This is a genomic window from Agreia sp. VKM Ac-1783, assembly GCF_900177765.1.
In the GTDB taxonomy this organism is placed as follows: domain Bacteria; phylum Actinomycetota; class Actinomycetes; order Actinomycetales; family Microbacteriaceae; genus Agreia.
In genome coordinates this window covers 283,939-743,548 of the sequence record NZ_FXWI01000001.1, presented here as the reverse complement: position 1 = coordinate 743,548, position 459,610 = coordinate 283,939, and the positions used below count along the sequence as shown (strand labels likewise).

Genomic DNA, 459,610 nt, shown 5'->3' with positions numbered 1-459,610 from the left:
GCCGACTACGAGCACATCGGGTTCAAGAAGCCCGTGTCGTTCGGCTGGCTGTCGAACGACTTCGGAACCGACGGCGTTCTCGGTGACCCGACCGCGGCCAACGCGGCGTACGGGGCAGAACTCTTCGAGCACTCCGTGGAGCAGGCCGCTGCCGCGTTCGCCGAGATCGCACGCTTCGACCCGGCGGGGCCGTCGGCGTGAGTGTTCCCCGCTCTGGGGCGCTCATCCCCGACGAGGCGTTCGCGGTCTTGACGGGCTGGCTTCCGGCCAATGACGACCACGCGCGACCACTCATCTCGCTGGCCACCGTCGACACCGACGGGCGACCGGATGCGCGCAGCGTGTTGCTCAGCGATTTCGATCGAAGCGGGTTCTTCGTGCACACGGATTCACGTTCGCGCAAGGTTGCCGATGTGGAGGCTCACCCCGAGGTGGCGTTCTCGATCGCATGGCCGGCTGACCTGCGGCAGTTGACCGTGCAGGGTGTCGCTCGACGCGCCTCGCCCGACGAGGAAGCCTCCGCCTACGCTCGACGGTCTCGGTATCTGCAGCTGCTCGCATGGCTCAATACCCCCGAGTTCGCGCTGCTGCCCACGCGCGAGCAGGAAGAGAAGTGGGCGGCCTTCGAGGCCGCTCACCCGGACGGCACCCTGACTGCCCCGGATACGTGGCTCGGGTTCGTGATCGAGCCCACGCGGCTCACCTTCTGGGAGGGAAACCCGCGAGCAGCCAGCCGTCGGACCGAGTACATGCTGACCGACGACGAAAGCTGGGCCAGGCAAATTTTGCCCGGGTAGCGTCGGCGTCGTGAAGAGCCTCTCTCAGGGTGCAGGAACCGGAACCGGCGCCTCGGGTCCCACGTAGCGGGCAGATGGGCGGATGATCTTCGAGTCGGCAGACTGCTCCAGCACGTTCGCGGTCCAGCCGAGCACTCGCGCGGCCGCGAAGGTCGAGGTGAAGAGTTCCCGAGGCAGCTCACACAGCTCCATCACTATCGCGGCGAACCATTCGAGATTCGTGTGCAGCTGTCTGCCCGGCTTCAGCTGTTCGAGCAGCACCGGGATGCGCTCCTCGACACGGATGGCCAGTTCTACCCGGGCACCGCCGAAGCGGCATGCCACCTCTTTCAGCATCGCGGAGCGCGGATCCTCGGTTCGGTAGACAGGATGCCCGAATCCCATGATTCGTTCGTTCGCCGCGATCCTTTCGGCCACCCACGCATCGACGTTCTCCACCGTTCCGATGGCGTCGAGCGCGTCGAGAGCACGGCTCGGCGCACCACCGTGCAGCGGTCCGGACAATGCGCCGAGGGCTCCGACGAGGCAGGCAGCGGCATCTGCCCCCGTGGATGCGATGACGCGGGCCGTGAACGTCGATGCGTTGAATCCGTGATCGATGGCGGCGACGAGATAGGAGGAGAGTGCGGACACCTGCAGAGGCGATGCCTCGCTGCCGCGGATCATGTAGAGGTAATTGGCCACATACCCCAGCTCCGGCCTCGGGTCGAGCGGCAGCTCTCCCGCAGCCATCCGGCTGATCGCGGCGATGATGACCGGCGTCTTCGCCGCCAGCGCGATGAGGTCACGACGGCGGTCCGCCGGAGAGAGATCGAAGAGTGGCCGCACGCCGCGGTCGAGACCCTCGGCGGTCAGCGCCATTCGCAGTGTCGCAAGCGGATCGGTGAGAGACCCTCGACCGGCGACACGAATCACGTCGTGCAGATGGGACGAGATCTGCGCCGCGTCATGCACTTCCTGCGCGAATTGCAGGCTCTCGTCGCGAGTGGGCAACTGTCCGTCGAGCAGCAGCCGCCACACATCTTCTACCGACCGTGTCGTGGCGAGCTCCGTCGCCGAATACTGCCGGTAGTGATAGAAGCCCTCCGTGCCGCGCACATCGCTGAGAGTCGTCTCGGCGACGACGACGTTTGTCAGTCCCCGGGGCACATCGATGAGGGAGCTGTCCATTCGAGAGGCCGATTGCATGGCTGTTCCCTTCGTCTCGTGTCGTTGATACGTTCACATCACCAGCAACATTGATTTTCGACAAGTCAATGTTGATCCGATCAACCCGTCACGAAAGCGAACCATGGAGACCCTTCCCGGGCTGACGGCAGCGCAGGCTTCCGCACGGTTAGGGGTCAAGAGAGCGACTGTCTACGCCTACGTCTCTCGCGGCTTGCTCTCGAGCGTGCGCAGCGAGACGGGCGGATCGGTCTTCGATGCACTCGAGGTCGAGGCGCTCGCAGCCGCGAGATCGCGTCGACCATCGAGCGACCGAGCCGATAGCTCGACCATGGCAGGCCGGCCGCTGATGGTGCTCGACTCCGACCTCACCTTGATCGAGAACGACGAGTTGTTCTTTCGAGGGCGCCGAGCAACCGACCTTGCCCGACGCTTTTCCCTGGAGGAGGCGGCGGAGCTCTTCTGGGGCGGCAACCTGACGCAGACCACCAACGACTACGCCGTAGGAGACGAGCTTCACCGACGGCTCGTGCAGACGGCAGAGGTTCTGGGGTCGCACGCACGACTCATCGATCGAATGGCGCTCGCAGTGACGGTCGCCGGATCTGAGGATCCCCTGCGCGACGATCTCGCTCCCCACACCGTGCTCTCTGCCGGCCGGCGGATTCTCGCCGCGATGGTCGACTGTCTGCCCAGCCTCGGCACCGAGCCGCAACGGAATTCGCCCCTCGCGACACGGCTGTGGTCGAAGCTCTCGGCGGAGCCGGCGACACCAGCAGACCTGCGCATCGTGAACGCGGCCCTCGTCTTGTCGCTCGACCACGACCTGGCGGCGTCGACGTTCGCGGCACGGGTCGCAGCCTCGGCGAGGGCGGATCCCTACTCCGCAATCGGTGCTGCCCTGGGCGCGTTCAACAGTGTCCTGCACGGAGGCGCGAGCATCCTCGCCGTCGATCTGCTCTCTGACGTTCTCCTCCATCACTCCCCCGAGGCAGCCCTGCGCCGGCAGATGTCGAGCACGACCGGCATCCCGGGCTTCGGCCACGTGCTCTACTCGCAGCGCGATCCGCGCGCCCAGCACTTGTTCGCGCTGATGGATGCTGAACCGTCGTACAGCGCAGGAGTCGACGCTGCACGTCAGGTGATCAGCGTGGTGCGCGCCCGCACGACCCGGATCGCGAACATCGACCTCGCCCTGGCTGCGCTCGCCGTCTCGCGCGGTCTCCGCCCGGATTCCGGGCAGGCGATCTTCGCCCTCGGACGGACCGTGGGGTGGATTGCGCACATCGTTGCCGAGTACGCCGAACCGCCACTCCGGCTGCGGCCCGAGTCGCGTTACGTGGGCCGAACAGCGGCGCACATGGACAACTGAAACGATCGGCACGAGGCACGGGCACAAACGCCACCGCACGTCAGAGAGCCAGGCGCTGGGCCGTCTCCGCGAGCGCGATCGCGAACTCCGCCTCGCGGCCGACGCCCGCCCCGCCCGACAGATTCACCCCGGCGACTCCCTCGATCTCGAGCAGCTGCAGGCTCAACTCGACTGACGCGCTGATGCCCTCCTCGCGCGGATCCGCAGCCGACAGGATGCGCTCCAGATATCCCTCGGGCAGCACGAGCGACGGGAACGACTGCAGCAGCCGCGCGCTCGAATGATCCGTCACCATCGGCACACACGGGATGAACCCGGCCGTGACTCCGACGTCGTGCGATTCGCGCACGAACCGGCCCACGGCATCCACGCCACCACAGTGATTCACGAAACAGACATCGGCACCCGCGCGGGTCTTCTCGAGCAGCCGGGCGGCGCGCAACTCGACGGGCGGCGTCGTCGGCGACTCCCCCACCGATACCAAGTGGCCCGCGGCACGCGCCAACGCTGCGACCTGAGTCGAGTCGAGATCGAAGACAGGTGCCGCATCGGGGCGCCCGCCGAGCAGCGTGTGGTCGCCGGTCACGCAGTGCACCCCGGCGACTCCGATGTGCGCGAGCCCCGCGAGCTCGCCCTCGATCGCGACGCGATTGCGGTCGCGGCAGTTGATACCCGTCCAGACCTGCAGGCCCGCAGCGCGGATGAGCGACGCCCGGTAGCTCGGCGAGAACTGCACCCGCGCATGACCGACGTCGCCGGCCAGCGCAGCATCGACGGGGCCGGCGAGCAGGGCCGCGCACTCTGCCAACGACTCGGCATCCATAGCCTTGGCCGGAAAGTCGGCCACGACGATCGGCCTGGCCTTCATCAACGCCATCATCTCGACGGCGCCGGATGAGCGCGGCACGACCTCGGGCTCGGCCGAAGCGCCGCCGTGCCATGTCACGAGAGGGTCGTCGAGGAAGACGCAGCGGAAATCTCCGACTTCGCAGCTCCCGTCGAATCCGACTCCGCCGCACGGCCCGTACTCCATGCTTTTCGGGCATCCGGCGTGCGCGGCCGCAGGGCTGAGAAGCGATTCCACGAAGGTCCTTCCGACCGGTCGCACACTGCAGATGTTTCATCAGCGGTGATGCGAATATTTCATGTTAGCTCCGGCGTGTAACACGGGTGTTTCCGAACCTGCCTCGGCGGTGGACACCCCATCACTAGGCTTGATTCGTCGATACGACCGCCGAAGAACCAAGGAGACGACGACGCCATGCCAGACAGCTACGACCTGGTCGTGAAGGCCGAGAGGGTACTGATCGATGGCGAGTTCCGCTCCGCGTCGGTCGCCACGGCTGGCGGCGTGATCGTCGCAATCGCAGACCTGGATGCGTCGTTCGACGCCGCAGAGACCGTCACGCTGCCCGGCGACCAGGTTCTCATTCCGGGCATCGTCGACACCCACGTGCACGTGAACGAACCCGGCCGCACAGACTGGGAGGGCTTCGCCAGCGCAACCCGCGCGGCTGCCGCGGGCGGAGTGACCACCATCATCGACATGCCTCTGAACAGCATCCCGCCGACCACCACGGTCGAGGCGCTGGAGCTCAAGCGCCAGGCGGCTGGCCCGCAGGCCACGGTCGACGTAGGGTTCTGGGGCGGCGCGATCCCGTCGAGTCTCGGATCGCTGAAGCAGGTGCACGACGCCGGAGCGTTCGGCTTCAAAGCGTTCCTGTCGCCCTCCGGCGTCGACGAGTTCCCCCACCTCGAGACCGAGCAGCTCTTCGCCGCCGCCCTCGAGATCTCGGAGTTCGGCGGTCTGCTCATCGTTCACGCCGAAGATCCCGCCGTGCTCGACAAGAGCGATAGCCACGGCGGCACCGGATACCTCGACTTCGTGGCCAGTCGCCCCGACCTCGCCGAGGAAGACGCGATCGCGCATGTGATCGAGGCGGTGCGCGTCACCGGAGTGCGAGCCCACATTCTGCATCTCTCGAGCGCCCGCGCGCTTCCGCAGATCGAGGCGGCCAAGGCCGAGGGGCTTCCGATCACGGTCGAGACCTGCCCGCACTACCTGAGCTTCTCGGCCGAGGGCATTCCCGACGGAGGCACGCAATTCAAGTGCTGCCCTCCGATCCGCGACGCGGGCAACCGCGAGCTGCTCTGGCAGGCGCTCGAGTCGGGGCTCATCGACATCGTCGCCTCCGACCACTCCCCCTCGACCAAGGAGCTCAAGTTCGCCCACGGCGGCGACTTCGAACTCGCCTGGGGCGGCATCTCGGGCCTCCAGCTCAGCTTCAGCGCCGTGTGGACGGGCGCCCGCGCGCGCGGCATCCCGCTCGAGACGGTCGTCGATTGGATGTCTACCAAGACGGCCCGCTTCGCCGGGCTCCCGCAGAAGGGCCGCATCGAGGTGGGCGCCGCCGCCGACCTCGTGGCCTTCGCGCCCGACGCCACGTTCACCGCGAGCGCCGACACACTGCTGCACAAGAACAAGGTCTCGGCCTTCGACGGATCCGAGCTGACCGGCCTGGTCGCCGTCACGTGGCTGGCCGGCGTGCCGGTCTACACGAGCGGCGCGGTCGCCGAGGCGTCCGCATCCACACCCACCGGCCGGCTGCTCGCGCGCGTCTGACGCGACAACCGACCTCTACTCACCCTTTTCGACCGCAGGAGCACACCATGGCCATCGTTCTCGGACCCAATCAGTACGGCAAGGCAGAGAACCGCGTGGTGCGCATCACGCGCGACTCCGCACGCCATGAGATCCGCGACCTGAACGTGTCGACGGCCCTGCGCGGAGATTTCTCTGCGGCCCACCTCGTGGGCGACCAGTCACAGGTGCTGCCCACCGACACGCAGAAGCAGACCGCGTACTCCTATGCCAAAGAGAAGGGTGTCTCCTCGATCGAGGCATACGGCCTCGAGCTGGCTCGGCACTTCGTCGACGATGTCGTTCCGGTCGAGGGCGCGCGCGTCGAGATCGAGGAGTATGCCTGGGAGCACGCCGTCGTCGACGGCGAGGAGCACGAGCACACCTTCGTGCGCCTGGGGCAGGAGGTGCGCACCGCCTCCATCACGGTCGAGGGAAAGGGAGCCGAGCAGAAGACCTGGGTCATCGGCGGCCTCAAAGACCTGGTCATCCTCAAGTCGACGGGCAGCGAGTTCCACGGCTTCCTCAAAGACGAGTACACCTTGCTCGAGCCCACCACCGATCGTGTGATGGCCACCGCCCTCGTCGCGCAGTGGCGCTTCGCCGGGACCGGAGTCGCGTGGGAGGACATCGACTGGAACGACGTCTACGCCGGAGTGAAGCGCATCCTCATCAAGAAGTTCGCGACCATCCAGTCGCTGGCCCTGCAGCAGACGCTCTATGAGATGGGCAAGGCTGTGCTCGAGGAGTATGCGTTCATCGCCGAGATCAAGTTCTCGGCGCCCAACAAACATCACTTCCTCTACAACCTCGAGACCTTCGGGGTCGAGAACAACAACGAGGTCTTCCACGCCGACGACCGCCCCTACGGGCTCATCCAGGCCACCGTCATGCGCGACGACGCACCGGATGCCGGCCCCGCGTGGACGCCCGCGGCGAACCTCGCGTAGACACCCCGTGAGCACCACCTACCTCGGCCACATCTTTCACGTCGCAGGCTCCCCCACCGTTGCCGATGCGCGCGAGCACCTCGCGTCGCTTCCCGACGGCGCGCTGGTCGTATCCGACGCCGGCACGATCGAATGGATCGGCGCGGCCCGAGACCTGCCGCCGACGTTCGATGGCGCATCCGTCGTCGACAACCGGGGCGGATACATCGTGCCGGGCTTCGTCGACGCGCACCTGCACTTTCCGCAGACGTACTCCACCGACTCCTACGGCGGCGGCCAGCTACTGGAGTGGCTCGACAACTGCATCTTTCCGGCCGAATCGCGGCTCGCCGACCCCGACTTCGCCGAGCGCATCGCGCGCGACTTCACCCGTCGCCGCGTCGCCGTCGGAACGACAGCCGCCATGGTCTTCGGCTCCGCGTTTCCGCACGCTCAGGATGCCCTCTTCCGCACCACGCGGGATGCCGGGCTGCGCGTCGTGTCGGGCCGCGGCATCCAGACCGTGGGACCGGAGTCGGCGAGTGCCTTGATCACCGGCGAGGCCGAGGCGCTCGCTCTGGTGCGTGACGAGATCGAGCGGTGGCACGCCGTCGACACCGGCGACGCAGCGACAGCGCGCATCCAGGTCGCGATCGTGCCCCGGTTCAGCCTGTCGGTGACGCGGGAGACCCTGCGCGCGCTCGGCGAGCTGTACGACGAGGTGCGTTCCTCTGGCGTGTACTTCCACAGCCACCTCAGCGAGAACGACAGCGTCGTGGGCGGAGAGATCGCCGCGGTGAAGGCGGTCTATGAGACGACGAGCTACCTCGACACGTACGACGGGCGGTTTCTGCGAGGGTCCGAGGTGGGCGGTTCGTCACTGCTCGGTCGGCGCAGCATCTTCGCGCACGCGGTGCACTGCACGTCCGCCGAGCTGTCTCGGCTCGCGGAGACCGGATCGTCGATCGCACACTGCCCGACGTCGCAGCAGTTTCTCGGATCGGGCACGATGCCGTGGAAGCGCACGACGGACTCTGGCGTAACAGTCGCGCTCGGAAGCGACGTGGGCGCGGGTGATGAGTGGCTCATCTCGCGGGTGCTGAACGACGCGTTCAAGGTGCACATCAGCGAGCCCGACGACGCGAGCGTGTCGCTCCATTCGGCAGAGCTGCTGTTCACCGGCACCCTCGCCGGGGCTCGGGCGCTCGACATGGAGGAGCGCTTCGGCAACCTCGACGTGGGCAAGGACGCGGACTTCTTGCTGATCGACCCCGAGCGCTGGGAGCCGCTGTCGATGCTGCTCGAGGGGCGCGTGCGCTCAGAGGATGAGCGGGCAGACACCGAGCGCGAACTGTTCGCGCTGCTCATGGGACTGCGCGAGCCGGCGATCGCGGGCGTCTACGTGCAGGGCAAGCGAGTGGTGGCGCCCGAGTAGTTCGCCCGCTGTCAGCGCAGCCTCTCGCCGAGCGCGCCTTTACCGGGCGAGAGCGCCGTCAGGGAGCGCGCGTTCACCCGATAACGGCGCGCTCGGCCCAGACGTCAGCTGCCCCGGTACGTCGAATAGGCGAACGGGCTCAGCAGAAGGGGCACGTGATAGTGCGCCTCGCCATCTGCCAGTTCGAACACCACCTGCACCTCGGGGTAGAACGCCGACTGCCCGATCGAGGCGAAGTACGCCTGTGTATCGAAGGTGACCCTGTAGCGGCCGACCGGTACGCTCTCGGGGCCGAACTGCGAGACGCGGCCATCGGCATCCGTCACCGCTTCGGCGAGCACTCGCCACACGTCACCGTCGAGCTGCGACAGGATGACCGGCACTCCGGCCGCGGGCGTTCCCGTCGCCGCGTCGAGAACGTGGCTGGTGATGTGGCTGCGGCCGCTCATTCGGCAGGCTCGATGCCACGCTCGGTGAACGTCTTCTCGAGGCGGAGAAGGGCGATCTCCCTCAGCTGCTGCTCGACGATGGCGAACTCCTCGTCGTCGTCGAGGCGGATGCGTCGGTTCAGCTCGGCGAGGATCTCGGCTCGGCTACGCCCCGCGGCGCGGATGAGGAAGACCCGGTCGAATCTCTTCTCGTAGATCGCGTTGCCCTCGGCGATGGCCGCCGCTGTCTCGGCGTCGTCGTCGCCCAGCGACTCCTGCTCCGAGCGAGAGAAGGTCTGCGCTGCACCCTCGCCGACGGGCTTGTCGCCGATGCGCGGGTGATCGGCGAGCGCCTGCTCGACTTCATCGCGGGTCAGCGGATTCGCGGCGGCACGACCGGCCTCGAGCAGGTCGTCGACTGACGCGAAGGGCGCCTGATTGGCGACCTCGTCGATCCAGCGCGGAACCGCGAGGCAGGCGCGCAGGTCGACGCGCAGGTGGTCGGCAGAGTGATCGTTCATGACCGGCCTTTCGGGCACTGTTCGCCCCCGCCGTGGTGCGCGGGCGACACCCCGATTCTATTCGGAGGCACCGTCAGCCGGGCCTACGATGAGGCCATGTCTACAGCCCACGCATCGGTTGCCGGGGTCGTCCTCGCGGCGGGTGCCGGTAGCCGATTCGGCACACCGAAGGCTCTCGTCGAATCGGCCGACGACACGTCGTGGCTCGCCAATGCCGTGCGCGCCTTGCTCGGCGGTGGCTGCTCGCCCGTGCTCGTCGTTCTCGGTGCACGCGCCGACGAAGCCGAAGCCCTGCTCCGGCGCTCCTTCCCAGACGCAGACACCGTGCAGGTCGTGCGTGCCGACGGTTGGCGCTCGGGTATGGCGGCATCACTCCGCAGTGGGTTGGCCGCCGCCGAGGCCCTCGCGCACGAGGCCGACGCCGTCGCTATCGTGACGGTCGACGTGCCGTCGCTCGGCTCGGCCGAGGTACGGCGTCTGATCGCGCCCGAGCCGGATGCCGTGGGTCGCGACACCCTGCGCCAAGCCACATTCTCGGGTCGCCCTGGGCATCCGGTGGTCATCGGCCGCGCACACTGGAACGCGCTGTCCGAGAGCGTGACCGGCGACATCGGTGCCCGCCCGTACCTCGTGCAGCACAGGGCTCGGCTGATCGACTGCTCAGACTTCGGCGACGGCAGGGACGTCGACTCGCGCGACGACACTCACGAGCGGTAGGACGTGGAGAACAGCCTGCCGTCGAAAGTGCCGTGACTGCGGTTCTTGGCCGCTCGCTGGTTCAGGATCTCCGCCTCGGTGATGCCCTCGTGTTGGGCCAGCGCGAGAGCCACCTCGGCGAGATCTGCCAGCTCCTCGAGCAGCGCGGCTCGACCGGCGGCATCGTGCGCCTCGCGCGCTTCCTCGAGGAGCTTCGCGCGCAGTGCGGCCGCATACTCGTCCGCCGCCAACTCCCGCACCGCGATGTGATGGCCCCCCTCGCGCACGATGTCAGGAACACGGTCACGAATGAGTTTTCCCATCCCGTCATTCTGCAACCGTGAGGGTCAGTTCGCTGTCTGAGACTCGTACCGGGCGCGCCATAATCGAGTGAACCCCTGCTCGACTCCACGGAGGACCGCCATGCCCGCACGCCCCTACCTGCTCGACTGCGACACCGGGGTCGATGATGCACTCGCGCTGTTCCACCTGCTGAGCGATGACGAGGTGAACCTCGTGGGCGTCTCGACCGTGTCGGGCAATACCTCGGCCGCGCAGGCAGCCGACAACACACTGCGGTTGCTCGCCGCTGCCGGACGCACCGACGTGCCCGTCGCCATCGGCGCGCATCACTTCCGCATGGCGGAGTACGACGGCGGAGTGCCGCACATCCACGGCGACAACGGCATCGGCGGCGTCGAGTTGCCCGCGTCGCACGTCGACCCGCTCGCCGAATCCGGTGCCGAGTTCATCGTGCGCATGGCGCATAAGTATCCGGGCGAGCTGCGGCTGATCGCCATCGGCCCGTTGACCAATCTGGCACTCGCGCTCGAACTCGAGCCGCGGCTCCCCGAGCTCATCGGGGATCTCACGATCATGGGTGGCGCCGCGCTAGTGCCCGGAAACGCCTCCCCCGTCGCCGAGGCGAACATCATCAACGACCCGCACGCCGCCGAGCTCGTATTCGACGCGCCCTGGACCATCACAATGGTCGGACTCGACGCCACCATGGAGCAGCTCATCGAGGCTGGCGATCTCGAGCGGCTGCGCTCGGCGCCCAGCACAGTCGCGCCGATGCTCGCCGAGATGCTCGGCATCTACTTCGACTTCTACGTCTCGGTCTTCGGGCGTCCCTGCTCCGCGCTCCACGATCCACTGGCCGTGGCGATCAGCACGGGCGAGGTCGTTCCGACCCTCGCCCCGCTCGTGCGGGTGACGGTGGATGCGACAGACGGGCCAGGGCGCGGACAGACGATCTGCGACATGCGCGGCCTCTACAACGGCTACCCGCCGCAGAGTGGAGCGCACGTGCGCGTCGTGCTCGCGGTCGACCGCCCGTACGCTCCCCTGCTGATGGACCGGCTGCTGAGCTTCGCCTGACAACGGGAATCGACGGCCGGGTCTGCACGTTGGAGCCAGCATGACTATTCCAGGAATCACGACCATCGGCCTCATCGGAGCCGGACACATCGGCAGCCAGCTCGCGCGACTCAGCGTCGCCAGCGGTTACGACGTGGTCATCAGCAACTCCCGCGGGCCGGAGACGCTGAGCGATCTCGTCGACGAACTCGGACCGAAGGCTCGCGCCGCCACGGCCGAAGAGGCTGCTACCGCCGGAGACCTCGTCATCGTGACGATCCCGCTGAAGGCATACGAGTCCGTTCCCGTCGAGCCCCTGGCCGGCAAGATCGTCATCGATACGAACAACTACTACCCGGAGCGCGACGGCAACATCGCCGAACTCGACTCCACGTCGACCACCTCGGCTGCACTGTTGCAGAAGCACTTGCCCACCTCGAAGGTCGTCAAGGCGTTCAACCACATCGAGGCAGCGAAGCTCACCTCGGAGGCACAGGCACGCGGAACCGAGAATCGCCGCGCGCTCGTGATCTCGGGTGACAACGGCGACGCAAAGACCATCGTGACCAGCCTCATCGACGGCTTCGGCTTCGATGTCGTCGACGACGGGTCCCTCGCAAACAGCTGGCGCGTCGAGCCCGGCACCCCCGCCTACGGACCGCGTGGAACCGTTGCGGAGATCACCGACATGCTGGCCGCCGCGACCCGCTGATCACAGCCTCTGGCCTCCGAACGGGAGGAGATTCGAGCATCCGCCGCTCTATGCGGCTCGGATGCGCGAATCTCCTCCCGTTTCGCTGTCCCGCTGGCACAAGAGCATCGACGAGCCAGCAGGAGTACTCGGGTGGGACGCGGCGACCGCCGCGTTCACGGCGGCGTGCGCAGCAGAAGGAGCCGAGGTCGCAGTCTCAGCGTGGACCGGAGGGTAGTCCGTCTCGCGCTATTCGGCGTGCGCTGTGCGGTGACCCGATGACTGACGTCGGCGGGCAAGGATGTCCTTCGCGATGAGGGTCAAGGCGTAGCCGAGCAGCAACACGCCTCCGCCGCGAACGATCCACTCGCGATCCGTTCCCGTCGCCAGCGTGTTCGCGTAGCCCAGATAGGGAACGGAATACCACAGCCTGCCCTGCACCTGCGCGCTGATGACCGGCTCGGCATCGGCCGCACTGTTGTTGTCACCTTTCAGCACGAAGGTGCGGGTGCCATCGGGGCCGAGGGTGATGCCGGTGACCCGGTGGCTGATCACCCCGGGCACGCCGGAGTGGATCTGGTAGGTGATGACGTCACCGATCTTGATGTCCTCGGTCGCAACCGGCCTCACGACCAGCAGAGTGCCCGGCGGAAGACCCGGCTTCATCGAGCTGGTCAGCACGGTCAGAGGCATGGCGCCCGCGATCTTGGGGACCGCGATGACCACCACGCCGAGGGCGAGAATGACCGCGAGAAGTGACCAGCTCAGTACTCTTCCGAGAAAGCGCCAGACGCTGTCGTCAGTGTGTGCGTGTGCCGCCATGATCAACCCACGTTCCGAAGGGCGAACTGCTGATTGGCGGAGCCGTCGCAGCTCGCGACACGAAGCTGTGTGCCGCCCGCCTGCACGTTTCCGGCAATGTCGAGGCACGCCATGTTCTTGTTCCGTAACGTGAAGGTTCCCGTGCCGGAGCCGATGGGAAGAAGTTGCCACTTCTGACCGCTGATGTCGTTGGCGCCTCGCAGAACCATGTTGTCGTCGCTGGGGTCTTCCCAGAACAACGACGTGGAACTCTTCGGGGCCACGTTGACGTAGCTGCCGTCACCCGAGGGCACGAACTTCAAGGCCTGGCTAGCCTGAGTTCCGCACGCGCTGCTCAGGAGCGCCGACTTGTCAACGGTGCCACCGTCGGCGCCGCCAACGCAGAGCTGAGTGCTCGCGTTGCGCACGGAATACCAGCTGCTGTTATTCCACCAGGCGGTGGCGTGCCCCACTGTGGCGGACGGAGGAGATACATCGACCGGGTTCGCCGCATGGATGGCGCGCACGAAGTAGTAGTAGTACCTCAAGGCGTCGAGACCCGAATCGGTGAACGTCAGCTGAGAGGCCGGCACTGTCGCGACCAGTGCGCCGTCACGATAGATCTGATAGCCCGTGACAGCGGCGGTGTCCGCCGGCGCAGTCCACGACAGCGAGATGCGGCTATCTGTTTCACTGACCTTCGTCGGGTCGCCGGGTGTCACGCTGTTACCGACGGACTGGGCTGCCGTTACCGTGCTCGTGCTGGCCCACTTGCCCTGTGACGCCGTGGCCGTGGCCGTGGCCACCATCGTCGCTCCGGCCAGCGCGAAACGCTGCGCCTGAGTGACAGAGCTTCGAACGCAGTAGACAACAGTTGCCTTCGGCGCGAGAGTTCCAGACAGCGGGGCGACTGTCGCCCATGTCGCACCCGTGGCTCCTGAGGCTGTGCTTGCCGCTGTGCAGGCGCTCGCAGAAGAGACCGGCCACGCCCGCACCGATGCCGAGCTGCTCAACGCCGTCGCCGTCTGCGCACTGAGGATGAGGGCGTAGGGGGCAGGAATCGTGCCGGTGTTCGTCAACGTCACGGGGCCAGTCGCGGAGAGTGCGTTCGACGAGTACGAGGTGGCCAGCGACGAAAAGCCCGATTGTGTGATCGCCAGGGTCCCCGACGATACCGCCGTCGTCACCGATCGCTCCGGGGCATCCCACGACGCCTGGGCGGGACCGCCGCCGGAGAGCGTGAGGAGCACGGCGGCGATCATCGCGGCGACGATCTTCATCGGCGCACGTGCGACGCGGCGCCGTTCGTGCGCGGACAGTCGCGCTGACAGTGATGGTGTCATGGCGTCAGGCTTGCGTTCCGCTGATGCGCAACCGGATGCCCGAGGCCGATTGACCCTGGCTGGCCGCGGGTGCGTTGATGGGCAAGGTGACCGAGACGCACAATACCTGCGAGGTAGACGTCGGCAGCGTCGAACCGATTGATCCTGCGGCCGCGGATGCGGCTGACCCCGACCATACGGGCGAGGCGTTGGCCGCAGTGCACGACGCCAACGACGGCACCGTCCGGACTCCGACGACGAGTGCGTCAGAGAGGGCATTCGCGGCGGCGCCAGACGGCATGGTCAGGCCGGCGACACCAAGACGCAGGGGAACATTTCCCGTGTTCGTCACCGTTACAGGGCCGACGAGTGTGAGTCCCGGATACAGAGACGTCGTATCGAGAGAGAGCGTCGAGAGGCTCAGGCCGGCCGACCCGGCAGAGATGACAAGGCTGCGGTCGGAGGTGGAGGCGGTGGCTCGCAGGGTCGCCTGAGTGCCCGCGGTTCCAGCGACGCAGAGGAGAAGAACGAGTGCACTCGCAATCGTGATGGGAAGACTCGGACGCAATGCGGCTGTTCGCGACACTGTGGCGCGACCATGACGTGCAGAACCCCGCCGGGGAGTACCTCCGCGCATGGTTGTCGCCTTTCTGTGGTGGGAGTGGAAATCGCACGAAAGAGTGTCGGCGCGGCGGTCGCCGCGCCGACACGTCTTCCGGACTAGATCTGGGTGAGCGTGACGGCGAGCGCCTCGAGGTTCACGGATCCGAGCTGGGTGTTGTTCTCGAAGCCCGGTGTCGTGCTCTTCGGGAACGTGATGGTCACCGAGACGGTGACATCCTGCGCAACGCCGGCCGCACCCGCGGTGATCGTGTACGGCGCCGATCCTGAGGAGATGCCGGTACCGGTGGCCGTGAGAACGGCATTCGACGTGAGATAGGTCGCGAGTGCCACATCGGCCGGAGCCTTCGACGAGACCGGCTTGATCGAGGCCGGGTCGACCGTCAGGTTGGCACGGAGATCGTCGCCCTTGGCCGTGATGCTCATGACCTTCGTGTAGGTGATGACATCGCCCGGAACCGCGACGAATCCGGTCAGGTCGGCACGAGGGCTGCCACCGTTGATGCTCCACGTCGCCGCGGTCGAGCCTGCATTGACCGCGAGGTCACCCGCCACGATGGTTCCACCGCTCGCACTGGCACTGGAGTTCCACAGCGCAAAGGTGCTGGCCCCGCCCAGAAGGAGCGTGATTCCGGCTGCGCCTGCGATGGTGCCTTTGAGGATCTTGTTCATGGGAGTAACCTTTCGCGTCACCCTTGTGGGGTCGACAGTATGAGTCCGTGGAACACCTATCTCCGCGCTGTTGTACAGGCGGGCTCGACGCAATCGATCCTCGGTGTGAGGAGTCAGAGTGCCGTCGAAGGTGGCGCTTGAGATGCCGAGGATGCCGGCAAATGCAGGAGGACGATGGCCTGCATGTAAATCACGGCCTTATATTAACCGAGGAAAACTTACTTATTCAAGTGTCGCATTAAATTCGGTGATTGACCGGAATTGCCAGGTGGCGGTCAGTAAGGAGAAGTAGGCGCTTCGAGCTCGTCGAGGGCGTCATAAACGCTCGTGATCGTAGCGATTCTCGTCCGACCCTCGCGCACATTCACGCCGAGCACGCCGCTCGCCAACAGATTCATCAGGCTCATGGCGGCCGCGTAGCTGTCGAACGCCGAGACGCTGTCGACCGGGCATTCCAGCCAGTAGGCAGAGCCGTCAGCATGCCGCCGTGCAGACGAGTCAGAGATGAGGACCACGGGCACCCCCCGCTCACGCAGCGTGCGCACGATCAGCGCGAAACCCGCCGGCCGACGTCGAAAGCCCACGAGCACGACGACGTCGCGCGAGCCCAGGGCCGCGATGTCCTCCCCCAGCGACTGCCCGGGAACGGGCGCGAGCCGCACCCGGTCGCGGGCCTGCGCCAGCTGCTGTCGCAGATGCAGCGCCAACGGATAGCTGTTGCGCAGGCCGATCAGCACGACCTCGCCGGCACCCGCGATGAGCCGAGCGGCGGCATCCAGTCGCCCATCGTCGAGCCCGGCGAGCATCTTCTGCAGATTCTCACTCTCTTGGCGCGCGTGCGCGGCGAGCGCCGAGGGAGTGCCGGCCGCAGCCCCGACTCCGCCGAGGGGAGAGCCCTGACTGCGCAGGCTGCGGGCGTGCTCACGCACCTCGGCCGAGTCGGAGAATCCGAGACGGCGAAACAGCCGCGACACCGTGGCCTTCGATACCCCGCTCAGCTTTGCGAGCTCGGTGGCGTTGTATACGGCGAGGTCGCCCAGATGATCGAGAATGAAGTCGGCCGCGCGCTGCTCCTGGGGAGATAGGGCGCCGTATTGGCTGTCGATCCGCTGCCCGATGGTGGGCGGCGCGGTGATCACCTGCTACTCCTCGTATCCGTCGGCGAGCCGCAGAACGGTGGCCTCGAACGCGTCGAGCGCCTTCGCCACGTCGGCTTCGGTGACATGTTCCTCGGGGTTGTGGCTCACGCCGCCCTTGCAGCGCACGAAGATCATGCCGATGTCGGCGATCTCGGCTATGGCCATCGCATCGTGCCCCGCGCGCGAGAACAGAGACATCGGTCGGGTGTCACCCGTAGACCGGATGCCGTCGGCGATCGCGTCGCGCAGCCGTCGCGCGCAGACGGCCGCCTTGGCCGAGTGCGTCTGGATGCTCGTGAGTCGCAGCCGTCGTCGCTGGCAGATCTCGAGAATGGCTTCTTCGATCTGCAGCCACACCTTGTCACGCTCGGTGTCGTATTCGCCTCGCAGGTCGAGGCTGAACTCGACCTTGCCGGGAATCACGTTGACCGCGTCGGGAAACACCTCGAGGTGGCCGACCGTGGCGATGAGCTGCGCAGATCGGGCGATGCGCTCGATCGTCGTGATCGCTTCGGCCGCGCCGGCGAGGGCATCGCGTCGGCGTTCGTACGGAGTTCCCGAGTGGCCTGCCTGCCCGGTGATCGTGAGCAGAAAGCGGCACGCGCCGGCGATCGACGACACGACGCCGAGCGCCTTGTTCTCGTCTTCGAGGTACGGGCCCTGTTCGATGTGGGTTTCGAGGTACCCCACGAAGTCGCCGCGCGACCGCGCGGCCTCGCCCACGGCATCCGGATCGAGGCCGAAGTGCACATACGCGTCGCGCAACGAGACGCCGTCTTCGTCTTCGAGCTGCCACCACTCCTCGAGCCAGGTGCCCGCGAGCGCGCGGCTGCCGAGAAGAGCGCGGCCGAAGCGGGTGCCCTCCTCGTCGCCGAACGCGACGACCTCGAGAGCGAAGGGCAGTTGGCGTCCGGACGACCGGATGCGATCGACGACCGCGATGGCGGAGAGCACTCCGAGGATTCCGTCGTACCGTCCCGCCGAGGGGACCGTGTCGAGGTGCGAGCCGAGCAGCAGCGCCGGCAGACCGGGAGTCGCGCCTTCGAGCCTGCCGCACTGGTTGCCGGCGGCATCCTGCCACGTGGTCATGCCCGCCTCGGTCATCCACCGGCCGGCGAGGGCGTTGACGGCCGCGTGCTGGGGCGAGAGGTAGACGCGCTCGATGAGCCCGTCGTCCATCGACGAGTAGGTGGCGAGTTCGTCGCAGCGCTCGAGAATGGCGTGTGCCGTGGTCGAGGCCGGCTGCGTCACGCTCGGGCTCCGGCCCGGTCGGCATCGGCGTAGATCTCGTATGCCGCGCCGACGCCTCCGCCGGGCGTCACGGATGCGCCGGCCCGGCGTAACACGGCCTCGAGAGCGGCGAGCGTCGTGAGCACGGTATCGCGGCGGGCGTTGTAGCCCATCGTTCCGATGCGCCACACTTTGCCGTGCAGCGGGCCGAACGACGTGCCGATCTCGATTCCGAAATCGTTCAAGAGTTCTCCGCGAACGGCATCGCCGTTTACTCCCTCGGGGATCATGACGGCGACGACATTGTTCATCTTGTGCGCGAGATCACCGAACACCGCGAGCCCCAGCCCCTGAACGCCGGCGAGCATGGCGGAGCCGTGAAGCCGGTGCCGCTCGACAGCGTTCTCGATGCCCTCGTCGATGAGCAGGCGCGCGCACTCGCGTGCGCCATAGAGCATCGTGGTGGCTTCGGTGTGGTGGTTGAGCCGCTTGGGGCCCCAGTAGTCGAAGATCATCGCGAGGTCGAAGTAGTTCGAGCGAATCGGATGCGCGGCCACCGCGTCGCCGGCCTCGCGAATGCCCGCTTCGATGCTCTTGCGCGCGACGATGCGTTCCACCGCGGCCGCCGAGAACGTGGAGGGAGCGGAGCCCGACGGGCCGGCCAGGCATTTCTGGAGGCCGGCTGTCACGACGTCAATGCCCCAGGCATCCGTCTCGATGGTGTTGCCGCCGAGCGATGCGGTGACGTCGGTGTAGAAGAGCACGCCGTGCTGCGCGCAGATGGCGCCGAGCTCGTCGAGCGGCTGGGCCACGGTGGTGGACGTGTCGCCATGCACCACGGCGAGCAGCACGGGCTGCACCTCGACGATGGCCGCCTCGATCGCCTCCGGCGTGAACACCTGACCCCAGGGAACCTCGATGACGTGCACCTCGGCGCCGCAGCGTTCGGCGATCTCGCGCAGGAGGTGACCAAAGCGGCCGAAGATAGGAACAAGCACGCGGTCGCCCGGCTCGATCAACGAGACGAGGGCCGCCTCGATGCCTGCTCGCGATGTGCCGTCGATGAGCAGCGTCTGCTCATTCGAGGTCTTGAAGACGCCGCGATAGAGCTCCATCGTCTCGTTCATGTACTCGGTCATCGCGGGGTCGTACTGGCCCACGAGCTGCGCAGACATGGCTCGCAGCACCCGAGGATCGGCATTGATCGGGCCCGGCCCCATGAGGAGTCGCTGCGGCGGGTTGATGGGCTGGGGCAGAGACGAGAGTGAGATGAGCTGACCGCTTTCGCTGAGAATGAATCACCTGTTTCAGGATTCGATTCTACGGAACGCGTGTTTCACGCGGGTTACAGCTCAGGGAGCGAGGGCTCAGGGGAGGAACGTGGCCGCGATGTCGACGAGTGCGAGGTCGGTGCCGCGGGGGCCGACGAGACAGAGGCCGGCCGGAGCCCCGTTCACCTGAAGCAGCGGCACAGACAGCGCGGGGTATCCGCCGATGCCCGCGAAGCAGGTGAGCGCGAGCGTGGCCGCCCTGGCAGCGTCGATCTCGGCGGGGTCGGCGGTCAACGACGGCGCGGTCGACGCCGTCGACGGCAGCAACAGGATGCGCCCGGCCAGGGCCTCGTCGAGCTGAGTTCGAGCGGCCGCGAGCACCGCGCGCGCCGAGGACTCCTGATTTTCGGTAATGGCCGACGCCACCTCGAATCTCGAGGCGACGTCGCTCGCGAGCACTCCCGGATGCGCGGTGATCCACTCGCCGTGCTGGCGCCATGCCTCGGCACCCTGAACGGTGCGGAACGCCTCGAAGAAGCCGGACGTGTCGCCGAGGTCGACCACGGCCACCTCGGCGATCAGGCCGACGGTCTCGAGCCGTCCCACGGCATCCACCAGCGCGCCCTGCATCGCGGGGTCGGCGGCGAAGAGCAGCTCTGTCGAGATCACGAACTGCGGCTCGACAGGCTGCTGCGACTCTGCAGCGAGCGTGCTGGCGGCTGCGGCGCGCAGCACCGAGCCCGACCGCGTGAGCCATCCGATCGTGTCGAACGACGCAGCCAGCGGCAGCAGCCCGCCCGAGTCGACGGCACCGTGGGTGGTGCGCAGTCCCCAGAGCCCTTGATACGACGCCGGCACTCGGATCGACCCGGCGGTGTCTGTGGCGAGCCCGATGCTCGCGTGTCCCATGGCCACCGCGGATGCGGGCCCGCTCGAAGAGCCGCCGGGGATCGCGCCGGGAACCGCTGGGTTCGGCGGAGTGCCGTAGTGCACGTTCTTGCCCGCGATCGAGTAGGCGAACTCGTCGGTCTGGGCGATGCCTCGAACGGATGCGCCGGCCGCGAGTAAGGCGGCGAGGGCGGGCGCGTGGGCCTCGGCAGCATCCGCCTCCGCGAGATATTCGGGAATGCCTGCACCGACAGCGAAGCCGCGCACGTCGAAGAGATCTTTCACCGCAACGGTCTCGCCCTCGAGCGCGCCGCCCCTCGAGGCCGTCGAGGTCACAAGCGGGTTGCCGAGCACGCGCCAGACCGCCGTGTTCATGGCCGCGGGGGCACCGGCGACCTGGGCCGACTCGATGACCCAGCCGTCGGCATCCGGATGCGTCACCCACAGCTGGGTGATGAGACCGCGCCCGCCCGAGCTGGGCCGGTTCTCGCTGACGATGAGGGCATGAGTGTCAGAGAGCACACGCACGTGCAGCGACGTGACGGTGCGGGCGGGCACGCCGCCTCGGGCACCGCGGAACGAGCTGATGCGATCGTGGCCGACCAGGAGGCCGCCCGCGTCGCCGCGCAATGTCGCATCGCCCGGGGCGAAGGCCGCATCGAGCGCATCGAGGTCGTTGTCGAGGAGGGCGTTCTCATACGCCCAGAAGGCGTCGAGGAGCCCCTCTGGCAGGTCGCCCGTGACCGACGTAGGAGAGATTCGCTCAGGCATGGGGTCCTTCGAAGTCCGAGACGCGAACGCGGGCGTGCACGCCGGTGACCAGGTCGACGACCTGGGAGATATTGAAGTCGGTGGCCGCGCTGAGGTAGGCGTAGGCGAGGTCTTCATCCATGCCGTATCGGGCATGCAGCAGCGAGATCGCAGCACGCACGCACTTTCGCGCCGCCTCATCGAGGTCTTCGTCCATTCCTGTCGGAACGAGGAACTCCTGGGTCTCGGCAAGAGGTCCGACGAGGGCGCCGAATGCCGCGAGAGCATCGCTCTGCGGAACGACCTCGAAGCGCACGGTCACCCTCAGCGACGCCTCCATAGCGGTCAGCGCCACCTCACCGTCACCCTGCGCGAAGTGCGGGTCTCCGACGTAGGCCAGCGCGCCGTCGACCTGAACGGGGAGGTAGAGCGAGCTGCCTTCGGTGAGCAGGTTGATGTCGATATTCCCCCCGTGCGGGCCGGGCGGAACCGAGTGCGGACGCGTCGATCCGGCAACGGCCACGCCCATGATTCCGAGGAACGGGCGCAGCGGGAATCGCACCGAGTGCTCTCCCCCGGCGACGAGTGGAAGGGTGCCGACCTGGCTGCCGTCGGGGTCGTCGTCGACCGCGGCGAAGATGCTCACGGCACCCGCTACAAGCGGAAACTCGCCGGGAAGCGCTCCCCTGCCGTGCCTGTTCGAGATCACGCCGTAGGGAACGCGCGGGGTCGCCTCGAGCACCGTCATCTTCAGCAGATCGCCCGGCTTCGCGCCCCGGATGCGAATGGGCCCGGTCACGACGTGCGGGCCGTCGACCCTGGGGTCGCGCTGGTAGCCGGATGCCGCGAGCGCTACCGCGTCGTCGAGCACGTTCTCGCGACTCACGCCGTGGCCCGCGAAGTACGCGGCCGGATCGCGGCCCTGGTCTTCGAGCACGCCCTCGTGACTGAGCGTGTCGATCGTGGCTTCGTCGCCGGAGTCGATGGTGAGGACAGCTGCGTCGGCGGCGCAGGGAAGTCGCCCCCAGAGCACGTTCTCGACAGTCGCAGGCAGGTAGTGAGCGGACTGGATGAATCCCTGTCCGGGCTGGAGCGGTGCGGTGAACGGCATCCGAATGCGCGCCTTCCGAAGTCTGGAAAGATGGGAGGGTCGCTTCGAGAGTATCGTGCGCCAGTCGACAGCCCCGCCACGCCCAGAGACATCGAAAGATCAGGTGCCCCGTGCTCCGAAGACTCCGCAGCAAGCCCGCCAATCTTCATCTGGGCCTGATGCTCGCTCTCACGTTCTCGACCGGCATCGCCGACGCGGTGGGCTACCTCGGACTCGACAGGGTGTTCACCGCGAACATGACCGGCAACGTCGTGATCCTCGGCATGGCGATCGCCGGCGCCGACGGCCTGCCCGTCATCGGCCCACTCGTCGCATTGTTCGCCTTCATGCTGGGAGCCGCGATCGGCGGTCGGGTCCTGCGACCCGTCAAGGTCGGCTGGACCACGCACAGCACCGTGCTGTTCAGCATCGTGGGAACGGTCATGGTCGGCCTGACCATCGCCCTCTTCGTCTTCGACGGGCCTCCCCCACCCCCCTACGAATACATCTTCACCGGATGCTTCGCCCTGGTCATGGGCGTTCAGGCTGCGACAGCGCGGCACATCGCGGTCAAAGACGTCACCACGGTTGTGGTGACGTCGACCATCACGGGTCTCGCTGCCGACTCGCGACTGGCCGGCGGCTCGGGTCAGCCGTGGTTCCGTCGCGCCGGCGCCATCCTGCTCATCGGCGGAGGCGCCGCCGTCGGAGCTCTCCTGCTCACCATCCACATCGGCTGGGGCGTGGCCCTGGCCGCCTTCATCACTCTTCTGGTCGCCCTGACGGGCCACCTCACCGGTCGCCCCCACCACGCTCCTGTCGAGCCGGCTGAGGTAGATGTCACCGCCTGATCAGCGGCGGCGCTGAGCGGTCTGCTCGCGATCCCATTCGTCGAAGAAGTCCTGGCTCTTGCTGCGAACCCGGTCGTCGAGTCCGACGTTGCGCTCCTTGCCCGTGGCGAGAGCGAGTTCTTCCTCGTGCTCGGCCAGCTGCCTCAGCGTGGCCAGCCTGCCCGAGGTGATCTGAGCATCCAGAAGCGCTTGGTCGCGCTCGAGCGCGAACTGCTGGCGCACCCGCGCGATCTCGGTGCGGTCGTGCTCGCGCGCGGTCTCGTCGTGCACTGACTCTTTGTTGCCGAGGTTGCGCAGCAGCTTGATGATCACCGGAAGCAGCTCGATCGCGAAGAACAGCAGGAACACCATGACGTGGGCGAGTCCCGCGGACGGGCTCTCTTTGCTCAGCCGGTCGAGCGCGGTGAGGCGGTTGCTGATGCCGTCGCTCGATGACACGGCAGCATCGTTCTGCGCCTGGAAGTCGGACTTGCGCTGCTCGATCGTGGCCAGGTCTGCCTGCGCCTTGGTGAGCGCGGCCTCGGCCGTGGTCTTCGAATCCTTCAACTGCGATGTCAGGGCGGGCTGCGCGGTCGCGAGTGCCGCAGCGGTTGCTTTCTGCGCCTGGTCGTAGACGGTCTGGGCCGCATCGACGGCCTCCTTCGCCACCGCCGTGACGGCGCCCGCACCGAACTGGCCCGTGCCCCCGGTGCCGTTGGCCTCGGACTGCCACGCGGCGGTCTTGGCGTTGAGATCGGCGAGCGCCGCATCCTCGGCCTTCTTCGCGGCGGCGTAGGTGGGGTCGGTCATCGGGTCGACCGCATCGCTCTTGTCGATGATCGCCTGGTTGCTCGCGATCGCGGCGCGCACTGAGTCTTCGGTCGAGAGAATCGGATCGCTGGCGAGCTGGTTCGCGAACGAGGTGCGCGCCTCGGCTTCCATCACCAGAATCTGGGCGCTGATCTCGGGCGCGAAGATCTGCAGGGTGACCGGCGTCGAGATGACCGTGCCGAGAATGGCGGCGAGCAGCACACGCGGAACGACGGCGAAGGTGGTCTTCCACGCACCTTTCGTATTCGACAGCTGGATGGTGAGAGCCCTGTCGATGGCGAAGATCCCCGCACCCCAGAAGATACCCACGGGAATGAACCAGAACCAGTCGGCGTGGAACACCATGCCGAGAGCGAAGGCCATCGACAACGCCGCGACCGTGGCGGTGAACATCAGGATGAGTGCCATCGATGAGTACGCCTGGCGGTCGCCGGGCGCACCCTCGATGGCGTCGGGACGGGCTCCTCCGAGCACGGCGAGGCTGGTGCGGCGCAGACGGCGACGGCGGGCGTTCGGTCTTTCCGCAGGCTCGGCTGATGCGGCCACGGCGGCTTCACCCTCCGTGCCGGATGCCTCCGACTGGGCGTCAATGTCGCGCTCGAACCACGGCTGCTCCTGCTGCTCCACCGAGAGCTGCTCGGTGGGCGCTGTAATCATCGGCGAAGTGTCATTCGAGAAGTCGACGCCGGACAGCGCCTCGATCGGCACCGTCTCCGCCTCAGGGCGTCGGCGCGGTTTCGGGGTCTCGCTGAACCAGGGCTCCAACTGGGGCCCACTCGATGCGTCGTTTTCGCTCACGCCGAGTCCTTCCTGTTCGAATGATCAGCGGCAAGTATGCACGCACCGACCCTGAGCATCCGGTGAGCATCCTCTCAATCAGCCCTGCGGAACACTCCGTAGCCGCTGGCAGTGGGCGCAGAAATGCGACCCGCGATTCATGAAGTTCTCGCGCACGATCGGGCGTCCACAGCGCGGACACGGCTGGCCCTGCCGCCCGTAGGCGTTGAGGCTGTGCGAGAAATATCCGGATGCGCCGTTCACATTCACGTACTGCGCGTCGAAGCTCGTTCCTCCCTCGGCGAGGGCCTTCTCGAGCACGAATCGCACCTCGGCCAGCAGCAGCTTCGCCTTGGCGCGCGACAGCGACGACGCGGGCTGGGCGTAGTGGATGCGCGCCGCCCACAGCGACTCGTCGGCGTAGATATTGCCGATGCCGCTGATGAGGTTCTGGTCGAGCATCGCCCTCTTGATGCCGGTGTTCTTGCGAGCAAGCGACGCGAAGAAGGCCGCGTCGCTGAATGCGGGATCAAGCGGGTCACGAGCGATGTGCGACACCTGGCTAGGAATCGATGCGAGCTCGCTCCCCCGCCCCGCGGCACGTCCGTCGACCGTCGACTGAAGGGAGTCGACGGCCATCGAGCCGAAGATGCGCTGGTCGACGAAGTTCACCCAGAACTCGCCGTGCTCGGGATGCTCGATGTGCAGCCGGATGCGCAGCAGGCCGTCCTCCTCGACGCCCGGCGTTCGCAGCAGAACCTGTCCACTCATGCCGAGGTGGGTCACCAGAGCCCGACCGCCGACATCCGTCGCGTCGTCGAGTGGGAACCACAGGAACTTGCCTCGGCGCACAGCCGACAGCATCCGGCGCCCCTCGAGCAGGTCGACGAAGGCGCCCGCCGCAGGGCTGTGTCGTTTGAGCGAGCGCTGGTCGAAGACCTCGACGGCGGTGACGTGCGCGCCCGAGACGGCCCGCTCGAGGCCCGCCCGCACGACCTCGACTTCGGGGAGTTCGGGCACTCTAGGCCGATGCCGATTCTGTCGGCTGCGCCGCCAGCATGGCCACGGCATCACGGGCAGCGGATGCCTCGGCCTGCTTCTTCGACGGCCCCTCGCCCGTGGCCTGCACCACGACGGCTCCGGCCGTGGTCGACACGCGCACGGTGGCGACGAACACCTTCTGGTGGTCGGGGCCGGATTCGCTCAGTTCATACACGGGAGCGGCCAGACCCTTCTGGCCGGCGGCCTCCTGCAGCGACGTCTTGGGGTCCATCGAGATGCGGAAGTGACCGGGAGCAGTGGCGAGGGGGGCTACGAGACGAAGCACGAGCGCGGTCGCCGCATCTGGGCCCGCGCCCAGATAGCTGGCGCCGATGACGGCCTCCATCGTGTCGGCGAGAATCGACGGCTTGTCGCGCCCTCCCGTGAGCTCTTCGCCGCGGCCCAGTCGAACGAAACGGCCCAGTTCGATGCCTCGGGCGATCTCCGCCAGAGCGACCGTCGACACGAGGCTGGCGCGGCGCTTGGCCAGTTCGCCCTCTTCGAGATCGGGAAAGCGGCGGTAGAGCATGACCGTGACGGCCTGGCCCAGAATCGAGTCGCCGAGGAACTCGAGGCGCTCGTTAGTGGGAATGCCGCCGTGCTCGTAGGAGTACGAGCGGTGAGTCAGTGCGAGCTCGAGCAGGTCGTCGGGAAGATCGATCTGCAGAGTCGCCAAAAGGAGCGACCCGTCGGTTTCGTGTTCAGAAACCATCGAGGCGCTCCTTGGTGACGCATCTGTTGTCGTTGCCGACAGCAGGAGTCTTAGATGTCTGCGACCTTGCGGCCCTTGTACTCCATGAACAGGGGGGTGCCTGCGGAGTCTTCGACGATCTTGGCGCGGTGCGGCAGGCTGTAGACAGTCTTGCCGTTCTCGATCGTCTTGACGAGGGTGGGGGCCGTAGCCTTCCACTGAGCGCGACGCATGCGGGTGGAAGCCCGCGACATCTTTCTCTTCGGAACAGCCATGATCTTCTCTTTTCTCTATCGTTCAGGTCACTCGGGTCGCGCGGAGGCGTCGGTGTCTGCTTGGTCAGTCTGGGTGGAAGCTTCAAAGCCTGCGAGCGCAGCCCAGCGCGGATCGGTGATCTGCTGGGGTTCGTCACGCGGCTGATCGGCCAGCTTCTCACCCGTCTCCGGGTCTAGTCCTGGGCAATCCGGCCGACAGACCGGTTGGAACGGCAGTGAAAGTACCACCGCATCCCTGATCATCGGTTCGAGGTCGACGTGATCGTCGAGAACCGAGTAATCAAAAGCTTCGTCAAGAGAATACGCGAAAACGTCTTGGAATTCGACTTCTACCGGCAGATGGATGTCGGTGAGGCAGCGCCCGCAGACGCCGTCGGCCGTTCCGGAGACGTGAACCGAGGCCAGAATGCCGTCGTGCAGACCCTCGAGACGCACGTCGACGTCGAGGATCGAGTCGGCCTGAACGGCCACGAGGCCCTCGCCGAGCTTCTCGGGAACAACGATCTCGAGTTCGTGCTCGCGCATCTCGCCGGGCCGGTGGATGAGGTCGTGCACCCCCACGGTGTAGGGAGTCTTCTTGAATTTGTTCACAACATTCGAGTCTACCGCCCGTAGCCGCTCGGCGTCCCGGCTGCGCGCTGATCGAGTAGCCGCGCGAGGAACGAGTCGGCGTATCGAGATCGCCTCGGCGTGGTCTCGATACGGCCGCAGGCGGCCTACTCGACCGGCGAGGCTGATGTCGACCCAGTCGGGCATGGAAAAGAAAGTGTTGACAGAATCCGTGCCGCCTGGTTGGTTAGTTACATGAGTAATGAACCAACGAAGGGGACGCGTCGTGGATGACTCTCGACCGATCTTCGTGCAGATCGCCGAACTGATCGAGAACGACATCATCGCCGGCGCCCTTCCCGAAGAGTCGCAGGTTCCATCGACGAACGAGTTCGCCGCATTCCATCGCATCAACCCCGCAACCGCAGGCAAGGGAGTCAATGTGCTCGTCGACGACGGCATCCTCTACAAGAAGCGCGGCATCGGCATGTTCGTCGCATCCGGCGCCCGAGACCGACTGGTGGCCAAGCGCCGAGACCAGTTCCAGAACGAATTCATCGCACCGCTGATGGTCGAGGCAGAGAAACTCGGCATCGGCGAAACGCAGTTGATCGACATGATCAGAAAGGAAGGCACAGCATGAGTGCAGTAGTAGAGGTATCGCACCTCACCCGCCGCTTCGGCGACACGACCGCCGTCGACGACGTGAGCTTCAGCGTGCAGAAGAACACGATCCACGGCCTGCTCGGCCGCAACGGCGCGGGCAAGACCACGCTCATGCAGCTGCTGACCGGTCAGGACTTCGCCACCCGCGGCGAGATCCGCATTTTCGGCGAGCACCCGGTCGAGAACTCGGGTGTGCTGAAGAACGTGTGCTTCATCAAAGAGAGTCAGCGCTACCCCGACGACTTCAAGCCCCGGCACGTGTTCACCAGCGCGCCCTGGTTCTTCCCCAACTGGGACGCCGACCTCGCCGACCGCCTCATCGCCGACTTCCGGCTGCCACTGAACCGCCGCATCAAGAAGCTGTCGCGCGGCCAACTGTCAGCCATCGGCGTCATCGTGGGGCTGGCATCCCGCGCCCCGCTGACGTTCTTCGACGAGCCGTATCTGGGTCTGGATGCCGTGGCTCGGCAGACCTTCTACGATCGCCTCCTCGAGGACTTCGGCGAGCATCCACGCACCGTCATCCTCTCGACGCACCTCATCGACGAGGTGAGCAACCTTCTCGAGCATGTTCTCGTGATCGACGAGGGCAAGCTGCTCATCGACCAAGACGCGGAGACCCTGCGCGGGTCAGCAACGACCGTGGTCGGCACGAGGCAGGGCGTCGACTCGTTCGTCGTCGGCCGCGAGGTGCTGCATCGAGAGGGCATCGGCGGCCTCGCCTCGGTGACCGTCGGACGCCTCACACCGCAAGATCGCGCACGCGCCACCGAGATGGGCCTCGAGCTGTCGCCCGTGTCGCTGCAGCAACTCGTCGTGCGCCTGACCGGAAGCAGCCGGACAAGCAGCAGCCAGACAGTATTGGAGCAGAGCGCATGAGCAACCTCACTCAACCGGCCCTCGACGAGGCGCGAATCGACCGGCCCGGCAGAGCCTCGAACATCCTCGCCGTCGTTCGGCTGCACCTCGTGAATCGCTACAGCGTCTTCGCTGTGCCGTGGATGATCATGGCGGGCATCTTCGTGGTGAACGTCGCGATCTGGTGGATCATCTTCGCGTCGGTCTCCAACGAGGCCGACAGGATGGACGCGAGAGATGGCCTCGAGTACTCCGGCGCCCTCTTCTACATCTTCGTCTACATGCTCGTGCTGGGCATCCAGTCCGTGGCCTACACGTTCCCCTTCGCTCTCGGATTCAGCGTGACAAGGCGCGACTTCTGGCTGGGCAGCGCGCTCACCTTTATCGCGCTCTCGGCATTCTTCAGCGCGTGCCTGACCGTTCTGGCCTCGATCGAAGTCGCCACCCACGGATGGGGGCTGGGCGGCACCATGTTCGCCAGCTTCTACTTCGGCGGCGCGGACGCGTCATGGATCGAGCGATTCGGGCTCTACTTCGCCTCGTATCTGTTCTTCTATTTCGTCGGAGCCACGATCGCGACCATCTACCAGCGGTGGCGTAACAACGGAATGCTCGTGGTCTTCGGAACACTCGGTCTCGTGATGATCGCCGGCATCGCGCTGGTGTCGTTCACGAACAGCTGGCCCTCCGTGGGTGCCTGGTTCGACTCGAACGGTCCGTCGGGTGTGATCGCCTGGAGCCTCGTGCCCACGGTCATCGCCGCCATCACGGGCTACTTCATTCTGCGCAGGGCCACGCCGAAGAACTGACGGGAGGCCACACAGCCGCAGCTAAGCGGCCGGCGGGTTGCGGTGCTTGTTCGCCTCGACCACGGCGGCCGCTTCGGCGCGCAGCGCATCGACCACGGTGCGCACGGCCAGGCGTTCGGCTCGGTCGGGCCGCATCAGGATAGCGATGTGCCGCTCGGCGACGACGCCCTGCAGGTTCTTGAGCACGATGCGGTCGCGGTAGGCGCCTGCCGCCGTGTAGCAGGGAAGAACCGCGACGCCGAGGCCCGCGGCGACCAGCGCCTCGGTCACCCGGGTGTCGCCGAAGCGCTGAAAGAAGCTCACCGGCACTCCGGCCGCCTCGAAGATGTCGTTGAGTGTGCGCTCGAAGGGGTAGCCCCAGGGCACCCCGATCCACTGCTCGCCGATGAGATCGGAAGGCACCAGGAAGTCCTTGTCGGCGAGCCGATGCCCCGGCGGAAGCGCGATATCGAGCGGCTCCGTCATCAACGGCACGGCGAGCAGGTTCTTGTCGTTCCAGAAGGCCGCCGGCTTCGGCGAGTGCGCGAGCACGATGTCGAAATCGCTCGTGAGCGAAGGAAAACCCTCAGACTCCGGGTCTCGGTCGGAGCAGTGGACAGTGAGCCCGCCGGTCTCTGCCACGCGCTTGAGCATTCCCGGCAGCAGCATCTGCCCCGCCGTCGGGAACGTCGCGAGCGACACCGTGCCCGTGGGGTCGTTGCGGAACTCGTCCCACACGGCTTCGGCCTTCTCGAGCGCGATGGCCACGTCGGTCGCACTGCGCGCCAGGGCCCTGCCCGCGTCGGTCAGAGCAATGCCACGGCCCACCTTCTCGGTCAGAGGAAGCCCCGCCTCCGACTCGAGCTTGCGCAGCTGCTGCGAGATGCCCGACGCGGTGCGGTGGGTGGCCTTCGCCACCTCGGTGATGCTGCCGCGCTCTGCGAGTTCGCGCAGCAGATTGAGTCGTCCGACGTCCATAGTTCGACAGTCTAGAAGCCGAACTAAGGAGTAAGGCCCGAACTCTTCACGTACGGTACACGGTTCGTCGTCAGAGGCTCGAGAACGCCTGGTCGTAGAGATCGAGCGCCCGAGCCACCTCCTCGTCGGTCACCACGCAGGGCGGCACCACGTGCAGCCTGTTGTCGGCGAAGAACGGCAGCAGCCCGAGCGACAACAGAGCCTTCTTGAGCGCGCCGATCACCGACGGCGCCACCGGCTCGCGCGTCTCGGGATCGGCGACGAGGTCGAGCGCCCAGAAGACGCCGAGGCCGCGCACCTCGCCGATGATCGACGGATGCTTGGCCTGCAGCGCGCGCAGCCCCGGTCCGATGACATCGGCCCCCACACGCTTGGCGTTCGCGACGATGCCCTCGGTCTCCATGGCGTCGAGCGCCCCCACGATCGAGGCCATGGCGAGCGGATGCCCTGAATAGGTGAGCCCGCCGGGGAAAACCGTCTCGTCGAACGCGGCCGCGATCGCCGGCGAGATGATCACGCCGCCGACCGGCACGTACCCCGAGTTGACTCCCTTGGCGAAGGTGATGAGGTCGGGCACGACAGTGGCGCCGTCCTCCGCCAGCGACTGGAACGCGAACCAGTCACCGGTGCGACCGAAGCCCGCCATGACCTCGTCGAAGATCAGCACGATGCCGAACTCGTCGGCGAGCGCCCTCACCCCCGCGAGATATCCGGGCGGCGGCACGAGCACACCCGCCGTTCCCGGGATCGTCTCGATCAGAATGGCGGCGATCGACGCAGCACCCTCGCTCTGGATGACACGGCGCAGGTGGTGCAGGGCCCGCTCGCTCTCCTCGGCCGGGCTGCTGCTCCAGAACTCCGAGCGATACGAGAACGGCCCGAAGAAGTGCACATGCCCCCGGGCGTATTCGTTCGGCACGCGGCGCCAGTCCCCCGTCGCCACCACAGCAGCACCGGTGTTGCCGTGATACGAGCGGTACATCGACAGCACCTTGTCGCGCCCGGTGTAGAGCCGGGCCATGCGGATCGCGTTCTCATTCGCGTCCGCGCCGCCGTTCGTGAAGAAGACCTTGCTGAAGCCCGCCCCCGCACGATCCAGGATGCGACGGGCCGCCTCGCCGCGTGCCAGGTTGGCGTGGGCGGGCGCGACGGTGGTCAGCACGTCGGCCTGCGCCTTGATCGCGTCGCGCACCGCGGGATGCTGGTGGCCGATGTTCACGTTGACGAGTTGACTCGAGAAGTCTAGGAATTCGTTGCCGTCGTGATCCCAGACTCGGGTGCCGGATCCGCCGGCGATGACCATGGGGTCGAGGGCGGCCTGCGCCGACCATGAGTGGAAGACGTAGGCCCGGTCGAGGTCGTACGCGCGCTTGCCGTCGTCAGAGGTGGGAATCACGGTGGTGCCTGTTCTTTCTATGGAAGGTGCGCTGATCGAGTAGCGAGGAACGAGCGTATCGAGATCGTGTTGATCTCGATACGCCCGGCTCCTTCGTCGCGCGGGCTACTCGATCAGCGAAGCAGTCCGTGATGTTGAATGCGCGTTACTCGCCGCCGGCTTTCAAGGTGACGTCGATGGGTGTGAAGTCGGCACCTTCGGTGTCGACGCCCTCGTCTTTCAACTCGGCCAGCGCCTTTTCGACGTACTCGTTGGTGTGAGCGGATGCCGGCGGCTCGGCCGAGATAACGGTTGCGCCGGTCTCATTCTTGGTTCCCATGGCGATGTCGACGGTCTGCTTCCAGGCATCCTCGTCGATCATGCCGATGCCGCCCGAGGTCGACGGCCAGATCAGCTTGTTGACCTCGTTGGTCATCCACAGCTGGTGGCTCTCACCGAGCGTGGAGCCCGCGGCGGTCACGATGGCCGCAGCCTTCTCCGGGTTGTCCTTCGCGTAGATCCATCCCTTGATCGACGCCTTGATGAACTTGACGGTCTGGTCGGCGTAGGCGTCGTCATCGGCGAGCTTGGCCGAGTCGGCCCAGATCGCGTCCTGGAGCATCGCCGTGCCCTCCTTGTTCCAGTCGATCACGTTGAGGTCGTCGGGGGTGAAGAGCTTTCCCGTCGCCGGGTTCTCAGACTCGAGAACCTGCGCGTACTCGTTGTAGGTCATGGCCTGAGCGGCGTCGATATCACCGGCGAGGAAGCCGTTCATATCGAATGCCTGCTGCACGAGCGAGATGTCATCGGGCGCGACGTCGGCTTTCTGCATGCCGGCGAAGAGCTCCCACTCGTTGCCGTAGCCCCAGCTGCCGACCTTCTTTCCCTTCAGATCGGCGGCCGTCGTGATGTTCTTGTCTTTCATCGAGATCTGCGTGGTGGCGCTGCGCTCGAAGATCTGCGCCACGTCGGTGATCTCCGCGCCCTGCTCGATCGAGCCCAGCACCTTGGGCACCCACGAGATCGCGTAGTCGGCGTCTCCGCCCGACAGCACGTCCTGCGGCACGATGTCTGCGCCGCCCTCGAGGATCGTCACGTCGAGACCCTCGTCTTTGTAGTACCCCTGGTCGAGCGCCGCGTAGTAGCCCGCGAACTGCGCTTGGGCGAACCACTGCAGCTGCAGAGTCACCGGCGTGAGGTCTCCGCTCGCGGAATCTGTGGAGTCGTCGGAGCCGCTCGAACTGCAGCCCGCGAGTGCGAGCGCCGAGACTGCCGCGATGGCGCCGGTGACAATGAGGCGTTTGCTGTGTTTCATTGTTCCTCCTGTGATGGTGCGCTGGGTGGTGCAGGGCCGCCGGAAAGAGGCGGACGTTCTAGGGGGCCGAGGCAGAGGCGCGGTGCGGAGAGACGAGCTTTTCGACGCCGAGCGTCACGACGTAGAAGACGAGCCCGAGAAGGATCGCGCCGAGCACGTAGGCGTAGGCGAGCGAGTAGTTGCTCGAGGCCGCGGCAGAGGTGATCGACTTGCCGAGTCCGCCGATCGGGCCTCCGAAGTACTCTCCGATGAGGGCGGAGATCACGGCCAGGCTCGACGCGATGCGCAGCCCGATGAACAGGAACGGAACGGCACCGGGCAGGGTCACCGCACGCGTCGCTTGCCAGGCCGAGGCACCGTACGCCCTCATCAGATCGCGGTGCACGGGTCTGGCCTGACGCAACCCGCGCAGGGTGTTGAGGTACACCGGGATGAAGACGGCGAGCGCGGCGACGAGCTGCCTCGCCGTCTCTTTGTCTGCTCCGAACATCGTGTAGAAGACGGGGGCCAGAGCCACGATGGGAATCACCGACGCGGCTGCCACGAGTGGCGCACTCAGCTCGTCTGTGATGGGCAGCACGGTGGCGATGATCGCCGCGATGATGCCCACGATCGCACCGATCAACAGACCGATCAGGGCGTTCGCCCCCGTCACGAGGCTCGCCGTCCAGACGCTCGAGACGCTCGATGAGAACTCCGTAGCGATCGAGACCGGGGAGGGCAGAACGAACGGCTTGATCTCGAGGACAACCACGGCCAGCTGCCAGAGCGCGACCGCGAGCACACCGAGAAGGACCGGCGCGAGGATCGTGCGTGGCAGCGACGCGGTCTGCTTCATCGTTGATCGACCCCTCGTGCGGCGGGCGCACCGGCGGGTTCTCCGTGCAGGCTCTCACGCACGGCCACCACGGCCTCGAAGAAGCTGTCGGCCTCGCGCAGGCCTTCGCCTCGGCCCTCGGCTCGGCCGAGGTCGACAGCGATCACGTCTCGGATGCGTCCGGGCCGGGGCGACATCACGACCACCCTGTTCGAGAGGAAGACGGCTTCGGGAATCGAGTGGGTGACGAAGACCACGGCGGCGCCGGTCTCTGCGCAGATACGCACGAGCTCGGTCTGCATGCGCTCACGTGTCATCTCATCGAGCGCACCGAACGGCTCGTCCATGAGCAGCAGGCCGGGGCTCTCGGCGAGGGAACGGGCGATCGCGACCCGCTGCTGCATGCCGCCGGAGAGCTGGTCGGGGTACTTGTCGGCGAAGTCGGAGAGTCCGACGAGCGCGAGCAACTCCGACGAGCGTGCCGCGCGGGCTGGTTTGCCGACCCTGTGCAGTTCGAGCGGCAGCTCGATGTTCGAGCGCACCGTCCTCCAGGGCAGCAGACCCGCCTGCTGAAAGGCGATGCCGTAGGCCTGGTCGATGCGCGCCTGCCTCGCCGTCTTGCCGAACACCTCTATCGAGCCGCTCGTCGGCGAGTCGAGGTCGGCGATGAGTCGCAGCAGCGTCGACTTTCCGCATCCGGACGGGCCGATGAGTGAGACGAACTCGCCCGGCGCGATCGTGAGGTCGACGGCTTCGAGCGCCGTCACATCCGCGCCCTTGCGTGAGGCGAACACCTTGCTGACCCCGGCCACCGAGACGGCCGCAGTGCCGGTGGATGCGACGGGCTGGCCCTGTTCAGACGGTGCGGTGCTCATGCGGGGGTCTCTCCTCGACGGTAGCGGGTGAGGGCGAGGCCGATCAGGGCGACGACGCCCGCGGCCAGGAGGCCGACGACGACGGCTCCGAAGATGGGCGCCCACGGTTTGGCCGGATCTCCTCCGGCTGCCGCGGCGTACTCGACGATCATGCGTCCGATGCCGCCGCGCAGTCCGATCGAGACCTCTGCCACGACGGTGCCGATCACGGCGTTGGCGGCCGCGAGGCGCAACGCGGGGAGCAGATAGGGCACGCTCGCCGGCAGGCGGAGCCTGATGAGAGTCGCCCTCCACCCGACGGAGTAGGTGCGCATCAGCTCGACGTGATTCACATCGGGAGATTCGAGGCCGCGCAGGGCGCCGATCGAGACGGGGAAGAAGGCGAGATACGAGGCGATCAGGGCTACCGACATCCAGTTCTCCCAGCTGAACGATCCGATCTCGATCTGCGATCCCCATCGCTTGACCAGCGGTGCGATGGCGATGAGCGGAACCGTCTGGCTGAGGACGATCCACGGGAGAAGCGCCGATTCGGCTGTGCGGAACCGTTGCATGAGGATGGCGAGCAGCATGCCCACTACGACGCCGACGAGCCAGCCGACGGCGGCGACGCCGAGGCTGAAGAACGACGCCTGCAGCACGGCCTGCCACATCATCTCGTCGTCGCCAGACGAGCGAACGGGCCGGAACAGCCGGGCGACCATGTCCCAGACATGGGGCATCGCCAAGTCGCTCGTACGCGGAAGCACGGTGAGGTCACCCAGCACCACTCCGGTCGCCGGGCCGAGCGCCTTGTATAGCTCCCAGACAGCCGCCAGCACGACGACCCCGAGTACTCCGAAGAGCACTCGGCGGCCGAGCGGGGAGCCGGTTCGGGTCATGCCTTGGCCGTGATGTGCTCTTTGAGCGCGGGGATCACGGTCTCGCCGTACACGCGGAGGGTCTCCTCTTTGTTGTCGTGCTGCAGGTAGCCCGCGAACTGGGTGACGCCGATGTCCTTCAACTTCTTGAGCTTCTCGATGTGGTCGTCGGCGGTGCCCAGCAGGCAGAACCGGTCGACGATCTCGTCGGGCACGAAGGCCGTGTGGCTGTTGCCCGCACGGCCGTGCTCGTTGTAGTCGTAGCCCTCCCGGTCTTTGATGTAGTCGGTGAGGGCCGCGGGCACAGACGAGTCGGAGCCGTATTTCGACACGATGTCGGCCACGTGATTGCCCACCATGCCGCCGAACCATCGGCACTGGTCGCGCATGTGCTGCCAGTCGTCGCCGATGTACATCGGAGCCGCGACGCAGAACGCGATCTCGTCGGGATCGCGGCCGACGTTCTCCGCCGCCGCACGGACGGTCTTGATCATCCACTCGGCGATGTCGAGATCGGCCAGCTGCAGGATGAAGCCGTCGCCGACCTCGCCCGTGAGTTTCAAGGCGAGCGGACCGTATGCGGCGACCCAGACATCCAGCTCGCTGCCGACGCTCCACGGAAACCGCAGCTCCGCGCCGTTGTATTCCACGGGCCGGGAATTGGCCAGCTCACGGATGACATGGATGGACTCGCGCAGCGCCTTGAGGGTGGTCGGAGCACCGTTGGTGACGCGCACCGCCGAGTCGCCCCGGCCGATGCCCATGATGGTGCGGTTGCCGTACATCTCGTTGAGCGTGGCGTAGAGCGATGCCGTGACTGTCCAGTCGCGCGTAGCCGGATTTGTGACCATCGGACCGACCTTGACCCGGTGGGTCTCGTTCAAGATCTGGCTGTAGATCACGTAGGGCTCCTGCCAGAGCAGGTGCGAGTCGAATGTCCACACGTATTCGAAGCCGTGCTGCTCGGCCAGCTTCGCGAGATGCACCGTGCGAGAGGCGGGCGGGTTGGTCTGAAGTACTGCGCCGAATTCCATTGGGTCCCTTAGATGAGGTACTGCGAGAGGCCGCGCTTGATGAACCTGCCGTCGCCCTTGGCGCCGAGGTACTGATTGTCGTCGACCACGACTTTTCCTCGCGAGAGGACGGTGTCGACGTGACCGTCGATCTCGTAGCCCTCGTAGGCGGAGTAGTCGAGGTTCATGTGGTGCGTCTTCTCGTAGCCGATCGACGTGTGGCCGTTCGGGTCGTAGACGAGGATGTCGGCGTCCGCTCCGGGCTGGATGACGCCCTTCTTGCCGTACATGCCGAACATGCGGGCGGGTGTGGTCGAGGTGATCTCGACCCAGCGCTCCAGCGAGATGTGGCCGTTGACGACACCTTGATAGAGCAGATCCATGCGGTGCTCGACCGAGCCGATTCCGTTGGGGATCTTGGTGAAGTTGCCCACGCCCAGCTCCTTCTGGCCCTTCATGCAGAAGGGGCAGTGGTCGGTCGAGACCATCTGGATGTCATTGGTGCGGAGCGCCTGCCAGAGCTGATCCTGGTGGTGCTCGTGCTTGGAGCGCAGCGGCGTCGAGCACACCCACTTGGCGCCCTCGAACCCCTCCGCGCCCAGATTGTCTTCGAGCGAGAGATAGAGGTACTGCGGGCAGGTCTCGCCGTAGACGTTCTGGCCGTTGTCGCGGGCCGTGGCGATCTGGCCGACCGCCTGCTTCGCGGAGACGTGCACCACGTAGAGCGGCGCACCCGTGAGGTTCGCCAGCATGATCGCGCGGTGCGTGGCCTCCTCCTCCATCTGCCACGGTCGCGAGACGCCGTGGTAGTAGGGCTCGGTGTAGCCGTCTTTCACCAGCTGCTGCGCGAAAACATCGATGGCCGATCCGTTCTCGGCGTGCATCATCGTCATGAGCCCGGTGGCCGCCGACTTCTGCATGGCCTGAAGGATCTGACCGTCGTTGCTGAGAAAGACGCCGGGGTAGGCCATGAAGAGCTTGAAGCTCGAGACGCCCTCGTCGAGGAGGCCGTCCATCGCCCGCAAGGACTCCTCGTTGACATCGCCGATGATCTGGTGGAAGCCGTAGTCGATGGCGCAGTTGCCGGCCGCCTTCTCGTGCCACGCCACCAGGCCATCCTGGACCTTCTCGCCGTACGACTGGATCGCGAAGTCGACGATCGTGGTCGTTCCGCCCCAAGCCGCTGCCCGGGTTCCGGTCTCGAACGTGTCGGATGCCTCGGTTCCGCCGAACGGCATCTGCATATGGGTGTGGGCGTCGATGCCGCCCGGAATCACGTACTTGCCCGTGGCGTCGATGACCGTGTCGACGGCCGACGTGAGGTCGGTGCCGAGAAGCACGGAGCCGGGCTCGAGGACCGCGGCGATCGTCTCGCCGTCGATGAGCACATCTGCGCGGGCGCGGCCGGTCGAGGAGACGACCGTTCCGCCGGTGATCAGCGTCGTTGCCATGTCTGTCGCCCTTCCCGTTACGGCGCGACCGTCGCCACGTAGGAGTCGGGGCGGCGATCACGATAGAACTGCCACGAGTTGCGCACCTCGCGCAAGACCTCGAGGTCGAGGTCGCGCACGACGATCTCCTCGGTGTCGGTGGAGGCGACGTCGCCGACGTAGTTGCCACGCGGGTCGACGAAGTACGAGCTGCCGTAGAAGGTGACGGCGTCGTCGCCGAACTCCTCGGTCTCGGTGCCGATGCGATTGTTCGCGCCGATGTAGTACTGGTTCGCCGCCGCGGCCGCGGGCTGCTCGAGCTCCCAGAGGCGGTTCGAGAGGCCGGGCTTCGTGGCCGACGGGTTGAAGACGATCTGTGCGCCGTTCAGGCCGAGTTCGCGCCAGCCCTCGGGGAAGTGGCGGTCGTAGCAGATGTAGACGCCGACCTTGCCGACGGCGGTGTCGAACACCGGGTAGCCCAGGTTGCCGGGGCGGAAGTAGAACTTCTCCCAGAACTGCTGCAGGTTGGGGATGTGGTGCTTGCGGTACTTGCCGCGCACGGTGCCGTCGGCGTCGACGACGACCGCGGTGTTGTAGAGAACGCCGGGCTGCTCCTCTTCGTAGATGGGCAGCACCATGACCATCGAGAGCTCCTTGGCCAGCGCCTGGAACCTCTGCACGATCGGGCCGTCGGCCGCTTCGGCGTAGTCGTAGTACTTCGCATCCTGGATGATCCCGAAGTAGGGACCGTAGAACAGCTCCTGAAAGCAGATGATCTGTGCGCCTTGAGCCGCCGCGTCTCGCGCGAACTGCTCGTGCTTGGCGATCATCGACTCCTTGTCGCCGGTCCAAGTCGCCTGAGTGAGTGCTGCGCGTACTACCGTCATTGCATCGTCCTCTCGCTGAGCATTTCCGCTCGAACCCCGTTTTGTTATTGTCGGGGTTGAACATTTCTCTTAGATTTCAGATTGTGACGTCGGCGTAAATAAGTCAAGAGCCGACCGCACCACGAAAGGACGGCCGGAGTGCTCGACACCATCACCGACGCCGTCGAGACGAAGACGCCCGAGGGAATAGCCTCAGCCATCTCTCGTCTGATTCGAGGCGGCGCACTGCGATCGGGAGAACGCCTACCGACGGTGCGTGACGTGGCGGCGGCGCTCGGCGTGAGCCCGGCAACGGTGAGCAACGCGTGGCAGGCTCTCTCTAAGGTGGGCCTCATCACCTCGCGCGGACGGGCCGGCAGTTACGTGCTCGAGGCCTCGACAGCCTGGATGCCACCGCATTTCGGCGAGCTGGCCGGCTCGCACGTCGTGGCGAGGCTCGACCTGTCGACGGGAACGCCCGACCCGCTGCTGCTTCCCGATCTCGCGCTCGCGCTCGGTCATGTCCCCACCCGAGCAGACACGGCGAGCTACCTCGACATGCGTGTGCTGCCCGACCTCGAGAAGCAGCTGCGCGCATCCTGGCCCTTCGTGCCCGCGAGCCTCACGATTCTCGACGGGGCCCTGGATGCGATCAGCCGGTCGCTCGAGGCGATCGTGCGTTACGGAGACAGGGTCGTCGTCGAGAGCCCTGGATTCCCCGCCTTCTTCGATCTGCTCGAACAGCTCGGGGTCGAGGCGATCCCCGTGGCCATCGACTCCGAGGGCATGAGGCCCGAGCTGCTCTCCGCGGCACTCGATCTCAATCCGGCTGCCATCATCATCCAGCCGCGAGCGCAGAACCCCACCGGCGTTTCGCTGACCGAAGAACGGACGCGAGAACTCGCGCGCGTCATTCGGGCCAAGTCGCACGTCTCTGACCCCGTAATCATCGAAGACGATCACTCGGGCGAGATCACGACGGGGCCTGCCTTCAGCCTCGGTCAGTGGTTTCCGCACCGCACGCTGCATGTGCGCAGCTTCGCGAAGTCGCACGGCCCCGATCTGCGCATCGGAGCGCTGGGCGGACCGACCGCCATCATCGATCGGGTGGTCGCGAGGCGCATGGTCGGCCCCGGGTGGACCTCTCGCATGCTGCAGACGATCCTCTACCAATTGCTCACCGCATCGCCGAGCGTCACCCAGATCTCCGAGGCCAGGCGGGTGTATCACGCCCGGCAGCGCGCCCTCTCGGAGGCGCTCGTTCGCGCGGGCGCCGCGCATTCGCCCTCGGATGGCATCAACACGTGGCTCCGGGTGCGTGACGAGAAGGCGGCGATCCTGTCGCTCGCCGCATCGGGAATCAAGGTGGCCGCCGGAAGCTCGTTCTACGCGGTTCCCCTCGAGAGTGAGCAGTTCATCCGCATCACGGCGGGTCGCATCCGCGACGACTTCGACCAGATCGGCGCCCTCCTTGCCGCTGCCGCCCTCGCCATGTGATGGGCTTCGAACGCGGCTGCGGCGGCGATAAACTCGACGGGTGAAGATCGCCGTACTCGCGGGAGGTGTCGGCGGGGCCAAGTTCCTGCGGGGACTCCGCCATCATCTGTCCATCATTCATCCCGACGGCGAGGGTGGCCACACCGACGAGGTGAGCGCGATCGTCAACACCGGCGACGACGTCTGGCTCGCCGGTTTGAAGGTGTGCCCCGACCTCGACTCCATCATGTACTCGCTCGCCGGCGCGAACGACGAGGCGCGTGGCTGGGGCAGGGCTGGCGAATCCGAGCGTGTGAGCGCCGAGCTCACCGCTTTCGGCGTGGGGTGGCCCTGGTTCACCCTGGGTGACCTCGACCTCGGCACGCACATCGCCCGCTCGCACTTTCTGCGCGAGGGGCTTCGACTGACCGAGGCGACCGAGCGCATCCAGTCTCGGTGGCCGTCGATCGGCGTGCGGCTGCTGCCGGTGACCGACGCCGACGTGCCCACTTTCGTGTCGGTCACCGACGACGGCGTCGATACCGAGATCCACTTCGAGGAGTGGTGGGTGAAGCATCGCGCCAATCTGCCGACGCGGGGCTTCGTGCAGCGCGGCGTCGAGGAGGCGAACATCACGCCCGAGGCGCGTGCCGCCATCCTCGACGCAGACGTGGTGCTGATCGCACCGTCGAACCCGGTCGTCTCGATCGGCACGACCCTCGATATCCCCGGCGTTCGAGAGGCCATCGCCGCGACACGAGCACCCGTCGTCGGCGTCTCCCCCATCATCGATGGCTCCGCCGTCCGAGGCATGGCCGCCGCCTGCCTTACAGCGATCGGCGTCGGAGTCACCGCCGAGGCCGTCGGGCTGCACTACGGCGCGCGCACCAACGGCGGCATCCTCGACGCGTGGCTCGTCGACTCGACCGATGCCGGGGCCGTTCCTGCCCTGCACGGAGCGGGAATCCGCTCGCGACCCGTGCCGCTCTGGATGCACGACGACGAGGTCAGCGGAGTGCTCGCCGCTGCGGCCCTGAAGACGGCACGCGAGCTCGGAGTCTAGGAGAGCCCGAGGCGCCGATATCGAGTGAGCCTGGCCTCGAGACGTGGGCCAGAACTCTGCTCGTGGAGCTCCGCCAAAAAGTACTCGAGAGTCGACGAGACTCGCGCGCAGAATTTCGCGGGCTCGTCCGCGGCATCCGGCAGCTCGGGAACGACCCAGTCGACGATGCCGTCCGCGAGCAACGCGGCTGCGCCGATGCCCTGGGCCGCAGCCATCTGTGGCGCGTGGGTGATGTCGCGATGAACGATCGCGCTGGCTCCCTCGGGCGGAAGTGGCGAGAGCCACGCGTGCCGACCGGCGAGCGTGCGGTCGGCCGGCAGAAGAGCGAGGGCACCGCCGCCCGTTCCCTCGCCGAGGATCACAGAGATGGTCTGCCCGGGATGCATCACGAGTTCGGCCAGGCAACGCGCGATCTCGCCCGCCAGACCGCCCTCCTCGGCCTCGGTCGAGAGGGCGGCGCCCGGGGTGTCGATGACCGTGACCAGTGGAAGCCGCAGATCCGTCGCCAGCCGCATGCCTCGCCGCGCCTCGCGCAGCGCCGCCGGGCCGAGCGGCGTTCGAGCCCGCTGCGCCTGCCTGTCCTGCCCCATGACCACGCACGACCTCGACCCGAACTTCGCCAGAGCGAGCACCAGCCCGAGGTCGCGCTCGCCCTGACCGGTGCCGTTCAGGGGCACCACATGCCGAGCGCCGTGGTGCAGCAGCGCTCGGATGCCGGGACGCTCGATACGCCGCGACAGCAGGACCGAGTCCCACGTGTCGCCGTCCACGCCGTCCCAGCGCTCCGGCTCCGGCACTGAGGCAGACGCGGAGCGGTCGAGCACGGTGAGCACCCGCGCGACGAGTTCGGGCAGCTGCGCGGGGCTCGCGATCCCGTCGATGAGCCCGTTGCGGTAGAGGTTCTCCGAGGTCTGCACGCCCTCGGGAAAGGCCTCGCCGTAGATGGCCTCGTACACGCGAGGGCCGAGAAACCCGATCAGCGCGTTCGGCTCGGCGATCGTGACATTGCCGAGCGAACCCCACGAGGCGAACACCCCGCCCGTGGTGGGATGCCGCAGGTAGACGAGGTAGGGCAGACCCGCGGCCTTGTGTCGGGAGACGGCAGCCGAGATCTTCACCATCGACAGGAACGCGAGGGTTCCCTCCTGCATGCGGGTTCCGCCCGAGGCGGGGCCCGCGAGTATGGGCAGCCCTTCGAGTGTGGCGCGCTCGATGGCGAGAACGAGCCGCTCGGCGGCGGCCAACCCGATCGAGCCGCCGAGAAAGCCGAACTCGCACGCGACGATCGCGACCCGGCGTCCGCGGATCCGCCCTTCGCCGGTGAGGACCGACTCGTCGACGCCGGAGCGTTCCCGCGCCCGGGCCAGCTCGGCTCGATACGTCTCGTCGGGTGTCACATCGATCGGCGCCACGTCCCACGAGCGAAAACTGCCCGCATCCGTCAGAAGAGAGATCAGCGCGGTCGCGCTCGTGCGTGGTGCGGTCATCTCTGTGTGCCCTCCCCCAGCCATTCTCGAATAGACGCACCGTGCTCGTCGAGCAAAGGCGGCGGTCGGTGCCGGCGCTTGGTCGTCTCGCGCTCGCTCTGACCGTCGGTCGCGAAGAAGCGGATGGGTGGCCCGGGAAGCTCGATAGGTCCGAGCGTCGGATGATCGACCTCGAGCAGCAGCCCCTGCGAGATCGCCTGATCCCACCGATAGACCTCGTCGAGGCTGCGCACAGTGCCCGCGGGGATGCCTGCTTCTGCGAGCGCCGTCAGCAGCTCGGCCGCATCGAAACCCGCGAACGCCCGTTCGACCACCTCGATCGTGTGTCGACGGTGACGCACGCGTTGGGCGTTGTCCGCCAAGAGCGGGTCGGCGCTGTCGATACCGAACCGCTCGCAGAGACGGCGCCAGAGCGACTCGTTGCCGACGCTGATCTGCACGGCGCCGTCTGCGCATCCGAACAGCCCGTAGGGCGCGATCGACGGGTGGTGATTGCCCTGGGCCTCGGGAACCTCGTCGGCGACCGTCACCCGCGTGCCTTGAAAGGCGTGCACGCCGACGACGGCGGAGAGCAGGGAGGTGCGCACGACGGTGCCGACGCCGGTGACGGTGCGCTCCAGCAGCGCAGCGACGACCCCGTAGGCGCCGTACATTCCCGACAGCAGATCTGCGATCGGAACACCCACTCGCTGGGGATCGTCGGGGCCGGATCCGGTGATCGACATGAGGCCGGCTTCGCCCTGGACGATCTGGTCGTAGCCCGCGCGGCCCGCCTCGGGACCGTCGTGGCCGAACCCGGTGATCGAGAGGATGACCAGCCGGGGATTGATCTCGTGCAGCCGGGTCATCGAGAGGCCGAGCCTGTCCATCACCCCGGTGCGGAAGTTCTCGATCACCACGTCGGCGCGCTCGAGAAGCGCCGTGAGAATCTGGATGTCGGCCGCCGACTTCAGGTCGAGCGCGAGCGACTCCTTGTTGCGATTGCACGACAGAAAGTAGCTCGACTGCAGATCGGTCTCCGGTCCCACGAAGGGCGGACCCCAACGCCGGGTCTCGTCTCCCGAGCCCACAGCCTCGATCTTGACCACCCGCGCACCGAGATCGCCGAGCATCATGCCCGCGTGCGGACCGGCCAGCGCTCTGCTGAGGTCGACGACGAGGGTGCCCGCGAGAGCACCGGTCGATTCATCCTCCTCGTCCGCCACGTTCTCGAGAGTCATGAGGCACTCACCTCCGCCATCTCCAGCCAGAATCGGCGTAGGCCGGCAAGAGGGTCGCTCAGCAGCCTCGGCCGAGTGTTCAGCTCCATGGTCGACCGCGCATCCGGCTCGTACGGCGCCCACTCGGGCAGAGCTGCCGAAGTCGGCACACCCGTATCCGCGAAGCGCACCCAGATCGCGCTCATCCAGTCTGAGAGCTGCTGCGGCGGATGCTCACCGACGAGCGATACCGCCTCGATTCTGTGGAGCTGGCGAAAGACGAAAGGAACGTCGAGAACGTGACAGGCGCCGAGCCGACCGTCGAACAGAGGGGTCTCCCACGTGAACAGATACGCATACGTCTCGGCGGTGCTCGACGCGCGCGCGGCGAGAAGGCGGTTCGTCGGCTGACGGTAGAGCCTGTCGGTCAGGAGCGACTCGAGCACCTGCCGGTCGCGCGGTTCACGGCCGAGCTCGTCGGTGAGAACCGCCTCATAGTCGGCACGGTCCCCGGTCTCCGCCGAGAGCTCCTCGGCGAAGACCGCCGCGAGCTTCGATTCCGTCGCTTCAGCAGAGTCCCCATCGCCCGACATCGGTTCGGTGAAGAACGAGGTCTCGTTGCGGTTCGTGCCCACCAGCAGGGGCACGCCGCCGTTGACGCCGCGGGCCACGGCATCCAGGGGCAGTTCAGTCAGCACTCTGCCGTCGATCGTCGGTTGGAACGGCAGGGCGAGGCCGACGACGCCGCGGGCGAAGGAGTCGGCGAATCGCTGTTGGGCGACGAGCACCTCTTCCAGTGGCATGTCGAGGAGTCGCGACGCGGTCTGCTCGGTCATGCCCGCCGCATCGAGGAAGGCCGCCGTTATCGCCTCCGACTCCGGCAGACTGCGAGCGCGCTCGGCCGTTCCGCTCTGCACGATCGCGCGGTGGAAGAGGCCTTCCGCCCGGGGCGTGCCGAGCAGTGTCGCGACGGCTGCGCCGCCGGCCGATTCGCCGAAGACGGTCACGCACTGCGGATCGCCACCGAAGGCGGCGATGTTGTCGCGCACCCATTCGAGGGCCGCGATCTGATCGAGAACCCCGAGGTTGCCGGCATCGGCGTACTCCTCGCCGAGCAGGTGTCCCAGCTGCAAGTAGCCCAGCGCACCCAGCCTGTAGTTGATCGAGACCACGACGACGTCGAAGGTGGCAGCGAGCTCTGCTCCGTTGTTGAGGCCGCTCGAGTTGGAGCCGCCGATGTAGCCACCGCCGTGGATCCAGACCATGACAGGGCGCGCCCGGGCATCAGCCCGCGGAGTCCATACATTGAGATTGAGGCAGTCCTCCTCTGAGCTCAGCGGCTGAAAGTAGTCGTTCGCCGTCATGAACGGGTCAGGATTCTGCGGTGCAGCCGGCCCGAATTTCTTCGCTTCGAGCTCGCCGTCCCACGGCGCCACGGGCTGCGGAGGCCGGAAGCGCAACTCTCCGACGGGCGACGCGGCGAACGGGATACCGAGGTAGCACTGGACATCGGCGCGCTTGGTGAGCGACGTCGAACCCTGAACCACGCCCGACGCGAGAACCAGCCTCATCGAACGGTCTCTCGGGCCGCATCCGATACCTGCTGGGATGCGAGAAGAGCATGACGCTCGGAGCGGCGCGCCGCCTGCCGGGTCGGGTGGGGAACCGGAGCGGCCATCAGAAGTCGCTGGGTGTAGGGATGTTCGGGCGCACCCGTCACGGTGGCGGCGTCACCCGTCTCGACGATCTCGCCGCGATACATCACCGCGACGCGGTGGCTGATGTGCCGAACGACGCTCAGGTCGTGCGAGACGAAGAGGTACGCCACGCCGGTCTTCTCCTGGATGTCGATGAACAGGTCGAGCACCCGAGCCTGCGTCGACAGGTCGAGCGCCGAGACAGGCTCGTCGCAGACGACGAGACGAGGGCGCAGCGCGAGAGCCCTGGCGATCGCGACGCGCTGCCGTTGGCCGCCAGAGAACTCGCGCGGCAGACGATCCGCGGCATCCGACGGCAGGTTGACCAAGTCGAGGAGCTCGCGAATACGGTCTCGGGCTGCGACTCGAGCGATTCCCGACGTGAGAAGAGGTTCGGCGAGAATGTCGCCGATGGTCATCGCCGGGTTGAGCGATGTATACGGGTCTTGGAATACGACCTGGATGTCTGCGCTCAGTGCCCTCCGAGCCGCACGAGACAGGCGAGTGGTGTCTCGCCCGTCGAAGGTGATCGAGCCGCCCGTGATCGGTGCGAGCCCGAGCACCGCGCGGCCGATGGTCGTCTTGCCCGAGCCCGACTCGCCCACGAGGCCCATGGTCTCTCCGGGAAGGATGTCGAGCGAGACACCCTTGAGAGCCTTGAACGGCGCACGGCGCCACCCTTTGACAGGGAACTCGACCTCGAGCCCGCTGATGGTCAGAAGCGGCTGCTCCGCGACACTCGCGACGTCGGTCATCGTGCTGTTCCTCTCGATGAAACGGGTTGGGCGCTGCGCGCGGATCGCGGCTCGGTGTTCTCGAGAGTCGAGGAGAGCAGCATCCGGGTATAGGGGTTGTGCGGATCGTCGAACAGCTCGAGCGCGTCGGCCTGCTCGACCAGCCGCCCGGCCTGCATCACAGCCACTCGGTCGCAGATATCGGCCAAGACACCGAAGTTGTGCGTCACCATGATCATTCCCATGCTGCGCTCGCGCTGCAGTCCGCGCAGAAGGTCGAGAACCTCGGCCTGCACGGTCACATCGAGAGCGGTCGTGGGCTCGTCGGCGATCAGCAGTTCGGGATCGCAGGCGACGGCGCCGGCGATGAGCACCCGCTGCGCCATTCCGCCCGAGACCTCGTGCGGGTAGGCGTCGAATGTTCGACGAGGATCGGCGATGCCGACGCGATCGAGCAGTTCGAGGGCCTTGGCCTTCGCCGCGGGGCGGCTCAGTCCGAGGATCTGCCTCATCGGCTCCACGAGCTGGAATCCGAGGGTGAAGCTCGGATCGAGGTTCGACATGGGTTCTTGAGGGATGTACCCGAACTGACGACCTCTGAGCGCGGCGGCTCCGTGCGCCGCCCCGTCGGCCGATGCGATGGTGCGCCCGGCGAACGAGATGGATCCGCCGATAATCGCCCCCGTATCGGGCAGGAGGCCGAGGATCGAGAAGGCGGTCTGCGACTTACCCGAGCCTGACTCGCCGACCAGTCCGAGCACCTCGCCGCGATCGACGTGCAGAGAGACTCCGTCGACGACGATGGTCGTGCTTCCATCGGGCTGCGGATACCCGACCTGGAGATCGCGCACCACGAGTAGCGCGTCGTTCGGCTCGAGGTCCTCCTGACCTCCGTTTCGGGGCGAGACGACGGCCGCGGTCGCAGCCGTACTCAGGTCGAGGCGGCGCGTCGCGGTGTCCTCCACGCTCGACGGCTTGCGGCGTCGAACTCTCCTGACGGGTTCCGCGCCCTGCACGGTGTCGCGCAGCGCCGCGCCGAAGATCGCGAGCGATCCGACGGTGAGGCCGATGATCAGGCCTGGCCAGAGAATCATGGTGGGAGCGACGTAGATGTTCGAGAACGCCTCGCTCAGCATCTGACCCCAACTCGCGGTCGACGAGTCGCCCACACCGAGAAACTCGAGACCGGCCTGAAGCACGATGGCGATTCCCGCGATCATGGATGCCTGGATCACCAGGGGCGCGCGGATCACGCCGAGGACGTGGCGCGAGATGATCCGGTAGTCGCTGAGCCCCGAGACCTTGGCCGCATCGATGTAGAGCTCGCGGCGCACCGAGACGACGCCGGAGCGGGTCAGCCGGAAGACACCGGGCGAGAGAAGCGCTCCGAAGGTCACCATGACCCCGACCATGCCCGGGCCGATCACCGAGATCAGCGCGAGAACGACGATGAGTCCGGGCATCGCCATCAGGAGGCTCGCGAACCAGCTCGAGAGCGAATCGAACCAGCCCTGGAAGTATCCGGCGATCAGCCCCGTGGGGATTCCGATAGCCAGTGCGGTCGCGAGAGCGATGAGCGCGCCGATGAGACTCACCCGGGCGCCGAAGAAGAGACGGGCGAGAACGTCGCGCCCCGACGCATCCGCACCGAGCAGATGCTCGCCGAACGGCGGCGCCAAGGCGTCGTTGAGGTCGGCCCGGCCCGGATCCCAGCCGGTGATCTGGCCGGCGAATACGGCGCTCAGCACGACCAAGGCGAGGATGACGAGAGAGACGACCGCCATGGGATTCTTCAAGACGCGTCGGTACAGCTTTTGACGGCCCGTGGCGGCAACGGCGACGACCGCGCCTGCCGGAATCAATGCTTCACTCATGAGACACGCGCCTTTGGATTGAGCCACCCGGTCAGCAAGTCGATGACCAGGTTGACGATGACGACGAGAACGACCATGACGACGACCAACCCGAGAATCTGAGGCAGATCTCCCTGCAGCGTCGCGTTGACGGCCAGGCTGCCGATGCCCGGCAGCGCGAAGATCTTCTCGATGATGATGGCGCCGCCCAGCAGTCCGACGAACTGCAGAGACAGAACAGTGAGCGCAGGAGGTGCGGCGTTGCGCAGGACGTGCCTGAAGAGCAGGGAACGGTGGCTGATTCCCCGACTGCGGAGCGTGCGTACATAGTCCTGCCGCAGCACGTCGATGGTGGCGCCTCGCACCTGTTGCGCCGTTGAGGCGATGGTACCGACGACGAGAGCTCCCACCGGGAGGATCAGCCCGAGGAGCCAGCGAACGGGGTCGGTGGCGAAGGGAACGAACCCTGTGGCCGGGAGGATCTTCAGATTGACCGCGAACACGGTCACGAGGATCAGCGCCACCCAGAAGTTGGGCAGTGCGAAGCCGAGCACGGCGAACATCTGAACGAAGCGGTCGATCCAGCCTCGCTTCACAGCCGCCGTCACACCCAGAACGGCGCTCAGGAGCGCGGTCACCAGAATCGCCGTGACCACGACCGAGAGCGAGACGGGGAACTTGTTGGCGAGAGACGTCATCACGGGCTCATTGGTGAACCAGGATCTGCCGAAGTCGCCTGTGATCGCGGCGCCGAGCCAGTCGACGTAGCGCACCGCGAGAGGCTGATCGAGCCCGAGCTCGGCAGACTTCGCTGCGACCTGCTCGACGGTCGCCCCGTCGCCCAGGATGTTTCGGGCGGGGTCGCCGCCGGTCATGCTCATGAGCAGAAACGTCATGGTCGCGATCACGAACACGAGTACAACGGCCGCGCCGAGCCGGCGAAGCAGGAAAATCGCCATGGTCTCTCTTCTTCCTCGAAGGTGATGGGGGCGGGTGGCGTCGGATTCTCCGACGCCACCCGATGTGCTCAGCTGGCGGGCGCGTAGTTCCAGATGTACGGAACGACGTTCTGCGGCTGCATGGTGACCGAGGTCTTCGCGGAGCTCAGGTAGATGTTGTTCTGCACGTACCACGGGGCGAACCACGCCTTGTCGACGACGAACGCGCTCAGCTTCTGGAAGGCCGTGTCGGCGTCAGCACCGGAGGAGCTCTGCGCCGCAGCGATCAGGGAGTCGAGTTCCGGGTCCTGGTTCTTCATCATGTTCCAGGGAGCCGTCGGCGTGAGGAGCTTGATCGTGTCTTGCCACGAGTTGGACGAACCCCACGAGAAGACGAACACGGGGAACTCTCCGCTGATCAGGCGGGAGATCGTCTGGTCGGCGGATACGGGCTCAGTGGTGACTCGGATGCCGACGTCTTTCAGGGACTGCACCGTGATCGTGGTCACATCCGAGAATCCGGCGAGATCAGGGAGCACGAGGTCGAAGCCGTCGGCGTAGCCCGCCTCGGCGAGGAGCTTCTTGGCCTTCGCCGGATCGTACGGGTAGGCGTCGTCGAGAGATTTGTCGTACGCCTGGCTGCTCGGGTTGAAGATCTGCGTCGTCGACTCCCCCTCGCCCAGACGGATCGACTTGAGGATCGCGTCGCCGTCGATCGCGTAGTTCAGCGCCTGGCGCACTCGCTCGTCGGCCAGCGCGGGAACCTTGGCTCCCGCACGGTCGACGATGAAGAGCCCCTGCCAGTCGCCGAGCATCTTGCCGACGGTCAGGCCACTCGCCTGAGCCTCGGCCATGCTCTTCGCGTCGGCGCTCGCGGCGTCGATCTCGCCCGCCTTCAAGGCGTTGAGTCGAGCGGTGAGGTCTGAGAGCGGCTTGATGACGATGCTGTCGTAGGGGAACGCATCGACATTCCAGTAGTCGGCGTTGCGCTTGTAGGTGTACTGGCTTCCCGTCACCGTCGCCGCCGCGTCGAGTACGTAGGGGCCGCTACCCACCGGCGTGGTCTTGAGCGAACCGGTGGTCAGTTGTGCCGGCGACGCCATCATTCCTGAGACGAGCGCCAGGTTGCGCAGAAGCGCCGGGTCCGGAGCCTTGAGCACCAGCACCACCTCGGTCGGGCTGGTCACCTCGACGGAGGAGACCGACGCGAGCGTGATCGAATTCTGTCCGGTTCCGGTGGCGAAGTGGTCGAGGTTGGCCTTCACGGCGTCGGCGTTGAACGCCTCGCCGTCGGTGAATGTGACGTCGTCGCGCAGGGTCAGGGTGAGGCGCGTGTTGTCGTCGTTGTAGCTGAAAGCCGATGCGAGCCACGGTGTGATCTCGAGCTTCGAATCGATGTGCAGGAGGGAGTCGTAGACGGGCTGCATGTACTGCAGACGGTTTCCGAACTCGGCATCTGCCGTGTCCCACGACGTGGCATCCACGGTTGCGCCAAGAGTGAGCGTTCCCCCCGTGGCGGCGGCGGAATCGGTGGAGGCCGGGGATCCCGCGGAGCATCCGGCGAGCATAAGACTCGCTGCGACGACAAGCGCCCCGAGCCCGAGAATCGATCTCTTCATGTCTGTCTCTCTTCGTTGAGTGAAATGGCGCAAGGCGAAGACTGATCACCGCGTCCGGTGATTAACATACCGTGTACTCGGTCGGTAAATCAATCGAAAAAATGACCGCCCCTCAGGACGGCCTTTTCGCTCGAGATCAGGCGGCCGTGGCGCCGCCCGTCATCGACTGCACGAGGGCGCTCGCCACCAGGTCGAAGGCCGCCCCCATGTCGACCTGCGAGTTGTAGATCCACTGCAGCTGGATGCCGTCCATCAAGGCGATCAGCGCCGAGGCCAGCACCTCGAGATCGGCGTCGGCACGGATCTCTCCCCGCTGGATGCCGATAGACAACGCGCCGACCAACCTGTTGCGCAGCCGGTCATAGCGCGCCTTCATGTAGTCGTGACCCGGGTGGTCGACCGACGTACTCTCTGCGACGAGGACGGCGAAAAGCCTGACAGACACTCGGTTCTCGGAGTTCTGCACGATCAACTCGCGCAGGCCGGTGATGACGTCGACGCCACCCATGCTGAGCGGCCCGATCAGCAGAGCATCGTCGTCACGGTTGTGCTGCTCGAGCACCGCGACCAGGAGTTCGTCTTTCGAATTGAAGTGATGAAGCAGCCCCGATTGGGTCACTCCGGCGCGCTCGGCGATGTTCGCCAGCGACGCGCCTCGGTATCCGGATTCCGCGAACAACTGCTCGGCCGCAGCGAGGATGGCGTTCTTGGTCTGCTCACCCTTGACGTTGTTCTGGCCCAGTTTTGCGCCCATGAGTCGACTCCGCTCTGATTCTTCGACGGGCTCAGCCTATATGCCGACCGACCACAAGGTCGGGTACTTGACAGGCGGCTATTCCGTTCCGGGCCTCTTGAACGCGGAGTGATCGAGCGCGCGCTGACGCTGTCTGAATCTCGGCTGCTCGGAGGTCACAGAGGCTTCCTCCGGCGCAACACCCGTAGGGGATGCAGCCCGGGGGATCTCTCCTGTCGCGGTCGTCGCGGTCGTCGCCGAGGTCGAGGACGCCTCCGCGAGGCGAGCCTCACGGGCTGACGCAGCCGCTCGCCGGGCGACGACGAGAAGTGCCGCGCGAAAAGCCAGCGCCGCCACCAGAGAGAACAGGCCCGCGGTGACAGCGACAGGCGCGAGCGAGAAGATCATCTGAGTCGCCACGAATCCATCTGAATAGGGCCCTCCACCCGTACCGAGGCGACTGACTGACCAGGCGAGTGCCGCCCCGCCGCCAACAGTGAGGACGACGGCCAGGGCCCAGAGCGCGATCTCGAATGGGTTCACACGGGTTGGGTGATTCATATGCCCACTCTTCCATGCGCCGAGCGCACAGCAGGCCACGCCCTGAGGGCGAGCACGACCACGATGGCGATGAGGCCGGCCGTCATCACCGACGGCGCCAGCGTTAGAACGGTGTGCACCTGAACGTAGTCGTAGCGCTCCGTGCAGTTACCGGCCGCGTCGCAGTAGTAGCCGCCGTTCGCGAGCGACTGGGTGCCGTTGGCCCACTCGGCACCCCAGATCGCAGACGTGACGGCAACAACACCGAACACCCACAACGCGATCTCGAACGGGTTGATTCGACGTCCTGGTCCATCTTCGGGAGGCTCCATTCCTCGACCCTGCCAGGTGCACCCGGGCGACGGAAGCCATTGCGCTAGTGCCCGAGTACCGCTCGTGCTCGAGGCCCCAGGCCCAGTGCGCGGGCAGCCGCGAGGTCGTCGGCCGTGTCGATGTCGAGGCGCATCCGGTCGCCCCTGGCGATGTCGAGCTCGAGGTGCCCCGCTTCGCGATGCCGACGCGCAGACCCCAGCCCGAACCGCGGCACGAGCTCTCGCGGAGACAGGGCGGTGAGCATCGTCGTCCCCGTTCCGTCTTTGTCGGTGAGCATGCCGAGTGGCACCGCCGACGCCAGCTCGAGCGCAGCGGTCACATCTCGGGGCCTGATCGATGCCAGATCACTCATCAGGGCAGCGACAGGGCGGCCCGGGTTGAGTTCCATGGCAGCCCGGATGCCGCGGGTGAAGGCCGCATTGAGGCCCGTCCCCGGGTCGCGGCGAACGAGCGCACCCAACGCTTCGAAGCGCTCGGAGACCTCGGTGCTCGTCACCACGATGACCCGCACGACAGGCATGGCCGTGCGCACAGCATCCACCGCGTCGAGCGCGAGGGCCAATGCGAACTCGGCGCGACGCGCTTCCGGGATCTCTGACTCGGCGAGCCCGCCGAGCAGCCGACTCTTCGCCCCCGCCGTGCCCTTGACGGGCATCACGACGACCCACTCCCCCGTGGCGCTCATCGCGCACTCCGACTCGAGCGCGCACGGAGCCGAACGCGCGAAGGCCGGGCGGCCGCGCGATGGCCGCGTCGCGCATCCGCCAACCCTCGGCCGTAGCCCTCGGCGAAGCCCTGGGCAAGCGCCTCGTCAGTGCCGAGCCGGAACATGTCGCCCTCCGGCCGTCGCACCAGTGCGCGAGCGGGAGTATCGAGCGTCTCGACCACGAGGCGGGGCAGCCCGCGCACGAGAGCCACCGGCATGCCCGTCGCCTTGCCTTTGACCAGATCGGTGGCCGACGCGAGCTCGTCGCCGGTTGCCGCCTGGGTCACCGACAGCGTCTGTCCGAACGTGTCGGTGCTGCCTCTCAGATCGTCGATGACGATCACGCCCGCAGCCCCGATCGCCGCATCGACCTGGCCCTCGCGCCACGCGCGGCCGAGGGTGTCAGAGATCACGATGCCCACGAGCGCACCGGATGCCTGACGCAGGGCCGAGCACAGGGCTCGCGCCGAGGCATCCGGGTCTTCGGGAAGCAGAAGGACGGTGCCGTCGGGCGTGTTGCTCGCGTCGACCCCCGCCGCAGCCTGCACAAGCCCCTGTCGGTTCTCGACGATGCGGGTGACCCCTCCCGGGTGCGCACGCGACGCGACGAGGCGAACCGTCTCGCGGGTGATCGCGTCTTCACGGTCGGTCGCTGCGATGACCCGTCCCTCTGCCTTGGAGACGATCTTCGACGTGACCACGAGAATGTCACCGTCTTCGAGGGTCAGCTCCTGCGCGGCGAGAGCGGCCTCGATGAGCGTCGCCAGGTCGTCTCCGGGAGAGACCTCGGGAATGCCCTCGATGCCGATCAGCCGGATCTCCGCGGCGTGGGATCGGGACACTAGCGGTGCAGCTTCGGCAGCACGTCGCGACCGAAGACCTCGATCCACTCCTTCTGGTTGCGGCCGACGTTGTGCAGGTAGACGCGGTCGAAGCCCAGGTCGATGAAGCTCTGGATGTAGGCGCGGTGCACGTCGGGATCGCTCGAGATCACCAGGCGGCCCTCGAAGTCTTCGGGGCGCACGAGTTTGGCCATCTGCTCCAACTCGAACGGTGAACGGATGTCGCCCTTGGGGAATTTCATGCCACCGTTCGGCCACTCGGTCATGGCGTTGACGAGAGCGATCTCGTCGGTCTCTGCCCACGACATGTGCAGCTGGAGCACGCGCGGCATCGTCGACGGATCTTTGCCCGCCTCGCGCGCGCCCTCTTCGAACTTGGCGAAGAGACCCTCGATCTTGGCCAGAGGGGCTCCGACCGTGATGAGCCCGTCGACGTGGCGACCCGCCCGCTTCGCGGTGACAGGGCCTGCCGTGGCGACGAGGATCTCGGGAGCCACGGGAGGCATCGTCCACAGGCGGGTCGACTCGAGCTTGTAGAACTGCCCCGAGTGCTTCACATCTTTTCCGGCGATCGATGCCGTGAAGAGCTTGTTGATGATCTCGATGGCCTCGAACATGCGGTTGATGCGCTCGGGCGCCTCAGGCCAGTAGCCGCCCACGATGTGCTCGTTCAGGGCCTCACCCGAGCCGAGTCCGAGCCAGTGCCGGCCCGGGTACATGGCACCGAGGGTTGCGGATGCTTGGGCCACCATCGCGGGATGCCAGCGGAACGTCGGGGCCGTGACGCCCGGCCCGAAGTCGCCGGTGGTGCGCTCGCCCAGGGCCGCGAGAACCTCCCAGACGAATGCGCTCTGGCCCTGCTGAGGAACCCAGGGTTGGAAATGATCCGCAGCCATCACGCCCGTGAAGCCGTGCTGTTCGGCGAGTGCCGACAGAGCGACGGCCTCGGTGGGGTGGAACTGCTCGAGCATGGCGGCATAGCCGATGGAGAGATCAGACATGCTTCCATCCTCCCACTCGCGTGTGAAGATCAGGTTTCGAAGATGAGCCCTATTGACTGTTGAGCGCTATTGACTGTTCAGGAAGGCAGCCACGGCGGCCGGCACATACGGCGCCACGTCTCCGCCCAGCGACGACACCTGCCGCACGAGAGAACTCGAGACGTGCGCGTGCGCGGGGTCGGGAAGCAGGAACACCGTCTCGACGCCGGCCAGGTTGCGATTCACGATGGCCATCGGCGTCTCGTAGGCCACGTCGACCTGGGATCGGATTCCCTTGACGAGCGCTCGCGCTCCGACATCGGTGCAGTAGTCGACGAGCAGGCCAACGCTCCACGAGTTGACGACGATGTTCGACGGCAGACCCTCATCGAGAATGGCCTGCTCGATCAGGCGCACCCGCTGCGAGATGGGCAGGAGCGCGGTCTTCGCGGGATTGTGCACCACCAGAACGTGCACCTCGTCGAAGAGGCCCGCGGCTCGCGAGATGACATCGAGATGCCCGAGGGTGACGGGGTCGAAAGACCCGGGGACGACGGCGACACTGCTCATTGTTCGACCCTATCGTTCGATCACTGTGCCGTCAGTGACCTGCCACTGGCGGTTGAGACGCACTGTCTCGAGCATGCGGCGGTCGTGCGTGACCAGCAGGAGCGTGCCGTCGTACGACTCGATGGCCTGTTCGAGTTGTTCGATCGCCACGAGATCGAGGTGGTTCGTGGGCTCGTCGAGAACAAGCAGGTTGACGCCCGTGGCCTGCAGCAGCGCGAGCCCGGCCCGCGTGCGTTCGCCCGGTGAGAGCTCGTCGACCGGGCGCGAGACGTGGTCGGCCTTCAATCCGAACTTCGCCAGCAGGGTGCGGATCTCGGCGACCGGCCACTCGGGCACCTGCGCTTCGAAACTCGACGCCAGAGTGGCCGAGCCCGCAAGCACGGCCCTGGCCTGGTCGATCTCGCCGATCGCCACGCTCGCGCCGAGGCTCGCCATGCCCTCGTCGGGAACCGTGCGCCCCAGCAGGAGCCGAAGCAGAGTGGACTTACCGGCGCCATTCGGCCCTGTGATGCCGATGCGATCACCCGCGTCGACCTGCAGAGAGACGGGCCCGAGCGTGAAGTCACCCTGGCGCACGACAGCCGCCGAGAGCGTGGACACGACCGAACTCGACCGGGGCGCCGACCCGATGGTGAACTGAAGCTGCCACTCCTTGCGCGGCTCCTCGACCTCGTCGAGGCGGGCGATGCGGCTCTCCATCTGGCGGACCTTCTGGGCCTGCTTCTCGCTCGACTCCACCGAGGCCTTGCGCCGGATCTTGTCGTTGTCGGGCGACTTCTTCATGGCGTTGCGCACGCCCTGACTCGACCACTCGCGCTGGGTGCGGGCTCTGCCCACAAGGTCGGCCTTCTTCTCGGCGAACTCGTCGTACTCTTCGCGGGCGTGCCGCTTCGCCGTTTCGCGCTCCTCGAGGAACGAGTCGTAGCCTCCGCCGTACACACGATTCGTGCCCTGAGCGAGGTCGAGCTCGACCACGCGGGTGACGCTCGACGCCAGAAAAGCCCGGTCGTGGCTCACGAGCACGACTCCCCCTCGCAGACCCCGGATGAAATTCTCGAGCCGCTCCAGCCCGTCCAGGTCGAGGTCGTTGGTCGGCTCGTCGAGCAGCACGACGTCGAAGCGCGAGAGCAACAGGGCGGCGAGGCCGACCCGCGCGGCCTGACCTCCCGAGAGGGACGTCATCAGCGCGTCGGACGACAGAGCAAGCCCGAGCTCGGCCAGAACGACGGGCAGGCGGTCGTCGAGATCGGCGGCTCCGCTGACCAGCCAGCGTTCCAGCGCGGCTGAATAGACGTCGGCCGGATCGGGTTCGCCCGGTGCGACGCCCGCGGTATCTCCGAGAGCCGCGGCCGCGGCATCCATCTCGCTCGTCGCAACCGTCGTGCCGGTGCGCCGCCCGACGTATTCGGCGACCGTCTCGCCAGCGACCCGCTCGTGCTCTTGCGGTAGCCAGCCCACGAAGGCGTCGCCGGGCGCGAGCGTGACCGTGCCCTCGAGCGGCGCGTCGAGCCCTGCGAGGATGCGCAGCAGCGTGGACTTGCCGGCGCCGTTGGCGCCCACAACGCCCACGATGTCGCCGGGCGCGACGGTGAGGTCGAGAGAAGAGAAGAGTGTGCGGTGGCCGTGGCCGCCGGCCAGGCCCTTGGCCACGAGTGTTGCGGTCATGACTCCATGGTGTCAGGAGCGCGGGCCGCAGGCGAGTTGGGCGGTCAGCGAGAGCCTTCGCTAAGGGAGGTGGTTTCAGCCGGCGATACGCGTCTTACGAACTCAATGCGCACGTGTTGCATCTCGTCACGAGGGATCACGGCCGTGAGCACAGAGCCTGGGGCGAGTTCTACCCCGATTGCGTACACGAACGGATCGGTATCGATCTCGATCGCTGGCATCGGAATGCCGTCGACGATCGCAGTGGCCCGCGGGTTGACTGCGCGTTCTGTGAGTCGCGCCGCGAAGCGGTCGGTATGGATGTCTCCGAGGCCCAGCTCTGCGCGGAATCGATTTATCAGGATGTAGTTGGCATGCTCGACGAGAAGATATGACGGTGTTGAGAAGTCGGTAGGGTCGCGATGCCACGAGGTTCGCACCGCTTCCCACAGCATCGGGTAACGCATCCGAGCTACCTGCTCGATGAGCCACGCGGGCCGAGGGTGCGGTGCCGGTTCGTCGAGGGCCCGGCGTGTCGATTCGTCGAGTTCGGCGAGGTTCACGGGGTCGGAATGATCGAGCGGATTGCGCCAGAGCGTGTAGTTGATGCTCACCGACATCTGCGACATTCCGCTGTCGCCGCTGGAGGTCGCGGTGCTCTCCATGTGGATGTCGTCGAGAGACGGTTGCGGCACGAGTCCCAGCACCGGAACCGGCATGAGCTTGACTTTCTCGGCTTGCGCAAGACGAGGGTCGGGTGCATCCTCCGGGAGGAATCCGGTAAAGCGCATCGGTGCGGATCCCCTTTTCGTCACTCATTCGGCTCTGGACTATCAGCCGGCTCTCTCGACGCTAAGTGACGACTGGAGATTAAGCGACCTGTAGCTCACGCGATGCCGCGGACTCAGATGTCACCTACCTCCGCCGAAGAGCCCACCACGGATTCGGCCAGAGCGAGTGCCGGCGCGCTTATCCTGAACGGGTGGCCCCGCACAGCGTTCCCAGTCGATGGTTGCTCGCGCTCTCGATCATCGGCGTGATTGGATTCGCTCCCAGCGCGCTTTACCTCCTGCTTCTGCCTCTGAACGGTGGGGACTCAGCCGAGACGGCAGTCTTCTTGACGATCGTGCAGATCGGATTCGGTCTCGCCCTCGCGGTGGGTTCCGTCATCATCATTCGCCGCAACAGGAGTGCCAGTCTGGCGTCGTCAATGCCTGTGGTCTCGCTCGTGCTCAGTTCGCTGCTGGCCATGGCGACGCTTGTGATAGTGCTGCCGGAAGCGCTGAAGCGGGTGTAGTCGCGGGCCTCTGCCCTACGCCACACCGATATCTAGGCCCAGCTACCGTCAAAGTGTTGCCCTGACCAGTCGAGTTCGCCACGGGGATACGACACATCTCATGTGCGACTTTCCGGCGACTCGAGCAAGCACGGTCTCGTATCCCCTGGGTTATGAGCCAGATAGATTACGAGACACACGGACTTCCGGGGGGTGCCCAGCAGGTGCCCGTTAGCCGATCGGTTATCGAGCTCCGATGGGATGATCGAGTGTGGTTACCGCGAGTCATGAGCCGTCAGGCTATCGGTGTCCGTTCTGTGCGCTTCTCCGTGGCGAGTTCGATGAGTGGAACCTGGCTTCGGACGTGGTAGCGGTCACTGACCGAGCGATCGTCCGCATCGCCCCCAATTGGTGGCCGCACAATCCCGGCGCCGCGCTGATCATCCCTCGCGTGCACGTAGAAAATCTTTACGACCGCGGCCGAAGACAGCCGAGCCGTCTGGGAGCTCACTCAGCAGACCGCCATTGGGCTCCGGGCCGCCTACGGGTGCGAAGGAACCTCAGTCCGGCAGCACAACGAACCGGCTGACGGCCAGGATGTGTGGCACCTGCACGTGCACGTGTTTCCTCGCTGGAGCGGGGATGAGCTGTATCGCCGGGACGCCGAAGCGTCATGGGTCTGCGCAGAAAAGCGAGCGCGCTACGCCTCGAAACTGCGAGCACAGCTAGGCCTCCCCTTCACAATCGACTCGCAGCCTCCCGCCCTGTAGCCGAGTGCTCGGCGGGCGGAGAGCTCTAAGTGTGGACTTGATCGGTAAGTGGCGGTGTGCTGCGGTCCCTAGGTGGCGGGGTGAAAGTCAGAACTGTCTTGGATCCCATGGGTTTCGAGACACTTTGGTTACGAAACACTCGAAGGGGGTCGCGCTGGCGAAGTGACTACCAATTGTCACCGATCCTTGCAGCAGCCCACGGCGTCAAAGACTCTGTGTCCTAGACACCGTCGGACTTAGATCGGGTAGTCCTTCAGTCCTGACATCGGATCGACCCAGCCGCGGTTTCGTGGATGGCTCGCCAGCCAGTCACGGATGTTGATCAACACTTCGTCGATGTCGTGCATAAGCTGCTTTTGCTTGTGCACGAATGTCCGGTCGGTGACGTTTGTCCTTAAGGCGTGCGCGGGCTTCTGGCGAGCCTTCCGAACCTCTTTCAGCGGCGCCAGCGCCCACTTGGCCATGTCCGGTTCGACGCCATTTATCGTCATGAACAGCTCGAGTCGTGCCAGTGTACCCAGCTGTTGCCCGGCGGCATTCTTTTTCACCACGCTGGCCTTGTCGAGAGCGGACGCGTCGATATTGTCGGACAAAAGCTTGTCGAGTGAGTGGATGAAGTGGTCCCACTCGCGCTGGTCGGCGCGGAGAATCCAGCCGAAGTCATCTGGCGCCGTATGAGTCTTGAACAGCCTCACACCCCATACGTTCTCGAACAGGTCCCCGATGTTTTCCAGTTCCTGCGTGAATCGCTGGAACGGGCCGATGCCGTCGGGCCAGTTGCCCATCTGCGATGCGAACCAGACCGGATGTGGGTCGACTCCGCTGGAGGCGACCTGATAGCTTGACCATCGTTGCTGGTGCTCGGGGGTGAGATCGTCTAAGTCGCCGTAAAACGCTGCGACGCGGCGCAAGATCACCGACTCGGGGTCATTCGGGGAGTGCATGCTCATGTCGTAGGCGAACCCGAGGTGGATGAGCGAGACGCTGTCCTTTCCCAAATGGTCGTCTTGGTCGTGTGCGTCGTCGGTCAACCAGAAGTTGATGCCGAAGTCGCTCATGCGAAACTCGAATCGGGCGTCGTTGCGGTAGCCCTCGAGCACATCGGGGCTGAAGAAAGCGACTTCCAGTGTCGAGCGGCCGCGCGCCATCGCCCTCGAGAAGGGGGCGTCGTCATACCGCGCAGGCAGCTTCACGCTCTCCATTGCCTTCGCCATGGGGTACAGTGCCACGCCATAGTCGTCGGTCGACAGATCGCACAGTTCCTTGATCTGCAGCTCCGGGGTCCTACGGGAGGGCCAAGGGCGGATATGGATGTTCATATAGTCGGCCGGACCCACAACCTGGACGAGGCCAGCTTCGACCAGTTCGACTGCGGCCTGTATCACCTCCGCCGACGTGCTGCTGGCGCGGATATGCAGGCCGTTGAAGTCGCGCGACTTCAGATAACGCTGCTTTATAGACTTCAGCAGGTCGCGCGCGGCCGGGCTGAGATTGGGCTTGTTCGCCATGTCGAACCTCTAGCCGAAGGCCCCGGACATGACCATGGTCGTAAGTCCCTCCACAGCCCCGGAAACAGCGGCAGTCAAACCTGCACCTCCGATTCGCGAGGCGACCTCCTTGAGTCTGCTGAGTTTCCCGACGACTTCCGTCGTCGACGGTGCGGTCGCGCGCAGTTCATCTTGGAGGTCGTTCAGCACGCCCAGGATCTCGGCTCTGGCGCCTTCGTCTGTGACCTCTCGAGTCGAATCGCGAACGGCGTCGAGCAGCCGAATCGCGTCATTGACGCTGAGTCCCTCCGCCTTCGCCGTCGCGTTGTTACCGACGGCAGTAGGACCGCTGGTGCTTTGAATGGTGGTGTTGTACTGCACGCCGATGTGCGTACTGACAGCCGCGTCTACAGCCTCCTTTCGAGGTAGTTCTTCGAGAGGAGTGTTGGTCGTCAGGTCCGCGATGAGATCAACGAGCTGTGTACGAATCTGTCCGAGCACGCCAGCGAACATCGAGCCGGAGGCGGTGAATCGAAGGTTCATGACTTGCTGGAACGGTCCCAGACCCTCGTTCCATAGGTGCTGTGCATAAGTCAGGCCGTTGTTGGTGAACGACAACGACTTCTGGGTCGAGAACTGCTCCAGTTCCTCAACAGGCTGATATAACGGGAATTCGTCGCCGAGAACCTCGCGTGCCTTTGTCGGCAGCTGTAAGACGCTGTAGGTCATGTTCTTGGCCCACATGTTCCCGCTCATCGTGTCCGCGGAGAGAGGCGGTGAGGGGAGCTTCCTGTAGCTCGGTAACTTGTCATCACTGCTGTAGCCGTTGAGCTCCTTCCGGGCCCACTGCCTTAGCGAGTTGGACCCGGTCTCCGCACCAAGCATTAAGCACTTGCGTAGAAGCCCCGCAAGAGGCTCGTTCTCATCCAACATGTGGTTGCGCAGTGATGCCAGCAAGCTGTCTGTCATGGCGGTTACCCCCGGTCCCCAATCACCCTTTCCCAGCGTACTGAAAACTACGGACATTCCGCTTCTCAGGGCGTACCAGAGTTGTCGCAGGTCGCCGCTGACTGCCACGTTCGACCCCTCCCCATCCATCGTTCGTACACTTTGGATCGGCCTGACTTTCGTTCCGTTCTTCAAATAAGGGTGGAACACGATGAACAGGAAGTATTCGCCCGAGATGCGTGAACGGGCATCGCGGATGCTCGCGGAGTCCAGGCCTGACCACCCGACGATGATGCGCGCGATTCGTCATGCCGCCGGACTGCTCGGGATGAGCCCTGAGACGTTGCGGCTGTGGGGCGGAACGGCTGGTAACTGGTTCACGATCCTCAGTGCTGCGTACTCGGCCGTAGTATCCATCATCATGATCCACAGCATCTCTAAGATGTAGTACAACGCACGATCTGGCTTGGACGATCCCTATCTGAGACTCGGCGTCGCCCTAAGCGATCAAGACTTGTCGGCCTGGTCGCCGCCGCCGTCTTTGGTGCTTCGCAAGAGATCCGCCAGAGGGTGTGGCGGGGAGTCAGGTGCGCCTTGACCGTTTCGATGTCGGAACGTCAGCAAAGTGTCTTGCAACCCTAGGGATAAGAGACGTCGCATCCGCCTCACCACAGCAATGGCGCGAAAATTGCAGCTTTCGGGGCAGTTCCTGCTCCCTGCCGCTACGCCGCGATTCTCATAACTATGTCTCGAAAATCGATCGCTGATGTCTGGTACTAGACATTAGTTATGAGACAGCCCTCAAGTCAGCTCCGAAGTCGAGTCAGCTCTTGACGAGGAACTCTGCCTCGACCTCGTACAGCCGCCTGTCGAGCGCCTCGCGTATGGCCGGGTGCTGCTCGAAACCGGGGTCGTCGTCGATGATGAGCGAGGCCGCCATACGCGCGTCGACGATGAGGTCGCCGTCGGTGGTGACCCGAAGCAAGCGCAGGCTCGACTTGCCGCCGGACTGGTTGCGACCCAACACGTTTCTCTCGCCGCGCAGCTTGAGGCCAACTCGACCGAGACATTCGTCCCCTCGCACTCGCGATGGCAATGCCAATAACGCCCTTCTGCGTTCAGCACCGTCTACAGCGCCGACGCATCCGATGCACCGAGTTCGACCGCCAGCTCCATGGAGCGTAGGCGGGCCGGGGAGAAGTCGTAGGGCATGCTCCGAATGATCTCCGCCGCGTTCTTCGCACGAGAATTTCTCGTCGTGTCGGGCGCCGGGTCGGCGTTCTCAATCGGGTGCAGTTCGTCCCAGGCGTCGAAGAGAGCATCGTCCTCCGCCGCCTGACCGGACTCCTCTATGACGCGCATCAGCTTGGTTTCGAACGCGTGTCGTTCGTTTGCGACCTCGGCCACCCGGGGGCTGTCGACGGCGACCGTGTCGTCCAAGGTTTCCTCCGTGGCGTCGACGCTGTCGGACTCCGCTCGCAGTGCAGGATCGAGCGCGAGGGCGAGAAAACGGCCGGCCTGCACGGCGGCGCCGAGCGGACCGAAGATGCGTTCGGTGACCAGCAGGGTGTCGAGGTCGTCCTGACGCAGCGAGCCTTCGGGGGCGCTCTCGAGGCGGTTCGAAACGAGATCGTCGAGCAGCCCCAGCCGACTACCGCGTTCCCGCATCCGCTGCACCGAGGCGCGCTTTCGCTGCAGCTCGGCTTCCTGTGCAGCGAGAGCGTCGTCCAAGCGCTTGAGTACGCCTGCGACCTCGTCTTCGTCGTCCGCAACGTTCGGGGCGGCGCCGTCGAAGGCGTCGCGGATGTCGTCGAGCGCGATCCCGGCGTCGGCCATGCGGCGAATCCAGAGCAGGCGGATGATCTCCTCGTAGCCATACCGGCGTCGGCCGTCACCGCCCCGCTCCCGCTCGGGCAACAGCCCGACCTGGTGGTAGTGGCGGATCGTGCGCGGAGTGACGCCGACGAATGCCGCGGCATCGCCGATGAGCACCTGTCGGGGTGGGGCCGGGAACGCGTGCATGGAGGACCTCTCGGAGTAGGACGGGGACATGCTTCCAGCAGATCACATGACGCTGCGGCAGGTGCAAACTGACCGGCCGACTCGGACGAGAACCCCGTGTGCTCAGGACCGTGTCATCCGTAGAGCGCGCGGGCGCGGTCCCGATAGGGCCCGGCATGTCGACAGACTGGTACCCATGAAACGCACGATCCACATCAATGGCCTCGCGAACGTGCGCGATCTCGGCGGTCTAGATCGCGAGGATGGAACCATGTCACCCGAGGGCGTCTTCGTGCGCTCGGAACGACTGGACCTGGTCGACACCGAGGGGTGGACGGCACTTACCGCATACGGAGTGCGCACCGTCATCGATCTACGTAGGCCAGACGAGCGCACGGGCCAGATCCCTGCCTCGATCAAGCACGTTCACGTAGATCTCGACGGCGACGACGAGACCGAGTTCTGGGCGGAGTATGAGCGAGACGGACGGTGGGGCACTCCGCTCTACTATCTCGCCCATCTCCACTCCCTTCCACACCGGCTTGCCCTTGTACTGGATGCGATCGCCGCCGCTGATGATGGGGCGATTCTCTTTCACTGCTCGGCGGGATGGGACCGTACCGGGCTCGTCGCCACCGTCCTGTTGCGCGCCCTTGATGTGACCGAAGACGCTGCAGTAGCGGACTATCTAGGCTCTTTCGCGAACGCGAACGCCATGATAGCTCTGCACGAACGATCCTTCGAAGTCGAAGGACGGCAAGAGGTCCTCGGGCGCTTCGGGCATACGGCGGAGTCGGCGTTCCGCGATATGTACGCAAACCTGGACCTCGATTCGTGGTTCAGTACATCGAACGTCGAAGCTTCGACGCGAGTGGCCATAACGACCTGGCGTGGAACTGCCCCTGAACTGGGATCATCGAAGCGTGAGCGAATACTCGATTGAGCGAAAGACTCTGGCCTCCTACGAGCTCCCTGGGGCTCCGAGCTTCGCCGCCGTCGAAGTGCAACGCATCACGATTGCGGCCAGCGTCCATCCCGGGGCGCATTAGCACAACGGACCCGTCTTCGGGGTCATCGAGGCCGGATCTGTGTTCTTCACGGTGGGATCCGAGCCCGAACGCGTGCTTCGAGCGGGCGATACCTTCTACGAGCCAGGCGACGAGACGATCACCCGCTTCGATGCGACCGATGAGGGCGTGACATTCCTCACCTGGCTCCCCTTATCGGCCGGGATCAGACCTGAGGTGACGATGGGTGAGGTGCCGAGGCAGGACGAACGCTGATGCCTGTGTCAGACGGAAGTTGAGAAGGCGAATCCCGCCGATGGGCCGTGCGACGCATACGTAATGCTCGGATGCCCTCGTCGATCTTCACCGTCCCGTCGGGAACGAATCCGTTCTTCCGGTAGAAGGCTTGAGCTCGCGGCACGGGATCTCCCACCCAAAGCGCAGCATGCTGCGCATCGTCGAGGATCGAACCCAAGAGCGCCGCACCCACCCCGGCTCCGTGATGCTGCGCGAGGACGTACAGCACATGCACGTGCTGCGTCCATTCCTGATCGACGACCGGCCCCGACATGGCGATTCCGACCAGTCGACCATCGACCTCGGCAACGCTTATGCGGTTCTCGGCCCATCACAGATCGGTCAACGCGCCGGCCCAGAAACGCTCTCGACTCGACAAGAAGTCGGGCGCATCGAGCACCGCGTCCGGCACGAGAGTACCCCGATAGGTCTCGCGCCAGGACGTCACGTGCACGAGGGCCATGCTTGCGGCATCCGACTGCGAGGCCGACCGGATGACGAAGGCACTGGACATGGCAGAAGGCTACAGAGAACTCGACAGTCGCGAGTGCGAGTCCGTCAACCGCGTGCCGCCACACTGAGATCGCCGGTCGCCGTGCGCTCAGCTCTTGACGAGGAACTCCGCCTCGACCTCGCGCAGTCTCCTGTCGAGCGCCTGGCGCAGCGCCGGATGCGCCCCGAAGCCGGGGTCTTCGTCGATGATGAGCGACGCCGCCATACGCGCATCGGTGATCAGGTCGCCGTCGCTCGTGACCCGAAGCAGGCGCAGGCTCGACTTGCCGCCCGACTGGTTGCGGCCCAGCACGTTGCCCTCGCGGCGCAGCTCGAGGTCGACCTGGGCGAGCTCGAAGCCGTCGAGCGTCGAGGCGACTGCGTCGACCCTCTGCCGGGCCACGCTCTCGAGCTCGGCGTTCGTGACCAGCAGGCACAGGCCCGGCACCCCGCCGCGCCCGACGCGGCCCCGCAGCTGATGCAGTTGCGAGACGCCGAACCGCTCGGCATCCATCACGACCATCGTCGAGGCATTCGGCACGTCGACGCCGACCTCGATCACGGTGGTCGCCACGATGATGTCGAGCGAGCCGTCGGCGAAGGCGCGCATCACCGCCTCTTTCTCGTCGCTCGGCATACGGCCGTGCAGCGGCGCCACCCGGGCGCCGGCGAGCGCCGGGTTCGCCTTGACGAGCGCCGTGATGGCCTCGACGGATGCGACGGGACGGGCTGGGCCGGCGGCCTCGGCTGGTTCGTCGACCGGCTCGTCGCCCGCCGGGTCTTCACTGGCTGCCGCGTCGATGGCCGGACACACGACGAACGCCTGACGCCCGAGGGCGAGCTCTTCGGCCATGCGGGTCCAGATGCGGGCGCTCCATGTGGGCTTCTCGGCGAGAGGAACGACGAACGTCTCGATGCCCTGTCGCCCGGCGGGGAGTTCGGCGATGGTCGACACATCGAGGTCGCCGAAGACTGTCATGGCCACGGTGCGGGGAATCGGCGTGGCCGTGAGCACCAGCACATGCGGCGGGGTCGCGCCCTTGCGGCGCAGATCGTCGCGCTGATCGACGCCGAAGCGGTGCTGCTCGTCGACGACGACCAGGCCGAGGTCGTAGAAGGTGACCTTGTCGCCGAGAAGGGCGTGCGTGCCCACGACGATGCGGGCCTGACCCGAGACCATGCGCAGCAAGGCTTTGCGTCGGTCGGCCGTGGGCATCTGCCCCGTGTGCAGGGTGGGCACGAGCTCTGCCGCGAGATCGGGGCCGAGCGCGCGCACGATCGAGCGCAGGTGCTGAGACGCCAGAACCTCGGTCGGCGCGAGCAGTGCCGACTGGCCGCCCGAATCGGCGGTGGCGAGCATGGCCCTGAGAGCCACGATGGTCTTACCCGAACCGACCTCGCCCTGCACGAGCCTGTTCATGGGCTCGTTGCGCGCCATGTCGTCGGCGATCTCTCGCCCCACCAACTGCTGGTCGCCTGTGAGGGTGAAGGCCAGCTGTTTGTCGAAGCGTTCGAGGAAGCCACCCGGCTTGGGAACGCGCGGAACGGCCTCGTGCTCGTGGGCGAGGCGGCGTTGCTCGAGCAAAGCGGCCTGCAGAACGAAGGCCTCGTGAAAGCGCAGGGCATCGCGCGCCCGCTGCCAGTCAGAGGTCTTGGTGGGCCGGTGAACGAGCTCGAGCGCCTGCCGATAGGAGAGCAGGCCTCGTTCGTCGGCGACGTCTGCGGGCACGGGATCGGGGACGTCGCCGAGCCCGTCGAGGATGAGCTCGACCGTCTTCGCGATCTGCCAACTCGAAATGCTCGAACTCGCCGGGTAGATGGGAATCGGCTGCTCGAGCCACTTCGACGTGGCGGCCGCGCCGTCTTTGAGTTGGATGTCGTCGAACATCTCGTAGTCGGGATGCGCGAGCTGCAGGGCGCCGCGATAGTCGGACACCTTGCCCGTGAAGATTCCGCGAGCGCCGACGGGCAGTTGGGCTTCGCGCCACGCCTGGTTGAAAAAGGTAAGGGTGAGAAAGCCCTGGCCGTCGGAGATGCTCACCTCGAGGATCGAGCCGTTGCGCGACTTCATCGTTCGCTTCTTGACGGTGCGCACCTCGGCGACGATCGTGACGTTCTCGCCGAGAGGCAACTGATCGAGCGCCGTGAGCTCGCCGCGCTTCACGTAGCGGCGGGGGTAGTGGCTCAGCAGATCGCCGACGGTGACGATGCCGAGCGTCTTCGCGAGCGGAGTGGCCGTCTTGCCGCCCAGGCTGCCGGAGGTGAGCTTGGCGTCGAGGATGCTGCCGCCGTGCGGCGAGACAGTATCCGGCGCGGTCATACCGCGATTCTAAGTGCGACCGCCGACACGGATAACATGCAGGCATGATCCGTTCGTGCGTCTCCGCTCGCTGTCAGGGTGTGTTCGCATGACCCGCATCATCGCCGGATACGCCGGGTCGAGGCGCATCGCCGTTCCCCGCTCGGGAACTCGACCGACCAGCGACCGCGTGCGCGAGGCCGTGTTCTCCGCTCTCGAGGCGCGCGATGTACTTCCCGGCTCGACCGTGCTCGACCTCTATGCCGGATCGGGCGCGCTGGGGCTCGAGGCCGCCAGCCGCGGGGCCGCCACGGTCATCCTCGTGGAAAAGAATCCGGCGGCGGCCAAGGTCTGCCGCGAGAACGCTCGCCTGCTGCAGCAGGGGGCGCCCAAGCCGGCGCCCCGCATCGATGTGCAGGCGAGCTCGGTATCGAGCTACCTGGCGGCGTCGCCCGACCGCGGCATCGTCGACATCGTCTTCATCGACCCGCCCTACGAGCTGGGCGACGACGAACTGACGCAGAATCTCGATGCCCTCGTCGGCCAGCTCTCCCCCGACGCGGTCGTGGTCGTCGAGCGCAGCTCACGCTCTCCACAGCCCACGCTGCCCGAAGGCCTCGAGCTCGACCGCCGCAAGGACTACGGCGAGACGACCCTGTGGTGGATCTCCCTCGCCTGACCGGTCGGGGCTAACTGAGGACACACCTCGACTCACACAGGTGGCAGACGTATAACGGCGCGCTACGCACTCGACGCACCCGAGAAATGTCCTCAGTTGGCGTAGTCCCACCCCTCAAGAGACCGCAGGCGTTGGAGCGACAACGCTTTCCCACTCAATCCACCGGGGAACCGCGACAGCGTCGATCACACGAACCATGATGTCGGAGTCAAAACGCGGGTAGTAGCCGCCCAGCGACGTTCAAGGTCGCTCGCCCGCGGGCCGGGGCTCGAAGCCGTGACGCTCGAAGAACGCGGCCCGACCTCGGGCCGCAAAGAGCTGAACGTCGTCGACATCGCGGCGACGTGCCGCGGCTACCAGTCAGCGTCATCGCGGACGGTGCAGACCACCCAGCTCCCCGACAGAGCGCGCTCGAAATGGTCGAGGATCCAGTCCGCCCAACCAGTCGCGTCATACAGCGCCTTGAAGTCCATCGCAGTCGGAACGGAGAAGGAGTAGATCATCCCGAAATGGTGCTGCGAGACCGTCTCGATAGCCGATCGGCTTCCGGCACGCGATCGCGACACGGACCGGTGCGAAAAGGATGACACCGAACGAACCTGCTCACAATCGACATCGACGAAGGTCGCCGGCCCCGACTCAGAAACGATCGACGACGGCAGCTCGTCGACCCTTAGAGACATTCGACAAACTCGTGCCAACTTCGGTGGGAAAGGCACCGGTCACCCAGACGCTCTTGATCTCCAAGACTTTGCATGTGTAATGTTTTTATTACAGGTTCATACGAGAGGCATGAGTGAATATCGAGCAGTTAGCCGCGACGCTGGCAGCGATCGCGAGTCCGCAGCGGCTACGGATCCTCGCGACGCTTGCCGATAACAGACTGCACGTCAGCGCGTTGGCTCGACGCGTGGACATGAGCCGCGCACTGCTTTACATGCACCTCACCAAGCTCGAGGCCGCCGGTTTCGTCGTCGGCCGGCTGGAGCTGAGCGCGGACGGCAAGGCACTGAAGTACTTCGAGGCGACGCCGTTCGTGCTCACGATCGACCTGCCGACCATCAGCGCAGCGGTGGCCCTGTCGCCGATTTCATCCACCGACGAAACAGACTGAGAAGAGAACTGACATGGAATACATCCCCTGGTTCGCCTGGATCGCGATCGCCGGAATCATCTGTTGGGGAGCGATCTCTATCGCCCGAGAAATAGGCGGGCGCAGGCGACTCGTGCAGGCGCTCGACGATCAAGCCTCGTCGAATCGCGCGCTGCTCGACACGCTCGGGAGCATCAACTCTCGCCTCGATGCGATTGAGAAGACCCTCACCGACATCCCGTAGTGGCACCGTCCATAAACGATGGTTCACGGACGCCGGCGGGCGCTGATTTGATAAATCGGTCGACGAGACCCGACAGAGTCGCCGCAACAAACATCGCCTCTTTCATACCGCTCGATCCTCGCCCGACCAATCAGCCCGCCGCGCCGTCCCAGTCGGCGTACGGGTCCCATCCGCCGGGACGCTCGTAGGCCGCGCCTCCGACGGTGACCGGATGCGGCCCCCGCTGCCGAACGGTTCCGATGACCCGGAATCCCTCCGGAGTGCGACCGGCGGGGAACGTCGCCAAGAGAGAGTGGTCCTCTCCCCCGGCCAAGACGAAATCCCGCGCCCGGCGCCCGACCACGGGGTCGATCGCTGTCAGAACCGCCGCAGCCTCGTCGATCGCGTCGGCGTGCAGCTCGATCGTCACGTCGCTCGCATCCGCGATGCGTGACGCGTCAAGCACGAGCCCGTCGGAGACATCCAGCATCGCCGTCGCCCCGGCGTCGGATGCGGCGACTCCCAACGCGATCGGCGATCGAGGCGCGACCTGTTCGCGCACAAGTTCCGGATGCTCGTGGCGCACGAGGCGCGCCCGTCGCGCATCGGGTTCCCGCCCGCCCTCGGCATCCGCGTCTGTGGAGCCGTCTCGGTACAGGAGCCAGACCCCGGCGCCCGCGAGTCCGAGCGACCCGGCGACGGCCAGCTCGTCGCCGACCCCGGCACCCGAGCGCACGACAGGATCGCGCCCCTCGAGATCGCCGATCGCCGTCACGGCGATGGTCAACGCGCCGGCCGTCGACAGGTCTCCTCCGACGACACCACAGCCCGGGGCGAGTTCGGCGCACGCATCGCGCATGCCGTCGGCGAAGTGCTCGAGCACGGCCACGGAAGTCTCGGGCGGCACGGCGAGGGCGACGAGCAGTGCGGTCGGAACGGCGCCCATAGCTGCCACGTCGGCGAGGTTCGAGACGGCTGCCTTCCAGCCGAGCTCGTAGGGCGTCGACCAGGCGAGCCTGAAGTCGGGGCCCTGCACCATCATGTCGGTGGTCAGAACCGTTCGCCCGTCGGGGGCGGCGACCACGGCCGCGTCGTCACCAGGCCCGAGAAGTTCGGCGTTGGTCCGGGGTAGACGGCGCACAATACGGCGCAGCGTCTCCCGCTCGCCGAGCGCCGTCACCGTCTCGCCCGGGGCGGAGACGGGCAGGGCAGAGGAGGGCCGACCATCGGGCTGCGCGGAGGTTTCTGTCACCTGCAAACGGTAGCCTGTGAGGGATGTCACGACCACCTTTCGCGCGACGAGCCGCCGCCCGCACAGCCGCAGTCCTCGCGATGGGATTCGTCGTCGTCGCGCTCAGCGCCTGCGCCCAGACCGTGTCGCTCGAACCGGCCGAGTCCGCGGCCGATCCTGCCTGCGCCGACATCATCGTGAGCCTGCCGGTGGTGCTGCCGAGCGACGCCGAGAACCAAGACATCCGGCAGACAGACGCTCAGGCGACGGCGGCCTGGGGCTCGCCCGCGAGCATCCTGCTGCGCTGCGGCATTCCGCCGCAGGGGCCCACGACTCTCCCGTGCATCACCATCAACGGCATCGACTGGGTCGAAGACGACTCGAACAAGCCCAGCTACCGGTACGTGACCTACGGCAGGGTTCCCACGACCGAGGTGATCATCGACTCGCAGGCAGTCTCGGGCACCTCGACGCTCGTCGACCTCGGCCCGTCGATCTCCAAGATCCCTCAGACCAACAAGTGCCTCGGGGCCGAGGACACGCTGAACATCCCCACCGACGCTCCGTCGGCCGGCTGACCCTCCACAGACGAGAGCACCGCATGACCGTGATCGACAACGCCATCTACGTCGACGGGGTGCGCACCGACAACCCGGAGACTCTCGACGAGACGTTCGAGCTGCTCACCGAGCGCCGCGGCTTCGCCTGGATCGATCTCGACCGGCCGAGCCCGGAAGAGCTGCAGGCGGTCGCCGACGAATTCGAGCTGCACCCCCTCGCGATCGAGGATGCGTTGGCCGGGCATCAGCGCGCGAAGCTCGAGCGCTACGGAGACAGCCAATTCGTCGTTCTGCGTCCCGCCTTCTACCGCGACGACATCGAGAAGGTGGAGTTCGGCGAGGTGCACCTGTTCGTCGGCAGCACCTTCGTGGTCACAGTTCGCCGGGCGGCGCGACCCGATCTCGCCGTCGTACGAGAGCGTCTCGAGGCGGCACCAGATCTGCTCGCGAGAGGGCCGCAAGCGGTGCTGTACGCCGTTCTCGACCGCGTCGTCGACGACTACGCGCCCGTGGCTGCAGGGCTCGAGAACGACATCGACGAGATCGAAGACGAGCTCTTCGAAGGAGGCGCCACGGAGCTCTCCCGGCGCATCTACGAGCTCTCCCGCGAGGTCATGATGTTCCAGCGGGCGACGCATCCGCTGCTCGACGTCGTCGGCGAACTCAAACAACATGTCGGTGACCACGCCGTCGACCTCGAGGTGTCGCGCGGATTCCGCGACGTGCTCGACCACACTCACCGCATCGTCGATCGGGTCAACGCCTACCGGGCGCTGCTCGACAACGCCCTCACCACTCACCTCACCCTCGTCGGTCAAGACCAGAACGACCAGGTCAAGAAGATCTCGTCGTGGGCCGCGATCCTGTTCGCCCCGACGCTCGTCGGAACCATCTATGGCATGAACTTCGACAACATGCCCGAGCTGCATTGGACCTTCGGCTACCCCCTCGCCGTCGCGGCCATGGTCGCCATGGGCGGTGTGCTCTATAGCGTGTTCCGCCGCAAGGGGTGGCTCTGACAAGCACCCTGAGGCGCGGCGGGCTAGACGATATAGTGAAGCGATTCCGTTGAACTCTGAAGGCTCCGCCCCCGTTGTGAGGACATGATGACCGACGCCGCTCCCCTGCAGGCCCCTTCCGACAGCGTTCTCACGCTGACCGCACCCGAGCCCGTAAAGCCGGTCGCGGCCACGTCGGCTCCCGCGATGGCGCCGAAAGTAGACCCCGCGGCGTTGCCCGGGCTCGATGCCAAGGTCGACACATACCTCGACACGCTCGTCACCACCGACACCCGCTCCCCCGCCTTCGCGGCCAAGGCCAACGACGTGCGCACCATGGGCGACGTCGACATCCGTCGCGCCGCGGATTCGTCGAACAGGCTCCTCGCCACCCCCGTCAAGGCGCTCCAATCCGGAGGCCTCTCCGAGAGCTCGAAGATCGGCTCCACCCTTCTCGAACTGCGACGCACGGTCGAAGACCTCGACCCCAGCGAGCAGAGCATCGAGCGCAAGATCCTCGGCTTCATCCCCTTCGGCCGCAAGATCGCCGACTACTTCCGCAAGTACGAGAGCGCTCAGTCGCACCTCAACGCCATCATCAAGGCGCTCTACGACGGTCAAGACGAACTGCGCAAAGACAACGCCGCTCTGAACCTCGAGAAGCAGCATCTGTGGGAGACCATGCAGCGGCTGAACGAGTACATCTACGTGGCCGAGCGCCTCGATGTGAAGCTCTCGGCCAAGATCGCCGAGTTCGACACGACCGACCCCGACAAGGCGAAGGCCCTGCGCGAAGACGTGCTCTTCTACGTGCGTCAAAAGCACCAAGACCTGCTGACCCAGCTGGCCGTCTCGATCCAGGGCTACCTGGCGATCGACGTGATCATCAAGAACAACCTCGAGCTCATCAAGGGCGTCGACCGGGCGACCACGACCACGGTGTCGGCTCTCCGCACGGCCGTGATCGTGGCGCAGGCTCTGGCCAATCAGAAGCTCGTGCTCGATCAGATCACCGCGTTGAACACCACCACGTCGAACATGATCGAGGCCACCTCGAAGATGTTGGCCGACCAGTCCGCGTCGATCCAGTCTCAGGCTGCCTCGGCCACGGTCGGTCTTCCCCAGCTCCAGGCCGCCTTCGCCAACATCTACGCGACCATGGATTCGATCTCCGAGTTCAAGGTGCAGGCCCTCGACAGCATGGCTCAGACCATCGGTGTTCTCGAGACCGAGACCGAGAAGGCCAAGCCCTACATCGAGCGTGCCCGTCGCAGCGAGACGACCGAGGTCGCAAGCACGCTCGACCTCGACAAGCGCTGAGTCGACGGGTCGAGCACGACACGCAATGGGATTCTGGCAGAACCTCCGCGACTCGGTGACGGGGCGGTCTGCTGAGCGCGAATACGAATTCGAGCTGCCGCCGGCTCCGACCAGCGCCGACATCCTGTCGTCGATCGCCGATGTGCAGGCCGACACGACCGGCAAGGTTCCGCCGATCGTGACCGCCCGCATCAACCGCATCGCGAACACGGTGGCGGTGATGGTCCCGCGGCTCGATCAGCTCGGAGGAGGCAGCGCCCAGGCGCACACCGTCGTCTCGACCGCCACGAGTTACCTGCCCGAGGCTGTGGGCGGATACCTCCGACTGCCCCGCGAGTTCGCCGATCGACGAGCCGTCTACAAAGGCAAGACCTCGCTTATGCTGCTCTGCGACCAGCTCGACCTGCTGGGTGCGACGCTCGACAAGATCTCGGATGCCGTGTCTCGCGCCGACGCAGCGGCTCTCGTCGCGCACGGCCAATTCCTCGCAGAGAAGTTCCAGCCCTCATCGAGCCTGACTCTCCCGTCCGAACCCCTGAGCTGAGCGAAGACACCATGACATCCTCTGATTCGCATGAACTGACCCGGGCTCTCGATGCCCTGGTTGCGGCGGCAGAAACCGCCGGCCTCGACTCTGCCGCCGCCCGAGACGAGGGCGTGCGCATCGCCGCCGCCGTCGCCGAATCCGCGATCGGCGCATCCGTCGAATGGCTCGCCCAGACCGGCGCGGCGAGCGCCGACGAGTTCTTCGAAGCGGCGTCGAGCGCGAGGCGCTGGCGTGCATCGCCCACCGATCTACTGAGCACTCTGGCCGCCGACGCTCCGCAGCACGCCGGCGTCTACGCGAAGGCGCTCACCGGCGTCGTCGCCGCGGCAAGCGAACTGGGCGAGCCCTCGATCGGCGTGCTCGGGGCGGCATCGGCCACGGCGGCCGCTCAACTGGCCGGGGCCCGCCAAGCTCCGTCGATCCCTCCTCTCTCGCGCACCGCATCCACGCTGTTTCCCTCGACCACGCTGTCGTCAGGGCCTGGTGTGGGCCAGCCGTTCAGCGCCGATCAGTTCGACGCTCAGCAGCCCGAGTTCGCCCGACCCGGCGACGCGACCATGGCCGAACTCGCCCGCCGAGCCGGCCTCACCCCGTCTGCTCCAGAAACAGTGGCGCCGACCGCAGTTCAGTCGGCCCCCGCCGATGCGCCCGTGGCGGCAGAAGACGAGAAGCCGAAGAAGTCCGTCGAAGAACTGCTCGCCGAGCTCGACAGCCTGATCGGGCTCGACCGGGTGAAGAGAGAGATCCACCGGCAGACCCAGTTGCTGCGCATAGACCAGCTGCGAACGGCGGCGGGCCTCACGACGCCGACACTCACGAGGCACCTCGTCTTTCTCGGCAACCCGGGCACGGGCAAGACCACGGTCGCCCGTCTCGTCGCCGGCATCTACGCGGCCCTCGGCATCCTCTCGAAGGGCCACCTCGTCGAGGTCGATCGCTCAGAGCTGGTGGGTGGCTACCTCGGCCAGACCGCGACCAAGACGAGCGAGGTCGTCGCCGGAGCCATCGGCGGCGTTCTCTTCATCGACGAGGCCTACGGTCTGGCGCTCGACCAGTACGGCGCCGAGGCCATCACCACCATCGTCAAAGACATGGAGGATCACCGTGACGACCTCGTGGTGATCGTGGCGGGCTATCCCGAGCCGATGCGCGGCTTCATGGAGACGAACCCCGGGCTCGCCAGCCGGTTCTCGACCTCCATCACGTTCCAGGACTACACCGACACCGAGCTGCGCGATATCTTCGTGCGCCTGGCCCAATCATCCGACTTCGAGCCGACCCCCGATGCGCTGGAGCGGTTCGAGCAGATCGTTTCGATCGAGCCCCGAGGCGAGGGGTTCGGCAACGGCCGCTACGCCCGAAACCTGCTCGACAAGGCGATTGCCCGGCACGCGTGGCGCCTGCGCGACGTCGCCGAGCCGACGCTCGACGACCTGCGCCTGCTGCTCGCCGAAGACCTCAACGACTCGAATGACGGCGAGGTCCGTGACGGTGACGACGAGACGACTGGCGCGCCCATTCTCGTCGATGTGCCGCAGACTGGTGAGACGGACGCGCTCGAAGCCGACTCGGCCGATGCCGCGCCCTCCGCCGATCCACCCTCAGACGATCCCGCAGAACCGACCACGTCGAAGGACACCGAATGAGCACGACCGCAGCCGCGCCCCCGCCGCCGGTACCCCAGGCATCCCCTCAGCAGAACGCTCCGTCGGTCACCGCTGTGCAGCCCCAGAATGCTCCGGTCGCCACTCCCGCGAAGAAGACGCGCTCCACTCCCGCCACTCTCCGCCTGCTGCTCGCCGTCTCCGTGCTCGCCAGCCTCGCGTTCGGCGCTGCGGGCTTTCAAACGGGATCGTCGCAGGCCGGGTCCACGGCCGACGCGAGCGCCGAGGCCGCCCAGCTGATCGGCATCCAGTCTGTGCGCAACGACCTGGTGCGCGCCGACGCGATCGCCGCCAACGCGTTCCTCGTCGGCGGTCTGGAACCCGCCGATCAGCGTGCCGAGTACGACACCGCGATCGACGACGCCACCCGCGAGATCACCCGTCTCGCCGCCGACGACAAGGCCGGAGACACCGACTTCGCCAAGGTCAACGCCGAGGTCGCGATCTATACCGGTCTCATCGAGCAGGCGCGTGCGAACAACCGCCAGGGCTTTCCCGTCGGCGCCGCCTATCTCTCGCAGGCCTCGGCCCTGCTGAACGACAGCACTCTTCCCCAGCTCGAGGCGCTGGTGCTCGCGAGCGCCGACAGAGCTGCCGGTAGCTTCACGGCCTCGACCGTGTCGCTGGTGTGGCTCATCATCGCCCTGGCAGCCCTGATCGCCCTGGTCTGGGTGCATCTCTGGATCACCCGGCGCTCGCACCGCTACCTCAACTGGCCTCTGCTCATCGCCGCCGGCGCGATGCTCATCGTGGGCGTGATCGGCGTGATCACCTTCTCGAACACCACGGGGGCGGCAATCGAGGCTCGACAGAACTCGTATGCTAAGACCCTCGCCCTCTCGCAGGCCTACACCTCCGCCACCGAGGCCAAGTCTCTCGAGAGCTTCACGCTCATCAAGCGCGGCTCGGGGCAGACTCTCGAGGCCGACGTGCAGACGGCCATCTCCGACGCTCAGACGCGTCTCGACTCGAGCGGCAAGAAGTACCTCATCAGCGATGACCTCAAGAACAGCTTCAACTCCTGGGTCGAGAAGCACAAGGAGATCCGCGAGGCCGATGACACCGGCAACTGGGACGGCGCCGTAGCGCAGGCGATCAGCCAGGAGCCCGGCAGCGCCAACGCGGCCTTCACCTCGTTCAGCACCGCGGCGCAAGACGACATCGCATCGAGTTCCGCCACCACGAAAGACGCGCTCGACACGGGCGGCACGCAGTCCGCGCTCCTCGGCTGGCTCTTCCTCGTGGCCGGTCTCGCCGCCGCCGTGCTCTCCTGGCGCGGCGTCTCCCTTCGACTCAAGGAGTACCGATGAGCGCCATCCGTTCACGCACGGCCCGCGTCGCACTCATCGCGACGCTGATCGGCACGCTCGCGCTCACGGCATGCGCACCGCGCTCGGGCAGCGACGACCTCGGTCTCACTCCGACCCCGACGCCGACCGAGAGCGCCCCGAGCAACCCGGCGCCCGCGTCGACCTGCAAGAACGTCGAAGGCGAAGTGCAGCCGTCGTACTCCCCCATCTCGCCCGACTCGATTCCGTCGGATGGTGCGATAGAAACGATCAGACAGCAGGGTGTGCTCCGAGTCGGCGTCTCGGCTGACACTCTCCTGATGGGCGCCCGCAACCCGCTCACGGGTCAGATCGAGGGCTTCGACATCGACGTTCTGCACGAGATCTCCCGTGCGATCTTCGGCGACCCGAACAAGTTGCAGTTCAAGGTCATCACGTCGGCCCAGCGTCTCGATGTACTCACTCCCGATGCCGACGGCAAGACGCAGGTCGACATCGTGGCCCGCACCATGACCATCAACTGCGCCCGTTGGGAAACCATCGCGTTCTCGACGGAGTACTACGACGCCGGCCAGAAGGTTCTCGTCGGTGCCGACTCCGACGCCACGTCGATAGCCGACCTCGATGGCAAGAAGGTGTGCGCCCCGGCCAGCACAACCACGCTCACACGGCTTCAAGACGAGTTCCCCAACGTCGAGGCCGTGTCGGCCGCAACGCACACCGAGTGCCTCGTGCTGTTTCAGCAGGGCAAGGTGGATGCCATCACCGGCGACGACACGATCCTGGCCGGATTCGCCGCGCAAGACCCATACGCAAAGGTTGTGGGCGAGCCGATCAGCGCAGAGCCCTACGGTCTGGGAATGCCGGCAGACAAGGTCGAGCTCGTGCAGGTCGTGAACGGGGTGCTCGATCGCATGCGCAGCGACGGCACCTGGACGAGTCTCTACACGAAGTGGCTCGGTGTTCTCGGCCCGGCACCCGCTCCGCCCGTGCCCGTCTACGGACGCTGATCCGCAGAGCAGAGCACCCGACACCCGACACCCCGATCCGCCGAGAGGAGCAGCGATGACCATGACGGCCAGCGGAAGCACGCCCGTCGCTCCCGGGCGCCTCGGAGAGGCGATCGACCCGGGCGAGCTGCTCACCTATCTCACCGGCCTCGGCGAGTGGGTCGATCGGCAACGAAAAGAACTCGATCGCCTGGGCGCTGCTGCCCTCGCGTCACAGGAGCCCGATTCCTACACCTCCGACATCGTTCTCGCCGAGACGCTGTGGGAGGCCACCCGCAAACGACGCGAGAGCCTCGAGAGCGTCTGGGATTCGGGTCGGGTCGACACCGTCGCACGACAGAAGATGTCACAGCTGATCTGGGGCCGACTCGACTCCGGCGGCGGGGCCGAGCTCGTCTCCCTGGTCGAGGCCGTCCGGCTTGCCGACGCTCTCGTCTCGCAACTGACGACTCGGCTCAGCCTCGACCCTCGCGCAGCCGGAACCACCGCGCGCATCGTCGGGCTGCGCGCCGAACTCGAGCGCTCACGAGACCTGGCAGCATCCGACGCCGACAGCGCGCAGCGGGTGTCGACCCTGCGCAACCGGCTCGAGGCACTCGCCGAGAAGGCGGGCCGAGGCGCCGACGTGACCGGCCCTCTCGGCCAGCTGGTGCAAGACTCAGCGCGCCTCGAACGAGACCTCATCGTCGCGAGCTCCCAGAAGCGCGACCTGGCCCGGGATGCGCGCAAGGCGGCAGACGACGCCGCGGCCGCCGAGCGACGTGAGCCGGTGCTGCGGGCGCTGGCCGAGCGCTGCAGGCGCGAGATCGTCGACCCTCCGAAGCTGGCTATCCCCGATGTGTCGAAGCTCGGACCCGTTCCCCAGTCACGCGCGGCACTCGACTCCTGGATCGCTCGCCTCGCCCTCGTGAACCGCGCCTTCGAGGCCGTCGAAGACGCCTACGCCGGCCAGCTTCGAGAACGCGCCGAGCTGCGCTACCGCCTGTCGGGCTACCACGCGAAGGCCGAGAGCTCTGGCCGTTCGGCCTCGCCCACTGTCGCGGCCGGGTACCTCGAGGCCAAGGAGGCCGTCGACGCCACTCCGTGCGATCTGCGCCTCGCCCGCTTCTACGTCGAGCAATACCAATTTCTCACCCGTGACCTGCCGCCGGCATCCTCGCCGCGTCAAGGTCAGGAAGGACGCTACACGTCATGACCGATGTCCAGCACTGCCAGCAGCCCGGCTGCACGGGTGTGATCGAAGACGGCTACTGCAACGTCTGCGGATCGCCGGCGTCACCCAGCCCCCTTCCCCCCGCCTCGGGCACCGGCACCGCCGCGGCGGCGTCGCCCTCGGCCAAGCTGGGCACAGGCTTCTCGGCCGGCCCGCAGACCGGCAGCGGTGTGGATCCCGACTTCGCGCAGGCGGGTTCGACGCGCACAGGCCGCACCTCGTCGGCGCGACTCGCCACGGCGGCTCTGGGATCGGCGCGCACTGCGGCGACCGGTTCGAAGGCCACCCGACGGTTCGGAACCACCTCCACGCGTCTTCGCGGCCCGCGCCTCGGCGCCGGCCTCACGACCGTTCCCACCGAGCCGCCGGCCGATCCGCTGAAAGCGGTCATGGCGGTAGCCGAGCTCCCCGAGGCGAAGCGTTTCTGCTCCAACTGCGGCAAGCCGGTGGGTCGCGGTCGCGACGACAAGCCCGGTCGCACCGAGGGATTCTGCCCGAACTGCCGCACGCCCTTCTCCTTCACCCCGCAGCTGAAGCCCGGCGACGTCGTGGGTAGCCAGTACGAGGTCGTCGGATGCCTCGCGTTTGGTGGTCTCGGATGGATCTACCTCGCCCGTGACCAGAACGTCTCGGGCCGCTGGGTGGTTCTCAAGGGCCTGCTCAACTCGGGCGACCCGGATGCCTATGCCGCGGCGATCACGGAGCGCCAGTTCCTCGCCGAGGTCGAGCACCCCCTGATCGTCGAGATCTACAACTTCGTGATGTTCAACGGTGCCGGCTACATCGTCATGGAGTACGTGGGCGGACCCTCGCTCAAGGTGATCCTCAAAGAGCGCATGAAGGCGAACAACGGTGTCGTCGACCCGTTGCCCGTCGATCAGGCGCTCGCCTATGTGCTCGAGATCCTGCCGGCGTTCCAGTACCTGCACGACATCAACCTGCTGTTCTGCGACTTCAAGCCCGACAACATGATCCAGGTCGGCGACACGGTGAAGCTGATCGACCTGGGCGGCGTGCGGCGCATCGACGACCAGACCTCGGCCATCTTCGGCACCGTCGGGTTCCAGGCTCCCGAGGTTCCGGATGTCGGTCCATCCGTCGCCGCCGACATCTACACGATCGGCCGCACCCTGGCCACTCTTGTGCTCGACTTCCGCGGCAACCAGACGACCTTCGTGTCGTCGCTGCCCGATGTGGCCGACACTCCCGTGTTCCAGACGTACGACTCGTTCTACCGGCTGCTCGCCAAGGCGTGCGCCTTCGACCCGTCAGACCGCTTCGCGTCGGTCGACGAGCTGCGCGCCCAGCTGCTGGGAGTGCTGCGGGAGGTCGTGGCCACCGACCGCGGGCCGGGTCACCCCGCGCTGCACTCCGCGGCATCCGTTCTGTTCGAGGCGCCCGTCGCCGATGTCGTCGATCGGCCGCTGCCCTGGGATGCGCTGCCCGGCCTCAAGGTCGACGAGTCCGACCCGGCACGGAGCTGGCTCGCCGGTGTGAACATGGAAGACCCGGCGGCACGCCTGATCGCCCTCGAATCCGCTCCGAACGTCACCGTCGAGATCCGCCTTGCGCGTGCACGAGCGGCCATCGAGTCGGGCAATTTCCAGGCCGTCGACGCCGTGATGAGCGAGATCCTCACCGACGACCCGTGGGAATGGCGGGCCGTCTGGCTCGCCGGCCTCGCCGAGCTCGCCAAGGGAGACGCGCGCAGCGCCCGCGCGTCGTTCAACACCGTCTACGGTCAAGTGCCCGGAGAGCTCGCCCCGAAGCTGGCCCTCGCAGCGGCCTGCGAGGCGAGCGGCGAACCCGAGATCGCCGAGAGCCTCTACATCATCTGCGCCCGTTCTGACGCGAACTACACGGCCGCAGCCGCCTTCGGCCTTGCACGGATCCGCGAGCAGAGAGGCGACCTCGACGGCGCTCTGTCGGCCCTCGACCTCGTCACGCCCACCCGCAGCTCTTATGTCGACGCCCGCCGTCGGCGCGCCGAGCTGCTTGCCACCTCCCAGCGCGGACTCGCCTCGCTCGCCGCCGCCCTCGACAGCGTCTCGACGGTGTCGATCGATTCGAAGTCGCGAGTAGAGCTCACCGCCAGCGTCTTGGCATCCGCCCTGGCGGTGGTGCGCGATTCCGGACCGTCCACCGACGCGGTGGTCGGCGGCATACCAGCGCAGGAGGGGCCGCTTCGTGACGGCCTCGAGCGCGCGTATCGCGAGCTGGCAGGTCTCACGGAGAACCCCGCCGAACGCATCCATTTGGTCGACGAGGCCAACCGCGTTCGACGATGGACACTCTCGTGAGCGACCCGCGGATCGAGGGCCCCGGCGGGGCTCAGGTCGAACCTGTCATCGAACCCGCCGTCGAGGCCGTGCCCGAGCCTGCTGTCGAGACAGAGGCGGCACCCGCCGCCGAGACAGTGTCGGAGCCCGCGGTCGAGGCCGTGGCCGAGGCTGTTGTCGAGGCTGTGCCGGTGCTGTGTCCCGCCTGCGGAACGGTCAACGACCCCGACGCGAAGTACTGCGAGGAGTGCGGAACCCAGCTGGGCGAGCTCGTCGCGGTGAGCTCCGATCGCAACGCCGGCGAGGCTCAAGCCGAGGCCGAACCGAATGAGGCCACCTCGTCGACCTCTGCCCCGCGACGCGCCTGCGTCTACTGCGGCGGCACCATCGCCGACGACGGATACTGCGAACTCTGCGGCAAGCCCGCTCAGAGCGAGCGCGACCACTGGCAGGAGGCGCCCGCCGCGTGGGTCGGCGGCGTGTGCGACCGGGGCATCCGGCACGACATCAACGAAGACGCCATGGCCCTCGCCGCAGACCCTCAGGCGGGCGAGTTCGCCGTGCTGGTCGTCTGCGACGGGGTCTCGTCGACGCCGGGATCCGACAAGGCCAGCCTCGCGGCCGCTCGTGCTGCAACAGCTCACCTCGCCGCCGGGCGTCAGCTCGACGTGACCGAAGGCAACGACGACGAACTCGCGCAGGCGCGATGGTCAGACCGGATGCTCGAAGCCGGCGAACGCGCGAGCGCCGCGATCTACGAGGCGATCGGCGACCTGGCGGCACGAACCAATCCGCCCTCGTGCACCTTCGCCGCAGCGGTCATCGACGGCCCCCTCGTGGTCGTCGGCGGTGTGGGAGACAGCCGCGTCTATTGGATCGCCGACAGCGGCAAATCCCGTCAGCTCACCACCGATGACTCGTGGTCGCAGGAGATGATGTCCCACGGCATGTCGCGCCAGCAGGCCGAGAACGCCCCGCAGGCACACTCCATCACGCGATGGCTCGGCGCAGACTCGCCCGACGAGGCTCCGCACGTCGTGCCGACCTATCCCACCGGCGCCGGATGGATTCTGGTGTGCTCGGACGGGCTCTGGAACTACTGCTCCGACGCCGACGATCTGGCCGAGCTCGTGCACCGGGTCGTGGGGATGGTGGGAAGCAACCCCGTTCAGGTCTCTTCGTCTCTCGTCGACTGGGCCAATGAGCAGGGCGGTCAAGACAACATCACCGCCGCGCTCGCTCGATTCGATAGCGTTGTACCTACACCGGCCCAGCCGGCCTGATCTATGACAGATAGAGGAGTCTCCCATGGCAGAGTTCACCGCCAGCGTTTTCCAGAATGAATTCCTCTCAGACGGGGCCACAGATGTTCACGCCATCGTGACCGTCACGGTCGCGGGTGCGGGTCAGGCGGGCCAAGGCCAGGGCATGGCTGCCGGCGAGATCATCATCGTCGACACGTCGGGATCGATGACCGGCGAGAACCTCGGCGCCGCCAAGCACGCGGCATCCGTTGCCGTCGACCAGATTCTCGACGGCACGTGGTTCGCCGTGATCTCCGGCACCGACACGGCAGCTCGTGCGTTCCCGTACCCGAACGCGCGGCTTCCCATGGTGCAGATGGAACCGGGTGCCCGTGCCGCCGCAAAGCAGGCAATCGCCTCGTTCCAGCCGTCCGGTGGAACGGCGATGGGCACGTGGCTCACCCTTGCCCGTGAACTCTTCCAGGCCACTCCGCAGGCCACGCAGCGGCACGCGATCCTGCTCACCGACGGCAAGAACGAGCACGAATCGGCCCAGGCGCTGAGCCAGGCCATCTACAACGCCACAGGCGTGTTCCAGTGCGACGCCCGCGGCGTCGGTTCGCGCTGGCAGGTCGACGAGTTGCGCCAGATCGCCACCGCTCTGCTGGGCACGGTCGACCTCATCGCCAAGCCCGCCGACATGGCAGCCGACTTCGAGAGCATCATCAAGCAGTCGATGGGTCGAGGCGTGGCGTCGGCCGAGCTGCGCGTCTGGGCGCCCCAGGGCTCCGAGGTGCTGTTCGTGCGACAGGTCGCTCCCACGGTCGAAGACCTCACCACCCGCAAGACCATGGTCAACCCGCTCACCGGGTCCTACCCCACTGGATCGTGGGGCGACGAGTCGCGCGATTACCACGTTGCCGTGCGCGTCGCATCCAAGCCCGTGGGCTCGGAGCAGCTCGCCGCCCGTGTACAGCTGACCGTGCGTGACGAGGTTGTCGCATCCGGTCTGGTGAAGGCGCGCTGGTCGAACGACGACGCCCTCACCGCGCGCATCGACCCGGCCGTGGCGCACTACACGGGCCAGACCGAGCTCGCCTCCGCCATCCAGGACGGCCTGGCCGCCAAGGCCGCCGGTGACGCCGCGACGGCCACGGTCAAACTGGGCCGTGCCGTTCAGCTCGCCGCCGCGACCGGCAACGACGAGGCCACCGCTAAGCTCCGCAAGGTCGTCGAGATCGACGACGCCAACGAGGGCACCGTGCGGCTCCGTCGCGACGTGGCGAAGCTCGACGAGATGGCGCTCGACACGGCATCGACCAAGACCACGCGGGTGCGCAAATGACCCTCTGCCCCAACGGACACTCGTCGGCATCGACCGACTACTGCGATGTCTGCGGAACCCCGATGGTCGCGGCTGCGCCTGTTGCGCCGGCCCCGACCGTGGCGATCCCGACGACGTCGGGTTCGAGCGAGCCGATCACGTGCCCGAACTGCTCGTTCCCTAACCTGCCGGATGCGCTGTTCTGCGAGAACTGCGGATACGACTTCACTACCGGGTCACTTCCCGAACCCGACCCCGATGCTCACGGATTCGCCTCTCCGCTCACGGCGCCGGCTCCCGTGCCCAACGCTCCCGCCGTCGTTCCCGTCGTCGCGCCCGTGTCGAGTCTCGACATCGAGGAAGGCGACCTCGGAAAGCACGAGGCTGCCGGCGACCCCGGTTACGTCGAGGCTCCGGCCATCGAGGGCCAGCCGACAGTCGAGCCTGCCGGGCCGGCTGAGCCCGCAGAGCCGGAGGCCCCGACGGGCCCGGTGGTCTCCTCCCCCGCTGCACCGGCGATCGAGGGCGACAGCACGTGGGTCGCCGAGGTCTGGGTCGACCCGGAGTGGTACGAAGCACAGAAGTCCGACGATCCGCTGCCCTCCGGGGGGCTGCCTGAGATCGTCGTACTCAAGCAGAGCAGCCTGCTCGTCGGCCGCACTTCTTTGTCTCGCGACATTCACCCGCAGATCGAGTGCGGAACCGACAGCGGCGTCTCGAGACGGCACTGCCAGCTCAACACCGACGGGCAGCGCTGGTGGGTCGAAGACCTCCAATCGTCGAACGGCACCTTCGTGGGCGCCGCCGGCGAGGAGTTGCCGACCGTACCCATTCAGCCGGGGCAACGCCGGGAGGTGCACGATGGCGATCGCATCTTCGTGGGCGCCTGGACCCGTCTCGTCATTCGCAAGGCGCTGCCCGGCGAAGCGTAGACGGAAGCGTCTCGACACGGTCGCGGGCGGCCTACTCGACCAGCGCACCCTCTAGCGCTGATCGAGTAGCCGCGCGAGGAACGAGGCGTCGTATCGAGATCACTCGCGATGGTGGTCTCGATACGCTCGTTCCTCGCTACTCGACCAGCGCGGCGTTCTGCAGCGCCAGGTCGATCAGTTCGTCGATGAGTTGCGGGTAGCTGAGCCCCGACGCGATCCAGCAGGCCGGGAACATCGAGATCGGCGTGAAGCCCGGCATCGTGTTGAGTTCGTTCACCACGAAGCCGTTCTCGGTGAGAAAGAAATCGACGCGGGCGAGCCCGGCGCCGCCGATGGCATCGAACGCGGTGGCCGCGATGCTCTGCATGGTCGCGAGTTGCTCGTCACTCATCGGTGCGGGGCACACGAGCTCGATTCCGGGCGCATCGAGGTACTTCGCGTCGAAGTCGTAGAACGCCCTGTCGGTCATAACGACCTCGCCCGCTACCGATACCCGGGTGGGCGCGCCGTCGCGGCCCTCGAGCACTCCGCACTCGACCTCGCGGCCCACGATGCCCTCTTCGATGAGAACCTTGTCGTCCTCGGCGAGAGCGACGTCCATCGCCTCGACGAGCTGAGACCACTCGGTGATGCGGCTCACGCCCACTGACGAGCCGGCGCGAGCGGGCTTCACGAACGCCGGCAGTCCGAGCGAGGAGGCGCGTTCGGCGACGAGCGTGGGCGACTGTCGCCACTGTCTGGCCGTGACCGTGGTCCAGGGAGCAACCTCGATGCCCGCCTGCAGCAGCACGGTCTTCGTGAAGTGCTTGTCCATGCCGAGAGCGGATGCGAGAACGCCCGATCCCACAAACGGAAGGCCGAGCAGTTCGAGCATGCCCTGAACCGTGCCGTCTTCGCCGAAACGTCCGTGCAGAATCGGGAACACGACATCCACCTCGCCCAGGATGCGCGAGGTGCCGTCGGCAAGATCGACGGTCAGCGTGCGGTCGCCCGCCTTGTCAGGCCAGCGAATGCGGGTGCCGTTGTCGACTACACGGGGCATCGCGTCGGCGTCGATGGCGAATTTGGCGGGGTCGTCGTCTTCGAGAACGAACGATCCCTCGCCGGTGATGCCGATCGGAATGACGTCGAAGCGTTCCCGATCAATCGCGTGAAGAACTCCGCCCGCCGTCGCGCAGCTGATTGAGTGCTCGCTTGAACGGCCTCCAAAAAGCAGAGCCACCAGTGTTTTTCCGGCCATCGATTGTCCTTTCGCCCTGCGGCTCGTCGGAGTCCGTCGTCAGGTGGGGAGCTATGTCCCGAGGGTTCAGCGTACCGGCCAGCACCTCGCTGACCTGCTTGACGATGGGCATGTCCACGCCTTTGGCCGCGGCCAGCTCGAGGATCGGGGCCACCGAGGCGAGGCCCTCCGCGGTCTGCTGCATGCTCTTGACGACGTCGGCGAAGCTGTAGCCCTGGCCCAGCAGACGGCCGGCCGTGTTGTTGCGAGACAGCGACGAGCTGCTCGTGGCGATGAGGTCGCCGAGGCCCGCCAGGCCCGCGAGCGTATCGGCCTGTGCGCCGTAGGCCACGGCGAAATCGGTCATCTCGGCCAGGCCCCGTGTGATGATCGATGCCTTCGTGTTCTCGCCGTAGCCAACGCCGTCGACGATGCCGATGGCGACCGCGATGAGATTCTTGAGCACGCCGCCGAACTCCGTGCCGATGACGTCGACGTTCACGAACGAACGGAAGTAGCGGTTGCTCGCCACCATGGCCACGCGCTGCGCGGTCTCGAGGCTCTGCGACGAGATCACGGCTGCCGTCGGCTGCTCCTTGGCGATCTCGAGCGCGAGGTTCGGGCCGGATGCGACGGCGATGCGATCGCGATCGATCTCGAGCCCCAGCTCGATCACCTCGCTCATGCGCAGGCCGGACTTCTTCTCGACGCCCTTCATCAGGCTAATCACGAGTGCCTCCGCCGGCAGGAGAGGCTTGATGGCCGCGAGGTTCTCTCGCAGGCTCTGACTCGGAATAGAGACGAAGACCATCTCGGCCCCGGCCAACGCCTCAGCGAGACTCGAGGTGGCCGTCACGGTCAGCGGAAGGTTGATTCCGGGAAGGTAGTCGCTGTTGCGCTTGGCCTCGCTGATCTCGCGAGCCAGTTCGGGGCGTCGTGCCCACAGGGTCACGTCACTTCCGCCGTCGGCGAGGATCTTGGCGAACGTCGTTCCCCAACTTCCCGCTCCGAGCACGGTGACACGACGGCGAGGTGGAACGACGGCCACGGGCCTGGTCCTACTCAAAACGACCGGTCTCCTTCTGGTTGTGCGCAGCCGGGTTCCATCGTTCGACCGGTGCGGTTTCGCCCCGCAGCCCTTCGAGGAGTGCGGTGATGTCGGCCATGACCAGTTCGGTGGCGGCGGTCAGCAGTGCAGCATTGATCGGCTTGCCGCGGAATTCGGTGAGATCGACCGGGTCACCGAAAGCGACCTTGATGGTCTTGCGAGGGAAGAAGCTGATCTTGTTGGAGTAGCGGGCCATCACGGCCTGAGTTCCCCAGTGAGCGGCAGGAATGATCGGAAGATTCTGCTCGAGGGCCATCCGCACCGCTCCGGTCTTGCCCTTCATCGGCCAGATCTGCGGGTCTCGAGTGAGCGTGCCCTCGGGGTAGATGATGACGGCATTGCCCTTGTCGACCAGTTCGTTCGCGGCCTTCAGCGGCTCGCTGCCGCGAACGGAACCGGCACGCTCAACCGGGATCTGCCCCGTGCCACGAAGGACAGCGCCCACGACCGGCACCCGGAACAACGAGGCCTTGGCCAGAAATCTCGGTGCTCGACCGAGCTTCCAGATCGACCAGCCCATGATCACCGGATCGATGTTGCTGTAGTGGTTCGGCGACAGAACGAAAGCACCCGTCTTGGGAAGCTTCTGCGCATCGGTGAACTCGATTCTGGCGATGACCGACAGAATGGGCACCAGCACGGCCGCGAGAATTCGGAATCCGACGGTCTTCTCGGCCGCCTGGTTCGCCACCTTCTAAACCTCGAAGGAGAAGTCAGCTCCGAGCTTCTCGAGCTTGGCTACGAAGTCTCCGTAGCCGCGACCGATGAGTCCGACGTTGCTGACGGTCGAGCGGCCCTCGGCCGTCAATGCGGCGATGAGGTGGCTGAAGCCGCCGCGCAGATCGGGAACGACGATCTCGCTTCCGTGCAGTTTGGTGGGCCCGGTGATGACGGCAGCCTGCTCGAGCGGGCGACGCGGAACGCGTCGTTCTCCGCCCTCGAGTCCGTTCTTGTGCACCTGGATGTTCGCGCCCATCTCGACCAGCGCATCCGTGAAGCCGAAGCGGTCTTCGTAGACGGTCTCGTGAACGACCGAGGTTCCGATCGCCTGAGTCAGCGCGATGATGAGCGGCTGCTGCCAGTCGGTCATGAAGCCGGGGTGCACATCGGTCTCGATGGTCACGGGCTTGAGGTCGCCGCCCGGGTGGTAGAAGCGGATGCCGTCTTCCTCGATGTCGAACGCTCCGCCGATCTTGCGGAAGACGTTGAGGAACGTCATCATGTCTTGCTGCTTGGCACCCTTGCAGGTGATGTCGCCGCCCGTGGCGAGCGCGGCCGATGCCCAGCTTGCGGCCTCGTTGCGATCGAACAGCGCCCGGTGGTCGTAGCCCTTGAGGCTGTCGACGCCCTCGATGAGGATCACGCGGTTGGGCTCGACCGAGATGATCGCGCCCATCTTCTGCAGCACGGCGATGAGGTCCATGATCTCGGGCTCGATCGCGGCGTTCTTGAGCTCCGTGGTGCCCTTGACCCGAACGGCGGTCAGTAGCACCTGCTCGGTAGCTCCGACGCTCGGGTATGCGAACTCGATGTTCGCCCCGTGCAGACCGTTGGGTGCAGAGATGTCGATGCCGCTGGGCAGCTTGTCGACGATCGCGCCGAACTGCCTGAGTGCGTCGAGGTGGAAGTCGATCGGACGGTCACCGATACGGCAGCCACCGAGGTCGGGGATGAAGGCGTGACCCAGGCGGTGCAGAAGCGGCCCGCAGAACAGGATCGGAATGCGGCTCGACCCCGAGAGTGCGTCGATCTCGGCGCTGTTCGCGCTGGCGACATTGGTCGGGTCGAAGATCAGGATGCCCGTCTCGGCGCTTCCCGAGATCGTGACGCCGTGAGCTTCGAGCAGGCTGGCGACGACGCTGACGTCGGAGATGTCGGGCACGTCACGCAGGATGCTCTTGGTGTCGCCGAGAAGGGAGGCGACCATGGCCTTGGTGACGAGGTTCTTGGCCCCGCGCACGTCGATGGTGCCGCGAAGCGGACGACCGCCGTTGATGATGATCGTGTCGCTGGGTAGACCCACTCTGCGTGCCGCTTTCTGAGCATCCTGAACGAGGGAATTCACTAGATATAACCGCCTGTACTGCTTCTTATTTAACGGGAAGAGTCTTGGGGCGCCAGCTCTCGCGGCGGCCCTCGAACTCCGTGATTCGCGCTTCGTCGCGCAGGGTGAGCCCGATGTCGTCGAGGCCTTCGAGAAGCCTCCACCGAGTGTAGTCATCGATCTCGAAAGGCACGGTGAGGGCCCCTGCCGTCACCGTCTTGGCCGGAAGATCGACCGTGACTTCGAGCCCGGGCTGCGCGTCGATGAGCGCCCAGATCTTCTCGATGTCTGCTTCTGCAACCTGGGCCGCGAGGAGACCCTGCTTGCCCGAGTTGCCTCGGAAGATGTCGCCGAACCGAGCGCTGAGCACGGCCTTGAATCCGTAGTCGCGGAGAGCCCAGACGGCGTGCTCGCGCGACGAGCCGGTTCCGAAGTCGGGACCTGCCACGAGCACGGACCCGGCCTTGAACGGCTCCTTGTTCAGCACGAACTCGGGGTCTTGACGCCATCCGTAGAAGAGCGCGTCGTCGAAGCCGGTCTTGGTGACCCGCTTGAGGAAGACGGCGGGGATGATCTGGTCGGTGTCGATGTTCGACCGCTCGAGCGGTACGGCGACGCCGGTGATGACAGAAACCTTTTCCATTACAGGACACTCCCATTCACTGAGGCCGCGTTCCCTGAGCCCGTCGATGGGCCTGCGTCGACGAGGCGAGCATCGTCGATGGCGAGATCCCACGGACTCGACAGGGTTCCACGCACCGCAGTCGCCGCGGCGACCAGGGGCGAGACGAGGTGCGTACGACCGCCCTTGCCCTGGCGGCCCTCGAAGTTGCGGTTCGAGGTCGATGCACACCGCTCGCCGGGTTCGAGTTGGTCGGGGTTCATGCCGAGGCACATCGAGCATCCCGCGAAGCGCCAGTCGGCGCCGAAGTCTTTGAACACCTTGTCGAGACCCTCGGCCTCGGCCTCGATGCGAACCCGGGCCGAGCCGGGAACGACCATCACGCGCACGTTCTCGGCCTTGGTGCGGCCGCGAACGATGTCGGCGGCGGCCCGCAGGTCTTCGATGCGCGAGTTCGTGCACGACCCGATGAAGACGGTGTCGACCGCGATGTCCTTCATCGGGGTTCCCGCTTCGAGAGCCATGTACTCGAGCGCCCGCTCAGCAGCTGCCCGCTCGTTGGGATCGATGATCACCGAGGGGTCGGGCACCGGCTGCGACAGAGACACACCCTGGCCGGGGTTGGTTCCCCAGGTGACGAAGGGCTCGAGCTCATTCGCGTCGAGGAACACCTCAGCGTCGAAGACGGCGTCGTCGTCGGTGCGCAGCGTCTTCCAGTACTCGACGGCCGCGTCCCAGTCTTCGCCTTCGGGGGCATGCGGCCGGCCCTTGAGGTACTCGAAGGTGATCTCGTCTGGAGCGACCATGCCCGCGCGGGCACCCGCCTCGATCGACATGTTGCAGATCGTCATGCGGCCCTCCATCGAGAGCGAGCGGATCGCCGAGCCGCGGTACTCGAGCACATAGCCCTGGCCGCCTCCCGTCGAGATCTTGGCGATCACGGCCAGGATGATGTCTTTGGCGGTGACGCCGGGGCGCAGCTCGCCCTCGACGGTGATGGCCATGGTCTTGAACGCCTTGAGCGGCAGGGTCTGCGTGGCCATGACGTGCTCGACCTCGCTGGTGCCGATGCCGAATGCCATGGCGCCGAACGCTCCGTGCGTGCTGGTGTGCGAATCTCCGCAGACGACGGTGATGCCGGGCATGGTGAGGCCGAGCTGCGGGCCCACCACGTGCACGATTCCCTGCTCGACGTCGCCGAGCGAGTGCAGCCGGATGCCGAATTCCTTGGCATTGCGACGAAGGGTGTCGATCTGCGTGCGGCTCGTCAGGTCGGCGATGGGCTTGTCGATCGCGGCCGTCGGGGTGTTGTGGTCTTCGGTCGCGATGGTGAGGTCGGGACGACGCACGGGCCGGCCGGCCACGCGGAGGCCGTCGAAGGCCTGCGGACTCGTGACCTCGTGCACCAGGTGCAGGTCGATGTAGATGAGGTCGGGCGTGCCGTCTTCACCCTTGACCACGAGATGGTCTTCCCAGACCTTCTCGGCCAGGGTCTTGCCGCGATGCACCGGGGAATCTGAAATCGTCATTAGTGATGCCTTCTCTTATGAATCTGCTTGCGAGAGCCCATGACACACTCCGCGACGAGGTGAGGCCTTAGAACGAGGACTCGTCGCGGCAACCAAGAAGGAGTCGACCAGACAGCATCCGTCTAGGGTAACACCCGCGATCATCCCGAGCATTCCCGAACCCGCTCCCCCTCACGGATGAGGAAGAATCGGCCACACGCCGGTATCAGCCGCGCGACTCGCCGGACTCGTCGACGGTTTCCTCATCCGCGAGCGGAGCATCTGCGGGCCTGTCTACCGCGGAACCCGCCAAGGGGGCGCCGGTCGGAGCGGCATCCTGTCGACCACTCTCGCGGCGCATGGCGATGAGACTCGCGATCGTCGCGACGGCCATGGAGCCGACGATCACAGCCAGAGAGGTCCACGTGGAGATATCGGGCGCCCACTCGATGTGCTTGCCGCCGTTGATGAACGGCAGCTCGTTCTCGTGCAGCGCGTGCGACACGAGCTTGAACCCGATGAACGCCAGGATGAACGCGATGCCGTAGTGCAGGTAGACCAGCTTCTCGAGCAGACCGCCCAGCAGGAAGAACAACTGCCGCAGTCCCATGAGCGCGAAGACGTTGGCGGTGAAGACGATGAACGGGCTGGTCGTGATGCCGAAGATCGCGGGGATCGAGTCGAGGGCGAACAGCAGATCGGTAGAACCGAGAGCGATGAAGACGATCAGCATCGGCGTGAAGATCTTCTTGCCGTCGATGCGCGTGCGCACCTTCGCGCCGTCGAAGTCGTTCGAGATGCTGATGTGGCGACGCAGGTAGCGAATAAGTCTGCTCTCGCCCGCGTCGGCATCGTCGTGCTTCGAGAACGCCTGCTGCCACGCCGTGTACAGCAGGAAGGCGCCGAAGATGTAGAAGATCCAGCTGAAGTTCTCGATGAGCTGGGCACCGAGAAGAATGAAGATGCCGCGCAGCACTAGCGCGATGAGGATGCCCACCATCAGCGCCTCCTGCTGCAGCTGCTTCGGCACCTTGAAGCGGGCCATGATGATGATGAAGACGAAGAGGTTGTCGATCGAGAGGCTGTACTCCGTGAGCCAACCGGCCAAGAACTGCCCCGCGTGCTCCCCGTCGGCGAAGATCAGCATCAGCAGCGCGAATACCAATGCGAGGCCGATGTAGAACACGACCCACAGAGTCGATTCCTTTGCCGACGGAATGTGCGGGCGCTTCAGCACCAGCAGCAGATCGACGACAAGGATCAGCGTCAGAATGACGAGAGACGAGACTTCGAACCAGATGGGCAGGTTGAGAGCTTCGGGCATGTGAGGGGTGAGACCTTTCGGGATGGCGGGTACGCCGAGCGACCGAAAGTCTCTCCCGCGCGAACTCGAACCTGTCGGTCACGCCACCGCAACGGACCCGCGGCGATGGGGATCGTATTGACGACTGCGATGAAGGTGGGATACTCCCCTTCTGCAAGCGATGTTACAGGATGCGGGCGCTAGGATTCGGCCCAGACCGACTTTCAGGAGACCCCCTTGGCCAGCAGCCCGCAGACCACCGTGAACCCGTCCCACACTCGCCAGTACCGGCCACAGACCGCATGGGTCAAGTCGGTCGGCTACCTCATCTTCTTCAGCCGCTGGCTTCAGGCGCCGCTGTACTTGGGCCTCATCATTGCGCAGCTCGTGTACGTCGTGGTCTTCGTCATCGAACTCGTGCATCTCATCGAGAAGGTCATGGAGGACCCCCTGCACATCGAGGAATCGGTGATCATGCTCTCGGTGCTCGGCCTCATCGATGTGGTCATGATCGCCAATCTTCTGATCATGGTCATCATCGGCGGCTACGAGACCTTCGTCTCGAAGATCGACATCGAGGGGCACCCCGACCAGCCCGAGTGGCTCTCGCACGTCAACGCGAATGTGCTCAAGGTCAAACTGGCCATGGCCATCATCGGCATCTCGTCGATCCACCTGCTCAAGACCTTCATCGAGGTCAACGATCTCGGCGCCCCCAACGCCAAGTCCGAAACGGGCGATGAGGATCGCTATACAGCCGAAGGCGTCTTCTGGCAGGTCATGATCCACGTGGTGTTCATTCTGTCTGCCATCGCGCTCGCACTCATCGACCGCATGTCGCAGAAACACGGCGTCTCGAGAGGCATCTCGGACAGCCCCTCGTCGCAGTCCTCCCTGTCTGCAGCCCCGTCGCCGGTTCCAGACGGCGCCGTCGCGGTGTCGGGCTACATCATCGACGGCAAGTTCGTCGAGCAGCGCTAGCTGCTCGACGAACCCGACGTCGACGATCGATCAATCGGGCTACTACTTGCCGAGATCGGCGAGAAGGGATGCGCGCACCTCGTCGAGACGGCGCGCGAAGGTAGCGGCGGTTCCCGCAGGCACAGCGCCGCGCGCTCCACTCGCTCGAAGCGCCGTGCGCACCGACTGTCGGAACTCGGCCAGCGCGATGTCGACGTCGCGGATCTCGTCCCGACTCGCATCCCATGACGCACGGCCGGATGCGGGCGTCTCGTCAGCCGCGGGAGTCTCGTCGGCCGAGCGCGCCTGGTCCCTCGCATCCTGAGTGGTCGCGTCTTGCGTGGGGTCGAACGCGAACCACGAGGAGTACGACTGGCTGGTGGCGTCGGTCGCCTCGCGAGCCTGTCGGGCGGCGGAGGCAAGATCGGCGCGCAGACTCTTCATGGCCTCGCCCACTCCGGAGCGCACCTCGTCGGCGAGCCGACGCACACTGTCGGTGAGATCGTTCTCGATCGAGGTCAGTTCACTCTCGCGGGAGTCGAGCTCGGCCCGCCCCGCCTCGGTGATCTCGTAGACGGTCTTGCGTCCGTCTGCCGTCTTCGTGACGAGCCCCTCGTCTTCGAGCTTCGCGAGGCGCGGGTAGATCGTGCCCGCACTGGGGGCATACGTTCCGCCGAAACGCTCGCTGAGCGCCTGGATCAATTCGTAGCCGTGCTTCGGCGACTCGTCGAGAAGCTTGAGCAGGTAGAGCCGCAGATGGCCGTGGCCGAAGACGGGGGTCACAGGGACTCTCCCTCCGGAGCGTCGTACGGGGCAGCGTCAGAGACGGGAGCGTCGTAGACACCCGTGCTCGATGCGGTCGATGCTCCGACAGTGGCGCGCCGCACCGAGGTGATGTCACCCGACACGGAGTTGGCCCGAACCTCGACCCACTTGCCGTCGAGCGTGCCCGCCGTGTGATTGAAGCCCCGGCCACGCGTGCCTCGCGTGGTGGTCGAGTCGACCTGCAGGGTGCCACTGACGCTGTTGAGCGTGAAGCGTGCCGCCACATCGTGATCGAGTCGAATGGTGAGGTCGCCGCTCACCGTGTTGTTGCTGATCTCTTCAGGAACGCCCGTGAGATCGAGGAACACGGCCCCGGAGACTCCATCGGCCGAGAACTTGCGCAGCGCACCCGTGACCGTGATGTCGCCGGTGACGGTGTGAGCGTTCAGCACTCCCTGCTGATCGCTGACCGAGATCTCACCGCTGACCGTGTTGATGTCGAGGTCGCCGATGATGTCGTCGATCACGATGTCGCCTGATACGGAGTTGATCCGCGCATCGGTGCGCAGCCCCGAGATGAGGGCGCTGGAGTTGACCACGCCGAACTTGAGCTTCGCATCGCGCGGGATCATGATGCTGATGTCGGCCTTCGCTGTTCCCTTGAACGACTTGAAGACGTCGATGAAGTTGTCCCACCGCAGTTGCGGGTGATCGATCTCGAGTACGTCGCCATCGATCGAGACTTTCAGGTCTTTGCCCGAGACCGAGTGGACCTCGACGCGTGCGCCGGGCTCGTCGTGGGCGATGACGTCGATCTTTCCGCCGATGAGGCCGATCTTGACCGAGCGAACGAGTTCGAGGTCGATGACCTTCGGCCCCGTGACGAGCCACTTCTCGATGGCCATGAATATCTCCTTGATGTCGTTGACGCGATATATCGCGTTGCTTGAATTCACGATATATCGTGTATTCGCGCAGAGTCAAGCTATATCGCGAATCGGATGCCGTTGGCTGGCTTAACGACGAAGCGCCCCGACCCACAGGGGGTCGGGGCGCTTCGAACGTTGTGTGGCGCGTTATGCGCGGCTGCGGCTTCCGCGACCCACGATGAGGCCGTAGACCAGAAGCACGACGATCGAGCCGACGATGGCGATGAGCCACGACTCGATGCTGAAGAACCCGTCGTAGCCGACGCCGAAGACCGCTCCACCGATCCAGCCGCCGACAAGGGCACCCACAACACCGAGGATAAGGGTTACAACCCATCCACCGCCCTGCTTGCCCGGGAGGATCGCCTTGGCGATAGCTCCGGCGATGAGTCCGAGAAGAAGAAAACCGAGAAAGCTCATGACTGTCTCTCCAATGCGCTGTGTAGTGCAATAGACGGATTTCGACTACTGCAGCCAAGACACTAGCGGTCGTGCCCTATTTGGGGCACAGGGGTTGACATTGGGCACATTCGTCAGGCTACTTCTCAGCCTTCCACCCCAGCAGAGGTGCGAGAATGCCCGCGATATCGGTGAGGATCTGCACGTAGTCGTCGTGCTCGAGCGTGAACGGCAGAGCGAACACCACCTCGTCGACCGCCTGATAGCCTGCGTGCGCGCGCAGCTTGTCCGCGATCTCTGCCGATGACCCCACGAGGTCGGGCGCAAAGAGCATGCGTTGCGGACCCTGCGGCGCCGTCGTGCGCGCGAACCTCCGCTCCGCGAAGGCACGGTACTTGGCCGCCTGCTCGGGCGTAGCCGTATCGGTCGGAATGACGACGAGTCCCTGTGACGCGCGAGCGGCCTGCCCCAGCGGATGACGGTCGCGGAACAGGTCGATCTGAGCACGCTGGATTCGAGCGAAGTCGTCGTCTTCTTCGGCGCGGACAACGCTGCTGCTCAGCAGGTTGAGTCCCCGCTCCCCCGCCCATGCGGCCGACGAGAGACCGGCGGCGCCGTACCAGACCCTGTCCGCCAGCCCGGGAGAGTAGGGCTGAACCCGTGTTGAATACGCCTCGATACCCTCGGTGCCTTCGAACGTGCTCACGTCGCCGCCGCGCAGATTATGAAGAAGACGGTCGACCCGCTCGGTCGTGAAGTTCTCGGTCCGCCAGGAGTCCGGATAGAGGTGCGCCTTGATGTCGTCGAAGTGCGTCGGAACCCCCACGCTGACGCCGGGATTCAGCCGTCCACGGCTGAGCACGTCGACCGTCGCGAGGTCTTCGGCCAGCCGGAACGGGTTCTCGAGCCCGATCGGAATCACGGCGGTCCCGAGCTCGATGCGACTCGTACGCTGACTGGCAGCCGCGAGCACCGCGACGGGCGACGAGATTCCGTGCTGCAGGTGCCGGTCGCGCAGCCAGGCACTGTCGAAGCCCAGCCGCTCCCCCAGCTCGATGATCTGCAGCGTGCTCTCGTGACCTCCGAATGGGTCGGACTCGTCAAAGAAGCCGATGGTCAGAAATCCGAGACTCTTGAGGTCGCGCGGGCTGTCTGTGCTCATGCCTTCACAGTACCGACGCACGCCCACCCGGCCGCACCGCGGCATGCAATGCCGTCATTCTGCGCAACGAAAAAGCCCGGCGCCCCTCTGCAAGAAGGGAACCGGGCTATCTGTGACCCCAACCGGATTCGAACCGGTGCTGCCGCCGTGAGAGGGCGGTGTCCTAGGCCGCTAAACGATGGGGCCGTCTGCAACTCAACGAGTATGCCATACGATCAGCCTTCAATGCGAATCGGCTCAGGCGAGGATGCGGAGCGCCCCCGGCACGACCTCGACCTCGACCGGCAGCGGCCCCACCCGCTCGCCGTCTGCGTACGCGATCACGTCGTCGGCGTCAATGCGAACGCGAGACACCCTCGAGATGTCGACGATGTCGAGCCCTGTGTGGCTGCCGGAGAAGACTTTGGGAAAGAGCCGCAGAAAACGCACCCGCGACAGGGCGCCCACCCGGAACAGATCGAGCAGCCCGTCATCGAGCACGGCATTGGGCGTGACCGTCATGCCGCCGCCCAACGAGCGATTGTTTGCGACCGCGATCAAGGAGGCGCTGACGGTGAGCTGCTTGCCGTCCACGGTGAGCTCGTAGCTGCGAGCGCGCAGGGTGACGAGTTCGGCCAGCAGCGCGATCACGTAGCGGCTCGCTCCGCGAGGCCGCTTCATGCGGTTCGCCCGCTCATTCACGAGGGCGTCGAAGCCCGCCGACAGCACACCACCGAACCAGGTCGAGCCGCCCGCGTGATGCACGCGCCCGGCGTCGATTGTGCGTGCGCCCGCAGACAGCGCCGTGCGCAGAACCGCCAGGGCGTCGTCGAGCGAGTCCAGCGGAATGCCGAGGCCGCGCGCCATGTCATTCCCCGTGCCCGACGGGATGATGCCGAACGGAATGCCCGTGCCGGCGGTCGCATTGACGGCTAGGCTCACCATTCCGTCTCCGCCGACGACGACGAGCGCATCGGCGGCGGCCGGGCCACCGGCATCCAGAGCCTGACGAACGGCTGAGGTGAGAGACGCGAAATCGGGCTGCGTGACGGCTGTGACGTCGTGGCCGTCTGCGGCCAGCGCGTTGACGACTCTCGGGCCCGTCGCGCTGCGCGAACCGAACGATGCAGAGGGGTTGATCGCGACGACGATCCGCTGAGGCGAGCTGGGCATGATGTGTTGATTATGGCCTACAGGCAATGCCCAACGAGGATCGTTCGATGCGTTCTACGCTGATGCCATGAGACTCACCAAACTCGAGCATGCCGCGTTGATCATCGAGCAGTCGGGAAAGAAGCTGTTCGTCGATCCGGGCTCGTTCACCACCGCGATCACCGAGGCGGCCGGCGCCGTTGCCGTCGTCATCACCCACGAGCACGCCGACCACTGGACGCCAGAACAGCTGACTCGCCTCGTCGACAGGGCCCCCGACATCCAGATCTTCGGCCCGCAGGGCGTCGCGGACGCCGCCGGCGGGTTCCCGGTGACCGTCGTGAAGGCGGGCGACGAGGTCTCGGTCGCGCCGTTCACGCTGCAATTCTTCGGAGAGAAGCACGCGGTGATCCACGAGTCGATCCCGGTCGTCGACAACGTCGGTGTGCTCATCAACGGCTCGGTCTACTACGGCGGCGACTCGTACACGGTGCCCGAGGGCGTCGCAGTCGACGTTCTCGCCGCCCCCATCGGAGCACCGTGGCTGAAGATCAGCGAGGCGATGGACTACGTGCTCGCCGTCACACCTCGACGCAGCTTTCCCATCCACGAGATGACTCTCTCGAAGGCGGGAAAAGCCATGACCGGTGACCGCATCAAGTGGGCCACCGAGCAGAACGGCGGAGAGTACTTCGCACTCGAGCCGGGCGACTCACTCGACGTTTAGCGGCAGACGCCTCAGTCGACGCGGCAGACGCCTCAGTCGAAGCGGGGCTTGCGCCTCTCGTCGTCTCCGAAGACCTCTTCTGCAATCAGCTCGGTGTTGACCAGCGGGCGGCGGTCGTCGGGAGACTCTCGGCCCGGCTCCTCGTCTTCGGGCGTCGAGTCGAGGTCGGGGTCGACATCGGGGTCGGCATCGAGCTGCTCGTCGTTGTGATGCGTCTCGCCGTGACGACGGTCGACGTCTTCGACGATGCCGTTGGTCTGGTCGAACGGGTGCGCGACCTCGTCGAGAGCACTGCGGTTCGGCTCCTGGCGTGCGGCATCGTCGTTCTGCGGGCTGGTGGAGGGATCTGATGCATTCATGGCGGCGACGTTACGCCCGCTCGAGCGGTGCCGATAGGGCTTGAAAAAGCCGAGATATGAGAGCGCACAGTTGGGAATCCTCATGGACCCTTGTGTGTTATCTCTAGCGAGTCGTGAGAACGGCTGTAGATGGAGGCACAGTGACCAGACCAATAGAAGAGATTGAAGACGAGACCGGCGTCGTCACGAAGTACCGGCGACACCTGAACGGACGCGGGCGCGTGGCGTCGAAAGCCAAGGTTCACCCGAGCGCATTCATCGAGTCGTCGGCCTACGTCGAGTCGGATGCCCAGGTCGGGCAGAACACCTGGATCGGCGCGGGTAGCTGGGTCGACCGCGGCGCGGTGATTTCAGACGGCGTCTTCGTCGGCGCCAACGTGCACATCGGTCGCGGAGTACTCGTGGGTCGAGGAGCTCGACTCGGAAGCAACTCCCGCATCGAGGCCGACGTACGCATCGGTGACCAGACCCGGGTCGAACGCGACACCCGCGTAGTCGAAGACCTCGGGTGGAGCGAGCGCCGTCGGCAATCGCCGGCGGATGGGTTCGCCAAAGCCGCCTAATCGGCGTCGACCATCGACCGGTCGCTCTCACCTCGCGGTGGGCGCGGCCGGTTTTGTCTGTCTTGGTGGCGCTCGACGGGACTTATAGGCTTGCGGGCGTGACCACTGCCACCGTCGGCATCATGCTGCCCCGCGACCTCCCCGCCCACCAGATCGTTCCCTTCGTTCAGAAGGCCGAGCATCTCGGCTTCGACGAACTCTGGGTCGTCGAAGACTGCTTCTTTCGCGGCGGGTTCGCGCAAGCCGCCGTCGCGCTGGCCTCGACCCAGCGCATCCGGGTGGGGATCGGCATCCTGCCCGCGCCCGTAAGGAACGCCGCCTTCACCGCGCTCGAGGCCAACACGCTCGCAGAGATCTATCCCGGCCGCCTCATTGTCGGCATCGGTCACGGCATGCCCGCCTGGATGCGCCAGGTCGGCGACAAGCCGGCGAGCATCCTGACCATGCTCGACGAGCAGCTCACGGCGGTCCGCACGCTGCTGGCCGGTGACGCTCTCGAGGTCGACGGGCGCTATGTGCAGATCCATGGCGCCCAGCTCGAGACTCCCGCTTCGACCGCTCCCCCGGTTCTCGCCGGGGTGCGCGGTCCCAAGTCGCTCGCGATCGCCGGGCGCTCCGCCGACGGCACGATCCTGGCCGAGCCGGTCACCCCGGAATACGTGGTCGCGGCGCTCGCGAACATCGATGCGTCGGGGCCCCATGAGGTCGTGGCCTACAACGTTGCCGCGGTCGACGACGATGCCTCGGTGGCGCGTGAGATCGTCCGGCCGGCCCTCGAGTGGATCGGCGAGCCGGATTGGGCACCGCACATCGAGCCGCTGCCCTTCGCCGAGGAGTTCGCGGCGCTGCGGGCACGATCCGCGACGCGCGCGGAGTTCGTCGACGCGCTTCCGGATGAGTGGGTCGACGCCCTCGCATTGGCCGGAACCCCCGATCGAGTGCGCGCGCGCATCGCCGAGCTCCACGCCAGCGGCGCAACCAGCGTGGTGTTCATTCCCGCCGGAGACGATCCGCTCGGCCGACTCGAGCCACTCGCCCGCGCGCTCTGACACCGCCGCGATGACCGCCTCGACCACGATCGAGCTTCCTTTCTCTCCGCCCTACGAGCGCGAGAAAGCGATAGCACTGATCGCGGCGCACGCTGTTCCCGGTTCCGAGCGGGTCGACCTGCAGGGCTTGTCCGTCACGCGCATCATGGGCGCTCCGAGTGGGCCCGTGGCCGTTCGCGTCGAGCTAGGCACCCGGTCGGTGACGACGACCATCTCGAGCGGCGAGCCGAGCGACGTCGAGGCCGTCGCATCCCTCGTTCGCGCGTGGCTCGACCTCGATCTCGACCCCTCGACGATCACGGATGCCTTCGGCCGCGATCCGATACTCGGCCCGATGGTCACGGCCCGGCCCGGGCTGCGGGTGATCGGTCATCCCGACGGATACGAGGCGGCGATCACCACGGTTCTGGGTCAGCAAGTCTCCCTGCTTTCCGCCCGCACCTTCTCGGGGCGGCTCGTCGCCGCCTTCGGAGAGCCGGGCCCGGATTCTCTGCTGCTCTTCCCCCGACCCAACGTGCTTGCATCGGTTTCGACCGATGAACTGCAGCGGGCCATCGGTCTGACGGGCGCCCGCACTCGAACACTGCAGGCGGTGGCCCGGGCATGCGCTGAGGGCCTCACACTCACGCCGACTGTCGACCTCGTCGAGACGAGAGCCTCGCTCCTCTCCATCGTCGGAGTCGGTCCGTGGACGGCCGATTACCTCGCCGTTCGTGCGCTCGGCGACCGGGATGCGTATCCCGCGGGCGATCTCGTTCTGCGCCGAGCGCTCGGAGTGAGCACGGCCGGCGAGGCCGAACGGATTGCCGAGCCGTGGCGGCCCCTGCGCTCGTATGCACTGATCCACATCTGGACGAGCGCGGCATTCTCGTGATTCGCCTGCAGCGAGAGTGAACAGCTCGCTCGCACAGGCTGCGCGCCGTCGCGAGAGGCATGATGGAGTCATGACGACGCCCACGGCGACCTCCGGGTTTCCGCTCCCCCCTCTTTCGAGCCCCGTGCGCACCATCGGCGCACGCACCATCGACTTCTCCGCTCGCATCGCCGTCATGGCGATCGTCAACAGAACGCCCGACAGCTTCTTCGATTGCGGCAGAACCTTCGCCCTCGACCGCGCCGTCGACGCGGCTCTCGCCGCAGCGACAGCCGGCGCCGACTGGGTCGACATCGGCGGGGTCAAGTTCGCCCCTGGCCCCGAGGTCTCTGCCTCTGAAGAACTCGACCGCGTGCTCCCCGTCGTCCAGGCCGTGGCGGCACAGTCAGACGTCGTCATCTCGGTCGATACGTTCCGGATCGAGGTCGCCGAGGCGTGTATCGCCGCGGGCGCCTCGGTCGTCAACGATACGACCGGGTTGCAGAACCCGGCGCTCGCGGAGCTGGCCGCATCCACCGGCGCCACCCTCGTCATCACGCACAGCCTCGCCCAACCTCGCACCGCCTATGCGGCACCGCGCTATGACGATGTCGTGCAGAACGTCGCGGACTTTCTTCGCGAGCGCGTCGAGCTGGCCACGGATCTGGGCCTCGACGAGTCACAGATCATCATCGACCCGGGCCACGATCTCAACAAGAACACGCTGCACTCTCTCGAGATCACGCGCCGCTTCGATGAGATCGCCCGCATCGGCCTTCCGGCGATCGCAGCCGTGTCGAACAAGGACTTCGTCGGCGAATCGCTGGGCGCCGAACGAGACGACAGAGTCGACGGATCCCTGGCGGCAGCCACCGCCTGCGCCCTGCTCGGCGCTCGGATCGTGAGAATGCACGACGTTGCGCGGTCGGTGCAGGCGATGCGCATGACGGAGACGATCCTCGGCCTGCGTGAGCCCGAGTACCTGCGGCACAACATGACCGATCAGAACGAATGACCGACGAGAAGGCTGCTGACGTGACAGACACCCGAATCGCTCTGCTCTCCGCCGGCGCCGCCCCGCTCGACGCAGCCGCCCTCGCCACGGCGTACTCCGTCGCCGATCGGGGCGTTCCGACCCTGCGCGTGAACTTCATCACGAGCCTTGACGGCTCAGCGACAGTCAAAGGGCTCTCTGGCGACCTCGGCGGCCCTGCCGACAAGCTGGTGTTCGACACTCTCCGTCGCCTGAGCGACGTCGTTCTCGTCGGCGCGGGCACCGTGCGCAGCGAGGGGTACGGCGCCATGCGGCTCTCGGATGCCGATGCAACGTGGCGAGAGGCTCACGGCCTGGCCGCGCAGCCGGCTTTCGCGCTGGTCTCCGGTCGGCTCGACCTCGACCCGACGAGCGATATCTTCGCGAAGGCACCGGTTAGGCCGCTGGTTCTGACCTCCGACTCGGCGCCCACAGGCGCACGCGAGGCGCTCGAGCGCGTTGCCGACGTGATCTCGTGCGGCGAAGCTCAGGTCGAACCGCAGCGCATCGTCGACGTGCTCGTCGAGCGTGGGCTCACACAGATTCTGTGCGAGGGCGGCCCGAGCCTGTTCGGCACGTTCATCGCGGCCGACCTCGTCGACGAGCTGTGCCTGACCGTCAGCCCGCTTCTGGAAGGCGGAGCCGGTATCCGGATCTCACACGGCGAGAGCGACGCCGCCCGCCGGATGCGCCTCGTGCACGTGCTCGAATCGGACGGGCTGCTCCTGACGCGCTATGCGCGCCGACGCTGACTCACACGCGACTCACGACTGAGTCGTTGGTTCCTCAGGCGAACCGCCGATGTTGACCATCCAGCTCACGCCGAAGCGATCGCGGAGCTGACCGAAGCTGTCGCCCCACGGCGCCATCTCGAGCGGCACGAAGATGGTCGCGCCCTCGCTGAGCTTGTTCCAGAAGTCCGTGAGTTCGTCGACGTCTCGACCGCTGAGCGAGACCGAGTAGTTGTCGCCCGGGGTGAACGGCATGCTGTTCGGGGTATCGGCCGCCATGAAAATGAGTCCACCCGGCGCGACCAGCTGCGCGTGCATGATCTTGTCGGCCTCTGACGGATCTTCGTTCATACCGAAGTCGGCGTAACGACTCATGGTGAGCTCGCCGCCGAACACCGAGTGGTAGAACTCCATCGCCTCTTTGGCGTTGTCGCGAAAACCGAGGTAGGGGGTGAGGATCGATGGCATCTGGGTCTCCTTCGGTGGAACGCGGGCATTCCTAGTAGGAATATTCTGCAGGAGCGACGTTTTGGCCGCAATGCCCAAAAGAGGCCCCCGCCCGTGGGCGAGAGCCTCTCTCGTATGACGCTGAAGCGGTGAAGCTTAGGCCTCGCTCATGACGAGCTTCTCGGCCTGGCCGCGAGCGGCGAGTGCGGCAGCGCGAGCTGCGAGGCGACGGGTCTGCTCGGCCTGTCCGGCGTCGAGCACCTCCTGGTCGACCTCGAAGTTCGGAACGTGCTTCACTCCGTTGTACTTCTCGATATAGGCGTCGAGCTCGGGGCCCGACTCCCACGACGTGATGAGGCAGTAGCGCGGGTCGCTGCCGAGGTGCGTGGCCGCGTGCCACAGACGCTGGGTGTCGATGATCAGCTGTGCGCCGGCCGGAAGAGCGATGCGGTACTCGACGCTCGGGTCGGTGCGGTTCTCGCGCAGAACGAAGAAGCTCTCCGTGTCGTCGGTGAGGTTGAAGAAACCGCGAACGACCCAGCCGGTGCCGTCGGGGTTGAGGCGGTTGTTGTCGTCCTGGTGAAGGTTGTAGAGGCAGTCGGCGTAGGAGTTCGGCTGCAGCTCGATGACGCGGCAGCGACCGACGTTCGCGCCGGGCTCCTGGGCGCGGGCGGTGAGAGTCGGGGCCTTCTCGGTCTGCGACGGGATAAACACGCCATCCTTGTCGGTGCGCGGCGGCTTGTGGTTCCAGAAGCCGTTGCACTCGATGTCACCGAAGGCGCTTGCGAGAGGAGCGAAGCGGGTGTCGCCCGACGACTTCCAGTCGACGTACTCGATGTCGAGCCATTCTTTGGGGTCGATCTCTTTGTTGTAGCGATCGAGTACGACATAGCCGGTCTCTTCCAGAGCGGCAGATTTGATGTAACCCATGATTAGAAATCATGTCCTTTCGTTGGGGGCCAGCACGTTTTAACAGGCCCAACTTAGGCAAGGCTAACATCGAGCCTCTATCCGTTGTAGAAGAAGTGCCTTAAACCCGATCTACTAGACTCGACGGCTGCACGGCACCGCAACACGCCGCCCACCGAGACGTGCGAAACGAGACGGGTTCAACAAAGACATGGTCACTGCCACGAACATCGATGCGACCGCCGTCAACACGGTCGCGTGGCTCTCCGCAGACGACACCACGATCGTCGTTCCGGTCTACCAACGGCAGTACCGCTGGGACATCGGCGCGTGCGAGAAGCTGCTCACCGACATCCGAGCCGTCTCGCAGACAGAAGATCGGCACACTCACTTCATCGGGTCGATCCTGTCATCGAAGAGCACAGACGACGCCGACGATTCCGAGCTCGTGCTCATCGATGGACAGCAGCGCATCACCACGCTGATGCTGCTGATCGCCGCCCTGCACCACACGGTCGAGCACAGCGATCCGGCTCTCGCCGCAGAGCTGCAGAGAGTGCTCGTGCGCGCCGCCGATCCCAGCCGAACGAAACTGCGCCCTCATCGCGCCTGGGCCCAGGTCTTCGAAAGCGTCGTGCTCGATCGGCTCGGAGCCGGCGACGAGCTGCGCGACTCGCGCTTCGACGACAACTACGCCTTCTTCCGTAGCCAGGTCCGCCTCGAGGAGGTGCCGCGCATCTGGCGCGGCCTGCAAAAGCTCGAGCACGTGGCCATCACTCTCGGCGCCGATGCCAACGCGCAGCAGATCTTCGAGAGCCTCAACTCCACGGGCGAGCCGCTGCGCGACCACGAGCTCATCCACAACTACGTACTCATGGGTCTCACGCACCTCGAGCAGAGCGAGATCGAAGACTCCTTCTGGCTGCCGATCGAGCAGAACACCGGTGAGCAGATCGCCTCGTTCTGGCGGCACTACCTGGTCATGACGACCGGCCGCGAGGTCACCGTGGTCGGCCAGCGGGGCGTGTACGACGCGTTCCAGCAGCAGTTCCCGCGGCTCGATGTCGAGACGCTTCGCGCGCACGCCGCCGAGTGGCGCTCGTACTCCGCCGCGTATCGCGTTCTTCTCGAGCCGGGCCTCGAATCCGACCCCGAGGTGTCGCGCCAGCTCGGCTATCTCAACACGTTCGGCCGCGGCATGTACCCGCTCGTCATGCGTGCCTACCTCGACTATTCGCGGCAGACGCTCGACCGGGCGTCTCTCGTCGAGCTGCTCGAGAACATCCAATCGCTGTTGTTGCGCCGCACGCTTGTCGGCGTGAGCAACGACCGCCTGGTCGCGCGCCTGAGCAGGGCACGTGCCGACGGCCCGGATGCGCTGGTTCGCGCGATCTCCCGCATCACCCCCAGCGACGAACGTGTGCGTGTGGCCCTGAAATACGCCGAATTGGCCCACCCGGCGTATGTGCTGGGTCGGCTCAGCGAGGTCGACTCGACGGTCGACCTCGATGTCGAGCACATCGTTCCGCTCGCCCCCGGAGATTCGTGGAGCGGAGACGGCGAGCGCGAATGGGTCGACTACTCCGACGACGAGCAGAACAGCCACCGTGCTCTCGCCAAGACGATCGGCAACCTCGCTCTGCTCGAGGAGCACCTGGCCGAGCGCGCTGCTGACAAGTCCTTTGTCGAGAAGCGCGACCGCTCCTACGCGAAGAGCTCGATCGCGTTGACGAGCGAACTGGCCGGCACGGAAGCCTGGGGCACGCGAGCGATCGCAGCCCGCACCGTGCGTCTCACCGAGAAGTTCTTGCAGGTCTGGAAGCGACCGGCCGTCGTGATGATCGACGACGACGGGCTCACGCCCATCCTCGACGCCCAGAAGCGACGCGGCTGGCCGCAGGGGTGGCAACGCGAGTTCGAGTACGTGGAGTACCGCGGCGAGCACTGGGAGGTCTATGACATCAAGTACCTCTTCAACCGCATCTTCAAGAGGCTCTGGGCGGACTCACGCTCCGACGTCGTGGCGTTCAGTGCCCGCCGAGGAGGACCCATCTACGACGCGCAGTCGTGGAACGGGCACTGGGACACGCTCGACGACGAGCACTTCCTCTATATGGGCTGGGACTCGCGCTACATGCTCACGGCCGTGCAGGGCGTTCTCGAGGAGGCCGGCATCGCGTCCGAGGTCTTCGTGAAGTACTCCTATATCGGCGCGGTGATGTAGTTTCCACCGCATGCTGCGGCTCTGCGGCCGCGGTCGGTCTCAGCGGCCATGCCTATGCTTGACCCGATGATCTCCTCGCCGCCTCTGCCCGTCGCTCAGGCACGCGCGACGAGTCGGCATCGGCGCGGCGTCATCGGGGTCGGTGTCGGCCTCGCGCTGACCGCAGCCGTCTTCGCCACGCGTGTGCTCGCACCGTCGTCGACGGCGGATCAACTGCCGAACGTCGCCCGCGATTTTCTGACGCTCTCGATCAGCGTGATCGTCGAGTCGATCCCGTTCGTCTTTCTGGGCATCATCCTGTCGATCGTGGTGCAGATCTGGCTCCCCGAATCGCTGATGCAACGCGTTCTCCCCACGAGGCCGGTGCTCAGGCGTGCCGTGATGTCGCTGCTCGGGGTGCTGCTTCCCGTCTGCGAGTGCGGCAATGTTCCGCTGACGCGGGGAATGATGGTGAAGGGCCTCACCGTCGCGGAGTCGATGACGTTCCTGCTGGCAGCACCGATCCTCAACCCCGTGACGATCATCACGACGTATCAGGCGTTCGGCTGGGACAACGGGATACTCGCGGCCCGAATCATCGGTGGCTTTCTCATCGCCAACCTCATCGGCTGGCTGTTCAGCAAGCATCCGAGGCCCGAGGAGCTGCTGACCCGCGGATTCGAAGCCACCTGTCGTGTCGGCCACGACCACGCCTCGCACGCACCTCGGCTGCAACGCAGCGTCGTCGCCTTCTCGAGTGAGGCGAGCGCCATGCTGCCCGCCCTGTTCATCGGCTCGGCGATCGCCGGACTGATTCAGGTCGGAGTCAGCAGGGATGTTCTCATCGCGCTCGGCAGCAATCCGGTCTGGTCGGTGCTCGCCCTGATGGCCCTGGCGTTCGTGATCGCCATCTGCTCGAACGTCGACGCCTTCTTCATTCTGTCGTTCGGTTCGACCTTCATGCCGGGAGCCATCGTGGCCTTCCTGGTCTTCGGCGCCATGGTCGACGTGAAGATGCTGGCGCTTCTTCGAACGACGTTCACCACGTCGACGTTGACTCGACTCACCCTCGTCGTCGCCCTGGCCGCACTGGTACTCGGATTGGGAGTGAATCTCATTGCTTGAACGAATTCTCGCGCGCTGGCAGGGGCTCGCCTTGAGCCTGATCGGCATCGTCTCGATCTCGTGGCTCGCGCTGAGCGGCCAGCTCGGGCTGTACATCCACCCTCGCTACTTCGTCTTCACCGTCGTCATGGCCATCCTCGGCGGACTGCTGACGCTCGCGGCCTTCGCCGTCACTCCGGAGAAGGATGATCACGAACATGAGTCCGAGCAACTCGAACCCGCGGCGCCGCGCGGTCGGTGGCGCGTGGTGTTGCCCCTCGCCGGGATTGGGGCCATCGCTCTGGCCTTCGTCGCGCTCGTGATCGTTCCGCCCTCGACGCTCACCACAGCGACCGTCGAGAACCGCGAGTTGAACAGCTCGGCAACCGGAGTGGAGTCGGACACCAGCTCCCACGTCGAACTCGCCGGTTCCGACGTGTCGTCTCTGAGCCTGAGGGACTGGGTCTCTCTGCTGCGGGACGGCTCCGGCAGCGATTTTGTGGTCGGCAAGACCACGACCCTCTCGGGCTTCGTCACCGCAGACTCGAGCGACCCGGAGAACGTCTTCTACCTCACGCGGTTCGTCATCACCTGCTGTGCGGTCGACGCGCAGCCGATCGGCGTTCCCGTCTACTCCCCCGGCTGGTCGTCGACGTATGCCGTCGACAGCTGGGTCGAGACGAAAGGAACCTTCGCGCTCAATCCGAGCGGGAAGAGCAGCGAGAGCGTCGTGATGGCGAACCCCACCGTGTCGGCCATCGACCAGCCGGCCCAGCCGTATGCCTACTGACGAGCGCACGCCCGCCGAAGGTCGCGGCTCGGCCGAGGGACGCTCCGGACGGCGTGCGGCCCAGAGGTATCGGAGACTCACGATCGTCGTCGTCGCGAGCCTCGCCCTGCTCGGCGGTGTACTCGGAGCAGCGAACACCATGCAGGGGCCGCGACTCACCTCGGGCGAGATCAATGGACAGGGCGCCGTGGGACGGCCTGGACAGCGGCTCGTTCTGCACGCCAATCAGCCGATCGCGCACGTCGATGCATCGCAGGTGACCGTCACCCCCTCTATTCCCTTCACGGCCACGACCTCGGGCAGCGACCTCACTCTCACACTCGACGGCATGCTCGACTACGAGACCGACTACACCGTCACGGTCGCGGCCAAGAGCCTCTACTCCGGAGCGGCCGCCTCGCTCGACTATTCATTCACCACCCCGGACATCCCGATCTACACGCTCATCCGCGACACGGGCAGCGTGGCTGGCGACGAGCCCGACAGGGTGGTTCGCGCGTCTCTCTCCGACGACGCCCCGGCCGAAGACGTATTCACCGCCCCACGCATCCAGGAGTACGCGGTCAGCGGTTCGAGGCTTGCTGCGATCGTGCTCGACGATCAGAACAAGACCTCGCTCGTCGTGCGCGATCTCTCGACGGGCGTCGATACGAAGGTCGCAACCGACGCCGCGACCGGGGCGATGCGCTATCTCAAGTCGTCCGGCGCATCCGGGCTCTTCGGCTTCACGGTCACCGGCGAGTCGGCCCCCGACGGCTCCACCTCCCCGACCACGCTCTACGTATACGACCCGGCCAGTGACGGCGTCACCGCCCGGCAGGTCAAGGGATTCGACGGCGCGCAGCTGCCGGCGGTCGCCTGGACGTTCGTTCAGGGAACGACGTCGGCTGTGATCCAGGACTACGACCAGCAGCTCTTCCTGATCGACGTCACGACAGACTCGGTGCCGAGTCCGCTCGGCCGTCACGCCGAGGTGCATGGTTTCATCCCCGGCACGGCGCAACTCGTGGTCTCCGATCTTCAGGACGTCACCCGCATCGATCTTCAGGCGGCTAAGACGGAAACATTCGATTCCCTCACTGCGCAGGCTGACCCGAGCTACTACCCGGGTAAGCGCTTGTATCTCGATGGGCAGGGCAGCTTCGTGCAGGAATTCGACGTACCAGACGCGCAGCACCAGTACTCCACGTCGGTGCTCATGCTCATCGACGAGAGCGGAACCCGGCAGATCTTTCGACCGGACGAGGGCACCCGCATCCGGAACATCTGTCTGTCACCGAACGGCAGGGTCGCCGCGGTCGAGACGTTCGCCGAAGACAAGCAGAACGACAAATACCCCAACGTGCCGTCATATGTGCCGATGACGACGTCGTTCGTCGACCTCTCGTCGCTCGAGACGACGAAGTCGGTCGACGGGTGGATGCCGGACTGGTGCCAGTAGCCTCAATTTCGGCAGTTATCCATAGCTTTATCTCCTGATCAAGTGTCGAATGTACCGCGAGAGTCAATGTCGGTGGCTCCTGCTTGAATTCACGTATGGAACTCAAGGACGCGACCCTCGGCGACATCGCCGAACGCCTCCACGAGCTTCTCGCGTCAGACCGAAAACTCGCGGTCGGCGACGAACTTCTGACGTCGGCGCACGACTGGGAGGTGGCCGGCCGAGCAACCGATGCCGCACGCATCTGGGTTGCGGCCGAAATCGAGAACGAGTCCCGCCGCGAGCTCGACACCGCGGGGCTCGCCTACCGGCACGGCTTTTCGACCGCCAAGAAACTGATCGCTGCAACCGCGACGGTGTCTGAGCGCACGGCCGGCTCGCGCATGGCCCTCGGCAGACAGCTCCGATCGTCGCTGTCGATAACCGGCCTTCCGATGCCGAGCAACTTTCCGGTTGTCGAGAATGCTCTCTACTCCGGCAGCATCGGTATCGACGCCGCGTCCGTCATCTGCCGAACCCTCATCGAGGTCGTTCCGCGCACACTCCGCTCTGAGGCCGTCGACGAGGCCGAGCTGCATCTCGTCAACGCCGCGACGGCAACAGTCGACGATGCCGGTCACACGCGGCGATACACCGTCGACGAGATCGGCCGACTCGCGAACCGCATCCGCGAACATCTCGACCCCGACGGCGCCGAGCCGCGCGACGCCGTCAAACAGGCGTTACGCGGATTCAGTTATCCAAGAGTCGGCGCAGACGGCATGGCTCGAGGCACATACGCGCTGCCGCCGCTTCAGCTCGGCATCTTTCTCACCGCGGTCGACTCCATCCTCAGCCCCCGCACGGCAAACCCGGGGACGCCACAGCCAGGCGGCGACGAGGGCATCTCCGACTCCGAGGCAGCAGAGTGCGTTCCGTCAGATCTGCGCAGCTCACAGCAGAAGCTCCTCGACGCGGTCATGACCCTCATCGACATGGCCGCGGCATCCCCCGCCGCATCGCGGCTCAACGGCGCCGCACCCACCGTGAACGTGCATGTCACGCTGAAAGACCTCGAGGAGCGCCATGGGGTCGGCTGGATCGACGGCAGTAGCGAACCCGTGCCCATGAGCACCGTGAACATGCTCCAGTGCGACGCCGACACGATCGTCACCGTGTTCGGCGATGACGGGCAGGTATTGCACCAGGGCAAGACGCAACGGCTGGCCACTCGCGCACAACGGCGGGCCCTCGCAGCGCGCGATGGCGGCTGCGTCATCCCCGGCTGCGCCGTTCCACCAGCGCGGTGTCAGGCGCACCACGTCATCCCGTGGGTCAGCGCCTCCTTCACAGCCGGTCGAACAGATCTCGGCAATCTGGCTCTGCTGTGTCCGTTTCATCACGCCACTATCCACACCTCGGCGTGGACTCTCGAGATGATCCGAGGAAAACCGCACATCAGGCTGCCCGACTGGCAGAACCCGCGGGGCACACCGATCCCGGCCGGGCAGCAACGCGCCGGTCGGCCCTACTTCCGCTGACCGACTGCCGACGGCCTACTCAGCCGAAGCAAAGCGACGACGCACAACCACGAATCCAGCGCCCAGCATAAGCAAGAGCGTACCGATCGCGATTGCCGACATCGGCTGAGCGCCGGTGGATGCGAGGCTGGCCGGTTTGGCTGCTCCGCCCGCTGGCGTCGGCGCGGTTCCCGCCGAACCTCCGACTGCGGCCGTCACCGTGAACGGAATACTGGCCACCACCGTGGAGGGGTCGGATGCCGCAGCAACCGTAATCGTGTGAGCCCCGGCTGTCGTGTCGGCCGGGATGCGCACGTCGCGCAGCGTCAGCGCGCCCGTCGAGTCGGCGACCACGCTGCCCAGTGTCACCGGGTCGGAGTGCAGCACGATCGTGTACTCCGCATCCGGCACGAGACCACCGGCGACGATCGTCGTGACGCCACCGGCCTGCACGGTCGACGGGGTCGCTGCGACCGTCGGCGACGAGGCTGGCGGGTTCGGGCCCTGCGGACCGAGGGCGAGATCGCACGAGATGGTGCCCGACCACAGGGAGTGGCCGCCGTTGTTGCCGTCGTCGGCACGGATGACCTCCTTGACTCCGTTGACACAAGTGGAGCTCGGGGCGATGGCAAAACCCTCGTTGTTGTTGTTCGGCAGCCCCGTGGGTCGGTCATAGATGCGGTCGACGACGAACGCACCAGTGGCGTCGATCTTGAGCAGCGTCGACGAGCCGGCCGACGAGTTGTCGGCCACCGCCCAGATGCGCTGCGCATCGGCATCCCACTGAGTCTCTTGAATCATCGGAAGTCCGGTCGCGATCGAGGCGACACGGTGGAAGGTGCCGTCGGCGTTCAACGCGTAGGCGTAGAGGTGCCCGTTCTTCTCCAATGCGCCGAAGTAGAGGCCTGTGCCGTGACCCTCGTAGATCGACGGGTCGTAGGTCTTGCCCGTGCTCTGGTCGATGAACGCGTTCGTCGTGAGGTAGGAGTCGGGCACCCACGTGATGCCCTCGAAGCCGAGGTTGGAGTCGGCCTTGACCGGGTCGATCACGCCGGCGAGATCGGCGGTCAGATCCCACTGCACGGTCGGATGCAGCGTCGTGCCGGACTCGTTCGGGTCGAAGCGCAGCACGCTGTCGAGGGGAACGCCGCTCGCCGCATTGTCGCGTTCGGTCGTGATGTACAGAAAGCCGTCGGGGCCGACCGTGATGCCCTCGGAGTCGGGCTGTCCCCCGCCGCTCGGGAAGACGATGTCCTTGCCGGCGGACCAACCATTCGCCGTGTCGGGAACCCAGAGGTTGCCACTCTTGACGAGGCGGTAGACGTGGCTCTTGTTCTTCACTGCCCACATGACGGTCGGAGCGCTCGGATCGATGTCGAGGCCGGAGACATCCTGGCCCGACAGCGAGGTGACGAACTGGCACTCGTTGTCGGAGACGACGGCGCTCTGGCTTCCCGGCCAGGCGATTCCGCCGGCGATGGCGGGTCCGCTACCCGAGGCCGCCTCCGTCTGGCACGAGACACCGCCGCCGGGCGGCGCGCTCGGCGCGATGATGGTGCCGGCACACGCCGTGACGTTCGATGCTCCAAAACTGGATGCCGCTGTGTGCGCCCACGCGCCCGTCGCGTCGGCGCAACGCGACCACGAACCGGGCTGCGCGTCATTCGCTCCCCAGCCGACTGAGTCGACGATGGTGGAGCCGTCGGCGCGATAGACCTTCACGGAGTCGCCGTCGGAGCTCAGGCCCTGGTTCGAGAGCAGCACGAGGTAGCCGCGGGCGGGCACGACGGTGCCGTTCGGTGCGCTGACCGCGGCGGGCAGGCTGGTGCTGTCGGACTGCAGCCAGGCGGAGACGTCGACATCGACGTCGCCCGTGTTCACTAGTTCGTAGGCGTCGTGCGTGGGATCGTCGTTCGCCGAGGTGACCTCGTTGATTTTCACGGACTGCCATCCGGAGTCGTCGCCGCCGTCTCCCCCGCCCTCGCCCGGGTCGGTAGGAGCAGGATTGAGCGCGCCCTTCGATGAAGCCGCCTGCTGGACGAAGTCGCCGGTGCCGTTGGGAACGCGTCCATACGTGTCGAGGTGAAAGTCGCCCCACTCATAGGAGTCGAGTGACGTCGTGCTGTCGGCAGCGAACAGGCTGACCTTGTCACCCTTCTTGAGCTTGAAGGTCGAGCTCTCGGCGACATAGACCGCTCCGGCCGCGATCACCGTGTTGCTCGGCAGAGTCAGCGTCACTCCGTTCTCGCGGCCGTTCAGCACGAATCCGGATGCGTCGAGCGGCTCGGTCGCCGTGTTCATGAGTTCGACCCAGTCGGGGCTGCCGTTGGTCTCGATCTCGTTGATGCGGAGAGCACTTGCCGCACTCGGCTCCGTTCCTGACGACACGACCTCTGCTGTGGCGGCGGCGGGCGCTGCGAAGAGACCTGCGAGAAGCACGGCGGATCCGACAACGGCGGTGAGGGGACGCGACAGAAGTTTCGGCACCCGACAACACTGGCGGCGTCACATGAACGCGAGGTGACCTGCGAGGAACCGGACCCTGAATGGCGCGCAATCCGCCCGTCGGACGACGTTCTCCTGTCGTTCGCTCGGCAGGTACCGACGGTCAATCCCCGGCAACTACGGTGCCACCGTGACCCTAATTCCCCTGAGACGCATCCGGTTATGGATGATCGTGTCCCTGACCGCGGCGGCGCTGATGCTCGTATTCGTTCCTTCACAGAGCGCATCCGCGCACCCGGCTGGCACAACGGGCGTCATGGTCACGGTGCAGTCGGATGCGGTCGAGATCACGATGCAGATCCAGCAGGCCGGACTGACGGCGGCCACGGGGTACGAGGTCACGGATCAGGCTGCGCTCGACGCGGTGGCAGGCAACCTCATGACATTCATCCTTCACCGCGTGCACGTGTCTGATAGCGTCTCCACCCTCACTCCGACCGTGACCGCGAGCCCCAAACTCCTGCCCGTCAATGGGGAGAACGCAATCGCCACGACGGTGCGATTTGCCGACGCGGGCCGCAGCATCGAGGGTGCGATCACTCTCGACTACTCCTTCATCCTCGACGTCGTCCCGGCACATCAGGTTTACGTCACCCTGGTGAGCGACTGGAACGACGGGCAGATCGCCGAGGGCGACCCGAAGGTGGTCGCCGTGCTCGGTGGCGGGGTCACCGAAGTCACGCTCGACCGCAGCTCCCCCGCACCGGCGAACGGCTTCTTCTCCGTCATCTGGCTCGGCATGTTGCACATCGCGGAGGGCACCGACCATCTGCTCTTCCTGTCGACGCTCCTCGTCGTCGCGCCCTCACTCGCGATTCGTGCGAAACGGGGATACCGGTGGAACCAGCCGATAGCGCTGAAGAAGTCCATCGGCCGCGCAGCCCTCATCATCAGCTGCTTCACGGTGGGTCACCTCGTGACGCTGGCGCTCGTCTCACTGGGCCTGATCTCGTTTCCGACGAAGCTCGTGGAGATCCTGGTGGCCGTGTCGATCATCGTCGCCGCAATCCACGCCATCCGTCCGATCGCGCCGCGAGGGGAGCTTCTCATCGCAGGGCTGTTCGGTCTAGTGCACGGCACCGCGTTCGCAACGACGATCCTCGACCTGAACCTCGGCTTCGGCGAGAAGATCCTGGCGATCCTCGGGTTCAACATCGGCGTGGAGCTGGCGCAGCTCATCGCCGCGGTTCTCGTGCTTCCGCTGCTCATTCTCCTTTCTCACGCACGCGTCTTCGGCGGATTCCGCACGGTCGTCGCGGGGATCGCGATCATCGCCGCCGCCGCGTGGATCGTCGGCATCAGCACGGATCAGAACTCGGCGTTGCAGCCCCTGTTCGACCAGATAGCCCGCTTCCCGATCGCCTTCTACCTCGCGCTCGTCGTGATCGTGGTGGGGTTGTGGTATTTCGCGCGCACTCGGCGCCCCGAAAACGCGCGCACGGAGGATACGCGCACGGGGGTGCTTCAGCCGTGAACTCCCCGTCAGCAAATCCGATGATGAGACGGCTCCGTCAGCGCATCGCAGCCCCGCTGCGCGGAATCGGAGCCCTCGTGCTGGCGGTCGCACTCCTCGCGCCCGCCGCGACGGTATTCGCGTTCACCGACGACGACCCGGCATCCTCCCAGTCCGAAGAAATCGGAGTGAGCATCCCTGATCACTCGGAAAGTCCTCCGACGAGCTCCCCCACTGCTACTCCGACCGAGGCGCCGACTCCGGCACCCGCTCCAGCCCTCCACCACGGCGGTGCCACCGGCGAACTCCCCGACACCGGTGTCGACTGGTCGTCACTGTGGCCCGGTACCCTGCTGGCACTGGGCATGTCCGTCGCGGGCACCGTGTTGATCGCGGCACGCCACCGTCGAACCCGTCAGCGCGCGAGCTGATCCCCGATCGATGGAGTTCGTCCTCTGACGCAGAAGGGCCCCGCCGATCACGACCGGCGGGGCCCTTCTTCGCTTACGGCTACTCGGCTGCGGCGCCGGCCTTCGCTCGCTCCTGCTCGAGCGCCTTCGCGACGGCCGCGTCGACCTCGGCCTCCCGGCGCTTCTCGGCCGACTTCTTGCGCACGCCGCGTGTACGGAACACGAAGAACACGACGGCGGCCACCAGCAGCACGATCACGAGCAGTGTCCACGGGATCGCTGGGCCGCCCGCGGCGCCAGAGACATCGGCGATCGGCGACGTGGAACCGGAGGCATCCAGAACCAACGGCGTGACCGTGGTCGACGCGAGAAGCGCGAACAGCGGAGCCACCCCGGGCAGCGTCACCGTCTGCGTCCACGACTCGCCGGGCAGCAATTCGGGTACCTCGTCGACGGCGGGCGCATCCGTGCCGAACATGCCGAAGGGCCCGCTGAGATGCGTTGCCGGCTGGGCCGAAATGGCCGCGTTGCCCGAGTTGTGCAGGGTGTACGTCACCGTGGCGTCGCCACCGGCGAATGGATTGAGACCGCCACCCCAGGAGACGGCCATGTCCTCCACTGCCAGCGCCGGCGCGATCTCGCCGCCCACCCGCAGATTCACCCGGATGCCGAGCCGACGGTCGACATTGACGCCCGCGTCGGCGTCAGGCACGGTCAGTGAGGTGACCACGCCGCCCGCGTAGTCACCGGGAGTCGCGTCGGCCGGAACGGCGACCGTAAACGGCACCGTCGCGGTCTCGCCGGCCGCGACCGTGACCGACGGGTTCTCCGTGGTGATCCAGGCGCCCACGCCGTGCGACTCCTCTCCGGCGACCAGCAGCGAAAGCTGCCCGTCTTCCGACGTCGAACCGTCGGACGCGTAAACCCCCAGCTCCACGGGGTCGACTCCGTGGTTGGCGATCACGATCGAGTCGTAGATGGTGCCTCCGGGATCGATCGTGTAGCTGTAGTTGGTTCTCTCCGAGCCGTACTCATTGGACGCGGTTCGCACCGTCCAGGTCACGGGGTCGGTATCAGCCGCCATCGCGGGTGCGGCTAGGGGCGACAAGACGAGGAGCGCAGCAAGCGCCGCGGTGGACACCGCGCGGATGCGGGGCCGTGGGCGGGCGGAGACGGAGCGTGGGTTCACAGGAGGCCTTCGGTGTGAGGGTGATGATAGGGCGAAAAGCGGTATGTCCGCGGGGAGAAAGAACAGGTCCTTCCCCCCACGGACGTGGTGTACTCAGCTCAGCGTCAGCCAGCCAGAGCGGTGAGGGTCAGGGTGGCGCGGTAGTTACCCTTGGCGGTGTCGGCAGGGAGCTTCAGGTCGAGATCCGCCCCGAGAATTCCCTCGCCCTTGGGGTGGTTCTGGGCGCCGGAGCCGAGCACTCGGTCGACCGACAAACCTTTGCCACCGTCGAAGCCCGATGCCACAGAGGTGCCTGCGACTGCGCCCGCCCCGTCGGTGACGACTTTCGGAGCCCAGCCCATGTAGCTGCCGGAGAAGGTCTTGTCGCCGTCGGTGAAGTCGCCGAGCACAGCGGTCAGCGACCATGGAGACAGCGACGAGCGGGTGTCGGCCACCTTGATCGGGTTGATCTCGCCGGCCGCCTCGAACGCGCCGTTCTTCTCCTGCGCGGTGCCAAGATCGACGAGGCCGTTCTGGCCGTTGATCGTCCAGCCGAACTCGCCGGGAGCAGCGGCCGGAACAGCGACCTGGATGTCTTCACCGTCACCGTGGTACGGGTGGATGGTCACCGAGTCGATGAGCGAGCCGACGCCGTCGATGGGTGTGTTGCTGCCCGCCGTGCCACACCAGCCCACCTTGCCGAGCTCGACCGCCGCGTTGGGCGCGTCACACGTTCCCGCGCGGATACCCTCGACCACGAGCGCGTCGGCCTTGACCTGCACCTTGACGTAGCTGCGCACGTGCTCCTGGTTCTCGACGGAGTTGTACCAGTAGTTGCTCGGGTTCAGAGGGTCTGCGCCGTTGCCGGCCCCACTGGTGCCGCTGTTGTCGGGTGCAGTGATGTCATAGTACTTCGAACCGGAGGCCGAGTTCGCAGTCATGTAGATGACGCCGCCCTCACCCACGAACACGTCGTTCTGACCAGGCTGCTCGTCGGGGTTGGCCTTCTCGCCGTTCGCGATCTCGTAGCTGCGGGTGTAGACATGGTCGTGTCCCTGCAGAACGAGGTCGACGCCCAGCTTCGAGAAGGTGCTGGGGAAGTCGACGCGGCGCACCTTGTTGTCGGCATCCTTCGCGTGGTCGGCGGCAGAGTAGATCGAGTGGTGGTAGGTGAGCACGGTGTACTTCGCGTCGGCGCCGTGGGCGTTGACGACGTCGGTGACGTACTGCACGTGCGCCGCGTCTCCGCCACCGGTGGCCGAGTTGTAGCTGTTGCTGTTCAGGTCGATGAAGAGCACATCCTTGTAGATGTACCAGTAGTCGCCGCCCGAATCAGTCGCCGTGTTGCCGTTGCGGTAGTACGCCGCGGAGCGGTCGGTGTTGGGCGTGTAGAAGTGCTGCTCGTAGGCCTTGCCGCCCACGTCGTGGTTGCCGATCGTTGCAGCCCAGGGGTACTGGCGCAGCTGATCGGGAGCCATGAAGGCGTCCCACTGCGGCTCGGTGTTCGCGGTCTCGACCTGGTCGCCGCCCGATACGAGCAGTTCGGCGTTCGGGTTCGCGGAGAGAGCGACGTTCATGGTGTCGACCCAGCCCGCCTGATCCTTCGCCACGTTGCCCGACGATCCGATCTGCGGGTCGCCGAAGAACAGGAAGTCGAAGTCGCCCTCGAAGGACTGCGTCTTGAACGAGTAGGTGGTCGACCAGTTGCCGTCGGAGCCGACGCGGTAGGAGTACTGCGTGTTCTCCGCGAGCCCGGACAGAGTGGCGTGGCGGTTGAAGCCGGTGGTGGTCGTGTTCGCGGCTCCGGATGCGGCGAACGTGGTGACCGAGGTGACGAAGTCGCCGTTGACCAGAGCTGAGCTCGGAGCGAGCTGCACGAGCTGGGCGGTGTCGGCCGTGGAGTACCAGCTGATATTGCGCTGCGCCTCGTCCGAGCCGACGCCGAGCACGATCCCGGTGTAGGAGGCGGTGTCGGCCGCATACGCGACGGTCGGGCCGGCGAGGGAACCGCCGAGGACCAGAGCCGCGCTGACCGCTGCGGCGGAGAGCCACAGGGCTGCTCGGCCGCTCGGCCGGGTGGGGACTGCCAGAAGCATGAGTCTTCCGTTCTGTAGGAATGTAGAAAGAGGGGGCGGTGCGAGGCCATGACAGATGGGCCCAACGAGAACTGTCGAGGCTGAAGATTTCCTCTGGCTTAACAGCCGGTGTTCTGAGTCCTGTCACTCAGGCAAACACCCTGTGCTATCGAGGCGACGGCGCCGGACCCGAGCCCCGGGACTGCGCAACGTTTGCCAAAAAGGGGCTCGTTCGCAACCACCTCGACACCACGCTGAGGCATGCTTCAGTCGACCTTTCCCTCGTTCACAAGGAACCCCGTGCCGCCTCGAGCCCACCTTCTCGCCGTTGCCGCAGCGGCATCGCTCGTCTTGGGCCTCGCAGGATGCGCGAGCGCGGACTGGAAATCCCCGCTGCCGGCGACCACGCCGATCGGCACCCCGGGGGCCGGGTTCATGCCCGACATCACACCCTCGCCCGAGGCGACGGTGAACCCGGAAGTCGGGTCGTGGGCTGATGTGCGGCCCTCACCCGGATACCGCGTGGTGCTCCTCACCTCCGGCGACGACCTCACGACACAGAGGCTCTCCACAGCAGTCACCGAGTGGGCTCAGGCATCGGATGTCGACCTGCGCCGGGTCGAGGCAGGCTCCGACCCGATCGACGGAATCGTCGAGGCCATGGAGATGAACCCCGAATTGATCGTCACCGCCGGTGAGGATCTCATCGATCCCCTCTCGACCGTGACCCCGAACCACCTCGATGTGCCGTTCCTGGTGCTCGGCGCCGAACTCGCGGAGCCCACTTACAACGTCACCGCGGTCGAATGGTCGGGAGCCGGCTTTCGGGGAGAGGGCCTCGGCTCTGCCACGGTCTTCGACGAGAGTTCGTTCAGCCCGGAGCGCTGCGCCGACGCCATCCGGGCCGGCACCGCCGCCGTACTCTCGGGCACAACCGGCATCGTGCTCTGGATCGACTGAGCAGGCGACGCCGACGGCGACTACTGCACGCCCCGCTGGGCCAGCCACCTCAGCGTCATGTCGCCTTGGAGTCGCTGCATGGGTCGCAGCTGGGGCAATCCTGGTACTGCATCGAGATACCCGTCTCTCCAACAGCGCCCGGCCAGACCGGCGAGCATGACGTTCACCTCGTGCTCGTTCGCGTCACTCCCCGCGATTGCCTCGAAAGCGAGCTGCGGGTCGAGACCATCGGCGGCGAGATCGGGCACGAGTCTCACCCAGTCGGCCCATCCCGGCGCCGTCCAGCGGTGGGTCCAGTCGACGAGTCGCAACCGACCGGATGGCTCACGCATAACGTTGTCGCGTCGGATGTCGCCGTGCTGCAGAGCGGAGCCCGCACGCAGAGACCGGAACCAATCGGACTCGAGCTCTGCAAGCGTCTCGGCTCGCAGTCCATACGGCACCTTTCGCGTACGCACATGCTCGACCGTCTCACGCCTGGAATCGCCCGGCTCGACCAACGCTCTCCACGCACCCAGGAGCGGCGCGAACGCATCGGCGAAGGGTTCGGTGTCGACGATCGGACTCGGGTTCAGCCGCTCGCGCATGGTGGCGGCAAGCGAAGCCAGCTCCGCGAGGTCGCCGCTCTCCCAGTGCTCCACGGCAGCTCCGGCGAGCCGCTCGTAGACCGCGACGTACCATCCCCCGCGCTCGGCCCAGCCGATGAGTGCCGGAGCGAGGTCCGTGATGACTTCGGAGAGTTCGGCGCCGGTGCGAACGGCCTGCCCGCCATCATCGGACGCAGGCCCGGCTTTCACGAAGACCTGCCGGTCACCGTCGGCGACGACGACCGACGCCACGCTCGGTGTGAAGCCGTCAGACGCGGGCTCTTCGCGAAGGATGCGACCGCCCACGGTCTCGCAAACGTAGTCGACGACGTCAGAAGGAGCTGATGTCAGGAGCTTCGGCCTCGCGTACCCGTCCACGTCGTGTATCCGTCTCTCGCACGTCGAGGCAACGAGTCCAACAAAAAAGGCCCGACCAGTTCGTGTGAACTGCGGGCCTCTACTGCTGGGGTACCTGGACTCGAACCAAGAACAAAAGAATCAGAATCTTCCGTGTTGCCAATTACACCATACCCCACCGCATCAGAACCGAAGCCCTGACCGAGAGTCAACACTAGCCTACGCAGGGGCAGCACTCAAACCGAGCCGATTCGTTCGTCGAGCTTGTCGACACGGATACCCTTCGACGAGCTCAGGGAACGAGCCGCCCTACAGCGATCCGATCAGGTAGCGGTTGATCACGGCCGCGGCGCGCGCGCCCTCGCCGGCCGCCACGATCAGCTGGTGCGGCCCCGGAGGAACCACGTCGCCCGCCGCGTAGATCCCGGCCACAGCAGTGCGTCCGTCGGCGTCGGCCTCGATCCACCCGTCGGCCGTCTCAGGAATCTGCAGCGTCGACGCGTACTCCAGCTTCGTCTCCCACAGAGGCCGGATGAAGCCGCCCGTGCGCGGAATCACCTCGCCGTCGGCCAGCTGCACCCCCGTGAGCCCGTTACGGTCGCCCACGACGTCGGCGATGACGCGCCGCTCCACCCGGATGCCGCGCGCGGCCAGGGCCGCCTCGTCGGCTTCAGAGACGGTTCCGACTCCGTTGGTGAACACGATGAGATCGCTCGACCACTGCGAGATCAGCAGCGCACGCTCGGCCAGATCGTCGCTCTCGCCGATCAGAGCGAGCGGCTCGTCGCTCTTCTCGAAGCCGTCGCACTCCACGCAGCTGTGCAGGCTCGATCCGTAATAGGCGCGAACGCTGGGCAGCGCAGGAAGCGTCTCGCTGAGACCGGAGGCGATCAGCACGGCCGACGCGGTGACGTCGACCGATCCGCCCCCTCGGATCGCAGACGCCTGCACCCGGTACTCGGGTCGGCCTCTCAACTCTTCCGCGGGCGTGCCCGCCGCATCCGACACCGCGACGCTCGTGACCAGCGCCTGCTGGAACGACGCCATGGGGTAGGACTCGAACTCGGCCCGGCCCGTCTTGCGCAGCTCGAGCGGCGAGACGCCGTCGCGCGTGAGAAAACCGTGGCTCTTGAGGGTCGCCGAGTGACGGGGTCGATTGCTGTCGATGAGCAGAACCGTGCGGCGTGCGCGCACGAGGTTGAGCCCGGCTGACATACCCGCCGGTCCCGCTCCGATGATCACGCAGTCGATGTGCCCTTCGACAGGCGCTACAGCTTTAGGCCGCGAGATCTCGATCATGGGCTAGGCCAGCCGACTCGAGAGGCGGTCTATGCGCGCGATCGACTCGGCCTTGCCGAGCAGCTCGAACGATTCGAAAAGGGGCGGCGAGATCTTGCGTCCCGAGGCGGCGACACGAAGGGGCCCGTAGGCCACGCGCGGCTTGAGCGAGAGGCCGTCGATCAGCGCCGCCTGCAGTGCAGCCTGGATCTCGGCGGCGTTCCAGTTGCTCTCCTCGACCAGTTCGAGAGCGTTCAGCGCCGCACTCAGCACGAGCCCGGTGTTCTCGGGAAGGCTGGCCAGGGCATCCGGCTGGTATTCGAGCTCGGTGCCCGGACGGAACAGGAAGCCGAGCATGGCCGGCGCTTCACCGAGCAGCGCCATGCGCTCCTGAACCAGCGGCGCGGCCTTCAGCAGCAGCTGCTCCTGGTCATCGTCGAGAGGCTCGGTCAGGATGCCGTCGCGCACGAGATAAGGAATCGTGCGGGCCGCGAAATCGACGCTGGCGAGCATGCGGATGTGGTCGCCGTTGATCGACTCCGCCTTCTTCAGGTCGAAGCGCGCGGGGTTCGGATTGACGTCTTTCACGTCGAACGCCGCGACCATCTCGTCGATCGAGAAGACATCGCGGTCGTGGGTGAGCGACCAGCCGAGCAGCGCGAGGTAGTTGACCAGGCCCTCGGGAATGAAGCCGCGATCACGGTGGTGGAACAGATTGGACTCGGGGTCGCGCTTAGACAGCTTCTTGTTTCCGTCGCCCATGACGTAGGGCAGATGGCCGAACTGCGGCACCCACTCGGCCACGCCGATGTCGATGAGCGCGTGATAGAGCGCGATCTGCCGGGGTGTCGACGAGAGCAGGTCTTCTCCGCGAAGAACGTGCGTGATGTGCATCAGCGCGTCGTCGACCGGGTTCACCAGCGTGTAGAGGGGTGCGCCGTTGGGCCGCACGACCACGAAGTCGGTGAACGAGCCCTCGGGGAACGTGATGTCTCCACGAACCAGGTCGGTGAAGCTCAGCTCGGTGTCGGGAACGCGCAGGCGCAGTGCGGGCTGGCGCCCCTCGGCCTTGAACGCGGCGCGCTGCTCGTCGGTGAGCGTGCGGTCGAAGTTGTCGTATCCGAGCTGCTTGGCGCGGCCTGCGGCCTCGTTGCGCGCGTCGATCTCTTCGGCGGTCGAGAAGCTCTCGTAGAGGTGGCCAGAGGCCTTGAGCTTCTCGATGACCTCGAGGTAGATGTCCGTGCGCTCCGACTGACGGTAGGGCGCGTCGGGGCCGCCGACGTCGATGCCCTCGTCCCAGTCGAGGCGAAGCCAGCGCAGCGCGTCGAGCAGCTGGCCGTAGCTCTCCTCCGAGTCGCGCGCCGCGTCGGTGTCTTCGATGCGGAAGACGAGCTTGCCGCCGGTGTGCCTGGCGTACGCCCAGTTGAACAGGGCGGTGCGGATCAGGCCGACGTGCGGCGTACCGGTGGGCGACGGGCAGAACCGAACGCGAACGTCGGCGCCAGAGGCGGTGGACACAGGGTGCAAGGAGGGATTCGACATACCTCCTCAATCCTACCGATCATGCCCGCTCCTTCGCGGATGAGGAAAAACCTGCGACACCCCGTATGGCTCGGTCACGTAACCGGCGTGTTGCGAGAGTTTCCTCATCCGCGAAGAGGGATGCGACGATCAGGCTCGGTTCTTCGCCGGGTTGCTCAAGAGACCCAGACCCGCGATCGAGACCTCGACCTTCTGACCGTCGACGAACGGACCGACTCCCGCTGGCGTTCCCGTGAGAATTACGTCGCCCGGCAGCAGGGTCCAGACGCTCGACGCGAAGGCGATGATCTCGGGAATCGAGTGGATCATCTGGTTCGTGTTGCCGCTCTGACGCAGCTCGCCGTCGACGCGCACCTCGATCGCGGCATCCGAGAAGTCGAACTCGGTCTCAATGACCGGGCCGAGCGGGCAGAACGTGTCGTAGCCCTTGGCGCGGGCCCACTGGCCATCGGCCTTCTGGATGTCGCGCGCCGTCACGTCGTTCGCGATCGTGTACCCGAAGACCACGTCGGCGTAGTCCTCTTTCTTCACATCGCGGGCGATGCTGCCGATCACGATGGCGAGCTCGCCCTCGTGTTCGACCTGCGAACTCTCGCGCGGCAACTGGATGGCGTCGCCCGGGCCGATCACGGAGGTGTTCGGTTTCAGGAAGATGAGGGGTGTGGTCGGCGCCTCGCCGCCCATCTCGGCCGCGTGCTCGGCGTAGTTCTTGCCCACGGCGACGACCTTCGAGCGCGGGATGACCGGCGCGAGCAGCTTGACGTTCGCATCGAGCGGTACACGCTCCTCGGTGGTCTCGTAGCCCACGAACATGGGATCGCCGACGAGAACGACGATCTCCGTCTCATCGACGATTCCGAACCGGGGCTCTCCCCCGCTGACCGTAAAGCGCGCAATTTTCACGCTTCCGAGCCTAGTCCGAACGCTACGCTATCGAGGGGCGAGCAACTCCTCGCCCATCACGGAGCAAGCCTCGAGGAGCACAACCATGTCCGACTATTCCTTCGGCGGAGCGGCCGACATCGACCGCGCGATCGGATTCCTCGTGAGCCTCGACAACGAGCAGCGCAACGCCCTCGCCGTGCTCGAGATCGACCAGGCCATCGACGAGTTGCAGGCCGAATACGTCAAGGTCCAGGCAGACCCGAGCCACGTTCCGAGCCACGAATTCATCGCGGCGCTCAGCGGCTACCTCGAGATGGCCGACGACCGCGAGCGCGAGTAGCCCCTTGCGCTGATCGAGTAGGCCGCCCGCGGCCGTAAGACTGTGCGCTGATCGAGTAGGCCGCCCGCGGCCGTAAGACTGTGCGCTGATCGAGTAGGCCGCTTGCGGCCGTATCGAGATCACCCGACGGTGGTCTCGATACGCTCGTTCCTCGCTACTCGACCAGCGCGGTGGCCCTACGCGTCGAGGCGGGTCAGCCAGCCGTTGACATCGGGGATGCGACCGTACTGGATGTCGGTGAGCTCCTGACGCAGCGACATCGTGAGTTCGCCGGCCGGGGCATCCGGGTCGCCGACCACGAAGCCGTCGCCCTTCAGCGCGGCGATCGGAGTGACGACGGCGGCGGTACCGCAGGCGAAGACCTCGACCACATCGCCGGATGCGACTCCGTCGCGCCACTCGTCGAGGGTCACCTTGCGGTGCTCCACCTTGTGGCCGCGGGCCTTCGCCAGTTCGATGATGCTGTCACGCGTGACGCCGTCGAGGATGCTCGACGACTCGGGAGTCACCAGCGTGCCGTCCTTCTTCACGAGGAAGACGTTCATGCCGCCGAGCTCCTCGAGGTACTTTCCTTCTGACGAGTCGAGGAACAGCACCTGCGCACAGCCGTTGGCGTAGGCCTCCTCTTGAGGAAGCAGTGACGAGGCATAGTTGCCGCCCGTCTTCGCAGCGCCCGTGCCGCCGCGACCGGCACGCGCGTAGTCGGTCGACAGCCAGATCGATACCGGCGTGACTCCGCCGGGGAAGTACGCGCCAGCGGGACTCGCGATCACGTAGTACCCGACCTTCTGGGCGCTGCGCACACCGAGGAAGCTCTCGTTGGCGAACATGAACGGCCGGATGTAGAGGCTCGTCTCGCCGCCCTCGGGCACCCACGCGCCGTCGGCCGCGATCAGCTGCTTGAGCGACTCGACGAAGTCGTCGGTCGAGAGTTCGGGCAGGGCCAGTCGGCGCGCGGAGCGCTGCAGGCGCTCGGCGTTCTTCTCCGGACGGAATGTCCAGATCGACCCGTCAGCGTGACGGTAGGCCTTGAGCCCCTCGAAGATCTCCTGGGCGTAGTGCAGAACGCTTGCCGCGGGGTCGAGCAGCAGCGGACCGTACGGAACGACGGCCGCGTCGTGCCAGCCGTCGGCCAGGGTCCAGTCGATCTTCACCATGTGGTCGGTGAAGTGCTTGCCGAAGCCGGGATCCGCGAGGATCGCTTCGCGCTCACCCTCGGCGCGCACCGCCTCGGAGGGCGTGAGGGTGAACGTGAGCGGGAAGGTGCTGTCGAGATCGGTCATTGCGGGTTCCTTAGTCGAAAAGGTTCGGTGTCAGCGGGCGAGCGATACGGCGACCGCGTCGCGGATGGCGTCGCCCACGGCACTCGTCGTGCGCGGGCGGTCTGCCTGCCTGGTCGCGATGTCGGCCGTCACGGCGTCGCGGACCGTGCCCGCGGCATCCGGAACCCCGAGGTGATCGAGGAGCAGTGCCACCGACAGGATCGCGGCCGTGGGGTCGGCGATCTGCTTGCCGGCGATGTCGGGCGCGGATCCGTGGACCGGCTCGAACATGCTGGGGAAGGCTCCGTCGGGGTTGATGTTGCCCGAGGCTGCCAGGCCGATTCCGCCGCTGATTGCGCCGGCCAGATCGGTGAGGATATCGCCGAAGAGGTTGTCTGTGACGATGACGTCAAATCTAGCAGGATCGGTGACGAGGAAGATCGTTGCGGCGTCGACGTGCAGGTAGTCGACCGCGACCTCGGGGTACTCGGCGCCGACCGTGTCGACGAGTCGACGCCAGATGCCCCCGGCGAAGGTCAGCACGTTGGTCTTGTGCACCAGGGTCAGCTTCTTGGCGAGGCGCGACTGAGCCAGCTCGAAGGCAAAGCGCACCACTCGCTCGACCCCGTACGCCGTGTTGATCGACACCTCGTTCGCGATCTCGTGGGGTGTGCCGACGCGGATCGCTCCGCCGTTGCCCACATAGGGCCCCTCGGTGCCCTCGCGCACGACGACGAAGTCGACCTCGCCCGGGTTCGACAGCGGACTGTCGACGCCGGGGTAGATCGTGGTGGGTCGCAGATTCACGTAGTGATCGAGTGTGAAGCGCAGCTTCAGCAGCAGGCCCCGCTCGATGTTGGCATTCGCGAGGCGCGGGTCTCCCGGCACTCCCCCGACGGCGCCGAGCAGAATGGCGTCGTGCGACGAGATGGATGCGAGATCGTCGTCGGTCAGCACGTCGCCGGTGTCGAGAAAACGGGCGGCCCCCAGCGAGAACTCGGTCTTCTCGACGGTGAGGCCGGCGGACGGCGCCACGGCGTCGAGCACCTTCACTGCCTCGGCGACGACCTCGGGGCCGATACCGTCTCCGGGAATAACGGCGAGTCTGATGGTGCGCGACATAGTGCTCCTGCGTTGGATCGGTGCGGAATCGATACGTGCAAGGTTACTTGTCCACACCTACCGGGTGGTTGCGACGTGGTGAAGCGGCGCCAGAGCGTTGTCGAGCGCGGCTTCTAGCGGCCACGCGGACCGCTCGGGTTGACTGAGCACTAGACCGCCCTGGATCGCCGCGAGAATGACGGTGGCGATCCTTTGCGAATCGGCCGAGCTGTCGACCGATCCCGCCGCCTTCATACGCCGAACCCCGTCGGCAAGCTGCTCACGCCAGTCGCGCATCGTCGTCGCGATGGCACTCGCCAGCTCGGAATCGGTCGTCGCGGCCTGCGTCGCGAGCGAGCCGATCGGACATGCCCACCGGCCCCGGGCGATGTAGTACTCGACGAGCATTCGCCGCCAGCGCTCCCAGGACTCCCACGACCCGAGATCATGAATCTCGGGCTCCTGCGCTTCGAGAAGCTGTCGTCCTTCCCACGCGGCGACCTCACGAACCAGCTCCGCTTTACCGCCAGGAAAGTAGTGGAACAGCTGGCTCTTACTGGTGAGGGTGGCCGCTCGCACTGTGTCGAGTGTGGTGCCGCCGATTCCCGACGCGAGGATCTGCTCCCCCGTGGCCTCGATGATCCGCTGGCGCGTCAGGCGCCCTCGCTCGGTGATCTTCGACGAATCCATCTGTTCAGCTTAACGCATTGGACCGCAAGGTCCAGTTAATGCTAAGAATGGACCATGAAGTCCAATCACGAAATTCTCCAGTCATTTCCCACAGATACCCGCCTGGCAGGGCGCACCGCCGTCGTCACCGGCTCCAGCAGCGGAATCGGCGAGGCCATCGCCCGAGTGCTCGCCGCATCCGGTGCCACCGTCGTCGTCAACGGCCGCGACGAAGCCCGCTCCCAGGAGGTTGCGAACTCGATCATCGATGCGGGGGGTTCGGCCCACGTCGTGACAGCGGACCTGGCCGGCAGCTACGACGATCTACGCACCTTCGCCAGACTGGCCACGGAAGCGCTCGGCGGACGCGTTGACATCCTCGTCAACAACGCCGGAATCTATCCGGCGCCGCCGACAGCGGACCTCTCCGACGCGGACCTCGACGCGGTGCTGGCCATCAACGTGCGTGCACCCCACGTGCTCGTTGCCGAATTCGCCCCCGCGATGGCCGAGCGCGGCACAGGGTCGATCATCAATATCGGCTCGTGGATGTCCCGTGTGGGTGTTCCGTTCGGCGCAATCTACACGGCCTCGAAGGCCGCCCTCGAACAGATGACGCGCACCTGGGCCGCCGAGTTCGGGCCGCAGGGAGTCAACGTGAACACTGTCGCGCCGGGAGCGACGAGCACCCCGGGCAACGCCGACAGCGCGGAGATCCTCGCAATCATGACCGCAGCGACCGCCGCCGGTGGCCCGGTTCGGCCGGTCGACATCGCCTTCGCCGTTCGCTACCTCGCGTCGGACGAGGCGTTGTTCATGCACGGCACCGTCATGGACATCGATGGTGGAATCGTCAACACTCGACTCGGCTGAGATGGCCCGGGTTCGACAGAGCGCTTTCGTTTCGATCGTGTAAATGGCCTGTAACGCGTTGTCGCAACGCAGACCCCTGCGAGTTCAGCGGTTCTAGGCTCCGATCATGACAGTGACCGCACCCCCGAAAACGCAACTCGTCGAACCCGGAGGCATCGAGCCGATCTCGTCGAACAGGCGCCACGGGTCACCGTGGCAGTTGTTCGCGACCTGGACCTCACCCAACCTCGAGTTCGCCACGATCTTCGTGGGAGTCATCGCCGTTCTCTACTTCGGCCTGAGCTTCTGGCAGGCGGTGGCCGCGGTATTGCTGGGCAACTTCCTGGGAAGCCTGAGCCAGGGGTTCCTGTCGACCTGGGGGCCGCGCGAAGGTCTCGCCCAGATGCTGCTCGGTCGCACGGCATTCGGGTTCTGGGGCAACATCATTCCCGCCGGCCTCAACACGGCCATGGCCGGGCTCGGCTGGTTCGCCGTCAATTCCATCAGCGGTGCCTTCGCGTTGGCCACCCTTACGGGCTGGAGTCCGGTGCTCACGCTCGCCATCGTGGTTGTCGTCGAGGTGACGGTCGCGTTCGTCGGCCACGACATCGTGCAGCTCTTCGAGCGGTACGCCATGTTCGTGCTGGGCGCGATCTTCCTGGTCGCCGGCATCTTCATCCTGGCGAACGCCGACACATCGGCCCCCGCGGGCGGAGACGGCTCCGGCGGATTCGGCGGCTTCGCGGGCTTCATGCTCGCGGCCGGCGCCGCGTTCGGATACACGGCCGGCTGGAACCCGTACGCCTCGGACTACACCCGCTACCTACCCGCCGGCACGAACCGCAGAACCATCGCCGTCGCATCCGGTCTGGGCAATTTCGTGTCGACCAGCTTTCTCATGATCGTGGGTGCGGCATCCGCCACGATCGTGCACACCGGTCTGGCCGAGGACGCCAGCCCCACCGACTCGTTCACCGCGGGCATGCCCGGCTGGATCTCGGCGATCACGCTGCTGGCCATCGCCGTAGGCGCCATCTCGGCGAACGCGCTGAACATCTACTCCGGGTCGATGTCGTTCCTCGCGATCGGCATCAAGATTCCCTTCGAACGGCGCCGGGCCATCGTGGCGCTCGGTTTCGGCGTGCTGGGCTTCGTCATCGCCCTGCTCGCCCTGCCTGACGCCGGCGCGAGCTACGAGAACTTCCTGCTCGTGATCGCCTACTGGATCGCACCCTGGCTCGGTATCGTTCTCGCCGATCGCTGGTTGCGGCGCGGGACAGCCGTGCTGGCACTCGTCGTCGACGAGAAGAACAAGTACCGCAACCCCGCAGGCATCGTCGCGTTCGTCGTCGCCGCGGTGGTCTCGATCGGGCTGTTCTCCAACCAGGCCGTCTACGTAGGCCTGCTCGTGCGGGTCTCGCCTGAGATCGGCGATCTCACAGCGCTGGTCGGCTTCGTCGTCGCCGGGCTGCTGTACGTCGTCGTCTTCCGCATGATCCGGCCGGTGCTCGGACCTCCCCTGTCGGCCGAGACGACCACGATGCCAGCCGAGCGAGTGGAGGCCTCCGCGTGATCTACGAGACCGACGCAGACAAGTTGTCCGTCGCTCGCGACGAGGCGAGAAAGGGAGCCGCGGAAGGCGGCATCCCGATCGGCGCCGCCCTATTCACCAGCGCGGGGGTGTTGCTCGGCAGCGGCCACAACCGCCGTGTACAAGACGGCGACGCGGCGATGCACGCCGAGACGAACGCATTCCACAACGCCGGGCGGCAGCGCAGCTATCGCGAGACCGTGATGGTCACCACGCTCTCGCCCTGCTGGTACTGCTCGGGCCTCGTGCGCCAGTTCGGAATCGGCCGCGTCGTGGTCGGAGACGACCAGAACTTCTTGGGCGGCCAGGACTGGGCCGCGGAACACGGCTGCGAGGTCACCGTGGTCAACGATCCTGAGCTCATCACGATGATGGCTGCGTTCATCGAGGCGAATCCGGCACTGTGGAACGAGGACATCGGCGAGGAGGCATGACGAAACAACTCGTCCTCGGGGCGTTCGAGGAGTTCACCCCGAACTTCATCGCCAACGCGTGGCACCACGAGCGAGGAGACACCAGTGCATTCGCCACGCTGGAGTTCTGGCAGGACCTGGCGGCCCGCTTGGACACGGCCGGATTCGACTTCTTCTTTCTGGCAGAGGCCATCGGCTATCCGATGAACGACGCGGGGCAGGTGCCCGAGGCCGTCATCCGCGATGCCGTCCAGTTTCCCGTTCACGATCCGCTCGCGCTGATCTCCGGACTCGCGACCGCCGCCCCGCGCATCGGCTTCGTCGCAACAGCATCGACGACGGCCCAGCACCCGCTGCTCAACGCCCGCACCTTCACCACCCTCGACCACCTCACCGGTGGACGGATGGGCTGGAACATCGTCACGAGCGACAACCAGCAGGCGCTGGTGCGCCTCCTGGGCCAGACGGATGTGACGCCGCACGATGAGCGCTACGCTCGCGCGACCGAATTCGTCGACCTCTCGCTGAGGCTCTGGGAGGAGGCCTGGGACGAGGGGGCGGTCCTCGCAGACAAGGCGACACGCACGTTCTCCGATCCCGCCAAGGTCCACCGCATCGAGCACGAGGGCACGTACTTCCGGTTCGACGGCTACTTCCCTGCCACTCCGTCGCCGCAGCGCACCCCCACCCTCTTCCAGGCCGGCACCTCAGCGGCCGGCACCGCCTTCGCCGCGCGCTACGCCGAATGCGTGTTCACTCAGGACAGGGAAGCCGCGCGACTCGCGGCGACCGTCGCCCGCCTGCGAGCCCAGGCCGTCGCGGCAGGCCGTCCGGCCGACTCCGTCAAGATCATCAATGGGGCGAGCTTCGTCATCGCCGAGACAGTAGAGGAGGCGCAGCGTCTGCGGGCGGAACTCAACGCCACCCCCACCAGGGAGGCGACCGCGGCGCTGTTCCTCGGCTGGTCAGGAGTCGACCTCGGCGCCCTCGACCCCGAGGCCACACTCGACTCCGTCTCGACCGAGGTGGGCCACACGATGATCGAGATGTGGCGCAATCCGAACGGCACGAGTCCGACCGTCGGCGAGATCCTCGACTCGCTCGCATCGACTTTCGGCGGGATGCGCTTCACCGGAACTCCCGAGTCGATCGCGATCGAAATAGCGGCTCTCGTGGAGGAGACCGACATCGACGGTTTCCTCGTCGAGAACTGGTACGGCGGATACGAGGGCTACCGCGACTTCGTCGAACAGCTGATGCCCGTTCTGCGAGAGCGGGGGCTTCTGCCCGACGTCGCCCGCTCAGGCACCCTCCGCAGCATGCTGACCGGAGAGCCCGACGTGCCCGAGTGGCACCCTGCCCGCGCCGTCCGCGGCGCCCAGAGCGGCGTCTGAGGCGATGGACGATCCTCTCGACGGCGCCGCAGAGGCGCTTCTCCTCGCGCTGCCCAAGGTCTCTCTGCACAACCACCTCATCGGCGCCGTATCGGCCCGGACCGTGCTCGATCTCGCCCGCAAGCACGACGTCGTCCTCGACGGCGGTCGCGATGCGGAGTCACTGTACGACCACGATTCCTACGAGGACCTCGACGAATTCCTGCGCGTCCTCGACGTCGCAGGCTCCGTCATGCGCGACGCCGACGACTTCCGTCGAGTCGCCTTCGAGACACTGACTGACGGCGGGGCGGCGCTCGGTGTTGTGCACCGAGAGATCTTCCTCAGCCCACCGGGGCATCCGGGCGTGGCGTACCGCACGATCATCGACGGCGTGCTGGAAGGCATGCGCGAAGCCGAGGCGGAGACCGGCATCACCAGCCGAATGGTGATCGGCCTCAACCGCAACGACTCCGCGGCGGCGGCCGTCGAGCTGGTCGAACAGGTGGTCGAGTACCGCATCGACGAGGTCGTGGGCATCGGACTCGACTATTCGGAGCTGATCGGACCTCCGGCGCGCTTCGTCGAGGCATTCCGGCTGGCCCGCCGCTCGGGGCTTCACCGCACGGCCCACTCGGAGAGCGGCCCGCCCGCGAATATCGAGGTCATCCTCGACGAGCTCGGTGGGGAGCGCATCGACCACGGTTACCACGTCGTCGACGACGACCGGATCACCGCGCGGTGCGTCGATGAGGGCATCACCTTCACGTGCACTCCCGTGAGCTCGGACATCGGTCGGTACTCCGGAAGCGGCGACGGCTCGCACCGACGAATCGCGCAGATGGTCGACGCTGGCCTGAACATCACCATCGACTCCGACGACCCACCGATGTTCGGCACCGACGCCGTCAACGACTTCCGAGCGCTGGCCCGCGCCCTCGGCTACGGCCTGCCCGAGTTCGCCCGTTTCACCCGGAACGCGGTGAATGCGGCCTGGCTGGACGACAGCGATCGAGCGGCCCTGAATCAGGCCGTCGAGTCGCGGCTCTCAGCCCTCGGAGCGCACCCGGCGCAGTGACACGAGCGCCAGCACGATGGCCAGTGCCATGAGCCCGACGCCGATCCCCGAGGTGAGCACCACGCCGCTGTCGAACGACTCGCGGGCCGACTCGAGCAGCCGGTAGCCTGCGGGCCCACCGATCGACTCCGCCACCGAGACCGCGCCGCCGAGTGTCTCGCGCGCGGTCGCCGCATTCTCGTCGGTCAGTCCGGCGGGCAGGGTGACGCCGGCCCGGTAGGCGGCGGTCAGGATGCTGCCGAGCACGGCCGTACCGAGCACGGCTCCCAGCTCGTACGAGGTCTCAGACACTCCCGACGCCGCGCCGGCCTTGTCGGCGGGCACCGACGAGATGATCAGATCGTTCGAGATCGTCTCTGCCGCGCCGATTCCGAGGCCGAGCACCGCGAAGGCGATCGCCAGCGTGGTCTCGGTCGCCTCTTGACCGGTGACCATGATGATGGCGTATGCCGCACCGGCCAGTGCGAGCCCCGTGGCGACCACGAAGCTCGGCCTGACCAGGCGCACGATCGGCACGACCACGAGGCCGGCGACGATCATAACGATGAGTCCGGGCACCAGGGCGAAGGCGGCGTCGAGCGGGCTCAGCCGGAGGACAAGCTGCAGGTGCTGCGAGACGAAGAAGAGAAAGCCCACCAGCGAGAAGACACTCACGAGGTTGATCAGCACGGCGCCGGTGAAGGCTCCACGACGGAACAGTCTCATGTCGAGCATCGGATTCTCTCTGGAGAGCTGCCTCCGCACGAACAGGATTCCCGCCGTCAGGCCGACGAGCACGAGCAGCATCTGCGACCACTCGAAGCCGTGCGTCGCGAACTCCTTGATCGCGAAGACGATCGGCACGAGCGTGACCATCGTGAGACCGATGCTGACGAGGTCGATCCGACCCGGGTTCGGATCGCGCGACTCGGGCACCAGCAGCGGCGCGAACACGAGAAGCGGGATGAGCACGGGCACCGCGATGAGGAAGACAGAGCCCCACCAGAAGTGCTCGAGCAGGATTCCGCCCACGATCGGGCCCAGGGCCGATCCTGCGGCGAAGCCGGCGGCCCAGATGGCGATCGCCAAGCGACGCTGCTCGCGGTCGAGGAAGATGCTGCGCAGCAGAGAGAGCGTCGACGGCATGAGCATGGCGCCGAAGAAGCCCAGGCCTACCCGGGCAAGGATCAGGAGTTCGGCCGTGGGCGCAAAGGCGGCCACGATCGACACGAGAGCGAAGCCCGTGGCACCGATCAGCAGCAGCCGACGGCGACCCCAGCGGTCGCCGAGATTTCCCATCGCGACGAGAAGACCGGCGAGCACCAGCGGGTAAGCATCGATGATCCAGAGTTGGGCCGCGGCAGACGGGCGGAGCGACTCGGAGATGACGGGCAGGGCGAAGCTCAGCACGGTGTTGTCGACGCTCGAGATGAGCACGGGCAGCATAAGAACGGCCAACGCGAACCAATTGCGAACGGATGCGCGGGGCGGCCGCGCGTCATCGGTGCGCAGGGCGGCTGTGGGTGTGGTGAGAAGGGCCATGATCTGAGTTCTTCGTTTCGATTCGAGAAGTGGTGCATATTCACTATACCGTCCAGTCGGTACAGTAGCTATGTTCTCAACGGATGGACCCCTACCGTCATTCCCGAAAGCGTAAGGAAATCGTGCGGGGTGATACCCCGGGCTGCCGGGGCGGCTACCATCGAAGCGATGCCCGACACCCCAGAGAACCCGCCGATCGACGCCGCCGCGCCCGCCTCGGCATCCACGCGCGACCGAATAATCGACGCTTTCGCCGAATTGCTCGGCGAGAACGGCGAACGAGCCGCGACGCTCGATGCTGTGGCCGCTGCTGCGGGCGTGTCCAAGGGTGGCCTGCTCTACCACTTCGGCTCGAAAGAGGCCCTGGTCGAGGGCGTCCTGGAGCGCCTGGCCACGCTCGTGGAGCGCGATGTCGCGGCCATCCGGTCGTCGCCGTCGGGGCCGGTGGCCCACCTGATCCGCACATCCATGGCCACGGGCAGCGCGCTCGACAAAGCGCTCGTCGCCACGTCGCGCCTGGCTCAGGCATCGAACTCGACGGCCCGCGACGCCCTCCGGGCCGCGAACGACGCCTGGTACGGCATCGTGCTCGAGAGCACGGGTGACCCGGTGCTCTCGCGCGCGATCATGCTCATCAGCGACGGGCTCGCCTACGGCTCGGCTTTTCTGCCCGGGTCGTCGACTCCGGAGACGGCCGAGCTCTCGGCGTCAGACATCGACGACCTCGTCGACCTGATCACCGAGGTGACGGCGCAGCGCGCGGGCCACTGAGCAGTGCGCTGATCGAGTAGCGAGAAACGACCCCTGCGCTGATCGAGTAGCGAGGAACGAGCCCTGCGCTGATCGAGTAGCGAGGAACGAGCCCTGCGCTGATCGAGTAGCGAGGAACGAGCGTATCGAGATCACCTTCGGCGGTGGCCTCGATACGGCAGCTTCGCGGCCTACTCGACCAGCGCAGTCCTACTCCGTGAGGTCGATCTCCTGCAGCGAGTCGGCATCAATGGCGGTGCGCAGCTTCTCGAGTAGCTCCTCGGGGGCGGGCGAGTCGACGGTCAGCACGCTGAGCGCCTTGCCGCCGGCCACGTGGCGCGCGATCTGCATGCCGGCGATGTTGATGTTTGCGTCGCCGAACTCCTTGCCGTAGATCGCGACGATGCCGGGGCGGTCGTCGTAGGTCATCACGATGAGGTGCTCTGCGAAGGGAACCTCGACGTCGTAGCCGTTGATCTCGACGATCTTCTCGATCTGCTTCGTGCCGGTCAGCGTGCCCGACACCGAGATCTGCGAGCCGTCGCTGAGCGCGCCCTCGAGCGTGATCAGGTTGCGGTACTCCTCCGACACGGCCTCGGTAATGAGGCGTGTCGTCACACCGCGCTGCTCGGCGAGCAGAGGTGCGTTGACGTACGAGACCGTCTCGCTGACGACGTTCGTGAAGATGCCCTTGAGGGCGGCGAGCTTGAGCACGCTCACGTCGAAGTCGACGATCTCGCCGCGCACGATGACGTCGACGCTGGTGAGCGGGCTGTGGGCAAGGCCGGAGAAGACCTGTCCGAGCTTCTCGACAAGGGGAATACCGGGACGCACCGTGGGATCGATGACTCCGCCGGCGACGTTCACGGCATCCGGAACCAACTCGCCCGACAGGGCCAGGCGAACCGACTTGGCCACCGAGACACCGGCCTTCTCCTGCGCTTCGTCGGTGGATGCGCCCAGGTGGGGTGTGACCACGACGTTGGGCAGGGCGAGCAACGGCGAATCCGTGGGCGGCTCGCTGACGAACACGTCGAGTCCGGCTCCCGCGATGGTGCCGGCGGTGAGTGCCCGGTAGAGCGCGTCTTCGTCGATGAGTCCGCCGCGGGCCACGTTGACGATGAACGACGTGGGCTTCATCAGCGCCAACTGCTCGTCGCTGATCATCCCCGTGGTCTCAGGCGTCTTCGGCATGTGAATGGTGATGAAGTCGCTCTGTGCGAGCAGCTCGTCGAGGCTCAGCAGGGTGACGCCCAGCTGCTGCGCGCGGGCCGACGTTACGTAGGGGTCGTAGGCGACGACGTTCGTGCCGAAGGACTGCATGCGAGCCGTGATCAGGGCCCCGATGCGACCGAGTCCGATGATTCCGATCGTCTTCTCGTAGAGCTCGACGCCGGTGTACGCACTGCGCTTCCACTTGCCTTCGGCTAGAGCCGAGTGGGCGGCCGGGATGTGGCGGGCGAGGCTCAGGATGTGGCCGACGGTGAGCTCTGCGGCGGAGATGATGTTCGAGGTGGGCGCGTTGACCACCATGACGCCGGCTGCCGTGGCCGCCTTGATGTCGACGTTGTCGAGACCGACGCCGGCTCGGGCGACGACCTTGAGCCTGGGCGCGGCAGCGATCGCCTCAGCGTCGACCTTGGTAGCGGAACGCACGAGAATCGCGTCTGCGTCGGCGAGTGCCGAGAGCAGCGCGGGCCGATCCGTTCCATCGACGTTCACCACCTCGAAGTCGGGGCCAAGCGCCTCGACGGTAGCGGGCGAGAGTTCTTCGGCGATCAAGACGACCGGTTTCGACACGGATCGGATCCTTCGGTTTGGCTCTGTAAAGAGGATTTCCGCGGGATTGCGCGGCCAGAACCATATTAGGGGCAGGCACAATGAGCACATGACCGATGCGACGCTGACCGTAATAGTGACGATCGTTCGCATCGCGATCGCGGTGGTCTTCATCGCCATGGGCATCAACCACTTCGTGCCGAAGGCGGCGCGGATGATGGCGAAGATGATCCCACCGGCGCTCCGCCGAGAGGGCGTCTTCGCGCCGATGAACCTCGTCTACCTCACAGGAGCCTGTGAGATCGCGGGCGGAATCGGCCTGCTCGTGCCGCAGACACGGCTAACGGCGGCCATCGCGCTCGTCGTCTTCCTTGCCGCCGTCTTTCCCGCGAACGCGTACGCGGCTGCGAATCGCGAGCGTTTCGGTGCCGTCGCCATCCCGTTCTGGCCTCGACTGGCGGCCCAGATCGTCTTGGCCGCGCTGATCGTGTGGGTGGGCGTCGCGGCCTAGAGCCCGCCGAGGAGCAGCGACTCGAGATCGGCCTTGATGACCATCGCCACCGCGAGGGCGACGAGAAAGACGACCGCCTTCGCCCAGGCCGGCATGCGCCAGCCGACGAGGAAGCCGAACCCGTAGGTGACGATCGGAGCGGCGATCGAGCCTATGAACACGAGCCACGAAAGACCCGTGAGGTCGAGGCCGAAGGTGGCGATCGCCTCGAACAGGTTGGCGACCCCGACCCAGACCCAGACGGCTGAGATCAGTGCGAAGAGCAGCGCGATGGCCCAGCCGACTTTCTTCGAGAAACTGAGTTCACGAAAGGTCGATCGCTGGGAGACGGTGTTCGATGCTGCGGCAGTGTTCTTAGTCATGGCGTGGTCCTACGCTCCCTGAATAAACGGCCAGGGCACGAGCACGAAGACTCCGAGCAGCAGCCAACCGAGGCGCGAACGCCACGTTCTCTTCTGTGTCAGCAGCAGGGTCGATACGAACCACAGGGGCGCTGCGGCGATCGACAGGAACTGGCCGATACGGAAGCAGATCTCGAGAAAGAGGCTGTCGAGCGGAAAGAAGGTGACGGTGGTTCGGGCGACGACGATGCCCCAGCCGATCGTGTAGAGCAGGTAGACGCCACCGAGGATGCCGAGCGTGATCAGGGCCGCAGAACTCATCTGCGCGGATGCCTTCTCGGCGGCTGCGAGTTCGGCCTCGACCTTGGCGTCTTCGACCAGCTCGGCCTGCTCGAGAACGGTCGGCACCTCTGCCCGCTCGGGCGTCTCGACGCCGGTCGGGTCGGCAACACCGGACGAGCCCGCCTGCATCGGCGGAGTCAGCGTGGGGTCGTCGTCGCCGGCCCAGCTCAGGGCGTCGTCGTTGCGGCTCGTCATGTAGGCAAGGTTAGCCGCTCGTACGAGAGGCTAAACCGACAGAACGCGCTTCTCCCCCGCATCGACAGGGAACACGAAGCGATTCTGCTGCGGCGGCATCGGGCAGTTGAACCAGTCGGAGAAGCCGCACGGCGGAATGTATGCGCGGTTGAAGTCGAGTTCGACGGTGCCGTCGCGGCGAGGACGCACGGCGAGGAAGCGTCCGACGTCGTAGGTCTCGTCACCGGTGGTCAGGTCTTGGAAGACGAGCAGCAGTTTTCCCTCGTCTTCGAAGGCCGCGAGTGTGCGCGATTGCCCGCCGATCACCACGTCGATGTCGCCGGGAAGCACCTCGTCGCGCAGCCTCCCCTCGTCTTTGATGTGCTCGATACCGATGGCGCGCTTCTCGGTCGGCGTGAACGTTCCCTCGAGAACCCACTCGGCCTTGAACTCGTAGGCGGAGATGCGGTCGAACTTCTCGGCCTTGGGGTTGGCCGGATCCCAGACGCGCACGATGTAATGCCCCTCGACGCCGGGGTAGACGGTGCCGGTCACTCCCCCGCCGAAGGCGAGGGTCGATGGAACGACCGTGTCAGATCCGGCGATGTCGACTGTGCCGTCGACCAGTTCGCCATCCACACGGATGCCGTCGGTCGCGGCCGCCGTGACGCGCACGCCGCCGCCGGCCGGGTTAGGAGCCCAGAGACCGGGCACGCCCTCGATGCTGCGCTCGGAGTCGATCTCCGTCGTGCTCACCAGAGCCAAAGGCCCCTGCGGCGAGGTGACGTAGCGGTGGCGAGTCTGGCGAAAGCGCAGGAAGTCGGCTTCGGCGGCTGAGGTAGAGGTGTTGTTCACAGCGTCCATGATCCTCTCAACTCGTAGCTCGTGCGTGCGATTCCCTGACAGCGGCGCGGCACCGCAGGAAAAGCGGAGGTGCTACGTGCGAAAAGGGCGTCTTCTCGTCGTTTCTCCTGAGTTAGAGCGGTGCTTCAGGCCGCTCGCGGCCGCCGAAGCACACGACGAACGCCCAACCGAGGATTCCGAGAAGACAGAGCCGCTCTGTGAGGCCGAGCACCGACGGAACCCACGCGATCGACACCGCGAGTGAGACGAGTCCAGCCACGGCGACGCCGAGCATGACCGCGGCCGCGCGCCGGACCCGAGCCAATGATGGGGCGCCGCGCATCCAGATCGTCAGAAGAGTCATGGCGGCCAATGCGAGGAGGAAGCCGGTCGTGGCGAAGGCCACGTGCACGGCGCCGACCATCGTGGTCGGCGCGATGCCGAACTCACCGGGCGCGTTCACATCGGTCGGAAAGAAGACCAGCGCGGCAGAGCACAGACCGGCCAGCGCAAGAAGCGGGGAACCCAGCCGCCGCGTTTTGGTGCTTCGCCCGATGTGAGCGACGACGACCAGCACGCAGAACGTCATGGCCGCTCTGGCGAGAAAGTTCAGGTTCATCACCCAGCCGAACGGTCCGACCGCGAGATTGCTCTCGGCGTCGGCTACCGGGCTGTAGTGGGGTGGCAGCAGCTGCAGCACCACGTCGATTGCGACGTAAGCGCCGACGAGCGCCATGCCTGCCGTGGCCGCGATGCCGAGAAATGGCGACGGCCGCCCCGACAGAGTCGGAGCGGCCGTCGTGTCGTGAGTCAGGAGACTACCGGGCGGCGGAGCCGTCGGTGTAGTCGGCGTCCTGCTGCTTCCAGGCGAACAGAGCGCGCAGCTCCTTGCCCGTGGCCTCGATGGGGTGCTGGGCACCCTTCTCGCGGAGTGCGAGGAACTCGGGAGCTCCGGCATCCTGGTCATCGATGAAGCGCTTCGCGAACGCGCCGTTCTGGATGTCGGCGAGAACGGCCTGCATGTTGGCCTTGACGTCGGGCGTGATGACGCGGGGTCCCGAGACGTAGTCTCCGTACTCGGCCGTGTCAGAGACGCTCCAGCGCTGCTTGGCGATGCCGCCCTCCCACATGAGGTCGACGATGAGCTTCAGCTCGTGCAGCACCTCGAAGTACGCGATCTGCGGCTGGTAGCCGGCCTCGGTGAGCGTCTCGAAGCCGTACTGGACGAGCTGCGAGACACCACCGCAGAGAACGGCCTGCTCACCGAACAGGTCGGTCTCGGTCTCTTCGGTGAACGTGGTCTTGATGCCGCCGGCGCGCAGGCCGCCGATCGCACGCGAGTACGACCAGGCGAGGTCCCAAGCCGAGCCCGAGGCATCCTTCTCGACGGCGACGATGACGGGAACGCCACGGCCTGCCTCGTACTCACGGCGAACCGTGTGTCCGGGACCCTTGGGGGCGACGAGGATCACATCGACGCCATCGGGAGCCTGGATGTAGTCGTAGCGGATGTTGAAGCCGTGACCGAAGACGAGGGTCGCGCCCTGCTTGAGGCTGGGAGCGATGTCGTCGCGGTAGATGTGACGCTGGAACTGGTCGGGAGCGAGCAGCACGATCACGTCGGACTGGGCGGTCGCCTCGGCGACGCTCAGCACGGTGAAGCCGGCCTCCTGAGCCTTGGCGATCGACTTCGATCCCTCTTTCAGTCCGATGACGACATCGACGCCCGAGTCGCGCAGGTTGAGCGCGTGGGCGTGGCCCTGCGAGCCATAGCCGACGACGGCCACCTTCTTGCCCTGGATGAGCGACAGGTCTGCATCTTTGTCGTAGAAGATTTCGGTCACGTTATTACTGCTCCTTGTTATGTGGGTATTCAGTGGTGTCGCGGGTGGTGTCGATACGGCCGCAAGCGGCCTACTCGACCAGCGCAGTGGTACTTAGTTCTTGAAGACACGTTCCGTGATGCTCTTGGACCCGCGGCCGATGGCGAGCAGACCCGACTGGGCCAGCTCCTTGATTCCGTATGGCTCGACGACGCGCAGGAACGCATTCGTTTTACCGGAGTCGCCTGTGATCTCGATGACCAGAGCATCTGTTGAGACGTCGACGACGCGAGCTCTGAACAGATTCACAGCCTCGAGCACGTGCGACCGAGTCGAGTTGTCGACGCGTACCTTCACGAGCATGTGCTCGCGCTGAACCGACTGGTCGGGCTCGAGTTCGACGATCTTGATCACGTTGATGAGCTTGTTCAGCTGCTTGGTGACCTGCTCGAGGGGCAACTCCTCGACATCGACGGCGACCGTGATGCGCGAGAGTCCTTCGATCTCGGATGCGCCCACGGCGAGGCTCTCGATGTTGAATCCGCGGCGGGCGAAGAGACCGGCGACCCGCGTGAGCAGACCGGGCTTGTCTTCGACGAGCAGGGAGAGAACGTGGTGGCTCATGGTCTACTCCTCATCCCACTCTGGGGCGATCTGCTGTGCGTGTTCGATCAGCGAGTTGCTGACCCCCTGCGGAACCATCGGCCACACCATGGCGTCGCGGCTCACGATGAAATCGATCACGACCGGGCGGTCGTTGGTCTCGATCGCGAGCTTGATCGCCGCGTCGATCTCCTCGACCTTGGTGACCCTGATGCCGAGAGCCCCGTACGCGTCGGCGAGCTTCACGAAGTCGGGAACCATCGCCGTGCCGTGACCGGTGTTGAGGTCGGTGAACGAGTGCCGTCCGTCGTAGAACAGGCTCTGCCACTGACGCACCATGCCGAGCGATGAGTTGTTGATGATCGCGACCTTGATCGGGATCTTGTTGATGGTGCAGGTGGCGAGTTCCTGATTGGTCATCTGGAAGCATCCGTCGCCGTCGATCGCCCACACGAGTCGATCGGGCTCGGCGACCTTCGCGCCCATGGCGGCGGGAACCGAATAGCCCATCGTGCCGGCTCCGCCGGAGTTGAGCCACGAGTTGGGCCGCTCGTACTTGATGAACTGGGCCGCCCACATCTGGTGCTGGCCGACGCCGGATGCGTAGATCGCCTCGGGTCCGGACAGCTCGCCGATGCGCTTGATCACGTACTGAGGCGAGAGCAGGCCGTCGGTGGGCTCCGCATAGCCGAGCGGGAACTCGTCTTGCAGGCCGCGGAGGTACTCCCACCATTCGGCGATGTCGGGCCGTGTCTCGGTGGCGGCAGCCGTGGCCACGAATGCCTTCGTCAGATCGGCGATCACGTCTTTCGCGTCGCCCACGATCGGAACGTCGGCCGCGCGGATCTTGCCGATCTCGGCGGGGTCGACGTCGACATGCACGATCTTCGCGTTGGGGGCGAACTCGCTGACCTTGCCTGTGACGCGGTCGTCGAATCGAGCTCCGAGGGCGACGATGAGGTCGCTCTCCTGCAGCGCGAGAACGGCGGGCACCGTTCCGTGCATACCCGGCATACCCAGGTTCTGCTCGTGCGAGTCGGGGAACGCGCCGCGCGCCATCAGCGTGGTGACGACGGGTGTGCCGGTCGTCTCGGCCAGCACGGCGAGCTCGGCCGACGCCTCGGCCCGGATCACTCCGCCTCCGACGTAGAACACCGGCTTCTTCGCCTCGAGGATGAGCTGAGCGGCGGCCTGGATCTGCTTGCCGTGCGCCTTGGTCACCGGGCGGTATCCCGCGAGGTCGACCTTCGGGTTCCACACGAACGGGGCCGAATTCTGCTGCGCATCCTTGGTGATGTCGACGAGCACGGGGCCCGGCCGGCCGGTGGATGCGATGTGGTACGCGGCAGCGAGGGTAGCGGGCACGTCCTCCGGCTTGGTGACCAGGAAGGAGTGCTTCGTGATCGGCATCGTGATACCCACGATGTCGACCTCCTGGAACGCGTCGGTGCCCATCAGGGTCGAGAAGACCTGTCCGGTGATGATGAGCACGGGAACCGAGTCCATGTAGGCATCGGCAATGGCCGTCACCAGGTTGGTCGCGCCGGGGCCAGACGTCGCGATGGCGACGCCCACCTTGTTCGTCGACGAGGCGTAGCCTTCGGCCGCGTGGCCGGCGCCCTGCTCGTGTCGAACGAGGATGTGCCTGATGGCGGTCGACGCCATGAGCTCGTCGTAGAACGGAATGATGGCCCCGCCGGGAAGCCCGAAGACGTCTTTCACACCGAGGTGCTCGAGTGAGCGCAGGATCGCGCCAGAGCCCGTCAGGATTTCAGGGGTGTTCGCTCCAGCGGGAGAGGAGGCCGGCTTGGGGAACGCCGGAGAGCTTGGCACGGGAGATGGATCCACGGGCATGTTGTTTTCCTAGCTTGGTGCCTGCACAGCTTGTCGCCTTTGCACTGCAGCAGACGAACGGTGATGAGGGTGGAGCGCGGTACTACCCCGTGATGGCGCCGGTCGCGGCGGACTTCACGAGCTTCGAGTACTTTGCCAGAACGCCACGGGTATAGCGCGGGGGAAGAGGGGCCCAGCCGTCTCGGCGGGCTGCAAGCTCATCGGCCTCGACGAGTAACTCGAGGGAGCGAGCGGCGATATCGACCCGTATTAGATCACCATCGCGCACGAAGGCGATTGGACCTGCGTCCACCGCTTCGGGTGCTATGTGGCCGATACACAGTCCGGTTGTGCCGCCTGAGAATCTGCCGTCCGTCAATAGTAGTACATCTTTTCCGAGGCCTGCTCCCTTGATGGCGGCCGTGATGGCGAGCATCTCGCGCATTCCGGGGCCGCCCTTCGGGCCTTCGTAGCGGATCACCACGACGTCGCCGTGTTCGATCAGACCTTCGGTCAGCGCGTCCATTGCAGCGCGTTCACGCTCGAAGACCTTGGCAGGGCCCTCGAAGACCGCGGCGTCGAATCCGGCCGTCTTGACGACGGCGCCCTCGGGGGCCAACGAACCCTTGAGAACCGTCAGGCCGCCCGTCGGGTGGATGGGGTTGTCGAGCGTGCGAAGGACCTTGCCGTCGAGCCCAGGGAGGTCGAGCTCGGCCAGGTTCTCGGCCAGAGTCTTGCCCGTGACGGTGAGCACGTCGCCGTGCAGCAGACCCGCGTCGAGGAGAGCCTTCATGAGCACCGGCAGACCGCCGTGGCGATCCATGTCGTTCATGACGTACCGGCCGAACGGCTTCATGTCGGCGAGGTGCGGAATGGTGTCGCCGATGCGGTTGAAGTCGTCGATCGTGAGGTCGACCTCGGCCTCGTAGGCGATCGCGAGAAGGTGCAGGATGACGTTGGTCGACCCTCCGAGGGCCATCGCCACGGCGATGGCGTTCTCGAACGCGGGCTTGGTCAGGATGTCGCGGGTCGTGATACCGAGGCGCAGCATGTTCACGACGGCCTCGCCACTGCGGTGCGCGTAGTAGTCGCGGCGACGGTCGGCTGACGCGGGAGAGGCGGAGCCCGGCAGGCTCATGCCCAGGGCCTCGGCGACGCTGGCCATGGTGTTGGCGGTGTACATGCCGCCACAGGCACCCTCGCCGGGGGCGAACGCACACTCGATGCGCTTGGCGTCGGCCTCGCTCATGGTGCCGGCCTTCACTCCACCGACCGCCTCGAACGAGTCGATGATCGTGATGTCTTTCTCGGTGCCGTCGGAGAGCTTCACCCAGCCGGGCGCGATCGATCCGGCGTAGAGGAAGACGCTCGCGAGGTCGAGCCGAGCAGCCGCCATGAGCATGCCGGGCAGCGACTTGTCGCATCCGGCCAGCAGAACCGAGCCGTCGAGGCGCTCGGCCTGCATAACGACCTCGACGCTGTCGGCGATGACCTCGCGCGACACCAGCGAGAAGTGCATACCCTCGTGGCCCATCGAGATACCGTCGGAGACGGAAATGGTGCCGAACTGAAGCGGGTAGCCGCCGCCCGAGTGCACGCCTTCTTTGGCTCCCTGGGCGAGGCGGTCGAGCGACAGGTTGCAGGGCGTGATCTCGTTCCACGAGCTCGCGATGCCGATCTGCGGCTTCTCCCAGTCGGCGTCTCCCATGCCGACGGCTCGAAGCATTCCGCGCGAGGTGGTTGCTTCGATTCCATCGGTGACGACGCGACTGCGCGGCTTCATGTCTATTTCGGGCATGTTACGAGTTTAGAACCACTCAGCCAGCAGACATGCGCGCCTCTGCTCGGAATTGGCCGAGCAGAGCCAGCACCTGGGCGACTTCGGCTTCGTCACTCACGCGGAACTCCGCGATCGTCTTTCCCGAACCGCTCTTCAGTCCGAAGTCGCCGCTGCGCAACACGGCGAACGCGTCTTCGTCTGTGACGTCGTCGCCCGCGTAGAACACGGCCGTGGCCTTCGTGTACTCCTTGAGGTGCAACAGCGCCTCGCCCTTGGTCGTCGACCTGATCGAGAACTCGAGCACGTTCTTTCCCTCGCGCACGGTGAGACCCTCGATCTCCGACTTCGTCTCGGCCAGCGCCATGAGGTGGGCCTGCCTGCTGCCCTCTTCTGACGCGAGACGGGTATGAAGGGCGAAGCCCGCGGGCTTCGACTCGATCCAGACATCGTCGACGCGGTCTGCGACCTCTTCGAGCACCTCGCTCAGCACGTCGACCTGGGCGAGCTCCTGCGTGTCGAGAGTGAGCCGGGTGGGGCTGTCGAGCCGAATCTCCACGCCGTGCGAGCCGACGAGGAGCACATCGTCGGGAAGGTCGCTCACGTGTTCCAGGCTCTCCATCGCCCGGCCCGAGATGAGCGCGACGCGCGTCGAATCGAGCTTGAGCAGGTCGAGCAGAGCGCGCCTCGCCTCGGGAAGGGCGCGTGCGTGACTCGGAACATCGACCTCGGGCGCGAGCGTGCCATCGAAGTCGAGCGCGACGAGCAGTCGCTCGGTGCGAGCGAGTTCGCGCAGGCGGACGATCAGTTCATCGGTCTCGTCGGGCTGGATGCCGGCCTCGGCGATGTGACCAGCCGCGGTTGACGAAGTGCTCATCGGTCGGATGCTCCCCATTTGGTCGCGACATACGATGGCGTGCCGCTCGGATCGGTCAAGGTCGACAGGAACGCGGTGGACCAGCGCGACACGTCGTAGTCGCGCACCCGCTTGCGCAGCGCGCGCATCCGCTTGCTCCGCTCGCTCTTCGTCATCTGAATCGCCTCGAGGATCGACTCCTTGAGGCCGTCGATGTCGTGCGGGTTCACAAGGAGCGCACTCTTGAGTTCGTCTGCAGCGCCGGCGAACTCACTGAGAACCAGAACACCGTCGTCGTCGAAGCGGCTGGCCACGTATTCCTTGGCCACGAGATTCATGCCGTCGCGGAGAGCAGTGACCAGCATCACGTCGCTGGCGAGATACAGCGCCACCATCTCTTCTCGCGGATACCCCTGGTGCAGGTAGCTGATCGCGGTGTGGCTGATGCTCGAATAGTCGCCGTTGATGCGGCCCACGGTGAGCTCGACCTCGTCGCGCAACTGCTGGTACGCGGCGACGCGTTCGCGGCTCGGACTGGCGACCTGCACGAGCGTGACATCTTCGACCGTGACCGCGCCGTCGGCGAGGAGCTCGCCGAACGCCTTCAGCCGGTGGCCGATTCCCTTGGTGTAGTCGAGCCGGTCGACGCCGAGCATAACGACCTTGGGGTTTCCGAGTCCTGCGCGGATCTCCTTCGCCCTGGCCTGAATGTCGGGGCGGCGGGCCAGGTCTTCGAAACTCTGTGTGTCGATCGAGATTGGGAAATGGCGCGCGTGCACGGTGCGCACCAGGCTTCCCCTTCTCGAGGTCGAGACCCGGGCCGGCTCGATCGCCTCCGAGATCTCCTCGTCGATCGGCACATCGATCGCCGTGCCCTTCGTCGTGAAGCTGAGCAGCCGACGCACGGCGCGCGTGAAGTTGCCCGCGTCGGCCGCGCGCTGGAAGCCGATGAGGTCGGCTCCGAGGAGCCCCTCGATGATCTGGGCCCGCCATGGCAACTGCGAGAAGATGCCGTATGCGGGAAATGGGATGTGGTTGAAGAAGCCGATCGTGAGGTCGGGGCGCAGTTCTCGCAACATCTTGGGCACGAGCTGAAGCTGGTAGTCCTGAACCCATACCGTGCCGTCGGTCGCGGTGACCGAGGCTGCCTTCTCGGCGAAGCGCTGGTTGACCCGAACGTACGACTCCCACCACTCCCGGTGGTAGGTGGGCGGGGCGATCACGTCGTGATACAGCGGCCACAGCGTGTCGTTCGAGAAGCCCTCGTAGTACTCCTCGATGTCGGCGGCGCTGAGGGTGACGGGAACGATCGAGATGTCGTCGTGCTCGAAGGGTTCCGACTCGTCGTCGGCCACTCCGGCCCACCCGACCCAGGCGCCGTCTGCCCGCTTCATGACGGGTTCGAGCGCGGTGACGAGACCGCCGGGAGACGTGCGCCACTCGACACTGCAGTCGGGGTGGGTCACCTTGTCTACAGGGAGCCGGTTAGACACGACCACGAGATCGTAGGTACCGACAGGGGTGTTCGGCCGCGGTGCGGCCTCGTCCGTGGAAATGGTGAACTCCTCGTTTGCGGCCGACGAAGGCGTCGACCGTGTAGACCAGTGATCAGGCTACCAGCCGCCCGCGTTAGCCCGCCGAGTAGCCGAGCATGCGCCATACAAGACGACCCCGAGCATCCGAAACCCCGTGCTGTCAGACGAGCGGAACGGATAGCCTGAAGACCTGACCCCGGAGGCTCGCATGCGCAAATTCATTTTCAACTCGAGTGTGATCGGTGCCGTCGTGGGCGCCTGGTCTGTACTGCAGACCACGAGGCAGGGTCCGCGCGATTGGCGCCTAGCGCTGATGTGGGTGAGCTGGGGCATCACCGTCGCCCTCGCCATCGGCAGCGTGATGCAGGCAGACGACGACGCGCGCGAACTCGACGCGAAGTAGTCAGGCGAGGAAGCCGCGCAGCAGCGCCTCCGAGCCCTCGAGGTGCTCGCGCATCGCAACGGCCGCCTTCTCTGAATCGCCCGTGAGGATCGCGAGCACGATCTGTTCGTGCTGCTCATTCGAGTGCGCGATGTTGCGCTCGAGCAGCGGGATGTGGTCGAGGAATTCGTTGACACGCATGCGGTTGTCGGCCAGCAGAGCCATCAACGACGGAACGCCGACCAGCTCGCCGATCGCGAGGTGCAGGCGGGAGTCCAGTCTGCGGTAATCGTCGACCTCGGCCTCTGCGGTCTCTCGCATGCTCGCCCACAGGAGCTCGCGCTGCGCCTTGGTCAGCGAGCGGTCGGCCGCTGCTCGCGCGGCACCGACCTCGAGGATGTCACGCAGGCCGAGCACGTCGTCGAGATCCTCCTGCGAGACCTGTTCCGGCTGCGGCGCGGTGTCGTCGAGCACGCTGCTCAGCCCGACGAGGGGAACCCGATCACTCACGAAGGTTCCGCCGTAGCGCCCGCGTCGTGAGACGAGAAAGCCCGCATCCGCGAGCGCCTTGATGGCGTCTCGCACCGTGTCTCGGCTCACCCCGAAACGCAGCGCGAGATCGCGCTCACTGGGAAGGGCGTCCCCCGGCGAGACCACTCCGAGGCGGATCGTCTGCAGGAGCCTGGAGACGGTGTCTTCGAACGCGTTGCCGGTGCGCACCCGGCGCAACAGAGCGTCGCCGGCCAGACCCGCCGCATCCGGATGCGGCCCGCCCGCGGAATCGGTCATCGCTGAGCCGCCCACTACTCGGGAGTCACGTAGGCAGAGCTGATGCCTCCGTCGACGAGGAAGGTCGAGCCGGTGATGAACGAGGAGTCGTCGCTCGCGAGGAAGGCGACGGAGGCGGCCAGTTCCTCGGGCTCGGCGAAACGGCCGAGGGGAATGTGCACCAGACGGCGCTGAGCCCGCGCCGGGTCTTTGGCGAAGAGCTCCTGCAGCAGAGGGGTGTTCACCGGCCCCGGGCAGAGGGCGTTGACCCGGATGCCCTGGCGGGCGAATTGCACTCCCAGCTCGCGCGACATGGCGAGAACGCCGCCCTTCGACGCCGTGTACGAGATCTGCGAGGTGGCCGATCCCATCACGGCCACGAAGGACGCCGTGTTGATGATCGATCCGCGCTTCTGCGGAACCATGTAGCGCAACGCCGCACGCGAGCACAGGTACACCGACTTGAGGTTCACGTCCTGCACCTTCTCCCACGCCGGAAGCTCGGTGGTCTCGATGGAGTCGTCGTCGGGGGGCGAGATGCCCGCGTTGTTGAAGGCCACGTCGACGGACCCGTAGGTGTCGAATGCAACCTTGAACAGGTTGTCGACCTGGGCCTCGTCGGTGACGTTCACCTGCACGAAGAGGCCACCGACGGCCTCGGCCGCGCGCTCGCCCGATGCGGCATCCATGTCGCCGATGACGACGGTGGCGCCCTCGGCGGCGAAGCGCCGCGCGGTGGCGAAGCCGATTCCACTGGCTCCCCCGGTGATCACCGCCACTTTGCCTGCGAGCCGCTTCGTGAGGTCGATGGTGGGCAGGTCGGTCATGAGAGCTCCTCTACGGCGATGAAGACGTTCTTGGTGTCGGTGAAACTGAGGGGTGCGTCGGGGCCGAGCTCGCGGCCGAGGCCCGACTGCTTGAAGCCGCCGAAGGGCGTCGTGTAGCGAACGGAGGAGTGCGAGTTCACCGAGAGGTTGCCCGCTTCGACGGCGCGGGAGACGCGCAGCGCGCGACCGACATCTCGGGTCCAGATCGAACCCGAGAGGCCGTACTCGGTGGCGTTCGCCAGCGAGACCGCGTCGGCTTCGTCGTCGAACGGGAGCACGGTGACGACGGGTCCGAAGATCTCCTCCGTCGCGGTGCGGTCGTTGCGCCCGGGGGTAAGCACGGTCGGCGGGAACCAGTAGCCCGGGCCCTGCGGCGCGGATCCCCGGAAGGCGACCTGGCTGTCGTCGGGAACATACGAGCTCACCGACGCGTGGTGCTTCGCCGAGACGAGCGGGCCCATCTCGGTGGCCTCGTCGTTCGGGTCGCCGACGACGACCTGGTTCACCGCGGGCTCGAGCAGTTCCATGAAGCGGTCGTAGACACTTCGCTCGACGAGAATCCGACTGCGGGCGCAGCAGTCCTGGCCGGCGTTGTCGAAGACTCCCGCCGGCGCAGACGCGGCCGCCTTCTCGAGGTCGGAGTCGGCGAACACGATGTTGGCGCTCTTGCCGCCGAGCTCGAGAGTCACGCGCTTCACCTGATCGGCGCTGCCCGCCATGATCTTCTTGCCGACCGCGGTCGATCCGGTGAAGACCACCTTTCGCACGGTCTGGTTCGTGACGAAGCGTTCGCCGACCACAGAGCCGTGGCCGGGCAGCACCTGGAAGAGCCCGTCGGGCAGCCCTGCCTCGCGCCCGATCTCCGCGAGGCGCATCGAGGTCAGCGGCGTCCACTCGGCGGGCTTCAGCACAACGGCGTTGCCAGCCGCGAGCGCCGGGGCGAACCCCCACGCGGCGATGGTCATCGGAAAGTTCCAGGGGGTGATGACGCCGACGACTCCGAGTGGCTCGTGGAAGGTCACGTCGAGCCCGCCGGCCACCGGGATCTGTTTGCCGAACAGGCGCTCGGGCGCGGCCGAGTAGTAGGTGAGCACGTCGCGCACGTGGCCCGCCTCCCAGCGGGCCTGGCCGATCGGATGGCCCGAATTCAGGGTCTCCAGCTGGGCGAGGGCCTCGACGTTCGCGTCGACGGCCGCCGCGAAGTCGCGCAGGGTCTGTGCCCGCTCGGCCGGAGCCCGGCGCGCCCACGCTCTCTGCGCATCCGATGCTCTCGCGATGGCGTCGTCGGTGCCCTCGACGTCGAAGAGTTCGACGGCGGTGACGACCTCCTCGGTCGCGGGGTTGATCACGGTGTAACTGCTCATGCGCTCGGGCTGTCCTGTTCCTGTGCTCGGTACTCTCTCGCGGCCTCGACGAGGCCCGCGAACAGTCGGATGTCGTCGCGCGACTCTTCGGGATGCCACTGCACGGCCACCCCGAACGGCACCGAGTCGAGCTCGACCGCCTCGATAACCCCGTCGGATGTTCGGGCAGTGACGACGAGCCCGTCGCCCAGCTGGTCGATGGCCTGGTGGTGGTAGACGGGAACGTCGATCGTGTCCGAGAGGAGGCCCGCCAGACGCGAATCCTCGGCGACGCTCACCTCGACGTGGTTGAAGATGCCCTGGCCTGCTTGATATCGACGATCGCCGACGACGTCGGGCAGGTGCTGGTGCAGCGTTCCCCCTCGAGCGACGTTCAGCATCTGCGCCCCGCGACAGATGCCCAGGAACGGGATCTCACGCTCGATCGCCCGGCGCAGGAGCGTGTCCTCCCAGGCGTCGCGATCGGGACGCGGCTCGTCGGTCTCGGGATGCGCATCCTGCCCGTAGCGCGACGGCTCGATGTCTTTGCCACCGGTGAGGATCAGTCCGTCGAGCGAGTCGAGCAGGCGGTCGGCGATCGCTTCGCTGATGGCCTGCGGAGGAAGCAGCACGGCGATGCCGCCAGCCTTCTCGACCGCGTCGAAGTAGACCTTCGGCAGAAACGAGGCGGGAACATCCCAGACTCCTGTCTTCGCGCGCTCGAGATACGTGGTGAGGCCGATGACGGGCAGTCGATCAGAGGCGCTCAAAACCGCGGACCCTCTCCCAGTCGGTGACGGCCGAGTCGAAGGCCTTGAGCTCGATGCGGGCGTTGTTGACGTAGTGGTCGACGACCTCGTCTCCGAAGGCCGCGCGCGCGATCTCGCTCGATCCGAAGAGCTCCGCCGCGTCGCGCAGGTTCGTGGGAACCCGCGGTGCGCCGGAGGTGTAGGCGTTGCCCACCGTGGCGTCCTCGAGCTCGAGCTCGTTCTCGATGCCGTAGAGGCCGCCCGCGATGAGTGCCGCGGTCGCCAGGTACTGGTTCACGTCTCCGCCGGGAACCCGGTTCTCGACGCGCATTCCGAGGCCTTTGCCCACCACGCGGAGGGCGCAGGTGCGGTTGTCGAGGCCCCACGCGACGGCGGTGGGAGCGAACGACCCGTCGACGTAGCGCTTGTAGGAGTTGATGTTCGGCGCGAAGAAGAGCGTCAACTCGCGCAGGGTCTTGAGCTGCCCGGCCATGAAGTGACGGAACATCGTCGACATGCCGTTCTCGGCATCCGGGTCGCTGAAGACGGCCGTGCCGTCGGTGCCCCTGAGGCTGATGTGCACGTGGCACGAGTTGCCCTCGCGCTCATTGAACTTGGCCATGAAGGTGAGCGATTTGCCGTGCCGGTCGGCGATCTCTTTCGCCCCGTTCTTGTAGATCGAATGGTTGTCGCACGTGACCATCGCGTCGTCGTACCGGAAGCCGATCTCCTGCTGGCCCAGGTTGCACTCGCCCTTGACGCCCTCGCAGTACATGCCCGCGCCGTCCATGGACACGCGAATGTCGCGGAGCAGCGGCTCCATGCGCGTCGATGCCAGCAGCGCGTAGTCGATGTTGTAGTCGCTGGCCGGGGTCAGATCGCGGTAGCCCTTGGACCAGGCCGAGCGGTAGTTGTCTTCGAAGACGATGAACTCGAGTTCGGTGGCGACGAATGCCTCGAGGCCGCGGTCTTTCAGGCGCTTCATCTGGGCGGCCAGAATCTGTCGCGGAGAGGGCTCGACGGGCGTCTCGTCGAGCCAGTGCAGGTCGGCGGTGACCATAGCGGTGCCCGGAAGCCACGGGATCGTGCGGAGCGTCGACATGTCGGGCATCATCGCCATGTCGCCGTAACCGTGCTCCCAGCTCGACATGTCGTAGCCGTCGACGGTGTTCATCTCGACGTCGACGGCGAGCAGGTAGTTGCAGCACTCGGCTCCGTGCGACGCCGCGTCTTCGACGAAGAGCCGGGCCGAGAGGCGCTTGCCGACGAGCCGACCCTGCATGTCGGTGAAGGCGACGATCACGGTGTCGATCTCGCCGGCCGAGACCTGAGCGGTCAGCGCGTCGAGCGTGAGATTTCCTGCGGTGGATGCCACGGTGTGCTCCTTCATCGATGGTCGCCACGGGCGATTCCTGCGCTGCAGAACCCCGCCGACCCGACCATTACACCACACGGCCCGGCCGGGTCTTGCTACTTTCTTTGCAGCATTCGTAACACGCAATTTACACACAAAGGTGGTGCCAACCAACCAATAGAACGCTAGTGTGTGGTCAATTCGTGCGAGGGAGCCGATGGCGTTCCGCTGTGCACTGCCGAGACAACGAGCTACCGGAGGATCCACGTGACTGACAGCAAGACCCGCCGATCGGGCGTCACCTACAGCAAGGCCGCAGACGGCTACTTCGAGAAACGCACCCTCAAGAGGTCGGCCGGAATCTGGGGCCTCTGGGGGCTGGCCGTCGCGGCCGTGATCTCGGGCGACTTCTCGGGCTGGAACTTCGGCATCGACTTCGCCGGCTTCGGCGGCATGCTCATCGCCTTCGCTCTGCTCATCGTCATGTACTACGGCATGATCTTCTCGATCGGCGAGATGGCGGCCGCCATGCCGCACACCGGAGGCGCGTACTCGTTCGCACGCTCGGCGATGGGGCCCTGGGGCGGACTCGTGACGGGCCTGGCAGAGACCATCGAATACGTCGCGACCACCGGCGTGATCGTGTTCTTCTCGGCGCAGTATGCGAACAGCATCACCACGGAGCTGCTGAACTTCGATCTCTCGGACAACATGTGGATCTGGTGGCTCGTGCTCTACGTGGTCTTCATCGCCCTGAACTCGGCCGGAGCCGCCATCTCGTTCAAGTTCGCCATCGTCGTCTCGATCATCTCCATCGCGATCCTGCTCGTCTTCTCTGCCATGGCCGCCTTCTCCGGCCTGTTCAGCTGGGACAGCCTCTTCAACATCGAGCCGGATGCCGGCCAGTCGTCCTTCCTGCCGCACGGCGTGGTGCCGATCCTCTTCGCTCTGCCGTTCGCCATGTGGTTCTTCCTCGGCATCGAAGAGCTGCCCCTCGCGGCCGAAGAGGCGCACGACCCCGTACGCGACATCCCCAAGGCCGGATTCTGGGCTCGGGGAACACTCATCGTCACGGGACTGCTCATCCTCTTCCTCAACACCGGCGTGATCGGCGCAGAGAAGATGGGCGTCTCGGCGGAGCCTCTGCTCGACGGCTTCCGCGCCATCGTCGGCGACCAGGCCGCGGCCGCTCTGGCGCTCTTCGCCCTGATCGGTCTGCTCGCCTCGCTGCAGGGCATCATGTTCGCCTACGGACGCAACATGTACTCCCTTTCACGGGCCGGCTACTACCCGAAGTTCTTCTCGCTCACGGGCAAGCGGCAGACGCCATGGGTCGCCCTCACCGTGGGCGCGGTCATCGGATTCATCGCCCTCATCGTGCTCGACGTGCTGTCGAAGGTCGACGAAGACGGCGCGGGAGCGGTGGCCGGCGCCATCATCTTGAACATCGCCGTCTGGGGCGCGGTCGTCGCCTACCTCCTGCAGATGATCTCGTTCGTCATCCTGCGCAAGAAGTTCCCGAATGCGAAGCGCCCCTACGTAAGCCCGTGGGGCATCCCGGGCGCGGTGATCGCGGGGGTCATCTCGGCCCTCATCTTCCTCGGGTTCCTCCTCAACGTCACGTTCCAGCCTGCGATCATCGCGATCGTGATCGTCTATGCGTTGATCCTCGTCGGATTCGCGGTCTGGGGACGCAAGCAGCTCGTGCTGTCGCCGGAAGAGGAATACGCGCTCTCGGGCGGCCTGCACGGCGACCCGGAGAAGGACGGCTACGGGGGCGCCGTCGCCGAGGAGATCCGAACGGACGACCTCGACCCGACAGGTCGACCGAAGGCGTAGCCGAGCGACTTCGACACGCCCGAGAATCACCCGCGATCCCGCCTATTGGGCGGGATCGCGGCGTGTCTGCAGACCATCTGAAGCGGCACGGCGCACACTGCTCTTACGACCGTGGTGGAAGGTGTGACAAATGCTCGGATGGCGACGACGCGCAAAGGCAGAACGGCAAGACGAGGCGAACCAGCAGCGCCTCTCCGAGCTGGTGAACCAGACCCTCATGGAGAACTTCGGACCGTACGGTTCGTTCGCCATCACGCGGCGCAGTTCGACCGACACCGACGACATCTTCCACACCGTGCTCGCCGCGTCGGTAGCCCGCGACATCGTCTCGACTCTGACGAGCCATGGAGTCTTCCGCGTCGCAGAGACCCCGGCGTCGCGCACGCCTCTCGCCCCCATCAACACCGTCGACGTTCCCGCCGAGCTCGCCAAGGCCGTCACGGATGCCGCGCCGCGCACCACGACGCTGGTCGGACCGGTGCGCGCGGCGTAGCTCGACCGTTCACGCGAGGCGCTACGAGGCAACCTCGTTTCGAAACGCGAACACGACCGCCTGCACACGATCACGGAGTTCCAGCTTCTGCAGCACCCGGCCGACGTGGGTCTTCACGGTCGACTCGGACAGCCAGAGCTCCTGGGCGATCTCCGCGTTAGAAAGGCCGCGCACGACGGCGTCGAAAATGTCACGTTCTCGATCGGTGAGTGCACTCAGTCGATCGAGCGCAGCCTGCCGTGTGTTCTCTGCGAGAAGCGTCGTGGCGTCTCCGGCACGAGAGCTCAGGGCCTCGTAACGCCGCACGAGTTCCGCCGTTATTCGCGGCGAGAGCACGGCGTCACCGATCGCGACCGCCCGCACGGCGGCGAGGATGTCTTCGCTCGACGAGTCCTTCAGGAGGAATCCGCTTGCGCCCGCATCCAGCCCGCCGAAGGCGTACGCGTCCACATCGAATGTCGTGAGCACGATGACGCGGGTCGCAGGCCCGGCCGACGTGATGCGGCGCGTCGCCTCGATGCCGTCCATGCGGGGCATCTGAACATCCATCAGCACGATATCGGGAACCGTCGTCGCCGCCAGCGACACCGCCTCGCCACCGTGGCTCGCCTCTCCGACCACCTCGATGTCGTCGGTCGCTCCCAGCACCATTGCGAGCCCCTTGCGGATCAGAGGCTGGTCGTCGGCGATGAGCACCCGGATGCGGCTCATGCGCCGGCACCGGGCAGAACGAGCCTCACCAGCCACGAGCCGTCACCATCGGGGCCCGCCGTCAGGGTGCCTCCGTACAGTGCGGCTCGCTCGCGCATCCCGACCAGACCTCGGCCCACCGAGTCGCTGCGTTGCTCGTGGTGGATTCGCCCGTCGTTTCTCACCGTCACGACGACATCGCGGCCTGTCTCCACGACGACGCTGGCCAGCGACGGGCTCTCCGTGTGCCGCAAGACGTTTGTCAACGCCTCCTGCACGACGCGGAACACGGTCATCTGCACTCCCGACTGTGCGGGAGTCTCTCCACGAACCGTGAGGCTCACGGGAACGCCGACCCCGCGGTACACCTCGACGAGGCGTTCCAGGTCTTCACGGCTCGCACCCACCGACAACGAGGCGCTCTGCGGCGACGATTCGAGAACGCTGATCACCCTCCGCATCTCTCCGAGCGCCGATCGAGCCACCCCTCCCACCTGATCGATCGCCTCTCGGGCGCGCCGCGGTTCCTGTTCGACTACAGCGCTGGCTCCGTCGCCCAGACGTACGATCACCGAGAGCGAATGAGCAACGATGTCGTGAACGTCTCTGGCGATGCGCGAGCGTTCGGCGAGCGCCGCGAGCTGCACCTGCTGATCGTGCTCGCGCTCGAGATGATGCGCGCGCTCGAGGAGGCCATCGACGTAACGCTTTCTGGAGCCCGAGTTCTGACCCCAGAGCAGCGCGACGAGGAGGATGAGGAAGCCCGTCACCACATACGCGACAACGCCCGCGAGGCCTGTGCCGAGCGCTGGATCGGTTCCGGGCAGGATGTCGAACGGCGAGAGAACCGCCACGGCCAGAATCACCCCGGCCGACAGCGACGCGCAGGCCCAAGCCCGACGCGGTGCGTCGTACACAGAGATGGCGTATACGGAGTACCCGACGGCGAGGGTTCCCAGCGTCGGGTCGAAGAGGGCGAGCGGGAGGGTCGCGAGAAAGCTGATGGCGAACGACAGAACGGGGCGGCTTCGGCGGAAGAAGACGAGCCCCGCAGCGACCAGAAGCACCAGGACCGCGGGGGCGACGACCTGCATGGTCGAGCTCACCGCCACACTGAAACAAGCCAGCAGCACCCAGCTCAGGGCGATGAGCACGTCGACCGGGCGCGTACGCACCCGGCGCCGACGGGCCGCCGAACCGTCGCGATCGGCCTCGCTCATGGGCAGGGTCACGTCGTCATTCTCCCACGATCACCTTCGCCGGCCGGCTCCTTCTCGACCGTCGCCTCCCCGGCGAGAACGGCGGCCTGATCGGTCGCGACCCGCTCCGACGTGTGGTCGCGTCTGGCCTTCCGGCGCTCCGCCCCACGGTGCTGCAGAACGTAGATCGCCGGAACGACGAGCAGAGTCAGCACGGTCGACGAGAGGAGTCCGCCGATCACCACGATGGCGAGAGATTTCGAGATGAAAGCGCCGCCGCCTGTGAGCCCGAGAGCCATCGGCAGCAACGCGAACACCGTGGCGCATGCCGTCATGATGATCGGGCGCAGCCGGAGCCGCGATCCGTGCGTTACCGAATCGTCGATACTCGCGCCCTCACGCCGGTATTCGTTGATCAGGTCGATGAGCACGATGGCGTTGGTGACCACGATTCCGATGAGCATCAGCATGCCTATCAGAGCCGGAATACCGAGGGGTGTTCCCGTGACGAGCAGGCCGACGATGGCGCCCGTCGCCGCGAGGGGAACCGATACGAGCAGCAGCAGGGGCTGCAGCAGCGAACGGAATGTTGCGACCAGCACGATGTAGACCAGAGCGAGGGCGACCACCATGGCCAGCCCGAGCTGCATGAACGACGCGGATTGATCCTCTGCTGCGCCGCCCTGGTCGAGGCTCACACCATCGGGCAGGTCGATCGTCGCGACGGCAGCGTTGATCGCTTCTGTAGCACCCCCGAGGTCTCCCGCCTTCGGCGTGACGGAGACGGTCACGACGCGCTCGCCATTGCTTCGCGTGATGGTCGAGGGAGCGTTGACGACCTCGACCGCCGCGAGGTCGCTCACCAGGAGCGGTGTCGCGCGCACATTCTCGATGTCGCGCTGCAGCTGCGCCAGGCGTTCCGTCTCGGCCTGCTGCACCTGGCCGTCGGCGATGGCCTTTCGCGCGGTCTTGATCTGCTCGTCGAGACCGTCGATGCCGGAGGCGGCACCGTCGATGGCCGCACTGAGTTGCACCACGAGCTGCTCATAGGGAACAGCCGCCAGCTCGCCCGCTGTCACCGGCGCCGGGTCTGCCGGCGGCGGGTTGGCGATGAGGCTCGCCAGTTGCCCGCGCAAGGCCGCCACGTCCGCGACCGCCTTCGCCCTGGATGCGACGAGCTCGGACACCTGATTGGCTGCCTGTCGATTTGCTTCCGCCCGCGCGGCGGCCGCGGCGTTCTCCTGCTCCTGAGTGGCAGCGTCTGTGGCGGTCTTCTGCGCACGCTGCTGCTGGACCGCCGAAACCGGCAGAGGGAGAGCACCTATGGCAGCGGGGGTCGTGTCGGTCTGTTGGGAGCGAAGCACGAGGTCGTGTGTCACACCATCGACGCTGACCGTGCCCAATCGTTCGCCTTCGACCGCGGCTGCGATCGCCGCCCCGACCTCGGCCGTGGTGAAGCCCTGTGCCGCTGCGGCACTCTGGTCGACGGCCACCTTGAGCAGCGGCTGATCGCCCGCCAGATCGGTGGTCACCGCACTCACTTTGTCGAGCGTGCCCAGACGCTCGGAGATAGACGTGGCCGCGGCCGCCAGGTCGACCTCGTTGTTTCCCTTCACGAGCACGTCGATCGTGGAACTCGTGGTCTGGGTCGCCTGTGCCTGAACCGTGATGTCCTCGGCACGGGGAAGGTCGTCGACGGCCTTGCGGATCGCGCGCATCGCCGCCTCGGGGTCCGCGTCCGCCGTGAGTACGAGATCGAGCCGCACCGGGGCGCCCTGCATGCCCACGGTCGTCTGGTACGACTCCACCTCAGACACAGACGAGATCGACTTCTCGAGGCCGGCCGCAACGACGTCGCCCGAGGCGAGAGTCGCTGTCACAGGCATCTTCTGCTGCACCTGCACCGCCCGAGCATCCGAGAATCCCCCGAGCAGGTCGGTCTTGAGCGAGCCGGCGCCCACGAGACTGCCCCCGAAGACCAGCACGGCGACGACCACCATCAAGATGGGGCGGCGCAGCGCGAAGGCGAGCGCCGGCAGATAGGCGCGCTGCATCCGGGTCGTCGCTTCGACGTGTTCGGCCACCGGCGCGGGCGCCGCATGCTCGTCACGCTGCGCCGACGCCTTCGGTTTACGCAAGAACCAGTACGCGAGCACCGGAACGATGGTGAGCGACACGATGAGCGAGGCGAGGAGCGCTACCGCGACGGTCACAGCGAACGGTCGGAACAGTTCGCCGGCTATGCCGCCGACGAACGCGACTGGCAGGAACACCGCCACCGTCGTGAGCGTCGACGCCGTGACCGCGCCCGCGACCTGGGCCACAGAGGCGCGCACGCCATCCGGAGTGAGGCCGGTGTCGCCTCGTCGCCGAACGATGTTCTCGATCACGACGATCGAGTCGTCGACCACGCGACCCACCGCAACCGTGAGAGCGGCAAGGGTGAAGATGTTGAGAGACAAGCCTCCGAGGCGCAGACCGATGATCGCGATGAGCAGAGACAGGGGAATGGAGATCGCCGTGATGATCGTGGCCCGCGGCGACAGCAGGAAGACGAGAATGATGAGGATGGCGAAGAGCAGTCCGAGACCGCCCTCGACAGAGAGATCGTGGATCGACTTCTCGACCATGGTCGACTGATCGAAGATCGTGTGGCTGGCGCTGGCGGTTCCGAGGTCGGCGACCTGAGCCGCAACGACGGCGGCCACCGCGTGGGAGACCTGCACGGCATTCGCGTCGGGCGTCTTCGTTATGGTCAGTCCGATAGAGGGCCGGCCATCCACGCGCGAGAGCGAGCTCTGATCTACCGGAACCAGCGCGACCGCGGCCACTTGCGACAGCAGCACGGGGCCCGCGAGCGCAGGGATGGGCATCGACGCGATATCGGCGAGCGTCGCGTTCTCCTGACCCACCTCGATCGCGAGCGATTGCTCGCCCTCCACGCTGGTGCCGGCCGGCACGACGGTGCCCGCCGTTCGAAGAAGAGCGCCGACGGTGGCCTGATCGATCTTGAAGGCGACGAGTGCCGCGGGATCGAGGGTGACCAGAACGCGCTCCTGGGTGCGGCCAGCCACCTCGACGCCGCGCACGCCGGGCACCTTCTTGATCGCGGGAACGAGAATCGAATCGACGCGCTCCGCGAAGGTCTCGATGCTGTCGTCACTCGTGAGACCGAGCGCGAGCACGGGGATGTCACCGGTGCTGCCGTCGATGACGGTGGAGGTCACGCCGCTCGGAGCGGAGGCGAGCGCCGTCTTGGTGACCGCGTCCACGTCGGCGATGATCTTGCTGCCGTCGCCTCCGAACGCCCAGGTCACCGTGACCTGTGCCGATCCATTCGACGTCGTCGATGTGACGTCGTCGACTCCGCTCACGGCCTCCAGCGCCTGTGCGAGGGGAACGACGACCTGCTTGTCGAGCGTCGCCGGCGAGGCCCCGGCCTTGGTGACGACGACGACCGCTGTGGGCTGCTCGATCGCCGGCAGCAGCTCCTGCTTCATCGTCGATGTCGCCCACAATCCGACTCCGACGATCAACAGGCTGAGGAGAGCGACGATCGCGCGATTGGCGAGGCTCAGGCGGGTAAGCAGCATCATGTGGGGGTGGTCTTTCTCGCGTCAGAGGTACGAACCTCCACACCATGGCAGCCCGCCGCCTGCCGGAGCGTCCTCAGAAAGAGCCATCTCCGCCACGCAGACATGGGCCCCAGGTACCACTCCTGCTGCGGACGCGTTCCTAGACTGAGATCATGCCCAATCGCTGGAACAAGATCTCGGCCTCTCCCACGCGAACCGGCGCAGGGGTTTCTCTCCCGGGGCTCACCGCAGAAGACCTGTTCAGGCAGCAGGCGCCGCAATCGAGCGTCGCGCTCGACGAGAAGCTGCGCCAGGTCTACTACTGGCTGGTCAACACGGCCGTCATCTCGCCGTTCTACGACATCGAGTTCTCCTTCGACGCTCCGTTGAGCTTTCCGCTGGGCGACGCAGGCGCCGAACTGCATCTGCCGACCGACCAGTCGTATTCGTCGAACGTTCTGCTGCCTCTGCTCACGTTCGCCCTGGGCGGCAAGTGCCTGCTGGTAGGCGGCCCGGGGCGCGGCAAGACGACACTCGCGGTGCTGATGGGAGTGATCGCGGGCAGCACGCCGCAAGACGTTCGCCGCAGCGTGCAGCAGGGCCAGCCGCAGCTCACCGTCAGCGATCTCGTGGGGATGCCGCTCCCCCGCGACCTCGTGAACGCCGCCAGCCTTCCCGAGATCGAGATCGCCTGGCGCGGCTGGCTCACCAGACCCGTCAAGATCATCGACGAATACAACCGGATTCCGACCAAGACCCAGTCGGCCCTCCTCACCATGGTGGCGGAAGGCTACGTCGAGAGCTACGACCAGATGCTCTCGACGGCACCGGAATCCGGCGTCGAGAGCTGGTTCTTCACGGCCAACGACGATGCCGGCGGCGGAACGTTCCCCGTCATCCAAGCTCTCAAAGACCGGGTCGACGTGACCGTGGCGGCTCTCGGCTTCAACAGCCGCTTCTTCGATGAGCTCGTCACCCGGGTCGAGGCGGGCGAGAAGCCCGAAGAGAACGTCCCTTCTGAACTCGTCTTCGCGCCCGCCGAGCAGCAGGCGCTGGCTGCGGCCATTCGGGCCGTCCCCGTTCCGCAGACGGTTCGTCGACAGCTCGAGTTCTTCGCGAGCCAATTCGAGTTCGTCCAGCACGGCGGTCGACGCTTCGAGTACCGCACCAAAGACACCGTGATGACCGGAGGTGGCCAGGTCGGTGAGGTGATCGACAGCAACACGGGCGCCGATCTGCAGGTCGACATAGGAGCGCAGACGACGAACAGTCTGTCGGCCCGCGCCCTGCAGTCCCTCATCACCTATGCCAAGGCGATGGCCTACTTCCGAGGCGTTCCGGCCGTCGGCCTCGATGACGTCGCGGCCGTGCTGCCTTTCTCGCTTCGCGGCAAACTGTTGCCGAACGAGCTCCATCCCCGTTTCGAGACCGGAGCCGACCGCGAGCTCGCCACCGACCAGGTCAGCTGGCTCGCCGACCTCTTCGAGCAGTCCTGTCGTCAATTCGCGTCACTCGGGCTCGCCAAGACCGACCCCGTCGGCGATCTCCTCGCCACCTTCGCGCAGGGCCTCGACGGGGTGAGCCAGGTGGAGGGATCGCGCAGGCTGACTGCGATCGAGTCGCAGATTCAGGTGATCTCGCGCCAGAAGAAGCTCTACGGTCGGCACTTCGACGACCTCGTCGCGTTGAAATATCTGCACCAGCGCTACACCAACTACCTGCGCTGGCTCGAGAGCCGACCACGATGATCCGACGCGCGGGTCTCGCGGTCAACGACACCCTCGGCCCGGCGGTGGTGCCCCCGCTCGCCGCCCTCGACGGATTCGACACTCGACTCGCGACAGACAACGTCGTGTCGTGGGGCGGCGACCCCGACTTGTACAGCCGTTTCTTCGCGACCTCGATCGCCCTCGACCGCAGCCGATCGACGACCGAACAGCCCCTGCCGCACACGGTACTCACGCTCGCCGCGTTGGCCGCGTGGCGCTCGGGCGTGCTCGATCTGAGACAGGATGCGCTGGGCCGGCTCACCGAGTCGCTAGAGAGCGGGTCCGTCGCCGACGCCGTGCTCGCGAGCGCCCTCGGCCTGCAAGCGGGCGAGCTGGCGGACTTCGTGCGCTGCCAGGCCGAGAGCCCGTTCGGGTGGCCCGCGCGTGGCTCTGGAGAGGTCGTCGTCGCTCGCGTGGGCGGCTTTCGAGGACTCGGCGGACCCTGGACCGCTCCCCCTGCGAGCGCCGAGCCGATGTCGTCGGACGGCGACTATCTGATCACCCTCGCCGACGGAGGAGTCTGGCGCCTCGAGGCCGACATCTTCGGCACCAGGCTGAGCCGGGCCGAGACCAGCACCGACCGCGAGACCGCGCGGCCCGTGGTGCCCCCGGCATCCGGAGCATGGCCGACCAGACTCGCCGTCTTCGACACGTCCTACCTCGCCTGGCTCGTTCTGGGGCAGGCCGCATGACACCCCTCTTCGGCAGCCGCGAGCACCCTCTCGACGACCGGCAGCGTATGGCCTGGGAGAGTGCGCAGGCACTCTGGGGCGTTCATCTGCACGATCCCGAGTTGAAACCCGGGGCGCACATGCCGTCTTTCGCCTGGTTCTCCTTTCCCCCTCAGGTGGTCGTCGATCCGAGCGAGGCGGAGCGCAACGGGGTGGGCGCCTTCTACGAGTCGATCTTCGCGCACGAGATCGGCCATCACGTGCTGTCGCCCAGCACGCGCGTCACCTCGTTCGCCCTCGCCCAGCAGATGGCCCGGGCAATCGCTGCGACCGGACGCGACCTCATTCCCGAGCCGGACGCGAAGGCTCAGATGCTGTCGAACCTCTGGTCCGACATGCTGATCAATGTCCGCGTCGCGGCCATGCAGCGCCAGCGCGACGGGATGCCGGGGGTCGACCCCGAGATGATCCGCATGTGGGGCGTGCTCTCGTCGGTGCCGCCGACCGGGCAGCTGTGGTGGGTCGTACTCCGCTCCTACGAGATTCTGTGGAGCAAGCCGGCGGGATTCCTCTGCCCCGTCTCACCGCCGCCCAGGCCGGTGAAACGGGTCGAGCGCGCCGCACCCACCACCCCTCAGGCGGCGGACACCGACGCGCAGCGAGCCAAGGCTGTGGCAGCCGCAGCCGCGGTCGATGCACGCATAGCCGCCGAGGCGCAGTGGGCGGAATTCGTGGTGACGAACCCCGATGTCGATGCGGGCCTGCTCGCCGAGACCGTGAGAACCTTCGGCGACGACCCGGTGAGCGGCGCCCTGCGTTTCGGCATGCTGCTGGCTCCCTATCTCACAGCAGCGGCCGGCTCGACCGGTCAGTCAGGCGGCGCCGGGCGCGCGATCGACGGTGGATGCGCCGGTCAGGAGGATGGAGCGCCGCCGTCGGCGGGCGAGCTCGAGGAGGTGCTCGGTGATCCGCGGTTGCGCGAGGTGCCTGAGCACCCGGCGGTCATCAAGGCCCGCGGGGCGGGCGGCATGGCGGCCCCGCCGGCGGAGAACGGCATGCAGCCGTCCGCTCCTCGCGCGGGCGCTGACGCCATGGGCCAGGGCTACGGCGTGGCCGAGACGCTCGAGCTCTACTCGGCAGCCGACCCGAACGAGGTGATTGCGGCCTGGTACATCACCGCCGCCAAGCGCTGGGTGAAACCGTTGACCCAGCCGGCGTCACGCCCGAACTCTGTCGATGAGACGATTCCCGGAGCCCTCGAGCAGTGGAGCATCGATGACGAGATCGCGTCGCTCGACTGGTCGGCGACGCTGTCGACGAATCCCACCGTCATTCCCGGCGTCACGACCCGGCTGCGCGCCGTACTGCCGGATGCGCCGCCAGAACAACGCGAGAGCGTGCGGCTCGACATCTACATCGACTCCTCCGGATCCATGCGGGCGCCACGAGCCGGCTCCCCCGCCGTGCTCGCCGGAACGATCCTGATCCTGAGTGTGCTGCGCGGCGGCGGACGCGTGCGGGTGACCTCTTTCTCCGGACCGGGGCAGGTGGCCGGCGGGGCTCGCTTCACCCGCGATCGCGCCGAGGCGCTGCGGGATCTCACCTTCTACTTCGGCGGAGGAACGACCTTCCCGCTCGATGTCTTCGGCGTCCGCTATCGCGACACGAGGGGCGACAAGGGCAGCCACGGCGCCGTCACCCGGAGGCACGTCGTCGTGCTCTCCGACGACGGGCTGCGCTCGATGTTCGGCACGGGCCAGGAGGAGTACGCCCGAACAGCCCTCGAGGTGCGCCGGGTACTCGACAGCGGCACGCTGATCGTCGAGGACCGCAGACACCAGATGGCCGAACCCGCTGCCGCGGCCGGTTACGACGTGGAATACATCGACACCATGGACGACGCGCCGGCCGCCTGCGCGCGTCTTGCCCGGCGCCTGGCCGAACCCCGCGCATCCAGGCGTCTCACCCCGGGAGGACGTCGTGGCTGATCGATCGAAGGCACAACACGGAACGTCTGGGCCGGCCTCCGCACCGGCGCCTTCCGCTGCCGAGGCGCTCTTGCAGCGCTGGTTGGCAAGGAACGAGAGCATCGATGCCGTCTGGGCGGGGATGGTTCCCGGGCCGTCAGCCGATGCCGTCGCGAGTCGGATCGGCGCCGTGCCGAAGACGTTCCTCGACGATCGCGTTCGGGTCGTCGCTCTGGCCGGAGATGTTCTCGAATCCGACCGTGGGCGCGGCCAGGAGTCGACAGACGTCGTGACGGTGCTCGACGAGGTGGCCGCGACCGGGTCGTCGGCCGCTCGGCGCGGTGCCGCGATCGCACTGTGGCTGTGGGCCGGCGACGAGGAACTCGGTCCGCTGGCTCCCCCTCTGGCGCGCGAGCATGCGGCTCGAGCGCTGGCCGCGATGGCTTTCCGACTCGCGTCGGTGGTCGACCCGGCAGAGTGGGTCAGCGACGCAGAGCGACGCGACGAGGCCGCGCGCACGTTCTTGTTCTGGTCGGGCCAGCTACCGGCGGGCGAGGATCGCGAGACCGCTTCGTCGCTGTTGACGATGAGAGACTCCCTTCAGCGCAACGGCGCCCTCGCCGCGGCCGCCGAGGAACATGCCCACCGACTCGAGGTCACGCGCAAACTACAGGAGGCGCGCGCTCGGGAGGCCGCCGCGCGGTACACGCACGAATGAGCGACGTAGCGCAGGCCAGTCAAGGCCCAGACGATCCGCTCGCTATCGCCGAATACACCCCTGGTGGCCAGACAGCGCTCGACGACAGCGAGCGCTGGCCGAGCCTGACACCGCCGGGCGCCAGGCGCCTCGAGGCGTTGCGCACGCATCCGTTCGCCCCGCCCTGGGTGCACGCGACCGGCGACAGGCTGAGCGCCGACGCCGCCCGTCGGGTGCGCACTCCGCTGCCCCTCGACGGCTGGCTCGATCGGCATCTCGATGTAGCCCGGCGCCTTCCCGCCTACCGACGACGCGCCGGCGAGCTCGTCGCTCTCGAAGACTTTCCGCTCATCGGCCGCGACGATCTCGTCGACGACGTCTCGGCCTTCGTTCCGCTCGACGCCGATCTCGAGCAGGCCGTGCACGGGTCGAGCTCCGGAAGCACCGGGCGGGCACTTCTCATTCCCGACGACATCGAGGACACAGCGCGAACCTTCCATCTGCTCGTTACTCTCGCCGCAGAGCAGGGAGTCGAGTGGACGCCGGACCCCGAGCGCATGGCGCTCGCTCACGTGGTGCACCAGAGGCAGGCGTTCACCTACGCGTCGGTGATCAGTTCGTTCGAGCAGGCAACCATGGCGCGCCTCAACCTGATCGACGCGCAGTGGCCCGATCGTTTGACGAGAGCGCGGTTCCTCGAGGCGCAGAATCCCCAGGCCATCAGCGGCAGCCCCACCAGCCTCGCTGAACTGCTCGACCCCTCGCTCGTTGCGGTGCTGCATCCGCTCGTCATCTTCTCCGGCGCGATGGGCCTCAGCGGGGCCCTGAGGGCCGACCTCGTTGCGTCTTACGGATGCCCCGTGATCGACGTCTACGGTCTGCACGAGACCCGGCCCATCGCATCCAGCGCCGACGGCGGACCCTTCGTGATTCTCGACCGCCGGGTACACGTTGAGATCGTCGACGATCGGGGCCGACCCGTTTCCCAAGGCGAACGAGGCGAGATCGTGGTGACGGCGGGTGAGAACCCCCTGCTGCCGCTCGTACGGTACCGAACACGCGACTTCGGCATGCTCGTCGAGGTCGACGGGCGGCTCGCGATCGCCGAGCTCGAGGGTCGAGAGGCCACGACGTTTCTGGCGAACGACGGCTCCCGTGTCGCCTGCGTCGATCTCACGCAGCAGCTGCAGGCCGCCGGCGCTCATGGCTGGTCGGTGAAACAGGATGCGACGGGTGGGGTCGAGGCCGTCATCGCGCGCGGCGACGCGGGCCGAGTCTCCGCAGCGCTCGAGGCGCTGCTCGGTCGGCCTGTCACTGTCGAACGCCGCGAGAGGGTGGCGGATCTCGGCGAGGGCAAGCCTCGCCGCTACGTGTCGCTCGCGTAGAGAGCCGTCGCTAGCCGATGCGCGTCCACTTCGACGGGCCCTCGGAGCCCGCCTTGTAGCTGTCGAGCGGCACCTCGTCGGCACGCCACGCATCGAGCACGGGAGCCACGATGCGCCAGCCTTCGACGGCCGAGTCGCCGCGGACCGAGAGCGACGGGTCGCCGTCGAGGATGCCGGCGAGTACCTCGCGGTAGGCCAGCAGCTGGCCGTCGCCGAACATCGCCTCGAGCTGCGTCTTCTCCAGCTCGTACGGGTCTCCCGGCCCGTTGACGTTGAGTTCGAGCGACATCTTGTCGGGCGCGAGAAAGATGCGCAGAACGTTCGGATGCTCGGTGCCGGTGAGCCCGGTCGGCACGCGGTTGGCCTTCTTGAAGGTGACGGCGATCTCGCGGCGGCGCTCCGCGAGCGCCTTGCCGCTGCGGAGAGTGAACGGCACGCCCACCCAGCGCCAGGTGTCGATCTGCACCGTGATCTCGGCGAGCGTCTCGGTCTTGCGTGACGCGACGACCCCGGGTTCCTTCGAGTAGGCGGGCATCTCGCGGCCGTCGACGTCGCCGGCGGTATAGCGGGCTCGCCTCGACGAGGCCGACGCGTCATCGCCGTTCAGACTCGTCGCTCGAAGAACGATCTCTTTCGCGTCGCGTAAATCGTCGGCGCCCAGGGTCGACGGCGGCTCCATCGCGACAACGGCCATCACCTGCAGCAGGTGGCTCTGGATCATGTCGATGAGCGCACCGGCGGTGTCGTAGTAGCCGGCCCTGCCCTCGAGCCCGAGCTGCTCGTCGTAGACGATGTCGATCTTCTCGATGTGCTCCGCGTTCCAGATCGGTTCGAACATGCGGTTCGCGAACCGCAGGCCGAGGAGGTTGAACACGGTCGAGCGTCCGAGGAAGTGGTCGACGCGGTGGATCTGGTTCTCGGGCACCAGGCGGGCGAGTTGGGCATTCAACGCCTCGGCACTCGCGACGTCGGTGCCGAACGGCTTCTCGAGGGCCAGGGTCAGACCCGCCGGACGCTTCACCTTCTCGAGAGCCTCACACGCCGCGACGGCGACGGCGGGCGGAAGGGCGAAGTAGATCGCCGGAGCGACCTCGCACAAATCGATGAGCTGTTGCAGGACGGCGGGGTCGGTGACGTCGGCCTTGAGGTAGGTGGCCGTCGTTCGAGTGTGCTCACCCGACGGCCCGGTGCAGTCGACGGCAGAGAAAGCCGTGTCGACGACCTTCCTGAAATCGTCGTCGCTCCAGTCGGCGCCTCCCACTCCGATCAGCTGCAGATGACGCTCGTTCTGCTCGCCGAGCAGCTGGCCCAGACCGGGCAGAAGCAGTCGAGACGTGAGGTCTCCCGACGCCCCGAGAATGATCAACGATGACAGTTTCTTCGACATGGTAGACAGGCTAGTCGTCGGCGCTGCTCACAGCTTGATGGTGCCAGGATGGGGTCATGAGCCTGGCCATCGAAGATTATGCCCTGATCAGCGATTGCCACACGGCAGCCCTCGTCGGTCGCGACGGAAGCATCGATTGGCTGTGCCTCCCCCGCTACGACTCCCCCTCGACATTCGGCGCTCTCCTCGGCGATGAGGATCACGGCCGCTGGCTGCTCGCTCCCACCTCGCCCGACGCAACGGCCACCCGCGTCTACGACGGCGACTCCTTCGTTCTGATCACGACCTGGACGACCCCGACCGGTGTCGTCGAGGTCACCGATCTCATGCCGCACGGCGACCGACGGGCCGATGTTCTCCGTCGGGTCCGCTGCGTCTCGGGGCACGTCGAGATGCTCGAGGAGCTGGTGATCCGTTTCGGTTACGCGACGGCCGTGCCGTGGGTGCGGCAGTCGAGCGAGAACGGCCATCCGATGCTCGTGGCGATCGCAGGCCCGGATGCCCTGGTGCGCCGAGGCCCTCGGCTCACCGCCGTCGACACTCGGCATCAGGGCCGGTTCGCCGTTCGGGAGGGAAGCCACGTCGACATCTCACTCACCTGGTACCCGTCACATAGGCAGCCGCCGCAGCGGCTCGACGTCGATGAGCGTCTGGTCGCCACGAAGGCATGGTGGGCGGACTGGTCGAAGTCGCTCGTCCACGGCGGACCGTACGGGCCGGAGGTCATCCGGTCGCTTCTCGTTCTGCGAGCCCTCAGCCACGAGGACACCGGCGGCATCGTCGCCGCCGCCACCACCTCGCTGCCCGAGGCGCAGGGCGGCGTACGCAACTGGGACTACCGCTACGTCTGGCTGCGCGACGCCTCACTCACACTGCAGGTGCTCATCTCGCACGGCTTCGCAGAAGAGGCCGTGAACTGGCGTGACTGGCTGCTGCGGGCCATCGCGGGCGACCCCGCAGACATCCAGATCATGTACGGCCTCGCCGGCGAACGGGACCTACCCGAGCGAGAGATCACGAGCCTGCCCGGCTACCAGGGTGCATCGCCCGTGCGCATCGGAAACGGGGCGGCACTGCAGTACCAGGCCGACGTGATCGGCGAGGTGATGATGGCGCTGCACGAGGCACGCCTCGCGGGCGCGGAGGAGACCGAGTTCAGCTGGCCGCTGCAGAGGGCCCTCATGAGCTTCGTCGAAGAGAACTGGACTCGGCCCGACAACGGCATCTGGGAGATCAGGGGCGAACTGCAGCACTTCACACACTCGCGCGTGATGATCTGGGTGGCTCTCGATCGAGCGGTGCGCGGTGTGCGCGAGTTCGGGCTCGACGGCCCCGCAGACCGGTGGGAGAAGCTGCGCGACGACGTGCGTGCCGAGATCGAAGAGAACGGGTGGGATGCGGAACGCGGCACCTACACGCAGTACTACGGCAGCACCGAGGTCGACGCATCGCTGCTGCTGCTGCCCCAGACCGGCTTCTGCACGCCGACGGATGCGCGCATGCTCGGAACGGTGAAGGCGATCGAGAGCGACCTCCTGAACGACGGGCTGGTGATGCGCTACCGCACCGAGAGCGACGTCGACGGGCTGCCGGCCGGCGAGCATCCGTTCCTCGCCTGCTCGTTCTGGCTGGCAGAGCAATGGGCCGGAACGGGTCGACTGGCCGATGCGGTGACCCTCATGGACAGGCTGGTCTCGTTCACGAACGACGTCGGGCTGTTGTCGGAGGAATACGATCCTGCCGCTGGCCGACAGATGGGCAACACGCCCCAGGCCCTCTCGCACCTCGCTCTGGTGCGCGCGGCAGATGCCATCGCCCGCTTCTCACCGCCGACCACCGAGGAGAACTGAGCGCCAGACCCGAGTGGCTCGCCTACTCTGCTGAGGGCCGCTGACGCTGCTGCTTGGTCTCAGAACGACGCTTCTTGCCCGCGAGGTGGCGTCTCGCCGAGCCTCTCGTGGGCTTGGTCGCTCTGCGAAGCGGCGCCAGAGGAGCCAGCGCGTCGCGCAGGAGTTCGCCGAGATGCTCGAGGGCGGTCTCGCGATTGCGTAGCTGCGAACGCTGCGCAGAGACGGTGATCGTGATCCGTCCGGCGACGAGGCGCCGACCCAGCCTGCTCGTGAGTCGTTCCCGCTGGGAGTCGTCGAGCACAGCGGAATCTCCGACGTTCCAGGTCAGCTGCACTCTGCTGTCGGAGGTGTTGACGTGCTGGCCACCCGGCCCTGATGAGCGCGAGAATCGCCACTCGAGCTCGGCGGCTGGAATGGTGAGGCCGGGCGCTACCTCGAGATCCATGGTGCAAGCGTGTCACGATCGGCCACAATTGACCTCATGACTTCTCGACGACGCGCGGTGCTGCGCACCGTCGCCGCGCTCGTCGTCACCACCCTCGTGGTGGGCGCGAGCGGCTTTCTCGTGTACGCCAACGTCACCTCCGCCGCCGAGCGCGAACCTCTGTCCGAGGTCGCCGACGACCCGGCGATCTCTCTCGACTACTCGCGGGACTCGGTCGTCATGACCCCCGTCTCCGAAGCGAACGGCGAGGGCCTGGTGTTCATCGCGGGCGCAAAGATCGAGCCCGTCGCCTACGCCTACAAACTGTCGGGCCTCGTCGAGGCCGGATACACCGTCGTGATCGTGCGCCCGTTCCTCAATTTCGGGCTGTTCGAGACGCGACCGCTATCGGCCTTCACCTCACTCGCGCCCGACGTCTCCGACTGGTTCGTGGGAGGGCACTCCCTCGGCGGCGTGAAGGCGTGCATGTACGCAGACTCGCCCGAGGTGAAGGGGCTCGTTCTCTTCGGGTCGTACTGCGCGAACGACCTGTCCGGCTCCGCTCTGACGGTCGTCTCTCTATCCGGAAGCGACGACGGGCTCAGCACACCCGAGAAGATCGACGCGAACAAGGCGTCCCTTCCCGCCGACACGACCTTCGCCGAGATCGAGGGCGCGAATCACGCCGCGTTCGGCGACTACGGGCCGCAGGCGGGCGACGGTGAGTCCTCGATCGACGACTCCGACATGCGCGACATCATCACCGACACGATCACGAAGGCCCTGCGATGACTCGTCGACCCACAGGGGCCCGCCTCGGCACGGCGGCGGTCGTGATCGGCGCTGTCGCGGCAGCCGCGATCGCCGCGTGGAGGTGGAGCCCCTGGCCATCGGCGCTGATCGTGCGATACGTGTTCGAGAAAGACGGAGCGCGCGTTCTGAAGGCTCTCCAGGCCCACGCGCCCAGCGGCGTCGACCGGGCCACCGGCATCCGGTATCGCCCCCATGACCCGCACGCGATGCTGGATGCCTACTGGCAGGCCGGCACGACGGCGCCCCGTCCGACCGTGATCTGGACCCACGGCGGCGCGTGGATCTCCGGCGGTCGGGCGAACGCGGCGCCGTATTTCGAGTTGCTGGCCGCAGCGGGGTTCACTGTCGTGAGCCTCGACTACACGCGCGGGCCTGCCAGCCGGTACCCGGGGGCGCTTCACCAGTTGAACGATGCGCACGCCTATATCGTCGCTCACGCCGCTGAGCTGCACATCGACGCGGATCGCATCGTGCTCGCCGGTGATTCCGCGGGCGCCCAGCTCTCCAGCCAGCTGGCGGCGGCGATCACCGACCCGGCGTACGCGGCAGAGCTCGGCATCCGGCCCGGCCTGGAGGCCAGCAGACTGCGCGGTGTGATTCTTCATTGCGGCATCTACGAGATGGCTGGCCTTCTGCACTCGACGGGCATCATCGGATGGGGCAACCGCACGGCACTGCGCGCATACGTGGGTGGTCCGGGCTTCGCCACGTCGCCCGTTCTGGCGGAGATGTCGACGATGCACCGGGCGACGTCGGCCTATCCTCCTACCCTCATCAGCGGAGGCAACGGCGATCCGCTCACCGATGCCCAAGCGAAACCGTTCGCTGATCGCCTCGAGTCTCTCGGCGTCGATGTGACGCGGCTGTTCTGGCCCCGCGATCTCACACCCGCGCTGCCGCACGAATACCAATTCGACCTCGACCGACCCGAAGGACTTGCCGCGCTGAGCGTCGCAATCGACTTCGTGACACGCCACACTGGGTAGAGCCGATACCCCCCGAACGAGAAGGACCCCATGAGCGACAACGACGACAAGGCACCAGACCAGCACGGCTCGAAGCCGTTGCCCGCCTTCCCCGGTGCCGCAGCCGAGCCAGACGCACCGGTGACCCCGCAGACTCCGCCCGCGTCGGAGCAGCCTCCCGCACCGCAGATGCCTCCCGCACCGCGGATGCCCTCTGAGCCACAGGCGCCGTCTGTGCCACAGGCGCCGTCTGTTCCCCAGGCGCCCTCCGCACCGCCGGCACCGCCTGCGCCCCCGGCACCGCCCGCATCCCAGGCGCCGTATGCTCCCCAAGCACCGGCCGCGCCGTACGCGCCTCAGCCCTCGGCCTCGCCGCAGCCGCCTCAGTATGCCGCGGCTCCTCAGCCTGGAGGTGCGCCCTATGGGTCGCCGCAGTACGGCTCACAGCCCCAGCCCGCCGGGGGGTACACGCCTCCGAACAAGCCGAAGGGCAAGCTCGGAACCGGCGCAATCATCGGCATCGTCGGCGGTGCGATCGTGCTTGTCGTACTCCTCGTCATCGCTGTCGGCTTCGGTGTCTCCCGCATCGGAGGTACGCCCGGAGGCGGGGGCGGCGACAAGGGGCCTGCGGCCGAAGCCTCCTCGGCGTCGGACGCGGTGAAGGGGTACCTCACCGCCATCTCCGAGAGCGATGCCAAGACCGCGCTCAGCTACCTCAGCTCGCCGCCCAGCGACTCCACCCTGCTCACCGACGAAGCCCTCGAAGCGTCGAACAAGCTCGGCCCGATCACCAAGATCAAGGTTCCCAAGTCAGACGGCAAGAGCAGCTCGGACGACGTGACGGCGTCGTATCTCTTGAATGGCGAGCCAGTCACAACGACGTTCAGCGCGTCCGACTACGACCGCGACGGAAAGTGGGAGATCAGCGGCGGCACGGGCTCGATCTACACACGCTCGTTCGACGGGCTCGGTCTGACGATCAACGGCGTGGCCGTCGATGCCGAACAGGTCGACGTCTTTCCCGGAACTTACGAGCTGGCCACGACGCTAAAGAACTTCACGCTCACGGGGCCGACCACGGTGACCATCACGGAGTCGTACTCGTCGGCCGACACGACCGAGATCAAGCCCGCTCTGACCGACGAGGCGCTGCAGCAGTTCCACAGCCTCGTGCGGGCAGCGGTCGACGCCTGCATCGCGTCGACGACCTTGACGGCAGGCTGTGGCATCGACATCCCCTCCACAATCAGCGATGGCACGCAGCTGACCGATGGCACGATCACTCGAAGCCTCAGCGCTGACGCGAACGCCACGATCGACTCGATGAAGGCCACGCCTAGCTACGACAATCCCACGCTGGTCGAGGGCGAGTACATCGGTTCGCCGTCTGTCACGGCCGACTGCACGAAAGATGGAGCGACCGGGCGCTGCTCGATCTACTTCGCCCCGTCACTCGGAAAGCCCTCCGTCGACATGGCGTCTGACAACCCGGTCGTGAAGTGGGACTGACCTAGACGGCGCACGCGCCGGCATCACGACGAGAAAGCCCGAGGCCTCCGCGGCCTCGGGCTTTTTCGTGGCCGGAGATCTGAGCGCACGAGCGCACGAGCGCCTGAGCGTCTGGAAAAAGAAGAATGGCCCGGTAATCATCACGATTCCGGGCCCTCGGTGCACCCCCCGGGACTTGAACCCGGAACCCACTGATTAAGAGTCAGTTGCTCTGCCAATTGAGCTAGAGGTGCCTTGGCGCGAAACTGCGGCGCCGAGGGAAAACACTACCATGAGATATGAGCGTCGTGCGACGCTTCGATACTGAGGAGAACCATGACCGACACCGTTTCGCGCCTGACCGCGGGTACACCTGCCCCCGAGTTCACCCTCCTCGACCAGGATGGCGCCGAAGTGTCACTCAGCGACTACCGCGGCAAGAAGACGATCGTCTACTTCTACCCCGAGGCCGACACCCCCGGATGCACCACGCAGGCGTGCGACTTCCGCGACAACCTCAACTCGCTCGCGAGCGCCGGCTACCAGGTACTCGGTGTCTCACGAGACAAGCCCGCCAAGCTCGCGGCGTTCAAAGAGAGCCAGAATCTCACCTTCCCTCTGCTCTCCGACCCCGACAAGACAGTGCACGAGGCGTACGCCACCTGGGGCGAGAAGTCCCTCTACGGCAAGACCGTCACCGGCGTCATCCGCTCGACCTTCGTGCTCGACGAGAACGGCGTCATCACCCTCGCCCTCTACAACGTCAAGGCGACCGGTCACGTCGCCTCGCTTCGCAAGAAGCTGGGCATCGACAGCTGAGCAGAAGGGAGCCGAGCCATGGAGCGGCATCGCATCTTCACCACGAGTTTCGCGAGCATCTACCCGCACTACGTGGCCAAAGCCGAGCGCAAGGGCCAGAACCCGGCTGATGTCGACCTGGTGATCCGCTGGCTGACGGGCTACAGCCAGGTCGAACTCGAGAAGATCATTGCCGACGAGGTGACCCTCGAGCAGTTTTTCGACGACGCCCCGGCATTCAACCCCAACGCCTCGCTCATCACCGGCGTCATCTGCGGAATCCGCGTCGAAGAGATCGACGATCCCCTCATGCAGAAGATCCGCTACATGGACAAGTTGGTCGACGAAGTCGGACGAGGAAAGAAGATGACCTCCATCCTGCGCTCCTGACGAGTGCTGCGGGAGATGGCTAGGAGAGCCTGCGCGTCGCCGCCACCACGGGAGGACTCAGGAGCAGGAGGATGGCCACGACCGCCGGAGCCAGCAGCGCCCACCCGAGCGACGGAACGGCGAAAACGCCCTGAAAGCATCCGATCGCGACGGCGATCTGCAGGAGTTGCCACGTCAGGGCCGCACCGCGCACCCAGCTCTGCGTGCGCAGCAGGCCGACGACCATCGCCCACAGGGCGCACGCGAGCCCCGCGGCGAGAAGCAGGATGACCACGGCCGATGCGAACGAATCGGGGGTCGCGGTGAGCAGTTCGACGACGAGCCAGACGGTGACGCCCGTCGCGAGAGCGGCCTCGGCTGCGATGACCACGGAGAGCGCGATCAACAGAATCGGTCGTCGCGACGACTGATCCGATACTTGTTCACCCGGATTTGGCTTCGAATTCAGCGGTTCACTCACAGCCGTTACCCCTAGAAAAGTCTTGATTTGCAATTACCAGTATGCGACCATATTTGAGGTCAATGTTGCTCACAGTGACGTGGGTGGATGCAGATTTTTCTCTGCAGCAGTCCCTGTGCCATTGACCTTCACCCGAATCTTAGGCCGAGCCTTTTTCTACAACCGTAGGGCAGCCCAAGCTTCCGCACTATAAGGAGCACCCCCATGGATTGGCGCGACAAAGCAGCCTGCCTCACCGCAGACCCCGAGCTGTTCTTCCCCGTCGGCAACACCGGCCCCGCTGTCGACCAGATCGACAAGGCCAAGACCGTGTGCGCACGTTGCACGGTCACCGAGATCTGCCTGCAGTACGCCCTCGAGACCGGTCAGGACTCGGGCGTGTGGGGTGGACTCAGCGAAGACGAGCGCCGCGCTCTCAAGCGTCGCGCCGCACGAGCGCGCCGCGCTTCCTAGCCGCTACAGCACACACGAGCCGCGAGATCGCGGGCTGTCGTACTTACCCGCGACAGTTCACGAAATCGCGGCTCGTTCGTGTTTGCCTTCGGCTTGCCCGTTCGCCTACGGCTTCGTCAGCCAGCGGAACGGGATCTCGATCGTGACGACCGTGCCCGAGCCCACCATCGTGTGCCAGTCGATCGTGCCGCCGAGCTCGCCCTGAATGAGGGTGCGCACGATCTGCGTGCCGAGCCCTGAGCCGACCTTGCCCTCCGGCAGGCCGGTTCCGTTGTCGCGCACCTCGACGGTCAGGTTCTCTTCCGAACGCGTCGCGACGATCTCGACCTGACCCTCCTGACCGGCGAGTCCGTGCTCGACGGCGTTCGTGACGAGCTCGGTGAGGGCCAGCGCGAGCGGGGTGGCGTACTCACTGGGAAGAACGCCGAAGCTGCCGCTCGACTTCGGATGCACGGTGGTGTTGTGGGCCGAGGCGACCTCGGCCACCAGCAGCAGCACTCGGTCGAATACCTCGTCGAAGTCGACGCGCTGGTTGAGCCCCTCGCTCAGGGTGTCGTGCACGACCGCGATCGCCGCGACCCGGCGCATGGCCTGGGTCAGGGCGTCTTTCGCGTCTTCAGAGTGGGTTCGACGGGCCTGGATGCGCAGGAGCGACGCGACCGTCTGCAGGTTGTTCTTGACCCGATGGTGGATCTCGCGGATCGTCGCGTCTTTTGTGATGAGCTCGCGCTCGGTGTGCCTCAGTTCTGTCACGTCGCGGCACAGCACGATCGCGCCGAAGCGAGTGCCCTGCAGACGCAACGGGATCGCGCGAAGCGACACGGTGACACCCTTGGCTTCGATGTCGGTTCGCCACGGCGCCCGTCCCGTCACCACGAGAGGCAGGGATTCGTCGACCTCGAGCCGGCCACCGAGAAGTGTCGTCGTGACCTCGGCCAGCGACTGCCCCTCGAGCTCCTCGGGAAAGCCCATGCGGTTGAACGCCGACAGGCCATTGGGGCTGGCGAAGGTGACGATTCCGTCGGCGTCGAGCCTGATCAAACCGTCGGATGCGCGGGGCGCGCCTCGGCGCGGCCCGGTCGGTGCGCCCAGGTCGGGAAAGTCGCCCGTGCCGATCATGGCGAAGAGGTCGTTGGCGCACTCGTTGAACGTCAGTTCCTGCCGGCTGGGAGTGCGCGTCTCGCTGAGATTCGTGTGGCGGGTGATGACCGCGATGGGGTTCTCGGTGGTCTGCCGATCATTCGGCACGAGACGTCGCAGCACGGGAACGGCGCGCACTCGCGTGGGAGTCTCCTCGTACCAGTCGGGCGCGGCCGTGTCGACGATGACCGAGTTGCGGAATGCCTCGGTGACCTGGGTGTTCCACTCGGGCTTGATCTTCTGACCGACGAAGTCGCGATAGAAGAGAGTCGCCGAGCTCGACGGGCGCGCGTGGGCGACGGCGAGGAACGAATCATCTGCGGTCGGAACCCAGAGCACGATGTCTGCGAAGGCGAGGTCGGCCAGTAGCTGCCAGTCGCTGACCAGCAGATGCAGCCATTCGACATCGGCTTCGGAGGAGCGGCCCTGGGCAAGTACGAGATCACTGAGCGTCGACACCTGCCTAGCCTAGGCGACGTGCGCGCAGCGTCTGCAGCGGCCCGGTCTTCGACTCCTGTCGAGCAGCTCGTCTGGCCTGTTTTCTCGACGTGCCCTGTGCCGCCGGAGGGAGGATGTTGACATCGACCAGGTGGGCGATGGCCGACCGAACCGGAGAACGGGGCGCGGCGTCGTGGATGGTCTTGCCCGCGAGAACTGCCGAGTCGACACCCGGCACATCGAGGGGTACGAAGACGGCATTGTCGAGACCGCCGAATCGCCTCAGAGTCTGCTGCACCTGGTGCTGGGCATTGCTGCCGACCGAGCTCGCGCGCAGACGGTTGATGACCACCGAGATCTGAGCCGTCTCGACCTGTTCGAGCAGGTCGACGTGAGCGCGCAGAAAGCGTGAGAGGCCGATCGGATCGGCAGCTCCGACAGCAACGACGTGATCGGCCTGCCGCAGCGCCGCCAGCGTCGCCGCATTTCGGCGCGGCGCGAACATGTCGCTCGCGATCTCCTCGTCTGTTTCGAGATTGAACCCGGTATCGACGACGACGTAGTCGACCCACTGCCGACACGTGCTGAGCACGCTGGTCACCCGATCTGCCCCGAGTTCGGGCCAGCGCGACGCACGGCCTATGCCGCTCAGGATCCAGAACTCCGACCGTGGAGAGGTGTAGCGCGAAGCGACCCGCTCCAACTCTGCGAGTGTGAGGCTGTCGCGTGACGCAAGACGGCACGCTGCGGCGAACGACGGAGACTCGTCGAGCATGCCGAGGCTCGGCGCCACCGCTCCCCCATAGGTGTCGGCGTCGACCAATGCGACGGTTCTGCCGCGAAACGCGAGCTCGGAGGCGAGCTGGATAGCGACCGTCGTGCGCCCCGGCGCACCGGCCGGCCCCCAGACGGCGATCACGGTGCCGCGGCGGGAGTGCGGAGCCGCGCCGAGGGGGACGGCGACTCCTCCTCTCAGCAGCACCTCGATGTCATTCCAGGGGCTGTGCACGTCGACGACCTCGAACAGTCCGAGCGAGAGCGCATACCGCCGTGCTGCATCGTCGTCGGCGACGGCAACGATGCGCACGCCCGCCTCATCGGCCTCTGCAAGAACGTCGAGCGTCAGGTGCCGCCGAGTCGCCGAGACGATGACGCCGTCGACCGAATGGCCCCGGATCGCGTCGATCACTTCATGGGCCGAGTCGACGCGGGCGACGATGTCGTGGTCGGCAGAACGAATCTCTCGCACGAGCCGGTCGCCTGCGGTGTCGGCGAGGCAGGTCACGACCGACAGCATCCCGGTCACCGTGCTGCCAACGGTTCGTCGTCGGGAACGATCGCGAGGGCCGCCCCGTTCGCCATGGCCTCGAGCACGGATGCCACGGACCCTCGCGGAACCCTGAGTTCGACTCGCATCTCGCTGCCGGATGCGACGATGCCGGTCGGCTCGATGACCGAGATCACCTCGGCATCGGCAACCAAGACGACCGGAGCCTCGAACGTCGTGCCCGAGTCGGAGGCCGCCGAGGACCAGAGCGTGACCCGGGAGGATCGATCGACGACCGAGGGTATAGGACCGGACACTGTGACGACAACCTGAGCCTCGTCGCCCGCACGAACCTCGCCCACAGAACTCCTCGGCACGAGTTCACCCTTTTCGATCGGTCTCACGGCGACGACGCCGTCGGCGGGAATATCGGCCGGCTCGAGATAGCGATCGACCGCCGTCCCGAGTCGTACATGCGCGACGGCGAGATCGTCCGTGGTGAAACGCTCTCCGGTATTGAGGGTGGATGACGCCACGTAGACGTCGGCGGTCTGATCGACCGTCGCCACCAGCCAGGTGACGCCGAGCGCAGAGACGACGACGAGAACCAACCCGATGATGAACCGGGGATCGAAAACGAACGAGCGGTGAGCCCTGACACGGGGAGCTGATCGGTCCATACGCACATCGTGCCAATGTTCGACGGATGGCGGGAAAGTTATCCACAGCCCCGTCGGGGGCCTCGAGGCGGTTTCATAATTGTGGAATGAACGAACCCGATTCTCCTGATCGACTCGGTCGCTTCCTCACTCTCGCCGATACGGCCGACGTGTTGAACGTGTCGGCGCGGCAGGTGTACTCCCTCGTTCGGTCGGGCGAACTGCCGGCGATCAAGGTGGGGGCAAGCGGGCATTGGCGCATCGAGCGAGACGTTCTCGAGTCCTATATCGAGGCGATGTACGAAGAAAGCCGACGCCTCTCGCTCTGGAATCAATCCGACGCGGCTCCCCTGCCCGAGCTGTCCGACGGGCGCATCATCAGGCGGTGAGGCCCATGGCCGATGCGAGAGGTGTGCGAATCACACTCTGAGCATCACGAGGCAGTCGAAAGAGATCACGCGGTAGCCCACGACCTCGGCATCCCTCCGCGGCGATGCCGCCTCGTGTATCGCGAGGTCGAAGTGGTCGCGCCCCACCCGGTCGATCGTTCCGAAAAGAGACTCTGTCGGCAACATCACGTCGACCGTCGCACGCCGGCGGCAGAGATCGCGCAAAAGGAACGCGAGCCCCAGCCTGTCGGTGAGGGCACGGCGCTCCTCCTCGGCCGCTGGCTCGAGCGAGTGACGGATCTGTCGTCTTGTCAGGGAGAGCCCGTGGACAGCTGCGAGAGGCACGATGCACTGCGTCTGCCTCCGTGCGCGCTCTGCCCCTGCCACGACGGCGATGTCGGCCGCGAACCAGTCTTTGCCGATGGTCTTCACCCGCGCCGAGAGAGTCACCCCGCCCACCAGAACGAATGCGATCGAGTAGTTCGCTCCCCGATCGGAGACGGCCGCGAGCTGACAGAGCCTGTCACGCAGCGACAGTCGGCCCAGCCGAAGCCGCTCTTCCTCTTCGTGAAGATCGTTCTCCTCGGCGTTCAGGCCGTACTCGAGTTGGCTCTCGAGATCAGAGAACAGGTTGTCCCAGCGCATAGAAGGCACGGTAACCGGTCTTGGCGGCCCCCCGCGAGATCTATCCACAGGGCAGAAACGCTTGTAGACACCATGAGTTGAAAGCTGGTTTAGTATCCAAATATCCCCCAAGTGGGGGTACGAACACCACTGTTGTCACTGACAGTGCATCGCGAGTCCAACTGGGGGATGAACGGGACGACCGATTCACCGAGGTCACTGCGGCGCGCCCTGCGCTTGCCGCAGCACCCTGCTCACGCAGCTCTTTTTCTCTCGTCCGCCTGTATCGCCAGAGAAGACATTATGCACAGTCACCTCACCGCACACGCGACCACCGAACGCAGCGCATCCCCGACCCGAGCCACGCTGCACGCCGTGCCGCAGATGCCGTCCGAGGCAGCAAAGCCGACAGAGTCGGAGCATCTCGAGTACTTCGAAGCCCAGCCCACGTCGACGTCTTCTCTCCCGAACCCCATCCCACTGATGGAGAACCTCGCTCGATGCGTCCTCGAGGTCCTCGCCGGAGCGCGCGATCTCGATCAACTCTCGAGGTGGGTGGCCGACGACGTCTACCGCCATCTGCTCAAGCGAGTTGTCCTCTCGGCTCGAGCGCGTCAGGCGCGAAGGGCGCCCGTCGGTCGGCCGTCGTTTCGCATCGGCAACACGATCACGTGCGAACCCGCCGACGGCGTCGTCGAAGGCGTGGTCATCGTGCATGGCAAAGCGCGCACGAGGGCCGTGGCAATACGTCTCGAGGGCCTCGACAAGCGCTGGCGCGCAAGCGCCATCAACGTGCTCTGAGCCTGGTCTCGATACGTCGGCTCCGCAGTCGGAGCAACTACTCGACCAGCGCCGACGTGGCACTGGTCGAGCAAACACCCTTCGTCATGCCCCTTCGACACGCTCAGGGAACGATGGGTGCTACTTCTTCTTGCCCTGCTTGCGACGGTCGGCGCGGTTGTTGGCCGCGGGCGCGTTGCTCGGTCGCTTGGCCTGCGGACCCGAGGCGGGCCGCTTCGCGCCCTGCTGGCCGGATGCCGGAGTGGCAGCCGGAGTCGAGGCTCCCCGCGAGAACGCCGAAGCGACAGGAGCGGACTCCTCTTCGGCCTTCTTCGCCGCGCGAGCCGTAGCGGCCTGCTCGATCTGGCCCTTCTCGTTGCGCACCTCGACTCCACCGGAATCGCTCGGGGCGGAGTAGCTGAGCTTCTCGGTGACCGTCGAGTCCTCGAGGCCCTTGGCCTGAACCACGGGAGCGTCGACTTCGCCGGCGGGAGTGTTGACCTGCACGTCGAGGTTGAAGAGGAAGCCCACGGTCTCTTCGCGGATCTGGCCCATCATCGACTGGAACAGTGCGAATCCCTCGCGCTGGTACTCGACGAGCGGGTCGCGCTGAGCCATTGCACGCAGGCCGATGCCGTCTTTCAGGTAGTCCATCTCATAGAGGTGGTCGCGCCAGCGTCGGTCGATGACCGACAGAACGACGCGGCGTTCGAGCTCGCGCATCGCGGTCTCGCCCAGCGTCTCTTCACGCTTCTTATAGGCGAGCTGCGCGTCGGAGAGGATCTCGCGGCGCACGAAGGTGCGGTCGATACGACCCTTGCTTCCGCCGGCCTCTGCCACGACCTCGTCGATGGTGATCGACACGGGGTACAGCGTCTTGAGCTCGGTCCAGAGCGCGTCGAAATCCCAGTCGTCGCCGGTGCCGGAGCCCGCGTGAGTGTCGATGACGTCATCGACGACGTCGACCAGGAACTTCTGCGCCCGCTCCTCGAGGTCTTCGCCCTCGAGAATGTGGCGACGGTCGGAGTAGATGGCCTCGCGCTGGCGGTTCAACACGTCGTCGTACTTCAGCACGTTCTTACGGATCTCGGCGTTGCGGCCCTCGACCTGAGACTGAGCACTGCGGATGGCTCGGGAGACCACCTTCGACTCGATGGCGAGATCGTCGGGAACGTTGCTGCGACCCATGAGGCTCTCTGCCGCACCCGCGTTGAACAGGCGCATGAGATCGTCGGTGAGCGACAGGTAGAAACGGCTCTCGCCCGGGTCTCCCTGGCGACCGGAGCGACCACGGAGCTGGTTGTCGATTCGGCGTGATTCGTGGCGCTCGGTTCCGAGAACGTAGAGGCCACCGGCCTCGACGACCTTGTCGGCCTCCTCCTGCACGTCTGCCTTGACCTTGGCGAACACCGCGTCCCACTCGGCCTCGTACTCGTCAGGAGTGTCGACCGGGCTGAGACCGCGCGAGTTCATCTCTGCGACCGCGAGGAACTCGGCGTTTCCACCGAGCATGACGTCTGTTCCACGACCGGCCATGTTCGTCGCGACGGTCACCGCACCCAGCCGACCCGCCTGAGCCACGATGGCGGCCTCACGCGCGTGGTTCTTGGCGTTCAGCACTTCGTGCCGGATGCCCTTCTTGGCGAGCAGACGCGAGAGGTACTCGCTCTTCTCGACGCTTGTGGTTCCGACCAGAACAGGCTGGCCCTTCTCGTGGCGAACGGCGATGTCTTCGACGACCTGGTCGAACTTCGCCTGCTCGTTCTTGTAGACGAGGTCGGACTGGTCGATGCGCTGCATCTTGCGGTTCGTGGGGATGGCGACGACGCCGAGCTTGTAGGTCGACATGAACTCGGCCGCCTCGGTCTCGGCTGTACCGGTCATGCCCGACAGCTTGTCGTAGAGCCGGAAGTAGTTCTGCAGAGTGACCGTTGCCAGCGTCTGGTTCTCGGCCTTGACCGCGACGCCCTCTTTGGCCTCGATCGCCTGGTGGATTCCCTCGTTGTAGCGTCGCCCGGCGAGAATACGGCCGGTGTGCTCGTCGACGATGAGAACCTCGCCGTTCAGCACCACATAGTCTTTGTCTTTCTTGAACAGCGCGCGGGCCTTGATCGCGTTGTTGAGGAACGAGATCAGCGGCGTGTTGGCCGACTCGTAGAGGTTGTCGATGCCGAGGTAGTCCTCGACCTTCTCGATGCCCGGCTCGAGAATTCCGACCGTGCGCTTCTTCTCGTCGACCTCGTAGTCCTCATCGATGACGAGGCGCGTCGAGATGCCCGCGAACTCGGTGAACCAGCGGTTCGCCTCTCCGGAGGCGGGGCCGGAGATGATGAGCGGGGTACGAGCCTCGTCGATGAGGATCGAGTCGACCTCGTCGACCACGGCGAAGTTGTGGCCGCGCTGAACCATGTCGCTTGCCTGCCACGCCATGTTGTCGCGCAGGTAGTCGAAGCCGAACTCGTTGTTCGTTCCGTAGGTGACGTCGGCTTCGTACTGCACGCGGCGTTCGGCCGGGGTCTGCCCCGACAGGATGACGCCGGTGGTCATGCCCAGGGCGCGGAAGACGCGGCCCATGAGTTCTGACTGGTAGCTCGCGAGGTAGTCGTTGACCGTGACGACGTGCACACCCTTGCTGGTGAGCGCGTTGAGATACGCCGGCAGGGTCGCCACGAGGGTCTTTCCTTCACCGGTCTTCATCTCGGCGATATTGCCCAGGTGAAGGGCAGCACCACCCATGAGCTGAACATCGAAGTGGCGCAGTCCGAGTGTGCGGCGGGCGGCTTCTCGAACGGCCGCGAACGCCTCAGGCAGCAGGTGGTCGAGACTTTCGCCGTCTTCATAGCGCTTGCGCAGCGCGGGCGTCTCTTCTTTCAATTCCTCGTCAGTGAGGTCTTTGAACCCGTCTTCGAGTGCGTTGATCGCCTTCGCGTAGCCCTCGAGCCTGCGAAGAATGCGACCTTCACCGACACGAAGAACCTTTTCAAGAACTGAAGCCACCGAGAGTCTCCTACTGCTGATATTGCGGCGCATTTGGCCGACAATCCCAGCAATTCTAGCCTGCCTTGCCTGAGCGCCACCGGAATCGCGCCTGAATCTGCACTCAACACGACGAAGGCCCGACCCTGTGCAGGGTCGGGCCTCGTCGGCGTACGTTACTCCGGGCGACTCATCGTGCGGATGCGCCCGCGGCCGTCGCCGCAACGGCACTCGCGACCTCGGCCGGGTTGTCGTCGAGCCCGATCACTCCGTACTCCCAGCCCTTGCGACGGTAGACGACGCTGGGTCGGTGACTCTCGGCATCGATGAACAGATAGAAATCATGACCCACGAGCTCCATGAAGTAGAGAGCGTCGTCGACCGTCATGGGCGAGGCGGGGAACACCTTCTCGCGGATGACGACCGGCGAGTACTCGGTGTAGTCGTCGTCTTCGGAGTAGCTCGGTGTGTCCGGCTCCTCGGCCCTCTGCGTGACGGCACCTGTGCTGTCGACGCTGTTCAGGACTTCGGCATCGGCGGGCGTGATGTCGATGACGGAGAAGCCACCCGTCGAGGCCTCGCGCAGCGAGACCGGGCGGTGCTTTCCCCGATGCACCTTCTTGCGATCCTTGGCGCGGCGCACCCGCTCCATCAGTTTGGCCAGGGCGAGGTCGAACGCCGCATACTTGTCACTCGCGGCGCTCTCGGCACGAACAATTGGTCCAGGACCGATCAAGGTCAGTTCGACCCGGTCGTCTCCGGGAGACCCGGTGGCCGAGTTGTGCCTGCAGAGTTTGACCTCGAGCGCGAGTGCCTTGTCGGCGAGATGCTCGACCTTCTCGGCCTTCTCTGTCGCGTAATCCCGAAATCGATCGGTGATTCCTAGGTTTCGTCCGGTGATGTTGATTTCCAAGGCGATCTCTCCTAGTCCAAGACGCGGCGCCCGAGTCGAGGGCGATTGGATTCCGCGCCTTTTCCCCCACCGTAGACCTGCGGGCTGACTAAGTCACCGTGCAATTCACTGTTTGTTCGCTTGACTTTTGCTGTATGGGCCAGAGCCGCCGCACCCCACACGGAAGCGCCCCCTGCCTCCGCTGCTCGTCGGCACTCGAGCAGGGTCGCGCCCGTCGTCACCACGTCGTCGATGAGCAGCAGATGCCGCCCCTCGAGTCGACCCGAGACGGCCTCGATCGAACCGGAAAGATTGGCCCACCGCTCGTCGGCACCGAGGGTCGCCTGGTCGCGCGGCGTTCGACGGTAACGCAGCCCGGTAGCTCGGCGAGGCTGCAGACCTGCCCAGCGCAGGAGAGACTCGACGGGGTTGTAGCCGCGGAGCCTGAACGCCGAGCGTGACGACGGCACGACGAGTGTTTCGAGCCGCGCCCCGGTGGGGAGGCGAGGCTCGATCGCCTCTACGGCATCCGCCACCGCCACCCCGAGGAGCCGACCGAGAGGCCGGGCGCCATCGAGCCGACCAGCCTCTTTGAGCGCGTGCAGAATCTGTTTGGGCACACCGTCGTAGGCGACGGCGAACCAGAGTGGCAGACCGTCACCTCCACTCTTCGCGCCGGGCGCCCTGAGCAGATGCCGGCCGGCGCGGTCTGGAAGCGTGAGCGCCCCGCGGCAGGCGGCGCAGATGCCACGGTCTGCGGCGCCGCACCCAGCGCATTCCACAGGGAACAGGACCGCGAGAGCATCGAGGATCGCCTCGGAGACGAGACCACGGGCATCCATCGCTCGATCATGCTCTGCCCGAACGCGGACGTACCCGCCGTCAACCGATCCTGTGCAGAACCCAACGGGCTGGCGCCGAGACGAGGACTAGTACTGGGTCGCCAGGACTGCGACGCCAGCGGCCCGGACCTGCCACGTATTGGCGCTCTGCTGCAGGATGTTGCCGTCGGAGGTCAGCACCCGAAGGGCGACCACGTCGTTCGAGCCCACTATCGAGACCACCTTCGTGGAATCGGCGAGCTGCGTGGTCGTGCCACCGATCTGCTGCTGCACGATCGAATTACTCCCAGACGGGGTGAGCGTGACCGACGCGACAGACAACGAGTCGACCCACGTCGCGTCCACCGCCGTGCCCGTGCCCTCGGCCAGGTCGACAGGCTCACCGAGCCCCGTGGGTGTGCCGTCTTTGTCGCGGAGGACCGACGCGACCACGAGCCTAGGCTCGCCATCCATCGTGAGGAACGCGAGCACTCTCTGGCCGTCACGCGACACATCGAGCGAGACGATCTGGCTTGCGCCATCCCACGTGGCGGTGAAGCTCGACGGCGTGCGGCCGGCCGCCGACACACGGATGTCGCCGGGCGCATCCCGGGGAACGGTCCACACGAATCCGTCGGGATCGACGCTCGGCTCGATGAGCCCGGCCCGGTCGTCGACGATGCCGGGGGTGGATGCGGGTGCCACCGCATACACCCCAGCGGACGTGCCGACGGCGGCCAGCTGCAACCCCGGCACGGAATCGGAGAAGGCGACCGACGTCGCAGCCAACGACGCCACATCGTCGCTGATGCCCTCGATCGGCGTCAGCGAGCTGCCGGTGAAGAATCCGAACTGCCCGGAACGCAGCACGAGGGCTCGGCTGTCGACCCTCGGCGTCGTGATCGGCCCCGTGTCACCCGTCGTGGCGAGGGGAACCTCGGTCGAGTCGACTGTCATCCTCACCGTCGACACTCCGCTGAGTGCGAGCAGGCTCGAGCGCAGCTGCACCTGCATTCGACTGAGAGTGGCCTCGGTCGAATCCAGTACCGGCCCCGACAGGTCGACGGATGCGACGCCCGCGTCGACGGGGACGCTCGTGACGCCCGTTCCCTCGGGGAACGCTGTGACGACGGCGCCGCCCAGCCACGCGGACGGCCCTGTGACGAGCGCCCGAGCGATGCGCGTGCCCGTATTGGATGAGACGCGCGGAAACCAGCGAACGTCGGGAACCAGGCGTTGGTAACTCGGATCGAAGAAGTAGAGAGGGTAGGAGTTGTAGACCTCGGCGAATTCGCTCGAGAGCATCACCACACCGTCGGGCGCCGTGTTGATGCGCCACTGACCGTCCTCCTGAACGAACGTGTAACCGCGAGTCACCGGGTCGGCCGACGGAACGGCGCTGTACTCGCCGTTGGCGTCGACCGTGGCGATCGGGCTGATCTCCAGGTCGATCGAGGTCTCTGAGACGACTTGCGTGCTGCGCCCGCTCTGATCGATCGTGACGCCCGCGTCGGGCTTCCACTGGTCGGCGAAGTTCTTGCTGAGGAACGACCTCGCCACATCGAAGTTGTTGAGCGGGTTCAACGCGGCTCGGATGAATCCGTTGAGGATGTCCTCCTGGCTCTCGTCGATTCCCGGGCCGGAGGGCTGGAAGATGATGTCGATCTCGTCCGATGTCGCGAGGGCATCCCCTTTCTCCACGGGCCCGGAGTTGGGGATGCCGACGCAGCCGGCGAGCAGTAACACGGCCAGCGACGCCACTGCACCGATGGCGGCTCGTGATCGAAAGCGCATCATGTCTTGTCTCCGTTGAGGGCCTGCTGACCGAAGGCGTTGTGCGTCTGTGCTTCTCCGTCTGCGTCGAGGGGAGGAAGCGGGAGCGGCGATACGCCGATGGGTCGTCCTTTTATACGAGGCAGGGTGAGACGGAAGCAGGAACCGGCGCCGGGCTCGCTCCACAGCTCCAACTCCCCTCCATGCAGGGCCGCATCCTCGAGAGAGATGGCCAGACCGAGGCCGGTGCCGCCGATGGTTCGTTTGCGAGAGGGATCAGCGCGCCAGAAGCGGTCGAACACCCGCGAGGCCGCCTCGGGGGTCATACCGATTCCGTAGTCGCGTACCGCGAGCGCGACGGCCGTGGCCGTGCTGTCGATGGACACGACGATCGGGCGTCCCTCCCCGTGCTCGATCGCGTTGCCCAGGAGGTTGCGCACGATGCGTCGGATGCGCCGGGCGTCGATGTCGGCCTCGAAGTAGCCGCCCAGCGCCACGAGACGCAGCTCGCTTCCCGCCTGCAAGGCCAGCTGACTCATCTCGTCGATGGAGTCCTCGACGAGGTGCACGAGACTCGCGGGTTCGGTCTCGAGCTCGGCCGACCCGGCATCGAACCGGCTGATCTCGAGCAGGTCGCTGAGCAGCAACTCGAAGCGTTCCGTCTGCGTGTGCAGCAGCTCGGCGGTGCGAGACGTCGCCGGCGGGAACGACTCTCTCTGATCGAACAGCACGTCGCCGGCCAGCCGGATCGTGGTGAGCGGCGTCCGCAACTCGTGCGAGACATCCGACACGAACCGCTGCTGCACCCGCGAGAGGTCGGCGAGCTGGGTGATCTGCGATTGGATGCTGTCGGCCATGCCGTTGAAGGATCTCGCCAAGGTGGTGATCACGTCATCGCCCTTCTCCGGGATGCGCACCTCGAGCTCGCCCGCAGCCAGCTTCGCGCTGGTCTCCGCGGCCACGCGGATGGGCTCGACGACGAGTCTGACCACGACCCAGGCGATCACTCCGATCAGGAGGCTCAGAGCGAGAGCCGCGAGCAGGAGGGTCTGCTGGACGAAGACGAGCGTGCGATCGGCCTCGGCGAGGTCGTAGCCGAGGTAGAGCTCGTACTCGCCGGCCCCGGGAACGAAGAGCGGCGTTCCCACCACGATTCCCGGCACTGCACTCTGCCCATCGCGCAGAGAGACCGATTGCCAGTACTGGCTCTGGTCGTCGCTGCCCGATGACACCTGCTTTCGCAGTTCGGGAGTGATGACGTCGACCAGCTTGAGGGCGCTGAACGAGATGGCCGAGTTGGGGCCCGTCTCCCTGCCCGGTGTCACGTACAGCGCGACGAGCCGAGACGATGTCGATGCAGTGATGGCGTTGTTCACCGAGTTCTGCAGCGACAGACTCGCCGCCTGCCCCGTGACGTCAGACGAGTCGAAGATGGCCTGAGCGGCCGTCGCGGCACGCTTCGACTCGATGAGCACCTGGTCGAGCCGCGAGTTGAAGAGGTCATTGCTGATGCTCGTCGACACGAAGGCGCCCGTCGCCGACAGCGCCACCGCCGATAGGGCCACCGTGATGACGATCGTGCGGAACTGCAGTGAGCGGCGCCAGCCGCGCGCGATCTGCCGCGGCCAGGTGCGCCATTCACGCATGATCGTGGGGCCGATTCGGCTCGTGCGGCGCCCCTCGACGGTGGCGATGCTGTCGGTCGACACAGCCTGCTACGAGACCTGACCCGCCCGGTAGCCGACGCCACGAACGGTCATCACGATGCGCGGGTTGTCGGGATCTTCCTCGACCTTGGCGCGGAGCCTCTGCACGTGCACGTTCACCAGTCGGGTATCTGCCTTGTAGTGATAGCCCCACACCTGCTCGAGCAACATCTCGCGTGTGAAGACCTGCTGAGGCTTGGCTGCGAGAGCGTGCAGAAGATCGAATTCGAGCGGAGTCAGACCGATGCGGGCATCGCCCCGTCGCACCTCGTGCCCGGCGACGTCGAGTTCGAGGTCGCCCACCTGGAGCAGCTCCGGCGAGCCGGCGGCGCTGGGTCGCAGGCGGGTTCGGATGCGCGCCACGAGTTCTTTGGGATTGAACGGCTTGACGACGTAGTCGTCGGCGCCCGCCTCGAGGCCCTTCACGACATCGGTGGTGTCGGCCTTCGCAGTGAGCATGATCACGGGAGTGCCCGACTCTGCACGGATCAAGCGACAGACCTCGATGCCGTCGAGGCCCGGCAGCATCAGATCGAGGAGCACCAGATCTGGCTTGGACTCGCGGAAGACGCCGAGTGCCTCTGCACCGTCTGCGCAGAACACCGGCTCGAAGCCTTCGGCACGCAGCACGATGCCGATCATCTCTGCGAGGGCGGTGTCATCGTCGACGACCAGTATGCGAGCATCCATGCGCTAAAGATTAGTCGAGGCCGAGCACATTGCCTCACAGCCGCCTGCAGGCCGACTCGGTGTATGGAAGCATGGGAGCACGTGACATGCCGGGGAAACACCGATACGACGATGAAGGATTACCGGTGAGCGACAGCCAGACACCATACGGGGGTATCCCGCAGGCCGCGTTCGGCCCGCCCTCGGCCGACTACCGCCAGCTACCTCCTCCTGCCCCCGCCGCCTGGGCGCCTCCTCCCCGACCGGGCTTGCTACCGTTGCGCCCGCTCAGCTTCGGCACGCTCCTCGGTGCGCCGTTCCAGGTGCTCCGACGCAATCCGGCGGCCACGTTCGGCAGTGCGTTGATCACACAGCTCGTCACGTCGATCGTCTCCGTCGTCGTCATCGGAGGGGTCGGTTTTCTGGCATTCGGCCGAATCGACAGCGCCCTGCCCGAAGATCGCGACGCGGTCACCGCGGGGGCCTGGGCGACGGTGATCCTCGCCAGCCTTATACCGCTGGCCCTGTCGATCCTCGGCTCGGCGCTACTGCAGGGCGTGCTCGTCGTCGAGGTCGCGCGCGGCACCCTGGGCGAGAAGAATCGCATGGGCGTGCTGTGGAAAGCGGCCGGACGTCGCCTCTGGCCGCTCGTAGCCTGGTTCGCCGTTCTGCTGGGTCTGATCGTCATCGCCGTCGGAGCGGTCATCGGCCTCGCCGTGCTCATCGGCGTCGTCGGAAGCACGGCCATCGGCGACGCTGCGATCGGCGTCGCGATCGGCGTGGGAGTGCTGGGCGCGCTCGCGCTGACCGCATCCGGCATCTGGTTGGGAACGAAGACGGCGCTCGTGCCCTCGATCATCGTGCTCGAGCGGCGGGGAATGCTCTCGTCGATCCGTCGCTCGTGGGGTCTCACGAAGAACTCGTTCTGGAAGACCTTCGGGGTTCTCGCCCTCATCGGCGTGATCCTCTATGCGGCGACGCAGATCATCACCACGCCGGTGTCGTTCATCGGCGGGCTCGTGACAAGCTTTCTGTTCCCGACCGGCGCGTCAGCGGACTCGGCCTCTTTCGTCGCGGTGTTCGTCGTGACCTACGCGCTCACCCTCGTGATCAGCCTCGTGCTCGGGTCCATCGCTGCCGTCGTGCAATCGTCAGCCGTCGCCGTCGTCTACATCGATCTCAGGATGCGCCGCGAAGGTCTCGATCTCGACCTCATGCGCTACGTCGAGGCACGGCACGCAGGAGGCGCACACGCCGTACCGGATCCCTATCTCGTGTCGTCTCAGAGAAACGGCTGATCCTCCTATTCCTATGCTGTCGATCCTCGCTCTGCCCGTGCTGCTCGTCACCGACGTTCCCGTCGACCCCGACGCTCCCGACGCACGGAAGCTCCTGTTGGACGAGCTCGCGAAACCCGACTACGCGGCCGCCAGGCCTACGCTGATCGACCGCATCGCGCAGGCCATCCAGGACTGGCTGCAGTCATTCCGCGCGCCGGAGGACGGTTCCGTCCCCAACTTCTTTCCGCTGCTCGTCACCCTGCTCATCGTGGGACTCATCGTCGCCGCGTTCGTCATCTTCGGTCGCCCCCGTCTGCAGCGTAAGAGCCGTGCATCAGGCGCTCTCTTCTCCGACTCCGACGACACGCGAAGCGCGGCTGAGCTGCGAGCGTCTGCCCAGAGGGCAGCGGACGCGGGCGATTTCGTGGTGGCTATCGAGGAGATGTTCCGCGCGGTCGCACGACAGCTTGCGGAACGCACGGTGGTCTCCGTCACGCCGGGAACGACCGCCCAGGAGTTTGCTGTTCGGGCCGGCCGTGCGTTCCCCGAGCACATCGATCGCCTGCTGCGGGGGGCACGCACGTTCGACGGTGTGCGCTACCTCGACGAACCGGGCACCAGAGAGGCCTTCACCGAGATCGCCGCACTCGAGCGTGACATCGGCACGGCGAAGCCCGCCCGACTCGACCCGGTCTCAGCGCACGGAGCGTCGCTGTGAGCACGTCGACGACAGAGGTCGGAGCATCCGCTCGCGCCGAGGCCACGACGCCTACGCTCCGCGCCATGGCCAAACGCTGGCGGTTCTGGCTTATCCTCGCCGCGATTGCGGTGATCGGACTGCTCATCGTGGCCCTCGCATCCGGAACAGGCGGGGGCACTGGTGCGCCGTACTCGATCACGAACGCCGCGCCCGAGGGCAGTAAAGCCCTGGCCGAAGTGCTTCGTCAGCAGGGCGTCGACGTGGTGCAGGCAGACACTCTCCGCGAGGCGCGAGCGGCGATGGACGCGGCTCCCGGAGCAACGCTGGCCTTCGCCGACCCATACGGGCTTCTGAGCGACAAACGACTCGCCGAGGCTGCGGAGCTCTCCGATCGGGTCGTGCTCTTCCTCCCGGCCTTCGACGAGTTGCGCGCCTTCGCGCCAGACGTCTCCTCGGCTGGAGCGCCCCGCGACACAGACGGCGTCGAGGCCGAGTGCTCCGTGCCCGCTGCTCAGCGCGCCGGAAGCATCATCGGCGGCGGACGCTCGTACCGCGCCCCCGCGGGCGGCGACACCGAACTCTGCTTCCGCGCCTCCGATGATGCGTTCTATCTCGTGCAGGACGACACACCGAACGGCACGGTCACCGTTCTCGGCGCGGCGGATGTGCTGAGCAACGACGGCATCACCGGAGCAGGAAACGCGGCGCTCGCGCTCGGGCTGCTGGGCGAAGCCGACACGCTCGTCTGGTACGTGCCGACGGCGGACGACGTCGAGGCCGACGGCCCGGCCGACATCACCTCGCTCACGCCCGACTGGGTCACCCCCGTGCTCGTGCTCGTCGTCTTCACTTTCATCGCCGCAGCAGTCTGGCGAGGACGCCGGCTCGGGGCACTCGTCGTGGAGAATCTGCCCGTCACTGTGCGCTCCCGAGAGACCATGGAGGGGCGGGCCCGCCTCTACGCTCGGGCCGGCGCACGCACGCACGCACTCGACTCGTTGCGCATCGGCACCATCACCCGACTGTCGAAGGTGCTCGGGCTCGCTCGCAATGCCACGGTCGACGAGGTGATCTCCTCGATCGCCGCCGTTCTTCCTGCCAGGCCGCTGGGCGACATCCAAGCGGTTCTGGTCGCGGCCACGCCCGCGAATGAGGCCGACCTCGTCTCGTACTCCGACCGTCTGCTCGAACTCGAAGACGCCGTGACCCGGGCGGTACGCCCGTGACTCTGTCCCTTTCCCTCCTGCCCGTGTCCCCACCGAAAGGCCGACCATGACAGACCAGCCAGAACAGACTCCCGACCAGCTCCGAGAGGCGCTGGGACGGGTGCGCACCGAGGTGGCAAAGGCGGTCGTCGGCCAAGACGGAGCGGTGACGGGTCTCATGGTCGCGCTGCTCGCGAAGGGGCACGTGCTTCTGGAGGGCGTGCCCGGCGTCGCAAAGACACTGCTCGTTCGTTCGCTGAGCCACGCGCTGTCGCTCGACACGACGAGGGTGCAGTTCACTCCCGACCTCATGCCCGGAGATGTGACGGGTTCGCTCGTCTACGACGCGAAGTCGGGCGATTTCGAGTTCCGCGAAGGCCCGGTGTTCACGAACATCCTGCTCGCAGACGAGATCAACCGCACCCCTCCCAAGACGCAGTCCGCCCTGCTCGAGGCGATGGAGGAGCGACAGGTCAGCGTCGACGGTCTCAGTCGTGCCCTGCCCGACCCGTTCCTCGTGGCCGCGACCATGAATCCCATCGAGTACGAGGGAACGTACACGCTTCCCGAAGCGCAGCTCGACCGTTTTATGCTCAAACTCGTGCTCGATCTCCCCCCGCGCGACACCGAGATCGCCGTGCTGCAGAGGCACGCCGCCGGGTTCAATCCGCGAGACCTGACCGGGGCCGGCATGACCGCGGTGCTCGGGGCATCCGAACTCCGCCAGGCCCAGGCATCGGCCGCGGCCGTCGGCGCCAGTCCGGACGTGCTCGCCTACGTCGTCGACCTGGCGCGCGCGACGCGGCAGAGCCCGTCGGTCAAGCTCGGCGTCAGTCCGCGCGGGAGCACAGCGCTTCTTGCCTCTGCGAAGGCCTGGGCCTGGTTGAACGGCTCCCCCGCCATCACGCCCGACCACGTGCAGGCGATGGTGCTGCCCGTGCTGCGCCACCGCATCCAGCTTCGTCCCGAGGCCGAACTCGAGGGCGTCTCGGTCGACTCGATCCTGCGCTCGATCCTCAGTCAGGTGCAGGTTCCCATCTGATGCACCGACGAAAGCACCTCCGCTGATGGCAGTCTCGGGTCGCTTCGTACTGCTCGTCGCCCTCGGCGTCATCCCCGTGGTTCTCATCGGCGAGGCCTACCGACAGGCGGAGCTCACTCTCGCCCTCTGGCTGCTGCTGACGGTGGTGATCGGCATCGTCGACCTCACACTCGCCGCGTCGCCGCGACGCCTCGTCGTCGAGAGAGTGCTGCCGAATCGCGTACGTCTCGGCGAAACGACCTCGAGCGAGCTCTTCATCACGAACGAGAACCGCCGAGCACTGCGCGGCCTCGTCCGCGATGCCTGGCAGCCGTCGGCCGGAGCCGCCGTCACGCGTCAGTCGGTCGTCGTGCCCGCTTCAGAACGACGGATGCTTCGCACGACACTCACCCCGTTCCGTCGCGGTGACCGCCGCACGGCCGGCATCACCGTCAGGAGCTTCGGCCCGCTCGGCCTCTGGGCGCGGCAGGCGACGCTGGCGAGCCCCGGCCGGATCCGCGTTCTTCCGCCCTTCAACTCCCGCAAACACCTGCCCTCGCGCCTGGCTCGGCTGCGAGAGCTCGACGGCGCGACGAGCGTGCAGATCAGGGGCCAGGGCACCGAGTTCGACAGTCTGCGCGAATACGTGCGCGGCGACGACGTGCGCTCGATCGACTGGCGGGCGACAGCTCGGCAGGGGGATGCGCGGGCCGGGCACGAACAGAAACTCATGGTTCGCACGTGGCGGCCGGAGCGCGATCGACGCATCGTGATCGTGATCGATACAGGTCGGACCCAGGCCGCACGAATCGACGACGAGCCGCGCATCGACACATCGATCGAGGCATCCCTGCTGCTGGCGGCCCTCGCGACGCGGGCCGGTGACCGTGTCGACCTGATCGCGTGGGACCGCCGCATCCGGGGACGTGTCACGGGAGCGAGCGGAGGCGAGCTGCTGAATCGCATGGTCGACACGATGGCCACCGTCGACCCGGAGCTTCTCGAGACCGACTGGTCGTCAGTGGCCGCGCAGGTGCGGGCGGTCACCAACCAGCGCGCGCTCGTCGTGCTTCTGACGACCATCGACACTCCTGCGTCGTCGAGCGGCCTGTTGAGCGTGCTCCCCCAACTGGCGCAACGCCACACCGTTCTCGTGGCCGCCGTGTCTGACCCCGAGGTTCTTCGGGCTGTGTCAGAACGCGGCGATCGTGACGAGACGTACCGGGCGGCCTCTGCGGAGCGCTCCCTGCTCGATATGGCGCGGGTCACGGCCGCGATCACCCGGCTCGGCGGCGACGTCGTCACAGGCTCACCCTCCGCCCTTCCCCCGATGCTCGCCGACCGCTACTTGGCGCTGAAGGCGGCGGGCCGCCTGTAGCAGGAGCCGCGCGCCCATCGATTCGTGACTAACTGCTCTCTAAAGCCCCAAGAAGAGCATTGCGAGCGGAATCGATTCGGACTCGCTCCGGACTGTGGATAGATTCGGCAGCCATAGGAGGATGCAGGGCACAATTTCACGATGTCGCCGCACCAGCCGCTGCCACCTCACCTTCGTCATAGGGCGTTCAGTGTGCACGACAGCGACGCTGCCGGGGTCGGACGCGGGCGAATACGGGCCGCTGACCTTCTTCCTGTGTTCCGCGGAGTGAGACTGCCGATCGATGTCGAGGTGAACGAGAGCTCTGTGCGTGCCGCGTACCTGACCAAGCGCTCGCGAGGGCAGGCCTTCTCGCACGTGACGGCTGCTCGGATTTGGGGAATACCGCTCCCGCAAGACTTCACCCAGGCCGAGGGGGTCCATGTCAGCGTGCGAGCGCCCCACACACCTCCCAGCGGATTCAACGTCACCGGCCATCGGATTTCCGACCCTCATGCGCGCGCGGTCCTGCGAGATGGCGTACCTGTCGTGGACGCCGCAACAACGTGGTGCCATCTCGCGTCACTATTGAACGAAGATGACCTCGTCGCGGCGGCCGACTACCTCGTGCTGACACCTGCCGTGCCCGATCGGAGTAATCGCAGGCCGTTCGTGACGATCGGAGAACTGCAGCAGAGAGCCGATCAGTACCATGGGCCCGGTGCACGCGCGGCACGAGCGGCGCTGCGCCATGTAAGAGACGGAGCAGAATCTCGGCGAGAGACCCTGCTGCGCCTTGTCCTGCTCCGGGCCGGACTCCCTGAACCCGAACTCAACGCCGACATTTTCAGGGATGACGGTTCTTGGATCGGACGAGCCGACCAGGTCTTTCGCCAGTGGAAGACAATTGCCGAGTACGACGGGCAACAGCACCGCACAAGCGACAGTCCGTACGAGCGTGACGAACTGAAGATCGAAGAACTGAGCCATGCCGGATGGCAGGTGGTTCGGATACGCAAGAAGGCACTCTCCTTCGAAGGCACAGAAGCGGTCGAGAGAGTGTCACGAGCGCTCCGTAAGCGCGGATGGACGCCCTAAGCCCGTGCAATTCCGGTCATCGTCCATCGATTCCGCAGAAGATGCTCACATGTCCGCCTCAGACAGCATCAATCGCGATATGGATGCCGGCGCACGCGCCGGTCAGCCCGCTACGAGCTGCTTCGCACCGGACTCGAACTCGTCGAGGTCACCCGTGTGACCCGACCGCACTGCAGCTCGCCCCATGATGAGCATGTACGCGAGGAAGGCCGCCAATGCGAGGGCTCCGATGCCGATCTTCACCGCCCAAGGCCAGGGCTGCGGGGTCACGAATCCTTCGATGATGCCGGAGACGAAGAGCACGATCACGAGTCCGAGCGCCACCGTGAAGAGCGCGCGGCCGTCTTCGGCCAGCGCCTGCGCCCGCGTGCGCGCTCCGGGCGCGATCCACGCCCAGAAGATGCGGAGTCCACCCGCACCGGCGACGAAGATCGCGGTGAGCTCGAGGAGGCCGTGCGGCAGGATGTAGAGAAAGAAGGCGTCGCCCTGGCCGTAGTGGAACAGCACCGCCGCATTGATTCCCAGGTTCTGGGCGTTCGTCATGATGACCGTGGGCACGAAGAAGCCCGTGATGCCGAAGGCGATGCACTGCGCTGCAATCCAGGCGTTGTTGGTCCACACCTGCCCCGCGAATGACGCTGCAGGGTTCTCGGAGTAGTAGTTGATGAAATCCTCGTCGGCGAGCTTCTTGAGTTCTGCGTCAGAGCCCAGATTGGCGAGCACCTGCGGATCGTTCGACACCCAGAGCGCGTACAGCCCGGCGACCACGACCGTGACGACCGCGAGCGCGAGGGTGAGCCACCGGATGCGATAGAGCGCGGCCGGCAGCTGAAACACGAAGAAAGCGGGAGTCTGCCGCAGGATGTTCGTTCCGGCGCCGGTGAACCGGAGTCGAGCTCGCGACAGGAAAAGGGATAGCTGAGCGCCCTGAGCGGTCGAGCCCACGGTGGTCTTGATAGCCGACAGGTCGGACGCACCGGCCTGGTAGCGCTCGATCAGCTCATCCGCGTCGGTGCCCGAAAGCTCTCGGCGCCTGCTCAGAGCGTCGAGTGTGGCCCACTCGTCGCGGTGGGCAGCAGTGTAGGCATCGAGATCCATCTGCTTGAATTGTATTCATGACGGACCCCCGTGTCGCCTCACCGGCCGTAGGATTCGCCGACCCGCTTGCCGACGCTTACGTCGACGACGAGCTGCTGATCGGTGAGGCGGTGGCGATCGACGTGCGCCCTGCCGGTTTCATCCTCCGCGCTGGAGGTGGCGCGATCGACGTCGTCATCTCGATCGCCATCCTGATCGCGCTCATGCTGGGTATCGGCGCACTCGGCCAGAGCGGCGTCATCGACGAGGCGCTGCTCGCTGCCATGAGCGTGTCGGCGCTCGTTCTCTGTTTCGTCGTCGTGCCGACGACTCTCGAGGTTCTTCTGAAGGGCCGCTCGGTCGGCAAGCTCGCTGTCGGCGCACGTATCGTGCGCGACGACGGCGGCGCCATTGGAATCAGACACTCCGTGATTCGCGGGCTCGTCGGCGCTCTCGAGATCTACATCACGCTGGGAGCGATCGCGATCGTCACAGCTCTTCTCAACGGCAAGTCGAAGAGGCTCGGCGACCTTCTCGCCGGCACCTACAGCCAACACGAGCGAGTACCTCTCCCTGTCAGCCATGCGCGCGGTGTTCCCGTCATGCTCCAAGCGTGGGCCGATGTCGCCGATGTCGCACGCATGCCCGACAGGCTCGGCAACCGTGTCGCCCAGTTTCTCGTGCAGGCGTCGAGCATGGCACCGGCGACCAGAGAGCGCATCGCCGCAGAACTCGCCGCAGAGGTCACGCCGTTCGTGTCGCCGATTCCTCAGGTGCACCCCGCGCTGTTCCTCTCGGGCGTCGCCGCTGTGCGCCGCGATCGGGAATACGCGGCGCTCGAGCTTCAGAAAGCAGCACTCAACCGACTCGATCCGATCTTGCAGAGCCTGCCGCACGGTTTTCCTCGGCGCTAGGCGAGCGTCAGGCCCGAGACGATCGGGTACCAGTGCTTTTCGCGGAGGGGTGATTCGTCACCGCCGACCGGCAGCCAGACCCCGTCGATCGACGGGTCGGCCGCCGCGGTCCAGAGACCGAAATGTGCCAGAGGCGTGGGCCAGGCGTAGCCGTCAGTCGCGGCCTCGACGACGTTGCGAACCGCGCCGACGAACGTGAGCGCGCACCGAGCACCGATCACCTCGTATGCCAGTCGGGCCATCGTCTCGGCGCCGTGCGGGTCGTCGTTGAGAGTGACGCGCATGGGCAGATCGAGGAGGCCCGTCTCCGCTCGTGCGATGCAGAACACGTGGTCGCCTCGCGTGAGCAGAAGTCGCACAACGCTCATGGGGCGGGGCACGACCGCGCCGCGGAATGCTTCAGCGCGTCCAACGGGTGGAAGCCATGGTGCATTCTCGGTCACCCGAACGACGGTCTCGTCGGGCGTCACCGACCCGTCTCCCTGCCTCAGTAGCGGTAGTGATCGACCTTGTACGGTCCCTCGACCGGCACGCCGATGTATGCCGCCTGGCGAGGAGTCAACTCCGTGAGTTCGACACCCAGAGCATCGAGGTGCAGGCGAGCAACCTTCTCGTCGAGATACTTCGGCAGCACGTACACGCCGATCGGGTAGCGCTCGGTGAACGCGTAGAGCTCGATCTGGGCGAGCACCTGATTGGTGAAGGAGTTGCTCATGACGAAGCTGGGGTGGCCGGTGGCGTTGCCCAAGTTCATGAGACGCCCTTCCGACAGCACGAGAACGCTGCGGCCCGTGGGCAAGCGCCACTCGTGCACCTGCGGCTTGATCTCGACCTTGACGGCACCCTCGAGCTTCTCGAGCCCCGCCATGTCGATCTCGTTGTCGAAGTGGCCGACGTTGGCGATGATCGCCAGGTGCTTGAGGCCCATGATGTGCTCGACCGTGACCACGTTCTCGTTGCCGGTTCCGGTCACGATGATGTCGACCTCGCCGATCACACTCTCGAGTCGGGCTACCTGGTACCCGTCCATCGCGGCCTGCAACGCACAGATCGGATCGACCTCGCTGACGATGACACGCGCGCCCTGGCCTCGCATGGCCTCTGCGGCACCCTTGCCCACATCGCCGTAGCCGACCACGAACACGACCTTGCCGCCGATGAGCACGTCTGTCGCGCGGTTCAGGCCATCCGGTAGCGAGTGTCGGATGCCATACTTGTTATCGAACTTGCTCTTCGTGACCGAGTCGTTGACGTTGATCGCGGGGAACAACAGTTCGCTGGCGGAAGCAAGTTCGTAGAGGCGGTGCACGCCCGTGGTCGTCTCTTCAGACACGCCCTGGATGTCGGCGGCGATGCGGGTCCAGCGGTCGGTCGACGACGCCAGCGAGCGACGCAGAAGGTCGAGAACGACGCCGTACTCGTCGCTGTCGGACGACTGCGTGTCGGGCACGGCTCCGTCGAGCTCGAACTGACGCCCCTTGTGCACGAGCATCGTGGCGTCTCCGCCGTCGTCGAGAATCATGTTGGGGCCGGTGAAGTCGGCGCCGTCGGCTGCGGCCTCAGCGGACCAGTCGAAGGCCTGCTCGGTGCACCACCAGTATTCCTCGAGGGTCTCTCCCTTCCAGGCGAACACCGGAACACCGGCGGGGGCGTCTGCGGTTCCCGTGGCGCCGACCACGATGGCGGCCGCCGCCTCGTCTTGAGTGGAGAAGATGTTGCAACTGACCCAGCGCACGCGGGCGCCGAGGGCGGTCAGCGTCTCGATCAGTACTGCCGTCTGCACCGTCATGTGCAGCGATCCCATGATGCGCGCCCCGGCGAGCGGCTGAGATGCGGCGAACTCTTCGCGCAGCGACATGAGCCCCGGCATCTCGTTCTCGGCGAGGCGAATCTGGTGACGGCCCGCCTCGGCGAGTGTCAGGTCGGCGACCTTGAAGGGCAGGGTGGTCACCGGAGCAGCAACAGAAGTCATGCTCCCATTGTAAAGACGTGCCGCCGCGAGAACGCCTACTGCGTGAATTGCACGTGACGCATGACCTGCCACCCCTGCGGGGCCTTGAGGCGATCAGAGTGGCGCGTGCAGAGATCGTAGCTGTGCGGCTCGTGGCTGAGGCTCAGCGGGCCGAGAACCGCGAGCGAATCGGCGTACACGTAGGTCAGAGTAGCCACTGCCTCGTCGGGGCACGCTACTCGGGAACACGGTCGATTCGTCATCACCCTTCACCGTACGCCCGCCTCCCCCAGCCTGACGTGAGGCTCCGTCGTGTGTCGTGCGCTGAACGCCGCCCCGGCGGGTTCCGCCGCTCGATGCCCCAGAGAATAGACTCTGGCCATGGCTCGCTCACGTCGCATCGCACCGGCCTCTTCTCGAGGAACGGGTCGCAACCGCCACGGCAGGGGCCTCCGCTCGGCAGTGACCGGCCCTCACCTGCCGATGATGAACACTCGTATCGACTTCTTCGACACAACAGTCGCCTCGACTGCCGAATACCTTCGCAGCATCTGGCCGAACGAACTCGCCGATGCCGTCTTCGAGATCGGCGCCCTGCCGTACGGCGCGAACGGCAAGCCGTGTACCGCAGACACGGGCGTGGAGCGCTGGCGAGTTCTCGGCGACCGCATCATTCTGTACCGCGTGCCGATCGAGCGCCTCGCCCATCTGCATCGCGACGACGAGGCGCACCGGCGCATGCTCATCGAGAGCTGCGTCTTCCGAGCCGTGGCCGAGTACCTCGGCAAAGATCCGTGGGATCTCGCGCCCGAGGGCTTCCGTCACTTCTGACAGAGCCGTCGGCTACGGGTAGACGACGATCGGGGCTGCCAGCTCGCTGGGCGGAGCAATCGTGTAGCCCGAGAGCTGACCGTCACTGCTGTACCCCACGCTGATGCTCACCGCCGACGACATCGTCGCCGTGTAGACAGCGTTCGGCTCGGCATCGAGGCCTTTCGTTCCGCCGGCGGGAACGGCGATCGTGACCGCGTTGCCGGTCGCCGTTCGCAGAGTGACGTTCGCCTCGGTATCGCCCGAATTCGCGAGATGGATGCGCGGCGACGGGCCGGGCGCGATCGGCACAAGCGTGTCGGCATCGAGTGGCGTGGCCGCCTGATTCCAGGCGAAATCGACGGCGCCGGATGCCAGCACCGAGGTGCGGGCCGAGGCGACGATGGGCTGGGTCGAGTCGAGAGTCACCGAGTAGCTTCCGTCGGGAAGATCTTTCAGAGGGAGCTCACTGACGACGCCGCCGGGAGCACTCAGCGTGTACGAGCCATCGGCCGATCCGGAACTCTCGCTGGCGACGGAAACGGTGATCGTGGCATCCGCATCGCCCGGCACGTAGACGCGCACGGCAGCTTGAAGATCGGCATAGCCGTCGGCCGACAGGCGTTCGGCGATCGCAGACGTTCCGGTGATCTTCACGCCGGCGAAGACCGCCTCGGTCGACGGGGCTGTCGTGGGGCCGCTCAGTTCCACGCCGCCGGGTTCGAGACCACGGATGACCGTCTGCTGCAGACTCGCCGCGACGTAGCCGCCCGTACTGACAACGTGGACCACGGGGTACTTCGCGTTCGGAGCGAAACCTGCGAGCGAGAACACGCGCTGCGACTTGGCAGGAACCGTGATGCCGGTCGAACCGGGCGCATCGAGTCGTCCGTTTTCGGCGAACAAGGTCAGGTCAACGTCGGCAGTGACCTCGGTCGGGTTGCTCAGTAGCACGAAGCTGGTGCGGCCTACCGTGGTGGCGCCACCGACGAGCCAGCTGTCGGCCTGCGCCTCAGCGCAGTTCGTCGACGCCAGGCCGGAGATGTCCTCCTGCGAAACCGCGACGGACTGTGCCGCGGCGATCAGGACACCGGGATCGGCATCCGGAGCGGTCACTGCCGTGGGCGCTGTCGCGTCGACGACCGTGGAGTTGTCTGGAGCGGCCAGCGGCGATCGTTCGATGTCTACATCGGAGTCGTCGGAACCGCTCGTCAGCTGCGGTGTGCCGACGCCAGATGCCGTCGTCGCGTCCACGCCGGCACCATTCGACAGCTGAAAAAGCGATCCGGCACAGACGAGGCTCTGGGGCAACGGCGTCGGCGCAACCTCGACAGACGGAACCGAGACGGTGTGAGACGGCAGAGGGATGAGTACGGCTCCCGCCACGAGCGTCGCGCCGGCCCCGAGGGTCAAGACGGCGCCCAACGCGCGGGCGCTGGTGGCGATCACAGTGCGCTTAGCGGCCATCGTGCTCGTCCTCCTCATGGCTCAGATCGATCGGTTTCACTCGCATCACGGTCTCCGCGTCGGGGTCGTACCCCTCGTCGATGTCATCGGGCATCGCACGCGGATGCGAGAACGCCGGCTCGGGGTCGGCCTCGGCTTCGGGCTGCGACGAGGATGCCGTCGGAGGCGGCGTGTAGACGAAGGAATCGTCGGAGACCGGCTGGGCTGATGGCTCCGGCTCGGGTTCGGGCGCGGGCGCGGGCGCGGGAGAAAGTTCGGGTTCGGGCGAAGGTTCAGGCGCCACATCCTCGCCCACCGGCTGGGACTCTTGAACAGCCTCCGGCGACTCCACGAACTCCCCTGTCGGCTCGGCCTCGACCGGCGGCAGTTCCGTCGACGCTGGAGCTTCGACGAGGTCGGCGAGCGAGGGCGTCTCGTCAACGTGAGCAGCTTCCGGCTCCGGCGCTCCGATGAGATCGAAGTCCTCGCCCGGGTGGATGAGGGTGGCAGCTCCATCGTCACGAGGCGTCGACTCCGCCAGCTGAGCATCGGCAGCAGGAGCTGCCGGCTCTGCAGTTGCCGCCTGTGCCGTCGTCGACTCGTCGGGCCTGGGCGAGGCTACGCCGTCGCCGGACTCCGACGATACGAGTTCTTCTGCGCCAGACGACCGCTCGGTCTCTTCCGCCGACGTCGTCGAGACGGCCCCTGGGTCGGTGACCGGCTGCTCGGTGGCGACGTCACGAGACAGGTCAGCCTCGGGAGACGAGACACCGTCGGGAGCGGACGCAACGGCCACCGAACTCGCGGCTGCCGCCGCGGCAGCAGCCTCGGCCGCGGCATCCGGGCGCGGCTTGCGCTTGGAGATCAGGCGACGCAGCGAGGCGGCGGGGCCTCGTGTGCCCGCTTCCCCGGCGGCCGGCCCATCCGGTGCCTTCGCATTCTCGTCGTCGTCTTCATCGTCATCGTCGTCGTCGCCCTCGACCTCGTCGGGCATGGATGCGCCGGCCGGCTCGAGCCCGCTCACTGCGCGCGTGCCGTGGGGCTGCAGGCGCCCGGCGGGAAGAGCGAGGAGAAGCATGAGGAGGAAGACGATTCCCTGCGCGACGAGCACGAGCACTCCGGTCGCCGACCCGAGGTTGCTGGGCGTGGGCTCGGGCAGAGTCGAGATGCCGTCGGTGCCCGTGATCTGCCACAGCTTTCCGGCGAAGGTCTTGCCCACGGTCGTCAGAGACGCGTTGGCATCGAACGCCGCCGTCGACCGGGTCGTCGTCGTCGTCAGCGCCGGATCGGCCTCTGCAGGCGGGTTGGCGAGCAGCACGAACTCCACGCCGAGTTCGGCAAGTCGAGGCGTGCTGTCGCTTCCGCTCTGAGAAGCCAGGTTGCCGATCAGGTCTGCAAGTTCGGCGTCGCGTGTCGCGTCCCGGTTCGTCGCCGCGAGAGTCGACTGGTCATCGAGCGTCACACCGGTTCCGGTGACGATGGCCGACTTGATACCGCCATCACGTTGCGGCGTGAGCACGAGCGTGCCCACTCGAGGTGTGGATGCCGCCTCGGCCGTGACGAAGGCGGGCAGCAGGCGGGCGTCGGTCGTCTGAATGGCCGAAGAGCCGAGGAGTGTCGACGCGACGAGCGGCACGGCGACGACGACGACCGTGGTCGCGGCCAGGAACCCGGGAGCGAGGGAGAACCGCTTGAGCGCGTGCAGACCCACGACAGCTGCGCAGATGAGTCCGAGCCAATAGAGGCTCAGACCCGGACCGGCCCAGAGCATGACCGGATCTGCTCCGACGGCGTCGAGCGAGATGCGCGTCGATGCGATCGCCGTGGCGAGTCCGAGGATGGAACCGACGACGGCGACGATCGCCCGCGTCACGCTCGGACCGGGCAGGACCAGCGCGAGTAGGGCCGCGAGTGCCAAGGGAACGACGGCGATCGCCAGCACGATCTGCAGCACCGACGAATCGATGCCGACCATAGATGCCAGGCCGGTCCATCCGCTCTGTGCCGAATCGGGGATGCCACTCAGCAGGGCCAGGATCGACCCTGGTTCGCGCACCGCGGGAACGCCCGGGTCAGCAAGGAGTCCGAGAGGGTTGCCCGCACGGAACTGATCCCAGGCCAAGGGCAGGAAGAGGGCGAGGGCGGGAATCGGGATGCCGATGTAGCGCGCGACGTTGCGACCCGCCGTGGCGACGGAGACGGCCCAGACGATGAGCAGAGCCGGCCACAGCGACGGGGCGCCGGCCAGCGTGACAGCGAACAGAATGGCCGCCATGGCAGAGGCCGACCACGATTTGCGCGCCGCGAGGCCCGCGAGCACGACCCAGGGAAGGAGCAGATGCGCGATGACCGCTCCGATGGCGCCCTGATCGAGCGAGGACAGGAAGGTGGGCGCCAGCGTCCAGAGCACGGCGGCGACAGCGCGCAGCCAAGGCTTGTCCGTCAGACGAGCCGCGAGGAACCACGCGGCCAGAGCCGCGAGCGGCAGTGCAGCGAGATAGAGGCCCACGATCGCTAGAGACGGAGACCAGAACGTGATCGACCCGAGAACGGCGAGCACACTCGTGAACGGGTCGGCTGCTCCGACGAAGCCCAGGCCGATGTCGCGCCAGCCATACCCGACGTGGCTCCACAGCTCACCCAAAGTGGCGCTCACCGGTAGCAGAGAACCGCCCGTGAGGGCGATCGCTCCGATGAGGGGAACGAACATGATGAGGCCGAGAACGGCGAAGATCAGAACCGTCGTGACGCCGCCGGTGGCGATGAACTGGATGCGATCCTTCTCGCCACGGAGATGCGTGAGGGCGATTTCGCGTTGCAGAGAACGCCGACGTCGCACCTCGTCGCCCGGTATACGGAGCGGCGCAATCGTGTTCCAGCCCACCCGCTTTGCGGCGCGCAGGTTTCGACGCGCCTCGGTGACGCGCGATCCGAAGGCCGTACGGAAGGCAGCCGATAGCTCTCCGCCGATGGCGCCGGGCTGCTTGCGCACCAACTGGGCGAGGCTGCGCACGACCGCGAGCGGAACGAGCGAGAGCCAGTGGAAGACCACGGCGAAGGCGGGCGCATAGACGAGACGCCGGTGCAGCTGCGCAGCTCGGCGATCGGCCTGACGCTTGCGCCTCGCGCGTCCTTTCTCACTGCGACCCGGGCCTGCGAGTCCGACGCCGGCTGAGGCGATTCGCGCCGCCGGAACCCCCATGACGCGGTGCCCGGCCAGACGCACGCGCACGCTGAAGTCGAGGCCGTTGTCAGCGGTCGGGAGGGCATCGTCGAAACCGGAGAGGTCGTTCCACACGGTGTGACGAACGAGCATGCCGGCCGCTCCGACGCCGAGCACGTCGCTCATGCGATCGTGCTGAGCCTGGTCGAGCTCGGTCTCGGCCATCGAGTATGTGGCGCCGAATCGCGTGATCGTCTCGCCGAACTCGCTGATGTAGTCGGAGTGCTCCCAGTCCATCTGCTTAGGACCTGCGGCCGCCACAGACGGATTGACCTCGACTGCGGCGAGCAGGGCTGCGAGCGCGTCGGGTTCCGGTGCTGTGTCGTGAGCGAGGAGCCACAGCCACTCGTTCTCGTCGACGGGCGGCGGAACGACGCCGAGGGCGTGCGCGACGGCCGTGCCGAAGCTGAGGCGACCGGATGCCTGGATGAAGTGGGTCGGCAGGGCGCCGGACAGCAGCGCGGGTGTCGAGTCGGTGGAGCCGACGTCGACGACGATGAGACTGTCGGGCTGCCTCGTCTGCGCCTTCACGGCGTCGAGGGTGCGCGGAAGGAAGTCCGCTCCGTTGGAGGCGACTAGGACTACTGTGACTCGGGCGCGCATATCACTTAGACCCTAAGCGCCGCGCGAGCTAGCGGCCGGTCAGCCCCCGGCGTGCCGAGATATCGGCACAGCTGTCAGATCGAGGCCTGCGTTCGTGGAACGGCTAGGCCTGTTTGCGCAGCTTGCGACGCTCGCGCTCGGAGAGGCCGCCCCAGATGCCGAAACGCTCGTCGTTCTTGAGCGCGTACTCGAGGCACTGCGCCTTGACCTCGCACGATGTGCAGATGCGCTTGGCGTCGCGAGTCGATCCGCCCTTTTCAGGGAAGAACGCTTCGGGATCGGTCTGCGCGCAGAGCGAATCGGTCTGCCAGGCGAGAGGATTCTCGTCGTCTACCGGTGCCTGTTGACGTACGCCAGGAACACCGAGATTGACGGGATCGACGAACCAGTCCTCTGGGACGCCTGAGCGGTATTCCATAGCCATACCACGCTCTACCTTCTGATCTGCATTCGACCTGCCGAACCCCTCCCGCTAATTACACCCGTGTAGTTCGCGAGAGTCAAGTCGCGGATCGTAAACCCTCAAGTGCTTCTAGAGGGTTTGCCGCAACACCGTGTCGCACTAAACGACGCCGCCGCGACACGCCAAATCAGCTAGGCGCCCCGGCGCGCCGCCCATGCGCTGCGCACCATCTCGTCGAGCGTGTGGCGCATCCGCCAATCGAGGTCGCGTGCGGCCAATTCGCCTGACGCGACGATGCGAGCCGGATCGCCGGGCCGGCGCGGTGCGATCTCGGGTTCGAACGGGATTCCCGTTCCCTCGGCCATGGCGGTCATGATCTGGCCGACGGATGCGCCGTCGCCGCTTCCGAGGTTGTAGGCCGGCTCGACCGGCTCGCCGGCATCCAGACGCCGCGCCGCGGCCACATGCGACAGGGCGAGGTCGGAGACATGGATGTAGTCGCGGACGCACGTGCCGTCGGGGGTGTCGTAGTCGTCGCCGTTGATGCGGGGAACACGACCGTCGAGGAGCGCCTCGAAGACGAGAGGGAAGAGATTGTGCGGGCTCGTGTCGTACAGATCGGGGTAGCCGGAGCCGACGACGTTGAAGTAACGGAGGGAGGTGTGCGCGAGACCCGCGGCGACTCCCTGGTCGCGCAGCAACCACTCGCCGATCAGCTTCGACTCGCCGTAGGGCGACTCAGGGCTCTTGGGCGTCGACTCCGTCACCAGCTCGGTGTCGGGGGTTCCATAGACGGCAGCGCTCGACGAGAAGACGATGCGGTCGACCCCGGCATCGCTCATGGCGCCGAGCAGCACCTGCGTTCCCGTCACGTTCTGTTCATAGGTGTGCAGCGGGCGCGTCACCGAGACGCCGGCGTACTTGTAGCCCGCGACGTGGACGACTCCCGAGATGGCATGGTCTTCGAAGATCTCGCGCAGCAGGTCGGCGTCGAGGATGCTGCCGTCGATGAACGGGATTCCCTCATCGACGAAGGCGCGGTGCCCGCTCGAGAGATCGTCGATCACGACCACGTCGATGCCCTGCTCGATGAACGCTCTCACCACGTGCGACCCGATGTATCCCGCGCCTCCCGTTACCAACCACGCCATTCGTCGACTCCTTTACCCAGCGGAACGCGACGGTACCCATCGCGGATCAAGTCTCGCACCGTCCAGCCGATGGAAATTGCCGCGAGAACACCCATGACCACAAGAAAAATCATCATGGCAGTAACGCTATGAATTGCGATAAGCAGCCACCAGATGGAAGAATGTCAACGCTCCATGTTTTACTGCCACGCTTCACCTATCGAGAGAATCCCATGCTGAAGAAGGTCGTCCTGATCGCACTCCCCCATGTCGCCCCGTTCGAGTTCGGCGTCATCTGCGAGGTCTTCGGCATCGATCGCGCCGACATGGGCGGTCCGACCTTCGACTTCACCATCGCCGCAGCCGAGCCAGGTCCCATTCCGACGAGCATGGGCTACGTCATGATGATCATGAACGATCTCAGCACCGCGGTAGACGCAGATCTCATCGCGATCCCGGCGCACATGATCGACGGAGACGTTCACCCCGAGGTACTGCGCGTGCTTCACGAGGCGAACGATCGCGGCGCATGGATTCTCACCGTCTGCAGCGGCGCGTTCACCTTGGCGAAATCCGGTCTGCTGAACGGCAAGCGCGCCGCGACACACTGGATGCACGCCGACCGACTCGCTCGGGACTTTCCCGAGATCGAGGTCGACCCCGACGTTCTCTTCGTTCAAGACGGCAACATCATCACGGGCGCCGGCACCGCAGCAGGAATCGACGCCGCACTCCACCTCGTGCGCACCGAGCTGGGTGCTGCCGCCGCGAACGTCATCGCTCGCCGCATGGTAGTGCCCCCGCAACGCGCGGGCGGCCAGGCGCAGTTCATCGCCGCCCCCATGCCCGCAGAGCCGAGCGACTCGTTCGCGGGCGTCACAGAATGGATGCTCGAGAATCTCGACCGCGATCTCAGTGTCGACGAGCTTGCACGCAAGGCCCTGATGTCCTCCCGCACCTTCGCTCGGCGATTTCGCGCAGACCTCGGAACGACGCCCGCCGCCTGGCTCAACAAGCAGCGACTCATGCGCGCACAGCACCTGTTGGAAGAGACCAGTCTCGGCCTCGAGGCGATCGCCTCGGAGACGGGGTTCGGCTCGGCCGCCGTCATGCGGCACCACTTCGTGAAGACGCTGCAGACGACACCGGCGAACTACCGCCGCACCTTCTCCGTGAGAGAACTCGCGAGCTGAGCCCCGTTTCGTGCGCCTGACCACCCTAAGTGAGGACATTTCCATCGCGACGACGGGACCAGCTCGTTGGATCCTCGTCTGGAAGCGCGGCGCGCGAAGAATGTCCTCAGTTAGCTGGGCCAGTTCGCGCGTGGGCCACTCCCCCACAGCCGTCCTATGGTCTGCATATTTCACCGACGTTCCCGTCACGTGATCTGGCTCCCCGACGGTCTCCACAATCGATGCATGGCAGACGACGTCTCTCGAATCCACCAACTGATGATGGTCTCAGGCGGAGTCGCGTCCCGAAGTACCCTGCTGTCGCTCGGTGCGACGGCGCGCATGATCGATCGTGCGCGATCCGCTCAGATTCTTCAGTCGGTTCGACGGGGAATCTACGCGAGCGCCGAGGCTGACCTTGATCAGAGGCGCGCGGTTCGGCTCGGCGGCAAGGTGGCCTGTTTATCGGCGCTACGCAGGCATCGAATCTGGGCCGGGACCGACACTCGGCTCCACGTCTGTGTAAGACGGAGTGCTCACGACCTACATATCGACGAAGCTGCACGAGTGGGCGCTCCGGCAACGATTCAACGCTCCGACACCAATTTCATCGCCGACCGGGGCGCTCCCCGCGTACATTGGCAGCGATCGGAACTTCGCGAATTGGAAAGCCCGTCGTATCAGGGCGATTGGCTCATGCCCCCTCTGATATCACTGCGGCAGGCCGTCGTCTGCCAGAACGAAGAGCACGCGATCGCCAGCATCGACTCCGCGTTGCGTACGCGGTTCGTGACGGAAGCACAGATCGACCGGCTCTTCACCCAGTTACCCGCACGACTTCGACATCTTCGCGCCGAGATCGACGCGACCGCGGATTCAGGCAACGAGACGGTCGTGCGCGTCCGACTTCGAAGGGCGGGCTTCGTAGTCGAGACACAGTTTCCGATCCCCGGTACCAGCAAGTTCGACCTTCTCATAGACGGCGTCGTGACCCTCGACGTCGACAGTAAACGGTGGCACGGCGACGATGGACAGATTTCGTGGGATTTCGACAAGACCCTTTGCTCATTCGCTGCGGGGCTGCCAAGCCTGCGCATCCTGCCCCGACATATCTACGAATCCTGGCCAAGAACTCTGGCGATCATCAGCCGCACTGTCTTTGAAGCCAAAGAACTCCGTGATTTCCGTCGAATGCGGCCACGCTAACTGAGGACAAATCGACCGGCGACCGCACCTACGTCTCGTCAGATCAAGGAGGCCGGTGCGCCTAGCGAAGAATGTCCTGACTTAGCGCGACGCGTTCTCCGCCGGGGCGCCCGGCGCGGCCACGAAGACCGTTCCCACGCCCGTGAACGTGATCGCGCCTTCCTCGGGAGTGATGAACACCGACTGGCCGCGCTCCAGCGTGATGTCGCTGCGCTCGCCGTGGATCTCGAACGATCCCTCGATGCAGATCGCGATCGCGGGGCCGTCCGGCCTGTAGGCCGCGCGCTCGTTCAGCTCGGTGTGGATGCGGACCAGCACGAAGTCCGGAACGCCCGGCCTGAACTCCTCGACACCATCGGAGGGGAACGTCGGGCGAATGTAGGGAACGGGCAGCGGGTCGAAGTCGAGCACCGACAGCAGCTCGGGAACGTCGATGTACTTCGCAGTGAGTCCCCCACGCAGCACGTTGTCGGAGGCCGCCATCAGTTCGACGCCCAAGCCCTTCAGATACGCATGGATGTTGCCGGCTGGCAGATACAGCGCCTCACCGGCCGAGAGGGTCACCCGGTTGAGGAGCAGCGACATCACGATGCCCGCGTCGCCGGGGTACGCGGTGGCGAGCTCCCGAACGGTCTGGAGGGATGCGGAGTACCGCCCGGCCGTCGATGGCTCATGCGTCGAAGCGAGCTCGGAGACCTTGCGCACGAGCGCAGTCGTCTCCTCCGAACCCCCGAGGAGCCACTCCACGAGCCCGCGAAGCACCGCGGCGTCATCGCCGCCGGCGAGCGCCCGTGAGACGAACGGGGCGAGAACGGCCGAGCCAGCGGCATCCGAGTCTGTCTGCCAGTCTTCGAGCAGCGCCGCGATCTCTCGCACCTCGGCGAGCGGGCGGAACCCGCAGAGCGCGTCGAAGGTGTCGCTCAACGCGACGATGACCTCGGGCTTGTGCAGCGCGTCTTTGTAGTTGCGGTTCGGAGCGTCGAGCGCGATGCCGGCAGCGTTCTCCGCCTCGAAGCCCTGCCGCGCCCGCTCGAGCGTGGGGTGCGCCTGCAGAGACAGGGGTGCGTCGGCCGCGAGGATCTTCAGCAGGAAAGGAAGCTGCGTGTACCCTCCGAGCGAGCCGTGCGGGTCGTTCGAGATCCACTCGGCGAGGTTCTGGGCGCCGTGAGGGGTCAAGCCGTCGACGATCCTCGAGGGCGAGCCCGGGTGCGCGCCGAGCCAGAGCTCGGCCTGCGGCGCTCCGGATGCCGGGGTCCCGAGGAGTTCGGAGATCGCGGTGGCCGAACCCCACGAATAGTCGCGTGGAGTATTGGTGATGCCAACGAACACGTCGGGGCCCTTCTGAGCAGTCGTCGATGAGTCGACCAGCACGGGGCGCGTTTATGAGCGACCTACAACGTCGCCCGGCGCGCTCTGCCGAGTCTTAGCCCAAACTACCAATCGGTTGGAGGCCAGACCTGCGCGCTGGTTGAGTTGCACGCGAACACCCCCTGAGCAACGGAGCACACATGTCTTTGGAACCCCTCGCCAGCGACTTCTACGGTTACGAGTCGATGCTGACCGACCAGGAGAAGACCGCCCTCGCGGCGATCCGCACGTACCTCGAGAACGAGGTCAAGCCGGTCGTGAACGGCCATTGGGAGAAGGCGACGTTCCCCCACGAGATCGTGAAGGGGCTCGCCGACCTCGACGTCTACCGCTTCGGCTGGGACGAGACGAAACCCTTCGACAACTCCGCTGTCTTCCGCGGATTCGTGGCCCTCGAGCTCGGCCGAATCGATGCGTCCGTCGCCACTCACGTCGGCGTGCAGAACGGCCTCGCGATGGGTGCGATCAGCGTCACCGGTTCGGACGAGCAGCGCGCAGAATGGCTGCCCCGGATGGCCGCCGGCGAGATCGTCGGCGCATTCGGCTTGACCGAGCCCACGTCGGGCTCCGACTCCGCGCAGGGGCTCAAGACCACGGCCACCCGCGACGGCGACGAGTGGGTGCTGAACGGAGAGAAGCGCTGGATCGGGCACGCCACCTTCAGTGACATCACCGTGATCTGGGCAAAAGACACGGCCGACAATCAGGTCAAGGGCTTCATCGTTCCCACCGAGACGGCCGGGTATCGGGCCACGAAGATCGAGAACAAGCAGAGCCTGCGTATCGTGCAGAACGCCGACATCACGCTTACCGACGTGCGCATCCCCGAGTCGCTGCGACTGCAGAACGCGAACTCGTTCCGCGACACCGCCAAGGTGCTGCGCCTCACCCGCGCCGAGGTCGCGTGGGCCGCGGTCGGCAACTCCATCGGCGCGTACGAGGCAGCCCTGCGCTATACGAAGGAGCGGGTGCAGTTCGGCAAGCCGATCGCCTCGCACCAGCTGATCCAGGATCTTCTCGTGAAGTCGATCGGCAACATCACCGCCAGCCTCGGCATGGTCGTGCGGGTCTCGCAGATGCTCGATCAGGGCGTCCAGCGCGACGAGCACTCGGCCCTCGCGAAGGCCTACACGACGGCCCGGATGCGCGAGACGGTCGCGTGGTGCCGCGAGGCGCTCGGCGGCAACGGTATCGTGCTCGACTACGACGTGGCCCGGCACTTCGCCGACGCCGAAGCGCTGTACTCCTACGAGGGCACCCGCGAGATGAACACGCTCATCGTCGGGCGCGCCCTCACGGGCTTCGCCGCGTTCGTCTAACGGCGCGCGGCCGTTCCGATCGAGCGACGACGGAACGGCCAGCGCCGCTGGATGCCCCACTGGGTCACGCGGAGCATCGCCTCGATCACGATGGCCCGGCTCATCTTCGATTCACCGCGCTCACGTTCGCGGAACTCGATCGGCAGTTCGACCACCGAACCGCCACCGTCGAGAACCCGCAGGGTCATATCCACCTGAAAGCAGTACCCCTTCGAGTCGACCGAGCGCAGGTCCATACTCGCAATGCTCTCCGCCCGGTACACCCGGAATCCTGCCGTGACATCGTGCACCGCGATTCCGAGCATGATTCGCGCATAGACGTTGCCCGCTCGACTCAGCAGCTGTCTGCTGAGGGGCCAGTTCACGACGGATCCTCCGTCGACCCAGCGGGATCCGATGGCGAGCTGCCTGCGGGAGTCGCCGGTCGACGACAGACTCTCCACGAGGGCCGGCAGCCTCTCGGGGGGATGCGAGCCATCGGCATCCATCTCGATCAGGTAGTCGTAGCCGCGCTCGAGCCCCCAACCGAAGCCCTCGACGTAGGCCGATCCGAGGCCGAGCTTGCCCGCGCGATGACGCACGTGAATTCGGCTATCGGCAGCGCTCGCCTCGTCGGCGATCGTCGCCGTGCCGTCGACGCTGTTGTCGTCGACGACGAGCACATTCGCTGCGGGCATCGAGTCGAAGACCCGACCGACGATCCACATCAGGTTCTCTGCCTCGTTGTAGGTGGGAACGATAACGAGGCACCCGGCGCCTACGTGCGAGTCGGCGTTGAGCGGATCTGACATGTTTTTTCTCGATCTGTTGCTGATGTGCGCTGCCGCACGCAGTGGCGCGGGTGAGGATCTGACGACCTCAGCAAGGTTATTGGGTCGATCGGCATCGATTGAGCCGGCGGAGCATCATCACAGGCATTGCAAGGCAACCGGTGCGGAAAGCCAATACCGGGCGCTCTCGGTAGTCTTGCCTCTATGAACTCCGTGACCAGCACCGGCCGCGCCGCACTGGCCGTGCTCACGTTCTTCACCCTCTTCGCCGGAGACTTCTGGCGCAACCTGATCGGCTGGTATGGCTTCGCCGCCCTCGCACTCGCCGTCGTCATCACGCTGGCCGTCCTGATCACTCGCGATAAGGGATGGCGCCAGCTCACTCCCCGGCGCATACCCCTCGCACTGGCGGCGTTCCTCGGCCTCGCCGTCGTGTCCATCGCGTGGTCGTTCTACCCCGGTGCGACGCTGCTCGGGCTGATCGCGCAGTCGGGGCCAGTCGTCGCCGCGATCTTCCTCGCCACCTCGATGACCTGGCCCCGCATCATCACAGCTCTGGGGCGTGCCACCCGATGGATTCTCGGACTCTCGCTGCTCTTCGAGTTCATCGTCGGCGTCTTCGTGCGCCGTCCGATCATTCCGTTCTGGGTCGACTACGGCGATGGCAGGTTGCCGGACGCGTTCTTCTGGAGCCAGGCCGATCTCTTCACCGGCGCTCCCATTCAAGGCATCGTCGGCAATCGCAACCTGCTGGCGTTCATCGCCGTGATCGCGCTGGTCTGCCTCGTGCTCGAACTCACGTCGAGATCGCTCGGTCGTCGGCGTGCGTACGCGTGGATCGCAGTGGCTGTGCTGACCCTCGCGCTCACTCGGTCGACCACGGCCATCGCCGTACTCGTCGTCGTGGCCGCAGCCGCGGGCATCCTGGTCTTGATGCGGCGTTCGAACGCGAGGCAGCGCCGAGTGGTTCTTGCGTCGAGTACCGTCGGCGTCGTCGCTGTAGCGATTCTGGTCGGGGTGTTCTCGTCACAGATCCTCAAGCTCTTCGGCAAGAGCTCCGACCTCACGGGCCGCTTCGACATTTGGGATGCCGTGACAGCCCTCGCACAGCAACGCCCCGTTTTCGGGTGGGGATGGGTCAGCTATTGGGTGCCGTGGGTCGAGCCGTTCACCCACCTGGCCGAGCGCAAGGGTGTGACCTATCTCCAGGCGCACAACGCGTGGCTCGACGTGTGGCTGCAGCTCGGCATCGTGGGCCTGGTGCTGTTCATCGGCGCCGTCGTCGGTGCGTGCTGGCGCTCCTGGTGGTTCGCTGTCGATCCGCAATTGGATGCCCGGGGCACGCCGGTCCCCTTCGTTCCGGTCACCCTGTTCCCGGCTCTCATTCTCACCCTGCTCGTCGCCCAGTCGTTCGTCGAATCGCGCATGCTCGTCGAGGGCGGGTTCGCTCTGCTTGCGCTCATGGCGCTGAAGACGAGGCGCGATGTCGGAGCAACCGCCATCGATCTCACGGTGCCCGACGGTGGTCCGGTCGGGTCGAGGGCCGTCAGTAGCGTTTGATCGCGGGCGGTTGGTTGTAGCCGAGCACCGTGCCGGCCGACCGATCCCACGCCGCTTCATACGAACCGTCGGCGAAGGACTCTTCGAGCACGACGTTGATGAAATCGCGGAACTCGCCGTCTCTACGAGGGAGTCCGATGCCGTAATCGTCTCTACCGAAGACATCGCCGGCCGTCGTGAACTCGTCTGGGTTCTGGCTCTGCACTCCCGCGATAATCACGTTGTCTGCGGCGACCGCGACGACGTCGCCGAGTCTGAGGAGATCTACGCACTCAGCCATCGTGTCCTTGGCCACGAGCTTCGCTCCATACGACGCGATCCTGTCGGTCGATGTCGTCGCGGTGACGGAACAGACGGGACGGCCCGACAAGTCGTACCGGCTCTTGATGGCGGTTTCGTCATTGCGGATCATGATCGACTGGGCTGCGGTGTAATAGGGGCCCGAAAATCCGACCTCGAGCTTTCGCGCGTCGGTGATCGAGTAGGTCGACACGACGAGGTCGACCTTCTGGAGCTTGATCGCCGACTCACGGTTCTCGGGCTCGACGGCTTTCCACACGATCTTGTCCTCGGGAATTCCGAGGGACGACGCGATGATCTTGCCGATCTCTACGTCGAAGCCCTCCGGAGTGCCGGATCCGTCGTCGAATCCGAAGAGCGGCTTGTCGAACGACGTGCCGATGGTGATCGAGCCACGCTCCTCGAGCTTCGCCATGGTCGACTTCTCGGGGAACGTCGGTGCCGGAGCATTCTGCAGATCTGGCCCCGTCGGGGTCACCGAGCAGCCCGCGAGCATCGCGACAACGGCGATCGCGGCACATGCGACAGAGATTTTCTTGAGGGGTGTCATCGGATCCGTCCGTCATCATCGCCGTGTCCTCTGAACGTGGCACGACGATCCAGCATAACCATTGCCCCCTCGTCGTCTCGCGACTAGTCCGAGGCGGTCGTGAGCGACTCTCGGCGCCACTCCGCGATCGCCGGTACGAGAAGTACCGCCCAGATCAATCCTTCGGTCGCGGCGACCGCCAGAGCGACGCCATCCGCGATTCCCGCCGAACCGAACCAGAGCATCATGCCCACGCCGACCACCGCCGAGACGAGAGTGCAGGCGAACACCAGGGACTGGCGGCCTGCCGGAATCAGAAGATTGCGGATGAAGGGCGTGCTGGCAGAGAGAAAGAAGAACGCGACCCCGTACCAGAAGCACATGGCTGTCGTCGCACGCGCTTCACCGGCGAACAGGATCGTGCTCACCCAGGGGCCCCAGATCGTGAGTATCGCCGCACCCGCGACGCCCAGCACGATGTGGCCGACCATCGCGGCCGCGTGCCGCTGCCGACGGTTCGATACACCGGGCTCGATCACCCAGCTCTGGAACGCGTTTCCCAACGCGATGACCGTGAAGATGCCGAAACGATAGAGGGTATCGGCGCTCGACAGGCTGCCGGATGCACCGGGTGAGAGCGTCACGGTGGCGATCGGCGCTGGCGTGAAAGCGTAGGCACTGCCTGCCGCGTTGATACCGGCGGTGTGACGTTGCGCCCGCAACTGCCGCAGCGTGCCTCGCACAGGCCGGGGAAGCCAGGGTTCTCCAGCGGAGAACCTTCTCTGGAAGCTCCAGATCGCGACAGTCGTGGCAACAGCGAGGATGAGCGTGTATGTCCATACCTGCTGGCTGAGGAGAAGAATCGGTGCAGCGACGACAGTGGCGACGAAGCGGGGCAGCGTGTCGTACAGGGCGAGAAGTTTCGGTCGACCGAGCCCGATGCAGAACCAGGCGGGCGACATCCCTGCGGTGGCCGACGCCAAGGCCATCCATATCGACTCGAGCCGATACTCTGGAACGGCGACGAGCGCTGCGACGATCACCACGATGGGCACGACGGGTACGACGAGGAGCAACCGGGTCCGAATGCTCGCTGCGTAGATGGCTCCTCTCTCCGAAGCGCTGGTGGAACGCGCCACCGCCACGGGCCCCTCGACATTCCATCCCCACATCAGCACCGTCGCGGCGAACGTGCCGATCGACTGGCCGGAGACGATGCTCGACACGCCGGCCCCGCCGACCACGCTCGAGACCAGCGGAAGCAGAACCAGAGGAATGACAAGCGACAGGAGAGGAAGGGCCGCAAAGCCTGTCAGGCGCAGCAGAACGGTCTTCATGGTCGCCTCAGGTCGTGACTTCTCGGAAAGCGCTCCCGAGTCTACGGGAGACTGGCGCTCGGTAGGCTTGAGCCATGACCCCTGCCGCTGTCGCCCCGTTGGCCGGGTGACGTGAGCATTCCTGCGAAGTCCGTGCTGACACCGCTCCGCACTCTCGTGGCGTCCCCTGGCTTCACCGCGGCGCTCACGCTCGCCATCGTCGGGTCCGCGCTCTCGGTGAATCTCATCAGGTCGACGATGGGCTGGGGCGGACTCCTCGGCATCCTCTGCACCGCGGTCGTACTCTCCGCCGGCTCGTTGATCGCGCTGCGTCACGACCTCGACTGGCACGGCGTGCTTCCGATCTCGCTGCTCGCCTACATCGGCTGGTGTGCTGTCACGATCGTCTGGAGCAACTACCAGGCCTCGTCGATCACCGGGGTGCTGTATCAGCTGATCTTCGCGTTCCTCGCCGTCTACGTGGCGCTGGTGCGAGATCTGATCCAGATCGTCCGAGCGGTCGGAGATGTGCTCCGCGTTCTGTTGACCGCGTCGCTGGCCCTCGAGATCCTGTCGGGGCTCCTGCTCGACCTTCCCATCGCATTCCTGCGAATCGAGGGAAATCTGGCGTCGGCCGGTCCGCTCCAGGGCCTGTTCGGATCGCGCAACATGCTCGGCTTCATCGCGCTGATCGCCCTGGTGACGTTCTTCATCGAACGAAGCATGAGGTCGCTCCCGACCGGGCTGAGTCTGTATTCGATCGTGCTCTCCCTCGTCCTCCTGATCGGCTCCCGATCTCCGATCTCGATGGGCATCGCTGTCGTGGTGCTGGTCGCGGCGTTGGCGATGCTCGCGCTGAGGCGAGCGAGGCCGGAGCTCCGACGAGCGCTGCAGGTGGGAATGCTGACGATCCTCGTCGTGGGAACGATCACGGCCTACTTCCTGCGCACTCGCATCCTGGCCGTCATCGGGGCTCGCAGCGAGTTCAACTATCGGCTCGAGATCTGGAGCCAGCTCAACGACCTCATCGACTACAACCAGCTCGAGGGGTGGGGGTGGGTCGGCCTGTGGAGGCCCAGCGTGTCACCGTTCTTCGCTCTCGACTTCGTCGGCAATCGTTCGCACACGTCGGCGCTCAATTCGTTCATCGACGTCTATTTCCAACTCGGACTCATCGGCCTGGCGATCTTCATCGGCATGGTGGGTCTCGCTTTCGTGCGCTCGTGGATCCTCGCCACCTCACGCAAGAGCGTGACCTACCTCTGGCCCGCGCTGATCCTGGTGGTTCTCATCGTCACGAGCACGACCGAAAGCGTGTTGCTCGCGGAGTACGGCTGGTTCCTGTTCGTGATGTGCCTGGTGAAGGCAGCCCATTCCCTCAGCTGGCGTCAGGGCCTGGCCATGGCTCCGCCGCGAGGTAATATCCCACCTATGCCTCAAACAAGCACCGATCGTCCACGCCCTGCCTCGTGAGTGACTCCCCAGCACGCACCAAGCCGAGTCCGCGTCGATGGGCTGTCTTTGCTGCGTTGTGGCTTGCGCTCTCACTCATGGCCGCCGCGTGGGCCGTCGCGATGCCCCTGGCGAGCGGGCCGGACGAACCCGAACACTTCGTCAAGGCTGCCTCCGTCGCGCGGGGAGAGCTGGCGGGCCCCCGGAGTGATGCCGGTTATGTCGTGCAGGTCCCGGAGTACGTAGCGCTCAGCCACGGTCAGCTCTGCAGCGCATTCGAACCGAAGACGACGGCGGACTGCGCGCCCTCCATTCCTGCCGATTCGTCGCGCCTGGTCGACGGAACGACGACAGCCGGAACGTACAACCCGCTCTACTACGCCGCTGTCGGCTGGCCCACTCTGCTGCTTCACGATGCTTCGGGCCTCTACGCGATGCGCATCGTGAGTGGCATTCTGGTCTCGGGGTTCCTGGCTCTCGCGTTCATGATGTTGAGCACCTGGACACGTCGTTCCCTGCCCGTGCTGGGACTCATGATCGCGATCACTCCGATGGTCGGTTACCTCGGCGGGGTCCTGAATCCCAACTCTCTCGAGATCACGGCGACCGCGGCTGTTCTTGTGGCGATCCTGTCGGTCATCCTCCGCCCCGACTCCCGCCTGCTCACGGAGCGCGCTGTCATCCTCGCTGGGGCGGCCGCGGTGGCATCGAATATGCGCGGCATCTCGCCCCTGTGGGTGGCCATCGCGGTGCTCGCGCCACTCGTCCTCATGCCCCGCGTCACTCGACGCGAGCTTCTTCGTCGACGTCCCGTGCTGATCTCGGGAGCCGTCGTCGCGGTGTCGGCGCTGGTATCGGTCCTGTGGACAGTTCTCGCTCCGTCGCTTTCGCAGGGCGCGGTCGCGGCGCCGACAGGGGCGACCTCCACAGACACCGACTACGACAACATCGGATCGAGTCCGGTCTTCGGTTTCGTGAAGATGGTGGGGCTCACGTTCGACTTCATCCAAGACATCATCGGGCGGATGGGGTGGTACGACACCGTCTTGCCGATCGGAACCTACCTCGTCTGGGCGTCGCTGTTGGGGGCGCTGGCCATTGTCGCGGTCTGCGTGCTTCGCGGGCGACGAGCGGTTTTCGCCGCGCTTCTGCTTGTGGCCTTCATCGTGGGACCTGCCGTCGTTCAGGCGGCCTACATCACCCAGGGTGGGTTCATCTGGCAGGCGAGATACACCCTTCCGGTGTTCATCTGCTTCTGCGTGGGCGTGGCCATCGTCGTGAATGAGACCGTCACATTCCCCTTGCGCTACATGCTTCGACGCCTCGCGGTGGTCGTTTTCGTCCTGTGGTCGGTGAACCAGGTCGCTGCCTTTCTTCAGGCCCTGCGCAGGTATGCCGTCGGTGAGTCCGGCTCGTACACGGCGATCTTCCTCCACCCGGCGTGGAGCCCCCCGTTCGGATCGATCGCCGTGATGACCGTGGCTGTCCTATCCATCGCCCTCGTCGGCCTTCTGATTCTGCGACTCGCACTCCGCGACGACGACCTCGTGGAGCAGCCGCATCCCGTGGCGAGAGCGGCACGTAAGTCGAGCGCCTCCACAGAGCCGCTAAAATGATCGACGTCCGCGCGTCGAGCGTCGAAGATCCCCGTATGCGCGCTCATTCTCCGCGAAAGGCTCCCGTGTCGTCTGCTCTCCTGCCCACGTTCCTGCAGAGACGAGCGCCCCGTCTTCCGCCATTCCTGAGTCGTCGGCGCGCGTGGATCGCGCCCGTGCTCCTGGTGCTGGCGAGCCTGATCGTGGGAATCGTGCATGTTCCCCAGCACGATCGCATCTCACCGATCGACGAGTTCGTCTACATCGACTATCTGGCAAAGGTGCCTCAGCAGGGCCTCGTGAGACACGGCGAGGAGACGGGCTGGTTCGCGCGCAACTACTACTCCTGCCACGGAGTCGTGCAGCAGGGTGACCCTCTCCGGTACTTCTGCGATCGTTCTGAGCACGCGTTCGACAAGCACTATCCGATCGAGGGCTTCACCTCGGCCGACATCTACACGCCCTTCTACTTCATAGCCACCTGGACCCTCGCGCAGCCCCTGACCTGGGTCGGTGTCGACCTCGTCAGCGCCGGGCGATTCGTAGGAGCCCTGTGGCTGGCTTGTGCAGCCGTCTTGCTGTTCCTGACCATGCGACGCATGAGAATCCCGGATCCGGTCGGCTTCGCAGTAACCCTTCTCATGGTGGGCAGCGTCCAGGCGTATTGGGCCAACACCTATATCGGCACCGACAGCACCTCCCTGGCCGCTGGAGCGTTACTTCTCTATCTGGCGGTGAATTACGGGAGCAGATCGAATATCGGCTGGGGCCTCGTCATAGCCTCCGCCACCGTCGCTCTCATCAAGTTCCAGAACATCGCCGCCGTCGGCGTGGCAGCGCTGTTCATGCTCTGCATCGTCGGCGAGAACTTCTGGGAACGCCGGCGAGAGAAGGGTCTCATCCGAAGCATCCTGATGGATCGGCGCTTGTGGACCGCGGCAATGATGCTCGCCTTGCCGGTCTTCCTCCAGGCCGCCTGGCTGGTCGTACGCAACGCACTCGACCTCGGCGTAGGCGGGTCGAACGGGGAGCCGATGCCGCTGACCCTCGGGGCGATCTTCCGAGAGACGTTCAAATTCTTCGGCGAGGCATCGTACGATCCGAGCATCACGCCGATGGGCGCGGGAACAATCGCCGTCTCGCACATCGTCGCGTGGCTGACCGTGACGGGTGTGCTCGGCGTCATTCTCGTGGCAAAGAACCGTTCGCGTATTCGTGCCATCGCCTTGGCGGCACTCGCTTCGGTGTTGCTCCTGGGCCCGGCCCTCGCTTTTGTCGCCACGTTCACTGGGTCGTACTTCGCGCTGCCGCCTCGCTACGCGATTCCCCTGCTGCCGATCATGCTGCTCTGTACCGCCTGGCTCGCGTCCACGAAGCGACATGTCTCCATGCTCATCATCGTGATCGGTGTCTTCAGCTTTCTGTTGTCACTCACGATCTGACGGGCGTCCGAGAGGAGGCCGATCACGCCGATCTCGAGGACATCGCAGTAGTCATACACAAAAGACCTCCGGCCGAGGAATGGGAGCGCCGCTCCCTCCTCGACCGGAGGTCTTTGTCACTCCCGGTTCTAGATATCCGCTCCGGTCGGGAGCGTGGCGCTGAACCCGTCTGACACGTGTTGGAATCCGACCGCGCCTCCGAGCGAGAGGTAAGTGTCGTAGTTCAGGATGTGCCGCTTCTGTCCATTCGACACGAGGTAGATCGCTCCCTCGTTCGTGTGGATGAACTGCGTCGCCGGCGAGCCGACAGTAAGCCTCTGGCAGAGCAGCGGATCCAGCGCCAGAGAACTACCGCCGTATGCCGCCGGAAGCGCCCCCGTCAACTCGTGGATGGAACCGCCGGCCGAGATGTAGGACTTACTCCCACAGGTCAGTCGGTAACCCAGAACTCCCGCGGTCTCTTTATAGGCGGCGAGCTGACCATCACCGACGACCGCGGAGCCCCTGATGCCGGCTTCCGCCGCCGTGTCGAAGCTGTCGAGAACGATCTTCTCGTTCAGCCCGTTGACGAGATAGACGTTGGGGGTGGAAGGAGAGTTGACCAACGCGCCCGACTGCAGAATCGGAGGCGCACTCGGTGATCCTTCGACGAATCCGGATGTCACGGTCAGAATAGTCGGGCTGCCAGACGGTGCCACCGTGAGGAGAGTCGCCCAGTCGGGAACCGCGCGAACCGCCGTCGGCGTCACGGCGTAGACCACTCCACCCGTCGCCGTCGTGACGAACGAGCCGGGCGAGATGGAGCCACGGTACGGGTAGGCCGACAGCATGTCCGTGGTCACCGGCGTGGTGGGAGTGGTCGATCCCACCGCACCGTTCACGAGGTCGTACCGGCCCGATGGCGACAAGACCGAACTCACGGAGATTCCGACGCCCCGGACGATGCCTGTGAAGGGTGTCGAAGACGTGGGAAGCCGCTGGATGCTCTCGTATGACAGCGAAGAGGCCGTGATCGCGGCCGGCCCGACCAGAGCATCGCTCCTTCCGAGGATGTTCATCTTCTGTCCTGCCGAGATGAAGAAGTAGTTTCCGCCCCCGCGCTGGTTCACGAAGATGGAGTCCCGGGTGATAGGGGCGCCCAGGCTCATGTCCGACACGGCGTCGTCCGTCAACACGTTCATTCCGGCCGGGATGGAGGCCTCAACCTGGGCGCGTTCATCCGAGATCTCACGCTTCGTATTGAGGGTGATGTAGTACCGACCGCCACTCCGGGTACCGAGAACCGGTCCGATCGTCGGTCCTGTGGCAAACGCCGCTGCCTGCGCACTCGTCAGCTGCACGAAGCCCGACGGATCGCATTTGCCTCCGTAGTCGATGACATCGCCACAGGTGGAGAACGGCAGCTTCATGCCAGCGTCGGTGAAGAAGAGCCTGCCGCCCTCGTCACGGAAGATACGGTTGGCCGGCTGAGCGGTCGAGTACCGATCGAGCACTGACTGCTGCACGTAGTCCACGGCACCCAAGGGAGCGTAGATACGGAGGAACGAGGCGGAGTTCACCGGGTACTTACGGTTTCCGCTGATCAGATACACCTGCGGGTTCGCGAGGGTGCGCAGAAGCGCAGAGCCAGCGGTCGGTGAACCGAACCAATCCGTGAAGATCCGCCAGAAGTTGCGGTTTCCGTATGCGCTGCATCCGTCGCCTGTGCCATACATATTCGCCAACGCAGCGGCGTTCGGCTGGTAGGGGGTGTAGTTGTAGAGGCCAGCGGTCGCCTGATTCGCGATGTACACCGCGCTCGATCCGCAGTCCGCGTTCGGGTGGAACCGCACATTGTTGACCCGGCCGGCCACGTGGTTGAACGAGTTCGGCGACGTCGAATAGATCTTGAACTGCCGGGCTGCGAAATAGACCTGGTAGAAGAACCCGGCGACGGAAGGATCGCACGCGGCCGTGTCGGGGCATCCCATGCCGGTGGCCGAGGTGAAGCGCCCCTGGCTCGAGGTGGCAGACGTGACGAGGCTCTGCTCCTTCTCGAGGAGAACCAGCATGACCTTCTGGCTGATGCCGCACGCCGCGCCGACTCGAGCGATGATGTCGGCCGCGGTCTCGTTGGATCGTCCCTGATAGGTATCGCATCGACCCGAGGAGGCAGGCATCGTCGGCGTGTTCTGCCGATAGGTGGTGAGACAGGCGTAGTTGCTCCGGCACACCGGCACCTGACTCATCAGAAAGTTCTGCACCTCGTTCGGCCCCATTGCCGCGCCGTCGAAGAACTGTGCGTCGCTGATGATGTTTCCGGGATCGAACTGAGACGCCTCTGCCGCAACGACGGGAGCCGTGACGGGGGCAGCGAAGACGAGCCCGCTCGCGGACAGCGCGACGATAGCGAGTGCCCCGACGAGGCTTCTGAGTTTCATGGGATGTCCAGTTCGATCGGTTCAGAGACGTAGTCGCCCGCGGCGAGAGACGTATAGGTGAGTACGACGGTCCACGACCCTCGCGAGAAGTCGGAGATCGGGAGTTGCACGAGTCCGCACGAGGTCGTGTCGACATTGACGATCCCCGTGCTGCTCACCGACGCCGTCTGCCCCGCATCCGAGGTGAAGCCGAACGAGCAGGTGCCGCCGTCTTCGGAGACGCCGGCGACGAAGCCCGACGCAGACACGGTCAGGCCGTCGACATCGACGCCGGCCACCGTCACAGCCGGCACGATTCCGGATGCTGTCGGCTTGGGCGGGATCGTCGACGGGTCGTCGGGCAGAGGAGAGCCCGTGGATGGAGCCACCGCCGTGGGCGTCACCGGGGCGTCGGAGGGCGCCACACAGCCCGCCAGCGCTACAGCCAGCGAGACCGCTACGGCCCCGAGCGCGAACCGACGATATCCTCGCACGCGAACCCCACCCCAATCGTGTTCGATTCACCCGAATCGATACTCACGTTGTTAAGATAGCGGGCAATCGTCTGGTTGCACTCAGCAACCGCGCCGAGAATCTCGCCTAGACTCGAGGTTTGATCCCGACGAATCATCGAAAGTAGCTTATGTCAGCGGCTGAAGTACAGGCGAGAGCCGAGCGGATCGCGTCACTCCCCTTCGAATCGATCGGTCAGACCACGACCTTCTTTCGCGGAACGCGCTCATCGATCCTCGACATCTGGAGCCACCGGGAGTTGCTCGGTCTCCTGACCCGACGCGAGCTCAAGTCCCGATACAAAGACAGCTCGCTCGGTGTCGTCTGGAGCCTTGTCAAGCCGCTCGCCCAGCTGCTCATCTACTATTTCGCGATCGGCCAGATCCTCGGTGCGGCACGCAGCGTTCCGAGCTTCGCCATCTTCGTCTTCATCGGCCTGACCGCGTGGGGTCTGTTCACCGAAGTGGTCGGCAACGGCACGTCGTCGATCGTGGGCAATGCGGGGCTGGTCAAGAAGGTCTATCTACCGCGCGAGATCTTCCCCCTGAGCACCGTCGGCGGCGCTCTCTTCAACTTCGCGGTGCAGTTCATTATCTTGTTCGCGGCCATGGTCATTCTGGGCGAGGTCCCCCTGAGCTGGACCGTTCTCTATGCCCTGATGGGCATGGTGGTGCTCATCGTCTTCAGCACCGCGCTGGCGCTGTTGTTGTCGGCTATCAACGTGTACCTCCGCGACATCCAGCACCTCGTCGACGTGATCATCCTGGTGCTGTTCTGGGCCTCCCCCATCGTGTATTCGTTCAGCTTCGTACACAAAGCTCTGCAGGGAAATCTCCTCGAGCAGATCTACCTCGCGAACCCGATCACCCTCTCTGTCCTCTCCATGCAGCGCGGCCTGTGGGTCGCCGGACAGAACGACGTCGGCACCGTGCACTGGCCGGCCGACCTCGACATCCGGCTTGTCGTGGCGTTGGCGGTCAGCGTGGTCCTCGTGTTCCTGGCTCAGAGGGTCTTCTCGCGGCTCCAGGGCAACTTCGCCCAGGAGCTGTAGTCGGGCGGCACCGGGTGACGTCACGACTCCTCTTCGACTCGATCAGCACGAACACGGGCGACCTCGCCATTGGAATCGCCAATGCGCAGCTCCTGCAGCAGCGAGGTATCGATTCGACCGTCGTCGACCCCTTCGCCGAGCACGGTGAACCGTCTCTGCTCGTGGGCGGAGGGGAACTGATCCGCCCTCGCGGCGACGCGTTCTACGACGCCTTCCGCCCCGAGGGCAGGCATATTCTGCATGCTGCGGGTGTCTGGACTGACGCGGACCACCTGGACTACCTCGACAGCTACCAATACGTGTCCGCGAGATCCACGATAGAAGCAGACGTTCTGAGGCAGGCTCGCCCCGATGCACGGGTGCTCCCCTGCTCCACTACTCTCCTCGAGAGTCCTCGCTTCGAGATCCCCGGCGCTCGCCCGAACGAGCCGCTGGTGGGCATCCATCTCGTGCCCCATGCTCTCGGGCTCATCCCCGATCTCGTATCGATCATCAATGCCATACCGGGCCGCAAAGTCTTTCTGCCCTTCACCCACTACAACGCGGACTACTCGTTCATGTCCGCGTTGCCCTTCGATCGCGACGACGCCATCGTCTTGGGGCGTCTGTCTCCGCTGGAGCTGCACTCGGTCATCGGACAATTGGACTACGCCGTCGTGTCGTCACTGCACGCCTCGATCTTCGCGTTTTCGCAGAACGTCCCCTTCGCCTCCATCCATCAGAAGAAGGTCGAGTACTACTTCGCGGACCGCGACCTGGCCGCACACGTCGTCTCCACGGGCGACGAGCTCGAGGAGCTAGCGCGGCGCCTCGCGCACGAGAAGTTCGACTTCAGCGAGTCGATCGCACGGGATCGGGCGGCTGTCGTCGAGGCCTTCGATGACTACGCCGAATTCCTGCACTCTCGAAACGCTCCTCCACCGATCCAGACGTCCGACGAGCGAGCGGTTTCGCTCGAGCGACGCAGCAGCATTCTGCTCGATCAGGCCGAGAAGGTGATCGGCGACCGTGACCACGCGCTCGCGCTCTCGGAAGCCCGTCGGCACCTCGCGCTCGGCGAACTCGCCGAGCGGACTCGGCACGTCGCTCAGCTCGATGCCGTCGTCGACGAGCTGCGCACGGAGGTCGCCGACACCACTGCCCGCTACGACGAACTCCTACGGCAGCACGAGCGCCTCACCGCGACCTGGTGGGTACGCGCGGCGACCAGGGCGGCCCGCGCCTGGCGACGCGTCTTCGGGCGCCCGGCATCCCCTCAGCACACCCCCCAGTAGAATCGAGAGCAGTATGAATACTCACTCGCACCCGTGCACGCTCCCGAGCAAGGCACAGCAGGCATGACGGCTCTCCCCTCGGTCCTCGAGGTTCGTGACGTCTCCAAAAGATTCGTCATGCACACCGATAAGTCGATCAAAGAACGACTGGTCAACCTGCCCCAGGGCCGCAAGAATCGCAAAGACTTCTGGGCGCTTCGAGATGTCGACTTCGACGTGACCATGGGCTCGACGCTGGGTCTCGTCGGTCACAACGGCTCCGGGAAGAGCACGCTTCTGAAGATCGTCGGTGGAATCATCGAGCCCACCCGTGGGTCGGTCTCCCGACGCGGCCGGGTCGCCGCGCTTCTCGAGCTCGGCGCAGGCTTCCACCCCGATCTGACGGGCAAAGAGAACGTCTACCTGAACGCCGCCATTCTCGGGCTCAGCCGAAGCGAGACCGATCGCCACTTCGACTCCATCGTCGACTTCGCCGGCATCGAGGCCTTCATCAACACCCAGGTGAAGTTCTACAGCTCGGGTATGTACGTGCGACTCGCGTTCTCCGTCGCCGTGCACGTAGATCCCGACATCCTGCTCGTCGACGAAGTCTTGGCCGTCGGAGACGAACCGTTCCAGCGCAAGTGCATGAGCAAGATCGTTCAGTTCCAGCGGGAGGGCCGCACCATCGTTCTGGTGAGTCACTCGTCGGATCAGGTGGGCAGCCTCTGCGACCGCGTTCTGGTGCTCAAAAAGGGCGTCGTCGTCCACGACGGCGATCCGGCCAAGGGCATCCAGGTGCTTCGCGACGGCTACGATGCCGACCGTCAGAAGCAGCTCGACGAGGAGCGCCTGTTGGCGCTCCGGTCAGACACCTATTCGATCGTGAGCATGGACGCGCGCGCCGTGTCCGTCGACGGAGGCACCGACATCGAGGCCGAGATCGTGGTCGACGTCGTGAACCCTCAGCCCGATTGGGGAATCGGATTCTCGATCTCGAATCCGCTCGGCATGCAGCTCTTCGACATGACGACGTTCGATCTGCCGCCGCTGCCCAACACGGTCGGCCGTCACACGATCAATTTCCGCATCCCTAACGCAGGCTTGGGCGGCGGTCAGTACCTCGTGAACGCGGGGCTCGGCGGTTCGAACGGCGTGAACTACGACCTCATGCTGGCGGGCGCGTCATTCGAGATGCCGGCTGATGCACATGGGTACCGCGGCATCATCCGACTCGACCCGATCGTACGCGCGAGCTGACAGCTCGGGCGGGCGTCAGGCCTTGCGGCTGTGCTCGAGCGAGCCCGCCCGGATCGCCGCCTCGTCAGTCAAATCGACCATCGCAGAGCGTCGGAAGCTACGCCACTTCGCGATGTGATACCGCGGATTGACGAACAGCCAGTAGATGCGTCGAGCGACCGTGTAGCCGCCCTCGTGAGGACTACGCCTATCACGGATGAGGCGCACGGAGTCTGCGAGGATACCGCGCACGATCAGTCGCGTCGTGCCGAGGACCGTCGGCGGCTCGATCACCTTGCCGATCTGTCGCAGCCCGACCGTCTCATCGAAGATGCGGCGTCTGTACTCCGCCAGTGTCAGGTCGTTCGAGTGGATGACAGAGGCGCGAGGCGCATATGCCTTGCGATAGCCCGCCTCGATCAGGTCGTGCCCGAAGATCATGTCCTCCGAGTACCGCACGTCCCGGTACGGGATGACCTCGAGCAGGAACTCGACGAGCGTCGCCGAGTTGACGTCGGAGTAGAAGCCCAAGGCGTCGATCATTCCCTGGTCGCCGTCGACGCCGTAATCGTAGAAGACGGTCGTTCCGAAGTCGGGGCCGAAGTTGCGGAAGACCATCTCGATCTCGTACTTCAGCAGAGGGAAGCAGGCAGGCCTCGGAACCTGCTTTCCCATGACCGCTTTGATACCGGTGTTCGGCGCGAGCAGAGGGGCGCTGATCTCGCGCAGCCAGTGCACGGTCTTCGGAATCGCGTCATGGGTCAGGTAGGCAATCACCGTGCCCTTGGCGAGTCGGGCTGCGAGGTTGCGCGTCTTTCCATGGCCGAACTCGGAGTTCGGAATCTGATGCAGTCGGACACGGGGGTGACGCGCCACGATCTCGAGCGTGCTGTCCGTCGATCCGGAGTCGATGACCAGGATCTCGTAGCTGCCATCGAATCGCTGGCGCTCCAGAGCAGACAGGATGTCCTCGAGATAGTCCTCACCGTTGTAGGTGAGAACGGCTACGGTCACATCGACGCGATCGAGATCGTTCGTCATCGGTTCTCCTCGGAAATCTGTCGCCACGTCTGCGCGATACCGTCTTCGAGGCTCACGAAGTCGTCGTGGCCGAATTCGGCTCGGTAGAGGCTGGTATCGAGCACAGCACGCTCGAGGTATGTCGCCGGTGAGCGCCGGTACTCGAGTTCGGGCACCCGTCCCGTGACCCGCGACATGACCTCGACGAGTTCGTTGATCGTCGCGCCGCGGCCACTGCCGATGTTGTAGACGGAACTGGCTGTGGGGCGGTCGACGGTCTCTGCGACCATCTCGACGACGTCCTTGACGAAGACGTAGTCGCGTGTCATCGAGCCGTCTCCCAGAACGGTCAGGGGAAGCCCTTGAGCGATCCGGTGCAGGAAGATCGGAATGACGCCCTGTCTCTTGTTGGGCCGCTGTCGAGTGCCATACGGGTTCGAGATGCGGAAGGAGACGGTCTCGATGCCGAACTTCGTCGTGAAATAACGCAGGTAGCCCTCGATGGCGAGCTTGCCGATCGCGTAGGGAGAGACTGGCAAGGGCTGCAGTGATTCCGACAGGTCGAGATCGGCCTGGTGACCGTAGATCGCGCCGCCCGTCGAGGCGAAGAACACTTTGCGAACGCCCGCATCGACCGACTGCTGCAAGAGTTCGACAGTCGAAGCGAGGTTCGTGCGGATGTCGACCGTCGGGTCGTTCTCGGCCGTCGCCGGGGTCGTCGTCGACAGGAAGTGGAAGACGTACTCCTGATCGCGCACCGCATCGGCGATGTCGGCCTGATTCATGAAATCGCCGGCGACCTTCTCGACCGATGGGGCGGTGAAGGCGACGTAGTCGCTCGAGAACCGGTCGAACGCCCTGACCTCATGACCTCGGTCGGCCAGCTCGTCGACGAGGTGGGAGCCGATGAACCCGTTCGCGCCGATGACGACGACTCTAGCCACGGAGCGAGCTCTCGAAGATCTCCACGAACGCACGGCCCGAGGTCTCCCAGTCGCTGCCGCGCACACTCTCGGAGGCAGCGACCGCATACTCGGGCAGGTCTTGCCTGTCGACGATCTCGATCATCTTGTTCGCGAGCGCGTGCGGCGAGGCGGCCGAGTAGGCCAGGAACGGATTGTCACTGACAAGGCGGTTGTTCGGCCCCTCGTTGACCACGGGGATGACGCCCGCGCTCAGCAATTCCAACGGAAGCAGCGACATGTTGGTGAGAGAGATGACAAGGCCCGTTGCGCACCGGTTGTAGACCTCGTTGAGCTCGTCGATCTTGAGGTCCTTGAGGTTCACGTAGTCGAACGGGATGTCGTAGGCACTGACATCCCATCCGGCCAGGTTGATGATGTAGTCCGGCCTGGCCCGAGCGAAATGCTCGAGAGCGAGTATCCCGAGCTCGAAGCCCCGCCGTGCCGTGACGGGCCGCGCGTAGAAGAAGACCTCTTTGCGGCGCTCGGTATTGGTGACCGAGTACAGCTCTCGGTTGGCGCCGAAGTCGAACGACGACGCCTTCATGCCGTATTCGGTCGAGAGCTTGTGAGCCAGGAAGCCACCGGCCGTGATGGCCTCGAAGCCGAAGTGATAGGTGTTCTCGGCCAGCACGGTGTCTGACCCGACCGCGTAGAAATACGGTTCGAAGTCCTGCACGAAGTAGAAGCGGCGTGCGGGCGAGCGGTCGCGGAAAGAGGGATAAGCAGTCTCCCACCCCGTGGCGAAGATCGCGGTGACGTCGGCGGCTACGCCCTCGTCGGTGTAGTCCTCGAACGACGCTTTGACATCGGGATACGACGGCGAATTCTTGACCATCTCCTTCACGAGGGCAACGCTGTATGGCGTGTGCGCGCTGTAGAGGTAGACACGAACCGTATGTCCGGCCTCTTCGAGGAAGTTGATGAAACGGAAGATGTTCTGGTGCCCTCCGCTCGACTCCCCGGGGGGCGACATGATCCACGCGACGACGGTCTTGCCGTCGACACGGATCGGGTTCACCACGGCAGGATGCGGCACGCTCCAGTCGACCTCGCTCGCGTCGGTGGTCTTCACGAGGAATCCGAGCTTGATCGTTCCGGCCTCGGGCGGGATGGACCGGCTCCACCGATGGATTGCCTTCGATACGACCGACTTGGGGCCATCCGAGCGCAACACGAGCCATGCCTTCTTGATTAAACTCACCTGCTCAGGGTACCCGTCAATGCGCGGACGCCCCGTCTGCAGCCCCGGCCATGGCGGCGGTGAAGTCTCGGATGAAGGTCTCGCCCGGGTCGATCCAGTCGGTCGACGCGACCGACGCGGCCATGGACGTGGCGTGCGACACCTGATTCTCATCGTCGACGATCGCGATGAGGCGCGCGGCCATCGCTCCCGGAGACAGCGGCTGGTAGTCGATGTACGGACTGTCGAAGATCTCGCGCGTGTTCGGCGCATCGTTCACAACGGGAACCACGCCGCTGGCCATGACTTCCATGGGCAGCAGCGACATGTTCGTCAACGACAGGATCAAGGCGCCTGCGCACCTGTTGTAGACCTCGTTGAGTTGAGAGATGTCGAGAGCCGTGTGGTTTACGTAGGGGAAGGGAACCGGGTACGGCGAGATGTCCCATCCGACCATGTTGATGACGATGTCGGGCCGAAGCCTGTGCAGCTCCGTCAATACGAGGCGCCCGAACTCGAACGCACGTCGTGCTGTCGGCGGACGAGCGTAGAAGAGGACCTCCGTGCGACGATTCGAGTTGATCAGCGAGTAGTGGTCTTTGTCTACGGCGTAGTCGTAGTGGTCGCCGGGCATGCCGTACTCGGCGGTGAGTTTCGACGCGAGCCAGCGCCCGGCCGATATGCCGTGGAATCCGAAGCGGTACGTGTTCTCGGCGAGGACGTAGTCGCTGCCAGAGGGATAGAACGCCGGCTCGAAGTCCTGAGTGAAGTAGAAACGTCGGGCGTTCGTGGGATGCAGGTAGGCCGGATAGGCCGTCTCCCACCCCGTGGCGAAGACGGCGTCGGTGTCGAGATCGAGCCCCTTCTCCAGGTCGTAGATGCGGAGCTGCCCCCGCAGATCGGGATACGCGCTGGTGGACCGGAGCATCTCACGTATGGCGACGAGGTCGATCGGCTTCGACTCCGTCGTATAGAAGTACACCGTGACCGAATGCCCCGCCTTCTCGAGGAAGTCCATGAAGCGGAAAGCATTCTGGTGGCCGCCGCTCGTCCGTCCGGGAGGCGAGATGATCCAGGCCGTCTTGACGTTCTCGGTCTTCGGCTTCGGCGGGTCGGTCGCGAAAAGCGGAGGGACCGTCCAATCGACGGCGACGGCATCCTCCGGACGCACGAGCGAGTCGCCGAGGCGATTGGTCTGCAGTTGAATCGAGAGACGATTGAAGACCCGCGACGCTGCTTGGCGCGGACCCTCGGTGGTCAGGGATGCGACAGCTCGCGACATCAAGCTCACGACGACACTCCTTGGGGTGGTGGCGACCTCGAATACGAGGATGGTCGGTCGACCACCCGAATGATAGCGTCCCTCCCCGGATCGAGCTCAGCTCCGTTTTCGTCGTCTCGCCTCGATGAGCCCGCGAGCGATCATGATGCGAGCGCGCAGGATCTGACCGATTCCGCGCCAGCGCAGCGGAGTGGCGTTCGCATCGTGCAGCCGCCTCTCGACGACGACGCGGGGCAGGTGCCGGATGCTCCGGGTCGCGTTTCCGACGATCGCAAGCCACAGGTCGTGCGATTCGGTGAAATAGGCGGGAACGGGCAGGAAATCGTCGACGGCGTCTCGACGCATGCCCATCGCGCAGCCGAAGTACGGACGATAACCGACGAGGATCCCGAACTCGTTCGCCAACTCGCGGTGCGATTGCTCGGCTGTCAGCGGCCACCGCGCCGGGATTCGGCCGTTCTCGCCCAATACCGAGTAGTTTCCCGCAACGACTTTGGCGTCCGCGAGCGCGGTCACCATGGCATCGACTCGACCGGATGTCCACACGTCATCCTGGTCGGCGAGCAACACGAACTCCCCGCGGGCGAGGCCGACGGCACGCTCGAACCCTCGCACGTACCCCTGGTTCACGGCATTGCGTTCGATCCTGATCCGGGGGTCCCCGATCGCCTGTACCACGTCGACCGTCGCGTCGGGCGATGCGTCGTCGACGATCACGAGTTCATCGTCGGCGTCGAGTTGCCGCAGGATCGACGTGACCTGTTCGGCAATGTACTTCTCGCCGCGGTAGCTGGCCATGCAGACGCTGACCATCCCCGACGTTGTTCGGCTTCTCGTCACGCTGCTCCACTCGGCTTGCGCCCGATCGAACGGCTGCTGATCGAGCACATGCAAGCATAGTAATCACGGCACCGTCTCCCCGGCGCCCGCCCCTCAGGGCTCCCATCGAAACCGGAGTTGTCGTGACAGACCCGAATCCCGACGCCGTCTCGTCGAATCGACCCGTGCTGGCAGTCGTCACCGCCTTCAACCCGTCGGTAGCGCTCGTGACTCTGTGCGAGGGCCTGCTCGAACAGACCGATGGGGTCGTCGTCGTCGATGACGGAAGCACGGGTGGAACCGCTGTCGACACGATCCTGTCGGAGTGCGAGGCGCTGGGCTGTGTGGTCGTGCGCACCGGGCACAATCGCGGCATCGCCGCGGCGCTCAACCGCGGCGTGACCGCAGCGCGGTCGATGACACCCGAACCGGGCTCGATCGTGACCTTCGACCAGGACTCGATCGTCGCATCCGGCTATATCGACGCACTCGTCGACGCCGCCGACGACGCGGTCGCCGCCGGCCTACCCGTGGGGATGGTCGCACCCGAACGTGTCGAGGGCGTGCCGCAGACCAGGCGCGGCGAGCTCAGAGGTGTGGCGCTCGGCGCCGAACCGATTCAGTCCGGGCTCCTACTGCCCGAGAGTGCACTGAGCCGCCTCGGCCCCTTTCTCGAGAGTTTGTTCATCGACTGCGTCGACACCGAGTACTACATGCGCGCTCGATCGAACGGACTGGAGACGGTCGTCGCTCGAGAGACCTCGCTGGGACACGCGCTCGGCACCAAGACCGCCGTGTCTGTTCTCGGGCGAGCCGTCGTCGTCAAGGGCAGACCCGCCAGCATCACTCTGAGCGCCCCCTTCCGTTATTACTATCTGGCACGCAACCGCTGCGCGATGAACAGGCTGTTCGGTCGGGCTCATCCGGCGTGGGCGGCGAAGGAGACCCTGCTCGACCTGCGGCACTTTCTCATCGCGCTCGCGCTCGGTCCGTCACGCGTGCTCCGCGCACGCGTGATCCTGGCGGGTCTCGGCGACGGTGTTCGAGGCCGCGGCGGCCGGATCCCGGCGGGCGTCGAGGCACTCGCCCGACGCATCCGTCGATGAAGGTTTGCTAGCGTACCGTGGTGACACTCGATATCATGATGCCTTTCTACGGCCGCTTCGACCACTTTCGCGAGGCGGTTCAGAGCGTCTTGGCGCAGTCCGACCCCGACTGGCGCCTCACCATCGTTGACGACGTGTACCCCGACCTCGCACCGGGCGAATGGGCGCAGTCCCTGGGTGACGAGCGCATCACCTACATCCGCAACGAGGTCAACCTCAGGCCGAGTCGCAACTACATCAAATGCGTCGGCCTCATGCAGAGCGAGTTCAGCGTGCTCATGGGATGCGACGATGTGATGCTGCCCGGATACGTGGCGCGGGTGAAGCAGCTGATCGCGCAGTTCCCCGATGCCTCGATCATCCAGCCCGGCGTCAGCGTCATCGACACCGACGGCGCCGACTCCAAGCCCCTGGCCGACCGGGTCAAGGCTCTCTATCGGTTCCGTGGAACCGGTGCCCGCCAGTACTCGGGCGAGACGCTCGCAACGAGCCTGCTGCGCGGCAACTGGACCTACTTCCCCTCTCTCGTCTGGCGCGTGTCGGAGCTGAAGCGGCACGGATTCCGAGTGGATCTCGACGTGGTCCAGGACCTGGCGATGCTGCTCGAGATCACCAAGGCCGGCGGATCGCTGGTGCTCGACGACACGATCGTCTTCCACTACCGTCGCCACTCGGCGAGCGTCTCGGCGGTGACCGGCCCCGACGGCTCGAAGTTCCGGCAGGAGCGAACCCTGTTCTACGAGTCGGCAGACGCAGCGGATGCGCTCGGGTGGCCCCGCGCTGCGAGGGCGGCGAGGCACCACATCACGTCACGGCTCAACGCACTGAGCGAGCTGCCCGGCGCGATCCGGGCACGCAACGTCGTGGGCCGACGCACTCTTCTTCAGCACGTCCTCGGACGTCCCTACTCGAAGTCCTCATGACAGGCACAGGCAACGCCGACGACGACCTGTCCCGACTGGGTAGGATTGAGCCCATGCATGCCGCCCTCGATCGAACACTGATCGTGATGCCCGCGCTGAACGAAGAGGCATCTGTGGCCGATGTCGTTCGCGAGGTCTACGAAAAGCTGCCCGGCGTCAAGTGCCTGGTGGTAGACGACGGCTCCACCGACAACACGATCGCCGAGGCGAGATCGGCCGGTGCAGACGTCGCCAGGCTGCCGTTCAATCTCGGCGTGGGCGGCGCCATGAGGGTCGGATTCAAGTACGCCGTCAACAATGGCTACGACAACGTCATACAGATCGACTCCGATGGTCAGCACGACCCCAGCGGCGTCATCAAGCTCCTCGAGGCGCTCGAAGTCACTGACCTGGCAATCGGAGCTCGCTTCGCAGGAGAAGGCGACTACACGGTGCGCGGCCCCCGCAAATGGGCCATGCGGGTGCTTTCGGTGACGATCTCGTGGGTGGCAGGCGTGAAGCTCACAGATACGACGTCGGGTTTCCGCGCGAGCGGCCCTCGCGCCGTGCGACTCTTCGCGGAGCACTATCCGGCGGAGTATCTCGGTGACACCATCGAGTCGCTGGTGATCGCCGCCCGATCGGGTCTGCGCATCCAGCAGGTCGCGGTGTCGATGCGCCCGCGCGCCGGCGGCACCCCGTCGCACAACCCGTGGAAGGCCGCTACCTATCTGGGCCGGGCCACCATGGCGCTGACGATCGCCCTGCTTCGACCGAGACTGCCCGATCCAGAGCCTGGAGTGGCCGTCGTATGAATCTCGCCAGTTATCTCTTCGGCATCGTCACCGCCCTGATCACCCTCTTCATCGTTATCGAGCTGCTGCGTCGTCGACGACTCAGGGAACGCCACGCGATCTATTGGCTGGTGGCGGGCACGATCTCGCTGATCTTCGGCATCTTCCCTCAGCTGCTCGTCTTCGCTGCAGGACTCGTAGGCATCGCTGTGCCCACGAACCTGGTGTTCTTCGTGAGCATCTTCGTGCTGTTCTTCGTCTGCATCCAGCACTCGAGTGAGCTCACCGCCCTCGAGACCCAGACCCGGGTGTTGGCCGAAGAAAACGCTCTGCAGGAGATGCGCCTGCGCGAACTGGAAGAGGTCGTACGCCGGATGCCGCCCGCCATCGGCGTGGACACCTCATCCGGTGCGGATTCGTGACCGCACGGCTCCGTGTACTCCTCGACGCCACGAGCGTGCCTCCGACCCAGGGTGGGGTCGCCCGATTCATCGGCGGCCTGCTGCAAGGGCTCGATGAGCTCGGAGAGACCATCGATGTGGTCGCCAAACGCGCCGACATCCCGGCGTTCGCGGCCGTCGCGCCGTCGCACAACTACATCGTCGCTCCGCCACTGACGAACCGGCGCCCTCTGCGCCTCGTCTGGGAGCAGCTCGGCCTGCCCGCGCTCGCACGCCGCCGGGGCGCCCTCGTCATCCACTCGCCGCACTACACGTTTCCGATCCTCGGCGCGGCGGCTCATGTCGTCACCGTGCACGACGCCACCTTCTTCAGCTCGCCCGATGTCCACGGCAGAGTCAAGGGCATCTTCTTCCGCACGTGGATCCGGCTGGCCGCCCGGATGGCGACGAGCCTGGTGGCGGTGAGCCAGGCCACGGCCTCCGATCTCGCACGTTTCGTGCGAATACCGGCCGCCGGCATCCAGGTCGCGCACCTCGGCGTCGACGAGCGCGTCTTCTCACCGCCGACAGCCGACGCGGTGGCCGCCGTGCGCGCCCGGATCGGCCTGCAGCCCGATGCGCCGTATCTCGCGTTCCTCGGCACACTCGAGCCGCGCAAGAACGTCCCCGCGCTCCTCGCGGCACACGCCACCCTCAGGCAATCCGACCCGACGACCCCCGTGCTGGTGCTCTCGGGTGCCCGCGGCTGGGACGAGCGTGCAGCCGAGATCCTCGACGAGCTCTCCACGATTCCACTCCCCCAGCGTCCGGTGATCGAGGCCGGGTATCTGCCCCTCGAGCTGCTGTCGGCCTTTCTCGGTGACTCGGCCGCGGTCGTGTATCCGAGCCTCGGCGAGGGATTCGGTTTGCCCGTGCTCGAAGCGATGGCCAGCGGCGCTGCGGTGCTCACCACGCGTCGACTGTCCATCCCCGAGGTGGGCGGCGACGCGGTCGCCTACTCCGAACCCGATGCGGGCGCGCTCGCCACGGCCCTGCGCGCGCTCCTCGACGACCCCGACCGTCGCGCCGAACTGGCCGCAGCGGGCATCGAGCGCAGCGCCCTGTTCACGTGGAGCGAGTGCGCCAGACGCTATTGCGAAGCCTGGCGCTCGGCCGAAAGCACACGCTCGTGACGAGTCGGGTCGCGGTCGTCACCGTCAGCTACGGTTCGGAGGAGGTGCTCGAGGGATTCTTCGACTCGCTGCATGCCGCCAGCGTCAACCCCCTGCTCGTCGTGGTGGCCGACAACAAGCCCGAGGCCGGGGCCATAGTGCAGCGGCAGGCCGAGTCGCATGGTGCACGCTACCTGCCGATGAATCGAAACGCGGGCTATGGCGGTGCAGTGAATGCCGCGATCGAGAGCCTGCCACCTGACGTCACGTGGATTCTCGTGAGCAATCCGGACATCGAATTGACCCCGGGATGCGTCGATGAACTCGTCCGCGTTGGCGAATCGGATCCCCAGATCGGTGCGGTCGGTCCCTTGGTCGAGACGGATGGTGCGGTGTACCCGTCTGCTCGGTCGATCCCGTCGCTGCGAACGGGAGCCGGTCATGCTCTGTTCGCGAATCTCTGGCCCGAGAACCCGTGGAGCAGGCGTTACCACAACGACTCGGAGAATCCTCCTCGTGAGCGCGATGCAGGATGGCTCTCCGGTTCGTGCCTACTGGTTCGCAGAGCGGCGTTCGATGCTGTCGGCGGCTTCGACGACAAGTACTTCATGTACTTCGAAGACGTCGACCTCGGATACCGGTTGAGTCGTTCCGGATGGCGCAACCGCTACGCTCCCTCCGCCCTCGTGCGGCACTCGGGAGCGCACTCGACCGACGGCGACAGCAGGCGGATGGTCCTGGTGCATCACCAGAGCGCGTACCGCTTCATGTCGAGCAAATACTCCGGATGGTATCTGGCGCCCGTGAGACTGGCCGTGAAGATAGGCCTGTCAGCCCGCGCGTACCTCGTCACGAGGGTTTTCCACCGCAGTTAGAAGACTCTGCGGTTCGACGACGAACGACTGCACAGCGGCCAGCACGCGTTCGACCTGCCCGTCGGTCATTCCTGCCCACAGCGGAAGGCGCACTATCTCTTCGGAGAAGGCCTTGCTCTGCGTAAGCGGACGAAGGGTGCGCCCGAAACGGAGACCGGCCGGCGCCGTGTCGAGCGGCACGTAGTGGAACGTTCCGACGACCCCCAGACTGCGCAGATGAGACAGCATGCGAACCTGCTCACCGTGCGTGGGCATCCGCAGGTAGAAGAGGTGCGCGGTGTGCGTGCGGTCATCCGGCACCCGCATCAGCGTGACGCCCTGAGCATCCGCCCAGTCCGCCAGATGCTCTGCATAGGCGTTCCACACCGCGAAACGTCGGGTCTGAATCTCGGCGAACGATTGCAACTGCGAGTCCAGCACGGCGGCACCATACTCGCTCATCAAGTAGCTCGAGCCTTCGTCGACCCACGTGTACTTGTCGACTTCTCCGCGCAGGAAACGAGAGCGGTTTGTGCCCTTTTCTCTGATGATCTCGGCACGCTGGAACAGCTCGGCGTCATTGACCAGGAGCGCGCCGCCTTCGCCGGAATGCACATTCTTCGTGTCGTGGAAACTCTGCATGGCGAGGCGACCGAAGCTGCCGAGTGGACGGTCCCGGAGATAGCCACCCAGTCCGTGCGCGTTGTCCTCGATCAGGCTCAGGCCGGTTCGACGGGTGATCTCGTGCAGTGCGTCGAAATCGACCGCCACTCCCCCATAGCTCATCACCGAGATCGCCCGGGTACGCGGGCCGATGGCCTCGTCGACCTGCGCCACGTCGATGTTGCCGGATGCCGGATCGATGTCGACGAATACGCAGGTCGCGCCCGTCGTCGCCACGGCAGTGGCCGCGGACGGAAAGGTGAAGCTGGGCAGAATGACCTCGTCGCCGGGACCGAGATCCAACAGCCGACTGGCCATCTCGAGCGCGTGCGTTCCCGACGACGTGAGAAGCACGTTCGGTGCCCCGGTGAGCGCCGTCAGACGTGCCGTCGCAGACGCGGTGAACGGACCGTCACCGTGCGCATGGGAGGACATCGACACGGCTGTCAGATTGGGGATCTCCGCAGGGGAGAGGAACGGCCGTGAGAACACGACGTCGTCGGAGTGGCGCATTAGGCCATTATGCGCCCCACGGCCACGACCGAAGCTCTGGGTCAGCGGTCGTGTCGCTGGCTCTCGATCCATTCCTGCAAGGCAGCGATGCCCTGGTCGACCGACCAGTGGGGCTGCCAGCCCAGACCCTCGAGCGTCGCTTCGACACGACATGCGGCGTGCCGTACATCGCCGTCGCGGTAGGCGCCCGAGATCCGCGGCTCTGGCGCGCCATGGTAGCGAGCGATGCGTCCGGCGAGGTCGAGGATGGTCGTGTCGACGCCGGATCCGATGTCGTAACGGGCGAAGCCGCTCTCGGGGACTCGACCGATCGCAGCCACGAATCCTTCAGCCACATCGTCGATATAGACGAAGTCGCGCGTGATGAGGCCGTCCTCGTAGACAGGGATCACCTTTCCATCGCGGGCCAGCTGCGAGAACAGGGAGACGATGCCCGTGTAGGAGTTGATGAGGGACTGCCCCGGGCCGTAGACGTTCTGCAGCCGAAGCACCGTCAGCGCCGAGCCGCGGGCGCTCGTCCATGCCCCGAGAATGTTCTCTTGTGCGAGCTTGGTCGCACCGTAGACGCTTGTCGGCGCGGGAACTGTGCGTGCCTGGGTGCTCGGCAGGGCGACCGCGTCGGGGAAGTCCCACTGCCCGGCTTCGAACTGGGCATGGGAGCGCTGTCCCGGCTGGAAGACGACTCCGTCGCGCTCCCAGTCACCCTCTCCGTAGACCGCCCGGCTAGACGACAGGATGAAGTGGCCCGGCACGATTCCGTGGCGCCCGAGCGCGTCGAGCATCTCGGTGGTGCCGACCACGTTGACCCTCGCGTGCCTCGACGCCTCATCGAGAGACTGAGCGGTTCCCGTCTCGGCGGCGAGGTGGATGACGACGTCGGGCGAGAAGTCGGCCAACACCGCATCCCATACCTCGGGAACCGTCACGTCTCCGACGACCAGCTCCGCGGCCTCGTGCAGATCCGCCGGACGCTCCTGCGTGGGGTGCACCTGCGGGTGAAGGGAGTCGACCACGACCCATCGATCCGCGAGAGCGGCCAACTTCTGCGAGAGCGCAGAACCGATGAAACCGGCGCCTCCCGAGACGAGAACGGAGCCGAATGGTGAATTAGTCACGGAAGGAGCCTTTGATATGGAAGAGCGGATGGTCGGATAGATCGTACAAGACGAAAGACTTCAGGCCTCGTGAGGACGGTTGCGGGGCGGCCGGACGCGCTCGTACCAGTACCGCATCCCGCGCCCCGGACCCCAATCCTTCAAGCGCATGGCTCGCTTCTCGATGAGGTGCCAACTGAGCCAGGCCAAAGCCATGGAGATGACGACAGCGATGAGAGCGAACGGCAGATAGCCGAGTCGGTACACGCCGACATAGGCCAATAGCTGTTGAACGAGAAAGCCATACACGTAGACGCCATACGAGTAGTCGTTAGGGCTGCCGATCTTCTGGAACGACTTAGGCAGCCAGGCGGCCAGCCACAGGAAGAAGTACGTCATCGTCGGGGGGCCGAAGATGTCGAACCCTCCGAACTTCAGGGTCACGAGGCCCAGCACGAGGGCGAAGACCGCGATCCTCGTGTCGAACGGAACCTGTTTGCTGTAGACCGCGATGGTCGAACCGCACAGGAACGTGTAGGCCAGTTTGATGAGCAGCGGGTCGCCGAGGAAGGGCACGACGTTGGTGGCCGCTCCCGGCGAAGCCAGGTTGACGACCTCGAGCGCGATGAAGAGGAGTGTCGCCATGGGAAGCAGGAACCGCGCCCGCATGAGCACGCCGAACAACACCAGAAGGGCGATGATCATGTAGCAGAGCCACTCGTAATACAGCGTCCAAATAGACCCGTTGAAGACGCTGTAGCCCACCAGTTGCCCGTACGGAGTCGTTCCCTCGAAGATGTCGTAGATGCCGTAGTTGCGCACCTCGAGCAACCAATTTCCCCAGAGGTACCCGAGCGGGCCATTCATACTCGTGGTGAAGAAGCTCGACAATGCGCGACCGGATGTCACCCAGACAATAGGTGCGGCCACCAGCGCCGTAACGAGAAGCGCCGTCCAATACGCGGGAAAAATACGAAGAAATCGCCGCCAGATGAACTGCACGACGTCGGCACTCATGCCGCTCTTCGCAATCAGATATCCGCTGATCCCGAAGAATCCGCCAACGGCGAGGGACCCCAGGGTGGCCTGATTGCGAGTCAGGGATGCGATCGGGTTGCCATCGAAATAGCCGCCGATGACGAAGGTGTGGTCGAAGATCACCGCGATCGCGAGAACCAGACGGATGATGCCGAGCGAGTTCCGATGCCCGGCGAGCGCTTCACCGATGGACAGCGTCGACGGAGAAGGCGCGACAGCAGGCGCGGGAATCGCACTGCCCTCGTCGCCGACCAGCGCCGATGTCGTTTTCACTCGGAGCGGCTCGAGGCCAGAAGTCCGTTGAGATACGCGCCGTACCCACTCTTGACGAGCGGGGCGGCGAGCTCGGCCAGCTGCGCATCGTCGATCCAGCCCGCACGCCAGGCGATCTCCTCGATGCACCCGATCTTGAATCCCTGACGGTCTTCTACGACCCGCACGAACTCGGTAGCCTGCACCATCGACTCGAATGTTCCCGTATCGAGCCAGGCCGTTCCGCGATCGAGAACCTGCACGCGAAGGTTTCCCTGCTGAAGGTAACGCTCGTTCACCGTCGAGATCTCGAGCTCACCACGGGCGCTCGGCTCGATCGTCTTCGCGATCTCGACGACGGAGTTGTCGTAGAAATAGAGGCCCGGAACCGCGTAGTTACTCTTGGGCTTCTCCGGCTTCTCTTCGATCGACACGGCCACGTTGTCATCGTCGAACTCGACCACGCCGTAGGACCGAGGGTTGGCCACGTGGTAGGCGAAGATAAGCGCGCCGTCGAAGTCCGTCTTCGACCGCAGGTTAGATCCCAGACCTGTTCCGTGGAAGATGTTGTCGCCGAGGACCAGGGCGACGCTTTCATCGCCGATGAACTCCTCGCCGATGATGAACGCCTGGGCAAGACCGTCGGGCGACGGCTGCACCGCATACTCCAAGCGAATGCCGAGATCGGAGCCATCCCCGAGCAGCGAGCGGAACTGCTCGTTGTACTCGGGGGTCGTGATGATCAGAATCTCATTGATTCCCGCCATCATCAGCGTCGAAAGGGGGTAGTAGATCATCGGCTTGTCGTAGATGGGCATGAGCTGCTTGCTGATGCCTTTGGTGATGGGCCACAGCCGTGTTCCTGAGCCACCGGCGAGAATGATTCCGCGCATGATCTGAATAAACCTTCGAGTCGAGTGATGTGCGAATATCCGGGAGCACCCGTCGATCCGACCTGAACAGTCTACTGTCGAGGCCTAAAATGTGCGGGATCACGCGGCGGCGAACAGAAAACGAGGGGTCGGAGCCACCGGCAGATGATCATGGAACTCGGAAAACACCCTGGTAGGGTCGTGGCCACAAGCAGTTCATCGTTTGTTCGACCCGCCCATAGGCGTCCGTACCCGGTACGTGTGCGCATCATGGTCCCGAGCGTTGTTCGAGCCCGGCGGGACTGATTTGCCGTGCTGCACGATGCAGCGCAATCGGGAGTATTTGGAGACTGATGACAACCCTCAGGGTGATCATTGATCAAATGGTCGGAACCGTTCCGGGGGGAATTGGACGCTACGCCGAGGAGCTCACGCGCGAGCTCATCGCGACGGCACCACGAGGATGCGACGTCGAAGGAATCGTTTCGAAGGTCCCTCGCGAGATGGCCGACTCCGTCACGTCTCGCCTGCCGGGCCTGGCACGACTCACAACCTTGGGCTTGCCGCGTCGCGAGTTGTCCCGTGCGTGGCAGGTGGGGCTGGCCACCGGTGCGCGTGGGCGCGGCATGATCCACGCGACCAGTCTCCTCGCCCCACTCCGGCGGATCGATCGAACGAACTCGCTGGGTGAACAGGTTGCGGTGACGATCCACGACGTCGTTCCGTGGACGCATCCCGAGACTCTGACCCCTCACGGTGTCGCCTGGCACAAGGCACTCGCTCGACGGGCGCGACGATACGCTGACGCCATCGTCGTGCCTACGCACACGGTTGCGTCGGAGTTGTCCGAGATCATGAACTTCGGCGACCGCATCAGGGTCATCGGAGGCGCAGCCGGATCGCGGCTTGTGCTCCCGACCGACGCCGAGGTACGCGCGGCCGCGCTCGAGCTCCCCGACGACTTCATTGTGACAGTGGGTACGCTGGAGCCGAGAAAGGGCCTCGGCCCCCTCATCAAGGCGATGGCGCACCCCGACGCACCGTCGTTTCCGCTCCTCATCGTCGGCCCCCCTGGGTGGGGCGACCTCGACGTCGCCAAACTGGTCTCCGAAGCCGGCCTCGAACCCGACCGGGTACGAGTGATGGGATTTCTGAGCGATTCTGACCTCGCACTCGTGCTCGATCGTGCGTCGCTCTTCGTCTTCCCCAGCCTGGCAGAGGGATTCGGGCTTCCCGTGGTCGAGGCGATGCACTTCGGCACCCCCGTCGTGCACTCCGACGCGCCGGCCCTGCTCGAAGTCACTGCAGGCGCCGGACTGGCCGTGGCCAGGGACGACGCTGCAGGCTATCCGGAGCGGCTCGCCCAGGCCATGACCACGGCGCTGGGAGACACCGAGCTGTACGAGCGGCTCTCCGTAGCCGGATACGACAGGTCACACGCATTCAGCTGGAGAGATTCAGCCGAGAAGGTGTGGCAGTTGCACGCCGACCTCTAGTCGGCAATCGTCCACAGGGCGATGAAGTCGCGTGGCACCGCGGCGGATCGGTCTATACGTCGTCGATCGCTCAGATAGCGCGGCAATCGTGCCGCCACTTGCCCCAGAGCAGTCACCGTAGCCCGCGCTCTCCGACGCGCCGCCGCGTCGCGAGTCGGACCGTATGCACGCACGATCAGACGGATGAGTCCGAGAACCGTCCGGAGACCCGCGAGGGCGACCATACGCATCGGTGCGTTTCGTGCCGAGACCAGCACGCGATTGCGGATGTTGTTCACGAGAAAGAGCTGCGACGACGTTCCGCTCGATGCCGCGTGATGATGCACTGTTCGAGCAGCGTCGGCGTATCGGATGTCCCAGCCCGCGCGGCGCATCCGCCAGGAGAGGTCCGTGTCCTCGTAGTACATGAACAGTCTTTCGTCGAAGAGGCCGACGTCGTCGAGCGTGCTCCGTCGGATCGCGGCTCCTCCTCCACAGAATCCGAAGACCGTGGCGTCGGGTGAGACCTCCTCCACGGGCTGAAGCCATGAACGGTCGCTTCCATTGCCCGAGCTGGAGATCTGCCCGCCGGTGCTGTTCATGAGTTCGACGCCGTCGATGTCCGTCTCCAGAACCCGTTCCCAGCCGCGTCCGTCTGCACTCACGAACTCGGCACCCGCGAGCGGCGTCTCGCGAAAGCGCCCGGTGAGTTGGATGCGTGCCGTCACGGCGCCGAGGCGTGGCTCGTCCGCGTTGAAGGGCTCGGCGATCGCTCGGAGGAAATTAGTCTGGACACGCGCATCGCTATTGACCAGAACCACGAGATCGCCTCGCGACTGCCGGATGCCCAGATTCACTCCGCCCCCGAAACCGAGGTTCACGGCCGAGCGCACGAGCCGAACCGACGGATACCGCTGCTGGATCATCCGATCCGAACCGTCGGCCGACGCGTTGTCGACCACGACGATCTCGACGTCCAGTCCTGTCCGATCGGCGGCGATCAGCGAATCGAGGCATTCCGCGACGAGCTCGCCGCCGTTGTAGTTGACCACGATGACCGTGCAACTCAGTGAGGGTAGTTGAGTGATGGTGGATCATCCGCCTTTTCGTCGCCCAGTACAGGGTAGCCGACCGGCGGAAACGCGCACCCGAATGCCGGTTGGCTCGCGCCTACTGGTTCGTCGTCTTCGACGAGCTCAGCACGAGCGCGTCATTGACGGACTGCCTCACGGCATCCCAATCGGGATCTTCGGGATCGACATTCGGCGGCACGAGCTCGACGCTGTCGACCGGGAGATTCTTGGTCTTGAGCGCGAGGTCGAGGAAGTAGGCGAGCGTGGATTGCGGAACGTCGGTCTTCACCACGTCGGCACCCGCCTGGGCGATGCCCTGGAACTTGCTCAGCACGTTGGCCGGCTGGAACTGCGTCAGGATCGCCGTCTGCAGCTCACGTTGGCGGCCCATGCGGTCGTAGTCGCTCGTCGTATGGCGGGACCGGGCGTACCAAAGGGCTGTCGTCCCATCCATATGCTGTTGGCCCGGCTCGATCCAGCCCTCGACCTCGTTGAGGTTCTCGTCGCCTCCGATCGGAAGCCGCTCGGTGACGTTGATGTCGACGCCGCCTAGAGCGTCGATGAGTTGAGCGAAGCCCTGCATGTCGATCAGCACGTAGTACTGGATAGAGATGTCGAGCGCACCCTCGATCGCATCCTTGGTCGCCTCGATACCCGCATTCGATCCTTCAGCCTCGGCGTTCGGGTAGAGGTCTTGGTCGTACGCCTCGACGCGCGGGTAGAGGAAGCTGATCTGGCAATCGGAGCCGCAGTCGTAGACGCCCGTGCCGTTCTCGTCGTAGTCGGAGCCGATGAGCGGCGAGCCCTTGGGGAACGGCACCTGCTGCAGGTCGCGCGGCACACCGATCATGGTGGCCCGGCCCGTGTCGGCCTCGATACTGACGACAGTCATGCTGTCGGGGCGGAGTCCGTCACGATCCGCCCCCGCGTCTCCACCGAGGAGCAGGATGTTGTAGCGGCCGTTGACGGGCGGCGCGGCATTCGCCTGCACCGCGAAGATCGATGCGACCGTGTCACGCGTCACGTTCACGAGGTAGGCGCCGTAACCGGCGCCGCCCGCGAACAACACCAGAAGCACGGTGGTGAAGCCCGCGATCCAGCCGCGAGCCTTGGGGCGCGTGCGAACGAGCCGCACCAGGCGAAGCGTGTCGAGCGCGAGGACCACCCACAGAACGGCGTAGGCCATGAGGATGATCTGAACGGCCCAGAGACTCCACTCGTTGGTGAAGACCGAGAAGATCATCTGGGGCCAGATGAGATAGACCACGCCTGCCACGATGGCGAGTCCGACGAGCGCGAGCGTGCAGCCGAGGCCGAAGCGCCCCAGACGCCGACTGCCCGCGAGTACCTGTGCAGATCCGGGAAGCACGAAGTTGAGCACGACCAGAACCCAGGCGCGGGCGGTCATCACTTTCGGGGAGGCCACATCCGGATAGCGGATGGGAGCGTTGACTGTAGTCATAGGCGTGCTTGCAGGTCCTGGTTCTTCTGCTCGACAAGGGCGGTGAGCTCTTCGCGGTAGTCGCCGAGCTTTCCCGCGAGCGTGTCATCGAAGGTGGAGAGAATACTCACGGCGATGAGGCCGGCGTTCTTCGCGCCGCCGATCGAGACGGTGGCGACCGGGATGCCGGCGGGCATCTGCACGATCGACAGGAGCGAGTCGAGACCGTCGAGACGGGCGAGCGGAACCGGAACACCGACGACCGGAAGGGTCGTGACCGCGGCGATCATGCCGGGCAGGTGAGCGGCGCCCCCGGCGCCGGCGATGATGACCTTGAGCCCGCGATCTCGAGCGGAGCGCCCGTAATCGATCATCTTCTCGGGGGTGCGGTGAGCCGAGACGACCTGCACCTCGTGGGAGATACCGAAGTCGTTGAGGACTGCGACGGCGTCGGCCATCACCGAGAAGTCAGAGTCTGACCCCATGATGACACCGACGAGAGGCGTGTTTGCGGGCATTGGCCCATGGTAAGCGTCAGTTCTGGAAGAAAGCCGCTGCGGCACGCAGCACCGGTGGAACCTTTTCCGGCCGACCGGACACTATGAGGTATGGGCACAGAACTAGTGAACGAGCCGGCCCTATGGGAGCTGGCTCGTGGAGGCGATTCCGGGGCGTTCGCGATGCTCTATGACAGGCACCGCGACCGCGTCTTCGGTCAGGCACTGCGCCTGATGAGGACGACGCATGACGCCGAGGATGTGACAGCGGTCGTCTTCCTCGAGCTCTGGCGGCGGCGCAAGACGGTCACGTTGGTCAACGAGACCATGATCGGGTGGCTCCTCGTCACGACCAACTACGTAGCCCATAACTTCGTGCGCAGCATGCGACGCTACAGAGCCGTCATCGATCGCATCCCTCCGGCGGAGCTCGAGGGGGATGAGGAATTCGACCGGATCGACGAGCAGATGGACTCGTCGGCTCGAGGTCGCGGCGTCAACAGCGCCTTCGCGCAGCTGTCGTCGAACGACCAGAACATCATCACCCTGTGCGTGCTCGAGGAGTTCAGCCTCGCCGAGGCAGCGTCGGCACTTCGTATTCCCGTCGGCACGGTGAAATCGCGTCTCTCACGCGCCAAACAAAGACTTTCCACCCTCACCACCGAGGCCATGGACCGAACAGCAATCACCTCGGGAGGTGCGAAATGACTGACAACCCGAAATTCAGTCCGAAGCGCAGTGCCGCCATTCGGCAACTTCTCATCGAGAACGTCGAAGCCGAGCCGCGACGTCGGACCAGTCATCTTCGAGCATTTCTGGCCGGACTCATCATCACCGGCATCGTCGCATCGGGTTCCACGGCACTCGCTCTGAACCGTGACTCCCTGTTCGGTTCACCCGCCCCGAGTGCCGTCCCGACCACCACTACCGCTACTCCCCCGACGACGACTCCCACGCCTTCCCCGACGACCGTCACGCTGCCGCCACCTGCCGTCACCGTCAGCGAGGCTCCGATCCTCCCTCACGACGTCCCCTCCGCCCCGAGCGGCACGGGCTGGTCGCTCGACTTGCCTCATTCGGATGAACCATGTCAGATCAGGCAGGCATACACGGTCTCGGACGGGTTCGCACTCGTGCAAGTCGGGCCTATCCGCACCGATGACAATGTCAATTGTCTTCGCACGAACGACGGAATGACTTTGAGCCTCGTCGACACGTCATCGGGAAAACTGCTGTGGAGTCGAGACTGGCACTGGGACACGGAATCCGAAGGTCAGGGCTCTGCCGAGGTGGACACAACCGTGCTCGGCACTTCGGGCCGAGTCCTCGTCGACTCCGTCCGAGACCGCGCGGGGCCCAGCGAGGTCCTCGACCTCGCTACGGGTCAGACCGTGGCCGCTTTCGAGCCCAGCAGCGGCGGGCAACACGTGTCGGAGGTCAGTCCGGTACCCGGCGATTCCGGCGACGTGTACGCGAGCTTCCGAGAGCTCGACGCGAACGGTCAAGAGGCTGCCTACGGCACAGTGAAACGCCTCGACCCCCGCAACGCGCAGAATCCCGTCTGGAGCACCCGCGTCGAGGGAACCGCCGTCGGTATCAAGGAGGTGACGAACGGCCTCGGATTCACCGCGCTGACGTACACCCGACCGGGGCAGCCACGAGTCTCATCGGCGGTTCTCGACCTCACCACCGGCGCGGTGTCATACAGAGATGGCTTCCTCGACTACAGGTTCTTCACGGGATACACGATCCGCCCGTCGAACCTCACCGATCCTCAGATCCCCGTCATCCTCACCGGCCTCGATGACAACGGCGAGCAGTTGTGGACCAGGACGGAAGATGCGGGATCGACAGTGAACGAGGTTCTGACCCCCGCGGTGAAGCTGGGCGACCTTGCCGACGTCGGCCCCCAAGTCGGCAACGGACAATTCGTCGTCGGTTCTCCCACGAACATCTCCCTGGTCGATGGGAAGACGGGCGACACGATCTGGACGGCCGATGCTACGGGATGCGGCATCAGGGCCTCAGCGGATGCGTCCTATGTCGTCCGCATCTCCGCCGATAACGACGCTCTCCTTCTCGACACTCTGGCCGACCAGCCGTGCCGCTTCGACCAGGCCACGGGCGCGCGTCTGACGGATTTCACCCAGCCGAGGATGCAGAGGGTCGCCTACGGCACTCTCTACAACTACTCGATTGCTGATGGAACCGGAACAGCGTATGACGCCAAGACCGGAGAGGTTCTCTGGAGCATCCCCACCGACGCATTCTGGTGGATGTACGCCGGCGGCCACCTGGTCTACTTCGACGGCTTCACCCTGCGATCGGTCGGCTGACCCGAACCTCAGTTCTGAAAGAAAGCCGCGGCGGCGCGGGCCTCGAACACGACCTGGTCGAGGTCCTCGCCGCCGGCGGTCACGTGCCCGACCTTGCGGCCGGGGCGCGGGGCCTTGCCGTAGTTGTGGAACTTGACCGTGGGCTGATCGGCGAAAGCTGCGGGATAGCGGTCGGCCAGCGTTCCCTCGGTGGGCCCGCCGAGCACGTTGACCATCACCGACCAGGTGTCGCGGCATCCGGTCGCACCCAACGGAAGGTCGAGGACGGCTCGCAAGTGCTGCTCGAACTGGCTCGTGGTGGAGCCGTCGATCGACCAGTGGCCGGTGTTGTGCGGGCGCATCGCCAGCTCGTTCACGAGCAGACGCTCGTCGGTGGTCTCGAAGAGTTCGACGGCGAAGACTCCGGTCACGCCGAGGCCCTCCGCAATGGTCGTGGCGATGTCGGCGGCCACGTCGGCCACGCGGCCGGCACTCCGCGGCGCGGGGGCGATGACCTCGGCGCAGACCCCGTCTCGCTGAATCGACTCGACCACGGGCCACAGCTGCATGTCGCCTGACGGTCGGCGCGCGACCATCTGAGCGAGCTCCCGGGAGAAATCGACCCGCTCTTCGGCGAGCAGGGCTCCCCCGTTGCCGTCTTCGGCGAGCGCGAGAAACCAGTCGGCGGCCTCGTCGGCGTGCGACACGACGCGCACGCCCTTGCCGTCGTATCCACCGCGCGGGGTCTTCACAACGGCATGACCACCGTTATCGGCGATGAACGCCGCGAGCTCGTCGGCATTCGACACCGCGGCCCAGATGGGAACCGGCACACCGAGCTGCTCGAGCTTCTCGCGCATCAGGATCTTGTCTTGCGCGTACAGCAGCGCATCCGGCCCTGGCCGCACATCGTGACCCGCCTCGACGAGCGCGTGCAGGATGGCCTGCGGCACGTGCTCGTGGTCGAAGGTGATCACGTCGACGGTCTGGGCGAAAGCCATCACCGTGTCGAGATCGAGATAGTCGCCCACCTCGGTCGCGGCCAGCGCGGCCGACGAGTCGGCGTTCTCAGCGAGCACCTTGAGATCGATGCCGAGATTCACCGCCGCCGGGATCATCATTCGAGCCAGTTGACCGCCACCGATGACACCTACGCGATATTCCACGCGTACAGCTTAGTTCGGGCGGCCCAGGATGCTGTCGGAGTGCTGCGCGACCCAGAGCTCCGCGAGGTGCAGGTCGGCCGCCTGGTGGATCTCGACGCCGTCGACCGTCTCGATGATGAACGGCCCCTCGCCGTGACCGGAGGCCTCTCGAATGTTCGCAACGTGCTCGTTGCCGACCCAGACCTGCTCGAGTTTCTCGCCTTTGAATTCCAACATGGTGAGAGGCTACTCCGCTCGATGGGGCTGCTGTTCGTCCCACCACGAATTCTCCGACTCGGGTCTCCGAAACCTCACGGCATGAGCCGGAACGTGTTGCGCTTCGATGAGGTCCCCGATCACCTCGGACACCAGGTCTGCCCGATGCACATCGCGCAGAACGGCGTACTCGCCTGGTGCAGTGCCGATGCGAACGTCTCCCGTGCGGAACATCGCCTGCAGCACCGACTTGCGCACGGTCAGATCGCCCGCTCGCGCGAGCATCACCTCGCTGCGCGTGTTCACCAGCAGCCCTCGGCGCAGGATGACGCGCCGGGTGGTGAGCACGTAGCGGATGCTCAACCACTTCACGGCAGGAACGACGAAGAACAGAACGGCGAGCAGCGCGCCCGCGGCGAGCACGGACCAGTTCTGCCACTCCTCGGCGAACCATCCCGAGAAGTACCCGGTCGCACCGGCAATGACGATCAGAAAAATCGTGGGAAAGAACAGCCGACGCCCGTGCGAACGGAACTTGGCGACCACGCGCTCGGGTTCGGCTGCCTCGGGGGCCGGGCCCGTCGCATCCGGGGCGCCGTAGGCAGACTGGCGGGGCGGCTGGCCGAGGGGCCGGATGCGTTCGGTCACCACGGTCTCGTCGTATGCGCTCGGCGCGGGGGCCGGGCGGGGCGCCGCCGGCCGCCCGTCCGCGAAGACCTCTGTCTGCGCATCCGGGCCGTGGATGAGCGCGCCGAAGCTCGGACGCGGGTGCTTCGGAGCGGACATGGGGCTATTAAACCTTCAGGTGGGTGATATCCCCTGCGGCCACGACGACTCTCCAGCCATCCGAGTCGCGATCGATGCCGATGCGGCCCAACTCATCGATCTCGCGGGCGATGCCCGAGACGACCTCGCCCCCGGGCAGCTCGGCCAGAACGGGGCTGCCGAGCGTGCCGCACAGCGCCGTGACGAGGGCGTGGAGTCCGCTCTGCACGGCGTCGCCCTCGAATCGCACGAAGTCGCGATAGAGCCGCGACAGATTGATGACGTAGCCCGCGAGCGCCGCATCGAGAGACGCGTGCTGCACGCCGGCGAGCAGCAGCGAGGTGGCCGTGGAGACGGGCAGCTCGCTCTGAGTGAGAGAGACGTTCAGACCCGCCCCGACGATGACGCCGGTCGAGGGCACGAGTTCGCTGAGGATTCCGCTGACCTTGGCCCCATCGATCAGCACATCGTTCGGCCATTTGAGCGAGGCGACCGGGCGGTGATGCACGCTCGACGCATGACCCACCTCTCCCTCGATGAGGGAACGCACGACCTGGGTCATGGCGGCGCCCGCCATCAGCGGCAGCCATCCGAGGCTGTCGGGCGGCAGAACCGACGAGCCGATCGGCTGCCGCAGCAGAACCGACACGGCAAGACATTTGCCGGCGGGCGCGGTCCAGGTTCGGCCGAGTCTGCCCCTGCCCTCGGTCTGGGTGTCGGTTGCGACCACCGAGAGATCGGGCCAGGCCGAGGCATCCGGCCCTGTGGCACGCTCGCGCAGCGCGTCGTTCGTCGATCCGACGCTCGGAAGCCAGTCGAGACGCTCGGCGACGGCGGAACTGAGGGGCAGTTTCATAGGCATCACCCTAGGCGCAGCGCCTGCCCCTCGGCGGTGCGGCGCACGGACTCGAACCAACGGATGCGCGGCAAATTTGTAGCAATCAACCAACGGTTGGCGGCGATGGCTGGCCGGTAGAGTGAACCGGTGAGCGAAGACGTAACTGCACAGGCGCCGGACATGTACACCACAGCGGGCAAGCTGGTCGACCTGAAGAACAGGTACCACGAGGCCGTGACCGCGAGCGGTGAGGCGGCAATCGCCAAGCAGCACGCCCGGGGCAAGAAGACCGCCCGCGAACGCATCGAAGAACTGCTCGACGCGGGATCGTTCGTCGAGATCGACGAATTCGTGCGTCACCGCACGGTGGCCTTCGGCATGGAGAAGTCGCGCCCCTATGGCGACGCGGTCGTCACCGGCACCGGCACGATCCACGGGCGCCAGGTCGCCGTGTACTCACAGGACTTCACGATCTTCGGCGGCTCGCTCGGCGAGGTAGCCGGCGAGAAGATCATCAAGGTCATGGACCTCGCCCTGAAGACCGGCGTGCCGATCATCGGCATGCTCGACTCCGGCGGAGCCCGCATCCAGGAGGGCGTCGTCGCTCTCGGCAAGTACGGCGAGATCTTCCGCCGCAACACGCAGGCCTCGGGAGTCATCCCGCAGATCTCGATCATCATGGGCCCGGCGGCGGGTGGCGCGGTCTACTCCCCCGCCCTCACCGACTTCGTGATCATGGTCGACAAGACCAGCCAGATGTTCGTGACCGGCCCCGATGTCATCAAGACGGTCACCGGCGAAGACGTGGGCATGGAGGAGCTCGGCGGAGCTCTCACCCACAACACCGTGTCAGGCGTCTCGCACTACCTTGCGAGCGACGAGGAAGACGCGCTCGACTTCGCGCGAGGACTGATCAGCTACCTGCCCGACAACAACCTGTCGGATGCTCCGGTGTACGACAGCGAGGTCGAGCTCGAGATCACGGATGCCGACCGCAAGCTCAACACGCTCATCCCGGATTCGCCCAACCAGCCCTACGACGTGCACACGGTGATCGAGCACATCGTCGACAACGGCGAGTTCCTCGAGACCCAGCCGCTCTACGCACCCAACATCGTGGTGGGCTTCGCCCGCGTCGAGGGTCGCTCAGTGGGAATCGTGGCCAACCAGCCCAACGCCATGGCCGGAACGCTCAACATCGAGGCCGGTGAGAAGGCGGCGCGGTTCGTGCGCTTCTGCGACGCGTTCTCCATCCCGATCCTGACTCTCGTCGACGTGCCCGGCTACCTTCCGGGAACCGACCAGGAGTGGACCGGCGTCATCCGCCGCGGCGCGAAGCTGCTCTACGCCTACGCGGAGGCCACCGTTCCCCTCATCACCGTGATCACCCGCAAGGCTTACGGCGGCGCGTACATCGTGATGGGCTCCAAGCAGCTCGGTGCCGACATCAACCTCGCGTGGCCCACCGCCGAGATCGCGGTCATGGGCGGCCAGGGTGCGGTCAACATCCTCTACCGCGGCGAGATCAAGCGGGCAGAAGAGGCCGGCGAAGACGTGGCCGCCGTGCGCACGAGGCTGGCCAACGAGTACACGTACAACGTGGCGTCGCCGTTCCTCGCGGCAGAACGCGGCGAACTCGACGGTGTGATCGAGCCCGCAGCCACCCGCGTCGCGGTCGTCAAGGCGCTCCGAGCGCTTCGCACCAAGCGCGCGAGCCTCCCCACGAAGAAGCACGGCAACATCCCGCTGTAAGCGCCTGCGCCGGTCGAGTAGCCGAGGCCGCCCGCGGCTCTCCTCGCCGGTCGAGTAGCCGAGGCCGCCCGCGGCTCTCCTCGCCGGTCGAGTAGCCGAGGCCGCCCGCGGCTCTCCGCGCCGGTCGAGTAGCCGAGGCCGCCCGCGGCCGAAGCGTATCGAGACCACCGAAGGCGATCTCGATACACCGGCTCCTCCGTCGCGCGCCTACTCGATCAGCGCACGGCGCTACTCGCTCGCTGCGCCGCGCCAGTCGTCGGTCGTGAGGTGCGACCCGCCCTGCGGCCCCATCTGCAGCATGCCGCCGTCGACGGCCCAGGATGCGCCGGTGACGTAACTCGACGCGGGTGACGCCAGAAACGCGATCACCGACGCGATCTCGCCCGCGATGCCGGAGCGTCCGAGCGGGATGCCGGGCCGGTGCGTCGTGAACGCATCCTCGTCGGTCATGTCGTTCATGGGTGTGGCGATCTCGCCGGGAGCCACCGCGTTGACGGTGATGTCGTGCTGCCCCAGCTCGAGCGCCGCTGTCTTCAGAAGTCCGCCTAATCCGTGCTTCGCTGCGTCGTAGGCACTCGACCCCACTCTCGGCTGGTGTTCGTGCACGCTCGTCACCCCGATGATGCGTCCGCCCGCGCCCTGCTCGACCATGGTCTTCGCCGCCGTCTGGATGGCGAGGAAAGCACCGTCGAGATCGGCGGCGATCGTGTGACGCCAGGTCTCCAGATCCACCTCGAGAAATGGTGCGACATCCATGACCCCGGCATTGTTGACGAACACGTCGAGGCCGCCGAGCTTCTCGATGAGAGAAGTGATCGTTCCGGGAACGGAGTCGAGCTCGCCGGTGTCGAGCTGGGCGATGTGGGCGTCACGGCCGAGCGAGCGCACCATCTCGGCCGTTTCCTCGGCACCGTCGGAATCGGAGTGGAACGTGATGCCGACATCCAGGCCCGCCTCGGCGAGAGCGAGGGCCGTGGCCCGTCCGATCCCTGAGTTCGATCCGGTGACGATGGCGCGACGGGGAGAGAAGTTCGATGTACTCATGGCTACGACGCTACGGCGACCACCGGCGCTGGCGGCAGGGCTTGACGCAAGCGAAGACCGGCGCCGAGCACGCCCGACGACGCCACCGGGACGCGAGCGCGCCCTTGACGGGTGAACGCGCCGACCACGACGGCGCGTTCGCCCGCTGATGGCGCGCTTGGGAGCCGTATCGGTTCGTCGTCCGCTCCTCCACCGACGACGACCGAGGTGAACCGTTCACGGAAACGAGAGCGCGGCAGGTCGGAGCCCGAATCCGAGGGCAAGCTGTCGCCATGCCCCAGAAGAACCCCGAAGACAGGCTCTTGTACGTGCGTGAGCGCTCGTTACTTGTCGGTGACGACTCCTCACTTCGGGGTCGAGCGGCGCGGGGTGAACTCCTGCGTATCAGCCACGGTGTCTACGCTCCTGAACAGGAATGGAACGCCTGGAACGCGGCCGAGCGGTACCGTGCTCGTGTCTTCGGCGTGGCCAACAGCCGGCGAGCGGATGTCGTGCTGTGGGGTTACTCCGCTGCGGCGTTGTGGCGCCTGCCGGTGATCGGGGCTTGGCTCGACGAGGTGCATCTACTCGCCGAGAAAGCACGTGGCGGTCGATCGCACGATCGCATTCGACGGCATGCGCTCGGCTTCGAGCATGCAGAACTCACGCTTCTCGATGGAGTACGCGTGACCGGTGCGGCGCGCACCGTCATCGATCTGGCCTCGTCTGCGCCCTTCATGTCAGCTGTGGCCGCCGCCGATTACGCACTGCACAACGAGATGACGAGCCGCGACGAACTTCGGGCGGTTCTCTCGGCGCTAGGACGATTCCGGGGTTCGTCGCGAGCCGCCCGTGTCGTCGAGTTCGCAAGCCCCCTTGCGGAGTCGGTAGCCGAATCGGCGGGTCGAGTCACGATGGCGCGCTGCCGGTTTCCGCAGCCCGAGCTCCAGAAGGAGTTCTGGGGCCCGAACGGAGAACATGCCTTCGTGGACTATTGGTTTCGCGGCGCGAAGACCATCGGTGAAGTGGATGGCCGCGCCAAGTATGAAGATCCCGTGTTTCTGAGGGGTAGAACGCCGGAACAGGCGCTCTGGGACGAGAAGCTCCGAGAGGACTGGCTCCGTCTGCAGAGCGATGGATTCGGCCGGTGGGACTGGTCGATCGCCGTATCCCCACGAAGACTCACTCAACGCCTTCTGGAGATGGGGGTGATCCAGGTGCCTCCGAACCACCCGGACGCATTCCGCGTTCGGCCGCTAGACGGCGAGAAGCGGCAGTGAGCGCGCCTTCAGCGGGCGAACGCTCGCTCCCGAACGGCGCGTTCGCCCGCTAACGGCGCGCTCGGGGGTCTGCGAGGGTGGCGCCGAGCGCGCTACTTCTTCGCGGCGAGGGTGCGCACCAGCGAGACCGCCTCTTTCGCCGACACCGTCGGCAGGTAGGCCTTGCCCACGGCAGCTCCGATGGCGGGCAGCTCCAGCGGATCGGCGTACGCCATGTAGATCGTCTCGTACGTGGGATTGAACTTCGCCTTGAAGCGGAAGAGCGTCGAGAATCCGTAGGCGGGTTCCAGCGTCTTGGCGAGGAACTCGAGAAGACCCGTCATCACCGTCGGAGCGGGCGGTTCCTCGCCCGCGGTCAGCGGCTTGGAGGCGAGAGGCGCACCCGACAGGCTCAGCACCTCGATACCGTCTTTCTGCATGGAGAGTGCGGCGGATGCAATGAGGAACTCCATCGTTCCGTTCATGCTCCCATCTGCACGACGCATGAAGTCGATCGTGTAGCCCACCGGCACCCCGTCACGGTACATGGGCAACCAGCTCGTCACGGCCTGGATGGCGCCCTCCGGGTCGAGTGCGAGCATCAGCTTCACATCGGGGTCTTTGATCTCCTCGAGGGCCCCGAGAGTGAAGCCCATCTCGGGCAGCTCCTTCTCAGAGACCCAGGCCTCGGAGATCGCGTTGATCTGATTCGACTGCGAGAGAGTGAGCTCGTCATAGCTCAGCCACTGGGTGGTGAGTCCCTCCTTGATTCCGCGGTTCAGTGCCTGCCGCACCTTCTGCCACGGTTTGCCCGCCATATCGAGGGTGACCGGATGCATGAGCGTCTCCTCGCCGACGGACATGTACTGCCACCCCAGGGTGTCGAACGAGGGCAGAAAGTGCGGGTGCACGCTGTAGAAGACCGGAGTCCAGCTGTTGGCGTCGCAGAACTCCGAGAACTCACGGATCGTCTCGGTCGCCCGCTCATCTCTGCAGACCGGGTCGCTCATCGTGATCGCGATGTCGTTGATCACGCGGTATGCCACGGCCGCCTCGCCGTCGGCGCTGAACCAGTAGACATTGCCGGGCCAGGTTCCCATCCATCCCATGGTGCCGCCGCCACCGCGCTTGAGCAGCGCTCTGAACCTCTGCGGATCGCCCACCCGCACGATCTGATCCGTTGCCGAGAACACCCTCAGGATTCCCGCCACCACGATCGCCCAGAACACCGGTCCCACCCAGTGGAAGATCACGCGGGTCAACTCGTCACGCGGCACCATCACGTGGCCCGTGGTGCCGAGGAAGTTCACCGGTATGAAGCGCCGGAACACGTCTGCGGTGAGTTGCGGCAGCGTGGCATCCGGCACGTAGCTGCCGAGCGTCAGCCATCCGACGACCAAATACAGAACAGAGAGCGCGACGAGCGACACCAGCGACACCAACGTGAACCGGATGAGCGCTTCGCGCGGCGCTCTGATGTCGAAGTGGACCCGACGGGCAACGAGCACGGCCGAGATCACGATCGGCACGACGACGGCACTGCCGAGCCAGACCACGTAGTCGACGACATCGAGCGATGGCCCTCCTGCACCCTCTGTCTGCAGGGTCTGCATGACATCGAGCGAGAACCACGCGAGCAGTGCGAATGCGATATTCACCAGCACGGCGAGCCACAGGGCGAATCGACGACCCTTGCGAAGACCCCACGCGGCGACGAGCAGCAACACCAGCGGAATGAAGGTGAGCAGCACCGGCCCGGGGCCGGCAAGACTCAGCAGAGCCAGCTGGTGCACGCAGCTGGAACTCGTCGCTCCGGCGCACTCAGACGTCGTCGACGCAGCATCGGGAAAAGTGCGGAACAGCTCGCTGGCCGCCGCGAAGGGACCGAACCCGTCGGGGTTGATGAGCGCGATCACGGGGCCGACAGCGGTGACCGCCACGATCGTTGCGAGCAGCACGCGTACCTCGCCGTGCGAGCTCCGCTGCGGCGCCACGGGCTCGCCGCGGCGTGCCAGCAGCCGCCCGAGAAGAAGCCCGATCACTGCCGCCGACAGCCGGTACGAGTTCGACGAGTCGCCGTCGTAGAGCACGAACATCAGCAGAATCGAGAAGCTCACGACGCGTATGCGCCGCCGCCACAGCGCCGACAGAAACGCGGATGCCGTGAGCAGGCTCCCGACGATCGGCGTCAGCGGGTCGAGGGTCAGGTCGAGAGATGTGCCGACAGCCCACCATTCGCCGGCGAGACTGCCGATCCACTGAAAGAAGACGCCGACGACGAGCCCGAGAACGCCCGTGACGAGGAACGATACGACCAGACGCCGCGCACCCATCGCGCGCTCGGCCGTTCCGAGAAGCACGAGCGAGAGAAGCACCCCGGCGACCAGCTGAGCAGGGTCACCTGGAATGGCGAGAGCCGTCACGAACGTCCACCACTGGCCGTTCGACGCCGTCGTCACACCTGCGCCCCAGGTCTCTTCGGGCGCATCGAGGTACACGAAGTCGGCGATCGTGCCGCTCACGACCGACGTCACGACGAGGAGCACGGCGAACCCGACGCTCAGCGGAATGGTTCGCAGGTACCGCGCGATGAATCCGAGCGTCGCAGACATCCGCCCCTCCCCCAGGTCGTGCTCCTAATGTAGCCTCGACTGCGTGACTGAATCGACACCGCGCCACGCAGCAGCCCCCGAGCCGATCGAGTTCACGATCACCACGCCGAACCTCGAGCCCGAGCAGATCGCAGCCGTCACGGCCGTACTCCAGGCGGCCATCGCGAACTCGTCCGAGGCGTCGAAAGAGGCGGTCGCGCCCGCGGCGAGCGGCTGGGAGAAGTCGCGCCGCGACCTGCGCACGCCCATCCACCCCGGCGCAGGCGAATGGCGCCGCGCGAGGTAGCGGTTGTGAGGGTGAATCCGCGCCGTTACTGGGATTCAGCGCTTTTCGAAAGCGTGTCCTCATTTATGCCGACTGGTGTCGTCTAGCCGAGTCGAGTCATGATGACTTTGCTAGGTGTTCTCCTTACAGGATGAACATCGCCAGTCCACTGCCATCTAGGGTAAGCGGGCAGTGAACTGGGGGCGAGTCAGAGCACTATTCGGGTTAGTGCTCTGACTCGGATTCGTAACTGTGGGGCCGATGGATTACCGTCGGCCCCACTTTTACGTTCAGCCGCGTACGAGGCGTAGCTCCTATGACGAACTCACGGCCTCCGGATCTCGTGCCACAGAGTGACCTCGTCGTCGCCGTCGTCGTCGCCGAGAGCGGCCGCCGTTCCGTCGTCGCCGGTCTCGCGAAGTCCCACGACCGACACGGCCGTGTCCGAGTTCTCCGTGCCGGTTCTGATGATCAGCCGATCGGCATCGATTCCGCCGACCACATCGACGAGTTCGGCGAGCGCTGCGAGCCTGTCCATCTCGGGCAGTGCGTCGAGCCCTCCGTCGTCGAGCATCGTGACGTGAACTCCCCGTCGACGAGCGGCCATCACCTCGGCGCGAACATCGTCGGTGAGCAGCAGCCGGCCTCGGATCTCGTCGCGGATAGCGGCCTCGAGGTGGAGGCACTCGCGGCGCTCGTCGACTCCCAGATCTCCCCCGGATGCGACGATGCGGCGCAGCATCGGAGCTGCCAGCTTGTCCATCTGCTCGAGGCGGTGCCTGCGCTCGTACAGAAGCGCCTCCTGATTGGCCTGCCATTCGGCCGCCTTGATGCCGGCGCGCGCGTACTGGGCGGCATCCTGCTCTGCACGCACCAGCGCGATCGACAGGGCGTGCGCGATCGCGACCCACATGGCGCCTCCGAAGACACCGGTCAGGATCAACGCCAGGGGATCCGCCCACACCACGATCGCGACCACGGTGACGCCGACGCCGAGCCACGCGAACACCGGCTGTCCGCGCACCATCGTGATCACGAGCAGGGTGAAGACGCCGGCCACGAACCAGGTCGCGTACCCGTTCGCGGCGTGCGGGTCGAGCTGCGACAGAACGAGGATCGAGAGGACAGGGCCGACCGCCACGTTGAGTGCCGCATTCCAGCCCGGCATCGGTTTCGCCGTGGGCGCCCAGAGGCTCACTGCGGTGGCAGCCGCGTACAGGACCATGGCGACGACGACAGGCGCCGGATCGCGCGGAACCGAGATCGATGAGAGCGCGAGAACGAGGTGGTACGCGGAGAACAGGGCCGCGAGACCGATGACGAGGAATCTGGGCGACGAGATCATGATGCCTGCTCGCCGAGATCGAAGGCGCGTCGTATGTGCTCGGCCGTGCTCTCGCCGTTGGGGTCGGGCCACACGATCACGATCGAGGCGCCGCCTCCGGGAACTGATTTGATCTGCACGGCTCCACCCACGGTCGCAACGCGTTCACGGATGCTGACGCGTAGCCCGAGCCTCTCTTGCGGAACCTGAGCGGGATCGAAGCCCACCCCGGTGTCCGACACCTGCACGGTGAAGCCCTCCCCCTTGTCTGCATGCACCGAGAGCGTGCGCTCGATCGCGACCTTGTCGGCCGTGGGATCGTCGGCGTGTTGGAGGCTGTTGACCATCGCCTGCACAGAAGCCGAGAAGACCGCCTCGGCGACGTCGCCGGGCACGGTGCGCTGCGGGATCGATCCGTGGGCGTAGTCGAACCCGGGCGAGAGTACGTGGGCCGCGTTGGCGAGGCGCTCGGCCAGTTCACCGAGGGTGGTCTCGAATCCGGGATTGCCGGGTTCGCCCGACGAGTGGAGGGCTCGGAGCGCGTCCCGCGCCATCTCCACGACGAGGTCGCGCTCCATGGCGCTGTTGCTCTTGGATGCGGACAGCAGAGTCGTGAGCACGCGATCGTGCACCAGCGCATCGACGTGCAGACGCTCCGCCTCCATCGCATCCTGCTTCACGGCCACCGAGTACCGCAGCATGGCCGCCTGCTGAGCCTGGTCGACCCGATCCGCGGCATTGCGCAGCGTCGTGAGCAGGATGAGGATGAAGGCGCCCAAAATGAAGACATACAGCGCGTCGAGGGCAGCGAGGCCGGCGTCCGCCCCTCCGCCGGAGGGCAGGGCGCGCAGGATCGCGTACATGATCGGCACGACCACGACGTAGAGCCCGGCGAGCCAGACGTTGAAGGAGATCGCGGCATAGGCGGTCGCCACCGTCACGAGGTACCACAGCCACGGCTCGTGGGCGCGGTCTCGTTCGGCTGCACCACCGCTGCCGGCCAGAGCACGAGCGACAAGACGAACACGGTCGCCATCACCCCCGCGGCGGCGGCGACTCCCCGCGCGATGATGCTGGTGATGAGCACCGCGAACATGCCGGCGAACAAGACCACCGGCATCGCGATCGCCCACCCGGGCGAGAGGTACTCGCCCGACGCCAGGAGGTTGGGCAGCGCCTGCAGCGCGAAGACGATTCCGAAGATTCCCGCGGTTCGGCTCATCACCGTTTCGATTCGCGCTCGCGAGATCGAGCCACGGGTGCGATTCAGGATGCTGGGGGGCGCCGATGCCACTCGGGTCTCGTTGCTCGCTGGTCGAGCTGGTACAGACACGCGCTCACCTGCCGCTGGTGTTCTCGCCGAGAGCCAGGATGCCGTCTTCGACGGCCCGCTTCAGGAGATCGACCTTGGTCGGAGCGGGGCGCCCCACCTGCACGTACTTGGCTCGCACCCGGTCGAGGTATTCCCGCGCGGTCGGAGTGGCGATGCCCAGCTCGGCGGCGACGAGTTTGAGAGGCAGTCCGGCCGCATACAGATGCAGCACGTCGCGCTCGCGTGCCGTGAGTTTGGCCCGGGAGAACTCGGCGTCCGCGTCGATGGCACTCGCCCACTCGAGATTATTGAGCACCCCGCCGGCGGCGACGGTGGCTATGGCCGCGATCACGGTGCTGGTGGCTGCGGACTTCGGGATGACGCCCGCGGCTCCCGCAGCGAGCGCCTCACGAACGCTGGCGGTGCGGTCGGCGATGCTGTGCACCAGAACCGATGCGCCGCTGTGCAGCGCGGCCTCGACGTTGTGCGTGACGCTGAGCCCGTCCCCGATGCTGAGGTCGAGCACGACGACGTCAGACGGCCGTGTGCCGAGGGCGCGAAGGAGATCAGGAACGGTCAATCCGACGGCGACGACCTCGTAGCCGGCCTCGAGGCACGCGGCCTTGAGGCCGAGAAGAACCGACTCGTGATCGTCGACGATCGCAACTCGCACCGTCGCCTCGGAGAGACGATCTGCCGTAGCGGTCTCGTCTGCGGGAATCATGGCGGCCTCCCCCTGGTGGTCACTCCGATGGTAACGGACGGCTTGCATCGCGCGGTGGGACGTCAGTCTTTGGTGAGGACTGCCACGGATTCGACGTGGTGCGTGTGGGGAAAGAGATCGAAGGCGCGCATCGAGCGCACGTGGTAGCCGCCGCGCTCGAACTGCCCCGCGTCGCGGGCGAATGCGACGGGATCGCAGGCGACGTAGACGACCTGGGCGACATCGAGCGAGATCAGGGAGTTGACGACCTGCTTGCCCGCCCCCGCGCGGGGCGGATCCAGAATCACCGTGGCGCGAGACAGCCGCTCGCGCTCCGAGGCCTGCGCACTCTTCTCGAGTTGGCGCAGATAACGGTCGACCCGGTTGGTCTCGGCGTTCGCGCCGATCCACTCGCTGAGGTTCTCGGCCGCGTAGTCCGTCGCCAGTTCGTTTCCTTCCACGCTGGTGATGCGGAGACCCGAGCCGACCTTCTCCCCCAGCGCGGCGGCGAGAAGCCCGACGCCGCCGTAAAGGTCGAGGTTGAACGCGGCGGGATCGAGAAGATCGTCGAGTACCTCGCTGCGGATGGCCCGAGACAGCGTCGACGCGGCTCCGCGGTGAACCTGCCAGAACCCCTGCTCGTCGAGCAGGAACTCGCGCCCGTCGACCACCTCGGTGATACTGCGCCCACGCCGCGCAGCGGTGCGTTTGCCTCGACCAGGCTCCGGGGTTTCCGTCGACGTGACGAAGCGAGGCGCGCCCTGCGACGGCGCAACCAGATCGATGTACCCATCGGCCGGAAAGTCCGAGCCGTCGACTCGATCGCCCAGAGGAGCCTCGTGCTCGAGCGCGGGCGTCGCCAGCGGAAGATCGTCGACAGCGATGACCCGATGCGAACGGGCCGCGAACGGACCAACGCGCCCATCGGCATCCACGTGCAGCCTCACCCGCGTTCGCCAGCCGAGCCCGCCACGCTCGTCGTCGCCGTCGACCGCCTCTACCTCGACCTCGCGCTCGAGCCCGGCGAACCGCTTGAGCGAGTCGACGATGACCTGACGCTTCAGCTCGCGCTGCCACGGCAGGTCGATGTGGCCGAACTCGGCTCCGCCTGCCCTGTTATCGGGATCACGATCGATAGACGCGGCCTGCCAGACATGCGGCACGCGGTGAGGAGACGCCTCGAGCACACGAACGGTCTCTGCCCGCCAGAACGAGGCGTGCTCGTCGTCGGCGATGCGTGCGATCACTCGTTCGCCGGGCAGAGTATCCGTGACGAACACCACACGGCCATCGAGTCGTGCGACCGATATTCCGCCGTGGGCTACGTTGGTAATCTCCAGCTCGACCTGTGTTCCCTGCGCGTCAGCCATGGTTCGAGCATCCCATACGAAAGGGCGGTGCTCTCCGTGCGCCTCTATCTCGCATCCACCTCGCCGGCTCGCCTCGCCCTGCTCAGGCAGGTCGGCATCGAACCCGTCGTCGTACCGTCGAACGTCGACGAGGAGGCCGCGGTGCGGCTCGCGACCGACTCGAACGGCGAACTGGATGCCTCGGCGATGGTCACTCTGCTGGCCCGGTTGAAGGCCGAAGCGATTCTCGGGCAACAGCCGGATGGCGAGCCGATCGACGGGGTGATTCTCGGCGGCGACTCGGCCTTCGAGCTCGACGGCATCATCTACGGCAAGCCTCACGAGCCCCAGGTCGCCCGCGACCGATGGCTCGAACAGCGGGGCAAGACCGGCACGTTGCACTCGGGGCACTGGATCATCGAGGTGAAGAACGGCGAGCCAGCCAGGGCGCTCGGCGCCACGGCCCACGCTTCGGTGGAGTTCGCCGCCGACATCACCGAGCAGGAGATCGACGCGTACGTCGCGAGCGGCGAACCTCTCCAGGTCGCCGGAGCGTTCACGGTCGACGGGCTCGCGGCACCGTTCATCCGCTCGGTTACGGGGGCCCCGTCTACCGTGATCGGCATGTCTCTGCCCACGCTGCGCACCATGCTCGCCGAGATCGACATCGACATGATGTCGCTTCGGGCCTAGTTCTTCGCGGGTCGAGTAGGCCGCGAAGCTGCCGTATCGAGGCCACAACGTCCCGGTCTCGATACGCCGGCTCGTTCCTCGCGCAGCTACTCGACCAGCGCAGAATGGAGGTTCCCACAGGGTCTGCACGGCATTTTTGTCCGTGTCTGCCAAAGGTCGGCTAGCGCGGCCCAATAGGCTGGGTGGATTATGCCGCGCATCACCAAGGTACTCATAGCCAACAGAGGCGAAATCGCAGTCCGGGTCATCCGGGCCGCCAAAGACTCCGGAATCGGATCGGTCGCGGTCTACGCCGATCAAGACCGAGACGCTCTGCACGCCCAGCTCGCCGACGAGGCGTACGCCCTCGAGGGCACCACGAGCGCCGAGACGTATCTCGTCATTCCGAAGATCCTCTCGATCGCACGGCGAAGCGGCGCGGATGCCGTGCACCCCGGCTACGGGTTCCTCGCCGAGAACGCAGAGTTCGCGCAGGCGGTCATCGATGCGGGCCTCGTCTGGATCGGCCCCTCGCCCGCCGCCATCGAGAAGCTCGGCGACAAGGTCTCCGCACGCCACGTCGCCGAGAAGGTCGGGGCGCCTCTCGCGCCCGGAACGCTCGACCCCGTCAGCGGCGCCGACGAGGTGCTCGCGTTCGTCGCTGAGCACGGTCTCCCGGTCGCCATCAAGGCGGCCTTCGGCGGCGGCGGTCGCGGTCTCAAGATCGCCTACGCCGAAGACGAGATCGTCGAGCAGTTCGAGTCGGCCACCCGCGAGGCCATCACCGCCTTCGGTCGCGGCGAGTGCTTCGTCGAGAAGTACCTCGACAAACCCCGGCACGTCGAGACCCAGTGCCTCGCCGACGCGCACGGCAACGTCGTGGTCGTCTCGACCCGCGACTGCTCCCTGCAGCGTCGCCACCAGAAGCTCGTCGAGGAGGCCCCGGCCCCGTTCCTCACCGACGCCCAGAACGCCGAGCTGTATCGCGCATCCAAAGCCATTCTCAAAGAGGTCGGCTATGTCGGCGCCGGCACCTGCGAGTTCCTCGTGGCGGCCGACGGAACGGTGTCGTTCCTCGAGGTGAACACTCGCCTGCAGGTCGAGCACCCGGTCTCAGAAGAGGTCACGGGCATCGACCTCGTGCGCGAGCAGTTCCGCCTCGCCGAGGGTGGAGTTCTCGACTACGACGACCCCACGCCCCGCGGCCACTCCTTCGAGTTCCGCATCAACGGTGAAGACGCCGGCCGCGGATTCCTACCGAGCCCCGGCCCTATCCACACGTTCAATGCCCCGGGCGGCCCCGGCGTGCGCATCGACACGGGCATCAGGGCTGGCGACGTCATCTCGGGATCGTTCGACTCGCTGCTGGCCAAGCTCATCGTCACCGGCAGCTCGCGTGAAGACGCGCTCGAGCGTTCGCGTCGCGCACTCGACGAGTTCGAGGTGCACGGCCTCCCGACCGTGCTGCCCTTCCACCGGTCGATCGTGCGCGACCCCGCTTTCGCCCCGGCCAATGGCCAGCCGTTCACCATCTTCACCCGGTGGATCGAGACGGAGTACGTGAACGACATCGAGCCCTGGTCGGGTGAGATCGAGGAGTCCGCTCCGGCTGCAGAGCGCACGACGGTGGTTCTCGAGGTCGACGGCAAGCGCGTCACCGTCGCGATGCCCGCGTCCTTCGGCGGCGGTTCTTCCACCGCGCGTGCGGCGACCTCCGGGTCGGCGCCGAAACGTCGCGGTTCGGCGGCAGGGTTCTCGTCAGCGACCGGCAACTCGGTCAAGGCACCCATGCAGGCCACCATCGTGAAGATCGCGGTCGCCGAAGGCGATGCGGTCGTCAAGGGTGACCTCGTGCTGGTGCTCGAGGCCATGAAGATGGAGCAGCCCATCGCCGCTCACAAAGACGGCACGATCGCGAACATCGCGGCCGACGTCGGCTCCACGGTGTCGTCGGGCACCGTGCTGCTCGACATCGCCGACTAGCAGGTAGTTCGCCGGTCGAGTAGCCCGCCCGCGGCCGTATCGAGACCACTGTGCGGTGATCTCGATACGCCAGCTCCGCAGTAGGAGCGGCTACTCGACCAGCGCAGAGCTGCTAGAGGACGATGTGCATCGCGCGGGCCGCGTCTGAGATGCTGCCCGAGAGCGACGGGTACACGCTGAACGCGCGCGAGACGGCGTCGACCGTGAGTCGGTGCTCCACGGCGAGCGCGATGGGGAAGATGAGCTCCGAGGCGTTCGGAGCCACGATGACACCGCCGATGACGGTGCCCGATCCGGTGCGGGCGAAGAGCTTCACGAAGCCCTCCTTGATGCCCATCATCTTGGCGCGAGGATTCTCCGACAGGGGAAGCTTGTAGATGTCGCCCTGGGCGATGCCCTCTTCGATCTGCTGCTGGGTCCAGCCGACCGTGGCGATCTGCGGCTGGGTGAAGATGTTCGACGACACATTGCGCAGCTCGGTCGGGTTGACCGCGTCTCCCATCGCGTGAAACACGGCGGTGCGACCCTGCATCGAGGCGACGGATGCCAGCGGCAGGAAGGTCGTGCAATCGCCGGCCGCGTAGATCGACGGCATCGACGTGCGCGCGACCCTGTTGACGCGGATGTGTCCGGACTCCGTGAGCTGCACGCCGGCCTCGGCCAGCCCGATGCCCTCGGTGTTCGGGATCGAGCCGACGGCCATCAGGCAGTGACTGCCCTCGACGGTGCGGCCATCCGAGAGGGTCGCGATGACGCCCTTGTCGGTGCGCACCACGGAGTCGGCGCGCGACTTCGAGAGCACGGTCATGCCGTTGCGCTTGAACACGTTCTCGATCACGGCGGCTGCGTCGGCGTCTTCGCCGGGCAGAACCTGGTCGCGGCTCGAGATGAGCGTGACCTTCGAACCGAGGGCCGTGTAGGCCGACGCGAACTCCGCTCCGGTGACACCGGATCCGACCACGATGAGGTGCTCCGGAACAGTCTTGAGCGTGTAGAGCTGGGTCCAGGTGAAGATGCGTTCGCCGTCGGGCACCGCCGACGAGAGAATGCGGGGGCTGGCACCGACCGAGACGACGATGGTGTCGGCTTCGATCTCGTCGAAGTCGGTGCCCTCTTCGCCCTTCGAGGTCGAGACGATCACCGAGTTGGGGCCATCGAGACGGCCCTCTCCGGTGACGACTCGCACGCCCGACCGGATCAGGCTGGACTTCATGTCTTCGGACTGCTGCCGCGCGAGGCCCAGCAGACGCTTGTTCACTGCGGCGAGATTGACGGCGATCTCGGGGCGCACCGGCTTGCCCGTGCCGCCGCGGGTGAAGAACTGCACGCCGAGATCGGCGGCCTCGCCGATGGCGTTCGTGGCCTCGGCCGTGGCGATCAGGGTCTTCGATGGCACGACGTCGGTCAGCACGGCGGAGCCGCCCACGCCGACTCGCTCGATCAGGGTGACGTCTGCACCGAGCTGAGCCCCCGCAATAGCGGCGTCATAACCGCCCGGACCGCCGCCGAGGACGGCGATTCTCTGCTTGCGCTCGAACTCATAGACCATGACGGCCATTCTCCCGTGTCGCGCGGGCCACCGCCAAACCCACGCCCCGCGCATCCGCCATCTGCCGGTGAACACCGCGTTAATCTAAGGTGGTTCAATGCTCACCACGACAGCCAATCCCCTCGATTCCTCCGACGCCGATCCCTTCGAGATCGCCCGCGAGGCGGCAGCTCAGATCGCAGAGAAGACAGGGGTCGCGCATCACGACATCGCCTTGACCCTCGGCAGCGGCTGGGGCAAGGCCGCAGACCTCATCGGCGAGACGGTCGCCACCGTGGATGCGACGGAGATCGTCGGCTTCTCGGCCTCGGCCGTTCCCGGGCACGGCGGCACGCTCCGCTCGATCGCGCTGCCCAACGGAAAGCACGCGCTCGTCATCGGCGCGCGCACCCACTACTACGAGAACCACGGCGTGCGCCGCGTCGTGCACAGCGTGCGCACCGCCGCGGCCACGGGCGCGACGACGATGATCCTCACGAACGGCGCCGGCGGCATCCGCGAGACCTGGACCCCAGGAACGCCCGTTCTCATCAGCGACCACATCAACCTCACGGCGGATTCGCCCCTCGAGGGCGCCACGTTCATCGACCTCACCGATCTGTACTCGACACGTCTGCGCGACATCGCCCGCACGGTCGACGCCGACCTCGACGAGGGTGTGTACGTGCAGTTCCGTGGCCCGCACTACGAGACTCCGGCCGAGGTGCAGATGGCGAAGGCGATCGGCGGCCACATCGTGGGCATGTCGACCGCGCTCGAGGCCATCGCCGCCCGACAGGCCGGCATGGAGATCCTCGGCATGTCGCTCATCACGAACCTGGCCGCGGGAATCCAGAAGACCCCGCTGAGCCACGAAGAGGTCATCGAGGCCGGTCGCAACGCAGAAGGCAGGATCGGATCGCTGCTCGCACGAATCGTGGGCGAGCTGTGAGCGATTCCGAGCTCTTCGAGGCTGCCCGCGCGTGGATCGCGCAGGACCCCGACGACGAGACGCGCGCCGAGCTGTCGGCACTGATCGACGCCGCCACCGCGGGTGACGCGTCGGCCCTCGACGATCTGCGCGATCGCTTCGAGTCGCGGCTCGCCTTCGGCACAGCCGGGCTCCGAGGCGAAATAGCCGCCGGACCCAACCGCATGAATCGCGTGCTGGTCTCACAGGCCGCCGCGGGTCTCGCCGCCTACTTGCTCGAGCGTGCGGCCGACGGTGCCAGCACGAGCATCGTGATCGGCTACGACGGGCGTAAGAACTCGGCCGTCTTCGCGACCGACACCGCCGAGATCATGGCGGGCGCCGGCATCCGGGCCATTCTGTTGCCCCGCCTGCTGCCGACACCGCTCGTGGCGTTCGCCGTGCGGCACCTCGATGTGAGCGCCGGCGTGATGGTGACGGCATCGCACAACCCGCCGAACGACAACGGCTACAAGGTCTACTTGGGCGGCGTCGACCAGGGCTCGCAGATCGTCTCCCCCGCCGACGCGGAGATTGCCGCGCACATTCTGCGGATCGCGGCAGAGCAGAACGTTCTCGAGCTGCCTCGCTCAGATGCTTACGAGATCGCGCCGGAGTCCGTGGTGGATGCGTACGTCGCACAGACGGCCGAGCTCGCCTCCCGACCGACTGTTCAGCCGAAGGTGGTCTACACGGCGATGCACGGCGTCGGCTGGCAGACCTTCCGAGCGGTGCTCGAGGCTGCTGGATTCGATGAGCCCACGGTGGTTCGCCAGCAGATCGATCCCGACTCCGCCTTCCCCACCGTGTCCTTCCCCAATCCCGAGGAGCCGGGCGCGCTCGACCTCGCCTTCCAGACCGCGCGCGAGGTCGACGCCGATCTCGTGATCGCGAACGACCCCGACGCCGACCGGCTGGCCATCGCCATCCGGGATTCGTCGTCACCGGCGACGTTTCGTGCGCTGACCGGCAACGAGGTCGGCGCTCTGCTCGGCTGGCGTGCCGCCGAGCTTCTGGATGCTGCTGCTCACGACGAGCAGACCGCCTCGGGCACCCTGGCCTGCTCGATCGTGTCGTCGCCGGCCTTGCGAGCGGTCGCTGCGGAATACGGAATCGAGTTCACCGAAACCCTCACCGGCTTCAAATGGGTCTCGCGCACGCCCGAGCTCGCCTTCGGGTTCGAAGAGGCGCTCGGTTATCTGGTCAATCCGTCGACGGTGCGCGACAAAGACGGCATCTCGGCTGCTCTCGCCCTGCTCGATCTGGCCAGCGGACTCGCCGCTCGCGGTCTCACCCTCGACGACCAGCTCGACGCCTTCAGCATGCGCTTCGGACACTTCGCATCGGGCCAGGTATCGGTGCGCGTCACCGACCTGTCGCAGATCACGCGGGCGATGGCGAGGCTCAGAGCCGAACCGCCCGCCGAGATCGGTGGCATTCGCGTGTCGAGCATCGACGATCTGCTCGACACCGGCGGCGTATTGCCCTCGTCGGATGTTCTGCGCATCCACCTCGACGACGGCTCACGCGTGATGGTGCGCCCCAGCGGAACGGAGCCGAAGCTCAAGGTGTATCTCGATACCTCGTCGAGCGACGGAACGCTCGAAGAACGCCGAGCGTCGGCCACCGACGCGCTTGTGCGCCTCGAAGAGGGCGTGCGCGCGCTGATCGCGGAGTAGCGGCTCAGCCGAGGGCGATCTCGAGCTTTCGCGTGAGTTCGTCGAGGTCGAAGTAGTTCTCGATCACGACGACATCGGCGTAGGTCTTGCCGATGAACTTCACGAGTTCGGGAGACGCCAGAATCACCTGCGCGTCTTCCGCTGCGACGGCGAGACCGGCGATGTCGGTCGCCTCGATATCGGCCTCGATGCCCAGTCGGGCGAGGGCACGTTCGGCATTCACTTTGAGAATGGCCGACGTGCCGATGCCTGCTCCGCAGAAGGCGATGATCTTCATAGGGTCAACGATAGTGGGCGACGGTCATACGTCAGGCTGAACCCGGTCCAGCACAGCCCTCACCGCTCCGACCGTCGTCGCATGAGCAATAGCGGTGGTGGCCGTCGGGTCGTTGAAAACGTTCGCCAGTTCGGCCAGCACGGTCACGTGCCCCTCGTTGCTGGTCACCGCGAGCGCGAGGACGACCTCGACGGGGTCGTTGTGCGGATGCCCGAACACGACCGGTTCGTCGAGCGTCACGACCGCGAGCCCATCGTGCAGCACATCGGGTCCGGGGCGGGCGTGGGCGAGCGCGAGACCGGGAGCGATCACGATGTACGCACCGAACTCGTCGACGACCTGCACCATGCGCTCCGCATAGGCATCCGTCGTGACCCCGCCGGCGACGAGCGCCTCACCGGCGATGCGAACGGCACTCCGCCAGTCGGCGGCGTGCGCCCCCAGAACGAAGACGTCGTCTGGTAGTTCGTGCAACCGCATGGGCTAGGCGCTCTGGAAGCCCGCGATGATCGTGTCTGCCAGGTCCTGGCGCTCATCGAGCGGCAGGAAGGAGGCGTTCGCCGCATTGAGCTGGAAGACCTCGAAGTCCTCGAGGTCGTAGCCGAACGCGTCCGACAGCAGCGAGAGCTCGCGGCTGAGCGAGGTGTTGCTCATCAGCCGGTTGTCGGTGTTGACCGTCACCGTGAAACCGAGCTGATAGAGCAGATCGAACGGGTGATCCTGCAGGTCGTCGCCCCAGGCCGCGATCGCTCCGGTCTGCATGTTCGACGACGGCGAGAGCTCGAGCGCGATCTCGCGATCCTTGACCCACTGCGCGAGGCTACCGATTGAGACGAACGTGTTCTCGTCGTCGCTCGACTCGATGCGGATGTCTTCGGCGAGGCGCACGCCGTGGCCGAGTCGCAGAGCACGCCCGTCGAAGAGCGCACCCCTGATGCTGTCGAGTCCGTCGGCCTCACCCGCGTGCACCGTGACGGGAAAGAAGTTCTGAGCGAGGTAGTCGAATGCCGCGCGCTGGTTGCCCGCAGGAAAACCGAGTTCGGCGCCGGCGATGTCGAATCCGACCACGCCGCGTTCGCGGTGGCGCACGGCGAGCTCGGCGATCTCGAGGCCGCGATCGGCGTGGCGCATAGCCGTGACCAGCTGGCCGACGCGAAGTGTCTTGCCGTCGTTCCTGGCGTCGTCGATGCCCTGCTCGATGCCGTGCTGCACGGCCTCGACGGTCTGGTCGAGGGTGAGCCCCTTGGCCACGTGCTGTTCGGGCGCCCAGCGCACCTCGCCGTAGACGACACCGTCGGCGGCGAGATCCTGCACGAACTCACGTGCGACCCGAGTGAGACCCTCTGTCGTCTGCATCACGCCTACGGTGATGTCGAAGGTGGCCAGGTAGTCGACGAGCGAACCGGAGTCGGCCGAATCCTCGAACCATTCGCCCAGCGAGGCTGCGTCGGAGGCGGGCACCTCGAAGCCGATCGCGTCGGCCAGCTCGAGGATGGTCGAGGGGCGGAGGCCGCCGTCGAGGTGGTCGTGAAGGGAGACTTTGGGGAGAGCGTTGATGCTCGTTCGGCCATTGGCGAGCGTGTACTGCTCTCGTGAATCGTTCATGGCATCAGCCTACGGCGTCGATGCAGGGAACAGGCTGCCCGAGATCTGCGAGGCCGTGTGCCGGGCGAGCCGGAGAACCTCGTCGGCGCTGAGCACGCTCCTCCGCGTCTTGACATAGGGAACGGTCAACGCGGCGACTGCCGTGCCGTCGGCACGCAACACAGGAAAGACGATGTCGATCACGCCGGCGTGAATCGCGTCGCCGCGCTCGACGTACCCCGCGTCGCGAACCGTCCGCAGGGCGGGCTCGTGCGCATCCGGGTCACTCGAGCGGAACGCGCGCAGCACCTCGCCCGTCGCGCTGTCGTCGAGAGGAAACAGCGCACCCACCCGCACCCGGAACCCGAAGTCGCCGGGGCTCTCGACCTGCGCGACGACGCGAGAGAGGCCGGCGTCTTCGACGCTGAGGCTGCACGACTGCTCGGCCGCGTCGGCCAGCGCGCGCATCGGCCCGGCGGATGCCTGGAGCAGGCCTCGCAGAGGATCGTGACGGTGGGCAAGATCGAACAGCCGCAACGACAGGACATAGAGCCCCGTCTGAGAGTCTCGGTGCACGTAGCCGCGCCGCTCGAGCGTGCTCAGCACACGGAAGATCTGACTGACGCTTCGCCCCACACCGGATGCGATCTGGGCCTGACTCAGTCCCCCGCTCGTCGCCGAGAGGAGCTCGAGAATGTCGAGCCCCTTGTCGAGCGCGGGGGCGGCGTACTCGGTATCGGCCGAGGCAGCCCGCGTCGAGGCGGTCGACACTCGTGGTTCTGTCACGACTAGAGACTCGCTCCCATGGCGGCGACCATACGTCGAGCGATCTCGCGCTCGAGGTCGTCGGGAACGGGCTGGGCTCCGGCGACCAGCGTGCTCGCCCCCGTCGCCACTCTCTCGAGCGAGAGCACCTGCAACAGGAAGCCGAGATCCATGGAGTCGAGGGAGTTGCCCTTCGGTGCCGTGCCCGCGAGGTTGAACATGCGGCCGCCGGCGAGGAGGATCACATGGCGCCCGTTCGGCAGATCGATGCGCTCGATCGTGTCGTCGATGGCCCGGGTCGAGGTCGCAGCCGTACGCAGTGACGCCGTGTCGATCTCCCACGGGAAGTGTCCGCAGTTGGCGAGAATCGCGCCGGCGCCCATGCGCTCGATCGCCGACATGGTGAGCACGTTCGCGCGGCCCGTGGCGGTGATGAATACCTCGCCCCATTCGGCCAGTCCGTCGGCGGTATCGACGCGGAATCCGTCGAGGGCCGCCTCAAACGCTTTCAGTTCGTCGACCTCGGCCACGGCCACCTTGCCGCCGAGCGCGCGCAGGTACTGTGCGACGCCGCGGCCGCACCACCCGTATCCGACAACCACGAAGCGGCGACCGGGAATCATGAGGTTCGTGATGCGCATGAAGCTCTCGACGACCGACTGACCCACGGCGTGCTTGTTCTCGCCGAGCTGCTTCAGCAGGCTGTCGTTGATCACAATCACCGGGAACGGCACCTGACCCAGAAGCTCGGACCGCAATCTGTCGCCGCCCGACGTCGTCTCCTCGGTTCCACCGATCAGCGTCTGCCCCGCGCCCCGACTCACGATGCCGGCCGCGAGGTCGGCGCCGTTGTCGAGCAGGATGTCCGGGGTCGCGTCGAGCACGGCGGCCACGTTCGTGTGATGCTCGTCGAGGGAGTCGTCGCGACGTCCGAACAGCGTCATGCCCTGGTTGCGCAGGTAGGCGACGACGTCGTCTTGCGTCGATCCGTGGTTTCCGGTTCCGACGATCTCGGCGCCACCGGCGGCAAGGGTCTCGAGCAGCACAGCGGTCTTGGGCTCGATGTGCAGCGACATACCGATGCGGTGGCCCTCGAAGGGTCTGGTCGCGGCGAACGTCTCCCGAACCGCAGCGAGGAGTCGCATGCGAGACCTGATCCACTCGACGCGGGCGGCGGCTGAATCGATGAGTGCTGTCATGACTTCAGTGTTGCATATATGAATGTCACTTTCATATATGCTTTTCTCACGACGTCAGGAGCACCCATGCCGCGCAAGATCATTCTCGACTGCGACCCCGGTCACGACGATGCCATCGCCATTCTGCTGGCACACGGCAACCCAGAGATCGACCTGCTGGCCGTGACCACCGTGGTGGGCAACCAGACGCTTGAGAAGGTCACGAGGAACGCCCTGGCAGTGGCCGAGATCGCCGGCATCGTCGGTGTTCCGTTCGCCGCCGGATGCCCGAGACCGCTCGTACGCAACATCGAGGTGGCGCCCGACATCCACGGCGAATCCGGTATGGACGGCCCCGCGCTTCCCGATTCGACCCGAGAACTCGACGGTCGCCACGCGGTCGATCTGATCATCGACACCATCATGGCGAGCGAGCCCGGCGAGATCACGCTGGTGCCCACGGGAGGGCTCACGAACATCGCTCTGGCCGCGCGCAAGGAACCACGCATCGTCTCGCGCGTAAGAGAGGTCGTTCTGATGGGCGGCGGCTTTCACGTCGGAAACTGGTCGGCGACCGCAGAATTCAACATCATCATCGACCCCGAGGCCGCCCACATCGTCTTCAACGAGTCGTGGCCGCTCACCATGGTGGGCCTCGATCTGACCCATCAGGCGCTCGCCACCCCCGACGTGCGCGCACGAATCGCAGCAATCGACACCACACCGTCGCGCTTCGTCGGCGAGCTGCTCGACTTCTTCGCCAGCACCTATCTCGAAGCGCAGGGCTTCACGCATCCACCGGTACACGACCCGTGTGCGGTGGCCTACGTCATCGACCCCAGCGTCATGACCGTGAGAAAGACGCCGCTCGACGTCGAGCTCACGGGCACTCTGACTCTCGGCATGACCGTGGCCGACTTCCGCTTTCCAGCGCCGGATGACTGCACGACGCAGGTGGCGGTCGACCTCGACACCGAGAAGTTCTGGGCCCTCATCGAAGACGCCCTCCGCCGCATCGGAGAGCCCACGCCCGTCCACACTGCGCCGGTCGAGTAGGTTGCTCGCGACCGTATCGAGACCACCTGCGTCGGGTGGTGACCTCGATACGCCAACTCCTTCGTCGTGCGGCTACTCGATCAGCGCGGGGTTGCTACGGAAGGCGCGCGATGAGGGCCAGCAGACGGTCGTAGAACGCGTCTGCGTCGACGTCGCGCAGGTAGGTGATGTTGCGCGGCAGCTCGGTGATCTGCCACCAGTCGGCCGCGAGCATGCCCATGGTGAGCTCGCTCGAGATCTCCACCCGCGCATTGATGAGGCGTCCCGAGAAGAGTTCCGGGTACAGGCAGTACAGCGGAACGACCGGCCCGTGCAGTGGCGCCCCCTCCCAGCCGTACTTGTCGAGATCGAAGGTCTCCGAGAACGTGAGCAGGCGCTCGATGACCTGGCCGCAGCGGTTCCCGAGAGCCGCGAAGCGGTCGAGCCTCTCGCGGGTGTTGCGCAGCTGATGCGTGACGTCGAGCGGCAGCATGGCGATGGGGATGCCCGAGGAGAGCACGACATCGGCCGCGTGCGGGTCGACGTAGATGTTGAACTCCGCAGTGGGCGTGATGTTGCCGACCTCGAAGTAGGCGCCCGCCATCATAACGATCTGCTTGATCGACGCGGCGATGTCGGGCGCCTCGATCAGGGCCACCGCGAGCGTCGTCATGTTGCACATCTGCAGGACCGTCACCGATTCGGGCGGAGCGGCCCGCAGCATCCGGATGATCGCCGCGACACCCGCTTCATCTTCGGCCTCGAGACGTGGCCGGGGCAGTTCGTAGCCGTCCATGCCTGTGGCCCCGTGCACGTGCGCCGCCGTGACGAGCTCGCGCACGAGGGGGCGCGGCGCCCCGCGGTAGACCCGGATGCCCGTGCGCCCGGTGAGCTCGACCACCTGCAGGATGTTGCGCACCGTGTGGTCGAGCGTCGTATTGCCCGCGCCAGCGACGATTCCGAGCACGTCGAACTCCTCGGGCGCCGCGAGGATCGCCATGAGGGCCGCGGCCTGCTCCTGGCCGGGATCGGTGATGATGATGGTCGGCCTCATGGGACTGGTCCTTTCGGCGGGACAGGCGGGATGGGTGGCGTTCCCTGAGCCTGCCCTCTTCGACAGGCTCAGGGAACGGAGACGGCGCGTTACGGAACCGACGGGCTGTCGACGGTGATGCCGCCATCGACGATCTGCACCCGCAGGGCCTCGATCTCGTCGGCGAGCGCCGGGTCGACCTTCGCCTCGTAATCGTGGAACGGCGAGATCGCCACTCCCCCGTTGGCCAGCGTTCCGATGTACGTCTCCTTCGAGAAGTCACCGGCCTCGGTGTCCTCGATCACGGTCGCGATCGACAGCGGCATGTCACGGGCGATCGAGGTGAGGAACAGGTCGGAGTACTCCGGCGCGCTGGTGTACATGTCGGTGTCGACGCCCAGCAAGGCGACCGGCGCCGAAGAGTCGCGGATGGCCTCGGCCGTTCCCTGGTAGATCGGGCCGCCCACGGGCAGGATCACATCGGCACCCTGCTGGATGAGGCCTTCGGAGAGGACCTTGGCGGCATTGATGTCGGAGAAGTTGCCCGTGAACGACCCCTCCTGCGTGTCGAAGTCCCAGCCCAGCACCTTCACGTCGGTGCCCTTGTCCTCGTTGTAGCGGGCCACGCCCAGCGCGAATCCGTCCATGTACAGCGTCACCGGCGGGATCTGGGCTCCGCCGAACGTGCCGACCATGCCCGACTTCGAGTAGCTCGCGGCCGCGTAGCCCACGAGGTAGCCCGACTGGGAGGTGTCGAAGAGGACCCCCTTCACGTTCGGCAGGTCGATCGAGTTGTCGTCGATGATGATGAAGTCGACATCGGGGTTGGCCTTCGCCGACTCCTCCGTGGCCGCGGCCAGCAGGTACCCCGCCGCGACGACCACGGTGCAGCCCTGGTCGACCAGGTTCTGGATGTTCGGAGCGTAGTCGCCCTCGGAGGCGGACTCGACCTTGATGTGGTCGGTGCCGAGCGCGTCGGCGGCGTCGGTCACGCCCCGCAGGCCGAGCGCGTTGAACGACTTGTCGTCGAAGCCGCCCTCGTCGGAGACGATGCAGGGCAGGAAGTCGCCGGCCGCCGCATCCGTCGAATCGGATTCGGCGGGGGCCGACGAGCAGCTGACGAGAAGCAGCGAGCCGAGCGCGAGGGCGGCTGCACCGGCGGCGGCGCGGCCGCGACGGGTGGTGAATGAAGCCATGGGTGATCCTCCAGGAATGCGGTGTGTCGGATGGTGCGAAACGGGAGCCGGATGCGGCGGGTGAGGCTTGTGGATGCGACGGGTCGCGTCGCGGGGGTCGGGGCGTGGCGGCGGCCCGCGACCGCGATCCCCGCCGGGCTGCCCGATCATCGCGGAGTCTCCACCCAGGCGTAGATCTCCCAGATGTAGCCGTCGGCATCGAGGAAGTACGTCGATCGCGCGCCCCACTGGAACACCGCCGGCGGACCGCTCGCCTCGAGGCCCCGCTCGAGCAGCGCGCGGTAGAGCTCGTCGACCTGCTCTCCTGTGGAGAGTTCGATCGCGAGCATCAGGTGCCCGGTCGACGGCGCGAGGTCGAGCTCCGACGCCTGGGCGAGCGGCGACTGCAGGTGCGTGCCGCCCTCGTAGAGCGTGAGGGTGACCTCGCCCGCGGAGAAGACGCGGGCACCCTCGGCCCGGTCGGTCACCTCGAAGCCGAGCAGCAGCAGGAACTCCGTGGTCGCGTCGAGGTCCGTCACGGTGAGGTCGATCTCGCTCAGGCGCCGGATGCCGTCGGCCGAGTCGCGCAGGCGCAGAACGAAGCCGTCGGGGTCGACGAGCACGCGTCGCGCGTCGGCACGATCCAGGGCCTCGGACTCGAGGTCGAGGGTGAGGGAGAAGGGCTGACCGGGTGCCGCCGGATAGCTCGGGCCGACCGTCTCGGCGATGCTCGGCCTCGTCCACATGGCGAGGCGTGGGCCGGTGCCGAGCACGAAGTCGGCGAAGCGCACGTTGCGCATACGCCGCTCGAGGCCGAGCCCCGAGTAGTAGGCGTCGCTCGCGTCGACATCGCTGATCACGAGGCATGCGTCGTCGATTCTCATGGCGTGCTCCAGTCGCTGTGCTGAGTGGGAATGGTGGAGGCAGTGGGGCCTGGAGCAGGAACCTCGGAGTGCTCCAGTGGCCACGGCGTCTGTGATGCCCGACGATGCACCTCGGAGACGAGCGGAACCAGCCAGGCGTTGGCCTCGCGCATCCGCTCGCCCTCTCTGCGGTAGTCCGCGGCCAGCGTGCGGAACTCGGTGAGGATCGCGGCCTCGTCGACCCGGGTCATCCGGCCGCCCTGCACCACGAGCTCGCCGTCGACCCAGACCTCGGCGATCGACGATCCGTTCTCCGAGAAGACAAGCTGCCGTGCGGTGTCGCCCGCTGGGGTGAAACTCGTGGTCGCCTCGAGGTCGAACACCACGAGGTCTGCGACGCGACCGGGCTCGAGCGCGCCGACCGTGTCGGGAAGTCCCGTGGCCCGGGCACCTCCGCGCGTCGCAGCCCAGAGGACCTCGTCGCTCGACGGCCAGGTGGTGGGGTCGGGATCCGTGAGGGTGTGCAGCAGCGCCGCCTGTTTCACGACCTCGAGCATGCGCAGCGAATCGTTGCTCGCGGTGCCGTCGGTGCCGAGGGCGACGGTCGCGTCCTCCGTGTGCAGGTGACGCCAGGGCAGCACCCCCGAACCGAGTTTGAGGTTCGAGAGGGGGTTGTGCACGATCGAGGCCGACGACGCTCCGAGCAGCTCGATGTCGTTCTCCGTGAGCCAGATGCCGTGCGCGAGCGTGAGGTTCGGGGTGTCGAGGATGCCCAGCTCGGCCAGGTGCTCGACGATGGTGGCGTCGTAGCGCTGCTGTCCCACGATCGCCTGCAGCTTCGTCTCGAGCAGGTGCATATGCAGAACCGCGCCGAACTCCTGCGCGAGCTCGGCCGACCCGGTCATGAGTTCGTCGGAGGAGCGCTGCGGCGCACTGGGGGCGACCGCGAAGCGCAGGCGTCCGTATTCCCGCCCGTGGTGCCGGTCGAAGGCGGTGCGGCAGAATCGCAGGAATCTCTCCACCACGTACGGCCCCGTCGACGCGGCCTCGCGGGCCTCGGTCAGCTGCTCGGGCGCCAGCAGTCGATCCACGAAGGGAAGCCGGTCGACCGGCGCGACGTCGGCGATGCCGCCCGTGCAGGTCGCCCTGATCCCGAGCTCGGCGTACGCGTCGAAGACGGCGGCCAGGGACTCCGCCGACTGCACGGGCAGTTCGCCGACGTCGTCGAGCAGGCTCGTGGTGCCGCCGCGCAGCGCATCCATGCCCGCCACCAGCGTGCGCAGGTGGACGAGCCTGTCGGGAACAGGCACCGCGTCGACGACCGGATAGGTCTCGAGACTCCACAGCTCGAGCGGCAGGCGCTCGCTCGTTCCCCTGAAGAGCGACTCCCACGAGTGCATGTGGGCGTTCACGAATCCGGGCGTGATGAGAAGGGTCTGCGCGTCGACGACCCGGGCATCCGGCGGCACCTCGAGATCGGGGCCGACGGCAGCGATGAGGGCGCCGTCGATCAGCAGGTCTCCGCGGAACGGTCGGGAGCGGTTCGCATCGTCCATCGCGATGAGCGTCGCATTGCGCCAGAGGGTCTTCATGGGCAGGGGTTTCATGGGTCTCCAGTGATTCCGGGCACGCCGAAGACCTCTACGACGGAGGTGCTTTCAGACGGCCCGGAGCGATCGGGTCGATGGTGTCGCCGGTGCGATCGTCGCGCGGGCGACCGGATGCGAGGGGTGCGGCTGCGCAGGCCTCAACCGGCGGCAGACGGCCGGTGCGAGACGGAGCTCTCCCTCGAAACGGAGGCGGCTATGAGCCCAGGCAGTAGACGGAGACGTTGTGCGCGCCGCTTCGGCGACGCAGGCAGAACCACGGCATGAAGCTGCGGCTCGCGGCGATCTCGGTCATGTGGTCGAGATTAGCCCGCCCGTGTAACAGCGACGTTTCGCCGAGGCAACAAGTGCGTTGCCTCGTAGGTCCCCTGCCTGCGCTGATCGCGTAGCCGCGCGAGGGACGAGCCGGCGTATCGAGACCACCCTGAGGTGGTCTCGATAGTCGGTTCGTTCCTGGCTACTCGATGCGCTCCGCGACCAGCGGGCCGCGCGGCGTCCACTCGGCGGCGTCGCCAATGCTCCACGCGCCCTCGACGGCCTCGAGCGCGCGCTCGAAGCGCTCCGGCTCGTCGGCCGAGAGAGTGAACAGCGGCTGGCCGGCCTTGACCGTGTCGCCGGGCTTGGCGTGCAGATCGATGCCGGCGGCGTGCTGCACCGGGTCCTGAGCTCGGGCCCGTCCGGCCCCGAGTCGCCACGCGGCGATGCCGAAAGGCAGGGCCTCCTGCGTGAGCAGAACACCGTCACGCTCGGCCTTCACGACGTGAGTCTCACGCGCGACCGGCAGCGCGGCATCCGGGTCGCCGCCCTGAGCCTCGATGACGCGGCGCCATGTGTCCATGGCGCGACCGTCGGCCAGAGCCTTCTCGACGTCGGCGTCGGGCTGCCCGGCGAGGCGCAGCATCTCCTTCGCCAGCGCGATCGTGAGCTCGACCACGTCGGCAGGGCCTCCGCCCGCGAGAACCTCGACCGACTCGCGCACCTCGTTGGCGTTGCCGATGGCAAGCCCGAGCGGCACATTCATATCGGTCAGGAGGGCCGTCGTCGAGACACCGGCGTCGTTGCCGAGGTCGACCATCGTGCGGGCGAGCTCGCGCGATTTCTCGATGTCGACCATGAACGCGCCAGAGCCGAACTTGACGTCGAGAACGAGCGAATCGGTTCCTTCGGCGATCTTCTTCGACATGATGCTGGACGCGATCAGCGGGATGGCCTCGACCGTTCCGGTGATGTCGCGCAGCGCGTAGAGCTTCTTGTCGGCCGGCGCGAGTCCGGAGCCCGCGGCGCAGATCACGCCCCCGACGTCGCGCAGTTGGGCGAACATCTCGTCGTTCGTGAGGTCTGCGCGCCATCCCGGGATGCTCTCGAGCTTGTCGAGGGTTCCACCGGTGTGGCCGAGTCCCCGACCCGACAGTTGAGGAACCGCGACGCCGAACGACGCGACGAGCGGCATGAGCGGCAGCGTGATCTTGTCGCCGACGCCGCCCGTGGAGTGTTTGTCGACGGTCACCTTGCCGAGCCCGTCGAAGCTCATGCGTTCGCCCGACGCGATCATGGCGAGCGTCAGATCGCGGATCTCCTGCCGCTCCATACCGTTCAGCAGGATGGCCATCGCCATCGCCGCCATCTGCTCGTTGCCCACATAGCCGCGCGTGTAGGCATCGACCAGCCAGTCGATCTCGGCGGTGCTGAGGTTTCCGTGATCACGCTTGGTACGGATGAGGTCGACGACGTCGAAGGATTCTGACACGGGTGGAGCCTTTCTGGGGTGTTCCCCTCGACAAGCTCAGGGAACGAGGGGGGGGTTAGTGCGTCTCGACGTAGGCCTGCAGGGTGCGCGGGCCGAAGGCATCCGGCAACACCTCGTCGATGGTTCGGATGCCGGAGACGGTCTGCAGCAGCATGCCGGGCGCGGAGTGCTCGTAGAGCAGTTGACGGCATCGACCGCAGGGCATCAGTGCGTTGCCGTCGCCATCGACGCAGACGAAGCCGACCAGATGCCCGCCACCCGTCATATGCAGCGACGAGACGAGGGCGCACTCGGCGCACAGGGTTAGGCCGTAGCTCGCGTTCTCGACGTTGCAGCCGGAGATCACGCGTCCGTCGTCGACGAGCGCGGCCACCCCGACCGGGAACCTCGAGTACGGCACATAGGCCTTCGTCATGGCCACGAGAGCCTCAGCACGAAGCGCGTCCCAGTCGATGCCGGATGCCTGGTCGATCTCGGTCATATCGGCTCTCCTAGGACTTTATGTACGGTTTACCGGCTGCGGCAGGCCCTCGGACACGGCCGACCACCCCCGCGACCGCGAAGATCGTGACGAGGTAGGGCAGCATCAGCATGAACTCGCTGGGCACGGGCGAACCGATGATGCTCAGCACGCTCTGCAGGTTCGATGCGAAGCCGAACAGAAGCGCGGCGAGCGTTGCCCTGATCGGGTCCCACCGACCGAAGATGACGGCGGCCAGGGCGATGAATCCGGCACCCGCTGTCATCTCCTTGTTGAACGAACCGACCGAGCCCATGGTGAAGTACGCACCACCGAGACCGGCGATCGCTCCCGCGAGAGAGACGTTCCAGAACCGCGTGCGGGCCACGTTGATGCCCACGGTGTCGGCGGCCTGCGGGTGCTCGCCCACGGCGCGCAGGCGCAGACCCCACCGCGTCTTGAAGAGCGCGAAGAAGACCACCGCGACGGCGATGTAGAGGATGTAGACGATGATCGTCTGCCTGAACAGCACCGGGCCGAGAATCGGGATCTCGCTGAGCCCGGGAATGGGGAGCCGGGGCAGGCGGATGGTGGCGCTGTTGTTGAGCAGATCGGTGTTCTTCGTCAGAACCTGCGAATAGAGGAAGCTCGTGAGCCCGGTGACGAGCACGTTGAGAACGACACCCACGATGACCTGGTCGACGAAGTACTTGATCGAGAACGCTGCGAGCACGAACGACACGAGCACACCGGCGGCCATGGCCGAGATGAGCCCGAGCACGGCCTGCCCGGTGACCGAGGCGACGACGGCCGACACGAATGCGCCGGCGAGCAGCTGCCCCTCGATGGCCACGTTCACCACGCCGACGCGCTCCGAGATCACGCCACCGAGGGCACCGAACACGAGCGGAACGCTCAGCCCGACGGCCCCGACCAGCAGTCCGGGAACGGGAATCGTGGCTCCGGCCGCGGCCCAGGTGAGGAACGCGACGAGGAACAGGATCGCGAAGACGACGGTGATCCAGAGCCGCACGGGACGATTGCGGGACACGAGGAACGCGCTGTAGGCGGCCAGGGCCAGCAGAAGAACGGTGAGCACGATGCCCGTAGCTCTCGTCGGCGCCTCGATCGTGGGGATCTGCACGAAGTCGGAATCGGTCGACAGACGGAATCCGCTGACCCCCTCGCGACCGAAGGCCACGAAGAGCAGGATGGCGATGATCGAGAAGATGCCGTAGGCGATCGGCGCCTTCCAGCTCTTGACGATGGTCTTCTCGAGTGCGGGAGGCAGCGAATCCGGGTGGTTGTGCTGCAGAGGCGCGTCTTGAATGCTCACTTGGTCACCGCCGCAGTCTGGGTGCGCGGCCGTCTGAGACGGACGCCGCTGGGCTTCGGCAGGTGGAACACCGCGCGCACAAGCGGCGGCGCGGCGATGAAGAGCACGATCAGCGACTGGATCACGACCACGATGTCGATGGGGATTCCCTCCGATGCCTGCATGGCGAATCCGCCGGCCTTGAACGCGCCGAACAGGATGCCGGCGAAGAAGATGCCCCAGGGCTTGGAGCGGCCGAGCAGTGCGACCGTGATGGCGTCGAAGCCGATGCCCGCGTCGATGCCCGAGCTGAAGCCCGTGGTCACCGTGCCCAGCACCTGTGCGACGCCGGCGAGACCGACGAGGCCGCCCGAGAGGAGCATCGCGTAGATGTACATCTTGTTGACGCTGATGCCGGCCACGCGTGCTGCGTTGGGGTTCTCGCCCACGGCGCGGAACTGGAAGCCGAGGTTCGACCGATTCAGCAGGTACCAGACATACACGGTGGCCGCGATCACGAAGATGAATCCCCAGTGCAGATTGAACTGCGGGCCGAGGAGATCGGGGAAGACCGCCGTCGGGAGGGCTGCGGGCGTCTTGGGGTTGTTCGAGCCGGGAGCCTGGAGCAGGCCCGGGGTCTTCAGCATGAACGAGATCAGGTAGAGCGCCACGAAGTTGAGCATGATCGTGACGATCACCTCGTGGGCTCCGGTTCTCGCCTTGAGCAATCCGACGATTCCGCCCCAGACGGCACCGCCGATGATGCCCGCTGCGACGGCGAGGATCAGGTGGAGTCCGTAGGGCAGCTCGAACGACCAGCTGACCCAGCCGGCGCACGCGGCGGCGATGAGCATCTGGCCGCGTCCACCGATGTTGAAGAGGCCGACGCGGAAGGCGAGGCCCACGCCGAGGCCGGCAGCGATCAGCGGCGTGGCGAAGGTGAGTGTCTCGGTGAGCGGCTTGATGCCGGCGATGAAGCCGGGACGACGGAAGTTGTACACCGCACCCTGGAACAGCGAGGTGTAGGCGCCCGAGACGGAGTCCCACACCGCCTTGATCAGGTCGCCGGGGCGGGCGAAGAAGTATCCCGCCGCCGCCGTGACCTTGTCGTCGGTGAGGGCGATCAGGATGCCTCCGGCGAGCATCGCCAAGACGACAGCGAGGACCGAGATCATCGCGCTGCCGCCGACGATCTCTCGCATGACGCCGTGCCAGCGCGGCTCGGCGACGGATGCGTCGTTGGACCCGGGCGTGGACGCGGCGGGTGGGCCGGATTCGACGGGTGGGACTGTGGGCTGGCTCACGCGGCCGCTCCTTCGGGTGGGGAGGTGACGGAATCAGGTACTTCGCCGGCCATCATGAGGCCGAGCACATCGCGGGGCGTGTCGCCCGGCACGATACCGACGATCGTTCCGCGGTACATCACGGCGATACGGTCGGCGAGCGCGACGACCTCGTCGAGCTCGGTCGAGACGACGATCACCGGAATGCCGGAGTCGCGCGTCGCGACGATGCGCTTGTGCACGAACTCGATCGACCCCACGTCGATGCCGCGGGTGGGCTGGGCCGCCATGAAGAGGCGCAGCTCGCGACTGAGCTCACGGGCGAGCACGACCTTCTGCTGGTTTCCGCCGGAGAGCCGGCCGACCGGCGTGGTGATGCCCTGGCTGCGAACGTCGAACTCCTTCGACTTCTGCTCGGCGAATTCCTTGAGGTAGTTCAGCTGAAGGGTTCCCGCCTTGACGAACGGCGGCCCGTCGCTGCGGTCGAGCATCAGGTTCTCGGCGATGGTGAACTCGCCGACGAGACCGTCTTCTTTTCGGTCTTCCGGCACGAAGCCGATTCCGGCCGCGAGCACCTGCTTCACGGACAGCCCTCTGATCGACTTGCCATCGAGGGTGATCTCACCCCGCACGCGCTGCTGCAGACCCATGATGGCCTCGGTGAGCTCGGTCTGACCGTTGCCCTGAACGCCCGCGATCGCGAGGATCTCGCCCGCACGCACATCGAAGCTCACGTCGTTGACGACCAGCTGCCCGTGGGGGTCGACGACAGAGAGGTTCGAGACGACGAACGCGTCTGCCCCGGGGGTGGCCGGGTCTTTGTGCACGGTCAACTCGACGGCACGACCGACCATGAGCGAGGCTAGTTCTGCGTTGGTCGCCGTGGGCGAGGCCTCGCCGACGACCTTGCCGAGGCGGATGACCGTGATGCGGTCGGCCACCTCGCGCACCTCGCGGAGCTTGTGGGTGATGAAGACGATGGATGTGCCGGCGGCCTTCAGCTGTCTCATGATGACCATGAGTTCGTCGGTCTCCTGCGGCGTGAGCACAGCGGTGGGCTCATCGAACACGAGCACCTTCGCGTCGCGAGACAGCGCCTTGATGATCTCGACCCGCTGCTGCACGCCGACGGGCAGGTCGTCGACCAGCGCATCCGGATCGACGTGGAAGCCGAACCGCTCGCTGATCTCACGCACCTTCTCGCGCGCCGCGCCGAGGTCGAGCACACCGGCCGCATTCGTCTGCTCGTGGCCGAGCATCACGTTCTCGGCGACGGTGAACACGGGGATGAGCATGAAGTGCTGGTGCACCATGCCGATTCCCGCTGCCATGGCGTCGCCCGGGCCAGCGAAGTGCTGCACCACGTCGTCGAGAAGGATGTCTCCCTCTTCGGCCTTGTAGAGGCCGTAGAGCACATTCATCAATGTCGACTTGCCTGCGCCGTTCTCGCCGAGGAGACAGTGGATCTCTCCCGGCTCGATCGTGAGGTCGATGTGATCGTTGGCCGTGAGAGCGCCGAAACGCTTCGTAATGCCACGGAGTTCGAGCTTCATAGAGACAATCTACCCATCAGTTCGATGCGTGAAGAGCGCGCTTAACGCGATCGGGGGACCAGCCGTGGCTGGTCCCCCGATTTCACGCGGGTGGAACGGTGTGTGCGACTACTTGTTCAGGTACGAAGAGACCTTGACGTCGCCCGAGACGATCTTCGCCTTGAGGTCGTCGATCTCGCCCTGCAGCGAGGAGTTCACCTTCGACTCGAAGTCGTGGAACGGCGCCATGCCGACTCCATCGTTCTCGAGAGTTCCGACGTAGGGCTCGCTCGAGAAGTCGCCGGCAGCGGCGTCGGTGACGACCGTGTCGGTGGCCGTCTTGATGCCCTTGAGGATGGACGTCAGGTAGAGGTCCTTGTAGGTGGGGTCGCTCTCATAGAGGTCGGAGTCGACACCGACCATGGCGATGTCCTTGCCGGACTCCTGGATTGCAACGCCCGCGCTCTGGTAAATCGGTCCGCCGACGGGGAGCAGAACGTCTGCGCCCTGGTCGATGAAGTTCTGAGCGGTGGTCTTGGCGACGTCGTTGGCCTCGAAGCCACCGGTGAAGGTAGCGGAGTCGGGGTTGTCGAGGTCGTAACCCAGAACCTTGACGTCTTTCGACTTCTGCTCGTTGTAGTACTTGACGCCCTGCGCGAAGCCGTCCATGAAGATGGTGACGGTGGGGAAGTTCATGCCGCCCCAGGTGGCGACGATGCCCGACTTCGAGTAGTCGGCAGCCGCGTAGCCCGCGAGGAATGCGGCACCGGCGGTGTCGAACGTGATCGGCTTGACGTTGTCGGCCGTGATGGACGCGTCGTCGATGATCGCGAACTCGATGTCTGAGTTCGCCTCGGCGGCTGCCTTGGTGGCGTCGGCGAGCGCGAAGCCCACGGTGACGATCAGCGTGCAGTTCTGGTCGACGAGGCTCGAGATGTTCGGAGCGAACGCGGTCTCGGAATCGGACTGAACGGTGACGGGCTCGACGCCCAGCTTCTTGGCGGCGTCGTTGAGCCCCTCGAAGCCGGCCTGGTTGAAGGACTTGTCGTCGAATCCACCGGCGTCGGAAACCATGCAGGGAAGCGCGTTCGAGGCGGCGGCGTCGGACGAACCGGTTTCGGCCGGCGCGGACGCGCAACCGGCGAGGAGTGCGGCGAAGCCGAGGGTGGCGATGCCGCCCATGGCAGCACGGCGAATGGTCTTGCTCAAGATGTCCTCCAAGGATTGCCCCGCGATGAAAGCGGAGCGCAGGGCTGTGTGGTCTCTCACGTTACCTAATGTGACGCGGATCGAGCGGCCACCAGACGGCATCGCCGCCCAGTCGTTACAAAGACGCGTTCGCGCCGAAACAACCCCGAAATGTTCAGTGTCGAAAAGCCTGAAAAGACACCGGATGCGTCGCGCCGTTCGGCGCCGATCCGAACGATTATGGCGTGCTCGGACTCGAGACCGTGAGTGCACCCGACACGATGTCGGCCTTCAGCCCGTCGAGTTCGGCCTGCAGCGCGGGCGTGACCGCGGCAGCCTTGTCGTGGTAGGGAGCCAGAGCCACTCCCCCGTTCTCGAGAGTGCCGACGAAGGGCGTGTTGTCGAACGAGCCGTCGACGTCGTCGCCGACGATCTGCACCACGGCATCGCCGGTGTTCTTCAGCACACTCGTGAGGACGATGGGCTTGTAGGTGGCCGGCAGCGTGTCGTATCCGTCGTTGTCGACCCAGATGATCGACACGTTCGCATTCTCGAGGGCCGCCGCGGCCGCGCCCTCTCCGACCTGACCCGCGACGGGAAGGATGACGTCGGCACCCTGGTCGATGAACGCCTGGGTCGTGACCTTGCCCTTGTTGATGTCTTCGAAGTCGCCCGTGAAGACGCCGTCCTGGGCGTCTTTGTTCCAGCCGAGGGCCTGCACCGCGGTTCCGTGCACCTCGTTGTACTTGGCGACGCCGTCGACGAACCCGTCCATGAACAAGGTCACGGGAGGCTGATTTCCGCCGCCGAACGTCGCGACCTTGCCGGTCGCGCTCGTTCCCGCGGCGAGGTAGCCGGCCAGGTATGCGGCCTGAGCGGTGTCGAAGACGATCGGCTTGATGTTCTCTCCGTCGACCTGCTCGTCGACGATCGCGAAGTGCACGTCGGGGTTCGCCTTCGCCGCCGCCGTGGTCGCGTCGGCCAGCTCGTATCCGACCGTCAGCACGAACTGGCATCCGCTGTCGACAGCCTGCGTGACGTTGGGCGCCAGGTCGGTCTCGTTGGTCGACACGATCACCTCGGCATCGATCGACAGATCGGACTTGGCCTTCTCGAGGCCCTCCCAGCTCGACTGGTTGAACGAACGGTCCTCGAGGCCGCCCGAATTGGTGACCATTCGCGCGCAGTAGTCGCTGGCCTTCTCGGTGGTCTCGGGCGCCGGCGCGCATCCGGCCAGCACGAGCGCCGAAGCGGCTACAACGACAACGGAGCGCAGGAGGGAAGATGTCGACATGGCGAAAAGACTAGCGGCTCGGTCGCGCGGCCGAGAGGTCAGAGAACGTCGCCCGAACCGCCGAGGCGCAGGGCGTCGACGACCGACTTGACTCGCTGGGCATGCTCGCTCGTGGTGACGAGCAGCGCATCCGGAGTATCGACGACCACGATGTCTTTGACGCCGATGAGGCTGATCACGCGGCCGCTCTGCGACACCACGACCCCGCTCGACGAGTCGGAGAGCACGCGGGCGTTCTTGCCCAGGATGGCGAGCTCGGAGCCTCGACCCGTGGAGTGCAGCTTCGCGATCGAGGCGAAGTCGCCGACGTCGTCCCAGCTGAAGTCACCGGGGACGACCGCGAGCGTGCCGTCGAGGGCGGCGGGCTCGGCCACCGTGTAGTCGATGGCGATCTTCTTGAGCTTGGGCCAGACCTGATCGACGACAGCGCCGCGTCGCGGGGTGTCCCACGCTTCTGCCAGTTCGAGCAGACCGGCGAGCAGTTCGGGTTCGGCCTTGCCGAGCTGCTCGAGCAGCTTGTCGGCACGCGCGATGAACATGCCGCCGTTCCACAGGTACTTCTTGCTCTTGAGGTACTTCTTGGCGGTCTCGAGGTCTGGCTTCTCGACGAAACGCTTGGCGACCATCGCGGTCGATGCGCCGGGAATGCCGAGAGCGTCGCCGGTCAGGATGTAGCCGAAGCCCACCGATGGTTCCGTCGGCGTGATGCCGATGGTCACGATGTAGCCGGCGTCGGCAGCGTTCACGGCCTGCACCACCGTGTCGCGGAACGCCTCGGTCTGCGTGATGACGTGGTCGGCGGCGAACGAGCCGATGATGACACCGGGCTCGCGGTGCTGCAGGATGGCGGCGGCCAGTCCGATGGCGGCCGACGATTCGCGCGGCTCGCTCTCGAGCACCACGTTCATGTCGGCCAGTTCGGGGATCTGCTGCTCGACGGCGGCGCGGTGAGCGCGCCCGGTGACGACCATCACGCGCTGCTCCCCGGAGATGGGAGCGAGACGCTCCCACGTGTCGCGAAGCAGACTGCGGCCCGAGCCGCTCAGGTCGTGCAGGAACTTGGGCGCGTCTGCGCGGGAGAGGGGCCAGAGTCTCGAGCCGATCCCTCCGGCGGGAATGACGCTGTAGAAACGGTCCATCGCAGAGTTCTCAGCCATGGCCCCACCATACCCACCCCAGCGTTGTGTCGATTGAACCAATGCTCACCTCACCGCCACCGTCTATTAACCCCTGCGCCACCCGTCGCTCGTAGCGTTCGAAACGTGCCCGGTGCATCCCCGGGCCGACGGGAGCAGCCCATGAGAGTCGCCGTCGTCACGGAGAGCTTTCTGCCCACAGTCAATGGAGTCACGAACAGCGTCTGCAAGGTGCTCGACTTTCTTGCCGACTCGGGACACGAGGCGATTCTCATCGCACCCGCTGCCCGGAACACGCCCACGAGCTACCGCGGGTTCGCCGTGCACGCGGTGCCCGCCGTCGCGTATCGACAGTTCCCCGTCGGGCTCCCCCACCCCCAGGTCCAGCGCGTACTCGCCGCCTTCGCACCCGACGTCCTGCACGCCGCGTCACCTTTTCTTCTCGGAGCGCAGGCGATCGCGGCGGCGAACCGCATCGGCGTGCCGAGCGTCGCCATCTTCCAGACGGATGTGGCGGGGTACGCCAAGCGCAATCACCTCGGCAAGGCGGCGGCCCTTGCGTGGCGCTTCGTCCGCTGGATCCACGAGGCCGCCGACCTCACCCTCGTTCCGTCGTCGAGCTCGGAGCGCGACCTCGTCGCCGCGGGCGTCACCCGCCTGGCGCGGTGGGGCCGGGGCGTCGACACCGAGCGATACCACCCGCGGTTGCGTGCGCATCCGGATGCCGTCGATCTGCGCGCACGGCTCGCACCGAACGGCGAGGTCGTGCTCGGCTACGTCGGCCGCGTCGCGCCGGAGAAGCAGCTCGAGCGCTTCGACCAGTTGCGCGGAATCGACGGTATCTCGTTGGCCCTCGTCGGCGACGGGCCGTCGACCGCCTCCGTCGGCCGACTGCTGCGCGGGATGCCCGTGACCTGGCTCGGCCGGATGGGCGGGCAGGCCCTCGCCATCGCGTACGCGAGCTTCGACGTGTTCGTCCACACCGGAACCGAGGAGACGTTCGGCCAGACCATCCAGGAGGCGCACGCTGCAGGCCTGCCAGTCGTGGCGCCCCGCGCCGGAGGCCCCGTCGACCTCGTGCACGACGGTGGCGACGGGTATCTCTTCGATCCGGATGCGTTGACCGGAGATTCCAGCATGCGCACGCTGGTCGAAGACCTTGTCGTGTCGAGAGATCTACGGCTGCGCATGGGCGAGTCCGGGCGACGCGCCGTGCGTGCAACCACGTGGAACTCCGTCTGCACCGAGCTGCTCGGCCACTACACGCATGTGATCGCCGCCCGACGGCCCGTTCCCGTCGTCGAGGCAGTCTAAGCGTCTTCCCGAATAAGGGGTACCTAACAAGCATGGGCTGCCAGAACTTATAAACTGGATACCATCTTCGCCTTCGCCCGATCCTGATGAACCTGCACGAGAAGACCGGCACGACCGCGACGAGCCATCTCCACCGATGATCTGAACTTTCGAGATCAGGGCTTTCTCAACCAAGGAGGGTTGTTCGTGTCCAGAACCGAGACAGGAACCCATGCGCCGGGTTCCCTTGCGCCCACGGGTAAGAGGCCGCAGGGCACTCTGTACCGCGGCCGCGAAGGAATGTGGTCGTGGGTACTTCACCGCATCACCGGCATCGCCATCTTCTTCTTCCTTCTCGTGCACATCCTCGACACCGCACTGGTGCGTGTCGCGCCCGAGGCGTACAACGCCGTGATGAGCACGTACAAGAACCCGATCATGGGGCTCGGCGAGACCGCTCTCGTCGGCGCCATCGCGTTCCACGCCTACAACGGCATCCGCATCATCCTCATCGACTTCTGGACCAAGGGTCCGAAGTACCAGAAGGTGATGTTCTACGTGGTCATCGGCCTCTGGGTCGTCACGATGGCCGGCTTCGTTCCCCGCCACCTCATGCACGTCTTCAGCGAGGTGGGTTGATCATGGCTACCACGATCGAAGCCCCCCGCAGCCCCTACTCCCGTGCCCCGCGGTCGCGCGGCATCAACTGGGAGAAGTGGGGCTGGATGTACATGCGCGCCTCCGGCCTCGTGCTGGTCGTGCTCATCTTCGGCCACCTCATCGTGAACCTCGTTCTCGGCGACGGCATCAAGGCCATCGACTTCGCCTTCGTCGGCGGCAAGTGGTCGAACCCGTTCTGGCAGGTGTGGGACTGCCTGATGCTGTGGCTCGCCATGATCCACGGCGCGAACGGCATGCGCACCCTCGTCAACGACTACGCATCGCACCGCACCACCCGGGGCATCCTCAAGGGCGCCCTGCTCTTCTCAGTCATCGTCCTCATAACGCTCGGAACTCTTGTGATCTTCACGTTCGACCCCTGCCCCGCCGGCGCTCCCGCCGATCTCCTCGCCTCGTTCTGCTCGGCGAGCTGACGGCGACCGATATGACCGAGTACGCAGACGGATCCGTCGTAGACGGCGTTCACTACCACCAGTTCGACATCGTCATCGTGGGCGCCGGTGGCGCCGGAATGAGGGCGGCCATCGAGGCCGGGCCGAAGGCGAAGACGGCAGTCATCTCCAAGCTCTACCCGACCCGCAGCCACACCGGTGCCGCGCAGGGCGGCATGGCCGCCGCGCTCGCGAACGTCGAGGAAGACAGCTGGGAGTGGCACACCTTCGACACCGTCAAGGGCGGCGACTACCTCGTCGACCAGGATGCCGCGGAGATCCTCGCGAAGGAGGCCATCGACGCGGTCATCGACCTCGAGAACATGGGCCTCCCGTTCAACCGCACACCCGAGGGCAAGATCGATCAGCGGCGCTTCGGCGGCCACACGCGCGATCACGGCAAGGCACCGGTTCGCCGTGCCTGCTATGCCGCCGACCGCACGGGCCACATGATCCTGCAGACGCTCTATCAGAACTGCGTCAAGTTCGGCATCAACTTCTTCAACGAGTACTACGTGCTCGACCTGGTGATGGTCAGCGACGGATTCGGCGGCCAGAAGCCCGCCGGTGTCGTGGCCTTCGAGCTCGCCACGGGTGAGATCCACGTCTTCCAGTCGAAGGCAGTGATCTTCGCGACCGGTGGATTCGGCAAGATCTACAAGACGACCTCAAACGCTCACACCCTCACGGGCGACGGCGTCGGAATCATCTGGCGCAAGGGCTTGCCGCTCGAAGACATGGAGTTCTTCCAGTTCCACCCGACCGGTCTCGCAGGCTTGGGCATCCTGCTCTCCGAGGCCGCGCGCGGCGAGGGAGCGATCCTGCGCAACAGCGAGGGTGAGCGGTTCATGGAGCGCTACGCGCCCACGATCAAAGACCTCGCGCCCCGCGACATCGTGGCCCGCTGCATGGCCCTCGAGATCCGTGAGGGTCGCGGTGCCGGACCGCACAAGGACTACGTCTACCTCGACATCACGCACCTCGACCCCGCCGTCATCGACGCCAAGTTGCCCGACATCACGGAGTTCGCGCGCACCTACCTCGGTGTCGAGCCGTACACCGAGCCGGTTCCCGTTCTTCCCACCGCGCACTACGCGATGGGCGGCATCCCGACGAACATCCAGGCCGAGGTGCTCTCCGACAACACCACCGTGGTTCCCGGCCTGTACGCGGCCGGCGAGTGCGCCTGCGTCTCTGTGCACGGCTCCAATCGTCTGGGCACGAACTCGCTGCTCGACATCAACGTCTTCGGCAAGCGCGCCGGCAACGCGGCGGCCGAGTATGTGCAGACCGCTCCGTGGGTCGAGCTGCCCGACGATCCGGCTGCAGGCGTGCGCGAACTCATCGAGAACGCCCGCAACTCCAACGGCACCGAGCGCATCGCGGTCATCCGTCGAGAGCTTCAGGAGTCGATGGACCGCAACGCCCAGGTCTTCAGAACCGAGGAGAGCCTCACCGAGGTGACCGAAGTCATCCACAACCTGCGCGAGCGCTACAAGAACATCCTCGTTCAAGACAAGGGCAAGCGATTCAACACCGACCTGCTCGAGGCCGTCGAGCTGGGCTTCCTGCTCGACCTCGCGGAGGTCGTGGTGTACTCGGCACGCAACCGCAAGGAGAGCCGCGGCGCACACATGCGCGAGGACTTCCCGACGCGCGACGACGTGAACCACATGCAGCACACGATGGCCTACCTCTCGGGCGACCCCATGTCGGCCGACGCGGGAGACCACATCAGACTCGACTGGAAGCCGGTCGTCGTGACCCGTTACCAGCCCATGGAGAGGAAGTACTAATGAGTACAGCAACCCTGGATTCTCCGCCGGCCCCCGCTGACGACGTCATCCCCACCTTCACTGTCACGCTCATCATTCGTCGGTTCAACCCCGACACCGATGAGGAGCCCACGTGGCAGGACTTCGATGTCGAGATGTATCCCACCGACCGCGTGCTCGACGCACTGCACAAGATCAAGTGGGAGCAGGACGGCTCGTTGACGTTCCGTCGCTCGTGCGCGCACGGCATCTGCGGATCCGACGCCATGCGCATCAACGGCCGCAACCGCCTGGCCTGCAAGACGCTCATCAAAGACCTCGACATCACGAAGCCCATCTACGTGGAGGCCATCAAGGGCCTGCCGCTCGAGAAGGACCTCGTCGTCGATATGGAGCCGTTCTTCGCGTCGTTCCGCGAGGTGCAGCCGTTCCTCATCTCCTCGTCGAAGCCCGAGAAGGAGCGCCTGCAGTCGGCGACGGAGCGCGCGCGCTTCGACGACACCACGAAGTGCATCCTCTGCGCAGCGTGCACGTCGAGCTGCCCGGTCTTCTGGACCGACGGCCAGTACTTCGGACCGGCCGCGATCGTCAACGCTCACCGCTTCATCTTCGACAGCCGCGACGAGGGAGCCAACGTGCGCCTCGACATCCTCAACGACAAAGAGGGCGTCTGGCGCTGCCGCACGACGTTCAACTGCTCCGAGGCGTGCCCTCGCGGAATCCAGGTGACCCAGGCCATCGCCGAGGTCAAGCAGGCCATCATGCGAGGCAAGCCCTAGCGGCTCTCCCGAGTGTGCAGAAACGGCCCGTCGCGTGAAAACGCACGGGCCGTTTCTGCACACTCGGCGCTTCGCTCGGGCGACGAAGGGCGCGCGTCAAGCGGGCGGGGAGAATCACGACTGCTGCGTAGGGTTGGGGGGTGACCAACAGCAGCGACGACTCCGACAAACCGGCCACCGGCATCCCTGCCCTCGTACAGAAGGTGATGAAGCTCAAGCCCGTCCGGGTGTTCCAGCACTACGCGGCGAACGGCGGACCGCTGATGGCGGCCGGCATGTCGTATCAGGCCCTGTTCGCGGTCTTCGCCGCCCTCTGGGCAGGGTTCTCGATAGCAGGGCTCGTACTCGCCTCGAACAGACAACTGCTCGAGGAGCTGATCACGATCATCGGCAGCGCGGTTCCAGGCCTCATCGGCGAGGGAGGCGCAGTCGACGCGGATGCGCTACTCAACACGCCGGCCCTCAGCTGGTCGGGGGCCATCGCCCTGGTCGGACTCGTCTTCACGGCGCTCGGGTGGCTCGCATCCGCCCGGGATGCCATCCGGCGCATCTTCTCGGTCGGCCCCGACACGACGTTCTTTCTGCTCCTCAAACTCAAGGATGCCGGGCTCGCCATCGGCTTCGGCATCGTGCTCGTCGTCTCGGCCGGCATCAGCATCGGCAGCACGACGCTCATCGGCCTTGCCTTCGACCTGATCGGCGTCGACAACACCTCGGTGTTCGCGCTGGTGGTGGCGCGCATCGTCGGGCTCCTGATCGCGTTCGCGCTCGACACCCTCGTGCTGTTGGTCTTCTACCGAGTACTGACCGGCATCAAGATTCCGTTCCGGCGCGTGATCAGCGGCGCTCTCATCGGTGCGGCGGCGCTGGGCATACTGAAGGCGCTCGGTGGCCTGCTGCTCGGTGGTGCCAGCAACAACCCGCTCATCGCCTCGTTCGCGGTGATCGCCGGTCTGCTGATCTTCTTCAACCTCATCTGTCAGGTCATTCTGATCGTGGCCGCGTGGATCTCCGTCGGAGTCGCCGATGTGGGGCTCGATGTGCGCGGCCTCTCGCCCGAGCAACTCGACGCAGAGGCGCAGCTGAAGCAGGCTGAGGCTCGAGTGGTCATCGCCGCGGCCGAGCGAGCGCGTCTCGAAGACGAGCTCCGCGAGGCCCGCGGCCTGCGCCGCCGGGGTCTCTCTCGCAAGCTCAGGGCGGCCGTCCGCGAGGAGTCGCGTTTGAAGGATGAGACCCCCGCGCCTCACTAAACTAGGGGGATGTCTTCGTCGAACTCTGGCACATCCCTCCGCGTCGCTTCCGTCAACGTCAACGGCGTGCGCGCCGCTTTCCGCAACGGCATGGGCGCCTGGCTCGACAAGCGCGAGGTCGACATCCTCGCTCTACAAGAGGTGCGGGCAGCCACGAGCGACCTCGAGAATCTGCTCGGAGACGAGTGGGACATTTTGCACGACGCGGCCACGGCGAAGGGCAGGGCCGGTGTGGCTCTCGCGAGCCGCAACAAAGCGTCGATCCACCGTGTCACGCTCGGCGCCGACGACTTCGACAGCGCCGGTCGATGGCTCGAAGCCGACTACGAGGTGGGTGGCAAAGTCGTGACCGTCGTCTCGACCTACGTGCACTCCGGTGAGGCCGGAACACCGAAGCAGGTCGAGAAGTACAAGTTCCTCGACGCCATGGTCGAGCGGCTCCCCCGGCTGATGGAGCACAATCCCCTCTCGGTGGTCGTCGGTGACCTCAACGTCGGGCACCGCACCCTCGACATCAAGAACTGGAAGGGCAACGTGAAGCGCGCCGGCTTCCTGCCCGAGGAGCGTGCCTACTTCGACCGTTTCCTCGGAGCCGAGGGCGACCCCGACTACAACGCGGGTGCGGGCTTCGGCTTCGTCGACATCGGGCGCCGCGCGGCAGGTGAGGTCGAGGGGCCGTACACCTGGTGGTCTGCTCGCGGACAGGCTTTCGACAACAACACCGGTTGGCGCATCGACTACCAGCTGGCCACGCCCGAACTGGCAGCGAAGGTCACCGACTACACGGTCGATCGCGCTGCAAGCTACGCCGAGCGCTGGAGCGATCATGCTCCGGTGGTCGTCGACTACTCGATCTAGATCCCGGCCTCCAGACAGGCCCGGGGAACGAACACCAAGCTCAGGAACGCATCCACCATGACCAGCAAGCCCCGTCTCCTCTCCGGCATGCAGCCCTCGGCCGCATCGCTTCATCTCGGCAACTACATCGGCGCGCTGATGAGCTGGAAGACTCTGCAGGAAACGCACGACGCGTTCTTCTTCATCGCAGACCTGCACGCCATCACCGTGCCTCAAGACCCGACGACGTTGCGCGATAACACCCGTCTCACCGCGGCGCAGTACATCGCCGCCGGCATCGATCCGTCGAAATCGACGTTGTTCGTGCAGTCGCAGGTTCCCGCCCACGCCCAACTCGCGTGGGTGCTGAACTCTCTCACCGGGTTCGGCGAGGCGAGCCGCATGACGCAGTTCAAAGACAAGGCCGCCAAGCAGGGGTCCGACGCCGCGTCGGTCGGCCTCTTCACGTACCCGATCCTGCAGGCCGGCGACATCCTGCTCTACCAGGCCGCCGAGGTACCGGTGGGCGAAGATCAGCGTCAGCACATCGAGCTCACCCGCGACCTCGCGACCCGGTTCAATTCGCGCTTCGGCGAGACCTTCCGCATCCCCGAGCCTTACATTCTCAAAGAGACGGCCAAGATCTTCGATCTGCAGAATCCGCAGTCGAAGATGTCGAAGTCGTCGGAGTCGCCGGCTGGCATCGTGTGGTTGCTCGACGACGCCAAGACCACGGCGAAGAAGATCATGCGAGCGGTGACGGATGCCGACGGCGAGATCATCTTCGACCGTGACGCGAAGCCCGGGGTCGCCAATCTGCTGACGATCTTCTCGGTGCTGGGCGATGTACCGGTCGCCGCCCTCGAGGCGGAGTTCGCCGGTCGCGGCTACGGAGATCTCAAGAAGGCACTGGTCGAGGTCGTCGAGTCGACCCTCGGGCCCGTTCGCGAGCGCACCCTCGAGCTGCTGGCCGACCCGGCTGAGCTCGATCGCATTCTCGCCGCCAATGCCGATCGCGCGAACGAGGTGGCCTCGGCCACCCTCGCCGAGGTGTACGACAAGGTCGGGTTCCTGCCGCGCTCGAGCTGACTCAGAGCACGTGGCGCGCTCAGCGCCGCACGCTCTGACCCGCCTCGACGACGACCTCGTGTACTCGTCGCAGATCCTCGATGAGCGAGCCGATGAGAATCCAGTGGGTGGGGCTCGGGGTGACGACCTGAAAGGGCGCCGTCAGTGCCGGCAGCTCAGCGGTGCGTGGTAGCGGCTCCACCGTCTGGAGATCGGACTCCTGCATCACGAGGCGCAGGTCGTGGGCCGCCTTTTTCATCTCATCGGCGAGGCCCGCGACCGTGCTCTCGGTGTGCAGGGATTCGTCGTAGTTGTCGGCAAGGCCGCGCACCATGCCGGGCACGCGACTCACGATGACGCTCAGCATGGCGAGCAGGTCGTCGTCGAGCTCCAGCGCCTCGGAATTGGCTCGCCTGCGCGGGTTGAATCGCAAGCTCTCCTCGGCCCCCGTGACGGCCGCACGCGCCTTTGTCAGCATCGGAGCCAGCAGGCGCACCTCGACGAGCGCGCGGTTGCGGTCGGCCGCGGCCGACGGCTCCGTGAGCAGCCGAGCGAGGCCGTCGAGGCACGCGGCCGTCTCCCGTCCGAGAGCCGCCACGGCGTCGTGGGCCGGCTGAAGCCTCACCGGCGGCACGATCACGAGATTGATCACGACGGCGACCACGGCCCCCAGCGCTGTCTCGACGATGCGGCCCGCCGCGTATCCCGGCGTCTGAGCGCCGATCGTGAGAACGAGCATGGCGCTGATCGGCAGTTGCACGGTCGTCGACTGGCTCAGGCGAAGCGCCCAACCAGTGAGAAGCGCGAGAATGATCGCGAGCAGAACGATCCACGTCGACGAGCCGAACACCAGCCCGACAAGATAGGCGATGATCACGCCGACAATCACGCCGACGGTTCGCTCGAGCGCTTTGGCGAACGACTGGTTCACACTCGGCTGAACCACGATGATCGCGGCGATGGCACCGAAAACGGGCACTTGCTCCGGCAGAATGGCCAGGCAGACGATCCACGCGAGGGATGCGGCGACCCCTGTCTTCACGATCTGCAGCAGGGGCGCCCTGTCATCCGACTGCAGCACCCGCGCGTAACGCGCTGGAGCGAGCCCGGCTTCGACCATCCGGCGAGCGAACGCGCCACGCTCGGAAGCCTCGGCCGAACGTGGTCTCGTCACGATCTCCAGCCTATTGCGCTGGAGCGAGACCGGTCAGGCGTGAGGTCAGTTGGAGCGACGCGCAGCCTCGGAGACGACGGCTACAGGAGACGTGACCGAGACGGCGTCGAGCGAGCGTGAGGCATTGAAGACCCAGAAGCGATACAGCACGAAGCGGAACGCAGCGCCGAGCACCAGGCCGATGACGTTGCCGGAGATGTTGTCTGCCAGCACACTGCGGTACCCGAGCACGTAGTGCGAGAACCACAGGCAGCCGAGGCCGATCATCATGCCGACGACGCTGACCGCGAAGAACTCGACGCTCTCACGCACGATCTTCGTCTGTCGTTTCGAGCGGAAGGTCCAGTAGCGGTTACCGAGCCAGTTGACGACGATGGCCAGGAGCGTCGAGATCAGCATCGCGAGAATAGGTCCGGCGTGGATGACCGTGGGCGAGAAGACCGTGGAGCGCAGAGCATTGAACACCGACACCTGAACGACGAAGCCGATGCCACCGACCATGCCGAACTGCACGAGTTCGAGCACGATTTTGCGGTAGCGCGAAGGCACGAAGCCGAGCAGGTCGATCGAAGCCATGAGTGTTCCAAACGCAAAAGGAATATGGGGTGGATCAACAGCGCTGTCGAGTCTCTTTCGAGGCTAGCAACGACGGCCCGACCAATACTGAGAACCGGCCCAGGCTTGACTCTGCGTTCACGCAGAATCCACCTCTACGACACCTCGTGGACGGTTCGCCCCAGGACACTCAACAGAACATCAGGGAACGTCCAGCGATCTCGCCGGTGCCGCCCTTTAGAGTGACCACTGCTCCGGCCGCGATCGGCTGCCGTACGGTTTTGTCAGAGAGGCACCCCATGTCATCCACCCTTGTCGTCATTCCGACGTACAACGAGCTGAACGCGCTGCCTGCCGCGATCGAGCGCACACTGCAGGCCGTGCCGACCACGCGCATCCTCGTCGTCGACGACAACAGCCCCGACGGCACAGGTCGCCTCGCCGATGAGATCGCCGCCCGCGACGACCGTGTGACCGTGATGCACCGCTCCGAGAAGAACGGTCTCGGAGCCGCCTACATCGCCGGATTCCGCTGGGCAGAAGACCACGATGTCGACTTCATCATCGAGATGGACGCTGACGGATCTCACCAGCCCGAAGAGCTGCCCCTGATGATCGCGCAGCTCGAGCAGGGCGCAGACCTGTCGATCGGAGCCCGCTGGATTCCGGGAGGCAAGACCCGAAACTGGCCCCTGTATCGACGCCTCATCTCGCAGGGCGGCACACTGTACGCGCGCATCCTCCTTCGGTCGCGGTTGCACGACATCACCTCTGGATTCCGCGGATTCCGCGTCGACACCCTGAGGAAGATCGACTTCGACAGCGTCGCCAGCCAGGGCTACTGCTTCCAGATCGAGATGGCCTGGCTCGTCGAGAAGACCGGCGGAGACGTGCGCGAGTTTCCGATCACGTTCGTCGAGCGGGTAGAGGGGGCTTCCAAGATGAGCTCCGGAATCGTCGCCGAGGCCCTCCTCAAAGTGACCTCCTGGGGCCTCGCCGACCGCTTCGGATCGTCACGCGGCGCCTTGGAATATTCGCGACGCCCCGGCGTTGGGGGTATAAGTAGTAAGTGACCTCGCCGCAAGGCGGGTCGAGATTGTTGCAGTACGTGCTCCGGGGTCGGTGGAATTCCGAACCGGCGGTTATAGTCCGCGAGCCGCAGACGACGCGTTCTCCTCGAGAACGAACACTCTTCGGTTGACCTGGTGAAACTCCAGGACCGACGGTAACGAGGCGAGATCCTTCGCTTCCAAAGTCCGGATGAGAGGATGCACGCGCACCGCAGTTCTGCGCCCTCGCGCGGCTGCGTCCTGCGAACTCGTCGAACGACGGGGCCCCGGAATGCGTCGACCAGACGGAGACCGGATGACCAGCCAGAGACACGAGACCGACGCCATGCGTCGTGCCATCGAGTTGTCCCGACGCGGTCCGGCCAACGGCGCTAATCCGCGGGTCGGCTGCGTGATTCTGGATGCCGAGGGTCGCGTCATCGCCGAAGGTTGGCACCGCGGCCGGGGCACGGCTCACGCCGAGGTCGCCGCGTTGGGCGCTCTCGCGGATCGCGCGCTCGCCCAGGGTGCCACCGCCGTCGTCACACTCGAGCCCTGCAACCACACGGGCGCCACAGGGCCGTGCAGCGAGGCACTCATCGACGCCGGCGTCGGTCGCGTCGTGTACGCCGTGGCCGATCCAGGGGCCTCGTCCTCCGGAGGCGGAGAGCGGCTTCGAATGGCCGGCGTCGACGTCGAGGAAGGAGTCCTCGGCGACGAGGCGGAGGAGAACATCCGTCCGTGGCTCACGTCGATACGACGCGGCGTTCCCTTCGTGACCGTCAAGTGGGCATCCAGCCTCGACGGGCGAGCCGCGGCGGCCGATGGCAGCAGCCGCTGGATCACCGGGCCCAGCTCTCGAGCCGACGTGCATCGCCGCCGCGCCGAGGCCGGAGCCATCGTCGCGGGCACGGGCACGGTACTCGCCGACGATCCCAGTCTCACGGCGCGCGACTCCGACGGCCGCGAGCTCTCGGAGCAGCCGATTGCCGTGATCGTGGGCCGCCGCTCCGTGCCACGCGATTCGCGCGTGTTCGCGCATCCGGCCGGGGCGATCGAGTACCCGAGCCGCGATCTATCAGGACTCCTGACGATGCTCGCCGAGCGCGACGTGCGCCACGTGTTCGTCGAGGGAGGACCTACCGTGGCGAGCGCCTTTCTCGCCGCGGGCCTGGCCGACGAGGTACTCGTCTACCTCGCCCCCACCGTGCTGGGCGGGCCGGTGACCGCGATCACCGATGTCGGCGTCCGCACCATCTCGGAGCAGGCCCGCATGCGCTTCGACCACATCGAACTCCTGGGCGACGACGTTCTGCTGGTCGCCCGACCCCTCACCACCAACGACCTGCCCACGAAAGAAGACGACTGACATGTTCACCGGAATCATCGAAGAGCGCGGAACTGTCGTCGAGGTCGTTCCCTCACACGACGCGCTTCGGCTGACCGTTCGCGGCCCGCTGTCGGTGTCGGATGCCCGGCACGGGGACTCCATCTCGGTGAGCGGGGTGTGCCTCACGGTCGTCGACCGCTCCGAGGACACGTTCACCGCCGATGTGATGGCACAGACACTCTCGATGTCGACCATCGGCACACTCGTCTCCGGGTCGGAGGTCAATCTCGAGCGCGCGGCGCTGGTGGGTGACAGACTCGGCGGCCACATCGTGCAGGGTCACATCGACGGCACGGCCACTGTCATCTCGGTCTCGCCCGGCGAAGCGTGGAGCGTGCTGCGCTTCAGACTGGCCGACGACCTCGCGCGCCTCGTCGTCGACAAGGGGTCGATCGCCGTCTCGGGCGTCTCGTTGACGGTGTCTGCCGTCGGTCGTGACGACGAGGGCGAGTGGTTCGAGGTCTCGCTCATTCCCGAGACGCTCGCGGCCACCACCCTCGGATCGCTCGCGCCCGGCGACCGGGTGAATATCGAGACCGACATCCTCGCCCGACATGTGGAGCGGCTCCTCGCGTTCGGATCACGCTCATGAGCGCCGCAACGTCAGCCGTCGCAACCGGCCTCTCGCCGATGGCAGATGTACTCGACGCTCTTAGGTCGGGGCGCCCCGTCATCGTCGCCGACGCCGAGAACCGAGAGAACGAGGGCGACGCGATTCTCGCGGCGGAGCTCGCGAGCCCCGAGTGGATCGCCTGGATGGTGCGGCACACCTCCGGCTTTCTGTGCGCGCCCATGACCCGCGAGACGAGCGACAGGCTCGGGCTTCCCGGCATGGTCGAGCGCAACGAGGATTCGCTGCGCACCGACTACACGGTCACGGTCGATGCGTCCTCCGGCATCACCACGGGAATCAGCGCATCCGACAGGGCGAAGACGTTCCGACGCCTCGCCGACCCGGAGTCGACACCGCAGAGCTTCATCCGACCCGGCCACGTTCTGCCGGTGCGAGCTGTCTCCGGCGGCGTCCGAGTGCGTCCGGGCCACACAGAGGCCACCGTCGATCTGCTCACGCTCGCGGGCCTCACTCCAGTGGGCGTCATCGGAGAGATCGTCGCCGACGACGGAGAGATGATGAGGCTCCCCGAGCTCCTCGCGCTGGGTGCCGAGTCCGGACTTCCTGTCACGACGATCGCCGCGCTGATCGATTACCTCGACGGTGTGGATGCCGCGGCCCGGCTGGTCGGCACGCCATCCGAGGCCATCGTGGCCGCGCCCGAAGCCGCCGCCGAGCCCCTGCGCGTCACCTTCGAGGTCGAGACGACCGTTCCCACCGTTCACGGCGATTTCCGCATCAGGGCCTACCACGACACGACCACGGGCTACGAGCATCTGGCCCTGATCTCCGGCGACACGAAGGCGGAGTCGGCGGTCGTACGCATCCACTCCGAATGCCTCACGGGAGAGGCCTTCGGTTCGTTGAAGTGCGAGTGCGGCCCGCAGCTGCAGGAGGCTCTCGACCAGGTACACGCCACGGGCGGAGCAGTCATCTACCTGCGCGGCCACGAGGGGCGAGGCATCGGTCTCCTCAACAAGCTACGGGCGTACCGGCTCCAGGAGGACGGTCTCGACACCCTCGACGCGAACCTCGCCCTGGGCCTTCCGGCCGACGCGCGCGACTACGGAGCCGCGGTCGCGATCCTCGAAGACCTCGACGTGAGGTCGGTTCGGCTCCTCACGAACAATCCCGACAAGGTCAGCCAACTCGAGCAGCACGGTGTGACTGTCTCTGAACGCGTGCCCCTCATCGTCGGCGTCGACGCCGCGAACGCCGGTTACCTGTCGGCGAAAGCCGCGCGGATGGGCCACGTCATCCCCACCTGGGTCACCGATAGCCCGATCACCCCCACCACCCCCGACGAAAGGCCCTCATCATGAGCGGTGCAGGATCCCCCACACTCAACACCGACGGCACCGGCCTCAAGATCACGATCGTGGCCGGCATGTGGCACGAGACGATCACCAACGGACTGCTCGCCGGGGCGCACCGCGTACTCGAGGCCGCAGGCGCGGAGGTCACCGAGATCCGCGTTCCGGGCAGCTTCGAGTTGCCCGTCGTCGCCAACACCGCACTCGAGGCGGGAGCCGACGCGGTGGTCGCGCTCGGCGTGATCATCCGCGGCGGCACGCCCCACTTCGAATACGTGTCGGATGCCGCGACCTCCGGCCTCACGCAGGTGAGCATTCGTACCGGCAAGCCCATCGGATTCGGCGTTCTCACGCTCGACGACGAGCAGCAGGGGCTCGACCGCGCTGGCCTGCCGGGTTCGAAGGAGGACAAGGGAGCGGAGGCCGCCGAGGCCGCGATCGCCACCGTGCGTGCAATTCAGACGATCATGAAGTTGCGCCGCTGAGGCCTCTGCGGCAGTCTCATGCCGGCGAGTCCGGTCAGTCCTGTTGCGCGCCGACCCAGGCGACGGCGCGACCCGCTGCATCGCTGGCCGCCTGCATAGCGGCCCGCGCATCCAGCCCCGCGGCCAGACCGGCGGCGAGCGTGCCGCAATAGCTGTCGCCCGCGCCGGTGGTGTCGACGACCCGCTCGACCCGCGCGGCCGATACCTCGATCGATCCCCAGCGGGAACCCGCAGACCCGAGGGTCACGAGCAGCGACTGCGGCGAGACCCCCGAGCGCTCGAGCTGCTCGACCTCGTGCTCATTGACGACCACGGGGTCGGCCAAAGCGAGGACCGCGGCGGGCAACTCGGCGAACGGCGCGAGGTTCAGCACGACCCGGGCATTGCGCGCTCGCGCCATTCGAGCAGCCTCGGCGATCACGTTGAGGTCGGATTCCAGGGGCGCGAGCAGCACATCGCCCGGCTGCATGCCCTCGAGCGGTGTGAGATCGGCCAGCCCGAGACGTGCGTTCGCCCCGGGAGACACGATGATGGTGTTCTCAGCTCGCGCGTCCACCGCGATCATCGCGTGCCCGGTAGTCGAATCGGGTGTCACGGTGACCCCGCTGGCGTCGATGCCGCGGGCGCGGAGCCGCGCGACGTAGTCGTGCCCGCCCGAATCGTCGCCCACACGTCCGATGAACGACACGTCGGCGCCGGCTGCCGCGGCCGCGACCGCCTGGTTCGCGCCCTTGCCTCCGAAGTAGGTGGCCACGTCACCCCCCATCAGCGTCTCTCCAGGCTGTGGATGCCGCTCAACTTCGACGACCGAGTCGATGTTCAGCGAGCCGACGACGTAGACGCGGGGCATTGTCGATCCATCCTGGGTCGCCTTCGGCGGCGCACCCGGCACAATCCTAGGCGAGCCGCCGTTCGCCACTCGGATGACTGAATTGCAGCTTTCCGGCACGATGGCGGGCCCGGTTCTCTGAAGAGAAGCCCTAAAATGATGGGGGCGCGGAACCCGCGCCCCCATTTTTTCGCATCGATGGCGTCTCGCGAGACGCGGCGAACAACGCCGGTCTTTCGAACAGCGCCCCGATGCCCCCCTCTCGTCGAGCCTCGACGCATTCACCGAAAGCCCGCCATGTCATCCGCAGCCCCGGCCGCAACCGCGCCCGCGCCCAAGACCAATCCCCGCTCACGCGTCGTTCTCGCCAGCCTCATCGGCACGTCGATCGAGTTCTACGACTTCTACGTCTATGCGACGGCCGCGGTTCTGGTCTTCCCCAAGCTCTTCTTTCCGAACGCCGACGACACCACCGCGCTGCTGAGCTCGTTCGCCGCATTCGGTGCGGCGTTCGTCGCCCGCCCGATCGGATCGATCATCTTCGGCCACTTCGGCGACAGGATCGGGCGCAAGGGCACCCTCGTGGCCTCGCTGCTCACCATGGGTATCGCCACGGTGCTGATCGGATGTCTGCCGACAGCGAGCGTCGACGGCTGGATCGTGCTCGCACCGACCTTCCTGGTCGTTCTTCGCTTCTGCCAGGGCCTCGGCCTCGGCGGCGAGTGGAGCGGCGCAGCCCTGCTGGCGACCGAGAACGCCCCCAAGGGCAAGCGCGCCATCTACGGAACATTTCCGCAGCTGGGAGCCCCCATCGGATTCATCGTCGCCAACGGCGTGTTCCTGTGGCTCTCGCTGGGCCTGAGCCCGGAGGACTTCGCGGCGTGGGGCTGGCGGATCCCGTTCCTCGGCAGTGCGCTGCTCGTCGCGGTCGGTCTCTACGTGCGATTCAAACTCATCGAGACGCCCGCCTTCCAGAAGGTCGTGGAGAAGGGCGAGGTCGCGAAGCTTCCCCTCGCGCGCGTGTTCAAGACCAGCTGGCGACCGCTCATTCTCGGCACGTTCATCATGCTGGCCACCTACGTGCTGTTCTACCTGATGACGACATTCACGCTCACCTTCGGAACGACGCCCTCGACCGTGGAGGCGGGCAAGGCCGCCGCAGAGAAGGCCGGCAAGTCCTTCTCCCCCGACGCGTTCGTCGCCGGTCTCGGCTATCCGCGCAACGACTTCCTCGTGATGCTCATCATCGGCGTCGTGTTCTTCGGAATCTTCACGTTGGTCGCGGGCCCCCTCGCCGAGAAGTTCGGGCGCCGCACCACGCTGATCTGGGTGACCGTCGGCATCATCGTGTTCGGTCTGCTCTTCGTTCCCCTCTTCGGCGGCGGATTCGCCGGCGTGATGGCGCTGCTCATCATCGGCTTCACCCTCATGGGCCTCACCTTCGGGCCCATGGGTTCGGTGCTTCCCGAGCTGTTCCCGACCAATGTGCGCTACACGGGATCGGCGATCAGCTATAACGTCGCCAGCATCCTCGGTGCCGCGGTCGCGCCGTTCATCGCCGTCTACCTCTGGACGCTCGCGGGCGGCAGCACGTGGCTCGTCGGCATCTACCTCAGCGCCGCCGCGGTGATCACGCTCGTCGCTCTGCTCTTGAGCAAGGAGACGAAAGACGTCGACTACGAGGCGAACGTCTCCTAACCCCGCAATACCGCGCATCCTCGAGCCTGCGAACAGCCGATTTTTCCGGCAGTTCGCAGGCTCGAGGCGTATGGTTCGGGCATGTCGTTTCATCCGGGTACGCCGTGGCACCACGCCGGCTCGTGGCGTGGCAACCGGCCGCATCGGGCCGTTCTGGCCTGGCTCGTCGCATCCGGTCTCGGCGGCCTGATGCTCGCAGCCCTTCTCCTCGCTCCCCCGGTCTCGACTCCGTCGCACGACGCTCCGACGCTCGTCGTCACCACCCGGTGAGCCGCGGCTCTCAGACGCCGTGCACAATTGCTAGAGGCCCGCGCACTCCGCTCGTCCGGCCGCGCGGCCCCTTGCACTTCCCTCTCCCCGCACCAGAAAGTTTCGAATGAGCACGAGCACGCAACCACGACGCCGGATGGGCCGATCCCCGAAGCCGGAAGACGGCCCTCGCGCCCGCTTCGGTCAGCTGCTGCCCTACCTTGCCGAGCACCGACCGATTCTGGCCGTGGTCATCGTTCTGAGCATCCTCGGAGCGGCCGCGAGCCTGGCCCAGCCGCTGCTCGTGAGTCAGGTCATCACAGTGGTTCAGGCCGACGATCCCCTCGGCACCCTCGTCGGCGCGCTCGTGGTGCTCGTGGTCGTCTCCGGCCTGATCAGCGGGTTCCAGCACTACCTACTTCAACGCACCGGTACGGCGGTCGTGCTCTCGGCACGACGCCAGCTCGTGCGCCGCATGCTGCGGCTGCCCATCCGAGAGTTCGACGTGCGCCGAACCGGTGATCTGGTGAGCCGGGTCGGCAGTGACACCACCCTTCTCTACGCCGTCATCACCCAGGGGCTCGTCGACGCGATCGGCGGTTCACTCGTGTTCTTCGGCGCACTGATCGCCATGCTCATCATCGATCCGGTCCTTCTCGGACTCACGGTCGCCGTCATCGCGGTCTCGGTCGTCACGGTCGTTCTCATCTCGGGCCGCGTGCGCACGGCGAGCCGCAAGCAGCAGGAGAAGGTCGGCGACCTCGCGGCATCCGTCGAGCGCTCGCTCGGGGCGATCCGCACCGTGCGAGCCTCGAACGCGACCGACCGTGAAATCGAGGCGATCGAGCTGGATGCGCGGGGCGCGTTCGACATGGGCGTGCGGGTCGCGAAGATCTCGGCCCTCGTCGTGCCCATCGCCGGAATCGCGCTGCAGGTCTCGCTGCTCGTCGTTCTGGGAGTCGGCGGGTTCCGGGTCGCCGACGGCTCGATCACCATCGCCAACCTGATCTCGTTCATCCTCTTTCTCTTCATGATGATCATGCCGCTGGGCCAGGCGTTCGGCGCCCTGAACTCGGTCAATCAGGCGCTCGGCGCCCTCGGTCGCATCCAGGAGATCATCGATCTTCCGGTCGAGACGCAGTTCGATGCCGACATCGCGCGCACGGCGGCACCCGCGGTCGCCGCCGACGGCATCGCCCTCGAGTTCGACGACGTGCACTTCGCGTATGCCGGCACGCCCGTCGACGATGCCGACGTTCCCGCAGGCGGCCCGATGGCATCGGGAGTCCTGCACGGCGTGAGCTTCGCTGCTCGACAGGGCCAGCGCACCGCGCTGGTCGGCCCCTCGGGCGCCGGCAAGAGCACCATGCTCGCTCTCATCGAGCGGTTCTACGACCCCACGTCGGGAACCGTGCGTCTCGGCGGCACCGACCTCAAAGCCATCGACCGCGAGACGCTGCGGTCACAGATCGGCTACGTGGAGCAGGACGCGCCCGTGCTCGCCGGAACCATTAGGCAGAATCTGCTGCTCGCCTCGCCCGAGGCGACCGACGCGCAGTGCATCGAGGTACTGCACGCGGTCAACCTCGGCGAGGTGCTCGACCGCAACGACGCCGGGCTCGACGCCGCCGTCGGCGAAGACGGCGTGATGCTGTCGGGCGGCGAACGCCAGCGGCTGGCCATCGCCCGCGCACTGCTCGCAGCCCCGCCCATCCTGCTGCTCGACGAGTCGACCTCGAGTCTCGACGGCCTGAACGAGCAGATGCTGCGCGAGGCCATCGACGCAGTGGCGGAGAACCGCACCCTCATCGTGATCGCGCACCGCCTCTCGACCGTGGTCGACTCCGACCAGATCGTGGTGCTCGAACACGGCCGCGTGGTCGGCGTCGGCACTCACTCGGAACTCGTGGTGTCGACACCGCTCTACAAAGACCTCGCGAAGCACCAGCTTCTGGTGTGACCTCGCAAGCGCTGATCGAGTAGCGGTCGTGAGGAACGAGCACCGCGTATCGAGATGATATCCGGAGTGGTCTCGACACGCTTCGGCCGCGAGCGGCCTCTGGCTACGAGACCAACGCATCCGCTCGAGCGCTACGAGTTCGGGATGAGCGTGTATTTCGTCGAGAGGTACTCGTGAATGCCCTCGAGGCCGCCCTCTCGGCCGAGCCCCGACTGCTTGACGCCGCCGAACGGTGCTGCCGCATTGGAGACGACACCGACGTTGAGGCCCATCATTCCCGTCTCGAGACGCTCGATCATGCGCTGGCCGCGAGCCAGGTCTGCTGTGAACACGTAGCTCACCAGACCGTATTGTGTGTCGTTGGCAAGGCGCACGCCCTCGTCTTCGTCGGCGAACGTCACGATCGATACGACAGGGCCGAAGATCTCCTCGCGCAGGATCTCGCTGCCCGCGGCGACTCCCGACACCACGGTGGGCTCGTAGAAGCTGCCGGGGCCATCGACCCGCTTGCCGCCGGTGACCAGCTGGGCACCGCGCGACACGGCATCCTGAACCAGATCATCGGCCTTGTCGACGGCCTTGGCGTTGATCAGGGGGCCGATGTCGACGCCCTGCTCGGTGCCGCGGCCGATCGTCAGGCCCTTGACCCGCTCGGCGATGCGACGCGCGAACTCCCCGGCCACCGACTCGTGCACGATGAAGCGGTTCGCGGCCGTGCACGCCTGACCGATGTTGCGGAACTTGGCGAGCATGGCTCCATCGACGGCCTTGTCGAGGTCGGCGTCGTCGAACACGACGAACGGCGCGTTGCCGCCCAACTCCATCGAGGTGCGCAGCACGTTGGCGGCCGATTGGGCGATGAGCTTCTGACCGACCGCGGTCGAGCCGGTGAAGCTGAGCTTGCGCAAGCGGGGGTCTGAGATGATCGGCTCCGACACCGCTCCAGACTCGGATGTGGTGATGACGTTGAGCACGCCGCCGGGCAGTCCGGCGTCTTCGAGCAGCTTCGCGAAGAACAGCGTCGTCAGCGGGGTGAGCTCGGCAGGCTTGACGACCACGGTGCAGCCGGCCGCGAGCGCGGGCGCGATCTTTCGTGTGGCCATGGCGAGGGGAAAGTTCCACGGGGTGATCAGGAAGCACGGACCGACGGGCCGCTGCGAGACGACCATCGTTCCCGTGCCTTCGGGGTTCTGGCCGTAACGACCGGAGATGCGAACCGCCTCTTCGCTGAACCAGCGAAGGAACTCGCCTCCGTAGGCGACCTCGCCGGCCGCCTCGGCCAACGGCTTGCCCATCTCGAGCGTCATCAGCAGAGCGAACTCCTGCTTGCGCTCCTGAAGCATGTCGAACGCCCGGCGCAGAATTTCGCCCCGCACGCGCGGAGCGGTCGCTGCCCACTCGGCCTGAGCCGCGACAGCGGCATCCAGAGCTCGGATGCCGTCGGCCGGGCTGGCATCGGCGATCGTACGGATGGAAAGACCCGTGGCCGGGTCGTCGACCTCGATGGTGCGGCCACCCTCGGCGTCGATCCATCGCCCGCCGATGTAGAGCTGGTTCGGCACCGATTCGAGAAGCGTGGATTCGGACGTCGTTGTCATGATTCTCCGTACTGCTGAGCGCTAACGAGATTGCTTGCCGGCACCCTCGGGCGCCTTCGCCAGTTTACTCGGCCACCACACGACCCGGCCCAGGTCGTAGGCCAACGCGGGCACCAGGAGCGATCTCACAAGGAGCGTGTCGAGCAGCACGCCGAATGCCACGATGAAGGCGATCTGTGCCAGGAAGAGCACGGGAATCACCCCGAGCGCTGAGAAAGTCGCCGCCAACACGATTCCCGCAGACGTGATCACGCCTCCGGTCACGGTGAGGCCGCGCAGGACGCCCGCGCGCGTCCCGTGCGCGATCGATTCCTCGCGCACACGCGTCATCAAGAAGATGTTGTAGTCGATGCCGAGCGCCACGAGGAAGACGAAGCCGTAGAGCGGCACCGACGGATCGGCCCCGGGGAACTGGAAGAGGTGGTTGAAGACCAACGCTGAGACGCCCAGAGCAGCTGCGAACGACACGACGACGCTGAGGATCAGCAGCACCGGCGCGAGAATCGACCGCAGGAGCAGCATCAGAATGAGCAGGATGACGACCAGCACGATCGGGATGATCGTGTTGCGGTCGTGCACACCTGCCGTGTCGGAGTCGATGGCCGTGGCGGTCACTCCGCCGACCAGCGCTCCGCTCGATCCGTCAGCCAGAGCCGAGCGCAACGCGCGCACCGAGTCTTTGGCGGCATCCGAATCTGCTGCGGCCGAGAGAGTGGCCTGCAATAGGACGTCGCCGTCGACGACGGTGGGCTCGACCGCGATGAGCGTCTGCGCTCCGCCAGGCGCGGAAAGCGCACCATCGCTGTCGACGTCGGCCGAGCCCGAGGGCGAGTTCGCGCTCGTCACCGTGAGCGAGGTCACCCCGTCGGTCGACAGCACGGTGGATGCGACATCGCCGAGATCGGCCTCGGGCGCGACGATCAGGGCCGGGCTTCCCGACCCGCCGGGAAAGTGCTCGCCCAGCGCGACCTGGCCGTCTCGCGCCTCGGACTCGCCGAGGATCAAATCGCTCTGCGGAACGCCGTTGGCCTGCAGCTGCAGCACTCCCGTTCCGGCGGCGAGAAGCACCACGGTGGTCACGATCCAGATCGTGCGGGGACGCCAGGCGATGAAGGACTCCAGCCGCGCCCAGAAGCCCTTCGGCGCGCCGTGTGCGGCCTTATGCTCTGCGAAACCGTGACGGGCGGGCTCGGCGTCGACGCGCGCGGCCACCCCATCCGGCGCAGCGTACTTCGGTCGCAGCGGCCAGAACGACGCGCGGCCGCAGGCGAGCAGGAGCGCTGGCAGCAGAGTGAGCGACGCGAGCACGCTGAAGGCTACTCCCACCGCGGACACCGGGCCGAGAGCCTTGTTCGAATTGAGATCGGAGAGGAGCAGGCAGAGGAGTCCGGCGATGACCGTGCCGCCCGAGGCTACGATCGGCTCGAGCGACACCCGCAGCGCCGCCCACGTCGCGTCCCACCGCTTCTCATGTGTGCGCAGCGCCTCTTTGTAGCGAGAGACGTAGAGCAGCGAGTAGTCGGTGGCCGCGCCGATCACGAGGATGAACAGGATGCCCTGCACCTGCCCGTTCAGGGTGAAGACCCCGGCCTTGGCGAGCCACCAGACGACGAGCAGGCTGGTCGTCAGTGCGAAGAGCGACGTTCCGAGCACGAGGAATGGAAGAAGCGGCGAGCGGTAGACGATGAACAGAATCAGGAACACGGCGCCCAGGGCGGTCAGCAGCAGGATGCCGTCGATGCCCGCGAATGCGTCTCCGATGTCGGCGGTGAAGCCGGCCGGGCCTGTGACAAAGCCGGTCACTCCGTCGACCGAGCCTTCCCGAAGCAGGTAGGAGCGCATCGACTCCACCGTGTCGCGCACTTCCCCTGAGGCGTCGATCGGCACGAACACCTCGACCGCCTGCTCGTCTTGCGAGGGAATCGCCGGCGAGATGTCGTCGGCGACGCCCGTGATCGTCGAGAGCCCGTCGACCTGGGTCTGGATGCCGGCACGCTGCTCGTCGGTGAGCGCGGCTCCGTCGTCGGTGCGGAAGACGACGATTGCGGGGATCGCGTCGGAGTCGGTGAACTTCTTCTGCAGGGCGCTGACCCGGGTGGCATCGGCGCTGGAGGGCAGGTAGGTGGTCTGGTCGTTGCTCGACACCTCGTCGATCCGGCCGAAGTACGGGCCACCTATCGAGGCCGCGGTCAACCACACGAGGATCAAGGCGGCGGGAAGGAGGATCCTCAACCACCGCGGAACGCGCATCTCTAGCCTTCGACCTGGTCGGCGAGCACCAGATCAGCGCCGGCGCGCGCCATCTCGGCGAGAGCCTCGCGGCTCGACTCCGGGGCCACTCCGGCGACGAGGTCAGTGATGACACGCACGTCGCGGCCGCGCTGCAGAGCATCCAGGGCCGACGCGCGCACGCAGTAGTCAGTCGCGAGTCCGGCGATGTCGATGTCGGTGATTCCGTGCGAATCGAGGAGTTCGACGACAGTGCCGCCCTCCTCGGCCGTTCCCTCGAAGATCGAGTAGGCGGGCTTACCCTGGCCCTTGCGGATGTGGAAATCGATCGACCGCGTCGTCAGATCGTCGTGGTACTCGGCGCCGAACGTGCCCGCTACGCAGTGCACCGGCCAGGTGTCGACGAAGTCCGGGGCTGTGTCGAGGGCGAAGTGGCCGCCGTTGTCGTTGTCTGCGTCGTGCCAGTCGCGCGAGGCGAAGACCAGATCGTAGGCGCCGCGATGCTCGGCGAGGAGAGCAGAGACGCCCGCGGCCACGGCTTCGCCGCCGTCGACACCCAGGGCGCCGCCTTCGGTGAAGTCGTTCTGTACGTCGATGATGAACAGCGCCCGGCCCATGCCGTCTCACTCTCTCTTGCCCGTCGACGGTGCGCCGTCGATCCGATGTCAGCGACCGAATTAGTCAGCCAGCTTACTAATCGATCCTAGAGCAAGACGGTCACTGATTCGACAGATTGTTTCCGCAACGATAGGCGGCGGCGGTGATGGTGTCGAGCGCCTGCTTCGAACTGTCCGAGACGTCGTCGAGGGCGAAGAACGCGAAGGTGAGAACGGATCCGTCGGCGGCGTCGATGATGCCCGACAGGGTGTAGCCCGTATCTATCCATCCGGTCTTGGCGATCACGTGGCCGGCGGCATCCGAATTCGAGCCGGTGAACCGACCGCCCAGCGTGCCGCTCTCGCCTGCCACCGGCAGACCGTCGGCGATGACGCCGAGATTGCCCTCGCGCGCTTCGATCTTCGCGAAGAGGGCCGTGAGGAAATTCGGCGAGACGCCATTGTCGTCAGACAGTCCGGAGCCGTCGACGATCACGAGTCCTGTCGTGTCGAGGCCGTACGTAGCGAGGGCTGCCGGGGTGGATGCGCCGAGCGCCGAGAACGTGTTGCCCGAGCCCTGCGCGATCGCCGTGAGGCGCGCCAGCATCTCCGCCTCGGTGTTGTCGGAGCGCAGGAGCGCGTCTTGCACCATCGTCGACACGGGCGCCGACTGCACCTGACCGAGGGTCGCCGCGCCCGCCGGAGCAGTACCCTGGGTGATCGATGCCCCGGTCGCGCCGAGCGCACTCGCGAATGCCTCGCCGGCGCGACCGATCGGGTCTTCGCTGCGGGCCGATTGGCTGCTCGACGGGTCGGCACGGTCGCCGTCTACCTGCAGCGCCGTCACTTCCGACGACCATCCGTCGAACAGCTCCTTGCGGTTCCACGAGGGCTGCCACGCGTCGCCGGCGAACGCCGAGGAGTCGAGCACGATCGACGTCACGGGGGCGCCTCCGAGAGAGGAATTCACCTGTGCAGCCAGATCGAGCATGCTGGCCGAACCGGGATAGATGTTGGAGGAACCACTGGCCAGGGTGATGTCTCCCCCACCCACCAACACGACCTGCCCGGGCTGCGTTCCGGCGACGACCGTGGTGCTCGCTCGATAGTCGGGGCCGAGAACGGCCAACGCCGCCGCGCTGGTGAGAACCTTCATCACGCTCGCCGTGCGGGAGTACGTTCCGCCGCCGTGGTCGTAGAGGATCTCCCCGGTCGTCGCGTTGCGCACGCTGCCGGAGAAGGTGCCGAGTCGCGAATCGGATGCCGCCTCGGCGATCGAGCAGGTCCGCACGGCCTGGGCTGGCGCCACGGCGGCCGGTACCGGACGCGCCTCAGGGGTCGGTGTGGGAGTAGGCGTCGCCGATGCTGACGCGCTCGGCGACGCAGAGACGCGGGCGACGTTCCCGGGGTCAGGCGTCCCCACGGCGGCTCCCGCGAGCAGTCCTCCGCCGCCGAGAACGACGAGGGCGGCGGCCGCGGCAGTCGCCGCGAAGGCTCGTGGATGCGCTCGGGCGCGTCGCGCGATTCCGCTCAGCAGCGCGGGCCGCGGCGTCGATTCGGGTGTCTCGGACATCGCTCCATGCTAACCCGCCCCGAGAATCCGCCCCGGTGACCCCTATTCGCCGGGGTAGACGACGCCGACCTGGCGACGAGCCTCGTCGAGCACGGCCATGATCGCGATGCTCTCGTCGAGGGGAAGCAGCGGGCTCTCGCGACCGCCGTCTCGCACGACCCGCTCGAGCTCCCACGCTTGAAATTGCATGCCCCGTGAGACGACCTTCTCGTCGTACCGCTCGAGCACCTCGCCGCTCTCGCCCGAATAGACGGTGAAGCTCGTCTGGTTGTACCAGACCGAGTCGATCTCGATTCGCCCCTCGGTGCCGACGATGGTGGCCGTGTTTGCACCCCGGGTATCGAGCGCGGTGTGCAGAACAGAGAGCGCCCCGCCGTCGTGTTCGAGGATCAGCGCCACCTGCCGGTCGACGCCTGTCACCGTCTTGTCGCCTCTGGCCGTGACCGAGCTTGGTGCGCCGAACAGATCGACGGCGAACGACACCGGATAGACGCCGAGGTCGAGCAGCGCACCGCCGCCCAACTCGGGGTTGTTTATGCGGTGCTGCGGGTCGGACGGCAGCAGCTGGTCATGGTCGGCCAGGAGGGTGCGTACCTCGCCGAGCGTTCCTGCAGCGATGATCTCGCGAATGCGCACCATCGACGGCAGGAATCTGGTCCACATGGCCTCGAGCACGACGACACCCGCGCGGCGCGCAGCCTCAGCGACCTCTGTCGCCTCAGCCGCATTCAGGGTGAAGGGCTTCTCGACCAGTACATGCTTGCCTGCGTCGATGGCGAGAAGAGCGTTCTCGGCGTGCATCGGATGCGGCGTGGCCACGTAGACCGCATCGACCTCCGGGTCGGCGACGAGAGCCTCGTACGTCGGATGCCGAGCAGCGATGTCGAAGCGGGAGCCGAACGCATCGGCCGACTCCTGGCTGCGAGATCCGACTGCCACGACCTCGATGCCCGTGGCGCGTAGATCCGTGACGAATGTCTCGGCGATTCCGCCGGTGCCGAGGATTCCCCAGCGCAATGGAGTGGACACGATTCTCCTTCGAAGTCGGACACCCAACGAAAGAAAGCCCGGATAAACCGGGCTTTCTCGTGGTGGGGCCGCCTATCAGAATCGAACTGATGACCTATTCATTACGAGTGAATCGCTCTACCGACTGAGCTAAGGCGGCCTGGCCATCGCATTTCACAGCGAATGGCACAGCAACAAATCCTAGCCGATGTTGGCGGGGTTCGCTGACACTGGATCAGAGCACATGCCTGAGCAGGGCAAACGACTCCACGAGCTTCTCCGCGAGGGACTCCTCGTCTTCGCCGTCTGCCCACAGTGTGAAGGCGTGACGCATGGCTGCCATGGCGACCAGAGCGGTGAGCCGCGCCCGCGCTTCGAGCGGCCCGCCGGCATCCGCTGGTGCGGTTGTCGCGCCCCGGGCTATCAGGCGACGCTCGATCGCCTCGGCCAGTGCGGACTCGAACCCTCGCATGCCAGAGATCTTGAGCACGAACAGCTCGGGGTAGTCACGCAGGACCTGCCGACGCAGCTGATGCAGTTCTCGATCTGCCGTGCCGAGCATGGCCATGTGCTGCATGAGTTCGAGGAGGCCATCGAAGATATCGCGGTCGGAGTCGTCGTCGACGAAGCTCTCGATGAGCTCGGACTGCACCGCGAGGGGATTCTCACCCACCATCGCGGATTCTTTCGAGGGGAAATAGTTGAAGAAGGTGCGCGGCGAGATGTTGGCGACCCGACTGATCTCATCGACCGTCACCTGCTCGAGTCCACGCTCCGCCGCGAGTTCGAGCACGGTGAACTGGATGGTGCGGCTCGTGGCGCGCCGCTTTCGCTCACGGAGCCCGACGCTCTCGTCGAGAACTACAGAGGTCATCGTCAGCTCGTGCACCGCGGATCGGATGCCGGCACCGTGCCGTTGAGGAAGTAGTCGTCCACGGTCTGCTTGACGCAGCTCGACGAGCCGTAGGCCGTGTGGCCTTCTCCGACGAAGGTGATCAGATGACCGCTGGAGAGCTGGCCGGCGAGTCCCTCTGCCCAGGAATAGGGCGTGGCCGGGTCGCCGGTGGTGCCGACCACGAGAATCGGCGCCGCTCCCTGCGCGGTCACGGCGTGGGGCGTGCGCGTGGTCTTGTCGGGCCACGCGTCGCACGAGATGTCGCCATAGCTCCACCACGGTCCGACTGTAGGCGCGGCGGCAACGAGGTCGGCGTTCTGCTTCTGCACCGTGGCCGGGTCGTTCGTGTACGCGTAGTCGAGGCAGTTGATCGCCATGAAGGCCTCTGTCGAGTTGTCTTTGTAGCTGCCGTCGGCGTCGCGACCGTTGTAGCCGTCTGCGAACTGCATGGCGTAGTCGGCGTTGCCGGCGAAGACATCAGAGAACATGTCGCTCAGATAGCTCCAGTTGTCTGCGTTGTAGAGCGGGTAGATGATCGCCGTGAGCATCGTCGACGAACCGAGCTCACGCCCATCCGATGCCCGGATCGGGCTGGCGTCGACCTGCGCGATCAGATCGCCGATCTTGGCCATGCCGTCGTCGACGCTGCCCTCGAAGGGGCACGACGACTTCGTGAGGCAGTCCTTGAGGTAGGCCTTCAACGCGTTCTCGAAGCCGACGGCCTGACCGACGCTGACGTCGAAGTTGCTCGAGGTCGGGTCGAGGGCGCCGTCGAGCACGAGCCTGCCGACCTTCTCTGGATACAGATCGGCATAGGTCGACCCCAGGAACGTTCCGTAGGAGTATCCGAGGTAGTTGAGCTTGCTGTCGCCCAGCGTGGCGCGCAGCAGGTCGAGATCGCGCGCCGCGCTGACGGTGTCGACGTGCCCCAGGAGATCGGCACTGTTCTTCTCGCACGAGGTCGCGAACTGAGCCGCCGACGCCGTGTACGCGTCGAGCCACTGCTGCGACCCGCGCGCCCCGGGAAGGATGTCGTAGAGGTACGAGTCCATCTCTTTGTCGCTGAGGCAGCTGACGGCAGACGAACGGCCGACGCCTCGCGGGTCGAAACCGACCACGTCGTACTGCGCCTGCAGAGCATCGCTCACCGCGAAGTCGAGGCTGTCTTTGACGAAGTCGTAGCCGGAGCCTCCGGGCCCTCCCGGGTTGACGAGCAGCGACCCCAGACGGGCGCCTGGCCCACTGGCGGGATGCTTGACCAGCGCCAGGGAGACGTCGGACGCGGAGGGATCCTGCCAGTCGAGCGGGGCCTTCGCCTCGGCGCACTGAAGCCCACCACCACAGTCGGTCCAGGTGAGCACCTGATCGTAAAACGGGCGAAGATCTGCGTCGACGTCTTCGGCGTCCGGGGTCGACTCGGCTACCGGCCTGTCGCTGCCGCCCGAGGAGGAGCGATCGACGAACCACGTCGAGCAGCCCGAGACGAGAACGGTGACCGCAACAGCGGCGACGGCGAGAGAGACGAACCGTCGCTTGCGGCGCGGAGAGGTGACTGTCACGGGATGGTCCTTCGTTGGCGAGTGGCGGTGATGAGTGCTGCCTCGAGCGCGAGGGCGGGCGCGACGTTGGCGGCGATTCGACGACGGGCGACGGCGAGTGCATCGAGCACCGCGAGCGTGTCTGCGGGATCGCTGCCCGACGCGACCTCGTCGAGCCGCGGTTGAATGGCGGAATTGATCGTCGGCAGCCCCGAGCCCAACTGCACGAGAAGGATGTCACGGTACAGCGACATGAGGTCGACGAGAATGCGGTCGAGTCCATCGCGAAGGCTGCGCGTTGCCCGACGCTTCTGATCGTCTTCGAGGGTCTTGATCTGCGAACGGAGAGCGGGTGGCACGGCCTGCCCCGCCTCGACGCCCATCGAGCGCAACGCGCTCTCGCGCTCTTCGGCGTCGCGCTCGAGCGTGATCGCTTTGGCATCGTCGCCCGCGATCTCCATGAGGCGCGAGGCCGCGACGACGGCCTGCGGCACGTTCTGGATGCCCAGGGCGAGGCTCAAGGTCTCGTCACGTCGGGCGCGCGCTTCGTCGTTCGTGGCCAGGCGGTGCGCCATGCCGATGTGGCTCTGCGCCTCGCGGGCGGCTCGCTCTGCGACCTGCGGATCGACTCTGTCGCGTTTCTCGATGAGCGCGGCGACCTCGTCGACCCGGGGCACCCGCAGGCGAACCGAACGGACGCGCGAGCGGATCGTCGGAATGAGATCCGCCTCGCTGGGCGCACAGAGGATCCAGACGGTGCGCTCCGGTGGTTCTTCGAGCGCCTTCAGCAGCACATTGCTGGTGCGCTCGACCATGCGGTCGGCGTCTTCGATGACCATCACGCGGTAGCGGCCGACCGACGGCGAGAACTGCGAACTCGACACGAGTTTGCGCACCTCCTCGATCGAGATGATGACTCTCTCGGTGGTGAGCACGGCGAGATCGGGGTGAGTGCGGGCTTCGACCTGACGCGTGGTGGCCGGGTCGCCGTCGGCGCCGTGCCTGCTGAGCAGGGCCGCGGCGAACGCGTACGCGAGGTTCGAGCGCCCCGAACCGGGAGGACCGGTGATGAGCCAGGAGTGCGTCATCGAATCGCCCGAGTTCGCAGGGTCTGCTGCGGCGCGGAAGATGGCGATCGCATCGTCTTGGCCGGTCAAGTCGCTCCACACGGTCATAGAGACAACCTACCTGGAGCCGACGACAGGAGGCTCAGGATACGTCCGTTCCCGACGACTCGTCTCCGAGGAGCGGCTCTACCGCGGCGCGGATCTGTGCCGCGAGCGACTCGGGCGGCTGCGCCGCGTCGAGCACGAGGAAACGCTCAGGCTCCGCCCGGGCAAGGGCGAGAAACGCGGCCCGCACTCGGCCGTGGAACTCACTCTTCTCGTTCTCGAGTCGATCGAAGCGGGTACGCGATCCATCGAGTCGTGCGCGCGCCTGGTGTTCATCGAGATCGAGGAGGATCGTGAGGTCGGGCAGAAGCCCCTCGGCCGCCCACAGAGACAGGCTCCTGATCTCGGCTGAGTCGAGCACGCGGCCCGCACCCTGGTACGCCACCGACGAGTCGAGGTACCGGTCTTGGATGACCACGTCGCCTCGCTCGAGCGCCGGCCGCACCTTCGTGCTGATGTGATGCGCCCTGTCGGCCGCGTAGAGGAGCGCTTCGGCTCGCGGGCTGATGTGCCCGCGACTGTGCAGCACGATCTCGCGTACCTCTGTTCCGAAGTCGGTTCCGCCGGGCTCGCGGGTGCGTACGACGGTGCGGTGCTTGACATCGAGCCACTGCTCGAGGAGCGCTGCCTGGGTGGATTTACCCGAGCCGTCGCCGCCCTCGAGAGTGATGAAGAGTCCGGGTGCGGTCACGTCGTGGGCGCAGCCTTCGTCGCAGCAGCTTTCGTCGCGGTGGTCTTGGCCGCTGTGGTCTTGCGCGCCGCCGGTTTGCTGGCGGTGGTCGCACCATCGGTCGTCGCGGCAGTCTTCGACGCAGCGGCCTTCTTGACGGGAGCCTTCTTAGCCGCCGGCTTCTTAGCCGCCGGCTTCTTTGCAGCCGGCTTCTTGGCTGGGGCCTTCTTGGCCGCCGTCTTGCGGGGAGCCGCCGGCCCCTTCGCGCGCTTGTCGGCCAGCAGCTGCACTGCCCTCTCGAAGTCGACCTCTTCGACGGTCTCGCCCTTGGGGATGGTGGCGTTCGTCACTCCGTCGGTGACATAGGCGCCGAACCGGCCATCTTTGATGCGGATGGGCTTGCCGCTCTCGGGATCGGCCTCGAACTCCTTCAGCGCAGACGATGCACGCCGCGCCCCGTATTTCGGCTGGGCGAACAGTTCGAGGGCGCCGGGCAGGTCGATCTCGAAGATCATGTCTTCGCTGGTGATCGACCGGGTGTCGGTGCCCTTCTTGAGGTACGGTCCGAACTTGCCGTTCTGGGCCGTGATCGGCTCTCCCGATTCCGGGTCGTCGCCGACGACGCGGGGGAGGTCGAGCAGACGGAGGGCAGTCTCGATGTCGATCGTCGCCAGATCCATCGACTTGAACAGAGAGGCCGTGCGTGGCTTCGGGGCCGTGCTCTTCTTGGCTGCGGGCTTGCGAGCAGGGGCCTTCTTCGCCGTTCCCTCGGCGACGACAGCAGGCGCCGCCTCCACGACGGCAGCGGCTACCTCGGCGGGCGTCTCCGGCTCCGGGTCGACCTCGGTGACGTAGGGGCCGAATCGGCCGTCCTTGGCGACGACGTTCTTGCCCGTCTCCGGGTTCACTCCGATGACGCGGTCGACGACCACGGGAGCGTCGATCAACTCGCGAGCCTTCGCCTCGGTGAGCTCGTCGGGAGCGAGATCGGCAGGAATGTTCACCCTGCGCGGCACGGCGTCGTCTGCCGCGCCGTCTTCGCGCACCTCGAGGTACGGGCCGTATTTGCCGATGCGCAGAGTGATGTCCGGCGCGATGACGACGGAGTTGACGGTGCGAGCGTCGATGTCGCCGAGGTTGTCGATGACGTTGCGAAGGCCTCGGTGGCCCTCATTGCCGAAGTAGAACCCGTTGAGCCAGTCGACACGGTCCTGGTCTCCCCCGGCGATGCGGTCGAGATCGTTCTCGAGCGTCGCGGTGAAGTCGTAGTTGACCAGGTCGCCGAAGTAGTCCTCGAGAAGCCGCACGACCGAGAACGCGATCCAGCTCGGCACGAGCGCCTGACCTCGAGGCGAGACATACCCGCGGTCGATGATGGTCGAGATGATCGACGCGTAGGTCGACGGGCGGCCGATGCCGAGCTCGTCGAGCGTCTTCACCAGGCTCGCCTCTGTGTAGCGGGGCGGCGGCGAGGTCTCGTGACCCGCAGCATCCACCGACACGGCGCGCAACAACTGGCCCTCTGTGAGGGGCGGAAGCTTGGCCTCGGCCGGCTCGGCGGGACCGTTGCGGTCTTCGTCCTGGCCTTCTTCGTAGGCGTGCAGGAATCCACGGAAGGTGATCACGGTTCCGCTCGCCGTGAACTCGGCGAGTGCGGGCTCGGTCATGCCCTCGACGGCTGTGGGGCCGGCGGCGATGGTGACGGATGCCGTGACACCTTTCGCGTCGGCCATCTGCGACGCGACGGTGCGCTTCCAGATCAGGTCGTAGAGCTTGAAGTCGTTTCCGCGCAGCGTGGAGGCGAGCTGCGTCGGCGTGCGGAACGTCTCTCCCGCGGGGCGGATCGCCTCGTGCGCCTCCTGCGCGTTCTTGCTCTTGCCGGCATAGAGGCGGGGCTTGTCGGGAACGGTCTCCGCTCCGTACAGGGACTTCGCCTGCGAGCGCGCGGCGTTGAGTGCCTGCTGCGAGAGCGACGGCGAGTCGGTTCGCATATAGGTGATGTACCCGTTCTCGTAGAGAGACTGGGCGACGCTCATGGTCTGTCGTGCCGAGAAGCGGAGCTTGCGCGACGCCTCCTGCTGCAGGGTCGAGGTGGTGAATGGGGCCGCGGGCCGACGGGTGTACGGCTTCGAGTCGACAGACGAGACCGCGATGTTCACTCCGGGAGCGGCTAGCGCCGCGGCGAGCGCCTTGGCGCCGGCCTCGTCGAGTGCGGTCGCCTTCGACTTGAGCTTGCCGTTCTCGTCGAAATCACGGCCGGAGGCAACGCGTTCGCCGTTGATCCGAGCCAGTCTCGACTCGAAGCCCTCGGACTTCGACAACGCTTCGAGCTCTGGGGAGAGGTGAGCGGTGAGGTCCCAGTAGCCGGCGGCGGTGAAGGCGAGACGCTCACGCTCACGCTCGACGACGAGTCTCGTCGCGGCGGACTGCACGCGACCTGCCGACAGCCCCGGGCCGATCTTGCGCCACAGCACCGGCGAGACCTCGTAACCATAGAGACGGTCGAGGATGCGCCGAGTCTCTTGGGCGTCGACGAGCGCGCCGTCGATCTGGCGGGTGTTGTCGCGCGCCTTCTCGATGGCCTCACGAGTGATCTCGTGGAACACCATGCGGTGTACGGGAACCTTGGGCTTCAGCACCTCGAGCAGGTGCCACGCGATGGCCTCTCCCTCGCGGTCTTCATCAGTTGCGAGGTAGAGCTCGCTGGCACCGGCCAGCGCTTTCTTCAGCTCGGCGACCGTCTTCTTCTTGGCATCGCTCACGACGTAGTACGGGGCGAAGCCCTTCTCGACGTCGACCGAGAACTTGCCAAGCGACCCGGTCTTGAGTTCGGCGGGAAGATTCTTGGGCTCGATGAGGTCACGGATGTGACCGACGGACGCCTGCACCTCGAAACCGTCGCCGAGGTATTGGGCGATGGACTTGACCTTGGTCGGGGACTCGACGATCACGAGCTTTTTCGGGCCTGGCACTGTGCTCCTCAGGAGGAATAAAGAGAATCGAACCACTCGCGATAATCTCGGGTAAGCGTCTTCGACGGGGTTCGGCGGGCACTGATGGCCCATCTGCCACACCATACACACCTCTTTACCCTGATTGCCTAATTACCTAAGCGGCGAGGAAGCGCGGGTAACCCCTTGCGCAGATCGCCCGGGTGAGGAAGATGGAAAGCGACCTCATAGGAGAGGATGCGAAATGACAACGACAGAATTCGGAAGTTACACCGCGAAACTCACGGACGGCCCCTTGGAAGGGCGCACCGTTCGAACGGAGTTCTCTCAGGCGGGCGAGCCCCTCGCACAACTCGAGATCCCGGCGGGAGCCGCGAAACGCTACGTCTATCTGCGTGGCAGCGGCGTGGAGTACAACGGTGAGGGCGAGAACGCCGCGTTGCCGTCGGCCGTGGACTATCGCTTCATCGAGTCTCGGCTGGGCTGAGCAGCGGCGCATCACCCCGCGTAGTCCCAGTGCCATGGCTCGTCGGGATCGGTGAGCGGTTCGAATCCGAACTGTGCGGCGTTCTCGACGAGCCAGGCGTGCTGGGCCGCCCCTCGAACAACGGGCGGGTTGACGAAGTCGACGGCAATGGCCTGGCCGTGATTCGAGGTGCCGGGAATCGCCGCCCGCGGCCAGCCGTACTCGTCGAACGCCTGCTGTTGGCCGGCGAGATCGCGATACCCCTCGTCGACCGGAAGGTAGTCGCCCGTCTGCGAGTGGTACGCGTCGAGCATCTGCACGAGTGCGGATGCCGCGTCGGGGCGCAGATAGACGGGCGGGTCGGCGCGAACGCCCGGATACGAGACCACCATCAGGTTCTCAAGCGGGATCGCCCCATTTGCGCCCGACGTCTGATGGGTCGGTCGCGGTACCGCAGCCCGTGCGGTCACGGAGTACGTCGTCGCGAAGATGTCGCGGCCGACGGTCACCGTGGCCTCCTCGCCGTGCACGTCGCAGCTCACCAGCGTCGCCTGGTTGAGCGTCGCCACCTCCGCCGCACTATCGCAGGCCTGAGCGGTCGAGCTCGATGACGCCGTCTCGGCAGCCGCGATGGCCGCGGAGTCCGCTGCCGCATTCGCTGACGCCTTGGCCGGCATGACAGAGAAGAGCGACAGAGCCAGCAGCGAGAAGGCCATCGTTCCCGCGGCTATCGTCAGCGCCAGCATTCCTCCCGCGCCCCGGTCATCGATGACGCGGCGCCGAACGGTCATTGGCCGCCGCCCAACGCGCACGTGGTCGACGCCACGGGCATGGCGGCGAGCGCGAACGGACCGGCCGTCGCCGACACGGTGACCGTCGCGCAGACGAAGCGGCCTTCGGCGTTCGAGGAGAGAACCGCGCCGTCACCCAAGAGTCTCGTCACGGTCTCGGTCGCACCGGCGTCGTCGCCTCGACCGAGCAGTCGGGCCGCCGATGATGCTGCATCGGCGACCCGCATCTGCTGCACGATGAGCTGAAATCCTCCGAGCACGGCCGCAACGATGACGAGCACCGCCGGCAACACGGTGACGAACTCCATGGTGACGCTGCCGCCGTCGGCACGGAGTGCCCGGAACGCTCGGAACGCCCGGAACGCCCGGAACGTGCGGGTGGCTCCGGGAACGGGGATCTGCTGCATCGTGCCGCCCTGCTATCCGGCGAAGCTCAGCGCCGTGCGCACGAGGTCCATGAGGATCTCTTTGACCGCGTCGCCGCGGAGGAGCATCACCAGGAGGCCCGCTAGGCTCACGGCCGCCATCGTGGCGACCACGTACTCCGCAGTCGCGGCTCCCTCGTCGTCACCGAGCGCGTGCACGGCACTCTCGGTCGACCTCGCCGTTCTGCGGGAGGTCGTGTTCAGGTCTCTCATCATTTCTCGCTCTCTTCGGTTTCGGCACGAGTGAGGTGGGTGCTCCAAGCCTCGACGCGGGGGTGCGCGCGGTCAGCGGTCGAGCTCGATCTGTGCGGGCTCATGAGAGTCCGACCACGGTGGAGGAGAAGATGGAGATCATCATCGGCGCGACGCCGAGCAGCATGAATGCCGGGAGCACGCACACCCCGAGAGGGATCATGAGTGTCGTGCCCAGGGCCGCAGCGCGCGACTGCGCCCGACTCGTCGCCTCGCGGCCGATCTGTCTCGCCTCGCTCTGCAGCAGTTCGGCCGCCGGCACCCCCGCGGCTCGTGACAGCGCGAGCACCCGGTCGATGCGTCGCGGATCGTCGGATTCACCGAGCTCGTGCAGCCGGAGGGCCTCGGTCGCCAGCTCGCGAGCGCGTGCGAGCGACCCGCCGCCAGAAAGACCGATGGCCACCAGTTGCGCGGTCAGCCCCGGTGACGACTCGCTCGGCCTCGCCCTGGCCACGAGTCGGGATGTCCACCGCGCAGCGGCGACCGTTAGCACCGCGCCGGCGAAGAGACAGCCGATACCCAGAGGCGTACCGAACAGCACCCCGATCGTGTCGAAACCCAGAAGGGTTCCGAAGAGTAGGCCGAGCACGGGCATAACACCGACGAATCGAGCTGTGGCTCGAGGGCCGGCGAGAGCAGCATCGACGTCTCGGTGCAGCTGACCGAGCTGGCGAAGAGTGTCGGCGGTCTCGCGCAGGCTCGACGCGAGCGGAGCCCCGCTCTCGTGCGCGACGAACCAGGAGGCGGCGACGGCTCTCCACGCCGAACCTGCCTGAGCTGCTTCGGTCGATGATGCCGCGCTCATGATCGCCGCCGGGATCGAGGCGCCGGCCGTGACCGTACGGGCGACCTCCTCGACCGCCGTGTCGGATTCACCCACGTCGCTCAGATAGCGCCAGGCATTCGCGGGCGCCACCCCTGCGCCGAGCATCACCGCGAGCCGTTGCACCACCGAGGCGACCGCCTCGACAGAGAGCGCATCCGCCGCCATCATTCGACCGCCTCGACCTGCAGCCGACCGGCGGCATCGATGCCGAACCTGCCCACGGCATCCAGAACCCGGCGCACCCCGCGGCGTTCGAGGTGAAGCACAAGGCCGATGGCGCTCACCGCCTGCCTGGCCACCGTCTGCGGGCTCATCGCCGCGAGCGAACCGAGTGCCTCGAGTCGCGCCGGCACGTCGTCGAGCGAGTTCGCGTGCAGCGTGCCGGCGCCGCCGTCATGCCCGGTGTTGAGTGCTGACAGCAGTTCGCGGATCTCGCCGCCCCGGCACTCGCCGAGAACGAGCCTGTCGGGCCGCATGCGAAGCGCTTCGCGCAGCAGCCGATCGAGCCCCACGCCGCCGGCTCCCTCGAGGTTCGGCTGACGCGTCTCGAGCGCAATGAAGTGGGGATGCTCCACGCGGAGTTCCGCGACGTCCTCGACTGCGATGATGCGGTCTGCGGGGTCGGCCGCCGCCAGAAGCGCGGAGAGAAACGTGGTCTTGCCGCTGCCCCCGGCGCCTGTGATCAGGAGATTCGCCCGGTTGCGCACGGCGCCGTCGATGAACGCGCGGGCCCCCTCGGCCTCGGCCCCCTCGCCGAAGAGTCCGGAGGCCGCCAGCGAGTCGAGCCGAGGGCGGTCGAGCGGCGGAATGCGGATGGAGAGGAGGGTGCCGCGCGGGGCGATCGGAGGAAGAGCGGCGTGCACCCGGATGCCGTCGTGGAGTCGCACATCGGCACACGGAGTGGCCTCGTCGATATGCCTGCCGCCACGGGCGACGATCGCGACGGCGAGGTCACGGAGCTTCGCCTCACTGGGGCACGACCAGGTCGACTGCCGCACGAGTCCCGCTCCCCTGTCGACCCAGAGGTCGTCTGGGCCGTTGACGAAGACATCGGTCACATCGGGATCGCTCACGTACCTCGCGAGCGGCCCGAAGTCGGATGCGCCGACCCGGCTGCGCGGCTCAGGCATCGGGCGGCGTGCTTCACGAGGCTCCGTGCCCGCGCCTTCGGTGGGGGATGGCGGCGCGGGCACGGGTCGAGGCGCGCTCAGCACGGGAGCTGCGACGAAGGGTTCGCGCAAGTGCGCTGCCTCGTCGGGCCTGTCTTCCGTGTACTGTCTGCTCGCCATGTCCACGACGGTAGAAGCAGCTGACGTGCCGATGTGGGTCGACGGCGAGATTGTGGACGGTTCTCTCTACGTACCGATGGGGAGGACGAGATGCGTCTTCCGGCTCGCGCCGACGAGAGCCGTTAAAAGAGAAGGGGCGGCACCTAATGGGGGGAAAAGGTGCCGCCGTAGCAACGCTGGATTGGGGGAATCCGTATGTGCGTTGCATCTGGAAACGAGGTCCAGTGGGATCGAGTTTACTCGCCGGAAACATAACCGCAACTTCCCTCAGCTTTTTCTCAGCGGACCCCAGCAGAGGCACATTTTCCGGGGGCAACGCGATGCAACATCGCCTTTCTTTCGGGCCCTCCGGGGCTGGCTAAGCTGGCATCAGCCGTCGCAAAGGAGCGCACTGAAACCATGAGCAATCGCATCGACAATCTTCTCCACGAGGCCCGCCGTTTTCCGCCCACTGAGGAGTTCGCGGCGAACGCGGTCGCGGGTCCAGAGCTCTATGAAGCGGCGCAGAATGACCGCTTGCGATTCTGGGCAGACCGGGCGCGTGAACTGCTGCACTGGCACACTCCGTTCACCCGCACTCTCGACTGGACGAACCCGCCCTTCGCGAAGTGGTTCGACGACGGCGCCCTGAACGTGGCCTACAACTGCCTCGACCGCCACGTGCTCGCCGGCAATGGCGACCGCGTCGCGCTGCACTGGGAGGGTGAGCCCGGAGACTCGCGCAGCTACACCTACGCCGAGCTCACCAGCGAGGTCAAACGCGCCGCGAATCTGCTGACGAGCCTCGGCATCCGCCAAGGCGACCGCGTGGCGATCTATCTGCCGATGATCCCCGAGGCCGTCATCTCCATGCTGGCTGTCGCCCGCATCGGCGCCGTGCACTCCGTGGTGTTCGGCGGCTTCAGCGCCGAGAGCCTGCGCAGCCGCATCGACGACGCGAGCGCCAAACTGGTCATCACCGCCGACGGCGGGTATCGCAAGGGGTCCGTGTTCCCGCTCAAACACGCCGTGGATGCCGCCCTGGCGGCAGACGGCGACAGCACCGTCTCGCACGTGCTCGTCGTCAAGCGCGGCGGCAACGACGTGGAATGGGTGGAGGGCCGCGACCTCTGGTGGCACGACGAGATGGTCGCCGTCGACGACGAGCACGTCGCGAAGGCGTTCCCCGCCGAGAACCCCCTATTCATCCTCTACACGTCGGGAACGACGGGAAAGCCGAAGGGCATCCTGCACACCTCCGGCGGCTACCTAACTCAGACGGCCTTCACCCACCGGTCTGTCTTCGACCTGCACGCGGAGTCCGACGTCTACTGGTGCACCGCCGACGTGGGCTGGATCACGGGCCACAGCTATGTGGTCTACGGCCCGCTCGCCAACGGCGCCACGCAGGTGCTCTACGAGGGAACGCCCGACTCGCCCCACCCCGGCCGTTGGTGGGAGATCATCCAGAAGTACGGTGTCTCGATCTTCTACACCGCGCCCACGGCCATCCGCTCGTTCATGAAGGCCGGCCGGCAGATTCCACAGCAGTTCGATCTCTCGAGTCTGCGCCTGCTCGGCTCGGTGGGCGAACCGATCAACCCCGAGGCATGGATCTGGTATCGCGATGTGATCGGCGGCGGCGAGACCCCGATCGTCGACACATGGTGGCAGACGGAGACGGGCGCGATCATGGTGTCGGCCCTGCCCGGGGTGACCACGCTCAAACCGGGTTCGGCGCAGGTCGCGATTCCCGGCATCCAGATCGAGGTTCTCGACGACGAGGGGCACGATGTCGGACTCGACTCCGGCGGCCTGCTGGTGGTCAGCGAGCCGTGGCCATCGATGCTGCGCGGAATCTGGGGCGACCCCGAGAGGTACAAAGAGACCTACTGGGACAAGTTCGGCACAGTGCGAAATCCCCCCGTGTACTTTGCCGGAGACGGCGCTCGCCGAGATCGCGATGGCGACCTGTGGCTGCTCGGACGCGTCGACGACGTGATGAACGTCTCGGGGCACAGGCTCTCGACGGCAGAAATCGAGTCGGCGCTCGTGTCGCATCCCATGGTCGCCGAGGCCGCCGTGGTCGGAGCCGAAGACGAGGCGACCGGCCAGGCGGTCGTCGCCTTCGTGATCGTGCGCACGAGCCAGGCCGACGTTGCGACGGCCGACGAGGCATCCGCTCTGCTTCGCGCCCACGTGGCCGAGCAGATCGGCGCGATCGCGAAACCGCGCACCGTCTTTCTTGTTGCGGAGCTGCCCAAGACACGATCGGGCAAGATCATGCGGCGGCTGCTGAGAGATGTGGCCGAGGGCCGTGAGGTCGGAGACACCACGACCCTCGCAGACACGCAGGTGATGCAGATCATCACCGACAGGCTGAAGTGATCGGTCGGCGCGCCTAGGCGAACTCGACGATCACCTCGATCTCGACGGGAGCGTCGAGAGGAAGGGCGGCGACGCCCACGGCCGAACGCGCGTGAATGCCACGATCGCCGAACAGGTCGACGAGGAATTCGGACGCGCCGTTGATGACTCCGGGCTGCCCCGTGAACGACGGGTCGGATGCGACGAATCCGGTCACCTTGACGACCCGCGTCACACGGTCGAGCGAGCCGATCACGTTCTCGACCGCGGCCAGCGCGTTGAGAATGGATGTCTGCGCGAGCGACTTCGCGATCGACGGAGAGACCAGTTCGTGTCCGTCGCCAACCTTGCCCGTGTATTCGAGGCTTCCGTCGACGAACGGAAGCTGTCCGGCTGTGAAGACGAGATTGCCCGAGATCACCGCGGGGATGTACGCCGCGACCGGGGGTACGACCGTGGGGATGGTGACTCCGAGCTCAGCGAGGCGAGCCGCGATCACGCTCATCAGGAGGCCTCCCCCGCTGCGGCGACAGGACGCTTGAGGTAGGCGACGAGCCCGCCTTCGGGGCCCGTGACGATCTGCACGAGTTCCCAACCCTTGGCGCCCCAGGTGTTGAGGATCCCCGTCGTGTTGTGGATCATGAGCGGTGTTGTGACGTACTCCCAAGTGGGCATCCGCGTTCCTTTCTGGGCATTTGCCAGCATCATCGATTACTCTCGAGCATATGTCTGCCCAGAAATCTAAGGTTAGCGGCGTCATCGGAGCGATCCTTGGACTCGCGGGGATGAGCGCCATTGCTGGCGTTCTCGTCACGGCCATGGTCGCCCCCGCGCTCGCAGTCACCGGTATCGCAACGAACAACTCCATCGGCATGTTCGAGAACCTGCCGGAGTACATCAAGCCCGACGTCCTCTCACAGCGTTCGGAGATCTACGCCAAGGGTGCCGACGGCAACCCTGTGCTGCTCGCCGCCGCCTTCGACCAGAACAGGCTAGAGGTCGGCTGGGATCAGATCTCGCCGTTCGTCAAGGACGCCGTGGTGTCTGTGGAGGATCCCCGGTTCTATTCACACGGTGGCGTGGACATCATCTCTTCCGCTCGTGCCGCGGCCCAGAACGCGATCGGCGGCGATGGCCCCGGCGCCTCGACCATCTCGATGCAGTATGTGCGCAACATCCTCATCCAGAAGACTCAAGAGATCACCGACGAGGCCAAGCGCGACAAGGCGTTCGAAGACGCCACGAAGACGAGCGTCGACCGCAAGCTCAAAGAGATGAAGCTGGCGATCGGTCTCGAGAAGGAGTACTCGAAAGACCAGATCCTTCTGGGCTACCTGAATATCTCGAACTTCGGCGGCACCGTCTACGGAATCGAAGCCGCGGCTCAGTACTACTACGGCGTATCGGCTGCCAACGTCTCAGTGGCCCAGGCAGCGAGTCTCGTCGCCATGGTCAACGAGCCCAACGGCCTGCGCATCGACCAGCCGGATCAGCCCGAGAAGATCACTGAGAACCAGGCCCGACGCGACGTCAACATCCTCCCTGCGATGCTGAGGGAGCACAAGATCACGCAGGCGCAGTTCGACGAGGCCGTCGCCACGCCGGTCACGCCGAACATCATGCAGCCGTCGACCGGCTGCCAGACCGCGAACGCCACGGGATCCGCGTTCTTCTGCGACTACGTCTCGTATGTCATCAAGAACGACCCGACCTTCGGCGACACAGAAGAGGCGCGCTGGGAGAAGTTCAAGACCGGCGGCTACCGCATCTACACGACCCTCGATGTCGACCTCCAGTCGCAGGCTTGGGAGGCCATGAAGGCCAACGTGCCTGATACGGATCAGGGGGCCTTCAAGATCGGATCGTCGGTCGTGACGGTGCAGCCGGGCACCGGCCGCGTTCTGGCCATGGTGCAGAACAAGGACTACAACGCCGACCCCGAGACCACCCAGCCCAACCAGACATCGATCAACTTCAGTACGGACTACGCCTACGGCGGATCGAGCGGCTTCCAGCAGGGCTCCACGTACAAGGTTTTCACCCTCGCCGAGTGGCTGAAGCAGGGCCACGCACTCGGTGAGATCGTCAACGGCAATCGTCAGACGTTCAACCTGTCGACCTTCCGTAACCACTGCGAGGGAGCTTCCGGCGGGTCATACACCGCAAACAACGACAGCAACCAGACTCCGGGCAATATGACGGTTACGGCAGCGACCGCAGCCTCCGTCAACAATGCGTTCCTCGCAATGGCACAGAAGCTCGACATGTGCGACATCACCCAGACGGCAGAGGCCTTCGGCATGCACCGCGCCGACGGGCAGCCGATGATGCAGAACGTGGCCGGCGTGCTCGGCACCAACGAGGTGTCGCCCCTCACCGTTGCCGCGTCGTACGCCGGCATCGCGGCAGGAGGAAACTTCTGCACGCCCGTCGCGATCGACCGCATCACCGACGCGGCCGGCAACGAGCAGCCGCACCCCACCACGGTGTGCAAGCAGGCCGTCGACCCGAACGTAGCCGCGGCCATGGCCGTAGCGATGCAGGCCGTGACCGCGGGCGGCGGAACGGGCTCGGGAGGTAATCCCTTCGATGGCCACGCTCTGATCGGTAAGACCGGAACGACCGACGGCGAAGTTCAGTTGTGGTTTGCGGGCGCGACTACCAAACTCGCCACGGCCGTATGGACGGGCAATATCGAGGGCAAGACCTCGCTCCGCAACACGAGCGTCAACGGCACCGGCGCGAGCAACCTGCGTTTCAGCGTGTTCAAGCAGTACATGACCCAGGCCAATCAGAAGTACGGCGGTGATGACTTCCCGAAACCGACCAGCTCACTCCTGAATGCGCCGCAGGTGACCATTCCTGACGTGCGAGGCAAGTCCATCACCGAGGCCAAGTCCATCGTCGAGGCCGCCGGATTCACCTTCCTCGACGGAGGTGCAATCGATAGCGACGTGCCAGCAGGCCTCGCGGCTGGAACCGATCCGGGCGCGGGCAACAGTGCCCCGAAGGGCTCACAGCTGTCGGTGCTGACAAGCAATGGACAGCTGAAGCCCGTTCCTGATGTGTCCGGAATGGAGTTGGGAGCGGCAGCACAAGCGATCCAGGCAGCCGGATTCAAGTTCTCGCCGGCCACACAGGTGCAGCAGACCGACGCGAATTGCAACAACAAAGTCGCCCTCGGCTCCACCCCCGCCGCTGGCTCCTTGGCGAATCCCGCGACCGCGAGCGTAGCCCTCATCATCTGCAAGAAGCCCTAGCGAGGTGGAGATGTCCCGCCAGGCGAAGGTCGCCGCGACAGCCCTCGGGCTGACCGCGGCGGCCGGAGCCGCGGCCTTCGCCTGGGGCTCGCTCGTCGAGCGTCGGCTCTACACCCTTCGTCGCGTCTCCGCACCCGTGCTCCCGGCCGGTGCGACGGACATCCGTGTCTTGCACATCTCAGATCTGCACATGGCTCCGTGGCAGCACGACAAGCAGGAGTGGGTGAGGAGACTCGCCTTGCTGGAACCCGATCTCGTGGTCGATACCGGCGACAATCTGGGCCACACCGCCTCCTACGAGGCGATCGCGTACGCGCTCGAGCCCTTCCGAGGTGTGCCGGGCGTCTTCGTCAACGGGTCGAATGACTACTTCGGTCCCACGTTCAAGAGCCCCCTGCGCTACTTCATGGGACCCTCGAAGATGCATCGCGACCCGACGCGACTCGATACCGCACGGCTCGAAGGCACGTTCGCCGATCTCGGTTGGCAGAACCTCAATAATCGAGCTACAAACCTGGTGGTCAACGGCACCCGCATCGAGTTCTTCGGCGTCGACGATCCGCATCGCCACTACGACCGGCTCGACCGCATTCCCGGGGCACTCGACGAGTTGCGCGAGGACCAAGACGACGACTACGCGGCCGACCTCACGATCGGCGTGTCTCACGCCCCGTACCAGCGTGTGCTCAACTCCTTCGTGACGCACGGAGCCGACGTGATCTTCGCCGGCCACACGCACGGAGGCCAGGTGTGCGTGCCTGGCTTCGGCGCCCTCATCACGAATTGCGACATTCCGAGAGATCAGGTCAAAGGCTTGAGTGTGTGGCGACACGGGTTGCGCGCGGCGTACCTCAATGTCTCCGCAGGTCTCGGCACGTCGATCTACGCCCCGTTCCGCTTCTCGTGCCTACCAGAGGCGACGCTGCTGACGCTCACCTCGTCGCGCTGACCGGTGCACGCGGCCCCTTCCGAAATCGGCTAGGATGATTGAGGCCTTCGGGCTGATCGGGGTATGGCGCAGCTTGGTAGCGCGCGTCGTTCGGGACGACGAGGTCGCAGGTTCAAATCCTGTTACCCCGACCAACACAGAAGACCCCCTCTCATACGAGAGGGGGTCTTCTGTGTTTAAGAGATGTACAGGTTTACGGAATGTACATGTCACGGAGTCATCACGCTCCGAGTCGACACTCGGCTTACTCCGCTAGGTTTCGAGAGTGAACACACTCGCTCGCCGCAGCCCGCGACGGAATGGCATCATGACTCTTCTGACCGCCGTGGCCTCAGTGACCGTTCTTCTGTTCGGCGGGGTCTTCGCGTCTGCGCAGCCCGCGGCGGCCGCCGAGGTCGTCGAGGCCAAGCCGCCGTTGGTCGTCTTCATCGGAAACTCTTTCACCGGCGGGTCGGCGATGGACTCCGGTGGCATCGCTCGCTTTCCGTCGCTGCTCTCGGCGGAACTCAAATTCCCCTACATGACCCTGACCGCCGACGGTGCTGGCTACGCGTCCGCCGGTGACCAATCCCGCACCTTCCTCGCCCTCGCCAAGAAAGTACCCGAGAACGCGGCGGTCGTCGTCGTACTCGGCAGCGACGATGACGCAGACAAGACAGCGGCAGACATCCGGTCAGGAGCGGCCGAGACCTACGCCCGCATCCACAATCAGGCGCCCGGCGCTGTCATTCTCGCTGTGGCGTCGCCATGGGGCCAGACGCCGACGCCCAAAGGCGTGGTGACGGCGCGAGACGCCGTACGGGACGCAGCCCTGCAAGACGGCAACGCCTTCGTCGACACGATCACCGACAAGTGGCTGGTTGCCGGGCCCACCGGCCAGGTTGGATCCGACGGCGTGCACCCGACCGATGTAGGCCATGCCGAGATGGCCAAGTATCTGGCGCCGGTGCTGCGTCTGCTTCTGCCTACCCGCTCGGCCTAAGACGTGCTGCCGAGCACACCGCCGCTTTCCTCGAGGTAGCAGACGCCGCACAGCGATTCGTAGGTCACGTGCTCGCCATCGATCGCGACCTGGGCGCCGTCGAAGACGAATACGTCGTCGATCTTGCGCGAGTTGAAAATCGCCTTGCGCCCGCAACGGCAGATGGTCTTGAGCTCTTCGAGGCTGTGCGCGATCTCCATGAGCCGCGCACTGCCGGGAAACGCCGACGTCTGGAAGTCGGTGCGAATACCGTAGGCCAACACGGGCACATCGTCGAGGATCGCAATGCGCAGAGCATCGTCGACCTGCTCGGGTGAGAGGAACTGAGCCTCGTCGATCAGAAGGCACGAGATCTCGCCGGAGCCATTCGCGATGGACTGGTTGCGGCGCTGCAGGAAGTCGGCCCTGAGATTCGATGACGGAGTCACGAGAAAGTCGACCTCGCGCGTCACACCGAGGCGCGAGACGATGCGGGTGTCACCCTTCGTGTCGACCGAGGGCTTGGCGATGAGCACGTTCTGGTGGCGCTCCTCGTAGTTGTAGGCGGCCTGGAGCATCGCCGTGCTCTTGCCGCTGTTCATCGCCCCGAACCGGAAGTAGAGTTTCGCCACGCATCCCAGGGTAGTTGCTCGGGCATCCGACGAGACCCGATAGCCGCAAGCGCCCTTGCGGGCACCGCGGTGCTCAGAAAAGCGTCGGCTGCCCCTGATCGATCTCTTCCGGGATGATCGACCCGGGCGACGGCGACGGCCGCCGCGTCGACCGTCGGTCGCCCTGCCCGATAGCCGAACTGCGGATGCCGCCGGATGCGGCGTCTTCGATGCCGCGCTGCAGGCCGTGCGCCCGTATGAGCGGCTGGATGCGCGCCGCCAACCACTTTCTGTACTCTTTCGGCGCATAGCTGTTGGTGCCGTAGTACATGCGCCCGTACTGCTCGACGAGTTCGGGATGCGCAGACTCGAGCCACCTGAAGAACCAGGTCTTGACTCCCGGTCGCAGATGCAGCGCCGTGTAGAGAACCGTGCTCGCGCCAGCGGCCTTGATCTGACGAAGAGCGTCGTCGAGATGCGCCTTGGTGTCTGTGAGGTAAGGCAGGATCGGCATGAGGAACACGCTGCAGTCGAGGCCGGCCTCGCGCACCGCCGTGACGGTCGCCAGGCGTGCCCTGGTCGAGGGAGTGCCTGGCTCGATCGACTGCTGCAGCTCGTCGTCGTAGATCGCGATCGACATGGCCAGGTCGACCGGCACCTGGGCGCTCGCCTCGACCAGAAGCGGCAGGTCCCGCCGCAGCAGAGTGCCCTTCGTCAGGATCGAGAACGGCGTGTGCGACTGCGTCAGGGCCTCGATGATGCCCGGCATCAGCGCGTACCTGCCCTCAGCCCGCTGATAGGGGTCGGTGTTGGTACCAAGCGCCACCGGACTGTGCTGCCAGGCGGGTCGCCGGAGTTCTTTCTCGAGCACCTCGGCAACGTTGAGTTTGACGATGAGCTGGGCATCGAAATCCGCACCGGCGTCGAGGTCGAGATAGGTGTGAGTCTGTCGAGCGAAACAATAGACGCAGGCGTGACTACAGCCTCGGTACGGGTTGATCGTCCAGCCATAGGGCAGCACCGCGCTCGGCCCTGGAATCTTGTTGAGAGCGGATTTCGCGAGGATCTCGTGAAACGTCACGCCTGCGAACTCCGGTGTTTGCACCGAGCGGACGAGGTTGTTGAGCTTCGCCAAGCCCGGCAGTGCCGAGGGTTCCGTACTTGATAACGCTTGACCGCTCCACCGCATGCATGAAGTCGAACATACATTCGAAACAGAGTCAACCGGCTACGGTGTCGACGTCGCCCGAGCCCTTCGACGATCGATGTCTGCGATCGCGTAGGCAGCAGAAGGATTGCGACCCAGCTTCTGTCGGAGCGCAGCAATCATGAGGTGACGAAGATGACTGCCCCGCCCTGCCCTCAGAACGCGCGCGCGGAAGCGATACGCATCCATATACGCCATGCGGGGAGCCCAGATGGGCTGCGGGCGGCGGGCCGATACTCCGCGAGTGAGATGGAGGAACGCCTGCGTCGAGGCGATCGACGACAACAGGTCTATGCCGATGGCCAGCGAGGGCAGCGACACCGATTCCCCGGCGCCGTCCGTGCCCTGCACCGCAGCGAGCGCCCGGAGGTCGGAGTACGGCGGCACGTAGGGCAGGCTCCTGGCAAGATCCATGCTGTGGCCAGCGACCTCGTCGAGCGGCATGCGCTCGTCGAGGCCCATGAATCGTTCGAACGTCCACGGGCCGGCAGGAGCGAACGACGTGACCTGCGCCGCGAAGCCGACGTTCATCGCCATGAGATCGGGGATGCTTCGCGCCCTGGCAGCTCGCGCGACCAGGACACCGATCTCGGGCTGGGTCGACTCGGACTCGTCGACCACGAGATCGGCGCCGGCCATGAATTCGTCTACCGATTCCGGAGTGACCCCCTCGGTGAAGACTGCGACTCTGGCCTCGGGATTGATGTCGAGCACTCGATCGCGGAACACCTCAGCCTTATTGCGCCCATAGGTGGATACTGCGGCTCCGTCGACACGGTTCGCGTTCTGAGGCTCGAATGTCTCTGGATCGGCGACGTTGAACCCCGACACACCCATGCGGGCGAGCTTGAGGCCGAACTGGAACCCTCCCCCGCCTGCGCCACAGATGGCCACCGTCGATCGGATCAGAGCCTTCTGCTCGTCCTCGCTCCAGAAACCGTAGTTGCGAGCGAACTCAGGAGAAAGGAATGTGCGAGCCACTATGCGGCGCTCGTCCTGGCACTCGGGATACGCCCGACGAAGACAAGCGAGGGTTCCGACTCAAGCAAGTGTTCGACGAGGTCACTCGTGCGACCGGTGACGGTCGCCGTCGACGAGGCGACGTCGATCTCGATCGGTACGTTGTAGTCGAGGTAATGCTCGATGAACCTCACGTCTCCGATGCGGTCGATCGTGATGATGCTTCTGAGGCGTCTCTCGAGCCATGGCTCGATGATGGCGAACGCGCGACCGAGGCCGTGGTTGGTGACGTACGCGAGCATCAGGGCGAAGAGATACCACTGGATGGTGTCCTGAACGGCAGCCTTCTGATGACGGGCGATCACTCTAGAGACCTCCACCGCGTTCCACGGCAGCGGTCCGTCGGCGAAGGCGTCCCGACAGAACTCCTCGACGGGCAGAGGAGTTCCATGGAGCGAATCCCCGGGGCGTGGCTCTCCCCGCACGATGAGTCGAGATACCCCGACCACGCGGGTGCCGTCGGGATGGTTCTCGAGCACGCAGAAGGTGATGGAACGAGAATCGTCGGCGTCTCGGTCGGTGCCGTCCGGCAACAGGTCCTTCTCGGAGAGCTGGCCGGTCTGGTCGACATAGACGCGTCTTCGGAGATGGAAGTGAGCCATGTATTCGGCTTCGAGGCCGGGGACAGCAACCCCATCGATGGCAAGAACACCGAGCGCCAGACGTGAATTCGGAGAGGAATCGAAAACGGTGGATGACACCACCGGAATCACTGCGTCATTTGTGACGGTCTGATCAACGTGCGACATACCGCCCCTACTTCATGAGTTCCGTGGCACAGAGCGGACTTTCGTGCAACCGCGCCCCCTTTGTCCCGTTCACGTCCGATCCTATTGCAGGCTCGCCGACGTTTATCGACCGATGGGTGGCGCAACCCGCCAGCGACTCTTCGCGGGCCTGCAAACTTGGTAGTCTGATCAGCGAATAACAGTGACCCGAGGGGACGCCATGCCAGCTGGAGACACACCGGCTTTTTCGCTTGCGCGCACGAGTGGCTCCCACTCGGAGGAGCGATCGCGCGTCCTGTCTATCGCGATCCAGCGAGTCAGTACGTCTGGTCTCGACGTCGGCTTCGAGCAAGCGATTCTCGATGAAATTATTCGCGAAGCTGAGGTTTCCTCGCGTGTCGCGACGCGTATCTGGCCTCGACACGAAGATTTCGTCTACGACCTGTTCACTGAAATCGCGCAACAGACGCGACGCGACCTGACAGACACCGAGACCCTCGTCGCGACATGGGGATTCCTGGGTTCGCGACTCAACGACCTCCGTACGCCCGAGGGGCGTCGCAGCATCATGCTCGACGTCGTGCGCACGGCAGCGGAGCAGAACCTCGAAGAAGTCGCCACGTCAGCGGCGTGGCGGAGTTACGCGAGCCTCTCCCTGACGATTTTGTCGCGGCCAGACAGCGCGGGTCGCTCTGCGGTTCTTCAGGCCCTGCGCAACAGCGAGCTCGCGTTCATCGACACGATGGAGATGTTCTACCGCAACATCATGGCGACGGTCGGCTACCGACTCAAAGAAGAGTTCCACAACGACTATCACCCGTTCGTCGTCGCGACCGCTGCGGTCGTCGAAGGACTCGGCATCTCGCGCACGACCGTGCCCGAGGTCGTCGACTCGCACTTCTCGCGCTCGGGTGAGAGCGAGGGCAACTCCTGGTCGCTCGTGTCGCTCGCATTCGTCGGCGTGATCGAGGCCTTCGTCGAGTTCGACCCGGACTACGAGCCCGAGGAAGCAATCTCCCGCCTCAGTGGCGGCGTCGATGTCACTCCGAGCCCGGCCGAGAACCCGCAGGGCTATTAGCGCGCGTCCGGGTCGGTGAGGTATCCGTCTTCGGCGGCTCGACGCAGCAGCTCATCGCGTGTGTCTGCACGCCGACCCTGCTGGTCGTAGCTCGCCCGAATCGCCTTGAGCGCTGTTCTGATCTTCTCGAAGCGCACGCCTTCGATGAGAGCGATATCGACCGTGCTCTGTCCCGCGGAGTAGAGGCGAAGCACGCGTTTCTGCCAGTCGTCGGGCTCAGCGATCGGTGACGCCACTCGCGGGGATGGGCTGGACGCGGCGGCCTCGGTATCGCCCAGAACACGCTTCACGGCGTCGAGAACCGCTTCTGCCGGTCGCGATTTCGGCACGAAGGCGTCAGCACCAGCCGCGAGGGTCTCCGTCTCAGCCTCTCGACTCCCGTCTGTGCTCATCACGACGACGGCCGCGCCCGCGTCTTTGCACTCACGGACGCGCCTCCGCAGGGTCGGCGTGGAGTCCATCTGGCGCGCCATGATGACGACATCGGGCGGAAAGGATTCGTGCTCGACCAAGCCCGTCCACGAGCCCGACACGGCGATCACATCGAAGTCCGGAGCGTTGGTCTCGAGCCACTGGGCGAGACCATCGACGATGAGGACGTGATCATCGACGAGAGCGATCGTGCGTCTGGAGGTGCCGTCCGTCACGAGATCACTGCCGCCGTGCCGAACTTCCGGATGCGGTCCATCGTCTGCCGGAACGACTGCGGCCTGCCGAAGTAGTATCCCTGGGCGCTTCTCACTCCGAGTTCGACCATCACATCGACCATATCGGGGCTCTCGATTCCCTCGACGATCATCGTGTAGTCGAGATTGTCTCCAAAGCCTTGGAGCGCCTTGATCACCTCGCGTTGCCTCACGTCGCCGAGATCGTCGATCAGGCTCTTGTCGATCTTGAGGATATCCATAGGGAACCGAACCAGCGCGCCGACCGACGAGTCGTCCGAACCGTAGTCGTCGAGGGCGATGATGACTCCGGCATCCTGCATCGCCTCAGCCTCGCGCCGAAGGTCGTCGGTGACCGAGCGCAACGATCTCTCGTTCAACTCGATGCACATCGAGACGTTCGGATGCGATCCAGCGACCGCCCTGATGAACGGCCCGAGATGATCCTCGCTGATCTGGCCCAGGTCGAGGTTCACGGTCATACACGCGATGCTCGGTTCCACGGCGTGGAACTTCTCGGCGGCATCCATTGCTTTGACGACGACCTGCCTCGTCAGCTCGTCCATCAACCCGAGGCTCTTGGCCCGAGCGACGAGCGACGACGGCGAGATGGGGCCCAGTTCGGGGTCGATGTAACGGACAAGCGCCTCGAAGGCCCAGATGCGGCCCTGGTCGATGCTGACGATGGGCTGGAATGCCAGCGTCAGACGGTTTTCGGTGATGGCACGAGCGATGATGTCGTTGGTTCTCGTCGATCTGTGCGAGGCGACGCTCACGCTGCTGCCGTCGAGCGTTCCCCCGTGCCGCCGGGATCGTTTGACCTGCAGCATGCTTCGGTCCGCGTCGACCACGAGGAGCTGGGCATCGATCTCGCGATGCCCCGAGAAGGCGAGGCCGGCGCTCACAACAGGTCGGAATTCCTGACCGTCGAGCATCAAGGGCATGTTGATCTCTCGGATGATCGTGTCTGCGATGTCCTTGCTCTGGTCGACGGTCTGGAGCTCCGTGAGGATGACGACGAATTCGTCTCCGCCGATGCGTGACACGAAATCTCTGACGCCGACCGAGTTCCGCAGACGGGCCGCGACGGCCTTCAGGAGCTCATCGCCCGTGTGGTGTCCACGCGAATCGTTGAGCTTCTTGAAATTGTCGAGGTCGATGAAGAGAACCGCGATACCCGAGTGATACGACCTGTTCTCGTTCGCTTCGACCAGAGCAGACTGAAAAGCGCCGTAGTTGGGCAGTCCCGTCATCGGATCGCTGTTCGCCCGGCGCTCGAGGCTGTCGACATCGTTCTGGATGCGCACGGTCTCGCTCGCCATATGTGCGAGGGCGGTCAGCGCTTGCTGCTCCTCCCCGCCCAGAGGCGGCGCGCCCAGGCGACGGGAGGCGACGATGTACTCGTCGAGACCGGATTCGAGGCGCACCCGAGAACCCATCTCGCCAGGCCCGGGGGGTGCGGTGCGCACCTCCGTCTCGCTCGCCCGGAGAACCATCTTTGCGCGAAGCTCGAGTGCCTTGCGCAACCCCACCTCCGTTGCCCAGGGCAGGTCCACCGCGGCGGTGACGACTCCACCGAGCAACTGATGCACTCTGCGGAACTTCGTCCTCTGCGCTATGACGAGAAAGAGTGTCGCCGCCAGAAGCAACACGAGGGGGCTGAGCCGCGCCTCGCTATCTCGCTCGAGCCACGGGATCACCGTGGAGTCGACCGCGTTCATCGCCGTCGAAACGGCCGCCACGAGAACGACGCTGCCGGCGATGCGCATCGGGCTCAGCGCCGACACACCGAACGAGTGGTCGACGTTCCAGCGGCCGCGATTGCGGACGAACTCGAGGACCAACGCGATCACGAAGTATGCGAGCGTCGCCAGGGTGTACGCCACCACCGACCAGACTCCGGCGCGCGCCAGCTCGTTATGGACGACGACGAAGGCCAGGCCGCTGACGACGCTGATCCCGACGACGTATAGGGCGACGACCACGTTTCGCAGCACGATCAGCTGCGAGATCATGATGCCGACCGCCCAGACGGCCACGGTGAGAAGATAATCGGGTCGCGCCTGCGGGATGGACAGGAGCGCCGCAGCGACCCCGAGCATGGGCAGTCCCCCGATTCGCCCTGACGGCATACGCAGGTGCGCACACATGATGCACCCCAACACCGTGACCAGCTCTTCGGTCCACGAGTAGGGCGAACCCACGACGACCCCGACAATCGCGTAGACGAGAGCGGCGACGGCGAGAACCACGAACGGCGAAGCGAAAATACGGTCGAACAGTGACAGCTTGAAGCGGTTGACCATCAGCACGGGTCTCCTCGATCGAGGCGCCCTGCCCCTCAGGAAGCGAGGTGCAGTGCCTGCGCGGTGCTCTTCAGCACCTTTCGGGCCGTCGCCGGCGAGTCGGTCAATCGCGTGCCGAGAGAGGGGATCATCGAGCGGATCTGGGGCAACCAGCGCACATAGTCGTCGGGGAAACAGCGCTCGAGGATGTCGAGCATGATCGGAACGGCGGTTGAGGCGCCCGGCGACGCGCCGAGCAGACCGGCTATCGAGCCGTCTGCCGAAGCGATGACCTCCGTGCCGAACTGCAGAACACCGCCCCGCTTCGAATCCTTCTTCATGACCTGCACGCGCTGGCCCGCGGTGATGAGGTACCAGTCGTCAGGATTCGCCGTGGGCATGAATTCCTGCAACGCCGCGAACTTCTTCTTCTTGCCCGCGAGCAGCTCGCCGACGAGGTACTTCACCAGATCGATGTTGTCGCGCGCGACAGCGAGCATGGGGCCGAGATTGTGTGCGCGGATGGACCCGGGCAGATCGAACCACGAACCCTTCTTCAAGAATTTGGGGCTGAACCCTGCGTACGGACCGAAGAGCAACGATGCCTCTCCGTCGACGACGCGGGTGTCGAGGTGCGGCACGCTCATCGGCGGTGCCCCCACAGCGGCCTTGCCGTAGACCTTCGCTCGATGCTCCGCCACGACGGCCGGGTTGTCGGTCCGGTAGAACTGGCCACTGATCGGGAATCCGCCGAAGCCGCGGATCTCCGGGATGCCGGACTTCTGGAGCAGGTGCAGCGCACCGCCCCCAGCGCCGACGAAGACGAAGCGGGCGTTCACCGTCGTGGGGGTCGATCCGACAAGCTCTTTGACAGAGACGTTCCAGGTGCCGTCTTTCTGACGGCGGAGGTTCGACACCGAGTGCTCGGTCTTGAGGCTGGCGCCTCGACTGGTGAGGAAGTCGAAGAGATGGCGTGACAGGGCACCGAAATCGACGTCTGTGCCGGCCGTGATGCGAGTCGCGGCGACCGCCTCGTCTTTTTTGCGCCCACGCATGAGAGTCGGAGCCCACTCGTAGATGACCGCGGGGTCTTCGCTGTACTCGATGCCCTCGAAGAGCGGTTCGTCGCGCAGCACGTCGAACCGCTTTCGCAGGTACTCGACGTTCTTCTCGCCCCGAACGAACGTCATGTGCGGCGTGGAGTTGATGAACGTCGACGGATCGGGGATGTCGCCGTTCTCGACGAGGAACGACCAGAACTGTCGGCTGACCTGAAACTGCTCGTTGATGGCGACGGCCTTCGACGCCTCTACCGTGCCGTCGGGGTTCTCGGGCATGTAGTTGAGTTCGCAGAGCGCCGCGTGGCCCGTTCCCGCGTTGTTCCAGGGGTTGGAGCTCTCACCCGCCACGTCGCCCAGTCGTTCGAAGATCCTGATCGTCCAGTCGGGCTGAAGGATCGAAAGGAAAGTGCCGAGCGTGGCGCTCATGATTCCGCCACCGATCAGAACAACGTCTACGGGTTTTCCTGCTGCGCTCACACCTCCCATGATACGGCCGCCTGCTCGTCTGGTGACTCGAAGCGGAAGGTCACGACCAGTGCGTCGTCGACGGTGCGCGCGTCGGCCTCCTGGAACACGAGGCGCACCATGCGCAGAAAGGGCGCCAAGGCGGTGAGTACCGGCACTCCCGTTGGACGGACGAATTCGATCCGCCCCCAGGCATCCGTACCCCGGCGCTCGAGCGTGAGGCTTCTCTCCCCGAAGCCGCCGTCGTGTTCGTCTACCGCCCCGATGAGTGCTCGTAGGGCTGCGATCTGGCGCTCGTCGAGGTGCGCCGCCACGCCCTGTTCGTCGCTGTATCGATCGACCAGATCTGCGAGTGTGCCGCGCGAGATGCGTTCGACGATCGCCCGGCGCAATTCGGATGCGAGTTCGGTCGCGCGGACGGCATCTCCCGACTTCAGGGACGCCGACTCAGCGAGGCGGGCGAGGAATGGCACCACATCGCGACGCAGCGCGCCGAGCTCGCCCATGGCATCCGTCTCGGCGAGGCGCTGCAGCACAGCGCTCTCGTGCCGCATCCGCTGCGCCTGCGCCTCCTGTCTTGCTTCTTCGAGACTCGCGACGAGACTGCGCGAGTACGCCGCCGACGCGAGTCCGATGGCGATGCTCGGGGCGGCAGCGACCAAGGCCAGGAGGCCGAGTGTCCCCGCGCCCTCAGTACTCATGTTCTGCAGGAAGGCCAGGCCGAACGTGACCGAGACGGCCTGCACGGTGAACCAGAGGATCTCGGAGGAACGCCTGTATGGTCCTGCCAGAAGGAGAGCCAGCCCCAAACAGACGGCTCCCCAATCGTCGCGGATGAGCGTGTTCGTTCCGAGCTGGCTGAGTGAATTGAGTAGGCTCGCCAGCATCACGCCGCCCAGGAAGACCTGGAACCTCGCGAACGACACGACATGCCCGAACGGGTCGGCCGCACGAATGAAGTACACGTACGTGGCTGCGAGCACGACGGGGGCGAGGAAGCCCACGACCGGCAGAGAGATCTGCTCGCGCCCGGTCGGAGTGAGAGACAGCGCAATCGAGAGAGCCACGCTGACCGCGCCCATCGCGACGACGAACATGCGCGCCGTCACCCGCGATACCGGGTCGAGCTCGGCGGCGGTCGGATGCGACGACGACGTCATGAGCCGCCTTTCGGCACCGTGAGAAGTACGGACGTGCCCGCGCCCCGCGTCGACCAGACGGTCGCGGATCCCCCGACCCCGAGCATCCGATCGTGCACGGAGAGGCGCAGGCCGAGCCTGTCGGAGGGCGTCGCGGAAACGGAGAAACCCCGGCCTGCGTCGGCGACGGTTGCGGTGACGTCGCCGCCGGACGCCACGATGGCGAGCTCGGCCAGCGACACACCCGCGTGGACGACGACGTTGACGAGACACTGCTCGATGGCGGCGACGATGGCTTCGTGGGCCGCGGCGTCGAGGGTCTCGAGCTCGTGGACATCGCCCGACACGACCACGCGGAGCCCGCGCGATCCGACCCGGGCCAGCGCGCTCGTGAGTCTGCTCTCGCTCGTCGACTCGATCAAGCCGGGTATCGCAGCGCTTCCCGGGGCACGGAGAAGCTCATCGCTCCGCGCGAGAAGGTCTAGATCTCGGCGGATGACGGCGAGATGTCTCTCGGGGATCGGGCCCGGCTCTAGCATGGCGATGGCGTGCAGATCGCCCAGGACGGTGTCGTGGAGAAGACTCGACGCGTGTCCGAGCAGGCGGGCTTCCTCGTCAATGCTCTGCTGTTCCTTCGCTGCACGATCGAGGGCCGGCGCCTCCTGCACAGCGTTTCGTCGAGCAAGCCACAGGACGATCAACAGGACGAAGACGGCGATGACCGACCCGAGGGCGGTGAAGTCGACGACGATCTGACGTTGCCCGAGCTCGGTGCCGAGCACAGACGCGGTAGACGTGGCCGCATAGCCGAGGCCGCACACGAGGAGACAGGATGCGAGCGAGCGTCGCCCTACGCCGGATACCGTCGCTGCGACCACGGGAAGACTGAGAACGATGCTGTCGGACTTCTGACTCGACGCGAGCAACGGGTCGACGCTGAGGGCGTAAGCGAATCCGGCGCCGCAGACGACCAGCAGTGCGATGACGGTCTCGAGTGCACCGTGTCGCCGCTGGAGGACGTAGGCGCCGGCGCCCAACACGGCAAGAGACAGAACGGGAACGAGCGCCCGGGCGACGCCCACCTCGCCCTCGGCGACCGGAACTCTGACCGAGAGGACGAGGACGATCGCCGCGGCGGCGGCAAGCAGGATCGACGATAGCCAGACGCTCGCATGGCTGAGGGCGCGGCTCGTGAAAACCCCTTCAGCGTCTGTGCCGAGCAACAGGGCGGTCAGGACACGAGCCCGTCTTCCGCAGCCCGGCGGATGAGATCCTGCTTGGACCGAGCGGGACGCCCCGTGGCCGCATAGTGGTCGCGAATGCGCGACAGGTCGTTCTTGACCGCTTCGAAGGAGATGCCGAGCTGCAGCCCGATGTCGACGGGACTCAGACCATCGGCGTAGAGGCGGAGCGTGTCGAGCGCGGTGTCGACTAAGGCCGCTTTGCCCTTCTTCTCCGACCAGGCCGTTCGCACAGCATCGAGCACCGCATCTGCCGGCGACGACTTGGACACGAATACCGAGGCACCCGCGGCCAACGAACGCTCGCGGATCTCGTCGGTGTCGATCGCGCTGACCACGACGACGAGGGCGCCTGCGGCAAGGCACGTTCTCACCCGGGTCTCGATCGAGATCGGTTCCTGCAGCTGCAGATCCATCACCACGACGTCGGGCGCGAAAGCGGGGTGCCGGATCATCTCGAACCATCCCGTGACGCTGATGACGACATCGAGATCTGACGCGTTGCTGAGCATGTACGTGGTGAGGCCATCGAGCAGGAGCTCGTGGTCGTCGACGATTCCGACTCTGCATGACAGCACGGTCGACTGCACTTCCACGTTCTCCCCTTGAATAGGCTTTTGCGCACACGCAAACTCCCCCCAGAGGCGCACTGTCACCTCACACTACTCGCTCGACGAGCCCCGCGCGGGGCGGCGTTTGCGCGCTCACAGCCCTCGGCTGTTCAATTCGTCGTCCATGCGCCGAGCCATCTGGGCGTACCCCTCGTCATTCGGGTGGAGGCCGTCGTCCGCCATCCACTCCGGGTGCCCCTCGATCCAATGAGAGGCGCCCTCGATGTACTCCGCCCCGATGACCCGCGCTTCGGCGGCGACCCATCCGCTGATCGTCGCCAGGCTCTGCGGCCGCTCGTCGGTGTACCAGAACGGCTCGACCACGATGATGCGCGTCTCGGGCAGAGCGCTTCGCAGCTTCGCGAAGTCGGAGACGATAGCGGAATGCACCTCGTCTGATTTCTCGGGCATCGAGAAGTTGTCGTTGAGACCCATCGTGACGAAGAGAATGTCGGGGTCGGATGCGATGACGGCGTCGACGAGGTCGCCGCCCTCCGGCAGCCGGTCGCGATTGTTCACGAAGCCCAGCCCGTTGACGCTCGGGTTCACCTCGTTCCATCCTCGCTCGGCGGCGATGATGCTCGACCACCGTTTGCTCGGATCGCTCGCTCCCGTGCCCAAGGTGTAGGAGTCCCCGTAGAAGGCGACCACCGGCGCTCCGGGGATGCGGGTGTCGTCCGATGACTCGGTCAGGGCTCCGGGCCCCATGGATGCACGCACGACTGCTCCTCCGATGATGACCGCGAGCACGGCAAGGGCAACGATGATGACCGAGGCTCGTCGTGAACTCATGGCGTCTATTCGCAGCGGGTCCCGCCTACGGATTGCCCGCTGATGCTCAGCGCCTCCGCTTGCGGTCTGGCTTGCCGTTCGGGCCGTAGACGATGATGCCGGTGACCGGGATGAGCGCGAACCACAACCAGCTGTAGCTCCAGCCGAATCCGCTTCCGGTCACGAAGAACAGGGCGAGCGAGACGAACGGAACGATGGCCATGACCGTAGTCCCGATCCGGCTCGGCTCCTTCGACTGCGGATCCTTCCAGCCTTCGGTGGCCCTCGCGGGAGACTGCTGCGCCGCCGGCGTCTGGGCCTGCGGTGCGACTCGCTCGATCTCAGGGGCGCCATAGACGGGCACATCGTCGGCGAGCCGGTCCGTGACGGGGTGCTCGGCCCCCTCGTCGGCGAAGATCGTCGGCGCGGATGCGGGGGCGGGCGACGACGTGCGCGCCGGGCGCGCCGCCTCGCCGACAGAGGCGGGGAACGTCGTGGCCGGCAGGTCGTCGAAGAGCGGCGCGAGGTCACCCCGCGTCACCGCGTTGCGCGCGGCTTTGCTTCGCTCCGTGAACTCGGCCTCTGTCAGTCGCCCCTCGGCCACGTGTTGGCGCAGCTCCGTCACCGCGCGGTCACGCTCGGCCGTGCTGAGGCGGTAGGTGGGGTTGCCCGAGTAGTCCGGAATGCTCATACCGCCATTGTCTCAACCCGCGCCGGTGCGCGCATCCCTCGAACAACGGATGCGCGGCGCAGCGCGGCCCTAAGCCGAGACGGCGACCGAACGCTCCGAAGCGATGAACTCGGCGATCTGCACGGCGTTGAGAGCAGCACCCTTGCGGAGGTTGTCGTTGCTGATGAAGAGGGCGAGGCCGCGACCCGCCGGGGCTCCCTCGTCGGCGCGGATGCGCCCCACGTAACTGGGGTCGTTGCCCGCGGCCTGCAGAGGTGTCGGAACGTCGGAGAGTTCGACGCCGGGAGCGTTCGACAGAAGCTCGATCGCTCGTTCCGGGCTCAGGGCCTCGGCGAATTCAGCGTTGATCGAGAGCGAGTGCCCCGTGAACACGGGAACGCGCACGCACGTACCGCTGACGAGCAGCTCGGGCAGCTCGAGGATCTTGCGGCTCTCGTTGCGCAGCTTCTTCTCTTCGTCGGTCTCGTTGAGACCGTCGTCGACGATCGAGCCGGCGAGCGGGATGACATCGAACGCGATAGGACGCACGTAGGTCTGGGGCTCGGGCATCGAGACAGCATCTCCGCGGTGCACGAGCTGCAGGAGGTCGGGGTCGGCGACGGCGGCGCGCGCCTGGCCCGCCAGTTCTTCTGCTCCCTTGAGCCCACTGCCCGATACCGCCTGGTAAGTCGAGACGATGAGTCGTGTGAGGCCGGCCTCGGCGTGCAGGACCTTCAGCACGGGCATGGCGGCCATCGTGGTGCAGTTCGGGTTGGCGATGATGCCCTTGCGCGCCTCCGCGATGGCGTGCGGGTTGACCTCGCTGACGACGAGCGGCACGTCAGGATCCATGCGCCACGCGCTGGAGTTGTCGATCACGAGAACGCCGGCGGCGGCGAAGCGCGGCGCCTGGGCACGAGATCCGGTGGCCCCGGCAGAGAAGAGGGCGATGTCGAGGCCGGTCGGATCAGCAGTCTCGATGTCTTCGACGACGATCGGCTCTCCACGGAACTCGAGCGTCGTGCCCGCCGACCGGGCCGTGGCGAAGAACCGGATGCTCGCAATCGGAAAGTCGCGTTCCTCGAGCAGACGGCGCATGACTGTGCCGACCTGTCCGGTCGCTCCGACAACGCCAACGTTCAATGCCTGTGCAGCCACAACTTGTCCTTGAGGTATCTCAGCCGCGTGGCACCCCCAATAAGAGGGGCGGCACACGCGCGCATAACGCGGCCGAATGCCACGCTGCCCAATGTTACCAAGGCATGCAGAGGGCAGGAGGCCGACCCGGACCAGAAGTGGCGACGTGCCGATCGTGACATTCCTTCACGAAAGGGCTGGTATTCCTCTGAGAGGCGTGCCTATGCTCAGGTAATCCCAAGGTTTTGAGCACCGTCGCTCTGGCGGTACCTGAGCAGAAATGAGTACCACCGTGAAATCCAGTAGCACCCTCGTACGTGGCGCGGCCATCGCGGTCGCCACGGCCCTTGTGGCCGGCTCCGCTCTCCTTGTCGGAGGCGCCGCTTCCGCTGACACCATCACCGTGCCGCAGGGCCAGACTTTCCCGGCAGAGTCGCCGGCCCTCGCTGGCGAGCCCGGCTACAACTACAACACCTGGCACCAGGGTTACACGACGGCTCCTGCTCTTCCGCAGACGGTCGAGGCCGATGGCCTGCACATCTCCGGAGTCTCCCAGATCCTCAAGGGCTACGACACTGCCCGGACCGCGACGACCTTCAGCAGCGTCATCGCGGGCGCATCCGTCACCAAGACCGGCGACGACGTCTTCCTGCAGATCCCTCTCTTCAACACGCCCGGCACCCGCACCGGTTACACGACGCTCTATCCGACCGTCGCCGGCAGCCTCGACACCTGGACCACGACGAGCGCGATCGTCGGAGACGACGCCAGCGCCTACCCCGCCGGCACGTCGACCCTCACCGTCGCACAGCTCGACGCGGCCCTCAGCACCTTCGATGTGCTGGGCGCCGGAGTTCTGACCACCGCGGGAACGGCCGCGGTCGTCAGCTCCTTCTCGCTCAACGGCGACACCTACCAGTTCGCCGCCCCGGTGGCGCCGCCGGTCGCCCCGAGCGTGACCATCACGCCGACGACGATCACCCCCGCTGACTTCGTCGACACCACGAAGGGCTTCACCGTGAACATCGTCGGCTTCCAGCCGAACGAAGAGATCACCGTTGGTCTTACTCTGCCCGATGGCACGGTCGTCGGATTCGCCGATGGCGCCAACGTGTTCACGGTCGGTGCTGATGGAAGCCTGGTTCTGCCGAACCTGGTTCTCACGGGCAGCGGTGCGCCGCAGCTCGGTGTCTACACCTTCAGCGTCACCGGCACGGTCACCGCCGTGCAGACCGCCACCATCACCGTCGCGAACGCTGCTGTTGTTGCAGACGCTCCGAAGCCGCAGCCGAAGCTCGCCAACACCGGAATCAGCGACGCACCGATGTTCGCTTCGGCCGGTCTCGGTCTGCTGCTGATGGGCTTCGCCGCATTCGCCATCACGGCGGTCAACCGTCGCCGCCGCAACGCGTAGTCACACGCACTAGAACAAGAGAAACGGCCCGTTTCCCCTGTGGGGAACGGGCCGTTTCTCTGTGCATGAAGCAGAGCGTCGTCTCCGGTGCCCCGGAAAGAACGAGCGGTGGCGGCGGCTAGCGGCCCGTTCCGCCGTGGACGATCGCCTCGGTGTCGCTGTCGAGGCCGAAGGCGGTGTGCACGACACGCAGCGCGTCGTTGATGGTGTCGGCGCGGGTCACCACCGAAATGCGGATCTCACTCGTGGAGATCATCTCGATGTTGATGCCCGCCTCGTAGAGGGCGGTGAACAGGCGTGCCGAGACACCGGCGTTGGTTCGCATGCCGGCGCCGACGAGCGCGAGCTTGCCGATCTGGTCGTCGTACTGCAGGCCGACGAAGCCCACGTCGTTCTGGTCGGCGCGCAGCGCGGTAAGAACCGTCTGCCCCTCGGTCTTGGGGAGCGTGAACGAGATGTCGGTGAGGCCCGTCGACGCCGCCGACACGTTCTGCACGATCATGTCGATGTTGGCACCCGTCTTCGCGACGAGGTTGAAGATCTGCGCGGCCTTGCCCGGGATATCGGGAACTCCGACGACGGTGATCTTGGCTTCGCCCAGGTCTGTCGCGACTCCGGCGATGAGTGGCTCTTCCACGACATTCTCGCTCTCTGTGGGGAGGCCCTCGCGAGGGTTCTCCGATGGGTTGTAGACGATGGTGCCCTCGTTGTTGTTGAACGAGGAGCGCACGTGAAGGGTGACGCCGTGGCGGCGGGCGTATTCGACCGCTCGAATATAGAGGACCTTGGCTCCGTTGGCAGCCAGCTCGAGCATCTCTTCGCTGGTGATGCGGTCGATCTTCTTCGCCTTCGGAACCACGCGGGGGTCGGCGGTGAAGATACCGTCGACGTCGGTGTAGATCTCGCAGACGTCGGCGTCGAGGGCCGCGGCGAGCGCGACGGCGGTCGTGTCGGAGCCGCCGCGACCGAGTGTCGTGATGTCTTTGGTGTCGCGGTTGAAGCCCTGGAACCCGGCGACGATCGCGATCGCGCCCTCGTCGAGAGCCTCACGAAGCCGCACCGGCGTGACGTCGACGATGCGGGCGGAGCCGTGTCGGGCATCCGTGATCATGCCGGCCTGGCTGCCGGTGAACGAGCGCGCCTCGTGGCCCAGGCTCTTGATGGCCATGGCAAGGAGCGCCATGGAGATTCGCTCGCCCGCGCTCAGAAGCATGTCGAGCTCTCGGGGCGCCGGCATCGGCGTGACCGCGTGAGCCAGGTCGAGCAGCTCGTCGGTGGTGTCTCCCATGGCCGAAACCGCCACGACGACATCGTTGCCCGCCTTGCGGGTCTCGACGATGCGCTTGGCGACGCGCTTGATGCTCTCGGCATCGGAAACCGATGATCCGCCGTACTTCTGCACGATCAAGCTCACGTAAACACTCCTGAAATGACGAGGATGGGTCCAGCGTGCAATTCTAGCGGGCGCGCAGGCTCAGCCTTTTGCCTTGTCATAGCTGTCGACGATCGCGACGCTCACGGGAAACTGAACCGGCACTGCTCCGAACAGGATCGTGCCGGCTTCGTCTGCCGCCGTGCGCACCTCGGCCGCCACCGCGTCGGCCAGCCCGACCGGCGTGTGCACCACGATCTCGTCGTGCAGGAAGAAGACGAGATGTGGTCGTTCGCGAAGAGGCAGCTCGGGTCCGAGAAGCGCGAGCCGTCGACGAAGACCCGCCATCCAGGCCAGGGCCCATTCGGCGGCCGTGCCCTGCACGACGAAGTTGCGCGTGAAGCGTCCCCAGCTTCGCCGCGCCGTCTTCGCCCGAGTGCGCAGCACCTCGGAAGCACCCTCTTGTCGCGCGTCATCCTGCAGTTCGAGCCACTCGCCCGAGGGCCTGGGAGACGTGCGACCGAGATGAGTCGAGACGACGGCGCCGCTCTCGCCCAGCCTCGCGGCCTCCTCGACGAATCGGATGGCGTCGGGGTAGGCCCGCGCCAGCCGGGGAAGCATGCGACCGCTCTCGCCCGTCGTTCCGCCGTACATCGCGCCGAGCATGCCGACCTTGGCGTGCGCGCGCGTATCGACGGCGCCGGATGCGACGATGCCGTCGTAGAGGTCACGGTCGCGGCCGGCTGCGGCCATTGCTCGATCGCCCGACATGGCCGTGAGGATGCGCGGCTCGAGTTGCGCGGCATCGGCGACTACGAACGTCCACCCCGGGTCGGCGATGACCGCGCCTCGAACCTGGTGGGGCAGTTGCAGCGCTCCCCCGCCGTCTGCGGCCCAGCGGCCGGTGACCACGCCGCCCGGCACATACACGGGGCGGAACCGGCCGCCGTCGACCCACGTGTCGATCCAGTTCCAGCCGTTGGCGGTGAGCAGTCGAGACAACTTCTTATAGGTCAGGAGGGGCTCGATGGCCGGATGCTCGTGGCGCGCGAGTTCCCATCGGTTCGTGCTCGAGACATCGATTCCCGCCCGGCGCAGCGACTTGACCAGCTCGACGGGCGAATCGGGATTCGCGGCCGGGTCGTCGAGCGCGGCGCGGATCTCGAGGAGCAACTCGTGCATGCGGGCGGGTCGCTGGCCCAGCGGCGGGCGTTCTCCCAGAAGTTCCACGAGCAGCTCGTTGTGCCGAGAGGCATCCCACGGCAGTCCCGCGAACTGCATCTCGATCGCTACGAGGCTTCCGGCCGACTCCGCCGCGAGCAACAGCGACAGGCGGTTGGGGTCGGCCGAGCCGGCAACCGCCGCGCGCTGCAGCCGGAACTCCTCTACGGGATCGGCTTGCGCTTCGTCGTCATGGCCGCGCTGCAAGCCGAGATCGAAGAGGGTGTCGGTCTCACCCTGCTCGGCCCAGGCGCTTGGGGCGTCCCACGACGACGGCGCGGCACGGGCGAGTTCTGACTCCGCCGTGGCCGCCGCGTTGCGCAGAATGGTGTGGCACAGCCGCAGGTCGACACAGCGTTCGACCTCGACCTCTGCTTCGAGCAGAACCGGGTACCACCGCCGAGTGTCGTCCCAGACCCAGCGCGGCGAGTGCTTCTCGCGCTGCACGACGGCCTGCGGAAAGTCGTCGCGCGACACTGTGAATGGCGGGCCGAGAAGCCTGCCCGCCTCGTCGAGCTCGGTGAGTGTTACGGCACCATCTGCGTCAGCGCCGAGAGCCGCACCTCCCGTATGAGCACTGACCGCGATGTGCACGGTCAGCTCTCGACGAGCCGGCGCCCCTCGAAGGCACGGCCGAGGGTGACTTCGTCGGCGTACTCGAGATCGCCGCCGACCGGGAGCCCGGACGCGAGGCGGGTGACCCGGATCTGCAGCGTGTTCAGCAGGCGCGAGAGGTAGGTGGCCGTCGCCTCGCCCTCGAGGTTGGGGTCGGTCGCGATGATGACCTCGGTGATATTGACGTCGGCCAGACGCTGCATGAGTTCGCGGATGCGGAGATTGTCGGGGCCGATGCCGTCGATCGGGCTGATAGCCCCGCCGAGCACGTGATAGAGGCCCCGGAATTCTCTGGTGCGCTCGATGGCGACGACGTCTTTGGCCTCCTCGACGACACAGATGACGGTCTGCTGGCGGCGAGGATCGCGGCAGATCGAGCAGGTCTCCTGCTCCGACACGTTTCCGCAGATCGAGCAGAAGTGCACCTTGTCGCGCACTTCGATGAGCACCTCTGCGAGACGGGTCACGTCGAACGACTCGGTCTGCAGAATGTGGAATGCGATGCGCTGCGCCGACTTCGGACCGATGCCCGGAAGCCTGCCCAACTCGTCGATGAGCTCTTGGACGATGCCTTCGTACACTTAGCCGTCGCTTCTCTGCGGGTTGCGAGGAGCTACAGGCTGCTCCTCGATGAAATTGGCGCCCAGGATCTCGCGCACGACTGCCTCGCCGTAGCGCTGGCGACCGGAGTCTGTCGTCGCCACGGGTGCCGGGCGGGCCGGCGGCGTCTCCGGGCGCCCACGGGTGAAGGTGGGAACAGCGGGCGTCTCGTCAGCGGGGCCCGGCCTCTGCGCAGTGGACGGCGGTGACATCGGCGCGGCCGTCGATGGCGCGGGCCTGAACGCCGGTTCACGGAAGTCGGGCTCGGGTTCGCGATCTTCTTCGGGCACAGGCTCGCCTGCGGCATCGGGTGTGGGCTCGGACTGCGGGATGGCCACGACGGCCCACGAGCTGGTGACCGCAGCGGGCTTCTGCGGCGCGCCCGTCACCTCGGGGCGCACCTCTGGCGCGCGCACCGCGTCTGGTGCGGATGCCGGTGCCGCCGCGGGTGCGCGCTCCGGCGACCGGGCCGCGTTGGCCTGAGGTGCGGCGGCAGCGCCTGGCTGCTCTACGCGAGCGATGTACTTGACGCGCACGCCGAGCAGGTCGAGGATTGCCTGACGCAGGATCTCACTGACGCCCTGCCCGGGCGCCTGCTGCTGCTTGAACTGGTTGACGTCGTTCTCACTGGGGAAGGCGAGGGTGAGCACGTCGTTCTCGAAGGCGCGAACCGTCGCAGTGAACACGACGAGCCACGCGCTGCGCTTGGCCTTCTGCACTGCTTCGAGGATCTCGGGCCATGTGTCTCGAACCTGCTGCAGCGTAACGGAACCGGCCGGGGCGACGGGCCGCACCGGAGCGACAGGCTCAGTCTTCTGCGGTTCGGCCTGCTGGGCTTCAACCTGCTGCGGTTCGGCCCGCTGCGGTTCTGCCGGCCGCACCGACCCGCCGGCGGCGTCAGTCGACGGCGCGGGTGCTGCCTCAGGAGCGGAGGTGGCGGTAGCAGCGCGCTCTGCAACGGGCGCAGCTGCGGGTGCGGTTGCTGGTTCTGCGACGACAGGAGTGGCTCGCGAAGCGGGAGCCGGAGCACGCGGCGCGTCGGTCGTCTCGACCCCGACTCGGCGCTCGAGTCGCTCGATACGAGCCAGCGATCCACGTTCTGTGTCGTCGCTGGCAGGCACGAGAACTCTGGCGACCATCAGCTCGAGGTGCAGACGAGGGCTGGTGGCACCGGTCATCTCGGTGAGGGCCGCATTGACGATGTCGGCCGTGCGCGACAGTTCGGCGTGGCCGAACTGCTGCGCCTGGTGGTGCATGGCCTGCAGCTCGTCGGTGGGGACGCCCCGCAACACTGCTCCGGCGGCCTCGATACTCGTCGTCGCACTGACGATGATGATGTCTCGCAGGCGCTCGAGCAGGTCTTCGACGAAGCGGCGGGGGTCTTGGCCGGTCTGGATGACGCGGTCTACGGCGCCGAACGCCGCCGCCGCATCGCGCACGCCGATGGCATCGATCACCTCGCCGAGCAGAGCGGAGTGGGTATAACCGAGCAGCGCCACGGCGCGCTCGTATTCGACCGTGTTGTTCTCGGAGCCCGCCATGAGTTGATCGAGAAGCGAGAGGGTGTCGCGGGGCGATCCGCCGCCGGCACGCACAACGAGCGGCAGCACTCCCGGCGCGACCTGCATGCCCTCGCTGTCGCACAACTGCTGCACGTATTCGAGCAACTGGGCCGGAGGCACCAGCCGGAACGGGTAGTGATGGGTACGCGATCGGATGGTGCCGATGACCTTGTCGGGCTCGGTGGTGGCGAAGATGAACTTCACGTGCTCCGGCGGCTCTTCGACGATCTTGAGCAGTGCGTTGAAGCCCTGCGGGGTGACCATGTGCGCCTCGTCGAGGATGAAGATCTTGAAGCGGTCGCGGGCGGGCGCGAAGACCGCCCGCTCACGGATGTCGCGCGCGTCGTCGACGCCGTTGTGGCTCGCGGCGTCGATCTCGACCACGTCGAGCGAACCCCCGCCATCGCGCCCGAGCTCGACGCAGCTGGGGCACACGCCACACGGCGTATCGGTCGGACCCTCGGCGCAGTTGAGGCAGCGAGCGAGGATGCGGGCCGAGGTGGTCTTGCCGCAGCCGCGCGGGCCGGAGAAGAGGTAAGCGTGGTTGACCCTGTTGGTGCGGAGCGCTGTCATAAGCGGATCGGTCACCTGCGACTGGCCGATCATCTCGGAGAACGCCTCAGGTCGATAGCGGCGGTAGAGAGCGGTGACCATGCAGCAATCGTAACGGTCGCCGCCGACACCGTGCCCGTCGCATCCGGCGCCTGTGAGCGGAACGGCGTCGGGGAGAATGGTGCGATGCAGATTCGCCCTTTCTCCCTCGAAGACACCGATGTCGTGATCGAGCTGTGGACCTCCGCAGGACTCGTGCGGCCCTGGAACGACCCCCGCAAAGACATCGAGCGAAAGCTGACCGTGCAGCCGGAATTGTTCCTCGTCGGCGAGGCGGACGGTGTCGTGATCGCGGCGGCGATGGTGGGGTACGACGGCCACCGAGGCTGGGTCAACTACCTGGCCGTGTCGCCCGGTTCACGAGGGCTCGAGTACGGCCGACGCATGATGGAGGAGGCGGAGAGGCTGCTCGTCGAACTCGGCTGCCCGAAACTCAATCTTCAAATCAGGAGCGACAACGCAGAGGTGCGCGCGTTCTACGAGCACCTGGGGTACACCGAGGATGCGGCCGTCAGTTACGGAAAGCGCCTCATCGCCGACTGACGAGGCCTCGACCCTCGGATTCACTACTGAGGCGCCCACTACTGAGACACCGTGTCTCACAACTCAGTAGTACGTGCCGTGACTCTGAGAGCGATCTCGACGTAGGCTCAACAAAACGAAAACGGGTCGTTGGGGATCATGCACGAAAACGGGTCGTTGGGGATCATGCATGGGGGTGCGTAAATGAGCCGAAGGGCAGATCACAGATATGTGGCCTACAAGTCCGAGTTGCGCACCTTCGCCGAGACGGTCGGAGAGCACCGCGAGGCCGAGATAGCCCGAGCCTCGGAGATCGTCCTCGAGGGTGGCTCGGTCATCGTGGCCGCCCCTGCCGGCATGGGCAAGAGCTGGGCAGCTCGCGCCTTGGCTGCGGCCGTGAGAGGCCGAGGTCGCACGGTCGAGACAGTGACGTGCCTGCGCCTGCGAGACGATCAGCTGCTCGATCACATGACCCCTCATGCGGGCATGCTGATCATCAAAGACGCGCACCTTCTCGGAATCGACGACATCCACCGGCTCGCCGATCTCGCGGCCGATCCAGACAGCAGTGTGCTCATCACCCTCGACTCCGGTGTCTCCTCCTGCACTTCGGCCGATACGGAGCAGAGCCGCCGCGAGCTGACGCTCCTCTGGACGGAGAGAGGCATTCCGCGCGTCGACCTGAGCGGCGTCGGCTACGACGAGGCCGTCAGAATCGTCGAGGCGGTCGCCGGCCCGAACCGCGTCGACGTCGTCACCAGGGCGCGCATCGTGCTGCTCGCCGAGGGCAACCCGCAGCTGCTCGAGGAGTTGACACGCGAGGAGTTGTACCGCGGAACCTACTCGGCACGCCAGCAGAACATGCTGCTGGGGCCGTCGTACATGTCCCCACGCATCATCGATTTCGTTCGCCCCCTGCTGCGCGGGCTGGGCCCCGAAGAGGAGTACGCGCTCGTGACCCTCGCCCGGCTGGGGTCGACCCCCTTCGCCAGGGCGGCGAGACTTGTGGGCAGCACGGCTCTCCGGTCTCTCCTCCGCCGAGGCCTCGTGAGCTACGACCCGGGCACCCCGGACTGCGTCGTCGGCCGCTCGCTCTATGCCCGGGCGGCTCTCGCCATCCAGACCGGCGAAAACCCGCTCGAGGCGCGCCATGTCGTCGAACTGGCGCTCCTGAAGGACGCGGCGGCCGGCATCGATCTCTCCGGTGCAGAATGCGCCTTCGTCGCCGAATACCTGCTGAACGATCCGAGTCACGACCCGCTCGACGACATGTCACCGGCCAAGGCTGCCGACCTCATGGCGCGTGCAGCTCGCCATGCGAACGAGAACGGGATGCCGGGCTCCGCCCGGATGTTCGCACACCGTTCCCTCAGCCTCGAGCCGACTCTCAACGGGGTCGAGCAGCTCTCACGATGTCTCGTGAGGCAGGGCAAGTTCCAGGAGGCGGTCGACGTCATCGAGCGCGTCCGAGTTCCGCACGGCGATCCGAAGGAGGACGCCCTCTACCTGTCGTGGTGGATGCAGGTCCTCGGCAGGCAGGGCACGTCGGCGGAGCGGCTCGATCGGCTGGAGGCGGAGGCTCGATCGTGGGGCACCGTCGATTCCGTTCTCGACGAATGGACGGCGTTCTCGAGGGCGCGCTCGCGGATGATGCTCAGCTCCTACGCCGAGGGCGTCGACGAGATGGAGCGCATCGTCGACAGTCGTGATTCGTCTGGGCCGTTCGTTCTGCGAGCCATCACCGAGTTGATGCCCTGCTACGTCTATCGCGGCGAGACGTCGAAGTTCGAACGCGTTCTCAGTCTCGGCTGGTCGAGAGTCGCTCCGGCATTCGCCGCGTGCAGCGGCATCAAACGTGGCGACCGCAGCGGGGTCATCACCGAATTCGTCATGCAGGCAGCGTTGGTGCGCGGAGCCATCGGTCACGACCGGGCCGGTCTCGCTCGCGAACTGGAGTCGTTCGCCCTGCGGACGGTCGACTCATCCGACGAATACGGCATGGCTCTGGCGAATCTCGCCTCGGGTCACCTCGCCCTGGAGCAGGGGCAGGCCGAGCGAGCAGAGAACGAGCTGTCCAGAGCCCTCGAGCGCGTGGGCTACAGCACCCAGACCAAGTGGACGACCTGGATGCAAATCCTCCGTTCGAACGCTCTCGCCGTCTTGCACCGCTACGACGATGCACTCCTCGTGGAACGTGAGATCTCCCCGATCACCCGCGAGAGCACCCCTTGGCTCGCCCAGTACTCCAGTCATCTCAGCGCGCGGATGAAGGCTCTCGACGGCGACCTGGCCGGATCCGCCGCCGTGTGCCGAGCGATCGCAGAGGCCCGGTCCGACTCGCGATTCTTCGCCGTTCGACCGCTGCACGTCGCGGCTGCGCTCGGGGAGGATCCCGCTCGGCTGCTCTCTGACATCGAGAAACTCCCAGACCAGGAGATGTGGGAGTCCACCCGGCTGCTCGAGGGTCACCTGCGTGCGTCGGTCGACGGCGATGCCGACGAGCTCGAGCGCATCGGCGCCGAGCTGGCGGAACTCGAATTCTGGTGGGAGGCGGTGTTTTCATTCACCACGGCGGCAGCCATCCATGCCGCTTTGCTCGACGACGAACGCCGTGAAGCCGCCCTGGCCCGGGCGGACGGGATTCGCCTCCGACTTCCCGATCTTCAGCCGGTCGACGACGATGCAGAACCCGAGGACGATTGCGCCAACGAGACTGCCGGACGAGAACAGTCCCGGCTCGCCGTGCTCACTCCGCGTGAGCTCGAGGTCGTCACGCTCGCCGCCGACGGACTCACCAACGCACAGATAGCCTCGCGTCTTTATCTCAGCGTGCGCACCGTCGAGTCGCACATCCTGCAGGCGCGAGCGAAACTCGGCGCCATACCCCGGTCGGAACTGAAATCGATCGTGCGAGGCTGACGCAGCAGTCGTGATCGTCAGATCACGGCGAGCGTCTGCCTGGCGATCTCCAGCTCTTCGTTCGTCGGGATCACGAGCACGGCCACGCGCGACGCCTCCGTCGAGATGAGTCGCGGCCCGCGCTCGGGCGAGGCATTGCGTTCCTCGTCGATCTCGATGCCCAGGATGCCGAGCCCCTTGAGTGCTCCCGCCCGGATGAGCGGCGTGTTCTCCCCGACTCCCGCAGTGAAGACGATCGCGTCGAGCCGACCCAAATGCGCCGCGTAGGCGCCCACGTATTGCTTGAGGCGGTGCAGGTAGACGTCGAGAGCGGCCTGCGAATCCGCGTCGCCCGCGTTCGCCGCCGCGATCATGTCTCGCATGTCTCCGTGGCCGGAGAGCCCCAGGATGCCGCTGCCGCGATTCAGCAGGGTGTCGAGATCGTCGAACGTCTGGCCCGTCTTGCGATGCAGGTGGAACAGAACGGCCGGGTCGAGATCGCCCGAGCGGGTGCCCATGACGAGACCCTCGAGAGGCGTCATGCCCATCGACGTCTCCACCGACTTTCCGTCGGAGACGGCACAGGCCGATGCACCGTTTCCGAGGTGCAGCACGATCGTCTTGGTGTCATCGAGCGGGCGGCCGAGGAACTTCGCCGCCGCCTCGGAGACGAACTTGTGTGAGGTGCCGTGAAAGCCATAGCGCCGGATGCGGTGCTGTTCGGCGAGGGCCTTGTCGATGGCATAGGTGTAAGCCGCTGGCGACAGCGTCGAGTGGAACGCCGTGTCGAAGACGGCCACGTGTGGCACGTCGGGAAACGCCTTCTGCGCCGCGTCGATGCCTTGCAGATTCGCCGGGTTGTGCAGCGGGGCGAGGTCGGCGAGATCTTCGATGTTGATCTTCACGAGGTCGGTGACGATCGTCGCCTCGAAGAACCGCTTTCCGCCGTGCACGACGCGGTGGCCGACGGCGACGGGCGGATGCTCGTCGAGCGATGGTCCGTTCGCCCGGAATGCGTCGAGCATCACCTGGAATCCCTGCGAGTGATCGCGGATCGGCAGGTCGAGCTCGCTCGAGCCTTCGGTAGTCGTGTGCTTGGTGTGCCCGGTCTCGTCGCCGATGCGCTCGACGAGCCCCGACGCCAGAACCTCTTCGGTGGTCATCTCGATGAGCTGGTACTTGAATGACGATGAACCGGAGTTCACCACGAGGATGGCGCTCATGCGGATACTCCTTCTGCTGCGGCAGCGTCGACCGGTTGAGCGGCCGCCTGGATCGCGGTGATCGCGATGGTGTTCACGATGTCGGCCACGAGCGCACCGCGCGACAGATCGTTGATCGGCTTGTTGAGCCCCTGGAGGACGGGTCCGATGGCCACCGCTCCGGCACTGCGCTGCACGGCCTTATAGGTGTTGTTGCCCGTGTTGAGGTCGGGGAAGATGAACACGGTGGCGCGACCGGCCACCTGGCTCTCGGGCATCTTCGTGGCGGCCACGGCGGCGTCCGCTGCGGCGTCGTATTGGATGGGGCCCTCCACCAGCAGATCCGGGCGCCGCTCGCGCACGAGACCGGTCGCGGCGCGCACCTTCTCGACCTCCGCACCCGAGCCCGACGTTCCGGTCGAGTACGACAGCATCGCGATGCGTGGATCCACGCCGAACTGCGTCGCCGTCGCGCTCGACGAGATGGCGATGTCGGCCAGCTGCTCGGCTGTCGGATCGGGGATGACGGCGCAATCTCCATAGACCAGCACCCGGTCGGCGAGAGCCATGAGAAAAACGCTCGAGACGACGGATACGCCGGGCTGGGTCTTGATGACCTCGAACGCCGGGCGGATGGTGTGCGCCGTGGTGTGCGCCGCACCCGAGACCATGCCGTCGGCGAGGCCCAGTTTTACCATCATGGTTCCGAAGTACGACACGTCGGTGACGGTGTCGCGAGCCTGCTCGACGGTGATTCCCTTGTGCGCACGAAGCCGCGCGTACTCCTCGGCGAACGGCTGACGGTACTTCTCGTCGAACACGCTGACGATGTGTGCGCCCTCGAGGTCGAGCCCCAGACCAGCGGCCCGTGTGCGAACCTCGTCTTCCTCGCCGACGATGGTCAGCTCGGCAATTCCACGGGCCAGCACGGTGCTCGCCGCCTTCAACACGCGGTCGTCGTCGCCCTCGGGAAGAACGATGTGGCGGCGAACATGGCGGGCCTGGTCGATGAGCCCGTACTCGAACATCAGCGGCGTGACGACGGTCGACGAGCTCACGTCGAGCAGCTCGAGAAGCTTGGCTCCGTCGACATGCTGCTCGAACAGGGCGAGCGCGCTGTCGTACTTGCGCTGGGAGTCCGCAGCAAGGCGCCCCCGGGTCGAGGTGATGCGCAGCGCGGTGTCGTACGTTCCGAGGTCGGTGGTGACGATCGGCAGGGTCGAGTCGAGGCCCGCGATCAGACGCGTGATCGGCTCGGGCAGCTCGAAGCCACCGTTGAGGATGATGCCGCTGAGCGAGGGGAAGGTTCCGGAGGCGTTCGCCATGAGAACCGCGAGCAGCACCTCGGATCGATCTGCGGGGATCACCACGACGGCGCTCTCTGTGAGACGCGGCAGAACGTTCACCATCGACATGCCGGCGACGACGACGCCCAGCGCCTCTCGGTTGAGCAGGCTCGGGTCGCCCGAGAGCAGCGAGCCGGCGGTGGCCTCCACGAGGTGTTGCATGGTCGGCGCGACGAGCACCCGGTCTTCGGGGATGGCCCAGATGGGAACCGACGCGGGGCCGTCGATGGCGGAACCGATGGCATCCCGGATCTCGTCGAGCCGGTCGGGATCGGCGCGGTTCGACACGATGCCGAGCAGCGTGGCGTGCGCCAGTTTGAGTTCGACCTGGGCGAGCTCGGTGAGCTGGCGCATGTCGTCGGGTGTTCGTGCCTCCGAGTAGCCGAGCGTCTCGGAGGATCCCTGACCTTTGCGACCGCCCAGCACCAGCAGCACGGGAGCGCCGAGATTCGCCGCCACGCGCGCGTTGAACGAGAGCTCGCTCGGGCTGCCGACGTCGGTGTAGTCGGAGCCGAGAATGACCACGGCGTCGCACTCGCGCTCGACCGCCTTGTAACGCTCGACGATGACCGACAGGGCGGCATCCGGATCGTTGTGCACGTCGTCGTAGGTGACGCCGATGGTCTGCTCGTAGCTCAACTCGACGCCGTCGTGCGCCAGAAGCATCTCGAGAACGTAGTCGCGTTCGGCAACGGAGCGCGCGATGGGCCGGAAGACCCCGACCCTCTGCAGCGAGTGACACAGGGTGTCGAGCACCCCCAAAGCGATCGTGGACTTTCCGGAGTGGCCTTCGGCTGAGGCGACGTAGATGCTTCTCGACACTTAGGATCCTTCGAACTCGTGGTTACTTAGGCACTCCTCACCATATTCGTTCGCCCTGTCATTCACTCGGGAGAGAGCGCATGTCGAGAAGACGTGCAGCCCCTCAGACCGTGCCCGCGGCGCAGGCCGGGTTCACCCCGAGCAGCCCCATCGATGCCGTCGATCCCGACCAGGCCGACCGCCACCCGCTCGCATCGACGCTTCGCAGGTAAAGACCGTAGCTGCCGCCGAGAAGTCCAGCGAGCAGGGATCCGCTGAATGCCGTCGTGTAGGTGCCCGACACCGGCCCGCTGGTCGTGACGCCTTGGCCGAGCAACGCCACTGTGACGTTCGAGAGCACGGCCCCCTCCGACACCCCATAGTTCACGTTCGCCGGCGCCACATAGCCGGTTCCGGCGGGAAAGTTCCATTTCACCGTGACGACGGGGTTGATGCCCAGTGCGCCGGTCGTGAGCACGCAGCTCTGGACGACGGGCTTCGGGATCGTCGTGGCCTCCAGAGTCGCCTTGGCTGTCTCCCGATCGCTCCAGGCGGCTTCAGTAGGTTCGATGTGACGAGCACCAGAGCCCATGACGAGGGTCATGCCCACCACGATCGCCACAATGCTGCTGACTCGGCGCATCAGGCGACGATTCCTCCGAAGGAACGCGCTCGGTGTCGGCCTCTCGCTCGTCGTTCGCGCGGTGTCGAACGCGGCCAGAAATACCAGGTGATGAATGACGCGACGACGACGGAAACCGCCGCGAGCGCCCAGGGGTTCGACATCGCCACCACGGCGAAGGCGAGCCCGGGAACCGACGCCATCACGATGCGCACCGTCGAGACGGTGTACGGCGCCGGGTCGTCGACGGGGTTGGCATCTCCCCGTAACGTCAAGACGCTCTGCCCGTCGGCGCCGGGCTGTGCCGCCACCACTCGGTGCGTGACCGGCAGTTGGTCGGGGCGGTCGACAGTCACGACGTCGCCGACACGGACCTCGGATGCCGGAATCTCGCGCACCAGAGCAAGCGAACCGGCCGGGATCGTCGGCGACATCGAGCCCGTCTTGAACATGATCAGCGTGATGTTGAACAAGAGCGCGGCGACAGTGAGCACGATGCAGACCGCTCCGAGAACGGAAGCGATATTCAGGAGAAGTTCGCGAACGGCGCCCTGCCGCTTCGCGAGGAGATAGTCCGGCTCCGTGCCGAGACCGACCTCGCGCTCGATGGCCATCGGGGATTCGATCATGAGCTCGAACTCGCCTTCACTTCCCAGGTGGGTGTCACACTCTGGCCCTGCAGCTCGTTCGCCGCGTCGGAATTCATCGACACTTCGAAGCAGAACTGCGTCGCCGCTCCCTGATTCGCCGTGACCGCCGTGGTGGGCAGAACAGCCCCGCTGGTCAGAGCCACGCTGGTGGTCGCCGAACCCGCCGCGCCGGCGGTGCCGACGATGAACGCCGTCGGAGCGGGGCTCGCCCCAGCCTGAAACAGCGCGGCTCCGCACGTCGCACCCGCCGGGTAGCGCACAACGCGATAGCGCATTGCTCCCGCGAGCGTCGCGTTGTCGTTCGTGGCGGGCTGCAGTGCGAGCGTGCCATCGAGCGACAGAGACTTGGTGCGAACCCAGAACGGCGCGTACTTGACTGTGGACGGAGACATGCCTCCCGCAGGAAAAGCGAATATCAGCGGGGCGGCGGCTGTGGAGTCTGCCCAGCTCGTGCCGGAGTTGATAGACGATTCGGTGGTGAAGCGACTCGCGGTGAACGTGGCCTGGCCGAATTCGCTGTCGGCCCACGCCGCCATCGTCAGCGAGCCTCCCACGCCGAGCACGAGTCCCCCGGCAAGGATCGCCCTGACGCGCGCGAAGCGGCGGGGGCGATCCTCGGCCCGGCGAGCGTGCGAGCTACGCGTCATGCTCAGTCGTTGTCCGACACCGACTCGGCGGCGAACTGCCAGGTCACCGTCGCGCCCGCCCCCTCGATCAGGCCCGCGCCCGCGGTCACGATGAGGCAGAGATTCACGGGTGCCCCGGCAACCGCGCCCGCCCCCTCGGTCAGGTCGAACGTGGCGGCGTCTGCGGTCGTGGGCAGCGCTCCGGCGACGACGAGCACATCGCCCGTCGTGTCGGCGTCGCACTCGAAGTCGGTGGTCGTCAGTACCTCGTAGCTGAGGTTGGCCGCGTTGTCTCCGGCGCCGACACTGCTGAGAGTGACGACGGCGTCGGCCGTGGTGGCCGCATCGAGGCGAACGGCGAACGGCGCGTAGACCACGTCGGCCGGCGCCAGATTCAACGGCTCGACGACGAACGCCAGAGGAGCGCCCGGAGCGACCGCATGATCGGCGAACGCTCCGCCGGCCGTCTGCTGGCCTTCGAGGTTGAACGAACCGGCCCCGAAGGTGCCGGTGGCGAACTCGGAGTCGTTCCATGCAGCGAGAGTGACCGCGGCCCCCACACCGAGCACGAGTCCGCCCGCCAGGATCGCGCGAACCATCCCCGTGCGCTTTCTCGTGTGCTCTGTCTTCTCGCGCTCGCTGATTGATGTGCTCATGTCGGTGCCCCTCGAGTCCCCCGGATCGGTTGCCGTAACGAACGGCCTGATTCCGACATGGTGGAACGAGAAAGAGCGGCGGACATCACGAATGCGTAATGTCCAGCAGAGAGAGGCCGACATTCCAGTAGTCGCCGTCTCGGGCCCCAGTAGTACTGGGCACAAAAGAAAAGACCCCCCGCGCACCCGCCAGAGCCCGGTTACCCTTGCTACGTTTCCGTCCTGGGGGAGTTGGCCTGGATGGCGCCACGCGGGGAGCCGTCAACCACTTTACGCGAGGTTGTGTGCTGATCGCGACCTGAGGTGTACTTGAGGTATGCGTATTGCAATCGCCGGAGGTCACGGCAAGATCGCCCTTATTCTCCAGAAGCTTCTCAGTGAGGCAGGCCACGAAGCCGTCGGCCTCATCCGCAAACCCGATCAGGCGGGTGATCTGCTCGTGGCCGGCGGCATCCCCGTGGTTCTCGATCTCGAGCAGGTTTCGGCCGAGACCCTCGCCGCCGATCTCGCCGGGGTGGATGCCGTGGTGTTCGCCGCCGGCGCCGGTCCCGATTCGGGGGCGGATCGAAAGCTCACCGTCGATCGGGATGCGGCCGTGCTCCTCGCCGATGCGGCCGTGATCGCCGGCATCCGTCGTTACGTCATGATCTCGGCGATGTCGGCCGACTCTTTCGAGCCGGATTCCGACGATGTGTTCCAGGTGTACCTGCGGGCGAAGAGCGAAGCCGACTCGGCCCTACGCCAGCGTGACCTCGACTGGACGATCATCAGGCCCGGGGCCCTTACCGACGATCCCGGAACCGGCCTCGTGCGTCTCGCAGAGAGCACGGGCCGCGGCTCGATCCCCCGCGCTGACGTGGCCGCTCTCGTCTTCTGCAGCCTCGTCGACGGAGTCGGATTGCACGCGCAGTTCGAGGCGGTCGAGGGCGACGACCCCGTAGCCGAGGCTCTCACCATGGCACGCTACTAGAGCCTTCTCGCCCGCGAAGACCCAGAACCGCGCGCACCCTTAACGCACAAACCCCTGACCGAAGCAGTGGCTTCGATCAGGGGTGTTGGCGGTGGCGGAGAGATTCGAACTCTCGATAGGTTGCCCTATACACGCTTTCCAAGCGTGCCTCTTCGGCCGCTTGAGTACGCCACCTCTGTTCTTACGAACCTGACTATCCTAACCGATAGCGCGCATTGCTCGCGCGCCGGTTCGTGGTGGGTGCCAGATATCGATCAGGCGGTCGGAGCAGGACCCAGCTCGTCGAGCAGCTGCTGCATCTTCACGTAGGCCTTATTGCGGTAGGCGATGAGCTCCGGCGTTCTGTCGGATGCGATGTCGATGAAACCGCCGCCCGTCTTCGTGCCCAGTCTGCCGGCATCGACCAGGTCGCTCAGGATCTTCGGTGTGGCGAACCTCTCGTCGAACCGCGTCTGCAGGGAGGTGTAGCAGAACGAGTACACGTCGAGCCCGGCCATATCGGCGATGAGGAACGGCCCGAAGAAGGGCAGGCGGAATCCGAAGGTCGTGCGCACGATCGTGTCGATGTCCTCGGGTGTCGCCACACCCTCCTCGACGAGCTGCGTCGCCTCGTGAAAGAGGGCGTATTGCAGCCTGTTGAGTACGAACCCGGTGGAATCTGTGATGCGCGCACTCGACTTTCCTGCCGCTGTGAGCAGCTCTTCGACGGGAGGGAGGATCGCCGCATCCGTGCCATCGTGCGGAATCAACTCGACGCCCGGGATGAACGGCGCCGGGTTCGAGAAGTGGATGCCGAGGAAACGCTCGGGTGCGACCACGGCCTCGGCCAGGGCGTTGATCGAGATCGTCGAGGTATTGCTGCCGATGATGGTCTCGGGGCCGGCGGCCGAGCTGATCCTCGCGAGCGTCTCGTGCTTGACCGAGAGGATCTCCGGCACGGCCTCTTCGACGAAGTCGACGCCGACGACCGCCTCCTCGATCGACGCGGCGGCCGAGATGTTGCGCTCGATGGTGGCCGCGGCGCACTCGGGAAAGAGGCCCTCCGACTCGAACTGAGTCGCCTCGGCGATCACCCGCGCGAGGTTCTTCGCGGCGATCTCCTCGGAGATGTCCGCCAGGCGGACCGAGGCTCCGGAGAGGGCCAGTACCTGCGCGATGCCACCGCCCATGTATCCCGAACCGATGACGGCGACTGTCCTGATCATGATGTTTCTCCTCGGTGTCTGTGCTTCGATTCGGGGGTCGGTTCGGTCACGAGATCTCGGTCGCAATGCGTTCGGCGATGAGCGCGAGCGACGTCGCGCCGGCATCCGGATGCCCGAGGCTCTTTTCTGCGAGCGGACGCGCCCGGCCGAGCGCGGGCCGCAGCCGCGCGGTCTCGACGGCGGCCCGGGTCGCAGCGGAGGCCGCCGTCTGGAGAGCCGCGTCAAGCGAGACACCGGCGGCGATCTCGTCGGAGAGCGTGTCGACGTAGGGCACGAGAGAGTCGATCATGGTCTTGTCGCCCGGCTGAGCCTTGCCCAGACGCTGGATGCCGTCGAGCGCAGCTCGGGCCACAGCGACGGCCGTCTCCTCATCTGAGTCGGAACCGTTCTCCGCGGCCTCTCCCATGGCCTGGAGCGCAGCGGCCCAGAGAGCGCCGGATGTGCCACCCGCTTCGTCGCTCCAGGCATCGCCCGCGTTCGCCAAGAGCTCTCGGACTCCGACACCGGGTGCGTCGCGGGCGCTGCGCACGGCCGCATCGATGCCGTGCACCATGCCGGCCCCGTGGTCGCCGTCGCCCGCGATCGCATCGATGCGGCCGAGTTCGTCGCGGTTCTCGTGCAGCGTCTCACGCACTGCCACCATCAGGCGCAGCGCGAGTGCGGCTCGCGCCGCCGAGGCCGGTGACACGTCGTCAGGCGCCACGGCAGCACCGGCGCCCTCCGACGGGCGCGACTCGGTGGATGCCCGGGGCGCGTCGCGCGAGAACGCAGCCGACCGCGTGTCGCCCTTGCGATAGGCGGGCGACCAGGCCGGATCACGCCACAGTTGCTCGATCTCGTCATCGAGCCACACGAGCGTCACCGACACCCCGGCCATGTCGAGGCTCGTGACGAGTTCGCCGCATTCGGGCTCGACGATGGTCAGGCCCGCTGCCTCGAGTTCGTCGGCGACGCCCGAATACAGCACGAAGAGCTCTTCGTATTTCACCGTGCCGAGCCCGTTGACCATCACGGCCACTCGACTACCGCGGTCGTCTGGAGCGTCGTCGAGCAGACGCGAAACGAGGAGCTTCGCGAGCTCGGCGGCACCCGTCATCGGCACCTCGTCGATGCCCGGTTCGCCGTGGATGCCGAGGCCGATCGACATCTGCCCCTCGGGAACCGTGAACAGCGGCTTGTCGGACCCGGGAAACGTGCAGCCGCTGAAGGCCACGCCGAGGCTGCGCGTTCGACGGTTGGCCTCGCGGGCGACGCGCTCCACGTCGTCGAGCGAGAATCCTCGCTCTGCCGCCGCTCCGGCCACCTTGAACACGGCGAAGTCGCCGGCAATGCCGCGGCGCTTCTCCATCTCGCCGAGCGGAGCACTCGCGATGTCGTCTGTGACGAGAACGGTGCGCACATCGTGGCCCTCGGCGCGCAGCTTCTCTTCTGCGGCGGCGAAGTGCAGAACGTCGCCGGCATAGTTGCCGAAGCTGAAGAGGACTCCCGCTCCGGACTCGGCGGCGGCCGCCACCCGATAGGCCTGGCCGGCAGAGGGAGAGGTGAACACCTGGCCGCAGACGGCGGCGGTCGCCAGCCCCGGCCCGACCACTCCGGCGAACGCCGGATAGTGCCCCGATCCGCCCCCGATCACGACCGCCACCCGGGGTCCGTCCGGGCGGTGGCGCCGTACCACTCCGCCGTCGACGAGTTCGACGGCGTCTGCGTGCACCCGAGCGAAGCCCTTCAGCGCCTCCGACGTGAAATCGTCTGGATTGTTGAATAGACGCGTCATTGCATCTCCTTTGCTAGAAACCTGCGTGAGAAACCTGAAACCGGATAAAGAATCTCGGTCTAGGGGGTCGATCGCTCGACGCTCAACGAGCCCTGGCGCACGCGGCTGCGGCCGGGCACGTAATCGGCCGATTTGGGCAGAGCGTGTCTGCGCAGGTAGTCGCGATTGGCCGCGCACACGCTGAGTCCGTCGCCACCGTAATTCTCGGTGCACAGGATGCCCTGGAATCCCGCCGCGATCGCGGATGCGATGGCGGCTCGATAGTTGATGAGGCCCGACTCCATCGGAGCCGGCACAGCGAAGTACTGCTCGCGCGCCCTGTCCTCGTCGCGAGCGTAGTTCTTGACGTGCCAGAAGTTGGCGTATGGCACCGTCTTCGCGACGATTTCCTCCCACGACTCCACCCGACGATGCAACCGGATCAGATTTCCGATGTCGGGGTTCAGACCGACATTCTCGAGGCCTATCTCCTCGACGAGCCGCACCGATGAATCCGCCGTTCCGAGGTACGTGTCCTCGTAGAGCTCCAGCGAGACGAGCTGGCCGAGTTCCTCGGCGTGACGGCCGAGCTCGCGAAGTCGCGCCACCGCGAGCATCCAGGCCTCGACGTCGTCGGGATCGTCGCGATGTCCATCGACGGTCCAGAACCAGAGCTGCTCGCGCTGCTCTCGGGTGAGCGCCTGGTGCAGCCCGAACGAGACGACCTCGATGCCCAGTCGCGCGGCCGCCTCGAGAGTGCGGTGACTGTAGGCGAGGTTGTCCGCTCCGTTCTCCGCATCGATGACGCTGCGCCTGATCGCCGACACCGACGCGGGCCGAAGACCCGCCTGGGCCGACGCGGCGGCAAGATCGTCGAGTCGCGCAGGCGACAGGTCGCCGACCTTCACCCAGTTGTCGGTGAAATCGACGCAGTCGAAACCCGCGTCCGCCACCTCACCGAGCACCCGCGCCCACTCCTCGGGCCCGGCATCCTGCACCGGAACACCGCTGGGCGCCACGTCCGAGAACGGGAGCATGCTGGCAGCGATGGGCCAGTCGTTTCGGGAGAGACTCATCGTTGACCTCGTCGTGATCGATTGCCGTGCGTGAAGTGCATCATCAGTCTTTGATCGCGCCCAGCGCAAGGCCGGACTGCCAATAGCGCTGAAGACTCAGGAACGCGATGACGAGAGGGATGATCGTCAGCAACGACGCGGTGATCACCAGGTTCTGGATCAATTCTCCGTTTCCCGCCGTCGAGCCCAGCTTGTTCCACTGATTGATACCGATGGTGAGCGGATACCAGGCCGGGTCCTTCAACATGATCAGCGGCAGGAAGTAGTTGTTCCAGATCGACACGAACGAGAAGAGCAGCACCGTGACGGTGGCGGGGGCGAGCAGCGGAAACGCGATCTGCCTGAAGATGCGGAACTCTCCCGCGCCGTCGATGCGGGCGGCCTCGATGAGCCCGTCGGGTACCGCCTGGGCCGTGAAGACCCACATGAGGTACAGCCCGAAGGGGTTGATGAACGACGGGATGAGGATGGCCCACGGGGTGTTCGTGATTCCCAGCTGCGCGAACAGCAAGAACTGCGGGATCGCGAGCGCGATTCCGGGCACCGAGATGGAGCCCAGCACGACCAGGAGGAAGACGCGCTTTCCGATGAAGTCGTGCTTGGCCAGCGCGTAGCCGCCGAGGGCGGCGAGGAGCGTCGACACCAGCGCTCCGACGACGACGTAGAGCACGGTGTTCAGCAACCAACGAGCGAAGATGCCCTCTTGAAAGGTGAACACCTGCACCACGTTGTCCCACAGCGCGAAGTGATCGCCGAAAGCGAGTCCGAACGACGACACGAAATCCTGCTGTGACTTCGTGGCGTTGATCACGAGCCAGACCATCGGCAGCAGACAGTACAGCGCGAAGAGCCCGGTCAGGAGCGTGAGCGTCGTGCTCTTGCGCGGATTCGAGAGCGTATAGAGCTTCTTGCCTCGAGCGAGGGCGCTACTTGTTGAGGACATTCTTCATTCCCTTGATCTGCACGACGTAGGCGATGGCGATGGTGAAGAGCGCCATGACGATCGCCAGAGCCGCGGCGTACCCCTGTTGCGAGCCTGTGAACGCCAGGTTGTAGGCATACAGATTCGGCGTGTAGTACGACGTGATGCCGCTGTTCGAGACGAGCGTCGCCAAGATGTTGGGCTCGTTGAACAGTTGGAACGTGCCGATGATCGAGAAGATGATCGTGACCACCAGCGACCCGCGAAGTGCAGGCAATTTGATGTAGCGCACGATGTGGAACTCGTTCGCGCCGTCGATCGCCGCGGCCTCGTACAACTCGCGTGGCACCGCCCGCAGCGCGGCATAGAAGATCAGCATGTTGTAGCCGGTGAAACCCCACGTGGCCATGACCCCGATCGAGATCATCGTCGTCTCGGGTGCGAAGGGATCGAAGGAGGTTCCCGCCGCCTCGTTCAGACTGCCGATCAGCCCGTAGCGGATGCCGAGCATAAAGCCCCACATGAGCGTCGACACGATCGCCGGGATCGCGTAGGGGAGGAAGACGACGACCCTGAAGAACTTCGTTCCGTGCAGGCGGAGCGAGTCGATCGCCAGGGCCAGCGCGATCGCGCTGAGGAGCATGATCGGCACCTGGATCGCCGTGAAGACCACAACGCGGATCGCGCCGTCGTAGAACTGCGGATCGTTGAAGAGCTTGATGTAGTTGTCGAGCCCCACGAACGCGTTCCCACCGATGAGCTTGTTCTGGAACAGGCTGATGTACGCGGAGTAGCAGATCGGAATGACGAGAACGAAGAGGAAAAGCACGGCGAAGGGGGCGATGAAGAGCAGGCCCACCTTCGGGCGTTTGTGAACCCTGATGGCGTTCGTGGTGGCCGACGACATCTACTTGACCGTGAATCCCTGTTCGTTGCCGTACTCGATGCTGCGCTGCTTCCACGTCTCCAGCACGTCGGCGAGTGTGCCCTTGCCGCTGTTGTAGAGCGGTGCCGACACGTCTTCATAGCTCGTGCGCGCCCATCCGAAGAACGGCGGGTACTGCCAGCCTGTGGCTACGTTCTTCGATGCCTCGGCCAGCACCTCGTTGTATTTCTGGTCGCCGAAGAACTCGTTGGTCGTACCGAGGAACTTCTCGTCGTCGAGGTTGGAGAGGTTGGGCACGAAGGCTCCGGCGTCGATTCGCGACTGCAGGCCGTCGCCGTGCGTGAAGTACTCGAGGAAGGCGTACGCGGCCTCCTTGTTCTTCGCATCGGCCGGAATCGCCATGGCGCTGCCGCCGTTCTCCGAACCCGAGGTCTCGCCGGCCTCCCACTGAGGCAGCGGTGCGATGCGGAAGTCGCCCGCGGCATCCGGAGCCCGCTCGGGGAGGGTCGAGGTGAACCAGCTGCCGATGATCTGCGTGGCGATGGTGCCCTCGTTCAGGCCGCGGTTCCAGTCGTCAGACCATCCGGTGACCTTGGTGTTGACCAGGTCTTCGTCGAGCATCTTCTGCCAGAACTCGACCGCGCGGGTGGTTCCCTCATCGGTGAAGTCGATCGTCACGTTCGAGCCGTCGACCTTGAACGGCCGTCCGCCGCCCTCCCAGATCAGCGACAGGAGAAGGAAGATGTCAGCCGAGTCGTTGGTGATGTAGTGATCTCCTCCCAGCGCCCGCACCTTCTTCGCGGCCTCGTAGAACTCGTCCCAGGTAGCAGGCGGCGCCGTCACTCCGGCCTCGGTCAGAACGGCTTGGTTGTAGAACAGGGCGGCGGGCCCGTAGTCAGACGGGAGGGCATAGGGCTTGCCGTCGATCGTGACGTTGCCCCACGCGGCGTCGACATAGTCGGATGCGATGTCCTCGGCCCCGAACTCGGAGAGATCGGTGAGCTTGCCGGGGATCGCGAAGAGCGGCAGGGAGAAGTATTCGAACATGGCGATGTCGGGCACGCCCGATCCTGCCTGGATCGCGTTGTCGAGGGCCGTGTATTCATCGGTCGACGAACCCGCGTTGATCACATCGACCGTGATGTTGGGGTAGAGCTTCTCGAAACCGGGCACGGCTTCTTTGACGGTGCCGTCCCAGCTCCACACTTTCAGAGTGATGGGCTTGTCTGTGGGGACGCCGGCGCCCGAGGGAGCGTCGCTGCTCCCTGTGCATCCGGTGAGCGCGACCAGCGTGGCCACGGTTGCCACGGCGGCGGCAAGAACTCTCTTTTTCACTTCGTGCTCCTTCTTCTGTGGGTGTGTGACGTGCTCAGTGCATGGCGAGTGCGGTCCATGAGACCGGCGGCAGGCTGATGGTCACCGTGCCGTCGTGCAGTCGCGCTGTGGTGTTGGTCTTGGGCACCACCCGATCGGGGTGCGTCAGGGTGTTCGCCGCGTGGATGTCGTCGTCGAAGATGCTCTCGACGCTGTCGAGGCTCTCGATACCGAGTCGGTCGACGGCGATGTCGACCGTCACGGTCTCTGTGAGACTGCGGTTCACGAGGAACACCGACGTGGCGCCGGATGCCTCATCGTGAGTCGCCACAGCATCGACCATCTGTACGTCGCCGTAGGCATCCGTGGGCGTGCTGGGGGAATCGAGCCTGACCCGCAGAGCCGCGCCCCTCGCGAGTCTCGAGGTGATGGAGAACGGGTAGAACGTGGTCTGCCGCCAAGCCGGCCCGCCCGGCTCCGTCATGATCGGTGCGATCACGTTGACGAGCTGGGCGAGGCTCGCCGCCGTCACCCGGTCGGCATGACGGAGCAGAGAGATCAGCAGGCCTCCGAAGACGACGGCGTCCATGACCGAGTAGGAGTCTTCGAGCAGGCGCGGCGCCTGAGGCCAGGTGTCGGCATCGGTGATCTTCTCGACCTCGTTGTAGCGCGACTGGTACCAGACGTTCCACTCGTCGAACGAGACGTTCACCGTCTTCTCGCTTCGGCGGAGGGCCTTCACGTGATCTGCGGTCGCCACGACGGATTCGATGAACCGGTCCATGTCGACGGCGGATGCGAGAAAGCTGGCGAAGTCTCCCTCCACCGGCTCGTAGTACGCGTGGCATGAGATGAAGTCGACCTCGTCGTAGGTCTTCTCGAGAACGATGCGCTCCCACTCGCCGAAGGTCGGCATCCCTGCCCCCGAGCTGCCGCAGACGACGAGCTCGAGCGTCGCGTCGACCTGACGCATGGCGCGAGCGGTCTGGGCGGCACGTTGCGCGTACTCCGCCGCCGTCGAATGGCCGAGCTGCCAGGGGCCGTCCATCTCGTTGCCGAGACACCAGATCCGGATGCCGTGGGGTTGCGGCGACCCGTTGGCGATGCGCTGGTTCGACAGCTCGGTTCCCGAGCGGATGTTGGCATACTCCAGAACGTCGAGCGCCTCTTGGACCCCGCGCGTGCCCAGATTGACCGCGTACATCAGTTCGCCGTCGACCAGCGTGAGCCAGCGCGAGAATTCGTCGAGGCCGATCTCATTGCTCTCGATGGAGTGCCAGGCGAGGTCGAGGCGGCTCGGCCTCGACTCGCGGGGCCCCGTGCCGTCCTCCCAGCGGTAGCCCGAGACGAAGTTGCCGCCGGGGTAGCGAACGGTCGAGACTCCGAGTTCGCGCACCAGATCGACGACGTCGGTGCGAAAGCCATCGGCGTTCGCCGCCGGGTGACCCGGCTCGTAGATGCCGTCGTAGACGCATCGCCCCAGGTGCTCCACGAAGGAGCCGAAGACGCGTCGGTTGACGGGGCCGACGAGGGAGGCCGGATCGAGGTCGAGGTGGGCGTTCAGCATGAAGTCTCCGTCGGGAAGGGCCTCAGCGTGTGCTCGATCTTCGGAGAAGTCGTGCACAGCACTGTGCGTGGTACATCGTTGTACCTAGATAGTAGGAGCGCGATCCGCGAACGTCAAGGACGAGTCGAAACGTCGTCGTCAGAGCGCTGAAGCTAAGGTTTATGAGCGGCCCCACCAGGCGATGCCGCAGAGCGGGAGGCATCCGGCGTGAGTACGGTTCCGACCATTCACGATGTCGCCCGCGCGGCCGGCGTCTCGATCAAGACCGTCTCCAACGTGCTGAACGACAACCCGAAGGTCGGGCCCGACACCCGGGCACGGATCCTGCGACTGATCGACGAACTGGGCTACCGCCCCAATCTCTCGGCACGGGGCCTTCGCTCGGGCAAGACCAGCATGATCGCCCTCGCCGTACCCTCTCTTCGCGAGAACTACTTCGCAGAACTCGCGGACTCGGTCATCCGTGCTGCCGCCCGTCGAGGTCTCCGCGTCGTGATCGAGCAGACGAACGGCGACCGCGAACTCGAGATCGAGGCCCTCTCGGGCGGGCAGCTGCGCTTCGTCGATGGACTGCTCTTCAGCCCTGCACAGCTCGGCCAGAAAGACGTGGATCTCCTCGCCACCCGAGGACCCGTCGTGCTTCTCGGCGAACGCATCTTCGGCGGACCCACCGACCACGTCACCATGCACAACAGCTCGTCATCGTGTGCCGCCGTGGAGCATCTACTCTCCATCGGAAGAACACGGATCGCCCTGATCGGGGCCCCTGTCGAGACCGAAGACAACGCCAGCTCGGCCAGCCTCCGCGAGCAGGGATACCTCCGCGCGCTGGAGGCGGCGGGCATCGCGAGCGACGATCGACTGATCGTGCGGGAGGGCCACTGGGGCCGCGAGACCGGGGCTGCGGCGATCCGCTCCCTGCGGAGAGACGGGATCGAGTTCGACGCCGTCTTCGCCCTCAACGACACCCTCGCGCTCGGCGCGCTCAGAGCCCTGGGCGAGGCAGGCTTACGCATTCCCGACGACGTCGCGGTCATCGGATTCGACAACATCGACGAGGGGCGATTCTCGTTGCCGTCGTTGACCACGGTCGACCCGGGCCGCCTCGAGATCGCCGAAACAGCGGTCGATCTGCTCGTCGAGCGAATCCAAGAGAAGGGCGACCGGATGCCCGCGAGAACCGTCAAGGCGGGCTTCAGTATCGTCGCGCGGGAATCCACAGGATTCCACAACGCGGACGACAGCGACTAACTCCTCGGCATCTGAGAAGACCGCCCGCAACTCGCGCTCGACCAGCACCGCCCTCGCGCCCTGAGCAGCGCGCCGAAAACACCCTTGCGAGATCGCAGACGATTCTGTTATCGTCGAACCGGTTCGAATCGAACCGGTTCGAAACACCGTCAATGGAGACCTCATGGCAACAATCGGAGACGTGGCCCGTGTCGCGGGCGTGTCGCGCAGCACCGCGTCATACGCGTTGTCGGGCAAGCGATCGATCTCTGCCGAGGTTCGGGCGAAGGTCGAGCAGGCTGTGCGCAGCCTCGACTACACCCCGAACGCCGGAGCCCGAGCCTTGGCCACGTCGCAGACGAAAGTGATCGGCCTGCTGGCTCGCTTTCTCGAAGACGAGTTCGCGCCCGCCATGCTGCAGTACATCCTCGGCGTCACGAACCGCGCCCGCGAACGCGGTTACGACACTCTGCTTCTGACCGACGAAGACGGGGTCTCGGCGCTCCGCCGCATCTCCGATTCGCGAATGGTCGATGGCTTCATCCTGCTGAACGTGGCCGAGAACGACGACCGCCTCGGCATCCTTCGCGCCGCGGCCCAGCCGGGCTCACTGGTCGGACTGCCGGGTGACCCGAGCGGCATCGACGTGTTCGACCTCGATTTCGTGGCGGCGGGCCGGCTGATGGTGGAGACGCTGCACGAGCTCGGCCACCGCACCATGATCCTGGTCTCGCAGCCCGAGCACGTGCTGGAGCGAGGCGGCGCCTACGTGTCTCGGCTCGCCAACGCGGCGCAGGATCGGGCTCGTGAGCTCGGTGTCGAACTGCACCACCACTTCGCTCCCTCCAGCCAGCCCCAGATCGGCTCGGAGCTCGCGCGGCTGCTCGACGCCCACCCCGATGCGACGGGCCTGTTGTTGAACAACGAGGCTGCCGCGGCAGCCCTACCGAGCGTACTGAGAGACCGCGGTCTGACAGCCCCCGAAGACATCTCCGTCATCGGCCGCTACTCCGACGATTTCGCCCGAACCTTCTCGCTCCCCTACACGGCCATTGACAGCGCCGCCGACGAACTCGGTCGGCGGGCTGTCGAACGCCTCGTCTCCCGCATCGAGAGCACCTCGGATGCGGAACCACCGATCGTCGATCTGATCACACCACGGATCGATGACCGCGGCAGTACCGCGGTACCGCCAGCCCGTCACTGAAAAACACCAAGAGGTCCGGTATGCCGGACACGTTCAAGGAGGAACACATGTTGAGCACCACGCTACGGAAGCCGCTTGCCATAGCGGTCACCGTCGTCGCACTCGGAGCCCTCGCGGGCTGCTCGAGTTCGGGCGATGCCGGGTCGACCGACGCCGCGGGAGGGACCTACACCTGGTGGGATCCGTACCCCCAGCACGAAGAAGGCTCCGACTGGGCGAAGCGCGTGCAGGCCTGCGGCACGGATGCCGGGGTCACCATCGAGCGCACGGCGTACGACACGACGTCGTTGACGAATCAGGCGCTGCTCGCCGCGCAGGAAGGCACGTCTCCCGACGTCATCCTGCTCGATAACCCGGCGGTCTCGACGCTCGCCGACACGGGAATGCTCACCACGACAGAGGAGCTCGGGCTCGACACCTCCAAGGTCGACTCCAACCTCCTGGCAGCGGGAGAACTCGACGGCAAGGACTACGGAGTGCCGGTGGGCGCCAACACCCTCGCCCTGTACTACAACGCCGATATCCTCAGCGCGGCGGGCGTCGACCCGGCCAGCATCACGAGCTGGGCCGCGTTGACCGACGCTCTCTCGAAGGTCACGGCCGCGGGCAAGAAGGGCATCACCTTCGCCGGTATCAACACCGAAGAGGGATCCTTCCAGTTCCTGCCCTGGTTCTGGGGAGCCGGCGCCGATCTCTCCAAGCTCGACTCGCCCGAGGCTGTCAGCGCTCTGACGCTCTGGACCGACTGGGTCAACAAGGGTTATGCGCCTCAGTCGGTGATCGGCAACTCGCAGAACACGAGTTGGGAGGAGTTCATCACGGGTGACTTCGCCTTCGCCGAGAACGGCACGTGGCAGGTCAACAGCGCGGCCGAGCAGCCGTTCAAGACCGGCGTGATCGAGCTGCCCGCCGTCGACTCCGGGGTGGCCCCCGCTCCGACCGGCGGAGAGTTCATCACCGCTCCCGTGCAGAAGGACACCGCGCGCTACGACGTCACCAAGAAGATCGTTGACTGCATGACGACTCCCGAGGGATTCGTCGAGACGGCCAACACCTTCGCGTACTACATCCCGCCGACAAGCGACGGCCAGGACCAGCTGCTCGAGCAGCACCCCGACCTCGACACGTGGGTGTCGGCCGTCAAGGCCGCGAAGGGCCGCACGAGCGACAACCTGGGAACGAACTACCCGCTGATCTCCGAGCAGCTGTGGACAGCGGTGCAGAGCTCCCTCTCGGGCGCCTCCTCGCCCAAGGACGCGCTGGCCGCAGCCCAGAAGGCCGCCGCCTCGGCGACCGAAGGCAAGTAATCCCCCAGCCGGGGGCGGGCGCCGAGCCCGCCCCCGGAACCCCTGACGAAGGACACATGATGACGATCTCTGCGGCGCCGGCTGTACGGCCGGCACCCGACCCCAAGCCCAGCGCTCCGCGCCCCAGGCGCGCCAAGGGCGGCGGAACGGGCGGCTCTCGATGGGTCGCAGTGGCATTCGCGGCTCCGCTGCTGGCCTACCTGCTCGCGTTCTACGCGTATCCGCTGATCCGCAGTATCGACCTGAGCATCCACGACTACAACGTGCGCGCCTTCGTTCAAGGCAATGCCGAGTTCGTGGGTCTCAAGAACTACATCGACGTCATCTCATCCCCCCTGTTCGGGCAGGCCGCGTGGAACACCGTGGTCTTCGTCTTCGGCTCGTTGATCTTCCAGTACGTGCTTGGTCTCGCCCTGGCCGTCTTCTTCCGCGGCAACTTCCGCCTGAGCGGAATCCTTCGAGCCCTGTTCCTGGTGCCGTGGCTGCTGCCGCTGATCGTCTCTGGGTCGGCCTGGGCCTGGATGCTCAACAGCGACAACGGCATCGTCAACTCGTTCCTTCAAGCGTTCGGTATCGGCCAGATCAACTGGCTCACCTCACCCGACACCTCGATGCTCGCGGTGATCATCGCGAACATCTGGCTGGGCATCCCCTTCAACCTGGTCATCCTCTACTCCGGCTTGCAGAACATCTCTGGCGACCTCTACGAGGCCGCAGCACTCGACGGCGCAGGCCCGTGGCGCCAGTTCTGGAGCATCACTTTTCCGCTGCTCCGCCCGGTCTCCGCGATCACCCTGCTGTTGGGCCTCGTCTACACGCTCAAGGTGGTCGACATCATCTGGATCATGACCAGTGGAGGACCAGCGAACTCGACCACCACGCTCGCCATCTGGTCGTACCGAGAAGCCTTCGGCACGGGCCAGCCCGACCTCTCCCCCGCTGCCGCCGTCGGCAACATCCTCATCGTCATCGCGCTGATCTTCGGGTTCATATACCTGCGGATGCAGCGACGTCAGGAGCAATCATGACCGCCCGCCGCCCCTGGTGGAAGACAGCTCTCGGAGTCGTCTTCACCGCTCTTATGCTGTTCCCGGTCTACTGGATGGTCAACGTATCGTTCACGAAGACCGCGGATCTGAGGCTGAGCCCGCCGCACCTGTTCCCCCTCGACCCGACGCTCGACGGGTACGCGGAGGTTCTGCGTCAGCAGCTGCCCAACCTCGGCACCAGCCTGCTCATCGGCCTGGGGACCGTGGCCCTGACGGTGGTCATCGCGGCTCCGGCCGCCTACGCGATCTCGCTGCTGAATCTGCGCGGGGGCCGCACCCTCAACTTCGTCCTGCTGGTCGCTCAGATGATCCCCGGCGTCGTCATGGCCATGGGCTTCTACGCGATCTATGTCCGGCTGGGCATGCTCAACAGCGTCTGGGGACTCATCCTCGCCGACTCGACCGTCGCTGTGCCGTTCGGCGTGCTGCTCTTCACGGCATTCATGAGCGGCTTGCCCCGCGAACTACTGCAGGCGGCGCGCATTGACGGCGCGAATGCATGGCGCACCTTCACCTCGGTCGTGATGCCGCTGAGTCGTAACTCCGCGATCACCGTCGCGCTCTTCGCCTTTCTGTGGGCCTGGTCTGACTTCGTCTTCGCCTCGACGCTCGCCCGCAACTCGGCCCTCAAGCCGGTGACTCTCGGCATCTACTCATACATAGGCAACAACACGACCCAGTGGAATGCCATCATGGCTACCGCCGTTGTCGCCTCCATCCCGGCCGCGATCCTGCTCGTCGTGGCCCAGCGCTACGTTGCCGCCGGTGTCACCGCCGGCGCAGTAAAGGACTGACCAGTGACCCTGTCTGCTGCGCCCGCGCACGAGAAGCTCCGTCCGGCCACCGGCCCTGTGGCGCCCGTCACATCGGCCCAGCGCGGCCTCGGCGTCGCCGACGTGAACCTCGACCCCTCGGGCTTTTGGGGAACCCGTCAGGCCGTCAATGCCGGGGCCACTCTGCAACACTGCCTCGACTGGATGGAGCACCTGGGCTGGATCGGAAACTTTGATCGCGTGGCCCGCGGCGAGACCACCGTGAACCGGCCCGGATGGCAGTTCTCGGATTCGGAGATCTACAAGCTGCTGGAGGCGATGGCCTGGGAGCTCGGCCGTCGCCCGGATGCCTCGTTGGCGGCTTCGTTCGATGCGCTGGTCGACCGGGTGGGCGCGGCCCAAGACGACGACGGTTATCTGAACACGGCCCACGGGCATCCAGGTCTGCCGCCGCGGTATTCAGACATGGCGATGGGCCACGAGCTGTACAACACGGGCCACCTGCTGCAGGCCGCCGTCGCGCGGCTGCGCACCGGGAACGACGATCGACTCGTGCAGATCGCGCGACGCGCTGCCGATCAGGTCTGTGAAGAATTCGGGGCGGACGGTCGCGACGCGATCTGTGGTCACCCCGAGATAGAGGTGGCGCTTGTCGAGGCGGGGCGCGCATTCGGCGAGCGTCGCTATCTCGAACAGGCGCGCTTGTTCGTCGAGCGGCGCGGACGCGGCACGCTGCCCGTGCGGCCGCTTCTGTCTGCGGAGTACTTCCAAGACGAAATCCCCGTGCGAGAGGCTTCCGTTCTTCGCGGGCACGCCGTGCGGGCGCTCTATCTCTCGGCCGGTGCTTTCGATGTGGCGGTCGAGACCGGCGATGACGAGCTCGCTGATGCGGTCACCGACCAGTGGCGCAACACGGTCGCCCGCCGTACCTACTTGACGGGAGGTATGGGCTCCCGGCACCAGGATGAGGGCTTCGGCGACGACTGGGAACTACCGGCCGATCGCGCCTACTGCGAGACGTGCGCGGGCGTCGCCTCGGTGATGCTCGCCTGGCGGCTGTACCTGGCGACCGGCGAGGCCCGGTACCCGGACCTCATCGAGCGGACCCTCTTCAACGTCGTAGCTACCTCGCCCAGCAAAGACGGCAGGTCGTTCTTCTACGCCAATCCTCTGCACGTACGTGAGCCGGGCGCGAGCGCGAGCGACGGTGTCAACAACAGGGCCGAGGGCGGTGTGCGGGCTCCGTGGTTCGACGTCTCGTGCTGCCCCACGAACGTCGCCCGCACGGTCGCGTCGCTGGGCGCCTACATAGCCTCCATCGATGACGAGGGCATCGCGGTGCTGCAGTACGCGGCGGGCGAGATCCGGGCCGGAGACTTCGTCCTGCGAGTGCAGACCCGTTATCCCGACGAGGGAACCGTGCGCGTGCTGATCGTCGCGGCGCCCGACGACGAATCACGGATTCGACTGCGCATCCCGGGCTGGACCGACTCTGCGACGCTGAGCGTGAACGGGGGCGAGGCGACCGACGTCGCTCCCGGATGGGCTGATTTGCGTCGCATGTTCGAGCCCGGTGACGAAGTACTCCTCGAACTGCCCCTCGCGCCCCGACTCAGTTGGCCTGACGCACGCATCGACGCCGTGCGCGGCGCAGTAGCCGTCGAACGGGGGCCTCTTGTGCTGTGCCTGGAATCGACGGATCTGCCGTCGTATGCGCCCATCGAAGACGTGCGCCTCGATCCCGATCTCCCTCTGCTTGCGCACGCGGACGGTGCGCGCGCCAACGGCGTCGTCTGCGCCCCGGCAGAGAGTTCGGGCCCCCTTCCCTTCGGCGGGGTCAGGCCGATCGTCTCGGATCCGAAACCCGTCGACGTCACTCTTGTGCCCTACCACCGGTGGGCAGAGCGTGGCCCTGCTGCCATGCGCATCTTCATCCCCGTTACCGGCTGACAACGCCGGCGCGGCCCACAATCGCCCCGCCAATCCAGCACGCACCATCACGCAAAGGAGCATGACCATATGGGCATCACACCCTTATCGACCCCACCGACGCGAAGAAGGCGAACCCTCCGGGTCGCGTCGGTTCTGGCTGCCGCCACGGTGGCGATCGCCGGAGTGGCAGTGGCCGCGCCGGCGGCTCAGGCCGCGCCCAGCGCCGCAAACACTGTGACAGTGAACGCCGACCAGGCATTCAGGCCGGTCACCCACATGGCGTCGGGCAGCCTGTACGGCCTGGCCGACGCCGACTCGCCATCCAGCGAGTTGATCTCGGCGATCAAGCCGCACACCTTCATCCAAAAGCCGTTCGGCGGCAAGCAGCAGCCCACCGGCGACGTCGGCGATACCTGGAAGGTGGCAGCCGACCACGGTGCCAACGTCGTGATCCGGCTCTCCGACTACTACGCCGGTTGGCCCTATCAGTTCGACTGGGCGACCTGGGATCAGATGGTCACCGATCAGGTGCGCCAGGCCAAGGAGTCGGGCATGACGAACCTGGCTGCCTGGGCGCCGTGGAACGAATCGACCGGAACCTGGGATGCTGCGAAGAACGGCTCGTTCGAGGACTTCTGGGTGCACACCTACAACCTCATCCGCAGCCTCGACCCTGACACGCCGATTCAGGGCCCGAGCTACTCCGACAACATCTCGGAAGCGCGGCAGTTCTTCACCGTGGCCAAGGCGACCAACACCGTGCCTGACATTCTGGCGTGGCACGAGCTCATCCGTTCATCGAAGATCGTCGACGATATGAAGACGATCAGCGGCATTCTGAGCGATCTCGGCATCGCCGAGCGGCCGATCTCGATCGAAGAGTACGCGGCTCCAGCAGAGGCGGGAATCCCCGGGTCCCTCATCGGCTACGTCGCCAAGTTCGAGAGGCTCGGCATCCACGACGCCGAACTTCCGTTCTGGAATCAGTCGGGTACCCTCGGCGACCTGCTCACCGAGCGCGACGGCGTTCCGAACGGCGCCTACTGGATGTACACCTGGTACGCCGATATGTCCGGCGATATGGTCACGACCACGCCGCCGGCGAACAACAACTTCGACGCAGCAGCCTCTGTCACGAGCGACAAGAACCAGGTGGAGGTCATCACCGGCGGCAACAGCGGGGCGACCGCGATCACGGTCGACGGACTCGATCAGCTCGCGGTCGGTTCAAGCGGAAGCGTGAACGTGAAGCTCGAATACACCCCGAGCTACGGACGCACAGTCGCGGTCGACGGACCGGTTACGATCTCGAACACCACCTACGCGGTCGGTTCAGACGGTTCGATCAGTGTGCCCATCACGATGAACCCCGCCTACGGTTACCACATCGTTGTGACTCCGGCCGGAGCAGCGACGGACCTCACCGGTTCCTACACGGTCACGAACGTGAACAGTGGACTCGCTCTCGGCACGGCCGAGGGCGAGTCTGAGACCGGTGCCCTGGCCGCTCAGCGCACGCCGGGGGCAACGGCCGACCAGACCTGGAAGCTGGTCGCTGCCGGATCGGGTCTCTACAAGATGGTGAACGCCACGAGTGGGCTCGTCCTCGGCATGCAGGCCGTCGATGCGAACAACAACACGAAGGTCGTTGTCGCCGCCGATAGTGGAAGCGATGATCAGCTCTGGCAGGCGATTCCGGATGGCAAGGGCGCGTATCGCTTCGGCAACTACGCCACGGGCCGCGTACTCGCCATCGAGGGAATGAGCAAGGACGACGGAGCCCAGGTGGTCCAGTGGCTCGACGGCAACCCCTCGTCGAGCTGCACCGCGGCAGGCCCCCGTCAGCCGGGCAAGCTCGGCGACGCGGTGAACTTCTGCGGCACCAGCGCGTACGTGGCGCTTCCCACCGGAGCTGTGAGCACCCTGACCGGAGACTTCAGTGTCTCGACCTGGGTAAACCCCGCCTCGAGCGGCACCTGGCAGCGCGTGTTCGACATCGGCACAGGAAGTCAGAAGAGCATGTTCTTGACGGTCAACGACGGCTCGAAGGTTCGCTTCGTCATCACGACCGGCGGAGCGGGCGGTGAGCAGCGACTCGTGAGCAGTTCGGGAAGCCTGCCGCTGAACCAGTGGTCGCTGGTGACCGTCACTCTGTCGGGAACCACGGGCAAGCTGTACGTGGGCAGCCAGCTCGTGGCCACTAACGAGAACATGACCGTGCACCCCTCGGACTTCGGGCAGAGCACCCAGAACTATCTAGGCAAGTCGCAGTACTCGTCTGATCCCCCGTTCAACGGTCTGCTCGACGACTTCAACATCTATGACCGCGCCCTCAGCGCCGACGAGGTCCTCAACCTCAGCACGGGCGTCGCCGGCACCGGCAACGTGGTGAAGTACAGTTTCGACGAGAACACCGGCGCGAGCGTTCCGGACTCATCGGGTGCAGCCAGGAATGGAACGATCGTGAACGGCGAAAGCGCGGGCAACGGCACCAACGCCACAACGACGTCGACGGATGCCCAGACGGCCGATCACTTCTGGACCCTGGCCCCCGCCGCAGTCGACCCGGGAACCGGGAGCGGCGAGCCCGGCGGCTCGGGAACGACCAGCCCCGGCTCGCCGTCGGGCCCGGGAGGCAACGCCTCGACCGGAGCGGCCCCGGCGGCGGCAAAACTGGCAGCGACCGGTGGCGACTGGAGCTTCATCGCTCTCCTCGGATTCCTGATGCTCGCCGCGGGCGCACTGGTGCTGCGTCAGAAGTCCAAGGCAACCTTCGTTTGACCCACCTGCCCCGGGTTGCGCCTCGCCTGTCTGCGGAGCGCGACCCGGGTCATCCATTTCTAGGAGAACACCCCGTGACAGCGCCCTCGGCAACACCGTTCGACATCCGCGAGATCCCTTTCAGCCGCAGAGGATCATGGCTCGACATCTCCCCGGTGGTCGCGCTGCACACCGTGCGCGAGAAGCTGCACCTGGTCTCACACAAGACCGGCATGCACGCCATCTTCGTGTTCGAGCCGCTGCAGAACGGCGTTGCCGTCGACGCGGTCGTGGATGCGACGCCCACGACACTGCGTTGGTCGACACCCGAGGGCGAGATCGAGGCTGTCTTCGAGAGCGACAGCGTGCTTCGGCTGCGCGGGCGGTCGGCGCAACTGAGAATCGCGGATGCGACGCCCGAGTTGACACCGTTCAGCGGCACCTACCTCTTCACCGACCCGATCGACGGATCGGCCGTCTTCACCTCGTACGAGACGGGGCGGCGCTATCGCATCACCGCCGTTTCTGGCTCCCTCGCGATTACAGGATCGGAGGCGCTGGGCGCCGGCGAGCGTTCTGTCGACACGACCGGTAGCGAGTGGGAGGTCGCCATCGAGGAGTTCGATGCTGCTCGCGCTCCCTATCGGGCGGCGCAGGCGTTCGACGAGGCCGCGGCGCTCGTGGCTCGAGAGTTCGACGACTACGTCGAGCGCATCGCCTCCTGGCGCAGCGAGCACACGCCAGGCGTCGCAGCGGCCTGCTACGTGCTGTGGTCGGCGACCGTCTCACCGAGCGGCTTTCTCGAAAGAGAGTCGATCTTCATGTCCAAGCACTGGATGGACAAGGTCTGGAGCTGGGATCACTGCTTCAACGCTCTGGCGCTCGCACCGGGCCTGCCCCGCGAAGCCCTCGACCAGTTCCAGATCGTCTTCGATTTTCAGGATGCGAGCGGAGCCCTTCCCGACTCGGTCACCCACTCCGAGGTGCTCTACAACTTCGTGAAACCGCCCATCCACGGCTGGGCCTTCCGCAAGCTCCGCGCCACACTCGAGGCTCCCCTCGAGCGGCAGGCGGTGGCCGACGTCTACGACTCGCTCGTGCGCTGGACGCGATTCTGGCTCGAGCGCAGACGAGTCGAAGGGCACGTGCTTCCGCACTACCAACACGGAAACGACAGCGGATGGGACAATTCGACGACCTTCGATCACGACCGCGTGATCGAGGCACCCGATCTCGCCGCCTTCTTCCTGGTGCAGCTCGAAGTGCTCTCAGAGCTCGCGGCCGAATTGGACCTGGCCGGCGAAGCGGCATCCTGGAACGACGAGGCGAAGGCCGTGCGGAGCGCACTCCTCGATCTGTGGAACGGCGACGCCTTCGTCGCGAAGGCCCCTCTGAACGGTCGCGAGAGCAAGACGAGCTCGCTGCTCAACAAGCTTCCCATCGTCGCGGCCCCCCACCTGCCCGAGGGCATCATCGAGACACTGTCGGCGCGCATCTCTGAACACGTCACCGAATTCGGCCCCGCCACTCAACTGGTCGACAGCGACGAGTACGAGTCAGACGGCTATTGGCGCGGGCCCATCTGGGCGCCCTCGACGGCGATCATCGAAGACGGACTGCGTCGGGCGGGCGAGACCGACCTCGCCGATGCGATCAGCGAACGCTTCCGCCGCCTCTGCGAGCGCTCGGGCTTCGCCGAGAACTTCGATGCTCTGACGGGCGAAGGGCTGCGCGACCGCGCCTACACCTGGACGGCGAGCTGCTACCTTACCTTCGCCCGCGAAGCCGAACAGCGTGGATTCGGCGGCTGAGCACGCTCTAACCGGGTCGCCCGGTCGAGAGGCGCGTGATCAGTCGGGTCTCCAGCTCCATCCGGATGGCCGAGCCGCCGGGCGTCCGAGGTGACGTGGTGCGGTCGGCTTCGCGGAGCATCCGGTATGCGGCCGCGCCCATCTCGACGATCGGCTGTTGCACGGTCGTCATCGGCGGCGTCGCCCAGCCTGACTCCTGGATGTCGTCGAAACCGACGACGCTCAAGCGTTCGGGGATCGACAGGGACGCATCGCGGGCGGCGTCGTAGACGCCCAGCGCCATGAAGTCGGAGCACGCGAAGATCGCCGATGGTCTGGCCGCGCCCGACGAGAGCATGGCTGACGCCATCCGGTGCGCCTGCTCACGATCCCAGTCGCCGTAGGCGAGCCACTCCGCGGGAACAGTGACCCCCTGCTCCCTGAGCGCCGTGACGAAGCCGTCAATTCGCGCGCTGCTCGACAGCTCGGAGCGCCTGCCGCCGACGACTCCGATCCGTGTATGCCCCAGCTCGAGCAGGTGCTCCGCGGCCAGGCGCCCGCCGTCCCAGTTCGTCGCCCCGATGCTGGCGACGTCTGCCGGGGGCCGGGTGATCGGGTCGATGACCACGACGGGGATGTTCGCGGTCGTCAGCATGTTCAGCTGAGCCGCGGTCGTGTCGACGAGAACGATGATCGCTCCCAGCGACGGCCTTCTGAGCAGGCGACGCATCCAGTGGTCGTCGGAACGGGCGACGGTGAGGACGACGTCGATTCCGTCGGCCGCGGCAGCAGCCTCGACACCTTCCAGCACCCGGCTGATCCAGCTCCCTTCGACGTGCTTCACAACGACGTCGATGAGCGGAACTGCGATTCGGCCCTCGTCGCCGAGGCGCGCTCGCGTCTTGCGCCGGTATCCCAGCTCCTGAGCGGACGCCATCACGCGGCGGCGCGTCGACTCCGACACGTCGGTTCCCCCGTTCAGCACTTTCGACACGGTGGGCACGCTGATGCCCGCGAGCGCGGCGATCTGCGCGAGAGTCGGCGACCGCGGCGGGTCGATCGGAGTTGGCATGCGTCGACTCTACATAAGTTGCGCAAGTTTTTGCCGACAAACTCGGTACTTAGGGCTTGTCCGGCGCAGCGGTCTGAGTCAGACTAGACGTCGAACGACGCGAGCACGAACCTAGTTTGCGCAACATCTGCTCGCTTCACCACGCGCGACCCAGCACCTCAAGGACGATGATGACTGACACACAACAGACCGCTCCGGCGAAGAGAGCGCTCGTGGTGCGCGGAGGGTGGGACGGACATCAGCCGGTCGAGGCCACAGAGCTGTTTCTGCCCTTCCTGGCCGCGAACGGCTACGACGTGCGCGTCGAGGAGTCGCCGGCCATCTACGCCGACAACGCATACCTGCCCACCGTCGACCTCATCGTGCAGCTCAACACCATGTCGTCGATCGAAGCCGCAGAGTTCACCGGGTTGAGGGCTGCGATCGAGGCGGGCGCAGGCTTCGCCGGCTGGCACGGCGGCATCGCCGACTCCTACCGAAATAACTCCGATTACCTCCAGATGGTCGGCGGTCAGTTCGCCTCGCACCCCGGCAAGCACCCGAGCGAGCGCACGGGCGAGCAATCCGACAACTACGTTCCCCACATGATCGAGATGACCGAAGCCGCGGCAGCTCACCCCATCACACACGGCATCGGCGACTTCGAGCTGGTGACAGAGCAGTACTGGGTGCTGCACGACGACTACAACGACGTGCTGGCGACCACCACGCAGGCCGTGCGGGAATGGGATCCCTGGAATCGGCCCATCACATCACCCGCCATCTGGACCAGGAACTGGGGCGCCGGGCGCATCTTCGTCTCCACGCCGGGCCACCGGGTCGAGATCCTCGAGAACCCCAACGTCAAGACCATCATCGAAAGGGGACTCCTGTGGGCATCCCGCTGAACGTCGGAATCATCGGCGTCGGAAAGATCAGCGAGCAGTATCTCGCGAATCTCCCAAGCTTTCCCAGTCTTCGGCTCGTGGCCGTCGCCGACCTCGACGAGGCCAGGGCCCGACAGGTCGCCGAACAACACGGCGTTCGCGCGCTGACGGTCGACGAGCTTCTCGACGACGCCGAGGTCGATGCCGTTCTGAACCTCACCATTCCCGCCGCCCACGTCGAGATCGGTACCCGTGCCCTTCTGGCCGGCAAGCACGTCTTCGCAGAGAAGCCTCTGGGTTTGAACGCGGCGGAGGCGGCACCCATGCTCGACCTCGCCGAAGAACTCGGCCTGAGATTCGGCAGCGCGCCCGACACTGTGCTCGGCACAGGCATCCAGACAGCCCGTCGCGCCATCGACTCGGGTCTGATCGGCGAGCCGATCGCGGCGCAGGCCTTCTGGTCGTCGCCCGGCCACGAGTCCTGGCATCCGGCTCCCGCCTTTTACTACCAGGAGGGCGGCGGGCCGCTGCTCGACATGGGTCCGTACTACCTCACCTCACTCGTTCACTTCTTCGGGCCGGTGCTGAGGGTCAGCGGTCTCACCAGCCGTTCGAACCGGATGCGCACGGTCGGTTCGGGCGTGCTGGAGGGCACTGAGATCCCCGTCTCGGTCGACACCCACGTCACCGCCCTCCTCGAACACGCCGGCGGAGTCTCGTCGACCATCACCGTGAGTTTCGAGATCTGGAAAACCCGCTCCCCTCTGTTCGAGGTCTACGGTTCGACCGGAACCCTCGCCGTTCCCGATCCGAATCAGTTCTCTGAGCCCGTGGAACTCGCGCGCAGCGAGACCCGCGAGTGGGAACACCTCCCCGATTCGGCGGGGTACATCGATACGGGACGCGGCGTCGGCCTGGCCGACCTCGCCGAAGCGATCGAGCACGACCTGCCTCACCGCGCTTCGGGTCGACTCGGGCTGCACGTGCTCGAGATCATGGATGCCATCCAGCTCTCCAGCGCTCGGGACGAGGCCATCGCGATCTCCAGTACCGTCGAGCGGCCCGCACCCGTTCCGTTGCGCACGGTCGCAGAGCAGGCGTAGGTCGACCACGACATACGATTCGTCAGCGCCAGTCGGCCAACTCTCGGGCCAGTCGTCCGCGAGCGCGCACAAGGAGGCCGCGCACGGTCGTAACGGGGATCGTCAGCTCGAGCGCGATCGCCGCGTAGCCCAGCTGATCGAGTTGTCGAAGCTCCCAGCATCGGCGCTGAAGCTCGGGCATCGAGTCGAGTATCCGTCTGGCTTCGGATGCGAGTGACTGGCAATGAGCAACCGCTGCGGGGTCGTCATGGAGAGGCACGAGAATGTCGTCGTCGAGGTCGGCACGTCGTCGTGACGTCGCGGAGCGAAGGCGGTCGTAGCTGCGCCGACGCACGGTCGTCACGAGCCAACCGGCGATCGTGTCGCTGTCGACGACACTCTCCGCGTGTGTCCAGGCGGCGAGAAAAGCCTCCTGCACGACGTCGTCGACGTCTGCTGTGCCGCCCAGGGTGCGGCGTGCGACCGAACGGAGCATCGCCGAGTGGCGGTGCACGATCTGCTGGAACATCGCGTCATCCGCATTCGGTGTGCGGGTCGTGGGGATGGTGGCGAGCATGCTGTCTCCAGGTGTCGAACAATATGTGTACGCATAGTTCGGACCACCCGTGAGCTGGGGATTGCCGCGTTCATGCCCCCAAAGCGAGGGACTCGCAATTCGGACGTGTATGCGTCGAATGCAGACGCGTCAAGCAGACGTCGCGAGGTCGTCCGCACAGGAATAGGCTTGTCGATGGCCCGCCTCGCACCGCAGCGAGAGTCGCGGGCTGCGCGCCGCCGGCACTCTGGAGACCCCCTTGACCGAATCTGCTCCCGTCGATCCCACCACCACCGAGGCCTGGAAGAAGCTCGCTGCCATCGCCGATGGCTTCTCGCCCGATCTCCGCGCGTGGTTCGCCGATGACGCCCTCCGCGCCGAGCGCTACACCTTTCAAGCGGCAGACCTCACGGTCGACCTGTCGAAGGGGCTCGTCACCGAGGAGATCCTCGCCAACCTCCTTCAGCTCGCGAAAGACGTCGACGTCTCGGGTCGCTATGCGGCTATGATCGCGGGCGAACACATCAACGTCACCGAAGACCGCGCCGTTCTGCACACGGCTCTCCGACGCCCCAAAGACGGAGAGGGCCTCGTTCCGCCGAAGGGCTTCATCGTCGACGGGCAGGACATCGACGGAGACGTTCACGCCACCCTCGACAAGGTCTACGCGTTCGCCGACAAGGTCCGCTCCGGTGAGTGGACCGGCGTCACCGGCAAGCGCATCGAGACCGTCGTCAACATCGGTATCGGCGGCTCTGATCTGGGTCCGGTCATGGTCTACGAGGCGCTGAAGCCCTACGTGCAGGCCGGCATCGAGGCACGCTTCGTCTCGAACATCGACCCCAACGATGTCTACGAGAAGACGGTGGGTCTCGATCCGGAGACCACGCTCTTCATCGTCGCGTCGAAGACCTTCGGCACCCTCGAGACGCTCACCAACGCCCGGCTCGCCCGCGAGTGGCTGTGGGCCGAGCTGAGTGCCGCTGGCGTTCTCGACGATACCGACGAGGCCCGCAAGGGCGCCGTCGCCAAGCACTTCGTCGCCGTCTCGACCGCCCTCGACAAGGTCGAGGCATTCGGCATCGACCCGCAGAACGCCTTCGGATTCTGGGACTGGGTGGGCGGCCGGTACTCGGTCGACTCCGCCATCGGCACCTCCGTCGTGATCGCCATCGGGCCCGACAACTGGCGCGAGTTCCTCGCCGGATTCCACGCCGTCGACGAGCACATGCGCACCGCCCCGCTCGAAGCCAACGTGCCCGTCCTGATGGGTCTGCTGAACGTCTGGTACACGAACTTCCTCGGAGCACAGAGCCACGCCGTTCTGCCCTATGCCCAGTATCTGCACCGCTTCGCCGCCTACCTGCAGCAGCTCACGATGGAGTCGAACGGCAAGAGCGTGCGATGGGACGGCTCGCCCGTCACCAGCGATACCGGAGAGATCTTCTGGGGTGAGCCCGGCACGAACGGTCAGCACGCGTTCTACCAGCTCATCCACCAGGGCACTCGTCTCATCCCCGCCGATTTCATCGCGGTGGCCAACCCGGCGCATCCGCTGAAAGACGCCACGGGCGATGGCGCGGGCGTCGAGCCTGGCCAAGACGTGCACACCCTGTTCATGGCCAACTTCTTCGCGCAGACCAAGGCGCTCGCCTTCGGCAAGACGGCCGACGAGGTGCGCGCCGAGGGCACCAAGGAGTCCGTCGTTCCCGCACGGGAGTTCGCGGGCAACAAGCCGACGACGTCGATTCTGGCTCCTGCTCTGACCCCCAGCGTGGTGGGCCAGCTCATCGCGCTGTACGAGCACATCGTCTTCGTCGAGGGTACGGTCTGGGGAATCGACTCGTTCGATCAGTGGGGGGTGGAGCTCGGCAAGCAGCTCGCTCTGCAGATCACGCCTGCGGTAGCCGGCGATGCCGCGGCCCTCGAGAGCCAGGACTCGTCGAGCAAGTCACTCATCGCGAAGTATCTCGAGTTGCGCGACTAGGAGAACAGGAGAGCCGCCCATGGCCGGTCGCATCGAAATCGATCTGTTCAGCACACTCGACGGTGTGATGCAGGCCCCGGGCGGCCCCGAGGAAGACCCGTCGGGCGGATTCACCTTCGGCGGATGGCAGGCGCCGATGAACGATCCGGCTGTCGGCGATCAGGTGATCGACGGCATCCGGCGCATGGACGCTCTTGTGCTGGGCCGACGCACCTACGAGATCTTCGCCGCGTATTGGCCGAAGCAGCTCGACGGCCCCGGCGGCGCCGAGAACGAGATCGCCTCGGCGTTCGACGCGATCCCCAAGTACGTCGCCTCACGCTCGGAGCCTGCCCTGACGTGGAACGATTCCCACCTGCTCGGGCCCGACATCGCATCCGAGATCGAGATGCTGCGCGAGCGCCATCGCGAGATCCACGTGATCGGCAGCGTCGACTTCGCTCGCACCCTGATCGCGGAGTCGCTCTACGATCAGTTGAACCTCTGGGTCTACCCGATCGTCCTCGGCTCCGGCAAACGCCTCTTCCCGGCCGATGGCCCGGCCGTCAGGCTAGAACCGACCTCGTCCTCGACGATCTCACCGGACGGGACGCTCCTGCTGCGCTATCGGCCGACGGGCGAGGTGCCCGCGACGGGCGACATGACCTGAGCTTCGCGCTCAAAGGAATGGCGTGGCAGCGGCGCTGCGCGACCTCATCGAACGTGAGGCTCGTCCCGAGCAACGACGCCGCCAACTGACTGCAACGGTAGTTCGTCGGAGGCGTGCGCCATGTGGGACTTGACGCGGCGGTTCCCGAGTGATTCACACCCGCCGATCGTAGACTTCGACGTATGAACCTCGACGACATTCCCATCACCACGACCACCGGCGAAGAGACGACGCTGGGCGCGTTCGACGGGGTCAGATTGATCGTCAACGTGGCGAGCCGCTGCGGTCTCGCGCCGCAATACGAGAAGCTCGAGACGCTGCAGAAGACTTACGGCGACAAGGGCTTCACGGTGCTCGGCTTCCCGAGCAACCAGTTCCTGCAAGAACTCTCCACCGACGAGGCGATCCAGGAATACTGCTCGATGACGTGGGGCGTCACGTTCCCGATCTTCGAGAAGATCAGGGTCAACGGCCGCAACGCGCACCCGCTCTACAAGGAGCTCACGAAGACGCCCGACGTCAACGGCAAGACCGGGCGCATCAGCTGGAACTTCGAGAAGTTCGTGGTGACCCCTGACGGTGCGGTGCACCGCTTCAGCCCCCGCACCGAGCCCGACGACCCCGCCATCCTCGAGGTGATCGAGAAGTCGCTGCCCGCCGCGACCCAGTAGCAACAGTGCGGAAAAATCCGGCGACGGACTCCGCGGAGCACCGCGCGGAGGCGTTGAAGGAGCGCGTCTACGTCACTTTCACGAGCCTCGCGGTCGTCTTGGCGATGCAGTCGCACTCCGCTGAGGAGCTGAGCGCTGGCGAGGCGGCATCGACCCTCAGCATCACGGTGTTCGGCACCCTGCTGGCGGTCTTCGTGGCCGACGTCGTCTCGCATCTCGCGGTGCACGCGACTGTGCCGACGGCCACGGAGATCCGGCGGATGGCAGCGGTGAGCTTCGGGGCCTTCGCTACGGCTGTGCTCCCTCTCCTCTTCATCGGGTTCGCCGCTCTTGATCGCTGGAGCGTCGACGCGGCCCTGCGCGCATCCACCATCGCGCTCACCATCTCGCTGATCGCCATCGGCTTCCTCGCCGCGCGCCGGGTGAAAATGGCCTGGTGGCAACGCCTCGTCGTGCTGGGCGCGGAGTTCGCCGTCGGCGCGGCGGTCGTGGGTCTCGAACTGCTCGCTCACGGGTGAGCACTCGTAGGCTTGATACATGGGCGGCCCCACGGAACCTCGTGACTCGCGACTGAACGTCGCTCGCTACCAGGTCGACAAGTTGACCCCTGAGAGCGAACGCGACGACACGAGCGACGCGGGTCAGCCGACGATGGAGCAGCGGGCGCAGATCGTCGAGATCTCGATCCAGCAGGCCATGCGACGGGGCGACTTCGACGACCTTCCCGGTGCCGGAAAACCGCTGACCGGACTGCAGAACGCCTACGATCCCAATTGGTGGATCAGGCAGAAGATCGAACGCGAGCGACTCACCGGCCTCGGTCCACCCGCTTTGACGTTGCGCACGGAGGACGCTCAGCTCGAGGAGAGGCTCGATGGCGCCCCCTCGGAAGACGCCGTTCGCAGCATGCTGAACGACTTCAACGCCCGCATCATCGAGGCGCGCCGGCAGCTGCAGGGCGGACCGCCGGTGGTCACGTCCCCACGCGACGTCGACGTCGAGGTGCAACGTTGGCGCGAACGGCGGGATGCGCGTTACCGGCAATACACGGAAGCTCGGGAACGCGAGGAAGCCGCCTATAGAGCCATGGGATGGCGCGAGCGCCGCCGTGCGCGGCGCTCACGACGCTGAGCTCGACCTCCGCCGCCCTGATGATCTTCGACGAACCCACCAACAACCTCGATACAGTGAGCGTCGATCATCTTGTGATCGAGCGATTTAGGCTGACCATAGCCATGGGCAGCAGCACGTGCAACCCCATTGCACCCGAAGCGATGGGAGAACGAGAGTAGTCAAATGAGAGAGCTTCACTATGGGGGCGGAACCCTGGTCGTCGGCCGAGAGGTCTGCACGGCTGTGTTCGACTACGCCCTGGCGTTGGCACGAGTCGGCAGGTCCGACCTGATCACCGTGCCGATTCTGGTGAACGGTCAGATCGACGAGTCGAACATCCTGTTGGGGCCGACCACGCAGATCTACTGCACGCCCGCAACCCAGACGGCCGAGGGGCTCGACGACTCATCCAAGGTCACCGAACTGCGCGAGCGCATCGCGTCGTTGCACCGACCGATCACCGCGATTTCGGGTGATGGCGCCGTCTACCCGGATTTCGAACTCGAATACTGACCAGCCCGCGCTACAGTGCTGGTCATGGTGATCCGACCGACCGGCAAGACTCCCGTAAGGGAGCGGCGCCGCGGCTGACCAGAATCCCGGCGATCTCGCCCGGCTCGTCACGTTCAGCGACGCGGTCGTGGCGATCGCCGCGACCTTGCTCGTGTTGCCCCTCGCCGAGAATGCCACTCGCGGGGGAACGCCCACCCTCGGCGAGATCGTCGGCGAAAGCGGCGGTCAGATTCTGCTGCTGCTCCTCGGGTTCTTCGTGATCTGCCGATTCTGGCTCAATCATCACGACATCATGCGCAACCTCGTCACATTCGACGCGCCTCTGTTCTGGGCGAACGCGGTGTGGATGGTGTCGATCGTCCTGCTGCCGTTCACGACCGGCCTGATCGGAACATCCGATAGCAGCGACCCGGCCACCACCGGCGTGTACATCGGCAACATGCTCATCACCTGTCTGGCCGCACTGACGATGCAATGGCACGTCAAGCGCACCCCGTCTCTGCAGAGTCCCGAGAGCCGAGGCACGGCGCGCCTGACCGGTGGCGTGGTCGCATCCGTCGCGTTGACCGTCGCGCTGGTGCTCGCCGTGCTGGTGCCCGCTATCGGGCCGTGGTCGCTTCTGCTTCTCGCCGTCGACGGGTTCGTGACGAAAGCGCTCCGCCGCAGAACAGAAAAGCCGGGTTCACCGCGAACATGACGCGGTAAACCCGGCGGTTCTTGCCGAGACTCAGTCGTTAGGCGACCGACTCCTCCCTGCGGGGCAGCTTCCAGCCCGGGCGCACGTAGTGGCACGTGTACCCGTTGGGGTACTTCTCGAGGTAGTCCTGGTGCTCCTCCTCGGCCTCCCAGAAGTCGCCCGCCGGCTCGACCTCGGTGACGACCTTCGCGGGCCAGAGACCGGATGCGTCGACGTCGGCGATCGTGTCGAGCGCGACCTGCTTCTGCTCGTCTGAGGTGTAGAAGATGGCCGAGCGGTAGCTCTCGCCCACGTCGTTTCCCTGGCGGTTCTTCGTCGACGGGTCGTGAATCTGGAAGAAGAACTCGAGCAGGTCGCGGTAGCTGATCTGCGAGGGATCGAACACGATCTCGAGGGCCTCGGCATGGGAGCCGTGGTTGCGGTAGGTGGCGTTCGGGGTGTTGCCGCCGGAGTATCCGGTGCGGCTGGAGATGACTCCCGGGCGCTTGCGGATCAGGTCCTGGACGCCCCAGAAGCATCCGCCGGCCAGAATGGCGGTTTCAGTGGTCGTGGTCATCGTGAGATCTCCTCGGTGCTTGTGGATGCGGTGGGTGTGGATGTGGTGAACAGGCCGCGGTAATCACCGTAGCCCTCCTTCTCGAGGTCTGCCTCTGCGATGAAGCGAAGCGACGCGGAGTTGATGCAGTAGCGAAGTCCCCCGGCCTCGACAGGACCGTCGTCGAAGACGTGTCCGAGGTGGCTGTCTCCCTGGGCAGAACGCACCTCGGTGCGCACCATGCCGAAGGCCTTGTCTGTCTTGATCACGATGTTGTCGGGATCGATCGGGACGGTGAAGCTGGGCCAGCCGGAACGGCTGTCGTACTTGTCGGTCGATGCGAACAGGGGCTCCCCCGACACGATATCGACGTAGAGGCCGGCGTCTTTCTTGTCCCAGAACTCGTTCTGGAAGGCGGGCTCTGTTGCGTCGTCTTGGGTTACTCGGCGCTGCTGTCGGGTGAGGCGGGCGATCGCCTCCGGGCTCTTGACGTACTGGGCTGACACTGTTGTCTCCTTGTGGGTGCGCGGCTGGCTGCCGCGGTTATCAGGTAGAACAGGCAGGCCTCGTCGGATGTTCCACGGTCGGCGAACACTCAGGAATCGAACGTCGCGACCTCTGCGGCATGGCGAAGGCGGGCATCCTCGCTCTCTGCCCACCGGGCTGTAACCGACTCGGCGCGCACCCGGTCGCGGTCTCCGAGACCGCCGAGGAGTGGACTGATCACGTCGCGCGCGAGAACGCGGGCGAGTTCATCGACGGCGCTCGATCGAAGGAAGCCCTCGAGTCTCGTGAGGTCAGACACCACGAGCACGTCGAGATGGGTTTGTAGAATGATGGTCGCCGCGAGTCGCCGTTCGTATACCTCGACCGCCCAGAGCAGCGAGCTCAAGGCCGTGACCTCGTCGTGCGTGAGCACCGCGAATCGGCGCAGCGTGTCGCGAAGGGTGGCTCGGATCGCCCCCACCGACGTGCCGTAGTAGCCGATGCCGTCGCCGAGCAGCGCACGATGCTCTTCGGCGCGCTGCCACGACGACTCGTACTGCAACGCCTCGTCGATGAGCCCACAGGCCTCGACAGCGCGCTGCGCCTCCATTACTCGCTCTCGGCGACCAGGGTGCCCATCACATCGAAGAACGCGTTGTACCCGATCGCGGTCTGCTCGAGCTGTCCCTCGTCGAAGCCGGGAGATTCCTGCTTCATGACCATCTGGGTGCCGTCTCCGACCTCCGCGAGGTCGACCGTGATCACGCCGCGGGCGTCGAGCGCAGGATTGTCGGTGATCGTCATGACGAGGCGGTTCGGGGCATCGACCTCGAGGTATTCGCCCACCCAGCTGATCGATGTGTCGTCGGGCAGCTTCATGACCGCCTGCCACGAACCTCCGGGGCGGACATCCATCGACAGGGTCTCGGCGGGCACGTCGACGCCGTCGGTACCGAACCATACCGCGAACTTCTCGGGGTCGGTCCACGCATCGAAGACGGCTTGCGGCGTCGCCGCGAATGATCGGGTGATGCTGAGTTCTGCCATGGACCTACTCCTCGTCGGTACTGATCTGCAGTGGACACTACCCGGTTCGCCCGGGTGGCGTCATCGACCCACCGGCCGCAGCCGACTCATCCACGGCTAGTGAGGCCGTCTCGATCGGCACGTCCGTCTTCTCGCTGCGCACGAAACCGATTCCGACCAGGATGAGCACGCCGCCGAGCAGCTGAGGCAGAGTGAGCTGCTCACCCAGCAGAAGCCACGCATAGAACGTGGCTGCGACGACTTCGAGCAGGCCCACGAACGAGGCGAGCCTCGAGCCGAGTATTGCGGTGGCCGTGATACTCGCCGCGTAGGCGACCCCTGTCGACACGATCCCGACCAGCAGCAGAGGAATCCACCAGGGTGTCGCATTGCCGAAGAGCACGACGTCGGCGACCGAGGCAGTGAACGGAACCAGCCCCGTGAGGCCGACGGCTCCGAGTGCGAGTCCTCCGATGAGAAGGCCGGCGGCCGCGAGCGCCACCGGCGGAAGGCCGTCGTCGGGACGCGCCGCGACGAGGTAGAACACGGCGCATCCCACCATCGCGGCGACGGCGAGCGTCAGCCCGAGCACGTCGAGACTCGCCGCTCCGCCGGGCGACACGACCATCACCAGGCCGGCGAGCGCGACGACCGAGCCGACGAGAACGACGACCTTCGGCATCCGGCGCGTGCGCGCCCACGCGAGGGCGACGAGCAGTAGCGGCGCCATGTACTCGATGAGGATGCCGGTGCCCACCGGGATTCGTTGGATCGCAGCGAAGTAGAGGAGCTGGGTTCCTGCGACGCCGATGAGCGCCATCGCGAGAACGCGGCCCCGCGAACGCCACAGAGCCGACCAGCGGCCGCGCAGTAAGAGGATGGTGACGGGCGCGAGCACCACGGCACCGACCAGCGCGCGCACGGTGACCGCGGCGGCCGGGCTCCAGCCTGCCTCGAGCAGGGGCTTCACGAGGGCGCCGGACGTGCCGAATGTGGCGGCGGCGATGACGGCGATGACCAGACCCGCCGAAGTTGACGACCGTTGCATGCGATTCCCTTTCACCGGCTGTTGAGATGCTCTGATCCAGACGCTAGTCTCACAGTGAGTAAGGAGTCAATTTGCATTTTGCCCCTGACACAGAAGACATCCTCGGTTTCATCGTCACCCTCGGAAATACGGTCGCCGGTGCCTCACGGACCGGCGCGGACGAGATCGCCACGCCGGTGCAGCTCACGGAGCTTCTCGACGCGCACGGCTACACGGGCCGTTTCGACCGCGACGAGCGGGAACTCGCGCAGGTGCATCGCGTCCGCACGCAACTCCGACACGTCTGGAACCTCGAACGCGACGCGGCCGCGGTCGAAGTCAACGCGATGCTGCGGCAGACCCGCGCGCTCCCCCAGCTCGTTCGCCACGATGCCTTCGACTGGCACCTGCACGCGTCCGACGACGACGAACCCCTGGCCGATCGCATCCTCAGCGAGGCCTCGCTGGCCTTCATCGACGTGATCCGCACCGATGAGATGACCCGGCTCCGCTCGTGCGCGGCATCCGATTGCGAGGGCATCTTCGCCGACCTCTCGCGCAATGGTTCGAAGAGATTCTGCAGCGTGCGCTGCGGCAACCGCATGAACATGATCGCGTTTCGCGAGCGCGCCGCGGCCGACAGCACCTAGCCTCACGCAGATAGCCTTGTCGCATGGCACGAACGATCTCCACCAACACCTCCGTCGACCGCGAGGGCATGCTCGAATTCGTGCGCCCACGACACCGGATGCTCGTGGCCACGACGCGCGCAGACGGCCGGCCCCAGATGTCGCCGGTCTCCGGCGGAGTCGACGACGAGGGCCGGATCGTGATCTCCACGTATCCCGCACGCGCGAAGACCCGCAACGCCGAGCGCCGCTCGGACGTCTCGGTACTGGTGCTCTCGGACGACTGGAACGACGCCTGGATCCAGGTCGACGGCGATGCCGAGGTGCTGCACATGCCAGAGGCGTCCGACGCGCTCGTCGACTACTACCGCAGCATCGCCGGCGAGCACCCCGACTGGCAGGAGTACCGCGCCGCCATGGCCCTCCAGAACAAGTCGCTGCTGCGCATCACGCCCACTCGCTGGAGCCCTGTCTCCACGGGAGGATTCCCGGCAGACGTCGCGGCGCGCCTCGACGGAGCCTGAGCCGCCTCGGCCGTCTAATCGGCGCGAGTATCAGAGGATTCCGAGGTGGTCGAGGAGAATCCGGGTGCCGATGAGGATGAGGATCACCCCACCCGCGATCTCAGCGGGGCGCCGGAATTTGACGCCCGCCCTATGGCCGATCACGATTCCAGCGAGAGTGAGCACGAACGTCGTTACTCCGATGAGAACGGCCGTCTCGGTGATCGAGATCGCGAGGAAGGCGAACGACAGGCCCACCGCGAGCGCGTCGACACTCGTGGCCACCGAGAGCACCAGGAGTTCGCGAATCTTCAATCGATCGTCGACTTCTTTGTCCTCAGGGTTCGAGAACGCCTCCCACAACATCTTTCCGCCGATGAGGCCGAGAAGCACGAAGGCGACCCAGTGGTCGATGCCCGTGATGTACGACGCGAACTGCGTGCCGAGCAACCACCCGATGACCGGCATCACGCCCTGGAACAGGCCGAACGCCGCGGCGATGACGAGCGCATTGCGCAGGTTGAATCGGCGCATGTGCATGCCCTTGCCGAGAGCGATGGCGAACGCGTCGGCCGAGACTCCGAGCGCAACGAAGAAGACAGACCAGAGGGCCATGCGATGGGAGACCTTTCACGACGAACAAGAAGTACTGCTCGTCGTTGAGGCTTCAAGAATGCCAGCCGGCCTCCGCGCTGAGCGCCGAAAAGCCCGGATTCACGGCTTTTCGGGCTGCCTAACCGCCGGGGCTGGAGCGTGCGGCGCGTCGTCGTTCCACGTCTTGACGATGGCCCATCCGACGGCGGCGATCGGTACGGCGAGCACCGCTCCCGTGATGCCGCCGAGGATCGTTCCTGCGGTGAGGGCGACCAGGATGACGAGGGGGTGCAGTTTCAGCGACTGCGCCATGACCACGGGCTGCAGGAAGTTGCCCTCGAGCTGGTTGACGACCACCACGATGATGACCACGATGAGGGCGACTACGGGGCCGTTCGCCACCAGGGCGACGAGTGCGGCGAGGATTCCCGCGGCGGTCGCACCCACGATGGGGATGAACGCGGTGACGAACACGATCACGGCGAGCGGCAGGGCCAGGGGGACGCCGAGAATCGCGAGGCCGATGCCGATGCCGGCCGCGTCGACGAAGGCGATGATGGCGGTCCCACGAACATAGCCACCCAGAACGCGAACTGCGGTCGCGCCGATCCGCTCTCCGCGGGCCTTGCGGTGACCTCGGAACGGGCGCAGGAAGAAGGCCCAGATCGTGGGTCCGTCTTTGAGGAAGAAGAACAGGATGACGACGGCCAGCGCGGCGCCCGTGGCCAGTTCACCCACGACAGACGCGCCGGCCAGCGCACCCGATCCTGCCTGGCTGCTCGTCGCGAAGTCGATCAGCGCCTGCTTGCCCGACTCGATCTGCGATGCATCGACGGGTATCGGCCCGTTCGTGATGAAGTCCTGCAGCTGATCGAGGCCGTCCTTGGCCGATGACGCCAGCGTGTCCCACTGGCCGCGCACGGCGAAGACGATGAGCGTGACGAGGCCGCCGATCACGAGGATGCCCGCGAGCAGCGTGAGCCAGGTCGCGAGAATCGCCGACATGCCTCGGTTCTTGAGGAACCGCATGATGGGAGACGCCGCCGCCGCGATGATGAGCGCGATCAGCACGGGAATCACCACGAGCTTGAGCTGCACGAGCGCGAACACGACGATCACGGCCAGCGCCAGCACGATGATGATCTGGCCACTGCGAATGGCCAGAGCCCCCATCTTGTCGGTGAGCAAGGAACGCAGAGACGGAGTAGCCGAGGGCTCACCAGAGGGAACGGTCATATACACACCCTAGGGAAAGATCGAATATTGCCATCCCCCTAGACTTGGCCGGTGTCGACCAGCCCAGATCTTGCGAGCGGGGCACCGGCCTCGCGAGCAGGAGGCCGAGCGCTCGCTCTCGTCGGCATCGTTCTCGTCGCCGTGAATCTGCGCACGGCCGTGGCAGCACTGTCGCCGATCTTCTCCCAGATCAGCGTCGACGTTCCCGTCGACAGCGTGGGCGTGGGCCTCCTCGGAACGCTTCCTCCGCTCTGCTTCGCCGCCTTCGGACTGCTGGCCCCCGTTCTGAAGCGGCACCTGCGCCTCGAGACCCTGTTGATCGTCGCACTGGGCGCCATCCTGATCGGGCACCTGGCTCGCGGCCTCGCACCGAATTACGCCGTTCTCGCCCTGGCGAGCGTGCTCACCTTCGCCGGCATGGGCGTGGCGAACGTGGTTCTTCCGCCGGTCGTCAAGAAGTACTTCCCCGCCTCGATCGGCCCGCTCACCTCGATGTACGTCACGATCATGGCGCTGTTCAGTCTGATCCCGCCGCTCGTCGCGGTGCCCGTGGCCGACTCGATCGGCTGGCGCGTCAGTGTCTCGATGTGGGCGGCGCTCGCCGTGGTCGCGATCGTTCCGTGGCTCGGTCTGTGGATGCGCGACCGCCGGGCGGCGGCGACGGCCGCACCGGCGGCATCCGATTCGCGCCTCGACGCCGAGCCGCTGCCGGAGATCTCACCCGCCCTCGTCGGCCGGGTGTGGCGCTCGCCCCTGGCCTGGTCGATGGGCTTGCTCTTCGGCATGACGAGCCTCAACGTCTACGCTGCCTTCGCGTGGCTTCCCGAACTCTTGACGGACCTCGCCGGGGTGTCACCTGCTCAGGCGGGAGTTCTGCTCTCGCTGTACGCCGGTATGGGCATTCCGTTCTCCCTCGCCGTGCCGATTCTCGCGAGCCGGATGCGATCGGTGGCGCCGCTGATCGCGCTCGGGATCGTCTGCTTCGCGGCCGGGTACGCAGGCCTCCTGCTCGCGCCGGCCGCGCTTCCCTGGGTATGGGTGGCGCTCGTCGGCGCCGGGCCGCTGACGTTTCCTCTCGTGCTCGTTCTCGTCGGGTTGCGGAGCCGCACGCCGCAGGGAACCGTCGCGCTCAGCGGGTTCACGCAGGGTGTGGGCTACGCGCTCGGGGCACTGGGACCGCTGCTCGTCGGCGTTCTGCACGAGCTCTCCGGAGGCTGGACCGCACCCCTCGCGTTCCTGCTGCTCACCCTCGTCGTCATCGCTGTCGCGGGCCGAGTGGTCGCACGGCCCCGGATGCTCGAAGACGACTGGCACCGCACGGCCCGCGACGAAGACCCCCGGCGGTGAGATGACGCGTACGGCGGCTCGTCACCCGGGCAAACTCGTCAGATGCGCCACCTCAGCATCACAACTGAGCGTGTCAGCTCGGTGAGATGTCGCAGAGTGTGGTCCAGGGTCGGGCGAGGTCGCCCTTCGTGCCATGTCAGTCTCGGAACGCTGCGTCCGCAGACGGGCTCAGGCTAGGTGACCAGCGCGGAGAGCGCTAACGGCGCCGCTCGTAGCTCAGGAAACGGTAGCGGGTGCCGGTGCGCGACTCGACCCACTCGGTCTCGTGTGCGACCTGCCACACAGCGTGATCGATCGTGGGCGCTCTCGTGTCGCCCGCGACGTCGAGGTCGACCTCGGTGACCTCGAGCCGGGATGCACGCGCCAGCGACTGCGCGTAGATCTCGCCGCCTCCGATCACCCAGACCGGGGCCGATGTGTCGTCGGAACCGCCGGCATCCAGAATCTCGTCGAGCGAATGCGCGATCTCGGCACCGTCTGCCGACCAGGCGGCGTCGCGGGTCACGACGACGTTGCGACGGCCCGGCAGAGGTCGGAACCGCTCAGGCAGGGACTGCCAGGTGCGCCGCCCCATCACAACCGTGCCGCCGAGCGTGACCTCTTTGAAGTGCGCGAGGTCTTCGGGCAGGTGCCACGGGATCGTGCCGGCGTCGCCGATGACTCCCCCACGGGCCTCGGCCCAGATGAGCGCGATGGTCATACGGCGACAGGCGCCTTGATGGCGGGGTGGTGCACGTAGTCGACGATCTCGAAGTCGTCGTACCGGTAGTCGAAGATGCTGTCGGGAGTGCGCGTGATGCGCAGCTTCGGCAGCGCGTACGGCTCGCGGGTGAGCTGCTCGGTGACCTGTTCGACATGGTTGTCGTAGATGTGACAATCGCCGCCGGTCCAGATGAAGTCGCCGACTTCGAGGCCCGCCTGCTGCGCCACCATGTGGGTCAGCAACGCGTAGCTCGCGATGTTGAAGGGCACGCCGAGGAACAGGTCGGCGCTGCGCTGATAGAGCTGGCACGAGAGCTTGCCGTCGGCGACGTAGAACTGGAAGAGGGCGTGGCAGGGGGCGAGGGCCATCTCGGGGATCTCGGCGACGTTCCATGCCGAGACGATGATGCGCCGCGAATCCGGGTCGCTCTTCAGGGTCTCGATCACCTGCGCGATCTGATCGATGTGACCACCCGACGGGGTGGGCCAAGAGCGCCACTGCACCCCATAGACCGGGCCGAGCTCGCCGTCGGCGTCGGCCCACTCGTCCCAGATGGTCACGCCGTTATCGCGCAGCCATCCCACGTTGCTCTCCCCGCGCAAGAACCAGAGGAGTTCGTAGGCGATCGACTTGAAATGCACCCGCTTGGTGGTGATCAAAGGAAAGCCCTCGCTCAGATCGAAGCGGAGCTGCGCGCCGAACACGCTGGTCGTTCCTGTGCCCGTGCGGTCGGACTTGGCAGCCCCCGTCTCAAGCACATGGCGCAACAGATCTTCGTAGGGCGTCTGAAGTGTGGGCACCCTGCGAGCTTAATCGAACGGATGCCCTGACGGGACGAACTATCCTTGCTTGACGATGATCACTCGACGAGAAGCCGCCCTCCGCCTCGACATCTCGATGGAGATGGCGCGCAGACACGGCATCGCCGCCAAGATCTCCGAGACCGAGCTCACGGAGATGAACGACAACCCTCCGCCGTGGTTGGCGCAGTCGCGGGCGAATCGCACGGGCAAGAAGGCCGTCTGGGTGCAGCTGCGCTGCGATGTCTGCGGCTTCGAGGAGTCGGTTCGCCCGAAGAAGTGGTGGCCCGAGTTCACCTATCTCACCTGCGATCACCACAGCATCGGCGACATTCCGCTGCCGGCCGACGGCCTCAAGCGCAGTGAGCTCGACGGCATCGGCACACGCTTCATCGCGATCATCGACGCCTGAGCCACCTCCGAGCTTCCTCCGCATGACCCCCATTCGGGGCTGATCCCGGGCAGGATGGAGGGATCGAGAGAAGGGAAGCACCATGCCTGGAAGCACCACCCCCGACTTCATGCCGATCCTCTTCTGGATCGTCGGCGGCATCATCGCCCTGGTCTTCGTCATTGTGGTCGTCAGCGTGATCGCCAACGTAATGCGTGCACGCCGCGCCGGGCACAATCCGCTCACGATGCAGACCGACATCGCGACGAAGCTGCTCGACAGCGACATGCTGAGTTCGCAGCCCAGCGTCGAGGCGCGGCTCGAAAAGATCGAACAGTTGCGCGCGGCCGGCACCATCAGCAGCAACGAATACGACGTCGCTCGCGCCCGGCTGTTGACGCAGCTGTAGCGCTTCGGTCAGCACCTTCGCCGTGCGCGGACGAGCGCGCCAGTAACGTGATGGCATGGGTGCGATGAACGAGCTGATCAATCAGGGCACGGTCCGCAGCCTCGCGAAAATCCTCAGCGGAGCCGATGGCGAGTGGCTCGCTGTCGAAAAGGCAGCCGAGCGGGTCGACGGCCTACAGTTGCGTGCGCGCAGCGATCTCGTCGCGCAGGCGATCCTGTCCGACAACGACACCGTGATCGACGACGAGGCCTCCGGGTATGACAGGTTGGCCGTAACGATTCGACGAGCGCTCGAGACCGCCAGCTTCACCGGCTGGATGATCTGGCCCGTGTCAGAGGCGGTCACAACAGCCGCGCGTCGCGGGTACTCGAACGACTCTCGTGAGGCTCAGGAGCGCTTCGATGATGGGCTTCTCCTCCTGGCGGAGTTGACTCCACGACTCACCGCAGAGTTCGCCATCCGGCGATTCCTCGCCTCGGATCTCGATCGCGCGTTGACGAACATCCTGCCCTGGACGCGCAGTCCCGACGAGCATGTGCGGCGCCTCGCCTCCGAGGGCACCCGCCCGTTCCTGCCGTGGGCGGTGCGCGTCGCCTCACTCACCTCGTCACCCGAGAAGACGGTGCCGATTCTCGATGCCCTCCGCACAGATCCGAGTGAGTATGTGCGCCGCTCGGTCGCCAACCATCTGAACGACCTCAGTCGACAGAGCCCGGCGCTGGTCGCGCAGACGGCTGAGCGCTGGCTCGCCGAACCCGACGAGAACACGGCGTGGGTCGTTCGGCACGGTCTCCGGACTCTGATCAAGAAAGCCGACCCCGGCGCGTTGGCGCTGATGGGCTTCTCGGATGCCACGCTGCGGGTCTCGCCGATCGCGCTCGCCGACGAGATGGTGACTCTGCCGGGGTCACTCGCCCTCTCGTTCAGCATCACCAACGCGGGCGATGACGCCGCGAGACTCGCGATCGACTACGTCGTCTCGTACGTCAAGAGCTCCGGCGCGCTGGCGGAGAAGGTGTTCAAACTCAGCACCAGAGACGTGCAACCCGGCGAGACTCTGGTGCTGCGCAAGCGGCACGCCATCCATCAGATGACCACCCGCGTGCACTACCCGGGCACCCACGTGATCGAACTGCAGATCAACGGGCGGCGCTACTCGCGTCGCTCCTTCGAGGTCGAGATCCCGTCGTCGCTCGCTTCGAGTTGAGCGCCCGGCCGATCGGGAGCTGCGCCCGCGCTCGCGCTCGCCGCCGCAGAGACACGCGAACGCAGACGACGCGGTACAACCACCCACAGCAGCGTGACGAGGAGCAGCACGCCGACGCCGGCGACGATGCCACCCGCGCGGCCGAACACGAAGTCGAAGATGAGCATGGCCGTTCCGGCCAGGGTGACGGCGACACCGGTCATGGTCAGCTGAAGGAAGCGGTCTGTCGCGCCCACGATCGTCGCCTTCGCGTGCTGTCGAAAGAGAATGCGGTGCAGGCTCACCGGGGCGAGCCCCATTACGGTCGTGAGAATGGTGACGACCACGAGCGAGGCGTAGACGACTTTCTGGTAGTCGTCGAGGTCGGTGAACCTGCTCTGAAAGACAGCGGCGAGAAGAAATCCGGTGAGAATCTGCGTTCCGGTCTGGATTACCCGCAGTTCCTGAAGAATCTCGTCCCAGTTGCGATCGAGCCTCTCGGTCAGTGTCTCGCGGCGACCGTCGTTCGGGTCGGCATCCAGATCATCGGGGCCGGTCTTCGTGTCCACGATCACTCCTCACGCTGCGTGTGCCGCCAGAGTATCGAAAAGTGCTCGGCGGGTCAGTGAAGAATGAGCTCGAAGCACAGCGACTGCGGCATATGTTCGGCATAGGGCGCATAGACAGGGATCGGCGTGAATCCGAGGCTGGAGTACAGACCCACGGCTTCGGGCTGACGGTCACCCGCCTGCAGGATGAGGCGCCGGGCACCACCCTGTCGCGCGATGTCGATGATCTCGTTCATCAGCGCGCGACCGAGACCTCGCCCGCGTCGCGTGCCGTCGACGATGACCCTCTTGACCTCCCACTCCGCGCCCGAATCGGTCTGCAGCATCCGAAGCCCGGCGTGCGCGACGGGCACGCCATCGTCGACGAGCAGTACCGTGTCGACGACCGTCGACTCGTCGACCGCGAGCGCACGGTGGATCGCCTCCGACAACTCGGCGTCGGCCGGGCTCGACAAGCCGTACCGCACCTGCATCTCCGCATCCATGACGTCGCGAAGCGCGATCGCTCGTGGATCGGACCAGGCGACGTGGTGAATCTGGAGTTCGATCATTTCGGGCATCAGACAATCCTCGCAAACAAATAGGCGTTTTGTCCTTGTGCGGCACCTGTCGCGGGATGCACCATGTGCATACGAAGCGGTTGAGCCCGTCGCAGCACGGCATACGCCGCTCGTCAACCCCCGAGGTCATTGGTGAGGTTCCGTCGGATCCGCACCTACGATCACATAGAGGGGTGAACGGCATCCACGGGGGATGGGGGCTGCACGATGAGCGAGACCGCGACACGACATCCTTACTCGGTGCTGCACAATCGGTACCGCATCGATTCTTTCGTAGGCAAGGGCGGCATGGCCTCGGTCTATCGAGCCCATGATCAATTGCTCGGCAGAGACGTGGCTGTGAAGCTCTTCGAGCCGGCTCCGGCCAACACCGAGGAACTCGCTCGTCAGCACCACGAGCTGGCCGTGCTGGCCAGCCTCAACCACCCGAGCCTCGTCACCCTGCACGACGCCGGGATCGACCGTACCGACCCCGCGAACCCCCGTCGCTTTCTGGTCATGGAACTCGTCAAGGGCAAGAACCTCAAAGAGGCCCTGGCCGAAGGCCCGATGGTCAGACGCCAGGTCGCGCAGCTCGCCTACGACCTGGCCGAAGGACTCGAGTACGCCCACCACCACGGCGTCGTGCACCGCGACGTCAAGCCTGCGAACATCCTGCTGGCCGAGTACACGGAGCACGGCGTTCGCACCCGGGCCAAGCTCGCCGACTTCGGCATCGCACAGTCGCGCAACGGGCTGCCGGCCAGCGAAGGATCCGCCACAGGAACGGCCGCATACCTCAGCCCGGAGCAGGCGCGGGGCGAGGCCCTCGGGCCGGCGAGCGACGTGTATTCGCTCGGACTCGTTCTTCTCGAATGTCTGAGCGGAGTGCCCTCCTTCACCGGGCCGAAGCTTCAGGCGGCAATGGCGCGCCTCATCGACGACCCCGAGGTTCCCGACGATCTGCCGGTGGATTGGCGCATCCTGCTCACGGGGATGACGTCGCGCTCGGTCGCCGACAGGCCCGCTTTGGGCGAGATCATCCTGTTCTTCCGGCGCGCCTTTCTCACCGACTCCGGGCGGCACAGCGCCCCCGAGGCGGGCGTACTGCCCAGCGACGAAGCGACACGGCTCGCGGCGGTCAGAAGATACGACGTGCTGGACACCCCGCCCGACGGCGCGTTCGACCGGATCACCGCCTTGGCCGCCCGGCTGTTCGACGTGCCCGTCGCCATCGTCAGCATCGTCGACTTCGACCGCATCTGGTTCAAATCGCATCACGGGCTCGAGATCACCGAGATCGGTCGTGACGCGGGTCTGTGCGCGTCCGCGATCCTCGGCGGCGAGCCGTGGGTCGTGGATGATGCCACGTTCGATCCGCGCGCGATGGCGAATCCACTCGTGGCTGGAGAATTCGGGCTGAAGTTCTACGCAGGCGTTCCGCTGACCAGTCGTGACGGCCACAATCTTGGCACGCTCTGCGTGCTCGACTTCGAACCGCGCGAGACGACCTCGTCCGATCTGCAGACCCTGAGCGATCTCGCGGCGATGGTCATGAGCGAACTCGAGTTGCGCCTCGAGCTGCGCCGCGTCTCCGGCGCAGCATCGGTTCAAGCCTAAAAACCCGAAGACGCGTCGTCGAGAAGTGCGATCTCCTGCTCGGTGAGCTCGAGACGCGCGCCCTCGAGTAGATCAGGCAGCTGCGCGCGCGTTCGCGCGCTGGCGATGGGTGCGACGACGGTCGGGCGGGCCAACAACCATGCCAGCGCGACACTCGCGATGGCCACGCCCCGCGCATCCGCAATCGTCGCCAGGGCCGAGACGACGCCCAGACCCTCGTCAGTCAGATAGTCCTTCACGCCAGCGCCTCGACTGCTCTGGTCGAGGTCGGCGGCAGTACGGTACTTGCCGGTCAGGAAGCCGGATGCCAGCCCGAAGTAGGGAAGAACGCCCAACTGCGCGCGTTCGGCGACGGGCGCGAGGTGCTCCTCGAAGTCTGATCGGTGCACGAGGTTGTAATGAGGCTGAAGCGCCACCGGTGCCGCGAAGCCGTTGCGCCTGGCGATGCCGACCCACTCCGACACGCGCTCGGCAGAGAAGTTCGAGATGCCGACGTAGCGGATCTTTCCTGCAGTGACCAGTGCGTCGAACGCGGCCACCGTTTCTTCGAGCGGCGTGTTCTCGTCGTCGTAGTGCGCGTAGTAGAGGTCGATGTAGTCGGTCGCCAGGCGGGCGAGGCTCGCATCAGCTGCCGCTGCGACGTTAGCGGCCGAGAGACCACTGAACTCGGGGTGCTGACTCACCTTGGTCGAGACGACGACGTTCGACCTGTTGCCGCGGTCCGCCATCCACCGGCCGATGATCGACTCCGATTCGCCGCCCGTGTTGCCGGGCACCCACGCCGAGTAGACATCTGCCGTATCGATGAGGTCGCCACCGCCGGCGACGAACGCGTCGAGCACCTCGTGCGACGACGCCTCGTCACTCGTCCACCCGAAGGTGTTTGCGCCCAGAGCGAGCGGAAAAACGGTGAGATCGGATGATCCAATGACAGTCATGGGTGACTCCTTCGGTTTTATATACACACTGTATTATATGAATCGCAAGACTAGGGCGGTCGTGGCGTCTCCGCTGCGTCGCTGATCGTGCCTCACTCTGATTATTCGGAGCTCCAGGGGTGATTCATGAGGTGAAAAATGTATCTCTCGAGATGCGCGCTCTTCCGTTCACGCCGATCCGACGGTATTGGTGAATTCTTGGAAAAGACCTACAGGGCGTCGCGAGTCGAGTCAAGCTCATGCTGCAAAGGATACGTACCGCCTATCATTACTGTCGTGACCGATCCTCGAATCAAAAGAACCCGACTGCACGTCCTCGAGACGACGCGCCGCATGCTCTCCGAGCGAAACGGCGAGACCATCACGCTGAGCAGCCTCGCGAAAGAGGCTGAGGTCTCCCGCCGCACGCTGTACGTGCACTGGGGCACGATCGAGCAGGTCATCAGCGAGGCGGTCAGCCTCGCTCCTGGCTCCGACGGATTCGACCCGGAGGGTCTGTCGACGCGGGAACGCGTCGTGCACTTTCTGACCAGCGTGCGCGACGGCATCCACGAGCCGATCACCAAAGTCGCCCTGACCTCATTGATCAACCACGCAACCCAGGAGGACAAGGCAGTCGCGTCGATGGACGACATGAGCGGCAAGCGCCTCGAGCAGCTGCGCGAGTTGGTCGGACCGGTGTCGATCGAACAGTTTGCCGAGCTCGTGGGCCCCGTCTACTTCAGCGAACTCGTGTTGCACAAGCCCGCCTCCGACGAGCTGATCGAGCGTCTCGCCGATGTGGCCGTCGAGCTGGTCGGGTCGAGCGAGACCGTCGCCGCCAGCTAGGAGCGCGTGCCGACAGGCATGTCCTCATTAATGCGGCTGTCGGGTGCGTCACCCGTCGACCTACGATGATCGAAGCAGGCGTGCCCACTCGTGGCTCTGCATCGAAGGATCGAGGTCGCGGTGATACAGAATCCCCAGTCGCGCACCGACCGCGTTCTTCGCCCCATAGACCAGTTGCACGGGCAGACCCGCCTCGTCACGGCCGCGCTGCTCATCCCGGTTTTCGCCGCCGTCTTCTGGTTCTCCATCCCGCGGGGAACGTGGCCGCGGGTCTTCGTCGCCCTGCTCGTCGTGACCGCGATCTACGCCACGGCCTCGTTCCTCCTGTCGCGCGTGTCGATTCGCCTCGCACACGACTGCGTCTCGGAGCGCGGCTTTTTCACGAGCAACAGAGTCGCGAGCAAGCGCATCGAAAGCGTGCTCATCATCACCGCCTACCGCGGTCAATCGCTCGACACGGTGCTGCAGCTCTTCCTTCTCGATACGAACGGTGAAGCGCTCCTGCGAATGCGAGGGCAGTTCTGGTCATCCGCCAGCATCGAGGCCATGGCATCGGCGTTCGACGTTCCCGTCAAGCGCATCGAGGAGCCGTTGACGCGGGCGGAGTTGCGCCGCGACTTCTCATCGATCCTCTACTGGTTCGAGCGCTGGCCATGGCTCGGCGCAGCGGTCTCGGCCGGCGCGATCGCGGCGCTGTCGCTGGTTCTCATCCTTCTCATGTCCCCCGAGAACCTCGTGGTGCGCTAGGCCGACTCGTCGACGAAGCGCAGGGTCAACGTCAGCGTGTGCCCTTCCTCGTTGTTCGCGTAGATTGCCTCACCTCTCACGCCGGCCAACTCGCCCGTTCCTGACCCGGGAACGATGCTTCCGAAGGAGTGGGCGTCTGCTCCGTCGACCAGACCGCCGTGCTGCACCACGAACGATCCCGACCTGGTTCCCACGACGCCCGTGAAAATCTCGGATGCGAGGTACCCGGCGCCGGCAGGATTGCCCGCCATCAGAAGCCGAGCCACGCTCTGCCCTTCGATGTCTCCGGTGAAGATCTTCGTCACCGTCACCTGGGCCAGTTCGTTGCGCTCCCCCTCATCGCCGTACGGCTGCTGTTCCCAGCCGGCGATCTCGAAGGGGGCGATAATGGGAGCGTCTTCGATCATGAGGCGATCCTAGAGCGTCGGCTGGTCAGCGTCGACGAGCGTTGCCGAAGATTCCGCGCATCACCTCGGTGAGGATCGTCTTCGCGACGGGCGATCCGAGCACCTGCTCTATCGGCGTCTTCGATGTTCTCCGAGACGACGACCCCCGCGTTGTGCGGCGAGGCTGGCTCTGCCTGGCCATCCGGTCGTATTCGGCGTCGATCTTCTTCTGAGCGGCCAAGCGCTCCTTCTCGCTCTTCGCCGCCTGTTCCGCGGCGGCCTCGGCGGCCTCCTTCTGCGCTGCAGCGGCGGATGCGGCGTCGAGCCGACGCGCCAGCATCTCCTTGGCCGAGTCCGGGTCGACCGCGACTCCGTAGCGGGCCAGCAGCGGCGACGCCTGCACCGTGGCCTGCATGTCGGCCGCCGGGGTCGGATCCATCGACCCCTGAGGGGCGCGCATCCGCGTCCACGCGACCGGGGTCGGAGCACCCTTCTCGTTCATCACCGTGACGATCGCCTCGCCGATTGCCAGGCTCTGCAAGACCTCGCCCAGGTCGTATTCACTCACCGGGTAGGTCTGAACGGTCTGCCGCAGAGCCTTGGCATCATCCGGAGTGTGCGCACGAAGCTGGTGCTGCACTCTCGAGCCGAGTTGCGCGAGCACGTCGCCCGGCACGTCCTTCGGGGTCTGGGTGACGAAGAAGATGCCCACGCCCTTCGAACGGATGAGACGCACCGTCTGGGTGATGGCGGCGAGGAAATCCTTCGAAGCGTCGGCGAAGAGGAGATGCGCCTCGTCGAAGAAGAAGACCAGCTTGGGCTTGTCGATGTCTCCGACCTCGGGGAGGTCGTTCATGAGGTCGGCCAGCAGCCACATGAGGAAAGTGGAGAACAGCGCGGGCTTGTCCTGCACACCGGGAACCTCGAGCAGGCTGACGATGCCCCGGCCGTCGGATGCGAGCCGCAGGAAGTCGGCTGTGTCGATTTCTGGTTCACCGAAGAACACATCGGCGCCCTGGTCGGCGAAGGTGATGAGCTCGCGCAGGATCACGCCGACCGTGGCGGGCGCGAGGCCGCCGAGCTCCTTAAGCTCGCCCTTACCCTCGTCGCTCTGCAGGTAGCTCAGAACCGAGCGCAGGTCGGAGAGGTCGACGAGAGGCAGACCCTGCGAGTCGGCGTAGTGGAACACGAGCCCGAGGCTCGACTCCTGCGTCTCGTTGAGACCGAGCACTTTCGACAGCAGCAGCGGTCCGAAACTGGTGATCGTGGCGCGGATCGGCACTCCGGTGCCGAGGCCGCCCAGCGTGAAGTACTCGGTGGGAAACGCGGTCGGCTTCCAGTCCTGCCCGATCCCTCGGGTGCGCACCGCGAGTTTGTCGCTCGACGCGCCCGCCGTGGCGATGCCCGACAGGTCGCCCTTGATGTCTGCCGCGAACACGGGCACGCCCGCCGCGGAGAGCTGCTCGGCGAGGCCCTGCAGCGTCTTCGTCTTTCCTGTTCCGGTGGCGCCGGCGACGAGTCCGTGCCGCGCGATCATGCCGAGGGGAATGCGCACCTGCACATCGGCGAGCGCCTCTCCGTTGACGAGTGCCCCCATCTGCAGGGCCTCGCCTTCGAAGTCGTAGCCCGCGCGAACGGCCTCGACCGCTGCATCACTGAGGGGCCCGGATGCGACGGGCCGGGTGGGCGCCGAAGACCCGGAAGGCGCCGGGTCATCGGCGTCCGCAGCCGCCGCGGCCCCTGCGGACGCCGCCCGCTGCGTCGCCTCGTCGAGAGCGGCCTGAGCCGCATCCGCAGCAGCCTGCGCCGCGGCGGCCGCAGCCCTCGCCTGCGCGAGTGCGGCAGCAGCATCCTGAACAGAACCGTCGGCGTTCGTCATGACCAAACTCTACCCACGCAGCGCGCCTCGGCTTTGTCGATTTCGTGCAGCTGCAGCGCCACCTCGTCGTATAGCGACGAGCTGGCGCCCGGAGTGCACCTTTTCGCGGCCGCCCTTCGACAGGCTCAGGGAACGACGGCCCCGCCCGGGTACGAAGGCCCAGCTCAGTAAACGGCGGCGCCCGCTCAGCGGAGGAGTAGCGGCGGGCGGGTCGCCCACGAGGCGACGAGCTCCTGGCGCACGGTCACTCCCGTTCCCGGCCCCGTGGGAACCCGGAGGCGGCCGTCGACGAGCTCGAAAGGCTCCGTGAGATCTTCCGCGTAGTACCGGCGCGACGCGGAGGTGTCTCCCGGCAGGGTGAATCCGGGCAGTGCGGCGAGAGCGACATTGGCGGCTCTGCCCAATCCCGTCTCGAGCATGCCGCCGACCCACGCGGCGATGTCGCGCCCCGCGCACACATCGTGGATGCGCACCGACTCGAGGTATCCCCCGACCCTGCCCGGCTTCACGTTGATGATCGATGTCGCATCGCGTTCGATCGCGTCGCGCGCGACGGCGGCCGAGGTGATGGACTCGTCGAGGCAGACCGGCGTGTCGATGGCAGCCGCGAGAAGCGCATGAGCCGCGATGTCGTCTTCGACGAAGGGCTGCTCGATGAGCAGCAGCCCGAACTGATCGAGTTGGCGCAGGTGGTCGATGTCGTCGGTCGTGTACGCCGTGTTCGCGTCGACCTGCAGCAGGGCGTCGTCACCGATCAGCGCACGCACGGCGCCCACGGGCTCCAGGTCCCAGCCGGGCCTGATCTTCAACTTGATGCGCCGATATCCCTCCGCAACATAGCCCGAGACCTCGTCGAGCAGCTCGTCGAGAGTCGGCGCGATGCCTACCGAGACACCGCAGTCGACCTCGTCGCGCACGGCGCCGAGGTAACTCCCGAATGAGACTCCGGATGCGCGCAGCTGGGCATCCAGAACGGCCGCCTCGACGGCGGCCTTCGCCATGCGGTGGCCGACCACGAAGCGCAGCCGCGCATCCAGTGTCTCGGCCGTGATGTCGGGCTCGGCCAGAATCGCGGGAGCCAGGTAGTTTTCGATGAGGTGTTCGCACCCCGACACGTACTCGCTCGAATACACGGGGTCGGCTCCCGCCACGCATTCGCCCCACCCCTCGACTCCGTCGGAGGTGACGACGTGCACGAGGAGTACATCGCGTTCGGTCTGCGTTCCGAAGCTCGTCTCGAAGGGCCTGACGAGAGGCATGGCGAGGCGGTGCAGGGTGACGCGCTCGATCTTCATGCGCGCGGCCCGCTCACGAAATGAGTGGAACGAGGCGGTCTTCGAGCCCCCACGCCTGCCCGTAGCCCCCGTCGGACTCGGGAGCCCGCATCAGTTCGAGGAAGGCGCGGGCGTCGAACGCCTCCGGGCCGAGCACACCGACACCCGACCAGGCGCCGGTGCTGAGCAGCTCGAGTCCGATCACAGGGTTCAGCGCCGTCTGCCACACCACGCACTGCGCCTCGTACTCGCGCATCGTCCACTCGTTGTCGGCCACGTGGTAGAGGTAGACCTCGCGCGGGCGACCGTCGACGCCGGTTCCCGTGACCCACAGCCCGGCACAGGTCTTGCCCGTCATGCGCGGGCCGAGGGTCGCCGGGTCGGGCAGTCCGGCAGCGACCACGTCGCGGGGCGCCACCTCGACGGGGCCGGCGGCCGAACGCACTCGCACGGGAACGGTGGAGTCGAGGCCGAGCTGGTGCAGTGTCTTGAGAATGCCGATGAACTCGTTGCCGAGGCCGTATTTGAAGGTCACGCGCTTGGCGTCGACCCAGCGCGGCATCAGCAGGACTTCTTCGTGCTCGACGTTGACGCACTCGACATCGCCGATGCCCTCGGGAAAGGTGAAGATCTCGGGCTCGGAGAACGGCGGCGTGGTGAACCAGCCCCGATCCTTCTCCCAGATCACGGGAGGGTTCAGGCACTCCTCGATCGTGGTCCAGATCGAGAAGCTGGGCGCGAAGATCTCATTGCCGGCCTCGTCGCGCACCACGAGGTTGGCGCCGTCGCGGGTGCCGAGCTCGTCGATCTCCGAGAAGAGGTGATCGGCGGCATAGCGCGCGAACACGTCGCTGAGCCCCGGTTCTACTCCGATGCCCACCAGCGCCAGACGGCCCGCCGTCTCCCAGTCGGCCGCCTGCGCGAACTGGTCGTCGCCGAGCTTCACACCCGTTTCGGAGTGCGGGTCGGTGGGGTGCGGCTCTGAGAGGCTCATCGCCATGTCGAGGTAGTCGGCGCCGGCCGCGAGAGCACCGGCGAAGATCGTGGGCACGAACTTGGGCTCCACAGCATTCATCACGTGGGTGGCGCCGTGCCTCGTGGCGACGTCGGCGACGTTGTCGGGGTCGGATGCGTCGATCGCGTCGACCGCGAATCGGCCGGCGACCTCGCTGCCGTGCTTCGACGCGATCCAGTCGACGGTGCGCTGGGCGCGCGAGACGTCGTAGTCGGTCACCACGATCTGCTCGAAGAACGACCGCCGCGCTGCGATCTTGGCAATGGCGTCACCGACGCCGCCGGCACCGACCAGGAGAATTCTCATGGGTGAACGCTACCCCAGGCTCACCGCGCTCCACGAGACTGCGGGCAGGGTGATCGTGATCACGCCGTCGACGATCTCAGCAGACGTGTTGGGGGTGAGCCCGACACGATTCTGATCGGCCAGGGTGTTCGCCGCGTAGACGTCGTCATCGGCGAGGGTGGATGCCTCGAGCACGCCGAGGTCTCCGAGTGCGGAGATATCGATCGTGACCGTGGCCTCCTCGGTCTCGCTGCGATTCACGAGGAAGACGGCGGCTGTTCCGGCTTCGGCATCGACCGTTGCGACAGCATCGACGGTGGCGACGGTGCCGTACTCCTTCGTCTCGTGCGTGTCGCTCTCGAGCCGCACCTCGAGAACCGTGCCCTGCGCGAGGCGCGAGGTGGCCGCAAAGGGGAAGAACGTGGTCTGGCGCCAGGAGTCTCCTCCCGGCTCGGTCATGATCGGAGCGATCACGTTGACGAGCTGTGCCAGCGACGCCGACTGCACGCGATCGGCATGCTTGAGCAGAGAGATGAGCAGGCTGCCGAACACGACCGCGTCGGCCACGGAATACACGTCTTCGAGCAGGCGCGGTGCGACCGGCCATTCCTCGACATCGGTGATCCTGTCGACCTGCTGGTAGCGGTCGATGTACCAGACGTTCCACTCGTCGAACGAGATGTTGATCTGCTTCGACGACCGCAACTCTGCCTTGACGCTGTCGGCCGTCGCCACGACCGACTCGATGAAGTGATCCATGTTGACGCCGGAGGCGAGGAAGCTCGTGAGGTCTCCCCCGCGCTCCTCGTAGTAGGCGTGGCACGAGATGTAGTCGACGTCTTCGTAGCTGTGCTGAAGTACGGTGCGCTCCCACGATCCGAAGGTGGGCATCTGCGCGCTCGACGATCCGCACACGACCAGCTCGAGGCGCTCGTCGAGCTGGCGCAGGGCCTTCGCCGTCTGGCTCGCGATCTTGCCGTAGTCCTCGGCGTTGCGATGACCGAGCTGCCACGGGCCATCCATCTCGTTGCCGAGGCACCACATCGTGACGCCGAACGGCTCGACCTGACCGTTGGCGATGCGCTGGTCGCTCAGCGTCGATCCCGACCGGATGTTCGTGTACTCGACCAGATCGAGTGCCTCCTCGACACCGCGCGTGCCCAGGTTGATGGCCAGCATCAGCTCGCTGTCGACCTTCTTCAGCCACGACGAGAACTCGTGCAGCCCGATCTGGTTGGTCTCGGTCGAGTGCCAGGCCAGGTCGAGGCGACGAGGTCGGTCTTCTCGCGGGCCGACGCTGTCTTCCCACTTGAACCCCGAGACGAAGTTGCCGCCGGGGTAGCGGATCGTGGTGGTTCCGAGCTCCTTGACCAGATCGATGACGTCGCCCCGGAAGCCCTCGTCGTCGGCCGTCGGGTGGCCGGGCTCGTAGATGCCGTCGTACACGCAGCGTCCGAGATGTTCGACGAACGAGCCGAAGATGCGGCGGTTGATCGCGCCGACAGCGAAGTGAGGATCGAGGATGAGGCGTGCGGTGACCATGGTGTCTCCCGAGTCGAAGGGGGTGAAGAAAGGATTGGTGTGAAGAGATCGGCGATTACTTGAGGGCACCGAGCGAGAGGCCGCCCTGCCAGTACTTCTGCAGCGAGAGGAACGCGATCACGAGCGGAATGATCGAGATGAGCGACCCGACCACGATGAGCGTGTAGAGCGAGGTTCCACCGCCGTTATTGGATGCCGCGAGTGCCTGCCATCCGCCCAGCCCGACGGTGACGGGGTAGAGATTCTGGTCGCTGAGCACCGCGAGAGGGAGGAAGTAGTTGTTCCACGTTCCGACGACCGAGAGCAGCAGAACGGTGACGACAGCGGGGCGCATGAGCGGCAGCGCGACCGTGAGGAAAGTGCGCAGCTCTCCCGAACCGTCGACCCGAGCCGCGTCGAGCAGTTCATCGGGAACGGCGTCTGCCGCGTAGACCCGCATCAGGTACACACCGAACGGGCTCAGCAGCGACGGCAGGATGACCGCCCAGATCGTGTTCGTGAGGTGCAGTTGAGACATGAGCATGAACGTCGGGATCACCAGCGCTGTGAGCGGCACCATCACCGAGCCGAGCAGAACGGCGAACGAGAAGTCTCGCCCCCTGAATGGGAACTTCGCGAAGCCGTAGCCCGCGAGAACCGCCAGGATCGTCGCGCCCACTCCGCCCAACAGGGAATAGAGCGCCGAGTTGCCCAGCCAGCGGAAGTAGATGCCGCCCTTGTAGGTGATCAGCTCCTGGATGTTGGCCAGCAGGTTGAAGTTCTTGTCGAACCACAGGGCGCCGCCCGTGCCCGTGAAGAGTCCTTGCGGGTCTTTGGTGCTGGCAACGAACAGCCACCACAGCGGAAGCAGGAAGTAGATGATCAGGGCCACGAGGAACACGTGCGCCGTGATGTTCGGCCTCTTCTTCGCCGTGGGAATTCTGGTGATGGTCGTCATGACAGTCCTCCCCGGCGCTTGCGGCTGGCGAATAAGAAGATGTACACCGCGATGAAGACCACGATGCCGAGCGAGAACGAGATGGTCGACGCGTAGTTGAACTGCGAGAAGCGGAAGGCGAGATCGAAGGCGTAGATGTTGGGGGTGAAGCTCGACGTGATCGAGCCGTTCGAGATCGGCCTCAGCACCTGCGGCTCCGTGAAGAACTGCAGCGTGCCGATGAGGGCGAAGACCAGGATCAGCGCCATGGCGCTCGAGATCATGGGCACCTTGATGCGGAATGCGATCTGACGTGGCCCGGCGCCGTCGATCCGCGCTGCCTCGTAGATGCTGGGGTCGATGCCCCGCAGCGCCGCATAGATGATGATCATGTAGTAGCCGGCCCACTGCCAGACGACGATGTTGAGCAGCCCGCCGAAGATGTTGCCCGAGCTCAGGATCTCGGGTGCGCTCTGATTGACCACCTTGAACAGGTCGGTGAGGGGCCCGAAAGTCGGGCTGTAAAGAAAGCCCCACATGAGGGTGCCGACCACGGCCGGGATGGCGTAGGGCACGAAGATGGCGAGTCGGGCGAAGCGCGAGAGCCGCGTGGTGAGGGCGTCGAGCACGAGCGCCGCAGCGAGTGAGACGGCCATCTGGATGGGAATGAGGATGACCGCGAAGCGGATCACGAACCAGATGCCGGAGAGGAACTCTGGATCGGTGAATGCCTTGACGTAGTTGCCGGCTCCGGAGAAGGTCGTTCCGGTGGCGAGGCCCTTGGAGAAGAGGCTGAGATAGAACGCGTAGACGAGGGGCGCTACGAGGAAGACGAGGAAGATCACTCCGAACGGAGCGATGAAGAGCCAGCCTATCCAGGGGCGACGCAGATTGCGTCGCCGGGACGGTGCTCTCAGCACGGCGGCGGGGTTGGTCATGTCAGTCCTTCGATCGACTGTGAGGGAAGAGTGGGGCCCTTCGACGGGCTCAGGGAACGGTGTCGTTCCCTGAGCCTGTCGATGGGTGCAGACGTGTTATTTGACGGTGAAGCCCTGTGCCTTGGCGTAGTCGGTCATGGTCTTCTGCAGATCATCGAGCGACTGCGAGCCGGACTTGCTGCCATCGATGATCGAGACCATCGACTTCGTCAGCTCCGAGTAGTAGTACGTCGTGAACGGGCTGTAGGTGTAACCCTCGTACGCGTTCTCCGCCGGAATGTAGACGTCCTTGTTGGCCGTCTGGCCGTTGAAGAACTTGACGGGAGTGGTGGCGAACGCGTCAGACGCGAGCATCTTCTGGTTGAGAGGGAAGATCGTCTGCGTGTCGACGCCATCCTGCAGCTCCTCGTCGGATGCGTACAGCTCCTTGGCGACGGTCGCCGCCAGATCTTTGTCCTTGGCCTGCGTGGTCACGGCGAATGTGGATCCACCCCAGTTCACGGAGACGGGGTTCGCCGGATCCCACTGGGGAAGCGGGGCCGCCTGCCACTGAGCGCCGTCGCCCTCGGTCGAGGCTCCGGCTCCCGTCAGGTATCCGGGAGCCCACGCGGCAGAGACGTACGTGGCGTACGAGCCGTTGGCCAGACCGCCGATGTAGTCGGTGTTGAACTGGTCCTTCGTGTCGACGAGGCCCTTCTTGACGAGGTCCTGCCAATAGTCGGCGACCTTCTTGCTGCCGTCGTCGTTCAGATCGATGCCGATCTTCTGGGGGTCGGCCGACTCGTAATCCCAGGCCTTCTGGCCGTTCTGCGTCATCAGAGCCGTGAACCACGCCGGCACGTTGCTGCCGAAGTCACCCATGAACGGGCCGCCCGCGTCCTTGAGCTGTTGCGCTGCAGCGGCGTATTCGTCCCACGTCGTGGGTACAGTGATGCCGTACTTCGTGAAGATGTCGGCGCGATAGATCATGGCCATAGGGCCGCCGTCGACCGGAATCGCGTAGACGGAGTCGCCGCTCGAGACGTCTTTCCACGCGCCTGCACTGAAGTTCGCCTTCACATCGTCGGCGCCGTGCTCGCTCAGATCGACGAGGGCGTCCTGCAGGATGAAGCCGGGAACGACCTCGGCCTCGAGCATAACGACGTCGGGTGCACCCGTGCCTGCAGCGATCGCTGTCGAGAACTTGGCGTACTCGTCGGCGCCCTGGCCCGCATTCGACCAGCAGACCTGCACGTCGTCGTGCGACTTGTTGAACATGTCCACGACCGTGTTGATGTTCGGGTACCACGCCCACACCGACACCTGAGGGGCGTCTTTGTTGACGATCGTGTTGCTGCACGAGCCTGCGTCGCCGCCGCCGGCGGAGTCTGTGCTGCCGCCTCCTGCACTGACATCGGGCGAGCAGCCAGCGAGAGCGGCCAGGAGAGCGCCAGCGCTCACCACGGCCAGAAGTGATTTGGTCTTCACTGTGAAAGGTTCCCTTCGAAAGAAGAACCGCGACGGTGCTGTCGCGAGTTCGGGTGGGGTGCGTCGTATCCCTAGCGCTGCGATGCAGGCGCTGAAGCGGGAGAGGGGTGGGAGTGTCCGGCGAGAGAGCCTGCCCACAGGGTGCGGCATGTGACCATCAACGAATCCTCCTTGATTCGAGCAATCGATCATGGCGGGTGCCACCACGTCGAATTTCCGTCATTTACAACGTTGTAAAGTAAACGTTGTAAAAGTGATTCTGCACTGCGCTCGGATGAGTGTCAAGTACGGAATTCCCGATGTTCCTCAATTGACACAGAGCGCGTCGATCGGGCGTGCGGGTGGCGCGCACGTCGCGCTCAGCGCCCTGTCAGTTGGCGCTCGACTCTCGCTGCACAACGCGGAACTCGGTCGCGAGATCTCGGGCCGGAGCATCCGAATCGGGATTCTCGATGCGCTCGAGCAGCAGGTCGACCGCGGTCTCGGCGATCTGATCTTTCGAGGGGTCGATCGTCGAGAGCGATGGGATCGAGTACCGGGTCTCATCGATATCGTCGAAGCCGATCACGGCGACGTCGCCCGGAATCTGCAAGCCGGCCTCCTGCATCACGCGCATCGCGCCCAACGCCATGGAGTCGTTGAAGCCCACGAGGCCATCGAAGGCAACGCCCTCGGCGAGAAAGGCCCGCATGGCCTCCGCCCCGTCTTGCCTGTGCCAGCTCATGACCGGAATGACCAGCGCGGGGTCGTACTCGACCCCGCGCTCTGCAAGAGCCTGCCGGTACCCGTCGAGCCTGAGCCCGGCCGAGCCCACCACCTCGCCGGGGTGCGCTCCGAGGGCGGCGACGCGCCTCCTGCCCAACGACAGCAGGTGCTCGGTCGCCGCCCGGGAGCCCTCGGTATTCTGCATGGTCACGTGGTCTTTAGGGCCATGGAAGATGCGGTCGCCGAGCAGCACCATCGGCATGGAGTTATCGAGGTGATGCGCATCCTCCTCTCCCAGTGCGAGCACACTGTAGAGGATTCCGTCGACGAGCTGCATGCGAGGACCGCGAAGGATTTCGAGCTCTTCCTTCTTGCCTCCCGGCATCTGCTCGATGATCACCGACAGCCCTTTGGCCCGCGCAGCTCTCATGACCGCGTCGGCCAGCTCGGCGAAATAGGCGTTGCGCAGATCAGGGATGAGCAGGCTGATGACGCCGGAGCGACCCGAGCGCAGGCTGCGCGCCGACAGATTGGGCTGATAGCCGAGCTCGTCGATCGCGGCCTCGACCTTTTCTCTCGTGGCCGGCCTGATGTGGGGGTAGTCGTTGATGACATTCGAGACGGTCTTGATCGACACGCCCGCCAACCGGGCGACATCATGCAGGGTTATGGCCACGGGTTGAGACTACAACGTTGCAGAAACGCGCACTATCGAGCGCGGGTGAGCACGAAGCCCGCGCAGAGGTGGCGCATATGGCGGCATCCGCGGGCGGGGAAGCCGCCGCTTGTGACATCTCAGGAGGTGCGAGCGTGCCGTAGATGGGTAGTTCCTGCGCTGAGGTGGCACGGATGGCTGCTCCGCGGTGGGCGCAGGTCGCCATGTGAGACATCTCAGGGGGCAGTGGTCTCGCGACGGTGCCGACGCTCGTTCTCTCGGTACAACCGATTGGCGATCGGAGCCCACACGATGACCGCGACACCGGCACCGAGGAGGAGTCCGCCGACGGTATCGCTCAGCCAGTGCGCTCCGAGGTACGTTCGGCTCAGCAACATCAGAATCACATAGACGACGCCGGCGACCCACACCCATGTGCGACGCAGAACGATCGCGAGCACCACCGCCATCGTCGTGGCATTGGCGACGTGTCCGGATGGAAACGACCCGAAGTCGGCGTGCACCAGGATCTGCTCGGGCCGGGCCCGGCCGAAGATGCCCTTCAGAAGCTGAACGAGGCCGGCAGACAGGATCGTCGCGGCGGCGAAGAAGACCGCGGCCCAGAACCGTCGGAAGAGGCAGAGAGCGACGATGATGGCGATCGGAACGATGAACACCCCGATGACGCCGCCCCCGAGGTAGTTCATCGCGAGCGAAGGCACGTCCCACACCGGCGATCGGTGCTCGAGGATCTCGTCCATCCACTCGGTATCGAAGCCCAGAGGGTTGCCGGCGCCGCGCAGCATCACAACGGCGCCGATCAGCACCGCGACGACCAGAACGGCGAACGCGCTCACGAGCGGCCAGAACCTCTGAACAGTGCGGGTCTTCTGGTCTGTGCTCGGCTGCGGGCGCTCAGCGGGAGGGTCGTTCGTCATCACCCGACCGTACCGGCTGCGCCGGAAACCCGCGCAGGGCTTGCGAACGGTGTCAGCCCCCCAGTGCCGGAACGGTCGACGGACGAACGATCAACCACAGCGCGGCGACGGCGACGGCCGCGGTGACCGCCATGACCGCTCCCATCGGAACAGCGCTCGTGATGCCCAGAAAACCGACGATCGGAGAGATGAGCCCCGCGAGGCCGAAGTTCACGGCGCCGAGGAGCGACGCCGCCGTGCCCGCCTCACGCCCGTGCCCGTCGAGGGCGAGCACCTGAACACACGGGAACCCGAATCCGCACGAGGCGATGAAGAACCAGAGCGGGATGAGGATTCCGATCAACCCCGCCCCCGCCGAATCGAGCACAACGATGGCGATGGCGCAGACGAGCATGACCATGGTGGTTCCGGCCAGGATCCACTGGGGAGCCACGTACTTCGTGAGGCGGGCAGACACCTGCGTGCCCGCGGCGATGCCGATGGAGTTGATGGCGAAGAGCAGCCCGTACTGTTGGGGGTCGAGTTTGTACACGAGCTGGAAGAGGAACGACGAGGCCGAGAGGTAGGTGAAGAGGCCGGCGAACGTCATTCCACCGATCACTGCCACACCGATGAAGATGCGGTCGGTGAGAACGGATTTGTAGCGCTGGCGCAGCGTCGAATGCCCGCCGTCGCGCGGACGATCCTTGGGCAGAGTCTCGACGATCCAGAGCCACACGGCGACCACCACGAGCACGCCGTAGATGGCGAGCGCCCAGAAGATTCCTCGCCAGTCGGTGAAGCGCAGCATCTGCGATCCGATGAGCGGGGCGAGCAGGGGCGCGAGGGTCGTGATGAGCGCCAGGCGCGACAGCATGCGAACCAAGGGGCGTCCGCCGAACAGGTCGCGCACCATGGCCATGGCGACGACGCCGCCGGCCGCGGCACCCGCACCCTGCAGAACACGGAAGATGCCGAGCGTCACGATCTCTGGCGCGAGCGCGGCGCCGACGCAGGCCACGATATGCAGCAGCGTCGCGACGATCAAGGGAATCCGCCGCCCGACCTTGTCGCTCCACGGGCCGACGACCAACTGGCCGAGGGCGAACCCGATCGTCGTACCCGTGAGGGTCAACTGGATCGCTCCCGCCGACACCCCCAGGTCTTCTTCGAGGATGGGGAACGCAGGCAGGTAGAGGTCGATCGTGAGCGGCCCCAACGCGGTGAGCCCGCCGAGCAGCAGAACATAGACGAGGCGCTGGCGGCGCGACAACGAGTCGCCCGCGTGGACGACGGTGATGGAGTCGGTGGTCACAGGATTCCTTGAGCACATCGGTGCAGTGGACGAATGACAACAACCTTACCGAATCGATTCGACTCGTGATTCGGATTCGTCACGGATCCGCACGAGACCGCCGATTCGGTGTCGTCAGTAGCGCTCGGCGAGGGTGGCGCCGGCCACCTGCAGCCAGTACTCCGCTTCGGCCTGGGCGGCTTCTGCGGAGCCTGCGAGCACAGTGAGCGAGAGCGTGTCTGCGAACTGCTCGGTGGGCGCCGAGATCCGGCCCGCGACGAGTTCGACCCTCGCTGCTCCTGAGCTCGCCGCCGCCAGCACCGCCGACACGGCCTTGCCCGCCGCCGATTGTGAGTCGAAGCTCCCCTCGCCTGTGACGACGGCGTCGCATGACGCGATCGCCGCGGGCAGTCCGCAGACGTCGGCCACACCGGTCGACCCGGGTACGAGCCGCGCACCCCACGCGAGTAGACCGAATCCCACCCCGCCGGCGGCGCCGGCACCCGGATGCGTCGGGTCGGCGACCGCACGGCGGGCGGCGGGTGCTGAGCGCGAGACCGCTCGATCAAGGGTCGCGAGACCCGCCTCGAGCACGTGCACCGCCTCGTCTGTCGCCGCCCCCTTCTGCGGACCGTAGATCTCAGCCGCACCGCTCGCTCCGAGCAGGGGATTCGTCACGTCGCACAGCACGTCGACGCCGCCCGGAGGCAGCGGCCTCAGAGCGTGGAGGTCGGCGATCACGAGGTCATGCAGCCCACGGTTCCCGGCGCGCACGGACCGACCCGTCGCATCCAGAAACCGGGCGCCGAGCTCGTCGAGAACACCCACGCCGCCGTCGGTCGACGAGCTGCCGCCGATGGCGAGCACCAGGCGGCGCACCCCGGCATCGAGCGCGGCGACGATCGCCTGGCCGAATCCGCGGGAATGCGCGTCATGAGGGCGACGCTCACTCAGCAGCGTGATGCCGCTGGTGTTCGCCAGCTCGACCACGCCCGTGCCGTCGGCGAGCAGCAGCCAGCTCGCGTCGACGGGCCGGTCGTCGGGCCCGATCACGCTGACTGGCAAACGTGTCGACCCCGGCACCGCGGCCTCGAAGGCGTCGAGCGTACCCTCGCCGCCATCGGCCATCGGCTTCAGCACCAGCGTGTCGAGTGGGCGAACGGAGGCCCAGCCGCGGGCCATCGCAGACGCGGCGTGCCTCGCGGTCGCCGAGCCCTTGAAGGAGTCCGGTGCGAACACGATCGTCGACGGCGCGGTCATACCCGCCACGGTAGCCGGTGGCCCGCTACCCGAGCACCCCGGCGGGGTCGGCGAGCACGGGCGCGAAGGCGAGTTCGGCCGCTCCGACCATCAGGAGGCGAGTGCGCAGCTGCGCACGCTCCACCGTCACCTCGTCTCCGAGCGACCCGAACGATGCGCGGCGGATTCCCGCCTGCAACCGCTCTGGATTCGCCGCGAACAACGACCCGAGGAACCCGCCGAGAATGATCGACGAGGGGTTGAAGATCGACACGAAGTTGCCGAGCGCTGTGCCCAGCACATCGAGCTGACGGTCGATCTCGGCGCGCACGGCGTCGTCGGCCGCAGCGATCAGCATGCGGTCGAACTCCTCGCCGTCGACGGGCGCGGTGCCCAGCACCTCGAGCAGCCGGGCCAGATTGACCTCGGTCTCGAGGCATCCGCTCTTTCCACAGAAGCAGGTGACCCCGTCGCTGTTGACGAGCGTGTGGCCGAGCTCGCCCGCGTAGCCCTGAGCGCCGCGCAGGGCGTTGCCCGCCACCAGCACGCTCCCGCCGATCCCCGAGGTCGAGCCGTTGAGATAGACGATGTCTTCGACACCGCGTCCGGCACCGAACAGGCTCTCCGCCACCAGTCCGAGCTGGGCGTCATTCGCCGCGAAAGCCGGGATGCCGAGAGCCTCGGCGATCGGCTCGGCCAGGGGCTGGTCGTTCCAGAGCAGGTGGGGCGCCAGAGTGACGACGCCGTCGGAGCTGCGCACCAGACCGGGCACAGCGATCCCCACGCCCACGATGTGCTGGTCGTCGGCGAGACCGGCGACGAGACCGGCCACCTCGCGCTGCACGATGGCGACGGTCTCGTCGAGGCCCGGTGTCCGCGTCGTCTCATGGCGCACGCGCGTGAGCACTCGCCCGCCCAACTGCACGAGGCCGATGGTGACGGCGTCGAGGTCGGGGTTGACCGCCACGGCGAGGAGGCGATCGGTGAGATGCACGAAGGGGCTGGGCCTGCCGACCGTGCCCGGGTCGGTCTGCTGGGTCTCGTAGACCAGGCCCAGATCACCCAACTCACTCACCAGCGCGGCGATCGTCGAGCGATTCAGGCCCGTTGCACGGGTGAGCTCTGCTCGGGTGCGAGAACCGCCGTGGTGCAGCAGCGTGAGCACGGTCGAGAGGTTGTGCCGCCGCGCCTGGTCATTGCTGTTGCCGACCCGGCTGAGCGGGGCGGGCTGCTCGACGCTCACGTGCTCCCCTTCGCCGACTGCGGCTGGGCGCTGCTGTCTCGTCTATTCTGACTCACCCGCGAGGCTGACCTGCCCGCCCGGCGGCCCCGCGAGCGAAGCCGGCGGGGTCGTCGAGCAGACCGGCGAACGCGAGCTCGGCCGCGCCGACCATGATGATGCGCGACCGCAGGCTCGCCTTCTCGATGACCACGCTGTGACCCATGCTGCTCATGGAACGCAGGCGAACGGCATCCGCCAGTCTTTCTCGCCCGACGCTGAGCAGCGACGCGAGGAACCCGCCGAGGATCACGATCTCGGGGTCGAACATATTCACGAAGTTCGAGATGGCCTCGGAGAGCATGTCGATCTGACGCTGCACCTCACGCATGACCTTCGGGTCTCGGGAGACGCCGAGCGCTATCTCGAGCTCGTCTTGGTCCGCCCGGGCCAGCTTGAGCACGGCGAGCAGCCGACTGAGGCTCACCTCGGTCTCGAGACACCCGGTGCGGCCACAGTGACAGCGCGAGCCCATGTTGTTCACCAGAGTGTGGCCGAGCTCGCCCGCGTAGCCGCTCGTTCCGCGCAGCGGCGAGCCGCCGATGATCAGCCCGCCGCCGATGCCGCTCGCGCTGCCGTTGAGGTAGACGAGATCGTCCATGCCTCGAGCGATGCCGAACAGGCTCTCGGCGATGGCACCGAGGCTCGCGTCGTTGCCGGCGAAGACCGGGTAGTCCAATGCCTTGGTGAGCGCAGCGGCGAGGGAGGCATCTCGCCATCCCAGGTGCGGGGCGATGAGCACCCGGCCGTCTTTGGAGTTCACCAGGCCCGGAACCGCCACGCCCACGCCGGCGACTCTGAAGCTGGATTCGATCTCGCCGCGCATGCCGTCGACGATCGCCTTGACGACGTTGACCGTCTCGTGCACCGTCGGCACTCGCACGGTGTCGTACCGGATGCGACGAATCACCTCGCCGCCGAGTCCCACGATGCAGACCGTGATCGCATCGACGTCGGGATAGACGGCGAGCGCCACGATCGCGGGGTTCGGGAACACCTGCACGCTCGGTCGTCCGACCCGTCCGGAGACCGACTCGGGCTCGCCCTCGAAGGCGAGCCCGAGCTCGACCAGCTCGGCTACCAGAGCGCCCACCGTGGAGCGGTTCAGCCCCATTCGCCGCGTGATCTCTGCCCTCGAGCAACCGCCCGAGTGGTGGATGAGCGTCATGACCATCGACAGGTTGTAGCGCCTGAGCTGGTCGTTGCTCGACCCTCCCCTACTGCCGAGGGCGAGTAATGCCGTACTCAATCGACATCACTCTCCCCTCGTGGTCTCGATATGCGGACTCCGGATCAGCGGCCGCCCGCGCGCCGCTTGTTGAAGATATCGAATGCGACGGCCAACAGCAGAACGAAGCCCTTGATGGCCATCTGCCAGGCGGCATCGACAGACAGGATCGACAGGCCCATGTTGAGGACACCCATCACGAGACCACCGATGACGGCGCCCACGACAGTTCCCACGCCACCCTGCACCGCCGCGCCTCCGATGAAGACGGCCGCGATGGCATCCAGTTCGTAGTTCTGACCCGCCGAGGCGACGGCACCGCCGGCGCGGGCGGTCGAGACGACACCGGCGAGGCCGGCGAGAATGCCCATGTTCACGAAGATGAGGAAGTTGACCCGCTTGGTCTTGACACCGCTCATGACGGCGGCGAACAGGTTGCCACCCATGGCGTACACGTGACGACCGAACACCGAGCGGTTGAGCAGGAAGGTGTAGAGCAGGATCAGCACGGCGAGGATGATCAGGATGATCGGGGTTCCGCTGTAGTCGGAGAGCAGCCAGGTGAAGGCGAGGATCGCGATCGCGGCGATGCCGTTCTTAATCCAGAACGACACCATGGGCTCGCGGGGCAGGTCGAGCTTGCGCAGCGTGGCCCGCGAGCGCAGGCCCTGGGCCAGCAGCACGACGACGGTCAGGACTCCGAGCACGAGGGTGAGCACGTCGCGGCCGGCGACCTCGCCGAACCAGGAGGGAAGCCATCCCGCACCGATGGCGGTGAATTCGGCGGGAAGACCCGAGATCGTTCCACCCGTGAGCAGCACGAGGGTGAGCCCTCGGAAGATGAGCATGCCCGCGAGAGTCACGATGAAGGCGGGTATGCCCACGTAGGCGACCCAGAAGCCCTGCCAAGCACCGACCACCGCTCCCACGACCAGCGCGAGGATCACGGCGGCCCACCACGGGAAGCCCCACGAATTCATGCTGATCGCAGAGACCGCGCCGACCATCGCGACGACCGAACCGACCGAGAGGTCGATGTGGCCCGCGATGATCACGATCACCATGCCGATCGCGAGGATCAAGACATAGGCGTTCTGCTGGATCAGGTTGTTCACGTTGCCGGGCAGCAGGAGGCGGCCGTTCGTCATGATCTGGAACAGGATGACGATGACCGCGAGGGCCGCCAGGATGCCGTACTGCCTGAAGTTGATGGAGAGCTTGGGTATGCGCCGTTTGACCGGCGCCTGCGGCGTGAGGGTGGGAGGGGGAGTTGTGGTGCTCATCGGGGGTCAGTCCTTTCCCGCGGTCATGTACTGCATGAGGGTTTCTTGGGACGCGTTCTCGCGGGAAACCTCACCGGTGAGTTTTCCCTCCGAGATCGCGTAGATTCGGTCGGCCAGTCCGAGAAGCTCGGGCAACTCGCTCGAGATCACGACCACGGCCTTGCCCTGGGCCGCAAGCTCGTTGATGATGCCGTAGATCTCGTACTTCGCGCCCACGTCAATGCCGCGGGTGGGCTCGTCGAGGATCAGCACGTCGGGGCCGGCGAAGATCCACTTCGACAGCACGACTTTCTGCTGGTTTCCGCCCGAAAGCTTGCCCGTGATCGAGGCCACGCTGGGCGCCTTGATGTTCATCTTCTCGCGATAGGAGTCGGCCACCTTGTACTCGCGGTGGGAGTCGACGACGCCCGCTTGGGCGAGCTTGCCGAGGGCGGCAGCCGACACGTTCACCTGGATGTCGCCGATGAGGTTGAGGCCGTACTTCTTGCGATCCTCCGTGGCATAGGCGAATCCGTTGTGGATCGCCTCGTCGACGGTGCGGTTCTGGATCTCGACGCCGTTCTTGAAGATGCGCCCCGAGATGTTGGTTCCGTACGAGCGGCCGAAGATGCTCATGGCCAGCTCGGTGCGACCCGCGCCCATGAGGCCCGCGAAGCCCACGATCTCTCCGGCGCGAACAGTGAAGGATGCCCCGTCGACCACGAGTCGCGACGTGTCGACCGGGTGATAGACGGTCCAGTCTTCGACTCGGAGCACCTCTTCTCCGATGTTGGAGTCGCGCGGCGGGAACAGGCTGTTGAGATCGCGGCCGACCATGGCGCGGATGATGTGCGCCTCGGTCGCGTCGGGCCCGTCCATCGGAATGGTCTCGATCGTCTTGCCGTCGCGGATCACCGTGACGGTGTCTGCGATTCTCTTGATCTCCTTCAGCTTGTGACTGATGATGATGCATGTGATGCCCTGCATGCGCAGGTGGTCGATCAGGCTGAGCAGATGGGCCGAGTCCTCGTCGTTCAGCGCCGCGGTGGGCTCATCGAGGATGAGCAGCTTCACCCGCTTCGACAGCGCCTTGGCGATCTCGACGAGCTGCTGCTTACCCACGCCGAGTTCGAGGATCTTGGTCGCGGGGTTCTCGTCGAGGCCCACCCGGGCCAGCAGCAGGGCGGCCTCACGGTTGGTCTTGTTCCAGTCGATCACACCCCGGCTCGAGAGTTCGTTGCCCAGAAAGATGTTCTCGGCGATCGACAGATAGGGGCTCAGGGCGAGCTCCTGGTGGATGATCACGATGCCTTCGTGCTCGCTGTCGTTGATAGTTCTGAAGGCCACCTCGTGGCCCTCGAACTCGATCGAGCCGCCGAAGCTGCCCGCGGGATACACCCCGGAGAGCACCTTCATCAGGGTCGACTTGCCTGCGCCGTTCTCGCCGCAGATCGCGTGGACCTCGCCGCGCCGCACGGTGATCGAGACGCCGTCGAGCGCCTTCACTCCACTGAAGTCCTTGACGATGTCGTTCATGCGCAGAATCACGTCGTGCTGCTGCACGTCGTCGCTCACGCTGTCCTGGATGCTCATCGGGCTCCCTCCATTTCACATCTGTATGAGTTCGCCGGCGCCGGGCCGACGGAGAAGGTCGGCCCCGCCACTGTGGCGGGGCCGACCGGATGGATCTTTAGAGTCCGACGTCGGACGCCTTGAGGAAGCCGGAGTCGATCAGCTTCGACTGCACGTCATCCTTGACGACGACCTCGGGGTCGAGCAGGTACGAGGGAACGACCTTGTTGCCGTTGTCGTACGTCTTGGTGTCGTTGACCTCGACCTCTTCGCCGGCCGCGATCGACTTGATCATCTGGAAGACGCGGTCGCCGAGGGCGCGCGTGTCCTTCCACACGGTCATCGACTGCTCACCGTCGAGGATCGCCTTGACGTTGGCCTTGTCGGCGTCCTGTCCGGTGATGATCGGGTAGGAGGCGCCCGGCGCGTAGCCGGCAGACTTCAGCGAGGCCTCGATACCGATCGCGAGGCTGTCGTTCGGGGAGAGAACGACGTTGACCTTCTGGTCGCCGGTGTAGAACGACGACAGGCGGTTGTCCATCTCGGCCTGGGCCTTGTCGCTCGCCCAGCCCTGGATGCCGATGGAGGCCCAGTCGTCGTCGCTCTTGGGAGCCTTGCCGCTCGGCACGACCAGCTGGCCTTTCTCCACGTAGGGCTGCAGAACATCCCACGCACCCGAGAAGAAGAACTTGGCGTTGTTGTCGTCGGGGCTGCCGGCGAACGGCTCGAGGTTGAACGGACCCTTGCCGTCCTTCAGTCCGAGCTGCTCTTCGATGTACTGGCCCTGCAGGGTGCCGACCTTGTAGTTGTCGAAGGTGGCGTAGTAGTCGACGTTGTCGGTGCCGTTGATGAGGCGGTCGTAGGCGATGACGGTGGCGTCCTGCTTCTTGGCCTCGTCGAGCACGGGTGCGAGGACCTTGCCGTCGATGGCCGCGATCACGAGGATCTTCGAGCCGCCCGCGACCTGGTTCTGGATCTGGCTGATCTGCTGGTCGGTCTTGTTGTCTGCGTACTGCAGGTCGACGGTGCAGCCGGCGTCCTCGAGGGCCTTCTGCAGCTGTTCGCCGTCGTTGATCCAACGCTCGAGCGAACGCGTGGGCATCGAGATGCCGACGTTGCAGTCCTTGATCCCGTCGCCGGACGCGCCGTCGGTCGTCGCGGGGCTCGACGAACACGCCGCGAGCGATAGTGCCACCGCGGAAGTGGCGAGAACGGCCAGAAGCCGTTTCGTGGTTGTCATGGTCATGGTGCTTTCCTCTCTGAATGCTGCCAGGGTCCGGCCCGATCGATGGGGGCCGACGTCAAGAGCGGAGGAAGACTGCCTGTCGACAGTTACTCCCTCGTAACGGGGCATCGCTGTGATAGCCCCGGTCGTTTTCACGACCTTTGTTGACGGAGCGAACATATCCCACGACATCGAAGTCCGTCTACGCAATTCCGCGATCTCGATCTCGAGAACATGACGCTTCGTCGAGATGTGACCGTTCACACTGCCGAGAATCAGGGGCGACGGGTATTAGTTTGCGGAAATAACAATTCGATCTCGGAGGGAATCGTCCGCACGCATCTGGCCCACTCCGGCCGAAACTGATATGTTTTCGACAGCAACAATTCACCAACGACGTTGAAAGACGGGTATCCACATGGCTCTCGAGCCCACACGCGACGACAAGTTCTCCTTCGGCCTCTGGACCATCGGCTACAACGGAGCCGATCCCTTCGGCGGTCCCACCCGCGCTCCGCTCGACGTGGTCGAGGCCGTTCACAAGCTCAACGAGCTCGGCGCCTACGGCCTCACGTTCCACGACGACGACCTCTTCGCCTTCGGTTCCACCGATGCAGAGCGTCAGACGCAGATCGACCGGCTCAAGCAGGCGCTGGCAGACACGGGCGTGATCGTGCCGATGGTCACCACCAACCTGTTCTCGGCTCCCGTCTTCAAAGACGGCGGCTTCACCTCGAACGACCGCGCTGTTCGCCGCTTCGCCCTGCGCAAGGTGCTTCGCAACATCGATCTCGCCGCCGAGCTCGGTGCGAAGACGTTCGTCATGTGGGGTGGCCGCGAGGGCGCCGAGTACGACTCCGCCAAAGACATCCGCCAGGCTCTCGAGCGCTACCGCGAGGCCGTCAACATGCTCGGCGACTACGTCACCGACAAGGGTTACGACATCCGCTTCGCGATCGAGCCCAAGCCGAACGAGCCGCGCGGCGACATCCTGCTGCCGACGCTCGGCCACGCACTCGCGTTCATCAACACGCTCGAGCGCCCCGAGCTCGTGGGCGTGAACCCCGAGGTCGGTCACGAGCAGATGGCCGGCCTGAACTTCGCTGCGGGCATCGCCCAGGCGCTCTACCAGGGCAAGCTCTACCACATCGACCTCAACGGCCAGCGGGGCATCAAGTACGACCAGGACCTCGTGTTCGGTCACGGCGATCTGCAGAACGCCTTCGCACTCGTCGACCTGCTCGAGAACGGTGGCCTGAACGGCGGACCTGCCTATGACGGCCCCCGCCACTTCGACTACAAGCCCTCCCGCACCGAGGACATCACCGGAGTCTGGGACTCGGCGGCCGCGAACATGCGCACCTACCTGCTTCTGAAGGAGCGCGCTGCCGCGTTCCGCGCAGACCCCGAGGTGCAGGAGCAGCTCGCCGCGTCGCGCGTTCTCGAGCTGTCGCAGAACACGCTCGGCGAGGGCGAGAGCTACGACGACCTGCTGGCCGACCGCAGCGCCTACGAAGAGTTCGACACCGACGCGTACTTCAACGGCAAGGGCTTCGGCTTCGTGCGTCTGCAGCAGCTGGCGCTCGAGCACCTGCTGGGCGCACGCTAACCCGCGGCAGACCCTGAGCCGTATCCCCCGCGGCCACCCCTATACGTTCCCTGAGCCTGTCGAAGGGCCCCTTCGACAGGCTCAGGGAGCGACCCGTTTTCATCCTTAAGGAACACACCCATGGCCCTCGTCGCCGGCGTCGACTCGTCCACCCAGAGCTGCAAGGTCGTCATCCGCGACGCCGAGACCGGTGCGCTCGCGCGCATGGGCCGTGCGCCGCATCCGGAGGGCACCGAGGTCGACCCGGCGGCCTGGTGGCAGGCTCTGCGACAGGCGCTCACGGCGGCCGGCGGCCTCGACGACGTGGCGGCGGTGGCCGTGGCCGGCCAGCAGCACGGCATGGTCGCTCTGGATGCCGAGGGCCGGGTCATCCGCGACGCTCTGCTCTGGAACGACACGCGATCCGCAGCCGCCGCGTCCGCACTGATCGAGGAGTTCGGCGCCGACGAACTCGCGCGACGCACGGGAAGCGTCCCCGTCGCATCCTTCACCATCACCAAACTCCGCTGGCTGCGCGATGCCGAGCCGCAGAACGCCGAGCGCGTCGCCGCCGTGGCCCTCCCCCATGACTGGCTGACCTGGCGGCTTCGCGGCTTCGGACCCGCCGACGATGAGACCAGCCCGCTCGGTCCTGTACTCTCCGAGCTCACCACCGACCGCTCCGATGCCAGCGGAACCGGCTACTTCGATTCGGTCTCTGGCGAGTACGACCGCGAGCTCCTCGTGGCCGCTCTCGGCCACGACTGCATCCTGCCCCGCGTTCTCGGCCCAGCCGAGTCACCCGGCACCACCCCCTCGGGAGTCGTTCTGGGCGCGGGCGCCGGCGACAACGCGGGCGCCGCTCTCGGCCTGGGCGCGCGGGCCGGCGACGTCGTCGTGTCGATCGGCACGAGCGGCACCGCCTTCGCCGTGACCGAGACTCCCGTCAACGACGTCACGGGCACCGTTGCCGGCTTCGCCGACGCGAGCGGCCTGTCGCTGCCGCTCGTCGCGACCCTCAACGCTGCGCGCATCCTGGATGCGACGGCTCGCCTTCTCGGCGTCACCCACGACGAGCTCGGCACGCTCGCCCTCGCCGCTGAGCCCGGATCGAAGGGGCTCGTGCTGCAGCCGTACTTCGAGGGCGAACGCACTCCCAATCTGCCCGACGCCACCGCGACTCTCTTCGGCATGACGCTCGCGTCGACCACCCGAGAGGGCCTGGCGCGCGCGGCTATCGAGGGACTGCTCTGCGGCCTGGCCGACGGGGTCGCCGCGGTCACGGCACTCGGCGTGCAGGCGGAGCGACTGCTCATCATCGGCGGAGCAGCCCTGAACCCGGCCGTGCAGGCGATCGCCGCCCAGGTCTTCGAACTGCCCGTGAGCATCCCGACGCCCGGTGAGTACGTCGCCGACGGCGCCGCGACACAGGCCGCCTGGGTTCTCACGGGGACGCGTCCGTCATGGAAGGTCGCCACGATCGCGACGCCCGCGCCCGACTACCGCCCGATCATCCGGGAGCAGTACGCGGCCCACGCGGTCTGAGTCGCGCGACGTCGTCGTAGCGGGTACCGCTGCGGACAAGAGGTACCGGCGCACCGGGTCATACTGACCGCGCCGGTACCTGCTGTCTGTGCTAGATCGCCTGCGCCAGGCGGTAGTAGGCCGCGTTCCAGCGCACCTCTTTGGCGAACTCGCGCAGCTCGGTGTTCTCGTCGATGACGAGCAGCTCGGTCTTGGCGATCTCGGCGAAGTCCTGGAAGACCTCGAGTCCGAGGGCCGTCGACATGACGGTGTGGTGCGCCGCGCCAGCCGTCAGCCAGGCAGCGGCCGAGGTCTGGAAGTTGGGCTCCGGCTTCCACACGGCGCGGCCGACGGGAAGCTTCGGCAGCGGAGCGGTGGGCTGCACGACCTCGACCACGTTCGCGACGAGGCGGAAGCGGTCGCGCATGTCGGAGAGCGCGACGACGACGGCGGGGCCGGAGTCGGCCGTGAAGACCAGGCGCACCGGGTCGTCTTTTCCGCCGATGCCCAGCGCGTGGATCTCGAGCGTGGGCTTCGCCGTGGTGAGCGACGGGCTGACCTCGAGCATGTGGGCGCCCAGGATGAGCTCCGCACCGGGCGTCATGTCGTAGGTGTAGTCCTCCATGAGGCTGGCGCCGCCGGGCAGGCCCGCGCCCATCACGTTCGCTGCGCGCACCAGAACGGCCGTCTTCCAGTCGCCCTCGGCACCGAAGCCGTAGCCCTCGGCCATGAGGCGCTGAACGGCGAGACCTGGAAGCTGCTTGAGGCCGCCCAGGTCTTCGAAGCTGGTCGTGAATGCCGAGAAGCCGCCGGCCTCGAGGAAGGAGCGCAGCCCCAGCTCGATGCGAGCGCCGTCGCGCAGCGACTCGTGCCGCTCGCCGCCCTTGCGGAGTTCCGGCACGACGTCGTAGAGCTCTTCGTACTCCGCCACGAGAGCGTCGACATCGGCGTCGCTCTGCGCATCCACGGCCTCGACCAGCTCGTTGACGCCCCAGGTGTTGACCTGAACGCCGAACCGCAGCTCGGCCTCGGTCTTGTCGCCCTCGGTGACCGCGACGTAGCGCATGTTGTCACCGAAGCGGGCGAGCTTCATCTCGTGCGTTGCCGCCCAGCCTGCAGCCGCGCGGCTCCAGTCTGAGATCTGCTTCTGAACGCTCGGGTCGGTGACGTGGCCGACGACCGTCTTGCGTGCGACGCCCAGGCGAGCCTGGATGTAGCCGAACTCGCGGTCGCCGTGCGCGGCCTGGTTGAGGTTCATGAAGTCGAAGTCGATCTCGCCCCAGGGCAGCTCGACGTTGGCCTGCGTGTGCAGGTGCAGCAAGGGCTTACGCAGCAGGTCGAGGCCGGTGATCCACATCTTGGCGGGCGAGAAGGTGTGCATCCAGGCGGTGACGCCGATGACCTTGTCGTTCGCGTTGACCTCGAGAGCCATGCGACGGATCGCGTCGGAGTCGGTCAGCACCGGCTTCCACACGATGCGCACCGGGATGCCCGTGGAGGCCTCGAGGGTGTCGGCGATCGTCTTCGACTGCTCGGCTACCTGGCGGAGGGTCTCCTCTCCATAGAGGCCCTGGCTGCCGGTGAGGAACCAGATCTCGTAGTCATCGAGAGAGGTGCGGAGTGTGCTCATGCGAGGGATCCTTCGGGGTTCTGTCCGTAGACGTTCTGGTAGCGATCGAAGAGGGAGTCGATCGCGGGCTCGGGAATCTCGACCGGTGCGCCGAGCTGGCGGGAGATGTGCACGGTGCGGGCGACGTCTTCGACCATGACGGCGGCCTTCACCGCGTCACGGGCGTCCTTGCCGATCGTGAAGGGCCCGTGGCTCTTCATGAGCACGGCACGCGAGCGGTGGCCCTTGAGAGTCTCGACGATGCCGCGACCGATCGAGTCGTCGCCGATGATGGCGAAGGGGCCGACAGGGATCTCTCCACCGAACTCGTCGGCCATGGCCGTGATGACGCACGGGATGGGCTCGGCACGCGCGGCCCAGGCGACGGCGTAGGTGGAGTGCGTGTGCACCACTCCCCCGACCTCGGGCATGTGCCGGTAGACGTAGGCGTGTGCGGCCGTGTCGCTCGAGGGAGAGCGATCGGAGCCGGGCGTGCCGGGGATGACGGTGCCGTCGAGGTCGCAGAGGATCATGTTCTCAGGGCTCAGGTCGTCGTAGTCGACGCCCGACGGCTTGATCACGAACAGGTCGGCGCCCGGAACGCGGCCCGAGATGTTGCCACCCGTCCAGATGACGAGGCCGTAGCGCACCAGCTCGCCATGCAGTCGCGCGACGTCGTCGCGAACGCGTGCGATGGCATCCTGGACCTCGGGCGAGAAGTCGATTGCTGAGTCGCTCACGCGAGGGCCTTCTTTCGTGCGGTCTTCAGCCGCTTCATCACGTCGTTGGCGCCACGACCGAAGTAGTCGTGCAGCTCGGAGTAGTCGGCGTAGAGCGCGTCGTAGGCGTCGGCGTTCGCCTCGTTGGGCACGTAGACGGCCTCGTCGAGGCGGCCCATCGCGTCGCTGGCGGCGAGCACATCGGGGTAGGCGCCGGCCGCGACGGCGGCGTGGATGGCCGAGCCGAGCGCGGGGCCCTGAGAGCTGGCCAGCACCGAGATCGGCATGCGCAGGATGTCGCTGTAGGTCTGCATGAGGAACGCGTTCTTGATCAGACCGCCGGCCGCGATGAACTCGGTCACCTCGACGCCCGACGCGTTGAACGTCTCGATGATCTTGCGCGTGCCGAAGGCGGTCGACTCGAGCAGTGCGCGATAGATCTCCTCGGCACGGGTCGCGAGCGTCTGACCGATGAGAAGTCCCGAGAGCTCGGTGTCGACGAGAACCGAGCGGTTGCCGTTATTCCAGTCGAGGGCGAGCAGGCCGTGGCCGCCGACCGGCTCGTGCTCGCTGAGCTCGGTCAGATACTGGTGGATGCTGATGCCGCGTGCATCGGCCGCCTCGCGATAGTGGGCGGGCACCTGGTTCTCGACGTACCAGGCGAAGATGTCTCCCACGCCCGACTGGCCGGCCTCGTAGCCGTAGAGGCCCGAGACGATTCCGCCGTCGACGACGCCGCACATTCCCGGAACCTCTTTGAGGATGTCGGAGTTCATCACGTGACAGGTGGACGTGCCCATGATGGCCACCATCTGTCCCGGCTTGACGGCGCGGGCGGCGGGCGCGGTCACGTGGGCGTCGACGTTGCCGACGGCCACGGCGATGCCCTCGGGTAGGCCGGTCCATGCCGCGGCCTCCGCGGAAAGGCGACCCGCGGCATCCCCCAGCTGACCGATGCGGTGCTCGACCTTGCTGGTGGCGAAGTCGGCGAAGTCGGGATTCAGCGCGGCGAGGAAGTCGGACGACGGGTACTCGCCGTCCTGCCAGATTCCCTTGTAGCCGGCGGTGCAGGCGTTGCGCACGTACTCTCCGGTGAGCTGCCAGACGATCCAGTCGGCCGCCTCGACCCAGTGGTCCATGCGGTTGTAGAGCTCGGGGTCTTCTTCGAGCAGCTGCAGGCCCTTGGCGAACTCCCACTCGCTCGAGATCAGTCCGCCGTAGCGCGGAAGCCAGGACTCGCCGCGCTCTTCCGCGACACGGTTGATGCGGTCTGCCTGAGGCTGCGCCGCGTGGTGCTTCCAGAGCTTCACATAGGCGTGCGGGCGGTCTGCGTACTCGGGCAGCTCGTTGAGCGGCGTGCCGTCTGCGATCGTCGGAACCATCGTGCAGGCGGTGAAGTCGGTGCCCACTCCGATGACCTTCGAGGGGTCGATGCCCGCCTCGGCGAGCGCCGCCGGAACCGTGTGCTTCAGCACGTCGACGTAGTCGCTCGGCACCTGCAGGGCCCACTCGGGCGGCAGGGCGGCACCGGATGCGGCGAGCGTGCGATCCATGACCGCGTGCGGGTACTCGAGAACGCCGCTACCCAGTTCGGCTCCATCGCTGACGCGCACCACGACGGCACGACCCGAGAGTGTTCCGTAGTCGATGCCGACGACGTAGCGCTCGTCGTCGTTCATGTCGGCAGTACTCATCGGGGGGAACTCCTTCGTTCGTTCTCACGCGGCGGATCTGGTTAATGTGACCGTTCACATTGCCGTGTTCATGTTACCCGAGCGCCGCCGTGAGATGTCAAGCACGGCATCCGCGCCGATCCGGTGCATCCGCGCCTGGCCGACCGGTGGCGGATGCGCCGAACTGGCGCGAATGCTCAGCGCGCGCCGGGCGCAGCCGTCGACGAGCGCACGATCAGGTCGGGCACCAGCGCCCGCTCCTCGACAGGAGTGCCGCGGATCGCGGCAAGCAGCAGGGCGATGCAGCGCCGCCCGAACTCGTCGAAGTCCTGTCGAACGGTGGTGAGAGGCGGCCAGAAGTGAGCGGCCTCCGGAATGTCGTCGAACCCGACGACGCTGACGTCGCCCGGCACATCGAGCCCCGCGTCGCGCAGCGCGTGCAGCAGCCCGAGTGCCATCTGGTCGTTGGCAGAGAACACCGCGGTCAGCTCGCCCTCACGCGCGATCCTCTGACCGGCGAGGTAGCCGGACTCCGGTGTCCAGTCGCCCACCAACGGCTCGACTCTCGGCAGGCCCGCGGCTTCGAGTTCCGCGTGGAATCCGACGATGCGCGCTTCGGCCTCGATCCAGTCGAGCGGGCCGGCCAGATGCTGGATGCGCGTGTGCCCGAGCTCGATGAGGTGCCTCGTCGCACGCCTGGCCCCCGTGATCTGGTCGACTGAGAGCGCGTGGTCTCCTTGCCGACCCGTCGACTGCATGGTCACGAACGGCAGGTCGAGACCGCGTGCCACCAGGGCGTCGAAGACCCGCACCTGCGGCGCGATCACGACCAGTCCCTCGATTCCAAGATCCAGCAGATGGGTGAGGGCCGCCTCGATCTCGTCGACGTCAGAGCCGTCGACGTTGACGGTGTTCACGAAGTACCCCTCGGCCCGGGCCGCGCGCTCGATGGCTCGGATGCTCGATGCCGGTCCGTACTGGGCACTCGACGCCGAGAGCACTCCGAGGGTCGCAGACCGCGCGGTGACGAGCGCCCGCGCCGCCCGGTTGGGGCGATAGTTGAGTTCGCCCATCACGGCGAGCACGCGTTCGCGCGTCTCCGGCCGGATGCTGGGGTGCGCGTTGAGCACGCGCGAGACGGTCTGATGCGACACCCCCGCGAGGCGGGCGACATCGCGAATGCTCGGGGCGCGCCCGGATGCCGGCGGCTGGGTCACGCGGACCTGCGCATGGCGTGCGCCATCCACCACCACAGGAGAGAACCGGCCACGGCGTAGAACGCGAGCGAGAGGATCGCTCCGATGATCGAGACGGCAAGGATCACGCCCATGCTGGCCGTGCCGTCGTCGGTCGGCATGCCGCTCGCGGCGGCGGCGCCGAACATGATCGAGAAGAGCGGCCCTGCAAGCGGCGAGACGACCGTCGACATGATGAGCCCGAGTCCGAGCAGGATGCCCGTCGCGCTCCATGTGACGCCCCACGGCCTGGCCGCACCAGACTCCGCAAAGATGGCCTTGCCGACCCAGATGCCCGCCCAGGTGACGAAGGCTCCGGCGATCAGAACGACCACGATGACGACCCAGAAGATCCACGCGTCGGCGGGATCGTAGCCGAGCCAATCGAGGAACGACTCGACCGGCCCTCTACTCTCGAAACTCGATTCCGCCGTCGTGGACGCCTTGACGAAGAAGAGCACGAGTTGCCAGATGACGCCGAACGCGATGACGAACGCGGCTGAGGAGACGATGCCGAGGCCGGCGGACAGCACCGTGTTCGAGATAGCTCCCGCCAGGAAAGCTCGTTTGCGCTCGTTCTTCGACAGCGGAGGTCTGACGATGCGCTGATTCGGGTACGAGAAGGCGGGTGGCTGACTCAGCTGGGTCACACGAACTCCTGTCTCACGCTGTCTCGAAAGGATACCGGCTGGTCGCGACGGCGCACGGGGTCGCTGCATCGCGGCACGCGGTGTAGCAACGGGTGTTTAATAAGGCATCATGACGATATGGGACTTTTCGGATTCGTACCGATCGACCCCGCTCTCCTGACGTGACGAGAACCGGGGGCGCACCGAGAACCGTGTCGGCGTGGAGCACGTCGATGCTGCTGCAGTGCGCGGCTTTTGGCGCGATAACGGCCGTGCTCATCGTGGCGCTGGCCCCGCTGACCCATTCGATCGCGCTCCTCTCTCCCGTCGTCTATTCACTCGTCGGCTCGGTCTCGTCACTCGGACCGCTGGTGGCCGCGCGCTGGATCCGCGCACCCGGTTCTCTGCTGCTCACGGCTCTCGTCGCGAGCCTGCTCGCGTTGCCCTTCACCGCCCTCGGCTTCCTGATCGTCGTCGCCCTCGGCCTTCCCGCGCTGACGGCAGAACTCGTTCTTCTCGCGAGCAGGTTCTACTCTCGACCGCGCGAGACGGTCTGGTACCTGGCCTCTGCAGGCCTCGCACTCGTTCTCTTCGCCATCTCTCTGGCGGTCATCGACCCCGCCGCGATGTCTCCCTGGGTCGTCGTCTTCACCTTCGCCGGTCGGATGCTGTCGGTGCTGCTTCTCGCGGCCGTCGCGGTGCGCGTCGAAAAGGCTCTCGCGACATCCGGCGTTCGGCGGCGATACCGCGGGCGGACAGACACATGACGGTGTGGGGCGCTCCGCGGCTTCCGCCGAACCTGGTGCAGAGACCCGGCCTCGTCTCGATCATCGAATCAGCAGTGCCTCTCCTGATCGTGCACGGTCCGGCGGGCGCCGGCAAGACCTCGCTTCTCGCCGAGTGGGCAGCGCAGACGTCACAGTGCGGCGTCTGGGTGCAGATGGAGACGAACGACACCTCGGGGCCGGCCGCGGTCTCGCTGATCGCGGCAGAGCTGTCGGCCGTCGGCATGCTCGCCGAGGGCAACCCTCTGCGACTCGCCGACGCAGCCATGGTCGGTGGCACAGACGAGTGGTCCCTGCTCAGGCGCGGATTGCAGTCGCTCGGACAGGACATCGTTCTGGTGGTCGACCGTGCCGATCTCCTCAACGCCGAGGCACTCACGTCTCTTCTCGCGGTGCTCGCCCGCGTGCCCCGTCTGCGCCTCGTGCTCTCGGCTCGGCGAAGGGCCGTCGTCGATGCGTCCGACCCGGTGCTCGCCGCGGAGCGGGCCGTGATCGGATGGCGCGAGCTCATGTTCTCCCGCGAGGAGGCGCGCGCCGCTCTCGGCCCTGACGAGCCGGAGCAGCTCGTCGACGAGGTCCTGCGCTGGGGAGGCTCGCCTCTGCTGACGCGGGCCGTGGCGGCGTCGGCACCCGGCGCATCCGATGCCTCAGCCCGAGTCGCCCGCGCGGTCGACACCTACGAGAGCTACCTGTGGGCCAACGCCGGTTCGCCAGAGTCCGCGACGGGCGACGACGACTACCGTTCTTTCTTGCTCGCGATCTCGGTCGCCGATGTTCTCACCGAATCGCTGGCGCGGGAGTTGTCGGGATCGGCCGACGCGGGACACCTTCTGACGCGTGCCGAGCAGGATGGGTTGGGGCTGTGGCACGGAGACACTCGCGACAGGGTGTTCATGCTGACGCCCCTGCTCCGCGAGTCCTTCCTCGCGGAGTTGACTCGAGCAGACCCCGGCTCGCTCAAGGGGCTGCGCCGCCAGGTGGCGCAGTGGTCGCACCGCCACGGTCGCCCCTACGAGGCCATCGAATTCGCCATGCAGGCCCGCGACCTCTCGCTCGCGTCGACGATCGTGCGCGACTCGGCCTTTCTCCTGCTGCGCAATCATCCCTCGCAGGTCATCGATCTGTTCTCGAAGACGCCGATGCTGGCGCTCCGACAGCATCCACTGCTCGCGATGCTGTTGGCGCTCATCTTCAATGCCCGCAAACAGCATCGGCTGCGCGCGATCGAGCTCTTCGGCCTCGCGATCGCCTCGTCGCGCATTCAGGGTGCTCGCGCCGATCCGCCCGACCAGGCACTCTTCCGCACCATCGAGAGTGCCTCACTCAGAGTTCTCGGTTCGTTCGAAGCGTCACTCGCGGCCGCAGACGTGGCTTACGAGACGCTCACCGTCATGAGTCTCGAACACAGAGCTCTGCTGGGTCGGCTCGTGCCCGTGCTCTTCACCCACATCGGCACGAGCTTCTTCTACAACGGCCACATGGACAAGGCGATGGACTGCTTCCGTCGGAGTGCGTCCATCGGCGAGGCCGAGAATCTGCCGGCCGGCCTCGAGGGCTTGGCACTCGAGGCGGGAGCCGCTGCCGTCACGGGTGACCTCGTGACCGCCGCAGAACGCTCGGCGTACGCCGCCACTCGATCGTGGCCCGACGGCTGGATCAGCGGATACGCGGGAAGCTTCTATCGCATCGCCAACGCCTTCATCGCCCTCGAGCGGTTCGACGCCGACACGGCCGATCTGCACGTGCGTGCGCTTGACAAGCACAGGCCCACCATCGAGCACTGGCCGATTCTCGCGCACCTCGACGCGCTCATCGCCCTCTTCAGAGGCGACGTCGATCGAGCACTGCTCGACTTCGAGCGTGAGGTCGACACGCATCTGAACCGATCGGCTCTCGGGCCCTTCACCGCCGCCAGGCTCAGGGCGACTCGATCGCTCCTCTACCTGGCGGCCGGCGACGCGGATGCCGCCGAGCAGGCATTGGTCGTGCAGGGCAAGCGGGGTCGACGCGACACGGTCGCGCAGGCCCGGATCTCGCTGGCGCGCGGCAATCCCGACGAGACCCTCGAACTGCTCGAGCGGAATCCGCCGGGGAACGACCAGACTCCTCGCGTCGAAGCCGAGATGCTCGTTCTGCGCGCGGCAGCGCTCGTCGCCGCGGGCCGTGAAGAAGGATCCGCGGCCACGCTCCGAGCTGCGCGCTTTCTTCGACACAGCCGCCAGGCTCTCGCGTTCGCCCTCCTTCCCGCGGAGCATCAGCGTTCCATGCTGACGGAGATGAGCTCGATCGAACCCTCGCTCGGTGACGCGCCGTCGCTCATTCCCCTCGCGCCGACGCGCATCCCGTTGACGTCGCGAGAGGAGGCCGTCGCTGAGCAGCTGATGCGCTTCTCATCGGCTTCAGACATCGCCGCGGCGCTGGTGGTGTCGCCAAATACGGTCAAGTCACAGCTGCGGTCTCTCTATCGCAAGCTGGGCGTGTCGAACAGGGCCGATGCGATCGCCGCCCTCAGCGCGCGTCGTCATACGCGCTGACGACGAATGACCGGGAGCTCTCGACCCCTTGACAAGTGACCATATGGTCACCTAATTTCTGTCTATGGACGAGGTATTCCGGGCACTGGCCGACCCCACGCGGAGAGCGATCCTCGACGCGCTCTTTCTCGAGGACGGCCAGTCGCTGGGTGCGCTCGAGACACGATTCGAGATGAGTCGCTTCGGCGTGATGAAGCACCTCGGGATCCTGGAGGATGCCCGACTCGTGACGACTCGACGACGAGGCCGCGAGAAGCTGCACTTTCTCAATCCCGTGCCCATCCGGCTCGTACACGACCGGTGGACGAGCAAATACGCAGAACCCTGGGTCGCCGCGCTGAGCGACCTCAAGACAGAACTGGAGAGAACCATGGAGAAGGTATTCGAGATCTACATCCGCACGACTCCCGAGCGCCTCTGGCAGGCGATCACGGATACGCAGATCCGCAGCATCTACAGCTTCGGCAACCGCATCGAGTCGGACTTCACCGAAGGGTCGAGCTACACCCAGACCAACCCGAAGGCCAACGCGCCGCTCGGAGACGGCGTGAATCTGGTGGTCGACCCTCCGCGCAAGCTGGTGCAGTCGATGCACGCCCGCTGGAGCGACGAGGTCGAGGCCGAGGGCACCACGCGCATCACCTGGGAGATCGAACAGGTCGGCGACTCGTGCCGCCTCGTGGTCACCCATGACGAGCTGCGCGACGGCGCGAACGAGGAGCTCTACGGCGGCTGGCCGATGATCCTCTCCGGCCTCAAGACCTACCTCGAGACCGGCGAGAAGCTCACCACGCCGGGCTCGCTCATGTACACCTGATCAGGCGACGCGGGCCAACGCCTGATCGAGGTCGGCGATGAGGTCGTTCACATCTTCGATGCCGATCGACAACCTGATGAGCCCCTGGCCGATTCCGAGCTTCTCGCGCAACTCTTCGCTGAACGAGATGTGCGTGGTGGTCGCAGGGTGCAGGGCCATCGACCGGACATCGCCGATGTTGGTCATGCGGCTGATGACGCGCAGCCCGTCGAGAAATGATCGAGCCCCGGCCGCTCCCCCGCGCACGGTCACGGCGAAGACGGATCCGGTGCGACCGCCGTACAGTCGTTGCGCCAGCTCGTGCGCCGGGTTCGATTCGAGTCCGGCGAAATCGACGCTCTCGACCTTCGGATGCCGCTCGAGCCAGCGCGCGATGGCCACCGAGCTGTCGAGGTGACGCTCCATGCGAAGCGATAGGGTCTCGATGCCCTGGTGCAGCAGAAACGAGTTGAACGGTGACAGAGCCGGCCCGATATCGTTGACCACAGCCTCACGGGCGAGGCGTGCATAGCCGGTTCGGCCGTAGCGCTCGAGAAGAGATTTCGCCGCGGAGCCCTGAGGCTCTGTCAGCAGCGGATAGCGCCGCTCGGATGCGGCCCAGTCGAACGTGCCGCCGTCGACGATTGCGCCGGAGAGACCTGCTCCGTGCCCCGAGAGGAACTTCGTCGACGAGTGCACGACGACCGCGGCGCCGTACTCGATGGGGCGGATCACGTAGGGCGACGCGATGGTGTTGTCGACCACGAGCGGGATGCCGTGCCGGGCTGCGACCCGGGCGACCTGCTCGATGTCGACGATGTCGTTCTTGGGGTTCGGAATGGTCTCGGTGAAGATCGCCTTCGTGTTGGGCTGGATGATCCGATCCCACTCGTCGTCGTCGGCCGTGTTCCACACGTAGTCGACGGAGACTCCGAAGCGGGCGAAGCTGCGCCCGAAGAGCACGCGCGTTCCGCTGTAGATGCTCGCCGTCGAGACGATGCGTTCGCCGTTCTCCGCAAGCGCGAGCAGGGCCGAGGTGATGGCTGCCTGGCCCGACGAGACGACGATCGCCTCCGAGCCTCCTTCGAGCGAGGCGATGCGCTTCTCTGCCACCGCGCCCGACGGATTGCGCTGGCGGGAGTAGATGAGTCCGTCGGCGTCTCCCGCGAACCGGTTGTGGGCATCGTCGAACGAGTCGAAGCGGAAGCCGGCGGTCATCGCGATGGGCGAGACGCGGGCTCCCGCGTTCAGATCGTCGTACTCGCCGGCGTGCACCTGGCGGGTGTCGAAGCCGTAGCCCTGCCAGTCGTACTCCGGTGCTGCGACGTCGGGCGAGGGATGGGTGGCGTCGGTCACGAGATGCTGCTCTCTGTCGCGTAGAGGTGGGGTGCTGGGCGGGAAAGACATCGGCGAACGGCGGCGGCCATCTCGATGACCGCTTGCTCGAGAATCGGCCTCGGCATGGCGAAGATGATGCGGGCGTAGCCCTCATAGCCGCGACCGCAGAGCGCGCCGTCGGTGAGGGTGACGCCGGCCTCCACCCGAAAGAAGTCGGCGACCGAGCCGTCGATCCCGAGATCGGAACAATCGAGCCAGGCGATGTACGTCGCATCCGGAACCGTGTAGCGCACCTCGGGAAGGTGCTCGGCGAGCAGCTCTGCGAGCAGTCGCCGATTGCCGTCGAGGTAGTCGACGACCTCACCGAGCCACTCCCGACCCTCGGTGTAGGCCACGGTCGCGGCGATGACGCCCGGGGTCGCCGCCCCGTGCATGACCGCGAATCCGAAGGTCTGGTAGAGCTCTTCGTCGGCGGCGTTGGAGGTGATGAGTTGCGCGGTCTTGAGGCCCGGCAGGTTCCACGCTTTGGATGCCGAGGTCGACGTGATCGTGTGCCTCGCCGTGGTCTCGTTCAGCGACGCATACGGGATGTGCGCGACACCGTCGTAACGCAGCGGCGCGTGGATCTCGTCGGCGAAGACCCGACCGTTGTGACGGTCGACGATGGCAGCGATCGCCTCGAGTTCCTCGCGTGTGAGCACCGTTCCCGTGGGGTTCTGCGGGTTGCAGAGGATGAGGGTGCGGGCTCCCGCGTGGAACGCCGCCTCGATGGCGGCGAGGTCGTGCTGCCAGCGGCCGGTGCGTGCGTCGGTCACGCCCGGAACCTCGAAGACCTCGCGGCCGAGGGTGGGAACGAAGCTCAGAAAGGGCATATATGCCGGGGTCGGAATGATGACGCCGGTGCCCGCCGGAGAGAACTTGGTGATCGCGACTTCGAGCGCGGCCATCACGTCGGAGACGGCGTGCACGTTCTGCCAGCGAAAGTCCCACCCGTACTCGTCGCGGTGCCACGCCGCCGTTGCCTTGCCCATCTCGTGCGAGGTGGCGGGCGCGAGGTAGCCGAGGTTGCCGTCGTCGATGGCCTGGTGCAGAGCCCTGGTCACCTGCGGCGCGGTTCCGAAGTCCATCTCGGCGACCCACGCCCCGATGGTTCCGGGATGCAGACTCCACTTGCGACTGGAGGGAATGCTCAGCTCGGCACGGGTGATGCGGTCGAAGGCGTGAGTCATGCAGCGATCGTACGGACTGCGCCCTAGGGCGCGCCTCTGCTTTACGTCATGTGTCATCGAGGCTCGGCTTCGCCCGAGTGCCCGCCTATCGTCGTCGCATGACCACCCCCACGCCCGTGCGCACGTTCGAACGCGATGGACACCTGGTTCTGGGGGCGATGGTGCGCACACTCGGTGCCTTCCCGTCTGGCTGGCGCTATCCGGGCGCCCACAAGAATCCGGCGAACGACCCCGCCGCACTCAAGCGACTCGCGCGCACGGCAGAGAAGGCCGGCCTCGACTTTCTGTTTCTGGGCGATTGGCTCTCGTCGAGCTCCGACCTCGAATACACGGAGCCCTCGCTGCTCGCGCGCGTCGACCCGTTCAGTTCGGCCGCGTACCTCGCCGCTGTGACGAACCGCATCGGACTCATCGCCACGGCCAGCACCGCGCATTCCGAGCCGTACGCGATCGCTCGGGCCGCGGCATCCATCGACCGACTTTCGGGAGGACGCTTCGGGCTCAACCTCACCGTCGGCACCGACCCGAGGGCGAGCGCCAACTTCGGCAGAACGGATGCCGGAGGCACCGACGACAACCGCTTCGAGACCGGGGTCGAGTTCGTGCAGCTGCTTCGGAGCCTCTGGGACAGCTGGGACGACGGCGCGGTCGTGGCCGACGCCAAGCGCGGGATCCTCGTGGACCACTCGCTCATCGCCCCTGTCGAGCATCAGGGCCGACGCTTCAGTGTTGCCGGGCCGCTCAACGCCCTGCGCCCGGTGCAGGGCCAGATTCCGGTGGTGCACGCGGGAGTCTCGGTGCGGGCCCGAGAGTTCGCGGCGGCACACGCCGACATCCATGTGGTCGCGCCGTCGAGCCTCGGCGACGCCGTGACGTTCTATCGGCAGGCCCAGCAGCGCGCGGTCGCGGCCGGCCGCGCGGCCGGTGATGTCACGATCATCACGCCCATCCTGCCCATCGTCGGGGAGACCCGACAGGCGGCGTTCGCGCTCTACGACGAGCTCGTCGAGCTGGTTCCGCTCGACGACGGAACGGCGCGCGACCCGTCGCTCGGGTTTCCGCCGAACCGCTCTGCCGCGTCCCTCTTGCGCTCGGTGGGGCTCCCTCTGCTGGAGCGCTCGGTCGACGAGCCCGTCTCGATCGCCACCGCCGAGCGCTTCAACACGGTCGGGCAGCGGCTGCTCGAGGTCGTGCAGTCGAGATCGGGTCGCACGCTCGGAGGTGCACGACCGGTCACCTTCCGTCATCTGATCGTGGCGCAGGCCGTGCCGGCCCCCATCGTCGTGGGGTCGCCGACAGACATCGCCGATCACCTCGAGACGTGGTTCCGAGCGGGCGCCGCCGACGGCTTCGCGATTCAGAGCGCGTTTCTGCACGAGCAGTTCGATGCGTTCGCCCACCTCGTCGTGCCCGAACTGGTCGACCGCGGCCTGATGAACGAGGGCTACGACGCGAAGACCCTGCGGGGTCACCTGCACCTCACGAAACCTGTTCGCGAGGCTCCGGTCGCGGCAGAGGTCGCGCCGAACTGGGTGATCTGATTCGTGGATGCCCGTCACTAGTACCCGCTACGGACACGAGGTACCGGCACACCGGGCGCTCTTGACCGCACCGGGCACTACTGGCGTCGCGGGCAGCGTCAAGTCGCGTTACCTCGCGTTGCATTCGTGACTTCATATGTCGGGCGACGACCGGCACCACCGGCCTGGGTTCGTAGCGTGTGGGAATGAGCACAGTGCAGTCAGAATCAGAAGCAGCAGTCGATGACACCGCCTTCGCCGCCGAATGGCAGGCGTGGCACGACGCCCACGAGACGAGCCGGGCAGACCCGCACGGATTCCTCGCGGTCACGAGCCTCAACTGGCTCGACGAGAACCCGACACGGTACCCGGATGCCCCGGGCTCGTGGTCGACCTCGGCAGGCGGCCCCGCGGTCACTCTCGCCGCCGGCGAGGAGCTCGTGATCGACGGGCAAACAGTCATCGGCCGATACGCCTTCGGCGTGATCCCCGAGCGCGGCGGCGTCACCGCGAGCGCTGGAGACGCACAGTTCGAGGTCGCGAGACGCGGAGGAGTCGACATCCTGCGCCCGCGGCACCCATCGCATCCGACGCTCGTCGACTACACGGGCACCCCGGTCTACCCGCCGAGCCCCGAGTGGAGCGTCGAGGGCGTCTTCGTGCCCTTCAACGAGCCGAAGCCGGTGACCGTCGGCTCGGTGTCGGAGGGCCTCGAGCACGTCTACGACTCCCCCGGGGTCGTCGAGTTCGAGGTGAGAGGCGAGCGCTTCTCGCTCACGGCGTTCAACGGCGCGACTCCCGGCTCCCTGTTCGTGCTGTTCACCGATGCGACCAGCGGAGTAACGACCTATGCCGCCAACCGCTCGCTGCAGATCCCCGCTCCGGATGCCTCCGGCCGGGTGACGCTCGACTTCAACCGGGCGACGAACCTTCCGTGCGCCTACACCGAGTTCGCGACCTGCCCGCTGCCCCCGGCCGAGAACCGGCTGCCCATCGCCGTCGAAGCTGGCGAGAAGACTCCCGTGCATCCGAGCACGGGAACGGAAGGAGCGCCGCGATGAGCCGCACACCCTTCCACCTCGGCATCGCCCTCGACGGCGCCGGCTGGCATCCCGCCGCCTGGCGCCTCGACGCCGCCCGCCCCGCGGCCCTGTTCGACGCCGACTACTGGGTCTCGCTCGTCGTGGAGGCACAGTCAGCCGGCATCGATCTCGTGACCATCGAGGACTCCTTAGGACTGCAGACGAGCGGCTTCGGTGCCGTCGAGCTGCGCCGCGACGAGGTGCGTGGTCGACTCGACGCCCTGCTGCTCGCCAACACGATCGCAGCGCAGGTGCCCGGCATCGGCATCGTGCCGACCGTGACCACCACGCACACCGAGCCATTCCACACGGCCACCGGCATCCAGACCCTCGACCACGTCTCAGAAGGCTGGGCCGGATGGCGGGTGCAGGTCTCCGCGCGCTCCCACGAGGCCGCCCACGTCGGTCGGCGCGCGATTCCCGCGCTCGACCCGGTTGCCGCCGCCGTCGGCACGGACGAGGAGCAGAGCGCCCTCATCCGTCAGCTGTTCGGCGAGGCAGCCGACGCGATCGAGGTCGCCCACCGGCTCTGGGACAGCTGGGAGGACGACGCGGTGATCCGCGACGTCGCGACCGGCCGCTTCATCGACCGCGAGCGCCTGCACTACGTCGACTTCGAGGGCGAGAGCTTCAGCGTGAAGGGGCCATCGATCGTGCCGCGCTCGCCACAGGGCCAGCCCGTCGTGTACGTGCTGGCCCACCAACAGGTGCCCTACGAGCTCGCCGTCGCACAGGCCGACATCGTCGGCATCACGCCACACTCCGACGAGCACCTCGAGCGGATTCTGGGCGAACTGGGCGACACCGAGCTGCGTGTCGAGCGCCGCGTCAACGATCCCCTTCGCATCTGGACCGAGGCCGTCGTGCTCATCGAGGACACGAGAGAGAAGGCCGCGGAAGCTCTCGCGGCGCTCGACGAGTTGCACCGCGGGACCTACGCATCCGACGCCGTGATTCTCGCCGACACGGCCGAGAACGTGGCCGCCCAGTTGCTGCGCTGGCAGCAGGCCGGCGTCACAGGCGTGCGGCTGCGTCCCGCGCGCCTGCCGCTCGATCTCGAGCGCATTACCCGCGGCGTCGTGCCCGTGCTCGATGAGACCGGAGTGCTCGAGCGCCCCCGCGACGCGTCGACCCTGCGCCAGCGCCTGGGCTTCGCCCCCGCTACGAACCGCTACGCGACCGCCCGCCCCGAGACCGCCGAACTGATCGAAAGCGCCAACAGATGACCACGTCTTCTTCGTCGAAGCCCACCAAGCAGATCCACCTCGCCGCACACTTTCCTGGCGTGAACAACACCACCGTGTGGAGCGACGAGAGAAGCGAGAGCCAGATCGCCTTCTCGTCGTTCCGCCACTTCGCGCAGAACGCCGAGCGCGGCAAGTTCGACTTCCTGTTCCTGGCCGAAGGGCTGCGGCTGCGCGAGACGCGCGGCCTCATCCACGACCTCGACGTGGTCGGGCGCCCGAACACGCTGGCGATCCTCGCCGCACTCGCCGGGGTCACCTCCAACATCGGGCTTGTCGGAACACTGAGCTCGACCTTCAACGAGCCGTACGAGCTGGCCCGCCAGCTCGCCACCCTCGACCACCTCAGCCGGGGGCGCGCCGGCTGGAACATCGTCACGACGTCGGATGCGTTTCACGGGGCGAACTTCCGCCGCGGAAAGTTCCTCGACCTCGCCGACCGCTACAGTCGGGCGCAGGAGTTCTTCGATGTCTCGTCGCAGCTCTGGGACAGCTGGGCCGATGACGCGATCGTCGCCGACAAGCAGTCGGGCGAGTTCGTGCGCACCTCCGGTCTCGGGCTCGTCGACCACCACGGGCCGCAGTTCGATGTGACCGGCTACGCGACCCTGCCGCCTAGCCCGCAGCAGCATCCGGTGATCGTGCAGGCGGGCGATTCGCCCGACGGCCGCGACTTCGCGACCAGCTCGGCCGATGTCATCTTCTCGAGGCACGCCGACTACGAGGCCGGTCGCGCGTTCTACGACGACGTGAAAGGGCGATTGGATGCGGTGGGCCGCCCCCGCGATTCGCTCAAGATCCTGCCCGCTGCGACCTTTATCCTGGGCGACACGCAGGCCGAGGCACTGGAACGGTCACGCGAGATCTCGCGCCTGCAGGTGAGCCCGCAGACCGCGATCTCGTTTCTCGAACAGGTCTGGAACACCGATCTCTCGGGCTACGACGTCGAGGGCCCGCTGCCCGAGATCGACCCCGTCGTCACGGCGGAGGGCGGGGCCAAGGGCCGCGCCCACGTGCACACCGACCCCGTTGCCACCGCCAACGCGTGGCGCGAGCAGGCCGCGGCGGAGGGCTGGTCGATCCGCGAGCTCGTGATCTCGTTCGCCGCGAAGCACACCTTCGTGGGCACACCCACGTTCGTCGCGGAGACGATCAACCGGCACGTGCAGGAGGATGCCTCCGACGGTTTCGTCATCGTGGGCAACACCAACCCGACCGGACTCGACGAGTTCGTCGACCGGGTGATTCCCGAGCTGCAGGAGCGCGGCGTGTACCGCACCGACTACGACGAGAACGCCACCCTGCACGAGACGCTCGGGCTGCCCCCGGTGCCGGCGCGATCGACCTCGACGGTGGCGGGCGCAGCGTTGGTCTCGGCCTAGTGGTCACTCGAGCAGACGTCGTCGTGATCGGCGGTGGAGCCATGGGTTCCGCCGCCGCCTGGCAGCTCGCCCGGCGCGGCCGCGACGTGACGCTGCTCGAGCGCTTCGGCCCCGGGCACACCCAGGGCGCATCCCACGGGGCGTCGCGCAACTTCAATCTCAGCTACGCCGACGACACCTACCTCTCGTTGCTGCGCGAGGCGCTGCCTCTGTGGCGCGAGCTCGAGGCCGAGTCGGGCGTCGCCGTTCTCGACCAGGTCGGGCTCGCCAACCACGGCGCGAATCCGGCCTTCGACGCGGTGGCGTCGGCGTTGCCGACATACGGTTTCGAGGCCGCGTTCATGACCCCGGACGAGGCCGGCGAACGCTGGCCAGGCATCCGCTTCGACGCCCGTGTGCTGTTCACCCCGCAGGCCGGCAGGCTCAATGCGGATGCCGCGGTGTCGGCCCTGCAGCAAGCGGCGACCGCGCGCGGCGCCGTGATGCGGCACCATTCTCGGGTCGTCGCCATCCGGGTCGCATCACCGGACTCGGTGCTCGTCGAGGTGCAGCCGGTCGACGCAGTGAGCGGCGAGCCCACGGGTTCTCGCGAGACGATCGACGCGAGGCGAGTCGTCGTGACGCTCGGAGCGTGGACGCAGAAGCTCCTCGGCTCGACGGTCGCCCTGCCGCGACTCGTCGTCACGCAGGAGCAACCGGCCCACTTCGCGGTGCGCGACCCGACGATCGAGTGGCCCGGGTTCAACCACGCGCCGAGCCCTCTCGAACCGTCGTACGACTACTGGCGTTCGCCCGTGTACGGCATGTTCACGCCCGGCCAGGGCGTGAAGGCCGGATGGCACGGCACGGGCGCGGTCATCGATCCGGATGCGCGCACGTTCGTCGCGGAGCCGGCTCAGCTGGCCGCGCTGCAGCGCTACGCCCGGGAGTGGCTGCCGGGGGTCGACGCGGAGTCGTTCGTGGAGATCAGCTGCACCTACACGAGCACCCCCGACTCGAACTTCGTGGTCGACTCGGCGGGGCCTCTGGTGATCGGCGCGGGCTTCTCGGGCCACGGGTTCAAGTTCACCCCGGCGATCGGCCGCATTCTCGCCGATCTCGTCGAGGGCG

425 protein-coding genes, 6 tRNA genes, 1 other RNA gene, 1 pseudogene and 1 riboswitch (2 of these 434 running past the window's edge) are annotated in these 459,610 nt (G+C 66.1%); of the genes and pseudogenes, 174 read left to right on the top strand and 259 right to left on the bottom strand.

Translation table 11 applies throughout. The features are described from left to right. Positions 1–201 carry the 3' end of a creatininase family protein gene (locus tag CCK87_RS03510; protein ID WP_086460078.1) on the top strand. 627 nt of this gene lie to the left of the window's left edge, so only the last 201 of its 828 coding nucleotides appear in the window; its start codon lies beyond the left edge, outside the window; it ends in the stop codon at positions 199–201. Further along, positions 198–797 carry a pyridoxamine 5'-phosphate oxidase family protein gene (locus tag CCK87_RS03505; protein WP_086460077.1) on the top strand — a complete coding sequence of 200 codons (600 nt, stop codon included), beginning with the start codon at positions 198–200 and terminating at the stop codon, positions 795–797. The genes CCK87_RS03510 and CCK87_RS03505 overlap by 4 nt, the downstream gene beginning before the upstream one ends. A gap of 24 nt (positions 798–821) precedes the next feature. On the opposite strand, the gene CCK87_RS03500 is transcribed toward CCK87_RS03505, so the two are convergent. Further along, a complete protein-coding gene (locus tag CCK87_RS03500) occupies positions 822–1,985 on the bottom strand; it encodes a citrate/2-methylcitrate synthase (protein WP_170927125.1) in 1,164 nt (387 codons plus the stop codon). Positions 1,986–2,088: 103 nt separating this feature from the next. On the opposite strand from CCK87_RS03500, the gene CCK87_RS03495 reads away from it, so the two are divergent. Next, a complete protein-coding gene (locus tag CCK87_RS03495; RefSeq protein ID WP_086460075.1) occupies positions 2,089–3,336 on the top strand; it encodes a citrate synthase in 1,248 nt (415 codons plus the stop codon). Positions 3,337–3,376: 40 nt separating this feature from the next. Here the strand turns inward: CCK87_RS03495 and CCK87_RS03490 are convergent, their stop codons facing one another. After that, entirely contained in the window at positions 3,377–4,420 is a 1,044-nt protein-coding gene (locus CCK87_RS03490) for a methylenetetrahydrofolate reductase C-terminal domain-containing protein (protein WP_140162759.1), read from the bottom strand. A gap of 177 nt (positions 4,421–4,597) precedes the next feature. Between CCK87_RS03490 and allB the strand changes: the two genes are divergently transcribed. Genes allB through CCK87_RS03475 form a run of 3 tightly spaced genes read left to right on the top strand, consistent with a single transcriptional unit; the run spans position 4,598 to position 8,341 of the window. Next, positions 4,598–5,959, top strand: a complete 1,362-nt coding sequence (allB, locus tag CCK87_RS03485; RefSeq protein ID WP_086460073.1) for an allantoinase AllB — start codon at positions 4,598–4,600, stop codon at positions 5,957–5,959. Between the two features lie 47 nt (positions 5,960–6,006). Continuing rightward, positions 6,007–6,927: a factor-independent urate hydroxylase gene (gene pucL / locus CCK87_RS03480; RefSeq protein ID WP_086460072.1), complete on the top strand. Its 921-nt coding sequence runs from the start codon at positions 6,007–6,009 to the stop codon at positions 6,925–6,927. A 7-nt stretch (positions 6,928–6,934) separates the two neighbouring features. After that, positions 6,935–8,341: an amidohydrolase family protein gene (locus CCK87_RS03475; RefSeq protein WP_249273684.1), complete on the top strand. Its 1,407-nt coding sequence runs from the start codon at positions 6,935–6,937 to the stop codon at positions 8,339–8,341. Positions 8,342–8,445: 104 nt separating this feature from the next. On the opposite strand, the gene uraH is transcribed toward CCK87_RS03475, so the two are convergent. Together uraH and uraD are read right to left on the bottom strand one after the other, a co-directional pair. Then, the gene (uraH, locus tag CCK87_RS03470; protein ID WP_086460070.1) at positions 8,446–8,790 is read right to left on the bottom strand and encodes a hydroxyisourate hydrolase; all 345 of its coding nucleotides are present in this window, start codon (positions 8,788–8,790) and stop codon (positions 8,446–8,448) included. Beyond that, positions 8,787–9,290 (bottom strand): 2-oxo-4-hydroxy-4-carboxy-5-ureidoimidazoline decarboxylase, encoded by a 504-nt coding sequence (uraD, locus tag CCK87_RS03465; RefSeq protein WP_086460069.1) that lies wholly within the window; start codon positions 9,288–9,290, stop codon positions 8,787–8,789. The genes uraH and uraD overlap by 4 nt, the downstream gene beginning before the upstream one ends. 96 nt (positions 9,291–9,386) lie before the next feature. Between uraD and CCK87_RS03460 the strand changes: the two genes are divergently transcribed. Beyond that, on the top strand, positions 9,387–10,007 hold the full coding sequence (locus CCK87_RS03460) for a nucleotidyltransferase family protein (RefSeq protein ID WP_086460068.1): 621 nt from the start codon (positions 9,387–9,389) through the stop codon (positions 10,005–10,007). Here CCK87_RS03460 and CCK87_RS03455 read toward each other — a convergent pair. Further along, positions 9,995–10,309 carry a nucleoside triphosphate pyrophosphohydrolase gene (locus CCK87_RS03455; RefSeq protein ID WP_212638183.1) on the bottom strand — a complete coding sequence of 105 codons (315 nt, stop codon included), beginning with the start codon at positions 10,307–10,309 and terminating at the stop codon, positions 9,995–9,997. The genes CCK87_RS03460 and CCK87_RS03455 overlap by 13 nt on opposite strands. A 100-nt stretch (positions 10,310–10,409) precedes the next feature. On the opposite strand from CCK87_RS03455, the gene CCK87_RS03450 reads away from it, so the two are divergent. Beyond that, complete coding sequence (locus CCK87_RS03450) at positions 10,410–11,366, top strand: nucleoside hydrolase (RefSeq protein ID WP_086460067.1); 957 nt, start codon at positions 10,410–10,412, stop codon at positions 11,364–11,366. Positions 11,367–11,421: 55 nt separating this feature from the next. Continuing rightward, the gene (locus tag CCK87_RS03445) at positions 11,422–12,057 is read left to right on the top strand and encodes an NADPH-dependent F420 reductase (RefSeq protein WP_086460359.1); all 636 of its coding nucleotides are present in this window, start codon (positions 11,422–11,424) and stop codon (positions 12,055–12,057) included. Positions 12,058–12,285: 228 nt separating this feature from the next. On the opposite strand, the gene CCK87_RS03440 is transcribed toward CCK87_RS03445, so the two are convergent. From CCK87_RS03440 to CCK87_RS03405, 9 genes are all read right to left on the bottom strand, one after another. Continuing rightward, positions 12,286–12,858: a signal peptidase I gene (locus CCK87_RS03440; protein WP_086460066.1), complete on the bottom strand. Its 573-nt coding sequence runs from the start codon at positions 12,856–12,858 to the stop codon at positions 12,286–12,288. Positions 12,859–12,860: 2 nt separating this feature from the next. Next, positions 12,861–14,180 carry an RICIN domain-containing protein gene (locus CCK87_RS03435; protein ID WP_170927124.1) on the bottom strand — a complete coding sequence of 440 codons (1,320 nt, stop codon included), beginning with the start codon at positions 14,178–14,180 and terminating at the stop codon, positions 12,861–12,863. Positions 14,181–14,184: 4 nt separating this feature from the next. Beyond that, entirely contained in the window at positions 14,185–14,745 is a 561-nt protein-coding gene (locus CCK87_RS18195) for a hypothetical protein (protein WP_170927123.1), read from the bottom strand. A 134-nt stretch (positions 14,746–14,879) separates the two neighbouring features. After that, positions 14,880–15,452 (bottom strand): alternate-type signal peptide domain-containing protein, encoded by a 573-nt coding sequence (locus tag CCK87_RS03430; protein WP_086460064.1) that lies wholly within the window; start codon positions 15,450–15,452, stop codon positions 14,880–14,882. A gap of 275 nt (positions 15,453–15,727) precedes the next feature. Next, entirely contained in the window at positions 15,728–16,591 is an 864-nt protein-coding gene (locus tag CCK87_RS03425; protein WP_249273683.1) for a MurR/RpiR family transcriptional regulator, read from the bottom strand. 3 nt (positions 16,592–16,594) lie between these two features. Beyond that, positions 16,595–17,842 (bottom strand): allantoate amidohydrolase, encoded by a 1,248-nt coding sequence (locus CCK87_RS03420; protein WP_086460063.1) that lies wholly within the window; start codon positions 17,840–17,842, stop codon positions 16,595–16,597. Next, on the bottom strand, positions 17,839–19,041 hold the full coding sequence (locus CCK87_RS03415) for an alanine--glyoxylate aminotransferase family protein (protein WP_086460062.1): 1,203 nt from the start codon (positions 19,039–19,041) through the stop codon (positions 17,839–17,841). The genes CCK87_RS03420 and CCK87_RS03415 overlap by 4 nt, the downstream gene beginning before the upstream one ends. A gap of 147 nt (positions 19,042–19,188) precedes the next feature. Beyond that, positions 19,189–20,751, bottom strand: a complete 1,563-nt coding sequence (locus tag CCK87_RS03410) for an AtzH-like domain-containing protein (protein WP_086460061.1) — start codon at positions 20,749–20,751, stop codon at positions 19,189–19,191. Beyond that, entirely contained in the window at positions 20,744–21,841 is a 1,098-nt protein-coding gene (locus CCK87_RS03405) for an acetamidase/formamidase family protein (RefSeq protein WP_086460060.1), read from the bottom strand. The genes CCK87_RS03410 and CCK87_RS03405 overlap by 8 nt, the downstream gene beginning before the upstream one ends. Positions 21,842–21,951: 110 nt before the next feature. On the opposite strand from CCK87_RS03405, the gene CCK87_RS03400 reads away from it, so the two are divergent. Then, the gene (locus CCK87_RS03400; protein ID WP_249273682.1) at positions 21,952–22,671 is read left to right on the top strand and encodes a YoaK family protein; all 720 of its coding nucleotides are present in this window, start codon (positions 21,952–21,954) and stop codon (positions 22,669–22,671) included. On the opposite strand, the gene CCK87_RS03395 is transcribed toward CCK87_RS03400, so the two are convergent. From CCK87_RS03395 to CCK87_RS03375, 5 genes are all read right to left on the bottom strand, one after another. After that, positions 22,672–24,279 carry a DUF4407 domain-containing protein gene (locus CCK87_RS03395; RefSeq protein WP_140162758.1) on the bottom strand — a complete coding sequence of 536 codons (1,608 nt, stop codon included), beginning with the start codon at positions 24,277–24,279 and terminating at the stop codon, positions 22,672–22,674. A 78-nt stretch (positions 24,280–24,357) separates the two neighbouring features. Further along, positions 24,358–25,278: a bifunctional DNA-formamidopyrimidine glycosylase/DNA-(apurinic or apyrimidinic site) lyase gene (gene mutM / locus CCK87_RS03390; protein ID WP_086460058.1), complete on the bottom strand. Its 921-nt coding sequence runs from the start codon at positions 25,276–25,278 to the stop codon at positions 24,358–24,360. A 1-nt stretch (position 25,279) separates the two neighbouring features. Further along, a complete protein-coding gene (rnc, locus tag CCK87_RS03385; RefSeq protein WP_086460057.1) occupies positions 25,280–26,011 on the bottom strand; it encodes a ribonuclease III in 732 nt (243 codons plus the stop codon). A gap of 50 nt (positions 26,012–26,061) precedes the next feature. Then, positions 26,062–26,265 (bottom strand): 50S ribosomal protein L32, encoded by a 204-nt coding sequence (gene rpmF / locus CCK87_RS03380; RefSeq protein WP_044442139.1) that lies wholly within the window; start codon positions 26,263–26,265, stop codon positions 26,062–26,064. 27 nt (positions 26,266–26,292) lie between these two features. Then, on the bottom strand, positions 26,293–26,856 hold the full coding sequence (locus CCK87_RS03375) for a DUF177 domain-containing protein (RefSeq protein WP_249273681.1): 564 nt from the start codon (positions 26,854–26,856) through the stop codon (positions 26,293–26,295). A gap of 220 nt (positions 26,857–27,076) precedes the next feature. On the opposite strand from CCK87_RS03375, the gene CCK87_RS03370 reads away from it, so the two are divergent. Genes CCK87_RS03370 through CCK87_RS03360 form a run of 3 tightly spaced genes read left to right on the top strand, consistent with a single transcriptional unit; the run spans position 27,077 to position 29,147 of the window. Continuing rightward, positions 27,077–27,457, top strand: a complete 381-nt coding sequence (locus tag CCK87_RS03370; protein ID WP_170927122.1) for a GntR family transcriptional regulator — start codon at positions 27,077–27,079, stop codon at positions 27,455–27,457. Next, on the top strand, positions 27,454–28,359 hold the full coding sequence (locus CCK87_RS03365) for an ABC transporter ATP-binding protein (protein ID WP_086460056.1): 906 nt from the start codon (positions 27,454–27,456) through the stop codon (positions 28,357–28,359). Before CCK87_RS03370 ends, CCK87_RS03365 begins: the two co-directional genes overlap by 4 nt. Beyond that, entirely contained in the window at positions 28,356–29,147 is a 792-nt protein-coding gene (locus CCK87_RS03360; protein WP_086460055.1) for a hypothetical protein, read from the top strand. The genes CCK87_RS03365 and CCK87_RS03360 overlap by 4 nt, the downstream gene beginning before the upstream one ends. Positions 29,148–29,168: 21 nt before the next feature. On the opposite strand, the gene CCK87_RS03355 is transcribed toward CCK87_RS03360, so the two are convergent. From CCK87_RS03355 to CCK87_RS03315, 9 genes are all read right to left on the bottom strand, one after another. Beyond that, complete coding sequence (locus CCK87_RS03355; protein ID WP_086460054.1) at positions 29,169–30,104, bottom strand: LysR family transcriptional regulator; 936 nt, start codon at positions 30,102–30,104, stop codon at positions 29,169–29,171. A gap of 70 nt (positions 30,105–30,174) precedes the next feature. Beyond that, complete coding sequence (locus CCK87_RS03350) at positions 30,175–31,500, bottom strand: aspartate aminotransferase family protein (protein WP_086460053.1); 1,326 nt, start codon at positions 31,498–31,500, stop codon at positions 30,175–30,177. A 145-nt stretch (positions 31,501–31,645) separates the two neighbouring features. Next, the gene (locus tag CCK87_RS03345) at positions 31,646–32,794 is read right to left on the bottom strand and encodes an ABC transporter substrate-binding protein (protein ID WP_086460052.1); all 1,149 of its coding nucleotides are present in this window, start codon (positions 32,792–32,794) and stop codon (positions 31,646–31,648) included. A gap of 58 nt (positions 32,795–32,852) precedes the next feature. After that, a complete protein-coding gene (locus tag CCK87_RS03340) occupies positions 32,853–33,632 on the bottom strand; it encodes an ABC transporter permease subunit (RefSeq protein ID WP_086460051.1) in 780 nt (259 codons plus the stop codon). Further along, a complete protein-coding gene (locus tag CCK87_RS03335) occupies positions 33,629–34,486 on the bottom strand; it encodes an ABC transporter ATP-binding protein (protein WP_086460050.1) in 858 nt (285 codons plus the stop codon). The genes CCK87_RS03340 and CCK87_RS03335 overlap by 4 nt, the downstream gene beginning before the upstream one ends. After that, entirely contained in the window at positions 34,483–35,367 is an 885-nt protein-coding gene (locus CCK87_RS03330; protein WP_086460049.1) for an ABC transporter permease subunit, read from the bottom strand. The genes CCK87_RS03335 and CCK87_RS03330 overlap by 4 nt, the downstream gene beginning before the upstream one ends. After that, positions 35,364–36,380 carry a TIGR03842 family LLM class F420-dependent oxidoreductase gene (locus tag CCK87_RS03325; RefSeq protein WP_086460048.1) on the bottom strand — a complete coding sequence of 339 codons (1,017 nt, stop codon included), beginning with the start codon at positions 36,378–36,380 and terminating at the stop codon, positions 35,364–35,366. The genes CCK87_RS03330 and CCK87_RS03325 overlap by 4 nt, the downstream gene beginning before the upstream one ends. An 8-nt stretch (positions 36,381–36,388) precedes the next feature. Then, positions 36,389–37,810, bottom strand: coding sequence for a dihydropyrimidinase (gene hydA, locus CCK87_RS03320; protein WP_086460047.1), 1,422 nt, complete (start codon positions 37,808–37,810; stop codon positions 36,389–36,391). Between the two features lie 17 nt (positions 37,811–37,827). Next, positions 37,828–38,676 (bottom strand): nitrilase-related carbon-nitrogen hydrolase, encoded by an 849-nt coding sequence (locus tag CCK87_RS03315; RefSeq protein ID WP_086460046.1) that lies wholly within the window; start codon positions 38,674–38,676, stop codon positions 37,828–37,830. Positions 38,677–38,814: 138 nt separating this feature from the next. Here CCK87_RS03315 and CCK87_RS03310 point away from each other — a divergent pair, with 138 nt between their 5' ends. Next, positions 38,815–40,152, top strand: coding sequence for an aminotransferase class I/II-fold pyridoxal phosphate-dependent enzyme (locus CCK87_RS03310; RefSeq protein ID WP_086460045.1), 1,338 nt, complete (start codon positions 38,815–38,817; stop codon positions 40,150–40,152). 40 nt (positions 40,153–40,192) lie between these two features. Beyond that, positions 40,193–41,194, top strand: a complete 1,002-nt coding sequence (cofD, locus tag CCK87_RS03305; protein ID WP_086460044.1) for a 2-phospho-L-lactate transferase — start codon at positions 40,193–40,195, stop codon at positions 41,192–41,194. On the opposite strand, the gene CCK87_RS03300 is transcribed toward cofD, so the two are convergent. The 16 genes from CCK87_RS03300 to CCK87_RS03225 all read right to left on the bottom strand — a co-directional run bounded on the left by CCK87_RS03300 (position 41,191) and on the right by CCK87_RS03225 (position 57,860). Next, complete coding sequence (locus tag CCK87_RS03300; RefSeq protein ID WP_086460043.1) at positions 41,191–42,681, bottom strand: carboxyl transferase domain-containing protein; 1,491 nt, start codon at positions 42,679–42,681, stop codon at positions 41,191–41,193. The two genes, cofD and CCK87_RS03300, sit on opposite strands and share 4 nt — an antisense overlap. Beyond that, positions 42,678–43,901, bottom strand: a complete 1,224-nt coding sequence (locus tag CCK87_RS03295) for a CoA transferase (RefSeq protein WP_086460042.1) — start codon at positions 43,899–43,901, stop codon at positions 42,678–42,680. Before CCK87_RS03295 ends, CCK87_RS03300 begins: the two co-directional genes overlap by 4 nt. Then, positions 43,898–45,451 carry a carboxylesterase/lipase family protein gene (locus CCK87_RS03290; RefSeq protein ID WP_086460041.1) on the bottom strand — a complete coding sequence of 518 codons (1,554 nt, stop codon included), beginning with the start codon at positions 45,449–45,451 and terminating at the stop codon, positions 43,898–43,900. Before CCK87_RS03290 ends, CCK87_RS03295 begins: the two co-directional genes overlap by 4 nt. Next, positions 45,448–46,332, bottom strand: a complete 885-nt coding sequence (locus CCK87_RS03285; protein WP_086460040.1) for an ATP-binding cassette domain-containing protein — start codon at positions 46,330–46,332, stop codon at positions 45,448–45,450. Before CCK87_RS03285 ends, CCK87_RS03290 begins: the two co-directional genes overlap by 4 nt. After that, positions 46,329–48,185 (bottom strand): dipeptide/oligopeptide/nickel ABC transporter permease/ATP-binding protein, encoded by a 1,857-nt coding sequence (locus CCK87_RS03280; RefSeq protein WP_086460039.1) that lies wholly within the window; start codon positions 48,183–48,185, stop codon positions 46,329–46,331. Before CCK87_RS03280 ends, CCK87_RS03285 begins: the two co-directional genes overlap by 4 nt. Further along, the gene (locus tag CCK87_RS03275) at positions 48,182–49,123 is read right to left on the bottom strand and encodes an ABC transporter permease (protein WP_086460038.1); all 942 of its coding nucleotides are present in this window, start codon (positions 49,121–49,123) and stop codon (positions 48,182–48,184) included. The genes CCK87_RS03280 and CCK87_RS03275 overlap by 4 nt, the downstream gene beginning before the upstream one ends. A 68-nt stretch (positions 49,124–49,191) precedes the next feature. Continuing rightward, positions 49,192–50,721 (bottom strand): ABC transporter substrate-binding protein, encoded by a 1,530-nt coding sequence (locus CCK87_RS03270; RefSeq protein ID WP_086460037.1) that lies wholly within the window; start codon positions 50,719–50,721, stop codon positions 49,192–49,194. Positions 50,722–50,857: 136 nt separating this feature from the next. Beyond that, a complete protein-coding gene (locus tag CCK87_RS03265) occupies positions 50,858–51,475 on the bottom strand; it encodes a TetR/AcrR family transcriptional regulator (protein WP_086460036.1) in 618 nt (205 codons plus the stop codon). Between the two features lie 78 nt (positions 51,476–51,553). After that, positions 51,554–52,015 carry a hypothetical protein gene (locus tag CCK87_RS03260; protein ID WP_140162757.1) on the bottom strand — a complete coding sequence of 154 codons (462 nt, stop codon included), beginning with the start codon at positions 52,013–52,015 and terminating at the stop codon, positions 51,554–51,556. Then, positions 52,012–52,326: a hypothetical protein gene (locus CCK87_RS03255; protein ID WP_086460034.1), complete on the bottom strand. Its 315-nt coding sequence runs from the start codon at positions 52,324–52,326 to the stop codon at positions 52,012–52,014. The genes CCK87_RS03260 and CCK87_RS03255 overlap by 4 nt, the downstream gene beginning before the upstream one ends. A gap of 44 nt (positions 52,327–52,370) precedes the next feature. Next, positions 52,371–53,012, bottom strand: a complete 642-nt coding sequence (gene cofC / locus CCK87_RS03250; RefSeq protein WP_086460033.1) for a 2-phospho-L-lactate guanylyltransferase — start codon at positions 53,010–53,012, stop codon at positions 52,371–52,373. Then, positions 53,009–53,875, bottom strand: coding sequence for a coenzyme F420-0:L-glutamate ligase (locus CCK87_RS03245; RefSeq protein ID WP_086460032.1), 867 nt, complete (start codon positions 53,873–53,875; stop codon positions 53,009–53,011). The genes cofC and CCK87_RS03245 overlap by 4 nt, the downstream gene beginning before the upstream one ends. After that, a complete protein-coding gene (locus CCK87_RS03240; protein WP_044442178.1) occupies positions 53,875–54,876 on the bottom strand; it encodes a TIGR03557 family F420-dependent LLM class oxidoreductase in 1,002 nt (333 codons plus the stop codon). The genes CCK87_RS03245 and CCK87_RS03240 overlap by 1 nt, the downstream gene beginning before the upstream one ends. Positions 54,877–54,942: 66 nt before the next feature. Beyond that, positions 54,943–55,425, bottom strand: coding sequence for a pantetheine-phosphate adenylyltransferase (gene coaD, locus CCK87_RS03235; RefSeq protein WP_086460031.1), 483 nt, complete (start codon positions 55,423–55,425; stop codon positions 54,943–54,945). Between the two features lie 9 nt (positions 55,426–55,434). Beyond that, positions 55,435–57,090 carry an ABC-F family ATP-binding cassette domain-containing protein gene (locus CCK87_RS03230; protein WP_086460030.1) on the bottom strand — a complete coding sequence of 552 codons (1,656 nt, stop codon included), beginning with the start codon at positions 57,088–57,090 and terminating at the stop codon, positions 55,435–55,437. Positions 57,091–57,134: 44 nt separating this feature from the next. Then, complete coding sequence (locus tag CCK87_RS03225) at positions 57,135–57,860, bottom strand: hypothetical protein (protein WP_086460029.1); 726 nt, start codon at positions 57,858–57,860, stop codon at positions 57,135–57,137. Positions 57,861–58,051: 191 nt separating this feature from the next. On the opposite strand from CCK87_RS03225, the gene CCK87_RS03220 reads away from it, so the two are divergent. Then, positions 58,052–58,366, top strand: coding sequence for a hypothetical protein (locus CCK87_RS03220; RefSeq protein ID WP_140162756.1), 315 nt, complete (start codon positions 58,052–58,054; stop codon positions 58,364–58,366). A 443-nt stretch (positions 58,367–58,809) separates the two neighbouring features. Next, the gene (locus tag CCK87_RS18525) at positions 58,810–59,115 is read left to right on the top strand and encodes an HIT domain-containing protein (RefSeq protein ID WP_349289984.1); all 306 of its coding nucleotides are present in this window, start codon (positions 58,810–58,812) and stop codon (positions 59,113–59,115) included. A 236-nt stretch (positions 59,116–59,351) separates the two neighbouring features. Here the strand turns inward: CCK87_RS18525 and CCK87_RS03210 are convergent, their stop codons facing one another. After that, positions 59,352–60,623, bottom strand: a complete 1,272-nt coding sequence (locus CCK87_RS03210) for a hypothetical protein (protein WP_086460027.1) — start codon at positions 60,621–60,623, stop codon at positions 59,352–59,354. A 9-nt stretch (positions 60,624–60,632) separates the two neighbouring features. Further along, positions 60,633–61,679, bottom strand: coding sequence for a hypothetical protein (locus CCK87_RS03205; protein ID WP_140162755.1), 1,047 nt, complete (start codon positions 61,677–61,679; stop codon positions 60,633–60,635). Positions 61,680–61,761: 82 nt separating this feature from the next. Between CCK87_RS03205 and CCK87_RS03200 the strand changes: the two genes are divergently transcribed. Then, positions 61,762–61,998, top strand: a complete 237-nt coding sequence (locus CCK87_RS03200; protein WP_086460025.1) for a hypothetical protein — start codon at positions 61,762–61,764, stop codon at positions 61,996–61,998. Positions 61,999–62,373: 375 nt separating this feature from the next. On the opposite strand, the gene CCK87_RS03195 is transcribed toward CCK87_RS03200, so the two are convergent. Both CCK87_RS03195 and CCK87_RS03190 read right to left on the bottom strand, forming a co-directional pair. Then, complete coding sequence (locus CCK87_RS03195) at positions 62,374–62,577, bottom strand: hypothetical protein (protein ID WP_140162754.1); 204 nt, start codon at positions 62,575–62,577, stop codon at positions 62,374–62,376. A 101-nt stretch (positions 62,578–62,678) separates the two neighbouring features. Next, positions 62,679–63,572 (bottom strand): MerR family transcriptional regulator, encoded by an 894-nt coding sequence (locus CCK87_RS03190; RefSeq protein WP_086460023.1) that lies wholly within the window; start codon positions 63,570–63,572, stop codon positions 62,679–62,681. Between the two features lie 175 nt (positions 63,573–63,747). Here CCK87_RS03190 and CCK87_RS03185 point away from each other — a divergent pair, with 175 nt between their 5' ends. Further along, entirely contained in the window at positions 63,748–64,494 is a 747-nt protein-coding gene (locus CCK87_RS03185; RefSeq protein ID WP_086460022.1) for a tyrosine-protein phosphatase, read from the top strand. Between the two features lie 145 nt (positions 64,495–64,639). Then, entirely contained in the window at positions 64,640–64,834 is a 195-nt protein-coding gene (locus CCK87_RS18190; RefSeq protein ID WP_170927073.1) for a hypothetical protein, read from the top strand. Positions 64,835–65,186: 352 nt separating this feature from the next. On the opposite strand, the gene CCK87_RS18440 is transcribed toward CCK87_RS18190, so the two are convergent. After that, positions 65,187–65,369, bottom strand: coding sequence for a hypothetical protein (locus CCK87_RS18440; RefSeq protein ID WP_212638182.1), 183 nt, complete (start codon positions 65,367–65,369; stop codon positions 65,187–65,189). An 87-nt stretch (positions 65,370–65,456) separates the two neighbouring features. Further along, positions 65,457–67,667, bottom strand: a complete 2,211-nt coding sequence (locus CCK87_RS03175) for an ATP-dependent DNA helicase RecG (RefSeq protein ID WP_086460021.1) — start codon at positions 67,665–67,667, stop codon at positions 65,457–65,459. Between the two features lie 88 nt (positions 67,668–67,755). Here CCK87_RS03175 and rsmD point away from each other — a divergent pair, with 88 nt between their 5' ends. Further along, positions 67,756–68,325, top strand: coding sequence for a 16S rRNA (guanine(966)-N(2))-methyltransferase RsmD (gene rsmD / locus CCK87_RS03170; protein WP_086460020.1), 570 nt, complete (start codon positions 67,756–67,758; stop codon positions 68,323–68,325). Positions 68,326–68,678: 353 nt separating this feature from the next. Here the strand turns inward: rsmD and CCK87_RS18185 are convergent, their stop codons facing one another. Continuing rightward, positions 68,679–68,828, bottom strand: a complete 150-nt coding sequence (locus tag CCK87_RS18185; RefSeq protein ID WP_170927121.1) for a hypothetical protein — start codon at positions 68,826–68,828, stop codon at positions 68,679–68,681. A 293-nt stretch (positions 68,829–69,121) separates the two neighbouring features. Here CCK87_RS18185 and CCK87_RS03160 point away from each other — a divergent pair, with 293 nt between their 5' ends. Both CCK87_RS03160 and CCK87_RS03155 read left to right on the top strand, forming a co-directional pair. Beyond that, on the top strand, positions 69,122–69,439 hold the full coding sequence (locus CCK87_RS03160; RefSeq protein WP_086460018.1) for a winged helix-turn-helix domain-containing protein: 318 nt from the start codon (positions 69,122–69,124) through the stop codon (positions 69,437–69,439). 13 nt (positions 69,440–69,452) lie between these two features. After that, the gene (locus tag CCK87_RS03155) at positions 69,453–69,662 is read left to right on the top strand and encodes a hypothetical protein (protein ID WP_086460017.1); all 210 of its coding nucleotides are present in this window, start codon (positions 69,453–69,455) and stop codon (positions 69,660–69,662) included. 130 nt (positions 69,663–69,792) lie between these two features. On the opposite strand, the gene CCK87_RS03150 is transcribed toward CCK87_RS03155, so the two are convergent. After that, positions 69,793–70,848 carry a thiamine-phosphate kinase gene (locus tag CCK87_RS03150; RefSeq protein WP_086460355.1) on the bottom strand — a complete coding sequence of 352 codons (1,056 nt, stop codon included), beginning with the start codon at positions 70,846–70,848 and terminating at the stop codon, positions 69,793–69,795. A 68-nt stretch (positions 70,849–70,916) separates the two neighbouring features. Between CCK87_RS03150 and CCK87_RS03145 the strand changes: the two genes are divergently transcribed. From CCK87_RS03145 to CCK87_RS03090, 12 genes are all read left to right on the top strand, one after another. Next, positions 70,917–71,450, top strand: coding sequence for a DUF3515 family protein (locus tag CCK87_RS03145; RefSeq protein WP_249273679.1), 534 nt, complete (start codon positions 70,917–70,919; stop codon positions 71,448–71,450). Between the two features lie 23 nt (positions 71,451–71,473). Next, positions 71,474–72,451, top strand: coding sequence for a magnesium/cobalt transporter CorA (corA, locus tag CCK87_RS03140; RefSeq protein WP_086460015.1), 978 nt, complete (start codon positions 71,474–71,476; stop codon positions 72,449–72,451). A gap of 87 nt (positions 72,452–72,538) precedes the next feature. After that, on the top strand, positions 72,539–73,750 hold the full coding sequence (locus CCK87_RS03135; RefSeq protein WP_086460354.1) for a toxic anion resistance protein: 1,212 nt from the start codon (positions 72,539–72,541) through the stop codon (positions 73,748–73,750). A 25-nt stretch (positions 73,751–73,775) separates the two neighbouring features. After that, complete coding sequence (locus tag CCK87_RS03130; RefSeq protein ID WP_140162753.1) at positions 73,776–74,294, top strand: hypothetical protein; 519 nt, start codon at positions 73,776–73,778, stop codon at positions 74,292–74,294. Positions 74,295–74,305: 11 nt separating this feature from the next. Further along, positions 74,306–75,943 (top strand): AAA family ATPase, encoded by a 1,638-nt coding sequence (locus CCK87_RS03125; RefSeq protein ID WP_086460014.1) that lies wholly within the window; start codon positions 74,306–74,308, stop codon positions 75,941–75,943. Next, positions 75,940–77,271 carry a hypothetical protein gene (locus CCK87_RS03120; RefSeq protein ID WP_086460013.1) on the top strand — a complete coding sequence of 444 codons (1,332 nt, stop codon included), beginning with the start codon at positions 75,940–75,942 and terminating at the stop codon, positions 77,269–77,271. Before CCK87_RS03125 ends, CCK87_RS03120 begins: the two co-directional genes overlap by 4 nt. Beyond that, entirely contained in the window at positions 77,268–78,260 is a 993-nt protein-coding gene (locus CCK87_RS03115; RefSeq protein WP_086460012.1) for a glutamate ABC transporter substrate-binding protein, read from the top strand. Before CCK87_RS03120 ends, CCK87_RS03115 begins: the two co-directional genes overlap by 4 nt. A gap of 55 nt (positions 78,261–78,315) precedes the next feature. Continuing rightward, positions 78,316–79,455, top strand: a complete 1,140-nt coding sequence (locus CCK87_RS03110; RefSeq protein WP_249273678.1) for a hypothetical protein — start codon at positions 78,316–78,318, stop codon at positions 79,453–79,455. Beyond that, entirely contained in the window at positions 79,452–81,773 is a 2,322-nt protein-coding gene (locus tag CCK87_RS03105) for a serine/threonine-protein kinase (RefSeq protein ID WP_086460011.1), read from the top strand. Before CCK87_RS03110 ends, CCK87_RS03105 begins: the two co-directional genes overlap by 4 nt. Then, a complete protein-coding gene (locus CCK87_RS03100; RefSeq protein WP_249273677.1) occupies positions 81,770–83,035 on the top strand; it encodes a protein phosphatase 2C domain-containing protein in 1,266 nt (421 codons plus the stop codon). The genes CCK87_RS03105 and CCK87_RS03100 overlap by 4 nt, the downstream gene beginning before the upstream one ends. Positions 83,036–83,060: 25 nt before the next feature. Beyond that, positions 83,061–84,341 carry a VWA domain-containing protein gene (locus tag CCK87_RS03095; RefSeq protein ID WP_086460009.1) on the top strand — a complete coding sequence of 427 codons (1,281 nt, stop codon included), beginning with the start codon at positions 83,061–83,063 and terminating at the stop codon, positions 84,339–84,341. Continuing rightward, the gene (locus CCK87_RS03090; RefSeq protein ID WP_086460008.1) at positions 84,338–85,252 is read left to right on the top strand and encodes an FHA domain-containing protein; all 915 of its coding nucleotides are present in this window, start codon (positions 84,338–84,340) and stop codon (positions 85,250–85,252) included. The genes CCK87_RS03095 and CCK87_RS03090 overlap by 4 nt, the downstream gene beginning before the upstream one ends. Before the next feature lie 136 nt (positions 85,253–85,388). Here the strand turns inward: CCK87_RS03090 and CCK87_RS03085 are convergent, their stop codons facing one another. The 7 genes from CCK87_RS03085 to CCK87_RS03055 all read right to left on the bottom strand — a co-directional run bounded on the left by CCK87_RS03085 (position 85,389) and on the right by CCK87_RS03055 (position 93,077). Beyond that, the gene (locus CCK87_RS03085; protein WP_086460007.1) at positions 85,389–86,492 is read right to left on the bottom strand and encodes a D-alanine--D-alanine ligase family protein; all 1,104 of its coding nucleotides are present in this window, start codon (positions 86,490–86,492) and stop codon (positions 85,389–85,391) included. After that, positions 86,395–87,519 carry an NAD(P)H-dependent glycerol-3-phosphate dehydrogenase gene (locus tag CCK87_RS03080; protein ID WP_086460006.1) on the bottom strand — a complete coding sequence of 375 codons (1,125 nt, stop codon included), beginning with the start codon at positions 87,517–87,519 and terminating at the stop codon, positions 86,395–86,397. The genes CCK87_RS03085 and CCK87_RS03080 overlap by 98 nt, the downstream gene beginning before the upstream one ends. Before the next feature lie 10 nt (positions 87,520–87,529). After that, the gene (locus CCK87_RS03075; protein ID WP_086460005.1) at positions 87,530–88,270 is read right to left on the bottom strand and encodes a lysophospholipid acyltransferase family protein; all 741 of its coding nucleotides are present in this window, start codon (positions 88,268–88,270) and stop codon (positions 87,530–87,532) included. A 3-nt stretch (positions 88,271–88,273) separates the two neighbouring features. Continuing rightward, positions 88,274–89,644 carry a UDP-N-acetylglucosamine 1-carboxyvinyltransferase gene (murA, locus tag CCK87_RS03070; protein WP_086460004.1) on the bottom strand — a complete coding sequence of 457 codons (1,371 nt, stop codon included), beginning with the start codon at positions 89,642–89,644 and terminating at the stop codon, positions 88,274–88,276. 25 nt (positions 89,645–89,669) lie between these two features. After that, positions 89,670–90,266 (bottom strand): 3-isopropylmalate dehydratase small subunit, encoded by a 597-nt coding sequence (gene leuD, locus CCK87_RS03065; protein ID WP_086460003.1) that lies wholly within the window; start codon positions 90,264–90,266, stop codon positions 89,670–89,672. Then, positions 90,266–91,774: a 3-isopropylmalate dehydratase large subunit gene (leuC, locus tag CCK87_RS03060; protein ID WP_086460002.1), complete on the bottom strand. Its 1,509-nt coding sequence runs from the start codon at positions 91,772–91,774 to the stop codon at positions 90,266–90,268. Before leuC ends, leuD begins: the two co-directional genes overlap by 1 nt. 205 nt (positions 91,775–91,979) lie before the next feature. Then, complete coding sequence (locus CCK87_RS03055) at positions 91,980–93,077, bottom strand: TerC family protein (protein WP_086460001.1); 1,098 nt, start codon at positions 93,075–93,077, stop codon at positions 91,980–91,982. A gap of 216 nt (positions 93,078–93,293) precedes the next feature. On the opposite strand from CCK87_RS03055, the gene CCK87_RS03050 reads away from it, so the two are divergent. Next, positions 93,294–94,037, top strand: coding sequence for a TIGR00645 family protein (locus CCK87_RS03050; protein WP_249273676.1), 744 nt, complete (start codon positions 93,294–93,296; stop codon positions 94,035–94,037). 42 nt (positions 94,038–94,079) lie between these two features. Here the strand turns inward: CCK87_RS03050 and CCK87_RS03045 are convergent, their stop codons facing one another. From CCK87_RS03045 to CCK87_RS03020, 6 genes are all read right to left on the bottom strand, one after another. Beyond that, the gene (locus tag CCK87_RS03045; RefSeq protein WP_086460000.1) at positions 94,080–94,799 is read right to left on the bottom strand and encodes a PadR family transcriptional regulator; all 720 of its coding nucleotides are present in this window, start codon (positions 94,797–94,799) and stop codon (positions 94,080–94,082) included. Further along, on the bottom strand, positions 94,796–95,686 hold the full coding sequence (locus CCK87_RS03040; protein ID WP_086460350.1) for a DUF4097 family beta strand repeat-containing protein: 891 nt from the start codon (positions 95,684–95,686) through the stop codon (positions 94,796–94,798). Before CCK87_RS03040 ends, CCK87_RS03045 begins: the two co-directional genes overlap by 4 nt. A gap of 171 nt (positions 95,687–95,857) precedes the next feature. Beyond that, entirely contained in the window at positions 95,858–96,130 is a 273-nt protein-coding gene (locus CCK87_RS03035; RefSeq protein WP_085482177.1) for a GlsB/YeaQ/YmgE family stress response membrane protein, read from the bottom strand. 118 nt (positions 96,131–96,248) lie between these two features. Further along, a complete protein-coding gene (locus CCK87_RS03030) occupies positions 96,249–97,271 on the bottom strand; it encodes an LLM class flavin-dependent oxidoreductase (protein WP_086459999.1) in 1,023 nt (340 codons plus the stop codon). 113 nt (positions 97,272–97,384) lie between these two features. Further along, positions 97,385–97,457 (bottom strand) — tRNA-Glu (locus tag CCK87_RS03025). 51 nt (positions 97,458–97,508) lie between these two features. Then, positions 97,509–98,423, bottom strand: a complete 915-nt coding sequence (locus CCK87_RS03020) for a diacylglycerol kinase family protein (protein ID WP_086459998.1) — start codon at positions 98,421–98,423, stop codon at positions 97,509–97,511. Between the two features lie 67 nt (positions 98,424–98,490). Between CCK87_RS03020 and CCK87_RS03015 the strand changes: the two genes are divergently transcribed. Continuing rightward, entirely contained in the window at positions 98,491–99,129 is a 639-nt protein-coding gene (locus tag CCK87_RS03015; RefSeq protein WP_086459997.1) for an MBL fold metallo-hydrolase, read from the top strand. Positions 99,130–99,161: 32 nt separating this feature from the next. Here the strand turns inward: CCK87_RS03015 and CCK87_RS03010 are convergent, their stop codons facing one another. Further along, positions 99,162–99,488, bottom strand: coding sequence for a hypothetical protein (locus CCK87_RS03010; RefSeq protein ID WP_086459996.1), 327 nt, complete (start codon positions 99,486–99,488; stop codon positions 99,162–99,164). Positions 99,489–99,628: 140 nt separating this feature from the next. Here CCK87_RS03010 and CCK87_RS03005 point away from each other — a divergent pair, with 140 nt between their 5' ends. The 5 genes from CCK87_RS03005 to CCK87_RS02985 all read left to right on the top strand — a co-directional run bounded on the left by CCK87_RS03005 (position 99,629) and on the right by CCK87_RS02985 (position 103,738). Further along, positions 99,629–100,051, top strand: a complete 423-nt coding sequence (locus tag CCK87_RS03005) for a DapH/DapD/GlmU-related protein (protein WP_170927120.1) — start codon at positions 99,629–99,631, stop codon at positions 100,049–100,051. 98 nt (positions 100,052–100,149) lie between these two features. Further along, complete coding sequence (locus CCK87_RS03000; protein ID WP_086459994.1) at positions 100,150–101,100, top strand: LLM class flavin-dependent oxidoreductase; 951 nt, start codon at positions 100,150–100,152, stop codon at positions 101,098–101,100. A gap of 10 nt (positions 101,101–101,110) precedes the next feature. After that, positions 101,111–101,974 (top strand): AlkA N-terminal domain-containing protein, encoded by an 864-nt coding sequence (locus tag CCK87_RS02995; RefSeq protein ID WP_086459993.1) that lies wholly within the window; start codon positions 101,111–101,113, stop codon positions 101,972–101,974. A 70-nt stretch (positions 101,975–102,044) separates the two neighbouring features. Then, complete coding sequence (folP, locus tag CCK87_RS02990; RefSeq protein ID WP_086459992.1) at positions 102,045–102,968, top strand: dihydropteroate synthase; 924 nt, start codon at positions 102,045–102,047, stop codon at positions 102,966–102,968. A 20-nt stretch (positions 102,969–102,988) separates the two neighbouring features. Then, complete coding sequence (locus CCK87_RS02985; protein ID WP_249273675.1) at positions 102,989–103,738, top strand: pyrimidine reductase family protein; 750 nt, start codon at positions 102,989–102,991, stop codon at positions 103,736–103,738. A 12-nt stretch (positions 103,739–103,750) separates the two neighbouring features. Here CCK87_RS02985 and CCK87_RS02980 read toward each other — a convergent pair whose 3' ends face one another. Beyond that, complete coding sequence (locus CCK87_RS02980) at positions 103,751–104,185, bottom strand: VOC family protein (RefSeq protein ID WP_086459990.1); 435 nt, start codon at positions 104,183–104,185, stop codon at positions 103,751–103,753. 135 nt (positions 104,186–104,320) lie between these two features. Further along, the gene (locus CCK87_RS02975; protein WP_055775157.1) at positions 104,321–105,094 is read right to left on the bottom strand and encodes a hypothetical protein; all 774 of its coding nucleotides are present in this window, start codon (positions 105,092–105,094) and stop codon (positions 104,321–104,323) included. A gap of 190 nt (positions 105,095–105,284) precedes the next feature. Here CCK87_RS02975 and CCK87_RS02970 point away from each other — a divergent pair, with 190 nt between their 5' ends. From CCK87_RS02970 to CCK87_RS02950, 5 genes are all read left to right on the top strand, one after another. Beyond that, the gene (locus CCK87_RS02970) at positions 105,285–107,297 is read left to right on the top strand and encodes a DUF262 domain-containing protein (protein WP_086459989.1); all 2,013 of its coding nucleotides are present in this window, start codon (positions 105,285–105,287) and stop codon (positions 107,295–107,297) included. 66 nt (positions 107,298–107,363) lie between these two features. After that, positions 107,364–108,401, top strand: a complete 1,038-nt coding sequence (locus CCK87_RS02965; RefSeq protein WP_086459988.1) for a permease — start codon at positions 107,364–107,366, stop codon at positions 108,399–108,401. After that, on the top strand, positions 108,394–109,170 hold the full coding sequence (locus CCK87_RS02960; protein ID WP_249273674.1) for a TIGR03943 family protein: 777 nt from the start codon (positions 108,394–108,396) through the stop codon (positions 109,168–109,170). Before CCK87_RS02965 ends, CCK87_RS02960 begins: the two co-directional genes overlap by 8 nt. After that, positions 109,160–110,611 (top strand): Ig-like domain-containing protein, encoded by a 1,452-nt coding sequence (locus CCK87_RS02955; RefSeq protein WP_086459986.1) that lies wholly within the window; start codon positions 109,160–109,162, stop codon positions 110,609–110,611. The genes CCK87_RS02960 and CCK87_RS02955 overlap by 11 nt, the downstream gene beginning before the upstream one ends. A gap of 95 nt (positions 110,612–110,706) precedes the next feature. Further along, positions 110,707–112,131 (top strand): HNH endonuclease signature motif containing protein, encoded by a 1,425-nt coding sequence (locus tag CCK87_RS02950; protein WP_086459985.1) that lies wholly within the window; start codon positions 110,707–110,709, stop codon positions 112,129–112,131. Between the two features lie 15 nt (positions 112,132–112,146). On the opposite strand, the gene CCK87_RS02945 is transcribed toward CCK87_RS02950, so the two are convergent. Then, a complete protein-coding gene (locus CCK87_RS02945; protein WP_086459984.1) occupies positions 112,147–114,597 on the bottom strand; it encodes a lamin tail domain-containing protein in 2,451 nt (816 codons plus the stop codon). 148 nt (positions 114,598–114,745) lie between these two features. On the opposite strand from CCK87_RS02945, the gene CCK87_RS02940 reads away from it, so the two are divergent. Both CCK87_RS02940 and CCK87_RS02935 read left to right on the top strand, forming a co-directional pair. Then, entirely contained in the window at positions 114,746–116,089 is a 1,344-nt protein-coding gene (locus tag CCK87_RS02940) for a HupE/UreJ family protein (protein ID WP_140162752.1), read from the top strand. 20 nt (positions 116,090–116,109) lie between these two features. Then, positions 116,110–116,499: a hypothetical protein gene (locus CCK87_RS02935; protein WP_140162751.1), complete on the top strand. Its 390-nt coding sequence runs from the start codon at positions 116,110–116,112 to the stop codon at positions 116,497–116,499. Positions 116,500–116,578: 79 nt separating this feature from the next. Here CCK87_RS02935 and CCK87_RS02930 read toward each other — a convergent pair whose 3' ends face one another. After that, on the bottom strand, positions 116,579–117,667 hold the full coding sequence (locus tag CCK87_RS02930) for a DUF916 domain-containing protein (RefSeq protein WP_086459981.1): 1,089 nt from the start codon (positions 117,665–117,667) through the stop codon (positions 116,579–116,581). A 104-nt stretch (positions 117,668–117,771) separates the two neighbouring features. Next, entirely contained in the window at positions 117,772–119,742 is a 1,971-nt protein-coding gene (locus tag CCK87_RS02925) for a metallophosphoesterase family protein (RefSeq protein ID WP_086459980.1), read from the bottom strand. Between the two features lie 279 nt (positions 119,743–120,021). On the opposite strand from CCK87_RS02925, the gene CCK87_RS02920 reads away from it, so the two are divergent. Further along, positions 120,022–120,681, top strand: a complete 660-nt coding sequence (locus CCK87_RS02920) for a hypothetical protein (RefSeq protein ID WP_086460349.1) — start codon at positions 120,022–120,024, stop codon at positions 120,679–120,681. Between the two features lie 20 nt (positions 120,682–120,701). Here the strand turns inward: CCK87_RS02920 and CCK87_RS02915 are convergent, their stop codons facing one another. The 5 genes from CCK87_RS02915 to CCK87_RS02895 all read right to left on the bottom strand — a co-directional run bounded on the left by CCK87_RS02915 (position 120,702) and on the right by CCK87_RS02895 (position 125,348). Continuing rightward, positions 120,702–121,646, bottom strand: coding sequence for a phosphotransferase (locus CCK87_RS02915; RefSeq protein ID WP_086459979.1), 945 nt, complete (start codon positions 121,644–121,646; stop codon positions 120,702–120,704). Between the two features lie 85 nt (positions 121,647–121,731). Then, positions 121,732–121,803 (bottom strand) — tRNA-Gln (locus CCK87_RS02910). Positions 121,804–121,934: 131 nt separating this feature from the next. Continuing rightward, positions 121,935–122,867 carry an NAD(P)/FAD-dependent oxidoreductase gene (locus CCK87_RS02905; RefSeq protein WP_349289981.1) on the bottom strand — a complete coding sequence of 311 codons (933 nt, stop codon included), beginning with the start codon at positions 122,865–122,867 and terminating at the stop codon, positions 121,935–121,937. Between the two features lie 60 nt (positions 122,868–122,927). Further along, a complete protein-coding gene (gene gltX, locus CCK87_RS02900; RefSeq protein WP_086459977.1) occupies positions 122,928–124,445 on the bottom strand; it encodes a glutamate--tRNA ligase in 1,518 nt (505 codons plus the stop codon). Positions 124,446–124,574: 129 nt separating this feature from the next. Next, positions 124,575–125,348 (bottom strand): fumarylacetoacetate hydrolase family protein, encoded by a 774-nt coding sequence (locus CCK87_RS02895; protein WP_086459976.1) that lies wholly within the window; start codon positions 125,346–125,348, stop codon positions 124,575–124,577. 85 nt (positions 125,349–125,433) lie between these two features. On the opposite strand from CCK87_RS02895, the gene CCK87_RS02890 reads away from it, so the two are divergent. After that, positions 125,434–125,670 (top strand): hypothetical protein, encoded by a 237-nt coding sequence (locus tag CCK87_RS02890; RefSeq protein ID WP_055775196.1) that lies wholly within the window; start codon positions 125,434–125,436, stop codon positions 125,668–125,670. A 176-nt stretch (positions 125,671–125,846) separates the two neighbouring features. Here CCK87_RS02890 and CCK87_RS02885 read toward each other — a convergent pair whose 3' ends face one another. Genes CCK87_RS02885 through CCK87_RS02875 form a run of 3 tightly spaced genes read right to left on the bottom strand, consistent with a single transcriptional unit; the run spans position 125,847 to position 128,723 of the window. Then, complete coding sequence (locus CCK87_RS02885) at positions 125,847–126,953, bottom strand: branched-chain amino acid aminotransferase (protein ID WP_086459975.1); 1,107 nt, start codon at positions 126,951–126,953, stop codon at positions 125,847–125,849. Between the two features lie 30 nt (positions 126,954–126,983). After that, a complete protein-coding gene (locus tag CCK87_RS02880) occupies positions 126,984–128,054 on the bottom strand; it encodes a 3-isopropylmalate dehydrogenase (protein ID WP_086459974.1) in 1,071 nt (356 codons plus the stop codon). A gap of 57 nt (positions 128,055–128,111) precedes the next feature. After that, positions 128,112–128,723, bottom strand: coding sequence for a TetR/AcrR family transcriptional regulator (locus CCK87_RS02875; RefSeq protein WP_086459973.1), 612 nt, complete (start codon positions 128,721–128,723; stop codon positions 128,112–128,114). Positions 128,724–128,777: 54 nt separating this feature from the next. On the opposite strand from CCK87_RS02875, the gene CCK87_RS02870 reads away from it, so the two are divergent. From CCK87_RS02870 to add, 5 genes are all read left to right on the top strand, one after another. After that, positions 128,778–129,575: an SDR family oxidoreductase gene (locus CCK87_RS02870; protein ID WP_086459972.1), complete on the top strand. Its 798-nt coding sequence runs from the start codon at positions 128,778–128,780 to the stop codon at positions 129,573–129,575. 106 nt (positions 129,576–129,681) lie between these two features. Continuing rightward, on the top strand, positions 129,682–131,127 hold the full coding sequence (locus tag CCK87_RS02865; RefSeq protein ID WP_086459971.1) for a cytosine permease: 1,446 nt from the start codon (positions 129,682–129,684) through the stop codon (positions 131,125–131,127). Further along, positions 131,124–131,579, top strand: coding sequence for a nucleoside deaminase (locus tag CCK87_RS02860; RefSeq protein WP_086459970.1), 456 nt, complete (start codon positions 131,124–131,126; stop codon positions 131,577–131,579). The genes CCK87_RS02865 and CCK87_RS02860 overlap by 4 nt, the downstream gene beginning before the upstream one ends. Then, positions 131,576–132,952 (top strand): NtaA/DmoA family FMN-dependent monooxygenase, encoded by a 1,377-nt coding sequence (locus CCK87_RS02855; RefSeq protein WP_086459969.1) that lies wholly within the window; start codon positions 131,576–131,578, stop codon positions 132,950–132,952. The genes CCK87_RS02860 and CCK87_RS02855 overlap by 4 nt, the downstream gene beginning before the upstream one ends. A 4-nt stretch (positions 132,953–132,956) precedes the next feature. Continuing rightward, positions 132,957–134,009 (top strand): adenosine deaminase, encoded by a 1,053-nt coding sequence (add, locus tag CCK87_RS02850; protein WP_086459968.1) that lies wholly within the window; start codon positions 132,957–132,959, stop codon positions 134,007–134,009. Here add and CCK87_RS02845 read toward each other — a convergent pair. After that, the gene (locus tag CCK87_RS02845; RefSeq protein ID WP_170927119.1) at positions 133,980–135,530 is read right to left on the bottom strand and encodes an MFS transporter; all 1,551 of its coding nucleotides are present in this window, start codon (positions 135,528–135,530) and stop codon (positions 133,980–133,982) included. The genes add and CCK87_RS02845 overlap by 30 nt on opposite strands. A gap of 168 nt (positions 135,531–135,698) precedes the next feature. Here CCK87_RS02845 and CCK87_RS02840 point away from each other — a divergent pair, with 168 nt between their 5' ends. Next, on the top strand, positions 135,699–136,301 hold the full coding sequence (locus CCK87_RS02840; RefSeq protein WP_086459967.1) for a TetR/AcrR family transcriptional regulator: 603 nt from the start codon (positions 135,699–135,701) through the stop codon (positions 136,299–136,301). A 189-nt stretch (positions 136,302–136,490) separates the two neighbouring features. Here CCK87_RS02840 and serA read toward each other — a convergent pair whose 3' ends face one another. Beyond that, on the bottom strand, positions 136,491–138,080 hold the full coding sequence (gene serA, locus CCK87_RS02835) for a phosphoglycerate dehydrogenase (RefSeq protein WP_086459966.1): 1,590 nt from the start codon (positions 138,078–138,080) through the stop codon (positions 136,491–136,493). Between the two features lie 88 nt (positions 138,081–138,168). Here serA and CCK87_RS02830 point away from each other — a divergent pair, with 88 nt between their 5' ends. Then, complete coding sequence (locus CCK87_RS02830) at positions 138,169–138,570, top strand: DoxX family membrane protein (RefSeq protein ID WP_086459965.1); 402 nt, start codon at positions 138,169–138,171, stop codon at positions 138,568–138,570. On the opposite strand, the gene CCK87_RS02825 is transcribed toward CCK87_RS02830, so the two are convergent. From CCK87_RS02825 to otsA, 10 genes are all read right to left on the bottom strand, one after another. Continuing rightward, entirely contained in the window at positions 138,567–138,932 is a 366-nt protein-coding gene (locus CCK87_RS02825) for a hypothetical protein (protein ID WP_086459964.1), read from the bottom strand. The two genes, CCK87_RS02830 and CCK87_RS02825, sit on opposite strands and share 4 nt — an antisense overlap. Before the next feature lie 9 nt (positions 138,933–138,941). After that, positions 138,942–139,448 (bottom strand): hypothetical protein, encoded by a 507-nt coding sequence (locus CCK87_RS02820; RefSeq protein WP_086459963.1) that lies wholly within the window; start codon positions 139,446–139,448, stop codon positions 138,942–138,944. A 30-nt stretch (positions 139,449–139,478) separates the two neighbouring features. Continuing rightward, positions 139,479–140,282 carry a DUF1684 domain-containing protein gene (locus CCK87_RS02815; protein ID WP_249273673.1) on the bottom strand — a complete coding sequence of 268 codons (804 nt, stop codon included), beginning with the start codon at positions 140,280–140,282 and terminating at the stop codon, positions 139,479–139,481. A 121-nt stretch (positions 140,283–140,403) separates the two neighbouring features. Next, positions 140,404–141,006 (bottom strand): DUF998 domain-containing protein, encoded by a 603-nt coding sequence (locus tag CCK87_RS02810; protein WP_086459961.1) that lies wholly within the window; start codon positions 141,004–141,006, stop codon positions 140,404–140,406. 82 nt (positions 141,007–141,088) lie between these two features. Next, positions 141,089–142,114: a ketol-acid reductoisomerase gene (ilvC, locus tag CCK87_RS02805; RefSeq protein ID WP_086459960.1), complete on the bottom strand. Its 1,026-nt coding sequence runs from the start codon at positions 142,112–142,114 to the stop codon at positions 141,089–141,091. A 93-nt stretch (positions 142,115–142,207) separates the two neighbouring features. Further along, positions 142,208–142,717: an acetolactate synthase small subunit gene (gene ilvN, locus CCK87_RS02800; RefSeq protein ID WP_085482264.1), complete on the bottom strand. Its 510-nt coding sequence runs from the start codon at positions 142,715–142,717 to the stop codon at positions 142,208–142,210. Positions 142,718–142,720: 3 nt separating this feature from the next. Beyond that, positions 142,721–144,550, bottom strand: a complete 1,830-nt coding sequence (locus CCK87_RS02795; protein ID WP_086459959.1) for an acetolactate synthase large subunit — start codon at positions 144,548–144,550, stop codon at positions 142,721–142,723. An 82-nt stretch (positions 144,551–144,632) separates the two neighbouring features. Then, positions 144,633–146,327, bottom strand: a complete 1,695-nt coding sequence (gene ilvD / locus CCK87_RS02790; RefSeq protein WP_086459958.1) for a dihydroxy-acid dehydratase — start codon at positions 146,325–146,327, stop codon at positions 144,633–144,635. Between the two features lie 19 nt (positions 146,328–146,346). Next, positions 146,347–147,183 (bottom strand): trehalose-phosphatase, encoded by an 837-nt coding sequence (otsB, locus tag CCK87_RS02785; RefSeq protein WP_086459957.1) that lies wholly within the window; start codon positions 147,181–147,183, stop codon positions 146,347–146,349. Further along, the gene (gene otsA / locus CCK87_RS02780; RefSeq protein WP_249273720.1) at positions 147,180–148,718 is read right to left on the bottom strand and encodes an alpha,alpha-trehalose-phosphate synthase (UDP-forming); all 1,539 of its coding nucleotides are present in this window, start codon (positions 148,716–148,718) and stop codon (positions 147,180–147,182) included. Before otsA ends, otsB begins: the two co-directional genes overlap by 4 nt. A gap of 187 nt (positions 148,719–148,905) precedes the next feature. Here otsA and CCK87_RS02775 point away from each other — a divergent pair, with 187 nt between their 5' ends. Then, on the top strand, positions 148,906–149,100 hold the full coding sequence (locus CCK87_RS02775; protein ID WP_085482276.1) for a hypothetical protein: 195 nt from the start codon (positions 148,906–148,908) through the stop codon (positions 149,098–149,100). On the opposite strand, the gene CCK87_RS02770 is transcribed toward CCK87_RS02775, so the two are convergent. Genes CCK87_RS02770 through CCK87_RS02750 form a run of 5 tightly spaced genes read right to left on the bottom strand, consistent with a single transcriptional unit; the run spans position 149,101 to position 154,156 of the window. Continuing rightward, on the bottom strand, positions 149,101–149,868 hold the full coding sequence (locus CCK87_RS02770) for a GntR family transcriptional regulator (protein WP_086460346.1): 768 nt from the start codon (positions 149,866–149,868) through the stop codon (positions 149,101–149,103). It abuts the gene before it with no gap. Positions 149,869–149,882: 14 nt separating this feature from the next. Continuing rightward, on the bottom strand, positions 149,883–150,674 hold the full coding sequence (locus CCK87_RS02765) for a 3-oxoacyl-ACP reductase (RefSeq protein WP_200920079.1): 792 nt from the start codon (positions 150,672–150,674) through the stop codon (positions 149,883–149,885). Beyond that, on the bottom strand, positions 150,671–152,038 hold the full coding sequence (locus CCK87_RS02760; protein WP_086459956.1) for an aldehyde dehydrogenase family protein: 1,368 nt from the start codon (positions 152,036–152,038) through the stop codon (positions 150,671–150,673). The genes CCK87_RS02765 and CCK87_RS02760 overlap by 4 nt, the downstream gene beginning before the upstream one ends. Beyond that, a complete protein-coding gene (locus CCK87_RS02755; RefSeq protein WP_086459955.1) occupies positions 152,035–152,787 on the bottom strand; it encodes a gamma-glutamyl-gamma-aminobutyrate hydrolase family protein in 753 nt (250 codons plus the stop codon). The genes CCK87_RS02760 and CCK87_RS02755 overlap by 4 nt, the downstream gene beginning before the upstream one ends. After that, on the bottom strand, positions 152,774–154,156 hold the full coding sequence (locus CCK87_RS02750; protein ID WP_086459954.1) for a glutamine synthetase family protein: 1,383 nt from the start codon (positions 154,154–154,156) through the stop codon (positions 152,774–152,776). The genes CCK87_RS02755 and CCK87_RS02750 overlap by 14 nt, the downstream gene beginning before the upstream one ends. Before the next feature lie 231 nt (positions 154,157–154,387). Here CCK87_RS02750 and CCK87_RS02745 point away from each other — a divergent pair, with 231 nt between their 5' ends. Both CCK87_RS02745 and CCK87_RS02740 read left to right on the top strand, forming a co-directional pair. Further along, positions 154,388–155,959 (top strand): amino acid permease, encoded by a 1,572-nt coding sequence (locus CCK87_RS02745; RefSeq protein ID WP_086459953.1) that lies wholly within the window; start codon positions 154,388–154,390, stop codon positions 155,957–155,959. Positions 155,960–156,089: 130 nt separating this feature from the next. Next, positions 156,090–156,452 (top strand): hypothetical protein, encoded by a 363-nt coding sequence (locus CCK87_RS02740; RefSeq protein ID WP_085482286.1) that lies wholly within the window; start codon positions 156,090–156,092, stop codon positions 156,450–156,452. 21 nt (positions 156,453–156,473) lie between these two features. Here CCK87_RS02740 and CCK87_RS02735 read toward each other — a convergent pair whose 3' ends face one another. From CCK87_RS02735 to CCK87_RS18520, 3 genes are read right to left on the bottom strand one after another with little or no spacing between them, the layout of a single operon-like run. Continuing rightward, entirely contained in the window at positions 156,474–157,163 is a 690-nt protein-coding gene (locus tag CCK87_RS02735; protein ID WP_086459952.1) for a response regulator transcription factor, read from the bottom strand. After that, positions 157,160–158,374 (bottom strand): histidine kinase, encoded by a 1,215-nt coding sequence (locus tag CCK87_RS02730; protein ID WP_140162750.1) that lies wholly within the window; start codon positions 158,372–158,374, stop codon positions 157,160–157,162. Before CCK87_RS02730 ends, CCK87_RS02735 begins: the two co-directional genes overlap by 4 nt. Continuing rightward, positions 158,371–161,937 (bottom strand): efflux RND transporter permease subunit, encoded by a 3,567-nt coding sequence (locus CCK87_RS18520; protein WP_086459950.1) that lies wholly within the window; start codon positions 161,935–161,937, stop codon positions 158,371–158,373. The genes CCK87_RS02730 and CCK87_RS18520 overlap by 4 nt, the downstream gene beginning before the upstream one ends. 152 nt (positions 161,938–162,089) lie before the next feature. On the opposite strand from CCK87_RS18520, the gene CCK87_RS02720 reads away from it, so the two are divergent. Genes CCK87_RS02720 through CCK87_RS02700 form a run of 5 tightly spaced genes read left to right on the top strand, consistent with a single transcriptional unit; the run spans position 162,090 to position 168,405 of the window. Then, positions 162,090–163,664 carry a MoxR family ATPase gene (locus CCK87_RS02720; protein WP_086459949.1) on the top strand — a complete coding sequence of 525 codons (1,575 nt, stop codon included), beginning with the start codon at positions 162,090–162,092 and terminating at the stop codon, positions 163,662–163,664. Further along, complete coding sequence (locus CCK87_RS02715) at positions 163,661–164,377, top strand: hypothetical protein (protein ID WP_086459948.1); 717 nt, start codon at positions 163,661–163,663, stop codon at positions 164,375–164,377. The genes CCK87_RS02720 and CCK87_RS02715 overlap by 4 nt, the downstream gene beginning before the upstream one ends. Continuing rightward, entirely contained in the window at positions 164,374–166,344 is a 1,971-nt protein-coding gene (locus tag CCK87_RS02710) for a VWA domain-containing protein (protein ID WP_086459947.1), read from the top strand. Before CCK87_RS02715 ends, CCK87_RS02710 begins: the two co-directional genes overlap by 4 nt. Beyond that, a complete protein-coding gene (locus CCK87_RS02705) occupies positions 166,337–167,041 on the top strand; it encodes a phosphohydrolase (protein ID WP_140162749.1) in 705 nt (234 codons plus the stop codon). The genes CCK87_RS02710 and CCK87_RS02705 overlap by 8 nt, the downstream gene beginning before the upstream one ends. Next, complete coding sequence (locus CCK87_RS02700) at positions 167,038–168,405, top strand: AMP-binding protein (RefSeq protein ID WP_086459945.1); 1,368 nt, start codon at positions 167,038–167,040, stop codon at positions 168,403–168,405. The genes CCK87_RS02705 and CCK87_RS02700 overlap by 4 nt, the downstream gene beginning before the upstream one ends. Before the next feature lie 10 nt (positions 168,406–168,415). On the opposite strand, the gene CCK87_RS02695 is transcribed toward CCK87_RS02700, so the two are convergent. Continuing rightward, positions 168,416–169,792, bottom strand: a complete 1,377-nt coding sequence (locus tag CCK87_RS02695) for a glucose-6-phosphate dehydrogenase (protein ID WP_170927118.1) — start codon at positions 169,790–169,792, stop codon at positions 168,416–168,418. A gap of 56 nt (positions 169,793–169,848) precedes the next feature. Between CCK87_RS02695 and CCK87_RS02690 the strand changes: the two genes are divergently transcribed. Next, positions 169,849–171,642, top strand: a complete 1,794-nt coding sequence (locus tag CCK87_RS02690) for a glycoside hydrolase family 15 protein (RefSeq protein ID WP_086459943.1) — start codon at positions 169,849–169,851, stop codon at positions 171,640–171,642. A 22-nt stretch (positions 171,643–171,664) separates the two neighbouring features. Here the strand turns inward: CCK87_RS02690 and arfB are convergent, their stop codons facing one another. Continuing rightward, positions 171,665–172,087: an alternative ribosome rescue aminoacyl-tRNA hydrolase ArfB gene (gene arfB, locus CCK87_RS02685; RefSeq protein ID WP_086459942.1), complete on the bottom strand. Its 423-nt coding sequence runs from the start codon at positions 172,085–172,087 to the stop codon at positions 171,665–171,667. 36 nt (positions 172,088–172,123) lie between these two features. Here arfB and CCK87_RS02680 point away from each other — a divergent pair, with 36 nt between their 5' ends. Genes CCK87_RS02680 through CCK87_RS02670 form a run of 3 tightly spaced genes read left to right on the top strand, consistent with a single transcriptional unit; the run spans position 172,124 to position 175,353 of the window. Next, the gene (locus CCK87_RS02680) at positions 172,124–172,858 is read left to right on the top strand and encodes an alpha/beta hydrolase (RefSeq protein ID WP_086459941.1); all 735 of its coding nucleotides are present in this window, start codon (positions 172,124–172,126) and stop codon (positions 172,856–172,858) included. Then, positions 172,855–173,865 (top strand): alpha/beta hydrolase, encoded by a 1,011-nt coding sequence (locus CCK87_RS02675; RefSeq protein WP_086459940.1) that lies wholly within the window; start codon positions 172,855–172,857, stop codon positions 173,863–173,865. The genes CCK87_RS02680 and CCK87_RS02675 overlap by 4 nt, the downstream gene beginning before the upstream one ends. A 30-nt stretch (positions 173,866–173,895) precedes the next feature. Beyond that, positions 173,896–175,353, top strand: a complete 1,458-nt coding sequence (locus CCK87_RS02670; RefSeq protein ID WP_086459939.1) for a hypothetical protein — start codon at positions 173,896–173,898, stop codon at positions 175,351–175,353. Positions 175,354–175,513: 160 nt separating this feature from the next. Here CCK87_RS02670 and CCK87_RS02665 read toward each other — a convergent pair. Next, positions 175,514–175,586 (bottom strand) — tRNA-Lys (locus tag CCK87_RS02665). A gap of 82 nt (positions 175,587–175,668) precedes the next feature. Between CCK87_RS02665 and bcp the strand changes: the two genes are divergently transcribed. Together bcp and CCK87_RS02655 are read left to right on the top strand one after the other, a co-directional pair. After that, positions 175,669–176,151: a thioredoxin-dependent thiol peroxidase gene (gene bcp / locus CCK87_RS02660; RefSeq protein WP_086459938.1), complete on the top strand. Its 483-nt coding sequence runs from the start codon at positions 175,669–175,671 to the stop codon at positions 176,149–176,151. A gap of 18 nt (positions 176,152–176,169) precedes the next feature. Then, a complete protein-coding gene (locus CCK87_RS02655; RefSeq protein ID WP_086459937.1) occupies positions 176,170–176,520 on the top strand; it encodes a DUF2200 domain-containing protein in 351 nt (116 codons plus the stop codon). Between the two features lie 19 nt (positions 176,521–176,539). On the opposite strand, the gene CCK87_RS02650 is transcribed toward CCK87_RS02655, so the two are convergent. Next, positions 176,540–176,905 carry a hypothetical protein gene (locus tag CCK87_RS02650; RefSeq protein WP_249273672.1) on the bottom strand — a complete coding sequence of 122 codons (366 nt, stop codon included), beginning with the start codon at positions 176,903–176,905 and terminating at the stop codon, positions 176,540–176,542. Positions 176,906–177,184: 279 nt separating this feature from the next. On the opposite strand from CCK87_RS02650, the gene CCK87_RS02645 reads away from it, so the two are divergent. Further along, positions 177,185–177,433 carry a WhiB family transcriptional regulator gene (locus CCK87_RS02645; RefSeq protein WP_044442296.1) on the top strand — a complete coding sequence of 83 codons (249 nt, stop codon included), beginning with the start codon at positions 177,185–177,187 and terminating at the stop codon, positions 177,431–177,433. Positions 177,434–177,538: 105 nt separating this feature from the next. Here the strand turns inward: CCK87_RS02645 and CCK87_RS02640 are convergent, their stop codons facing one another. From CCK87_RS02640 to CCK87_RS02630, 3 genes are read right to left on the bottom strand one after another with little or no spacing between them, the layout of a single operon-like run. After that, complete coding sequence (locus CCK87_RS02640; RefSeq protein ID WP_086459936.1) at positions 177,539–179,032, bottom strand: PAS domain-containing sensor histidine kinase; 1,494 nt, start codon at positions 179,030–179,032, stop codon at positions 177,539–177,541. A 4-nt stretch (positions 179,033–179,036) separates the two neighbouring features. Beyond that, on the bottom strand, positions 179,037–180,308 hold the full coding sequence (locus CCK87_RS02635; protein ID WP_086459935.1) for a hypothetical protein: 1,272 nt from the start codon (positions 180,306–180,308) through the stop codon (positions 179,037–179,039). 5 nt (positions 180,309–180,313) lie between these two features. Continuing rightward, positions 180,314–180,958 carry a hypothetical protein gene (locus CCK87_RS02630; RefSeq protein WP_086459934.1) on the bottom strand — a complete coding sequence of 215 codons (645 nt, stop codon included), beginning with the start codon at positions 180,956–180,958 and terminating at the stop codon, positions 180,314–180,316. Positions 180,959–181,044: 86 nt separating this feature from the next. Between CCK87_RS02630 and CCK87_RS02625 the strand changes: the two genes are divergently transcribed. Further along, positions 181,045–181,326, top strand: coding sequence for a helix-turn-helix domain-containing protein (locus CCK87_RS02625; RefSeq protein ID WP_086459933.1), 282 nt, complete (start codon positions 181,045–181,047; stop codon positions 181,324–181,326). 30 nt (positions 181,327–181,356) lie between these two features. On the opposite strand, the gene CCK87_RS02620 is transcribed toward CCK87_RS02625, so the two are convergent. Next, a complete protein-coding gene (locus CCK87_RS02620) occupies positions 181,357–181,971 on the bottom strand; it encodes a hypothetical protein (protein WP_086459932.1) in 615 nt (204 codons plus the stop codon). 282 nt (positions 181,972–182,253) lie between these two features. On the opposite strand from CCK87_RS02620, the gene CCK87_RS02615 reads away from it, so the two are divergent. Then, the gene (locus tag CCK87_RS02615) at positions 182,254–182,751 is read left to right on the top strand and encodes an Rv3235 family protein (protein ID WP_249273671.1); all 498 of its coding nucleotides are present in this window, start codon (positions 182,254–182,256) and stop codon (positions 182,749–182,751) included. 120 nt (positions 182,752–182,871) lie between these two features. On the opposite strand, the gene secA is transcribed toward CCK87_RS02615, so the two are convergent. The 6 genes from secA to mtrA all read right to left on the bottom strand — a co-directional run bounded on the left by secA (position 182,872) and on the right by mtrA (position 191,588). Then, positions 182,872–185,727, bottom strand: coding sequence for a preprotein translocase subunit SecA (gene secA / locus CCK87_RS02610; protein WP_086459931.1), 2,856 nt, complete (start codon positions 185,725–185,727; stop codon positions 182,872–182,874). Between the two features lie 169 nt (positions 185,728–185,896). After that, the gene (raiA, locus tag CCK87_RS02605; protein WP_086459930.1) at positions 185,897–186,619 is read right to left on the bottom strand and encodes a ribosome-associated translation inhibitor RaiA; all 723 of its coding nucleotides are present in this window, start codon (positions 186,617–186,619) and stop codon (positions 185,897–185,899) included. An 11-nt stretch (positions 186,620–186,630) separates the two neighbouring features. Then, complete coding sequence (locus CCK87_RS02600; protein WP_086459929.1) at positions 186,631–187,440, bottom strand: ComF family protein; 810 nt, start codon at positions 187,438–187,440, stop codon at positions 186,631–186,633. Positions 187,441–187,527: 87 nt separating this feature from the next. Next, positions 187,528–189,216, bottom strand: coding sequence for a GerMN domain-containing protein (locus CCK87_RS02595; protein ID WP_086459928.1), 1,689 nt, complete (start codon positions 189,214–189,216; stop codon positions 187,528–187,530). Further along, on the bottom strand, positions 189,213–190,901 hold the full coding sequence (mtrB, locus tag CCK87_RS02590; RefSeq protein WP_349289980.1) for an MtrAB system histidine kinase MtrB: 1,689 nt from the start codon (positions 190,899–190,901) through the stop codon (positions 189,213–189,215). Before mtrB ends, CCK87_RS02595 begins: the two co-directional genes overlap by 4 nt. A 6-nt stretch (positions 190,902–190,907) precedes the next feature. Beyond that, positions 190,908–191,588 carry an MtrAB system response regulator MtrA gene (mtrA, locus tag CCK87_RS02585; RefSeq protein ID WP_085482336.1) on the bottom strand — a complete coding sequence of 227 codons (681 nt, stop codon included), beginning with the start codon at positions 191,586–191,588 and terminating at the stop codon, positions 190,908–190,910. Between the two features lie 125 nt (positions 191,589–191,713). Here mtrA and CCK87_RS02580 point away from each other — a divergent pair, with 125 nt between their 5' ends. The 6 genes from CCK87_RS02580 to CCK87_RS18175 all read left to right on the top strand — a co-directional run bounded on the left by CCK87_RS02580 (position 191,714) and on the right by CCK87_RS18175 (position 198,228). Then, positions 191,714–192,865, top strand: a complete 1,152-nt coding sequence (locus CCK87_RS02580) for a hypothetical protein (protein ID WP_140162748.1) — start codon at positions 191,714–191,716, stop codon at positions 192,863–192,865. 13 nt (positions 192,866–192,878) lie between these two features. After that, positions 192,879–193,565, top strand: coding sequence for a DUF4129 domain-containing protein (locus CCK87_RS02575; protein ID WP_086459926.1), 687 nt, complete (start codon positions 192,879–192,881; stop codon positions 193,563–193,565). Then, entirely contained in the window at positions 193,562–194,773 is a 1,212-nt protein-coding gene (locus CCK87_RS02570; protein ID WP_086459925.1) for a DUF4350 domain-containing protein, read from the top strand. The genes CCK87_RS02575 and CCK87_RS02570 overlap by 4 nt, the downstream gene beginning before the upstream one ends. Before the next feature lie 46 nt (positions 194,774–194,819). Beyond that, positions 194,820–195,794 (top strand): MoxR family ATPase, encoded by a 975-nt coding sequence (locus CCK87_RS02565; RefSeq protein ID WP_086459924.1) that lies wholly within the window; start codon positions 194,820–194,822, stop codon positions 195,792–195,794. A gap of 25 nt (positions 195,795–195,819) precedes the next feature. Continuing rightward, a complete protein-coding gene (locus CCK87_RS02560; RefSeq protein ID WP_086459923.1) occupies positions 195,820–197,151 on the top strand; it encodes a DUF58 domain-containing protein in 1,332 nt (443 codons plus the stop codon). Positions 197,152–197,679: 528 nt separating this feature from the next. Beyond that, positions 197,680–198,228 carry a DUF559 domain-containing protein gene (locus tag CCK87_RS18175; protein ID WP_170927117.1) on the top strand — a complete coding sequence of 183 codons (549 nt, stop codon included), beginning with the start codon at positions 197,680–197,682 and terminating at the stop codon, positions 198,226–198,228. 102 nt (positions 198,229–198,330) lie between these two features. Here CCK87_RS18175 and CCK87_RS02550 read toward each other — a convergent pair whose 3' ends face one another. Continuing rightward, positions 198,331–199,326, bottom strand: a complete 996-nt coding sequence (locus CCK87_RS02550) for a stage II sporulation protein M (RefSeq protein WP_086459921.1) — start codon at positions 199,324–199,326, stop codon at positions 198,331–198,333. Between the two features lie 17 nt (positions 199,327–199,343). Here CCK87_RS02550 and CCK87_RS02545 point away from each other — a divergent pair, with 17 nt between their 5' ends. After that, positions 199,344–200,219 carry an RDD family protein gene (locus CCK87_RS02545; protein WP_086459920.1) on the top strand — a complete coding sequence of 292 codons (876 nt, stop codon included), beginning with the start codon at positions 199,344–199,346 and terminating at the stop codon, positions 200,217–200,219. Here CCK87_RS02545 and CCK87_RS02540 read toward each other — a convergent pair. Genes CCK87_RS02540 through CCK87_RS02530 form a run of 3 tightly spaced genes read right to left on the bottom strand, consistent with a single transcriptional unit; the run spans position 200,216 to position 202,433 of the window. Then, positions 200,216–200,689, bottom strand: a complete 474-nt coding sequence (locus tag CCK87_RS02540) for a hypothetical protein (protein WP_086459919.1) — start codon at positions 200,687–200,689, stop codon at positions 200,216–200,218. The two genes, CCK87_RS02545 and CCK87_RS02540, sit on opposite strands and share 4 nt — an antisense overlap. A gap of 17 nt (positions 200,690–200,706) precedes the next feature. Beyond that, positions 200,707–202,191 carry an adenosylhomocysteinase gene (ahcY, locus tag CCK87_RS02535; protein ID WP_086459918.1) on the bottom strand — a complete coding sequence of 495 codons (1,485 nt, stop codon included), beginning with the start codon at positions 202,189–202,191 and terminating at the stop codon, positions 200,707–200,709. A 35-nt stretch (positions 202,192–202,226) separates the two neighbouring features. Continuing rightward, the gene (locus CCK87_RS02530; RefSeq protein WP_055775369.1) at positions 202,227–202,433 is read right to left on the bottom strand and encodes a DUF3499 family protein; all 207 of its coding nucleotides are present in this window, start codon (positions 202,431–202,433) and stop codon (positions 202,227–202,229) included. 118 nt (positions 202,434–202,551) lie between these two features. Between CCK87_RS02530 and CCK87_RS02525 the strand changes: the two genes are divergently transcribed. Beyond that, entirely contained in the window at positions 202,552–203,001 is a 450-nt protein-coding gene (locus CCK87_RS02525; protein ID WP_086459917.1) for a metallopeptidase family protein, read from the top strand. Between the two features lie 12 nt (positions 203,002–203,013). Here CCK87_RS02525 and CCK87_RS02520 read toward each other — a convergent pair whose 3' ends face one another. The 4 genes from CCK87_RS02520 to galE all read right to left on the bottom strand — a co-directional run bounded on the left by CCK87_RS02520 (position 203,014) and on the right by galE (position 209,806). Further along, a complete protein-coding gene (locus tag CCK87_RS02520) occupies positions 203,014–204,447 on the bottom strand; it encodes a DUF5719 family protein (RefSeq protein WP_086459916.1) in 1,434 nt (477 codons plus the stop codon). After that, entirely contained in the window at positions 204,437–208,252 is a 3,816-nt protein-coding gene (locus CCK87_RS02515) for a glycosyltransferase (RefSeq protein WP_086459915.1), read from the bottom strand. Before CCK87_RS02515 ends, CCK87_RS02520 begins: the two co-directional genes overlap by 11 nt. Before the next feature lie 103 nt (positions 208,253–208,355). After that, positions 208,356–208,676, bottom strand: coding sequence for a WhiB family transcriptional regulator (locus CCK87_RS02510; RefSeq protein WP_086459914.1), 321 nt, complete (start codon positions 208,674–208,676; stop codon positions 208,356–208,358). Positions 208,677–208,846: 170 nt separating this feature from the next. Then, the gene (gene galE, locus CCK87_RS02505; RefSeq protein ID WP_086459913.1) at positions 208,847–209,806 is read right to left on the bottom strand and encodes a UDP-glucose 4-epimerase GalE; all 960 of its coding nucleotides are present in this window, start codon (positions 209,804–209,806) and stop codon (positions 208,847–208,849) included. A 212-nt stretch (positions 209,807–210,018) separates the two neighbouring features. Here galE and CCK87_RS02500 point away from each other — a divergent pair, with 212 nt between their 5' ends. Further along, positions 210,019–210,978: a helix-turn-helix domain-containing protein gene (locus CCK87_RS02500; RefSeq protein ID WP_086459912.1), complete on the top strand. Its 960-nt coding sequence runs from the start codon at positions 210,019–210,021 to the stop codon at positions 210,976–210,978. A 225-nt stretch (positions 210,979–211,203) separates the two neighbouring features. After that, positions 211,204–212,163: a hypothetical protein gene (locus tag CCK87_RS02495; RefSeq protein ID WP_086459911.1), complete on the top strand. Its 960-nt coding sequence runs from the start codon at positions 211,204–211,206 to the stop codon at positions 212,161–212,163. 81 nt (positions 212,164–212,244) lie between these two features. Here the strand turns inward: CCK87_RS02495 and manA are convergent, their stop codons facing one another. Continuing rightward, a complete protein-coding gene (gene manA, locus CCK87_RS02490; protein WP_249273669.1) occupies positions 212,245–213,534 on the bottom strand; it encodes a mannose-6-phosphate isomerase, class I in 1,290 nt (429 codons plus the stop codon). Between the two features lie 137 nt (positions 213,535–213,671). Here manA and CCK87_RS02485 point away from each other — a divergent pair, with 137 nt between their 5' ends. Continuing rightward, positions 213,672–214,850, top strand: coding sequence for an acyl-CoA dehydrogenase family protein (locus CCK87_RS02485; RefSeq protein ID WP_086459910.1), 1,179 nt, complete (start codon positions 213,672–213,674; stop codon positions 214,848–214,850). Here the strand turns inward: CCK87_RS02485 and CCK87_RS02480 are convergent. Beyond that, on the bottom strand, positions 214,847–215,641 hold the full coding sequence (locus CCK87_RS02480) for a polyprenol monophosphomannose synthase (protein ID WP_086459909.1): 795 nt from the start codon (positions 215,639–215,641) through the stop codon (positions 214,847–214,849). The genes CCK87_RS02485 and CCK87_RS02480 overlap by 4 nt on opposite strands. 183 nt (positions 215,642–215,824) lie before the next feature. Here CCK87_RS02480 and CCK87_RS02475 point away from each other — a divergent pair, with 183 nt between their 5' ends. Next, entirely contained in the window at positions 215,825–217,180 is a 1,356-nt protein-coding gene (locus CCK87_RS02475; protein ID WP_086459908.1) for an O-antigen ligase family protein, read from the top strand. Here the strand turns inward: CCK87_RS02475 and CCK87_RS02470 are convergent. Then, positions 217,167–218,030: a glutamate ABC transporter substrate-binding protein gene (locus CCK87_RS02470; RefSeq protein ID WP_086459907.1), complete on the bottom strand. Its 864-nt coding sequence runs from the start codon at positions 218,028–218,030 to the stop codon at positions 217,167–217,169. The genes CCK87_RS02475 and CCK87_RS02470 overlap by 14 nt on opposite strands. 83 nt (positions 218,031–218,113) lie before the next feature. Continuing rightward, on the bottom strand, positions 218,114–219,346 hold the full coding sequence (locus CCK87_RS02465) for a polysaccharide biosynthesis protein (RefSeq protein ID WP_086459906.1): 1,233 nt from the start codon (positions 219,344–219,346) through the stop codon (positions 218,114–218,116). Between the two features lie 111 nt (positions 219,347–219,457). On the opposite strand from CCK87_RS02465, the gene CCK87_RS02460 reads away from it, so the two are divergent. The 3 genes from CCK87_RS02460 to CCK87_RS02450 all read left to right on the top strand — a co-directional run bounded on the left by CCK87_RS02460 (position 219,458) and on the right by CCK87_RS02450 (position 223,814). After that, on the top strand, positions 219,458–220,798 hold the full coding sequence (locus tag CCK87_RS02460; protein WP_086459905.1) for an O-antigen ligase family protein: 1,341 nt from the start codon (positions 219,458–219,460) through the stop codon (positions 220,796–220,798). Beyond that, positions 220,795–222,393, top strand: a complete 1,599-nt coding sequence (locus CCK87_RS02455; RefSeq protein ID WP_140162746.1) for a DUF2142 domain-containing protein — start codon at positions 220,795–220,797, stop codon at positions 222,391–222,393. The genes CCK87_RS02460 and CCK87_RS02455 overlap by 4 nt, the downstream gene beginning before the upstream one ends. Before the next feature lie 65 nt (positions 222,394–222,458). Continuing rightward, entirely contained in the window at positions 222,459–223,814 is a 1,356-nt protein-coding gene (locus tag CCK87_RS02450) for a hypothetical protein (protein ID WP_140162745.1), read from the top strand. A gap of 128 nt (positions 223,815–223,942) precedes the next feature. Here the strand turns inward: CCK87_RS02450 and CCK87_RS18435 are convergent, their stop codons facing one another. Then, positions 223,943–226,234: a hypothetical protein gene (locus tag CCK87_RS18435; RefSeq protein ID WP_212638180.1), complete on the bottom strand. Its 2,292-nt coding sequence runs from the start codon at positions 226,232–226,234 to the stop codon at positions 223,943–223,945. Then, positions 226,231–226,638 (bottom strand): hypothetical protein, encoded by a 408-nt coding sequence (locus CCK87_RS02440; RefSeq protein WP_170927116.1) that lies wholly within the window; start codon positions 226,636–226,638, stop codon positions 226,231–226,233. Before CCK87_RS02440 ends, CCK87_RS18435 begins: the two co-directional genes overlap by 4 nt. Positions 226,639–226,856: 218 nt before the next feature. Here CCK87_RS02440 and CCK87_RS02435 point away from each other — a divergent pair, with 218 nt between their 5' ends. The 3 genes from CCK87_RS02435 (at position 226,857) to CCK87_RS02425 (ending at position 230,290) form a co-directional block, all read left to right on the top strand. After that, the gene (locus tag CCK87_RS02435; protein WP_086459901.1) at positions 226,857–227,777 is read left to right on the top strand and encodes an ABC transporter permease; all 921 of its coding nucleotides are present in this window, start codon (positions 226,857–226,859) and stop codon (positions 227,775–227,777) included. A gap of 14 nt (positions 227,778–227,791) precedes the next feature. Further along, positions 227,792–229,051, top strand: a complete 1,260-nt coding sequence (locus CCK87_RS02430; RefSeq protein ID WP_086459900.1) for a polysaccharide pyruvyl transferase family protein — start codon at positions 227,792–227,794, stop codon at positions 229,049–229,051. Positions 229,052–229,168: 117 nt separating this feature from the next. Then, positions 229,169–230,290 (top strand): ABC transporter ATP-binding protein, encoded by a 1,122-nt coding sequence (locus CCK87_RS02425; RefSeq protein WP_249273668.1) that lies wholly within the window; start codon positions 229,169–229,171, stop codon positions 230,288–230,290. 15 nt (positions 230,291–230,305) lie between these two features. Here CCK87_RS02425 and CCK87_RS02420 read toward each other — a convergent pair whose 3' ends face one another. The 5 genes from CCK87_RS02420 to CCK87_RS02400 all read right to left on the bottom strand — a co-directional run bounded on the left by CCK87_RS02420 (position 230,306) and on the right by CCK87_RS02400 (position 235,556). Then, the gene (locus CCK87_RS02420; protein ID WP_086459899.1) at positions 230,306–231,310 is read right to left on the bottom strand and encodes a glycosyltransferase family 2 protein; all 1,005 of its coding nucleotides are present in this window, start codon (positions 231,308–231,310) and stop codon (positions 230,306–230,308) included. Next, complete coding sequence (locus CCK87_RS02415; RefSeq protein ID WP_086459898.1) at positions 231,307–232,233, bottom strand: NAD-dependent epimerase/dehydratase family protein; 927 nt, start codon at positions 232,231–232,233, stop codon at positions 231,307–231,309. Before CCK87_RS02415 ends, CCK87_RS02420 begins: the two co-directional genes overlap by 4 nt. Continuing rightward, on the bottom strand, positions 232,226–233,455 hold the full coding sequence (locus CCK87_RS02410) for a glycosyltransferase family 4 protein (protein WP_140162743.1): 1,230 nt from the start codon (positions 233,453–233,455) through the stop codon (positions 232,226–232,228). The genes CCK87_RS02415 and CCK87_RS02410 overlap by 8 nt, the downstream gene beginning before the upstream one ends. Positions 233,456–233,471: 16 nt before the next feature. Beyond that, on the bottom strand, positions 233,472–234,716 hold the full coding sequence (locus CCK87_RS02405) for a glycosyltransferase family 1 protein (RefSeq protein ID WP_349289983.1): 1,245 nt from the start codon (positions 234,714–234,716) through the stop codon (positions 233,472–233,474). 96 nt (positions 234,717–234,812) lie between these two features. Further along, complete coding sequence (locus CCK87_RS02400; protein ID WP_249273667.1) at positions 234,813–235,556, bottom strand: glycosyltransferase; 744 nt, start codon at positions 235,554–235,556, stop codon at positions 234,813–234,815. 122 nt (positions 235,557–235,678) lie between these two features. Between CCK87_RS02400 and CCK87_RS02395 the strand changes: the two genes are divergently transcribed. From CCK87_RS02395 to CCK87_RS02370, 6 genes are read left to right on the top strand one after another with little or no spacing between them, the layout of a single operon-like run. After that, entirely contained in the window at positions 235,679–236,641 is a 963-nt protein-coding gene (locus CCK87_RS02395) for a glycosyltransferase (protein ID WP_170927115.1), read from the top strand. A gap of 20 nt (positions 236,642–236,661) precedes the next feature. Next, a complete protein-coding gene (locus tag CCK87_RS02390; RefSeq protein ID WP_086460339.1) occupies positions 236,662–237,564 on the top strand; it encodes a glycosyltransferase in 903 nt (300 codons plus the stop codon). Between the two features lie 53 nt (positions 237,565–237,617). Continuing rightward, on the top strand, positions 237,618–238,358 hold the full coding sequence (locus CCK87_RS02385; RefSeq protein ID WP_086460338.1) for a glycosyltransferase family 2 protein: 741 nt from the start codon (positions 237,618–237,620) through the stop codon (positions 238,356–238,358). Next, a complete protein-coding gene (locus CCK87_RS02380) occupies positions 238,355–238,759 on the top strand; it encodes a DUF2304 domain-containing protein (RefSeq protein ID WP_086459894.1) in 405 nt (134 codons plus the stop codon). Before CCK87_RS02385 ends, CCK87_RS02380 begins: the two co-directional genes overlap by 4 nt. Next, positions 238,756–239,910 (top strand): glycosyltransferase family 1 protein, encoded by a 1,155-nt coding sequence (locus tag CCK87_RS02375; RefSeq protein WP_086459893.1) that lies wholly within the window; start codon positions 238,756–238,758, stop codon positions 239,908–239,910. Before CCK87_RS02380 ends, CCK87_RS02375 begins: the two co-directional genes overlap by 4 nt. After that, entirely contained in the window at positions 239,907–240,764 is an 858-nt protein-coding gene (locus tag CCK87_RS02370) for a glycosyltransferase family 2 protein (RefSeq protein ID WP_170927114.1), read from the top strand. The genes CCK87_RS02375 and CCK87_RS02370 overlap by 4 nt, the downstream gene beginning before the upstream one ends. On the opposite strand, the gene rffA is transcribed toward CCK87_RS02370, so the two are convergent. Genes rffA through rfbA form a run of 4 tightly spaced genes read right to left on the bottom strand, consistent with a single transcriptional unit; the run spans position 240,720 to position 245,196 of the window. Beyond that, the gene (gene rffA, locus CCK87_RS02365; protein ID WP_086459892.1) at positions 240,720–241,919 is read right to left on the bottom strand and encodes a dTDP-4-amino-4,6-dideoxygalactose transaminase; all 1,200 of its coding nucleotides are present in this window, start codon (positions 241,917–241,919) and stop codon (positions 240,720–240,722) included. The genes CCK87_RS02370 and rffA overlap by 45 nt on opposite strands. Positions 241,920–241,960: 41 nt before the next feature. Next, on the bottom strand, positions 241,961–243,034 hold the full coding sequence (locus CCK87_RS02360; protein ID WP_086459891.1) for an NAD(P)-dependent oxidoreductase: 1,074 nt from the start codon (positions 243,032–243,034) through the stop codon (positions 241,961–241,963). A 60-nt stretch (positions 243,035–243,094) separates the two neighbouring features. Further along, on the bottom strand, positions 243,095–244,324 hold the full coding sequence (locus tag CCK87_RS02355; protein WP_170927113.1) for an acyltransferase: 1,230 nt from the start codon (positions 244,322–244,324) through the stop codon (positions 243,095–243,097). Then, entirely contained in the window at positions 244,321–245,196 is an 876-nt protein-coding gene (gene rfbA, locus CCK87_RS02350) for a glucose-1-phosphate thymidylyltransferase RfbA (RefSeq protein ID WP_086459889.1), read from the bottom strand. The genes CCK87_RS02355 and rfbA overlap by 4 nt, the downstream gene beginning before the upstream one ends. Before the next feature lie 332 nt (positions 245,197–245,528). On the opposite strand from rfbA, the gene CCK87_RS02345 reads away from it, so the two are divergent. Further along, on the top strand, positions 245,529–246,671 hold the full coding sequence (locus tag CCK87_RS02345) for a glycosyltransferase family 1 protein (RefSeq protein WP_086459888.1): 1,143 nt from the start codon (positions 245,529–245,531) through the stop codon (positions 246,669–246,671). Here CCK87_RS02345 and CCK87_RS02340 read toward each other — a convergent pair. From CCK87_RS02340 to purE, 3 genes are all read right to left on the bottom strand, one after another. Next, on the bottom strand, positions 246,668–247,705 hold the full coding sequence (locus CCK87_RS02340; RefSeq protein ID WP_283160426.1) for a glycosyltransferase family 2 protein: 1,038 nt from the start codon (positions 247,703–247,705) through the stop codon (positions 246,668–246,670). The genes CCK87_RS02345 and CCK87_RS02340 overlap by 4 nt on opposite strands. Before the next feature lie 115 nt (positions 247,706–247,820). Next, positions 247,821–249,185 carry an LCP family protein gene (locus CCK87_RS02335; RefSeq protein ID WP_086459886.1) on the bottom strand — a complete coding sequence of 455 codons (1,365 nt, stop codon included), beginning with the start codon at positions 249,183–249,185 and terminating at the stop codon, positions 247,821–247,823. Further along, positions 249,182–249,682 carry a 5-(carboxyamino)imidazole ribonucleotide mutase gene (gene purE / locus CCK87_RS02330; protein WP_086459885.1) on the bottom strand — a complete coding sequence of 167 codons (501 nt, stop codon included), beginning with the start codon at positions 249,680–249,682 and terminating at the stop codon, positions 249,182–249,184. Before purE ends, CCK87_RS02335 begins: the two co-directional genes overlap by 4 nt. 90 nt (positions 249,683–249,772) lie before the next feature. Here purE and CCK87_RS02325 point away from each other — a divergent pair, with 90 nt between their 5' ends. Both CCK87_RS02325 and CCK87_RS02320 read left to right on the top strand, forming a co-directional pair. Then, entirely contained in the window at positions 249,773–250,369 is a 597-nt protein-coding gene (locus CCK87_RS02325; RefSeq protein WP_086459884.1) for a sigma-70 family RNA polymerase sigma factor, read from the top strand. Continuing rightward, the gene (locus tag CCK87_RS02320) at positions 250,366–251,997 is read left to right on the top strand and encodes a PQQ-binding-like beta-propeller repeat protein (protein ID WP_086459883.1); all 1,632 of its coding nucleotides are present in this window, start codon (positions 250,366–250,368) and stop codon (positions 251,995–251,997) included. Before CCK87_RS02325 ends, CCK87_RS02320 begins: the two co-directional genes overlap by 4 nt. 8 nt (positions 251,998–252,005) lie before the next feature. On the opposite strand, the gene CCK87_RS02315 is transcribed toward CCK87_RS02320, so the two are convergent. Genes CCK87_RS02315 through CCK87_RS02300 form a run of 4 tightly spaced genes read right to left on the bottom strand, consistent with a single transcriptional unit; the run spans position 252,006 to position 254,958 of the window. Further along, positions 252,006–253,142 carry a 5-(carboxyamino)imidazole ribonucleotide synthase gene (locus CCK87_RS02315; protein ID WP_086459882.1) on the bottom strand — a complete coding sequence of 379 codons (1,137 nt, stop codon included), beginning with the start codon at positions 253,140–253,142 and terminating at the stop codon, positions 252,006–252,008. A gap of 9 nt (positions 253,143–253,151) precedes the next feature. Next, positions 253,152–253,358 (bottom strand): hypothetical protein, encoded by a 207-nt coding sequence (locus CCK87_RS02310; RefSeq protein ID WP_085482441.1) that lies wholly within the window; start codon positions 253,356–253,358, stop codon positions 253,152–253,154. A 9-nt stretch (positions 253,359–253,367) separates the two neighbouring features. Continuing rightward, positions 253,368–254,123: a PH domain-containing protein gene (locus CCK87_RS02305; protein ID WP_086459881.1), complete on the bottom strand. Its 756-nt coding sequence runs from the start codon at positions 254,121–254,123 to the stop codon at positions 253,368–253,370. 7 nt (positions 254,124–254,130) lie between these two features. Next, on the bottom strand, positions 254,131–254,958 hold the full coding sequence (locus CCK87_RS02300; protein WP_086459880.1) for a biotin--[acetyl-CoA-carboxylase] ligase: 828 nt from the start codon (positions 254,956–254,958) through the stop codon (positions 254,131–254,133). A gap of 162 nt (positions 254,959–255,120) precedes the next feature. On the opposite strand from CCK87_RS02300, the gene CCK87_RS02295 reads away from it, so the two are divergent. Continuing rightward, positions 255,121–256,692, top strand: coding sequence for an acyl-CoA carboxylase subunit beta (locus CCK87_RS02295; protein WP_044441817.1), 1,572 nt, complete (start codon positions 255,121–255,123; stop codon positions 256,690–256,692). Positions 256,693–256,920: 228 nt separating this feature from the next. On the opposite strand, the gene CCK87_RS02290 is transcribed toward CCK87_RS02295, so the two are convergent. Then, the gene (locus tag CCK87_RS02290) at positions 256,921–257,736 is read right to left on the bottom strand and encodes an SDR family oxidoreductase (RefSeq protein WP_086459879.1); all 816 of its coding nucleotides are present in this window, start codon (positions 257,734–257,736) and stop codon (positions 256,921–256,923) included. 272 nt (positions 257,737–258,008) lie between these two features. On the opposite strand from CCK87_RS02290, the gene CCK87_RS02285 reads away from it, so the two are divergent. Continuing rightward, a complete protein-coding gene (locus CCK87_RS02285) occupies positions 258,009–258,995 on the top strand; it encodes a hypothetical protein (protein ID WP_086459878.1) in 987 nt (328 codons plus the stop codon). Positions 258,996–259,087: 92 nt separating this feature from the next. Here the strand turns inward: CCK87_RS02285 and CCK87_RS02280 are convergent, their stop codons facing one another. After that, on the bottom strand, positions 259,088–261,586 hold the full coding sequence (locus CCK87_RS02280; RefSeq protein WP_086459877.1) for a DUF2156 domain-containing protein: 2,499 nt from the start codon (positions 261,584–261,586) through the stop codon (positions 259,088–259,090). Between the two features lie 43 nt (positions 261,587–261,629). On the opposite strand from CCK87_RS02280, the gene CCK87_RS02275 reads away from it, so the two are divergent. Further along, positions 261,630–261,872 carry an acyl-CoA carboxylase subunit epsilon gene (locus CCK87_RS02275; RefSeq protein WP_249273666.1) on the top strand — a complete coding sequence of 81 codons (243 nt, stop codon included), beginning with the start codon at positions 261,630–261,632 and terminating at the stop codon, positions 261,870–261,872. A gap of 304 nt (positions 261,873–262,176) precedes the next feature. Here the strand turns inward: CCK87_RS02275 and CCK87_RS02270 are convergent, their stop codons facing one another. From CCK87_RS02270 to CCK87_RS02250, 5 genes are all read right to left on the bottom strand, one after another. After that, on the bottom strand, positions 262,177–263,196 hold the full coding sequence (locus CCK87_RS02270; protein ID WP_086459876.1) for a hypothetical protein: 1,020 nt from the start codon (positions 263,194–263,196) through the stop codon (positions 262,177–262,179). Continuing rightward, positions 263,193–264,116 (bottom strand): ATP-binding protein, encoded by a 924-nt coding sequence (locus CCK87_RS02265; RefSeq protein WP_086459875.1) that lies wholly within the window; start codon positions 264,114–264,116, stop codon positions 263,193–263,195. The genes CCK87_RS02270 and CCK87_RS02265 overlap by 4 nt, the downstream gene beginning before the upstream one ends. Further along, positions 264,113–264,400, bottom strand: a complete 288-nt coding sequence (locus CCK87_RS02260) for a hypothetical protein (RefSeq protein WP_140162742.1) — start codon at positions 264,398–264,400, stop codon at positions 264,113–264,115. The genes CCK87_RS02265 and CCK87_RS02260 overlap by 4 nt, the downstream gene beginning before the upstream one ends. Positions 264,401–264,512: 112 nt before the next feature. Next, positions 264,513–265,211: a response regulator gene (locus tag CCK87_RS02255; protein WP_086459873.1), complete on the bottom strand. Its 699-nt coding sequence runs from the start codon at positions 265,209–265,211 to the stop codon at positions 264,513–264,515. Between the two features lie 62 nt (positions 265,212–265,273). Further along, entirely contained in the window at positions 265,274–266,560 is a 1,287-nt protein-coding gene (locus CCK87_RS02250) for a TRAM domain-containing protein (protein ID WP_086459872.1), read from the bottom strand. Between the two features lie 36 nt (positions 266,561–266,596). On the opposite strand from CCK87_RS02250, the gene CCK87_RS02245 reads away from it, so the two are divergent. Together CCK87_RS02245 and CCK87_RS02240 are read left to right on the top strand one after the other, a co-directional pair. After that, positions 266,597–267,232 (top strand): Maf family protein, encoded by a 636-nt coding sequence (locus CCK87_RS02245; protein WP_086460335.1) that lies wholly within the window; start codon positions 266,597–266,599, stop codon positions 267,230–267,232. 189 nt (positions 267,233–267,421) lie between these two features. Then, the gene (locus tag CCK87_RS02240; protein WP_086459871.1) at positions 267,422–269,194 is read left to right on the top strand and encodes a biotin carboxylase N-terminal domain-containing protein; all 1,773 of its coding nucleotides are present in this window, start codon (positions 267,422–267,424) and stop codon (positions 269,192–269,194) included. A 112-nt stretch (positions 269,195–269,306) separates the two neighbouring features. On the opposite strand, the gene CCK87_RS02235 is transcribed toward CCK87_RS02240, so the two are convergent. Then, complete coding sequence (locus tag CCK87_RS02235; protein ID WP_086460334.1) at positions 269,307–270,743, bottom strand: NAD(P)H-quinone dehydrogenase; 1,437 nt, start codon at positions 270,741–270,743, stop codon at positions 269,307–269,309. Positions 270,744–270,840: 97 nt separating this feature from the next. Here CCK87_RS02235 and CCK87_RS02230 point away from each other — a divergent pair, with 97 nt between their 5' ends. Together CCK87_RS02230 and CCK87_RS02225 are read left to right on the top strand one after the other, a co-directional pair. Continuing rightward, positions 270,841–271,674: a purine-nucleoside phosphorylase gene (locus CCK87_RS02230; RefSeq protein WP_086459870.1), complete on the top strand. Its 834-nt coding sequence runs from the start codon at positions 270,841–270,843 to the stop codon at positions 271,672–271,674. Then, positions 271,671–273,371, top strand: a complete 1,701-nt coding sequence (locus CCK87_RS02225; protein ID WP_086459869.1) for a phospho-sugar mutase — start codon at positions 271,671–271,673, stop codon at positions 273,369–273,371. The genes CCK87_RS02230 and CCK87_RS02225 overlap by 4 nt, the downstream gene beginning before the upstream one ends. Before the next feature lie 4 nt (positions 273,372–273,375). On the opposite strand, the gene CCK87_RS02220 is transcribed toward CCK87_RS02225, so the two are convergent. From CCK87_RS02220 to CCK87_RS02200, 5 genes are read right to left on the bottom strand one after another with little or no spacing between them, the layout of a single operon-like run. After that, on the bottom strand, positions 273,376–273,648 hold the full coding sequence (locus CCK87_RS02220) for a PTS sugar transporter subunit IIB (protein WP_086459868.1): 273 nt from the start codon (positions 273,646–273,648) through the stop codon (positions 273,376–273,378). A gap of 24 nt (positions 273,649–273,672) precedes the next feature. Next, positions 273,673–274,128 carry a PTS sugar transporter subunit IIA gene (locus CCK87_RS02215; protein WP_086459867.1) on the bottom strand — a complete coding sequence of 152 codons (456 nt, stop codon included), beginning with the start codon at positions 274,126–274,128 and terminating at the stop codon, positions 273,673–273,675. A 3-nt stretch (positions 274,129–274,131) separates the two neighbouring features. After that, positions 274,132–275,253 carry an adenosine deaminase gene (locus CCK87_RS02210; RefSeq protein WP_086459866.1) on the bottom strand — a complete coding sequence of 374 codons (1,122 nt, stop codon included), beginning with the start codon at positions 275,251–275,253 and terminating at the stop codon, positions 274,132–274,134. Positions 275,254–275,262: 9 nt separating this feature from the next. Further along, positions 275,263–276,018, bottom strand: a complete 756-nt coding sequence (locus CCK87_RS02205; protein ID WP_212638179.1) for a helix-turn-helix domain-containing protein — start codon at positions 276,016–276,018, stop codon at positions 275,263–275,265. 2 nt (positions 276,019–276,020) lie between these two features. Further along, entirely contained in the window at positions 276,021–277,196 is a 1,176-nt protein-coding gene (locus tag CCK87_RS02200; protein WP_086459864.1) for an adenosylhomocysteinase, read from the bottom strand. A gap of 66 nt (positions 277,197–277,262) precedes the next feature. On the opposite strand from CCK87_RS02200, the gene CCK87_RS02195 reads away from it, so the two are divergent. Next, positions 277,263–278,231, top strand: a complete 969-nt coding sequence (locus CCK87_RS02195) for a nucleoside hydrolase (protein WP_086459863.1) — start codon at positions 277,263–277,265, stop codon at positions 278,229–278,231. A 94-nt stretch (positions 278,232–278,325) separates the two neighbouring features. Here the strand turns inward: CCK87_RS02195 and CCK87_RS02190 are convergent, their stop codons facing one another. From CCK87_RS02190 to CCK87_RS02135, 12 genes are all read right to left on the bottom strand, one after another. Then, positions 278,326–279,264: a nucleoside hydrolase gene (locus CCK87_RS02190; protein WP_086459862.1), complete on the bottom strand. Its 939-nt coding sequence runs from the start codon at positions 279,262–279,264 to the stop codon at positions 278,326–278,328. A gap of 89 nt (positions 279,265–279,353) precedes the next feature. Continuing rightward, positions 279,354–280,439, bottom strand: coding sequence for a BMP family ABC transporter substrate-binding protein (locus CCK87_RS02185; protein ID WP_086459861.1), 1,086 nt, complete (start codon positions 280,437–280,439; stop codon positions 279,354–279,356). Positions 280,440–280,585: 146 nt separating this feature from the next. Next, positions 280,586–281,302 (bottom strand): VOC family protein, encoded by a 717-nt coding sequence (locus CCK87_RS02180; protein WP_086459860.1) that lies wholly within the window; start codon positions 281,300–281,302, stop codon positions 280,586–280,588. Further along, positions 281,299–282,888 (bottom strand): amidohydrolase family protein, encoded by a 1,590-nt coding sequence (locus CCK87_RS02175; protein WP_212638177.1) that lies wholly within the window; start codon positions 282,886–282,888, stop codon positions 281,299–281,301. Before CCK87_RS02175 ends, CCK87_RS02180 begins: the two co-directional genes overlap by 4 nt. Positions 282,889–283,345: 457 nt before the next feature. Beyond that, entirely contained in the window at positions 283,346–284,635 is a 1,290-nt protein-coding gene (locus tag CCK87_RS02170; RefSeq protein ID WP_086459858.1) for a thymidine phosphorylase, read from the bottom strand. Positions 284,636–284,690: 55 nt separating this feature from the next. Then, complete coding sequence (locus CCK87_RS02165; RefSeq protein ID WP_086459857.1) at positions 284,691–285,116, bottom strand: cytidine deaminase; 426 nt, start codon at positions 285,114–285,116, stop codon at positions 284,691–284,693. Positions 285,117–285,126: 10 nt separating this feature from the next. Further along, positions 285,127–286,410 carry an ABC transporter permease gene (locus CCK87_RS02160; protein ID WP_086460333.1) on the bottom strand — a complete coding sequence of 428 codons (1,284 nt, stop codon included), beginning with the start codon at positions 286,408–286,410 and terminating at the stop codon, positions 285,127–285,129. Positions 286,411–286,427: 17 nt separating this feature from the next. Continuing rightward, positions 286,428–287,714 carry an ABC transporter permease gene (locus CCK87_RS02155; protein ID WP_249273665.1) on the bottom strand — a complete coding sequence of 429 codons (1,287 nt, stop codon included), beginning with the start codon at positions 287,712–287,714 and terminating at the stop codon, positions 286,428–286,430. Continuing rightward, on the bottom strand, positions 287,711–289,246 hold the full coding sequence (locus CCK87_RS02150; protein WP_086459856.1) for an ABC transporter ATP-binding protein: 1,536 nt from the start codon (positions 289,244–289,246) through the stop codon (positions 287,711–287,713). Before CCK87_RS02150 ends, CCK87_RS02155 begins: the two co-directional genes overlap by 4 nt. A gap of 108 nt (positions 289,247–289,354) precedes the next feature. Further along, positions 289,355–290,434, bottom strand: a complete 1,080-nt coding sequence (locus CCK87_RS02145; protein ID WP_086460331.1) for a BMP family ABC transporter substrate-binding protein — start codon at positions 290,432–290,434, stop codon at positions 289,355–289,357. Positions 290,435–290,651: 217 nt separating this feature from the next. After that, positions 290,652–291,707 (bottom strand): BMP family ABC transporter substrate-binding protein, encoded by a 1,056-nt coding sequence (locus tag CCK87_RS02140; RefSeq protein WP_086459855.1) that lies wholly within the window; start codon positions 291,705–291,707, stop codon positions 290,652–290,654. Positions 291,708–291,745: 38 nt separating this feature from the next. Then, positions 291,746–292,864: a sugar phosphate nucleotidyltransferase gene (locus tag CCK87_RS02135; protein ID WP_086459854.1), complete on the bottom strand. Its 1,119-nt coding sequence runs from the start codon at positions 292,862–292,864 to the stop codon at positions 291,746–291,748. A gap of 141 nt (positions 292,865–293,005) precedes the next feature. Here CCK87_RS02135 and CCK87_RS02130 point away from each other — a divergent pair, with 141 nt between their 5' ends. The 8 genes from CCK87_RS02130 to trpS all read left to right on the top strand — a co-directional run bounded on the left by CCK87_RS02130 (position 293,006) and on the right by trpS (position 300,978). Next, positions 293,006–294,157, top strand: a complete 1,152-nt coding sequence (locus tag CCK87_RS02130) for a glycosyltransferase family 1 protein (protein WP_086459853.1) — start codon at positions 293,006–293,008, stop codon at positions 294,155–294,157. Between the two features lie 258 nt (positions 294,158–294,415). Next, complete coding sequence (gene sdhC / locus CCK87_RS02125; RefSeq protein WP_283160425.1) at positions 294,416–294,775, top strand: succinate dehydrogenase, cytochrome b556 subunit; 360 nt, start codon at positions 294,416–294,418, stop codon at positions 294,773–294,775. Between the two features lie 2 nt (positions 294,776–294,777). Then, the gene (locus CCK87_RS02120; RefSeq protein WP_055775601.1) at positions 294,778–295,230 is read left to right on the top strand and encodes a succinate dehydrogenase hydrophobic membrane anchor subunit; all 453 of its coding nucleotides are present in this window, start codon (positions 294,778–294,780) and stop codon (positions 295,228–295,230) included. Positions 295,231–295,241: 11 nt separating this feature from the next. Continuing rightward, complete coding sequence (sdhA, locus tag CCK87_RS02115; RefSeq protein WP_086459851.1) at positions 295,242–297,044, top strand: succinate dehydrogenase flavoprotein subunit; 1,803 nt, start codon at positions 295,242–295,244, stop codon at positions 297,042–297,044. After that, entirely contained in the window at positions 297,044–297,802 is a 759-nt protein-coding gene (locus CCK87_RS02110; protein ID WP_086459850.1) for a succinate dehydrogenase iron-sulfur subunit, read from the top strand. Before sdhA ends, CCK87_RS02110 begins: the two co-directional genes overlap by 1 nt. Positions 297,803–297,942: 140 nt before the next feature. Beyond that, positions 297,943–299,052, top strand: coding sequence for a YihY/virulence factor BrkB family protein (locus tag CCK87_RS02105; RefSeq protein ID WP_086459849.1), 1,110 nt, complete (start codon positions 297,943–297,945; stop codon positions 299,050–299,052). Positions 299,053–299,061: 9 nt separating this feature from the next. Then, positions 299,062–299,910, top strand: a complete 849-nt coding sequence (locus tag CCK87_RS02100; protein WP_086459848.1) for an exodeoxyribonuclease III — start codon at positions 299,062–299,064, stop codon at positions 299,908–299,910. Positions 299,911–299,967: 57 nt separating this feature from the next. After that, entirely contained in the window at positions 299,968–300,978 is a 1,011-nt protein-coding gene (gene trpS / locus CCK87_RS02095; RefSeq protein WP_086459847.1) for a tryptophan--tRNA ligase, read from the top strand. 19 nt (positions 300,979–300,997) lie between these two features. Here the strand turns inward: trpS and CCK87_RS02090 are convergent, their stop codons facing one another. Further along, the gene (locus CCK87_RS02090) at positions 300,998–302,131 is read right to left on the bottom strand and encodes an aromatic acid exporter family protein (RefSeq protein WP_249273664.1); all 1,134 of its coding nucleotides are present in this window, start codon (positions 302,129–302,131) and stop codon (positions 300,998–301,000) included. A 45-nt stretch (positions 302,132–302,176) separates the two neighbouring features. Beyond that, positions 302,177–302,707: a GtrA family protein gene (locus CCK87_RS02085; RefSeq protein WP_086459845.1), complete on the bottom strand. Its 531-nt coding sequence runs from the start codon at positions 302,705–302,707 to the stop codon at positions 302,177–302,179. Between the two features lie 278 nt (positions 302,708–302,985). Between CCK87_RS02085 and CCK87_RS02080 the strand changes: the two genes are divergently transcribed. The 5 genes from CCK87_RS02080 to ribH all read left to right on the top strand — a co-directional run bounded on the left by CCK87_RS02080 (position 302,986) and on the right by ribH (position 307,536). Further along, positions 302,986–303,759, top strand: coding sequence for a polyprenol monophosphomannose synthase (locus CCK87_RS02080; RefSeq protein ID WP_086459844.1), 774 nt, complete (start codon positions 302,986–302,988; stop codon positions 303,757–303,759). Between the two features lie 32 nt (positions 303,760–303,791). Further along, positions 303,792–303,963: riboswitch (FMN riboswitch) on the top strand. 88 nt (positions 303,964–304,051) lie between these two features. Beyond that, positions 304,052–305,104, top strand: coding sequence for a bifunctional diaminohydroxyphosphoribosylaminopyrimidine deaminase/5-amino-6-(5-phosphoribosylamino)uracil reductase RibD (gene ribD, locus CCK87_RS02075; protein WP_086459843.1), 1,053 nt, complete (start codon positions 304,052–304,054; stop codon positions 305,102–305,104). 1 nt (position 305,105) lies between these two features. Then, the gene (locus tag CCK87_RS02070) at positions 305,106–305,717 is read left to right on the top strand and encodes a riboflavin synthase (protein ID WP_086459842.1); all 612 of its coding nucleotides are present in this window, start codon (positions 305,106–305,108) and stop codon (positions 305,715–305,717) included. Further along, a complete protein-coding gene (gene ribA, locus CCK87_RS02065; protein ID WP_086459841.1) occupies positions 305,714–307,060 on the top strand; it encodes a GTP cyclohydrolase II in 1,347 nt (448 codons plus the stop codon). Before CCK87_RS02070 ends, ribA begins: the two co-directional genes overlap by 4 nt. Continuing rightward, a complete protein-coding gene (gene ribH, locus CCK87_RS02060) occupies positions 307,057–307,536 on the top strand; it encodes a 6,7-dimethyl-8-ribityllumazine synthase (protein ID WP_086459840.1) in 480 nt (159 codons plus the stop codon). Before ribA ends, ribH begins: the two co-directional genes overlap by 4 nt. Before the next feature lie 34 nt (positions 307,537–307,570). Here the strand turns inward: ribH and CCK87_RS02055 are convergent, their stop codons facing one another. After that, a complete protein-coding gene (locus CCK87_RS02055; RefSeq protein ID WP_086459839.1) occupies positions 307,571–308,386 on the bottom strand; it encodes a PfkB family carbohydrate kinase in 816 nt (271 codons plus the stop codon). 276 nt (positions 308,387–308,662) lie between these two features. On the opposite strand from CCK87_RS02055, the gene CCK87_RS02050 reads away from it, so the two are divergent. The 3 genes from CCK87_RS02050 to CCK87_RS02040 all read left to right on the top strand — a co-directional run bounded on the left by CCK87_RS02050 (position 308,663) and on the right by CCK87_RS02040 (position 312,272). Continuing rightward, positions 308,663–310,063 (top strand): MFS transporter, encoded by a 1,401-nt coding sequence (locus CCK87_RS02050; protein ID WP_086459838.1) that lies wholly within the window; start codon positions 308,663–308,665, stop codon positions 310,061–310,063. Positions 310,064–310,144: 81 nt separating this feature from the next. Continuing rightward, positions 310,145–310,333 carry a hypothetical protein gene (locus CCK87_RS02045; protein ID WP_086459837.1) on the top strand — a complete coding sequence of 63 codons (189 nt, stop codon included), beginning with the start codon at positions 310,145–310,147 and terminating at the stop codon, positions 310,331–310,333. 106 nt (positions 310,334–310,439) lie between these two features. Beyond that, positions 310,440–312,272: an ABC transporter ATP-binding protein gene (locus CCK87_RS02040; protein WP_086459836.1), complete on the top strand. Its 1,833-nt coding sequence runs from the start codon at positions 310,440–310,442 to the stop codon at positions 312,270–312,272. Positions 312,273–312,403: 131 nt separating this feature from the next. On the opposite strand, the gene CCK87_RS02035 is transcribed toward CCK87_RS02040, so the two are convergent. From CCK87_RS02035 to topA, 11 genes are all read right to left on the bottom strand, one after another. Beyond that, complete coding sequence (locus CCK87_RS02035; RefSeq protein WP_086459835.1) at positions 312,404–313,870, bottom strand: NAD-dependent succinate-semialdehyde dehydrogenase; 1,467 nt, start codon at positions 313,868–313,870, stop codon at positions 312,404–312,406. Between the two features lie 21 nt (positions 313,871–313,891). Further along, the gene (locus CCK87_RS02030) at positions 313,892–316,120 is read right to left on the bottom strand and encodes an MMPL family transporter (RefSeq protein ID WP_086459834.1); all 2,229 of its coding nucleotides are present in this window, start codon (positions 316,118–316,120) and stop codon (positions 313,892–313,894) included. Between the two features lie 2 nt (positions 316,121–316,122). Then, positions 316,123–316,716, bottom strand: a complete 594-nt coding sequence (locus CCK87_RS02025; RefSeq protein WP_086459833.1) for an isochorismatase family protein — start codon at positions 316,714–316,716, stop codon at positions 316,123–316,125. Between the two features lie 100 nt (positions 316,717–316,816). After that, entirely contained in the window at positions 316,817–318,268 is a 1,452-nt protein-coding gene (gene dacB / locus CCK87_RS02020; RefSeq protein WP_086459832.1) for a D-alanyl-D-alanine carboxypeptidase/D-alanyl-D-alanine-endopeptidase, read from the bottom strand. 42 nt (positions 318,269–318,310) lie between these two features. Next, positions 318,311–319,297 carry a Gfo/Idh/MocA family oxidoreductase gene (locus CCK87_RS02015; RefSeq protein ID WP_086459831.1) on the bottom strand — a complete coding sequence of 329 codons (987 nt, stop codon included), beginning with the start codon at positions 319,295–319,297 and terminating at the stop codon, positions 318,311–318,313. A 63-nt stretch (positions 319,298–319,360) separates the two neighbouring features. Then, positions 319,361–319,436: transfer RNA gene (locus CCK87_RS02010), tRNA-Thr, on the bottom strand. A gap of 75 nt (positions 319,437–319,511) precedes the next feature. Beyond that, positions 319,512–320,150: a TetR family transcriptional regulator gene (locus CCK87_RS02005; protein ID WP_086459830.1), complete on the bottom strand. Its 639-nt coding sequence runs from the start codon at positions 320,148–320,150 to the stop codon at positions 319,512–319,514. Between the two features lie 2 nt (positions 320,151–320,152). Then, positions 320,153–321,730, bottom strand: coding sequence for an alpha/beta hydrolase (locus tag CCK87_RS02000; protein WP_086459829.1), 1,578 nt, complete (start codon positions 321,728–321,730; stop codon positions 320,153–320,155). Continuing rightward, positions 321,727–322,884 (bottom strand): DNA polymerase III subunit delta', encoded by a 1,158-nt coding sequence (locus CCK87_RS01995; protein ID WP_086459828.1) that lies wholly within the window; start codon positions 322,882–322,884, stop codon positions 321,727–321,729. The genes CCK87_RS02000 and CCK87_RS01995 overlap by 4 nt, the downstream gene beginning before the upstream one ends. A 34-nt stretch (positions 322,885–322,918) precedes the next feature. Next, positions 322,919–323,572 carry a dTMP kinase gene (tmk, locus tag CCK87_RS01990; protein WP_086459827.1) on the bottom strand — a complete coding sequence of 218 codons (654 nt, stop codon included), beginning with the start codon at positions 323,570–323,572 and terminating at the stop codon, positions 322,919–322,921. Continuing rightward, a complete protein-coding gene (topA, locus tag CCK87_RS01985) occupies positions 323,569–326,523 on the bottom strand; it encodes a type I DNA topoisomerase (protein WP_086459826.1) in 2,955 nt (984 codons plus the stop codon). The genes tmk and topA overlap by 4 nt, the downstream gene beginning before the upstream one ends. Before the next feature lie 223 nt (positions 326,524–326,746). Here topA and CCK87_RS01980 point away from each other — a divergent pair, with 223 nt between their 5' ends. After that, positions 326,747–326,989 carry a hypothetical protein gene (locus tag CCK87_RS01980; RefSeq protein ID WP_086459825.1) on the top strand — a complete coding sequence of 81 codons (243 nt, stop codon included), beginning with the start codon at positions 326,747–326,749 and terminating at the stop codon, positions 326,987–326,989. Positions 326,990–327,000: 11 nt separating this feature from the next. Here CCK87_RS01980 and CCK87_RS01975 read toward each other — a convergent pair whose 3' ends face one another. The 5 genes from CCK87_RS01975 to CCK87_RS01955 form a co-directional block, all read right to left on the bottom strand. Beyond that, on the bottom strand, positions 327,001–327,759 hold the full coding sequence (locus tag CCK87_RS01975; RefSeq protein ID WP_086459824.1) for an Rv3654c family TadE-like protein: 759 nt from the start codon (positions 327,757–327,759) through the stop codon (positions 327,001–327,003). Continuing rightward, on the bottom strand, positions 327,756–328,166 hold the full coding sequence (locus CCK87_RS01970; protein WP_086459823.1) for a TadE family protein: 411 nt from the start codon (positions 328,164–328,166) through the stop codon (positions 327,756–327,758). Before CCK87_RS01970 ends, CCK87_RS01975 begins: the two co-directional genes overlap by 4 nt. Positions 328,167–328,178: 12 nt before the next feature. Beyond that, positions 328,179–328,400, bottom strand: a complete 222-nt coding sequence (locus tag CCK87_RS01965; protein WP_086459822.1) for a DUF4244 domain-containing protein — start codon at positions 328,398–328,400, stop codon at positions 328,179–328,181. A 97-nt stretch (positions 328,401–328,497) separates the two neighbouring features. After that, positions 328,498–329,430: a type II secretion system F family protein gene (locus tag CCK87_RS01960; protein WP_086459821.1), complete on the bottom strand. Its 933-nt coding sequence runs from the start codon at positions 329,428–329,430 to the stop codon at positions 328,498–328,500. Then, the gene (locus tag CCK87_RS01955) at positions 329,427–330,392 is read right to left on the bottom strand and encodes an ATPase, T2SS/T4P/T4SS family (RefSeq protein WP_249273719.1); all 966 of its coding nucleotides are present in this window, start codon (positions 330,390–330,392) and stop codon (positions 329,427–329,429) included. The genes CCK87_RS01960 and CCK87_RS01955 overlap by 4 nt, the downstream gene beginning before the upstream one ends. Before the next feature lie 558 nt (positions 330,393–330,950). Between CCK87_RS01955 and acs the strand changes: the two genes are divergently transcribed. Next, a complete protein-coding gene (gene acs, locus CCK87_RS01950; protein ID WP_086459820.1) occupies positions 330,951–332,918 on the top strand; it encodes an acetate--CoA ligase in 1,968 nt (655 codons plus the stop codon). Between the two features lie 13 nt (positions 332,919–332,931). Here the strand turns inward: acs and CCK87_RS01945 are convergent, their stop codons facing one another. Both CCK87_RS01945 and CCK87_RS18170 read right to left on the bottom strand, forming a co-directional pair. Continuing rightward, positions 332,932–333,402: a RidA family protein gene (locus CCK87_RS01945; protein ID WP_086459819.1), complete on the bottom strand. Its 471-nt coding sequence runs from the start codon at positions 333,400–333,402 to the stop codon at positions 332,932–332,934. After that, complete coding sequence (locus tag CCK87_RS18170; protein ID WP_170927111.1) at positions 333,402–333,572, bottom strand: hypothetical protein; 171 nt, start codon at positions 333,570–333,572, stop codon at positions 333,402–333,404. The genes CCK87_RS01945 and CCK87_RS18170 overlap by 1 nt, the downstream gene beginning before the upstream one ends. A 110-nt stretch (positions 333,573–333,682) precedes the next feature. Here CCK87_RS18170 and CCK87_RS01935 point away from each other — a divergent pair, with 110 nt between their 5' ends. The 4 genes from CCK87_RS01935 to CCK87_RS01920 all read left to right on the top strand — a co-directional run bounded on the left by CCK87_RS01935 (position 333,683) and on the right by CCK87_RS01920 (position 338,088). Next, the gene (locus tag CCK87_RS01935; protein WP_170927110.1) at positions 333,683–336,157 is read left to right on the top strand and encodes a transglycosylase domain-containing protein; all 2,475 of its coding nucleotides are present in this window, start codon (positions 333,683–333,685) and stop codon (positions 336,155–336,157) included. Between the two features lie 10 nt (positions 336,158–336,167). Beyond that, complete coding sequence (locus CCK87_RS01930) at positions 336,168–337,106, top strand: metallophosphoesterase (RefSeq protein WP_086460329.1); 939 nt, start codon at positions 336,168–336,170, stop codon at positions 337,104–337,106. A 57-nt stretch (positions 337,107–337,163) separates the two neighbouring features. Then, positions 337,164–337,240 (top strand) — tRNA-Pro (locus CCK87_RS01925). A gap of 173 nt (positions 337,241–337,413) precedes the next feature. After that, positions 337,414–338,088: a GDSL-type esterase/lipase family protein gene (locus tag CCK87_RS01920; protein WP_140162741.1), complete on the top strand. Its 675-nt coding sequence runs from the start codon at positions 337,414–337,416 to the stop codon at positions 338,086–338,088. Here CCK87_RS01920 and CCK87_RS01915 read toward each other — a convergent pair. From CCK87_RS01915 to CCK87_RS18515, 4 genes are all read right to left on the bottom strand, one after another. Continuing rightward, a complete protein-coding gene (locus CCK87_RS01915) occupies positions 338,085–338,699 on the bottom strand; it encodes a thymidine kinase (protein WP_086459815.1) in 615 nt (204 codons plus the stop codon). The genes CCK87_RS01920 and CCK87_RS01915 overlap by 4 nt on opposite strands. A 73-nt stretch (positions 338,700–338,772) precedes the next feature. Next, positions 338,773–339,867 (bottom strand): Rv2578c family radical SAM protein, encoded by a 1,095-nt coding sequence (locus CCK87_RS01910; RefSeq protein WP_086459814.1) that lies wholly within the window; start codon positions 339,865–339,867, stop codon positions 338,773–338,775. Between the two features lie 39 nt (positions 339,868–339,906). Further along, the gene (locus CCK87_RS01905) at positions 339,907–340,866 is read right to left on the bottom strand and encodes a ThiF family adenylyltransferase (protein ID WP_086459813.1); all 960 of its coding nucleotides are present in this window, start codon (positions 340,864–340,866) and stop codon (positions 339,907–339,909) included. Continuing rightward, positions 340,866–341,210, bottom strand: coding sequence for a hypothetical protein (locus CCK87_RS18515; protein WP_249273727.1), 345 nt, complete (start codon positions 341,208–341,210; stop codon positions 340,866–340,868). Before CCK87_RS18515 ends, CCK87_RS01905 begins: the two co-directional genes overlap by 1 nt. Before the next feature lie 84 nt (positions 341,211–341,294). Here CCK87_RS18515 and CCK87_RS18665 point away from each other — a divergent pair, with 84 nt between their 5' ends. After that, entirely contained in the window at positions 341,295–341,573 is a 279-nt protein-coding gene (locus CCK87_RS18665) for a hypothetical protein (protein ID WP_349289979.1), read from the top strand. 280 nt (positions 341,574–341,853) lie between these two features. Next, a complete protein-coding gene (locus CCK87_RS01895) occupies positions 341,854–342,711 on the top strand; it encodes a hypothetical protein (protein WP_249273663.1) in 858 nt (285 codons plus the stop codon). On the opposite strand, the gene CCK87_RS01890 is transcribed toward CCK87_RS01895, so the two are convergent. The 9 genes from CCK87_RS01890 to CCK87_RS01850 form a co-directional block, all read right to left on the bottom strand. Then, positions 342,708–343,358, bottom strand: a complete 651-nt coding sequence (locus CCK87_RS01890; RefSeq protein WP_170927109.1) for a response regulator — start codon at positions 343,356–343,358, stop codon at positions 342,708–342,710. The genes CCK87_RS01895 and CCK87_RS01890 overlap by 4 nt on opposite strands. Beyond that, positions 343,355–345,682, bottom strand: a complete 2,328-nt coding sequence (locus tag CCK87_RS01885) for an EAL domain-containing protein (protein WP_086459810.1) — start codon at positions 345,680–345,682, stop codon at positions 343,355–343,357. Before CCK87_RS01885 ends, CCK87_RS01890 begins: the two co-directional genes overlap by 4 nt. Positions 345,683–345,717: 35 nt before the next feature. Next, positions 345,718–347,199 carry a malate:quinone oxidoreductase gene (locus CCK87_RS01880; protein WP_283160423.1) on the bottom strand — a complete coding sequence of 494 codons (1,482 nt, stop codon included), beginning with the start codon at positions 347,197–347,199 and terminating at the stop codon, positions 345,718–345,720. After that, positions 347,196–348,347, bottom strand: coding sequence for a hypothetical protein (locus CCK87_RS01875; protein ID WP_086459808.1), 1,152 nt, complete (start codon positions 348,345–348,347; stop codon positions 347,196–347,198). The genes CCK87_RS01880 and CCK87_RS01875 overlap by 4 nt, the downstream gene beginning before the upstream one ends. Beyond that, complete coding sequence (locus CCK87_RS01870; RefSeq protein ID WP_086459807.1) at positions 348,344–349,549, bottom strand: hypothetical protein; 1,206 nt, start codon at positions 349,547–349,549, stop codon at positions 348,344–348,346. The genes CCK87_RS01875 and CCK87_RS01870 overlap by 4 nt, the downstream gene beginning before the upstream one ends. An 8-nt stretch (positions 349,550–349,557) precedes the next feature. Beyond that, the gene (locus CCK87_RS01865; RefSeq protein WP_170927108.1) at positions 349,558–350,163 is read right to left on the bottom strand and encodes a response regulator; all 606 of its coding nucleotides are present in this window, start codon (positions 350,161–350,163) and stop codon (positions 349,558–349,560) included. A gap of 108 nt (positions 350,164–350,271) precedes the next feature. Beyond that, positions 350,272–350,970, bottom strand: coding sequence for an SGNH/GDSL hydrolase family protein (locus tag CCK87_RS01860; RefSeq protein ID WP_249273662.1), 699 nt, complete (start codon positions 350,968–350,970; stop codon positions 350,272–350,274). Between the two features lie 46 nt (positions 350,971–351,016). Next, the gene (locus CCK87_RS18505) at positions 351,017–351,640 is read right to left on the bottom strand and encodes a DUF1707 domain-containing protein (protein ID WP_249273661.1); all 624 of its coding nucleotides are present in this window, start codon (positions 351,638–351,640) and stop codon (positions 351,017–351,019) included. 69 nt (positions 351,641–351,709) lie between these two features. Continuing rightward, positions 351,710–352,777, bottom strand: coding sequence for an aspartate-semialdehyde dehydrogenase (locus tag CCK87_RS01850; RefSeq protein WP_283160422.1), 1,068 nt, complete (start codon positions 352,775–352,777; stop codon positions 351,710–351,712). Positions 352,778–353,048: 271 nt separating this feature from the next. On the opposite strand from CCK87_RS01850, the gene CCK87_RS01845 reads away from it, so the two are divergent. Beyond that, the gene (locus tag CCK87_RS01845; RefSeq protein WP_140162739.1) at positions 353,049–354,170 is read left to right on the top strand and encodes a hypothetical protein; all 1,122 of its coding nucleotides are present in this window, start codon (positions 353,049–353,051) and stop codon (positions 354,168–354,170) included. Between the two features lie 118 nt (positions 354,171–354,288). Here CCK87_RS01845 and CCK87_RS01840 read toward each other — a convergent pair whose 3' ends face one another. The 4 genes from CCK87_RS01840 to CCK87_RS01825 are packed head-to-tail and all read right to left on the bottom strand — an operon-like array spanning position 354,289 to position 360,194. Further along, positions 354,289–355,584, bottom strand: coding sequence for an aspartate kinase (locus tag CCK87_RS01840; protein WP_086459804.1), 1,296 nt, complete (start codon positions 355,582–355,584; stop codon positions 354,289–354,291). Positions 355,585–355,644: 60 nt separating this feature from the next. After that, positions 355,645–357,357 (bottom strand): bifunctional 3'-5' exonuclease/DNA polymerase, encoded by a 1,713-nt coding sequence (locus CCK87_RS01835; protein WP_249273660.1) that lies wholly within the window; start codon positions 357,355–357,357, stop codon positions 355,645–355,647. 2 nt (positions 357,358–357,359) lie between these two features. Then, positions 357,360–357,959 (bottom strand): recombination mediator RecR, encoded by a 600-nt coding sequence (recR, locus tag CCK87_RS01830; protein ID WP_044441714.1) that lies wholly within the window; start codon positions 357,957–357,959, stop codon positions 357,360–357,362. After that, positions 357,960–360,194 carry a DNA polymerase III subunit gamma and tau gene (locus tag CCK87_RS01825; protein ID WP_086459803.1) on the bottom strand — a complete coding sequence of 745 codons (2,235 nt, stop codon included), beginning with the start codon at positions 360,192–360,194 and terminating at the stop codon, positions 357,960–357,962. Positions 360,195–360,278: 84 nt separating this feature from the next. Here CCK87_RS01825 and CCK87_RS01820 point away from each other — a divergent pair, with 84 nt between their 5' ends. Continuing rightward, the gene (locus CCK87_RS01820) at positions 360,279–360,695 is read left to right on the top strand and encodes a GNAT family acetyltransferase (protein WP_086460324.1); all 417 of its coding nucleotides are present in this window, start codon (positions 360,279–360,281) and stop codon (positions 360,693–360,695) included. 210 nt (positions 360,696–360,905) lie between these two features. Continuing rightward, positions 360,906–363,593 (top strand): LuxR family transcriptional regulator, encoded by a 2,688-nt coding sequence (locus CCK87_RS01815; RefSeq protein WP_170927107.1) that lies wholly within the window; start codon positions 360,906–360,908, stop codon positions 363,591–363,593. A 17-nt stretch (positions 363,594–363,610) separates the two neighbouring features. On the opposite strand, the gene CCK87_RS01810 is transcribed toward CCK87_RS01815, so the two are convergent. From CCK87_RS01810 to ffs, 7 genes are all read right to left on the bottom strand, one after another. After that, complete coding sequence (locus CCK87_RS01810) at positions 363,611–364,795, bottom strand: acetate kinase (RefSeq protein ID WP_086459801.1); 1,185 nt, start codon at positions 364,793–364,795, stop codon at positions 363,611–363,613. Beyond that, a complete protein-coding gene (gene pta, locus CCK87_RS01805; RefSeq protein WP_086459800.1) occupies positions 364,792–366,942 on the bottom strand; it encodes a phosphate acetyltransferase in 2,151 nt (716 codons plus the stop codon). Before pta ends, CCK87_RS01810 begins: the two co-directional genes overlap by 4 nt. 103 nt (positions 366,943–367,045) lie before the next feature. After that, the gene (locus CCK87_RS01800) at positions 367,046–367,564 is read right to left on the bottom strand and encodes a hypothetical protein (RefSeq protein ID WP_086459799.1); all 519 of its coding nucleotides are present in this window, start codon (positions 367,562–367,564) and stop codon (positions 367,046–367,048) included. Further along, positions 367,564–368,172, bottom strand: a complete 609-nt coding sequence (locus CCK87_RS01795; RefSeq protein ID WP_249273659.1) for a signal peptidase I — start codon at positions 368,170–368,172, stop codon at positions 367,564–367,566. Before CCK87_RS01795 ends, CCK87_RS01800 begins: the two co-directional genes overlap by 1 nt. Next, positions 368,169–368,840 (bottom strand): SipW-dependent-type signal peptide-containing protein, encoded by a 672-nt coding sequence (locus CCK87_RS01790; RefSeq protein ID WP_086459798.1) that lies wholly within the window; start codon positions 368,838–368,840, stop codon positions 368,169–368,171. The genes CCK87_RS01795 and CCK87_RS01790 overlap by 4 nt, the downstream gene beginning before the upstream one ends. A gap of 2 nt (positions 368,841–368,842) precedes the next feature. Further along, positions 368,843–369,475 (bottom strand): SipW-dependent-type signal peptide-containing protein, encoded by a 633-nt coding sequence (locus CCK87_RS01785; protein WP_249273658.1) that lies wholly within the window; start codon positions 369,473–369,475, stop codon positions 368,843–368,845. Positions 369,476–369,641: 166 nt separating this feature from the next. Then, positions 369,642–369,738, bottom strand: an RNA gene (ffs, locus tag CCK87_RS01780) — signal recognition particle sRNA small type. A 53-nt stretch (positions 369,739–369,791) separates the two neighbouring features. On the opposite strand from ffs, the gene CCK87_RS01775 reads away from it, so the two are divergent. Next, a complete protein-coding gene (locus CCK87_RS01775) occupies positions 369,792–370,445 on the top strand; it encodes an SDR family oxidoreductase (RefSeq protein ID WP_086459797.1) in 654 nt (217 codons plus the stop codon). Positions 370,446–370,531: 86 nt separating this feature from the next. Here the strand turns inward: CCK87_RS01775 and CCK87_RS01770 are convergent. From CCK87_RS01770 to CCK87_RS01735, 8 genes are all read right to left on the bottom strand, one after another. Then, positions 370,532–370,619, bottom strand: a tRNA-Ser gene (locus CCK87_RS01770). A gap of 80 nt (positions 370,620–370,699) precedes the next feature. After that, positions 370,700–371,650: a 3-hydroxyacyl-CoA dehydrogenase family protein gene (locus CCK87_RS01765; protein WP_086459796.1), complete on the bottom strand. Its 951-nt coding sequence runs from the start codon at positions 371,648–371,650 to the stop codon at positions 370,700–370,702. A gap of 46 nt (positions 371,651–371,696) precedes the next feature. Further along, entirely contained in the window at positions 371,697–373,424 is a 1,728-nt protein-coding gene (locus tag CCK87_RS01760) for a dihydroxyacetone kinase family protein (protein WP_086459795.1), read from the bottom strand. 59 nt (positions 373,425–373,483) lie between these two features. Next, the gene (locus CCK87_RS01755; protein ID WP_086459794.1) at positions 373,484–374,479 is read right to left on the bottom strand and encodes a sugar phosphate isomerase/epimerase family protein; all 996 of its coding nucleotides are present in this window, start codon (positions 374,477–374,479) and stop codon (positions 373,484–373,486) included. A 43-nt stretch (positions 374,480–374,522) separates the two neighbouring features. Continuing rightward, positions 374,523–375,422 carry a carbohydrate ABC transporter permease gene (locus CCK87_RS01750; RefSeq protein ID WP_170927106.1) on the bottom strand — a complete coding sequence of 300 codons (900 nt, stop codon included), beginning with the start codon at positions 375,420–375,422 and terminating at the stop codon, positions 374,523–374,525. Next, positions 375,406–376,308: a sugar ABC transporter permease gene (locus tag CCK87_RS01745; protein WP_086459793.1), complete on the bottom strand. Its 903-nt coding sequence runs from the start codon at positions 376,306–376,308 to the stop codon at positions 375,406–375,408. Before CCK87_RS01745 ends, CCK87_RS01750 begins: the two co-directional genes overlap by 17 nt. Next, on the bottom strand, positions 376,309–377,622 hold the full coding sequence (locus CCK87_RS01740) for a sugar ABC transporter substrate-binding protein (protein WP_086459792.1): 1,314 nt from the start codon (positions 377,620–377,622) through the stop codon (positions 376,309–376,311). 34 nt (positions 377,623–377,656) lie between these two features. Next, on the bottom strand, positions 377,657–379,168 hold the full coding sequence (locus tag CCK87_RS01735) for an alpha-N-arabinofuranosidase (protein ID WP_086460320.1): 1,512 nt from the start codon (positions 379,166–379,168) through the stop codon (positions 377,657–377,659). Positions 379,169–379,375: 207 nt separating this feature from the next. Here CCK87_RS01735 and CCK87_RS01730 point away from each other — a divergent pair, with 207 nt between their 5' ends. The 8 genes from CCK87_RS01730 (at position 379,376) to CCK87_RS01695 (ending at position 391,237) form a co-directional block, all read left to right on the top strand. Then, positions 379,376–380,419: a LacI family DNA-binding transcriptional regulator gene (locus CCK87_RS01730; protein WP_086459791.1), complete on the top strand. Its 1,044-nt coding sequence runs from the start codon at positions 379,376–379,378 to the stop codon at positions 380,417–380,419. A 163-nt stretch (positions 380,420–380,582) separates the two neighbouring features. Beyond that, positions 380,583–381,605, top strand: a complete 1,023-nt coding sequence (locus CCK87_RS01725) for a LacI family DNA-binding transcriptional regulator (RefSeq protein WP_086459790.1) — start codon at positions 380,583–380,585, stop codon at positions 381,603–381,605. Between the two features lie 47 nt (positions 381,606–381,652). Further along, positions 381,653–382,912, top strand: a complete 1,260-nt coding sequence (locus tag CCK87_RS01720; RefSeq protein WP_086460319.1) for an extracellular solute-binding protein — start codon at positions 381,653–381,655, stop codon at positions 382,910–382,912. Between the two features lie 56 nt (positions 382,913–382,968). Further along, on the top strand, positions 382,969–383,940 hold the full coding sequence (locus CCK87_RS01715) for a sugar ABC transporter permease (RefSeq protein ID WP_170927105.1): 972 nt from the start codon (positions 382,969–382,971) through the stop codon (positions 383,938–383,940). Continuing rightward, positions 383,937–384,755 carry a carbohydrate ABC transporter permease gene (locus CCK87_RS01710; protein WP_055851680.1) on the top strand — a complete coding sequence of 273 codons (819 nt, stop codon included), beginning with the start codon at positions 383,937–383,939 and terminating at the stop codon, positions 384,753–384,755. Before CCK87_RS01715 ends, CCK87_RS01710 begins: the two co-directional genes overlap by 4 nt. 3 nt (positions 384,756–384,758) lie before the next feature. Continuing rightward, entirely contained in the window at positions 384,759–386,684 is a 1,926-nt protein-coding gene (locus CCK87_RS01705) for a beta-L-arabinofuranosidase domain-containing protein (protein WP_249273657.1), read from the top strand. 69 nt (positions 386,685–386,753) lie between these two features. Continuing rightward, the gene (locus tag CCK87_RS01700; RefSeq protein WP_086459789.1) at positions 386,754–389,447 is read left to right on the top strand and encodes a LamG-like jellyroll fold domain-containing protein; all 2,694 of its coding nucleotides are present in this window, start codon (positions 386,754–386,756) and stop codon (positions 389,445–389,447) included. Between the two features lie 74 nt (positions 389,448–389,521). Continuing rightward, positions 389,522–391,237: a glycogen debranching protein gene (locus CCK87_RS01695; RefSeq protein ID WP_086459788.1), complete on the top strand. Its 1,716-nt coding sequence runs from the start codon at positions 389,522–389,524 to the stop codon at positions 391,235–391,237. Between the two features lie 7 nt (positions 391,238–391,244). On the opposite strand, the gene CCK87_RS01690 is transcribed toward CCK87_RS01695, so the two are convergent. Beyond that, the gene (locus CCK87_RS01690; RefSeq protein WP_212638176.1) at positions 391,245–392,288 is read right to left on the bottom strand and encodes a LacI family DNA-binding transcriptional regulator; all 1,044 of its coding nucleotides are present in this window, start codon (positions 392,286–392,288) and stop codon (positions 391,245–391,247) included. 170 nt (positions 392,289–392,458) lie between these two features. Here CCK87_RS01690 and CCK87_RS01685 point away from each other — a divergent pair, with 170 nt between their 5' ends. Further along, a complete protein-coding gene (locus CCK87_RS01685; RefSeq protein WP_086459787.1) occupies positions 392,459–393,175 on the top strand; it encodes a ThuA domain-containing protein in 717 nt (238 codons plus the stop codon). Further along, positions 393,160–394,257 carry a Gfo/Idh/MocA family oxidoreductase gene (locus tag CCK87_RS01680; RefSeq protein WP_086459786.1) on the top strand — a complete coding sequence of 366 codons (1,098 nt, stop codon included), beginning with the start codon at positions 393,160–393,162 and terminating at the stop codon, positions 394,255–394,257. The genes CCK87_RS01685 and CCK87_RS01680 overlap by 16 nt, the downstream gene beginning before the upstream one ends. Before the next feature lie 22 nt (positions 394,258–394,279). On the opposite strand, the gene CCK87_RS01675 is transcribed toward CCK87_RS01680, so the two are convergent. Beyond that, the gene (locus CCK87_RS01675) at positions 394,280–394,813 is read right to left on the bottom strand and encodes an RNA polymerase sigma factor (RefSeq protein ID WP_086459785.1); all 534 of its coding nucleotides are present in this window, start codon (positions 394,811–394,813) and stop codon (positions 394,280–394,282) included. A 238-nt stretch (positions 394,814–395,051) separates the two neighbouring features. Between CCK87_RS01675 and pgi the strand changes: the two genes are divergently transcribed. The 7 genes and pseudogenes from pgi to CCK87_RS01635 form a co-directional block, all read left to right on the top strand. Next, entirely contained in the window at positions 395,052–396,779 is a 1,728-nt protein-coding gene (gene pgi, locus CCK87_RS01670; RefSeq protein WP_086459784.1) for a glucose-6-phosphate isomerase, read from the top strand. A gap of 19 nt (positions 396,780–396,798) precedes the next feature. Continuing rightward, positions 396,799–397,428 carry a dihydrofolate reductase family protein gene (locus tag CCK87_RS01665; protein WP_086459783.1) on the top strand — a complete coding sequence of 210 codons (630 nt, stop codon included), beginning with the start codon at positions 396,799–396,801 and terminating at the stop codon, positions 397,426–397,428. A 182-nt stretch (positions 397,429–397,610) separates the two neighbouring features. After that, complete coding sequence (locus tag CCK87_RS01660) at positions 397,611–398,099, top strand: glutathione peroxidase (RefSeq protein WP_086459782.1); 489 nt, start codon at positions 397,611–397,613, stop codon at positions 398,097–398,099. 5 nt (positions 398,100–398,104) lie between these two features. Next, entirely contained in the window at positions 398,105–398,617 is a 513-nt protein-coding gene (locus tag CCK87_RS01655) for a hypothetical protein (protein ID WP_086459781.1), read from the top strand. A gap of 19 nt (positions 398,618–398,636) precedes the next feature. Continuing rightward, positions 398,637–399,230 (top strand): DUF1992 domain-containing protein, encoded by a 594-nt coding sequence (locus CCK87_RS01650; RefSeq protein WP_086459780.1) that lies wholly within the window; start codon positions 398,637–398,639, stop codon positions 399,228–399,230. A gap of 165 nt (positions 399,231–399,395) precedes the next feature. Continuing rightward, positions 399,396–399,725, top strand: coding sequence for a hypothetical protein (locus tag CCK87_RS01640; protein ID WP_086459778.1), 330 nt, complete (start codon positions 399,396–399,398; stop codon positions 399,723–399,725). Between the two features lie 112 nt (positions 399,726–399,837). Beyond that, a pseudogene (locus CCK87_RS01635) lies at positions 399,838–400,422 on the top strand (TMEM175 family protein); the annotation flags it as partial. Between the two features lie 37 nt (positions 400,423–400,459). On the opposite strand, the gene msrA reads toward CCK87_RS01635, so the two are convergent. The 5 genes from msrA to CCK87_RS01610 all read right to left on the bottom strand — a co-directional run bounded on the left by msrA (position 400,460) and on the right by CCK87_RS01610 (position 403,517). Further along, a complete protein-coding gene (msrA, locus tag CCK87_RS01630) occupies positions 400,460–400,978 on the bottom strand; it encodes a peptide-methionine (S)-S-oxide reductase MsrA (RefSeq protein WP_086459776.1) in 519 nt (172 codons plus the stop codon). After that, positions 400,975–401,463: a peptide-methionine (R)-S-oxide reductase MsrB gene (msrB, locus tag CCK87_RS01625; protein WP_086459775.1), complete on the bottom strand. Its 489-nt coding sequence runs from the start codon at positions 401,461–401,463 to the stop codon at positions 400,975–400,977. The genes msrA and msrB overlap by 4 nt, the downstream gene beginning before the upstream one ends. Before the next feature lie 89 nt (positions 401,464–401,552). Beyond that, positions 401,553–402,053: a DNA alkylation repair protein gene (locus CCK87_RS01620; RefSeq protein WP_086459774.1), complete on the bottom strand. Its 501-nt coding sequence runs from the start codon at positions 402,051–402,053 to the stop codon at positions 401,553–401,555. Then, positions 402,053–402,490: an SRPBCC domain-containing protein gene (locus CCK87_RS01615; protein ID WP_086459773.1), complete on the bottom strand. Its 438-nt coding sequence runs from the start codon at positions 402,488–402,490 to the stop codon at positions 402,053–402,055. The genes CCK87_RS01620 and CCK87_RS01615 overlap by 1 nt, the downstream gene beginning before the upstream one ends. Before the next feature lie 37 nt (positions 402,491–402,527). Next, positions 402,528–403,517, bottom strand: coding sequence for a DMT family transporter (locus tag CCK87_RS01610; RefSeq protein ID WP_086459772.1), 990 nt, complete (start codon positions 403,515–403,517; stop codon positions 402,528–402,530). 71 nt (positions 403,518–403,588) lie between these two features. Here CCK87_RS01610 and CCK87_RS01605 point away from each other — a divergent pair, with 71 nt between their 5' ends. Continuing rightward, the gene (locus CCK87_RS01605) at positions 403,589–404,146 is read left to right on the top strand and encodes a CGNR zinc finger domain-containing protein (protein WP_086459771.1); all 558 of its coding nucleotides are present in this window, start codon (positions 403,589–403,591) and stop codon (positions 404,144–404,146) included. Between the two features lie 23 nt (positions 404,147–404,169). Continuing rightward, positions 404,170–404,649 carry a PPOX class F420-dependent oxidoreductase gene (locus tag CCK87_RS01600; protein ID WP_086459770.1) on the top strand — a complete coding sequence of 160 codons (480 nt, stop codon included), beginning with the start codon at positions 404,170–404,172 and terminating at the stop codon, positions 404,647–404,649. Between the two features lie 30 nt (positions 404,650–404,679). Here CCK87_RS01600 and CCK87_RS01595 read toward each other — a convergent pair whose 3' ends face one another. Further along, positions 404,680–405,243 carry a manganese efflux pump MntP family protein gene (locus CCK87_RS01595; protein ID WP_086459769.1) on the bottom strand — a complete coding sequence of 188 codons (564 nt, stop codon included), beginning with the start codon at positions 405,241–405,243 and terminating at the stop codon, positions 404,680–404,682. A gap of 99 nt (positions 405,244–405,342) precedes the next feature. Further along, positions 405,343–406,458, bottom strand: coding sequence for an AI-2E family transporter (locus tag CCK87_RS01590; RefSeq protein WP_086459768.1), 1,116 nt, complete (start codon positions 406,456–406,458; stop codon positions 405,343–405,345). A 51-nt stretch (positions 406,459–406,509) separates the two neighbouring features. Between CCK87_RS01590 and CCK87_RS01585 the strand changes: the two genes are divergently transcribed. After that, positions 406,510–407,805, top strand: coding sequence for an MFS transporter (locus CCK87_RS01585; RefSeq protein ID WP_086459767.1), 1,296 nt, complete (start codon positions 406,510–406,512; stop codon positions 407,803–407,805). 196 nt (positions 407,806–408,001) lie between these two features. Here CCK87_RS01585 and CCK87_RS01580 read toward each other — a convergent pair whose 3' ends face one another. Then, complete coding sequence (locus tag CCK87_RS01580) at positions 408,002–408,505, bottom strand: dihydrofolate reductase (RefSeq protein WP_086459766.1); 504 nt, start codon at positions 408,503–408,505, stop codon at positions 408,002–408,004. Then, positions 408,502–409,308, bottom strand: coding sequence for a thymidylate synthase (locus CCK87_RS01575; RefSeq protein WP_086459765.1), 807 nt, complete (start codon positions 409,306–409,308; stop codon positions 408,502–408,504). The genes CCK87_RS01580 and CCK87_RS01575 overlap by 4 nt, the downstream gene beginning before the upstream one ends. 55 nt (positions 409,309–409,363) lie before the next feature. Between CCK87_RS01575 and CCK87_RS01570 the strand changes: the two genes are divergently transcribed. From CCK87_RS01570 to CCK87_RS01560, 3 genes are all read left to right on the top strand, one after another. After that, entirely contained in the window at positions 409,364–409,720 is a 357-nt protein-coding gene (locus CCK87_RS01570) for a hypothetical protein (protein WP_086459764.1), read from the top strand. An 82-nt stretch (positions 409,721–409,802) separates the two neighbouring features. Further along, on the top strand, positions 409,803–410,108 hold the full coding sequence (locus tag CCK87_RS01565; RefSeq protein WP_086459763.1) for an SHOCT domain-containing protein: 306 nt from the start codon (positions 409,803–409,805) through the stop codon (positions 410,106–410,108). A gap of 55 nt (positions 410,109–410,163) precedes the next feature. Further along, complete coding sequence (locus tag CCK87_RS01560) at positions 410,164–411,315, top strand: DNA alkylation repair protein (RefSeq protein WP_086459762.1); 1,152 nt, start codon at positions 410,164–410,166, stop codon at positions 411,313–411,315. Here CCK87_RS01560 and CCK87_RS01555 read toward each other — a convergent pair. Both CCK87_RS01555 and CCK87_RS01550 read right to left on the bottom strand, forming a co-directional pair. Then, positions 411,261–411,863 carry a DUF6328 family protein gene (locus CCK87_RS01555; protein WP_349289978.1) on the bottom strand — a complete coding sequence of 201 codons (603 nt, stop codon included), beginning with the start codon at positions 411,861–411,863 and terminating at the stop codon, positions 411,261–411,263. The genes CCK87_RS01560 and CCK87_RS01555 overlap by 55 nt on opposite strands. A 53-nt stretch (positions 411,864–411,916) precedes the next feature. After that, positions 411,917–412,423 (bottom strand): GNAT family N-acetyltransferase, encoded by a 507-nt coding sequence (locus tag CCK87_RS01550; protein ID WP_086459761.1) that lies wholly within the window; start codon positions 412,421–412,423, stop codon positions 411,917–411,919. Between the two features lie 240 nt (positions 412,424–412,663). Between CCK87_RS01550 and CCK87_RS01545 the strand changes: the two genes are divergently transcribed. Next, positions 412,664–414,022 carry a protein kinase gene (locus tag CCK87_RS01545; protein ID WP_249273656.1) on the top strand — a complete coding sequence of 453 codons (1,359 nt, stop codon included), beginning with the start codon at positions 412,664–412,666 and terminating at the stop codon, positions 414,020–414,022. On the opposite strand, the gene CCK87_RS01540 is transcribed toward CCK87_RS01545, so the two are convergent. Continuing rightward, complete coding sequence (locus tag CCK87_RS01540) at positions 414,019–414,960, bottom strand: aldo/keto reductase (RefSeq protein WP_086459759.1); 942 nt, start codon at positions 414,958–414,960, stop codon at positions 414,019–414,021. The genes CCK87_RS01545 and CCK87_RS01540 overlap by 4 nt on opposite strands. A 276-nt stretch (positions 414,961–415,236) precedes the next feature. On the opposite strand from CCK87_RS01540, the gene CCK87_RS01535 reads away from it, so the two are divergent. Together CCK87_RS01535 and CCK87_RS01530 are read left to right on the top strand one after the other, a co-directional pair. Then, complete coding sequence (locus CCK87_RS01535; protein WP_170927104.1) at positions 415,237–415,788, top strand: TetR/AcrR family transcriptional regulator; 552 nt, start codon at positions 415,237–415,239, stop codon at positions 415,786–415,788. 120 nt (positions 415,789–415,908) lie between these two features. Beyond that, a complete protein-coding gene (locus CCK87_RS01530; RefSeq protein ID WP_140162738.1) occupies positions 415,909–416,535 on the top strand; it encodes a hypothetical protein in 627 nt (208 codons plus the stop codon). On the opposite strand, the gene CCK87_RS01525 is transcribed toward CCK87_RS01530, so the two are convergent. From CCK87_RS01525 to chvE, 17 genes are all read right to left on the bottom strand, one after another. After that, on the bottom strand, positions 416,532–416,942 hold the full coding sequence (locus CCK87_RS01525; protein WP_086459756.1) for a DUF3224 domain-containing protein: 411 nt from the start codon (positions 416,940–416,942) through the stop codon (positions 416,532–416,534). The two genes, CCK87_RS01530 and CCK87_RS01525, sit on opposite strands and share 4 nt — an antisense overlap. 25 nt (positions 416,943–416,967) lie before the next feature. Further along, complete coding sequence (locus CCK87_RS01520) at positions 416,968–418,800, bottom strand: helicase HerA-like domain-containing protein (protein ID WP_086459755.1); 1,833 nt, start codon at positions 418,798–418,800, stop codon at positions 416,968–416,970. 185 nt (positions 418,801–418,985) lie between these two features. Then, positions 418,986–420,095 (bottom strand): o-succinylbenzoate synthase, encoded by a 1,110-nt coding sequence (gene menC / locus CCK87_RS01515; RefSeq protein WP_086459754.1) that lies wholly within the window; start codon positions 420,093–420,095, stop codon positions 418,986–418,988. A gap of 13 nt (positions 420,096–420,108) precedes the next feature. After that, positions 420,109–421,395, bottom strand: a complete 1,287-nt coding sequence (locus CCK87_RS01510; RefSeq protein ID WP_086459753.1) for a saccharopine dehydrogenase C-terminal domain-containing protein — start codon at positions 421,393–421,395, stop codon at positions 420,109–420,111. 9 nt (positions 421,396–421,404) lie between these two features. Further along, complete coding sequence (locus CCK87_RS01505) at positions 421,405–422,916, bottom strand: alpha-N-arabinofuranosidase (protein WP_086459752.1); 1,512 nt, start codon at positions 422,914–422,916, stop codon at positions 421,405–421,407. A gap of 55 nt (positions 422,917–422,971) precedes the next feature. Continuing rightward, positions 422,972–423,853, bottom strand: coding sequence for a carbohydrate ABC transporter permease (locus tag CCK87_RS01500; RefSeq protein ID WP_086459751.1), 882 nt, complete (start codon positions 423,851–423,853; stop codon positions 422,972–422,974). Then, on the bottom strand, positions 423,850–424,770 hold the full coding sequence (locus CCK87_RS01495) for a sugar ABC transporter permease (protein WP_055775933.1): 921 nt from the start codon (positions 424,768–424,770) through the stop codon (positions 423,850–423,852). Before CCK87_RS01495 ends, CCK87_RS01500 begins: the two co-directional genes overlap by 4 nt. 96 nt (positions 424,771–424,866) lie before the next feature. Beyond that, the gene (locus CCK87_RS01490; RefSeq protein WP_212638175.1) at positions 424,867–426,237 is read right to left on the bottom strand and encodes an extracellular solute-binding protein; all 1,371 of its coding nucleotides are present in this window, start codon (positions 426,235–426,237) and stop codon (positions 424,867–424,869) included. A 370-nt stretch (positions 426,238–426,607) separates the two neighbouring features. Beyond that, on the bottom strand, positions 426,608–427,618 hold the full coding sequence (locus CCK87_RS01485; RefSeq protein ID WP_086459749.1) for a LacI family DNA-binding transcriptional regulator: 1,011 nt from the start codon (positions 427,616–427,618) through the stop codon (positions 426,608–426,610). 215 nt (positions 427,619–427,833) lie between these two features. Continuing rightward, the gene (locus CCK87_RS01480; RefSeq protein ID WP_086459748.1) at positions 427,834–428,535 is read right to left on the bottom strand and encodes a phosphatase PAP2 family protein; all 702 of its coding nucleotides are present in this window, start codon (positions 428,533–428,535) and stop codon (positions 427,834–427,836) included. A 52-nt stretch (positions 428,536–428,587) separates the two neighbouring features. Further along, the gene (locus CCK87_RS01475; RefSeq protein WP_086459747.1) at positions 428,588–429,847 is read right to left on the bottom strand and encodes a multidrug effflux MFS transporter; all 1,260 of its coding nucleotides are present in this window, start codon (positions 429,845–429,847) and stop codon (positions 428,588–428,590) included. Between the two features lie 96 nt (positions 429,848–429,943). After that, positions 429,944–431,068 (bottom strand): glycerate kinase, encoded by a 1,125-nt coding sequence (locus tag CCK87_RS01470; RefSeq protein WP_086459746.1) that lies wholly within the window; start codon positions 431,066–431,068, stop codon positions 429,944–429,946. Positions 431,069–431,093: 25 nt separating this feature from the next. Beyond that, positions 431,094–432,290: an ROK family transcriptional regulator gene (locus CCK87_RS01465; RefSeq protein WP_086459745.1), complete on the bottom strand. Its 1,197-nt coding sequence runs from the start codon at positions 432,288–432,290 to the stop codon at positions 431,094–431,096. 52 nt (positions 432,291–432,342) lie between these two features. After that, a complete protein-coding gene (locus CCK87_RS01460; RefSeq protein ID WP_249273655.1) occupies positions 432,343–433,575 on the bottom strand; it encodes an ROK family transcriptional regulator in 1,233 nt (410 codons plus the stop codon). A gap of 44 nt (positions 433,576–433,619) precedes the next feature. After that, on the bottom strand, positions 433,620–434,837 hold the full coding sequence (mmsB, locus tag CCK87_RS01455; RefSeq protein WP_086459743.1) for a multiple monosaccharide ABC transporter permease: 1,218 nt from the start codon (positions 434,835–434,837) through the stop codon (positions 433,620–433,622). A gap of 6 nt (positions 434,838–434,843) precedes the next feature. Then, on the bottom strand, positions 434,844–436,409 hold the full coding sequence (mmsA, locus tag CCK87_RS01450) for a multiple monosaccharide ABC transporter ATP-binding protein (protein WP_086459742.1): 1,566 nt from the start codon (positions 436,407–436,409) through the stop codon (positions 434,844–434,846). 97 nt (positions 436,410–436,506) lie between these two features. Continuing rightward, positions 436,507–437,634 (bottom strand): multiple monosaccharide ABC transporter substrate-binding protein, encoded by a 1,128-nt coding sequence (gene chvE / locus CCK87_RS01445; RefSeq protein ID WP_086459741.1) that lies wholly within the window; start codon positions 437,632–437,634, stop codon positions 436,507–436,509. A gap of 397 nt (positions 437,635–438,031) precedes the next feature. Between chvE and xylA the strand changes: the two genes are divergently transcribed. Then, the gene (gene xylA, locus CCK87_RS01440; protein WP_086459740.1) at positions 438,032–439,222 is read left to right on the top strand and encodes a xylose isomerase; all 1,191 of its coding nucleotides are present in this window, start codon (positions 438,032–438,034) and stop codon (positions 439,220–439,222) included. Positions 439,223–439,342: 120 nt separating this feature from the next. Next, entirely contained in the window at positions 439,343–440,746 is a 1,404-nt protein-coding gene (locus CCK87_RS01435) for an FGGY family carbohydrate kinase (protein ID WP_086459739.1), read from the top strand. Positions 440,747–440,837: 91 nt separating this feature from the next. Here the strand turns inward: CCK87_RS01435 and araA are convergent, their stop codons facing one another. The 5 genes from araA to CCK87_RS18500 form a co-directional block, all read right to left on the bottom strand. Then, a complete protein-coding gene (gene araA, locus CCK87_RS01430) occupies positions 440,838–442,355 on the bottom strand; it encodes an L-arabinose isomerase (RefSeq protein ID WP_086459738.1) in 1,518 nt (505 codons plus the stop codon). Then, complete coding sequence (locus CCK87_RS01425; RefSeq protein ID WP_086459737.1) at positions 442,352–443,074, bottom strand: L-ribulose-5-phosphate 4-epimerase; 723 nt, start codon at positions 443,072–443,074, stop codon at positions 442,352–442,354. The genes araA and CCK87_RS01425 overlap by 4 nt, the downstream gene beginning before the upstream one ends. Further along, complete coding sequence (araB, locus tag CCK87_RS01420) at positions 443,071–444,747, bottom strand: ribulokinase (RefSeq protein WP_086459736.1); 1,677 nt, start codon at positions 444,745–444,747, stop codon at positions 443,071–443,073. The genes CCK87_RS01425 and araB overlap by 4 nt, the downstream gene beginning before the upstream one ends. 176 nt (positions 444,748–444,923) lie before the next feature. Then, the gene (locus CCK87_RS01415) at positions 444,924–445,943 is read right to left on the bottom strand and encodes a LacI family DNA-binding transcriptional regulator (RefSeq protein ID WP_249273654.1); all 1,020 of its coding nucleotides are present in this window, start codon (positions 445,941–445,943) and stop codon (positions 444,924–444,926) included. Beyond that, the gene (locus CCK87_RS18500) at positions 445,940–446,611 is read right to left on the bottom strand and encodes a hypothetical protein (RefSeq protein WP_249273653.1); all 672 of its coding nucleotides are present in this window, start codon (positions 446,609–446,611) and stop codon (positions 445,940–445,942) included. The genes CCK87_RS01415 and CCK87_RS18500 overlap by 4 nt, the downstream gene beginning before the upstream one ends. A gap of 161 nt (positions 446,612–446,772) precedes the next feature. Between CCK87_RS18500 and CCK87_RS01410 the strand changes: the two genes are divergently transcribed. The 3 genes from CCK87_RS01410 (at position 446,773) to CCK87_RS01400 (ending at position 450,726) form a co-directional block, all read left to right on the top strand. Then, on the top strand, positions 446,773–447,357 hold the full coding sequence (locus tag CCK87_RS01410; protein ID WP_140162737.1) for a hypothetical protein: 585 nt from the start codon (positions 446,773–446,775) through the stop codon (positions 447,355–447,357). After that, positions 447,354–449,909, top strand: a complete 2,556-nt coding sequence (locus tag CCK87_RS18635; protein ID WP_086459733.1) for a LuxR C-terminal-related transcriptional regulator — start codon at positions 447,354–447,356, stop codon at positions 449,907–449,909. Before CCK87_RS01410 ends, CCK87_RS18635 begins: the two co-directional genes overlap by 4 nt. Before the next feature lie 64 nt (positions 449,910–449,973). Beyond that, positions 449,974–450,726 carry a metalloregulator ArsR/SmtB family transcription factor gene (locus CCK87_RS01400; RefSeq protein WP_086459732.1) on the top strand — a complete coding sequence of 251 codons (753 nt, stop codon included), beginning with the start codon at positions 449,974–449,976 and terminating at the stop codon, positions 450,724–450,726. Here CCK87_RS01400 and CCK87_RS01395 read toward each other — a convergent pair whose 3' ends face one another. Further along, positions 450,727–452,061, bottom strand: coding sequence for an aminotransferase class I/II-fold pyridoxal phosphate-dependent enzyme (locus tag CCK87_RS01395; RefSeq protein WP_249273652.1), 1,335 nt, complete (start codon positions 452,059–452,061; stop codon positions 450,727–450,729). Next, entirely contained in the window at positions 452,058–453,272 is a 1,215-nt protein-coding gene (locus tag CCK87_RS01390) for an aminotransferase class I/II-fold pyridoxal phosphate-dependent enzyme (RefSeq protein ID WP_086459730.1), read from the bottom strand. The genes CCK87_RS01395 and CCK87_RS01390 overlap by 4 nt, the downstream gene beginning before the upstream one ends. A 98-nt stretch (positions 453,273–453,370) precedes the next feature. On the opposite strand from CCK87_RS01390, the gene CCK87_RS01385 reads away from it, so the two are divergent. From CCK87_RS01385 to CCK87_RS01365, 5 genes are all read left to right on the top strand, one after another. Continuing rightward, the gene (locus tag CCK87_RS01385) at positions 453,371–454,813 is read left to right on the top strand and encodes an NtaA/DmoA family FMN-dependent monooxygenase (protein ID WP_086459729.1); all 1,443 of its coding nucleotides are present in this window, start codon (positions 453,371–453,373) and stop codon (positions 454,811–454,813) included. A gap of 185 nt (positions 454,814–454,998) precedes the next feature. Next, the gene (locus tag CCK87_RS01380; RefSeq protein ID WP_086459728.1) at positions 454,999–455,853 is read left to right on the top strand and encodes a DUF1684 domain-containing protein; all 855 of its coding nucleotides are present in this window, start codon (positions 454,999–455,001) and stop codon (positions 455,851–455,853) included. Continuing rightward, complete coding sequence (locus CCK87_RS01375; protein WP_086459727.1) at positions 455,850–457,100, top strand: LLM class flavin-dependent oxidoreductase; 1,251 nt, start codon at positions 455,850–455,852, stop codon at positions 457,098–457,100. Before CCK87_RS01380 ends, CCK87_RS01375 begins: the two co-directional genes overlap by 4 nt. Then, positions 457,097–458,500 (top strand): NtaA/DmoA family FMN-dependent monooxygenase, encoded by a 1,404-nt coding sequence (locus tag CCK87_RS01370; RefSeq protein ID WP_086459726.1) that lies wholly within the window; start codon positions 457,097–457,099, stop codon positions 458,498–458,500. The genes CCK87_RS01375 and CCK87_RS01370 overlap by 4 nt, the downstream gene beginning before the upstream one ends. After that, positions 458,500–459,610, top strand: partial view of an FAD-dependent oxidoreductase gene (locus tag CCK87_RS01365; protein ID WP_086459725.1) — the 5' portion only. 44 nt of this gene lie beyond the right edge of the window; the window shows 1,111 of its 1,155 coding nt (coding positions 1–1,111); its start codon is at positions 458,500–458,502; the stop codon falls past the right edge of the window. Before CCK87_RS01370 ends, CCK87_RS01365 begins: the two co-directional genes overlap by 1 nt.

What these genes read in the sequence shown, in the direction of transcription:
- CCK87_RS03500 (WP_170927125.1), bottom strand. Translation starts at nt 1,985, where the DNA reads ATGCAATCGGCCTCTCGAATGGACAGCTCCCTCATCGATGTGCCCCGG.
- CCK87_RS03495 (WP_086460075.1), top strand. Translation starts at nt 2,089, where the DNA reads ATGGAGACCCTTCCCGGGCTGACGGCAGCGCAGGCTTCCGCACGGTTA.
- allB (WP_086460073.1), top strand. Translation starts at nt 4,598, where the DNA reads ATGCCAGACAGCTACGACCTGGTCGTGAAGGCCGAGAGGGTACTGATC.
- pucL (WP_086460072.1), top strand. Translation starts at nt 6,007, where the DNA reads ATGGCCATCGTTCTCGGACCCAATCAGTACGGCAAGGCAGAGAACCGC.
- uraH (WP_086460070.1), bottom strand. Translation starts at nt 8,790, where the DNA reads ATGAGCGGCCGCAGCCACATCACCAGCCACGTTCTCGACGCGGCGACG.
- uraD (WP_086460069.1), bottom strand. Translation starts at nt 9,290, where the DNA reads ATGAACGATCACTCTGCCGACCACCTGCGCGTCGACCTGCGCGCCTGC.
- CCK87_RS03460 (WP_086460068.1), top strand. Translation starts at nt 9,387, where the DNA reads ATGTCTACAGCCCACGCATCGGTTGCCGGGGTCGTCCTCGCGGCGGGT.
- CCK87_RS03455 (WP_212638183.1), bottom strand. Translation starts at nt 10,309, where the DNA reads ATGGGAAAACTCATTCGTGACCGTGTTCCTGACATCGTGCGCGAGGGG.
- CCK87_RS03450 (WP_086460067.1), top strand. Translation starts at nt 10,410, where the DNA reads ATGCCCGCACGCCCCTACCTGCTCGACTGCGACACCGGGGTCGATGAT.
- CCK87_RS03440 (WP_086460066.1), bottom strand. Translation starts at nt 12,858, where the DNA reads ATGGCGGCACACGCACACACTGACGACAGCGTCTGGCGCTTTCTCGGA.
- CCK87_RS03435 (WP_170927124.1), bottom strand. Translation starts at nt 14,180, where the DNA reads ATGACACCATCACTGTCAGCGCGACTGTCCGCGCACGAACGGCGCCGC.
- CCK87_RS03430 (WP_086460064.1), bottom strand. Translation starts at nt 15,452, where the DNA reads ATGAACAAGATCCTCAAAGGCACCATCGCAGGCGCAGCCGGAATCACG.
- CCK87_RS03415 (WP_086460062.1), bottom strand. Translation starts at nt 19,041, where the DNA reads ATGGGGCCGGGCCCGATCAATGCCGATCCTCGGGTGCTGCGAGCCATG.
- CCK87_RS03410 (WP_086460061.1), bottom strand. Translation starts at nt 20,751, where the DNA reads ATGCCTGAGCGAATCTCTCCTACGTCGGTCACGGGCGACCTGCCAGAG.
- CCK87_RS03405 (WP_086460060.1), bottom strand. Translation starts at nt 21,841, where the DNA reads ATGCCGTTCACCGCACCGCTCCAGCCCGGACAGGGATTCATCCAGTCC.
- rnc (WP_086460057.1), bottom strand. Translation starts at nt 26,011, where the DNA reads ATGGTTTCTGAACACGAAACCGACGGGTCGCTCCTTTTGGCGACTCTG.
- rpmF (WP_044442139.1), bottom strand. Translation starts at nt 26,265, where the DNA reads ATGGCTGTTCCGAAGAGAAAGATGTCGCGGGCTTCCACCCGCATGCGT.
- CCK87_RS03370 (WP_170927122.1), top strand. Translation starts at nt 27,077, where the DNA reads ATGAACCAACGAAGGGGACGCGTCGTGGATGACTCTCGACCGATCTTC.
- CCK87_RS03365 (WP_086460056.1), top strand. Translation starts at nt 27,454, where the DNA reads ATGAGTGCAGTAGTAGAGGTATCGCACCTCACCCGCCGCTTCGGCGAC.
- CCK87_RS03360 (WP_086460055.1), top strand. Translation starts at nt 28,356, where the DNA reads ATGAGCAACCTCACTCAACCGGCCCTCGACGAGGCGCGAATCGACCGG.
- CCK87_RS03355 (WP_086460054.1), bottom strand. Translation starts at nt 30,104, where the DNA reads ATGGACGTCGGACGACTCAATCTGCTGCGCGAACTCGCAGAGCGCGGC.
- CCK87_RS03345 (WP_086460052.1), bottom strand. Translation starts at nt 32,794, where the DNA reads ATGAAACACAGCAAACGCCTCATTGTCACCGGCGCCATCGCGGCAGTC.
- CCK87_RS03340 (WP_086460051.1), bottom strand. Translation starts at nt 33,632, where the DNA reads ATGAAGCAGACCGCGTCGCTGCCACGCACGATCCTCGCGCCGGTCCTT.
- CCK87_RS03335 (WP_086460050.1), bottom strand. Translation starts at nt 34,486, where the DNA reads ATGAGCACCGCACCGTCTGAACAGGGCCAGCCCGTCGCATCCACCGGC.
- CCK87_RS03330 (WP_086460049.1), bottom strand. Translation starts at nt 35,367, where the DNA reads ATGACCCGAACCGGCTCCCCGCTCGGCCGCCGAGTGCTCTTCGGAGTA.
- CCK87_RS03325 (WP_086460048.1), bottom strand. Translation starts at nt 36,380, where the DNA reads ATGGAATTCGGCGCAGTACTTCAGACCAACCCGCCCGCCTCTCGCACG.
- hydA (WP_086460047.1), bottom strand. Translation starts at nt 37,810, where the DNA reads ATGGCAACGACGCTGATCACCGGCGGAACGGTCGTCTCCTCGACCGGC.
- CCK87_RS03315 (WP_086460046.1), bottom strand. Translation starts at nt 38,676, where the DNA reads ATGACGGTAGTACGCGCAGCACTCACTCAGGCGACTTGGACCGGCGAC.
- CCK87_RS03300 (WP_086460043.1), bottom strand. Translation starts at nt 42,681, where the DNA reads ATGACCGCACCACGCACGAGCGCGACCGCGCTGATCTCTCTTCTGACG.
- CCK87_RS03295 (WP_086460042.1), bottom strand. Translation starts at nt 43,901, where the DNA reads ATGACTCTCGAGAACGTGGCGGACGAGGAGGATGAATCGACCGGTGCT.
- CCK87_RS03290 (WP_086460041.1), bottom strand. Translation starts at nt 45,451, where the DNA reads ATGAGGCTGGTTCTCGCGTCGGGCGTGGTTCAGGGTTCGACGTCGCTC.
- CCK87_RS03285 (WP_086460040.1), bottom strand. Translation starts at nt 46,332, where the DNA reads ATGACCGACGTCGCGAGTGTCGCGGAGCAGCCGCTTCTGACCATCAGC.
- CCK87_RS03280 (WP_086460039.1), bottom strand. Translation starts at nt 48,185, where the DNA reads ATGAGTGAAGCATTGATTCCGGCAGGCGCGGTCGTCGCCGTTGCCGCC.
- CCK87_RS03275 (WP_086460038.1), bottom strand. Translation starts at nt 49,123, where the DNA reads ATGGCGATTTTCCTGCTTCGCCGGCTCGGCGCGGCCGTTGTACTCGTG.
- CCK87_RS03270 (WP_086460037.1), bottom strand. Translation starts at nt 50,721, where the DNA reads ATGAAGAGATCGATTCTCGGGCTCGGGGCGCTTGTCGTCGCAGCGAGT.
- CCK87_RS03265 (WP_086460036.1), bottom strand. Translation starts at nt 51,475, where the DNA reads ATGGGCGCAAAACTGGGCCAGAACAACGTCAAGGGTGAGCAGACCAAG.
- CCK87_RS03260 (WP_140162757.1), bottom strand. Translation starts at nt 52,015, where the DNA reads ATGAATCACCCAACCCGTGTGAACCCATTCGAGATCGCGCTCTGGGCC.
- CCK87_RS03255 (WP_086460034.1), bottom strand. Translation starts at nt 52,326, where the DNA reads ATGGAGCCTCCCGAAGATGGACCAGGACGTCGAATCAACCCGTTCGAG.
- cofC (WP_086460033.1), bottom strand. Translation starts at nt 53,012, where the DNA reads ATGAGCGCCACGGGGGAGTGGGTCGTCGTGATGCCCGTCAAGGGCACG.
- CCK87_RS03240 (WP_044442178.1), bottom strand. Translation starts at nt 54,876, where the DNA reads ATGTCTGATCTCTCCATCGGCTATGCCGCCATGCTCGAGCAGTTCCAC.
- coaD (WP_086460031.1), bottom strand. Translation starts at nt 55,425, where the DNA reads ATGAGCAGTGTCGCCGTCGTCCCCGGGTCTTTCGACCCCGTCACCCTC.
- CCK87_RS03230 (WP_086460030.1), bottom strand. Translation starts at nt 57,090, where the DNA reads ATGACCGCAACACTCGTGGCCAAGGGCCTGGCCGGCGGCCACGGCCAC.
- CCK87_RS03225 (WP_086460029.1), bottom strand. Translation starts at nt 57,860, where the DNA reads ATGCGCTTTACCGGATTCCTCCCGGAGGATGCACCCGACCCTCGTCTT.
- CCK87_RS03210 (WP_086460027.1), bottom strand. Translation starts at nt 60,623, where the DNA reads ATGGCGAACAAGCCCAATCTCAGCCCGGCCGCGCGCGACCTGCTGAAG.
- CCK87_RS03200 (WP_086460025.1), top strand. Translation starts at nt 61,762, where the DNA reads ATGAACAGGAAGTATTCGCCCGAGATGCGTGAACGGGCATCGCGGATG.
- CCK87_RS03190 (WP_086460023.1), bottom strand. Translation starts at nt 63,572, where the DNA reads ATGCACGCGTTCCCGGCCCCACCCCGACAGGTGCTCATCGGCGATGCC.
- CCK87_RS03185 (WP_086460022.1), top strand. Translation starts at nt 63,748, where the DNA reads ATGAAACGCACGATCCACATCAATGGCCTCGCGAACGTGCGCGATCTC.
- CCK87_RS18440 (WP_212638182.1), bottom strand. Translation starts at nt 65,369, where the DNA reads ATGTCCAGTGCCTTCGTCATCCGGTCGGCCTCGCAGTCGGATGCCGCA.
- CCK87_RS03175 (WP_086460021.1), bottom strand. Translation starts at nt 67,667, where the DNA reads ATGACCGCGCCGGATACTGTCTCGCCGCACGGCGGCAGCATCCTCGAC.
- rsmD (WP_086460020.1), top strand. Translation starts at nt 67,756, where the DNA reads ATGACCCGCATCATCGCCGGATACGCCGGGTCGAGGCGCATCGCCGTT.
- CCK87_RS18185 (WP_170927121.1), bottom strand. Translation starts at nt 68,828, where the DNA reads ATGATCTACTCCTTCTCCGTTCCGACTGCGATGGACTTCAAGGCGCTG.
- CCK87_RS03155 (WP_086460017.1), top strand. Translation starts at nt 69,453, where the DNA reads ATGGAATACATCCCCTGGTTCGCCTGGATCGCGATCGCCGGAATCATC.
- CCK87_RS03145 (WP_249273679.1), top strand. Translation starts at nt 70,917, where the DNA reads ATGTCACGACCACCTTTCGCGCGACGAGCCGCCGCCCGCACAGCCGCA.
- corA (WP_086460015.1), top strand. Translation starts at nt 71,474, where the DNA reads ATGACCGTGATCGACAACGCCATCTACGTCGACGGGGTGCGCACCGAC.
- CCK87_RS03135 (WP_086460354.1), top strand. Translation starts at nt 72,539, where the DNA reads ATGACCGACGCCGCTCCCCTGCAGGCCCCTTCCGACAGCGTTCTCACG.
- CCK87_RS03130 (WP_140162753.1), top strand. Translation starts at nt 73,776, where the DNA reads ATGGGATTCTGGCAGAACCTCCGCGACTCGGTGACGGGGCGGTCTGCT.
- CCK87_RS03125 (WP_086460014.1), top strand. Translation starts at nt 74,306, where the DNA reads ATGACATCCTCTGATTCGCATGAACTGACCCGGGCTCTCGATGCCCTG.
- CCK87_RS03120 (WP_086460013.1), top strand. Translation starts at nt 75,940, where the DNA reads ATGAGCACGACCGCAGCCGCGCCCCCGCCGCCGGTACCCCAGGCATCC.
- CCK87_RS03115 (WP_086460012.1), top strand. Translation starts at nt 77,268, where the DNA reads ATGAGCGCCATCCGTTCACGCACGGCCCGCGTCGCACTCATCGCGACG.
- CCK87_RS03110 (WP_249273678.1), top strand. Translation starts at nt 78,316, where the DNA reads ATGACCATGACGGCCAGCGGAAGCACGCCCGTCGCTCCCGGGCGCCTC.
- CCK87_RS03105 (WP_086460011.1), top strand. Translation starts at nt 79,452, where the DNA reads ATGACCGATGTCCAGCACTGCCAGCAGCCCGGCTGCACGGGTGTGATC.
- CCK87_RS03095 (WP_086460009.1), top strand. Translation starts at nt 83,061, where the DNA reads ATGGCAGAGTTCACCGCCAGCGTTTTCCAGAATGAATTCCTCTCAGAC.
- CCK87_RS03090 (WP_086460008.1), top strand. Translation starts at nt 84,338, where the DNA reads ATGACCCTCTGCCCCAACGGACACTCGTCGGCATCGACCGACTACTGC.
- CCK87_RS03085 (WP_086460007.1), bottom strand. Translation starts at nt 86,492, where the DNA reads ATGGCCGGAAAAACACTGGTGGCTCTGCTTTTTGGAGGCCGTTCAAGC.
- leuD (WP_086460003.1), bottom strand. Translation starts at nt 90,266, where the DNA reads ATGGAAAAGGTTTCTGTCATCACCGGCGTCGCCGTACCGCTCGAGCGG.
- leuC (WP_086460002.1), bottom strand. Translation starts at nt 91,774, where the DNA reads ATGACGATTTCAGATTCCCCGGTGCATCGCGGCAAGACCCTGGCCGAG.
- CCK87_RS03055 (WP_086460001.1), bottom strand. Translation starts at nt 93,077, where the DNA reads ATGCCCGAAGCTCTCAACCTGCCCATCTGGTTCGAAGTCTCGTCTCTC.
- CCK87_RS03040 (WP_086460350.1), bottom strand. Translation starts at nt 95,686, where the DNA reads ATGGCCATCGAGAAGTGGCTCGTCACGGGGCCGAAGGTCATCGACCTC.
- CCK87_RS03035 (WP_085482177.1), bottom strand. Translation starts at nt 96,130, where the DNA reads ATGAGCTTTCTCGGTTTTCTTCTTCTCGGACTCATCGCCGGAGCTATC.
- CCK87_RS03030 (WP_086459999.1), bottom strand. Translation starts at nt 97,271, where the DNA reads ATGAGCACAGACAGCCCGCGCGACCTCAAGAGTCTCGGATTTCTGACC.
- CCK87_RS03020 (WP_086459998.1), bottom strand. Translation starts at nt 98,423, where the DNA reads ATGCCCAGCTCGCCTCAGCGGATCGTCGTCGCGATCAACCCCTCTGCA.
- CCK87_RS03015 (WP_086459997.1), top strand. Translation starts at nt 98,491, where the DNA reads ATGAGACTCACCAAACTCGAGCATGCCGCGTTGATCATCGAGCAGTCG.
- CCK87_RS03010 (WP_086459996.1), bottom strand. Translation starts at nt 99,488, where the DNA reads ATGAATGCATCAGATCCCTCCACCAGCCCGCAGAACGACGATGCCGCA.
- CCK87_RS02995 (WP_086459993.1), top strand. Translation starts at nt 101,111, where the DNA reads ATGACCGCCTCGACCACGATCGAGCTTCCTTTCTCTCCGCCCTACGAG.
- folP (WP_086459992.1), top strand. Translation starts at nt 102,045, where the DNA reads ATGACGACGCCCACGGCGACCTCCGGGTTTCCGCTCCCCCCTCTTTCG.
- CCK87_RS02980 (WP_086459990.1), bottom strand. Translation starts at nt 104,185, where the DNA reads ATGCCATCGATCCTCACCCCCTACCTCGGTTTTCGCGACAACGCCAAA.
- CCK87_RS02975 (WP_055775157.1), bottom strand. Translation starts at nt 105,094, where the DNA reads ATGGGTTACATCAAATCTGCCGCTCTGGAAGAGACCGGCTATGTCGTA.
- CCK87_RS02970 (WP_086459989.1), top strand. Translation starts at nt 105,285, where the DNA reads ATGGTCACTGCCACGAACATCGATGCGACCGCCGTCAACACGGTCGCG.
- CCK87_RS02965 (WP_086459988.1), top strand. Translation starts at nt 107,364, where the DNA reads ATGATCTCCTCGCCGCCTCTGCCCGTCGCTCAGGCACGCGCGACGAGT.
- CCK87_RS02955 (WP_086459986.1), top strand. Translation starts at nt 109,160, where the DNA reads ATGCCTACTGACGAGCGCACGCCCGCCGAAGGTCGCGGCTCGGCCGAG.
- CCK87_RS02950 (WP_086459985.1), top strand. Translation starts at nt 110,707, where the DNA reads ATGGAACTCAAGGACGCGACCCTCGGCGACATCGCCGAACGCCTCCAC.
- CCK87_RS02935 (WP_140162751.1), top strand. Translation starts at nt 116,110, where the DNA reads ATGATGAGACGGCTCCGTCAGCGCATCGCAGCCCCGCTGCGCGGAATC.
- CCK87_RS02925 (WP_086459980.1), bottom strand. Translation starts at nt 119,742, where the DNA reads ATGCTTCTGGCAGTCCCCACCCGGCCGAGCGGCCGAGCAGCCCTGTGG.
- gltX (WP_086459977.1), bottom strand. Translation starts at nt 124,445, where the DNA reads ATGTCGAATCCCTCCTTGCACCCTGTGTCCACCGCCTCTGGCGCCGAC.
- CCK87_RS02890 (WP_055775196.1), top strand. Translation starts at nt 125,434, where the DNA reads ATGTCCGACTATTCCTTCGGCGGAGCGGCCGACATCGACCGCGCGATC.
- CCK87_RS02885 (WP_086459975.1), bottom strand. Translation starts at nt 126,953, where the DNA reads ATGACCGATCTCGACAGCACCTTCCCGCTCACGTTCACCCTCACGCCC.
- CCK87_RS02880 (WP_086459974.1), bottom strand. Translation starts at nt 128,054, where the DNA reads ATGTCGCGCACCATCAGACTCGCCGTTATTCCCGGAGACGGTATCGGC.
- CCK87_RS02875 (WP_086459973.1), bottom strand. Translation starts at nt 128,723, where the DNA reads ATGGATTCGTCGAAGATCACCGAGCGAGGGCGCCTGACGCGCCAGCGG.
- CCK87_RS02870 (WP_086459972.1), top strand. Translation starts at nt 128,778, where the DNA reads ATGAAGTCCAATCACGAAATTCTCCAGTCATTTCCCACAGATACCCGC.
- CCK87_RS02865 (WP_086459971.1), top strand. Translation starts at nt 129,682, where the DNA reads ATGACAGTGACCGCACCCCCGAAAACGCAACTCGTCGAACCCGGAGGC.
- CCK87_RS02855 (WP_086459969.1), top strand. Translation starts at nt 131,576, where the DNA reads ATGACGAAACAACTCGTCCTCGGGGCGTTCGAGGAGTTCACCCCGAAC.
- add (WP_086459968.1), top strand. Translation starts at nt 132,957, where the DNA reads ATGGACGATCCTCTCGACGGCGCCGCAGAGGCGCTTCTCCTCGCGCTG.
- CCK87_RS02845 (WP_170927119.1), bottom strand. Translation starts at nt 135,530, where the DNA reads ATGGCCCTTCTCACCACACCCACAGCCGCCCTGCGCACCGATGACGCG.
- CCK87_RS02840 (WP_086459967.1), top strand. Translation starts at nt 135,699, where the DNA reads ATGCCCGACACCCCAGAGAACCCGCCGATCGACGCCGCCGCGCCCGCC.
- CCK87_RS02830 (WP_086459965.1), top strand. Translation starts at nt 138,169, where the DNA reads ATGACCGATGCGACGCTGACCGTAATAGTGACGATCGTTCGCATCGCG.
- CCK87_RS02825 (WP_086459964.1), bottom strand. Translation starts at nt 138,932, where the DNA reads ATGACTAAGAACACTGCCGCAGCATCGAACACCGTCTCCCAGCGATCG.
- CCK87_RS02820 (WP_086459963.1), bottom strand. Translation starts at nt 139,448, where the DNA reads ATGACGAGCCGCAACGACGACGCCCTGAGCTGGGCCGGCGACGACGAC.
- CCK87_RS02810 (WP_086459961.1), bottom strand. Translation starts at nt 141,006, where the DNA reads ATGGCGCTCGTCGGCGCTTACGTCGCAATCGACGTGGTGCTGCAGCTG.
- ilvN (WP_085482264.1), bottom strand. Translation starts at nt 142,717, where the DNA reads ATGAGCCACCACGTTCTCTCCCTGCTCGTCGAAGACAAGCCCGGTCTG.
- CCK87_RS02795 (WP_086459959.1), bottom strand. Translation starts at nt 144,550, where the DNA reads ATGCCCGTGGATCCATCTCCCGTGCCAAGCTCTCCGGCGTTCCCCAAG.
- ilvD (WP_086459958.1), bottom strand. Translation starts at nt 146,327, where the DNA reads ATGCCCGAAATAGACATGAAGCCGCGCAGTCGCGTCGTCACCGATGGA.
- otsB (WP_086459957.1), bottom strand. Translation starts at nt 147,183, where the DNA reads ATGAGCACTTCGTCAACCGCGGCTGGTCACATCGCCGAGGCCGGCATC.
- CCK87_RS02775 (WP_085482276.1), top strand. Translation starts at nt 148,906, where the DNA reads ATGCGCAAATTCATTTTCAACTCGAGTGTGATCGGTGCCGTCGTGGGC.
- CCK87_RS02770 (WP_086460346.1), bottom strand. Translation starts at nt 149,868, where the DNA reads ATGACCGATTCCGCGGGCGGGCCGCATCCGGATGCGGCGGGTCTGGCC.
- CCK87_RS02765 (WP_200920079.1), bottom strand. Translation starts at nt 150,674, where the DNA reads ATGACCGACCTGCCCACCATCGACCTCACGAAGCGGCTCGCAGGCAAA.
- CCK87_RS02760 (WP_086459956.1), bottom strand. Translation starts at nt 152,038, where the DNA reads ATGAGCAGTTACACCGTGATCAACCCCGCGACCGAGGAGGTCGTCACC.
- CCK87_RS02750 (WP_086459954.1), bottom strand. Translation starts at nt 154,156, where the DNA reads ATGAAGGAGCACACCGTGGCATCCACCGCAGGAAATCTCACGCTCGAC.
- CCK87_RS02740 (WP_085482286.1), top strand. Translation starts at nt 156,090, where the DNA reads ATGCTCGGATGGCGACGACGCGCAAAGGCAGAACGGCAAGACGAGGCG.
- CCK87_RS02735 (WP_086459952.1), bottom strand. Translation starts at nt 157,163, where the DNA reads ATGAGCCGCATCCGGGTGCTCATCGCCGACGACCAGCCTCTGATCCGC.
- CCK87_RS18520 (WP_086459950.1), bottom strand. Translation starts at nt 161,937, where the DNA reads ATGATGCTGCTTACCCGCCTGAGCCTCGCCAATCGCGCGATCGTCGCT.
- CCK87_RS02720 (WP_086459949.1), top strand. Translation starts at nt 162,090, where the DNA reads ATGCCCAATCGCTGGAACAAGATCTCGGCCTCTCCCACGCGAACCGGC.
- CCK87_RS02715 (WP_086459948.1), top strand. Translation starts at nt 163,661, where the DNA reads ATGATCCGACGCGCGGGTCTCGCGGTCAACGACACCCTCGGCCCGGCG.
- CCK87_RS02710 (WP_086459947.1), top strand. Translation starts at nt 164,374, where the DNA reads ATGACACCCCTCTTCGGCAGCCGCGAGCACCCTCTCGACGACCGGCAG.
- CCK87_RS02700 (WP_086459945.1), top strand. Translation starts at nt 167,038, where the DNA reads ATGAGCGACGTAGCGCAGGCCAGTCAAGGCCCAGACGATCCGCTCGCT.
- CCK87_RS02695 (WP_170927118.1), bottom strand. Translation starts at nt 169,792, where the DNA reads ATGTCGAAGAAACTGTCATCGTTGATCATTCTCGGGGCGTCGGGAGAC.
- CCK87_RS02690 (WP_086459943.1), top strand. Translation starts at nt 169,849, where the DNA reads ATGAGCCTGGCCATCGAAGATTATGCCCTGATCAGCGATTGCCACACG.
- arfB (WP_086459942.1), bottom strand. Translation starts at nt 172,087, where the DNA reads ATGGATCTCGAGGTAGCGCCCGGCCTCACCATTCCAGCCGCCGAGCTC.
- CCK87_RS02680 (WP_086459941.1), top strand. Translation starts at nt 172,124, where the DNA reads ATGACTTCTCGACGACGCGCGGTGCTGCGCACCGTCGCCGCGCTCGTC.
- CCK87_RS02675 (WP_086459940.1), top strand. Translation starts at nt 172,855, where the DNA reads ATGACTCGTCGACCCACAGGGGCCCGCCTCGGCACGGCGGCGGTCGTG.
- CCK87_RS02670 (WP_086459939.1), top strand. Translation starts at nt 173,896, where the DNA reads ATGAGCGACAACGACGACAAGGCACCAGACCAGCACGGCTCGAAGCCG.
- bcp (WP_086459938.1), top strand. Translation starts at nt 175,669, where the DNA reads ATGACCGACACCGTTTCGCGCCTGACCGCGGGTACACCTGCCCCCGAG.
- CCK87_RS02655 (WP_086459937.1), top strand. Translation starts at nt 176,170, where the DNA reads ATGGAGCGGCATCGCATCTTCACCACGAGTTTCGCGAGCATCTACCCG.
- CCK87_RS02645 (WP_044442296.1), top strand. Translation starts at nt 177,185, where the DNA reads ATGGATTGGCGCGACAAAGCAGCCTGCCTCACCGCAGACCCCGAGCTG.
- CCK87_RS02635 (WP_086459935.1), bottom strand. Translation starts at nt 180,308, where the DNA reads ATGCTGTCGGTCGTGACCTGCCTCGCCGACACCGCAGGCGACCGGCTC.
- CCK87_RS02630 (WP_086459934.1), bottom strand. Translation starts at nt 180,958, where the DNA reads ATGGACCGATCAGCTCCCCGTGTCAGGGCTCACCGCTCGTTCGTTTTC.
- CCK87_RS02625 (WP_086459933.1), top strand. Translation starts at nt 181,045, where the DNA reads ATGAACGAACCCGATTCTCCTGATCGACTCGGTCGCTTCCTCACTCTC.
- CCK87_RS02620 (WP_086459932.1), bottom strand. Translation starts at nt 181,971, where the DNA reads ATGCGCTGGGACAACCTGTTCTCTGATCTCGAGAGCCAACTCGAGTAC.
- CCK87_RS02615 (WP_249273671.1), top strand. Translation starts at nt 182,254, where the DNA reads ATGCACAGTCACCTCACCGCACACGCGACCACCGAACGCAGCGCATCC.
- CCK87_RS02600 (WP_086459929.1), bottom strand. Translation starts at nt 187,440, where the DNA reads ATGGATGCCCGTGGTCTCGTCTCCGAGGCGATCCTCGATGCTCTCGCG.
- CCK87_RS02595 (WP_086459928.1), bottom strand. Translation starts at nt 189,216, where the DNA reads ATGATGCGCTTTCGATCACGAGCCGCCATCGGTGCAGTGGCGTCGCTG.
- mtrA (WP_085482336.1), bottom strand. Translation starts at nt 191,588, where the DNA reads ATGGATGCTCGCATACTGGTCGTCGACGATGACACCGCCCTCGCAGAG.
- CCK87_RS02575 (WP_086459926.1), top strand. Translation starts at nt 192,879, where the DNA reads ATGCTGTCGATCCTCGCTCTGCCCGTGCTGCTCGTCACCGACGTTCCC.
- CCK87_RS02565 (WP_086459924.1), top strand. Translation starts at nt 194,820, where the DNA reads ATGACAGACCAGCCAGAACAGACTCCCGACCAGCTCCGAGAGGCGCTG.
- CCK87_RS02560 (WP_086459923.1), top strand. Translation starts at nt 195,820, where the DNA reads ATGGCAGTCTCGGGTCGCTTCGTACTGCTCGTCGCCCTCGGCGTCATC.
- CCK87_RS02550 (WP_086459921.1), bottom strand. Translation starts at nt 199,326, where the DNA reads ATGGATCTCGATGCCTACACTGCTGCCCACCGCGACGAGTGGGCCACA.
- CCK87_RS02545 (WP_086459920.1), top strand. Translation starts at nt 199,344, where the DNA reads ATGACGGACCCCCGTGTCGCCTCACCGGCCGTAGGATTCGCCGACCCG.
- ahcY (WP_086459918.1), bottom strand. Translation starts at nt 202,191, where the DNA reads ATGACTTCTGTTGCTGCTCCGGTGACCACCCTGCCCTTCAAGGTCGCC.
- CCK87_RS02530 (WP_055775369.1), bottom strand. Translation starts at nt 202,433, where the DNA reads ATGACGAATCGACCGTGTTCCCGAGTAGCGTGCCCCGACGAGGCAGTG.
- CCK87_RS02525 (WP_086459917.1), top strand. Translation starts at nt 202,552, where the DNA reads ATGGCTCGCTCACGTCGCATCGCACCGGCCTCTTCTCGAGGAACGGGT.
- CCK87_RS02520 (WP_086459916.1), bottom strand. Translation starts at nt 204,447, where the DNA reads ATGGCCGCTAAGCGCACTGTGATCGCCACCAGCGCCCGCGCGTTGGGC.
- CCK87_RS02515 (WP_086459915.1), bottom strand. Translation starts at nt 208,252, where the DNA reads ATGCGCGCCCGAGTCACAGTAGTCCTAGTCGCCTCCAACGGAGCGGAC.
- CCK87_RS02510 (WP_086459914.1), bottom strand. Translation starts at nt 208,676, where the DNA reads ATGGCTATGGAATACCGCTCAGGCGTCCCAGAGGACTGGTTCGTCGAT.
- galE (WP_086459913.1), bottom strand. Translation starts at nt 209,806, where the DNA reads ATGGCGTGGTTGGTAACGGGAGGCGCGGGATACATCGGGTCGCACGTG.
- CCK87_RS02500 (WP_086459912.1), top strand. Translation starts at nt 210,019, where the DNA reads ATGCTGAAGAAGGTCGTCCTGATCGCACTCCCCCATGTCGCCCCGTTC.
- CCK87_RS02495 (WP_086459911.1), top strand. Translation starts at nt 211,204, where the DNA reads ATGGCAGACGACGTCTCTCGAATCCACCAACTGATGATGGTCTCAGGC.
- CCK87_RS02485 (WP_086459910.1), top strand. Translation starts at nt 213,672, where the DNA reads ATGTCTTTGGAACCCCTCGCCAGCGACTTCTACGGTTACGAGTCGATG.
- CCK87_RS02480 (WP_086459909.1), bottom strand. Translation starts at nt 215,641, where the DNA reads ATGTCAGATCCGCTCAACGCCGACTCGCACGTAGGCGCCGGGTGCCTC.
- CCK87_RS02475 (WP_086459908.1), top strand. Translation starts at nt 215,825, where the DNA reads ATGAACTCCGTGACCAGCACCGGCCGCGCCGCACTGGCCGTGCTCACG.
- CCK87_RS02470 (WP_086459907.1), bottom strand. Translation starts at nt 218,030, where the DNA reads ATGACACCCCTCAAGAAAATCTCTGTCGCATGTGCCGCGATCGCCGTT.
- CCK87_RS02465 (WP_086459906.1), bottom strand. Translation starts at nt 219,346, where the DNA reads ATGAAGACCGTTCTGCTGCGCCTGACAGGCTTTGCGGCCCTTCCTCTC.
- CCK87_RS18435 (WP_212638180.1), bottom strand. Translation starts at nt 226,234, where the DNA reads ATGAAACTCAGAAGCCTCGTCGGGGCACTCGCTATCGTCGCGCTGTCC.
- CCK87_RS02435 (WP_086459901.1), top strand. Translation starts at nt 226,857, where the DNA reads ATGTCAGCGGCTGAAGTACAGGCGAGAGCCGAGCGGATCGCGTCACTC.
- CCK87_RS02425 (WP_249273668.1), top strand. Translation starts at nt 229,169, where the DNA reads ATGCACACCGATAAGTCGATCAAAGAACGACTGGTCAACCTGCCCCAG.
- CCK87_RS02420 (WP_086459899.1), bottom strand. Translation starts at nt 231,310, where the DNA reads ATGACGAACGATCTCGATCGCGTCGATGTGACCGTAGCCGTTCTCACC.
- CCK87_RS02405 (WP_349289983.1), bottom strand. Translation starts at nt 234,716, where the DNA reads ATGTCGCGAGCTGTCGCATCCCTGACCACCGAGGGTCCGCGCCAAGCA.
- CCK87_RS02385 (WP_086460338.1), top strand. Translation starts at nt 237,618, where the DNA reads ATGCATGCCGCCCTCGATCGAACACTGATCGTGATGCCCGCGCTGAAC.
- CCK87_RS02380 (WP_086459894.1), top strand. Translation starts at nt 238,355, where the DNA reads ATGAATCTCGCCAGTTATCTCTTCGGCATCGTCACCGCCCTGATCACC.
- rffA (WP_086459892.1), bottom strand. Translation starts at nt 241,919, where the DNA reads ATGCGCCACTCCGACGACGTCGTGTTCTCACGGCCGTTCCTCTCCCCT.
- rfbA (WP_086459889.1), bottom strand. Translation starts at nt 245,196, where the DNA reads ATGCGCGGAATCATTCTCGCCGGTGGCTCAGGAACACGGCTGTGGCCC.
- CCK87_RS02345 (WP_086459888.1), top strand. Translation starts at nt 245,529, where the DNA reads ATGACAACCCTCAGGGTGATCATTGATCAAATGGTCGGAACCGTTCCG.
- CCK87_RS02335 (WP_086459886.1), bottom strand. Translation starts at nt 249,185, where the DNA reads ATGACTACAGTCAACGCTCCCATCCGCTATCCGGATGTGGCCTCCCCG.
- purE (WP_086459885.1), bottom strand. Translation starts at nt 249,682, where the DNA reads ATGCCCGCAAACACGCCTCTCGTCGGTGTCATCATGGGGTCAGACTCT.
- CCK87_RS02325 (WP_086459884.1), top strand. Translation starts at nt 249,773, where the DNA reads ATGGGCACAGAACTAGTGAACGAGCCGGCCCTATGGGAGCTGGCTCGT.
- CCK87_RS02320 (WP_086459883.1), top strand. Translation starts at nt 250,366, where the DNA reads ATGACTGACAACCCGAAATTCAGTCCGAAGCGCAGTGCCGCCATTCGG.
- CCK87_RS02310 (WP_085482441.1), bottom strand. Translation starts at nt 253,358, where the DNA reads ATGTTGGAATTCAAAGGCGAGAAACTCGAGCAGGTCTGGGTCGGCAAC.
- CCK87_RS02305 (WP_086459881.1), bottom strand. Translation starts at nt 254,123, where the DNA reads ATGTCCGCTCCGAAGCACCCGCGTCCGAGCTTCGGCGCGCTCATCCAC.
- CCK87_RS02300 (WP_086459880.1), bottom strand. Translation starts at nt 254,958, where the DNA reads ATGAAACTGCCCCTCAGTTCCGCCGTCGCCGAGCGTCTCGACTGGCTT.
- CCK87_RS02295 (WP_044441817.1), top strand. Translation starts at nt 255,121, where the DNA reads ATGTACACCACAGCGGGCAAGCTGGTCGACCTGAAGAACAGGTACCAC.
- CCK87_RS02290 (WP_086459879.1), bottom strand. Translation starts at nt 257,736, where the DNA reads ATGAGTACATCGAACTTCTCTCCCCGTCGCGCCATCGTCACCGGATCG.
- CCK87_RS02285 (WP_086459878.1), top strand. Translation starts at nt 258,009, where the DNA reads ATGCCCCAGAAGAACCCCGAAGACAGGCTCTTGTACGTGCGTGAGCGC.
- CCK87_RS02280 (WP_086459877.1), bottom strand. Translation starts at nt 261,586, where the DNA reads ATGTCTGCGACGCTCGGATTCATCGCGCGGTACCTGCGAACCATTCCG.
- CCK87_RS02270 (WP_086459876.1), bottom strand. Translation starts at nt 263,196, where the DNA reads ATGATCTCGTCGCCCAGATTCCTCGTCATCGGTCTCGCGGCCCTGTTC.
- CCK87_RS02255 (WP_086459873.1), bottom strand. Translation starts at nt 265,211, where the DNA reads ATGATTCCCGCAGACGAGACCGCTACGGCAGATCGTCTCTCCGAGGCG.
- CCK87_RS02250 (WP_086459872.1), bottom strand. Translation starts at nt 266,560, where the DNA reads ATGGCTGACGCGCAGGGAACACAGGTCGAGCTGGAGATTACCAACGTA.
- CCK87_RS02240 (WP_086459871.1), top strand. Translation starts at nt 267,422, where the DNA reads ATGCCGCGCATCACCAAGGTACTCATAGCCAACAGAGGCGAAATCGCA.
- CCK87_RS02235 (WP_086460334.1), bottom strand. Translation starts at nt 270,743, where the DNA reads ATGGTCTATGAGTTCGAGCGCAAGCAGAGAATCGCCGTCCTCGGCGGC.
- CCK87_RS02230 (WP_086459870.1), top strand. Translation starts at nt 270,841, where the DNA reads ATGCTCACCACGACAGCCAATCCCCTCGATTCCTCCGACGCCGATCCC.
- CCK87_RS02220 (WP_086459868.1), bottom strand. Translation starts at nt 273,648, where the DNA reads ATGAAGATCATCGCCTTCTGCGGAGCAGGCATCGGCACGTCGGCCATT.
- CCK87_RS02215 (WP_086459867.1), bottom strand. Translation starts at nt 274,128, where the DNA reads ATGCGGTTGCACGAACTACCAGACGACGTCTTCGTTCTGGGGGCGCAC.
- CCK87_RS02210 (WP_086459866.1), bottom strand. Translation starts at nt 275,253, where the DNA reads ATGAACGATTCACGAGAGCAGTACACGCTCGCCAATGGCCGAACGAGC.
- CCK87_RS02200 (WP_086459864.1), bottom strand. Translation starts at nt 277,196, where the DNA reads ATGACAGCACTCATCGATTCAGCCGCCGCCCGCGTCGAGTGGATCAGG.
- CCK87_RS02195 (WP_086459863.1), top strand. Translation starts at nt 277,263, where the DNA reads ATGCCGCGCAAGATCATTCTCGACTGCGACCCCGGTCACGACGATGCC.
- CCK87_RS02190 (WP_086459862.1), bottom strand. Translation starts at nt 279,264, where the DNA reads ATGAGGCCGACCATCATCATCACCGATCCCGGCCAGGAGCAGGCCGCG.
- CCK87_RS02185 (WP_086459861.1), bottom strand. Translation starts at nt 280,439, where the DNA reads ATGGCTTCATTCACCACCCGTCGCGGCCGCGCCGCCGCCGGTGCAGCC.
- CCK87_RS02180 (WP_086459860.1), bottom strand. Translation starts at nt 281,302, where the DNA reads ATGAGAATCGACGACGCATGCCTCGTGATCAGCGATGTCGACGCGAGC.
- CCK87_RS02175 (WP_212638177.1), bottom strand. Translation starts at nt 282,888, where the DNA reads ATGAAACCCCTGCCCATGAAGACCCTCTGGCGCAATGCGACGCTCATC.
- CCK87_RS02165 (WP_086459857.1), bottom strand. Translation starts at nt 285,116, where the DNA reads ATGACCGAGATCGACCAGGCATCCGGCATCGACTGGGACGCGCTTCGT.
- CCK87_RS02150 (WP_086459856.1), bottom strand. Translation starts at nt 289,246, where the DNA reads ATGAAGCTCGAACTCCGTGGCATTACGAAGCGTTTCGGCGCTCTCACG.
- CCK87_RS02140 (WP_086459855.1), bottom strand. Translation starts at nt 291,707, where the DNA reads ATGTCGACATCTTCCCTCCTGCGCTCCGTTGTCGTTGTAGCCGCTTCG.
- CCK87_RS02135 (WP_086459854.1), bottom strand. Translation starts at nt 292,864, where the DNA reads ATGGCTGAGAACTCTGCGATGGACCGTTTCTACAGCGTCATTCCCGCC.
- CCK87_RS02130 (WP_086459853.1), top strand. Translation starts at nt 293,006, where the DNA reads ATGAGAGTCGCCGTCGTCACGGAGAGCTTTCTGCCCACAGTCAATGGA.
- CCK87_RS02120 (WP_055775601.1), top strand. Translation starts at nt 294,778, where the DNA reads ATGGCTACCACGATCGAAGCCCCCCGCAGCCCCTACTCCCGTGCCCCG.
- sdhA (WP_086459851.1), top strand. Translation starts at nt 295,242, where the DNA reads ATGACCGAGTACGCAGACGGATCCGTCGTAGACGGCGTTCACTACCAC.
- CCK87_RS02110 (WP_086459850.1), top strand. Translation starts at nt 297,044, where the DNA reads ATGAGTACAGCAACCCTGGATTCTCCGCCGGCCCCCGCTGACGACGTC.
- CCK87_RS02100 (WP_086459848.1), top strand. Translation starts at nt 299,062, where the DNA reads ATGTCTTCGTCGAACTCTGGCACATCCCTCCGCGTCGCTTCCGTCAAC.
- trpS (WP_086459847.1), top strand. Translation starts at nt 299,968, where the DNA reads ATGACCAGCAAGCCCCGTCTCCTCTCCGGCATGCAGCCCTCGGCCGCA.
- CCK87_RS02085 (WP_086459845.1), bottom strand. Translation starts at nt 302,707, where the DNA reads ATGGCTTCGATCGACCTGCTCGGCTTCGTGCCTTCGCGCTACCGCAAA.
- CCK87_RS02080 (WP_086459844.1), top strand. Translation starts at nt 302,986, where the DNA reads ATGTCATCCACCCTTGTCGTCATTCCGACGTACAACGAGCTGAACGCG.
- ribD (WP_086459843.1), top strand. Translation starts at nt 304,052, where the DNA reads ATGACCAGCCAGAGACACGAGACCGACGCCATGCGTCGTGCCATCGAG.
- CCK87_RS02070 (WP_086459842.1), top strand. Translation starts at nt 305,106, where the DNA reads ATGTTCACCGGAATCATCGAAGAGCGCGGAACTGTCGTCGAGGTCGTT.
- ribA (WP_086459841.1), top strand. Translation starts at nt 305,714, where the DNA reads ATGAGCGCCGCAACGTCAGCCGTCGCAACCGGCCTCTCGCCGATGGCA.
- ribH (WP_086459840.1), top strand. Translation starts at nt 307,057, where the DNA reads ATGAGCGGTGCAGGATCCCCCACACTCAACACCGACGGCACCGGCCTC.
- CCK87_RS02055 (WP_086459839.1), bottom strand. Translation starts at nt 308,386, where the DNA reads ATGCCCCGCGTCTACGTCGTCGGCTCGCTGAACATCGACTCGGTCGTC.
- CCK87_RS02050 (WP_086459838.1), top strand. Translation starts at nt 308,663, where the DNA reads ATGTCATCCGCAGCCCCGGCCGCAACCGCGCCCGCGCCCAAGACCAAT.
- CCK87_RS02045 (WP_086459837.1), top strand. Translation starts at nt 310,145, where the DNA reads ATGTCGTTTCATCCGGGTACGCCGTGGCACCACGCCGGCTCGTGGCGT.
- CCK87_RS02040 (WP_086459836.1), top strand. Translation starts at nt 310,440, where the DNA reads ATGAGCACGAGCACGCAACCACGACGCCGGATGGGCCGATCCCCGAAG.
- CCK87_RS02035 (WP_086459835.1), bottom strand. Translation starts at nt 313,870, where the DNA reads ATGACAACGACGTCCGAATCCACGCTTCTCGAATCGGTGCCGAACCAG.
- CCK87_RS02030 (WP_086459834.1), bottom strand. Translation starts at nt 316,120, where the DNA reads ATGCGCGTTCCGCGGTGGTTGAGGATCCTCCTTCCCGCCGCCTTGATC.
- CCK87_RS02025 (WP_086459833.1), bottom strand. Translation starts at nt 316,716, where the DNA reads ATGGGCCGGGCGCTGTTCATCATCGACGTACAGAACGACTTCACCGAA.
- dacB (WP_086459832.1), bottom strand. Translation starts at nt 318,268, where the DNA reads ATGTCCGAGACACCCGAATCGACGCCGCGGCCCGCGCTGCTGAGCGGA.
- CCK87_RS02005 (WP_086459830.1), bottom strand. Translation starts at nt 320,150, where the DNA reads ATGACCTCTGTAGTTCTCGACGAGAGCGTCGGGCTCCGTGAGCGAAAG.
- CCK87_RS01995 (WP_086459828.1), bottom strand. Translation starts at nt 322,884, where the DNA reads ATGACCGTGTGGAGCGACTTGACCGGCCAAGACGATGCGATCGCCATC.
- CCK87_RS01980 (WP_086459825.1), top strand. Translation starts at nt 326,747, where the DNA reads ATGACAACGACAGAATTCGGAAGTTACACCGCGAAACTCACGGACGGC.
- CCK87_RS01975 (WP_086459824.1), bottom strand. Translation starts at nt 327,759, where the DNA reads ATGACCGTTCGGCGCCGCGTCATCGATGACCGGGGCGCGGGAGGAATG.
- CCK87_RS01970 (WP_086459823.1), bottom strand. Translation starts at nt 328,166, where the DNA reads ATGCAGCAGATCCCCGTTCCCGGAGCCACCCGCACGTTCCGGGCGTTC.
- CCK87_RS01965 (WP_086459822.1), bottom strand. Translation starts at nt 328,400, where the DNA reads ATGATGAGAGACCTGAACACGACCTCCCGCAGAACGGCGAGGTCGACC.
- CCK87_RS01960 (WP_086459821.1), bottom strand. Translation starts at nt 329,430, where the DNA reads ATGATGGCGGCGGATGCGCTCTCTGTCGAGGCGGTCGCCTCGGTGGTG.
- CCK87_RS01955 (WP_249273719.1), bottom strand. Translation starts at nt 330,392, where the DNA reads ATGCCTGAGCCGCGCAGCCGGGTCGGCGCATCCGACTTCGGGCCGCTC.
- acs (WP_086459820.1), top strand. Translation starts at nt 330,951, where the DNA reads ATGAGCAATCGCATCGACAATCTTCTCCACGAGGCCCGCCGTTTTCCG.
- CCK87_RS01945 (WP_086459819.1), bottom strand. Translation starts at nt 333,402, where the DNA reads ATGAGCGTGATCGCGGCTCGCCTCGCTGAGCTCGGAGTCACCATCCCC.
- CCK87_RS18170 (WP_170927111.1), bottom strand. Translation starts at nt 333,572, where the DNA reads ATGCCCACTTGGGAGTACGTCACAACACCGCTCATGATCCACAACACG.
- CCK87_RS01935 (WP_170927110.1), top strand. Translation starts at nt 333,683, where the DNA reads ATGAGCGCCATTGCTGGCGTTCTCGTCACGGCCATGGTCGCCCCCGCG.
- CCK87_RS01930 (WP_086460329.1), top strand. Translation starts at nt 336,168, where the DNA reads ATGTCCCGCCAGGCGAAGGTCGCCGCGACAGCCCTCGGGCTGACCGCG.
- CCK87_RS01920 (WP_140162741.1), top strand. Translation starts at nt 337,414, where the DNA reads ATGACTCTTCTGACCGCCGTGGCCTCAGTGACCGTTCTTCTGTTCGGC.
- CCK87_RS01910 (WP_086459814.1), bottom strand. Translation starts at nt 339,867, where the DNA reads ATGCGGTGGAGCGGTCAAGCGTTATCAAGTACGGAACCCTCGGCACTG.
- CCK87_RS18665 (WP_349289979.1), top strand. Translation starts at nt 341,295, where the DNA reads ATGGAGCGAATCCCCGGGGCGTGGCTCTCCCCGCACGATGAGTCGAGA.
- CCK87_RS01895 (WP_249273663.1), top strand. Translation starts at nt 341,854, where the DNA reads ATGCCAGCTGGAGACACACCGGCTTTTTCGCTTGCGCGCACGAGTGGC.
- CCK87_RS01885 (WP_086459810.1), bottom strand. Translation starts at nt 345,682, where the DNA reads ATGGTCAACCGCTTCAAGCTGTCACTGTTCGACCGTATTTTCGCTTCG.
- CCK87_RS01875 (WP_086459808.1), bottom strand. Translation starts at nt 348,347, where the DNA reads ATGACGTCGTCGTCGCATCCGACCGCCGCCGAGCTCGACCCGGTATCG.
- CCK87_RS01860 (WP_249273662.1), bottom strand. Translation starts at nt 350,970, where the DNA reads ATGAGTTCACGACGAGCCTCGGTCATCATCGTTGCCCTTGCCGTGCTC.
- CCK87_RS18505 (WP_249273661.1), bottom strand. Translation starts at nt 351,640, where the DNA reads ATGAGCATTCCGGACTACTCGGGCAACCCCACCTACCGCCTCAGCACG.
- CCK87_RS01825 (WP_086459803.1), bottom strand. Translation starts at nt 360,194, where the DNA reads ATGGTCACCGCTCTCTACCGCCGCTATCGACCTGAGGCGTTCTCCGAG.
- CCK87_RS01820 (WP_086460324.1), top strand. Translation starts at nt 360,279, where the DNA reads ATGCAGATTCGCCCTTTCTCCCTCGAAGACACCGATGTCGTGATCGAG.
- CCK87_RS01810 (WP_086459801.1), bottom strand. Translation starts at nt 364,795, where the DNA reads ATGAGCGCCATCCTCGTGGTGAACTCCGGTTCATCGTCATTCAAGTAC.
- CCK87_RS01800 (WP_086459799.1), bottom strand. Translation starts at nt 367,564, where the DNA reads ATGCGCCGAGTCAGCAGCATTGTGGCGATCGTGGTGGGCATGACCCTC.
- CCK87_RS01795 (WP_249273659.1), bottom strand. Translation starts at nt 368,172, where the DNA reads ATGATCGAATCCCCGATGGCCATCGAGCGCGAGGTCGGTCTCGGCACG.
- CCK87_RS01790 (WP_086459798.1), bottom strand. Translation starts at nt 368,840, where the DNA reads ATGACGCGTAGCTCGCACGCTCGCCGGGCCGAGGATCGCCCCCGCCGC.
- CCK87_RS01785 (WP_249273658.1), bottom strand. Translation starts at nt 369,475, where the DNA reads ATGAGCACATCAATCAGCGAGCGCGAGAAGACAGAGCACACGAGAAAG.
- CCK87_RS01775 (WP_086459797.1), top strand. Translation starts at nt 369,792, where the DNA reads ATGCGTATTGCAATCGCCGGAGGTCACGGCAAGATCGCCCTTATTCTC.
- CCK87_RS01765 (WP_086459796.1), bottom strand. Translation starts at nt 371,650, where the DNA reads ATGATCAGGACAGTCGCCGTCATCGGTTCGGGATACATGGGCGGTGGC.
- CCK87_RS01760 (WP_086459795.1), bottom strand. Translation starts at nt 373,424, where the DNA reads ATGACGCGTCTATTCAACAATCCAGACGATTTCACGTCGGAGGCGCTG.
- CCK87_RS01755 (WP_086459794.1), bottom strand. Translation starts at nt 374,479, where the DNA reads ATGAGTCTCTCCCGAAACGACTGGCCCATCGCTGCCAGCATGCTCCCG.
- CCK87_RS01750 (WP_170927106.1), bottom strand. Translation starts at nt 375,422, where the DNA reads ATGTCCTCAACAAGTAGCGCCCTCGCTCGAGGCAAGAAGCTCTATACG.
- CCK87_RS01745 (WP_086459793.1), bottom strand. Translation starts at nt 376,308, where the DNA reads ATGTCGTCGGCCACCACGAACGCCATCAGGGTTCACAAACGCCCGAAG.
- CCK87_RS01735 (WP_086460320.1), bottom strand. Translation starts at nt 379,168, where the DNA reads ATGCTGAACGCCCACCTCGACCTCGATCCGGCCTCCCTCGTCGGCCCC.
- CCK87_RS01725 (WP_086459790.1), top strand. Translation starts at nt 380,583, where the DNA reads ATGGCAACAATCGGAGACGTGGCCCGTGTCGCGGGCGTGTCGCGCAGC.
- CCK87_RS01720 (WP_086460319.1), top strand. Translation starts at nt 381,653, where the DNA reads ATGTTGAGCACCACGCTACGGAAGCCGCTTGCCATAGCGGTCACCGTC.
- CCK87_RS01715 (WP_170927105.1), top strand. Translation starts at nt 382,969, where the DNA reads ATGATGACGATCTCTGCGGCGCCGGCTGTACGGCCGGCACCCGACCCC.
- CCK87_RS01710 (WP_055851680.1), top strand. Translation starts at nt 383,937, where the DNA reads ATGACCGCCCGCCGCCCCTGGTGGAAGACAGCTCTCGGAGTCGTCTTC.
- CCK87_RS01700 (WP_086459789.1), top strand. Translation starts at nt 386,754, where the DNA reads ATGGGCATCACACCCTTATCGACCCCACCGACGCGAAGAAGGCGAACC.
- CCK87_RS01690 (WP_212638176.1), bottom strand. Translation starts at nt 392,288, where the DNA reads ATGCCAACTCCGATCGACCCGCCGCGGTCGCCGACTCTCGCGCAGATC.
- CCK87_RS01685 (WP_086459787.1), top strand. Translation starts at nt 392,459, where the DNA reads ATGACTGACACACAACAGACCGCTCCGGCGAAGAGAGCGCTCGTGGTG.
- CCK87_RS01675 (WP_086459785.1), bottom strand. Translation starts at nt 394,813, where the DNA reads ATGCTCGCCACCATCCCCACGACCCGCACACCGAATGCGGATGACGCG.
- CCK87_RS01665 (WP_086459783.1), top strand. Translation starts at nt 396,799, where the DNA reads ATGGCCGGTCGCATCGAAATCGATCTGTTCAGCACACTCGACGGTGTG.
- CCK87_RS01660 (WP_086459782.1), top strand. Translation starts at nt 397,611, where the DNA reads ATGAACCTCGACGACATTCCCATCACCACGACCACCGGCGAAGAGACG.
- CCK87_RS01650 (WP_086459780.1), top strand. Translation starts at nt 398,637, where the DNA reads ATGGGCGGCCCCACGGAACCTCGTGACTCGCGACTGAACGTCGCTCGC.
- CCK87_RS01640 (WP_086459778.1), top strand. Translation starts at nt 399,396, where the DNA reads ATGAGAGAGCTTCACTATGGGGGCGGAACCCTGGTCGTCGGCCGAGAG.
- msrA (WP_086459776.1), bottom strand. Translation starts at nt 400,978, where the DNA reads ATGACCACGACCACTGAAACCGCCATTCTGGCCGGCGGATGCTTCTGG.
- CCK87_RS01620 (WP_086459774.1), bottom strand. Translation starts at nt 402,053, where the DNA reads ATGGAGGCGCAGCGCGCTGTCGAGGCCTGTGGGCTCATCGACGAGGCG.
- CCK87_RS01615 (WP_086459773.1), bottom strand. Translation starts at nt 402,490, where the DNA reads ATGGCAGAACTCAGCATCACCCGATCATTCGCGGCGACGCCGCAAGCC.
- CCK87_RS01610 (WP_086459772.1), bottom strand. Translation starts at nt 403,517, where the DNA reads ATGCAACGGTCGTCAACTTCGGCGGGTCTGGTCATCGCCGTCATCGCC.
- CCK87_RS01600 (WP_086459770.1), top strand. Translation starts at nt 404,170, where the DNA reads ATGGCACGAACGATCTCCACCAACACCTCCGTCGACCGCGAGGGCATG.
- CCK87_RS01595 (WP_086459769.1), bottom strand. Translation starts at nt 405,243, where the DNA reads ATGGCCCTCTGGTCTGTCTTCTTCGTTGCGCTCGGAGTCTCGGCCGAC.
- CCK87_RS01590 (WP_086459768.1), bottom strand. Translation starts at nt 406,458, where the DNA reads ATGACCGTTCCCTCTGGTGAGCCCTCGGCTACTCCGTCTCTGCGTTCC.
- CCK87_RS01580 (WP_086459766.1), bottom strand. Translation starts at nt 408,505, where the DNA reads ATGACCATCGCGCTCATCTGGGCCGAGGCCCGTGGGGGAGTCATCGGC.
- CCK87_RS01570 (WP_086459764.1), top strand. Translation starts at nt 409,364, where the DNA reads ATGATCACTCGACGAGAAGCCGCCCTCCGCCTCGACATCTCGATGGAG.
- CCK87_RS01565 (WP_086459763.1), top strand. Translation starts at nt 409,803, where the DNA reads ATGCCTGGAAGCACCACCCCCGACTTCATGCCGATCCTCTTCTGGATC.
- CCK87_RS01560 (WP_086459762.1), top strand. Translation starts at nt 410,164, where the DNA reads ATGGGTGCGATGAACGAGCTGATCAATCAGGGCACGGTCCGCAGCCTC.
- CCK87_RS01550 (WP_086459761.1), bottom strand. Translation starts at nt 412,423, where the DNA reads ATGCCCGAAATGATCGAACTCCAGATTCACCACGTCGCCTGGTCCGAT.
- CCK87_RS01540 (WP_086459759.1), bottom strand. Translation starts at nt 414,960, where the DNA reads ATGACTGTCATTGGATCATCCGATCTCACCGTTTTTCCGCTCGCTCTG.
- CCK87_RS01525 (WP_086459756.1), bottom strand. Translation starts at nt 416,942, where the DNA reads ATGATCGAAGACGCTCCCATTATCGCCCCCTTCGAGATCGCCGGCTGG.
- CCK87_RS01520 (WP_086459755.1), bottom strand. Translation starts at nt 418,800, where the DNA reads ATGACGAACGCCGACGGTTCTGTTCAGGATGCTGCTGCCGCACTCGCG.
- menC (WP_086459754.1), bottom strand. Translation starts at nt 420,095, where the DNA reads ATGAAGATCGAGCGCGTCACCCTGCACCGCCTCGCCATGCCTCTCGTC.
- CCK87_RS01510 (WP_086459753.1), bottom strand. Translation starts at nt 421,395, where the DNA reads ATGAGAATTCTCCTGGTCGGTGCCGGCGGCGTCGGTGACGCCATTGCC.
- CCK87_RS01505 (WP_086459752.1), bottom strand. Translation starts at nt 422,916, where the DNA reads ATGGTCACCGCACGCCTCATCCTCGATCCTCACTTCGCTGTCGGCGCG.
- CCK87_RS01500 (WP_086459751.1), bottom strand. Translation starts at nt 423,853, where the DNA reads ATGACGACCATCACCAGAATTCCCACGGCGAAGAAGAGGCCGAACATC.
- CCK87_RS01495 (WP_055775933.1), bottom strand. Translation starts at nt 424,770, where the DNA reads ATGACCAACCCCGCCGCCGTGCTGAGAGCACCGTCCCGGCGACGCAAT.
- CCK87_RS01480 (WP_086459748.1), bottom strand. Translation starts at nt 428,535, where the DNA reads ATGACGAACGACCCTCCCGCTGAGCGCCCGCAGCCGAGCACAGACCAG.
- CCK87_RS01475 (WP_086459747.1), bottom strand. Translation starts at nt 429,847, where the DNA reads ATGTGCTCAAGGAATCCTGTGACCACCGACTCCATCACCGTCGTCCAC.
- CCK87_RS01470 (WP_086459746.1), bottom strand. Translation starts at nt 431,068, where the DNA reads ATGACCGCGCCGTCGACGATCGTGTTCGCACCGGACTCCTTCAAGGGC.
- mmsB (WP_086459743.1), bottom strand. Translation starts at nt 434,837, where the DNA reads ATGAGCACCACAACTCCCCCTCCCACCCTCACGCCGCAGGCGCCGGTC.
- mmsA (WP_086459742.1), bottom strand. Translation starts at nt 436,409, where the DNA reads ATGAGCATCCAGGACAGCGTGAGCGACGACGTGCAGCAGCACGACGTG.
- chvE (WP_086459741.1), bottom strand. Translation starts at nt 437,634, where the DNA reads ATGACCATGACAACCACGAAACGGCTTCTGGCCGTTCTCGCCACTTCC.
- xylA (WP_086459740.1), top strand. Translation starts at nt 438,032, where the DNA reads ATGGCTCTCGAGCCCACACGCGACGACAAGTTCTCCTTCGGCCTCTGG.
- CCK87_RS01435 (WP_086459739.1), top strand. Translation starts at nt 439,343, where the DNA reads ATGGCCCTCGTCGCCGGCGTCGACTCGTCCACCCAGAGCTGCAAGGTC.
- araA (WP_086459738.1), bottom strand. Translation starts at nt 442,355, where the DNA reads ATGAGCACACTCCGCACCTCTCTCGATGACTACGAGATCTGGTTCCTC.
- araB (WP_086459736.1), bottom strand. Translation starts at nt 444,747, where the DNA reads ATGAGTACTGCCGACATGAACGACGACGAGCGCTACGTCGTCGGCATC.
- CCK87_RS18635 (WP_086459733.1), top strand. Translation starts at nt 447,354, where the DNA reads ATGACGGTGTGGGGCGCTCCGCGGCTTCCGCCGAACCTGGTGCAGAGA.
- CCK87_RS01400 (WP_086459732.1), top strand. Translation starts at nt 449,974, where the DNA reads ATGGACGAGGTATTCCGGGCACTGGCCGACCCCACGCGGAGAGCGATC.
- CCK87_RS01390 (WP_086459730.1), bottom strand. Translation starts at nt 453,272, where the DNA reads ATGACTCACGCCTTCGACCGCATCACCCGTGCCGAGCTGAGCATTCCC.
- CCK87_RS01385 (WP_086459729.1), top strand. Translation starts at nt 453,371, where the DNA reads ATGACCACCCCCACGCCCGTGCGCACGTTCGAACGCGATGGACACCTG.
- CCK87_RS01380 (WP_086459728.1), top strand. Translation starts at nt 454,999, where the DNA reads ATGAGCACAGTGCAGTCAGAATCAGAAGCAGCAGTCGATGACACCGCC.
- CCK87_RS01375 (WP_086459727.1), top strand. Translation starts at nt 455,850, where the DNA reads ATGAGCCGCACACCCTTCCACCTCGGCATCGCCCTCGACGGCGCCGGC.
- CCK87_RS01370 (WP_086459726.1), top strand. Translation starts at nt 457,097, where the DNA reads ATGACCACGTCTTCTTCGTCGAAGCCCACCAAGCAGATCCACCTCGCC.